The organism is Bacillus pumilus (assembly GCF_038738535.1).
Lineage (GTDB): Bacteria > Bacillota > Bacilli > Bacillales > Bacillaceae > Bacillus.
Genome location: NZ_CP046128.1, coordinates 629,670 through 1,091,042 on the forward strand (window position 1 = coordinate 629,670; position 461,373 = coordinate 1,091,042).

General features: G+C 41.9%; 404 protein-coding genes, 17 tRNA genes, 3 rRNA genes, 11 pseudogenes, 1 riboswitch and 1 other annotated feature (2 of these 437 running past the window's edge). Of the genes and pseudogenes, 286 read left to right on the forward strand and 149 right to left on the reverse strand.

From position 1 onward, the window contains the following. The 18 genes and pseudogenes from GKC25_RS03120 to GKC25_RS03195 all read left to right on the forward strand — a co-directional run. On the forward strand, positions 1–428 hold the end of the coding sequence (locus GKC25_RS03120; protein WP_034664713.1) for a CamS family sex pheromone protein. It extends 760 nt beyond the left edge of the window; the window shows 428 of its 1,188 coding nt (coding positions 761–1,188); the start codon falls outside the window, past its left edge; the stop codon is at positions 426–428. A gap of 133 nt (positions 429–561) precedes the next feature. After that, positions 562–1,761, forward strand: coding sequence for an MFS transporter (locus GKC25_RS03125; RefSeq protein WP_034664928.1), 1,200 nt, complete (start codon positions 562–564; stop codon positions 1,759–1,761). A gap of 91 nt (positions 1,762–1,852) precedes the next feature. Continuing rightward, positions 1,853–3,142, forward strand: a pseudogene (locus GKC25_RS18445) (condensation domain-containing protein); the annotation flags it as partial. A 141-nt stretch (positions 3,143–3,283) separates the two neighbouring features. After that, positions 3,284–4,414 (forward strand): annotated as a pseudogene (locus GKC25_RS18450) (amino acid adenylation domain-containing protein); the annotation flags it as partial. Positions 4,415–4,426: 12 nt separating this feature from the next. Then, positions 4,427–6,322 (forward strand): condensation domain-containing protein, encoded by a 1,896-nt coding sequence (locus GKC25_RS18455; RefSeq protein WP_425389371.1) that lies wholly within the window; start codon positions 4,427–4,429, stop codon positions 6,320–6,322. A gap of 23 nt (positions 6,323–6,345) precedes the next feature. Then, positions 6,346–7,860, forward strand: a complete 1,515-nt coding sequence (locus GKC25_RS03135) for a serine hydrolase domain-containing protein (protein ID WP_262417082.1) — start codon at positions 6,346–6,348, stop codon at positions 7,858–7,860. Next, positions 7,823–8,803, forward strand: a complete 981-nt coding sequence (locus tag GKC25_RS03140; RefSeq protein ID WP_034664706.1) for a C39 family peptidase — start codon at positions 7,823–7,825, stop codon at positions 8,801–8,803. Before GKC25_RS03135 ends, GKC25_RS03140 begins: the two co-directional genes overlap by 38 nt. After that, positions 8,800–9,510 (forward strand): thioesterase II family protein, encoded by a 711-nt coding sequence (locus GKC25_RS03145; protein ID WP_034664703.1) that lies wholly within the window; start codon positions 8,800–8,802, stop codon positions 9,508–9,510. The genes GKC25_RS03140 and GKC25_RS03145 overlap by 4 nt, the downstream gene beginning before the upstream one ends. Next, positions 9,507–10,364, forward strand: coding sequence for a 3-hydroxyacyl-CoA dehydrogenase family protein (locus GKC25_RS03150; protein ID WP_034664701.1), 858 nt, complete (start codon positions 9,507–9,509; stop codon positions 10,362–10,364). Before GKC25_RS03145 ends, GKC25_RS03150 begins: the two co-directional genes overlap by 4 nt. A 14-nt stretch (positions 10,365–10,378) precedes the next feature. After that, a complete protein-coding gene (locus GKC25_RS03155) occupies positions 10,379–11,434 on the forward strand; it encodes an HAD-IIIC family phosphatase (RefSeq protein WP_034664698.1) in 1,056 nt (351 codons plus the stop codon). Between the two features lie 27 nt (positions 11,435–11,461). Further along, positions 11,462–11,731, forward strand: a complete 270-nt coding sequence (locus GKC25_RS03160; protein WP_034664694.1) for an acyl carrier protein — start codon at positions 11,462–11,464, stop codon at positions 11,729–11,731. Next, a complete protein-coding gene (locus GKC25_RS03165; protein WP_034664692.1) occupies positions 11,718–12,860 on the forward strand; it encodes an acyl-CoA dehydrogenase family protein in 1,143 nt (380 codons plus the stop codon). The genes GKC25_RS03160 and GKC25_RS03165 overlap by 14 nt, the downstream gene beginning before the upstream one ends. A gap of 19 nt (positions 12,861–12,879) precedes the next feature. After that, positions 12,880–21,969, forward strand: a complete 9,090-nt coding sequence (locus GKC25_RS03170) for a non-ribosomal peptide synthetase/type I polyketide synthase (protein ID WP_342689910.1) — start codon at positions 12,880–12,882, stop codon at positions 21,967–21,969. Between the two features lie 20 nt (positions 21,970–21,989). Continuing rightward, positions 21,990–24,659 (forward strand): non-ribosomal peptide synthetase, encoded by a 2,670-nt coding sequence (locus GKC25_RS03175; RefSeq protein WP_187704377.1) that lies wholly within the window; start codon positions 21,990–21,992, stop codon positions 24,657–24,659. Further along, complete coding sequence (locus GKC25_RS03180) at positions 24,652–29,157, forward strand: type I polyketide synthase (protein ID WP_187704378.1); 4,506 nt, start codon at positions 24,652–24,654, stop codon at positions 29,155–29,157. The genes GKC25_RS03175 and GKC25_RS03180 overlap by 8 nt, the downstream gene beginning before the upstream one ends. An 18-nt stretch (positions 29,158–29,175) precedes the next feature. Further along, positions 29,176–36,408 carry a type I polyketide synthase gene (locus tag GKC25_RS03185; protein WP_262417083.1) on the forward strand — a complete coding sequence of 2,411 codons (7,233 nt, stop codon included), beginning with the start codon at positions 29,176–29,178 and terminating at the stop codon, positions 36,406–36,408. Beyond that, positions 36,401–42,811, forward strand: a complete 6,411-nt coding sequence (locus tag GKC25_RS03190) for an HAD-IIIC family phosphatase (protein WP_342689911.1) — start codon at positions 36,401–36,403, stop codon at positions 42,809–42,811. The genes GKC25_RS03185 and GKC25_RS03190 overlap by 8 nt, the downstream gene beginning before the upstream one ends. After that, positions 42,804–43,811, forward strand: coding sequence for a phosphotransferase enzyme family protein (locus tag GKC25_RS03195; protein WP_187704381.1), 1,008 nt, complete (start codon positions 42,804–42,806; stop codon positions 43,809–43,811). The genes GKC25_RS03190 and GKC25_RS03195 overlap by 8 nt, the downstream gene beginning before the upstream one ends. 41 nt (positions 43,812–43,852) lie before the next feature. On the opposite strand, the gene GKC25_RS03200 is transcribed toward GKC25_RS03195, so the two are convergent. The 3 genes from GKC25_RS03200 to putP all read right to left on the reverse strand — a co-directional run bounded on the left by GKC25_RS03200 (position 43,853) and on the right by putP (position 47,708). Then, positions 43,853–45,259 (reverse strand): alkaline phosphatase, encoded by a 1,407-nt coding sequence (locus GKC25_RS03200; protein WP_187704382.1) that lies wholly within the window; start codon positions 45,257–45,259, stop codon positions 43,853–43,855. A gap of 112 nt (positions 45,260–45,371) precedes the next feature. After that, the gene (locus GKC25_RS03205; RefSeq protein WP_034664661.1) at positions 45,372–46,064 is read right to left on the reverse strand and encodes an MgtC/SapB family protein; all 693 of its coding nucleotides are present in this window, start codon (positions 46,062–46,064) and stop codon (positions 45,372–45,374) included. A gap of 162 nt (positions 46,065–46,226) precedes the next feature. Beyond that, the gene (gene putP, locus GKC25_RS03210) at positions 46,227–47,708 is read right to left on the reverse strand and encodes a sodium/proline symporter PutP (RefSeq protein WP_095286011.1); all 1,482 of its coding nucleotides are present in this window, start codon (positions 47,706–47,708) and stop codon (positions 46,227–46,229) included. Between the two features lie 423 nt (positions 47,709–48,131). Between putP and gatC the strand changes: the two genes are divergently transcribed. The 3 genes from gatC to gatB are packed head-to-tail and all read left to right on the forward strand — an operon-like array spanning position 48,132 to position 51,338. Further along, a complete protein-coding gene (gene gatC / locus GKC25_RS03215) occupies positions 48,132–48,422 on the forward strand; it encodes an Asp-tRNA(Asn)/Glu-tRNA(Gln) amidotransferase subunit GatC (RefSeq protein ID WP_003213898.1) in 291 nt (96 codons plus the stop codon). A gap of 14 nt (positions 48,423–48,436) precedes the next feature. After that, complete coding sequence (gene gatA, locus GKC25_RS03220; RefSeq protein WP_034664650.1) at positions 48,437–49,894, forward strand: Asp-tRNA(Asn)/Glu-tRNA(Gln) amidotransferase subunit GatA; 1,458 nt, start codon at positions 48,437–48,439, stop codon at positions 49,892–49,894. Between the two features lie 13 nt (positions 49,895–49,907). Beyond that, positions 49,908–51,338, forward strand: coding sequence for an Asp-tRNA(Asn)/Glu-tRNA(Gln) amidotransferase subunit GatB (gatB, locus tag GKC25_RS03225; RefSeq protein ID WP_106038403.1), 1,431 nt, complete (start codon positions 49,908–49,910; stop codon positions 51,336–51,338). Positions 51,339–51,519: 181 nt separating this feature from the next. On the opposite strand, the gene GKC25_RS03230 is transcribed toward gatB, so the two are convergent. Continuing rightward, positions 51,520–52,365, reverse strand: coding sequence for a TetR/AcrR family transcriptional regulator (locus GKC25_RS03230; protein ID WP_095286009.1), 846 nt, complete (start codon positions 52,363–52,365; stop codon positions 51,520–51,522). Between the two features lie 131 nt (positions 52,366–52,496). On the opposite strand from GKC25_RS03230, the gene GKC25_RS03235 reads away from it, so the two are divergent. Continuing rightward, positions 52,497–55,715, forward strand: coding sequence for an efflux RND transporter permease subunit (locus GKC25_RS03235; protein WP_095286008.1), 3,219 nt, complete (start codon positions 52,497–52,499; stop codon positions 55,713–55,715). A gap of 36 nt (positions 55,716–55,751) precedes the next feature. Here the strand turns inward: GKC25_RS03235 and GKC25_RS03240 are convergent, their stop codons facing one another. Continuing rightward, positions 55,752–56,705, reverse strand: coding sequence for a nucleoside hydrolase (locus tag GKC25_RS03240; protein ID WP_187704383.1), 954 nt, complete (start codon positions 56,703–56,705; stop codon positions 55,752–55,754). A gap of 181 nt (positions 56,706–56,886) precedes the next feature. On the opposite strand from GKC25_RS03240, the gene GKC25_RS03245 reads away from it, so the two are divergent. The 7 genes and pseudogenes from GKC25_RS03245 to GKC25_RS03275 all read left to right on the forward strand — a co-directional run. Beyond that, complete coding sequence (locus GKC25_RS03245; protein ID WP_034664632.1) at positions 56,887–57,795, forward strand: diacylglycerol kinase; 909 nt, start codon at positions 56,887–56,889, stop codon at positions 57,793–57,795. A gap of 60 nt (positions 57,796–57,855) precedes the next feature. Beyond that, a complete protein-coding gene (rlmD, locus tag GKC25_RS03250; RefSeq protein WP_187704384.1) occupies positions 57,856–59,250 on the forward strand; it encodes a 23S rRNA (uracil(1939)-C(5))-methyltransferase RlmD in 1,395 nt (464 codons plus the stop codon). Positions 59,251–59,476: 226 nt separating this feature from the next. Next, positions 59,477–59,722: a hypothetical protein gene (locus GKC25_RS03255; RefSeq protein ID WP_187704385.1), complete on the forward strand. Its 246-nt coding sequence runs from the start codon at positions 59,477–59,479 to the stop codon at positions 59,720–59,722. Continuing rightward, positions 59,715–60,326, forward strand: a complete 612-nt coding sequence (locus GKC25_RS03260; protein ID WP_187704386.1) for a DUF6037 family protein — start codon at positions 59,715–59,717, stop codon at positions 60,324–60,326. Before GKC25_RS03255 ends, GKC25_RS03260 begins: the two co-directional genes overlap by 8 nt. Positions 60,327–60,424: 98 nt before the next feature. After that, a complete protein-coding gene (locus GKC25_RS03265; protein ID WP_187704387.1) occupies positions 60,425–61,309 on the forward strand; it encodes a hypothetical protein in 885 nt (294 codons plus the stop codon). 868 nt (positions 61,310–62,177) lie between these two features. Next, a complete protein-coding gene (locus GKC25_RS03270) occupies positions 62,178–63,149 on the forward strand; it encodes a tRNA dihydrouridine synthase (protein WP_034664624.1) in 972 nt (323 codons plus the stop codon). A 110-nt stretch (positions 63,150–63,259) separates the two neighbouring features. Then, a pseudogene (locus tag GKC25_RS03275) lies at positions 63,260–63,709 on the forward strand (SMI1/KNR4 family protein); the annotation flags it as partial. Positions 63,710–63,843: 134 nt separating this feature from the next. Here GKC25_RS03275 and GKC25_RS03280 read toward each other — a convergent pair. Continuing rightward, a complete protein-coding gene (locus GKC25_RS03280; protein WP_034664621.1) occupies positions 63,844–64,608 on the reverse strand; it encodes a MurR/RpiR family transcriptional regulator in 765 nt (254 codons plus the stop codon). A 148-nt stretch (positions 64,609–64,756) separates the two neighbouring features. On the opposite strand from GKC25_RS03280, the gene GKC25_RS03285 reads away from it, so the two are divergent. Both GKC25_RS03285 and GKC25_RS03290 read left to right on the forward strand, forming a co-directional pair. Continuing rightward, complete coding sequence (locus GKC25_RS03285) at positions 64,757–66,346, forward strand: alpha-glucoside-specific PTS transporter subunit IIBC (RefSeq protein WP_187704388.1); 1,590 nt, start codon at positions 64,757–64,759, stop codon at positions 66,344–66,346. 17 nt (positions 66,347–66,363) lie between these two features. Beyond that, entirely contained in the window at positions 66,364–67,689 is a 1,326-nt protein-coding gene (locus GKC25_RS03290) for a 6-phospho-alpha-glucosidase (protein WP_106038407.1), read from the forward strand. 147 nt (positions 67,690–67,836) lie between these two features. On the opposite strand, the gene GKC25_RS03295 is transcribed toward GKC25_RS03290, so the two are convergent. Beyond that, a complete protein-coding gene (locus tag GKC25_RS03295; RefSeq protein ID WP_034664610.1) occupies positions 67,837–68,208 on the reverse strand; it encodes a hypothetical protein in 372 nt (123 codons plus the stop codon). 181 nt (positions 68,209–68,389) lie between these two features. Here GKC25_RS03295 and GKC25_RS03300 point away from each other — a divergent pair, with 181 nt between their 5' ends. Continuing rightward, complete coding sequence (locus GKC25_RS03300) at positions 68,390–68,827, forward strand: Rrf2 family transcriptional regulator (RefSeq protein WP_095286004.1); 438 nt, start codon at positions 68,390–68,392, stop codon at positions 68,825–68,827. A 64-nt stretch (positions 68,828–68,891) separates the two neighbouring features. Beyond that, on the forward strand, positions 68,892–69,806 hold the full coding sequence (locus GKC25_RS03305; protein ID WP_106038409.1) for an NAD(P)/FAD-dependent oxidoreductase: 915 nt from the start codon (positions 68,892–68,894) through the stop codon (positions 69,804–69,806). A gap of 10 nt (positions 69,807–69,816) precedes the next feature. On the opposite strand, the gene GKC25_RS03310 is transcribed toward GKC25_RS03305, so the two are convergent. Further along, on the reverse strand, positions 69,817–70,023 hold the full coding sequence (locus GKC25_RS03310) for a hypothetical protein (protein WP_095286002.1): 207 nt from the start codon (positions 70,021–70,023) through the stop codon (positions 69,817–69,819). Between the two features lie 113 nt (positions 70,024–70,136). Between GKC25_RS03310 and GKC25_RS03315 the strand changes: the two genes are divergently transcribed. Beyond that, positions 70,137–70,784 carry a DUF3885 domain-containing protein gene (locus GKC25_RS03315; protein WP_095286001.1) on the forward strand — a complete coding sequence of 216 codons (648 nt, stop codon included), beginning with the start codon at positions 70,137–70,139 and terminating at the stop codon, positions 70,782–70,784. Positions 70,785–70,817: 33 nt separating this feature from the next. On the opposite strand, the gene GKC25_RS03320 is transcribed toward GKC25_RS03315, so the two are convergent. Beyond that, a complete protein-coding gene (locus tag GKC25_RS03320; RefSeq protein WP_034664592.1) occupies positions 70,818–72,146 on the reverse strand; it encodes a 6-phospho-beta-glucosidase in 1,329 nt (442 codons plus the stop codon). Between the two features lie 199 nt (positions 72,147–72,345). Between GKC25_RS03320 and GKC25_RS03325 the strand changes: the two genes are divergently transcribed. After that, complete coding sequence (locus GKC25_RS03325) at positions 72,346–73,077, forward strand: MurR/RpiR family transcriptional regulator (protein ID WP_034664588.1); 732 nt, start codon at positions 72,346–72,348, stop codon at positions 73,075–73,077. Between the two features lie 18 nt (positions 73,078–73,095). Here GKC25_RS03325 and GKC25_RS03330 read toward each other — a convergent pair whose 3' ends face one another. Beyond that, positions 73,096–74,295, reverse strand: a complete 1,200-nt coding sequence (locus GKC25_RS03330) for an MFS transporter (protein ID WP_187704389.1) — start codon at positions 74,293–74,295, stop codon at positions 73,096–73,098. Positions 74,296–74,440: 145 nt separating this feature from the next. On the opposite strand from GKC25_RS03330, the gene GKC25_RS03335 reads away from it, so the two are divergent. Further along, on the forward strand, positions 74,441–74,920 hold the full coding sequence (locus tag GKC25_RS03335; RefSeq protein ID WP_060595726.1) for an aminoacyl-tRNA deacylase: 480 nt from the start codon (positions 74,441–74,443) through the stop codon (positions 74,918–74,920). A 34-nt stretch (positions 74,921–74,954) separates the two neighbouring features. On the opposite strand, the gene GKC25_RS03340 is transcribed toward GKC25_RS03335, so the two are convergent. After that, positions 74,955–75,863, reverse strand: coding sequence for a LysR family transcriptional regulator (locus GKC25_RS03340; RefSeq protein WP_095286000.1), 909 nt, complete (start codon positions 75,861–75,863; stop codon positions 74,955–74,957). A 103-nt stretch (positions 75,864–75,966) separates the two neighbouring features. Here GKC25_RS03340 and GKC25_RS03345 point away from each other — a divergent pair, with 103 nt between their 5' ends. Then, on the forward strand, positions 75,967–77,166 hold the full coding sequence (locus GKC25_RS03345; protein ID WP_106038412.1) for an MFS transporter: 1,200 nt from the start codon (positions 75,967–75,969) through the stop codon (positions 77,164–77,166). 65 nt (positions 77,167–77,231) lie between these two features. Here GKC25_RS03345 and GKC25_RS03350 read toward each other — a convergent pair whose 3' ends face one another. Both GKC25_RS03350 and GKC25_RS03355 read right to left on the reverse strand, forming a co-directional pair. Next, a complete protein-coding gene (locus GKC25_RS03350; RefSeq protein ID WP_012009211.1) occupies positions 77,232–78,311 on the reverse strand; it encodes a DUF3900 domain-containing protein in 1,080 nt (359 codons plus the stop codon). 198 nt (positions 78,312–78,509) lie between these two features. Beyond that, positions 78,510–78,659, reverse strand: coding sequence for a DUF1540 domain-containing protein (locus tag GKC25_RS03355; protein ID WP_003213883.1), 150 nt, complete (start codon positions 78,657–78,659; stop codon positions 78,510–78,512). Positions 78,660–79,014: 355 nt separating this feature from the next. Between GKC25_RS03355 and rfbF the strand changes: the two genes are divergently transcribed. The 5 genes from rfbF to GKC25_RS03380 are packed head-to-tail and all read left to right on the forward strand — an operon-like array spanning position 79,015 to position 83,796. Then, on the forward strand, positions 79,015–79,779 hold the full coding sequence (rfbF, locus tag GKC25_RS03360) for a glucose-1-phosphate cytidylyltransferase (RefSeq protein WP_034664577.1): 765 nt from the start codon (positions 79,015–79,017) through the stop codon (positions 79,777–79,779). 4 nt (positions 79,780–79,783) lie between these two features. Continuing rightward, complete coding sequence (locus GKC25_RS03365; RefSeq protein WP_041816148.1) at positions 79,784–80,755, forward strand: GDP-mannose 4,6-dehydratase; 972 nt, start codon at positions 79,784–79,786, stop codon at positions 80,753–80,755. Positions 80,756–80,767: 12 nt separating this feature from the next. Beyond that, complete coding sequence (locus tag GKC25_RS03370; protein WP_095285996.1) at positions 80,768–81,679, forward strand: putative nucleotide-diphospho-sugar transferase; 912 nt, start codon at positions 80,768–80,770, stop codon at positions 81,677–81,679. Continuing rightward, positions 81,676–82,866 carry a glycosyltransferase family 2 protein gene (locus GKC25_RS03375; protein ID WP_095285995.1) on the forward strand — a complete coding sequence of 397 codons (1,191 nt, stop codon included), beginning with the start codon at positions 81,676–81,678 and terminating at the stop codon, positions 82,864–82,866. The genes GKC25_RS03370 and GKC25_RS03375 overlap by 4 nt, the downstream gene beginning before the upstream one ends. Continuing rightward, complete coding sequence (locus GKC25_RS03380) at positions 82,867–83,796, forward strand: putative nucleotide-diphospho-sugar transferase (protein WP_187704390.1); 930 nt, start codon at positions 82,867–82,869, stop codon at positions 83,794–83,796. 35 nt (positions 83,797–83,831) lie between these two features. Here GKC25_RS03380 and GKC25_RS03385 read toward each other — a convergent pair whose 3' ends face one another. Next, positions 83,832–85,070: an MFS transporter gene (locus tag GKC25_RS03385; RefSeq protein WP_034664564.1), complete on the reverse strand. Its 1,239-nt coding sequence runs from the start codon at positions 85,068–85,070 to the stop codon at positions 83,832–83,834. 134 nt (positions 85,071–85,204) lie between these two features. Further along, positions 85,205–87,244 carry a penicillin-binding transpeptidase domain-containing protein gene (locus tag GKC25_RS03390; RefSeq protein ID WP_187704391.1) on the reverse strand — a complete coding sequence of 680 codons (2,040 nt, stop codon included), beginning with the start codon at positions 87,242–87,244 and terminating at the stop codon, positions 85,205–85,207. Between the two features lie 262 nt (positions 87,245–87,506). Here GKC25_RS03390 and GKC25_RS03395 point away from each other — a divergent pair, with 262 nt between their 5' ends. After that, complete coding sequence (locus GKC25_RS03395) at positions 87,507–88,922, forward strand: SLC13 family permease (RefSeq protein ID WP_187704392.1); 1,416 nt, start codon at positions 87,507–87,509, stop codon at positions 88,920–88,922. Between the two features lie 203 nt (positions 88,923–89,125). Here GKC25_RS03395 and GKC25_RS03400 read toward each other — a convergent pair whose 3' ends face one another. Both GKC25_RS03400 and GKC25_RS03405 read right to left on the reverse strand, forming a co-directional pair. Beyond that, positions 89,126–90,517, reverse strand: a complete 1,392-nt coding sequence (locus GKC25_RS03400; RefSeq protein ID WP_034664554.1) for an amino acid permease — start codon at positions 90,515–90,517, stop codon at positions 89,126–89,128. A 174-nt stretch (positions 90,518–90,691) separates the two neighbouring features. After that, positions 90,692–91,765, reverse strand: a complete 1,074-nt coding sequence (locus tag GKC25_RS03405) for a tetratricopeptide repeat-containing glycosyltransferase family 2 protein (RefSeq protein ID WP_095285992.1) — start codon at positions 91,763–91,765, stop codon at positions 90,692–90,694. Between the two features lie 134 nt (positions 91,766–91,899). Here GKC25_RS03405 and GKC25_RS03410 point away from each other — a divergent pair, with 134 nt between their 5' ends. Then, positions 91,900–93,789, forward strand: coding sequence for an ABC-F family ATP-binding cassette domain-containing protein (locus GKC25_RS03410; protein ID WP_342689531.1), 1,890 nt, complete (start codon positions 91,900–91,902; stop codon positions 93,787–93,789). A 25-nt stretch (positions 93,790–93,814) separates the two neighbouring features. On the opposite strand, the gene folE2 is transcribed toward GKC25_RS03410, so the two are convergent. Continuing rightward, positions 93,815–94,711: a GTP cyclohydrolase FolE2 gene (gene folE2 / locus GKC25_RS03415; RefSeq protein ID WP_034664546.1), complete on the reverse strand. Its 897-nt coding sequence runs from the start codon at positions 94,709–94,711 to the stop codon at positions 93,815–93,817. A 143-nt stretch (positions 94,712–94,854) separates the two neighbouring features. Here folE2 and GKC25_RS03420 point away from each other — a divergent pair, with 143 nt between their 5' ends. Next, a complete protein-coding gene (locus GKC25_RS03420; RefSeq protein ID WP_034664543.1) occupies positions 94,855–95,280 on the forward strand; it encodes a MerR family transcriptional regulator in 426 nt (141 codons plus the stop codon). A 56-nt stretch (positions 95,281–95,336) separates the two neighbouring features. Then, a complete protein-coding gene (locus GKC25_RS03425) occupies positions 95,337–96,527 on the forward strand; it encodes an MFS transporter (RefSeq protein ID WP_095285989.1) in 1,191 nt (396 codons plus the stop codon). Positions 96,528–96,571: 44 nt separating this feature from the next. Here the strand turns inward: GKC25_RS03425 and GKC25_RS03430 are convergent, their stop codons facing one another. Beyond that, positions 96,572–98,125 (reverse strand): ABC-F family ATP-binding cassette domain-containing protein, encoded by a 1,554-nt coding sequence (locus tag GKC25_RS03430; protein ID WP_095285988.1) that lies wholly within the window; start codon positions 98,123–98,125, stop codon positions 96,572–96,574. A 152-nt stretch (positions 98,126–98,277) separates the two neighbouring features. Here GKC25_RS03430 and GKC25_RS03435 point away from each other — a divergent pair, with 152 nt between their 5' ends. Next, a complete protein-coding gene (locus tag GKC25_RS03435) occupies positions 98,278–99,420 on the forward strand; it encodes a DEAD/DEAH box helicase (RefSeq protein WP_034664534.1) in 1,143 nt (380 codons plus the stop codon). 34 nt (positions 99,421–99,454) lie between these two features. Here the strand turns inward: GKC25_RS03435 and GKC25_RS03440 are convergent, their stop codons facing one another. Beyond that, positions 99,455–100,459, reverse strand: coding sequence for an NADP-dependent oxidoreductase (locus GKC25_RS03440; protein ID WP_106038418.1), 1,005 nt, complete (start codon positions 100,457–100,459; stop codon positions 99,455–99,457). Positions 100,460–100,567: 108 nt separating this feature from the next. Further along, a complete protein-coding gene (locus GKC25_RS03445; protein WP_034664527.1) occupies positions 100,568–100,957 on the reverse strand; it encodes a YfmB family protein in 390 nt (129 codons plus the stop codon). Positions 100,958–101,178: 221 nt separating this feature from the next. Here GKC25_RS03445 and GKC25_RS03450 point away from each other — a divergent pair, with 221 nt between their 5' ends. From GKC25_RS03450 to GKC25_RS03505, 12 genes are all read left to right on the forward strand, one after another. Next, positions 101,179–101,526, forward strand: a complete 348-nt coding sequence (locus tag GKC25_RS03450; RefSeq protein ID WP_060595744.1) for a general stress protein — start codon at positions 101,179–101,181, stop codon at positions 101,524–101,526. 962 nt (positions 101,527–102,488) lie between these two features. Next, positions 102,489–103,145 (forward strand): class I SAM-dependent methyltransferase, encoded by a 657-nt coding sequence (locus GKC25_RS03455; protein WP_034664521.1) that lies wholly within the window; start codon positions 102,489–102,491, stop codon positions 103,143–103,145. 349 nt (positions 103,146–103,494) lie between these two features. Next, a complete protein-coding gene (locus GKC25_RS03460) occupies positions 103,495–104,220 on the forward strand; it encodes a GTP cyclohydrolase II (RefSeq protein ID WP_034664517.1) in 726 nt (241 codons plus the stop codon). A gap of 33 nt (positions 104,221–104,253) precedes the next feature. After that, entirely contained in the window at positions 104,254–105,057 is an 804-nt protein-coding gene (locus GKC25_RS03465) for a formylglycine-generating enzyme family protein (RefSeq protein ID WP_034664515.1), read from the forward strand. A gap of 4 nt (positions 105,058–105,061) precedes the next feature. After that, complete coding sequence (locus GKC25_RS03470; protein ID WP_309416321.1) at positions 105,062–106,819, forward strand: WD40 repeat domain-containing protein; 1,758 nt, start codon at positions 105,062–105,064, stop codon at positions 106,817–106,819. A gap of 276 nt (positions 106,820–107,095) precedes the next feature. Continuing rightward, the gene (gene ribD, locus GKC25_RS03475; protein ID WP_309416323.1) at positions 107,096–108,178 is read left to right on the forward strand and encodes a bifunctional diaminohydroxyphosphoribosylaminopyrimidine deaminase/5-amino-6-(5-phosphoribosylamino)uracil reductase RibD; all 1,083 of its coding nucleotides are present in this window, start codon (positions 107,096–107,098) and stop codon (positions 108,176–108,178) included. Positions 108,179–108,294: 116 nt separating this feature from the next. Further along, the gene (locus tag GKC25_RS03480; protein WP_342689533.1) at positions 108,295–110,523 is read left to right on the forward strand and encodes an exosporium glycoprotein BclB-related protein; all 2,229 of its coding nucleotides are present in this window, start codon (positions 108,295–108,297) and stop codon (positions 110,521–110,523) included. Positions 110,524–110,661: 138 nt separating this feature from the next. Then, a complete protein-coding gene (locus tag GKC25_RS03485) occupies positions 110,662–112,260 on the forward strand; it encodes a sensor histidine kinase (RefSeq protein WP_034665229.1) in 1,599 nt (532 codons plus the stop codon). A 3-nt stretch (positions 112,261–112,263) separates the two neighbouring features. Further along, on the forward strand, positions 112,264–112,962 hold the full coding sequence (locus GKC25_RS03490; RefSeq protein WP_034665245.1) for a response regulator: 699 nt from the start codon (positions 112,264–112,266) through the stop codon (positions 112,960–112,962). A gap of 3 nt (positions 112,963–112,965) precedes the next feature. Then, positions 112,966–113,943, forward strand: a complete 978-nt coding sequence (locus GKC25_RS03495; protein WP_106038420.1) for a tripartite tricarboxylate transporter substrate-binding protein — start codon at positions 112,966–112,968, stop codon at positions 113,941–113,943. A 191-nt stretch (positions 113,944–114,134) separates the two neighbouring features. Then, positions 114,135–115,433 carry a citrate:proton symporter gene (locus tag GKC25_RS03500; RefSeq protein ID WP_034665220.1) on the forward strand — a complete coding sequence of 433 codons (1,299 nt, stop codon included), beginning with the start codon at positions 114,135–114,137 and terminating at the stop codon, positions 115,431–115,433. Between the two features lie 180 nt (positions 115,434–115,613). Further along, positions 115,614–117,245, forward strand: a complete 1,632-nt coding sequence (locus GKC25_RS03505; protein WP_342689534.1) for a M14 family metallocarboxypeptidase — start codon at positions 115,614–115,616, stop codon at positions 117,243–117,245. Positions 117,246–117,473: 228 nt separating this feature from the next. On the opposite strand, the gene GKC25_RS03510 is transcribed toward GKC25_RS03505, so the two are convergent. After that, positions 117,474–117,959 carry a phenolic acid decarboxylase gene (locus tag GKC25_RS03510; protein ID WP_095286068.1) on the reverse strand — a complete coding sequence of 162 codons (486 nt, stop codon included), beginning with the start codon at positions 117,957–117,959 and terminating at the stop codon, positions 117,474–117,476. 112 nt (positions 117,960–118,071) lie between these two features. On the opposite strand from GKC25_RS03510, the gene GKC25_RS03515 reads away from it, so the two are divergent. Together GKC25_RS03515 and GKC25_RS03520 are read left to right on the forward strand one after the other, a co-directional pair. Beyond that, a complete protein-coding gene (locus GKC25_RS03515) occupies positions 118,072–118,629 on the forward strand; it encodes a PadR family transcriptional regulator (RefSeq protein WP_187704399.1) in 558 nt (185 codons plus the stop codon). Positions 118,630–118,733: 104 nt separating this feature from the next. Beyond that, positions 118,734–119,840 (forward strand): nitric oxide synthase oxygenase, encoded by a 1,107-nt coding sequence (locus GKC25_RS03520; RefSeq protein ID WP_034665210.1) that lies wholly within the window; start codon positions 118,734–118,736, stop codon positions 119,838–119,840. 19 nt (positions 119,841–119,859) lie between these two features. Here the strand turns inward: GKC25_RS03520 and GKC25_RS03525 are convergent, their stop codons facing one another. Beyond that, a complete protein-coding gene (locus tag GKC25_RS03525) occupies positions 119,860–120,129 on the reverse strand; it encodes an acylphosphatase (RefSeq protein WP_170938433.1) in 270 nt (89 codons plus the stop codon). Positions 120,130–120,251: 122 nt separating this feature from the next. On the opposite strand from GKC25_RS03525, the gene GKC25_RS03530 reads away from it, so the two are divergent. Beyond that, positions 120,252–120,902 carry an MOSC domain-containing protein gene (locus tag GKC25_RS03530; RefSeq protein WP_106038422.1) on the forward strand — a complete coding sequence of 217 codons (651 nt, stop codon included), beginning with the start codon at positions 120,252–120,254 and terminating at the stop codon, positions 120,900–120,902. Positions 120,903–120,943: 41 nt separating this feature from the next. Here GKC25_RS03530 and GKC25_RS03535 read toward each other — a convergent pair whose 3' ends face one another. The 3 genes from GKC25_RS03535 to map all read right to left on the reverse strand — a co-directional run bounded on the left by GKC25_RS03535 (position 120,944) and on the right by map (position 122,250). Next, complete coding sequence (locus GKC25_RS03535; RefSeq protein WP_003214303.1) at positions 120,944–121,081, reverse strand: YflJ family protein; 138 nt, start codon at positions 121,079–121,081, stop codon at positions 120,944–120,946. Positions 121,082–121,215: 134 nt separating this feature from the next. Then, positions 121,216–121,377, reverse strand: a complete 162-nt coding sequence (locus GKC25_RS03540) for a hypothetical protein (RefSeq protein WP_003214360.1) — start codon at positions 121,375–121,377, stop codon at positions 121,216–121,218. Between the two features lie 123 nt (positions 121,378–121,500). Continuing rightward, positions 121,501–122,250, reverse strand: a complete 750-nt coding sequence (gene map / locus GKC25_RS03545; RefSeq protein ID WP_034665196.1) for a type I methionyl aminopeptidase — start codon at positions 122,248–122,250, stop codon at positions 121,501–121,503. Positions 122,251–122,441: 191 nt separating this feature from the next. On the opposite strand from map, the gene nagE reads away from it, so the two are divergent. Continuing rightward, positions 122,442–123,803, forward strand: a complete 1,362-nt coding sequence (gene nagE, locus GKC25_RS03550; protein WP_252067883.1) for an N-acetylglucosamine-specific PTS transporter subunit IIBC — start codon at positions 122,442–122,444, stop codon at positions 123,801–123,803. A gap of 18 nt (positions 123,804–123,821) precedes the next feature. Here the strand turns inward: nagE and GKC25_RS03555 are convergent, their stop codons facing one another. After that, on the reverse strand, positions 123,822–124,580 hold the full coding sequence (locus GKC25_RS03555; RefSeq protein ID WP_095286073.1) for a DUF817 domain-containing protein: 759 nt from the start codon (positions 124,578–124,580) through the stop codon (positions 123,822–123,824). Positions 124,581–124,775: 195 nt separating this feature from the next. On the opposite strand from GKC25_RS03555, the gene GKC25_RS03560 reads away from it, so the two are divergent. After that, complete coding sequence (locus GKC25_RS03560; RefSeq protein ID WP_034665187.1) at positions 124,776–125,279, forward strand: DoxX family protein; 504 nt, start codon at positions 124,776–124,778, stop codon at positions 125,277–125,279. 44 nt (positions 125,280–125,323) lie between these two features. On the opposite strand, the gene GKC25_RS03565 is transcribed toward GKC25_RS03560, so the two are convergent. Continuing rightward, a complete protein-coding gene (locus GKC25_RS03565) occupies positions 125,324–125,911 on the reverse strand; it encodes a YjgB family protein (protein WP_095286074.1) in 588 nt (195 codons plus the stop codon). Between the two features lie 99 nt (positions 125,912–126,010). Continuing rightward, positions 126,011–127,993, reverse strand: a complete 1,983-nt coding sequence (locus tag GKC25_RS03570) for an LTA synthase family protein (RefSeq protein ID WP_187704400.1) — start codon at positions 127,991–127,993, stop codon at positions 126,011–126,013. Positions 127,994–128,571: 578 nt separating this feature from the next. Here GKC25_RS03570 and GKC25_RS03575 point away from each other — a divergent pair. The 7 genes and pseudogenes from GKC25_RS03575 (at position 128,572) to GKC25_RS03605 (ending at position 137,024) form a co-directional block, all read left to right on the forward strand. Beyond that, the gene (locus tag GKC25_RS03575) at positions 128,572–130,230 is read left to right on the forward strand and encodes a pyridoxal phosphate-dependent decarboxylase family protein (RefSeq protein ID WP_095286076.1); all 1,659 of its coding nucleotides are present in this window, start codon (positions 128,572–128,574) and stop codon (positions 130,228–130,230) included. Between the two features lie 31 nt (positions 130,231–130,261). Beyond that, positions 130,262–131,986: a methyl-accepting chemotaxis protein gene (locus tag GKC25_RS03580; RefSeq protein ID WP_034665174.1), complete on the forward strand. Its 1,725-nt coding sequence runs from the start codon at positions 130,262–130,264 to the stop codon at positions 131,984–131,986. A 79-nt stretch (positions 131,987–132,065) separates the two neighbouring features. Further along, positions 132,066–132,451, forward strand: a pseudogene (locus GKC25_RS03585) (DUF1992 domain-containing protein). A 164-nt stretch (positions 132,452–132,615) separates the two neighbouring features. Next, positions 132,616–134,052 (forward strand): PTS system trehalose-specific EIIBC component, encoded by a 1,437-nt coding sequence (treP, locus tag GKC25_RS03590; RefSeq protein ID WP_034665169.1) that lies wholly within the window; start codon positions 132,616–132,618, stop codon positions 134,050–134,052. A 15-nt stretch (positions 134,053–134,067) separates the two neighbouring features. After that, the gene (gene treC, locus GKC25_RS03595; RefSeq protein ID WP_095286077.1) at positions 134,068–135,768 is read left to right on the forward strand and encodes an alpha,alpha-phosphotrehalase; all 1,701 of its coding nucleotides are present in this window, start codon (positions 134,068–134,070) and stop codon (positions 135,766–135,768) included. Between the two features lie 19 nt (positions 135,769–135,787). Next, entirely contained in the window at positions 135,788–136,516 is a 729-nt protein-coding gene (gene treR / locus GKC25_RS03600) for a trehalose operon repressor (RefSeq protein WP_034665163.1), read from the forward strand. A gap of 73 nt (positions 136,517–136,589) precedes the next feature. After that, positions 136,590–137,024: a hypothetical protein gene (locus GKC25_RS03605; protein ID WP_034665160.1), complete on the forward strand. Its 435-nt coding sequence runs from the start codon at positions 136,590–136,592 to the stop codon at positions 137,022–137,024. A gap of 49 nt (positions 137,025–137,073) precedes the next feature. On the opposite strand, the gene GKC25_RS03610 is transcribed toward GKC25_RS03605, so the two are convergent. Beyond that, on the reverse strand, positions 137,074–141,300 hold the full coding sequence (locus GKC25_RS03610) for a multifunctional 2',3'-cyclic-nucleotide 2'-phosphodiesterase/3'-nucleotidase/5'-nucleotidase (RefSeq protein WP_254637684.1): 4,227 nt from the start codon (positions 141,298–141,300) through the stop codon (positions 137,074–137,076). A gap of 302 nt (positions 141,301–141,602) precedes the next feature. Here GKC25_RS03610 and GKC25_RS03615 point away from each other — a divergent pair, with 302 nt between their 5' ends. Beyond that, positions 141,603–142,121 (forward strand): type 1 glutamine amidotransferase domain-containing protein, encoded by a 519-nt coding sequence (locus GKC25_RS03615; RefSeq protein WP_106038428.1) that lies wholly within the window; start codon positions 141,603–141,605, stop codon positions 142,119–142,121. A 112-nt stretch (positions 142,122–142,233) separates the two neighbouring features. Here the strand turns inward: GKC25_RS03615 and GKC25_RS03620 are convergent, their stop codons facing one another. Both GKC25_RS03620 and GKC25_RS03625 read right to left on the reverse strand, forming a co-directional pair. Further along, positions 142,234–142,449 (reverse strand): DUF1128 domain-containing protein, encoded by a 216-nt coding sequence (locus GKC25_RS03620; RefSeq protein WP_003214000.1) that lies wholly within the window; start codon positions 142,447–142,449, stop codon positions 142,234–142,236. Between the two features lie 77 nt (positions 142,450–142,526). Beyond that, positions 142,527–143,882 (reverse strand): alanine/glycine:cation symporter family protein, encoded by a 1,356-nt coding sequence (locus GKC25_RS03625; RefSeq protein ID WP_034665151.1) that lies wholly within the window; start codon positions 143,880–143,882, stop codon positions 142,527–142,529. A gap of 174 nt (positions 143,883–144,056) precedes the next feature. Here GKC25_RS03625 and GKC25_RS03630 point away from each other — a divergent pair, with 174 nt between their 5' ends. From GKC25_RS03630 to GKC25_RS03640, 3 genes are read left to right on the forward strand one after another with little or no spacing between them, the layout of a single operon-like run. Further along, positions 144,057–144,527 carry a low molecular weight protein-tyrosine-phosphatase gene (locus tag GKC25_RS03630; protein ID WP_034665148.1) on the forward strand — a complete coding sequence of 157 codons (471 nt, stop codon included), beginning with the start codon at positions 144,057–144,059 and terminating at the stop codon, positions 144,525–144,527. Positions 144,528–144,547: 20 nt separating this feature from the next. Continuing rightward, a complete protein-coding gene (locus GKC25_RS03635) occupies positions 144,548–144,880 on the forward strand; it encodes a hypothetical protein (protein ID WP_034665145.1) in 333 nt (110 codons plus the stop codon). An 18-nt stretch (positions 144,881–144,898) separates the two neighbouring features. Continuing rightward, a complete protein-coding gene (locus tag GKC25_RS03640; RefSeq protein WP_034665141.1) occupies positions 144,899–145,717 on the forward strand; it encodes a YihY/virulence factor BrkB family protein in 819 nt (272 codons plus the stop codon). A gap of 211 nt (positions 145,718–145,928) precedes the next feature. On the opposite strand, the gene GKC25_RS03645 is transcribed toward GKC25_RS03640, so the two are convergent. Together GKC25_RS03645 and GKC25_RS03650 are read right to left on the reverse strand one after the other, a co-directional pair. Further along, positions 145,929–146,429 carry a GNAT family N-acetyltransferase gene (locus GKC25_RS03645; protein ID WP_187704401.1) on the reverse strand — a complete coding sequence of 167 codons (501 nt, stop codon included), beginning with the start codon at positions 146,427–146,429 and terminating at the stop codon, positions 145,929–145,931. Positions 146,430–146,445: 16 nt separating this feature from the next. Next, positions 146,446–147,609, reverse strand: a complete 1,164-nt coding sequence (locus GKC25_RS03650) for an MFS transporter (protein ID WP_187704402.1) — start codon at positions 147,607–147,609, stop codon at positions 146,446–146,448. A gap of 75 nt (positions 147,610–147,684) precedes the next feature. Between GKC25_RS03650 and GKC25_RS03655 the strand changes: the two genes are divergently transcribed. The 3 genes from GKC25_RS03655 to GKC25_RS03665 all read left to right on the forward strand — a co-directional run bounded on the left by GKC25_RS03655 (position 147,685) and on the right by GKC25_RS03665 (position 150,044). Then, positions 147,685–148,062, forward strand: a complete 378-nt coding sequence (locus GKC25_RS03655) for an OsmC family protein (RefSeq protein ID WP_187704403.1) — start codon at positions 147,685–147,687, stop codon at positions 148,060–148,062. A gap of 64 nt (positions 148,063–148,126) precedes the next feature. Next, positions 148,127–149,194, forward strand: coding sequence for a calcium/proton exchanger (gene cax, locus GKC25_RS03660; protein WP_034665131.1), 1,068 nt, complete (start codon positions 148,127–148,129; stop codon positions 149,192–149,194). Positions 149,195–149,261: 67 nt separating this feature from the next. Next, positions 149,262–150,044: a YfkD famly protein gene (locus GKC25_RS03665; protein ID WP_034665127.1), complete on the forward strand. Its 783-nt coding sequence runs from the start codon at positions 149,262–149,264 to the stop codon at positions 150,042–150,044. Positions 150,045–150,396: 352 nt separating this feature from the next. Here GKC25_RS03665 and GKC25_RS03670 read toward each other — a convergent pair whose 3' ends face one another. The 4 genes from GKC25_RS03670 to yfkAB form a co-directional block, all read right to left on the reverse strand. Then, a complete protein-coding gene (locus tag GKC25_RS03670; RefSeq protein WP_034665120.1) occupies positions 150,397–151,116 on the reverse strand; it encodes a YebC/PmpR family DNA-binding transcriptional regulator in 720 nt (239 codons plus the stop codon). A gap of 131 nt (positions 151,117–151,247) precedes the next feature. Further along, positions 151,248–151,649 carry a nuclear transport factor 2 family protein gene (locus GKC25_RS03675; protein ID WP_034665117.1) on the reverse strand — a complete coding sequence of 134 codons (402 nt, stop codon included), beginning with the start codon at positions 151,647–151,649 and terminating at the stop codon, positions 151,248–151,250. 101 nt (positions 151,650–151,750) lie between these two features. Beyond that, positions 151,751–152,587, reverse strand: a complete 837-nt coding sequence (locus GKC25_RS03680) for a mechanosensitive ion channel family protein (protein ID WP_187704404.1) — start codon at positions 152,585–152,587, stop codon at positions 151,751–151,753. A 7-nt stretch (positions 152,588–152,594) separates the two neighbouring features. Beyond that, positions 152,595–153,716, reverse strand: coding sequence for a radical SAM/CxCxxxxC motif protein YfkAB (yfkAB, locus tag GKC25_RS03685; RefSeq protein ID WP_034665111.1), 1,122 nt, complete (start codon positions 153,714–153,716; stop codon positions 152,595–152,597). Positions 153,717–153,862: 146 nt separating this feature from the next. Between yfkAB and GKC25_RS03690 the strand changes: the two genes are divergently transcribed. Further along, a complete protein-coding gene (locus GKC25_RS03690; RefSeq protein WP_012009274.1) occupies positions 153,863–154,054 on the forward strand; it encodes an SE1561 family protein in 192 nt (63 codons plus the stop codon). Between the two features lie 101 nt (positions 154,055–154,155). Continuing rightward, a complete protein-coding gene (gene pdaA, locus GKC25_RS03695) occupies positions 154,156–154,947 on the forward strand; it encodes a delta-lactam-biosynthetic de-N-acetylase (RefSeq protein WP_034665108.1) in 792 nt (263 codons plus the stop codon). A 34-nt stretch (positions 154,948–154,981) separates the two neighbouring features. On the opposite strand, the pseudogene GKC25_RS03700 reads toward pdaA, so the two are convergent. The 3 genes and pseudogenes from GKC25_RS03700 to GKC25_RS03710 form a co-directional block, all read right to left on the reverse strand. Next, a pseudogene (locus tag GKC25_RS03700) lies at positions 154,982–155,473 on the reverse strand (DUF2716 domain-containing protein). A gap of 32 nt (positions 155,474–155,505) precedes the next feature. Next, positions 155,506–156,465 (reverse strand): magnesium/cobalt transporter CorA, encoded by a 960-nt coding sequence (corA, locus tag GKC25_RS03705; RefSeq protein WP_034665104.1) that lies wholly within the window; start codon positions 156,463–156,465, stop codon positions 155,506–155,508. Between the two features lie 129 nt (positions 156,466–156,594). Next, positions 156,595–157,101 (reverse strand): hypothetical protein, encoded by a 507-nt coding sequence (locus tag GKC25_RS03710; RefSeq protein WP_034665101.1) that lies wholly within the window; start codon positions 157,099–157,101, stop codon positions 156,595–156,597. Positions 157,102–157,533: 432 nt separating this feature from the next. Here GKC25_RS03710 and GKC25_RS03715 point away from each other — a divergent pair, with 432 nt between their 5' ends. The 14 genes from GKC25_RS03715 (at position 157,534) to GKC25_RS03780 (ending at position 173,370) form a co-directional block, all read left to right on the forward strand. Continuing rightward, the gene (locus GKC25_RS03715; protein WP_187704405.1) at positions 157,534–158,403 is read left to right on the forward strand and encodes a DNA-3-methyladenine glycosylase family protein; all 870 of its coding nucleotides are present in this window, start codon (positions 157,534–157,536) and stop codon (positions 158,401–158,403) included. A gap of 102 nt (positions 158,404–158,505) precedes the next feature. Next, positions 158,506–159,891 carry a 23S rRNA (uracil(1939)-C(5))-methyltransferase RlmD gene (gene rlmD, locus GKC25_RS03720; RefSeq protein WP_034665094.1) on the forward strand — a complete coding sequence of 462 codons (1,386 nt, stop codon included), beginning with the start codon at positions 158,506–158,508 and terminating at the stop codon, positions 159,889–159,891. A 152-nt stretch (positions 159,892–160,043) separates the two neighbouring features. Next, positions 160,044–160,610: a TetR/AcrR family transcriptional regulator gene (locus tag GKC25_RS03725; RefSeq protein ID WP_034665091.1), complete on the forward strand. Its 567-nt coding sequence runs from the start codon at positions 160,044–160,046 to the stop codon at positions 160,608–160,610. Positions 160,611–160,668: 58 nt separating this feature from the next. Continuing rightward, positions 160,669–162,528 (forward strand): alpha/beta fold hydrolase, encoded by a 1,860-nt coding sequence (locus GKC25_RS03730; protein WP_342689912.1) that lies wholly within the window; start codon positions 160,669–160,671, stop codon positions 162,526–162,528. A gap of 106 nt (positions 162,529–162,634) precedes the next feature. Next, the gene (locus GKC25_RS03735; protein WP_034665085.1) at positions 162,635–163,045 is read left to right on the forward strand and encodes a DUF6508 domain-containing protein; all 411 of its coding nucleotides are present in this window, start codon (positions 162,635–162,637) and stop codon (positions 163,043–163,045) included. A gap of 146 nt (positions 163,046–163,191) precedes the next feature. Then, entirely contained in the window at positions 163,192–163,536 is a 345-nt protein-coding gene (locus GKC25_RS03740; RefSeq protein WP_252067873.1) for a hypothetical protein, read from the forward strand. 139 nt (positions 163,537–163,675) lie between these two features. After that, the gene (locus GKC25_RS03745; protein ID WP_034665082.1) at positions 163,676–164,503 is read left to right on the forward strand and encodes a MerR family transcriptional regulator; all 828 of its coding nucleotides are present in this window, start codon (positions 163,676–163,678) and stop codon (positions 164,501–164,503) included. A 26-nt stretch (positions 164,504–164,529) separates the two neighbouring features. Continuing rightward, the gene (locus tag GKC25_RS03750) at positions 164,530–165,717 is read left to right on the forward strand and encodes an MFS transporter (RefSeq protein ID WP_066031157.1); all 1,188 of its coding nucleotides are present in this window, start codon (positions 164,530–164,532) and stop codon (positions 165,715–165,717) included. A gap of 191 nt (positions 165,718–165,908) precedes the next feature. After that, entirely contained in the window at positions 165,909–166,739 is an 831-nt protein-coding gene (locus GKC25_RS03755) for a DNA alkylation repair protein (protein WP_095286092.1), read from the forward strand. Between the two features lie 251 nt (positions 166,740–166,990). Next, positions 166,991–168,175 (forward strand): DUF1835 domain-containing protein, encoded by a 1,185-nt coding sequence (locus GKC25_RS03760; RefSeq protein WP_034665076.1) that lies wholly within the window; start codon positions 166,991–166,993, stop codon positions 168,173–168,175. Between the two features lie 335 nt (positions 168,176–168,510). Continuing rightward, positions 168,511–168,735, forward strand: a binding site (T-box leader). A 50-nt stretch (positions 168,736–168,785) separates the two neighbouring features. Continuing rightward, positions 168,786–170,708: a threonine--tRNA ligase gene (gene thrS, locus GKC25_RS03765; RefSeq protein ID WP_034665240.1), complete on the forward strand. Its 1,923-nt coding sequence runs from the start codon at positions 168,786–168,788 to the stop codon at positions 170,706–170,708. A gap of 172 nt (positions 170,709–170,880) precedes the next feature. After that, complete coding sequence (locus tag GKC25_RS03770) at positions 170,881–171,447, forward strand: hypothetical protein (RefSeq protein WP_342689913.1); 567 nt, start codon at positions 170,881–170,883, stop codon at positions 171,445–171,447. Positions 171,448–171,464: 17 nt separating this feature from the next. Continuing rightward, positions 171,465–172,757: a hypothetical protein gene (locus tag GKC25_RS03775; protein WP_262417085.1), complete on the forward strand. Its 1,293-nt coding sequence runs from the start codon at positions 171,465–171,467 to the stop codon at positions 172,755–172,757. A 331-nt stretch (positions 172,758–173,088) separates the two neighbouring features. Then, positions 173,089–173,370, forward strand: a complete 282-nt coding sequence (locus GKC25_RS03780) for a hypothetical protein (protein ID WP_003217864.1) — start codon at positions 173,089–173,091, stop codon at positions 173,368–173,370. Between the two features lie 54 nt (positions 173,371–173,424). Here GKC25_RS03780 and GKC25_RS03785 read toward each other — a convergent pair whose 3' ends face one another. Further along, positions 173,425–174,933 (reverse strand): helix-turn-helix domain-containing protein, encoded by a 1,509-nt coding sequence (locus GKC25_RS03785; protein ID WP_106038439.1) that lies wholly within the window; start codon positions 174,931–174,933, stop codon positions 173,425–173,427. 690 nt (positions 174,934–175,623) lie between these two features. Between GKC25_RS03785 and GKC25_RS03790 the strand changes: the two genes are divergently transcribed. From GKC25_RS03790 to GKC25_RS03800, 3 genes are read left to right on the forward strand one after another with little or no spacing between them, the layout of a single operon-like run. Further along, positions 175,624–181,776, forward strand: coding sequence for a SpaA isopeptide-forming pilin-related protein (locus tag GKC25_RS03790; RefSeq protein ID WP_342689914.1), 6,153 nt, complete (start codon positions 175,624–175,626; stop codon positions 181,774–181,776). Positions 181,777–181,797: 21 nt separating this feature from the next. Then, positions 181,798–182,400 (forward strand): class D sortase, encoded by a 603-nt coding sequence (locus GKC25_RS03795; protein WP_095286111.1) that lies wholly within the window; start codon positions 181,798–181,800, stop codon positions 182,398–182,400. After that, a complete protein-coding gene (locus GKC25_RS03800; RefSeq protein ID WP_034665060.1) occupies positions 182,393–182,719 on the forward strand; it encodes a hypothetical protein in 327 nt (108 codons plus the stop codon). Before GKC25_RS03795 ends, GKC25_RS03800 begins: the two co-directional genes overlap by 8 nt. A 53-nt stretch (positions 182,720–182,772) precedes the next feature. Here GKC25_RS03800 and GKC25_RS03805 read toward each other — a convergent pair whose 3' ends face one another. From GKC25_RS03805 to GKC25_RS03815, 3 genes are all read right to left on the reverse strand, one after another. Then, positions 182,773–183,087 carry a DMT family transporter gene (locus GKC25_RS03805; RefSeq protein WP_034665057.1) on the reverse strand — a complete coding sequence of 105 codons (315 nt, stop codon included), beginning with the start codon at positions 183,085–183,087 and terminating at the stop codon, positions 182,773–182,775. After that, on the reverse strand, positions 183,088–183,432 hold the full coding sequence (locus GKC25_RS03810; protein ID WP_017358819.1) for a DMT family transporter: 345 nt from the start codon (positions 183,430–183,432) through the stop codon (positions 183,088–183,090). A gap of 80 nt (positions 183,433–183,512) precedes the next feature. Next, positions 183,513–184,091, reverse strand: coding sequence for a TetR family transcriptional regulator (locus tag GKC25_RS03815; RefSeq protein ID WP_095286112.1), 579 nt, complete (start codon positions 184,089–184,091; stop codon positions 183,513–183,515). A 173-nt stretch (positions 184,092–184,264) separates the two neighbouring features. Between GKC25_RS03815 and GKC25_RS03820 the strand changes: the two genes are divergently transcribed. The 4 genes from GKC25_RS03820 (at position 184,265) to GKC25_RS03835 (ending at position 187,249) form a co-directional block, all read left to right on the forward strand. Next, the gene (locus tag GKC25_RS03820) at positions 184,265–184,813 is read left to right on the forward strand and encodes a VanZ family protein (RefSeq protein ID WP_034665053.1); all 549 of its coding nucleotides are present in this window, start codon (positions 184,265–184,267) and stop codon (positions 184,811–184,813) included. Next, on the forward strand, positions 184,810–185,274 hold the full coding sequence (locus tag GKC25_RS03825; RefSeq protein WP_095286097.1) for a DUF6884 domain-containing protein: 465 nt from the start codon (positions 184,810–184,812) through the stop codon (positions 185,272–185,274). The genes GKC25_RS03820 and GKC25_RS03825 overlap by 4 nt, the downstream gene beginning before the upstream one ends. Positions 185,275–185,425: 151 nt before the next feature. Further along, positions 185,426–186,055, forward strand: a complete 630-nt coding sequence (locus GKC25_RS03830) for a rhamnogalacturonan acetylesterase (protein ID WP_034665049.1) — start codon at positions 185,426–185,428, stop codon at positions 186,053–186,055. A gap of 153 nt (positions 186,056–186,208) precedes the next feature. Continuing rightward, entirely contained in the window at positions 186,209–187,249 is a 1,041-nt protein-coding gene (locus GKC25_RS03835) for an NAD(P)/FAD-dependent oxidoreductase (protein ID WP_095286098.1), read from the forward strand. A gap of 59 nt (positions 187,250–187,308) precedes the next feature. Here GKC25_RS03835 and GKC25_RS03840 read toward each other — a convergent pair whose 3' ends face one another. Further along, a complete protein-coding gene (locus tag GKC25_RS03840) occupies positions 187,309–187,638 on the reverse strand; it encodes a YnfA family protein (protein ID WP_095286099.1) in 330 nt (109 codons plus the stop codon). 398 nt (positions 187,639–188,036) lie between these two features. On the opposite strand from GKC25_RS03840, the gene GKC25_RS03845 reads away from it, so the two are divergent. The 3 genes from GKC25_RS03845 (at position 188,037) to GKC25_RS03855 (ending at position 190,169) form a co-directional block, all read left to right on the forward strand. Beyond that, positions 188,037–188,540, forward strand: coding sequence for a hypothetical protein (locus GKC25_RS03845; RefSeq protein ID WP_034665043.1), 504 nt, complete (start codon positions 188,037–188,039; stop codon positions 188,538–188,540). A gap of 78 nt (positions 188,541–188,618) precedes the next feature. Further along, the gene (locus GKC25_RS03850) at positions 188,619–189,626 is read left to right on the forward strand and encodes a zinc-binding alcohol dehydrogenase family protein (protein ID WP_034665041.1); all 1,008 of its coding nucleotides are present in this window, start codon (positions 188,619–188,621) and stop codon (positions 189,624–189,626) included. Between the two features lie 15 nt (positions 189,627–189,641). Continuing rightward, positions 189,642–190,169 carry a YfiT family bacillithiol transferase gene (locus GKC25_RS03855; RefSeq protein ID WP_095286100.1) on the forward strand — a complete coding sequence of 176 codons (528 nt, stop codon included), beginning with the start codon at positions 189,642–189,644 and terminating at the stop codon, positions 190,167–190,169. Positions 190,170–190,245: 76 nt separating this feature from the next. On the opposite strand, the pseudogene fabZ reads toward GKC25_RS03855, so the two are convergent. Further along, a pseudogene (fabZ, locus tag GKC25_RS03860) lies at positions 190,246–190,536 on the reverse strand (3-hydroxyacyl-ACP dehydratase FabZ); the annotation flags it as partial. Between the two features lie 141 nt (positions 190,537–190,677). Here fabZ and GKC25_RS03865 point away from each other — a divergent pair. Together GKC25_RS03865 and GKC25_RS18460 are read left to right on the forward strand one after the other, a co-directional pair. After that, positions 190,678–191,688: a ketoacyl-ACP synthase III gene (locus GKC25_RS03865; RefSeq protein ID WP_075611048.1), complete on the forward strand. Its 1,011-nt coding sequence runs from the start codon at positions 190,678–190,680 to the stop codon at positions 191,686–191,688. Positions 191,689–192,135: 447 nt separating this feature from the next. Beyond that, positions 192,136–192,414 (forward strand): DUF1648 domain-containing protein, encoded by a 279-nt coding sequence (locus GKC25_RS18460; RefSeq protein ID WP_170938432.1) that lies wholly within the window; start codon positions 192,136–192,138, stop codon positions 192,412–192,414. A 389-nt stretch (positions 192,415–192,803) separates the two neighbouring features. Here the strand turns inward: GKC25_RS18460 and GKC25_RS03870 are convergent, their stop codons facing one another. Both GKC25_RS03870 and GKC25_RS03875 read right to left on the reverse strand, forming a co-directional pair. Next, complete coding sequence (locus tag GKC25_RS03870) at positions 192,804–193,106, reverse strand: hypothetical protein (protein ID WP_095286102.1); 303 nt, start codon at positions 193,104–193,106, stop codon at positions 192,804–192,806. 313 nt (positions 193,107–193,419) lie between these two features. Then, positions 193,420–193,899, reverse strand: coding sequence for a MarR family transcriptional regulator (locus GKC25_RS03875; protein WP_003217817.1), 480 nt, complete (start codon positions 193,897–193,899; stop codon positions 193,420–193,422). Positions 193,900–194,067: 168 nt separating this feature from the next. On the opposite strand from GKC25_RS03875, the gene mprF reads away from it, so the two are divergent. From mprF to GKC25_RS03890, 3 genes are all read left to right on the forward strand, one after another. After that, positions 194,068–196,638 carry a bifunctional lysylphosphatidylglycerol flippase/synthetase MprF gene (gene mprF / locus GKC25_RS03880; protein WP_034665032.1) on the forward strand — a complete coding sequence of 857 codons (2,571 nt, stop codon included), beginning with the start codon at positions 194,068–194,070 and terminating at the stop codon, positions 196,636–196,638. Positions 196,639–196,729: 91 nt separating this feature from the next. Then, on the forward strand, positions 196,730–197,278 hold the full coding sequence (locus GKC25_RS03885; RefSeq protein WP_187704411.1) for a thioredoxin family protein: 549 nt from the start codon (positions 196,730–196,732) through the stop codon (positions 197,276–197,278). A 336-nt stretch (positions 197,279–197,614) separates the two neighbouring features. Then, positions 197,615–198,082, forward strand: a complete 468-nt coding sequence (locus GKC25_RS03890) for a thiol-disulfide oxidoreductase DCC family protein (protein WP_034665027.1) — start codon at positions 197,615–197,617, stop codon at positions 198,080–198,082. A gap of 36 nt (positions 198,083–198,118) precedes the next feature. Here GKC25_RS03890 and GKC25_RS03895 read toward each other — a convergent pair whose 3' ends face one another. After that, on the reverse strand, positions 198,119–199,375 hold the full coding sequence (locus tag GKC25_RS03895; RefSeq protein WP_034665024.1) for a transcriptional regulator: 1,257 nt from the start codon (positions 199,373–199,375) through the stop codon (positions 198,119–198,121). Between the two features lie 273 nt (positions 199,376–199,648). Here GKC25_RS03895 and GKC25_RS03900 point away from each other — a divergent pair, with 273 nt between their 5' ends. After that, a complete protein-coding gene (locus tag GKC25_RS03900) occupies positions 199,649–200,236 on the forward strand; it encodes a nitroreductase family protein (RefSeq protein ID WP_223249939.1) in 588 nt (195 codons plus the stop codon). Between the two features lie 36 nt (positions 200,237–200,272). Here GKC25_RS03900 and GKC25_RS03905 read toward each other — a convergent pair whose 3' ends face one another. The 3 genes from GKC25_RS03905 to GKC25_RS03915 all read right to left on the reverse strand — a co-directional run bounded on the left by GKC25_RS03905 (position 200,273) and on the right by GKC25_RS03915 (position 201,552). Beyond that, positions 200,273–200,428 carry a YfhD family protein gene (locus tag GKC25_RS03905; RefSeq protein ID WP_034665021.1) on the reverse strand — a complete coding sequence of 52 codons (156 nt, stop codon included), beginning with the start codon at positions 200,426–200,428 and terminating at the stop codon, positions 200,273–200,275. A gap of 61 nt (positions 200,429–200,489) precedes the next feature. After that, a complete protein-coding gene (locus tag GKC25_RS03910; RefSeq protein ID WP_080869592.1) occupies positions 200,490–200,603 on the reverse strand; it encodes a YfhE family protein in 114 nt (37 codons plus the stop codon). Between the two features lie 52 nt (positions 200,604–200,655). Further along, entirely contained in the window at positions 200,656–201,552 is an 897-nt protein-coding gene (locus tag GKC25_RS03915) for a TIGR01777 family oxidoreductase (RefSeq protein ID WP_106038448.1), read from the reverse strand. Between the two features lie 94 nt (positions 201,553–201,646). Here GKC25_RS03915 and recX point away from each other — a divergent pair, with 94 nt between their 5' ends. Continuing rightward, entirely contained in the window at positions 201,647–202,438 is a 792-nt protein-coding gene (gene recX, locus GKC25_RS03920) for a recombination regulator RecX (protein WP_034665014.1), read from the forward strand. Between the two features lie 3 nt (positions 202,439–202,441). Then, on the forward strand, positions 202,442–202,756 hold the full coding sequence (locus GKC25_RS03925; RefSeq protein WP_034665012.1) for a YfhH family protein: 315 nt from the start codon (positions 202,442–202,444) through the stop codon (positions 202,754–202,756). A 133-nt stretch (positions 202,757–202,889) separates the two neighbouring features. Here GKC25_RS03925 and GKC25_RS03930 read toward each other — a convergent pair whose 3' ends face one another. Continuing rightward, on the reverse strand, positions 202,890–203,063 hold the full coding sequence (locus GKC25_RS03930; protein WP_003217811.1) for a YpzG family protein: 174 nt from the start codon (positions 203,061–203,063) through the stop codon (positions 202,890–202,892). Positions 203,064–203,088: 25 nt separating this feature from the next. Then, positions 203,089–203,238: a small, acid-soluble spore protein K gene (locus GKC25_RS03935; RefSeq protein WP_003217849.1), complete on the reverse strand. Its 150-nt coding sequence runs from the start codon at positions 203,236–203,238 to the stop codon at positions 203,089–203,091. 116 nt (positions 203,239–203,354) lie between these two features. Between GKC25_RS03935 and GKC25_RS03940 the strand changes: the two genes are divergently transcribed. From GKC25_RS03940 to GKC25_RS03955, 4 genes are all read left to right on the forward strand, one after another. Continuing rightward, positions 203,355–203,627 (forward strand): YfhJ family protein, encoded by a 273-nt coding sequence (locus GKC25_RS03940; RefSeq protein ID WP_034665009.1) that lies wholly within the window; start codon positions 203,355–203,357, stop codon positions 203,625–203,627. 290 nt (positions 203,628–203,917) lie between these two features. Next, complete coding sequence (locus GKC25_RS03945) at positions 203,918–204,901, forward strand: glycosyltransferase family 2 protein (RefSeq protein ID WP_034665005.1); 984 nt, start codon at positions 203,918–203,920, stop codon at positions 204,899–204,901. Positions 204,902–204,988: 87 nt separating this feature from the next. Next, on the forward strand, positions 204,989–207,580 hold the full coding sequence (locus tag GKC25_RS03950) for a YfhO family protein (RefSeq protein ID WP_187704412.1): 2,592 nt from the start codon (positions 204,989–204,991) through the stop codon (positions 207,578–207,580). Between the two features lie 69 nt (positions 207,581–207,649). After that, positions 207,650–208,123 (forward strand): DinB family protein, encoded by a 474-nt coding sequence (locus GKC25_RS03955; protein ID WP_342689915.1) that lies wholly within the window; start codon positions 207,650–207,652, stop codon positions 208,121–208,123. Between the two features lie 4 nt (positions 208,124–208,127). On the opposite strand, the gene GKC25_RS03960 is transcribed toward GKC25_RS03955, so the two are convergent. From GKC25_RS03960 to GKC25_RS03970, 3 genes and pseudogenes are all read right to left on the reverse strand, one after another. After that, positions 208,128–208,550 carry a regulatory YrvL family protein gene (locus GKC25_RS03960; protein ID WP_060595810.1) on the reverse strand — a complete coding sequence of 141 codons (423 nt, stop codon included), beginning with the start codon at positions 208,548–208,550 and terminating at the stop codon, positions 208,128–208,130. A 67-nt stretch (positions 208,551–208,617) separates the two neighbouring features. Then, a pseudogene (locus GKC25_RS03965) lies at positions 208,618–209,773 on the reverse strand (oxalate decarboxylase family bicupin). Between the two features lie 94 nt (positions 209,774–209,867). Further along, positions 209,868–210,032, reverse strand: a complete 165-nt coding sequence (locus GKC25_RS03970; RefSeq protein ID WP_073204399.1) for a YvrJ family protein — start codon at positions 210,030–210,032, stop codon at positions 209,868–209,870. Positions 210,033–210,198: 166 nt separating this feature from the next. Between GKC25_RS03970 and GKC25_RS03975 the strand changes: the two genes are divergently transcribed. After that, positions 210,199–210,801: a sigma-70 family RNA polymerase sigma factor gene (locus tag GKC25_RS03975; RefSeq protein WP_034664990.1), complete on the forward strand. Its 603-nt coding sequence runs from the start codon at positions 210,199–210,201 to the stop codon at positions 210,799–210,801. After that, the gene (gene rsoA, locus GKC25_RS03980) at positions 210,749–210,970 is read left to right on the forward strand and encodes a sigma-O factor regulator RsoA (protein WP_172400684.1); all 222 of its coding nucleotides are present in this window, start codon (positions 210,749–210,751) and stop codon (positions 210,968–210,970) included. Before GKC25_RS03975 ends, rsoA begins: the two co-directional genes overlap by 53 nt. Positions 210,971–210,997: 27 nt before the next feature. Here rsoA and GKC25_RS03985 read toward each other — a convergent pair whose 3' ends face one another. After that, positions 210,998–211,978, reverse strand: a complete 981-nt coding sequence (locus GKC25_RS03985; protein WP_034664985.1) for a metal-dependent hydrolase — start codon at positions 211,976–211,978, stop codon at positions 210,998–211,000. Positions 211,979–212,169: 191 nt separating this feature from the next. On the opposite strand from GKC25_RS03985, the gene mutY reads away from it, so the two are divergent. Then, a complete protein-coding gene (mutY, locus tag GKC25_RS03990; protein WP_034664981.1) occupies positions 212,170–213,270 on the forward strand; it encodes an A/G-specific adenine glycosylase in 1,101 nt (366 codons plus the stop codon). Here the strand turns inward: mutY and GKC25_RS03995 are convergent. Continuing rightward, entirely contained in the window at positions 213,257–213,481 is a 225-nt protein-coding gene (locus GKC25_RS03995; RefSeq protein ID WP_003217808.1) for a hypothetical protein, read from the reverse strand. The two genes, mutY and GKC25_RS03995, sit on opposite strands and share 14 nt — an antisense overlap. 81 nt (positions 213,482–213,562) lie before the next feature. Here GKC25_RS03995 and fabL point away from each other — a divergent pair, with 81 nt between their 5' ends. The 10 genes and pseudogenes from fabL to GKC25_RS04045 all read left to right on the forward strand — a co-directional run bounded on the left by fabL (position 213,563) and on the right by GKC25_RS04045 (position 223,232). Beyond that, positions 213,563–214,315 (forward strand): enoyl-[acyl-carrier-protein] reductase FabL, encoded by a 753-nt coding sequence (fabL, locus tag GKC25_RS04000; protein ID WP_024425211.1) that lies wholly within the window; start codon positions 213,563–213,565, stop codon positions 214,313–214,315. A gap of 75 nt (positions 214,316–214,390) precedes the next feature. Further along, positions 214,391–214,540, forward strand: a pseudogene (locus GKC25_RS04005) (gamma-type small acid-soluble spore protein); the annotation flags it as partial. A gap of 174 nt (positions 214,541–214,714) precedes the next feature. After that, positions 214,715–214,975, forward strand: coding sequence for a YgaB family protein (locus GKC25_RS04010; protein ID WP_034664977.1), 261 nt, complete (start codon positions 214,715–214,717; stop codon positions 214,973–214,975). 147 nt (positions 214,976–215,122) lie between these two features. After that, entirely contained in the window at positions 215,123–215,653 is a 531-nt protein-coding gene (gene ntdP, locus GKC25_RS04015; RefSeq protein ID WP_024425209.1) for a nucleoside tri-diphosphate phosphatase, read from the forward strand. A gap of 94 nt (positions 215,654–215,747) precedes the next feature. Then, positions 215,748–217,490, forward strand: a complete 1,743-nt coding sequence (locus GKC25_RS04020) for an ABC transporter ATP-binding protein (protein WP_034664974.1) — start codon at positions 215,748–215,750, stop codon at positions 217,488–217,490. A gap of 112 nt (positions 217,491–217,602) precedes the next feature. Continuing rightward, the gene (locus GKC25_RS04025) at positions 217,603–218,625 is read left to right on the forward strand and encodes an ABC transporter ATP-binding protein (protein ID WP_034664972.1); all 1,023 of its coding nucleotides are present in this window, start codon (positions 217,603–217,605) and stop codon (positions 218,623–218,625) included. Then, positions 218,594–219,571 carry an ABC transporter ATP-binding protein gene (locus tag GKC25_RS04030; RefSeq protein ID WP_095286109.1) on the forward strand — a complete coding sequence of 326 codons (978 nt, stop codon included), beginning with the start codon at positions 218,594–218,596 and terminating at the stop codon, positions 219,569–219,571. Before GKC25_RS04025 ends, GKC25_RS04030 begins: the two co-directional genes overlap by 32 nt. Continuing rightward, the gene (locus tag GKC25_RS04035; protein ID WP_034664966.1) at positions 219,546–221,132 is read left to right on the forward strand and encodes an ABC transporter substrate-binding protein; all 1,587 of its coding nucleotides are present in this window, start codon (positions 219,546–219,548) and stop codon (positions 221,130–221,132) included. The genes GKC25_RS04030 and GKC25_RS04035 overlap by 26 nt, the downstream gene beginning before the upstream one ends. Positions 221,133–221,316: 184 nt before the next feature. Next, a complete protein-coding gene (locus tag GKC25_RS04040; protein WP_034664965.1) occupies positions 221,317–222,318 on the forward strand; it encodes an ABC transporter permease in 1,002 nt (333 codons plus the stop codon). Positions 222,319–222,335: 17 nt separating this feature from the next. Beyond that, positions 222,336–223,232 (forward strand): ABC transporter permease, encoded by an 897-nt coding sequence (locus tag GKC25_RS04045; RefSeq protein ID WP_034664963.1) that lies wholly within the window; start codon positions 222,336–222,338, stop codon positions 223,230–223,232. A 31-nt stretch (positions 223,233–223,263) separates the two neighbouring features. Here GKC25_RS04045 and GKC25_RS04050 read toward each other — a convergent pair whose 3' ends face one another. Beyond that, positions 223,264–224,337: an FUSC family protein gene (locus GKC25_RS04050; protein ID WP_034664960.1), complete on the reverse strand. Its 1,074-nt coding sequence runs from the start codon at positions 224,335–224,337 to the stop codon at positions 223,264–223,266. A gap of 246 nt (positions 224,338–224,583) precedes the next feature. Beyond that, positions 224,584–225,879, reverse strand: coding sequence for a glutamate-1-semialdehyde 2,1-aminomutase (locus tag GKC25_RS04055; protein ID WP_034664957.1), 1,296 nt, complete (start codon positions 225,877–225,879; stop codon positions 224,584–224,586). 129 nt (positions 225,880–226,008) lie between these two features. Between GKC25_RS04055 and bcp the strand changes: the two genes are divergently transcribed. Then, a complete protein-coding gene (gene bcp, locus GKC25_RS04060; RefSeq protein WP_034664955.1) occupies positions 226,009–226,476 on the forward strand; it encodes a thioredoxin-dependent thiol peroxidase in 468 nt (155 codons plus the stop codon). Positions 226,477–226,633: 157 nt separating this feature from the next. Next, a complete protein-coding gene (gene perR, locus GKC25_RS04065; protein WP_012009347.1) occupies positions 226,634–227,071 on the forward strand; it encodes a peroxide-responsive transcriptional repressor PerR in 438 nt (145 codons plus the stop codon). A 34-nt stretch (positions 227,072–227,105) separates the two neighbouring features. Here perR and GKC25_RS04070 read toward each other — a convergent pair whose 3' ends face one another. Further along, positions 227,106–227,453: a YgzB family protein gene (locus GKC25_RS04070; RefSeq protein WP_003217804.1), complete on the reverse strand. Its 348-nt coding sequence runs from the start codon at positions 227,451–227,453 to the stop codon at positions 227,106–227,108. 189 nt (positions 227,454–227,642) lie between these two features. On the opposite strand from GKC25_RS04070, the gene GKC25_RS04075 reads away from it, so the two are divergent. The 21 genes from GKC25_RS04075 (at position 227,643) to GKC25_RS04175 (ending at position 236,422) form a co-directional block, all read left to right on the forward strand. After that, on the forward strand, positions 227,643–228,521 hold the full coding sequence (locus GKC25_RS04075; protein WP_187704414.1) for a nucleotidyltransferase-like protein: 879 nt from the start codon (positions 227,643–227,645) through the stop codon (positions 228,519–228,521). Positions 228,522–228,839: 318 nt separating this feature from the next. Further along, a 16S ribosomal RNA gene (locus tag GKC25_RS04080) occupies positions 228,840–230,388 on the forward strand. Between the two features lie 182 nt (positions 230,389–230,570). Continuing rightward, positions 230,571–233,501 (forward strand): 23S ribosomal RNA (locus GKC25_RS04085). Between the two features lie 109 nt (positions 233,502–233,610). After that, positions 233,611–233,726 (forward strand): 5S ribosomal RNA (gene rrf, locus GKC25_RS04090). The 16S, 23S and 5S rRNA genes sit together here with 16 tRNA genes alongside, the layout of an rRNA operon. 9 nt (positions 233,727–233,735) lie before the next feature. Continuing rightward, positions 233,736–233,810: transfer RNA gene (locus GKC25_RS04095), tRNA-Asn, on the forward strand. Positions 233,811–233,814: 4 nt separating this feature from the next. Then, positions 233,815–233,905 (forward strand) — tRNA-Ser (locus tag GKC25_RS04100). A 17-nt stretch (positions 233,906–233,922) separates the two neighbouring features. Next, positions 233,923–233,997, forward strand: a tRNA-Glu gene (locus tag GKC25_RS04105). Positions 233,998–234,028: 31 nt separating this feature from the next. Further along, a tRNA-Val gene (locus tag GKC25_RS04110) sits at positions 234,029–234,104 on the forward strand. A 15-nt stretch (positions 234,105–234,119) separates the two neighbouring features. After that, a tRNA-Met gene (locus GKC25_RS04115) sits at positions 234,120–234,196 on the forward strand. 4 nt (positions 234,197–234,200) lie between these two features. Continuing rightward, a tRNA-Asp gene (locus GKC25_RS04120) sits at positions 234,201–234,277 on the forward strand. 18 nt (positions 234,278–234,295) lie between these two features. Next, a tRNA-Phe gene (locus GKC25_RS04125) sits at positions 234,296–234,371 on the forward strand. Between the two features lie 6 nt (positions 234,372–234,377). Next, a tRNA-Thr gene (locus GKC25_RS04130) sits at positions 234,378–234,450 on the forward strand. 15 nt (positions 234,451–234,465) lie between these two features. Further along, positions 234,466–234,550: transfer RNA gene (locus tag GKC25_RS04135), tRNA-Tyr, on the forward strand. Between the two features lie 13 nt (positions 234,551–234,563). After that, positions 234,564–234,637 (forward strand) — tRNA-Trp (locus tag GKC25_RS04140). A 30-nt stretch (positions 234,638–234,667) separates the two neighbouring features. Further along, a tRNA-His gene (locus GKC25_RS04145) sits at positions 234,668–234,743 on the forward strand. Between the two features lie 9 nt (positions 234,744–234,752). Next, positions 234,753–234,824 (forward strand) — tRNA-Gln (locus GKC25_RS04150). Positions 234,825–234,831: 7 nt separating this feature from the next. Then, positions 234,832–234,906: transfer RNA gene (locus tag GKC25_RS04155), tRNA-Gly, on the forward strand. Positions 234,907–234,911: 5 nt separating this feature from the next. Next, positions 234,912–234,982: transfer RNA gene (locus GKC25_RS04160), tRNA-Cys, on the forward strand. Positions 234,983–234,996: 14 nt separating this feature from the next. Continuing rightward, a tRNA-Leu gene (locus GKC25_RS04165) sits at positions 234,997–235,085 on the forward strand. 37 nt (positions 235,086–235,122) lie between these two features. Beyond that, positions 235,123–235,204: transfer RNA gene (locus tag GKC25_RS04170), tRNA-Leu, on the forward strand. A 513-nt stretch (positions 235,205–235,717) separates the two neighbouring features. Further along, positions 235,718–236,422: a hypothetical protein gene (locus GKC25_RS04175; RefSeq protein ID WP_095284937.1), complete on the forward strand. Its 705-nt coding sequence runs from the start codon at positions 235,718–235,720 to the stop codon at positions 236,420–236,422. A gap of 34 nt (positions 236,423–236,456) precedes the next feature. On the opposite strand, the gene GKC25_RS04180 is transcribed toward GKC25_RS04175, so the two are convergent. The 6 genes from GKC25_RS04180 to GKC25_RS04205 all read right to left on the reverse strand — a co-directional run bounded on the left by GKC25_RS04180 (position 236,457) and on the right by GKC25_RS04205 (position 239,237). Continuing rightward, positions 236,457–237,002: a histidine phosphatase family protein gene (locus tag GKC25_RS04180; RefSeq protein WP_095284938.1), complete on the reverse strand. Its 546-nt coding sequence runs from the start codon at positions 237,000–237,002 to the stop codon at positions 236,457–236,459. 68 nt (positions 237,003–237,070) lie between these two features. Continuing rightward, positions 237,071–237,262 (reverse strand): hypothetical protein, encoded by a 192-nt coding sequence (locus GKC25_RS04185; protein ID WP_034663839.1) that lies wholly within the window; start codon positions 237,260–237,262, stop codon positions 237,071–237,073. A gap of 128 nt (positions 237,263–237,390) precedes the next feature. Next, positions 237,391–237,660, reverse strand: coding sequence for a hypothetical protein (locus GKC25_RS04190; protein WP_034663836.1), 270 nt, complete (start codon positions 237,658–237,660; stop codon positions 237,391–237,393). 66 nt (positions 237,661–237,726) lie between these two features. After that, positions 237,727–238,101 (reverse strand): YwqG family protein, encoded by a 375-nt coding sequence (locus GKC25_RS04195; RefSeq protein WP_262417118.1) that lies wholly within the window; start codon positions 238,099–238,101, stop codon positions 237,727–237,729. Positions 238,102–238,122: 21 nt separating this feature from the next. Beyond that, positions 238,123–238,416, reverse strand: a complete 294-nt coding sequence (locus tag GKC25_RS04200) for a hypothetical protein (protein ID WP_223249868.1) — start codon at positions 238,414–238,416, stop codon at positions 238,123–238,125. Positions 238,417–238,433: 17 nt separating this feature from the next. Continuing rightward, positions 238,434–239,237 (reverse strand): DUF2262 domain-containing protein, encoded by an 804-nt coding sequence (locus GKC25_RS04205; protein ID WP_187704415.1) that lies wholly within the window; start codon positions 239,235–239,237, stop codon positions 238,434–238,436. Between the two features lie 537 nt (positions 239,238–239,774). On the opposite strand from GKC25_RS04205, the gene GKC25_RS04210 reads away from it, so the two are divergent. After that, the gene (locus GKC25_RS04210) at positions 239,775–241,715 is read left to right on the forward strand and encodes an LTA synthase family protein (protein WP_034663829.1); all 1,941 of its coding nucleotides are present in this window, start codon (positions 239,775–239,777) and stop codon (positions 241,713–241,715) included. 155 nt (positions 241,716–241,870) lie between these two features. Next, on the forward strand, positions 241,871–242,437 hold the full coding sequence (gene lepB / locus GKC25_RS04215; protein WP_034663827.1) for a signal peptidase I: 567 nt from the start codon (positions 241,871–241,873) through the stop codon (positions 242,435–242,437). 237 nt (positions 242,438–242,674) lie between these two features. On the opposite strand, the gene GKC25_RS04220 is transcribed toward lepB (GKC25_RS04215), so the two are convergent. Beyond that, a complete protein-coding gene (locus tag GKC25_RS04220; RefSeq protein ID WP_187704416.1) occupies positions 242,675–243,970 on the reverse strand; it encodes a homocysteine synthase in 1,296 nt (431 codons plus the stop codon). 858 nt (positions 243,971–244,828) lie between these two features. Between GKC25_RS04220 and GKC25_RS04225 the strand changes: the two genes are divergently transcribed. From GKC25_RS04225 to GKC25_RS04255, 7 genes are all read left to right on the forward strand, one after another. Beyond that, positions 244,829–245,041, forward strand: a complete 213-nt coding sequence (locus GKC25_RS04225) for a hypothetical protein (RefSeq protein ID WP_034663822.1) — start codon at positions 244,829–244,831, stop codon at positions 245,039–245,041. A 115-nt stretch (positions 245,042–245,156) separates the two neighbouring features. Continuing rightward, a complete protein-coding gene (locus GKC25_RS04230; protein ID WP_034663820.1) occupies positions 245,157–245,903 on the forward strand; it encodes an ABC transporter ATP-binding protein in 747 nt (248 codons plus the stop codon). Then, a complete protein-coding gene (locus GKC25_RS04235) occupies positions 245,881–247,347 on the forward strand; it encodes a hypothetical protein (protein ID WP_034663818.1) in 1,467 nt (488 codons plus the stop codon). The genes GKC25_RS04230 and GKC25_RS04235 overlap by 23 nt, the downstream gene beginning before the upstream one ends. Continuing rightward, a complete protein-coding gene (locus tag GKC25_RS04240; protein WP_187704417.1) occupies positions 247,331–248,236 on the forward strand; it encodes a PqqD family protein in 906 nt (301 codons plus the stop codon). The genes GKC25_RS04235 and GKC25_RS04240 overlap by 17 nt, the downstream gene beginning before the upstream one ends. Continuing rightward, positions 248,233–248,514, forward strand: coding sequence for a hypothetical protein (locus GKC25_RS04245; RefSeq protein WP_060595836.1), 282 nt, complete (start codon positions 248,233–248,235; stop codon positions 248,512–248,514). Before GKC25_RS04240 ends, GKC25_RS04245 begins: the two co-directional genes overlap by 4 nt. 75 nt (positions 248,515–248,589) lie before the next feature. Then, entirely contained in the window at positions 248,590–249,246 is a 657-nt protein-coding gene (locus GKC25_RS04250; protein WP_034663809.1) for a hypothetical protein, read from the forward strand. 127 nt (positions 249,247–249,373) lie between these two features. Beyond that, a tRNA-Gly gene (locus GKC25_RS04255) sits at positions 249,374–249,447 on the forward strand. Between the two features lie 97 nt (positions 249,448–249,544). On the opposite strand, the gene GKC25_RS04260 is transcribed toward GKC25_RS04255, so the two are convergent. Then, positions 249,545–250,141, reverse strand: a complete 597-nt coding sequence (locus GKC25_RS04260) for a hypothetical protein (protein ID WP_252067761.1) — start codon at positions 250,139–250,141, stop codon at positions 249,545–249,547. 83 nt (positions 250,142–250,224) lie between these two features. On the opposite strand from GKC25_RS04260, the gene queG reads away from it, so the two are divergent. From queG to GKC25_RS04310, 10 genes and pseudogenes are all read left to right on the forward strand, one after another. After that, positions 250,225–251,373 (forward strand): tRNA epoxyqueuosine(34) reductase QueG, encoded by a 1,149-nt coding sequence (gene queG, locus GKC25_RS04265; RefSeq protein ID WP_095284952.1) that lies wholly within the window; start codon positions 250,225–250,227, stop codon positions 251,371–251,373. Positions 251,374–251,434: 61 nt separating this feature from the next. After that, complete coding sequence (locus GKC25_RS04270; RefSeq protein WP_034663808.1) at positions 251,435–252,337, forward strand: amidase domain-containing protein; 903 nt, start codon at positions 251,435–251,437, stop codon at positions 252,335–252,337. 43 nt (positions 252,338–252,380) lie between these two features. Then, positions 252,381–252,854: a tRNA (uridine(34)/cytosine(34)/5-carboxymethylaminomethyluridine(34)-2'-O)-methyltransferase TrmL gene (trmL, locus tag GKC25_RS04275; RefSeq protein ID WP_342689916.1), complete on the forward strand. Its 474-nt coding sequence runs from the start codon at positions 252,381–252,383 to the stop codon at positions 252,852–252,854. Positions 252,855–253,063: 209 nt separating this feature from the next. Continuing rightward, positions 253,064–253,696, forward strand: a pseudogene (locus tag GKC25_RS04280) (YrpD family protein). Between the two features lie 377 nt (positions 253,697–254,073). Further along, positions 254,074–255,969 (forward strand): PrkA family serine protein kinase, encoded by a 1,896-nt coding sequence (locus tag GKC25_RS04285; RefSeq protein ID WP_066031120.1) that lies wholly within the window; start codon positions 254,074–254,076, stop codon positions 255,967–255,969. A gap of 139 nt (positions 255,970–256,108) precedes the next feature. Then, positions 256,109–257,272, forward strand: a complete 1,164-nt coding sequence (yhbH, locus tag GKC25_RS04290; RefSeq protein WP_342689917.1) for a sporulation protein YhbH — start codon at positions 256,109–256,111, stop codon at positions 257,270–257,272. A gap of 363 nt (positions 257,273–257,635) precedes the next feature. Then, a complete protein-coding gene (locus tag GKC25_RS04295) occupies positions 257,636–258,268 on the forward strand; it encodes an HlyD family efflux transporter periplasmic adaptor subunit (protein ID WP_034663794.1) in 633 nt (210 codons plus the stop codon). 39 nt (positions 258,269–258,307) lie between these two features. Then, positions 258,308–259,927, forward strand: a complete 1,620-nt coding sequence (locus GKC25_RS04300) for a DHA2 family efflux MFS transporter permease subunit (RefSeq protein WP_034663790.1) — start codon at positions 258,308–258,310, stop codon at positions 259,925–259,927. A gap of 17 nt (positions 259,928–259,944) precedes the next feature. Beyond that, on the forward strand, positions 259,945–260,469 hold the full coding sequence (locus tag GKC25_RS04305; protein WP_034663787.1) for a flavodoxin family protein: 525 nt from the start codon (positions 259,945–259,947) through the stop codon (positions 260,467–260,469). A 13-nt stretch (positions 260,470–260,482) separates the two neighbouring features. Further along, complete coding sequence (locus tag GKC25_RS04310) at positions 260,483–260,842, forward strand: hypothetical protein (RefSeq protein ID WP_034663784.1); 360 nt, start codon at positions 260,483–260,485, stop codon at positions 260,840–260,842. A 113-nt stretch (positions 260,843–260,955) separates the two neighbouring features. Here GKC25_RS04310 and cspB read toward each other — a convergent pair whose 3' ends face one another. Continuing rightward, positions 260,956–261,156: a cold shock-like protein CspB gene (gene cspB / locus GKC25_RS04315; protein WP_003212277.1), complete on the reverse strand. Its 201-nt coding sequence runs from the start codon at positions 261,154–261,156 to the stop codon at positions 260,956–260,958. Between the two features lie 211 nt (positions 261,157–261,367). Beyond that, entirely contained in the window at positions 261,368–262,459 is a 1,092-nt protein-coding gene (locus tag GKC25_RS04320) for a diguanylate cyclase (protein ID WP_034663781.1), read from the reverse strand. Positions 262,460–262,557: 98 nt separating this feature from the next. On the opposite strand from GKC25_RS04320, the gene GKC25_RS04325 reads away from it, so the two are divergent. Next, a complete protein-coding gene (locus tag GKC25_RS04325) occupies positions 262,558–262,938 on the forward strand; it encodes a hypothetical protein (RefSeq protein ID WP_034663778.1) in 381 nt (126 codons plus the stop codon). Between the two features lie 34 nt (positions 262,939–262,972). Here GKC25_RS04325 and GKC25_RS04330 read toward each other — a convergent pair whose 3' ends face one another. Next, positions 262,973–263,371 carry a hypothetical protein gene (locus tag GKC25_RS04330; protein WP_034663775.1) on the reverse strand — a complete coding sequence of 133 codons (399 nt, stop codon included), beginning with the start codon at positions 263,369–263,371 and terminating at the stop codon, positions 262,973–262,975. 152 nt (positions 263,372–263,523) lie between these two features. Between GKC25_RS04330 and GKC25_RS04335 the strand changes: the two genes are divergently transcribed. Continuing rightward, a complete protein-coding gene (locus GKC25_RS04335; RefSeq protein ID WP_034663773.1) occupies positions 263,524–264,030 on the forward strand; it encodes a YhcN/YlaJ family sporulation lipoprotein in 507 nt (168 codons plus the stop codon). A 156-nt stretch (positions 264,031–264,186) separates the two neighbouring features. After that, positions 264,187–265,062 carry a hypothetical protein gene (locus GKC25_RS04340; RefSeq protein WP_034663912.1) on the forward strand — a complete coding sequence of 292 codons (876 nt, stop codon included), beginning with the start codon at positions 264,187–264,189 and terminating at the stop codon, positions 265,060–265,062. 25 nt (positions 265,063–265,087) lie between these two features. Here the strand turns inward: GKC25_RS04340 and GKC25_RS04345 are convergent, their stop codons facing one another. Further along, entirely contained in the window at positions 265,088–265,732 is a 645-nt protein-coding gene (locus GKC25_RS04345; protein WP_034663770.1) for a spore coat protein, read from the reverse strand. 143 nt (positions 265,733–265,875) lie between these two features. Between GKC25_RS04345 and GKC25_RS04350 the strand changes: the two genes are divergently transcribed. From GKC25_RS04350 to GKC25_RS04360, 3 genes are all read left to right on the forward strand, one after another. Further along, entirely contained in the window at positions 265,876–269,256 is a 3,381-nt protein-coding gene (locus tag GKC25_RS04350; RefSeq protein ID WP_187704419.1) for a CheR family methyltransferase, read from the forward strand. An 86-nt stretch (positions 269,257–269,342) separates the two neighbouring features. Then, positions 269,343–272,246 carry a 5'-nucleotidase C-terminal domain-containing protein gene (locus GKC25_RS04355; RefSeq protein ID WP_187704420.1) on the forward strand — a complete coding sequence of 968 codons (2,904 nt, stop codon included), beginning with the start codon at positions 269,343–269,345 and terminating at the stop codon, positions 272,244–272,246. A 46-nt stretch (positions 272,247–272,292) separates the two neighbouring features. Then, on the forward strand, positions 272,293–272,859 hold the full coding sequence (locus GKC25_RS04360) for a class D sortase (protein WP_034663759.1): 567 nt from the start codon (positions 272,293–272,295) through the stop codon (positions 272,857–272,859). A 36-nt stretch (positions 272,860–272,895) separates the two neighbouring features. Here GKC25_RS04360 and GKC25_RS04365 read toward each other — a convergent pair whose 3' ends face one another. Continuing rightward, on the reverse strand, positions 272,896–273,804 hold the full coding sequence (locus GKC25_RS04365) for an RluA family pseudouridine synthase (protein WP_034663754.1): 909 nt from the start codon (positions 273,802–273,804) through the stop codon (positions 272,896–272,898). Positions 273,805–273,913: 109 nt separating this feature from the next. Here GKC25_RS04365 and GKC25_RS04370 point away from each other — a divergent pair, with 109 nt between their 5' ends. The 15 genes from GKC25_RS04370 to GKC25_RS04440 all read left to right on the forward strand — a co-directional run bounded on the left by GKC25_RS04370 (position 273,914) and on the right by GKC25_RS04440 (position 291,662). Continuing rightward, the gene (locus GKC25_RS04370; RefSeq protein WP_034663751.1) at positions 273,914–274,264 is read left to right on the forward strand and encodes a DUF5365 family protein; all 351 of its coding nucleotides are present in this window, start codon (positions 273,914–273,916) and stop codon (positions 274,262–274,264) included. A 310-nt stretch (positions 274,265–274,574) separates the two neighbouring features. Next, positions 274,575–275,240 carry an HAD family hydrolase gene (locus GKC25_RS04375; RefSeq protein ID WP_003211898.1) on the forward strand — a complete coding sequence of 222 codons (666 nt, stop codon included), beginning with the start codon at positions 274,575–274,577 and terminating at the stop codon, positions 275,238–275,240. Between the two features lie 15 nt (positions 275,241–275,255). After that, positions 275,256–276,794 carry a bifunctional GNAT family N-acetyltransferase/carbon-nitrogen hydrolase family protein gene (locus tag GKC25_RS04380; RefSeq protein WP_012009394.1) on the forward strand — a complete coding sequence of 513 codons (1,539 nt, stop codon included), beginning with the start codon at positions 275,256–275,258 and terminating at the stop codon, positions 276,792–276,794. Between the two features lie 185 nt (positions 276,795–276,979). Continuing rightward, entirely contained in the window at positions 276,980–277,396 is a 417-nt protein-coding gene (locus GKC25_RS04385; protein ID WP_034663748.1) for a VOC family protein, read from the forward strand. A gap of 88 nt (positions 277,397–277,484) precedes the next feature. Continuing rightward, entirely contained in the window at positions 277,485–278,402 is a 918-nt protein-coding gene (locus GKC25_RS04390) for an AEC family transporter (protein ID WP_187704421.1), read from the forward strand. A 32-nt stretch (positions 278,403–278,434) separates the two neighbouring features. Continuing rightward, the gene (locus GKC25_RS04395; RefSeq protein ID WP_034663744.1) at positions 278,435–280,027 is read left to right on the forward strand and encodes a PucR family transcriptional regulator; all 1,593 of its coding nucleotides are present in this window, start codon (positions 278,435–278,437) and stop codon (positions 280,025–280,027) included. 255 nt (positions 280,028–280,282) lie between these two features. Then, on the forward strand, positions 280,283–281,623 hold the full coding sequence (locus GKC25_RS04400) for an aspartate aminotransferase family protein (protein ID WP_034663741.1): 1,341 nt from the start codon (positions 280,283–280,285) through the stop codon (positions 281,621–281,623). 165 nt (positions 281,624–281,788) lie between these two features. Next, positions 281,789–282,346: a glycerol-3-phosphate responsive antiterminator gene (locus GKC25_RS04405; protein WP_034663739.1), complete on the forward strand. Its 558-nt coding sequence runs from the start codon at positions 281,789–281,791 to the stop codon at positions 282,344–282,346. Between the two features lie 214 nt (positions 282,347–282,560). After that, the gene (locus GKC25_RS04410) at positions 282,561–283,376 is read left to right on the forward strand and encodes an MIP/aquaporin family protein (RefSeq protein ID WP_095284949.1); all 816 of its coding nucleotides are present in this window, start codon (positions 282,561–282,563) and stop codon (positions 283,374–283,376) included. A 15-nt stretch (positions 283,377–283,391) separates the two neighbouring features. Further along, the gene (glpK, locus tag GKC25_RS04415) at positions 283,392–284,888 is read left to right on the forward strand and encodes a glycerol kinase GlpK (RefSeq protein ID WP_060595850.1); all 1,497 of its coding nucleotides are present in this window, start codon (positions 283,392–283,394) and stop codon (positions 284,886–284,888) included. A 139-nt stretch (positions 284,889–285,027) separates the two neighbouring features. Next, complete coding sequence (glpD, locus tag GKC25_RS04420) at positions 285,028–286,689, forward strand: glycerol-3-phosphate dehydrogenase (RefSeq protein WP_095284950.1); 1,662 nt, start codon at positions 285,028–285,030, stop codon at positions 286,687–286,689. A 152-nt stretch (positions 286,690–286,841) separates the two neighbouring features. Then, the gene (locus tag GKC25_RS04425) at positions 286,842–288,587 is read left to right on the forward strand and encodes a phospho-sugar mutase (protein WP_034663731.1); all 1,746 of its coding nucleotides are present in this window, start codon (positions 286,842–286,844) and stop codon (positions 288,585–288,587) included. 151 nt (positions 288,588–288,738) lie between these two features. Further along, positions 288,739–289,884, forward strand: coding sequence for a GAF domain-containing sensor histidine kinase (locus GKC25_RS04430; protein ID WP_034663730.1), 1,146 nt, complete (start codon positions 288,739–288,741; stop codon positions 289,882–289,884). Beyond that, on the forward strand, positions 289,881–290,531 hold the full coding sequence (locus tag GKC25_RS04435; protein WP_034663727.1) for a response regulator: 651 nt from the start codon (positions 289,881–289,883) through the stop codon (positions 290,529–290,531). Before GKC25_RS04430 ends, GKC25_RS04435 begins: the two co-directional genes overlap by 4 nt. Before the next feature lie 246 nt (positions 290,532–290,777). Further along, positions 290,778–291,662, forward strand: a complete 885-nt coding sequence (locus GKC25_RS04440; protein WP_034663907.1) for a GNAT family N-acetyltransferase — start codon at positions 290,778–290,780, stop codon at positions 291,660–291,662. 35 nt (positions 291,663–291,697) lie between these two features. Here the strand turns inward: GKC25_RS04440 and GKC25_RS04445 are convergent, their stop codons facing one another. After that, positions 291,698–291,946 (reverse strand): YhdB family protein, encoded by a 249-nt coding sequence (locus tag GKC25_RS04445; protein ID WP_024426598.1) that lies wholly within the window; start codon positions 291,944–291,946, stop codon positions 291,698–291,700. Positions 291,947–292,074: 128 nt separating this feature from the next. Between GKC25_RS04445 and GKC25_RS04450 the strand changes: the two genes are divergently transcribed. After that, a complete protein-coding gene (locus tag GKC25_RS04450) occupies positions 292,075–292,455 on the forward strand; it encodes a YqzG/YhdC family protein (protein ID WP_095284951.1) in 381 nt (126 codons plus the stop codon). A gap of 239 nt (positions 292,456–292,694) precedes the next feature. Here GKC25_RS04450 and GKC25_RS04455 read toward each other — a convergent pair whose 3' ends face one another. Both GKC25_RS04455 and GKC25_RS04460 read right to left on the reverse strand, forming a co-directional pair. Next, complete coding sequence (locus tag GKC25_RS04455; protein WP_034663722.1) at positions 292,695–294,170, reverse strand: catalase; 1,476 nt, start codon at positions 294,168–294,170, stop codon at positions 292,695–292,697. 159 nt (positions 294,171–294,329) lie between these two features. Then, complete coding sequence (locus tag GKC25_RS04460; RefSeq protein WP_034663719.1) at positions 294,330–294,761, reverse strand: Rrf2 family transcriptional regulator; 432 nt, start codon at positions 294,759–294,761, stop codon at positions 294,330–294,332. Positions 294,762–294,945: 184 nt separating this feature from the next. Here GKC25_RS04460 and GKC25_RS04465 point away from each other — a divergent pair, with 184 nt between their 5' ends. After that, positions 294,946–296,145: a globin domain-containing protein gene (locus tag GKC25_RS04465; RefSeq protein ID WP_034663717.1), complete on the forward strand. Its 1,200-nt coding sequence runs from the start codon at positions 294,946–294,948 to the stop codon at positions 296,143–296,145. 67 nt (positions 296,146–296,212) lie between these two features. Beyond that, positions 296,213–297,637 (forward strand): SpoVR family protein, encoded by a 1,425-nt coding sequence (locus tag GKC25_RS04470; protein ID WP_376745155.1) that lies wholly within the window; start codon positions 296,213–296,215, stop codon positions 297,635–297,637. A 39-nt stretch (positions 297,638–297,676) separates the two neighbouring features. Here GKC25_RS04470 and garD read toward each other — a convergent pair whose 3' ends face one another. The 7 genes from garD to GKC25_RS04505 form a co-directional block, all read right to left on the reverse strand. Further along, positions 297,677–299,206, reverse strand: a complete 1,530-nt coding sequence (garD, locus tag GKC25_RS04475) for a galactarate dehydratase (protein WP_034663712.1) — start codon at positions 299,204–299,206, stop codon at positions 297,677–297,679. 60 nt (positions 299,207–299,266) lie between these two features. After that, positions 299,267–299,971 carry a FadR/GntR family transcriptional regulator gene (locus tag GKC25_RS04480; RefSeq protein WP_034663709.1) on the reverse strand — a complete coding sequence of 235 codons (705 nt, stop codon included), beginning with the start codon at positions 299,969–299,971 and terminating at the stop codon, positions 299,267–299,269. 71 nt (positions 299,972–300,042) lie between these two features. Beyond that, a complete protein-coding gene (locus tag GKC25_RS04485) occupies positions 300,043–301,413 on the reverse strand; it encodes an enolase C-terminal domain-like protein (RefSeq protein WP_376745156.1) in 1,371 nt (456 codons plus the stop codon). Between the two features lie 21 nt (positions 301,414–301,434). Further along, positions 301,435–302,811 (reverse strand): MFS transporter, encoded by a 1,377-nt coding sequence (locus GKC25_RS04490; RefSeq protein ID WP_045210060.1) that lies wholly within the window; start codon positions 302,809–302,811, stop codon positions 301,435–301,437. A gap of 64 nt (positions 302,812–302,875) precedes the next feature. Continuing rightward, positions 302,876–304,342: an alpha-ketoglutaric semialdehyde dehydrogenase GucD gene (gene gucD / locus GKC25_RS04495; protein ID WP_187704422.1), complete on the reverse strand. Its 1,467-nt coding sequence runs from the start codon at positions 304,340–304,342 to the stop codon at positions 302,876–302,878. 21 nt (positions 304,343–304,363) lie between these two features. Further along, a complete protein-coding gene (kdgD, locus tag GKC25_RS04500; RefSeq protein WP_106037892.1) occupies positions 304,364–305,290 on the reverse strand; it encodes a 5-dehydro-4-deoxyglucarate dehydratase in 927 nt (308 codons plus the stop codon). Between the two features lie 184 nt (positions 305,291–305,474). Beyond that, positions 305,475–306,839, reverse strand: coding sequence for an alkaline phosphatase (locus GKC25_RS04505; protein WP_342689566.1), 1,365 nt, complete (start codon positions 306,837–306,839; stop codon positions 305,475–305,477). A gap of 353 nt (positions 306,840–307,192) precedes the next feature. Between GKC25_RS04505 and GKC25_RS04510 the strand changes: the two genes are divergently transcribed. After that, complete coding sequence (locus GKC25_RS04510; protein WP_034663692.1) at positions 307,193–308,026, forward strand: C40 family peptidase; 834 nt, start codon at positions 307,193–307,195, stop codon at positions 308,024–308,026. A 126-nt stretch (positions 308,027–308,152) separates the two neighbouring features. On the opposite strand, the gene GKC25_RS04515 is transcribed toward GKC25_RS04510, so the two are convergent. The 4 genes from GKC25_RS04515 to GKC25_RS04530 form a co-directional block, all read right to left on the reverse strand. Next, a complete protein-coding gene (locus GKC25_RS04515; protein ID WP_106038609.1) occupies positions 308,153–309,505 on the reverse strand; it encodes an IS1182 family transposase in 1,353 nt (450 codons plus the stop codon). Positions 309,506–309,735: 230 nt separating this feature from the next. Further along, positions 309,736–310,026, reverse strand: coding sequence for a hypothetical protein (locus GKC25_RS04520; RefSeq protein WP_034663689.1), 291 nt, complete (start codon positions 310,024–310,026; stop codon positions 309,736–309,738). Beyond that, complete coding sequence (locus tag GKC25_RS04525) at positions 310,014–311,072, reverse strand: anti-sigma factor (RefSeq protein WP_034663685.1); 1,059 nt, start codon at positions 311,070–311,072, stop codon at positions 310,014–310,016. Before GKC25_RS04525 ends, GKC25_RS04520 begins: the two co-directional genes overlap by 13 nt. Further along, positions 311,065–311,556 carry a sigma-70 family RNA polymerase sigma factor gene (locus tag GKC25_RS04530; protein ID WP_003211938.1) on the reverse strand — a complete coding sequence of 164 codons (492 nt, stop codon included), beginning with the start codon at positions 311,554–311,556 and terminating at the stop codon, positions 311,065–311,067. The genes GKC25_RS04525 and GKC25_RS04530 overlap by 8 nt, the downstream gene beginning before the upstream one ends. Before the next feature lie 372 nt (positions 311,557–311,928). On the opposite strand from GKC25_RS04530, the gene GKC25_RS04535 reads away from it, so the two are divergent. After that, complete coding sequence (locus tag GKC25_RS04535) at positions 311,929–312,531, forward strand: lysophospholipid acyltransferase family protein (protein ID WP_034663683.1); 603 nt, start codon at positions 311,929–311,931, stop codon at positions 312,529–312,531. 40 nt (positions 312,532–312,571) lie between these two features. On the opposite strand, the gene GKC25_RS04540 is transcribed toward GKC25_RS04535, so the two are convergent. Together GKC25_RS04540 and GKC25_RS04545 are read right to left on the reverse strand one after the other, a co-directional pair. Further along, positions 312,572–313,903 carry a hemolysin family protein gene (locus GKC25_RS04540; RefSeq protein ID WP_012009419.1) on the reverse strand — a complete coding sequence of 444 codons (1,332 nt, stop codon included), beginning with the start codon at positions 313,901–313,903 and terminating at the stop codon, positions 312,572–312,574. A 58-nt stretch (positions 313,904–313,961) separates the two neighbouring features. After that, positions 313,962–314,402: a MerR family transcriptional regulator gene (locus GKC25_RS04545; RefSeq protein WP_034620022.1), complete on the reverse strand. Its 441-nt coding sequence runs from the start codon at positions 314,400–314,402 to the stop codon at positions 313,962–313,964. Between the two features lie 334 nt (positions 314,403–314,736). On the opposite strand from GKC25_RS04545, the gene GKC25_RS04550 reads away from it, so the two are divergent. Next, entirely contained in the window at positions 314,737–316,119 is a 1,383-nt protein-coding gene (locus GKC25_RS04550; RefSeq protein ID WP_034663680.1) for a hemolysin family protein, read from the forward strand. Between the two features lie 90 nt (positions 316,120–316,209). After that, complete coding sequence (locus tag GKC25_RS04555) at positions 316,210–316,602, forward strand: hypothetical protein (RefSeq protein ID WP_034663677.1); 393 nt, start codon at positions 316,210–316,212, stop codon at positions 316,600–316,602. Here the strand turns inward: GKC25_RS04555 and crcB (GKC25_RS04560) are convergent. From crcB (GKC25_RS04560) to GKC25_RS04570, 3 genes are read right to left on the reverse strand one after another with little or no spacing between them, the layout of a single operon-like run. Then, positions 316,599–316,964, reverse strand: a complete 366-nt coding sequence (crcB, locus tag GKC25_RS04560) for a fluoride efflux transporter CrcB (protein ID WP_187704424.1) — start codon at positions 316,962–316,964, stop codon at positions 316,599–316,601. The genes GKC25_RS04555 and crcB (GKC25_RS04560) overlap by 4 nt on opposite strands. Next, entirely contained in the window at positions 316,965–317,360 is a 396-nt protein-coding gene (gene crcB / locus GKC25_RS04565; RefSeq protein WP_034663670.1) for a fluoride efflux transporter CrcB, read from the reverse strand. Positions 317,361–317,365: 5 nt separating this feature from the next. Next, complete coding sequence (locus GKC25_RS04570) at positions 317,366–318,082, reverse strand: glycerophosphodiester phosphodiesterase (protein WP_034663667.1); 717 nt, start codon at positions 318,080–318,082, stop codon at positions 317,366–317,368. Between the two features lie 306 nt (positions 318,083–318,388). Between GKC25_RS04570 and GKC25_RS04575 the strand changes: the two genes are divergently transcribed. From GKC25_RS04575 to GKC25_RS04585, 3 genes are all read left to right on the forward strand, one after another. Beyond that, positions 318,389–318,490: a YhdX family protein gene (locus GKC25_RS04575; protein WP_017360338.1), complete on the forward strand. Its 102-nt coding sequence runs from the start codon at positions 318,389–318,391 to the stop codon at positions 318,488–318,490. A gap of 164 nt (positions 318,491–318,654) precedes the next feature. After that, complete coding sequence (locus GKC25_RS04580; RefSeq protein ID WP_034663662.1) at positions 318,655–319,743, forward strand: mechanosensitive ion channel family protein; 1,089 nt, start codon at positions 318,655–318,657, stop codon at positions 319,741–319,743. Positions 319,744–319,772: 29 nt separating this feature from the next. Next, positions 319,773–320,504 carry an NAD-dependent protein deacylase gene (locus GKC25_RS04585; protein WP_376745178.1) on the forward strand — a complete coding sequence of 244 codons (732 nt, stop codon included), beginning with the start codon at positions 319,773–319,775 and terminating at the stop codon, positions 320,502–320,504. Positions 320,505–320,547: 43 nt separating this feature from the next. Here the strand turns inward: GKC25_RS04585 and GKC25_RS04590 are convergent, their stop codons facing one another. Next, positions 320,548–321,402, reverse strand: a complete 855-nt coding sequence (locus GKC25_RS04590) for a polysaccharide deacetylase family protein (RefSeq protein WP_034663654.1) — start codon at positions 321,400–321,402, stop codon at positions 320,548–320,550. Positions 321,403–321,698: 296 nt separating this feature from the next. Between GKC25_RS04590 and dat the strand changes: the two genes are divergently transcribed. Continuing rightward, positions 321,699–322,556, forward strand: a complete 858-nt coding sequence (gene dat, locus GKC25_RS04595; protein ID WP_187704425.1) for a D-amino-acid transaminase — start codon at positions 321,699–321,701, stop codon at positions 322,554–322,556. Between the two features lie 46 nt (positions 322,557–322,602). Here dat and GKC25_RS04600 read toward each other — a convergent pair whose 3' ends face one another. Beyond that, entirely contained in the window at positions 322,603–323,109 is a 507-nt protein-coding gene (locus GKC25_RS04600; RefSeq protein WP_003210990.1) for a universal stress protein, read from the reverse strand. 557 nt (positions 323,110–323,666) lie between these two features. On the opposite strand from GKC25_RS04600, the gene GKC25_RS04605 reads away from it, so the two are divergent. Beyond that, the gene (locus GKC25_RS04605; RefSeq protein WP_187704426.1) at positions 323,667–325,424 is read left to right on the forward strand and encodes an ABC transporter ATP-binding protein; all 1,758 of its coding nucleotides are present in this window, start codon (positions 323,667–323,669) and stop codon (positions 325,422–325,424) included. After that, complete coding sequence (locus GKC25_RS04610) at positions 325,421–327,436, forward strand: ABC transporter ATP-binding protein (protein WP_342689918.1); 2,016 nt, start codon at positions 325,421–325,423, stop codon at positions 327,434–327,436. The genes GKC25_RS04605 and GKC25_RS04610 overlap by 4 nt, the downstream gene beginning before the upstream one ends. Before the next feature lie 119 nt (positions 327,437–327,555). Here the strand turns inward: GKC25_RS04610 and GKC25_RS04615 are convergent, their stop codons facing one another. From GKC25_RS04615 to GKC25_RS04645, 7 genes are all read right to left on the reverse strand, one after another. Further along, a complete protein-coding gene (locus tag GKC25_RS04615) occupies positions 327,556–328,173 on the reverse strand; it encodes an NAD(P)-dependent oxidoreductase (RefSeq protein ID WP_034663640.1) in 618 nt (205 codons plus the stop codon). Between the two features lie 288 nt (positions 328,174–328,461). After that, on the reverse strand, positions 328,462–328,665 hold the full coding sequence (locus tag GKC25_RS04620) for an alpha/beta-type small acid-soluble spore protein (protein ID WP_034663637.1): 204 nt from the start codon (positions 328,663–328,665) through the stop codon (positions 328,462–328,464). Positions 328,666–328,899: 234 nt separating this feature from the next. Further along, positions 328,900–330,006 carry an ABC transporter ATP-binding protein gene (locus GKC25_RS04625; RefSeq protein ID WP_187704427.1) on the reverse strand — a complete coding sequence of 369 codons (1,107 nt, stop codon included), beginning with the start codon at positions 330,004–330,006 and terminating at the stop codon, positions 328,900–328,902. Positions 330,007–330,145: 139 nt separating this feature from the next. Continuing rightward, complete coding sequence (locus GKC25_RS04630; protein ID WP_095284962.1) at positions 330,146–331,021, reverse strand: helix-turn-helix domain-containing protein; 876 nt, start codon at positions 331,019–331,021, stop codon at positions 330,146–330,148. 20 nt (positions 331,022–331,041) lie between these two features. After that, positions 331,042–331,251, reverse strand: a complete 210-nt coding sequence (locus tag GKC25_RS04635) for a YheE family protein (RefSeq protein ID WP_003211787.1) — start codon at positions 331,249–331,251, stop codon at positions 331,042–331,044. Positions 331,252–331,406: 155 nt separating this feature from the next. Then, positions 331,407–332,765 carry a YheC/YheD family protein gene (locus GKC25_RS04640; RefSeq protein ID WP_187704428.1) on the reverse strand — a complete coding sequence of 453 codons (1,359 nt, stop codon included), beginning with the start codon at positions 332,763–332,765 and terminating at the stop codon, positions 331,407–331,409. Then, positions 332,722–333,825: a YheC/YheD family protein gene (locus GKC25_RS04645; protein WP_034663628.1), complete on the reverse strand. Its 1,104-nt coding sequence runs from the start codon at positions 333,823–333,825 to the stop codon at positions 332,722–332,724. Before GKC25_RS04645 ends, GKC25_RS04640 begins: the two co-directional genes overlap by 44 nt. A 214-nt stretch (positions 333,826–334,039) precedes the next feature. On the opposite strand from GKC25_RS04645, the gene GKC25_RS04650 reads away from it, so the two are divergent. The 5 genes from GKC25_RS04650 to GKC25_RS04670 all read left to right on the forward strand — a co-directional run bounded on the left by GKC25_RS04650 (position 334,040) and on the right by GKC25_RS04670 (position 339,931). Beyond that, complete coding sequence (locus tag GKC25_RS04650) at positions 334,040–335,173, forward strand: DUF445 domain-containing protein (RefSeq protein WP_106041453.1); 1,134 nt, start codon at positions 334,040–334,042, stop codon at positions 335,171–335,173. Positions 335,174–335,294: 121 nt separating this feature from the next. Further along, positions 335,295–335,651 (forward strand): YlbF family regulator, encoded by a 357-nt coding sequence (locus tag GKC25_RS04655; RefSeq protein ID WP_012009440.1) that lies wholly within the window; start codon positions 335,295–335,297, stop codon positions 335,649–335,651. A gap of 449 nt (positions 335,652–336,100) precedes the next feature. Beyond that, the gene (locus tag GKC25_RS04660) at positions 336,101–336,967 is read left to right on the forward strand and encodes a Cof-type HAD-IIB family hydrolase (protein WP_034663623.1); all 867 of its coding nucleotides are present in this window, start codon (positions 336,101–336,103) and stop codon (positions 336,965–336,967) included. Positions 336,968–337,081: 114 nt separating this feature from the next. After that, positions 337,082–338,581, forward strand: coding sequence for a coproporphyrinogen III oxidase (locus tag GKC25_RS04665; protein WP_034663621.1), 1,500 nt, complete (start codon positions 337,082–337,084; stop codon positions 338,579–338,581). Positions 338,582–338,656: 75 nt separating this feature from the next. Then, positions 338,657–339,931: a lysine N(6)-hydroxylase/L-ornithine N(5)-oxygenase family protein gene (locus GKC25_RS04670; RefSeq protein ID WP_095284967.1), complete on the forward strand. Its 1,275-nt coding sequence runs from the start codon at positions 338,657–338,659 to the stop codon at positions 339,929–339,931. Positions 339,932–339,966: 35 nt separating this feature from the next. Here the strand turns inward: GKC25_RS04670 and GKC25_RS04675 are convergent, their stop codons facing one another. Together GKC25_RS04675 and GKC25_RS04680 are read right to left on the reverse strand one after the other, a co-directional pair. Then, positions 339,967–341,190, reverse strand: a complete 1,224-nt coding sequence (locus GKC25_RS04675) for a cation:proton antiporter (RefSeq protein ID WP_034663616.1) — start codon at positions 341,188–341,190, stop codon at positions 339,967–339,969. A gap of 3 nt (positions 341,191–341,193) precedes the next feature. Further along, positions 341,194–341,691, reverse strand: coding sequence for a cation:proton antiporter regulatory subunit (locus tag GKC25_RS04680; protein WP_034663613.1), 498 nt, complete (start codon positions 341,689–341,691; stop codon positions 341,194–341,196). Positions 341,692–342,043: 352 nt separating this feature from the next. On the opposite strand from GKC25_RS04680, the gene GKC25_RS04685 reads away from it, so the two are divergent. Together GKC25_RS04685 and GKC25_RS04690 are read left to right on the forward strand one after the other, a co-directional pair. Next, on the forward strand, positions 342,044–342,232 hold the full coding sequence (locus GKC25_RS04685; protein WP_080869524.1) for a hypothetical protein: 189 nt from the start codon (positions 342,044–342,046) through the stop codon (positions 342,230–342,232). A 29-nt stretch (positions 342,233–342,261) separates the two neighbouring features. Next, positions 342,262–343,035, forward strand: a complete 774-nt coding sequence (locus GKC25_RS04690; RefSeq protein ID WP_095284973.1) for an enoyl-CoA hydratase — start codon at positions 342,262–342,264, stop codon at positions 343,033–343,035. 31 nt (positions 343,036–343,066) lie between these two features. On the opposite strand, the gene GKC25_RS04695 is transcribed toward GKC25_RS04690, so the two are convergent. After that, positions 343,067–343,255: a YhzD family protein gene (locus GKC25_RS04695; RefSeq protein WP_034663606.1), complete on the reverse strand. Its 189-nt coding sequence runs from the start codon at positions 343,253–343,255 to the stop codon at positions 343,067–343,069. 172 nt (positions 343,256–343,427) lie between these two features. Here GKC25_RS04695 and GKC25_RS04700 point away from each other — a divergent pair, with 172 nt between their 5' ends. From GKC25_RS04700 to GKC25_RS04715, 4 genes are all read left to right on the forward strand, one after another. After that, on the forward strand, positions 343,428–344,642 hold the full coding sequence (locus GKC25_RS04700) for a metallophosphoesterase family protein (RefSeq protein WP_034663603.1): 1,215 nt from the start codon (positions 343,428–343,430) through the stop codon (positions 344,640–344,642). Positions 344,643–344,658: 16 nt separating this feature from the next. Further along, positions 344,659–347,448: an ATP-binding protein gene (locus GKC25_RS04705; RefSeq protein ID WP_342689919.1), complete on the forward strand. Its 2,790-nt coding sequence runs from the start codon at positions 344,659–344,661 to the stop codon at positions 347,446–347,448. A 62-nt stretch (positions 347,449–347,510) separates the two neighbouring features. Next, a complete protein-coding gene (gene yhaM, locus GKC25_RS04710; RefSeq protein WP_034663598.1) occupies positions 347,511–348,458 on the forward strand; it encodes a 3'-5' exoribonuclease YhaM in 948 nt (315 codons plus the stop codon). A 116-nt stretch (positions 348,459–348,574) separates the two neighbouring features. After that, positions 348,575–348,802, forward strand: coding sequence for a sporulation YhaL family protein (locus GKC25_RS04715; RefSeq protein WP_034663596.1), 228 nt, complete (start codon positions 348,575–348,577; stop codon positions 348,800–348,802). A gap of 53 nt (positions 348,803–348,855) precedes the next feature. On the opposite strand, the gene GKC25_RS04720 is transcribed toward GKC25_RS04715, so the two are convergent. Continuing rightward, positions 348,856–349,740, reverse strand: a complete 885-nt coding sequence (locus GKC25_RS04720) for a peptidylprolyl isomerase (RefSeq protein ID WP_003211354.1) — start codon at positions 349,738–349,740, stop codon at positions 348,856–348,858. Between the two features lie 161 nt (positions 349,741–349,901). Between GKC25_RS04720 and GKC25_RS04725 the strand changes: the two genes are divergently transcribed. Together GKC25_RS04725 and GKC25_RS04730 are read left to right on the forward strand one after the other, a co-directional pair. After that, positions 349,902–349,988 (forward strand): YjcZ family sporulation protein, encoded by an 87-nt coding sequence (locus GKC25_RS04725; protein ID WP_008361129.1) that lies wholly within the window; start codon positions 349,902–349,904, stop codon positions 349,986–349,988. A 145-nt stretch (positions 349,989–350,133) separates the two neighbouring features. Next, on the forward strand, positions 350,134–350,223 hold the full coding sequence (locus GKC25_RS04730; protein ID WP_017360317.1) for a YjcZ family sporulation protein: 90 nt from the start codon (positions 350,134–350,136) through the stop codon (positions 350,221–350,223). A gap of 53 nt (positions 350,224–350,276) precedes the next feature. Here GKC25_RS04730 and GKC25_RS04735 read toward each other — a convergent pair whose 3' ends face one another. Both GKC25_RS04735 and GKC25_RS04740 read right to left on the reverse strand, forming a co-directional pair. Beyond that, positions 350,277–350,462 carry a hypothetical protein gene (locus tag GKC25_RS04735; protein ID WP_072368131.1) on the reverse strand — a complete coding sequence of 62 codons (186 nt, stop codon included), beginning with the start codon at positions 350,460–350,462 and terminating at the stop codon, positions 350,277–350,279. Positions 350,463–350,544: 82 nt separating this feature from the next. Then, positions 350,545–351,063, reverse strand: coding sequence for a DUF3267 domain-containing protein (locus tag GKC25_RS04740; protein WP_034663593.1), 519 nt, complete (start codon positions 351,061–351,063; stop codon positions 350,545–350,547). 232 nt (positions 351,064–351,295) lie between these two features. On the opposite strand from GKC25_RS04740, the gene GKC25_RS04745 reads away from it, so the two are divergent. Next, positions 351,296–351,640, forward strand: a complete 345-nt coding sequence (locus GKC25_RS04745) for a YhaI family protein (RefSeq protein ID WP_034663590.1) — start codon at positions 351,296–351,298, stop codon at positions 351,638–351,640. Here the strand turns inward: GKC25_RS04745 and GKC25_RS04750 are convergent. Together GKC25_RS04750 and GKC25_RS04755 are read right to left on the reverse strand one after the other, a co-directional pair. Continuing rightward, positions 351,618–352,238: an HTH-type transcriptional regulator Hpr gene (locus GKC25_RS04750; RefSeq protein ID WP_034663587.1), complete on the reverse strand. Its 621-nt coding sequence runs from the start codon at positions 352,236–352,238 to the stop codon at positions 351,618–351,620. The two genes, GKC25_RS04745 and GKC25_RS04750, sit on opposite strands and share 23 nt — an antisense overlap. Positions 352,239–352,425: 187 nt before the next feature. Beyond that, positions 352,426–352,782 (reverse strand): YtxH domain-containing protein, encoded by a 357-nt coding sequence (locus tag GKC25_RS04755; RefSeq protein WP_034663584.1) that lies wholly within the window; start codon positions 352,780–352,782, stop codon positions 352,426–352,428. Positions 352,783–352,910: 128 nt separating this feature from the next. On the opposite strand from GKC25_RS04755, the gene GKC25_RS04760 reads away from it, so the two are divergent. Then, positions 352,911–353,102 carry a hypothetical protein gene (locus GKC25_RS04760; protein WP_003211362.1) on the forward strand — a complete coding sequence of 64 codons (192 nt, stop codon included), beginning with the start codon at positions 352,911–352,913 and terminating at the stop codon, positions 353,100–353,102. A gap of 49 nt (positions 353,103–353,151) precedes the next feature. On the opposite strand, the gene GKC25_RS04765 is transcribed toward GKC25_RS04760, so the two are convergent. From GKC25_RS04765 to GKC25_RS04775, 3 genes are all read right to left on the reverse strand, one after another. Further along, positions 353,152–353,670, reverse strand: a complete 519-nt coding sequence (locus GKC25_RS04765) for a tryptophan transporter (protein WP_024425455.1) — start codon at positions 353,668–353,670, stop codon at positions 353,152–353,154. 125 nt (positions 353,671–353,795) lie between these two features. After that, a complete protein-coding gene (serC, locus tag GKC25_RS04770; protein ID WP_342689572.1) occupies positions 353,796–354,875 on the reverse strand; it encodes a 3-phosphoserine/phosphohydroxythreonine transaminase in 1,080 nt (359 codons plus the stop codon). Positions 354,876–355,035: 160 nt separating this feature from the next. Next, positions 355,036–355,464 (reverse strand): HIT family protein, encoded by a 429-nt coding sequence (locus tag GKC25_RS04775; protein WP_106041476.1) that lies wholly within the window; start codon positions 355,462–355,464, stop codon positions 355,036–355,038. Positions 355,465–355,950: 486 nt separating this feature from the next. On the opposite strand from GKC25_RS04775, the gene GKC25_RS04780 reads away from it, so the two are divergent. Genes GKC25_RS04780 through GKC25_RS04790 form a run of 3 tightly spaced genes read left to right on the forward strand, consistent with a single transcriptional unit; the run spans position 355,951 to position 358,665 of the window. Beyond that, positions 355,951–356,691, forward strand: a complete 741-nt coding sequence (locus GKC25_RS04780; protein ID WP_003212171.1) for an ABC transporter ATP-binding protein — start codon at positions 355,951–355,953, stop codon at positions 356,689–356,691. Continuing rightward, a complete protein-coding gene (locus GKC25_RS04785; protein ID WP_342689920.1) occupies positions 356,684–357,904 on the forward strand; it encodes an ABC transporter permease in 1,221 nt (406 codons plus the stop codon). Before GKC25_RS04780 ends, GKC25_RS04785 begins: the two co-directional genes overlap by 8 nt. A 53-nt stretch (positions 357,905–357,957) precedes the next feature. Further along, positions 357,958–358,665 carry an EcsC family protein gene (locus GKC25_RS04790; protein ID WP_342689921.1) on the forward strand — a complete coding sequence of 236 codons (708 nt, stop codon included), beginning with the start codon at positions 357,958–357,960 and terminating at the stop codon, positions 358,663–358,665. A gap of 225 nt (positions 358,666–358,890) precedes the next feature. Here the strand turns inward: GKC25_RS04790 and GKC25_RS04795 are convergent, their stop codons facing one another. After that, positions 358,891–360,078, reverse strand: a complete 1,188-nt coding sequence (locus GKC25_RS04795) for a M20 family metallopeptidase (RefSeq protein ID WP_034663572.1) — start codon at positions 360,076–360,078, stop codon at positions 358,891–358,893. A gap of 283 nt (positions 360,079–360,361) precedes the next feature. On the opposite strand from GKC25_RS04795, the gene GKC25_RS04800 reads away from it, so the two are divergent. Further along, complete coding sequence (locus tag GKC25_RS04800; RefSeq protein WP_223249501.1) at positions 360,362–360,514, forward strand: hypothetical protein; 153 nt, start codon at positions 360,362–360,364, stop codon at positions 360,512–360,514. Between the two features lie 64 nt (positions 360,515–360,578). On the opposite strand, the gene GKC25_RS04805 is transcribed toward GKC25_RS04800, so the two are convergent. Next, positions 360,579–361,064: an antibiotic biosynthesis monooxygenase family protein gene (locus GKC25_RS04805; RefSeq protein ID WP_034663569.1), complete on the reverse strand. Its 486-nt coding sequence runs from the start codon at positions 361,062–361,064 to the stop codon at positions 360,579–360,581. A gap of 127 nt (positions 361,065–361,191) precedes the next feature. Here GKC25_RS04805 and GKC25_RS04810 point away from each other — a divergent pair, with 127 nt between their 5' ends. The 7 genes from GKC25_RS04810 to GKC25_RS04840 all read left to right on the forward strand — a co-directional run bounded on the left by GKC25_RS04810 (position 361,192) and on the right by GKC25_RS04840 (position 371,236). After that, positions 361,192–363,327: a transglycosylase domain-containing protein gene (locus GKC25_RS04810; RefSeq protein ID WP_034663567.1), complete on the forward strand. Its 2,136-nt coding sequence runs from the start codon at positions 361,192–361,194 to the stop codon at positions 363,325–363,327. Between the two features lie 124 nt (positions 363,328–363,451). Next, complete coding sequence (hemE, locus tag GKC25_RS04815; protein ID WP_095284974.1) at positions 363,452–364,510, forward strand: uroporphyrinogen decarboxylase; 1,059 nt, start codon at positions 363,452–363,454, stop codon at positions 364,508–364,510. A 32-nt stretch (positions 364,511–364,542) separates the two neighbouring features. Then, positions 364,543–365,481 carry a ferrochelatase gene (gene hemH, locus GKC25_RS04820; protein WP_342689922.1) on the forward strand — a complete coding sequence of 313 codons (939 nt, stop codon included), beginning with the start codon at positions 364,543–364,545 and terminating at the stop codon, positions 365,479–365,481. 22 nt (positions 365,482–365,503) lie between these two features. After that, positions 365,504–366,916 carry a protoporphyrinogen oxidase gene (gene hemY / locus GKC25_RS04825; protein WP_095284976.1) on the forward strand — a complete coding sequence of 471 codons (1,413 nt, stop codon included), beginning with the start codon at positions 365,504–365,506 and terminating at the stop codon, positions 366,914–366,916. Between the two features lie 174 nt (positions 366,917–367,090). After that, positions 367,091–367,669 carry a TetR/AcrR family transcriptional regulator gene (locus GKC25_RS04830; protein WP_034620016.1) on the forward strand — a complete coding sequence of 193 codons (579 nt, stop codon included), beginning with the start codon at positions 367,091–367,093 and terminating at the stop codon, positions 367,667–367,669. Positions 367,670–367,733: 64 nt separating this feature from the next. Continuing rightward, positions 367,734–370,043, forward strand: coding sequence for a YhgE/Pip domain-containing protein (locus tag GKC25_RS04835; RefSeq protein ID WP_034663553.1), 2,310 nt, complete (start codon positions 367,734–367,736; stop codon positions 370,041–370,043). A gap of 143 nt (positions 370,044–370,186) precedes the next feature. Beyond that, positions 370,187–371,236: a M42 family metallopeptidase gene (locus GKC25_RS04840; protein WP_342689923.1), complete on the forward strand. Its 1,050-nt coding sequence runs from the start codon at positions 370,187–370,189 to the stop codon at positions 371,234–371,236. Between the two features lie 33 nt (positions 371,237–371,269). On the opposite strand, the gene GKC25_RS04845 is transcribed toward GKC25_RS04840, so the two are convergent. Beyond that, positions 371,270–372,559 (reverse strand): cation:dicarboxylate symporter family transporter, encoded by a 1,290-nt coding sequence (locus tag GKC25_RS04845; protein WP_034663550.1) that lies wholly within the window; start codon positions 372,557–372,559, stop codon positions 371,270–371,272. Positions 372,560–372,898: 339 nt separating this feature from the next. Further along, on the reverse strand, positions 372,899–373,036 hold the full coding sequence (gene yhfH, locus GKC25_RS04850) for a protein YhfH (RefSeq protein WP_008359029.1): 138 nt from the start codon (positions 373,034–373,036) through the stop codon (positions 372,899–372,901). Positions 373,037–373,192: 156 nt separating this feature from the next. Here yhfH and GKC25_RS04855 point away from each other — a divergent pair, with 156 nt between their 5' ends. The 3 genes from GKC25_RS04855 to GKC25_RS04865 all read left to right on the forward strand — a co-directional run bounded on the left by GKC25_RS04855 (position 373,193) and on the right by GKC25_RS04865 (position 376,653). After that, complete coding sequence (locus GKC25_RS04855) at positions 373,193–373,936, forward strand: MBL fold metallo-hydrolase (RefSeq protein ID WP_187704562.1); 744 nt, start codon at positions 373,193–373,195, stop codon at positions 373,934–373,936. A gap of 2 nt (positions 373,937–373,938) precedes the next feature. Then, positions 373,939–374,928, forward strand: coding sequence for a lipoate--protein ligase (locus tag GKC25_RS04860; protein ID WP_095284979.1), 990 nt, complete (start codon positions 373,939–373,941; stop codon positions 374,926–374,928). A 171-nt stretch (positions 374,929–375,099) separates the two neighbouring features. Further along, on the forward strand, positions 375,100–376,653 hold the full coding sequence (locus GKC25_RS04865) for a fatty acid--CoA ligase family protein (protein ID WP_095284980.1): 1,554 nt from the start codon (positions 375,100–375,102) through the stop codon (positions 376,651–376,653). 118 nt (positions 376,654–376,771) lie between these two features. Here the strand turns inward: GKC25_RS04865 and GKC25_RS04870 are convergent, their stop codons facing one another. After that, positions 376,772–377,179, reverse strand: coding sequence for a hypothetical protein (locus tag GKC25_RS04870; protein ID WP_034663541.1), 408 nt, complete (start codon positions 377,177–377,179; stop codon positions 376,772–376,774). Positions 377,180–377,356: 177 nt separating this feature from the next. Here GKC25_RS04870 and GKC25_RS04875 point away from each other — a divergent pair, with 177 nt between their 5' ends. Then, a complete protein-coding gene (locus GKC25_RS04875) occupies positions 377,357–378,640 on the forward strand; it encodes a M48 family metallopeptidase (RefSeq protein WP_342689578.1) in 1,284 nt (427 codons plus the stop codon). A gap of 45 nt (positions 378,641–378,685) precedes the next feature. Here the strand turns inward: GKC25_RS04875 and GKC25_RS04880 are convergent, their stop codons facing one another. The 5 genes and pseudogenes from GKC25_RS04880 to GKC25_RS04895 form a co-directional block, all read right to left on the reverse strand. Then, complete coding sequence (locus GKC25_RS04880) at positions 378,686–379,831, reverse strand: serine alkaline protease SapB (protein ID WP_187704435.1); 1,146 nt, start codon at positions 379,829–379,831, stop codon at positions 378,686–378,688. Between the two features lie 387 nt (positions 379,832–380,218). Further along, complete coding sequence (locus GKC25_RS04885) at positions 380,219–380,803, reverse strand: histidine phosphatase family protein (protein WP_187704436.1); 585 nt, start codon at positions 380,801–380,803, stop codon at positions 380,219–380,221. A gap of 61 nt (positions 380,804–380,864) precedes the next feature. Further along, complete coding sequence (locus GKC25_RS18465) at positions 380,865–381,476, reverse strand: methyl-accepting chemotaxis protein (protein WP_404841025.1); 612 nt, start codon at positions 381,474–381,476, stop codon at positions 380,865–380,867. 144 nt (positions 381,477–381,620) lie between these two features. Further along, positions 381,621–382,160, reverse strand: a pseudogene (locus tag GKC25_RS18470) (protoglobin family protein); the annotation flags it as partial. Positions 382,161–382,251: 91 nt separating this feature from the next. Further along, complete coding sequence (locus GKC25_RS04895; RefSeq protein ID WP_034663531.1) at positions 382,252–383,784, reverse strand: FAD-dependent oxidoreductase; 1,533 nt, start codon at positions 383,782–383,784, stop codon at positions 382,252–382,254. A gap of 145 nt (positions 383,785–383,929) precedes the next feature. Between GKC25_RS04895 and GKC25_RS04900 the strand changes: the two genes are divergently transcribed. Then, on the forward strand, positions 383,930–384,790 hold the full coding sequence (locus GKC25_RS04900) for an SDR family oxidoreductase (RefSeq protein WP_095284985.1): 861 nt from the start codon (positions 383,930–383,932) through the stop codon (positions 384,788–384,790). 56 nt (positions 384,791–384,846) lie between these two features. Here GKC25_RS04900 and GKC25_RS04905 read toward each other — a convergent pair whose 3' ends face one another. Beyond that, positions 384,847–385,083 (reverse strand): IDEAL domain-containing protein, encoded by a 237-nt coding sequence (locus GKC25_RS04905; protein WP_008348804.1) that lies wholly within the window; start codon positions 385,081–385,083, stop codon positions 384,847–384,849. 289 nt (positions 385,084–385,372) lie between these two features. Here GKC25_RS04905 and GKC25_RS04910 point away from each other — a divergent pair, with 289 nt between their 5' ends. The 3 genes from GKC25_RS04910 (at position 385,373) to GKC25_RS04920 (ending at position 388,063) form a co-directional block, all read left to right on the forward strand. Continuing rightward, positions 385,373–385,951 (forward strand): competence protein ComK, encoded by a 579-nt coding sequence (locus GKC25_RS04910; RefSeq protein WP_095284986.1) that lies wholly within the window; start codon positions 385,373–385,375, stop codon positions 385,949–385,951. 168 nt (positions 385,952–386,119) lie between these two features. After that, positions 386,120–387,226: a D-TA family PLP-dependent enzyme gene (locus tag GKC25_RS04915; protein ID WP_034663522.1), complete on the forward strand. Its 1,107-nt coding sequence runs from the start codon at positions 386,120–386,122 to the stop codon at positions 387,224–387,226. 354 nt (positions 387,227–387,580) lie between these two features. Continuing rightward, positions 387,581–388,063: a hypothetical protein gene (locus GKC25_RS04920; protein ID WP_060595940.1), complete on the forward strand. Its 483-nt coding sequence runs from the start codon at positions 387,581–387,583 to the stop codon at positions 388,061–388,063. A 32-nt stretch (positions 388,064–388,095) separates the two neighbouring features. Here the strand turns inward: GKC25_RS04920 and GKC25_RS04925 are convergent, their stop codons facing one another. Then, the gene (locus GKC25_RS04925) at positions 388,096–389,535 is read right to left on the reverse strand and encodes a PLP-dependent aminotransferase family protein (RefSeq protein WP_034663517.1); all 1,440 of its coding nucleotides are present in this window, start codon (positions 389,533–389,535) and stop codon (positions 388,096–388,098) included. 145 nt (positions 389,536–389,680) lie between these two features. On the opposite strand from GKC25_RS04925, the gene GKC25_RS04930 reads away from it, so the two are divergent. The 7 genes from GKC25_RS04930 to GKC25_RS04960 all read left to right on the forward strand — a co-directional run bounded on the left by GKC25_RS04930 (position 389,681) and on the right by GKC25_RS04960 (position 396,062). Then, a complete protein-coding gene (locus GKC25_RS04930; RefSeq protein ID WP_034663515.1) occupies positions 389,681–390,850 on the forward strand; it encodes an MFS transporter in 1,170 nt (389 codons plus the stop codon). 64 nt (positions 390,851–390,914) lie between these two features. Continuing rightward, positions 390,915–391,190 (forward strand): barstar family protein, encoded by a 276-nt coding sequence (locus tag GKC25_RS04935; RefSeq protein WP_034663513.1) that lies wholly within the window; start codon positions 390,915–390,917, stop codon positions 391,188–391,190. A gap of 165 nt (positions 391,191–391,355) precedes the next feature. Continuing rightward, positions 391,356–392,306, forward strand: coding sequence for an ABC transporter permease (locus tag GKC25_RS04940; protein WP_066031073.1), 951 nt, complete (start codon positions 391,356–391,358; stop codon positions 392,304–392,306). Continuing rightward, a complete protein-coding gene (locus tag GKC25_RS04945) occupies positions 392,299–393,249 on the forward strand; it encodes an iron chelate uptake ABC transporter family permease subunit (RefSeq protein WP_034663507.1) in 951 nt (316 codons plus the stop codon). The genes GKC25_RS04940 and GKC25_RS04945 overlap by 8 nt, the downstream gene beginning before the upstream one ends. Further along, complete coding sequence (locus tag GKC25_RS04950) at positions 393,240–393,998, forward strand: ABC transporter ATP-binding protein (RefSeq protein WP_106037877.1); 759 nt, start codon at positions 393,240–393,242, stop codon at positions 393,996–393,998. Before GKC25_RS04945 ends, GKC25_RS04950 begins: the two co-directional genes overlap by 10 nt. A 22-nt stretch (positions 393,999–394,020) precedes the next feature. Beyond that, the gene (locus GKC25_RS04955; RefSeq protein ID WP_095284990.1) at positions 394,021–394,965 is read left to right on the forward strand and encodes a siderophore ABC transporter substrate-binding protein; all 945 of its coding nucleotides are present in this window, start codon (positions 394,021–394,023) and stop codon (positions 394,963–394,965) included. 140 nt (positions 394,966–395,105) lie between these two features. Then, positions 395,106–396,062, forward strand: a complete 957-nt coding sequence (locus GKC25_RS04960) for an LCP family protein (protein ID WP_034663498.1) — start codon at positions 395,106–395,108, stop codon at positions 396,060–396,062. Positions 396,063–396,130: 68 nt separating this feature from the next. Here the strand turns inward: GKC25_RS04960 and GKC25_RS04965 are convergent, their stop codons facing one another. Further along, on the reverse strand, positions 396,131–396,493 hold the full coding sequence (locus GKC25_RS04965) for a hypothetical protein (protein ID WP_034663496.1): 363 nt from the start codon (positions 396,491–396,493) through the stop codon (positions 396,131–396,133). A gap of 158 nt (positions 396,494–396,651) precedes the next feature. Here GKC25_RS04965 and GKC25_RS04970 point away from each other — a divergent pair, with 158 nt between their 5' ends. Continuing rightward, positions 396,652–397,269, forward strand: coding sequence for a TVP38/TMEM64 family protein (locus GKC25_RS04970; protein ID WP_034663493.1), 618 nt, complete (start codon positions 396,652–396,654; stop codon positions 397,267–397,269). Next, entirely contained in the window at positions 397,269–397,781 is a 513-nt protein-coding gene (gene lepB / locus GKC25_RS04975; RefSeq protein WP_034663490.1) for a signal peptidase I, read from the forward strand. Before GKC25_RS04970 ends, lepB (GKC25_RS04975) begins: the two co-directional genes overlap by 1 nt. A 34-nt stretch (positions 397,782–397,815) precedes the next feature. On the opposite strand, the gene GKC25_RS04980 is transcribed toward lepB (GKC25_RS04975), so the two are convergent. Next, positions 397,816–398,961, reverse strand: a complete 1,146-nt coding sequence (locus GKC25_RS04980) for an AbrB family transcriptional regulator (protein ID WP_034663485.1) — start codon at positions 398,959–398,961, stop codon at positions 397,816–397,818. A 266-nt stretch (positions 398,962–399,227) separates the two neighbouring features. Here GKC25_RS04980 and GKC25_RS04985 point away from each other — a divergent pair, with 266 nt between their 5' ends. From GKC25_RS04985 to GKC25_RS04995, 3 genes are read left to right on the forward strand one after another with little or no spacing between them, the layout of a single operon-like run. Next, on the forward strand, positions 399,228–399,650 hold the full coding sequence (locus tag GKC25_RS04985) for a BlaI/MecI/CopY family transcriptional regulator (protein WP_187704437.1): 423 nt from the start codon (positions 399,228–399,230) through the stop codon (positions 399,648–399,650). Continuing rightward, positions 399,643–400,482 (forward strand): M56 family metallopeptidase, encoded by an 840-nt coding sequence (locus GKC25_RS04990; protein ID WP_034663481.1) that lies wholly within the window; start codon positions 399,643–399,645, stop codon positions 400,480–400,482. Before GKC25_RS04985 ends, GKC25_RS04990 begins: the two co-directional genes overlap by 8 nt. A gap of 56 nt (positions 400,483–400,538) precedes the next feature. Next, positions 400,539–400,949 (forward strand): DoxX family protein, encoded by a 411-nt coding sequence (locus tag GKC25_RS04995; RefSeq protein WP_034663477.1) that lies wholly within the window; start codon positions 400,539–400,541, stop codon positions 400,947–400,949. A gap of 196 nt (positions 400,950–401,145) precedes the next feature. Here GKC25_RS04995 and GKC25_RS05000 read toward each other — a convergent pair whose 3' ends face one another. After that, a complete protein-coding gene (locus GKC25_RS05000) occupies positions 401,146–401,592 on the reverse strand; it encodes a ferritin-like domain-containing protein (protein ID WP_034663474.1) in 447 nt (148 codons plus the stop codon). A gap of 167 nt (positions 401,593–401,759) precedes the next feature. Between GKC25_RS05000 and addB the strand changes: the two genes are divergently transcribed. Genes addB through GKC25_RS05025 form a run of 5 tightly spaced genes read left to right on the forward strand, consistent with a single transcriptional unit; the run spans position 401,760 to position 413,864 of the window. Next, positions 401,760–405,269, forward strand: a complete 3,510-nt coding sequence (addB, locus tag GKC25_RS05005) for a helicase-exonuclease AddAB subunit AddB (protein ID WP_034663471.1) — start codon at positions 401,760–401,762, stop codon at positions 405,267–405,269. After that, positions 405,247–408,951 carry a helicase-exonuclease AddAB subunit AddA gene (gene addA, locus GKC25_RS05010; protein WP_187704438.1) on the forward strand — a complete coding sequence of 1,235 codons (3,705 nt, stop codon included), beginning with the start codon at positions 405,247–405,249 and terminating at the stop codon, positions 408,949–408,951. The genes addB and addA overlap by 23 nt, the downstream gene beginning before the upstream one ends. Positions 408,952–408,977: 26 nt before the next feature. Further along, on the forward strand, positions 408,978–410,153 hold the full coding sequence (sbcD, locus tag GKC25_RS05015; RefSeq protein WP_034663467.1) for an exonuclease subunit SbcD: 1,176 nt from the start codon (positions 408,978–408,980) through the stop codon (positions 410,151–410,153). Next, positions 410,150–413,545, forward strand: coding sequence for an AAA family ATPase (locus tag GKC25_RS05020; protein WP_034663465.1), 3,396 nt, complete (start codon positions 410,150–410,152; stop codon positions 413,543–413,545). Before sbcD ends, GKC25_RS05020 begins: the two co-directional genes overlap by 4 nt. Before the next feature lie 19 nt (positions 413,546–413,564). Further along, on the forward strand, positions 413,565–413,864 hold the full coding sequence (locus GKC25_RS05025; protein WP_034663464.1) for a hypothetical protein: 300 nt from the start codon (positions 413,565–413,567) through the stop codon (positions 413,862–413,864). Positions 413,865–413,910: 46 nt separating this feature from the next. Here the strand turns inward: GKC25_RS05025 and GKC25_RS05030 are convergent, their stop codons facing one another. The 8 genes from GKC25_RS05030 to GKC25_RS05065 form a co-directional block, all read right to left on the reverse strand. Then, a complete protein-coding gene (locus GKC25_RS05030; protein WP_003211468.1) occupies positions 413,911–414,129 on the reverse strand; it encodes a spore germination protein in 219 nt (72 codons plus the stop codon). Between the two features lie 22 nt (positions 414,130–414,151). Then, positions 414,152–414,583: a spore germination protein GerPE gene (locus GKC25_RS05035; RefSeq protein WP_342689924.1), complete on the reverse strand. Its 432-nt coding sequence runs from the start codon at positions 414,581–414,583 to the stop codon at positions 414,152–414,154. After that, positions 414,583–414,759: a hypothetical protein gene (locus GKC25_RS05040; RefSeq protein WP_060595956.1), complete on the reverse strand. Its 177-nt coding sequence runs from the start codon at positions 414,757–414,759 to the stop codon at positions 414,583–414,585. Before GKC25_RS05040 ends, GKC25_RS05035 begins: the two co-directional genes overlap by 1 nt. Continuing rightward, positions 414,756–415,370, reverse strand: coding sequence for a spore germination protein GerPC (locus tag GKC25_RS05045; RefSeq protein ID WP_066031066.1), 615 nt, complete (start codon positions 415,368–415,370; stop codon positions 414,756–414,758). Before GKC25_RS05045 ends, GKC25_RS05040 begins: the two co-directional genes overlap by 4 nt. A gap of 31 nt (positions 415,371–415,401) precedes the next feature. Next, complete coding sequence (locus tag GKC25_RS05050; protein ID WP_060595958.1) at positions 415,402–415,635, reverse strand: spore germination protein GerPB; 234 nt, start codon at positions 415,633–415,635, stop codon at positions 415,402–415,404. Between the two features lie 14 nt (positions 415,636–415,649). Next, entirely contained in the window at positions 415,650–415,871 is a 222-nt protein-coding gene (locus GKC25_RS05055; protein WP_003211745.1) for a spore germination protein, read from the reverse strand. 127 nt (positions 415,872–415,998) lie between these two features. Continuing rightward, positions 415,999–416,160 (reverse strand): aspartyl-phosphate phosphatase Spo0E family protein, encoded by a 162-nt coding sequence (locus GKC25_RS05060; protein WP_012009503.1) that lies wholly within the window; start codon positions 416,158–416,160, stop codon positions 415,999–416,001. Positions 416,161–416,282: 122 nt separating this feature from the next. Continuing rightward, on the reverse strand, positions 416,283–417,377 hold the full coding sequence (locus GKC25_RS05065) for a CotH kinase family protein (protein WP_216454731.1): 1,095 nt from the start codon (positions 417,375–417,377) through the stop codon (positions 416,283–416,285). Between the two features lie 205 nt (positions 417,378–417,582). Between GKC25_RS05065 and cotG the strand changes: the two genes are divergently transcribed. The 3 genes from cotG (at position 417,583) to GKC25_RS05080 (ending at position 419,636) form a co-directional block, all read left to right on the forward strand. Beyond that, entirely contained in the window at positions 417,583–418,143 is a 561-nt protein-coding gene (cotG, locus tag GKC25_RS18475; protein WP_425389368.1) for a spore coat protein CotG, read from the forward strand. A gap of 126 nt (positions 418,144–418,269) precedes the next feature. Further along, the gene (locus tag GKC25_RS05075) at positions 418,270–419,175 is read left to right on the forward strand and encodes a fumarylacetoacetate hydrolase family protein (RefSeq protein ID WP_095284997.1); all 906 of its coding nucleotides are present in this window, start codon (positions 418,270–418,272) and stop codon (positions 419,173–419,175) included. A 92-nt stretch (positions 419,176–419,267) separates the two neighbouring features. Further along, on the forward strand, positions 419,268–419,636 hold the full coding sequence (locus GKC25_RS05080; RefSeq protein WP_034663442.1) for a YisL family protein: 369 nt from the start codon (positions 419,268–419,270) through the stop codon (positions 419,634–419,636). Positions 419,637–419,674: 38 nt separating this feature from the next. On the opposite strand, the gene GKC25_RS05085 is transcribed toward GKC25_RS05080, so the two are convergent. Beyond that, positions 419,675–420,202, reverse strand: coding sequence for a DUF2777 family protein (locus tag GKC25_RS05085; RefSeq protein ID WP_095284998.1), 528 nt, complete (start codon positions 420,200–420,202; stop codon positions 419,675–419,677). A gap of 156 nt (positions 420,203–420,358) precedes the next feature. On the opposite strand from GKC25_RS05085, the gene asnB reads away from it, so the two are divergent. The 4 genes from asnB (at position 420,359) to GKC25_RS05105 (ending at position 426,169) form a co-directional block, all read left to right on the forward strand. Further along, positions 420,359–422,200 (forward strand): asparagine synthase (glutamine-hydrolyzing), encoded by a 1,842-nt coding sequence (asnB, locus tag GKC25_RS05090; RefSeq protein ID WP_034663432.1) that lies wholly within the window; start codon positions 420,359–420,361, stop codon positions 422,198–422,200. 147 nt (positions 422,201–422,347) lie between these two features. After that, complete coding sequence (locus GKC25_RS05095) at positions 422,348–423,865, forward strand: phytoene desaturase family protein (RefSeq protein ID WP_342689925.1); 1,518 nt, start codon at positions 422,348–422,350, stop codon at positions 423,863–423,865. Beyond that, positions 423,862–425,337, forward strand: a complete 1,476-nt coding sequence (locus GKC25_RS05100; RefSeq protein WP_034663425.1) for a phytoene desaturase family protein — start codon at positions 423,862–423,864, stop codon at positions 425,335–425,337. The genes GKC25_RS05095 and GKC25_RS05100 overlap by 4 nt, the downstream gene beginning before the upstream one ends. Continuing rightward, complete coding sequence (locus tag GKC25_RS05105) at positions 425,330–426,169, forward strand: phytoene/squalene synthase family protein (protein ID WP_034663422.1); 840 nt, start codon at positions 425,330–425,332, stop codon at positions 426,167–426,169. Before GKC25_RS05100 ends, GKC25_RS05105 begins: the two co-directional genes overlap by 8 nt. A gap of 25 nt (positions 426,170–426,194) precedes the next feature. Here the strand turns inward: GKC25_RS05105 and GKC25_RS05110 are convergent, their stop codons facing one another. After that, positions 426,195–427,571, reverse strand: coding sequence for an MATE family efflux transporter (locus GKC25_RS05110; protein ID WP_034663418.1), 1,377 nt, complete (start codon positions 427,569–427,571; stop codon positions 426,195–426,197). Between the two features lie 113 nt (positions 427,572–427,684). Here GKC25_RS05110 and GKC25_RS05115 point away from each other — a divergent pair, with 113 nt between their 5' ends. The 3 genes from GKC25_RS05115 (at position 427,685) to GKC25_RS05125 (ending at position 429,496) form a co-directional block, all read left to right on the forward strand. Further along, positions 427,685–428,551, forward strand: a complete 867-nt coding sequence (locus tag GKC25_RS05115; protein WP_034663414.1) for an AraC family transcriptional regulator — start codon at positions 427,685–427,687, stop codon at positions 428,549–428,551. A 14-nt stretch (positions 428,552–428,565) separates the two neighbouring features. Then, positions 428,566–429,123 (forward strand): GNAT family N-acetyltransferase, encoded by a 558-nt coding sequence (locus tag GKC25_RS05120; protein WP_034663411.1) that lies wholly within the window; start codon positions 428,566–428,568, stop codon positions 429,121–429,123. A 112-nt stretch (positions 429,124–429,235) separates the two neighbouring features. Further along, positions 429,236–429,496 carry a hypothetical protein gene (locus GKC25_RS05125; RefSeq protein WP_080869523.1) on the forward strand — a complete coding sequence of 87 codons (261 nt, stop codon included), beginning with the start codon at positions 429,236–429,238 and terminating at the stop codon, positions 429,494–429,496. Here the strand turns inward: GKC25_RS05125 and GKC25_RS05130 are convergent. Further along, positions 429,491–430,027 carry a serine O-acetyltransferase gene (locus GKC25_RS05130; protein WP_034663405.1) on the reverse strand — a complete coding sequence of 179 codons (537 nt, stop codon included), beginning with the start codon at positions 430,025–430,027 and terminating at the stop codon, positions 429,491–429,493. The genes GKC25_RS05125 and GKC25_RS05130 overlap by 6 nt on opposite strands. Before the next feature lie 386 nt (positions 430,028–430,413). Between GKC25_RS05130 and GKC25_RS05135 the strand changes: the two genes are divergently transcribed. The 6 genes from GKC25_RS05135 to GKC25_RS05160 are packed head-to-tail and all read left to right on the forward strand — an operon-like array spanning position 430,414 to position 438,724. Further along, a complete protein-coding gene (locus GKC25_RS05135; protein WP_034663402.1) occupies positions 430,414–431,760 on the forward strand; it encodes an aspartate aminotransferase family protein in 1,347 nt (448 codons plus the stop codon). Continuing rightward, the gene (locus tag GKC25_RS05140; protein WP_187704441.1) at positions 431,747–433,243 is read left to right on the forward strand and encodes a pyridoxal phosphate-dependent decarboxylase family protein; all 1,497 of its coding nucleotides are present in this window, start codon (positions 431,747–431,749) and stop codon (positions 433,241–433,243) included. Before GKC25_RS05135 ends, GKC25_RS05140 begins: the two co-directional genes overlap by 14 nt. Continuing rightward, the gene (locus tag GKC25_RS05145; protein WP_095285001.1) at positions 433,240–435,021 is read left to right on the forward strand and encodes an IucA/IucC family protein; all 1,782 of its coding nucleotides are present in this window, start codon (positions 433,240–433,242) and stop codon (positions 435,019–435,021) included. The genes GKC25_RS05140 and GKC25_RS05145 overlap by 4 nt, the downstream gene beginning before the upstream one ends. Further along, positions 435,018–435,572, forward strand: a complete 555-nt coding sequence (locus GKC25_RS05150) for a GNAT family N-acetyltransferase (protein WP_060595973.1) — start codon at positions 435,018–435,020, stop codon at positions 435,570–435,572. The genes GKC25_RS05145 and GKC25_RS05150 overlap by 4 nt, the downstream gene beginning before the upstream one ends. Then, complete coding sequence (locus tag GKC25_RS05155; RefSeq protein WP_095285002.1) at positions 435,547–436,896, forward strand: lysine N(6)-hydroxylase/L-ornithine N(5)-oxygenase family protein; 1,350 nt, start codon at positions 435,547–435,549, stop codon at positions 436,894–436,896. The genes GKC25_RS05150 and GKC25_RS05155 overlap by 26 nt, the downstream gene beginning before the upstream one ends. Before the next feature lie 13 nt (positions 436,897–436,909). Continuing rightward, positions 436,910–438,724: an IucA/IucC family protein gene (locus tag GKC25_RS05160; RefSeq protein ID WP_187704442.1), complete on the forward strand. Its 1,815-nt coding sequence runs from the start codon at positions 436,910–436,912 to the stop codon at positions 438,722–438,724. Between the two features lie 43 nt (positions 438,725–438,767). Here GKC25_RS05160 and GKC25_RS05165 read toward each other — a convergent pair whose 3' ends face one another. The 4 genes from GKC25_RS05165 to GKC25_RS05180 all read right to left on the reverse strand — a co-directional run bounded on the left by GKC25_RS05165 (position 438,768) and on the right by GKC25_RS05180 (position 445,759). Beyond that, positions 438,768–439,622, reverse strand: a complete 855-nt coding sequence (locus tag GKC25_RS05165) for a GNAT family N-acetyltransferase (protein ID WP_034663385.1) — start codon at positions 439,620–439,622, stop codon at positions 438,768–438,770. A gap of 113 nt (positions 439,623–439,735) precedes the next feature. Then, positions 439,736–443,164 carry a methionine synthase gene (gene metH, locus GKC25_RS05170; protein WP_342689926.1) on the reverse strand — a complete coding sequence of 1,143 codons (3,429 nt, stop codon included), beginning with the start codon at positions 443,162–443,164 and terminating at the stop codon, positions 439,736–439,738. Then, positions 443,148–444,989 (reverse strand): bifunctional homocysteine S-methyltransferase/methylenetetrahydrofolate reductase, encoded by a 1,842-nt coding sequence (locus tag GKC25_RS05175; RefSeq protein ID WP_034663380.1) that lies wholly within the window; start codon positions 444,987–444,989, stop codon positions 443,148–443,150. Before GKC25_RS05175 ends, metH begins: the two co-directional genes overlap by 17 nt. Positions 444,990–445,067: 78 nt before the next feature. Next, a riboswitch (SAM riboswitch) is annotated at positions 445,068–445,186 on the reverse strand. An 81-nt stretch (positions 445,187–445,267) separates the two neighbouring features. Beyond that, complete coding sequence (locus GKC25_RS05180) at positions 445,268–445,759, reverse strand: YajQ family cyclic di-GMP-binding protein (RefSeq protein ID WP_034663377.1); 492 nt, start codon at positions 445,757–445,759, stop codon at positions 445,268–445,270. 237 nt (positions 445,760–445,996) lie between these two features. On the opposite strand from GKC25_RS05180, the gene GKC25_RS05185 reads away from it, so the two are divergent. The 3 genes from GKC25_RS05185 (at position 445,997) to GKC25_RS05195 (ending at position 449,702) form a co-directional block, all read left to right on the forward strand. Further along, the gene (locus GKC25_RS05185; protein WP_342689927.1) at positions 445,997–446,845 is read left to right on the forward strand and encodes a S1 RNA-binding domain-containing protein; all 849 of its coding nucleotides are present in this window, start codon (positions 445,997–445,999) and stop codon (positions 446,843–446,845) included. Between the two features lie 233 nt (positions 446,846–447,078). After that, the gene (locus GKC25_RS05190) at positions 447,079–448,056 is read left to right on the forward strand and encodes a BMP family ABC transporter substrate-binding protein (protein WP_342689928.1); all 978 of its coding nucleotides are present in this window, start codon (positions 447,079–447,081) and stop codon (positions 448,054–448,056) included. Further along, entirely contained in the window at positions 448,053–449,702 is a 1,650-nt protein-coding gene (locus GKC25_RS05195) for a methyl-accepting chemotaxis protein (protein WP_095285006.1), read from the forward strand. The genes GKC25_RS05190 and GKC25_RS05195 overlap by 4 nt, the downstream gene beginning before the upstream one ends. A gap of 48 nt (positions 449,703–449,750) precedes the next feature. Here GKC25_RS05195 and GKC25_RS05200 read toward each other — a convergent pair whose 3' ends face one another. Further along, positions 449,751–450,608, reverse strand: coding sequence for a DegV family protein (locus GKC25_RS05200; protein WP_034663363.1), 858 nt, complete (start codon positions 450,606–450,608; stop codon positions 449,751–449,753). A gap of 140 nt (positions 450,609–450,748) precedes the next feature. Here GKC25_RS05200 and GKC25_RS05205 point away from each other — a divergent pair, with 140 nt between their 5' ends. Beyond that, on the forward strand, positions 450,749–451,591 hold the full coding sequence (locus tag GKC25_RS05205; RefSeq protein WP_034663360.1) for a YitT family protein: 843 nt from the start codon (positions 450,749–450,751) through the stop codon (positions 451,589–451,591). A gap of 14 nt (positions 451,592–451,605) precedes the next feature. Then, complete coding sequence (locus GKC25_RS05210) at positions 451,606–452,061, forward strand: BsuPI-related putative proteinase inhibitor (RefSeq protein WP_066031047.1); 456 nt, start codon at positions 451,606–451,608, stop codon at positions 452,059–452,061. A 60-nt stretch (positions 452,062–452,121) separates the two neighbouring features. Here the strand turns inward: GKC25_RS05210 and GKC25_RS05215 are convergent, their stop codons facing one another. The 3 genes from GKC25_RS05215 to GKC25_RS05225 all read right to left on the reverse strand — a co-directional run bounded on the left by GKC25_RS05215 (position 452,122) and on the right by GKC25_RS05225 (position 453,363). Continuing rightward, positions 452,122–452,313, reverse strand: coding sequence for a DUF3813 domain-containing protein (locus GKC25_RS05215; RefSeq protein WP_024425070.1), 192 nt, complete (start codon positions 452,311–452,313; stop codon positions 452,122–452,124). Beyond that, positions 452,310–452,462 carry a hypothetical protein gene (locus GKC25_RS05220; RefSeq protein WP_034663354.1) on the reverse strand — a complete coding sequence of 51 codons (153 nt, stop codon included), beginning with the start codon at positions 452,460–452,462 and terminating at the stop codon, positions 452,310–452,312. The genes GKC25_RS05215 and GKC25_RS05220 overlap by 4 nt, the downstream gene beginning before the upstream one ends. An 88-nt stretch (positions 452,463–452,550) precedes the next feature. Then, positions 452,551–453,363 carry a Cof-type HAD-IIB family hydrolase gene (locus GKC25_RS05225; RefSeq protein WP_187704444.1) on the reverse strand — a complete coding sequence of 271 codons (813 nt, stop codon included), beginning with the start codon at positions 453,361–453,363 and terminating at the stop codon, positions 452,551–452,553. Positions 453,364–453,499: 136 nt separating this feature from the next. On the opposite strand from GKC25_RS05225, the gene GKC25_RS05230 reads away from it, so the two are divergent. The 9 genes and pseudogenes from GKC25_RS05230 to GKC25_RS05270 form a co-directional block, all read left to right on the forward strand. Then, positions 453,500–454,285 carry an alpha/beta fold hydrolase gene (locus GKC25_RS05230; protein ID WP_034663344.1) on the forward strand — a complete coding sequence of 262 codons (786 nt, stop codon included), beginning with the start codon at positions 453,500–453,502 and terminating at the stop codon, positions 454,283–454,285. A gap of 45 nt (positions 454,286–454,330) precedes the next feature. Next, the gene (locus GKC25_RS05235) at positions 454,331–454,639 is read left to right on the forward strand and encodes a metal-sulfur cluster assembly factor (RefSeq protein ID WP_003211530.1); all 309 of its coding nucleotides are present in this window, start codon (positions 454,331–454,333) and stop codon (positions 454,637–454,639) included. A 121-nt stretch (positions 454,640–454,760) separates the two neighbouring features. After that, a pseudogene (locus GKC25_RS05240) lies at positions 454,761–456,205 on the forward strand (FAD-binding protein). After that, entirely contained in the window at positions 456,202–456,750 is a 549-nt protein-coding gene (locus GKC25_RS05245) for an MFS transporter (protein WP_034663338.1), read from the forward strand. Before GKC25_RS05240 ends, GKC25_RS05245 begins: the two are co-directional and overlap by 4 nt. A gap of 137 nt (positions 456,751–456,887) precedes the next feature. Then, the gene (argC, locus tag GKC25_RS05250) at positions 456,888–457,925 is read left to right on the forward strand and encodes an N-acetyl-gamma-glutamyl-phosphate reductase (RefSeq protein ID WP_034663335.1); all 1,038 of its coding nucleotides are present in this window, start codon (positions 456,888–456,890) and stop codon (positions 457,923–457,925) included. Positions 457,926–457,945: 20 nt separating this feature from the next. Beyond that, complete coding sequence (gene argJ / locus GKC25_RS05255; RefSeq protein WP_034663333.1) at positions 457,946–459,166, forward strand: bifunctional ornithine acetyltransferase/N-acetylglutamate synthase; 1,221 nt, start codon at positions 457,946–457,948, stop codon at positions 459,164–459,166. Positions 459,167–459,180: 14 nt separating this feature from the next. Further along, positions 459,181–459,957, forward strand: a complete 777-nt coding sequence (gene argB / locus GKC25_RS05260; RefSeq protein ID WP_034663330.1) for an acetylglutamate kinase — start codon at positions 459,181–459,183, stop codon at positions 459,955–459,957. Beyond that, a complete protein-coding gene (locus GKC25_RS05265) occupies positions 459,954–461,105 on the forward strand; it encodes an acetylornithine transaminase (protein ID WP_034663326.1) in 1,152 nt (383 codons plus the stop codon). Before argB ends, GKC25_RS05265 begins: the two co-directional genes overlap by 4 nt. 69 nt (positions 461,106–461,174) lie before the next feature. Further along, positions 461,175–461,373, forward strand: partial view of a carbamoyl phosphate synthase small subunit gene (locus tag GKC25_RS05270; protein ID WP_066031043.1) — the beginning only. 863 nt of this gene lie beyond the right edge of the window; the window shows 199 of its 1,062 coding nt (coding positions 1–199); the start codon lies at positions 461,175–461,177; its stop codon lies off the right edge, out of view.

Below are 461,373 nucleotides of genomic sequence, written 5' to 3' on the forward strand. Positions count from 1 at the left end.
TCGTTCCAGGAAACTTTATCGCCAAAACGGATGTGAAAGCAGGCTCAGCTGATATCGGTAATTGGGATACGATCAAAGAGGAGAATGTCTTCTTCCCTTCAGATAATGCGAAAGGCAACTACAAAGATGATTCCGAGCGATTTGACCGCTTCAAAACAAAAGTCGAAGACTACTTCCCGAATTATACTGGTGTCGTAGGAAAAGGCTTTTACAAAAATGGCAACCTGCAAAAAATGAAAGTCGAAATTCCAATGCAGTTCTACGGAAAAACGGAAGTTGTAGCCTTCACGCAATATTTAACAGGTGAAGTCATGGATTACTATAAGAGTACCAATATCGAAATTAACATCACATCTTCTGATCAACAAGAAGCCCTGATCACGAAAAATGCTGAAGACAAAGAACCAACTGTTCATATATATGACTAAATAAAAACCGCCTTTTGGCGGTTTTTTAAATTAGGTAAAATGTATCAAGTTATGAAAATATTGTTATAAAAAGTAGAAGTGTAGAAAATAATGTATTATTATGGGTGATAATGAAGAGAAAATGGAGATCAATATGAAAAACAAATCATTTTACTTTTTATTAGGGGGACAATCCCTAGCTAATTTTGGGGATTCGCTATATGTCCTCGTTCTGACCATCCTGACATATCAATTAACAAATTCTACACTGATTGCTTCAATGGTGGCTGTTTCGCAGTTTGTTGGACAAGCCCTTGGAGCGGTACTCATTCCTTTCTTTATGTATCAATTTAAGCTGAAAAGACTCATTATCTATTTGCAAATGTGTCAAATTGCTTTCTTCGGTTGCTTGATTTTCATTTATATTCTACAACTATCAACTTTTACTATTCCTTTCTTTTTTATCATTGTATTTTTCCTGTCTTTGATAGATGGAGGAACCATTCCTGTTCGAAATTCGATGATCCCGCGTTTAGTAGAAAAGAACTTTTTACTAAAAGCCAATAGTTATATCTTAACTTCTGATCAAATTGTTCTTTTACTAGGCTGGCTTTTAGGAGGGCTGTTTATTGGTATTCTTGGACCGCAGTTTCTCCTATTGACGACACTTGTTTTATACAGTTTGTCGCTCATATCTATGCTCTTTATGATTGATACTGGGGCTGCAGCTAAACATGAGCAACAGTCTGAATCATTTGCTACAAGGGTCTTTTCAGGGTGGAAGCTCATGTATGAAAAGCCAACTATTCGAACATTAACGGTTTTAGAAATGCTATCCATGAGCGGTAGAAGTATCTGGACTGGAGCCATTATCCTTGTGTATGTCACAGAAGTCTTACACCAGCCTGAAACATGGTGGGGCTTTATTAACGCAAGCTATTTTGGCGGAACCATTCTAGGCGGCCTGCTCGTGCTGCGGTTCGCAAAGCATGTGGAACAGCGTTTGTTTGATCACATTTTTTACAGTTCGGTGATCGTAGCTGTGCTAACCCTTTGCTTAGGATTGAATCATTCAGCATGGATGAGTTTGTTGTTTGTCTTTTTATTAGGGCCAGCTTTTCAGCTTCGCAGCATTTCCATTCGTACCTATGTACAAGATACACTGAGTGAAATTGAATTGCCCAAAATACTGTCAGCTCAACATACACTATCAACTTTTATATACGGAATGTCCATCCTCGTTATGAGCACCATGACCGATCTCTTTGGGGCAAGAGTCGTCTTTTTTATAAACGTTGCTCTGTTTACTATGTCGGCTTTCCTAGCGTCTAGATTAAAAAATGAACAAATTTAGACATTTTATCTCAATTATTTACAAAAATACCGTTATATGATTTAATATGTTCGTAGAAATGTTAACTATATGAAAAGTAGAGGTGGCGTAATTGACTAGTAGTTTAGTATATTGGCCATTAACACATCCGCAGCGGCGCGTGATGAACATGGAAACATTTTATCCAGAAACACCGATCAATCATATTGGCGGTATCATTTTCGTCAATGGGCCGTTGCAGCTTGATAAACTGAAGCAGGCCATTGCATCTTGTATCATGATGACAGAATCTCTTCGTCTCAAGCTAGTAGAGAAAGATGGTGAGACGCTTCAATACGTTGATCCAAACGCCGATAATCCAATTCCTGCCTATGAGTTTTCCACACATGAAGACATGCTAGAATGGGCCGAAAAAGCCTTCAAAACACCATTTCAATTAACAGAAACCCCTCTCGCCGAATTTGCTGTATTAAAAGTCGGTGAACAACAATCCGGTTATTTCATCAAATGCCATCATACAGTAGCAGATGGATGGTCGATGAAAGTAATCATCGATAAAATTAGCCAGCTTTACACTGCTCTTACCCAAAGCTCCTCTATTGAACAAGAAGCAGATAATCATTCTGTATTTATTGTTAAAGAATCAAAATATATGAACTCCCCAAGATTTAAAAAAGATCAGCAATTTTGGAAAGAAGCATTATCTGATGTGTCTGATAGTTATTTGGTACAGGGAACTGACCAAATCAAAGGCCATCGGCACAGCCATTATCTTGATCGACAACTCTCAGAACGAATCTATGAATTTATAGATACCCATCATTGTTCAATCAACTCTTTATTTACTTTAGGACTCTTCGTTTATTTGCATAAAAGATACCAGCAAAAAGATTTTATTATTGGGACGCCAGTTCTCAATCGTTCCGGACAAAAGGAAAAAGCCACGTCCGGTATGACCGTCAGTACAATGCCATATCGAATGAAGATTGATCCTCATCTCTCTTTGTTAGAAAGTCTGACAGACGTTCAAAAAAGCTATAAGGCTTACTTCCTGCATCAGCGTTATCCCTATGATGCACTTGTCAAAGATTTAGAGCTTGCCAAAGCAGGATATAATCAGCTTTTTCAAATCTATATCAACTCCTACAGCACAAATATGGTGCAGGAGATGGAAGGATACAAAGTTGATTACATAGAGCTTTACAATGGCTTCCAGCCATATGGCTTACAAGTTGCTGTGAAAGAATGGGATGAAAAAGGGCAAATCGAGCTTCAATATGACTACAAGATCTCAGATTACAGCAATGAAGACATCGACTTTCTACACGAAAGAATGCTTCTCTTTGTCGAAACCATACTCGCTCAGCCAAAGCAGCTGTTAAAAGACGTACTTCTTATGACAGAAGACGAGGAACATCGAGAGCTATATCAATGGAACGACACAGGCGTGCTATTTCCACAGAAACAAAAAATCCATGAATTGATCACAGACATGTCAAAGACTTCTCCTGATCGAATCGCGATTCAGGACGGATCTTGTATCATGACATACGGTGAACTTGAGAGAAAAACCAATCAAATGGCTCATTTCCTACAAACACATGGCTTACAGAGGCATGACTTTGTTGCAGTATGTATGAATCATTCACCAGAACTTATCGTGCTGCTGCTGGGGATTTTAAAGGCTGGAGGTGCATATGTGCCGATTGATCCTGAGTATCCGCAGGAACGCATTCAGTTTATTTTGGATGACAGCCAGGCAAAGCTGTTTTTCACAGATGACGCATCTGCATACCATTTTAATGGCGATACGTACAATATCTACAACGTGTGGGATCAGTTGGATCAGTATGATGCGGTACATCCATTCAGTGGGGATGCTGAAGACGTCGCATATATGATTTATACGTCTGGCTCTACAGGCCAGCCAAAGGGAGTCATGATTGAGCACCGAAGCTTAGTGAACTATATCATGTCTGCCAAAACACACTATACTGATTCATCAGATGATCATTTTGCCTTGTATTCATCTATTGCGTTTGATTTAACCGTGACATCCATTTATACGCCATTGGTCATTGGCAGTACAGTGGTGATCTATCGTCAAGAGGATCAGCCAGGCTTTTTATTAGAACATATTTTGTTTGATCAAAAAGCAAAGGTCATCAAGCTGACACCAGCTCATATGGCACTATTAACAGATGCTGCACTGTCTCAATCAGTTGTGAAACGGATGATTGTGGGAGGAGAACAATTATCGACCGCTTTGGCCAAAAGAATCACAGAGGCAAGTGATGGAAGGATATCCATCTTTAATGAATATGGACCAACTGAAGCAACCGTCGGCTGTATGATTCATCAATTCCATCAAGAGGATGGAGGGACATCGGTGTCAATTGGTGTGCCAATGCCAAATACAGAGATTTATCTTTTAGATGAGAATCAGCAAGCCGTGCTGCCAGGGACAGTAGGAGAAATATATATTTCAGGCGCGGGTGTTGGAAGAGGATATTGGCAAAGACCTGATTTGCATGAATCGCGCTTTCTGCCCAATCCATTTGTAAGCGGTCGCCGCATGTATAGAACAGGTGATATAGCCAAACGAGCAAATGATGGAAAGATTGATTACATTGGCAGGATTGATCATCAAATCAAGCTGCGAGGCTACCGGATTGAGCTGGGTGAAATTGAACTTGCACTTATGGCACTTGAAGAAGTTGATAAAGCAGCTGTTATTGATCTAACCGATGCATCTGGAGAAAAACAGCTGGCTGCATATATTGAATTGAAAGAAAAAGAGCTGACGTCCTTTTTACTTAGAAAGAAATTATCAGATCAGCTTCCAGCTTATATGGTACCTGCCTATTTTGTTGTACTAGATGAACTCCCGCTTACTCAAAACGGAAAAATCAATCGGACAGCACTGCCTGATCCATTGCTGTCTCAAGTGGAAACAGCCGTTGAATGGTCCAAGGAAACAGCGGACATTGAAGAGATCATAGTAGATACAGCAAAAGACATCTTAGGGCATGAAACGATCGAACCGGCTGATCATTTTTATCAGCTTGGCGGTGATTCCATTAAGGCGATTCAATTTATTGCGAAGTTAAAAGACAAAGGACTCTATTTAAAAACCAAAGATCTTTTTACGTATCCCATTTTTAAAGAAATGGCACAAGTCGTTCAGCAGGAACCAGTCTTACATATTTCACAAGAGCAGGCTGCGGGCGATGTGAAATCGATCCCAATTATCGAATGGTTCTGGTCCCAGCGGTTAAAAGATGAACATTTTTGGCATCAATCCATCATTGTTCATTCAAAGAAAAAGATGGATGAAAGAATCGTGCAGGATGCTTTAAAAGAGCTGGTCATTCATCACGACGGATTAAGGTTAAAAGTACATGAGGCAACTAACACACTCTATTATGATGAAGACATTCATGATATTCCGCTGATGATACACGATTTCACGGCATTGTCAGAAGAGAATGTGGAAGAAGCGCTAAAAGATGTAGGGTGTCAGGTCAAGCAAAGGACTCATCTTTATCAAGGACCATTGATTCAGGCAGCGCTTTGTCAAACTGATTCTCAATCACATCTCATTTTTGCCGCCCATCATCTTTTAGCTGATGGTATGTCATGGCAAATTCTTGTGGAGGACTTGATTCAATTATTGCATGCAGAGAAGGTTACAGCAGAAATGCTTCCTTCTAAAACCCATTCCTATCAAACATTTACAGAGCGGATGAACCAGTATGCAGTATCAGAGGATGTAAAAGAGTCGTTCAGCTATTGGCAAAAAGCGGTGCAGCATATTCAGCCTCTGTATCAAGTTTCTTCAAATGAGGGATATGTCAGAGACGAAGTCAAATTAACCAAGGCATTATCAGTGGAGCTCACGGATCAATTGATCAATCAAGCGAATCAAGCGTATCAAACGCAGCCTCACGAACTGTTAATTTCAGCCTTAACGCAAGCCTGTTATCAGCAAACGAATCAAAAGCGGATTTCTTTGGAATTAGAAGGTCATGGCAGGGATGCTGTGGAGGAAGATATTGATGTATCTAGAACGTTCGGCTGGTTCACCACCATGTACCCTGTGAATGTTCATGTGTCTGAATCTCTCTCAGATCACATACGGGCTGTCAAAGAAACGATACGTGAAGTGCCAAATAAAGGTGCAGACTATGGGCTGCTCTCACTCATCAATAGGCAGCTTCCTGATCATTCAGCGCCGCAATTACGCTTTAACTATCTAGGTGAAATTGATCAGGTGCTGAAACAATCATCTGATTATGAGATGACTTACTTTACATCGGGGATTGATTCGTCATTGGATAATCCGTTAACAACCGTCATCGATATGGTCGCTACCATCAAGGGCGGCCAGCTGATATTCCATCTTTCTTTTAGTGCAAAACAGCTGTGTGAAACAGACATGACGCGGCTATTACAAGAGGTAGAGCGGCAAATTGAGCGTTTGGTACAGCATTGCTTAGAGAAAGAAGGAATCGAATTTACACCGTCTGATTTTGAAACAGTGGATATGTCTCTTGAAGAAATGGATTCATTATTTACATGAGGAAAAATCAGCATGTTATCTACATGTCATGTTTATTAGCGGTCTTATGGATAAGCAGCTTTGCTGGGGGGACACATGCAAAAGCAGTGATTTCACCTAAAGCCATTGATCAAGTGATAGAGGAACAGATGAAGCTTGGGCGCATTCCAGGCATGTCCGCTGTGGTTGTGAAAAAGGACGAAGTGGTGTACCAAAAAGGCTTTGGTTATGCGGATCGAAAGAAAAAGGAGCAAGTGACAGCCAGTACTTTCTTTGAAATTGGTTCTACATCAAAGGCGTTTACCGCCCTTGCTATTGTGGAGTTAGAGAAGCAAGGAAAACTTCATATAAAAGATCCAGTGAGCAGCTATATTCCAGGTTTTTTTCCAACATACCATGGAAAGCCTCAGCGTTTGACGGTGGAGCAATTAATGCATCACACAAGCGGCATTCCCTTTCAATCCATTGCGCTTATCCAGCCTGATACTGCAAAGGATGCGCTGAAAAAAACAGTTCATCAGCTGAAATCAATCGAGCTTAATCGCAAGCCAGGCAGCTCCTTTGAATATGCCACCATCAACTATGATGTCCTTGGTCTCATCATTGAAAATGTAACAGGAACGTCGTATGAGGCTTATATGAAAGAACTGTTTAAAAGGCATCACCTTGACCAAACGGAGGCTGGGCTAAAACGCATGAAGTCTGGTGTTGTCTCAGAAGGATTTAAACTGCAATTCCTTGCTCCGCATGCTTATGAAGCACCAGAATATCGAGGCAACACCCCTGCAGGCTATATTGTGATGAATAGTCAGGATGTGGGGACTTGGCTGCAATATCAATTGACCGATTCAACTTGGTCTCGTTTTGTAAAAAATCCGGATCACTTAACTGTGAATGTCCCAGATGAAGGGAAGCATGTCTATTACAATGCCGGCTGGTATATAGAAAAGGCGCATGGGCAGGTGGACTCGCTTTTTCATGCAGGCTCTAACCCAAACTATTCATCATTTTTTCTGATCCAGCCAAAAGAAGATATTGCTATCGGAGTGTTAGCAAATATGAATAGCAGCTACACCGAGCAAACGGCACGTCTTATTGCCAATACGATCGCGGGTACAAATGAAGAAGCAGAGTCATCAATAGATCCATTTCAGCTCATTGATCAATTGAGTTTAGCAGCGACATGTCTTTTTATTTTGCTGCAAATGGTGTCTATCGTTCGTTTTATCAAGTGGAGGAAGCGTGTAAGAAACGGCGCTTTAGTTCGCAGAGACATGTCACTTGGCGTCTGGCTGAAAAGCATCGGCTGGGTGCTGCTGCTAATTGGGATATTGCTCCTGCCAATGATTCTTTCGCAGCTAGCCTTTAATGGGCTGCCTTGGAAAATGACTTTTATATGGGGACCTTCCTCTCTCATTGAATTAGCGATTTCTTATTATTTGTTTTTCATTTGGTTTTGTACGATTGGTTTCATCAAAGGATTTATGGTGACATCTACTGCTGGAAAGAGAGGAAAAAAAGATGACCGTCAAACAGATTTCGGGCATTCATCCTTATAATGATTTGTTTTATCGAAGCTGTTTCTTCAATTGCTTTTTTCCAATTGTGAAGCTGCATGATCAAGAAGTCGCTCCATACTTATTAAATGATCAATTTGCCTATGGGCTTACAGATGACGGCTTGCTGCAGATTGACTGGATGTCGGCACACGATCCAGAAAAGATTATGAATTTACAAGGCATTCAAGTTGAAAAAATGACGTATTGTGTCAATCTCATTGAAAAGGTCAAACAAGATGTGACGTGTGACCGCCCTGTGATTGTTTGGGTAGACCCTTACGTTCAGAGAGGCAGAAAAGAGTATTTGACAACCCATAGCCGTCATTCAATTTTAATTACGGGTTTCGATGAAAATCAGCAAACATTTCAAGTATTAGAGAATCGGCATTTAGATAATTTGTCTTATGAGCATCAAGTGCTGTCATTTAAAGATGTACAGAAAGGGTATGACACCTTTCATGATCATTTTCAGCCGAATGATCAATTTCATTCTTATGCGTCCTTCTACTTTGAACCGGACAAGCTCTCGACTGAATTATTTGATCAAAAAACGACTTATTTCCTGAGAAATATGCATGGTCAGATAGACGTAATCGAAAAAGGAATTACAGCTCTTGAAACATTTTATGAGCAATTTCCGCAATGGGATGATATCGAGAAGCTCGTGGCGTCTTTCAATCAGATCATCAATACGAAGAAAGTGGAGCTGTATCGGCTGAATCTCATCAAAGGCGATCTACCTGAGCTGGTGGGATGGATGGAACGTATTGTATCAGAATGGGAGAAAGCGAGGCATCAGGCAGCAAAACTCCTTTTCTCAGGTGAGATGTCTAGTAGGTACCAAGCCAATATCAAAGCTTCTTTAGAACAAATCATTCATGATGAAAAACACTGGCTGGAAGCGTTGGCAATCAAATGCAAAAGGAAGTGTGGCGTGTCGTGAAGTTATTTTGCTTACCGTACGCAGGTGGGGCAAGTACCGTATTCAGTACGTGGAAATCTTATATAGACCAGTCGATAGAAATTCATGCCCTTGAACTCCCTGGGCACGGGACAAGAATGACAGAGCCTGTTCTAACCGATTTACAGCAGGTCGCAGATGATCTTTATGTACAGGCGTCCTCCTCTTTAAAAGAAGGAGAGCCCTATGCCATTTTCGGTCATAGCATGGGAGCCGTCCTTGCGTATGAATTACAAAAAAGAATGAAAACAAGGTTAAACAAAGAGCCTGTCCATGTCTTTTATTCTGGGCGCTTTCCACCACATATTCCAGAAAAGAAAGTCTATCATCAACTGTCAGATTCCAAACTAAAAGAGGCGATCATTGCGATGGGAGGCGTTCCTGAGGAACTTGCCGATAACCATGCAGTGCTTGATTTCTTTCTGCCGATTTTAAGAGCAGACTTTCAGCTTTTGGAGACCTATCTGTGTGATGAAGTCGTTCCAGCTGCTTGTCCAATTTCTATTTTTTATGGTACACGTGATTTGCCTTCTGTGCTGTTCGATTTAGACGATTGGGATCAATATACAAGCGAAGATTGTGCGTTTTTTGAATTCGATGGAGATCACTTTTTTATTCATTCATTAACAAATGAAGTCGTAGAAAAAATCAATGTCATTTTAAAGCGAATTGGAGTGTTGGAGAAATGAACACGAAGCACGTAGGTGTGATTGGAGCAGGTGTGATGGGGGCTGATATGGCATTAGACCTTTCAGCAAATGGCTATCAAGTCACATTAGTTGATGTCACAGAAGAAAAACTAAATGAAGCGCTGGAAAAAATCAAGAAGACCTATCAACTGGTTCAATTTGTGAGAAAGAAGAAAATCTCATTGTCTTTAGAAGATGTATTGTCTCAAATCCAGCTGTCAACTTCACTTGAAGGCTTACATGACGCGCATATCGTCATTGAAAATGTGACGGAAGATTGGGAGATTAAAAGACCCATTTATGAAGAGCTGCGAGATATTTGTGCGAAAGAAACCATCTATTTTGTAAACACGAGCTGTATTTCGATTACAAAGGTAGGGTCCCTTATGCATCACCCTGAGAAGGTCATTGGGGCGCACTTTATGAACCCTGTTCCTCTTAAAGCGTTGGTTGAAGTGATTAGAGGAAAAGCAACTTCTGATGACACAGTTGAAACCGCAAAAGGTTTCTTGAAATCGTTTGATAAAACACCTGTTGTGGTGCATGATTTTCCGGGATTTGTTTCCAACCGTGTGCTTATGCTGACAATCAACGAAGCGATTTGGGCGGTGCAAGATCAAGTCGCCACACCAGCAGATGTCGATAAAATTTTCCGTGGGGGTTTCGGCCATAAAATGGGACCACTTGCGACAGGGGACTTAATTGGACTTGATACGATTTTGAATTCATTGCTTGTTTTATACGAGAGCTACAAAGATCCGAAGTTCCGTCCATGTCCTCTACTTGTCAAAATGGTCGACGCAGGCGAGTACGGCAAAAAATCAGGTAAAGGCTTTTTCCAATATGACATGTGAGAGGAGAAAAACAAATGGCTAAGCAAATCAAGTGTGTTGTCTGGGATTTAGATCATACATTATGGGATGGAATTTTACTTGAATCAGATGAAGTGATGTTAAAGCCTTCGATGAAGGAAGTGCTAACAGAATTAGATGAGCGCGGTATCCTTCTTTCTATTGCAAGCCGGAATGATGAAGCAGCCGTGAGGGAAAAGCTCTCCGCCTTTGGGATCGAGCATTTCTTTCTCTATCCAGAGATTCATTGGAATGCCAAATCTAGTTCTTTAGAGAGAATCAGCGAGCGCCTAAATATTCATAAAGATACCATTCTCTTTATTGATGATCAGCCATTTGAACGAGAGGAAGTGAAGGCTGTTCATCCAGAGATTACGTGCTGGGATGCAGTGGATTATATGTCATTACTCACTGATGATCGGCTGCGTCCAGTCTTTATCACAGAAGATGCCAGACGACGCAGAAGAATGTATTTAGAAGCGGACCAAAGGCAGCAGGAAGAAGAGAAATATGAAGGGCCGCCTGAGAAATTCTTGGCGTCTTTACATATGAAATTCGTGATTTCAGAAGCAGGAGAACAAGACCTCCAGCGAGCTGAAGAACTGACCGTCCGTACCAATCAATTAAATGCGAGCGGGAAAACCTATGATTATGAAGAACTTGATTTCTTCCGTCAATCAGATTCTCACTTGCTGCTTGTCTGTGAACTTGAAGATAAATTCGGTTCCTATGGAAAAATTGGACTCTCATTAATAGAAGAAACAGGCGACACCTGGCATGTCAAACTGCTGCTTATGTCTTGCCGCGTCATGTCTCGTGGTGTCGGGACCATTTTACTCACAACGATTTTGCAAGAAGCGAAAAAGCGAGGAAAGCGCCTTGTGGCTGACTTTAAACAAACCGACCGAAACCGCATGATGTATATCACATACAAGTTTGCGAATTTCAAAGAAATCGAGAAGGGGGAGGATGGCTATATCTTGTTTGAAAATGATTTAAGCATGATTCAGCCTTTCCCAGAATACGTAGATGTCAATATTGAATTAAATCAGAAAGATCCAGCCAAACAATAAAAAAGCGAAAAGCGAGGAGATTAAATCATGAACCTACACGAACAAGTAAGAGCCTATATCGAGCAAAACCTAGTGGTATTTGATGAGGAAATTGAGCTTGGAAATGATGATCATATTTTTGAACAAGGCTTTGTCAATTCTCTATTTGCGATGAAACTAGTGAACTATATCGAACATGATTTTCACTTCCAATTAGATAACGAAGACCTCGACATTGCTCATTTTAGTACGGTCAATCGCATTGTCGCCTTAATTGAGAGAAAACAACAGGGGGCCGCTCTTCATGAAAACAGCTGAACAAACGATCGATGCCATTGAAGAAATACGACAGTATTGCGATGAACATATCCGTCCTTTTGCCAATGAATTCGATGAGACGGAACATTTACCAGAGTCGCTCATTCGAGATATGGCGAAAAGAGGCTACTTGGCAGCAGGTATACCGTCTTCCTATCAAGGGCTGGGGCTTGATCCAATAGCATATGGACAGTTCACGGAACAAGTGGGAAAAGCTTGCTGTAATGTACGGACATTATTGACAGTGAATTCACTCGTAGGAGAAGCCATTCTTCGTTATGGAACAGAAGACCAAAAACAAGGCTGGCTTGTTGAATTAGCTAAAGGAGAAAAAATCGGTGCCTTTGCTTTGTCAGAGCCGAATATTGGTTCAGATGCCAATCATGTTGAAACAAGCTATCAAAAAGAAGGACAATCCTATGTATTAAATGGGAAGAAAAAGTGGATTTCCTTTGGTGCGATTGCAGATTTCTTTATTGTGATTGCAAGAGACGGTGAACAAGTCACGGCATTCCTTGTCGATCGAGATCAGCCGGGTGTAGAGATTGAGAGAATTACAGGAATGATGGCCAATCGAGCATCATATCTAGCGGAAATCACTCTAGATCATGTCCAGGTGCATGAAGACTGTGTCTTAGGACCAGTTGGGGGCGGATTTAACCACGTGGTGTCACTCGCATTAGACCATGGAAGATACAGTGTCGCTTGGGCAGGACTTGCCATCGCACAAGAAGCCGTTGATTCTCTTGTCACGTATTCACGTAAAAGAACACAGTTTAATGAAAAATTGTACAAGCATCAAATGATCAAAGGCATGATCGGAGATGCGGTTACCCAGCTCCATGCAGCGAGAGCCTTATGCCTAAAGGCTGGAGAAATGAGAGAAGCGAATCATCCTGATGCGATCACAGAAACATCCATTGCAAAATATTTCACCTCTAAAATCGCCGTTGACATTACAAATACAAATGTCCAAATCCATGGCGGAAGTGGATTTAGCCGGGAAAACTCAGCTTCAAGACTATATCGTGAAGCGAAGGTGCTTGAAATTATTGAAGGAACTTCGCAAATTCAGCAGCAGGTTATTGCTAACTATGGTTTACGCCATTATTTCGTGAAACATTCTTAGAGAGAAAGGAGATGATCCCATGGCTTTACAGCCGCAGAAGCTGGATAAACAGAACATTGAAAATATGTTAGGTATCACTACGATCCAAGAGGGACTGCTGTTTCATCATTTAATGGAACCGAACGGAACAGCTTATTTTGAACAACTGCTGATCGAAATAGACGGACCGATAGATCGAGACATTTTTGAACAATCATGGACGAATGTCACCAAACAGCATGAAATGCTTAGAACATTGTTCAGATGGCAGGAACTCGCAAGACCAGTACAAATTGTGCTGAAGCAGCACCAGCCAGACATTCGATATCGTGATTTGACACAAGCTAAGGAGCCTCTTCATGTGCTGAAAGAGGAGGTGACGGCACAGAACCGAGAAGAACGCTTTGATCTGCAGGAAGTCCCATTTCGCCTGACGTTATGTGAAGTGAATGATGAAGTCAGCTGGGTTCTCATTAGCTTCCATCACATTTTATTGGACGGATGGAGCCTTGGGATTGTATTAAGCGATTGGATGAGTGCATATGAGCGCTTATCGAATGGGGACAAACCTCTTCTTGAACAAAGACCGTCCTACCAATCATTTGTCAAATGGCAGCAGAAAAACCTTCAACAGACAGAAGCACAAGCCGCCTATTGGAAAAATGTTTTCAATGGCTGGAGTTATGCAGAACTGCTTCAGAAGTCAAGCGGCGCATATGAAAATTCAGAAGTTTTTCATCAATATGAACATCAAGTGGATACTTCCATTGCGGAGAGCCTGAGCAAATTCACGAATCAATATGACGTGACGCTCGCATCTGTGATGTATACGCTGTGGGGAGTTTTGCTATCTAAGTATGCCAACCAAGATGATATTGTCTTTGGGACAACAGTATCAGGGAGAAATGCGGATGTCCCTCATATTGAAAAGATGACAGGGCTGTTCATTAACACATTGCCGCTGCGGGTCTCATTCGAACAAGAGCGGCCGATTCTTGAACAGATGCAGGAAGTGAGTCGTGAGATAGCTGTAAGAAATGAATATGAACATACACCGCTATCTGATTTAAAGAAATATGCAGGAATGACGGCAGAGCAATCGTTATTTGATTCAATCGTCGTCATTGAAAACTATCCACTAGATCAAATGCTCACGAAAAACGATCAGCCTATTCGTATTCGTGGATTTGAGATGACTGAGCAGACAGAATTCGATCTCACGCTTAGTGTCCAGGCGTTTGATGATCAGCTGCACTTTTCATTGGTGTATAACCCCGTCAGCTTTTCAGCTGAACAAATCGAAAAGTGGTGTCAGCATTTTCTTCATCTCCTGTCTGATGCCTGTGCTCATCCGCACAAATCTGCTGCTCAGCTACAGCTGCTATCAGAAGAAGAGAAAGAAAAGCAATTAGCGGTCTTCCGGCAGTATGGCGGGGCAACATCTAGCAATGAACCAACGGTGATTGACCTTTTTGAAGCACAAGTGGATCGAACGCCAGCGGCAGCCGCAGTTGAGTTTGGCGATACGACGGTTACATATGAACAACTCAATAAGAGAGTGAACCAGCTCGCACATTATTTGCAAAACAAAGGGGTCAAACAGGAGCAGCGTGTCGGCATTTTAGCAGAGCATTCCATTGAAATGGTGATAGCGTGCTTAGCGATCTTAAAAGCTGGCGGTGCATACGTGCCGATTGATCCTGAATACCCGCAGGAACGAATAGAATATCTATTAGAAGACAGCGGAGTAGAATGGCTCTTAACTCATCCAATTAAAGGGCTCACCTATGCTTATCATGGAGAAAAAATTGATATCACACAGCCGGATCTATACACCGGACCATCAGACAACTTGGCAGAAGCCATCACCTCAGACCAAACAGCCTACTGCATTTATACATCAGGTACGACCGGAAGACCTAAAGGTGTACTCATTCATCATCTTGGCTTAGCCAACTATATTGATTGGGCGAAGCAAGTATATGTTCGAGGAGAAACAAGGCATTTTGCTTTGTATACTTCACTGTCCTTTGACCTGACGGTTACTTCTATTTTCACGCCGCTCATTTCAGGAAATACCATCATGATTTACCACCATGAAAACCGGCAGCTGCTTGTCGAAGACATCATAAAAGATAATCGCGTACATGTGATGAAACTGACACCATCTCATTTACAGTTTATTAAGCATTTGTCTTTCCCAGACAGCCAAATGAAATGTTTCATTTTAGGCGGAGAACAGCTGGAAACATCTCTAGCGAAATCCATTCAGCAGTCCTTCCCGCAGCCAATTGAAATTGTGAATGAATATGGACCAACTGAAACGGTGGTTGGCTGCATGATTCATCGATATGACCAGGATTTTGATCAAGACGTGTATGTACCGATTGGAAAGCCTGCACAGCATACAGATATTCTTCTTTTTGACAGACATATGAATCTCATGCCGGAAGGAACCGTCGGTGAATTATATATTGGCGGGAAAGGTGTCGCAAAAGGCTATTTGAATCGACCGGAACTCACCGAAGAAAGGTTTGTCGATCACCCTTTCCAGCCAGGTGAAAAAATTTATAAAACAGGTGATGCAGCCCGCATTCTGCCTAATGGGCTCATTCAATTTTTAGGTCGAAATGATGATCAAGTGAAGCTGAGAGGCTATCGTATTGAAACAGGTGAAATTGAATTTTGGCTGAATGAACAGCCAGGTATGAAAGCAGCAGCTGTTGTTGTAAAGCCAGATGCTTCTGGTACACCATGTTTGGCCGCATATGTTGTCACGACAGCCAGACTTGATCAAGCTGCAATGAAACAAGCGTTGGCTGATCAGCTGCCGGATTATATGATCCCAACTCACTTTGTTCAATTGGATGATATGCCCCTGACTGCCAATGGCAAACTAGATAAACGGGCATTACCTGCTTTGAAACAGGCGCAGCAAACGAATAAGCAGGCGGGCGCTGCCCATCTTTCTGATACTGAGAAAGTCATTCAAGACATTTGGAAAAAAGTCCTCGGCTTAGATGAGGTAAGTGTTCATGACAAATTCTTTGACATTGGCGGGCATTCACTCAACTTAATCCACGTCAATCAACAGCTCGCTAAGCAATTGAACCAAAGCATTCCAATGGTCGAAATGTTCCGCCGTCCAACGATTAGAGAGCTTGCCGCATATTTAAGCGGCGATTCAGAGCAGGTAGCGGCAGGCACGCAGCCTGTGAAACAAAAGACAAGAAAAGCCAATGAGCCGATTGCCATTATTGGAATGGCTGGTAAATTCCCTGGTGCGAAAAATGTTGAGGCATTTTGGCGAAATTTGAAGAATGGAGAAGAATCAATTTCCTTCTTTTCCGATGAGGAACTGCTTGAAGCTGGTATTGACCGTCAAACCTTCGAACGATCCGATTATGTGAGGGCAAAAGGTGTAATTGATGGACCTGATTTATTTGACGCATCCTTCTTCGGCTATTCGCCAGGTCAGGCAGAAATGATGGATCCTCAAATACGCCTCCTGCATGAGTACGCCTATAAGGCGCTGGAAGATGCGGGGTATGTGCAAGAAGATTATACGGGTAAAGTTGGGTTGTTTACTGGGTCCACATCGAACTTTCAATGGATTCAGCGTTTTGCAGCTTCCCTTGATAGCAGCATGTCAGAGCTGTTTGAAGTGGGTTCACTCAATGATACGTACACCGTGAGTACAAGAATTGCCCATAAATTGAATTTGAAAGGACCGGCGCTCACGCTGCAAACCGCTTGTTCGACTTCTTTGGTCGCCTTGCATTTGGCCTGTCAATCCATTGCAAATGGTGATTCAGATGTAGCACTTGCGGGAGGTGTGTCGATCCTGCACCCAGTGAAATCAGGCTACGTTTATCAGCAGAACATGGTGAAATCAAGCGATGGCCATTGCCGCGCCTTTGATGATCAAGCAGATGGAACTGTTGGAGGAGATGGTGTTGGTCTTGTTTCTTTAAAAGCACTTAGTGAAGCCATAGAAGATGGTGACCATATTTATGCGGTCATTAAGGGCTCTGCTATTAACAATGATGGTGATCAAAAGGTTGGTTTCAATGCTCCAAGCGTTGAAGGACAGACACGTGTCATTCAGGATGCCTTACATCAAGCAGATGTTTCACCAGATACGATTGAATATGTGGAAACACATGGAACTGGAACATCACTTGGTGATCCGATTGAAATAGAGGCGCTCACAAAGGCTTTCGACACAGAGAAAAAACAATTTTGCCGTATTGGGTCTGTCAAAACCAATATTGGACATTTGGATGCAGCGGCAGGAGCAGCTGGCTTGATCAAAGCTGTGCTTTCGCTTCAGCATCACACATTTGTACCTAGTCTTCACTTCAAAAAAGCCAATGAAAACATTGCATTTGAGCATAGCCCTTTCTTTGTAAACACTGAGCTGACTGACTGGAAGCAGCCAGCTTCACATTTGCGGCGGGCTGGGGTGAGCTCATTTGGAATGGGTGGAACCAATGCACATGTCATATTAGAAGAAGCACCACAAAGAGATCGTCAGCAAATGCCTCGTTCTGCTGAGCTGCTTGTTCTTTCAGCAAAGAGCAAAACGAGCTTGGAACGAATGAAAGACAAACTCGTAAACCAAATAGAAAACACGCCTTCTATCAATTTGGCAGACGCAGCTTATACTCTGCAAACAGGAAGACAGTTCTTTGGTTTCCGTCAGGCATTTGTTGCGGCAAGCAGAGAAGATGCTTTGCGAGTATTAACAGAAAAGCAAGGCAAGGGCATTGGAAAGCTCATGCATTCGCATGTGGAGCAACAAAAGATTATTTTTATGTTTTCTGGACAAGGCAATCAATATCTCAATATGGGATTAGATTTGTACCGGGAAGAGCCTTACTTTAAGAAGCAAATGGATGCTTGTTTTCAAGCATATGAAGAAGCAACGGGGCGAAGTCTTGCCCGTATTCTTTACCCATTAGCGGCTGAAACAGACAAGGCGCGTGAAAAATTAGCAAGTACTCAATATGCACAGCCGGCCATTTTTGCCATTGAATATGCCTTATCCATGCTCTTCATTGAATGGGGCATTCGTCCTGATGCAATGATCGGCTATAGCTTTGGCGAATTAACGGCGGCCGCTATATCAGGGCTATTCAGCTTAAAGGACGCAATGTCCATGGTCGCCTATCGTGCGAATGCGATGCAATCGTCACCAGCTGGCGTCATGATGAGTGTTCCATTACCTGAGGAAGAGCTAAAACCGATGCTTCCAAAAGATATTTCTCTCGCGGTTGTCAATGATTCCTCATGTATCGTGTCAGGTCTAGAAGAGGCGATAAGTGAATTTGAACAAGAGCTGAAAAGCAACAGATTGATGTGTATGCGGTTAGGTGGAACCATTGCTGCCCACTCACATGTCATGAAGGAGGCAGCGGAGCAATTCGGAGAAAAATTAAAGCATATGAAAGCCAAAACACTTCGTATTCCATTTATTTCGAATTTGTCAGGAGATTGGATGACAGATACGAGTGCGAAAGATATGTCTTATTGGAAAAGGCATATGACCGATACAGTTCGCTTTGCTGAAGGCATCACCAATATTTTACAAGAGGACAATATTCAATTAATTGAGATTGGACCAGGACAAGATTTAAGCGTGATGGTCAACAGGTCATTGAACGGCCTGAATCAGCATGTATGTCATGTGCTCAGACATGCAAAACAAGATGTGACGGATACAGAATTTTTACTTGGGCAGATCGGACGTCTATGGACAAACGGATTATCCATTGATTGGAACAGGTTCCATCTAAACCGCCAGCCGCGGAAAATGCCGCTGCCAACGTATGCGTTTGATCAAACTTCCTATTGGTATGATGCAGCAGATCGTGTAAAGCACGAAAAACCAAAGCAGTCTGGACGAAAGCAGCAAATGGATGAATGGTTCTATACCCCTCATTGGGAAGCGGGTCTTTTACCTTGCGTGCCATCAGATGATTCGTCTGCCGGAGCCTTGCTTTTGTTTGCAGAGCCATCTGCTTTCGGAGAGAAGATTGCGGCTGAGCTCCTGACGAAACGGAACGAGTTCGTAGTGGTTCGTAAAGGAAATGAATTTACGAAGCATGACGAAAAAAGCTATACCATTCGGTCACATGAGCCATCTGATTATGAAAGGCTCATATCAAATCTGGCAGATGACGAAATCAACGTGTCAGAAGTTTGTCATCTATGGGGGCTTTCAGAACGACAGCCATCTCACACGGAAGAAGAATGGGTGAAGCAAACGCAGCAAGATGCTTATTACTCCTTGCTTTATATCGGCCAGGCATTGAAAAAATATGTTTTGGACCAAAAGGTATCGATTACCGTTCTTTCCTCATTGACGTATGCCGTTGGCGGGGAGCCTGAACTTTATCCTGAAAAAGCGATCCATCTAGGACCTGCCATGGTTATTTCACAAGAAACACCGAACTTGCGTTACCGCATTCTTGATATTGATCGCCCGGTGGAAAATGGGGTTCAAGAAAAGCGATTGCTGAAGCAAATAAGCGATGAGCTAGATCGAGCGTATGGACAGCTTCTCACGGTCTATCGACGAAATAAGCGATATGTGAAAAAGTATGCGAAAGGTTCAGTTCCCGAAACAGGACATGCTCATTTGGCTAAAAAAGATGGTGTCTACATTTTAATTGGCGGACTTGGGTTTATTGGATTGAATATCGCCCAGACTTTGGCCGAGCAAACGAAGGGAACCTTAATCTTAACGAGCAGGTCTGGACTCCCTGATAGAAGCAAGTGGCGAGAATGGCTGTCTACGCACGATGAACAGGATCCAACAAAGAAAAAAATACAAAAGGTAATGGCACTGGAAGAGACAGGCGCAGACGTTCTCATACAGAAAGTAGACGTTCGTCACAGGGAAGATATCCAGCAATTGATCAACACAGTGGATGCGTCATATGGACAGATCGACGGTGTGATCTATGCAGCTGGAGTGACAGGCGACCAATCTTTCCGGGTGATGGAGCAAACAGATGTCACATTTTCGGAGCCGCATTTTGAAGCTAAGATGAATGGCGTACTTCATCTTGATGCCGCCTTAGGTGATCGATCCCTTGATTTCTGTTTTGTACTGTCATCTTTGTCACCGATCTTGGGCGGCCTCGGTTTTACAGCCTATACAGCTGTGAATCATTTCATCGATGCGTACGTGTATGAACGCAATCTACGTTCAGAAACACAGTGGTCTGTCATTAGCTTTGACGGCTGGGAATTTGAGCAGGGGAAGCAGCTCGATCTTCCAATCGGAGATGATGTCACCGAAACGTTAATTACAGAAAAAGAAGGAAGAATGATCTTTGAACGATTGCTTTCACTGGATCAAGTGGAACAAATGGTTATTTCGACAACATCTTTACATGATCGTATTCACAGATATGTAGACCGTTTATCCCGTGAGGAAGAGAGCGGCGGAGAGCATGTACAAGATGGAAACTTGTATTCTCGGCCAGCGCTTTCAACGAATTATGCGGCACCTGAAACAGAGCTGGAGAAGGAATTAAGTCAACATTGGCAAGCATTCTTTAAGATTGATGACATTGGCATAGATGATCATTTCTTTGAAATGGGTGGAGATTCTCTTAAGGCGATTACCTTCATTGGCATCATTCATCGTGCATTTAGTGTAGAGCTGACACTGCCACAATTTTTCCAAATACCTACGATACGATTAATGGCAGCATATATCGACCAAGCAGATACTGCTGCTTATCATGCGATTGAAAAAGCCGAAGTGAAGGAGCATTATCCTCTGTCGTCTGCGCAAAAACGGTTGTATCTCATGCAGCAAATGGATGTAAACAGCACAGGATACAACGAGTTTAAAGCGGGGCGAATCAAAGGAAAACTCGATATCAGCAGGTTGGAATGGGCATTTCAGCAGCTCATTAAGAGACACGAAAGTTTGCGGACAGCGTTTGTACTAGAGAATGGCGTCCCTTATCAAAAGATTGAAGAAGAGGTACCATTTGCAGTCACATTGTTTGACCTCACAAAAGGATCGTCACAAGGATCTGAGGAAGATCAAAAACAAGTGATTGAACAATTTTTGACTGCCTTTACGTTAAGTGAGGCTCCATTGATGAGAGTCGGTGTGATGAAGCTGGCAAAAGAGGAATTCGTACTCATGCTGGACATGCACCACATTATCTCAGACGGTCTTTCTCAAGATATTTTGGTCAACGACTTTATGCAGTTATATGACGGCAGGACGCTTGAGCCTCTCGCTCTGCAATATAAAGATTTTTCAGAATGGCAAAATGACATGCTTGCGTCTGAAGCACTGAAAGAATCGAGTGATTACTGGAAAAACCGGTTAGAGGGTGCCCCGCTACTTGATCTGCCAACAGATTTCGATCGGCCAGAGGTGAGACAATTCCGCGGTGGGCATTATACGTTCCGTATAGAAGAAGCAGAGCTGAACGCGTTTAAGCAAATTATTTTAAAAGAAGACGCCACTCTGTTTATGGGTCTGTTAAGTGTGTATCAGATTTTGCTTCATAAATTAAGCGGACAATCAGATATCACGGTCGGGGTTCCGGTAGCAGGCAGAAAACAAGAGGAGCTGCAGCAAGTCATCGGTATCTTTGTCAATATGCTGCCACTTCGTTTATATCCTAAAGCAGAGCTGACGTACCAGCAATTCCTTCAGGATGTGAAGGCACATGTCATCGGTGATTTCGGACATCAAGAATATCAATATGAACAAATGGTTCAAGACCTCCAGTTAAGCCGGAGTGTCAGCCGGAATCTATTGTTTGATGCTGTGTTCGCCTTGCAAAATATGAATCAGCCAGAACTGAAGGTAGGCGGTTTAACCTTTAGTGATTATCCGTATGAGACAGGAACGTCGCGCTTTGATTTACTCTGGATTGCGTATGAGCAGGAAGATGGTCTTTCTTCAACGATTGAATATAATACTGAGCTTTTCAGTGAGGAAACCATTCAGCGGATTGCAGGCTTGCTGAAAGACATCATGCGGGCTGTTTCAGCAGATGCGATGAGAATAGAAGAGATCGAACTGACTTCTTCATTCAAGCAATTAGACGACGTATCTCTTTTCGAATTAGATGACTTAAAAATTTAAGTAAAGAGGTGAATGGAAGAGTGATTGAACATGATGATTTTCAACTGAAAGCAGCGGCGAAGGAAAAGGCGAGGGAAAGAGCCTACTGGACATCTGTCTTATCAAGTGTCCAGCTTGATGGCCGCATTCCTCATACGGTTTCGCAAGCCAAGCCTGCTGAAATAAACCGATCGCTTCATTCGTCCTTCCCTATGGCTATGAACCATTCGTTAAAGCAATTATGTGGAGATTCTGATTTACGCCTGTTTATCGTGCTGACCACAGCCGCTTTTGGCTTGCTTCAACGTTATAGCGGAAAAACTGAGTTGATGGTGACTGTTCCTACAATGGAACAGTCTGCCAATCAATCAGCCATTAATCATATGCTGCCGCTTAAGGCAGAGATTGAGCCTCATATGAGCTTTAGCGCAGGGCTAGAGGCGGTGAAACTAACGTTTCAGGAGGCAGTGCGTCATCAAAACTATCCTGTTCATATTTTAATGGATGAGCTTTGGCGTTCAGTAGGAGAAGACAAGAAGCGTGTCAATCTGGCATGTGCGTTTGAGCCATTGCATGGGCATGCTGACCGAGAGCAGCTGCATGCGGATGTGCTCATTGTTTGGAAGAAAGAACAAGATCACCTTCATGCTGAAGTTCACTGGGATGCTTCCATTTATGACGATCAAATGATGGAGCAGTTCTCCAGACATTTCATGACACTCACAGAGCAATGTCTCAAAACGCCTGAACAAGCGATGAGCACACACTCATTTTTATCTGATATGGAGAAAAGTCAGCTGTTTGATTCGTTTCAAGGAGAGTCGCTCGCTTATCCAGTGGATCGTGATATTGTGTCGTTATTTCAAGAACAAGTCCAATTGCATCCAGCACGAACGGCTGTTGTGTTTGGCACCACCTCCTATACATATGAAGAGGTTGATGATTTATCGAATCGCATTGCACTTAGACTGTCTCAAAGTGAGATGACACGTGAGACTCCAGTTGGTCTCAGAATGAACCGGTCTGCTGAACTGGTCATTGCCATTCTTGGCATCTTAAAGGCTGGCTATGCTTATTTACCGATTGATGTCCATCTGCCGATCGAAAGAATTCGGTATATGCTCAAAAACAGCGGTGCTGCAGTTATTGTCTCGGATGCGGACGGGCACGAAGGATTGGATGTCGAGGTTCATGTGATTCAAGACATGCTTCAAGAATCGCCAATAAAAGAGAATCTGACTTGGTCTATTTCGCCTTCGGATATGGCGTATGTCCTGTATACATCAGGAACGACAGGGCATCCAAAAGGGGTCGTTATTGAACATCGTCATGTCATTAATTTGGTATATGGAATGAAAACGCGCTTTTTTGATCTGCTCCCTGATCCTTTGCAAGTAGGGATGCTGGCTTCACACATTTTTGATGCGTCTGTTCAAACATTGTTCCCGGCATTGCTCCTCGGGCATACGCTGCATATTGCCAAAGATGAAGTCCGTATGGATGGGCATGCGTTATGGTCGTTTTACCAAGAAAACCACATTCAGCTGTCTGATGTGACCCCTTCTCACTTAAAGCTGATGAACAAGGCAGCAGCGCAATCAAAACAAGACCTGCCTGCTTTGAACATGCTGCTGGTGGGCGGAGAGGTGTTCACAAAAGAGCTGATGGATCAATTTTTACAGCATATATCAGGTGAAAAACCGATCATGATTAATGCGTATGGGCCGACTGAATGTACGGTTCAGTCATCATCCTTTTTGATTCCCCATGACTGGGACGAGCAGGTCATTCCTATTGGGCAGCCGATGCCGAATGAGCATATTTTCATATGTGACGCGCAAGGGGAGCCAGTTCCGATTGGCGTCTTTGGCGAACTATATATAGCAGGCGATGGTGTAGGTCGTGGGTACATCAATCACCCTGATCTGAGCAAGGAGAAATTTATCAAAAAACCAGAGCTGAGCAGCGGGATGTTATACGGTACGGGAGACCTTGCAAGATGGCGGTTTGATGGGTTGATAGAATTTGCTAAAAGAAACGATGGCCAAGTGAAAATCAGAGGGTATCGAATTGAGCTCGAGGAGATCCGCAGAGCGATTCTTGATGACCCGCATATGCAAGGACTGATTCAAGATGTCATTGTCATTCCTAAGGAAACGAAGGATCAGGACCAATACATTTGCGCATATATGCTGGCAAAACAAGCGATAGATCAGCGTGCGCTTCGTCAGTCTTTAAGTGAAAGGTTACCAGGTTATATGGTGCCGAGGCATGTCATTCAAATAGAACAATTTCCTTTGAATCTATCAGGGAAATTGGATATCCAAGCACTGCCGAATCCAGAAGATCAAGTGGCAGGCAATCAAGAGCCGTTGACCATTCAAGCACATAATGAAACAGAGCAGAAGCTTGTTCGCATTTTCGCATCTATTTTACAAGTCCCTGCTGCGCAGATACGTATAGATGAACCGTTTTTCGATTTAGGCGGGAACTCTTTTAATATCGTTGAACTGTCCAATAAAGTGAAAGAGGAATTTCAGCAGGAGCTGACAGTGATGGAGCTGTTCCAATATACAACTGTTTCGCAAATAGCCGCTCAATTGAGAAACAAAGTCTCAGGGCAAGAGAAACAGATCGAAAATGATGGAGAAAATGAAGCGGATGACTTAGAAAGTGCCGCTCAACTGTTAGGCGGGATGATAGATGAGTAAGTTCACAGGATTAGAGGTTGCAGTGGTTGGGATGGCCTGCCGTTTTCCGGGAGCAAAGAATATTCATCACTTTTGGGACAACCTTGCAAATGGAAGAGAGTCCATTACGTTCTTTTCGAAGGAAGAGCTGCTTGAGGCAGGGGTTGAGAAAGAAGCATTAGACCATGAGCAATATGTACGTGCCAAAGGAGCAGTCGATCAGCATGATCACTTTGATGCAGATTTCTTTGGTTATTCACAGCGTGAAGCAGAAGTAATGGACCCGCAAATCCGCATGTTTCATGAGGTGGCATGGGAATCCCTTGAAGATGCAGGCTATAACCCTGAAACCTATCAGGAACCGATTGGTTTATTTGGAGCTGCTTCTGCTAATTTATATTGGCAAGCTGCTTCCATGCTGATGAGAACGAATCACTCATCTGAACAATTTGCGGCTGTTCAGTTAACAGATAAAGATTTCATGAACACAAAGGTATCCTACAAATTGAATTTGAAGGGACCGAGCGTAGCTGTTGATACAGCTTGTTCTTCCTCTTTGACTGCCATTCATATGGCGGCGCGCGCCCTGATTACCGGAGAATGTAAAATGGCACTCGCAGGCGGCGTCACCATTACGACCCCTCACAAAAAAGGATACATGTATCAAGAGGGCATGATCATGTCGCCGGATGGGCACTGCCGGGCTTTTGATGAACAGGCAGAAGGAACCGTTGGCGGCGAGGGCTGCGGTGTTGTTGTGCTCAAATCATTAAAGCAGGCACTAAAGGATAAGGACCATATCTATGGCGTGATTAAAGGTTCAGCCTATAACAATGACGGCGGGCGGAAGGTTGGCTACACAGCACCAAGTATAGAAGGACAAAGCGAAGTCATTAAAAAGGCACTCAACATCAGTCGCGTAGAAGCTGAGAGTATATCTTATATTGAAGCACATGGCACAGGTACGACTCTTGGAGATCCAGTTGAAATTGAGTCACTAAAGCAAGCCTTTCAAACGGATAAAAAACAGTTTTGTGCGATTGGGTCTGTGAAAACCAATATTGGTCATCTTGACTCAGCCGCAGGGATTGCAGGTTTTATCAAGACAACGCTTAGTCTGTACCATCAGATGCTGCCGCCTAGCCTTCATTATAAAAAACCGAATCCGAAAATTGATTTTGAATCAAGCCCATTTTATGTAAATACAACACCCGTACCATGGACGAAATCAGAGCAGCCGCTGCGTGCCGGGGTCAGTTCATTTGGAGTCGGCGGAACGAATGTACATCTGATCATGGAAGAGGCACCCGCCGCCGACAAACCGTCAGTAGAAAGAGATCATGAACTAATGGTGATTTCGGCAAGATCGAAGCAGGCGGTTCAAAAGTCTGCTGAACAAATGACATCTTATTTAAAAGAACATAAGCATGTCACACTATCCGATGCTGCATTTACCCTGCAAGAGGGACGAAAGCATTTTCCTTATCGACAAGCTTTTCTTGCAGGTCCGGGCCGCACATTCCAGTCAGCCGGCCAGCCGCAAAAGGCCTTTCAACAGCCTGCGGTCGTTTGGATGTTTTCTGGTCAAGGTGCTCAGTATGTGAATATGGGCAAGGATTTATATGAGAAAGACCCTGAATTTAAAGAAACGCTTCAGAAATGTTTTGCCATTATTTTATCGTTATCAGGTGTTGAGATCGAGAACGTGTTATATCCAACAACCGAAGAAGAGTTCATAAAAGCAGAACAACTTATGCAGCAAACATCATATACACAAATCATCTTGTTTAGTTTTGAGTATGCGCTCGCATCGAAGCTGATGGGACTAGGCATACGTCCGCATTATTTCATTGGTCATAGTATTGGAGAAATCACAGCTGCCTGCGTGGCCGGTATGATCAACCTTGAAGATGCCATCCGGATCGTTTTAAAAAGAGGCAGTTTGATGCAAAAAATGCCTCCAGGTGAAATGGCCGGTGTGTCACTCCCTGCCGATGAGATTGAACATGATCTTCCAGAAGGTGTCGAGCTTTCTGCAGTGAATAGCTCACAATTATCTGTTGTTTCCGGTCCTTCAGAACGGTTACAGATTTATCTCGAACAAGCTGAAAAAAGAGGAGCTTCTGTCCAAAAGCTGAAAACCTCTCACGCCTTTCATACGAGTATGATGGCTGAAGCGTCCAAACAGTTTAAGAACGTTCTCTCGGAGATCACCTATCAGCAGGGCGAGATTCCGATCCTTTCGAATGTGACAGGGAGCTGGTTAACAAATGAACAAGCCGCATCACCTGATTACTGGGCATCTCATATCAGGCAGCCTGTTTTATTTAGTCAAGGAGTAGAGACGTTACTTGGACTTGGAGAAGTGGTTTTCATTGAAGTGGGGCCAGGTCATACGTTAACTCAATTTGTGAGACGACATGATGACTATGATGTGAACAAAGCAGCGGCTGTTTCATTGGTGAGACATCCAAAAGAACAAGCTGCTGATGATGAATATATGAAAAAGGCTATAGGGAAGCTGTGGAGTTTCGGAGTGGAACCGAATTGGAGCGCTGTCAGAAAAGAAAAGGCCCCATATCGAGTGTCACTGCCAACATATCCATTCGAGCATCAAATATTCCCCTCTCCGCAGTTTAAAGCGGATCAGCTGATGACCGCTTTAGCGCCATCAGAAAAGGGGGAGAAACTCTCAGCTGATTTTCAAGACTGGTTTTACATCCCGGTATGGGAGCGCTCTGCACCTGTACTAAAAGAGAAGCATCATCAAGGGAAGCGTATCTTGGTTTTTGAGAAAAATGGTCATATTGGCGCTTATTTGAAAGAACGGCATGCAGAGGTTGTCAGCGTATGTCAAAGTGATCATACGATCAAAGAAAATGACCAGTTGATGAAGGCTGACGTTCATATGCTGTCACATTTAGAGTGGGTGATGGCTGAACTGCAGCAATCTGAATTTATACCGGAAGAGATCATCTGGATGCATGATGAACTAACAGAAGATACCGATGATCAGCCAAACTACTTATCTGTGCTCGATCTAGTCAGGCTGATCAGCCAGTATCATAACACAGCCATCCGTCTTCATCTTGTGACAAACCAAGCGCATGATGTAATCGGGATGGAGAAGGTCAATCCTCTTCAAGCAACATGTACTGGGCTGGCTCTGACCATTCCTCAAGAATATCAGCATATTGCGTGTCAGCACATTGATTTATGTCAGGAAACAAAGGCGGACTGGCCGCTATTTCTTTCATACGAGGTTGCAATGCACGATCAAGATGCGGTCGTGGCGTATCGCGTGAACAGCAGGTGGGTTCGAAAGGCTTCAAGTACCCCTTTAAACAAAGAGGAATCGTCCAAACAGCTTTTCAGGACTCATGGCGTTTACCTCATGACCGGCGGTATGGGGGGCATTGGCTTCACATTAGCTAAACATTTAGCAGAAACGTATCAAGCGAAACTTGTGTTCATGAGCCGAGTACAAATACGTGAACGCTCTGCATGGCATGAGCTTCGTGATGCAGATGGGAAAGAAGCTGAGACCGTGAAAAAGCTGATGACTCTTGAAGAGTTAGGAGCTGATGTACAAGTTGTACACGGTGATGTGTCAGATCAAGATGCTGTGCAGAAAGCGGTCCAGCTGGCTCATACGTCATTTGGTGATTTACATGGTGTCATTCATGCGGCAGGAGAGGCAGATGGCAAGATCATCCAAGCAAGAACAGCAGACGATGAAATTCGCATGTGTCAGGCAAAAATCAACGGGACCTATGTGCTGGATGAAGCACTCAAGGATGAAACGCTCGACTTCTTTTTACTTTGTTCATCCCTTGTGTCCTTTCTTGGAGCGGCTGGACAAGTGGCTTATGCGGCTTCCAATGCTTTTATGGACAGCTTTGCTCATGCGAAGAGGCAGGAAGGGAAGCCAGTGATTTCTTTAAACTGGGATCGGTGGGAAAAAGTCGGTATGGCACACGACTCAGCATTAGTGGCCAAAGTCAATGACATGATGGCACTTGAGGAGCAGGCGGGAATTTTACCAGAACAAGGGATAAAGGCCTTTCAGGAAGTGCTGCGTCTAGATTATCCGCAAATTCTTGTTTCCGTTCGAGACATGGGTGAGAGAATGAAACATCGCTTAACACCTATGCAGCAGGAAGAAGAGCCGTCTCAAGAAATATCGCAGATCATAGATGATCGTCTAGAAGCATCATTGAGTGATGTACTCAGCTCCTTTTTTCATCATGAACCGGATGTGAATGAGAACTTCTTTGAAATGGGTGCGACATCCCTTGATTTGCTGCAGATGAGCGGTCATATCAAATCAATTTATGGCATAGAGGTTCCGGTGGTCATGATGTATAGCCACCCGACGATCGCGTCATTGGCTGCAGAACTGAAGAAGATACATGGAGTAAAGGAAGAAAAGCAAGCTGTCACTGAATCATCTAATCTCCGTAAACAGGCGATGGCAGATGGGAAAAACCGCCGTAAACAGAGATTAAAACGAAAATAGATGGGAGAAATGCAGCGTATGTCTGATCAAGAGCAATGGACCGAATCTGGACTTGAAATTGCAGTTGTAGGATTAGCAGGTACGTTTCCCGGAGCACCGAATGTGCAAGCGTTTTGGGAAAATGTATCGCAAGGGAAAGAATCCGTTACGTTTTTCACTGATGAAGAATTAAAGGCAGCGGGTGTAGATGAGACGCTGCTAAAGCGTTCTGATTATGTGAAGGCAAAGCCATTTTTACAGAATGCATCATCATTTGATGCAGACTTTTTTGGCTACTCTCCGCGAGAGGCATCCATTATGGACCCGCAAATTCGATTGATGCATGAATGCACATGGCATGCGCTAGAGGACGCAGGCTATGAGCCTGAGCAATACGAAGGTTTAATTGGTCTTTATGCCGGGGCATCTAGCAATCTATCGTGGATGGGGCAGCATATGTCGTCACTTGAAAAGAACGAAGATGTATTTCAAATCATGCATCTCAATGACCCGTCCTTTGCTTCTCGGATTGCTTATAAATTAAATCTAAAAGGTCCAAGCGTATCGGTACAAACGGCTTGCTCCACGTCGCTTGTTGCTATTCATATGGCCTGTCAAGGATTAATCGGTGGTGAATGCGACCTTGCGTTAGCAGGAGGTGTCACACTCCATCAGCCGCAAATCACAGGCTATCAATACCAAGAAGGAATGATTTATTCTCCTGATGGCCATTGCCGTCCGTTTGATGAAAAAGCAAAAGGAACCATTTTTGGTGAGGGTGCAGGCGTGGTTGCGCTAAAACGATTGAAAGATGCGATAGAAGACGGAGATTTTATTTATGCCGTCGTAAAAGGATCTGCAACGAACAATGATGGAAGCAATAAAGTCGGCTATACAGCCCCAAGTGTGAGTGGACAGGCAAGTGTCATTGAATCTGCGTTAGAAATGGCTGAGACAGAACCAGAGACGATTTCTTATATCGAAGCACATGGAACGGGTACGCCTGTTGGAGATCCGATTGAGATTGAGGCGCTTACTCGTGCTTTTCAAACAGATCAACAAGGCTATTGCCGGATTGGATCAGTCAAAGCCAATATTGGGCATTTAGATGCCGCAAGCGGCGTGGCTGGTTTTATCAAAACAGTCATGATGCTGCATCATCGTCAATTTGCCCCGATGCCGCACTTTGACAAGCCGAATCACCGTATTCCGTTTGATCAAACGCCATTTTATGTTGGGACAGACAAAGAGGAGTGGAAGTCGTCTCATTTGCCAAGGAGAGCTGGAGTCAGTGCCTTTGGTATAGGGGGAGCAAATGCTCATGTCATCTTAGAAGAGGCGAAGCCAAGAAAAACAAACGGCACGGACTCGTCCAAAGAATTAATTGTGCTTTCAGCTAGATCAACGCATGATATGAAGAACATGACAAAAAACTTGAAGGAATATGTCTCCTCACATCATGAACTCTCACTTGGCCAAGCAGCTTACACTTTACAAAGTGGAAGAAAAGCCTTCAAATATCGAAAAACGTTTGTCTGTTCGTCGCGGGATGAATTATTAGAGCAACTGCAAGTGCTAAATGAAGATACAGCAGGCAGAGAAAGTCTTCTTTATAAACGAATAAGCATGAGGCTGACGGGGTATCATGAGTCAGGTTTACGTGATTACATCAAGCTGTATGAGAAAGATCATTCTTTCAAAACAGAAGTGGATCGATTAATGAGCCTCGTCCAATCTGCGGTACCTATCAAAAAAGACGAGCTGTTCCATTCCAAACAAAGCAGACAATCAGAAGTGGCTATGCTGATCATGACATCGGCTTTTGCCAACGAGCTAAGGTCACTCGGAATTGAACCAGATGGTTGGATTGGAGAAGGCAGCGGAGTCTGGACAGCTTTATATGCAGCAGGCGGGCTTGAGCTAAAAGATGCGGCATCTATTGTGTACCATCTTCATGACATCGAGACGGTTAATCAAAGGCTGGCTTCCCTGTCTCAGAGGACACTCCAACAGCCTGTTTACTTGCAGCAGACCGGGGAGGAACTAACCACTTTCCACCCATCGTCTGCAAAGCGTTTTCTTGATATGGATCAGCCTGTAAAACCGCCTTTGATTGAGCAAGAATCAACAGCCTTGATCATTGATCTTTCAATAAAACAAAGCATTGTGGTTGAAAAGGGAGCAGAAAAATCAACCGAATCACTTGATGGAGACATTCTTCAAATCGCCGGTGTTCTTTGGGAAATGGGGGTCGGCTTATCCTTTCCTTTAACAGAGGAGAAGAACAGGCAGCGCATTCCGCTACCTGGGTATCCATTTCATAAAACCGATTTTTCTGCACAAACAAATACGATGGCAGCCATTGAGCCACAAAAGCCGCAGGATGTAAAGCGTGTTTTTACTTCGCTCGCTTCTTTACAAAAAGATATTCACGACATTGTTCAAACTCATTTTGGGTTTGATCAAATGGATGATGAATCGCCATTTTTTGAATTTGGTGCGACATCACTTGATATATCTCAGCTTGCAGCGAAAATATCTGAGCGAATGGATCAACAAATTGACACTGTTCAATTGTATCGGTTTGCTACAGTGGCAAGCCTTGCTGAATATTTGTTTGAAGAACAGATGGAACGAGATCAAACACCTGCTTCTCTCCCAGTAAAGAACACGTCCCAGGAGCATACGGATATTGCGATTGTCGGAATGGCAGGAAGATTCCCAGGGGCTTCGTCGCTAGAAGACTTTTGGCAGCGTCTTGTGAATGGCGAGGAAATGATTCACTTTTTCACAGAAGAAGAACTCAAGAAAGCAGGGCTGGATGCGTCTGTTTATCAGCATCCGAATTTCATTGGAGCAAAAGGCCGTTTACAAGAGATCGAAGGCTTTGATGCAGACTTCTTCAACTATTCTGCTAGAGAGGCAGAGCTCATGGATCCGCAGTTCAGGCTCTTGCATGAATGTGCTTGGGAAGCGCTGGAGGATGCTGGCTGTGACCCTGATCGAATGGCAGGGAAAATTGGTGTTTATACAGGAACGAGTCCAAATCATGAGTGGCTGACGCGATTTGCACATCAAATGGAAGCAACTGAGCAATTCAGCGCAATGCTGTTAAATGATCGTGAATTTTTTAGTACGCAGCTTTCTTATAAATTGAATTTACACGGGCCTAGCGTGACCATGCAGACAGCTTGTTCGACCTCACTTGTCAACATTGGCATGGCCTGTCAAGCATTATTGAATCAAGAATGTGATGCAGCACTGGCTGGCGGTGTGACGGTCAGTTCTCCAGAAAATATCGGCTACATCTATCAAGATGGGATGATTCAATCAAAAGATGGACATTGCCGTCCGTTTGACCAAGAGGCGAGCGGAACCATTTTCGGAGATGGAGCGGGGATTGTTCTGCTAAAACGTTATGAAGATGCGATGAGAGACGGCAACCCGATTCATGCGGTCATCAAAGGGGTTGGTGTGAACAATGATGGCAGCCGAAAAGCTGGTTTTACCGCTCCAAGTGTGGAAGGACAGGCAGAGGTTTTAAAAGAAACGTATGAAAAATCAGGTATCGATCCCGCATCCATTGGTTATGTAGAAGCACATGGTACGGGGACAAAAATGGGAGATCCAATTGAGGTATCTGCCCTTAGTCAAGTGTTCAAAGGGACAGATCCGCTGACGATTCCGATCGGTTCTGTGAAAAGTAATGTCGGCCACTTAAATAGTGCGGCAGGGATTGCAGGTCTGTTTAAAGCCATTTTGGCCCTCCAGCATAAAACGATCCCGCCAACCATTCATTATGAATCACCCAATCAGGAGATCCCTTTCAAAGATACACCGTTTTATGTGAATCAAAAGGCGTTGTATTGGAAGGAAGCAGATGGCCCGAGAAGAGCGGGGGTTAGCTCTTTCGGTATCGGTGGAACGAACGCCCATATGATCATAGAAGAGGGCATACAGGCGAAGCAAAAACCAGCTTCTAACCAAAAGCAGCTGCTCGTCTTATCAGCAAAAACGGATACTGCTTTAGCGAAAATGACAGAGCAATTAAAGCAGTATGTGATCCAGCACCCTCAAGTTCCGCTTGAAGATATTGCTTATACATTGCGGTATGGCAGAAAGCAATTTCCATACCGAAAAGCCATCGTGCTCGCGTCTGCTGATGAATGGATGCAGCAGAAACAGCTTGAAACGAGTGTGTTCCGAAGCAAAAAATGGCGTAAAGCGACCTTTATGTTTTCGGGTCAAGGCGCTCAGTATGCTGGTATGATGCGCGGATTATACGATGCAGAGCCAGTGTTCAAATGGGAAGTAGATAGATGCTTTAAATATGTAATGGAAACGGAGCAAGTTGATTTAAAGGGCATTGTTTTTTCCAAGAATGAAACGAACGAAGACATCACAAAAACGTCAAATGCTCAGCCGCTTCTCTTTATATTTGAGTATGCATTAGCCAAATTGCTTCAGCATAGCGGTGTTGAGCCAGAATCAATGATTGGACACAGTATCGGCGAATACGTTGCCGCTTGCTTGTCAGGGGTCTTTTCTCTGGAGTCTGCATTAACACTCGTGATGGCAAGAGCAAGATTGATGCAAGACATGGAAAAAGGCGCCATGCTTAGTGTGCAATTACCCGAGGCAGAGCTGACTTCGATGATTGATGAATCGCTTTCTGTTGCTGCTGTCAATGCAAAAGACCTTTGTGTCGTTTCTGGAAGAGAAGAGCATATCACTGCATTTGAAAAGAAACTGCAAGACAAAGGAATTGTCACAAGACAGCTCCATACTTCTCATGCCTTTCATTCCTATATGATGGAGCCGATGCTTGAGGCGTTTCAACAATTCGTAGAGAAAGTAGAATTGCATGAGCCGACGATTCCGTTTATATCGAATGTGACAGGCACCTGGGCAACAAGTGAAGAGGTGATGACAGCATCTTATTGGACGAGCCACCTGCGTGGAACCGTTCGTTTTCATGAAGGTCTATCTCAGCTGTTAACCGATGAAGTACGAGCGCTCATTGAAGTTGGACCTGGAAACAGCTTGACGGCATTAGCGAAACGTCATGATAACAAAGAGTCTCATCATGATGTTCTGAATATGGTGAGGCATGCAAGAGAACAAGCGGATGACCATGCATATTTCTTAAAAAGAATAGGAGAGCTATGGGCAGGCGGCTACGAGGTCAAAGCGCAGCAACATCCAACTCAAGAGGAACGTCAGCTCGTATCGCTGCCGACCTATCCATTCGAGCGGAAACGATATTGGATTGAAGCAGGAAAGCCGGTTTCTCCGCAGCTATCCGCTCCTAAGGAAACGAAGAAGAAAGAGATGGAAGAATGGTTCTACCTGCCTTCATGGGAGCAGCAGCCGCTAAAACCTGTTTTCGAAAAAGAAACAGAAGAACAAACGTGGCTCATTTTCAGGGAACAGGATGCTTTTCATGAACTGTTTACCCATTCATTTAAGCAACAAGGTATCAAGGTCATTTCTGTCACAAAGGGTGAAGCTTATCAAGAGCAAGAGCAGTCGTTTACGATCAATCCGGCAGAAGGCCAGCACTACCGTAACATGCTAGATTCATTGTCTAATAGAGGTGTCAATATCAATCGGATTCTGCATTTATGGGAAGCTGCGAAAGAAGATGACAACTCGAATCGTCAATCCGCTTTTCAGGCGCACATTGAAAAAGGCTATTACAGCTTAATTTTCTTATCTCAAGCGATTGCTGCCCAAAAAAATATTCGAGAATGCCGTCTGTTTACGATCACTAGCGGAATTCAGCCAGTCACAGGCAATGAGACGATATGTGCAGAGAAAAGTGCAATGCTTGGACCGTGTAAAGTGATTTCACAGGAATACCATCATATCAAATGCTGGAATATTGATGTGGAAGATGTGCCAGACGTGATGTCTTGGAAGGAACAAGCGCTTGTCGATCTCATTGTGCAGGAAATCATGCAGCCTGGAAAGGATCAGCTTGTGGCGTATCGTAATCGTCAACGCTGGGTGCAGAGCTACAAACATTTGCCGCTGCAAAAAGAAGATGGACTTCCGAAGATGATCAGGTCAAATGGTGTGTATCTGATCACAGGAGGTTTAGGCGGCATCGGATTTGTTCTATCAAAGATGCTGGCGAAGGAAGGAAACGTACATCTTTATTTAACTGGAAGAACGGCATTGCCGCCGAGAGATGAATGGGCGTCATACGTTCACCAAGTAAATGCCGATGAAGCGCAGCGCACGAGAATTGAGAAGGTGCTTGAGCTCGAACGATTAGGTGCAACAGTAGAAGCGGTGCAGGCGAATGCAGGAGATCTGGATCAGATGAAACGTGTTTTTGAGACCATTCGCAAAAAGCATGGCGGCGTTCATGGTGTATTCCATGCAGCCGGATTACCAGGAAGTACATCCTTCCGTGCAATCAAAGATATCCCTTCTACACTGGCGAAGGGAGAGGATCAATTCCAATCAAAGGTGAAAGGGCTCGATGTACTAGAGCAGCTGCTGGAACAAGAACAAGCAGACTTTTGTCTTCTCTTTTCTTCCATTAGTGCATTGCTTGGGGGCTTAGGATTCTCTGCTTACTCAGCGGCTAACTTATATATGGATGCATTTGCAGCTAGACTTAATCAACATAGTCAAACCCCGTGGATGTGTGTGAACTGGGATGCGTGGAATTTCTGGGGTGAGCTAGAATCCACAATTGGTGAATCGATAAATGAGCTTGCGATATTACCAGAAGAGGGTGCTGAGCTGTTCCAGTATGTTCTGTCTAACCGGCAGAATCGACACATGCTCGTGTCCACAGGAAATCTTGATGAACGGATAAATCAATGGCTGTCACTAGAGCCGAAGGCAGCAGCGAATGAGGGTTCATATGAGGTGTCTAAGCACGAAAGACCAGAGCTGGGCAATCCATATGTGGCTCCTCGAAATGAAACTGAAAAAGCGATCTGTCAAGTTTGGCAGGATTTTATGGGCATGGAACAAGTGGGCATTCACGACAATTTCTTTGATCTAGGCGCAAGCTCGCTGGATATTGTTCAAGTCACCAATCGGTTAAATCAAGCACTTCAAACAAATGAAGCGGTTGTGACCTTGTTTACGTACCCATCTGTTGCTGAGCTTGCGAAATATATCCAGCCTTCTGAGGACTCGCAGGAAGAAGCGATGGAAGAAGAACTAGCCGTCGTCACTTCAGGTGATCGAAGAGCTCGTTTTAAACAGCAACGGAATAAAAGATTGAGAGGCGGAATCGAGAATGAATGATACAACGAATCACTATCATGGCGCAGAAATTGCTGTTATCGGTCTTGCAGGTCGTTTTCCAGGGGCCAAAAATGTAGATGAGTACTGGGAGAATCTGAAAAAGGGAAAAGAAACAATCTCCTTTTTTACAGAGGAAGAATTACGGCGTGAAGGTACAGATGAAGCTTTATTAAAAAACCCCCGTTTTGTTAAAGCAAAAGGGATGCTAGATGATGTTGATTTATTTGATGCAGATTTCTTTGACTATACACCAAAGGAAGCGGCTATGATGGATCCGCAGTTCAGACTGTTTCATGAATGTGTGTGGACGGCGCTTGAAGACGCTGGGTACGATCCGTTTGAATATAAAGGGCAAATTGGTCTTTATACAGGTGCAGGAATCAATACAGAATGGGTCATGAGAGCACTTCAAGGGGCGGCTCAAGGTGAGGATTCGAAAACACTGGAAGCTGCCGTTCTGAATATGCGTGATTATTTAGCGACGATGATTTCATATAAATTAAATTTGAAGGGGCCGAGTATGGTGGTGCAAACCGCCTGCTCGACCTCGATGGTGTCGATTCATTTAGCTGTTCAGGCTTTATTAAGCGGTGACTGTCATATGGCTGTTGCAGGCGGCGTGTCCATTCGCCTGCCGCAAAAATCGGGCTATCTTTATCAAGAAGGCATGATCCATTCATCTGACGGACATTGCCGCGTCTTTGATAACAAGGCCGATGGAACCGTTTTTGGTGATGGTGCAGGAGCCGTTATTTTAAAAAATTTAGAGGATGCCATTGAAGACGGCGATCACATTTATGCTGTTATTAAAGGATCATCTATTAATAATGACGGAAATAGAAAAGTAGGATATACAGCGCCGAGTACGAAAGGTCAAGTATCAGCGATTAAAACAGCACTTCGAATGGCTGAGGTGGAACCTGAAACCATTTCGTACATTGAAGCACATGGAACCGGAACAACCCTCGGAGATCCGATCGAAATTGAAGCGCTCAAGCAAGCGTTTGATACAGATAAAAAAGGCTTTTGCCGCATTGGTTCTGTCAAATCAAATGTTGGACATTTGAATGATGCGTCAGGTGTCGCCGGCTTTATTAAAACCGTTTTAAGCTTAAAGCATCAAGTGATTCCGCCGACGATTCATTTTGAAACGCCGAATGAAAAAATTGAATTTGCCAATTCGCCTTTCGTTGTAAACACAGACTTGACGCCATGGAGCAAGCAGGAATCTCCTCGCCGTGCAGGTGTAAGCTCATTTGGGATTGGTGGAACAAATGCTCATGTCATTTTAGAAGAAGCACCTGCTACACGTGTCGCCGCAGATAGCCCTGAGGATAGTGAACTTCTTTTATTATCTGCCAAAACACCAGCAGCTCTTGAGAAAATGACGGATCGCCTTGCGGACTATTTACTTCAGCATCAGCAGCATGTTCGTCTAAGTGACGTTGCCTATACGCTGCAAACAGGGCGCCATCATTTCCCGCATAAACGTGTCATTCTTGGAAGTAACACGGCTGACATGTTACAGGCGCTGAATCAAAGGTCAAAAGAGGTGGTCAAGACGGCCAGCTCCCAAACATCGAGCCGGCCAGTCGTCTTTCTTTTCCCAGGTCAAGGATCTCAGTATGTAGACATGGGGCGTCAGCTTTATGACAAATATCCAGTCTTTAAGGAAGCACTGGATCAATGCTTGAATCAATTCAAACAGCATATCTCAGTTGATCCATTCAGCATTTTATTCTCAACAGAAGCAAGTGATGATCCTCAGCTGATCAACCAAACAGAATATACGCAGCCGCTTCTGTTTAGTGTGGAATACGCTTTGGCTAAATTGCTGATTCATTTTGGCGTCAAACCGCAGGCACTGATCGGCCACAGTATTGGAGAATACACAGCTGCCGCCGTATCTGGTTTACTATCTGTTGAAGATGCCGTAGATCTTGTGTCTTATCGCGGACAGCTCATTAGCCAGCTTCCAAAAGGCTCTATGCTGAGCGTTCCTTTGAGTGAACAGAACGTGCTGCCATATTTAACAGATGATCTTTCACTTGCAGCAGTAAATGGACCTGAGTTATGTGTAGTGTCAGGGGAGACCGCAGCCATTAATGCACTTGCTGAGAAGCTGGAGGCTGCTGGACATGGGTGCAGGAAGCTTCACACCTCTCATGCCTTCCATTCTAAAATGATGGATGACATCCTGCCATCATTCAAAGAAAAGGTAGCTGAGTATCAATTGAATGCACCGTCTATCCCGTATATTTCTAACGTCACAGGTACGTGGATTGACCATGAAGCAGTGCAAGACCCGGCATATTGGGCTGATCACTTGCGGCAAGCGGTCCGTTTCCGTGATGGAGCGGAGACATTATTAACGGAGCTTGATCCTATTTTCGTTGAAGTCGGGCCGGGGAATACGTTAAGTGCCTTTATTCGCCAGGCCTCAAAGGAACACCATCAGCAGCCGATTCCATTGATGCGTCACCCGAAAGAAGAGGCAGCAGACGACCGCTACCTGCTGGGCAGGCTTGGTGACATCTGGCTTCAAGGGGTGCCGGTTGACTGGACAAAATTGCGAAATCAGACATCAAATCAAAAAGTATCCTTGCCGACCTATCCATTTGAACGACAACGATATTGGATTGAAAAGGTAGATACATCCGCATTATCTTCATCCTCAGGTGTGCAAATGGTGGTGCCGAAGGAAAACAAGGGGCAGGAAATAGAAAAAAACAATCAAGTCCATTCCGCCGCAGCGAATGATATTGAGGCAACGTTACAGCGGATGTGGAAAGACATTTTAGGAATTGAAAAGGTGGAAAGAGACGACCACTTCTTTGAGCTTGGCGGACATTCGTTAAATGCGACCGGTCTGATTTCTCAAATTCACAAAGAGTTTGGTGTAGAACTTACGCTCACAGACATGTTCAACAATCCGACGATTGAAAAGCTCCAAGCATTCATCGAAAAGGCAGAGAAGCATCAATATTTCAAGATTGAACCAGTGGAAAAGAAAGACACGTATCCATTATCTGCTGCTCAAAGACGGACATTCCTCATTCATCAGCGTATTGGTCAAGTGACCTCATACAATATGCCGATGGCACTAAGATGTAAAGGTGAAATTGACGTCGAGCGCTTTGAGCAGACCTTCAAGCAATTAATTGATCGTCATGAAACATTGCGAACGACCTTTGAATTAAAAGATGGAGAACCGGTTCAGCGGGTCCATGATGATTTCCACTTTGCTGTTGAAATGACAGAGGCTGATGAAGAAGGATTAGAAGCACAAATCGATGAATTCATTCGTCCATTTGACTTAAAGGCTGCACCATTGATCCGTGTGCGTTTTGTGAAAATCGCAGCACATGATCATCTCTTATTAGTCGATATGCATAATATTGTGGCGGATGGAGCGAGCATGAACATCTTTATTAAAGAATTTACTGAGCTCTATCGAGGGGAAACCTTGCCGGAACTGACCGTTCAATATAAAGATTATGCAGAATGGCAAGACAAATATTTCCGCAGCGAGATGTTTCAAAAGCAGCAGGATTATTGGAAGCAGCAAATTGGCTCAAATGTGCCAACTTTGACAATGCCATATGATTTTGAACGGAAGGAACAATCCTTCTTAGGAAGAGCGATTAAATTTAATATTGAACCGCACATCGTTGAGAAAATTGAACAGCTCGCTGAACGGTATCAACTGACAAATAACGTCATCTTGTTCCAGCTCTATGGGCTGCTGCTCTCACGTTATGCGGATCAGGAGGAATTGATTGTCGGTTCACTTGTGGCTGGACGACGTCATGCAGATATCGAGCATACAATTGGCATGTTTACGAACTTCCTGCCAATTAAACTAGACATGGTACAAGAAGCAACCTTTACAGAGCAATTGGCTCAGACAAAGCAAGTGCTGCTTGATGCGTATGACCATCAAGAGTACCCATTTGACCAAATGGTTGAGCATCTGAATCCAAAAACAAGACCGCATCGCAATCCATTCTTTGATACGATGCTCATTTATCATAATGAGTACGATCCGAATATTAAAATTGAAGCCGATGGACTGACATTTGAAACACATGAGTTTGCAAAGGGAATTTCCAAACTCGATATGAAAATGGATGTTGTCAGAGAGGTAACGGGCGAGTTAAAGTGCGTGCTTCAATACAATCTGGCTCTGTTTAAACATGAGACGATGCAAGCTTTCGTCAACCACTTCCAGCACTTGGTCGAACAGGCTGTTCAAACACCTGATCAACTGCTCAAGGATTTCGCTGTTCTTTCACAGGAAGAAGAACAAGCAGCAAAAGAGAAAAGGGAGCGCGCAGAGGAAAAAGCACCGCTCGTACTGACAGTCAGCTCGACATTTACAGCAGATCCAGTCGCACCTTATATTCAGTACTGGACCAAGCAGTTTGATGTGCAGCTTGATGTTCAATTTGCACCGTATGGGCAGGTATATCAGGAATTACTAAATGAGCGCAGCCTTATTTCACAGAAGAAAAACGGTGCGAATCTTCTGCTCATTCGTTTAGAGGATATCACTGGTCCAGCTCATCTTTCACTGGAAGAAAAGAAAAAACTGGCTTCAGAGCATGCTGAAGAACTTGCTAACGTTCTGAAATCAAAAACGAAACATAACCTATATTTTGTTGGGATTCTGCCGATAAGTGCTGCTCTTAAAGACACCCTGCAAGACGTGGAACAAGAGTGGATTGCTCAGTTATCTGAGATAGGCGGTGTTCAGTTGATCGATTGTCGTCAGCTTGCTCAGCAATATCAGATGGATGACATCTTTGATGAAAAAGGAGAGCAAGCCGCACACCTCCCATTCACTGAAGTCTTTTGTGGAGCTATCGGTACAAAAGTCGCACGCGAGATCATTGCATGGCAAGGTGCACCATTTAAGGTAGCGGCCATTGACTGTGATCATACGCTTTGGAGAGGTGTCGTTTCAGAAGACGGTGTGGAAGGCATCGACATTACGCCAGAACATCAAATGCTTCAGCGCTTTTTAAAACAAAAGCAGCAAGAAGGGCTCCTGCTTGTCTTGAGCAGCAGGAACAATGAAGAAGATGTGTGGCGCGTGTTTGAAAACCACCCAGATATGATCTTGCAAAAAGACGATATCGTCGACTGGCGGATCAATTGGGAAAGTAAACCGGCACATCTAAAAGAGATAGCAGATTCTCTGAACCTTTCATTATCTCAGTTTATTTTCTTAGACGATGATCCAGCTCAGTGCTTGCGTATGAATGAAGAGCTGCCTGAAGTGATGACGCTGCTGTTACCTGCCAATGAAAAAGCGATTCCGTTATTCGCCCAGCATGCTTGGGCATTCGACCGCTATGATGTCACAGATGAAGATAGAGGGCGAACAACGAGCTACAAGGCTGAAAAGGCTCGTCAAAAAGAGAAAGCAGAATCGCCGTCAATGGAGCAATTTTTACAAGATTTGAATTTGAACATGAGTGTAACAGAGTGGGGAGAAGAGCACCTTGCCCGCGTGGCGCAAATGAGCAGCCGTATTAACCAATTCCGCTTAAATGATCAGCGCTTTGATGAACAGCAGCTGAGAGAGCGGATGGAAAATGAGCATGTCCAGGGCTGGGTCATTGAGGCAGCGGATCGTTTCAGTCATGAAGGGATTGTAGGGGCTATATTGGCTCATCATGCAGGCGACACCTTGAAAATTGATGCATGGATGCTAAGCTGCCGTGCTCTAGGGAAAGGGATTGAGCAAAAATGTCTGACATGGCTCGCTGAATACAGCCGTCTGCATCAGCTTTCTTCCATTGAATTCTCGTTTGCATCGACTGGACGTAATGAGCTGTTCAAGTCATTTATGAAAGAGCACCAGATGCAGGAGGTTGATGAGCAGCAAACATATCGTATACAAGTGGAAGAAATTGATTCACTAAGCAATCACATTCAGATCGTCGACCAATTGTCATCTCGTGAGCACTCGACTGAAGAAATAGAGGATCAAAGGGTGGAGGCAGCAAGTCATTCAGCTTCTAAAGGTTATACATGGGAAACGGTTCAACCAGATCAAACGCTGCACAGCGGTTATGTAAAAGCCCTTAAGGTACATGATCAAGAAGGTCTTCGTGCATTATTAAAGACGGAACTTGTACAGGATCATGGACTTTATGCACAGCCAACCAATGAACGCGAGGCATTGCTTTTTGATATTTGGTGTGACATTCTTCATGTGGAAAAAGTAGGAATTGACAAAGACTTTTTCGATTTAGGAGGAAATTCTTTACTTGCTGTCAAAATGGAAGTAGAGATTGAAAAGAAGGGTTGGTATGTTGATGATTTGAATTTTGCTGAAAAACACACCATTCGAGAATTAGCAAAATATATGAAGAGGGAGAATCAGCATGCATAAAGATGTAAAAGCCATATATGATGAATCAAAAATTTTAGATGAGGCCACTCATTTATACGGGGTCCAGCGAAGTGACATCCACTTTATCGCAGATGCAGAAAACTATGTGTATGAACTTAAAAAAGACGGAGAGTCTTTCATTTTAAAAATTACCCATACCATCCGCAGATCACCTGATTATATTTTAGGTGAAATGGAATGGCTCCATCACTTAGCGAAGGGCGGACTTTCGGTTGCGAAACCAATTGCTTCATTAAATGGCCGTGATATCGAGCAAGTAGACGATGGGCAAGGCGGTTCATTTTTGCTTCGAGTCTATGAAAAAGCATCAGGCCATAAAGTGGAAGAGGCAGACTGGAACGATGAATTATTTTATGCCCTTGGACAGTACACAGGGCGCATGCATAAACTGACAAAAAGCTATCAGCTGTCAGACCCACGTTATAAAAGACAAGAGTGGGATGAAGAGGAGCAGCTGAAACTGCGTAAGTATGTCCCGGCCGATCAGACCATTGTGTTTGAACAAGCGGATCGGTTGATGGAAAAGCTGGCAAAGCTTCCGAAAAATCAGGATACGTACGGATTGGTTCATGCGGATCTTCATCACGGAAACTTCCACTGGGATCAAGGGAAAATTACGACCTTTGATTTCGATGATATTGGGTACAACTGGTTTATGAATGACATTAGCATTTTGCTATACAATGTGTTGTGGTACCCAGTGATTCCATACGAAGACAAAGCTGCTTTTGCAGGAAACTTTATGAAGCAATTCCTTATAGGCTATCGTGAAGAGAATGAAATTGGGGATGAATGGCTTGCCTGCATTCCTGACTTCCTTCGCTTACGACACATGCTGATCTATGGCTTGCTGCATCAAGCATTTGATTTGGCTACCATCGGAGAAGAAGAGAAGGCCATGCTCGCTGGCTTCCGCTCCGACATTGAGCAAGCAGCACCGATTACGACGTTTGACTTTACAAAGCTAAGTCAATCTTAAAATGAAAATCCCCGCCTGTGTGATGAGGCGGGGTTTATTTTTTATGGGCGATAGGTGGACGGTGATTCAATGATGTGAAACAGGTTCTTTCCTTGCTTTGTATTATCGATCCAGCCTTGAAATGCTGCTTTACCAGGTCCATATGCATAGACAGGGACATCCTCACCTGTATGGGCAAAGGTTGTCCAGCCTGAGAAAGAACGCTGATCAAAGATATGTTGAATGCTGAGTTGGATCGTACTGGCCTTCCCTGATTGTGCCGCTTTCTCTACCTGTGAGATTTCCTCTTTTGTGAGCGCGAAATCAATATTGGTGTGAAGGACATCACGTACAGATTGACCCTCTGCGATTTTCTTTGCCATATACACAGGCGTTTTCTTAGCAGCTAGAATGGGTGCTGGGTCCCATTTATAGCCGGTCTCACTTGTCATGCCATCTGCGCCAAAGGAAAATCCTCCAGTCGCATGATCTGCTGTGATGACGACGAGGGTTTCTTGATCCTTTTTAGCGAATTGAAGAGCCGCATGAACTGCTTTCTCAAAATCCTCCATCTCACTCATGGCGCCGACCACATCATTTTCATGTCCAGCAGAATCAATAGTACTGCCTTCAAGCAGCATAAAAAATCCATGCAGGTTGTCTTGATTTAATTGGGTTAATGCTGCCTGCGTCATGTCTTTTAAAGTAGGCACATGCTTTGGACGATCAATGGCTCGATCCAGCTCGTCCTCCTGGAATAAGCCGAGCATTTTCGAAGATGATTGAGAGGTTAAATCATCTTTTGATCGTAGAATGGAATACCCGCTCTTCTTAAATTCTTGCACAAGATTACGGTCTTTTCGATCAAAATATTGCATTCCGCCACCTAGAAGGATATCAACTTTGTGCTCTCCCCCTATTTTCTCATCAAAAAAGTGGTCTGCAATTTGTTCTTTGTTTTTTCGGGAGACGTTATGTGTGCCAAAAGCGGCAGGTGTTGCATCGGTGATGTCAGATGAGACAACAAAGGCTGTTTTCATTTGTGCTTCCTTTGCTGCTTCAACGACACTTCTAAGAGGTTCTTTTTCTTGGTTGACGGCGATGGCATCATTGTATGTCTTTTTCCCAGTCGCCATGGCCGTGGCTGCGGCTGCTGAGTCGGTAATATTATCTCGAGGATCATCTGGATGTGTGGTCTGCATCCCGACTAAATACGGGTCCCAGACGGTTTGTGCTTTTGTAGAACCAAGCTTTTGCTGCTTGAATGTGCGGTAGGCTTTGATCACGGGCATCCCCATTCCATCGCCAACGATAAAAATAATATTTTTTGGTGTTTTCGTTTGTTTCTTGTCCGCTGCATTTGTTGATACGGGAGTGACATCATGTGAGGTCAATAGAACAGCTAAGACGAGTACCGCTAGAATCCCACACATAAGAAAAATACGATTTTTACGATCCATAGAGCCCATGAAAAATCCCCTTTTATCATTTATTTCATAATTTGTATTTTATTTGAACGGAGGCAATGGTTCAACCCTTTTCCCATAAAAAAAGGCGAAGAGACTTTTGTCCCATCACCTTTTATACCGTATCACACTTCACGCCAACGACGCCTTCTAGATCTTTAATATCAAAGTACACATCGGTTGTATAGCGATCTTTATGCACGCGTACGCGTACTTCCATAATCGGATAGTTCTTTTCTGTTAAATCATCAATTCGAACAGAATGAATGCGAATATTGAGGGCTTTCATTTCTTTTAAAATATCCGTCATGCGGTTTCGATCAGAAAGAGACATTCTGATGCGGATTTCTTTTTCCTGTAAGCGAATCGGCCCGATCCGCTGGAAGAGCCATGGTAGAAATTCGACACTGATCAGAATAAAGAAAAGACTGAGGAAGGCTTCTTTATAAAATCCTGCACCTGTTGCAACCCCAAGTCCTGCTGCTCCCCAGATCATCGCAGAAGTTGTAAGACCTGAGATGACATCATTGCTTTTTCGCAGAATCACACCTGCTCCAATAAAACCAACACCAGATATAATTTGCGCCGGTAACCTGAGTGGGTCCATTTGAAGCTTAGAGACTCGAGGGAAATTGTAGGCTGCATCAATGCTGATGATGGTTAACACGCAGGAGCTGACAGCAATGACAATACACGTTTTTAAGCCGAGGGGCTTTTTCTTCAGCTCTCGTTCAAGCCCAATAATCAAACCGATTAAGGTGGCCACGGCTAATTTTAAGACTGTATCCCATTCAATTGTCCAAAACATGCGTATCGCTCCTTCACTTCATGTACGTTTCACATCATGTATATGATCTTCTCACAGCCCATATGGCTGCACAACTTCTATTTTATTCAGAAATGGGAGAAAGAAAAGCATTTTATTTAAAAAAGAGAGTCATCCGCTAAGGCAGATGACCCTTCATGTTCTTTATTTTGTTTCTTCTTCAAGATGATCTTCCATTTTGCTAAACAATTGTTTTGATGCTTTTGTTGGCTTGCTGGTCATTAAGCTCACAATAATGGCAGCCAAACCGCTTAACGTAAAGCCAGGAATCATTTCATAAATCCCTGTTGCGTGGTTAAGGCCTGTCGTGATCCATGTGAGAACGACTACTGCACCAACAATCATCCCAACAAGGGCACCATGATGATTCATTCGCTTCCAGTATAGGCAAAGTAAGATGACTGGACCAAATGAAGAGCCAAATCCTGCCCACGCATAACCAACAAGGTCAAGAATGGTGTCACTTGGATTAAGTGAAAGGCAAAGGGCAATCACCGCGACAACGAGAACAGACATACGGCCAATCATCACGAGCTCTTTGTCTGATGCTTTTTTTCTAAAGAACGTTCTGTATAAATCTTCTGTCATCGCACTTGCCGTGACAAGCAGCTGAGACGAAATTGAACTCATAATTGCTGCTAAAATGGCAGAAAGTAAAAATCCAGTGATATATGGATGGAACAGCACTTTAGAAAAGACGATAAAGATGGTTTCTGGGTCAGCAAGGTTCATACCCGTTTCATGAACATAGGCAACACCAACTAAACCGACAGACAGTGAACCAATTACTGAAATAATCATCCAGCTCATTCCGATGCGGCGTGCTGGTTTTAAGTCTTTGACGGACGTAATGGCCATAAAGCGCACGATAATATGCGGCTGTCCAAAGTAACCTAGTCCCCAAGCGAGGAAGGATATAATGCCAATGACGCTCGTTCCTCTAAAAATATCAAGCAATTTAGGGTCAATCTGTTGAATATCTTGGAATGTGGCAACAGGTCCGCCTAATTGTGTAAAGGCAACGATCGGCACGAGCACTAATGCTAAAAACATGATAGCTCCTTGGACAAAGTCCGTTAAGCTCACTGCCAGGAATCCACCAAACAATGTATACAAAATAACAATACTTGACGTCAAAATCAGTCCAAACATGTAGTGTGCACCGAATGCTGACTCAAATAAACGTCCGCCTGATACCATCCCAGACGATGTATACAGTGTAAAGAAAATTAAAATGATGACGGCTGATACAGCTTTTAATAAAGAAGATGATCCTTTGAATCGTTTATCAAAGAAATCAGGAATCGTAATGGCATCATCAGCAATCTCTGTATAAGAACGTAAACGAGGTGCAAGAATGAGATAGTTCAAGTAAGCACCGACGATGAGACCAATCGCAAGCCAGGTTGTCGATAAACCTGTTTTATACATTTCACCTGGTACACCCATCAGCATCCAGCCGCTCATATCCGCAGCACCTGCTGAAAGAGCTGTAACAAATGGACCAAGTCCGCGTCCACCAAGCATATAATCATTTAAATCATGTGTTTTCCTGAATGCATACCAACCGATGGCAAGCATCCCGATAAAATAAATAGATAAGGAAATTGTAACTTCAATACTCATTTTGTGTTCTCACCTTTTTCGTATTAATTTGACATCACCTCAATCAAAATATACAGAAGTGTCAGGGCTGGTTTTTTGATTGAATGCCCTGCTCACTGCTATGGTTACTTAACCTAACAGAGTATTCCCAAGTGATCAACCTTCTTAAACCTCCACATTTTGAAGAAAAAATAGACAGATCGGTGATGCGAATCAGTTTGTATGCGCTTACAAAGGTAAGTGAAAGTAAAAATTTTCTGAAAATAAAAGGTGATCTGTATGAATATTTTCTTTATCAGTTGGATGACAATGATGCTTCGAGAGAAAAGGCCTCTTGCTGCGCCTGCGTAAAGTTGCTTTAGAACAGTAAAATTTGATATGATAAAGTGTATATGACTTATGATCATGACCACGAACACGTATCATTTTTGGAGGTGAACCTGCATGTCTAGAATTTCAATAGAAGAAGTAAAGCACGTGGCGCATTTGGCACGGCTTGCAATCACAGAAGAAGAAGCTGAAATGTTTACTGAACAGCTTGATAGCATCATTTCATTTGCAGAGCAGTTAAACGAGGTAGATACGGAAAACGTTGAACCAACAACACACGTATTAAAAATGAAAAACGTCATGAGAGAAGATGTTCCGAATAAAGGTCTTTCCATTGAGGCAGTCATCAAAAACGCGCCTGATCATAAAGACGGCTATATTCGTGTGCCATCAATTTTGGACTAAAGGAGGCCTGAGGCATGTCACTGTTTGATCACAAAATTTCTGAATTAAAAGAGCTTTTACATAAAAAGGAACTGTCTGTTTCTGATTTAGTGGACGAGTCTTATAAACGAATCAATGAAGTAGACGGGAAAGTACAAGCATTCCTTGCACTGGACGAAGAGAAAGCTCGTGCGTATGCAAAGGAATTGGACGAGGCAGTTGGTGAAAAGGACGAGCTTGGTCTATTGTTCGGTATGCCAATCGGTGTGAAAGATAACATCGTCACAAAGGATTTACGTACAACAGCATCTAGTAAAATCCTGCAAAACTTTGACCCTATTTATGATGCAACGGTTGTCAATCGTCTGAGAGATGCGGAAGCAGTCACAATCGGTAAATTAAATATGGACGAATTTGCGATGGGATCTTCTACAGAGAACTCAGGCTACAAAGCAACGAAAAACCCGTGGAATTTAAACACTGTTCCAGGTGGATCAAGTGGTGGCTCAGCAGCTTCTGTTGCAGCAGGTGAAGTACCATTCTCACTTGGATCAGATACAGGCGGTTCGATTCGCCAGCCGGCATCATTCTGCGGAGTTGTGGGACTGAAGCCGACATATGGCCGTGTATCTAGATACGGTTTAATTGCATTTGCTTCTTCATTAGATCAAATTGGGCCGATTACGCGTAACGTAGAGGACAACGCATACGTACTTCAAGCGATTGCTGGCGTCGATCAAATGGACGCAACGAGCGCAAATGTCGACGTCCCAGATTTTCTTTCTTCATTAACTGGAGACATCAAAGGCATGAAAATTGCAGTGCCAAAAGAATACCTTGGAGAAGGTGTTGGCGAGGAAGCAAAAGAGTCTGTTCTCAAAGCGTTAAAAGTATTAGAAGGACTTGGTGCAACATGGGAAGAAGTGTCTCTGCCGCATTCTAAATATGCGCTTGCGACTTACTACTTACTGTCTTCTTCAGAAGCATCCGCGAACCTTGCGCGCTTTGACGGCATCCGCTATGGCTACCGTACAGATAATGCAGACAACCTGATTGATTTATATAAAAATACACGTTCAGAAGGCTTTGGTAACGAAGTGAAACGCCGCATCATGCTTGGGACATTCGCTCTTAGCTCAGGATATTATGATGCATACTATAAGAAGGCGCAAAAAGTCCGTACATTGATCAAAAAAGACTTCGAAGATGTTTTTGAAAAGTATGATGTCATTGTAGGGCCAACAACGCCAACTCCTGCATTTAACATTGGAGAAAAGACAAGCGATCCACTGACTATGTACGCGAACGATATTTTAACGATCCCTGTGAACCTTGCAGGCGTTCCAGGAATCAGTGTGCCTTGTGGATTTGCAAATGGTCTTCCGTTAGGACTACAAATCATTGGCAAGCACTTTGATGAAGGAACGGTTTACCGCGTGGCTCACGCTTTCGAGCAAGCAACAGATCATCATAAAGCAAAACCTGAACTGTAAGGGGTGAATCAGAATGAACTTTGAAACGGTAATTGGGCTTGAAGTCCACGTTGAGCTAAAAACACAATCAAAAATTTTCTCCAGCTCGCCGACACCTTTTGGTGCAGCTGCCAACACGCAAACAAGTGTCATTGACCTTGGATATCCTGGCGTACTGCCTGTATTGAACAAAGAAGCGGTGAACTTTGCGATGAAAGCGGCCATGGCGCTGAACTGTGAGATCGCAACAGATACAAAATTTGACCGTAAAAACTACTTCTATCCTGATAACCCAAAGGCGTATCAAATTTCTCAATTTGATAAACCAATCGGTGAAAACGGCTGGATTGAAATTGAAGTAGAAGGCAAAACAAAACGAATCGGTATTACGCGTCTCCATTTGGAAGAGGATGCAGGTAAACTGACGCACACAGGCGACGGTTATTCACTTGTCGATTTCAACCGTCAAGGCACACCGCTTGTTGAAATCGTATCTGAGCCAGACATTCGGACACCAGAAGAAGCGTATGCGTACTTAGAAAAACTAAAATCCATTATTCAATATACAGGCGTTTCTGACTGTAAGATGGAAGAAGGCTCACTTCGCTGTGATGCCAATATTTCACTTCGTCCGATCGGCCGTGAAGAGTTTGGAACGAAAACAGAGCTCAAGAACTTGAACTCGTTTGCTTTCGTACAAAAAGGTCTTGAATTCGAAGAGAAACGCCAAGAGCAAGTATTGCTATCTGGCGGCTTGATCGAACAGGAAACTCGCCGCTATGACGAAGCGTCTAAAAAGACGATCCTTATGCGTGTCAAAGAGGGCTCAGATGATTACCGCTACTTCCCAGAACCAGATTTGGTGGAGCTGTACATTGATGACGAGTGGAAAGAACGCGTAAGAGCATCCATTCCAGAGCTTCCAGACGAGCGCCGCAAACGCTACATCGATGAGCTTGGACTTCCTGCATATGATGCCATGGTGCTGACGCTGACAAAAGAAATGTCTGATTTCTTTGAAGCAACCATTTCAGAAGGTGCAGAAGCGAAGCAAGCTTCAAACTGGCTGATGGGTGAAGTATCTGCCTACTTAAACTCTGCTCAAAAAGAGCTGGAAGATACAAAGCTAACGCCGCACGGGCTGGCTGGAATGATCCAACTCATTGAAAAAGGAACGATTTCCTCTAAGATTGCCAAAAAGGTATTCAAAGAGCTCATTGAAAATGGAGGAGACGCAGAAACAATCGTCAAAGAAAAAGGACTTGTCCAAATTTCTGACGAAGGTGCACTGCTCAAACTTGTCACAGAAGCACTTGATAACAACCCGCAATCCATCGAAGACTTTAAAAATGGAAAAGACCGCGCGATTGGTTTCTTAGTCGGACAAATCATGAAAGCATCGAAGGGACAAGCAAACCCGCCGATGGTCAACAAGATTCTCCTAGAAGAAATCAAAAAACGCTAAATAGCAAAAACCGCCTCATGAGAAGAGGCGGTTTTTTTGCTTGAAAGGACAGGGTCTTATCATAGATTCAGACCACCGCCGTATATCAATTCGGAGATTCTTTTCTTATAATGAAGTATAAGCGAAAGTGCACATTCGAAGGGGGATAAAGGTGAACGAACCGGAAAAACAGCACGTAATATTATTGAAGAAACAGCTTCAATTGTTCCACTACTTTTAAGACAGCAGGGTCCTCACACTTTTCTAAATTCGTCAGCATCCCTTGAATGACTGGCTTACGAGGCTCAGCTTTCACCAGTTCTTCTTCAATGACTTCAATGGATACAAGGGTATCATCAGAAAGCAGATGCTCAAGCTTTAACAAACGAAGCTCCTCTTGAAGGGAAGCAGCACTCGGCGCTTCATCGTCCCAAATGGTCTGCTTCAGGATCGGTTTCGTCTGAGAACGAAGCAAGCCTTGGACCAAATCATCGAATCGTTCGAGTATAAAGGAAGAAAGCTCATCAAATGATAATTGCATCTGATCTTGTAAAAGCAGGACCTGCACATACGATTGGATGATTCCTTGAATCATGACTGACAGGTCAGTTATATATGGTTCGATCTCCTGTCCATAAGTGGTCAAGATGGAAATTTGAATTTCATCATTCATTTGCTTTTTCACTGTTTTTGAATACTTTTTAATTTGCTGGTTTTCTGGAATAATGTTCTCGCTGAGGATCAAAATGATAAAATCCTTGTTCTCAGCAAAATGCTGAAACTGTTCAGCGATTTGTTTCTGGAAGATCTTTCTCGGCGCGAGATGCTGATTCTCTTTTCGAATCGTTTCAATACTTTGCATAGACGTGTCGATATAATATTCAAAGGCTCGATTGAAAAGCTGTTCTTTTGATTTGAAATGTAAATAAAATGCGCCTTTTGATATTCCGCACTCATCTGCAATTTCCTGAATGGTCGTAGAAGAAAAACCCTTTTTCGCAAACAACTGGATGCTTGCTTTAATGATTTTTTCTTTTTTTTCGTTCATGAAATAAGGCCCCTTCAGCTTTAGAATGTTACGTCAAACGCAAGTGAAATGGTTGACGGCATTGTATATCACCGTTTATTATGATATAGAATGACCAGTCAGTCAATACATAAAGGAAAATGGAGGACATAATGAATTCGATCATCAATTTTGTATTAAAGAATAAGTTCGCTGTATGGCTCATGACGATTATCGTAACAGTTGCTGGTCTATATGCCGGATTGAATATGAAACAAGAATCAATCCCGAATATCAACACTCCAGTCATTACGGTTTCTACAACGTATCCTGGCGCAACGCCGGACGAAGTATCAGATAAGGTGACCGACCCAATTGAGAAGTCTATTCAAAACCTCAACGGAGTCAATGTGGTCACATCCAATTCATTTGAAAATGCCTCATCTATTCAAGTCGAGTACGACTATAACAAAGACATGGATGAAGCAAAGAAGGAAATTGAAGATGCGATTAGCAATATCAATTTTCCGGAAAATGCAGAAAAACCAAAAATTGCACGCTTTAGCATCAACGCGATTCCAATCTTAGCACTCAGCGTCTCTGGTGATAAAGAATCACTAGAAGACCTTACACAGAAAGTAGAAAACGACCTTGTTCCTTCTCTTGAAGGATTAAACGGTGTCTCTTCTGTCGAAGCTTCAGGACAGCAAATCAAAGAAGTAGAATTTTCTTTTAAACAAAAGAAATTGAAAGAATACGGTTTAGATGAAGAAACCGTCCAAAACATGATCAAAGGCTCTGATGTCAACGTACCATTAGGTCTATACACATTTGGCAACAAACAAAAATCAGTTGTCGTGGACGGCAATATTTTAAGCGTCAAAGATTTGAAAAACATGCGAATCCCTGTCACACCAAGTGCAAGCGGCGGTGCGGGAAGCGCTGGAGCTGGGGCACCTTCCAGCGGCTCTGAAAACCCAGGTGCGCAAGGTGCAGAGCAGCAGGCTGGAAATGCTAGTCAGCAGCAAGCAGCAGCTCAGCAGCAAACTGGTGGAGGAGCAGCAAGCGGTCAATCTGTAGAGCTGCCGACGATCAAGCTTTCTGAAATTGCGGATATTAAAGTAGTAAAAGATGCAGAATCGATCTCTAGAACGAATGGAAAAGACAGCATCGGTCTGCAAATTGTCAAAGGCTCTGATGCCAATACTGTGAGTGTGGCAGAAGAAGTGACAAAAGAGCTTGAGAAATTCAAAAAAGACAACAAAGGAATCAAAGTAAGCACGACATATGATCAAGCAGAGCCGATTAAAGAGTCTGTCAGCACAATGCTGAACAAGGCAATCATCGGAGCAATCTTTGCGATCATTATCATTATGTTGTTCCTTCGAGATATCAAATCAACATTAATTTCGGTCATCTCTATTCCGTTATCTCTGTTGATTGCTGTTTTATTATTAAATCAGCTTGATATTACATTAAATATCATGACACTTGGTGCCATGACCGTCGCCATTGGGCGTGTGGTCGATGACTCGATTGTGGTCATAGAAAATATCTATCGACGAATGGCGTTAAAGGATGAACCGTTAAAAGGCAAAGCACTCGTCAGAGAAGCCACAAAAGAAATGTTTATCCCGATCATGTCTTCGACGATTGTGACGATTGCGGTATTCTTACCGTTAGCATTAGTAGGTGGAATGATTGGTGAACTATTCATCCCATTTGCCCTAACGATTGTGTTTGCTTTACTTGCTTCACTGCTTGTCGCCATTACGATTGTTCCAATGATGGCACACAGTCTATTTAAAAAGGACCTGTACGGCACAGCGAAAAAAGTAAAAGAGCATAAACCAAGCAAGCTTGCTGGCGGTTATAGACGTGTACTCAATTGGACACTGAACCATAAATGGATCACATCAGGAATTGCCATTCTTATGCTCGTCGGAAGCTTATTCTTAGCACCACTTGTCGGTGTCAGCTTCTTACCACAGCAAGCAGATAAGACGGCGATGGTAACATATACACCTGAACCTGGACAAACGAGAGAACAAGCAATCGATGAAACGAAAAAAGCAGAAGAATACTTGATCAAACGTGACCATGTCAATACTGTTCAATATTCACTAGGTTCTTCAAATGCGCTTACAGCAAGTGTAGGCGGCAACTCGAACGGTGCGTTATTCTTCGTACAATATGATGAAGACACGCCAAACTTTGATAAAGAAAAAGATAAAGTGGTCAAAGCCCTGCAGGACAAAACGTCTAAAGGGGAATGGAAATCACAAGACTTCTCATCTGCTGGCGCAAGCAATACAGTAACGTACTATGTCTACGGTGACAAAGTAAGCGATATTGAAGGCACAGTAAAAGATGTCGAGAACATCTTAAAAGATGAGAAAAACTTAAAAAATGTCAGCACAAGCTTATCTGAGAAATACGATGAATATACGTTTAATGCAGATCAAGAAAAACTAGCGAAGCTGGGTCTAACTGCTTCACAAATCGCTCAAGCGATTGCCCCTCAAAATAGTGAAACAACACTGACGAAAGTCACAGAGGACGGCAAAGAACTTGATGTGAAGCTTCAAACCGAAAAAGACGAATATAAGAGCAAAAAAGATTTAGAAAATAAAAAGATCACAACACCAACAGGACAAGAAGTCCGGATTGGTGATGTCGTAAAAGTAAAAGATGGTACGACAGCAAATACGGTGACAAAACGTGATGGAAAAATCTACGCAGAAGTGTCTGGTGACATGACAACAGACAACGTCTCAAGTGTGACACAGGATGTTCAGAAGAAAGTCGACAAGCTTGATGTGAAGTCTGGCGTAACGATTGACACAGGCGGCGTAAGTGCGGATATTGAGGAATCCTTTACACAGCTTGGACTTGCAATGCTTGCAGCGATTGCCATTGTGTACCTCGTTCTCGTCATCACATTTGGCGGAGGTCTTGCACCATTTGCGATTCTCTTCTCACTTCCATTTACGATTATTGGCGCACTCGTTGGATTGTTTTTAGCAAAAGAAACCATCAGCTTAAACGCTATGATTGGATTGCTTATGCTGATCGGTATCGTTGTGACAAATGCCATTGTGTTGATTGACCGAGTGATTCATAAAGAAAAAGAAGGTCTTTCAACAAGAGAAGCTTTACTTGAAGCAGGAACAATAAGATTACGTCCCATCTTAATGACTGCACTTGCGACGATCGGTGCACTGCTGCCACTCGCATTAGGATTTGAAGGCGGAAGCCAGATCGTATCAAAAGGACTTGGCGTGACCGTGATCGGCGGTTTAACAAGTTCTACACTTCTCACATTGGTCATCGTCCCAATCGTGTATGAAATTTTAAGCAAGTTCAGACGTAAGAAAAAGTACGCTGAATAAGAATAAGAGGAATCCCCGCTCATTGGCGGGGATTTTTTATGTTGAAATCTGACAAACAGCTTTTCTCATGAGCTCTTCAAATGCTTGGAAAAAGGCATCACGATCGACATGGTCAATCACTTGTATTGACTTTCCTTCTGGATGCTCTTCGGTACGTCCTTGCTTTGGCGTCTCGGTATAAACGATCGCGCTCACTTCCTTTGAATGGGTAAATGATGAAGAAGCAAGAGTCATCGTTGTCAGCACGTCCCATAGGTAATAGGTCGAATTCGTTTCATGATGAATGAGCGGTGGACAAAAGGCGTAGCACTGACCAATAAAATCAATTCCAATGTGAGAACGAAGGGAAGCCCAGCGCTGACGCACATCAAGTGTAAGCGGAACTTGATTCGTGCTTTCAAGTGCGACCATTTCAATAGGAAAGCGTTCCTGGAAGACAGTGCTGACAGCATAAGGGTCCCAAAATGCATTCCATTCTGCTGTCCCATCATGCTCGGGTTCCTCAACATTGCCTTTTTCAATAAACGTACCGCCCATCCACACCAATTTCTCAATTTGATTAGAGATTGAAGGATCTTCTTCTAAGGCGCGTGCAAGGTCTGTGAGTGGGCCTGTAAAGAGCAGCGTGACAGGTTCTGCTGCCTTTTTAACGGTTTCGATTAAATGAAGGTGTGCTGGAAGCTTGGACACTTTTGTATCTACAATGCCTTTCTCGTTTAGAATAGGTAAGGCATCTACATAAAAAGCATGCATGCGCCACTCTTTCGGAAAAGGATTGACGCCTCTAGAATTTGAAGCAGCGATTTCAATTTCATAGGGGCTAAATCGATCAATGATTTTTTGAGACGCACTGAGAGCAGGCTCTAAATAACAATCAGCAGGAATCACAGACGTCCCGATCACTTTCAGATGTTCCATTTGAAGGAGAAGAAATAACGAGACGAGGTCATCAACACCGCCATCATGATTAAAATAGACAGGCTTTTTCATCGCATACCATCCTTTAGAGCGTTTTCTTTTATCTTATCAGAATGCTTTCTTGCTGAGTGAAATGTGGCAGGAGATTTCTCATATTAGCTGGTTGTTCTGTTGCCATTTTCAAATCTCATAGTATAATTAAAGGTTGTTAGTGGTGAAAATAGATTGCATAATGAATATAGGATGATGATGAATGAAACGTGCTCGAATTATATACAATCCGACATCTGGGCGTGAACTCTTCAAGAAGAATTTGCCGCAGGTTTTGCAAAAATTTGAACAAGCTGGCTATGAAACATCTTGTCATGCAACCACATGTGCAGGAGATGCGACACAAGCAGCTGAAAAAGCTGCACAGAGAGACTTTGATTTAATTGTAGCAGCAGGTGGAGACGGCACGATCAATGAAGTCGTCAACGGACTAGCACCGCTTGAAAAAAGACCAAAACTAGGAATCATTCCTGTTGGAACAACAAATGACTTCGCAAGAGCACTTGGCATTCCACGAGAAGGTGTTTTAAAAGCGACAGATGCCATTATTGATGGTGTAGCGAAGCCGCTTGATATCGGTAAAGTCAACGGCCATTATTTTATTAATATTGCAGGCGGCGGCCGGTTAACAGAGCTCACTTATGAAGTGCCTAGTAAGCTGAAGACAATGCTTGGACAGCTTGCTTATTATTTAAAAGGCATGGAGATGCTTCCTTCTATCCGCCCGACAGAAGTCGAAATTGAATATGACGGCAAATTGTTTCATGGAGAAATCATGCTGTTTCTTGTTTCACTCACAAATTCAGTAGGCGGCTTTGAAAAGCTAGCGCCAGATTCCATTTTAGATGATGGAATGTTTGACCTGATTATTTTAAAGAAGGTCAATTTAGCAGAAGCCATTCGAGTAGTCAGCCTTGCACTACGAGGCGAGCATATTCATGATAACAATGTCATCTACGCAAAAGCGAATCGCGTGAAGGTAGATGTAAAAGATAAAATGCAATTAAATTTAGATGGCGAATTCGGCGGCATGCTGCCAGGTGAATTTGAAAACCTGTATCGTCATATAGAATTTATAGTGCCAAAAGCAACAGCTGAAAAAATAGGGTAGAGATTGAACTTGGTTCCTTATGGCGCCAAGTTTTTCTTTGCAAATGAGGTGATAAAATTGGTGAAAATGAAACCGCCTGTTGAAAAGAATGAATACTACAATGTAACCTTCGAAGACTTAACGCACGAAGGTGCAGGTGTAGCGAAAATTGAAGGGTTCCCTGTCTTTGTACCGAATGCCCTTCCTGACGAACAAGGGAAAATCAAAGTCACACGTGTCAAAAAAGGATTTGCTTTTGGACGACTCATGGAGCTGACAAAGGAAAGTCAGCACAGGCAAGATGCGCCATGTCCTATCTACAAGCAGTGCGGAGGCTGTCAAATTCAGCATATGAGCTATGAAGGCCAGCTGCTATTTAAACAGAAACAAGTAAAGGACGTTTTAGAGCGGATCGGCAAGCTTGATATGAGCCGTGTAAAAGTTCATCCTGTACTAGGCATGGAAGACCCTTGGAATTACCGAAACAAAGCACAAGTTCCAGTTGGCGAACGGGAAGGCGGACTTGTTGCAGGATTTTATCAGCAGCGTACCCATGAAATCATCGATATGGAAAAATGTTTGATCCAGCAATCAGAAAATGACGAAGTGGTACAGGCGGTAAAAGACATATGCAATGTGTTTGGCATTAAAGCATATAACGAAGAGCGGCACAAAGGCTGGCTGCGTCATGTCATGGTTCGCTATGGTATTGCAACAGGTGAAATGATGGTTGTGTTTGTCACTAGAACGGCTGACTTTCCGCAAAAGCAGCAGGTGATTGAGCAGATTATAGCACGCTTCCCACATGTTCGGTCAATTGTGCAAAACGTGAATTCAAAGAAAACAAATGTCATTTTCGGAGATGAAACGACCGTTTTATGGGGAGAAGAATACATTTATGACACGATTGGCGACATCAAATTTGCCATTTCAGCCCGCTCGTTTTATCAAGTGAACCCAGCTCAAACAAAAGTGCTTTACGACAAAGCGCTTGAATATGCAGAGCTGCAAGGTGAAGAAACCGTGATTGATGCGTATTGCGGAATCGGTACGATTTCCTTATTTCTCGCCCAAAAAGCAGGCAGAGTATATGGCGTAGAAATTGTGCCAGAAGCAATTGAAGACGCAAAACGCAACGCTGCCTTAAACGGAATCAACAACGTCGAATTCGCAGTCGGTGAAGCAGAAACCGTCATCCCAAATTGGTATAAAGAAGGCATCAAAGCAGACACCCTCGTCGTCGATCCGCCAAGAAAAGGCTGTGACGAAGCACTGCTTGACACCATTTTAAAAATGAAGCCAAACCGAGTTGTTTACGTGTCCTGTAACCCAGGAACGCTTGCTCGTGATTTGCGTATTCTTGAAGATGGTGGGTATGTGACAGAGGAAGTACAGCCTGTGGATATGTTTCCGCATACGAGTCATGTGGAGACGGTAGTATTGATGTCAAGGGTGAAAGTTAATACGATGTTTTAGGGATAAAAAAGTTTATAAATAAAGGGTTTCCGTGATTTGAGATCTGGTTTCAAACCAGCAGGATGATCACGGATTTTTATTTTGTGGGAACTTATCCAAGATAGGTTAGATGATCAAGAAGATGATATGGATATTGACGTGGTAAGTTGGCACGATTGCTAGCAAAAAAGTGGATAGTTGACAAGATGACTAACGAAATCAGCATAGGTGTCGTTGGTGACAAGAATTGAAAACAAGAGAATTTTTAAATATAATTACAGATTATAAACTTGCTAATGAAATTAGAAAATTTGTAGATGTTCTGAAGGGAAGTAGTAAACTGATAAAGAAACCATTCAATGGATGTTGGAAAAGGCTGATTGGATTGATCCTACAATCTCAATCGAGGATGAATTATTTGGAACAAGAGAACATCTCAAAACTAATGAAAAAAGAAGAGTTCATTGGTAAGAAAGGAGAAAAAAGTGCTTGAAAATCTAAAAACTTTAAAAAATGATATGGTAAATAAAAATTGGACTATTAGTAGCTTTTGGTTTACTTATAAGAGAGTAAGTTATGTGGTTCTAGTAAAAAGATTTGTTGGTTCAGAAAAAAGAATTAATCGATACGCATTGGTAAAACTTCATTTTATGAAAGTCAATGATTTGACTACAAATTTAATTGTTGAAGCAAATGTAAATGGACTACTAATAGATACAAAAACTTTACGTGAATTTTTCGGGATTGAATTTACAGAAAATTTAGGAGATATTATTAAACAATTTACGAATCAATTAGCGGAGTCAATACCAGAAGAGATTCCAACTTCAGTTACTGATATAGAAAAGTCTGCTATGGTTGAATCTTTGAGTAAAAGTGATTCTGAAGATCCCAATAAAATATATTGTAATAGAGTCGGTAGAAATAGTGGAAGTCGAAGCGAATTTAATTCTGATAAAACTAAATTGCTTAGGCCTTCTTTATATAAACATTTTGAAAATGATTCAAGTATTAGTTTCTTTTACTCTACAGAAAAAGAGCGTTGTAATGATGATGCAACAATCTTGAAGAATTTCTCAAATAATAAATCTTTATGATGGGGATATTTTGTATGGAAACTCTTAAAAAATAATAGAAAACCTAATATCACTTAAACAAGAAACATTAAAGAAAGTATAGTTAAGGTGGCGATATGATGTATAAACTAAAAAAATGTGCCCTGTGTGGTGAGGAGACTAACTTGGAGTTGAGCCACATTGTTCCCAAAATGGTTATGCGTACGCTTAAGAAAACTGCCGCGGGCAACATCCGGAATTCTGAAAATCCGAATATCCCCGCTCAGGATAGCGAAAAGCACTATATGCTCTGTGGAAACTGTGAGGATTTATTCAGCGAAAAAGAGACGTACTTTGCTAACACTCTCTTTCACCCATACATAAAGAAGGAAAAGATGAAATTTGATTACGACAGCAAGCTTTTCTATTTCTTAACGTCCTTGAGCTGGAGAAGCCTTTACTTAGATCTGATCGATTTCACAGAAAACCACGTGGTCGGCATTGATGCCTTGGAATGCTTGATATCTTGTGAAAAGATTATGAAAGATTATCTGCTTAACAATAGGAATAATATAGAAACAATCGAACACCACTTATTTTTCTTTGATGAGATAAGGGAAATCACAGGCAATACTGAGATGGCTGAGTTAAGGCCACATGTAACATTTCACAGGGGTATAACTAGCTATACCTTTTGCTTCGAAGATGATGGCACGTATGGGACTATTACAAATATGATGGGAATTGTACTCATTACCCTTTATAAAAAAGGAAGTCGGGAAAAATGGGAAGGGACAGAAGTTCTAAACAGTATTGGCAGTATTGAAGCAAAAGACCAAAAAATAATCAGTGTAGTGGGAAACGAATTCACAAATATCCTAAAAACAGCTCAGGTTGCCTCGAACTCAATAAGAGAAAAGCAAATGGGGAAGATGATAGAAAACTTAAAAAATAAGGCAGATAAAATAAAAGTTTATCCAGTCTTCCGAGATTGGCAGAGTGACTGTAAGTTGAATAAAAAATAAGATGTAACAATGATATGTTCCCACAAACGTCAGTCAATCTTGGATATATATCCAAGTAAGGGCCTCAATAAAAATGGGGTTTGAAACAATGAATTTGATAGCTATAAACTCAACTCAAGGCATGTGTAGTGAGTGGCAAGTCTTGTGATTAATTAGTAATGTATTGAGAGACATCCCGATTTCGAGAAAAACATCGATATCGGGATATTTTTATTTTTGTAACACTACTTGCATAAAAAACGGTTAACCTGAGGTTGAAAATCAATATTTCCCGTGCATTTGGTTATGAGAAGAGAGAATTGTTGATGAGGAAATCAGAAAAAAAGTTGAAAGGATATAACTATTGTTTATATCTTCTCCAGGTCCCGGAGGATATGTTGCCGAAGATAACTGGAGGTTTCAGTATAGTCCTCCCGACATTGAACGGAGTGGGCTTTCTGGAAAGCCGCGTCCCCTCAACTTTAAAAAAGTGTTGAAATGGAGTTTTGATTTTTACGTTTTTCAATATCCACATTGAGGCTAAAAGGTATCTTTGTACTATTTTTATAATGTGATATATTCATGTGTATGTGTTCATAAGCCCTACATGGCTTTTTTTATTTGAATATATTTTTTATTAGTTTGCCAGATGCATTACCTGCTGCCCGTCGCATGACACGTTTTCCAGTAGTACCTTTTTGAACGGCGTTTACGTCTTCTCAAATTTTTGATATTTTATAAAGTGCTGATAGCATTTTGTTAATGTTCATTTTATGCTCCTTTTGCGTTGAATCCTTACTAAAGTATATAATGATAAAAATTACTGAAAGATTTTATAGAAGAAACATGCCCTTTAAGGCGCTATGTTATGAGAGGAATTGGATGAAAGATGAGTAAAAATTTCTGGCGTGATTTACCACGGCCATTTTTTATATTAGCACCAATGGAAGAAGTGACAGATGTTGTGTTTCGTCATGTTGTGAGTGAGGCGGCGAGACCTGATGTGTTTTTTACAGAGTTCACGAACAGCGAGAGCTATTGCCATCCGGATGGGATTCAAAGTGTGAAAGGGCGTTTAACGTTTACAGAGGATGAGCAGCCAATTGTTGCTCATATTTGGGGAGACAAGCCTGAGAACTTTAGACAAATGAGCATTGGAATGGCGGAGTTAGGATTTCAGGGGCTTGATATTAATATGGGCTGTCCTGTCCCGAATGTCACGCAAAACGGGAAGGGCAGTGGATTGATTTTACGTCCAGACGTTGCGGCAGAGCTGATTCAGGCTGCAAAAGCTGGGGGGTTACCTGTCAGTGTGAAAACAAGACTTGGTTTTACAGAGGTCGATGAATGGCGCGGGTGGCTCAGACACATATTGGAGCAAGACATTGTGAATTTATCAATCCATCTCCGCACAAGAAAAGAAATGAGCCAAGTGGATGCACATTGGGAGCTCATTCCTGAGATAAAAAAACTTCGTGATGAAGTAGCACCTGATACTCTTTTGACCATCAATGGTGATATTCCTGATCGTCAAACGGGCTTAAAGCTCGCTGAGCAGTATGGAGTGGACGGAGTGATGATTGGGCGCGGGATTTTCCATAATCCATTTGCCTTTGAAAAAGAACAGAAGGAGCATACGAGTGATGAGCTGCTAGGCCTTTTAAGATTGCATCTTGATCTTCATGATCAATATTCATCACTAGGCTTGCGTCCATTCAAGGCACTGCACCGTTTCTTTAAGATTTATGTGAAAGGATTCAGAGGAGCGAGTTTCCTAAGAAATCAATTAATGAACACATCATCAACAGATGAAGTGCGTGCAATGCTGGATGAATTTGAAGCGAGAAATAAAGAACAATAACGATTGAAAAGAGGAGGAGAAGCCCTTCTCTTTTTTCTATGAATAGGACTATTAAACTAGTCGTCTCAAATGGTAAGATAAGATAGAAATAACAATTGGAGGTATTTTATTTGAAATCATTTTGGGATAAAGACAGAGAAAGTGAAGAGACATTTAATAAAATCAATGAGAAAGGAATTGCAAAAGCGGAAAAGAAGCTAGGCGTCATCCTGCCTGATACATATAAGAAACTTATTCTTGAACAAAATGGCGGTTATACCTTGCATAATGCTTTTCCAACGGACCAGCCGAATGGATGGGCAGAGGATCATGTGTCATTTGATCATTTAAGAGGAATTGCTAAAAATGAAGGCATTATGGATAGTGATTATTTAATAGAAGAATGGGAATTGCCTGAGGGACTTGTGCTGATTTGTGGAGATGGTCATACGTGGATTGCATTGGATTACAGAGAAACAAAGGAGCATCCGCCCATTCATTACTTTGATCTAGAATATGAGACGGATTTCAAATTAGCGGATTCGTTTGATGAACTGCTTGCTGGGCATTATACTGCTGAATAACATTGAGCAGTCATCACTTATTTCAGAAAAATATTTTGGTGTTTTTTGAGAGAGACAAAAGTGTCTCTCTTTTTTTATGAAGCAAAATGAATTATTTCACCACTTCACTCCAAAACTGTACCTGTTATTTTTTAAGTCCTATTATTCAATTGGTTCCATTTCCACTCACTAAATTTTCTTACGATAATATCTACCACAATGTAAAATGGCAGAAAGCTTGAGTTGTCCACTTTGTTATACAAAGGAAACGGGGTGCTGCTTACATAGATGTTAAACATGGCATTTTGTGCAAGGAGGTTATTCCTCAATGTGGTCATGCTGATAAATTTGATATGTCTAGTTTTCACCAATTGAATGATTTCATCTAAATTCTTCGATTCGCCTGATAAAGAAATGATAAATAAAAGGTCATCCTCACCAAATTCAACGATTCCATCTGTTAAGTCTCGCTTACTTCGTAAAACTTGAGATTTCTTATGCAGTGACCATAACTGTCGTTGTACATCATTGGCCAAATCGAGCTGAGCTGTTCCTGTACCATAAATATAAATATACGTTGCGCGATCAATCAGTTGATTTAATTGATGAAAGTCCAGCTGCTCCATATATTTCCTTGTCTGCTGGATATCTTGATCGAGCAGCTTCATTAAATCTTGTGTTGTTTCTTCAGTATGATTATTCAATTTCACATAAGACTTTAAGTCACTGTAGCCGTCGAAGCCTATTTTCTTGGCAAGCCGATGGATGGATGAGATGGAAGTATGAGCATAATGAGCAAGATCCTGAATTTTCATTGTCTTCATTTCTTCAAGGTGATCGTGAATGGTTTTAATAATGTGCAGGTCATTCTTATTTAAATCTTCGAAGTATTCATTTACCAGCTTGTCCAATATCATGCGATGTGCCCTCCAACATGAAAATATTTTCTTCCTGTGAAAATATAATCTAATGTTACAACTTGATTTCTAAATACGTCAAACCTATTGGTTTTTGTAAGCGCTCCCTTTACAGTGGTCTTATGGATCAAACAAAGGGGTGATGCTTATGAATGCAATCAAGCGATTTGGCAGTGCTATGGTAGTTCCTGTACTTTTATTCGCATTTTTTGGTATTGTTGTAGGCCTTGCGACTTTATGTAAGAATCCAGCGATTATGGGGGAAATGGCTGCAGAAGGTACGACGTGGTATAAGGTTTGGGCACTGATTGAAAGCGGGGGATGGACGATCTTCAATCATATGGAGCTGGCATTTGTGATTGGCTTGCCCATCTCACTTGCAAAAAAAGCGCAAGCACGTGCTACGCTCGCAGCTTTGATGATTTATCTTGTGTTTAACAATTATATTCATGCTATTTTGACACTTTGGCCGTCCACTTTTGGTGTAGATTTATCGCAAGGTGTCGAGAACGTAGCGGGTGTAAAAGAAATTGCGGGTATACCTACGCTCGATACAAGTATCATTGGTGCGGTTATGATATCTGGAATCGTGATTTGGATCCATAATCGTTTTTATGATCAAAAGCTGCCTGAAATGCTCGGGATTTTCCAGGGGCTTGTATTTGTTGTCATCATCGGATTCTTTGTGATGATTCCTATTGCTTTTATCGTTGCTTTTGTATGGCCTTATGTTCAGCAAGGGATTCAATCTCTCCAAGGGTTCATGTCACAGTCTGGTTATATTGGTGTCTGGCTGTTTCATTTCTTGGAAAGGGTGTTGATTCCAACAGGACTTCACCATTTTATTTATACACCTTTTGAGTTTGGTCCAGCTGCTGTAAATGGGGGGTTAAAACCATATTGGATTGCTCACTTAAATGAATTTGCGACCTCAACTTCCGATTTGAAAAATCTTTATCCATACGGATTTTTACTGCATGGAAATATTAAGATGTTCGGCTGTTTAGGGATAGCTCTAGCGATGTATTTTTCTACCCCGAATGAAAATAGAAAAAAGGTTTTGGCATTGGTGTTACCCGCCACATTAACAGCAATATTTGCCGGAATTACAGAACCACTTGAATTTACATTTCTATTTCTCGCACCTTATTTATTTGTGATACATGCACTTCTTGGAGCCACCATGGTGACAATCATGAATATGTTTGGTGTTGTCGGAATGATGGGTTCCGGGCTTATTGAGATAGCTGCATTGAACTGGATTCCGCTCTCTTCAAATCATGGAGGGATTTATCTGATCCAAGCCATGATTGGATGTCTATTTACAGCATTGTATTTTGTCATATTTAGATGGATGATTGTGAAATTTGATATTCCATTACCAGGTCGAAAACATGAGGAGGAGACTAGGCTATATACAAAACAAGATTATGAGAATGCTAATAAAAAGGGCCATGACAAAAAGGAAGCGCCCGTTTATGCGTCTGAGTATGAAGAGAAAGCCGTTTATTTCTTAGAAGGCCTTGGCGGTAAAGAAAACATTAAAGATGTGACAAACTGTGCCACGCGTCTGCGTATTACAGTGATTGACCCTAGCTTGGTGAAAGATAGGGAATACTTTACAAAAAATAAACTGGCACACGGAATAGCTAAGAGTGGTCAAAGCATTCAGATCATTGTTGGCTTAAGTGTACCGCAAGTGAGAGAGTCCTTTGAGGCAAAACTTTCATTTAATTGAAAAAGGAGCTGGATATAATGAAAACATTTAATATTACCATTGCTGGAGGCGGAAGTACATTTACACCAGGGATCATTTTGATGCTGTTAAACTATCTAGAGGAGTTCCCAATTCATACAATTAAACTCTATGATAATGATGAAGCTAGACAAAAGACGATTGCAGATGCATGTGAGATTATGTTAAAAGAACGAGCACCAGAAGTGCGGTTACTGGCAAGCACGGACCCAGAAGAAGCCTTTACTCAAGTCGATTTTGTGATGGCACATATCCGTGTCGGCAAATATGCGATGCGTGAATTAGATGAGAAAATTCCATTGAAGCATGGAGTCGTCGGACAGGAAACATGTGGTCCAGGCGGAATAGCTTACGGAATGAGGTCCATTCCAGGTGTATTAGAACTTGTCGATTATATGGAAAAATACTCACCTGAAGCTTGGATGTTAAACTATTCTAACCCTGCAGCTATAGTAGCAGAGGCAACACGTAAGCTAAGACCGAATGCCAAGATTTTAAACATATGCGATATGCCAATTGGAATCGAAGAATTGATTGCAAAGAATTTAGGCTTATCTTCACGTAAAGAACTGGAAGTAGATTACTATGGTTTGAATCATTTTGGCTGGTGGACAGATATTAGAGATAAAGCAGGAAATAGCTTAATGCCTGAGGTGATTAAGCATGTAAGCCAGCATGGTTATGCAACAGATGGAACATCTGAACTAGAACAGCAGAAGAGCTGGAACAGCACATTAAAAAAGGCCAAAGATATTCAAGCACTTGATCCAAAAACGGTACCGAATACGTATTTGAAATACTATCTATTTCCAGATGAAGAAGTGGCACATTCAAACATAGAGTTCACGCGTGCCAATGAAGTGATGGAGGGGCGGGAAGCTTTTGTTTTTAGTGAATGTCAGGCCATCATTGATAAAGGGAGTGCGAAGGAAACAAAGCTAACCATCGATGAACACGCTTCCTATATCGTTGATTTAGCAAGAGCCATTGCTTTTAATAAAAAAGAACGGATGCTGATGATTGTAGAGAACAATGGCGCCATCATGAACTTTGACCCAACAGCCATGGTCGAAATTCCTTGTATCGTTGGCAGCAGCGGTCCAGAAAAATTAGTGGTTGGAGAAATTCCTAGATTTCAAAAAAGTCTCATGGAGCAGCAAGTTGGCGTAGAAAAATTAGTAGTAGAAGCATTTGAAGAAGGTTCCTATCAAAAACTATGGCAGGCCATCACATTATCGAAAACGGTGCCGAGTGCTAAAGTAGCAAAAGATATATTAGACGACTTAATTTTGGCAAATAAAGCATTTTGGCCAGAGTTAACATAACATGAGAATAAGCAATATGGGCGTTACATCGCTCATATGCTTATTTGTTTTTTCAACCGATGTATTCCGCTTTTTTTGTGATGGCGACAAAGTGGTTTTCACTTGGTACTAAAAGACCCCCTCACCAAAAAGGGGGTCCCCAATTCCTTACTCTGCACTCTCCTCAACCTCACGGCTATCTTCTGTTTCACCAATATAAATAGGGCCGTTTGCGTGGTCGAGTCGGATTGGCCATTCGTATGGAATTTGAAGTCGTTTAGCAATACCTCTCCAGAATTTTGTAGAATCATATTCGAATTCTTGGAAGTCTTTTAATAAGTCTTTGTAAGACGAGCCATCAAATTGAATGAACATATCTTGAAGGCGCATGAACGCGACATGTCTCACTTCTAATGCTGCCGCAGCTTCCATTTCTTCTTCTGTTGCTTCACCAATGATTGTTCCTGCGGGCGGAAGCATGTCGTATACATTGAATTCCTCTTCTTCTTCGTGTGCTGCATTGTGCTGTTGATCTGACATTTTCTTCACTCCTTCTAGTTTTCATCAAAATTTTATTCGTGCTTACCTTTATTATCGGAAGAAAATGCGAAATGTGGAATGAAAAAAGAAGCAGATCCACAACACTTGCTTTTTCTTCTTGAATCTTTTATGATCAATTACAGATATAAAAGGTCTATAATAGATGGAAAGGAATGTTCCTATGAAATATTCTAAAGCGACCAACTATGCACTTCATACGATGGTGTTTTTAACTCTTGCGCCGAAGGGGAAAGCAATTGGCGTTGAGCCTCTTGCTAAAATGCAAGATCTTTCACCCACCTATTTATCTAAAATTTTAACAAAGCTTGTAAAGGCAGGATTGATTGAATCAACACCTGGTGCAAAAGGTGGTTACGCCATTATGAACCAGAAGGAAGACATTTCGTTTTTAGACGTCATTCAGGCTGTAGAAGGGCAAACGAATTTGTTTCGCTGTTCTTTAGAGCATGATTCTTTCATGCCTCATGATGACTGTTTGATTGAACAGGTCATGCAGGATGTTGAAACAAAAATGCAGGAGACGTTAAGTCAAAAGCGGTTAGTTGATATTGCAAGCCAAATTGAGCAGACAGAAAAGAATCCATTTTTCAACATGTGATTTTTTTGAACTAATTATAGATATTAAGAGTCTTTAAAATCTTTAATAAAAAGGAGAGATTTACATGTTATTAGATTGTGCCATTATCGGAGGCGGGCCAGCCGGATTAAGTGCAGCACTTGTTGTGGGGCGGGGCAGAAAACAGGTCATTGTATTCGATGACGAGATGCCAAGAAATCGAGTGACACAGGAATCACATGGATTTATTACAAACGATGGAATGACACCGTTTGAGATCAGACAAGCGGGAGAGGCAGATATTCAAAACTACCCTCATATTCAAATAAAGCGAAGCAGAATTGTTGAGATACAAAACAATGAGGACAACTTTACGTTACTGACACAAGAGGGAGAAAGATTCGAAGCGAAGAAAATCATATTGGCAACAGGACTTCAGGATATACTGCCAGAGATTAAGGGAATTCATGACGTGTATGGAAAGACGTTGTTTAGCTGTCCTTTCTGCGATGGCTGGGAGCTAAAGGACAAGCCGCTTGCCCTAATTGCTGAGAACCCACGCGCCTTGCATATGGCTAAACTTCTTTCCAATTGGACAAAGGATTTGATCGTGTTTACGAATGGACAGCAAGTGTTTGCTGAAGAGGAGCAGGCATTGCTATCAGCACATTTTATACAAGTCATTGATGTACCGATTATGTCAATTCATCATGAGAATGGACAAATGCACTCTCTTCACCTTTCGAATGGGGAAACGGTGAAAAGAGAAGGCGGATTTGTCGCAAGTGAATTCAAGCAGTCAGCTCCATTTGCTGAAAAACTTGGCTGCCAAATGACGAAAAATGCGGGCATTGAAACAGATATTCTTGGACGTACAACCGTCAGCGGTGTCTTTGCATGCGGTGACAATTTAGGCGGCCCTGCTCAACTTGTACTTGCAGCAGCTGCTGGAAGCCAGGCAGGAATGGGCGTCATCCATGAACTTGTGCAAGAGGAATTTCAACAAAAAACATCTCTATGAAAAGAGATGTTCAGCGATGAGCGGTTTTCCGTTTTGCTAAGACGTGAGCAATCCATTCGAAAAGTGCGTAAATCACAAAGAAGATAAGAAGCCAGCTGCTGGCATCGACCCATATATTGGTGATATGAATGATGTTCGCCTGATCAAGTCCAGTCTGTATCCACATGGTGATCAATGCTGTGAGGAACACTTGTAGAAACCATTTTGATTTTTTCAATTGGTCACACCTCCATCTCTTTCCATCATATAAGAAATGACAGTTTATTTCCAATTGTATTTCCATCAGTTTCAACGGTAAAATAATAAATAAAACCAATGGAAGGACATGAGATGAACGATCAAACCAATAGTTTTTTAAAAAGTCATTTTTCTGATCTTGTCCTCACACCGTCCCTTTTTTATCAATGGCCTTTTGGGCTTCGCTTTGAAGTGGCAGATTGGTCATTAGGAGAAGAATCAGTTGTATTAGAAAAAGCAGGGGATCGTGCTTTGAAAATTGTCAGATATGCTTTTGATCCAGAAGACGATATTCTGTTTGTCACGGATGTCTATACGCAGCATGAACATGAATTAACGAAGAAAAAGCTCCTAGTTTATCAGAAATATGTCCGCCAGCAAGTACGCAATCGATTGCGTCACGAGCTTTTGACCTATGTACGACCAGAAATAGATGACCCACTGACATTGGAGAGATTTACACTGAAATGCCGGCTGCAAGATATTCGATTGCGTCCACTTCTACAAGCCATGTGCCGAGAGGATTTCTATGCACCGAATCAAATCATGAAGGGGAAGCTTGATTATGAAATTTATCTCATCAATCTCTCGAAACAGATGATTTTCCACTTATATGATGATCGAGGCTGTGATCTCATAGCGTCAGATTCTGAGCGTCTTCGGCCAGTCTATGAGGGCTTACAGCACTGGCTATTAGACTATGATCGTGCTCAGATGGACCGGCTGTTTGCAGCGAAATAAGAAAACCGCACTTTTGACAAGTGCGGTTCTGTTTTATGCTTCTACTTTATTGAAGAACTGTGGTAAATATTCTTTGTGTGCTTCTAGCATTTCATCGAGGATGCTTTTTGCAATCGCATCTGATGGGACGAGCGGGTTGATCGTCATTGCGACAAGGGCTGTGTTGTAATCGCCTGTCACGGCTGCTTCAGCGGCAACACGTTCAAAGGATTTAATTTGAGAAATGAGTCCTTTGACAGCGACTGGCATTTCACCAACAGCGATTGGTTTAGGACCGTCTTTTGTGATGACGCAGTTGAGTTCAACGGCAGAATCATTTGGAATGTCACTGATGGCACCATTGTTGATGGTGTTCACAGGCTGAATGTCATGCTTGTCGTTATAAATGGATGCAATCAAGTTACAAGCCGCATCACTGTAGTAAGCACCGCCTCGTTTTTCAAGCTGTGGCGGTTTGATATCAAGATCAGGATCTTTGTAAAGCTCGAACAGGTCATTTTCTAGTGCACGAACGACTTCTGCACGAGTTCCTTCATTCTCTGCTGCTTTCTTTTCTTCAGCCAGCATATCACTTGTTTTGTAGTAGTAGCGGTGATATGGACATGGAATGACGCCAAGCCCTTTTAAGAAATCTGCATTCCACGGAATGGCTTGAATGTTGTTCATCGACATGCTGGAGTTTGGATCTGCCATGTCTTCGATGACTTGATCCATGATGCTTTTGCCATCTAAGAATACATTGAGTCCAAAGACCATATGGTTTAATCCAGCAAAGCTGACTTCGACTCTGCTTGCGTCTACATCAAGTCCTTTGGCGATTCCCATGCGAATACCGATTGGCACGTTGCATAAGCCAACGACTTTGCGATGGTTTGAATAGCGAAGAACGGCTTCTGTGACCATACCAGCTGGGTTGGTGAAATTCACAAGCCATGCGTCTGGGCACAGTTCTTCAATATCTTTGACAATATCAAGAATGACTGGAATGGTGCGAAGTCCTTTGAATAGACCTCCTGGACCATTCGTTTCTTGACCAATGACATCATATTTTAAAGGAATGCGTTCATCCTTCATACGTGCTTCAAGAAGTCCGACACGGAATTGTGTTGTGACGAAATCAGCGCCCGCAAGCGCTTTCCGGCGATCTAATGTTAAATGAACCTCGATTGGAAGTCCTGCCTTTTTCACCATGCGTTTTGCAAGATTTCCGACGATTTCAAGCTTCTCTTTTCCCGCTTCAATATCGACAAGCCAAAGCTCGCTAATCGGAAATTCATCGTATCGTTTAATAAATCCTTCTACAAGCTCTGGTGTATAGCTTGATCCTCCGCCAATTGTGACAACCTTTAATCCTTTTGCCATGTGCTGCACCTCCGAATAATGTAACGCGCAATGTTATAATAGAGAAAAGCCAATTCTTTTGTCTGTACATCTATAGCTTATCGTGAGAGCATCTAGTGCGTAAATGACTTCAGCGTCTTTAGGCAAGGGTGCCCTATTTAGAGATTTGTTACATAAAAGAAACACATTGTGACATGCTGTTGGAGAAAGGGGAAGTCAGATGTTTTCAAGTGAGGTCATTTCAAGCTTTAATGAACTAGAAAGCGCTTTATACCGATATATCATGGAAAACAGTGAAAAGGTCGTGTATATGAGAATTCGGGATTTAGCAGATGCTGCCCATATTTCCACCTCGTCTGTCCTTCGCTTTTGCCGAAAAGTGAATTGTGAAGGCTTTTCAGAGTTTAAAGTGAAACTCAAAATGTATTTAGAATCAGAGCAAACTCCTACTTTAAAAAGCACACAGCACTTTCTATATGAATTTATTGAACGCACACTGAAAGGGGACTTTGAAGGGAAAATTAAGGAGGCAGCAAGGCTCATTGCCGATGCAAAAAATGTGCTGTTTATCGGAACTGGCAGCTCTGGTATTTTGGCACAGTATGGGGCGAGGTATTTTTCGAGTCTTGAGAAATTTTCATTTTACATCAATGATCCGTTTTTCCCGATGAATATGCAGTATTTAGACAATAGTGTCACCATTGTGCTGTCTGTATCAGGGGAGAACCGTATTACGATTGATCATATTTCGAAGTTAAAAAGAGAAGGAAGCAAAATCATTAGTATTACAAACAATCAGCACTGTACGATTTCGCGCATTTCCGATTTAAATATTGCTTATTACGTGACAGACGAACGGGTTCACAGAGCCAATATTACGACACAGACGCCAGTTGTGTATATTTTAGAAGCGATGGCTCGTGACATGTTCGCGATGTTAAAGGAAAAGTAAAAGGAGCCGCTGCATGAATCAGCCGCTCTTTTTTTTCTGTCTCATAAAAGCGAGGATGGCAATCCCCGAACAGATGAGCACAAACAAACCGCCTAGCAAATACACAGTCCTCGCTCCGAATGCATCTGCAATCAATCCAACAAAGAAAATAGATAAACCGACAGATACAGAAGAAAGGACGTAATGAGCCGAGTACACCTTTGATAAATCTCGGACGGGCGTTTCCGTTTGAAGAATGGTTTGCTGCGAAACATCCCGAATTTGATAAGCAGGCCCCATCAAAATACAAAGCAGCAAAGCAAGCCACGGCAGGCTGTTCAGTGAAAAGACAATAGTCAGCACTGCATAAATGAATGAACCAGCTGCCATAAAGAGAAGAAGCTGCTTTTGAATCAACCGGCTTATCCACGCAGCCAAGAGCCCGCCTAGAATGGCGCCTGTATAATAAGCGGCGTTGATAAAACCCCACCATTCCTCACTTTCGTTTAAATCATGGGTGACAAAGGCAAGGGTAATCGCCCCGATCCACACAGCGCCCGCCATATTTTCACAAACATCCATAAAGGTCAGAGTGCGAATCGTTTTATTTGTCCAAATAATCGCCCAGCCATCCTTGAAACTGTTCATCTTATTTGCTTTTCGAACCGTGTCTTCTTGCTTGAGAAGAGGAAAAACAGGGATGAAAAACAAATAAGACAACACAATCATGAAACAAGTAATCCACATTAAATAAAAAGGACCAATCAACAGGACGAGCATTCCAGTAAACGAATAACCGGCGATTTGGACCGTTTGATGAAAAATGGAGGCTGTACTGTTCGCTTTCACAAGCTGATTTGCTGGCACAAGCATCGGCATGATGGCCTGTAATAAAGGACTGATGAATCCACCTGTGATGGAAATGAGAATAAGCGCACCAAACAGCCAGACCATATGCTGCTGAAAGAAATGAAATTGGGCTGTAAACACGATGAGCATCACAAGACGTAAAAGAGGGACCCATTTCAACAGCCGACCCGCTTGAAAGTGATCGGTCAAAACAGGAGAGATGAGCCCGGCTAATAGCTGGCAAAGCGTTCTTATTAGCGGAAATAGAGTCGCATAGGCAACAGATTGTGTATCTTGATAGATCACAAACGTGATCGTCATCACAAATAGAATATCACTTAGCATGAGAAGGCTTTTACTGCCTGTATAATACCAAAACTTGTTTCCCATATCCAACCGGCTCCTTTTCAAAAACAAGTTCAGTATAGCATGGTGATGAAGGACCTAGAGGCTTTTCATTGAAAAATACATCTTAAGGATGAGAGGATTGTGATAAGCTAAATGAAAGACATCGCAAGGAAAGGGGTTCAAATCAATGAAAGTACTACCGGCACATGAATTCTTGAATCAGCACAGCATCCCTTATGAGATCAAAGCATTTTCTTCCGAAACAGAGAAGGGAGCCGCAAATGTAGCAGCAGCCCTTGGTTTTCGTGAAAGACAAATGATCAAAACATTGATTTTTGAAACAGGGGAAGGGGAGCAGCTGCTTGTGATGGTTGGCGCAGACCAGCATATTAAGTCAGGGAAACTAAAGAAAGCGGCCGGCTCCCGTAATATTAAAATGGCATCACCAGAGAAGGTTCTGGAAGTGACGGGCTACCGAATTGGCTCGATACCGCCATTTTGCTGGCAGCCAGAAGGCTTCCGCACCATCATCGAAGCTTCGTTATTAGAGGAAGAGGTATTAGGCGTTGGAGCAGGCGAATGGGGAAATGAAATCCTCATCACACCAGAACAATTAGTGAAAGCCTCAAAGGCTGTACCGTATGACATTGTTCAACCAGCCGAATAGAAAAAAAGTGCCTGTTTCTTATGCAGGCACTTTTTTAATTTGCAGCAGGCGCCTTAAATGGATCGATATCTTTCATTTGCAGAAAGGCATCCACTGTTCTATTTTTTTCAAGATCATTCGCCCGTTTGCAGATAACAACGGGTCTGACGATTTCTATGCCTTCGATATATACGCGCCCAATCTCTTTCCGCTTGAGACTGCCTTGAACCGCATCACGGGGAACAAGTGTGATCCCATAGCCAGCTTTGATCATTTGAATCGCTTCATGAACACCGCTGAATTGTAAATCAACAGTCGGTTTTTTAATTCCTTTCGAGGTGAAAAGGGAAAAGAGCTTATCTCTTGTGGAGCTGCCTTCTTCACGCATCAAAAAAGGCTCCAGGCTCAGGCGCTCTAGCGGGACGGTTTTTCCGTTTAACGGATGGTCTGCTGGCACAATAAAATCATAGCTTAAATTCGTCAAATGGGAGGTAACGATCTCCTCATGATGCAAATCTTCAATTACAGCGATGGCCACATCTGATTCATATTGAAGCAGGCTGTCTATCACTTGAGCGGAGTTTCCGCTTTTTAATTCGATTTCTGTCTGTGGTGAAGACGTTTTAAAAGCAGCGAGCCAATCAGGCAGTAAAAAGTTGAGTGGTACGTAGGTAGAAGCGATGCGGAGACGCCCCTTTTTCCCATTTTGTAATAGCGTGATCTGATATTCTACTTCCTTTTCAGCCTCGAACACTTGCCGGGCATAAGGATACAGCATCTTTCCCATTTCTGTGAGCGCAATTCCTCGGCCGTTTCGTTTAAAAAGGCGAAAACCGATCTCTCGTTCAATGCTTCTAAGCTGAGCCGTCACAGCTGGCTGTGTCAAAGATAGTGCGTCTGCTGTTTGTGTGACGCTTTTAGTCTCTGCAACCTTTGCAAAAATCCGAAGGGCATGTAAATTCAACTTTGCACCACCTATCAATTATTTTAATGCTTTAATCAAAAACATTCATTAGATTTATTATAAAGCATCCCTTATCGTAAAGATAGCGAAGGGGGAAGGGAAAATGGATCATCGTCAAAAGCAAGTTGTGTCAATATCGCTCATCACAGCATTTGCACTTATTGGGGATTCAATGCTCTATATTGTTCTTCCAGTCTATTGGAAAGAGATTGGTTTATCATCTATTTGGGAGGTCGGGTTACTGCTGTCCATCAACCGATTCATTCGCATTCCGCTAGCGCCTGTCGTTTGGTGGCTCTATCGCTATATCCCAATGAAGACCGGTGTATTAATGGCGATTTTGATCGCGTCAGTGACCACGATATTATATGGGGTGAGCGGTTTTTGGCTGCTGCTGATCTGCCGCTGCGCATGGGGGCTTGCTTGGACGTTACTCCGTATGAGCGGGATGAGGGTTTTGGCTGAAATAGACGAAGGCTCACAAGGACATTTGACGGGTCTTTATAATGGGCTTTACCGGCTTGGCAGTTTATTTGGCATGTTATTTGGCGGGATTTTCGCCAGCTTGTTCGGCTTCCAGTCCATGACGCTTGTCTTTGGTTTACTCACATTGATAGGGTGCGTTTTTTATGTATCTTTGGATGAAATTGAAAAGAGAGAAGGCACGCAGATGTATCATGGCATCAAACAGAAGTGGTTTGCACGAGATGTTGTAAAAGTACTGATAACAGGCATGCTGGTCGCACTTATTATACAAGGTTTATTCGCATCCACGCTGAGTCATGTCATTGAAGCAAAGATCGATCAGGATGAATTTGCTCTATTTGGCTTTGTCATCGGAGCTTCGGCTTTAAGCGGTGTCATTCAAGCAATCAGGTGGGGGTGGGAACCATTTGTCGCACCGAGAACAGGCAAATGGTTTGATCGGCTTGTGATGAAGGAACGAATGCTATGCTGGATGTTTCTTTCATTTGGAGGGCTCAGTTTTCTTGGGGTCATGCTGAAGGTAAGCGGCTGGTTTCTATTGATGCTGCTTTTGATTCAGCTGCTGGCAACGATTGTAACAACGTTCACCGATACACTTGCCTTTCAAAAAGCCTCTGCTCAAACAGATAAGAACCGCTTTCTCGCCAGCTATTCTTTTGTTCAAGATATGGGGGCTGCTTTAGGGCCTTTGTGCGGGTATACATTGATCCAGTTTTTTGGAACAAACAGCGTCTTTTGGCTGATGCTCATCATAAGCTTAATGCTTGTCAGCATGTGGGTAAGAGGCGGGCAGCATGTCTCTTCTAGTGCAGTGTAAAAAAATAAAGCGTTATATAAAAAAACTGCCTCATGCAGCTGAGCGCAGGAGGCAGTCATATTCTCTTATTCTAAGTCTGAATCGTAGGCTTTTTGCGTCAGCTGGCTGACAACCTCTTTTAATCCATTTGGTTTATGGAATTCAACAGGTGTGCTTCCTTTTTCAAAGACGATTTGGTCTGCTTCGACGAGCACGACATATCGATTGTTGACCTTCGCAATATGGATCGAGTGGCCAAAGTCCGCTAGAAGCCCTTTGATTTCTGTTTCACCTAGACGCATTTTCATTGTGATATCAGGGGTTTGTTCCACAATGTGAGATGCTGCTAGTGTGACCTGTTCTGTATCGAGTGTTTCTCTAATTTCTCGTTTTTCACTCGCTTCCCATATTTCAAGGTCCTCTTCAAATTGCTTTAATTCTTCACTTTCATCCTGTAATGTTTCAAATACTTGTTCCTGCACCATATTCATGACCTGTGATTTCATGATTTCAGGCATAGATTCCCCGTATTCGACGAATTTCAGAAAGTCCTCAAAATAACGAGCATGTGAGGATTGGTGAATTTTCACTTCGGCTTCCTCTGTCATGCCCTCTTCTGGCATAAACGGATATTGAATCGATTTCATGTTTTTTGTTGTAATGGCCATTTCGACTTTTTTGATCAAGGTAGATGTATCAGCGATAGAAGCCACTTTCTGTTCAAAATCGCATTTCATAATAAAGACAAAGGAGTCATCAAAATATTTTTTAGGGACAGCAGACGCAACTAAAAAAACGCCGCCTCTGACAGCACTTGTATCTAAATACGTGCGAACAAACTGTTCGCTGCATTCATTAAATACTTCTTTTGTATCGGCAAATCTCGTTTGATGAAATAAATTGTAGTTTGGATTTGAATCGAGTTCATGACCGGGTTCGACAATGAATCGGCCAATTTTGGTTGGTACTTGTTCAGATTTAGGGTGTCTGTCCACTTTTCGTTTGACGATTTTTTTCAGCTCGCCATCTAAAAAGTCCTTCAGCTCACTTTGTTCAAATTCCTCTTGATCTAATGTTTGATAATGCTTGAACCGTTTATTTGCTTGTTCATCTTTGCCTTCGATTTCTACGACAAAGAATGATAGAAAACGTATCGTAAAATCCATTGATTGGTCACCACTTTTTCTTCTTCGGATATGTTGAGTATAGAAAAAGGAGTGAAAATCGTCAACGAATGCAGAAATATCGTGTCATTATTTCCCGAGAAATGTTTAGTGAAAAACACTTGATAATAATTATCATTCTTGATAGAATGATAAAAGAAAAGAAGGAACCTGCCAGTTCCTTCATCTCAGAAAAACAACTTATTTTGTTTCAAATGTTTCGCAATCAGTTTCGGCATTGCGAGTCACATCAGTCATTGTGTTTTTACCAATTTTAATGGTAGAAGCAGTACAGCTGTTATCAGCCCAAAAACGGCAAGAGTTCACTTCACAAAGTACGTTTTGTGCCATGAGAATTCACCTCCGTGATTCATATTGAGAATGAAGCAAGCTGCCACTTGAATTCATTCCATCTAGTAGTCTCTTTATAAAAAGAGGCTGTTTGTGCTGATGATGCACATGTTTATCATACCATCTACCCTGATAATATACAATTTAAACTTTGAAAGAGCGAGAATACAAATCTCGCTCTTTTTTTATTTGTAAAAATAGTTAAATGCTAGGTGGCACCATCTCTCATTTCGACATATGAATAGAGTAGATTCAAAACCTGATGTCGGACAAAGTCTAAGGGTACATGTACTGATTTTCCGCATAAAGATAAGGTTTTCAATCAAAAATTTTCATAGAGAGATGAGGGGAGAAGATGAAAGCAGTCATTCTCTGCGGAGGAAAGGGAACGAGAATGAGTGAGGTCACACAAGCGCTTCCTAAACCACTTGCTATGATCGGAGATCGGCCTATTCTATGGCATATTATGAAAATCTATCAGTATTACGGAGTAGATGAGTTTATCTTATTGCTTGGATATAAAGGAGAGAAGATCAAAGAATATTTTCTGAACTACGACTGGCGGCATCACAGCATGCAGCTGGATATGGCAACAGGAGAAATGAAGCTTTTAGGAAAGTCAGAGAACTGGAAAATCACCTTTTTAGATACGGGTGAGGAGACGATGACAGGCGGACGGTTAAAGCAGGCACAGGACTACATTGGGGGTGAGACATTCATGATGACATATGGTGATGGACTTGCCAATATCAATATGTTTCATCTGCTGAAGCGTCATCAGGATCTTGGGGCAGCTGCGACTGTCACAGGAATTGAAAAGAAGTCCCAGTACGGGACACTGAAGGTGTATAACGGGATGGCACAATCCTTCTCTGAGAAGACAGACAGTGTCGGGATGATCAATGGAGGGTTTTTTGTGTTGTCTCCAAAGGTATTTGACTATTTGACAGACGATGATCAATGCGTGTTTGAAGCGGAGCCTCTGCAAAATCTGGCGAATGATGGAGAGCTTGCGGTTTATGAGCACCACGGATTTTGGACAGCGATCGATACGTATAAGAACCTGAAGGAAATCAATGGCATGTGGACAAATGGAAAACAACCATGGAAGGTTTGGTGACGGCATGAGCGGATTTTGGAATGGGAAAAACGTATTTGTGACTGGATGTACAGGACTATTGGGAAGCTATCTCGTCAAGGAATTGATTGATCAAGGTGCAAACGTAACTGGGCTTGTGCGTGATCAGGTGCCTCGATCGAATTTATATCAAGGCAGTCAATTCGAAAAGATGAATGTGGTGCAAGGTGCATTGGAGGATATGCAAACGATTGAACGTGCGTTAGGAGAATACGAAATTGATACTGTCTTCCATTTGGCGGCGCAGGCCATTGTTGGGGTCGCAAATAGACACCCTGTTTCTACATTTGAAGCCAATATTTTAGGGACATGGAATGTACTGGAGGCTTGCAGAAGACAGCCGCTGATCAAACGAGTCATCGTGGCATCAAGTGACAAAGCATACGGCGATCAGGAGCAGCTTCCATACGATGAAGATATGCCGTTAAATGGGAAACATCCGTATGATGTATCGAAGAGCTGTGCAGATTTAATTTCTCACACGTATTACAACACATATGGTCTTCCGGTTTGTATTACACGCTGCGGCAATTTATACGGGGGCGGGGATTTAAATTTCAACAGAATCATTCCGCAAACCATCCAGCTTGTGCTAGAAGGAGAGGCGCCTGAAATTAGAAGTGACGGGACATTTATTCGTGATTACTTCTACATTGAAGATGCGGTCAAGGCTTATTTGCTGCTAGCTGAGAAGATGGAGGAAAAAGGGCTCGCTGGAGAAGCATTTAACTTTAGTAATGAAATTCAGCTGACGGTGCTTGAGCTCGTGGATAAGATTTTAAAGGCGATGGGCAGTGAACTGAAGCCGCGTATTTTAAACCAAGGAACGCATGAGATTAAGCATCAATATTTGTCGGCAGAAAAGGCGAGAAAGCTGCTTGATTGGAAGCCTGACTACTCCATTGATGAAGGTTTAGAGAAGACGATTGAATGGTATCGCGAATTCTTTCAAAAATAGAGGTGTAAGTAGATGAACAGCATATATTGTACGGTTCTATCGAGTGGAAGACTTTATCAAGCCATTGCGTTTTTCTTATCATTGAAGCAAGTAGAAGATGATGCTGTCATCAAGACGTTATGTATGGATGATGCTGCATTTGATCTGCTTCATCAAATGAATTTTCCTCATGTTGATCTTGTTCATGTACGGGAGCTCGAAACGCCGGAGCTGCTGGAGAAAAAAGAGGAACGGGATGCCTCGGAATATTGCTGGACATTAAAGCCGATTTGGATTGAGTGGTTATTTGAACAGGAGCAGGCAGAGGGCGTAACCTATCTTGATGCGGATTTGTTCTTTTATGAGAGCCCGAAAGCGATTTTTCAACATCAGCCGAATGCCTCTGTTTTACTCTCGAGAGGGGATATTGTGATTCCGAGCTTCGATCCTGAGGAAGTGAAGATGCTTCAGAAGCTTTTAGGACGATATAACTCAGGCTTCCTGTATTTTAAAGGAGATGAAGCCGGCCGGAAATGCCTCAGCTGGTGGAAAGAAGAATGCTTGAAGGAATGCAAAAATGCGCCGGGAGAAGGCAAGTTTGGCGATCAAGGATATCTCGATCATATGCCGAAGCTGTTTGAAAAAGTGGAAGATATTCAAACAAAAGGCGTGAATATTGGTCATTGGAATTATGGGCAGCATTCTTATCGGGAAGAGAATGGACGTATTTTGCTGGAGGATGGGCATCCGCTCATTTGCTATCATTTCAGCGGCTTTCGCATCGTGAGCAAGGATGAGATGCAGCAAATTCATGAAAAAGGGAGAAATGATCTGCCATTTTTCCAAGAAGCCTATCGAAACGTGCTGCGCCATGTGATTGAATCTGTTGAGCAGGTCGATCCGCTGTTTAACGGCTATGCCAAATTGGAGGGGGATGACGCATGAATGAGAAGCCAAAGGTAAGCGTCATTATTCCGAGCTATAATGCCAAAGAGCGTTTAGAAGGGAGTCTTTTTTCCTTAACGCTTCAGGATACGGATATACCATTTGAGGTGATTGTCGCTGATAATGGGTCAACGGACGGCACGATGGAAATGCTTGAGAACATTGAGGTGAATTTCCCGTTTAAAAAGGTACGTATTCCTGTCAATCAAGGGATTGCCAAGGGTCGCAATCATGCCATTCGCGAGGCGGAGGGAGACCTGCTGATATTCCATGACAGCGATATGCTGGCAGAGCCGCAATTTATTCAAAAGCATGCGGAGGCACATGCTGTTCATGAGGACCTTGTGATTTGTGGTGTCTGCTGGAAGCGGATTTATCGTTATTTTTACGAAGCATTTGATAAGGATCATATCAATCGGTTGAAAAAGCAAGGCTTGTATAAGCGGAAAATGAAAGATAAAACGCCTCTTTTATCAATGAAGGAAGTTGAAAATGGTGGATTTCTAGAGAAAAGCTTCGATTTGCAGTCTGAGTTTATTGATATTCTCAAAGACATTTTGCGCACGTATAACTATGATTTAGGCTCTTATGAGCTGCCGTGGCGATTTTTTATTACGAATAACTCCTCTGTCAAACGTAAGCATGTCATGGCACTCGGGATGTTTGATGAAAATATCGTTCGGTACGGGTTTGAAGATTATGATTTAGGAATTCGTCTGCATCAGCTTGGTCTCTCGTTTGAATTGCGAGAGGATATCATGAGTGTGCATCAGGAGCATCCAAGTAATTTAACGTCATTTGATGACATCAAATATAACATTTTGTATATGTGCGAGAAGTACAACAATATTGATGCCATTGATGTCCATTTGGCTTTCTCTGGTCCATTTTCTCACACCGTCACAAATGACATTGTGAAAGAGGTCCGGCAGCTGCGTGAAAATCCGGCATTCGATGGTCTGCTTTCTTATTTTTTAGAGCTGCTTCATTTGATCACAGAGCGGAATGTAGGTATCAAACGCGATAAAAAAGATCAGCTGACAGCAAAGCATGTCCCTTTGAAAAAGCTGTCAGAGGCAGCGCAGCTTGCACGGCAGGAATATGGCTGCACAGTGCTTGTAGAAGCCATTCAAGGGCTGACGAAAGAGCTATTACGCGTTGATTTGTTTCAAGTGGATGTGTTGTAGATGGCATCTTATCATTTTACAACCATTGTGTCGAATACCCATATTTTTAAGCTTTTGGCGCTGATTCATTCGCTTGAACAAACCGCCCATTCATTCAAGCTGTCGGTTTTATGTGCGGACCCATTGGCTTACAAGGTGTTAAGTGAATTCCCTCATCCGCACGTTCAATATGAACAGCTTGAAGACATTGAAGATGACATGCTGCGAAAGGCAAAAGATGATCGGACGTTCCATGAGTATTGCTGGACGTTAAAGCCTGCTTTTCTGCTCAAAATCCTTGAGTCCTCAGAAGCGGATTATCTCGCCCATTTGGATACGGATTTGTATTTTTATCATGATCCAGAGGCGGTATTTGCAGAGAATCCGCTCGCTCATTTATTTTTGACGGATCATATGAATTCCAAGCGGTTCTATCACTTTTATGAGTTGTCTGGCCGCTTTAATACTGGATTTGTCGGCTGCCGCAACACAGACGTTGCCAAACAGGCGGTCACACAATGGAAGGGTAACTGTCTTGCACACTGTACAGTAGAAATGGATACAGAAAATAAGACGTATGGAGATCAGCGGTATGTTGAAAGATGGATCGATGATTTTGAAGGGGTCCATGTGGTGACATCTAAAGGAGCCAATGCCGCCATTTGGAATATTGAAAACTACAAGCTTTCAGTTGTGAAAGGGGATATGTATCTCGACGAATGTCCACTCTTGTTCTATCATTTTTCTGCCTTTACGATCATTGATGAGAATACCTTTAATCTTAATTGGTATTACTATATGACTGAACAAAATCTAGTGGATCATCTATATATTCCGTATGCCGATTTGGTTCATCAAAAAATTAAACAGGTGCAAAAGGTCTTTCCAGAATTTCAGCAAGGGTTTATTGCAAAGAAGCACGTTCCTGACACGCATTTTTATGAGATATGAAAAAACCGCTCAATAACTGAGCGGTTTTCTCCTTTTTATGATTCATTCCATTTGGAGATGGTTTGATCGCTAGGTAGTAAGAAGGCCAGGATGCCTAATATCGGTAAAAAGGCGACTCCGATCATGGTAGGCGTTAAACCGAAGGCATCAATGAATGAGCCTAGAGCGACTGATCCAATTGCACCCATACCAAACGCAAGCCCAACAGTTAAACCAGACATTGTGCCAATTTTCCCGGGAAATAGTTCTTGAGCATAAACGACTGTGACAGAGAAGCTTGATGTCAGAATGACCCCAATCAGTCCAAGTAAAACATAAGCAAAAACAGGTCCGGCAAATGGCAGCAGCAGGGCAAGCGGAAAGGAAGCCAATAAGGAAATTAAAATCACGGTTTTCTTGCCGAAGCGGTCTGCAAGCGGTCCGCCTAAAAATGTCCCAATTGCACCTAGAATGAGAAATAAGAAAATATAAGTCTGTGATTCTTTAATCGTCAATCCATATTGTTCAATCGCATAAAACGCATAGAAATTCGATATCGCATTCCCATACCAAGAGCGGGCAAAGATGAGAAAGACGATAATGCCAAGTGCTGTGAGTGCTGACTTACGATGAATATCAGATCTTGCAGCTTTTGCTGGAGCCTTTTTCGCTTGAGCTCGAATGGTTTGAAGTCTTCCTGCGTACCATCTTGAAATATAAAGAAGGAAACCGACAGCAATCATTCCAACAATCGTAAACCAAGCCACGCCTGGCTGACCGAGAGGGACGAGCATTAATGCAGCGATCAGCGGAGCAAAGGCTTGACCTGTATTTCCGCCTACTTGATAGATGGACTGTGCAAGTCCTCGTCTTGGACCAGCTGCCATGTTGGCAACACGAGAGCCCTCTGGATGGAAAATTGCAGAGCCGAGTCCGATAAAGACAACGCAAAGCAAAATGGTGGCAAAGGAAGGCGCAAACGCAAGCCCGAATATACCGACAGCACTAGAAAATAAAGCAATCGGGAGTGCATAAGGCATCGGCCGTTTATCTGTATACCACCCAATAGCGGGCTGCATGACGGAGGAGACCATATTTAATGTAAAGGCAATCAGCCCTAATTGTGTAAAGGTCAGCCCCATTGAGCGTTCTAAAATAGGGAACATCGCAGGAATAACGGCTTGCAATGTGTCGTTCAGCATATGGCAAATGCCAATAATCAATAAAATGGGGTAAACCGTTGATCCGGTGACAGAATTTTGAGGTTTATCCTTTGTACGAGCAGCAATAGCCAATGAGACTTCCTCCTTTCATTCAACTGTTTTCTATTTTGCATTCTTCTCATTTTATTCATAAGGTGAACTATAAAACAATAGCAAATTGTCATGATTTAGAAAAAAGAGACACAAGTGCTTGTGTCTCTAAAGGGTTATTGATAAAAAGATGCGATCACAGGCTTCATTTTTTGAATGACGAGTCCGCTTCCGCCGCGGTTTTTCACACCTTCAATCATGCCGACGAGGACGTAATCTTCTTTTTTAGGATTAAATGCAAGTAAAAATCCATTTTCAGAACCGTCTGTTGCCCCTTGTTTGCTCTTCAGCTCTGCCGTTCCTGTTTTAGCGGCAATATCAGTTCCTTCAATTTGTAAGGAGTGAGCTGTACCGTTTGGACTGGTCACGACCTGAGTCAGCGCGTCTTTCACTGAGTTTGCCGAGTCTTCTTTGATGATTTGTTTTGGTGATGCTGTTTTTTCATCTTGAACGACTCGAGGATAGACAAGCTTGCCTCCTGTTGCAAATGGAGAATAGGCATGTACTTGTTCAATCGGTGACATGAGTAATTCGCCTTGGCCATAGGCAGAGTCAGCAAGTAAGATGTCCGATTGAATGCCATCGTTCGATACTTGTGCTGGTTTCATTGTAAATGGCATGTGCAAATCTTCGCCAAACCCAAATGCTTTTACTTTTTTCTCGTAGGTGTCTTTGCCAATTTCCAGTGCTTCCTGTCCGAAGTAAATATTGTCTGAGTACACGAGGGCATCGATCATATTTACGTTTTCTTTATCGTGAACCCGTGTAATTCGATAATTGCCCCAAGATTGATCCTTTTGCCATTTCAGTCCATGAATGGTGCGTACTTTATTAGGTTTTGTGACACCTGTTTCCAGCCCAATGGCCGCTGTAATGGTTTTGAATGTAGACCCTGGTGCATACCGGCTCGCATAGCGAGCTTGGAATGGGAGGTCTGGGTTTTCACTGTATACCTGATATTGCTTAGGTGTGATCCCATTTGTCATGAGATTGACATCGTAGGAAGGGGCGCTGACAAGCGCTAATAGATCCCCCGATGATGGATTCATGATCGTGACGGCCCCTTTTTCACCTTTTAGCTGTTCATAGGTTTTTTTCTGTAAAGAAGCATCAATGGTCAGCTTCACTGTTTTTCCATCTTTTCGATCTGATTTTTGCAATGTTTCTTCAATGCCTGTTTCATCATGGACGATCAGAATGCTTCCGCCATCTTGTCCACGCAGGTTTTTGTCAAACGTAAATTCAAGGCCGGTTTTGCCGATGATTTGATCTGCTTTTAATGCCGGATTTCTTTTGATATCATCTGCATTTGCTTTTCCGACATAGCCGGTGAGATGGGCGGCGGCTTCGTTATAAGGATAGTAACGCATTTCCTTCGTTTGATAGGTGACGCCTTTTACCTCCTTTGGAATCGGCTTTTGCTCTAACATTGATTTGAGCGGGACAAACGTGTCGTCTGTGACCCATGCTTGTTTCAGCTGATTGTCAATCAGTTCTTCGTCTATATCAAACGCCTTGCTGATTTTTTTGATATTGCGTTCTTTTTCTTTCCCTGTTCCGAGTTTACCTGGGATGATGCCAAGTGCGTTTCCACCAGTTGTTTCTGCCAGCGTACGCCCTTTTCGGTCTACAATGTTTCCACGGACAGCAGGGTCTGATTTGACTTTGATAGTATCTCCCTTCTCCATTTGCGGGAAGATGAGATTTGGCTTCCAGTCCACTTTCCACTTGTCATCTTCTTCTGAGAGAACGCCCTTGTAAGAAAGCTTGTGCAGCTTGCCAAAAGACGTTTTCATTGTCACATCATAGGAAAATTGATACCCATTTCCTTTGTCCTGTTTTTCGACGTTGAGCTTTGATATGTTCAGATCATAAGCACCAATTCCGTTAAAGATATTGTCATATTTTTCGGCTAGTTGTTTTTTTGAGAAGTCATTGGCTTTCAAAGACGCACTCGTTACCTCATCAGCCAGCTTCGTAAAGTCTTTCTTCTCCAATTGTTTCGTAAAGGATTCCGCCGCTTTTAAAGCCTCTTTTTCTTTTGAGAAAAGAGTATCTTTTAAGAAAAAGAGAGCAGCTGCTATCACGATGATGCTAAGAAGAGGAATAATGAATTTTTTCTGTTTCCAAAATGATTTTCTTTGATCCTTATACAATGAAAACACCTCAATTTTTGATTAGATCTTCTATATTTTACAGTGATTGCACATGATTTGTATAGTTTCTCCTATGAAAATAGACCAAGGCATCATGTCATGGTTTTGAAAATGGGAGTAAAATGACAGCTGTTTTTATGAAAGATATCTTCATTTTTTCTTATGATTTAAAGGATTTCTTAAGAGATCATCGAATGTGGAAAATTAGAAAAAATATGACAAGCGCTTTCAATAGGGGGGAATTGTTATCGTTTATAAAAAAGTGAATGTAATTGGACTTATTCTTGGACCGACACTCTTCTTGCTCGTTCTGTTTCTCATACCTGAAGATGAATTGACCTATGCTGCGAGGGTAGTCTTGGGCATTACGGCTTGGACGGCAACATGGTGGGTGACAGAAGCACTGCCCATACCTGCAACATCTTTATTGCCCATCATCCTACTGCCGACACTTGGCGGGCTTTCTATGGAACAGACATCAAGGGCTTATGGAGATCCGATCGTCTTTATGTACATGGGAGGATTTATGATTGCTATTGCCATTGAAAAATGGAACTTACATAGAAGAATGGCCTTACACATTTTGAGGGTGATTGGCACAAGAAGTGACCGCATTGTATTAGGTGTCATGATCGCGACTGCTTTTTTATCTATGTGGATTTCGAATGCAGCGACAGCCCTGATGATGCTCCCAGTGGCACTTGCAGTGATTAAAGAGGTCAAGGCTAATGAAGTCTTATCTGGTCCATCTCTTGATCGATTCAGTAAAAGCATCTTATTGTCGGTTGCGTATTCAGCGTCAATTGGTGGTCTAGCAACACTTGTCGGATCTGTGCCAAATGCGGTGTTTGCTGCGATGTCAAAAAAGCTATTAGATCGGGAAATTATGTTTTTTGAATGGTTTTTGTTTGGTTTTCCTGTTGCGATGATTCTGCTCATTCTCTTATTTCTGTATTTGACCAAGGTACAGTTCAAGGTAGAGCACACAGGTGAAATGAGTGTAGCGTTCATTCGAAAGGGATTAGAGAATTTAGGAAAAATGAAACAAGAGGAAAAATGGGTGTTTGTTGTTTTTCTCATGACGGCGTTTTTATGGATTTTTAAGCTCTTTTTGTTTGGAGGGATCACCGTATCTGATACGTCTATCGCCATTTTCGGTGCCATGCTGTTATTTCTCATTCCAGCAACAAATGGAGAGAGAATATTAGAATGGCAGGATATGAAACAGCTGCCGTGGGGGCTTTTGCTTTTGTTTGGAGGTGGGCTTTCGCTCGCTACGGGCTTTGCAGATACCAATCTAACAGGATGGATTGGCGAAAATCTACAGCATTTACATGGGCTTTCGTATATCGTGCTGTTGATCATTTTAACGGGAGCGATTTTGTTTATGACTGAAATTATGTCAAATACAGCTGTTGCCAATATGATTATTCCGATTACGGTAGGGCTTGGGCTTGCGATTGGCATGGAGCCATATGGGTTAATGGCTGCGGCTGCTTTGGCTTCTTCATGTGCGTTTATGCTGCCGATCTCCACACCGCCAAACGCCGCTGTCTTTAGTGCGGACGTGCTGAAAATATCTGATATGGTCAGGGCAGGCTTTTGGTTAAATATCATCAGTATTGTGGTGATTGTCCTTGCGGTGTATTTCTGGCTCCCGATTGTGCTTAAAAGCTGAGCGGGTTACGAAGGTGGCTTTGATCGAATCGAGACGTCGGTGTTTTTGTTTCTTTTGGCTTCGGTGCTGGTGTGGATTATTTGATGTGAGTGTCCTTTGGCGTGTAATAAGCGTGTTAGATCCAGATATGGTGGACTCAAATTCAGCCAAAAACAGCGTGATTTAAGCAAAAAAAAGAGACCGGGAATCCCCGTGTCTCTTTTCTAATGTGTTTCATTAAGATGGCTTTTTCGTCTTGCATAGGTGAAATAGACAACGACACCAATGGCCACCCAGATAAGGAAGGCTCTCCATGTCACCCATGAAAGGGTAGTTGCGAGTGTGATACAAATGACCGCGCTGATAATCGGAAGAACAGGCACGAATGGCACTTTAAACGCTGCTTTGACATTCGGGTGCTTTTTCCGTAAAACGATGACGGCAATTGAAATCACCGTAAAGGCTGCAAGTGTACCGATACTCACTAAATTCGCAAGCGTCGATAAATTCACAAAACCTACGATACATGCTGCGACAGCACCTGTCAGCCAAGTGTTGGCAACGGGTGTTTGCGATTTTGGATGAACATTTGAGAAAATTTTTGGCATGAGTCCATCGCGGCTCATCGCAAAGGTTAAGCGAACCTGCGCATAGACCAAGGCAATTAAAACCGTTGTGATCCCAATAATGGCACCGGCTGATATGATACCTGCCACACTATGAAGGCCAACGACTTGAAGAGCAAATGCGACAGGGTCACTGACATTCAGTTTCGTATAGTGAACCATGCCGGTTAAGACAAAGGACACACCGATGTATAAAATGGTACAAACACCGAGCGCCCCGATAATGCCGATCGGCATCGCCTTTTGCGGATTTTTGACTTCTTCAGATGCATTGGCGATCGCATCAAATCCGAGATAAGCAAAAAAGACTGTTGCCGCGCCTGCGATCACTCCTTCAAAGCCCATCGGCATAAAGGGTGTCCAGTTTTCAGGTTTGACGTAAGCAAAGCCTGAAATGATAAAGAGAAGGACGATGGCAATTTTGATTAACACAATGATGTTATTCAGCTTCGTGCTTTCTTTGACGCCTCTTGAGACGATAAAGGTGATGAGTAAAATAATAAGTGCGCCTGGAAGGTTAAAGACGGCACCATCAGCGGCTCCAGGTGCAGCTGATAAAGCCTTCGGTATGTGCAGACCGAATCCACTGAGCAGTGATTGAAAATAGGACGACCATCCACTTGCTACAGCAGAGAGCGCAATGACATATTCAAGCATGAGATCCCAGCCCATTAAGAAGGCGAGAAATTCCCCAAGTGTGGCGTAGGAATACGTATAGACGCTTCCTGACACAGGAATGGACGAGGAGAATTCAGCGTAGCAAAAAGCAGCAAGGGCGCATGCGATCGCAGCCAAAATAAAAGATATAATAATCGCAGGTCCCGCATCCTTTGCTGCCGCAACCCCCGTAATCACAAAGATACCAGTCCCGACCACGCAGCCAATGCCAAGCAAGATTAAATCAAACGTATTTAACGATCGGCTGAGCCGCTTCGTTTGACTTTCAAGCATGAGCTGGTCGAGAGACTTTTTTCGAAATAAAGAACTCATGTTGACCTCCTAAAGGGATAAATCTTTTCGTAAGACGAATGTTAGTATATGCGTAATTGACAATTTAGTCAATTGGTTGAAAAACGCTTTAAATCACTAAAGTGTTAAACACGAATTTGTGCATAAAAAGAGACATCCGCTGGCAGGTGGAAGGCGGATGTGGTGACGGGGGATCTATGTCTGTTCAGCAAATATTTTTTCATTGAACAGCACACTTGGATGAGTGGGGTAATGGGCGGAGGAGGCAAGGTGATGTGTCTTGGCTTTTTCCAAATCGCCGAGCTGATAATAACAATAGCAAAGCTGGAGATGTGGATACCACGTTTTATACTGTGTGAGTGTGAAGGCTGTTTCGTTTTCAGGAGCCTTCAGCGCCTGCTCATACCAAAAGATCGCTGCCTGATGTTTATTTTGTATTTTTAGATGATCCCCGATCCGGCAGCAAAATTCTGGCCGGGGCTGATCATATAAGAAAGAGCGTAATAATGAGGATAAAGCCGCTTCCTCGAAGCCTACCGCATAATAGCAGTCGGCTAAATATTGGCATGTGCGAATTTCATCCTCAATCCAGCACTGTTTTGTCGCTAAAAATTCATGATAAAAACGAATCGCCCTGACATGCTGCCTGTTATCTCTTAATTCATTGGCAAAGTAAAAGAGATCACGTGGCGTCATGTCCTCTCCTTTTGCGAGCATGTCTTCATAAATTCGCAGGTTGCGCCCAGGCTCACCAGTGGTTGTTTTCTTGCGCTTTTGATGTGTGACGGCTATATCGGCTGGAAAGATGTTGCCATACACTTGAAGAAACTCATGTACGGCCCCGTACCACTGAAAGTTCAAGACACGCTTCACAAGGCGATTTCTTCTATATTTAAAATTCACCCGACCGTCTTGATCAAATCCCACATGATAAAACATTGAGACGGCATCCACCGAAGGATCAAGCGTCTCTTTGAGCTGAAGAAGTTTTTGACGGTCTTCTTCAAGCAGAACATCGTCAGCATCAAGCCATAAAATATACTCTTTCGTTGCATGTGAGAAAGCGAAATTGCGGGCTTTTGCAAAGTGCTGAACCCATTCGAAATCAAGTACCTGTGCTGAAAAGGAGTGAGCAATCTCCTTCGTACGATCTGTTGACCCTGTATCAACAATGATCATCTCATCTACAATGTCTTGGACAGAGGAAAGGCAGTCCGCTAACACCTCCTCTTCATTTTTCACAATCATACATAAGCTAATGGTTACCATCTTTAGATCACCTCTTCATAGTGTATCGAGCAGCAAAAGGAAACATTCTTTTCAGCAGCGGGTTTTTTTAAAACTAGTTTTCTGCTACTGGCTGATTTAAAATAAAGGGAGAATCTATGTAAGGGCTGATAAAAATGAGTTTATTGAATGTTGAAGGATTATATAAAACATATGGCGAGAAAACGCTGTTTGATCATATTTCTTTTCATATAGAACCAAAGGAACGCATCGGATTGATTGGACCAAACGGAACAGGAAAGTCAACGCTCCTAAAGGTCATTGCGGGACTTGAATCGTTTGAGGAGGGTGACATCTCGAAAGCAGGGACACTTGATATCGAATTTCTCGAGCAAGACCCTGAAATGAGCGGGGATGAAACGATTCTTGATTACATTTTTTCTGGAACGGCACCCATGATTCAAGCGATGAAGGCGTATGAACAGGTGCTAGCCGATTTAGAGCATGATCCGCAAAATGAAGCAAAACAAGAAGCGCTGATGCGCATGCAAAATCGAATGGATCAGGAAGACGCATGGGATGCGAACCTGTCAGCAAAAACGATTTTGACAAAGCTTGGCGTCAAAGATGTGAGCCGCTCTGTTCATGCCTTATCAGGCGGACAGAAAAAGCGTGTCGCGATTGCTAAAAATTTAATTCAGCCTGCGGGATTGCTGATTTTAGATGAGCCAACCAACCATCTCGATAATGCAACGATTGAATGGCTCGAAGGATATTTGAGTCAATACAGCGGTGCTGTCATTCTGGTGACGCATGATCGTTATTTCCTAAACCGTGTGGCCAACCGAATTTATGAATTGAATCAAGGGCAGCTCTATACGTATAAAGGAAATTATGAAGTCTTTTTAGAAAAAAGAGCCGAACGAGAAGCAGAAGCTCAGGTGAAAGAAACGAAGCGTCAAAACTTACTCAGACGAGAGCTTGCATGGCTGAGAAGAGGAGCAAAAGCAAGATCGACGAAGCAAAAAGCACGCATCGGCAGAGCCGAAGAGCTGATGGATCAAAAAGGGCCTGATGCGAAAGGAGAGCTTGATTTCGCTATCGGCTCGCACCGCCTAGGAAAACAAGTCATAGAGGCAGAAGACTTATCAATTTCATTTGCTGGCCAGACCCTTGTGGAGCGGTTTACAGATTTAGTCGTGCCGGGCGACCGGATTGGATTTATCGGACCGAATGGAGTCGGCAAAACGACTCTTCTTAACTGTCTAGCGGGTAAAATAGAACCGACTACAGGACAATTGACCATTGGACAAACCGTTCGCATTGGCTATTACACGCAGGATCACAAGGAAATGGATGAAGAACTGACCATCATTGAGTACATCAAGGAAACAGCTGAGATCGTCAAGACATCTGATGGCGCCATCGTGACAGCAGAGCAAATGCTAGAACGGTTCCTATTCCCAAGATCCATGCAGCGGACGTTTATTCGCAAGCTGTCAGGGGGAGAACGCCGCAGATTGTATTTATTGAAAGTCTTAATGGAAGAACCAAATGTTCTCTTTTTAGATGAGCCGACGAACGATCTTGATACGGAGACCCTCAGCATTTTAGAGGATTATTTAGAACAGTTTCCTGGCGTTGTCATGACCGTATCGCATGATCGTTATTTCTTAGACCGAGTGGTTCATCGTCTGCTTGTCTTTGAAGGAAATGGCCGCATTTCACACTACCAAGGCGCTTACAGCGATTACATGGAGCAAGAAAAAGAGGCGAAGCGGACAGAGACAAAGCCTGCTGAGAAACAAGTAGAAGCGGCACCTAAAAAGAGAAAAAAACTTTCTTATAAAGACCAGCTTGAATGGGACGGAATTGAAGACCGGATACAGGCTTTAGAGGAAAAACACCAGCAGCTTGAATCCAGCATTGCGGAGGCAGGCAGTGATTTTGGAAAAATTCAAGAGCTGATGGACGAACAAAAAGCCGTTGCTGAAGAACTAGAACAAGCAATGGACCGCTGGACAGAACTATCGCTGATGATTGAGGAATTAGAGAGTCATGACTAAGAAATAAGAAACCTGTAGAGTTGATCTACAGGTTTTTTTGATAAGAGCATTTCGCATAGGCATCATGCTGATGAATGGATTCCTCATTACGACACTCGACTTGAAAGCCCCTGACCCATGGCTGCTCATATAATTCGATGGCCATTAACCTTGTGAGATCTTCTACAAAGCGTGGATTTTCATAAGCCTCTTCTGTCACTTTCTTTTCATCAGGTCTTTTAAGCACAGGATAGAGCGGTGCACTCGCATTGGACTCAATGATATGTAAAAGAGCTGCTTTCATGTCTTCAGGAAATGATGTTTGTTCAAACAACTCTACCTGAATGGAAACAGAGCCACGCTGATTATGTGCACCGTATTCACTAATTTCTTTAGAACAAGGACATAATGTGGTGACTTGTGCATCGCAGCCAATATGACAGGTCCATCCATCCTTTTCATGAAAATGAATGTCATATGTGATTGTCGCATGCATCAAACCCGATTTCCCGGTGACTGGGCTTTGCTTTTCCATGTACCAAGGGAAGGAAACTTGAACCGAGGCAGATGACTGATTCATCTGACGGGTAAGCGCTGCTGTCAATGCTTTTAAGCTATTCACATCAAGCGGCTTGCCGCTTTCGTAAAACGAGTGCAGCTGTTCAGTGAGACGGCTCATATGAATGCCTTTTTCGTGAGCTCTCAGGGAGGTACTCAGTGCAAAGTCAGCAGAAGTTATTTGGTCCTGCGGTGCCGTTTTAGACAAAATTCGTACAGGATAAGACACGCGGCAGATGCCGACTTGTTCAAGATGAAAATAAAAGTCCTGCTCCGTCTTTTGGATGTCAGTCATGTTCTCTTTTTGAGGGGGCTTCGTTCCAAGGCTTGGCGGTACAGATCCGAATTGTTGGTGTCGTTCTTTTTTGGGTGGAAAAGAAAACATGAGATCCCTCCTTTAAATCGTAATTATTACTATTTATTTTGCATCAAAACACGAGAAAAATCAAGAGTGCAAACATTTACGTTTACGTTAAGGTTATAAAGGTGTATAATAAATCATGAATTGATGAGCAGGAGGCACTGGCAATGGAATGGATGAAAATTGATCAAGTGGCGAAAAGAAGCGGACTGACCAAACGGACGATACGTTTCTATGAAGAGATTGGTTTATTATCAGCACCAAAGCGGACAGAGGGCGGTGTCAGACTTTACTCAGAGGACGACATGGAAGAACTAGAGAAAGTGATGCAGGCAAAAGAGGTACTTGGGTTTTCTTTACAAGAGCTTCAATCGTTTATGGAAATAGGAAAGCAGCTTGAGCTGAATAAAGAGGGTTACTTGCTGTCGCTTGATCCGAAGGAACGATTAGAGAAGCTGTTAGATATTGAGGCGCAGCTGTCTGTACAGCATCAATTGATTACAAAAAAGCTTGAAACGATTCAATCTTTTAAAAAGGATCTTGAAACGATGAAAGAAAGAGCGGCTCATGCAATTGAGCAATTACAAAAATAAACACCTCTGCGTGTTTATTTTATTTTGTCAACATTTGAAGGAAAGGTTCTGATGGAATGAAGGAAGAAGAAGTGTTGAAACAGCGTACAAGTCTGCTTAGGCAGCCGAAAGCCGTCTGGGCTGTTGCCTTTGCGTGTGTGATTTCATTTATGGGGATAGGACTTGTGGACCCGATCTTGCCAGCCATTGCATCACAATTAGATGCATCTCCAAGTCAGGTCTCCCTTTTATTTACGAGCTACTTACTTGTGACCGGCTTTGTCATGTTTTTTACCGGCTTTATCTCTAGTCGGATTGGTGCGAAATGGACGTTATTAGTAGGACTCATTTTTATTATTGTCTTTTCTGCTTTAGGCGGTACCTCTTCAACGATTAATGAATTAATCGGCTTTAGAGGCGGATGGGGCATTGGGAATGCCTTATTTATTTCAACTGCCCTCTCTGTCATTGTCGGTGTGTCTGTTGGAGGAAGTGCGAAGGCCATTATTTTATACGAGGCTGCACTAGGTCTTGGGATTTCGGTTGGACCGCTGCTTGGCGGAGAGCTTGGGACGATCTCTTGGCGCGGGCCATTCTTTGGCGTTGCGGTGTTAATGCTTGTTGCTCTTTTAGCCATTACGTTTATGCTCCCGCCGATGCAAAAACCTCAGAAAAAGGTGAAATTATTCGAGGCTGTGGGGGCGTTAAAATATAAAGGGCTATTAACGATGGCATCTGCGGCTTTCTTATACAATTTTGGTTTCTTTGTGCTTTTAGCCTATTCGCCATTTGTGCTTCATCTGGATGAGCATGGTCTTGGTTATGTCTTCTTTGGATGGGGACTATTTTTGGCCGTGACATCCGTCTTCTCAGCGCCGGTCATTCATCGCAAGCTTGGGACATTGACTTCCCTTGTGGTTCTGTTTGCTTCATTTGCTGTGATTTTATTCGGCATTGGGGTATGGACTTCACATGTTGTAGTCGTCATCTGCGGAATTGTTATTGCTGGGGGCATCCTTGGCATGATCAATACAGTGCTCACGACCGCTGTGATGGGATCGGCGCCGATTGAACGTTCGATTGCTTCATCCTCTTACAGTGCTGTGCGGTTTATTGGGGGCGCGATTGCTCCTTGGATTGCCGGCGTACTTGCTGAATCTTACACAGCAAGCACCCCTTACTATGTAGGGGCGGCTGTCGTTCTGTTAGGCATGATCATCCTGCTTCTTGGCCGTAAACATCTCGTCAATATTCAAGCAGGTCATTAAATAGAAAAAAGCCTTATATCTTATGCAGATATAAGGCTTTTTTGTTAAAGTACTTTGGTTGTCCAAGTTTCACAATTCCATGTGTCGGTTGCAACATCTTGATAAAATTCAGGTTCGTGAGAGATCAATAAGACGCTCCCTTTGTATTCTTTTAACGCTCGTTTTAGTTCTTCTTTGGCATCGACATCCAAGTGATTGGTCGGCTCATCGAGAACAAGTAAGTTGGTTTCTTCGTTGATCAGCTTGCAAAGACGGACCTTTGCTTTTTCTCCTCCGCTTAATACAGACACGCGGCTTTCAATATGCTTTGTCGTTAATCCGCATTTTGCAAGAGCGGCTCTGACTTCATATTGCGTGTAAGAAGGGAAGGTACTCCACACCTCTTCAATACAAGTGTTGCTGTTTTGCTCTTTTACTTCTTGCTCAAAGTAGCCAATATGCAGGAATTCTCCGCGTTCCACCTCACCAGAAATTGGCGTGATTTCTCCAAGAAGACTTCGCAGCAATGTCGTTTTTCCGATACCGTTAGCGCCGTATAACGCAATTTTTTGCCCGCGTTCCATTTTCAGATTCAATGGACGAGAGAGCGGTTCATCATAACCAATGACCAAATCTTTTGTTTCAAAAATCAATTTCCCGGAAGTTCGTGCCAGCTTAAAGTGGAATTCAGGCTTTGGCTTTTCTGCTGCCAATTCAATCATATCCATCTTATCCAGTTTCTTTTGACGGGACATGGCCATATTTCTTGTGCTGACACGCGCTTTGTTTCTTGCAACAAAATCCTTTAATTCAGCGACTTCCTGCTGCTGCCTTTTATAAGCTGCTTCAAGCTGCTGCTTTTTGACTTCGTACACTTGTTTAAATTGATCATAATCACCAACATAGCGAGTGAGCTCTTGATTTTCAACATGATAAATCAAGTTAATGACGCTGTTTAAAAATGGAATATCATGTGAAATGAGGATAAACGCATTTTCATATTCCTGTAAATAGCGCTTCAGCCACTCAATATGCTGCTCATCTAAATAGTTGGTTGGCTCATCGAGAAGGAGAATTTCTGGCTTCTCCAACAGCAATTTCGCAAGCAATACTTTTGTACGCTGTCCGCCGCTCAGCTCCGTCACATCACGGTCCAGCCCAAGATCCGTTAACCCAAGACCTCTCGCTATTTCTTCGACCTTGGAATCAATGATATAGAAATCATTGTTTGTGAGCGCATCTTGAATGACGCCAACTTCCTCTAACAGCTTTTCCAGCTCATCAGGATCGGCTTCACCCATTTTGCCGTAAATGTCATTCATCGCAGCTTCCATGGAAAATAAATAGTGGAATGCATCTTGAAGCACTTCGCGGATCGTTCTTCCCTTTTCTAGCACAGTATGCTGATCAAGGTAGCCGACACGGACATTTTTTGCCCATTCGACTTTTCCTGCATCTGGCTCCAGCTTGCCAGTAATAATATTCATAAACGTTGACTTTCCTTCACCGTTGGCGCCAATTAAGCCGACATGCTCGCCTTTTAATAAACGGAAGGAGACTTCGTGAAAAATGGCTCTGTCGCCAAAGCCATGGCTTAAATCTTTAACAGATAATATCATTTTTTACACCTCAAATAGATTCAAAACGGCTAGTGCCTCTCATGATTATATCGAACTGTCCGGCTCGATAAAAGCATCAAAAGAAAAATTGCGTTTCAAAGCTGATTTTGAGATACTAAAGGATAGATTGAATGAGGATAAAGGAGATCGACATGATAGAAAATTGGGCATTTTTGAAAGAAGCAAAGCCATTTATTCAGGAAAACTTTCAAGCGGCTGGCTTCGAAAAACCAACAGCTATACAAGAAAAAACAGCAGAGTGGATTACGGAGAAGCGTGATGTGATCGCGGAATCGCCTACGGGAACGGGGAAGACACTGGCGTATGTGTTGCCGCTTTTAAATAAAATCGATGTGAATATCAAACACCCGCAAGTCTTAATCTTGGCACCTTCAAGAGAGCTTGTGATGCAAATTTTTGATGTCGTGCAAGAGTTCAAACAAGGATCAGACATCAAAGCGGTCTCCTTGATTGGTGGAGCGAACATCAAAAAGCAGCAGGAAAAACTAAAGAAACACCCGAACATCGTTGTCGCAACACCTGGCCGTGTACAGGAATTAATCAAAATCAAAAAACTGAAAATGCATGAAGTGAAAACGGTCGTGCTAGATGAAGCAGATCAGCTTCTTGTGCCAGAGCATATGAAAACGATCCAAGCGATCATTAAATCCACATTAAAAGAAAGACAAATCCTCTGTTTTTCTGCGACGCTGAAAGAGGAAACGGTTCAACTGATTAAACAAATGACGTCTGAACCAGAAGTATTGAAAATTGCCAGAAGTGAGGAAGAAGCGCAGAAAGTAGGACACTATTATCTGTTATGTGATCAGCGTGATAAAGTGAAATTACTGCAAAAGCTATCACGCCTTGAGGACATGCAGGCGCTCGTCTTTGTGCGTGATATTACGAATTTAAGCATTTATGCAGAGAAATTAGCGTATCACCATGTCGACCTTGGTGTGCTTCATAGTGAAGCGAAAAAAGCAGAGCGTGCTATCATCTTAAAGGAATTTGAACAGCGTGAATTTCCGCTTCTCCTTGCAACAGATATCGCAGCAAGAGGCATCGATATTGACGATCTGCCGTACGTAATCCATGCCGACCTGCCAAACGAAGAAGGCTATATCCACCGTTCAGGCAGAACCGGGCGCGCAGGAAAGGAAGGGGCTGTCATCAGCCTAGTCACACCTCAAGAGCATGCAACGCTCAAAAAAATGGCGAAAAAGCTGAATCTTTCGCTTCAGGAAATTGTTTATAAGCAAGGCCAGCTGCATCTTGCCCCCAAGCAGGCATAAAAAAGGACCCTTCCACATGGAGGGGCCTTTTTTATTATGAAATTTTGACAAGCTGTTTTCCGACATTTTCACCTTTGAATAGTCCAAGGAATGCATCAGGAATGTTGTCAAAGCCTTCAATGATTGTTTCTTTATAAGTCAGTTTGTCTTCTTTTACCCATTGTGCGAGATATCTTGCAGCCTCTTCAAAACGATCTGAATAGTTGGCAACAATGAAGCCTTGCATCAATGCGCTTGTTTTAATGAGTTTTGTTTGCACACGCGGTCCGATGTCCTCGCTTGCGCTAATGTTATAAGACGAAATCGCGCCGCACACTGGAATACGTGCAAAGCGGTTCAAATGATTCATCACGGCATCAGAAATTTCGCCGCCAACATTGTCAAAATACACATCGACGCCGTTAGGGCACGCCTTTGCTATGGCATCATCTAAATCATTTGTTGTTTTATAATTAATCGTTTCATCAAAGCCCAGCTCTTTTAAGTAAGCCAGCTTGTCATCAGATCCGGCAATCCCAACGACGTGTGCGCCTTTGATCTTAGCAATTTGTCCCACAACGGAACCAACAGCACCTGCGGCTCCAGAAATGACAACGGTCTCGCCTTCTTTTGGCTGGCCAATCGCAAGAAGTCCGAAATAAGCGGTTTGCCCTGGCATGCCCAAAATTCCTAAATAATAGGACAATGGCGCAATGGATGGATCAATTTTAGTCAGAGATTCAGCTTTGGCTGTGGAATATTCTTGCCAGCCAAGGAATCCAAGAACAAAATCCCCTTTTTCAAATTGAGGCGAATTGGATTCAACGACTTCTCCGACAACACCGCCCTGAATCACTTCATTTAGCTTGAATGGAGGTGTATAGGATTTTGTATCCTGCATTCGTCCTCTCATATAAGGATCTACAGAAACATATTTCGTTTGAATCAAGACTTCGCCATCTTGCGGCACAGGTATATCGACTGTTTCAAAATGAAAAACATCTTTTGTAGGTAATCCTTTTGGACGTTTGGCTAATTGAATTTGCTTTTGTTGACTCATGTCAAATCCTCCCTTTCACTTGCAGCCTAGATTTACATTAACATGATGCTTCTTTTCATTCAAAACATACGGTCTTTTTCAAACACATACAAAAAAGCAGCCGCCATCTCATAGATGAGGACTACTTTTTTGGAAGGCAACAGAGAGGAGCGGCGGTAGACAGCCAAACAGCTGATACACGTCCGCATCACGTTCTTTTAACAAATATTCGTTCGCATTTTGCATGGAGGCTTTCATCATATCGCGCGTCACAAAAGGAAAAAGGATATTCAAGTATGAGGACAACAGGTCTTGTGGATCTTGTTCAATCGACTCGATATCTCCAATGTTAATGATGATTGAAAAGAGATAATCAATGGAGATGCGAAAGTGCTGTTCAGCAAACAATGTAAGCGGCTTTGCTTTTGCTTCTTCAGGATTCCACTTCTGAAAAAGCTGTTTCACCAAATCACTGACAACCCAAGCATTAAACTGCTGCTCCGCTGAAAAGTAATACATCAGCTCTACCTCATTTCTAGCCTCCAGTATAAGAATTGTACAACAAAACAGCAGGGATGAATACAATATTTCAGAAAATTTAGTCATTTTTACAGGATTTTTGTCAAAAATAAGCCAATAGGCACGGTTAGTACACAATGTAAAATGGATGTGCTCAAGGAAGGTTTAATGACAAAAGTGACGGGTAAAAGATTCGTAAGACGCTAAAGGAGGAATATAAAATGAAACCTGTTGTAAGAGAGTATTCAAATGATGAGACACTTCAAAGAGATGTAGAGCAATTAAAAGCACTCGGTGTAGCAAGAGAGGACATTTATGTTCTGTCCCATGACGATGATCGTACAGAGCGTATTGCTGGAAATGCAGATGCTAATACGATAGGTCAAAGAGAAGTTGGACTTAAACATGCTGTTGGGAACATCTTTAGTAAAAAGGGCGATGAGCTCCGAAATAAAATCCATGAAATTGGTTTCTCTAAAGAAGAAGCTGAGAAATTTGAAGAACATTTAGACGAAGGAAAAGTCCTTCTCTTTGTGACAGACCATGAAAAAGTGAAAACTTGGGCATAAACGCCAACTGAAAAAAGCCTCTTACTTTCGTAAGGGGCTTTTTTTCATGCCGATATCTCTGAAGGAGAGAACATATCTTTTTTACTATAATAAGAAAAAACAGCAGATTGGAATAAACAGTAAATCATCTAATTGAAAATACAGATATACCAAAGAAAATGATCGGAAATGAGAAAAGAATAGTAAAAATTTCACAAAAATCCATTCGGGAAATAATCATTGTATCTTTCGATTTTGTTTCAAAATGTAATAAAAATCTTGTGTAATTTAGTAGATAAATTTCTTAGTTCTATTGGTTTATGTTGTATTTTTGTGTAGAAATAAGTGTTTTGAGGTCAAAAAACCACGAAAAATACCTGTATTTTCAATTAGAAAATTCATTTTAATGTTTAGGAAATAATTTGTTGACAAAATAATCTAAAAACAATATATTTGGCTTATTCCAATCATTGTGGAAGTAGTTGTTAAATATCTGATGAGTTTATTCAAGGCACATTCTAGTGAGAGGTGGTGTCATAAAACCAAGGTACAAGCGCTTTTAAGAGAAAAAGCTTGCTTGGAATATTTCTACTAAAACATAAGAAAACGGTCTTTTACAATGGTAGCCGATCTAAACAGTAGATTGACCTTTCTACTATGATCCCTTTGCAAGAGATATTCAAAAGACGTTATGTTCTTGTCTAAGAGAGAAAGCGGTTTCAATAAAGGCTGTGAGTTGATCGAACGGTGAAGGAGGTGAACTCATATGAAAAAAAGAGACAATAAGCTGAGGCGCTGCAGCTCTCAAATGGCTGCATATGAGGATGCATGCTGAAAAAGAAGAGTGAACATGTGGGATGCTACTCTCCTTTTTCAGAAAACAGATTTTCCTAAAAAATCCATCTTTCATTTTAACATAAGGTTTTTGGCTTGAAAATGACCTTTGCCCGAAAAGTCGATTTTGAATAGAAGGAGGTCCTGTGATGAAAAAAGCTTTATACCATGAAGACAGTGGGTTGTATCTAGAAAAAATGCGTATGGCATTTCAAGAACATTATGAGAAAAGAACAGATATGTGGTCTACTGATCCATCCTTAACAGATGCAGCCGTGATGTCATTAAAGGCATGGCATTCACGGGAAAAGAATGCACTTGCTTCTGTGCTCGATATCGGGTGCGGGAACGGCCGGGCACTTGAACATTTAAGGGGGCTTTCTGCATATGTCGGTATCGACCTGTATGAGCATGAGGAGTGGGAAGGATTACAGAAAAGAGAAACGGTTCCTGTCCATTTTGTTCATCAAGATTTTATGTCCTGGTCGATGGATCAGGGACGCGGGATGCAGTTTGATTTAATTTTAGATCATGGCTGCTTTCATCACCAGCATCCTGATGATCATGAGCGTTATTTAAAACAGGTCTCCTCTTTGCTTCATGAAGGCGGCGTCTTCTCACTTGTTGTATGGGGAGAAGAGTGGAGAACAGGGTTGATCGGAGAAGATGGCCGTTTCCACTTTTCATTTTCAGACTCTCAGCTTGGAGAAAGAATTTGTTCATCAGGTCTGGAGCTTGTATCGATTACACCATTAAAAGCAAAGGCCGGCATTAGCCAGCATCATGTCATTGCCGTCAAAATCTAGTACAAAGGTGATCACTCAAACCTAGCAGAGGTGTTCATTCTAATAAAGAGCATGCATCATGTAAGAATCGAAAGGCGTTAACATCGTATGAACCAAGATTTCTGCTCCTTTGTACTGGACAAGACCTAGATTGAAACATTGCTAGAAGAGGTGGAACGGAAACATTTTTGCGAAAATCAAGGTCTGAACGATGAGAGGCATCGCACATCTATATTCTTCTTTTTAGGCATGAGTGCCGCTTGAAATAGGAGCACACATGTTAAGTAAGGGAGTGCGGACACATATTCATCACTCCATCACTGCGCTATGAGAGTCGATTTGGGTGCAGCGATGAATAGGGGGGAGACAAATGAACAAGTTTGTAGATGAATTACAATCAATGATTCATCATTTTACCTTTCAAGAAAAAAACTATTTGCTCGTGGGGCCAGTGAACCTGCCGATCTCCATTCAACATGAAGAAGTGCCATTTAAATGGTATGCCTTCGCACCTGTTGAAGGGGAGACAAAACCAACGATCGAATCTATTGTCCAAATGAGTACCGCGCAGCAAACCTTTTCCTCTTGTCTCTTATTTGGCGACTTTGAAAATGAGGTGCCGCCGCTAGTGCGAATTCATAGTGTCTGCCAAACAGGGGATGTGTTTGGGTCACTGAAATGTGACTGCGGTCCACAGCTTGCGTTATCGCTGAAGAAAATCACCGATTACGGTAAAGGCATGCTCGTATATATGGCCAATCAAGAAGGGCGGTCAATTGGGCTGATGGCGAAAGCATTGACGTATAAATTACAGGAAATGAAGCTGGATACATTTGAAGCCAACCGCCTAATCGGGTGCGGAGATGATGACCGGCATTACGAGGAGGCAGCGGCTGTTCTGCACTATTTAAACAAAGGGAAACCAATGCACCTCCTAACGAACAATCCAGATAAAGTCGATTCCATTGCTGCCTACGGTCTTCCTGTTTTGCGGTTTGATCATACGGTCGAAGCCTCTCTCTATAATGAAGCCTATTTAAAGGCAAAAGCAGCCTCGGGGCATATGGTCGATGAGAAAAAATTAATTAATCAGTAGATGAGTTTACTTTAAAGAAGGCGGGAGAAAAGCGTGAAACCAGAAATCAATTGGATTCAAATCCCAAGCGGCTATGCAACGATTGGAAGTAATGAAGAAGATATGAAAAAGGCATCAGAATTCTGGAAGGACAAGCTTCTCAATCCAACCTACGGCCGTGAGAAAAAATTTCAAAAATGGCTGTACAAAGAATTTCCATCCTATCAGCCGTATATCAATGAATTTTTTATTTCAGATACGGTCGTCACCAATGAATGGTATCAAAGCTACTGTGATGAAACAGGCCAGGCGTACCCGGAGAGCTTAACGAATCAAGAGCTTGGTGGCGGGAAAGATCATCCGGCTTGGGGCATGGATATCGAGGAAGCCTTCTCGTTCTGCCAGTGGCTGAGCGGGAAACTTGGGATAGACGTGTCGATTCCTACTGAAGAAGAATGGGAATATGCTGCCCGGGGAAATACGAGAAATCAATACCCGTGGGGAGATGAGTTTGATCCTTCTTTATGTAATACGTTCGAATCAAATATTGAAAAAACGACGCCTGTCCGTCAATACAAAAAGGGCAGATCCTTATTTGGTCTTTATGATATGGGGGGCAACGTCGAGGAATGGGTCAACACCAAATATCATGTATACGAAGGCGGCATCGAGGTCGTAGATGATTTAACGGAGACGCTTGGCAGTGATTACTACATTTTAAAAGGCGGCTCCTTTGCAAGAGGCGGAGATTTATGCAGAGTCGCCAGAAGACACGGGAAGCATCCAGATCCCGTTTTTCGATTTACTGGCTTTCGTGTAGTGACTCGTCAAAAACAACATATAAAGGTGGGAGTGTAAAATCATGCATAGAGGACCGATTACATCTGTTTTATCAACTCAGCAGGACCAAATTGTTTACACTGGCGGCTATGACCGTTGTATTTATAAGTGGAACCGGGCAACAGGAGAAGGAACGTTTATTGGAAGTCACGAGCATATCATTAACTCTTTATCTCTTTCTGAAAACGGAAAGTATTTAGCGAGTGCATCGTCAGACTACACCATTCAATTGTATGATACAGGCACTCATACTCGAATTCGCACCCTGTTTGGTCATGCGGATGATGTAGAAGCCGTCGCCTTTGCCAAACAGGATACCTTACTAGTATCGGTGTCTAGAGATAGAAGGTGCTTAGTGTGGGATATCGAAACAGGAGCTATTTTAAGAGAATTCCATGGACATAGCAAAGATGTATTAGCTGTATGGATACATGGCGATAAAGCTTATACAACAGGTGATGATGGCTACGTTCTTGTATGGCTGTATGATACAGGAGAAATTGTAGGGGAAATTGGTCCGTTTGATTATGAGCTGGACACAATCAGCGGCAGCAATCAAAAAGAAGTGTTCGCTCTTGGCAGAGACGATGGCACCGTCATTATTTATGATGCGGTTACTTTACAGGAGAAAAAAATCATTAAAGCCCATTTACAGGGCGTCAAGCGGGTGAACTTTTCTCCAAGCGGCAATTACTTGCTGACAGCAGGCTATGACCATTTAATTAAGCTGTGGAATTATGAAACAGGGGATTTAGTCGATACGTTGCTGCCTCATAAATATCAGTGGGAGCGCTCGCTTGTCTGGACGGAGGATGAGAAATCGATCCTAGGAGCCAGCTTTGGAAAAACGTATTGTGAATGGTCTATTGAAAAGGGAAAAGTTGTATCAGATGAGATTGAAATGGCGACACCATCTATTAATGATATTGCGCTGACTGATGCGGGAGATATCATCACAGCATCAGATGACGGAAAATTCAGAAAGAACGGGATTGAAATCGCTAAATCGACAGGCGTTTTAACAAATGGAGTGGCCGTCGCACGAGATGGAAGCTATTATGCGTGGGGAGATCATGCAAGTCAGGTGCATATTGTTCATGAATCATTACAGCAAATGGTTTCGTTTGATCTCAACACAGGGCCGGTCAACAGTGTGTATTTCCACGAGGAGGATCGGCAATTCTATATTGGAACTTACGGCGGTTATGTACATGTCATTTCGACAGAACATTTAAAGGAAATTGGCCGTTCCAAAGCACACGATTGTGCTGTTAAAGCATTAAAAGTAGAAGGAGATCATATCATCACAGCCGCGGTAGAAGGAACCATCTGTCTTTTAGATAAGAAGAGCTTGTCTTTAAAAGCGAAATATATCGGAGCGACAGAGCTGTTAAATGATGTATTCATTGATAGTAAAAGAGATCGTATTGCCATTGTCAGCCGTGACAAGAATGTGAGATTGTTTGATTTGCATACAGGAAGAATTTTAGACCAGCATAATGAACACCAGTATTCTATTAAATCTGTCTCTGTCACAGACTCTGGCTATATTGTGAGCGGAGATTATTGGGGCTATATCGTTGTGTGGAATCCAGAGCTGGAGTTCAATACCGGCCCAATTAGAATTGCCAAGAATGGGATTAGTGCCATCAGACAATTAGACAATGATGTATACGCAAGCTCATATGACGGCGGGATTTATCATATTCGAGAAGATGGCACACATACTGAAGTACTGCGCTTATTTGAACAATTTCCGAAAGAAGTAATCTCTCATTAAGAAAAAGAATGTAAGCGGGGGATTCTCATGATAAGTGTTTGCAAGGAACATATGAAAAAAGGCTTGACTGTACTCAATTGTCCGCATGTGCTCCTCATTAATAAATATGAATTACGCAAATGCTGTTTTTGTAAACAACGAGCATCATATAAACTTTTTTATTCCTTGCCTTACTATGATCGATCTGAAAAGAAACGGATGGAAAAAATATGAGAATAGAACTCCTTCATTTCCTGAAGGAGTTCTTTCCCTTGAAAGAGAAGAAAGGAGACTCACATGAAAGACGATGTTTTTTATATGAAGCTGGCGATTGCCAACGCAAAGGCAATGAAAGGGCAAACCTCCCCAAACCCGCTTGTCGGTGCAGTCATTGTACAGCAAGGTGAGATTGTTGGGATTGGTGCTCACATGAAGGCGGGCGAACCTCATGCTGAAATTCATGCGCTGCAAATGGCAGGGGAAAAGGCAAAGGGAGCTGACATGTATGTGACGCTTGAACCTTGTTCGCATCATGGGAAAACGGGTCCTTGCACGGAAGCCATTATCAAAAGTGGTGTGAAACGTGTAGTCATTGCGACGCAAGACCCAAATCCGCTTGTCGCAGGTAAGGGGGTTACCATGTTGAAACAAGCAGGGATCGAAGTAGATGAAGGAATATGTAAACAGGAGGCGGACGGCTTAAATGTGCCTTTTTTTCATTTCATTCAATCAGACCTTCCTTACGTCATATTAAAATCAGCCATTTCGTTAGACGGGAAAATTGCAACATCTCATCTTGAAAGCAAATGGATCACAGGAACAGAAGCGAGGAAAGAAGTGCAGCAATTTCGTCAAGAAGCCGATGCTGTGATAACAGGCGTCGACACGATTATTCAAGATGATGCAGGTCTTATTGTGAAAGATTCAATGGCGACCCAGCCCATTCGTGTCATTTTAGATTCCACATTAAGGATTCCGCTTCATGCGAAATGTTTAACAGATCATATGACGGAAACCATTATTTGCACCTCGCACATGTATGATCAGAAAAAGTATGAACAGCTGGTAGATAAAGGGCATCAAGTCTATGTCACAAGCGGAGAGCAGCGGACAAATATTCATGACGTGTTACGAATGCTGAAGGAACGTTCTGTCATGTCAGTTCTCGTTGAAGCAGGAGGAAATGTGAGTGCGTCCTTTTTAGAAGAATCACTAGTCAATGAAGCCGTCATTTATATGGCACCTTTATTAATCGGTGGAAAACATGCACCTACTTTTTTTGAAGGAGAAGGGGTGAAAAAACTAAAAGAAGCGATCCGTCCAGCAGATATTGAATATAGTATGGTTGGAAAAGATATCAAAATGACAATAAAATTCTAATAAATGTAAGACTTTGTGCATCGAGCGCAAGGTCTTTTCAATACTTCTTGATAAAAATAAAAGTGTACATACACCTTTCCAAGGAATGATGAATACGATGGATGGGGGGTGATTCCATGAGAAGATGTAGACTATGCGGAAAGACATATCCAACTCATTCGACAGACCACTACCAAAAAGGAAGCTGGTATGATGCGTATAAGGATGACGGCTGGGAATGTGATAGTTGTAAGAAAGGGAAATCTGGAAAGCCAGGGAAACCAGTGAAAAATCCTTGCTGTGGAAAAGATCCTTGTGTTTGTGTGATTCAAGGTCCGCCAGGCGGGAGAGGAAGAAGAGGTCCAGCAGGTCCAGCAGGTGCAGTGGGTCCAGCGGGTCCAGCAGGCCCGGCAGGAGCAACTGGAGCCACTGGTGTAGGCTTAACGGGCATCGTGGCATTTGATCCAGCGGTAGCCCCAACCTATCCAGTAGGTCAAGTCGTGACATTCAATGGAAGTACGTATGTGGTGAATTCAGCGCCGCCAACAGGTACGCCAGGTACGTCACCAGATTATACATTGTTAGCAGCTGCTGGTGAAACGGGTGCAACCGGAGCAACAGGTACAGGAGCGACCGGTGCGACAGGAGATACAGGTGCGACTGGAGTTACCGGAGCAACCGGAATCACAGGAGCCACAGGAGCAACAGGTACAGGAGCAACCGGTGCAACAGGTGATACGGGAGCGACTGGAGTTACCGGAGCAACTGGGATCACAGGAGCCACAGGAGCAACAGGTACAGGAGCAACCGGTGCAACAGGTGATACGGGAGCGACTGGAGTTACCGGAGCAACCGGGATCACAGGAGCCACAGGTACAGGAGCGACCGGTGCAACAGGAGCAACCGGTGCGACTGGAGTTACCGGAGCAACCGGGATCACAGGAGCCACAGGAGCAACCGGTGCAACAGGAGATACCGGCGCCACCGGAGTCACCGGAGCGACCGGAGATATCGGGGCCACCGGAGTCACAGGAGCAACAGGAGCAACAGGAGCAACAGGAGCAACAGGAGCAACAGGAGATACTGGCGCCACCGGAGTCACCGGAGCGACCGGAGTAACGGGAGCAACAGGAGATATCGGAGATACCGGAGTCACCGGAGCGACCGGAGATACCGGAGCGACCGGAGTAACGGGAGCAACAGGAGATACCGGCGCCACCGGAGCGACTGGAGTAACGGGCGCCACCGGAGATACCGGCGCCACCGGAGCGACCGGAGTCACAGGAGATACCGGCGCCACCGGAGCGACTGGAGTAACGGGAGCAACAGGAGATATCGGGGCCACCGGAGTAACGGGAGCGACCGGAGATACTGGAGTCACCGGAGTCACAGGAGCAACAGGAGATATCGGGGCCACCGGAGATACCGGCGCCACCGGAGCGACCGGAGTCACAGGAGCAACAGGAGATATCGGGGCCACCGGAGTCACAGGAGCAACAGGAGATACTGGCGCCACCGGAGTCACCGGAGTCACCGGAGCGACCGGAGATACCGGAGCGACCGGAGTAACGGGCGCCACCGGAGATACCGGCGCGACCGGAGCGACTGGAGTAACGGGAGCAACAGGAGATATCGGGGCCACCGGAGTAACGGGAGCGACCGGAGATACTGGAGTCACCGGAGTCACAGGAGCCACCGGAGTAACGGGAGCCACAGGAGATACCGGAGTCACCGGAGCGACTGGAGTAACGGGAGCGACCGGAGATACCGGCGCGACCGGAGTCACAGGAGCCACCGGAGTAACGGGAGCCACCGGAGATACCGGCGCGACCGGAGTCACGGGAGCGACTGGATCGAGTGCGATTATTCCATTTGCATCAGGTACCCCTGCTGTCTTGACTACAATTGCAGGGGGTCTTGTCGGAACTTCTAGTTTGGTCGGCTTTGGTAGCTCTGCAACAGGCGTTAGCATACTAGGTGGTATCATCGACTTAACAGGAGCAGCAGGTACTCTTTTAAATATGGCATTCTCTGTACCAAGGGATGGCACTATTACTTCATTTGCCGGATACTTTAGTACTACGGCAGCATTGGCTTTAGTCGGCACGAGTATTACAGTGACAGCTAGCTTATTTGCTTCACCGACACCAGATAACAGCTTCACTCAAGTAGCGAGTGTCACGTTGGCACCACCATTAACGGGGATTTTAACTATTGGTGCTATTTCAAACGGAATCGCTACCGGCCTGAATGTGCCAGTTACAGCAGAAACAAGATTACTGGTTGTTTTCTCTGCGACTGCAACAGGCTTATCTTTAATTAACACTGTAGCAGGCTATGCGAGTGCAGGCTTATCTATCACGTAATTGAAACAGGGATGACTCGATTTGAGTCGTCCTTTTTTGTTTGAATGAATTTTCTCTTAACTTCGTAAGAAAAAATGATATGATTTTCTTAGAGTCTAGTCGATGAATCTACTTGAATTAGGGGTTGTAGCGGTGAGGATGGGCAAAAGGAAAGTCACTTTACAAACGAAAATCTTGGGGTTAATTATCGGGCTTTTGCTTGTTGTCATTGCGTTATTGACCATTTGTTTTGGTTTTCTGCAGACATCAGAAAGGCAGCGGCAAGCTGAACAGCTGGCGGTGCAAACCGCTAGAACAATCTCATATATGCCGCCCATTAAAACATCGGTGGGCACCTCATCAGTGTCTGAGTATGAAGAACAGGCAGTGCTTGAGCAAATGAAGGATCAAGTCAGAGCACATGCCATCTTCATTACCAATCAAAAAGGGAAGGTCCTTTTTCATACGAATCATGAGAATGTAGGAAAAACCATCAGTGTATTTAGAGGAAGAAGTACCCTGCTATTTGGGGGAACCTCCATATCAACGGGTGATTCTAATGGTGAAACCGTTGTCAGAGGCAGTGCCCCGATTATGAAAGAAACAGGCAAGCATGAAGAAATTATTGGGACAGTCACCGTCGAATTTTTAAAAAAGGAAATTGATCAAGCGACAGCCCATCAACTAATCAAGCTTAGCTATATTGCCCTTCTTGTGCTCTTGCCTGGTATATTCGGAGCGATTTTTTTAACAAGAAGTATTCGCAAAGATACATTAGGGCTTGAACCGCACGAAATTGCTTCATTATTTCGAGAAAGAGAAGCGATGCTGCTTGCTATAAAAGAAGGGATTATTGCATTTGACCGCAAAGGCGCGATAACGATGATGAATACATCTGCTGAACACATGCTGCGCGTTTCATCCGAGCTGCCGCTTCATGTTGACCAAGTCTTGCCAAAAGCGAATCTCCTTTTCTATTTAAAGGCAGAAACGATTGAACCGAACATCGAAACCGTTGTCAATGATAAAACCTATGTCTTAAATGTGAAAAAAGTGGTGCAGGACAATCGAGTTTTTGGGGGAATTGTGAGCTTCCGAGAGAAAACAGAGCTGACGAAGCTGCTGGATACATTAACAGAGGTCAGCCAATATTCAGAAGACCTGAGGGCACAAACGCATGAATTCTCAAATAAGCTGTACGCCATTTTAGGTTTGCTTGAGCTGAAGCAAGTGGATGAGGCCATCGACTTAATAAAGGAAGAATATACGCTGCAAAACCGTCAGCACGATTTACTCATGAAGCAAATTCGATCTCCTAAAATACAAGCCATCTTACTCGGCAAGTTAGGGAAAGCTTCTGAGAAGAAGGTTCATTTCCACATCGATGAAAATAGTTCATTGGAGCCGCTTCCACCACATTTAAGTCTATCTCACTTTATTACCATCATTGGTAATCTTGTAGATAACGCCTTTGAGGCCGTACTAAATAAGGAGACGCGCGAGGTAAGCCTGTTCATTACAGATATTGGGTTTGATATTATCATAGAAGTATCTGATTCAGGTGATGGAGTAAACGAGGAAGAACTTACACATATTTTCACAAGAGGCCATTCGTCAAAGGGGGAAGGACGAGGCTACGGGCTAGCGAATGTGAAAGAAGTATTGGACGAACTTGGGGGCTGGATTGAAGTGACGAACCAAAAAGAAGGCGGTGCCATCTTCACTGCATACATACCGAAAGGCACAAAGGGGGAATAAATGGTGATGAAGGTACTCATTGCGGAGGATGATTTTCGAATCGCAGCCATTCATGAATCTTATATACAACAAATAGAAGGATTTCAAGTCGCCGGAAAGGCAAAGAGTGCAAAAGATATGTGGGAGGCGCTCCAAAAGGAACAAGTCGACCTCATCCTGCTTGATGTATATATGCCCGATGAGCTCGGTACAAACCTGTTGCCGCTTTTAAGAGAACACTATCCAGAAATAGATGTAATTATTATCACGGCTGCAACGGAAACGACACTTTTAAGAGATGCACTTCATTACGGAGTGGTTCATTATTTAATCAAACCAGTGACCGCACAAAAGTTTGCGCAAGTTTTAACCGAATATAAAGAGAAGAAAGACATCATCAATTCTAAGGATGAAGTCAATCAAACGATGATTGATTTGTTTTTTGGACAGATGCAAGAAGAGCCAAAAGAAAAGGATGGCAGGGACCTGCCTACAGGGATCAATTCGCTGACTTTGGACAAGGTGAAAACATTGATGGCATCAGAGAATAATGGGATTACAGCGGAAGAACTCGGAGAAAAGATGGGGGCTTCACGCACAACAGCGAGACGGTACGTCGAGTATCTCGTGACAACAGGAGAATGCCGGGCAGAGCTTGCGTACGGAATCATTGGCAGACCAGAACGGAAATATTATCCTGCCATAAAGCAAGCGGAGTCATAAAAGATGAAAAAAGGAATATGCCTTGTCATTATGATCTGTCTTTGTATGACGCTCACCTTTAATGAAAAAAAGGGAGGCGACTCTTTCCTGCAGCACAGCCCATTATATATTGTGGTGTCTGGTGTCCCTGACGGCGGCTTTGACCAAACAGCTCAAGTGATGAAATCAGTGCTCGAGAAAGAAAAGCTGGTGAAGCGGCCGGTGAATATCCTTTATCAAAGAGGCGGAACGGTGGATAAAGGATGGACATATATGATGGAGCGAGATACCAACTATGTTAGTTTGAATTCAAGCTTATTGTTAAGCCGTAATTTGCTTGGCAGCAGTAACATGACAATGAACGATGTCACACCGCTCGCCATTTTGGCAGAAGAGTGGCAGGTCGTCGCAGTCCCAGTGGATTCTCCCTTTTCAAATGGGAAGGAGCTATTAAACACACTAAAGAAGAAACCAGATTCCTTAAAAATTGGATTTGCCCCAGACTTCGGTAATGATGATCAAATCTCGTTCGCACGAGCGGCAGAAATGGCAGGAATTGATCCATACCGCATCCAATTTTTGAAATTTGACAGTGCAGATGATTTATTTCAAGCGCTGATTGACCATGAGGTAGATGCAGCAACGACCACGATTACAGAAGTTCGTCATGATTATGAAAAGAAGAGGCTAAAGCTTGTAGCAACCACAACGAATCAGCGTTTAGCGGGATTTGAAGATGTGCCGACTTGGAAAGAGCAAGGCATCCCGCTCATCTTCTCTCATTGGCGTGGTGTGATGGGCCCAAAGCAAATGAATCAGCATGATATTCGTGAATGGGATCAGCTTCTTCAAAAAATGACACAAACGAAGTCCTGGAAAAAGCAATTAAAGCAAAAGGGCTGGACAAGTCGTTATATGAACAGCAAAGAGTCAAAGATCTTTATGGAGGAGCAATTAAGGCGATATGAGCAGTTTATCCAAGGAGAACAAGCGGTCGAGTGAGACCGCTTTTTTTTATGGAATCCATCAAAAGCAAAGTTTGAACAAAATGAACAAAAAGCATTTATCGACCGAAAAAGAATTAAAATTCATAATATTTACTTCAATTTCAACGTCAGATATCATGACAGAAAGGGTTGGAAATGGGATACCAACATTTAATGAAAGCGTATACAACATAAGGGGTGAACAAAGTGTTAGCAATCTTAGGATTTCTTATGATGGTTGTATTTATGGTTTTGATTATGACGAAACGTATGTCTGTTTTAACGGCATTGGTGTTAACACCAATTGCATTTGCTCTTATTGCAGGTTTTCATTTTACTGAAATTTCAGACATGATTGTCAAAGGTGTACAGCAAGTCGCACCGACAGCGGTCATGATTATGTTTGCGATTTTGTACTTTGGCATTATGATTGATGCTGGTTTATTTGATCCAATGGTGGCGAAAATTTTAAACATTGTCAAAGGTGATCCATTAAAAATTGTCGTCGGAACAGCTGTCCTGACCATGCTTGTTGCACTTGATGGTGACGGGACAACAACGTACATGATTACAACAACAGCGATGCTTCCGTTATTTACGCTGCTTGGCATCCGTCCGATTATTTTAGCGGGGATTGCCGGAGTTGGCATGGGGATTATGAATACGATTCCATGGGGAGGTGCCACGCCTAGAGCGGCGAGTGCACTTGGCGTTGATCCTTCACTTTTATTTGGCCCGATGATTCCAGTCATTGGTGCAGGGGTTTTGAGCATGATTGTGGTGGCATACTTTCTTGGGAAGTCTGAAAGAAAACGTCTTGGTGTCATTGAGCTCGACCAGCCGATTCATGCAAATGAAATGGCAGCGGCACTGCAGGATGACATCAAGCGGCCGAAACTTTGGTGGTTTAACTTGACGCTTACGTTGTTATTGGTGCTCCTTCTTGTCTCAGGAAAAGTCAGCTTAACGGTTCTATTTGTTCTTGCTTTCTGTGTGGCGATTATCGTGAACTATCCGAACCTTGAACAGCAGCGTGAGCGGATTGCGGCTCATTCAACCAACGTCTTAGCCATTGCCTCTATGATTTTTGCGGCAGGGGTTTTTACAGGTATCTTAACTGGAACGAAAATGGTCGATGAAATGGCGATTTCGATTGTATCTGCCATTCCAGAGCAGCTTGGCGGCTTCATTCCAGTCATTGTTGCGTTAACGAGCGGGATATTTACGTTCTTTATGCCGAATGATGCATACTTTTATGGGGTCCTGCCGATCCTATCAGAAACAGCGGCAGCATACGGTGTTGATAAAATCGAAATCGCGAGAGCTTCTATTATTGGTCAGCCGATTCATATGCTAAGCCCACTTGTTCCATCGACTCATTTACTTGTTGGACTTGTTGGGGTATCACTGGATCAGCATCAGAAGTTTGGCATGAAATGGGCTGTACTTGCAGTCGTCGCCATGACGGTCATGTCGATACTCATTGGGGCCATCTCCATTTGGTAAATAAAAGAGTGTCTGCTACTTGAGCAGGCACTTTTTTTAGGTCATATTGCCGAGCAGGCTCGATTCATTTGCCCTATACAAAAAACATGTCTGTTCCTCCAAAAGATATATTTTTGAAAAATACTGACACTTTTACTGTTTTTTTCTTTATAATGCAAATCAACGAAGGGAGAGGATAGCATGTCCAAACGAAAAGGCACGATTCTTTTTACTGCTGTATGCCTCATAGCAGGAAGTTTGTCGATGGTGAGCCCAGCTTCAGCTCATGCAGATACCCCTTATTTTGGAAAGAGTTATGAACAGCCGGCCTCAGTGAAGAAGCTATACCCTGAACCTGACGAGACGTTCGACACCCCTGCCTTTCAGAAAAAAGGAGAAGCCTTTACAACACAAGAAGAGCTTCAAGAATTCTTACGTGATATTGTCAGCAAAAGTCCTTACGCTACGCAGAAACAGATTGGAACATCCATTGAAGGACGGTCCATTTCAGCTCTCTACTTTACAAAGGATCGTCATATCTCTCCACTTTCAAAAAAGCCAACGATCTGGCTTCAAGCACAAATACACGGAAATGAACCAGCCTCCGGTGAATCTGCTCTCGTCATCGCAAAACGATTAGCAGGTGAACAAGGAGAGCGTATACTCAATCATGTGAATATGATCATTGTCCCGAGAATCAATCCTGATGGTTCTTATGCGTTTGACCGCAGGCTTGCAAACGGAACGGATGGAAACCGTGATCATATGACATTAGAATCTCCAGAGCTCACAGCCCTGCATCAAGAATTTAATCGGTATGCACCAGAAGTAGTCATTGATGCCCATGAATACGATGTAGGACAAAAGCAGTTTGATGATATCGGCTCAGCGGGTGCCCTCAAATATCACGATTTACTGATATTATCAGGCAAGAACTTGAATATTCCAGAAAGCATCCGGCTCACGTCAAATGAATTATACGTGAGCGGCGTCCGTGAAACGCTGACAAATCAAGGATTTTCGAATGATTTATATTATACAAGCACAAGAGGAAAGGATGGAAAGATCGATCTCTATGAAGGCGGAACGGATGCACGAATTGGCCGAAATGCCTTGGCGCTCTCGCCAGCGCTGTCCTTTCTTGTAGAAAGCAGAGGGATTGGAATTGGAAGAGAGGACTTTACCCGCCGCGTCGCAGCACAAGTCACCACACATGAAAAAATCATTGAAACAACGGTGAAGCATGCTAAGCAGGTGAAGCAGCAAATGGTGACGGAGCGACTGAAGCTGGTGAAAAAAGGACTTCAATCAAATGATGACGATCAAGTGGTTATTCAAGATGATTTCAAAGCGCCTGTGGATGATTCGCTTGAAATGGTGGATATTGAAAAAGGACAGACCATCAATGTCCCTGTACGCTTTCACAGTGCGAGCGATGCTGTTCCTGTCATGTCGAGAGAACGACCGACAGCTTATCTCGTTTTACCTGGGCATGAAGGGGTAGAACGGAAGCTGAAAACTTTAGGGTTAAAAAGTGTCACATTGCCTGTCGGCGTGAAAGTACCAGTACAAGCCTATCAAGTAACAAAACGAGACGAAAAGAGCAAAACAGATATTCAGCTTGAAACAAAACTCACCCAAAAGAAACGTCAGCTGCCAAAAGGGACAAAGGTATATATCACGGCGCAGCCGCAAACGAATTTATTGTCACTTGCCCTTGAGCCAGAATCAAAAGACAGCTATATGTCATCTGGGTTTATTGCTTCAAAAGTAGGCGATGAACTCCCAGTGTACCGGTTCTTGCTATCTAAAAAGACGTTAGGCATTAAATAAAAAAGGGCTAAAATTATTTTAGCCCTCAACGTGTAGACAAACCCTCGCATTCGGTGTCAGTCCTGTGCGCCGATGCTCACGAATGTTAAATTCGCTCCGCTTCGGTGCTCGTCCTTCCTAGACTGCAAAGGTTTTCTATCACGCTGAAAAGAAGACAAAGGGCTAAAATAAACATCATTTTTAGCCCTTTGTCTACAATCTAGAAGCGGCACAGTGCGTGCCGCTTTTTTATTTTCGTCCAGCTCTTATTTCATCAGTCAAGCCTTCATATGGTGCTTCAGCGATAATGGTTTCGTCATTTACACCTGCATGATGGATATACGTAATGTCCGCAAATTCTGGAACAACATATTTTGGATAGGTGTCGTATTTTTCACGAGATTCTTTCATGAGATCGATATAGTCATTTTGATAGCAAACTGTGATATCTGGACGTTCATGCACCCATTTTGGGAAGAAGATGACGCCATGCATGCGTTTTTCTTCAGGCATAAAGTTCAGAGAGACGTCTGTCCCAGTTGGTTCTGTCCAAGAAACTTTGTAAACGCCTTTTGTCAGCTTCACAATATTCACTTCTTGATCACGGACCCAGCGGCCTCCAACCATTCCGCTATGAATGCGGTAATCAATGGTGTGATCGTTTTTAATGTAAATCTCATATTCCCAGCCATTTTCATACGTATAAATCATATGAAGTCCAACGAATTGATCCATGTTTATTCCTTCTTTCATTAGAATGATGTTATTTCAAACATGTCATGATTTACATGTTTATTTTAAAGTCTATGGTATACTATTGTCAAAGAATAAGCGTTGGAGGCACATTATGAGAGTTTTAAAATATGTCATTCTTGGTTTACTAGATCAGTGTGAGCTGACGGGATATGATATAACCAAACATTTTAAGGATTCCCTTGGACAGTTTTGGAGCGCGAAGCACAGCCAAATTTACCCTGAGCTGAAGCGTCTTACAGAAGAAGGGTTTATTGAATTTGATATTCGTATACAAGGAAAGAAGCTGGAGAAGAAGGTTTATCAAATCACAGAGGCAGGGAAAGCAGAATTGCATCAGTGGTTAAGGACAAAAGACCCGATACCAGAAACAACAAAGGATGAATTCATGCTCAAAACATTTTTCATCTCTTCCATGGACAACAAAGAAGCGGCTGACTTGTTTACACATCAACTGCTAGAGCGCACCAAAAAAATAGACATGCTAGAACAGAAGCTGCACGCTTTAACGGAGGAAGACCCTGCCGCTGAATCGCTTCATTCAGCGCAATTTGGGCATTACTTAGTGCTGACAAGGGCAATTGAAAGAGAAAAAGGCTATGTCCGCTGGCTCGAGCAGACCCTTAAACGGATTGATTCATCCGCGCTCTAAGGACAATGGTCGGATGATATGATAAAAAATGGTTTGAAACGAGTGAATTTATTAATAGAAACCGCTACAATGGATATATTCGTATTAAAGTGAGGCGAGTATGTTTGAGTAATCAAGAAGCGTTGTGGAATGAAGCAGAAGCTTTTATTTCTTTATGCTATGAAGAATTAAGCAAGTCAAATGAAGAGAAAGCAGCACGTCTGCATGAAATAAAACAAGAAATTGACTCTAAAGGGATGTATACTCACACACAAGAGGAATTGGCGCACGGGGCGAAAATGGCGTGGCGCAACAGCAACCGCTGCATTGGCCGTTTGTTTTGGTCAACCCTGCAAGTTCACGACTGCCGGCATGTGAAGACAGAAGAAGAGGTGAAAGAGGCACTCTTTCATCATATTGAGTATGCGACAAATGGTGGGAAAATCAAACCATCCATTACGATCTTTCCTCCAGAAAATCATTCGCAAAAGGAAGTCGTCATTTATAATCATCAGCTCGTTCGTTATGCAGGCTATGAGACGGAGTATGGCATCATTGGCGACGAGGCATCTCTTGAATTGACAAAGTTGTGTGAAGCCCATGGCTGGAAAGGGGAGGGCACGCATTTTGATATTCTGCCTCTCATGTTTCAGCTAAAGGATCAGCCGCCAGTTCTGTATGAGCTTCCGAAAGAAATCGTCCAAGAAGTCGAGATTACCCATCCTGAATATGAAGGATTTCGTGATTTAGGATTGAAATGGTACGCCGTTCCGATTATTGCTGATATGAAATTAGAGATTGGAGGTATTCATTACAATGCGGCACCGTTTAACGGATGGTATATGGGTACAGAAATTGGCGCACGTAACCTAGCCGATGAAAATCGCTACAATATGTTGAAAAAAGTTGCTTCTATTTTAGGGCTGGACACGACAAAGAATGCATCGCTTTGGAAGGACAAAGCCATTGTTGAGTTGAATGTGGCGGTTCTCCATTCTTACCGAGAAGCAGGGGTGACCATTGTTGATCACCATACAGCAGCACATCAATTCAAACAGTTTGAAAAGCAGGAAGAAAAGGCTGACCGCAAGCTGACTGGGGACTGGACATGGCTGATTCCGCCAGTATCACCAGCTGCTACCCACATCTTCCACAAGCATTACGACAATACCATTGTGAAGCCGAATTATTTTTATCAGGAAAAGCCCTACCATGGGACAGAAAAAGCCTAGCGAGAGCTAGGTTTTTTGATTACCTTATTCGAAAATCCTTATAATGAGCTAACTCAGTGAGCGGCTCCATCTGCATATCTGTGACCTTTGAAAAAGGGCTTCCTTTTCGAACGGTCTTTAAGAAATCAAGCACCTTTTGCTGCTCACCCTCTACCTTTAACTCGACATGACCTTCATCTGTGTTGCGTACCCAGCCTTTCATCCCGCGATTGACGGCTTCGCCTTGTACAAAATAGCGAAAACCGACTCCCTGCACCCGTCCTGTGACAATGGCATGATAATGAATCAATGTCATCTCTCCTTTTTTCTCATCGTACCATAGCATGTATCTGACCTTCACGCATCGACTATGATTTAATTGTCTAACGATGTAAAATAATAGGCATGAGACAACCAAAGGAGATGGTCATCGTGGGACAGAAGAGATACGATATAGTAGGAATCCAAGTAGGACAACCCATCACGACCTATGCGAACGGAAAAGAAATCAAAACAGCCATCAACAAAAAGCGTATTCATGAGCCTGTATATTTGAGTAAGGTCAATTTTGAGGGAGATAGCCAAGGTGATTTGGTTCATCATGGAGGATATGATAAAGCCGTCTGCGTCTTTCCATATGATCATTATGCTTACTTCGAGCAATTTTTAGGGGTTACATTACAGGAAGCTGCGTTTGGCGAAAATCTGACAGTGCGCAAGCTAGTCGAGACGAAGGTGCGTATTGGCGATGTCTTTCAACTTGGAGAAGCACTTGTTGAAGTGAGCCAGCCAAGACAGCCGTGTGTGAAACTATCTTTTAAGCACGCTAACATGAAGCTTGTCAAGGAAGTACAGCAAACGGGGTATACCGGTTTTTATTTACGGGTGCTGAAAGAAGGCATAGTGCCGCCTGATGGTTCTCTTGTATTAGTAGAAAAAGCGCCCCATCATATTACAGTCCATGAAGTGAACGAGGTCAAATATCGTCAAACAAGTCCAGAGAGGCTGAAAGCCGTTCTTGCAGTAGATGCCTTAGCAGATGTGGTGAGGAAGTCTTTAGAAAAACGAATTCAGCACATTTAAAAAAAGCCGTACATCTTATGCTGATGTACGGCTTTAAGCGTTTATGAGCTAGGTTTCTTTTGCTCAAGAAGATTTGCAAGGAAATATGTTTTTAAGCTTTGAAGCTTTCTTCCTTCATGCTTGGTCACACCAAGCTTCTTTAATTCTTCGACATACCAGCCTTTGCTACCATAATGCATGATAGAAAACTCCTTTCAATTGAAACTGCCTGCATTGTAACATCTCAAAAAAGGACGTGAAAAGTGTGCAGGGGTTAAAAAATGAAAACTGATTCTATCTGCCTATGATCCATGTATATGCTGGAAATAATCATTTATGAATTTGGCGGGTTGAGGGTAACGATGATCATGCCGACCGTCATAATCATGATGACAATACCAAGATAAGTCATCATGGATTGTTTTTTCTTAATACCTACAACCGTTAAGATGATACTTTCTATCAAAAAGATAACTCCTATGATGATGAACCACATATCAAATAAGACCCCTTTCGCATATCTTTGCCTATTTTACCACAGGCATTTTTGTTTAGTCGTGACAGATTCGTGAAAGGGAAACGAAAAAAACCCCTCCAGTGAAGAAGGGGACCTGCTGGCTTACAGCTTCGTTAAAATAATGGGTTCGTCTTTTGTGATCACAATGGTATGTTCAATCTGTGCCACTAGGCTTTTATCTGGTGTTTTAAATGTCCAGCCGTCATCAGTCTGATAAATCGATTCAGCATTTGTTGAAATAAAAGGTTCGAAGGCGATCACTGTGCCATTCTTAAACAAAGCATTATCGAATGGATCATAATAGTTCAAAATATGGTTGGGTGCTTCATGCAGATTTTTCCCAATGCCGTGTCCTGTTAGGTTTTTAATGACGGTAAATCCTTGTTCTTTGGCTGTATTGTAGACCGCACGGCCAATTTGGTTTTGTCTTTTACCGGCTTTTGCATGCTTTAATCCTTCGAGGAATGCATCCTCTGCACACTGGCATAATGCTTCAAGACGAGCATCACCTGTACCTAATACGAATGAAATGCCGGTATCGGAATAATAGCCGTCCAGCTCTGCTGAGATATCAATATTGATGAGGTCGCCCTCTTGTAAAATGGTTTTTTCACTTGGAATACCGTGTGCAACTTCATCGTTCACGCTGATACAAGTCGTCCCAGGGAAGTCATATTCCTTTTCAGGCGCCGAATTGGCTCCATGCTCTTCTAATATTTTTTTTCCAATCAAATCTAATTCTTTTGTAGACATGCCTGGTTTCGCTTGGCTTTTCATTTCTTCTCTTGCCAAAGCGACAATTCGGCCGACTTTTTTTAAGGCTTCTAACTCATGATCATGTTTGACAATCACTGTTCATTCCCGCTTTCTATAACTTCATTCTATACAATAGCTTACCACATTTTACGCGAAAAGAGTAAAGAGCGGAATGTCAAATGAATGTGGACAAATTGGTATAGATAACTAGATGTGCATATGATATATTTTTTATGAACATCATGAACGTTTGGTCATGATGAAGACAAAGGGGGAGAAGGCAAATGGTGTTTCAGTTTTTTCAAAAGCTAGGCAAATCATTTATGCTTCCAATCGCTGTGCTTCCGGCAGCAGGGATTATTTTGGCTATTGGGCGGGAGGATGTATTCGATATCCCGTTTATTCATGCGGCAGGGAATGCTATTTTTGCAAACTTGGCTTTAATTTTTGCAATGGGTATAGCGATCGGCATTGCAAAGGATGGTAATGGGGCAGCGGCATTATCAGGTGCGATCTCTTATTTTATTTTATCAGCTGGTACAACGTCGATTAATTCAACGAACAATATGGGGGTATTGGGCGGTATTTTATGCGGGCTATTGGCAGGGTATGTGTACAATCGCTTCAAGGATACAAAACTGCCGGAATACTTAGGGTTCTTTAGCGGAAGACGGCTTGTGCCCATTATGACCGCACTTTTCACCATTCTATTAGCAGCCGTTTTCGGATATGTATGGCCTCCGATTCAAAGCGGGATCAATGGTTTAGGGGAATGGATTTTAAGTCTTGGTGCGACGGGTGCAGGGCTGTTTGGTTTCTTTAACCGATTGCTCATTCCATTAGGGCTTCATCATGTGCTGAATAACTTATTTTGGTTTCAATTCGGGGAATTCAGCGGGGCAACAGGGGATCTAGCTCGATTCTTTAAAGGAGATCCAAGTGCGGGTGTCTTTATGACCGGGTTCTTCCCAGTGATGATGTTCGGTCTGCCAGCGGCATGTCTAGCCATGATTGTGACCGCAAAGCCTGAAAAGCGAAAAGCTACAGCTGGCTTGATGATTGGGATGGCGCTTACGTCATTTATTACAGGGATCACTGAACCAATTGAATTTTCATTTATGTTTTTATCTCCACTCTTATATGGTGTCCATGCTGTGCTAACAGGTCTTTCGCTCTTTATTGTGAACACCATTGGAATTCATAGCGGCTTCGCCTTTTCAGCAGGAGCGATTGATTACGTTTTAAGCTTTGGCATCGCACAAAAACCACTCATGCTGCTCGGAGTTGGGGTGCTTTATGGCATTGTGTACTTTGTCGTTTTCTATTTCCTCATTAAACTGTTAAAGCTCAAAACACCAGGCAGGGAAGATGATGACATTGAAGATATTGCAGCCGATGATACGAAGACGGCAGGTGCGAGTATGCTTGTAGAGGGACTTGGCGGCAAAGACAATATCACCACGATTGATCATTGTGCCACTCGTCTACGTTTAACAGTAGAAGATACACATTTATTAAATGAAGGCACATTGAAAAAAGCAGGTGCCAAAGGGGTACTGACTTCAGGGAAAACCTCCGTACAAATCATCATTGGAACGAATGTAGAATTTGTCGCAGATGATCTCCGCAAGGAAGTCGATCGAGATTGAAAAAAGCGTTCAGCCAGGTCAAATGGGCTGAACGTTTTTTTGTTTGCGCTGTTCGATCACCAGCACAATACTGATTACAACAAGTAAAAACCAAGAACTGATTTTCCCAAGATGTACGAGAGACCAAGCGTGCTGTTGATTTGGATATTGCCATGCTCCTAAAAAGGTGGTGACATTTTCGGCAATCCAAATGAAGAAACCAATCAGCAGAAATGAGACGACAAGCGGCATTCGAAAGGTAGAAGAGCCAACCTGAAACGAGACGGACGTTTTTCGAAACACGACAACAAGCAGCAATGTCAGCCACCACCTGAGATCATAGAGCCAATGATGCGTAAAGAAATTGAGATAAATGCACAAACTGATCCCGATTGAAAAAAACGGATGGGGCCATGAAGCCATCTGCACTTGAAGTCGGGACAGGGCCTGATAAATATAGCTTGCTACACTCGCATACATAAACCCGCTATAGAGCGGAACCCCAAAGACCTTCGTATAAGCTTCTTCAGGATAGGACCAAGAACCCATATGTACTTTATACATTTCTAAGCCAATTCCAATGAGGTGAAATAGACAAATCACCTTCAGTTCATTCAATGTCTCCAGCCGAAGCGTCAGCATGAGAATCTGTGCCAGGAGGCAAAGCAGTAGAATGAAATCATACCGGTGAAGAAAAGGAATAGCCACCATCTTTGATAGGGCAAGCGCCGCAAAGATCATGACAGGGAATAGACACGACATCGCCTGTAAGTAAGCAAAATGGAATAATGTTTTCATACAAAGTTAAACCCCTTCTTATTGTCTGAAATGACTTAGACGGTTTTAGCAAGGGAAAAGTTTACCTCACATAGATATTCATGAACAATTTGTGAATATCTATGTGAAAAAGATCACAAATTAGAAACGGCATAGTATAATAAGATCATAAAGAGAATGTGAAATATTTCACATAAATTAAAAGGAGGCATCATCATGTTTACAAAATTCTTACAAACGAATGTATGGGCAGCGGTTATCCTTTTGGCAGCAAGACTTTATATCGGATGGACTTGGCTGACATCTGGTATAGGAAAACTAACAGGCGGATTCGATGCATCAGGATATTTACAATTTGCGATAGCTGAACCTGTTGTCAAAGATGGCCATTTAGTGTATCCGTTCTATGTATGGTTTTTAGAAAATGTCGCTTTGCCGAATGCGGGACTATTCAGTGCCATGGTCATGTGGGGAGAAATCTTAGTAGGTCTAGGATTAATCGTTGGATTGTTCACAACAACTGCAGCCTTTTTCGGAAGCGTGATGAATGTCTCTTTCTTACTAGCTGGTACCGTCTCTGTCAACCCGCTTCTCTTGCTCATTGCCATCGTCATCATGGCAGCGAAAGGGAATGCAGGCAAATTTGGACTTGATTATGTCGCAGGTCCAGTCTTGAAACGAACAATGAAAAGAAAGCCGCATTTAGAAGTGGCTTCATAATAAAGAAAAAGCATCCTGAGCTTCTGCTCAGGATGCTTTTTTATTTAGGAATCGGCTTTCATCAGGTTAATATGCAGGACGGTGAGTTTATGCTGATTTATATCTGGGTCATGGCCGACGATAAATTCAAGCTCATAATCTCCAGTTCGATACACGTATTTTTTCTCTTTTGTCTGAGAGATGGTGCTGACCGAATCCGCTGGTCCAAGTTGTTTCTTTAATAGGGAAGGGGTCATCCCGCCGATATTCGTTTCTTTTTCTACATTTGTACCGAAATAACGGATTTCGTCAATTTTGCCTTTTGCATCATAATGAAAAGCAAATCCCGGATTCCCCATTTCAGCATGATACAAATCAAAGCTGCTGTGACCTGTTTCTGGATATGGATTTCCTAGTTTATGATGAACGTCTTTTTTTGTTTGAACACCAATTTTTAGTCCTTCTGCATAGTACGGCATTTGTCCTTTATGTGCCAGCTCATACACGTTGTTTAATGTGTTTTTCGGACCTTGAGGAACGGATTGTTCTACTGCTGTTTTGGTCATGGCGTGTGCTGAGACCGCAGGGCTGAAACCAATTAGGGCGGACGAAGCGAGTGAAGCAGTCACGACAAAAGCGGTTGTTTTTTTCAAGATAAATCCCTCCTTCTTCTTTCTATACCCGGTGCAATAGCGGTCAAACGTGAAAAGAACCAGCTGATCAGGGATCGGCTGGTTCTTAAAATGAGAAAGTTATTTTGATGAAGAGCTGGATTCATCTTTGGCGGAAGAGGAATCTTCTTCATCCTGTACTTTCTTTGTATAGTCATATTGATTGCGGTCAATCGGTGTAAAGCCTTTAGGCATGTAGAAACGGAGTAAATCTTCGGTGACGATCTTATCAGATGTCTCCAGCATCTTTTTCACCGTTTCATTTTCTTGTGATGCTTTATCAGTCGGCTCAATTTTCTCGCCTGTTTTGTTGCTGTAATAGTTATTGCCTACTTTTGTGTAGTCCTTAGAGACGAAGTCACCGTTTCTAAATGGCACAAGCTCTTTGAAGTTCTTCGATAAGATATCAGAACCAGACATTAAATAGTTCTTCGTATCATCGCCGAGCAGGTGCAGAAGGGTTGGTGCGATATCGACTTCTCCAGAGTATTTATGAATCTGTCCGCCTTTTACCCCTGGTACATGAATAAAGAGCGGCACACGCATGAGCTGCGCATTTTCATAATCTCCGATTTTTTGTCCTGTCACTTTTTCCATCGCTTCATTGTGATTTTCAGAAATGCCGTAATGGTCTCCGTACATAATGACGACTGTATTGTCATAGAGACCTGATTTTTTCAAGTCGTTGAAGAACTGTTCAATGGCTTCATCTAAATAATGAGCCGATTGGAAATAGTTATTGACGACAGAGTCTCCGAAGTCACCAGGTTCGAAATCGGTATCACCTTCATCCATTCCAAATGGGAAATGGTTCGATAACGTAATGAATTTCGAATAAAACGGCTGCTTCAAGTTTTCGAGCATTGGCATGGATTCTTTGAAGAAAGGTTTGTCTTTCAGCCCATAGTTCTTCGTATCTTGCTCATTCATATCGTAGTACTCAGAATCGTAAAATCTGTCATATCCAAACGACTTAAACATTTCATTACGGTTCCAGAAGGTTTTCGTATTGCCGTGGAATTCTGCTGACGTGTATTGATCCTTCTTCAAGATGCCAGGAAGTGCTTGATACGTGTTTTGCGCTTTGTTAATAAAAACAGAGCCCTGTGATAATGGGAATAGCCCAGTATCCATCATAAATTCAGCATCAGACGTCTTTCCTTGTCCTGTTTGATGGAAGAAGTTATCAAAGTAAAACGTTTGGTTGTCGTGTGCCAATGAATTAAGGAATGGCGTCACTTCTTTTCCGTTTACTTTGTAATCAATGACAAAGTTTTGCAGAGATTCAAGAGAAATGGTGATCACGTTCATGCCTTTCGCTTTCCCGTAATACGCCGGGTTAGGATCAGCGCTGTTCGCTTTTAAATAGTTCTCTACATCTGTCACGTCATTTGAATTTGCCAGAGCACGCTGGCTGTTTGATTTCACATTTTGAATGGCATCAAACACAGTAAAATTATAAGCACCTAAATATTTAACTAAATAATTGCGGTCAAACGATCTTGATAAAAGCTCTGGTCGATCAATCTCTGCGGCGACTAAGTTCATCACAAAGATCACAACAGAGGACACAAGGACGAGTCTAAACGATTTTGACTTTTGAACAGGTACAGTAGCTGTACTTGTTTGCTGCTGCTTTTTCATGCGGACTGCGAGTACGATCAAAATGATTGTATCCATAAAGTAAAACATATCAGTCCAACGCATGAGTGAAAATGCACTATCACCTAATTGTCCGCCATTCGTTCCTGCCTGCATCACGGTAGGCAGCGTGATAAAGTCATTGAAGAATCGATAGTACACGATGTTTGCGTATAGTAAAAAAGACATGAAAAAATGAATCACAATGATAGCGGCAGGCTGCCATTTTTTCTTGAACAATAAAGCAAAGCCAAGAAAGAACAAGCTGGAGCTAATAGGATTCACGAAAAGCAAAATATGCTGAAGCACATTTGATATACCAAGTTTAAATTCAATTAAATACGCTGAATACGTTTTGAGCCAAAGTAAGATGGCTGCAATAACAAAGAAGCCGAGGCCTCGTTTTTGAATAAATGTTTTCATAAAAACACTCCTTTTCTCCGATACACGGAAGAGGCGGAACGAAAGAAAACGAACCATTAGAATATACCATGAAATGCTCAAATAGAAAAGTGTTAACCGGAGAAGAGCGTCAGCAGCCTGTCCGAGCAATAAAAGGGAAGAAAACGAAAATATTCGCTCTTCGAAAAACTTTTTATGAAATTCATCCTATTATTAACAGAAAATTCAGCAATTTCCCAGTTGCTATATCAATAAAACAGGTAAAAAGACACAAGCCTAAAGAATTAATTTGGTTTCTACAATGATGATTTAGAGAGTATTTCCAGTGTTTCTTAATGTTTATGCAGGTTAAGTAAAAAAAATGAGAAAAAGAATGGAGGAGGAACATGGATGAAATTTCCTTCTATGAGATATATCAATATATTTTTTTGTTTCATCAACATAATGTTTTCGATGTGTTTTGTAAGGGTTTTATTTATTTTGATGAATGAACAAATTATCTAAATATACTTAAGTGAACATTTCGAGACTATAAACTTTTAAATTGGGGTCGATATAGACTTTGACAGGAAATCTTCCATTGAAAGGATTGATAGTATATGACTGTACGAGCAGAGAACCTCGTTCAGAACTGGTTTCCGAGTGAGGACGGAAATGCAGCAGAGCGTAAAGAACTCATCAAATTGATGGAGCAGATTGTTTCAGGGGTCGATCATCTGAAAGATCCGAACCGTGCACACCTAAAGGGTGAAAAGAATCGTGGAGAAGATTTTTACCAAAAGCTCACTGAAACAAGTCAAATTCCGGTGAACGGCCAACAAGCGGAACTTGTGAATGAAGAATTACTGAAGCTTTTACATAACCATCCATACCACACAAAGTATTTCTTCACGAACATTTTGCCAATGGCAAGTACACCAGGAATTCTAGGCATGCTGACGGCCATGCTGGTAAATGGAAACAACCTATGGGATGTTTATGGACCAGCAGGAGCGGAAGCTGAGGTCAGAGTGGTCTCAATGATGTCTAAGCTCATCGGATATGATCCAAGTGTGAGCGGGGGATATACAACATGGGGAGGTCAGGGAGCCATTTTCTCAGGACTACGTTTAGCGATTGCAAAAGTTGCGCCGGAGTCACTACGGAAAGGTGTCCCGCAAAATCTTTATGCGTTTTGTTCTGATGCTGCACATTACAGCTTATTTAAGTCAATGGAAGCAACAGGACTTGGCACAGACAATTTGATCAGAATTAAGACGAATAAAGATCATTCGATGGATATGGAAGATTTGCGTTGTCAAATGGAACGTGTTGCACAAAATGGCGGAATTCCCGTTTATATTGTCGCAACAACCGGAACAACAGATGCCATTGCAATTGATGATGTAAAAGGGGTACGTGAAACAGCAGAAGCCATTGCTGAGGAGTATGGTCTACAGGTGCCGCATATTCATGCGGATTCAGCGCTCGGCGGATTTTTTGCTTTCTTTAATGAGTATGATGTAGCTGAAAACCCGCTGCAATTCTCATACGGTGTTCTTCGTATGCTAAAAGAAATCAAAGCGAAATTCCAGCATCTTTCTCTTGCTGACACGATGTGCTTTGACTTTCAAAAGCTCGGCCAAACACCTTACACATCTAGTTTATTCTTAGTGAAAAATGCTGCTGACCTAAAGCGTTTAGATCTGGAAGAACAAGAGACACCATATGTTGGTCATAGAGGCTACGGCGAATACCATACGGGTTATACACTGGAATGCTCAAGAATGGGAAGCTCTATCAGTATGCTGAGTGTGCTGTTAACGTTTGGAATTGAAGGCTACCAGCGCTTGCTCGGTCAATTCCTAGAGGTGAACCTTGCCTTTAGAGAAGCACTCAGTCAAGAAATTCCGCAAGCTGAAGTCGTGAATGATGACAACGTCGGAATGGCTACATTATTTAGAATTTACCTAGACGGCTCACCGCGTTTTCAAGAAGAGATTTCAGGCGAAGCGACTGCAATGGAAATTGAGCGGAATAATGAATTGAACAAAATGCTGTTTGAAAAGCTTGGAGAGAAAAGAGACGAAATGTTCTTTGGCGATACAACGAAGTTTTTACTTGTAAATGCAAAAGAAGGACAAGAATTCTATCTAAGTGTTAGTAAGTTTTTTGTTATCTCACCTTATACGTTACCAGAGCATATCCCACATATCGTATCTTATTTAAAAGATGTGATCGCATCTGTTTGTGGACAATTTGAACATGTACATGCTTAAATCAAATCTGAGAGTGGAGATGTAGGAAAAAATGGCGAAACAAAGGAAATTTGGAGGGTACACGATATCCTCTAAAATCATGTCAGTCGTTGTCGTAACATTACTCGCAACCGTTGCACTATTCGTTTTAACATTTTATCTAGTCAGCCAGGATTTATCATCCCAGTTATTAAAGCAATTTGATTATCGATTAACAACAGATATTGATACTGCAAAGAAAGAAATCGATAATTTGGATGGAAACGTTCTTGGCATTAGCGGGAAGGATGATCCCCTTTATGTGGAGGTCAAAAAGAAATTCAAGGAGCTTCAAGAAGATCATACGCTTGAGAACTTATACGTGCTATCTAATAAAGGCGGCAAAGAAAGAATTATTATATTAACTGGGGAAGAAAATGATTTTGATCAAGATTATGCCTTTTCAGATGAGATGAAACAAGCACTTTCTGAAGATAAAATGATCAAAAGTGATATTTACAAAGACTCATTTGGTACACATAAATCAGTCTTTTTGCCAATCAAAGATTCAGGCGGTGAACTGACGGGGATTTTAGGAATTGATTTAGATGCATCTGTTGTGCCTGAAACAACGAAGAAGCTGACGATCTATATCACGGTTGCATCTGCTATTGTGCTCATCGGTGGGTTGTTTTTCTCCTTTATCATGGGCAGAAGAATTGCGAAACCAGCACGTTCATTGATGGAATCAGCGAACCGAATTGCTGACGGTGATTTAACTGGAATGGTAGAGGTTGAAAGTAAAGATGAGATCGGTCAACTTGCCGCATCCTTCCAAAAGATGCAGGGGCGGATCAAAGAGCTCATTGCGAAGATCTCAAACTCATCTAGTGAAGTGTCGAAAATGTCCTCACAGCTTCGCACCGTAACGAATGAATCGAGTCAAAGTGCGCAGCAAGTGTCAGAAGCCATGACGAATATGAGTGAAGGAATCAATGATTCTGTCGCAAATATTACGGATTGTACAACATCCGTTGCAGAGATCGATACTCAAATCGAAGGTGTCACAAAAGAAGTCGATGAAATGAAATCTGTTTCATCTGACGTACAAGAGCAGTCAGAATCTGGTCAAAAACTAGTGAATCATGTGCTTGAGCATCTGAATATGTTACATGACAAGATGACCAACTCAAAGCAGGCAGCAGAAGAATTACAATCTCATTCCACGGAGATTGAAAGTGTCATCTCGATTATTACGGACATTTCAGCGCAAACGAATCTGCTTGCACTGAATGCTTCAATTGAAGCGGCACGTGTTGGAGAAGAAGGAAAAGGGTTTGCTGTTGTGGCAGATGAGGTGCGTAAGTTAGCTGAGCAATCAGCGGATGCGGCTAAAACCGTTTCAGACCTCGTCATCGGCACACAGGAAAACAGTCAGCGTGTTCTTGAAAGCGTAGAGGAAAGCAGTAAAGCAGTGGAAGAAGGACGTGAACAAATGGAAGGCACGTCACAAAACTTCGCTGTGATTTACGATGGCGTATCTCAGTTTTCAAGAAGAACGAACAATTTGCTTGCTTCTATTAAGCAAGTAGAGCAAGCATATCAAACGATTTCTACATCGATTGAACAAATTTCGGTTGTATCGGAAGAACACGCCGCCAGCTCTCAAGAAGTAGCGGCAGCAACAGAACAGCAAAGTGCTGGCATGCAGCAAATTTCAAGTGCGATTGAACAGCTCTCTGATATGTCAGAGGACTTAGCACAGATGGTATCTACTTTCAAAATCGACAATAAATAACGAGAAAGCTGACTCTTGTGAGAGAGTCAGCTTTTTTGCTATGCTTAATCAAATCGTTGCAGACGAAAGGAGAAACGCCATGGATTTTGCACAGAGATTATCAGAAGAACGGATCAAAAAAGCGATGGATCACGGGGCTTTTGAAGGATTATCTGGCTTTGGCAAACCCCTGCCTAAAGATGATGCTGCTCATGTACCTGAAGAACTCAGAATGGGTACAGGATGATGAAAAATGCTGGCTTTGCTGGGGAAGAAACAGCACTGAAAAAAGAACTCATGACCGTCAAAGAGCTTCTTCACTCCAGTATAGACGGAGAGGAAAGAAAAAAACTTTCTCTCATATGTGAAGAAAAACAAAAACGCCTGGATGAACTCACATCTAAGCGTCAAACTTTTGCCCGTCCAGCCTCCTCCTTTTATAAAAACAGGGTCTACGAAAAATTAACGGAGCATAAAAAAAGATGATGACACGCTGCCTCTCCTGAGCACATTGAGGGAGCTTTTTTTATGAAAGCGCTGCATTTTGTTGTTGACTACATGTATATACAAATATAAAATAAGAAACAAACATGTATATACAAGTTTTTTGGTTCTTTTTTCTTATAAAAAACGATCTCGGAGGGGATAGCATGGCTGATTATCAGGCAGCAGCAGATCAGATTGTGAAAGCCATCGGCGGCAAAGAAAATATTGATCAAGCAACACATTGTGTGACAAGGCTGCGCTTTGTACTGAAAGATGAAGGAAAGGTTGACGAGAAAGCACTTGAACAAATAGAAGAAGTGAAGGGATCTTTCTCAGCGAACGGTCAATACCAAGTTGTGATCGGCCAAGGGGTCGTCAATCGAGTATATGCTGAAATGGTGAAACAGACAGGCATTGGGGAAGCCACAAAAGAGGACGTTAAGCGTGCCTCTGATCAAAAATTAAATCCATTGCAGCGTGCTGTGAAAACGCTTGCGGATATCTTTATTCCGATTCTTCCTGCCATCGTCACAGCCGGTTTATTAATGGGGATTAATAATATTTTAACAGCTCCAGATATTTTCTTTGATCAAAAATCGATTGTGGATGTGTATCCGGCATGGGCTGATTTAGCGAATATGATCAACTTGATTGCAGGCACTGCCTTCACATTTCTGCCCGCATTAATCGGCTGGTCAGCAGTGAAGCGGTTTGGGGGAAATCCGCTCTTAGGGATGGTCCTTGGGCTGATGCTCGTACACCCAGACTTATTAAATGCGTGGGGCTATGGAGCGGCTGAAAAGTCCGGTGAGATTCCTGTCTGGAATTTGTTTGGACTTGAAGTGCAAAAGGTAGGCTATCAAGGGCAGGTTCTTCCGATACTCGTCGCCTCCTATTTACTTGCAAAGCTCGAATTATTCATCACAAAACGGACACCTGAAAGCATTCAGCTGTTAGTGGTTGCACCGATTACGTTATTAGTCATTGGCTTTTTATCCTTTATCGTCATTGGACCTGTTACATTTGCAATCGGTAACGTTTTAACATCTGGACTTGTGGCTGTATTCCAGCAGTTCGCAGCACTTGGCGGTCTATTATACGGCGGATTGTACGCTGCATTAGTGATTACAGGGATGCACCATACGTTCCTCGCTGTCGATATTCAATTGATTAATTCCAAACTGCATGGCACGTTTCTATGGCCGATGCTCGCACTGTCTAATATCGCACAAGGATCAGCCGCACTCGCGATGATGTTTGTTTTAAAAGATGAAAAGCAAAAGGGGCTCTCACTGACATCAAGTATTTCCGCTTACTTAGGAATTACCGAGCCAGCGATGTTTGGCGTCAACCTGCGCTATCGATTCCCATTTATTTTTGCACTCATTAGCTCTGGTTTAGCTGGTATGTTTATCGCCTCTCAAGGGGTGCTGGCAAGCTCAGTTGGTGTTGGAGGCATTCCAGGAATCTTCTCCATTATCCCGAAATATTGGGGCGCATTTGCGATAGGGATGGTCATTGTACTCATCGTCCCGTTCATTGGAACCCTTTTGTATGCAAAGCTAAAAAAGAAGAAAGATGTTTCACAAGAACTTAACTAGTGGTGGTGAAGGAAATTGAAACAACAAACAAACGAACCGTGGTGGAAAAAAGCGGTGGTCTATCAAATTTACCCGAAGAGCTTTTTAGATACAACGGGCTCAGGTACAGGCGATATCAATGGTGTGACAAAAAAGCTTGATTATATCAAACAGCTGGGGGCGGATTGTATTTGGCTGACGCCAATGTATGAGTCCCCGCAGCATGACAACGGCTATGATATTAGTGACTATACAAAAATCCATGACATGTACGGCACAATGGCGGATTTTGAACACATGCTGAAAGAAGCCCATGATCGAGGCATACGAGTCATCATGGATTTAGCCGTCAATCATACATCCATTTTCCATGAGTGGTTTCAAGCCTCACGCGAGTCAAAGGATCATCCTTATCGAGATTATTATATTTGGAAGGAGCCTAAAGCAGACGGATCACCGCCGAATGATTGGCAGTCAAAATTTGGCGGTCCAGCCTGGGAGCTAGATGAAGCAACGGGAGAGTATTATCTTCATTTATACGATGTCACACAGGCGGATCTCAATTGGGAAAAGGATGAGGTGCGCAGGCAAGTATATGACATCATGCATTTTTGGTTTGATAAAGGAATTGATGGATTCAGGCTGGATGTCATCAACAACATCTCGAAAGATCAACGCTTCTTAGATGACGCCGGACAGTCTGTGCAAGGAGACGGCCGGATGTATTATACGGATGGCCCAAGAATTCATGAGTTTCTGCATGAAATGAATCAAGAGGTTTTTTCGAAATATGACAGCATGACAGTCGGGGAAATGTCTTCAACGAATATCACAGACTGCATTCGGTATACAAGACCGGATCGGCAGGAGCTGGATATGACGTTTAATTTCCATCATTTAAAGGTCGATTATCCAAACGGAGAAAAATGGGCCCTCGCACCATTTGATTTTCAGGAATTGAAGTCGATTCTGTCCGAATGGCAGACGAAAATGCATGAGGGCGGCGGCTGGAATGCGCTCTTCTGGTGCAATCATGATCAGCCGCGTATCGTCTCAAGATACGGTGATGATGAAACGTACCATCAGCAATCAGCGAAGATGCTGGCGACTACCATTCATCTCATGCAAGGGACTCCGTATATTTATCAAGGTGAAGAAATTGGCATGAAGAATCCTCGGTTTGAGGACATATCGTCTTACCGCGATATTGAATCACTTAATATGTATGAAGCCATGCTTGAAAAAGGGAAATCAAAGGAAGAAGCACTCGCCATTTTACAGGTCAAGTCAAGAGATAATGCGAGAACACCGATGCAGTGGACCTCAGAAAAGAATGCAGGTTTCTCAAAAGGAACACCTTGGATTGAGCCAGCCAATAACGACATTTCGGTCGAAGCTTCATTAAAAGATAAGACATCTATTTTCTACCACTATCAAGCCCTTTGCAGGCTGCGTAAAGAACTTGACGTGATCACATATGGAAGCTTCACCTTACTCTTAGCAGATGACCCGAAGGTTTTTGCTTATGTGAGAGAAAGTGATGAGGAGAAGCTTCTTGTGATCAATCACTTTTACGCAGGAGAGACGGACTTTACGCTTCCTGATGAGCTTGTGCAGGCTATAGATGAGATGGAGGGGCAAGTGCTGTTATCCAATTATGAGGATGTACCGGCAGATATGAAGGGATTTACGTTGCGTCCATATGAGTCAATCGTTTATCATTTAACCAAACGCTAGAAAATGGGGCGGAGGGAAAATGAAAGAGAATAAGTTTCGAGTGATTTATGATCAGCTCGCAAGACGAATTGAACAAGGTGATTGGCAGGATAAAGGCATTCTGCCATCAGAGCATGAGCTGTCCTTGATGTACGATACGTCCCGTGAGACGGTGAGAAAGGCATTAAATATCCTTGTGCAAAATGGCTATATCCAAAAAATCCGCGGGAAAGGCTCTGTCTTGCTGAATCGTGAGAAAATGCAATTCCCAGTCTCGGGTCTCGTCAGCTTTAAAGAGCTTTCCCAAACACTTGGCCGAATGACCGTTACGACGGTTCACGAATTTGGTTTAATCAAACCGGATCAGTATATTCAGTCTCAGCTGAAAATAAGTGGGCAGGAGGATGTCTGGGAAGTCATCCGCTCTCGCAATATTAGCGGAGAAGAAGTGATTTTAGACAAGGATTACTTTTTGCAAAAGCATGTGTCAGTCTTGTCGAAGGACATATGCGAAGGGTCCATCTACGAGTATATTGAAGGAGAGCTCGGTGTATCAATCAGCTATGCCCAAAAGGAATTTGTGGTAGAGCCATGTACAGAAGAGGACGCCAAGTATCTTGATTTGAACGGGTTTGACCATGTCGTCGTCGTGAAAAATTACGTGTTCTTAGAGGATACAAGTTTATTTCAATACACGGAAAGCCGTCACCGATTAGACCGCTTCAGATTCGTCGATTTTGCAAGAAGAGAAAAAGTGGACAGAGCATAGGCTCTGTCCATTTCAGGTTTTGGGAGAAGGAGAGAGATAGACGACGAATAGATCACCATTTTTAGGAGGAAAGATGATTAGATTAAATAGACCACTAAAATTAAGAGATTTAGAAATATTCAGCGTGATGAAAGATCATCAGATTTTATGTTATGTCATCATTGAAGATACGCGAAAACCGTTTACGGAAGAAGACAGAAAGCTAGAACCATTATGTTATATGGATGAAGAAGATATACAAGCGATTTTGAATGTTTTTCATATTTCCATTATCAATGATGAAAAATTAAGTAAAGAGGATTTAACTCTTGTAGAAGATTATTTTGCTGATTTTGTAAATAATACGAACTTAACGAATTTTATTATAAGAGATTATGTTTTAAAGGATTTATATGATGTCGATGATGAAAATGACATCATGTTCTTTAATAGAATGCTTCGTCATATAGGGTCAGATGATGTGAAAGAATTTGACGACCGCAATTGGATCTATTTATCTCAAGATTGATGTCTTATTCCATAAAAAGTGGACAGAGCATAGGCTCTGTCCTTTTCCTTTAGGATGATACATTTTTTCTTGTACGCTTGCGCTGGTAGTAATAAAGGATACCGCCTGCGGCGAGCATGAGCACGCCAATCAGTACAGCTGTATACATCATCGTGGCTGTATTCGGCAGTGTGCCGCCTTGGAGGCCGGTTCCATCTTGGTTTGGATCTGTACCTGTGCCTCCGCCTGGTGCTGATGTTTCGCCGTCTCCACCAGTTTGATCTGGAGTTGTTCCAGCTGCCCCGCTTTGGTTGAGGACGGTGTATTCGCTGAAGTGCTCGGTTTGACCTGATGCGACTCCGTTTTCAAATGATCCATTACTAGTTTTGGCGTAACGATTTTTCTTGCGATCCACATAATACACACTAGGTTTTTTCGCTTTTTGAGGCTCGTCTAGTGTAAAGGATAGAGTGACCGGGTCTTTAAAGGTCGAAACCTTTTTCTTGTCTTGTTTGATTTGGAAATCATACGTATCCGTTAATGCGTTTTTCACTTTATCCGTCTTTGTCATCCATATATCTGCGCTTTTCTCGGATAAATTCGAGAGCGGCAATGCGAGTCCCACTTTGTCATGATAGATGGTGACGTTTGGATCTTGCTCTCTTTTCTTCAGCTCTGCTATTTGCGCTTTTGATAGAGACAATTGAACGTTTTTCGCTTTGCTTGCTTTGTCTAGATAGAGCAATGCTTTGTTTGTATGCTGCACATATGTTTGGAATTTCTTATCATCTTGAATGTCATAAGCGCCTTTCCCTTTCGCACGAGGAAGGAACACTTCTTTCACCCTGTGATCGATAACAGGCGAAATCTGCCCGTCTGCCTTTTCAATTTGCTCTTTGAAGATTTCATAGTCGACATAACCTAAGTCTTCGCCGTGAGAGGCTTCTGTAAAGACGCTGTAGCCGTCGCCGCCTGTGCCGACAAATGCGTTTGTAGCTACGCGGTATGTTTTCTCATCATCAATATCCGTCAGTTGACCTTTTTGGTCTTTCAGTTTCACATCAATCAGTCTGCTGCCAGCTGGTTTACTGAGTGTAAACGTATATTCAATGCCAGCTGCATGAGGGAATGCGCCTCCGCCTTCCTCTATGCCTGACAGCCCCTGTTCGAGTGCTTTTTTAATTTGACTGCCTTTTAAATCTGCGACATAAAGTGTATTTCCGAAAGGCATCACCGTTAAAATATCACCTAAAGTGATATCTCCTTTTTCAATGCTGCCTCGAATACCGCCGCCGTTTGTGATGGCAAGGTCAGCACCGGCAGATTCTTGCGCTTTCTGCAGCATGCCGTCGGCAATAAAGTTCCCAAGATTCGTTTCCTTCGCACGGACGTGCTCGCGTTGTCCGTCTAATAGGACATCTGTATAGCCGACTTTTTCTGTTTTTAAATCTTGAATATCTGCTTTGTACCCATCAAGGATCGCTTTTGCATCTGCATCTTCTTTGACAGAGTCATCAATAGAGATCAGGTCAAAAGAAGATTCTTTTGGCTGTACGACGCCTTTTTTGTCAAAGGCTACGTCTACTTTCCCTAAAAATTGTCCGTAGTCTTTCACCTGAGCGACAATTGTAGGTTCTTTTTTATTGATGACCTTTAATTTTTCAACAAGTGTGTGCGTGTGACCGCCAATGATTAAATCAATACCGTCAACTTTTTGAGCCAGCTCAAGATCACGATTGTAGCCAATGTGTGTTAACGCAATGATTTTATTGATTTTTTCTTCTGTTTGAATGGTGTTGACTGTTTCTTTTGCTTTCTTGTACGCTTCTTTAAATTGAATGTTAGGACCGCTGCTGGATGTAATGGCTGTGTCTTCAGTCGTTAAGCCGAATACGGCCACCTTTTCACCATTAACATCAAGCAGGATGTAAGGGTAGATCCCGGCTTCTTTTTTCTCACCAGCTTTAAATGAGGCTGGTTTTTTCACTAAGTCGCTCAATTGTTTTTCCTTCGAGACATCCACGTTTGATGACACGACCGGGAATCGAGGCTTTTCAAATTGATGACGGTTTTTCGGATCGACATCTGATGCATCACCTGTCAGAAATTGACGTAGTACAGAAGGACCTTTGTCAAATTCATGATTACCAAACGTCATGGCATCGTATTTCATTAAGTTCATCAATTTCAGATCGGCAAGTCCTTGCCATTTTGTGAAGTATAGGTCACCAGAGAAGACATCTCCAGCGTCCAATAAAATATTGTTCTTGCTTTCAGCACGGATTTCTTTGATCTTTGTTGCGCGTCTTGCCGCATCATCAAGGTGTGCGTGTGTATCGTTCGTATGCATGACTGTTAAATTCCAGTTGTCTGATGAAGGCGGTTCTGTTGTTCCATCCTCTTTAAAGGCTAGCTTGTACACACCAAGACCATCTGTGCTTGCGTTACGAACAAAGTCTACGCTGCTTGATTTCTCAGCAAACGGTTTGGCTAAAAGAGAAGATTCAAATGTTAAAGTTGCGCCTTTCACCGGTGCAATGGCCCAGTTTTGATCAGCACTTGGGTTGATGGTTTTTTGTTCGATAATATAATCCATCAGCACTTGACGGTTCTCATCTGCTGAGGCAAGCACCACTTTATCTTGGGTCAGATGCGGAAAGCCTCCGCCGCCAGAAGCACGATAGTTATTTGTCACGACTAAAAATTCTTGATTGTCAGAGACTGTTTTCCCGTTGTAAGACAGGTTTTTGATGCGGTTTGCATTGGCGTTGACAAGTGTGCCTGTTGTGCTGTATTTAGCAGGCTGCGTCACATCGACTTGGTATGTCACACCATCTATTACATCAAAGTTATACGAGCGGTATTCCTCGTTTAAAATCGGCTGTTCTTTTGAAACGTTCGGTTTGATCTGATTAAACTGTCCGGCAGACATCTCTAACCAGTCTTTCACTTCACTGCCTCTCAGTTTCACAATCTGCACAGTGTTATCGTAAAGGTAGAGATCGCCGATGTTCTTAATCGCTAAATCTCCTTTTGCGATATTTGTATAATAATTCACACCGTTTCGTCCGCCTGCTTTAAACGGGGCACCTGCAGATAAAATCGGTAAATTTTGATACGCAGTGTCCTTCATTTTTTCTTGTGCATACCATTTTTGGGCATCTGTCACAATTTGAATCGAAGGGTCATCCATCACTTGAGCGAAAAAGCTATTAATGTCTGCTTCTGTTTTGCCAACAGGCTTTCTCACGTAATCAAGTGTGTTTTGATGCGTTGTTTGAATGGCATCTTTTACTGTGCTTTTCTGAGATGATACTCCGGCAACAGATTCGATCTTGCCTGTTCCGTCTGTGACCTTCCAGCTGCTGCCGTCAGGCTCTAGTGTTAAATCAATGACTCCGAGGTAGCTGCCCCAGTTTTTTGACATGACGACTGGGATGCCGTTGATGGTTCCTTTTGAGACGTTGAATTTGTCGACGCCGTTATATTCAGCGCTTGGGAATGTGCCATGCTGGTGGCCAGATACAATGGCATTGATGCCTTTTGTTTTCGTGGCAAGGTCAAAGATCATATTTTCTGATCCTTTAGGTGAAGCTGTTTTTTCAATTCCTGTATGGGCAAGAGCGACAATGACATCTGCGCCTTTCGCCTTCATTTCAGGAATGGTTTCATTGGCAGATTCGACGATGTCCTGCACTTGGACTTGTCCATCTAAATGCTTCTTATCCCACGTCATAATTTGTGGTGGAACGAATCCTATGTAACCAACTTTCACAGTTTGTGAGGCTCCGTTTGCATCTTTAAAGGTTTTATCTTGGATCACGTAAGGTGTAAAACGGTGTTCTCCATTTAGCTTTTTGACGTTCGCATTGACAATCGGGAAGTTGGCGCCCGCAATGGTACCGTCAAGGAAGGATAACCCGTAGTTAAATTCATGATTGCCAAGTGTTCCTGCATCGTATTTTAGTTTGTTGAGTGTATGAATAATGGGGTGAACCTTTGTTTGATTGATGATGCTGTCTTTCTCATGTTTGTAAACGTATTCTCCAAGAGGGGTTCCTTGAATCAGGTCTCCGTTATCAACAAGGAGTGTATTTGGGTTTTGTGAGCGGTGCTTGTCAATCAGCTCGGCTGTTTTTGCCAAACCGAATTCATTTGTTTCTTTGTCGCTGTAATAATCATAATTCATCATGTTCGCATGAACATCGGTTGTGGCTAAGATGCTGACCTTTACGGCATTGCCGTTTTCTGTTTCTGCATAAGTAGGTACTGCTGGGAGAATGAGACTAATCATCATAATGGAAGTGAGCAGAATAGACAGGTTTTTCCTTCGTTGCTTCTTCACCTGATCTCCGCCTTTCTAATTTTTTTGACCACAATACCTATTGTAGAAATGTTTCGTTAACTTTTGTAGTTATTTTTTGCAGATTATTGTAAAGATAACATAAATCATACGAATTACCTTGTTGAGGGAATGCGAATGAGTCGAAATGCTTATTTTTATCGTAAGGGGTTTTCTGATAGGGATAGGATGTTTCATTTCAACATGCCCGGGTATAGTGTGTAGTGTAAACGATAATCAAGCAGGAGGGTTTCTACATGGGTAAGAAAATTGCAGTTGTATTAACAGATTACTTTGAGGATGTTGAATACACCGAGCCTGCAAAAGCCTTTAAAGATGCAGGTCATGAAATCACAGTGATTGAAAACGAAAAAGGAAAAACAGTGAAAGGGAAGCAAGGAGATGCAGAAGTGAGAGTGGATGCGTCCATTGATCACGTGAAGCCTGAAGACTTCGATGCACTTCTGATTCCTGGCGGTTTCTCACCAGACATTCTGCGTGCAGATGATCGTTACGTCCAATTCACTAAAGCATTTATGGACGAGAAAAAACCAGTATTTGCGATCTGTCACGGACCGCAATTGCTTATTACAGCGAAGACGCTGGAAGGAAGAAGCGCAACTGGCTATACATCCATTCAAGTAGATATGGAAAACGCAGGCGCTAAATTTAAAGACGAAGAAGTTGTCGTTTGTCAGGATCAGCTTGTGACAAGCCGTACACCTGATGACATTCCAGCATTTAACCGTGAATCATTAAAACTGCTTGAGAAATAAACCGCAGTTATGACAGGATAAAAAAAGCCAGCACCTTGCGGGGTGCTGGCTTTTTCTGCGCATGATGTAAGGAAACTGCGTGCAGACCGCAAAGCAGCTTCCTGATGCACCATTATTTTCTTAAGTTTTTTAGCTCGCTTGCGATGGCTTGCATTTCACTTGGGCTGAATGAAGATTTTTTCATCACCATTTGGTGAAGAAATTCGATATCTTCGTACTTGTCTGGACTGAAGTCCTCGGCTTTGATGACTCCAATGTTCAGCATATTTAACTTTTGCGAAATGTCTTCAATCAGCTGATTGACTTCAGCCGCTTTTTGCTCTGACAAGGGCGGCACGTCCTTTCCTGCATATATGTCGAATAATATGTCTATTTTAACAGAAATGCAAAAGAATAAAAGGGCTATTAAGATGACACGGAGATGTTTTTCTCCTTTTTCTCCTGCTTAATCTTATCAATGATTCGTTTGGATTCAAATACGACAACCCCTGATAAACCGATGAGCCCGATTAAGTTTGGAATCGCCATTAGCCCATTGAGCATATCTGCCACACCCCAAACGAAGTCATTTTTAAACACGGCACCGAAAAAGACAGCAATGACAAACACGATGCGATAATACATGACGTACGAATCCTTCGCCAAATATGTAAAGCATTTTTCGCCATAATAGGACCAGCCAATGATGGTGGAATAGGCAAACAAGAGCAGACCGATTGCCACAATGGTTGAGCCAACTGGACCGAGGAAATGAGCAAAGGATAACGAGGTCAGCGCATCACTTTTCACTGTTAAATACATATCTGCCATGACAATGGTAATGCCAGTGATAGAACAAACAATGATTGTATCGATAAACACTTGCGTCATAGATACGAGAGCTTGACGGGCGGGCATATCCGTTTTCGCAGCCGCAGCAGCAATTGGTGCTGACCCAAGACCTGCTTCATTGGAAAATACTCCTCGTGCCACACCCCAGCGAATGACAGTTCCAATTGCACCACCTGCCACGGCTTGACCCGTAAAGGCATCTGAGAAAATAAGACCGACTGCGCCTGGAACGAGATCAGCATTCATGACAAGAATGATCAGACCGCAAATGACGTAAAATAAAGCCATGACGGGTACAAAAATAGATGTGACCCGGCCAATGCTCTTAATTCCGCCTAAAATCACGAGTGCCGTAAAAGCAGTAATGATAATACCTGTCACCCATGTTGGAATTTGAAAGGTAGAATTCATGACTCCTGAGATGGAATTAGACTGTACCAGGTTGCCGATCCCAAAGGCAGCACTGGCGCCGAAAACAGCAAATAGCACCCCTAGCCATTTCTGTTTCAAGCCATGCTCTAAATAATACATAGGTCCGCCAGACATTTCGCCTTTTTCGTTTTTGACTCTGTATTTAACAGCAAGAACAGCTTCTGCAAACTTAGTGGCCATTCCGAAAAATGCAGCAAACCACATCCAGAATACCGCACCCGGACCACCCGCTATAACTGCCGAGGCCACACCTACGATATTCCCTGTACCGACAGTTGCAGCAAGAGCCGTCATTAACGCTTGGAAATGAGAAATATCTCCTTCTGACATTTTGTCTTGTTTAGAAAAAGCGAGCTTTAAAGAATAAGGAAGTAATCTAATTTGAATGAAGAGAACGCGAAAGGTGAGGTATATTCCAGTACCAACAATTAAAATCAACAGGGGAGGCCCCCACAAAAAATTGTTCATCGTCGTGACAAACTGCTCAATTATTCCCATCTAATATCCCCCTTTGTTTGTGTAATTCTCCTAAAGTTTCTCCTGTTTTTGTGTAATTTGTCAATGGCGATGAGAGCTTTTCTTGCAAAGTTTCCAAAAGAAAAAGGGCTTGATATGATAGAGAAAAGGTTTTCGAAAAGAACTCTTAGGGAAAAGATAGGAGGAGAATGAAGAATGATTCATGTGTTATTCGTTTGTCTTGGCAATATTTGCAGGTCACCGATGGCAGAGGCCATGTTTAGAAAAAGAGTAGAAGATGAGGGGCTTAGCGAGCACTTTGTGATTGATTCAGCAGGGATTGGCGGCTGGCATCAAGGAAGTCCTCCGCATGAAGGAACGCGAAAGCTGCTTGATGAAAAAGGCATCAGCTATGAAGGAATGACTGCAAGACAAATCATGGAGAAGGATATCACCACATACGACTATATCATGGCGATGGATGCAGAAAATGTAGGGGCACTTCGCAGTATAGCCGGCTATGGGAAACATCACTTTATTGGCCGTCTTCTTGATTTTGTAGAAGACGACGATCGAGATGATGTGCCAGATCCTTATTACACTGGGAACTTTGAGGAAGTCCATGAATTAATTGAAACAGGAATTGACCGCTTTTTGACGTATGTAAAGAAAGAGAACCACCTTTAACTGAAAGGAGATCAGACGAGATGGAAGAAAAAAATCAAATCGTGCTCCGAGGAGCTGCCATAGGAGCAGCTTGCGGCGCATTGCTAACTTTATTTCATCGGCCAACGAGAATTGCACTCAAAGACAAATGGAATGACTGCCAGCAAAAGCTGGATGAATACCGCCAGGAGCCAGGCAGAATATCGGCTTGCATGAAAGAAAAGATGGAAGAAACGAAGCAGCTGATGCGAACAGTCTCAGATGATTTGTCATTTTTAAATGAACAGGTCAATCAGTTAAAGGAAACAACCCCAAGGGTATTAGAAATTATTGAAGAAACAAAGGATCACTTTCAATCGAAACAGACAGATTGATCATTGGAGATGAGGCGTATGGGTTTTATTAAAGCGTTAATTGAACGCTTTTTGCTGCATGAAGGACCGGCAAAATCTGCTGAGCTTGCGTATTTCTTTTTGCTTTCATTATTTCCGTTTCTCATCTTCGTGCTGACACTGGTTGGGTATTTGCCGCTGACGTCAAAGGATGTCCTGAGCGTCATTTCTGGTTATGCGCCAGAAGGAGCGCTTTCGATGATTGAATCCATTGCCGATCAGACGCTGAATAATCGTAACGGCGGGTTATTATCGTTCGGGATTATTGCCGCCCTTTGGTCAGCATCTAACGGCATTAATGCCGTCGTCAGAGCTTTTAACCATGCTTACGAAGTTGAGGAGAATCGTTCCTTCATTCTCGTACGTTTAACATCGATCATCTTAACGATCGCGATGGTTTTGACCATTATTTTTGCCTTGATGCTGCCTGTCTTTGGAAAAGAACTTGGTTTATTTGTCGCTAAATTAGTCGGGCAGTCAGATGCCTTTCTCACCGTATGGACTGCGATGAGATGGATCATTAGCCCGCTGATTTTGTTGATTGTTTTTACATCCTTGTACTATTTTGCTCCAAACATTAGGCTGAAATTGAAATTTGTTCTGCCAGGTGCCATTTTTGCATCGATTGGATGGATTTTGGTCAGCATGCTGTTTTCATTTTACGTAGGCGAGTTTGCCAACTACAGTGCGATGTACGGAAGCATTGGGGGAATCATTATTTTAATGATCTGGTTTTATTTAACCGGCATCATGATTATCCTTGGCGGCGAGCTCAATGCGCTTTTACATAAACGTAAAATCGTACCAGGCAAGCTATAAAGAAATCCGGGCATCCTAAAGAAGAACGAACAAGTTCAATCTGAATGGATGGGGGAAATCACATATGTCCAAACAATCGAAAAAAGGCGGAAGCAATACGAAACAAAACAAAGGTCATCAGCCTAAGCACAAAACAAGCGGCAGTGCGAACGGGCAAAATGGATATCACTAAATGAAAAACTCCTCTGCATAGCGCAGGGGAGTTTTTATTTCAAAATCGTATATATCGCTTAAGGATAAAAGCGGCATCAGGCTTTGACTGATGGTGAGGATCGAGCTCGAATCCAGCATTCATCGCTACACGTTCACTTCGAACATGACCTACAGGACAAAAAATTTCAAATCCATCGACTTTTGTAGAAAATATTTCTGTCATATATTTCACGATCGTTGTCACAATACCCTGACCTTGTGCGTCTTGACCAATCCAATAACCAATATTGCCTATTTTCTGATCAAACGTCAGACGGAACACCCCGATAAGTTGGTCGTTCAGCTTAATGCCAGCTTCCAACCCTTTTTGTTCATTGTAGGTAGTTTGAGTCGATTGAATAAATGTTCTGACATCCTCTATGCTTTTGCAGTGATGGACCCATGGAAGCCATTCCTCTAAATGAGCCTGATTCTCTTGAATAAGTTTCAATAATGTGTCCGCATCTTCAAATTGTAGAGATGTCAAAGTCAATTCATTTGTGATGTCGTATGTAAACAAAGATCGTCCCTCCATTTTAATGACTTTCAACCACTGCTGCCGTTCGCCCAAATCGAACGCAGAAAAACACGAATAATATCACGATGCTGACAAGGTAAAGTAAATTCATTCCTTCAAACGTTTGCACAAAGATTCCACCGAGAACAGGCCCGAGAATACTCCCCGCACTAAACGCCATCCCGCACATCAAATTTCCAGCAGGAAGCAGATGCTTTGGCAATAAGTCGGTCATATAACTGATGCCAAGTGAGAAGGTAGAGCCTACAGCCATTCCGGCAATAAAGAAACAAATCGCAACAGCCAAAACCGATTGAATGAAAATTCCTGCTAGTAGGAAAAAGAAAGACCCGACGAGTGTGACACATAAAATGATGCGGCGCCTGCCAAACCGGTCGCTGAGCATCCCGAGAGGTAGCTGAAAGACAATACTTCCAATGGCAAACGCAGGTAAAATAAACGCAACTGCATCTACTGTTACCCCGCTTCTGAGTGCATAAACAGGGAAGTTGCTATTGAGTGTCGTTTCTAAAAAGCCATAGCAAAAAGGCATCATAAAGGCGACCCAGCCAAATTGAAAGGCTTTCTTAAAGCGCTTCAAACTGTTTGTCTGCTCTGACGTCTGCACTTCGCCCGTATCTGGATATGTATTTTTCAAAACAAAAACAAGCAGCCAAATACATAAACTAACGGCACCAGAAACAATGAAAGGTAAAGATGGGTTGATTTCAATGAGTGGTGTTAAAAAAGGTCCAGCGGCAAAACCGAGTCCAAAGGATAACCCATACAATGAAATATTTCGCCCGCGATTTCTCGATGACGACGCATAGGTCACCCACGTCTGTGTAGAGAAATGCAGCATATGATCACCAATCCCGATCATGAGCCGCAGGAAGAACCAGACGACATAAGATTCAAAAAACACAAAGCTAAACAAGCTTAAAAAGACAGCAGCGCCCCCAATGACAATTAACGGCTTAAACCCAAACCGGCGAAGCGGCGCTTCCATAAAGGGGGATGCTAGCAGCACGCCAAGATATAAGCCTGTGGCATGCAGACCGTTTAACGTAGGAGAAGTGCCGGCATGTTCAAAAATAATCGAAATGACAGGCAATAACGCTCCCTGCGAAAAACCAGATACAGATACAAGTAAAATTAAAATCAAAAAGTGAATTCTCGACATAAGAAGCTCCTTACAAGTTCATATTTTCATCGTACAATGGAACCATAGGGGTTTCAATAGAAAGGTGGAAAAGGAATGAAACTGATATACGAAACGGACCGGTGGATTGCGGGAACAAATGAAAAGCAGCTGTATATCTCAGGAAAAGAAGAAATGGGGTACAGGCCATCTCAATTGTTCACCTCAGCTATTGCAGGCTGCTTTGGAGAAATGCTCATTCATGTATGCCGGAAAAAGCGAATATCCTGTGAAGGGCTGACGATCACATCTGAAACGACAAGAGCAGGAGCTGTAAACAAAATCTCCCGTATTCATTTACATATCATTTTTGAACACATCAATACATCTGAAGAACAAATAGATAAAGTCATCACAATTGCTTTGAAGCATTGTTCGATGGTGCAGTCTGTGAAAGGAAGTATTGAGGTCACCTTCTCACACGAGCGAATCTAAATGTATATGATGCCGGCACTCACGAAAGAATAACAATCAGACATATGAAAAGGAGAATGGCTGTATGAATCGTTTGTTTCTTGTGATTGTCGCAATTGGTGTGCCGCTATCGGTCATTGGGAGTTTTCTTCATTTTCCGCAGGTCATCATGTTTGCTGTGTATTGTATCGCCATTATTGGTCTTGCTAGTTTTATGGGAAGAGCCACAGAAAGTCTTGCCATCATAGCGGGCCCAAGAATTGGCGGGCTTTTAAACGCCACATTTGGAAATGCGGTAGAGTTAATTATTTCATTTTTTGCATTAAAGCAAGGACTGACAGCTATTGTACTTGCTTCATTAACTGGATCAGTTATCGGAAACTTACTGCTTGTGGCGGGGCTGTCTTTTTTCGTTGGCGGATTAAAATATAAGCGCCAAGTGTTCAATGTCCACGATGCAAGGCACAACTCGGGCTTGCTCATGTTTGCCATTATTGTGGCGTTTGTCATTCCAGAAGTGTTTTCGGTGGAGATGGCTGAGGATAAACAATTTGTTTTAAGCATTGGAATTAGCATTGTGATGATTTTGCTTTATGTCGCAGCGCTCTATTTCAAACTGGTCAGCCACCGCGGAGTCTATGTTGCCAAGCTGGAGAGCATGGACGGGGAAGCGGAGACGGAAGAAGAAACACCTGAATGGTCTGGTAAGTTTGCCACTGTGATTTTGCTGCTTGCGACGATTGCCGTTGCGTACATTTCAGAGCGCCTCGTTCATACATTTGATACGGTGGGAGAACAATTTGGCTGGAGTGAGCTGTTTATCGGAGTCATTATTGTGGCCATCGTCGGAAATGCCGCAGAACATGCCTCTGCTGTCATCATGGCGTATAAAAACAAAATGGATGTCGCAGTGGAAATAGCTTTTGGTTCCACACTTCAGGTTGCGATGATGGTGGCACCAATCCTTGTCATCAGCTCGCTTTTTTTCAATACGCAGATGCCGCTCATTTTCTCCTTACCAGAGCTCATTGCGATGGCATCCGCTGTATTACTCACAGTCATTTTATCTAATGACGGAGATACCAATTGGTTTGAAGGTGCCACATTGCTTGCTGCCTATTTCATTATGGCGATTGGATTTTTCCTTTTATAATCTTTTGTGGATAAGGGACGTCTTTGCGGAAAATACTATGGAAAAATGAATGAGAAAGAGTGATGATATGAAAAAGATGCCCCGCATCATGTTTGTTGTTCTCTTATCCTTAAGTTTTCTATACAGCTTTCCACTAGAGGCGGCGAAGCCATTTAAAGTGCCATCCTCTGTCGCCAGTATCTCAAAGGAGAATACGTATCCGAACGCGTCACAGGATCAGCCCCTGCTCCAGCCGAGTGAGCTGACAGCTGAATTGTTCAAAACAACGAATGTACCGATTGAAAATACCCATTTGATCAAAATGCTGAATGAATCCAGCATTTCAGGGACGCCATTAGCGGTTGGATACCGCGCGACCATTTTCCTCGGAAGATGGGCACTAAGCTACGATTCAAACGAAACGGTCGCCAACTGGGAATACAAAAAAGTGAATACAAATCACATTGATAACAGAGGCGGCAACAAAACAGCCATTGGTAAATACGTTCAAAAGCAGCAAGTAAAAGTGAGCGGCGGGCTCACAGCAAAGGTGCCAAACCCGGAAGATGTGAAAACATTGATGATGCAAAAAGCCATTCAAAAAACAAAGCTGCCCCTCGCTTTTGACACAGTGATTGGCGCAGGAACAAAACGAGATCAGTCGTACCATGTATCTCCGAAAAAAGCAGCTTCGCTTCATGCCTATGCACCAGCGATTAATGAAAAAGGAAAGGTGACATACGGAGAAGTGTACCTTGTGCTTAAAGGAAATAAACGAAAACTCGTCGTGAAAAACGTGACCTCGCAAGGAATCGGCGCTTGGATTCCTGTGCAGGATCACCTGACGTTTGGTTTTCAAGGGATGAATTAAAACAGTCATCTCCTCTTATCAAGAGAGGAGATGACTGTTTTTTTGCTAATTGGATTTCTTTTTTTCCTGTTTCAGTTCACTCTTGTAAAAATCAAAGAGGTTATAGAAAAACCATAAGATGAAAAGAAAGAAGATCACTTTAGTCAATATCGTTAAATTGTTGAAAATAAAGACCAAGAAACGGGATGATCATAAATCCATAATAAGAAAACCACCATGTTTTAAAGATGGAACTCAGCTCCTTAAAAACTTGTAGAAATTAACATGATATTCACATGGTACATTTTTTTGAGAAAATAAAAAAGCCACAGTAGAAGTTGAATGAACCCAACCACTACTATGGCTTAAATTTTTATTCCCCTAAATCCACATTATGATAAACCTGCTGCACATCTTCAAGCTCTTCTAATACATCGATTAGTTTCTCGAATTGTGCTTTAGATTCATCGTCTAATGTCACTTCGTTTTGAGGAAGCATCGTGATTTCAGCGACAGTGAATTCTTCAACGCCGGCTTGTTTGAATGCTTCTTGTACTTGATGGAATTGATCTGGTTCAGCGTATACAATCACTGTTTCATCTTCTTCCATGATGTCACGTACATCAACGTCTGCTTCCATTAAAAGCTCAAGCGTTTCTTCTTCACTTTTTCCTTCGACACCGATGACAGCTGTTTGGTCAAACATATAAGCAACAGAGCCGCTTACGCCCATGTTTCCACCGTTTTTCCCGAATGCCGCACGAACATCTGACGCTGTGCGGTTCACGTTATTGGTGAGGGCATCAACGATTACCATTGATCCGTTTGGACCAAATCCTTCGTAGCGCAGCTCATCGAAATTCTCTTCCGCACCGCCTTTGGCTTTTTCAATGGCACGGTCTACAATGTGTTTTGGGACACTATATGTTTTGGCACGTTCTAGAACAAAGCGAAGTGCTTGGTTTGATTCTGGGTTTGGCTCACCTTGTTTGGCAGCCACATAGATTTCACGCCCGAATTTTGCGTAAATACGACTTGTATTGGCATCCTTTGATGCTTTCTTTTCTTTAATGTTGTTCCACTTACGACCCATCTTATTCACTCTCTTTCACTTAGTAAATACACAGTATGAGGGTCCCCATGCTGCATGAAATCATTCTGCCTTCTATTATACATGAATCAGTCAAGAGGATAGAAGTAAGAGGGCTGAAATGAAGAGATTTCTTAGCTGATGTGTCCAAGCTGTTCAAGCGTTTCATGCTGCTTGTGAGATCTCGTCAGCTCGTCGCACCGAATGATCCTGCCATCTAATAACGTGAAAAGAGCCATGACATCAATTAAACCCCGGTCCCCGCTTGCGAGTTCCACATGTACAGTGTAACGAAAACACCCTTGCTGCGTATCTTCATCAAATAACACATCATGAAAAGCGGGGATTTCAAGCTGTTTTGTCAATCCTTTTAATGTGGATAGATGCTTTTTAAACTCATCAAGTGTCGAAACCTTTCCATCAGTCACTTGCTGATAATCAGGTGAAAAATAAGCCTCCACTTTTTCTATATTGAATTTGATTAATACCTCTTCATACATCTCTTTAATAAATGATATCGCTTCTTTTTTTGTCATGAATCAACATCCTCTCTTTATGTTAACCAGTTAACTATAATCAATTATAATTAACTAGTTAACAAAAAACAATCAAAAAAATAACCCCATCATAAATGAGGTTATTTTGCAGGCTGGGGATAAACGAGATCTTCAAGCAATTTGACATCATGCTGATGAAGTTGTTTGATCATTTCTTTTCGGACAGCGAGGGCAGCATCGAAGTATTTTTCGTCTTCGACCATTCCTTTCACTGTGATCTCAATCCCGCGGTTCAGCTTGTTCAGGCCCATAATGCCATGAACTTGAAACGGTTCAATGGCATGTTGAAATTCATCTTTTTTGAGAAAATCATGATGCATCTGATTTAAATTGTCACAGGCCGTTTCGAGTGCTTGAAAGGCTGTGTCTGGGTTTTGATTCGCACTAATTAATGCAGACTCCGTAATCCGCATGTATTGCATGTTATAGTTTTGAATTTGCCGGATGTCTCCGTTAGATATGGTTAACAGCTTGCCGCTCCATTCTCTAATTTGCAGAGAGCGGAGACCAATCTCTTCAATCGTTCCATTAAAGAGGTTATTCACTGTCACATAATCCCCTTTATGAATCTGACGTTCATAGATCAGAAAAATGCCTGCTAAAATATCGCGAATCAGCGTCTGGGCGCCAAAACCGATGACGATCCCAGCAACACCAGCACCTGCAAGAATTTTCCCAAAATCATGAAAGAAGAGAGAAATGACATACATTACAAAGCAAATCGAAGCGGTGTATTTCGTAACAGATTTGACCAAGCTCTCGATCGTTTTTTTCTTCTTGTCCTCTATAAACTCCGTTCGTTTAAAGAAAATTTGAAGCGCTTTGTTAATCATAAAGACGGCAAGCCAAAGAACGAGTCCAACAAGGAGAATTTCAATGTATTTGTTCTTGACTATTGTCAGAAAAGTATCGTCCATCTATCGGTTACCCCCTGGCTGTACGAGAAGTAAAATCAACATCTTGATAATAGCTGTTTTTCACAAGAACATTCGGACCGAGGCATTGTACGCTTGGACAATGGCAATTCAGCTCTTTTGCTAATTTTGTGTCCATCCAGCGTGAATAAGCAGATTGCAATGTATCAGTAGCAATGTTTCCAAGCGCCGGTGTATCGCCAAAGTCTGTCACAATAATATTCCCATCAAAAATATTCACATTCAAACGTGAGCGGCCGTCAGGGTCATTTCGTACCGTGACATGTTTCTCCTGACGCAATCGCTTGAGGAGGCGCTGATCTTCTTCATCTGTGCTGCAAGAATAAAATGGCAGGGTGCCAAACAGCATCCATGTGTCTTGATCACGAATATCAAGCAGCTGATGAATCGCATCACGCATTTGCGGAAGCGTCAATGATTCAAGGGCGCTGGCAAAATCACTTGGGTACATTGGGTGAACTTCGTGGCGCTGGCATTTCATTTCCTCCACGATTTGCCGGTGGATGTGTTCAATATATGGAAGCGTGCGCTTATTGAGCATGGTTTCAGCAGATACGGTAACACCCGCTTTGACAAGTGCCCGGCTATTTTCAATCATGCGGTTAAATAATTTCTCGCGCTGCTCAAAGGTTGGTTTTCTGTCCATCATCGCAAAACCGACCGTTGCAAACTCTTCGACAGTTCCCCAGTTATGTGAGATGTGAAGGACATCTAAGTATGGAATAATTTCCTCATATCGCGCCAAATCAAGTGTTAAGTTTGAATTGATCTGTGTACGGACGCCGCGTTCATGGGCATATTTTAATAAAGGGACGACATATTCCCGCACAGATTTGAGAGAAAGCATAGGCTCTCCGCCTGTAATACTGATTGAGCGCAGAAGCGGAACTTCATCTAAACGGCGAAGCAGTAAATCAAGCGGCAGTGCATTCGGGTCCTTAGGCTGTAAGGTATAGCCGACCGCACAGTGCTCACATCTCATGTTACACAACGTCGTTGTTGTAAATTCGATATTTGTCAGCTTCATCTCTCCGTAATCCTGCACATCGAGATAGGCTTCCCAAGGGTCGTATGCAGGTGTAATCGGACGAAGTGCTGTTTTTTGGTTCATGGTATCTATCTCCTTTTCATTCGGGCAAACGTGGACCCGCCAACAGTTAATTTTAAGCCCCATCACCGTTATACGCAAGTGGGGTTTCATTGATTTACAAGGGAAAAAAAGATAAGCTAGAAACAAATGCTAAAGGGAGTGTATCTATGGGCAAGGCAGCAGACAGCAAAGAGCAGCAGGTTGATTATTTAAAGAACCGATTAGATATGTTTATGAATGTGATTGATTCATTAGATCCTGAATCAACAGATGTTGAGGATATAGACAGACTGATCCAGATGATTGACGACCTAGAAGCGAAATATGAACGGTTTAAAAACGATTGGAAGGAAGAATAGCTCGCGCAGTGCGGGCTTTTTTCTTTAAATTGGCAGGTGAATCAGTGTATGAGTCTCGGTCTTATTCTGCACAATAGAAGAAAAACCGGGAAGTGACGTAAATGAAAAAATACATGCTCATCTGTTTATGTGCGCTTTTTGTATCCATGCCTCTCTCAGAAGCGGAAGCCGTGTCTAATAAGCCCGTCCACTGGGGATTTGCGAAAAGCAAAGAACACAAGCCAGCAGATGCGGGTAAAGAATTGAACGTCCTTTTAAAAAAGTATGATGCCTTTTATTTAGGAAACACGAAAAAGAAAGAGATTTATTTTACCTTCGACAATGGCTATGAAAATGGGTACACGCCGAAGATCTTAGATGTGCTGAAAAAACATCAAGTACCAGGCACCTTTTTTGTGACAGGGCACTTTGTAAAGGATCAGCCTGAGCTCGTCAAACGGATGGCAAAGGAAGGTCATATCATTGGCAACCATTCCTATCACCATCCAGATTTAACAACAAAGAGTACGAAAGAAATCAAAGAAGAGCTGGGGCGTGTCAATGAAGCCGTGTACAAAATCACTGGAAAACAAGACAACCTCTATCTTCGTCCGCCGCGCGGTGTATTCAGTGAAAGGGTGCTGAAGGAAACAAAAGAGCTCGGCTACCAAACCGTTTTCTGGTCAGTGGCGTTTGTGGACTGGCATATTCATCATCAAAAAGGAAAACAGTATGCCTACGATCAAATGATGAAGCAGGCGCACCCAGGTGCCATTTACTTACTTCATACCGTCTCAAGGGACAATGCCGAGGCATTGGATGATGCCATCACGGCTCTGAAAAAACAAGGATATTCCTTTAAAAGCCTAGACGATCTCATGCTTGAAAAAGTATGGCATCTGCCTCAGCTATAGAAAAAAGCTTGCAGAAGACCTGCGAGCTTTTTCTTTATCCTTCTCTTATTTTACGCTGAAACAAAATCGGGTGATGACGCGTAAAAGAGTCAATCAAGCCCTCACCGAAAATCGTGATTGTTTGCTCCCAAGGATGTCCTAGCAAGCCCCAATGCATCTCTTTTGATAAAAAGAAATCATAATCCCCGTTAGGAAGCACAGGGACTCTCTATTCCCCAATTTCATCTTTTTCAAATGACCCGTATGGTGTGATCCAGTAGCATTCGTGCTGCCAATCGAGTGCCAGCATATATTCGTCTGTTCTCATATGCTCCTGAAAAGCAAGTAACGCTTTCTCTTCAAGGTCTTCCTCCGCATGTAGAAGGGAAGGGTCCTCAAAATAAACAGAGATATTATATGTTATATAAGGAGATGGTACGTGGAATGAGGGAAAACGAGAGATGCTTGGATTAAATTTGAAATCTCGATAGAACGTCTTCCATACCAGCCTTAGTTCTTGATGAGTCAATGGAATCCAGTTTTCCACCTTAACCGCCCCCAAGCTATTCTCTCAACAAATTATTTGAAAATGCGGAACCACCCTTTATGCTTAAACCACAAAAGCATACCCGAGACGAGCAGACCCATGAAAATCAGCACCCAAAAATAGCCATACTTCCAGTGTAATTCAGGCATGTTGTCAAAGTTCATCCCGTACACCCCAACAATAAAGGTCAGTGGAATAAAAATGGTCGACACAATGGTCAATGTCATCATGATTGCATTCATTCGATTGGAATTCAGCGTCTGATAGCTGTCTCGTAAATCGGCCGTCATATCACGGTTTGACTCGACGATCTCGGTTAGTTTCAAAAGGTGATCATAAATATCATTGAAATATGCTTGCCGGTTCGTATCGCTTCTCATCGTATTTGTGTTGACAATACGATATAAAAGGTCCCTCATCGGAATAATCGTTCTTCGCAGTTTGAGCAAATCGGATCGAATTCCGAATACTTCGTTCATCAGCGTTCCATATGTTTTATGACCTTCTTCATCCTCAATTTCATTCAGCCTGTCCTCAATTTGATAAATAATAGGGAAATAATCATCGACAAGCTGATCAATCAGCATATAGGCGATATGCTCAGGTCCACTGTTTCTGGCTTTATCAGATTCTTTGAGCTTTCGAATGACACGGTCAATGTATGGCGCCTCCTTCAAATGAAAGGTCACGATATAATTGTCACCAACAAACAGATCGATTTCCTCAGATCGAAGCGTCTTTTGATTCAGGGCATGAAGCACGAAAAATAAATACCCTTCATAAAAATCAAGCTTCGGCCGCTGTAAATAATGGAAGCAATCCTCAATCGCAAGCGGATGGAACTGAAAGTATTCCTTCAAAAGCGCTGCTTCCTTTTCCGTTGGCGCATGGAAATCAATCCAGTACCAGGCGATATCGGGGCTTGAAAGCTGCTGTAATGTTGCATGTTCAATCAAGTCGCCGTTTTTTGTCACTGCAATTTTTTTCAGCATGTGCACCCCTCCAGACTTGCATTATATCATGCAGCACCGGTGAACTTATACGTGTTCTGCATAAAAAAGCCGATCTCATTACTGAGATCGGTCCAATGTGCGTGTATGATTGATGGATAAAACCGAGAATTAAGGACGACGGAAGTTGACGAAACCACCGTTACGGTCGAACCAGCCTCTAAATGCCCAGTTGATGTAGCCGCCGTCACCTTTGTTTGTGAAAGATCCATTTTCAAATACCCAAACTCCGTAAGTAATGCTTCCGTATTTCACAGTAGCAAACGTTTTGACTCCGTTGAAACGAGTCTCATAACCTTGGCTTAAGTTAAATACCATGACATTGTATTTTGAGCCCGCAGCATAGAAAGCAGACTCCATTAGTCCTTTGACAAAGCCTTCACGGTTTGTGTTAGCATTTGCAGCATTGATTAAAGCATTAGCTATACCAAGTACGTCAAAGTTAATATTAACGTTTCCTGCGGTTGTAGATGCTTTACTTTCAGCAGCTTTGTTTAAAACAGTTTGCTGAACAGTAGTTGAAACTGGAGTAGTTTTTTGTTCAGCAGCGTCAGCGAATACTGGTAGTGTCGAAGAAACAGCAGTGGCAAGGGCAACAGAAAGAATGGTTTTTTTCATTGGTCGGATCTCCTTTGTTTTTAAATTTTGGGTCTTTCTTTTCGTAAAAAGTGAAACTAGGTGAAGCCGGTTATCAATGAGGTAAAATATGGTCCTGCAAGATAAAACAAATGATTGCCTAATCAGCTAATTCCTTTGTTCACCTCCTTGATATGTCATAATTATACAAATATTTTCGGAATAGAAGATATCACCCAGAGGTTCTATTTCTAATTTAAGGTAAATAATCCTAAAATATTGAAGGGTGCTGTCGAATTTTAGCTGAATTCGACTAAAAATGTTCCTTCATCCAAAAGGAAAATGACCGTAAATAAGGAAGATATAACTGATAAATTCTTGTACTCTTTATGTTTAAAAGTATTCAATATGGAGAATCATTCATGCAAAGTGAAACAATCGCATCTGCGTGTTTGCAGAAAGGAAGAGGAAAACATGTGGGAAAAAGAGCTGATGGTGGAGCCGCCGTATCATTTCGATCAAGTGCTCAGACGCTTATCAAGTGATCCATTAAAAGCAGTCGATTTGAATAAACGAGAAATCAAAGTACCAATTAGGTTAGAACAAAAACCATACGTTGTCGTCGTTCAAGCCACCGGAACAAAAGAAGCGCCCACGTTTCGGGTGCAAGGAAAAGGTCCTGAGGAACCTCTCATATGTGAGGTGAAGCGGATATTTGGCATGAAGCATCAATTACACGCTGTGCATGAGCATTTTTCTCAAACGAATTTAGCGTCCATATTTGAGCGTCATGTCGGGACACCGCTCATGCTGGATTTTCATTTATATCATTGTTTGATGAAATGCATCATTCATCAGCAGCTCAATCTGGCGTTTGCTTATGAGCTCACGAAACGGTTTGTTCATACGTACGGTGAGCAAATAGAAGGTGTTTGGTTTGATCCTTTACCGGAAGCCATCGCCTCACTTGAAACAGAGGATTTGAGAAAGCTCCAATTTAGTCAGCGGAAAGCGGAATATGTCATCGATGTATCGAAGCGAATTGTGAGCGGCTCTCTTTGTTTAGAAGAATTACACGATTTAACTGATCTGGAGGTGGAAGAACGTCTGCTTCCGATTAGAGGGATTGGACCTTGGACAGTTCAAAATGTGCTCATGAATGGACTTGGAAGACCAAATCTCTTTCCGATGGCAGATATCGGTATTCAAAACGCCATCAAGCGGCACTTTGACCTGCCTGAAAAGCCGACAAAAGAAGAAATGGCAGCATTAAGCAAGGAGTGGACCCCGTATTTAAGCTACTCTTCTTTATATTTATGGAGAAGCATTGAGACAGATAAATAAATGAAAGGGATTTTCTCTCTTTGTCCAAGTCATGATATACTAATGAGATGGAATAAAATGAAGACAACCTATCAAGGGTTCAGATAGAACGGAGAGAATGAAGTGAAGGAAAAACAGCAAGGTGCCCTTTTACAAAAGGGACAGCAGTTCCCGCTTACCATTAAACGCCTTGGCATTAATGGGGAAGGGGTCGGTTATTTTAAAAAGCAAGTGGTCTTTGTCCCGGGTGCGCTTCCAGGCGAAGAAGTGGTTGTGGAAGCAACGAATGTCCAAGCAAAATATGCAGAAGGTACGGTTAGAAAAGTCCGAAAGCGCTCCGAGCATCGAGTGAAACCGCCATGCCCAGTATACGAGCAGTGCGGAGGCTGTCAGCTTCAGCATTTGGCATACGAGCAGCAGCTAAAGGAAAAACGAGATATTGTCATTCAATCAATGGAACGACACACGAAGCTATCGGTCGAAACGCTAGATATTAGACCAACGATCGGCATGGAAGATCCGTGGCACTACCGGAACAAAAGCCAGTTCCAAGTAGGGCGTTCTCACAGCGGTGACATCATTGCTGGACTTTACGGACTGAACTCTCATAAGCTTGTACCGATCAAGGAATGTATCGTGCAGCATCCAAATACGAACAAAACAACGGGCGTTGTCCGCAAAATCTTAGAGAAATTCGGTGTATCGGTCTACAATGAACGGACAAGAAAAGGCGACGTACGCTCAATTGTCGTGCGTGTCGGCTTTGAAACAGGGGAAGTACAAGTCGTCCTTGTCACATCGAAACCTGAATTTCCAAAGAAAAAAGAAATCGCCGAAGCCATTCAAAAACGTCTGCCAGAAGTGACGTCCATTATGCACAATGTCAACGGTGAAAAAACGTCGGTCATCTTTGGCCATAAGACATCTCACCTAGCTGGCAACATGGTCATTCAAGAATTTTTAGGGGACGTCTCCTTTGAACTGAGTGCACGTGCTTTCTTCCAATTGAATCCGAAGCAAACGCTAAAGCTTTACGACGAAGCGAAAAAAGCGGCCAAACTGACTGGCAAAGAAAAGGTTGTCGATGCGTATTGCGGCGTTGGAACGATTGGTATGTGGCTTTCAGATGGCGCCAAAGAAGTACGAGGAATGGATGTCATCAAAGAATCGATTGATGATGCCAAGAAAAATGCCAAAAAACACGGCATGAAAAACGCGACCTATGTGACAGGAACAGCTGAACACTGGCTGCCAAAATGGGTCAAAGAAGGCTTCCGTCCTGACGTCATCGTCGTGGACCCGCCAAGAACAGGCTGCGAGCGCACCTTCTTAGACACTGTCAAACAAGTCAAACCAAAACGCCTTGTCTACGTCTCTTGCAACCCATCGACATTAGCAAAAGACCTCGAATACATGTCAAAAGACTACAAAATCGAATACATGCAGCCAGTGGATATGTTTCCGCAAACGGCGCATGTGGAGACAGTTGTATCGCTCGTGAAAAAATAGACTTTAATCAAGGCTCGAAAATCAATATTAGATTTTCGAGCTTTTTTGTTTTGGGGGCATTTCTTTAATCAGACTTTTTTCTAAATGAATATAAACACTTGTAATATTTAAAATAGTACTATATAGTTCTAATTATGAAAAAAGTAAAATTAATGAATCAAAAACGTGTGCTTGAAGTTGCTGCAACTTTATTTTTAGAAAAAGGATTTGCTTATACAAGCATGGATGAATTAGTACGTGTAAGCAAAGTGTCAAAGTCTAACGTGTATTATCACTTTTCTAATAAGGAGGATTTATTAGAAGGAGTCGTTGATTATTGGATTGAAATGTATCAATCTGCAATTGATGACGTACTATCTCAGAACCAATTTTTAGTTGAAGAACGTATCCAACTGTTTTTAAAGCAATTATCACAAGGAGTTCAATCGAGAGAATATAAGGGGAGCTGTCCATTTATTACTCTTTATATTCAAAGTCCTACACAGGCCACACAAATAAAAGAAAAAATAGGTCTGTTTTTTACAGGATTACAAAAGAAAGTTTCTCTATTACTGAAACAAGGGGTAGAGAATGGAGAATTTAGAAAGACGATTCATATTGATGAGGTTGCATCACTGTTTATTACCAATCTTGAAGGCGCGTTATTTATTTCAGAAACATTGAAGGATGCAACTGTCATTACGAAAACAGCAGATCATATTTTTAACTTGCTTCGATAAAGAAGCTTTTTTTTCACATTAAATTAGTACTGATTAGTACTAAAAGGGAGATTTTTATATGAGAACAGTATTATTAATTGGTGGAACGGGCTTTATTGGAAAGCAATTAGTCGAAGAATTAGCCAAAGAGGATGTGAACATTCTTCTTTTAGTGAGGTCGAAAAGTAAAGCAACACGCATTTTTCAAGAAAGAGGCATTTTAAAAGAAGCAGTGATGCACTTTGTTGAAGGTGATTTGACGAAAATAGATTTAGGGCTAAGTGCTGATGATAAGGAGAGGGTATTGAAAACGGATGTGATGATTCACGCAGGAGGCCCCATGGATATTCAAGCGACAAGTAAAAAGGCAGCTTCCGTCTTTTTAAATGGCGCCAAACATATTAGTGACTTAGCTAAAAGTATTCATCAATTGAAGGGCTTGCAGCAATTTATTCATGTTGTCGGTTATATGAGTCCCTTTGATGATCAAAATAGCAAGATTGAAATTGATGTGTTTAAAGAAGGAAACAGTTATTTGAAAATAAAAAGTCCTTATGAGAGAACAAAATTTTTAGCAGATCTTTATATTCGTCAACAGGCATTAGCAGTAGGTTATCCGCTTTCTGTCATTAATCCGCCAACTGTAGTCGGCAGTAGTAAAACGGGGAGTACAGAGCAGATAGCAGGATTAGGTTTGCTTGTGAAGAGTATGCGAAGAGGGCTCATGCCGGTGATTCCTGGAGGTAAGGACTATAGGTTGCCACTTATTTCAAACGATGAGTTTGCGAGGTTTATTGTGCAGGTTTTCAGATTGGAACAGTCGGCTATTCAAACATATACACTTGTTGAAGACAAACAGAACGATCAGAACTTTGCTGAATTATTAAGTATGATGTCAGAAAGTATGAATATGAGGGCACCAAAAATCTTTGTCCCAATGCCACTGATGAAAGCTATAATGAATAGTGGCGTAAGTAAAATAACAAACATTCCTTCTGATGGACTGAACTTTATGACAAAACGAACATTTTCAAATGTTGCAGCGAAAAAAATAATGGGAGAAGATTGGTTTAAGAAGACGAGTGTCATGAAATTTTTCCCTGCTGTAGTAGCTGATCTGGATTATCGAATGATGAATCAAAATGGTAAGGATCATCATTTATTTAAACGAACATTATGTGATAACACGACTCTTTATCAATTACAAGGAGAGGGTAAACCTTTTATTTTATTACATGGTTTATTGAGTGATGGAGAGGATTTATTCCCTTTAGCACAAGAGCTACATGAAAAAACGGGTCAACCTGTATGGAACTTGGATCTTCCAGGTTTGGGACGATCTCCTTTTAAAAGAGAGAAACATCTTCTAGATATCTATTTGAATGTCGTGAAAAAGGTATTGGAGAAAGCGACGAATGGTGCACATCTAATCGGCCATTCATTCGGTGCGTATATTCTTCTGGAAGCATTGGTACAAGAGTACATCGATAAGAAGTATTCAATCACTTTACTTCAGCCACCTGTTGATAAGAAAAAAACTGCATCGCGAAATGTTCCTCAATTTATGAACAAATGGACATTGAAATGGGCAACGACTAATATGATAGGGCGTTATGTATTAAGTAATGGTTTGTTTGAAAATACGGAGAGCATCCCTGGACATTATATTGAAAAAGTCAGAAATAGTTTTACATCTCCTAGAATATTAAATACGACGGTTCAGCTTAACAGCTTACTACAGAAATTCGATCAAGATGATTTCAATGAGGTCACAAAGGATCATCTTCATATGATTTGGGGGGTCTATGACAAAGGCTATTCTGCCCCATCGCATCTTGGTAAAGTTGATTTTGTTCCATATGGTCATCATTTCCCACTTAGCCATCCGAGTCAAACGGCAGCATTGGTCATAAAGCAGATGAGGGTATGGGATAAATAAAAGGTTTAAGGGAGACCAGCGTGGCTAAAAAATTTCAATAGTAGAATACTTGATGAATTCGCGAGAAACAAAGTGAACCATATAAATGAAATAGAGGAGGATGAGAATGAGCCAATTCGATAATCTAACAAAATACATACCGCTGCTTCAGGAAGATCCTATTGGAGAATGGGTCATCGATCAAGAAAATGATGGCACAGCTGAACATCCGATTCAGATGCCCTTTGTGAATTATTCCGAAACGGTTCGTCACTTGATCGAAGATGTTTATACCTTTGCAAAACAACATCAAGAGCTGGAGCTTACCCGCTACAGAGAGATCCTCAAAGAAAATGGGATTGAAGGTGGACCGAACGATATCGAGAATGTGGACACTTCAAATTTAAATGCGCAGTGTGTGCTTGCTCTCATGATGGGGGTTGTGAGAGCCGAACGGTTTAGCGAGGGTGCCATATTCAAATTCTTTAAAAGCGGAGCTATTGTAAAGTGCCTGGAAAGATTGGATTGTTTGGAGTGATCAAATGAAAAGTAAAACAGATGCAGCCAACACTTTTCCACCTATGAAAATAGAAGAAATTGATAACATTTTATTAAATGCTCTTGATGCGTATAAAATTCATTTTACAAGATCCCTATTGTCCTGATAAAAGTGATATTCACAGTGTGTATGTCATCTATAAAAAGTCTATACTCAATTTACTTGAAGGTAGGATTCGTTCTATTCATAGTCATGAATTCATGAATGCTAAGAAAAAGGATCGAGCGATTTCTAAAGAAGATATTGAATATGCACTAGAGATGGCTACAGTTGTGGTTCTTGCAAGTGAAAATAGTGGAGTACTGACAAATTATTTTTATAGCGGAGTCGGCGAAAGGTTAGATCGTATTTTTAATATATGCTTAGGTTATTCTTCAGATTTACAGAAAACAGAGAACAAAGTAAGATTGCAACGATTTATGAATGATATAAAGATTGTTGAAGAGATGGGATTGTTAGAAAAATTTTAGGATCATGAGCAAAACCTAGATGTTAGAGAAATCTAGGTTTTTTCGCGCTTTTGAAAAATTTATTCAACTTCATGTTGACTTTCCCCTTAACTGAAAGGTTTATACTTTGATCAGATCAACAAAACGGAGGAGATGCAGGATGTTCAAGATCGGCGATTTTTCTATGTTAAGTAAAGTGCCTGTTAAAACCTTAAGATATTATGACCAAATTGATTTATTAAAGCCTAAGCAGATTGATCAAGGTTCAGGATACCGTTATTACTCAGCTGAACAGCTGCTAGAGGTCAATCGAATTTTTCTCTATAAGGAATTAGGCTTTACGTTAAAGCAAATGGCTCAGCTTCTTCGGGAAGATATTTCGGTAGAGCAGATTCAGGGCATGTTTCTGCTGAAAGAAAGTGAGATTCAGCAATTGATCGAGAGAGAACAACAGAAATTAGCGCGTATTAAGGAGCGGATGCACCTCATTAAACGAGAGGGGTGTGTTGAAAAAGAACAGGAGGTCATCATCAAATCTGTTGAAAGCAAAAGCATCATGTCTTTTCAATCCAACGGAACTGTTGACGAAATTCCTTCATTCTTTCAAACGTTTCATCATTTATTACTTAAAAATCAACAAGAATTGATCTCGGGACCACAAATGGTGCTGTGGAGGGAATCAATGGAAAAAGAAAGTGAGTTCGAATTTGAGGTGGGGTATTCCGTCAAAGCGTTAAGGTGCACTCTTCCTCAAGGAATCACGATACGTACGTTACCTGCTGAAGAAACAATGGCGACACTGTTATTTCATTCACATTCTCCATCCGCACAAACTGCTTGTATTGACCTGGCGACATGGATTGAAAATAACGGATACCGCGTGAAAGAAGACCAGCCGGGCCGAGAGATTTATTACCCTTTGTCTGAAAATGAAGAAGGCAGACTCATTGAAATTCAAATTCCTATTATAGATGAAATCAAATCGTAAACATTGCCCAAAGGAGAAACGTCACGATGAAAAACAAAACTGTTGTCTATTTACTTGCTTTAGCAGCCTTTTTAATTGGAACGATTGAATATATCATTACAGGCATTATCCAGATGGTCGCAGATGATTTACATGTCACGACGTCTGCTGCTGGATTATTGGTCACGTCTTTAGCGCTCTCAGCAGCCATCGGCGCACCGATTGTCATTGCACTGACGATCAATATGGACCGCAGAAAAATATTATCATGGATGCTGATCATTTTTATTTTAAGTAATTTCATCACAAGTGTCAGCCATTCGTTTGAAATGGTGATGATGACAAGGATTTTACAAGGAATCAGTGGGGGGACGGCTATTGTAGTGGCAATGGCTGTTGCGACTCGTCTTGTAGAACGTGAAAAAAGAGGAACAGCCATTGGCATCATTTTAATGGGATTAAGCAGCTCCTTGGTTTTAGGTGTTCCAATCGGGACATTTCTAAGCAGTATGATCGGATGGAAAGCATTATTCGCAACCATTGGATTGATCACGCTTATTCCGCTGATTGTTGTGTATAGGCGAATTCCGTCTATGAAAGAACAAGAACCGGTGACACTTGGTATGCAATTATCGATTTTAAAAGATAAGCGAATATTACTTGCGGTGGCAGTGACGCTATTCTATGTAGGTGGATATTCCACGTTATTTACCTATTTAACGCCCTTCCTGCAAGCATCAGCAAACCTTAGTATCACAGAAATCAGTGGCATTTTATTACTAGCTGGAATATGCAGCTTTTTGGGCTCCAGCCTTGGAGGGATTGCAGCAGATAAAAAGGGCCCAATATTCACGATTTTCTCTGGAATCATTCTGCAAATCATCATGCTCATGCTGCTAGCATTTGTCACAGGGAATCTCGTGGTCATGGTGGCTGTCATCATGATATGGATGATCGCTACATGGAGCACATCACCAGCTCAGCAGCTATATCTTGTCACACTTGTACCAAAATCTCCTGATATCGCATTAAGTGTCAATACATCATTTATTCAATTCGGATTTGCCTTAGGCTCTGGTGTAGGAGGGATTGTGTTAAGCGAAACATCTATATTAAACCTAAGCTGGATCAGTGCTGGGACCGTTTTTCTCGCTTTACTCATGACCATTCTAATGGTGGCGTTTGACCGTTTTTCTCAGCATAAGAGTTTGAAGGTGATTGAACAAGGAAGCTAACTTAAATTCAATTTTGTATAGAAGGAACTACTTATTTCGGGTAGTTCCTTTTTGATTTGAAGAATGAACCAGTGAAGTTGTTTATTTGCTACAATAGGAGTCAATATCCAAAGAATGAAGGCATCAACAAATTTCTTTTAAAAACGATGAATGTCTAACAAAAGAACTGCTAGACGAGGAGAGAAAATAGAATGCAAATAAGTGAGGATATCATCAATCGAAAAGGCGCTCGAAAGGGGACTGATATCCCTCGTGACGTCTGGACCCTTTTGAATCAGGGAGAGATCGAAAGTGTGAATTTAACTGAATGGCTGGCTGTCAATCATATGACGCTAATACAGCATGTTTTGCCGTCCGTTGGTTTAGACCATTATATAGACGATATTTCATCTGAGATCACTAAACAAAAAGCTGAATCAGGAATGAAAGCAATTCGTCTCATCGGTCAATTGTTAGATGAAGTGCTACACAAAGAGAATGAGGAAAAACAAGCGGAAGTACTACAGGCATTTGCTCACCACGTATCTGATAGCGTTCGCTGTTGGGGTGCTTATATGAACAAACAACGTTTATCAACTCTGGAAGAGAAACTTGCGTACATTCAGCCATTTGCAGCTGATCATCATTTTGGTGTTCGAGAAATTGCGTGGATGTCCGTGAGAGAAAGCCTCAGTCATCAGCTTGATCAAAGTATAGAATATTTAACAGAATGGGCAAAAAGCGGGGATGAAAATCTTCGCCGGTTCTCTGTAGAGGCGATCCGTCCTAGAGGGGTATGGACAAAGCATATTGAGTTATTAAAACAAGAGCCAGAGAGGGCGCTGCCTATTCTAAATTTACTCAAATCCGATCCATCAACATATGTTCAAGATTCTGTAGGAAACTGGCTCAATGACGCTAGTAAAACACAACCAAATTGGGTCATGAACCTTTGCGAACAGTGGTCAAAGGAATCTGATACAAAAGCGACTAGCAGAATTATCAAGAAAGCGAAGAGAACGATTGTGAAGGGGAATCTGTGAATAAGAGCTTGAACTGAAATCCTTTTTTGAGGGGGTTTCTATCTATAAATCATTCAGAAAGAAAAGTCTCAAAGCGAGCTCAGTAAACAGATTGCCCCATTTCGTGGGATATAGTCTCTTCAATTCTGCATTCTATATATATCTTATCCTCTCATTGTCATACTTTTGAATGAAATTGACTCAATAGAATTGACGCAAGAGCCATGAATAGGTGAAGATGAAATAAACTGTAAGATAAAGGGAGACAAATGATGATACATATCGTATTTGGGGCAGCAACTGCCGGTAGTTTAAAACAAGCATTCCGTGAAATGAAGCAAGATCAAATAGATGATATCATCGCTTTTGATGATATTTATTCGATTGGACCACTTTTACATTTACACGGACGTGAAGGACAAGCGAAGCGTAAAGAGTGGCTGCGTAACGTGATGTCAAACGAATTTGGCGATTTTGACGACATGGTCAACGATCAGCACAGATTGCTTCAGCAAATAAAACATATAAAAGATGGTACGCGTATCCTCATCTGGACAGGCAATAATGCCCATGAGCAAATTGGTTTGCGATATGCCATCTATTTATTAAAAGAGAAAAACATTGAATTGTCTCTCATCAATACAACGGCTGCATTTGATCAGCTGTTCAATACAAATACTAGACGAATGGATATTCGCCATGCCGGGGAAATTACAACTGAAAAATTGAAGGTTTTGTACAGATGTAAAGAGCACATTCACACAGTATCAAAAGAAGAAAGAGAGAAATTACACAGCGAATGGCTTTCATTTGCTAAGGAAAATCATACGCTGCGGATATGGCAAAAAGGACAAACGATCAGTGTACCAGAAGATGAGTTTGATGCTTATTTAGTGAAAATGGCTAAGCGGCTTCATCAGTCCGAGCCAGAAGAGGAGTACATCGTAACTCCACGCTTAATAGGAGAAGTCATTGGTCATTTAGATCAGTATATCGGTGATGATTTTATCGAGTATCGGATAAAGACATTAATTGATCAAGGCATTTTTGACATGATAGGACGACGAACTTCCATGCGTTATTACTCAATTAAACTGACAGAATTCGGTCAGCACTTCAAAAAATGGGTGTGCTGCCGTGAATTTGAGGATCATCCTTTTGTGAAAATTGAAGGAGATTACGGTGGTGAACCTTTTCATTGTGGGTATTGTCAATGTCATCTAGAAAGAGATGATATACCAATGAGCGATACACTTTTCTCAAAGATCTGGAATTGGAACATACAGTATGGCCGCTGGTTTGACGAAGAGACAGATGATTTGCTATCAAATGGTGCAGACATGGAAAAGAAATTCAATCAAGAAGGAGAGCGTATCACAGAAGAAGTGAAACGAGCCTTATCCCCTGCGTTTCAAATTGAATACAGCCCAAGTCAATACACGCAACATATCATTTAAAGAATGAATTTCAATTGCTCTGCACAAAATAAAGCTTTACATGTTCTATCATCATCATGTAAGATATGGAGAAATTAAAAGCGAAGAAAAGGACATGAGCCATTTTTGCTGGGTACCAGAGAGGGAAGTTACGCTGAAATCTTCCTAACGCAGGAAATGGTCTTACCACCTTTGAGCTGTATTGGGGAAAATTGAAGTATCCAATACCGTCTACGCCTCGTTACGGCGCCAGAGCCATAAAGCGAATATGCATTATGGGAATTTGGGTAGAACCACGGATCTCACATTCGTCCCTCTATGAGGGATGGGTGTGTTTTTTTGTTCACTCATATATCATCATTGCTTTGAAAAGGACATGAGCAGCTTTTATCGGTTACCAGAGAGGGAAGTCACGCTGAAATCTTCCTAACGCAGAAAAGTTGTCTTACCACCTTTGAGCTGTATTGGGGAAAATTGAAGTATCCAATACCGACTATGCCGCGTTACGGCACCAGAGCCATAAAGCGAATACGCATTATGGGAATTTGGGTGGAACCACGGATTACACATTCGTCCCTTTATGAGGGATGGGTGTGTTTTTTTATTTCAAAAAAAGAAAGGTGTGTCAGTCATGAGAGAAAAATTGGTGAAGATTCAATTTCCAGATGGAAAGATAAAGGAGTTTTCTGCAGGTACGACTGTCGCAGATGTTGCCTCCCATATTAGCCCGAGTTTAAGGAAAAAAGCAGTGGCAGGAAAGATCAATGATCAATTGGTCGATGTAAGTCACCAGCTGGACAGCGATGCTGGGCTGTCTATTGTCACACTCGATTCAAAAGAAGGGCTTGAAGTGCTGCGCCATACATCTGCACACATATTAGCCCAAGCGGTGAAAAGGTTATACGACAATGTCACACTTGGAATCGGACCTGTTATCGAAAATGGATTTTACTATGATATGAAGCTCAATCAAACATTAAGTGTAGAGGATTTGGCTGTAATTGAAAAAGAAATGGAAAACATCATAAACGAGAATCATCTCATCCAAAGAAAAGAGGTATCTTACAAAGAAGCTGAATCGTTGTTTGCACATGATCCATATAAGCTGGATATTTTAAAAGGTCTACCCTCTCAAGAAGCCATCACAGTTTATCAGCAAGGAGAATTTATCGACTTGTGCCGTGGACCACATTTACCTTCTACTGGGTACTTAAAGTCATTTAAACTAACACGTGTTGCAGGGGCTTATTGGCGGGGAGACAGTCATCAAGATGTATTGCAGCGAGTGTATGGTGTAGCGTTTCAACATTCAAAACAACTAGCTGAATATCTTCATTTCATGGAAGAAGCAAACAAGCGTGATCACCGAAAATTAGGGAAACAATTATCACTATTTATGTTTTCAGAAGAAGCGCCAGGTATGCCGTTTTATTTACCAAAAGGTCAGCTTGTCAAAAATGAATTAATGGCTTTTTCTAGAGAAGTGCGAGGCAAAGCGCAATATGAAGAAGTGAGCACACCGTTTATGATGAACCAAGAGCTTTGGGAAAAGTCGGGACACTGGGATCATTATCATGAAAATATGTATTTCTCAGAAGTAGACCATACAAGCTTTGCTTTAAAGCCGATGAATTGTCCAGGACATATGCTCATGTTTAAAAATAGCTTATATTCATACAGAGACCTTCCGATCAGGATGGCTGAATTTGGTCAGGTGCATCGTCATGAATTTAGCGGAGCATTAAATGGATTGTTCAGGGTCAGGACATTTTGCCAAGATGATGCCCATATTTTTTTGAGAGAAGATCAAATTGAAGCTGAAATCAAGCGGATTTTCCAATTAGTTGATCATGTGTATCGGACATTTGGGTTTGAGTACTCTGTGGAACTATCCACTCGTCCTGAAAAAGCGTTAGGCGATGATCCCATTTGGGATATCTCTGAATCAGCGCTAAAGAATGTGCTTGATCGGCTAAAAGTCGATTACCAGTTAAATGAAGGAGATGGGGCATTTTATGGACCGAAAATTGATTTTCATATAAAAGATGCCTTGCAGCGAAGCCATCAGTGCGCTACAATTCAGCTAGATTTTCAAATGCCTGAGAAATTTGATTTAACATATATCAATGAAAAGAATGAAAAGGTACGGCCAGTTGTGATTCACAGTGCCATTTTCGGTTCTCTTGATCGTTTCCTTGGCATTCTCATTGAGCATTTTGCAGGCGCCTTCCCGTTATGGCTGGCACCAGTGCAAGTACAAATCATCCCTGTCTCAATGGTTCACCTTGATCACTGCCTGGAGGTGCAGCAGCAATTAAGAAGTATCGGAATAAGAGTGACAATAGATGAACGGGATGAAAAACTCGGCTATAAAATGAGAGAAGCACAAATACAAAAAATCCCTTATATCGCTGTCATTGGCGATACAGAAATGCAAGAAAAAACACTGAACATCAGACAGCATGGAGAAAAGACATCTAGACAGCTGTCTATTGATGACTTTCAACATCTGGCAGCTCAACAAATAAAAAACAGAACAGCTGCTCAAATATGATGTGCTGATTTCATGAAGAAAGATAAGACGTTCATTGAATGATGGGCGTCTTTTCATTTGCGAAAAAAGCCGAATTGACAGTAGAAAGGGAAAATATGAAACATTTTTTCAGTGAAATCGTAATAAAGATAGAGCGTTCAACAGAAACATTTAAAACGGAGAGGAGTATTGCATGGAACAAGCTGCACTGAAAAAGATGAGGACGAAACAAATAGCTGTCTCTAATTTAATAGCCGCTATCATAATCGTCGCTTTTTTTATGTTGATCCAAATTGTTGAAATTCGATTTACACATTTCTTTCTTTGTTTAGGAATTTTAATGCTCCTTCAAAGCATTTATGGTTTTATTAAAAAAGGATCAACAAAGTCTTTCATTCCAATTTTCGAGCAGATAGCTATTTATGAAGAAGAAAAATTGGGGAAAGAGTGGGAGAAAGAACAGAAGATGGATAATGTTTGGAAACTGATATTGAGTGGGCTTATGTTCTTTCAGTCTTTTAGCTTCCAAGATGTATCGAACCCATTCTTTGATATCCAACCTATATTTCTACTTTTCTTATTGATTATGGCTCTAGCTCTTATCAATATTAGCATGCTTTTTCGCTTTAGAAAAATCGACCGATCTACTGAAGTCGAATTAACAGGCTATACAAAAGAGTCAAACATAATGGGAATCGCTTTAGGATTCTTGACTGTGATCGTCATCTTCATCTTTATCGTTATTTTTGTTCTTCCATAAAACTTAACCATTTTGAGGTGAATCCATTGAATGCAAACATACAACAATTGATTGATCAGACAAAGGCGAAATTTGGCTTAGATCTTTATCATCTAAAAAGACACAGCTTTCATCGTTACGTCAATATGTTTAATGAAACGATTTATACATTGAATATGGAATGGTTCCCCTCTCATGAAGCTGAACCTGAGGACGACGATGTCAACCCAGACGGCACAGCCATTATTGAAGTGAATTTGAATAAAAGACAGGTGGAAACAGTTATTTTTGTCATGGACAAAACCTATGCGCAGCATGGTGTCACATTTAAGAGACCATATCCAGCTCATGTCATTCAATGGATCGAACAAGAAACAGGGTTGATCTATGGTGAGCATTTTCACATGCATCAGAAGGAAAAAGGGGGACTTTTTTTCGAAGAAGCAATAGATGGCGTGAAAGTGACGCCTTCAGGCAGAATTGAGGTGAAATGGGATGAACATGGACAGCTCATGTACTTTACACACCACGGCCCATTTTTAGCCAAAACATTACTGAGAACTGAGGAATTCACGCTTTCTATTGATATGATGGAGAACTTAGCCCAGCAGCAAATGCAGCGGTTTGATTGGCCATCCTTCGAGCACAATCGAATTCGAGCAATTTATGCATTAGAAGAAATCTATGTCAAGAACGATGGAACAGGAACGCTTCCGTTTGAACTTGGGCGTGGAGAAACGCATTGTATACACATGAATGAGATCATTGAGTGGAATGAACCGTTAAACAATGCCTTTGAAAAAAAGGAAATGAATATCCATGAGGACATTTCAGCTGAACAAGCTTTCTCATTGGAGCCTTCACCGGATACCATCCCGATATCAAAAGAAGAGCAAGCTGAGTGTATAAAAGCAGTCCGAACCTTTTTGGCGCAAAAATATCCAAAGGATACAGGGAAGTGGGTTCTGAAAACACTCCAACGTGATCATGGATACATCCATGCGATATTAAAAACGAACGGGCAAGAAGGCAGTGGGTTTATGGACAAGATCAAGGTCTTCATTGACGCCAGCTTGTTTGAAGCCGTTAATTACATAGATAAAAAAGAAATGTTTCAAGTGTGCGGGATACTCAATCCTTCTCAAGCAGCAAGTGAAATTTCTGTATCTCAGAAAGAAGCCTTTGAAAAATTGAGAGAACGTCTTGAACTTACACCTATCTACGTCTATGACGAAGTGCAAAAACAATATGTTCTATGCGGAAAGCTCGATTGCCATGATGGTGTTGATGCAGAGAGCGGCGAAGTGTTTTCTTTGAAAGACCTCTCATAATTTCTTAAGGAACAGTGAGGAGCTGTTCTTTTTTGTCTCATTGCACCAATTTTTTGAAGAAATTTGGAATTTTGTAGCAGGAAGTTGTCGTTTCATCACGAAAGAAACAGATAAGAATATGATCATAGGTCCATCGGTTGGAATATAGTAGACGTCATACATAGTAAACACTCCTGACAGTAAAGTTGATCTACAATGCTTTTTGAAGAAAAATGAAATCGTGTCTCTAGTAGTATACGACATTTGGTGGACTGACATCATAGGATGACTTGAACACGTTTGTTTTTAGGTAAGCTTGAAGCCATGATAGAAGAAAGTGAGGATATCTGCCTTGAGTACATTGGAAGTGTTTCGTCAGTTTTTGGTTGACCATTATCCTGCGTTACAAGATGAGCTTTGGCTGAAAGATGTTGATACCCTTCGAATCTCTCCTATTCTTCATCCTTTTCTGAAAAGCAAGCTGCCAGAGGGGATCGAAAAATTCACTTGTGTCCTATTCACGCAGCAGACAGATCAAACCGCTGCACCGCTCAAAGTATACCTTCTATTAGATGAATATGAGCAATCACTTTACGCCATTGATTTGATGAATGAACAAATCGTGCTTCATTAATACAGAAGCAAAAAGCTGCTTGAGAAGCTCTCAAGCAGCTTTTTTTGATGAACATTAGTCGATCATATCAACCAATCTTAGGTGCAAGTTGTCCAATTCTTTCTTTGTTGGAAAAGAGCTGATCAGCAGCGTAGACCGCCCGAATTGAACCGGAAGCTCAGTATCAGTCACAATCATATCAATCCCAAGTTGATCCATCGTTACATCATTTAATGTATTTTCTGGACTTGTAAAAGTGTGAATGAGAGGAGGCACGCTTAATTTAATTAAATCTGTTATAAACAAACTATGATAATAGCCTAATGTTGAAATAACAAATATGTTCAACACGTTTCTCCGCTCCATTTCCAATTGAACAAGCCCTCTCCAGGTAGACGTAATGATACGGATCAATTCCCGTTCATTTTTCACAAAAGAAGCGAGTATATCGTCTGTTTTTAACTCTTGGATGATATGAGTAATCCTCGAATAGAAGTAAGGAAGCTGCTCTTTCACCTCTGATAAATAACTCGATTTCTTTTTGAAAAGGAATCCATCTCTCACGGTAATTTCCTTAGAATACACATAATATTGGAGAAGAACCAGTGTCATCACCTTGCGATTAGCCACCTCTTGATGATAAATCAACTCCAATTGATTGATAAATGAATGAATGGCTTCAAAGAGGCGTGGTGTATGCGATTGAAAGAACGTCAACTTTTCTTCGACAGATTCAATTGATTTAAAGTGGCCAATAGCTGGTTCGATCAATAGTAAAAAGACAAATTCGTGATGATCCAGCGTAATACCAAAAATGTCCTTTGTCATTTGGCAAATGTGCTCTTCCCAGTTTTTGATTTGATTATAGATACCTTTGGCTGTAGAGGTCTGTTTTTCTTCATTCATCGAGTACGTATAATTGCGTCGTATGGTAAAATTTTTCCTCACTCGGTGAATGGAAACACCGAGCCACAGGCAGTATTTATCTATAGCCACATCTGGTACATTGACTTCGAGCACCTGAAATAGCTCTTGTAATAAATCAACTGCGTCTTGCTTTTGAATATCATCGAATGGCCAAAGCCGGCTTCCATACACTTCAAACAAAAACTCAACAAAGAATTGACGAATCTCCTTCTCATTCCCATGGAACTGCATACTATCCGGGCGTAACTCGATGTCATAGGATGTAAGGATCGAATTGATTTTATGAATGGTGTTATACAATGTGGATCTACTAATATTAAGCGTGTCCATCCATTCATAGAAAGACCTGTTTTGTTCGAAAAAAATGCCGTCAATCAATCGAATTTCAATCGTATCTTTTAATATTTCCTTGATATAATAATCCACTCGTATCGTCTGTGTATAACAAATGGATATGCCTTGTCTTGGCTTTATGTGGATTAACGGCTCTCCATTCTCTGTTTTGAACGATTTCATTTGTTCTAAATCGCTTTGAATGGCACGAACCGAACCGATATGTTCATTCGATATTTCTTGAAGGCTCCACCACTTATTTTTGGATACAAGCAGTTTTAAAATTTTTATCCATCTCTTTGATTTATTATCAATGAGCTCCATCAAACAACTAACTCCTTCCCTTGGCTTGCCTCTATATATTATGAAGTTCCGATAAAGAACATGAGATTCTCAAAATAGGCATGAAATGATTGTAATGTTTAGGCTAAATCGTTTTGTCTTCACTTTTGATGATAAAGAAGAAAAAAATTAGACGAAAACAAATGTTATTCGCTGATTCTCCATATTTTTCTTTTAAAAGGTGATAAATATGCCATGAATCCTATAAAAATGGATCATTTTAGATATTTTGTTTATTTTTTTGCTGTTGAAACGGTAAATGAAAGAATAAAATGAAGCAGAATTTTGATTACCATATGAAAGGGAGTAGAAAGGAATGCGATCTATATGATGCTGAACTGACTCACCATACATACCATATGATACAAGCTTGTTTCATATGAACGAACCTTATGTGAATACATGCTTATATATGCATGTACACATCATTTATTGTTCATACCAGTATCAATAAAAATTCACATTTATTCTTTCATGATCCCTCTCACTATTCCCCATTTCTATAGACCCCTATCCCGTTAGTAAACCCACTACTCATAATTGATCAACTCATTTTATTCATAGGGTCTTAAGGTGCAATTTTTAGAAAATATTTGATCAGAAGCGGAGTGATTGATCAGACAGTATACAAATGATTTTTTTATCGTTGTTGAAAATTAATTTTAGAAAAGGGTGGATGTATTGAAAAGAATATTGTCATTGGCTCTCATCGCGGTGTTAGTCATACAGTCTAGTATATTAGGAATCTTGCCTCTGGCAGGGGCACAAGCCAAAGAAAGCCGAGAAAACATTTATGGGGATATTGAGTTTGCTGATAGCGAAGGCAACAAGTTATCAAACATGGAAGATCAGCAAGTAAGAAAGGCCACTGTGCATTGGTCTATAAAAGGAATTGATCTAAAAAAGCAATATCCGTATGTACTCTCTCTTCCTTCAGCCATCCAGGTAGAGAAGGAGCAGAAGGAACCAATTACTGTGGGTGACATAGTTGTTGGCGAGTATACTGTTTCAAAACAAAATGAAGTGACGGTGGAATTTAAAGAAGATGTTGAGATCGATCCAAATTTAGAAGGATCAATAGACATCGATGTCACCAGTATAGCTGAGCAAGAAGAGAAAACAAAGCAAAACAAGCGTGAAGAAAGTCTTCCAAAAGATGACTCAGCCTCATCTGAGAAAGACAAAGCTTCTAACAATCAAGAAGCCGCTCAAACGAAACAAAGCGATGAGGATGAATTACTAAAAAACAAAGTGAACGTATCTAAGCGTGTAGGGCTGCAAAGTGTTTCAAAACAAATGCTGATACAAGAAAATCTCCTCACTGATGCGAAATTGATATTTGAAGATCAGGAAGGAAATTCAGTTGATAGGCCTGATATCAACTCGCTGATTTCCATTAACTATAAGTGGGCCATCCCGAATGGGCATAGCTATAATGGCGGGGATGAATTCCATTTCAAGGTTCCAGAGGAATTAGTGATTTACGAAAAAATCGATCGTCTCGAGATGAAATTTAATCAAGCAACCATTGGTTATTTTTCTGTAGATGAAAGTGGAAATGCCTCCATCGAATTCACTGACTTTATCAAACAATATTCAAATATCCATGGAACACTTCAAGTGTGGACGCAATTAGATAAAAAAACTGTCATTACTGAAGAAAAAGAAGTGGTCATTACTCCAATTGAAGGCAAAGATACGATATCAATCCCGATTCAATACATTCCAAATGGTCCAAACGTCTCTAAAAAGGGAGAACCAAATCGATCTTACAATGCTGAAACCATTCAATGGACAGTCGATTTTAATATGGACTTAGACGATGTGAAAAAAGCGAGACTTTTAGATCCGATTCAAGAAGGTCAAGCGTTAAAGAAAGATTCAATCAAGCTTTATCGTGTTGATACAAAGCTAAATGGTGAAACATCGATTGGTCAGCAGCTTGACGAAAACCACTACACCATCGGCCAAACAGCAGATGGTCAAGATTTCACGATTGAATTTAAAGATGACGTGCATCTAGCTTACCGTTTAATGTATGAAACGGACATTACGAATCAAGATCAGTCTGCGTTTCGTAATAAAGCGTCCCTTGTCTCTGCTGATAAAGTGATTAGTTCAGCAGAAGGAACAGTGAATGTGACTAGAGGCAGTCCTTTAAATAAAAAAGCCGCCCACTACGACCCAGTCACACAAACAATTACGTGGGAAATTCGTTATAACTATAACGAAAAAAAGATGGCTAAAAAGGATGCTTTGTTAGAAGACTTCTTTAATGGCACACAGGCGCTGATTTCTGATTCATTTCAAGTCAAGGAAGTCACAATTGATCAGAATGGCAAAGAATCAGGAACAAAAGCGTTTGGAAATTATGTGGTTCAACCTCAAAAAAAGGATGAACAAAACGGGTTTACCTTGCAATTCAATCAAGATATTCAATCGGCTTATCTCATCACATATCAAACAAAAGCAACCGAGCGGATTTTTGAAGCTGAAGAGATTATCAATACTGTAACAGCTGGCAAAGAGAGCAAACAAGGGAAGCAAAGAATTGACCAGCAAATCCTAACGAAAAATCATGGAACACCGAATTACAAGAACAAGACCATTCCATGGCGTATCACCTTCAACAAAGATCAACAAACCATGAACAACCTGATATTAAAAGATACGTTTACAAACGAAGGATTGACGCTGCAAAAAGATAGTTTAAAAGTGACGACAGGAAAAACATTGCTTGAAGAAGGCACAGATTATCAAATAGTTGAACATGCAAATGGATTTGATATTCAATTTACGAAAGAAATAAAGACAGAACATACAGTCACATATACAACGTCTTTTGATTATGAAAAAAGAGCAGATAAAGATCAAAAGAATCTGCGTAATCATGTAAAGCTTGAATGGGTAAATGAAGATGGCAAGGATTTGACGAAGGAAAATCAGTCTGTCTTCACGCCTGACACATACACGCAGTCAAATGGGTTCAAGAACGGAACATATGATGCAAAGAAAAAAGAGATCACCTGGAATATCGGTGTGAACTATAACTTGAAACATTTAGAAGAGGCGAAAATCGAGGATTTCATTCAAGGAAATCAGCGTTTGCTTAAAGATTCAATCACCATCTACTCGCTTGATTTACATGGCGGGGAAAATGGAGCAGAAGAAAAAGAGGTATTAGCGAAAGAACATTATGACATCAAATTCCTTGAAAATGAAAAGGGAGAATCAGGCTTCGAAGTCATTTTCAAAAATGCCATTGATTCCCCATACAAAATCACGTATCAAACAAGTGTTGAAGGAATGGATTTAGTACAGAAAACCTACGAAAATAAAGCCGCCCTTTATGATGGAAAGACGAAAGAATCAGATGTGAACGCTGTAGTGTCCATTCCAAATGGAGGGAAATACACGAGCAAATCAGGAAATCAGCAAGGGAAAGTTATTGATTGGAAACTGAATATCAACTTTGGTCAATCAACAGTCCAAGATGCGACGATTATAGACCATCCGAGCAGTAACCAAGCCATAATAGAAAACTCATTTCATCTCTATTCGACGACAATAGATGAAAAGGGGCAAGTGACCAAAAAGGAAGAGCTGGAAAAAGGGAAGGATTATGAGCTAGACCTTGAATTCGATCCAGACTCTTTTCAAATCAAATTTAAAGAAGAAATCACCAGACCATATATTTTAGAATATCAATCTCTCATTTTAGATAAGGTGGGAAGTACACTTCATAACGAAGTAACGTTTAGAGGTGAAAATGTAAAAGAAATAAAAAAGGAATCCGAAGCCTCAATTGTGGTAAAACGCACCGCTGGCATGGGAGATGGCACGGGAGCGATTGGCGCTTTAACCATTAAAAAGGTAGATGCGAGTAGTGGAAAAGTGCTAAAAGGAGCAAGCTTTTCTCTGACAGATGCTGCGAGCGGTATCGTCATTGGAACAAAGGCAACAGATGAAGAAGGAGCTCTTCGATTTGATCGTCTCTTGTATGGTGACTATATAGTGACAGAAGTGAAAGCACCTGATGGTTATATGAAGAACAAGGAACCGATCCATGTAACGATTGATCAGCCTTACGAATCAGGAGATCAAGCGAAAACAGGAAATAGCATGACGGTGCAGAACCAAGAAATCCGCCAGCATGTCAAGTTAACAAAAAAAGACAAAGAGACGGGTGCAGCATTAGAGAATGCAGAATTTGAACTAAAAAATGAATCTGGAGATACCGTCCAAACCCATTTGAAAACGGACGAAAAAGGAGAAATTCTTTTCAAACATCTTGAGCCAGGTTCCTATTATTTCGTTGAGACAAACGCACCGAAAGGCTATCAATTAAATCAGCAAAAATGGCCGTTCACAATTAAAGAGAATCAAACAGAAACAACGACTGTAACCGCAGTAAATGACATGATAAAAGGCTCTGCAGAATTGAGCAAAATAGGCGAAGGCGGAGAGAGACTAGAAGGTGCACAATTCAAGCTCTTAGATCAAGATGGGCATGAGCTAAAAGATTCGCTTGTCACAGAAGAAAATGGCAAGATCACGATAAACGAACTAAGACCGGGTACGTATCAGCTCATTGAAACAAAAGCACCTGATGGTTATGTATTAGATGAAACGCCAATCAAATTTGAAATACCACTCGATCCAAAGGAACCGGTCATCATTTCGAAAAAGAACCTATATGAAACAAGTGCATTAGAAGTGATGAAAGAAGGAGAAGATGGCAAGAAGCTTCAAGGTGTTCGATTTGAAGTCATGGATCAAAATGACGAAGTCGTGCGTAAAGATTTGTCAACAGATGAAGATGGGAAGCTTTTGATCGACAACCTCAAACCGGGCAAATATCAGCTCGTGGAGACAGAGAGTATTGATGGTTACCAAAAGAAAAATAAACCTTATCCTTTTACCATCGAAATCGCACAAAAAACTCAGGCAGAGATAAAAGTAATCAATGATCTTAAAACTGGAGCTGTCCAGCTCACGAAGCTCGGTGAAAAGAATGATGTGCTTAAAGGAGCAGAATTCAAGCTTTTAGATGCAAATGGAAAAGAGATTGAAACGGGTCTCGTCTCAAATCAGAACGGGCAGATCACAATCAGCGATCTTAAACCTGGAACCTATCAGTTTGTTGAAACGAAGGCTCCATTCGGTCATGAGCTTGACGAAACACCTGTCACTTTTGCTATTCCATTTAACCCACAGAAGCTGGTCAGTGTCACAAAAGAAAATAGCCGCACAACAGGCGGAGTGCTGTTGCACAAAAAAGGCGAAGATGGGAAATCTTTAGAAGGGGTTGTCTTTGATCTATCTGATGCTAAAGGAAAGATAGTGGCAGGAGGAGAAGGGATTACAACCAATCAGGATGGAAAAATCACCTTCACAGGTCTAAAACCTGGAACCTATCAATTTGTTGAAAGAAAGAGTCTTGAAGGCTATGAATTGAATGCGAAACCACTTGTCTTTCAAGTTGAATTAGGTCAAAAAAAGTTGATTCAAGTGGAGGCAATCAATCAGCTCAAGAAAGGTTCTGTAGAACTAACAAAAATAGGGGAAGAAAAAGAAAGATTGAAAGGCGCAGAATTTACACTTTTCAATGACGATGGTAAAGAATTGATGTCAGGTTTAACAACCAACGAGAAAGGCATCATCACTGTAAACGATTTGAAACCAGGCGCTTACCAATTGGTTGAAACGAAAGCACCTTTTGGACATAAACTAGATGCAGAACCAGTAGACTTTAAGATTGATTTCAACCCAAATCAACTGGTGAAAGTGACAAAAGAAAATATTCGGACGACAAGTGCTGTGAAGCTTCAGAAAAAAGGGGAGGATGGACAGTTGCTCGCTGGGGTGACCTTTGACCTGATTGATGAGCATGATCAGCGTATTCAGAAAGACTTAAAGACAGACAAAAACGGTCAACTGACAGTCGATCAACTGAAACCAGGAACCTATCAATTTGTCGAAACAGCAAGCATTGCCGGCTATGAATTGGATCAGACACCTGTCTCATTTACGATTCGTTTAGGTCAAGACAAACCAGCAAAAGTAGAAATGATCAACAAACTGACGCCGGGGGCAGTGGAACTGACCAAAGTGGATGATGAGGGATATACGCTGGAAAATGCAGAGTTTGCTCTTCTGAGTAAAGAAGGGAAAACGTTGAAGACATCACTTGTAACGGACCAAAAAGGAAAGCTCCACATCAACCATCTAAAACCGGGAGAATATCAATTCGTTGAAACGAAAGCACCTCACGGCTATCAATTGGATGATCAGCCGATCCCGTTTACAATTGAGAAAAATCAGCAGAAGCCACTTCAATTAACAGCGAAGAATCACTTGATCTTAGGAAGTCTGCGTATCATAAAGGTAGACCAGCAGACAGATAGAACCTTAAAAGGTGCAGCCTTTGACATTCGTACAAAAGCCGGGAAAACCATAAAATCTGTGACAACAGGAAAAGACGGAGAAGCCATTGTAAAAGGGCTTAAACCTGGTGAGTATATACTGACAGAGACGAGAGCTCCAGATGGTTATGTAGCTTTAAAGAAGCCGCTCATCTTTACAATTCAAATGGGCGAAGTGGAGATCAAGACAATGATTGTGAAAAATGCACCAGTAGAGAATGAAGAGGACCACACGAATCCTCCAGCCTCACCTAAAGGTGATCAACATCCGCCTCATGACTCAAACGGTGAGCTGCCAAAGACTGGAGAAGAATGGCTGCGTTATTTGATGTATGCAGGGATTTTACTAGTAGCTTCTGGAACTGTTCTTCTTGTTGTCAGAAGAAGAACCATTCAGTAAAAGGAAGGAACGAGTGTATTGATGAAAAAAAGAACCTTATTAGGCAGCTTTTTGGTGTTCACAGGGCTGATGCTCATCTCCGTTCCTTTTATATATGAGTGGCGAACTTCTCAAGAGACAGCGGCAATGGAACAGGCATTAAAGATGATAGAAGAAAATGACAGTGATGCCCTTTCTTCTATTCCACATCTAACTGTGTCAGAAGAAGACCTTCGAGATGTAATGGAGCTAGAGATCCCGTCAATTGATTTAAACGAAAAAGTGCTTCCTGTTACATCAAAAGAAAATTTAGGTATTGCACTGACTCAGATCAAATCTCATCAAATGCCAGGTGAAGGGAATTTCACGATTGCAGGCCATAGAGGGTATAGAGGCGATCGGCTTTTCAGGCAGCTGCCAGAGGTGCCGAAAGGAGAAAAAGTCGTCTTACATTATCAAGCGGAAACATACGAATATAAAATTGTCAGCTCAGCTACGATTGAACCGACGGATATTGATGTACTAAAGGATCGCGGAAAAAATGAACTGACATTGATCACTTGTACTCTTGATGGTCAGAAACGATTTGTCTTAAAAGGAATACGAATCAATGCTTCAAAGGGTGAGCAACCGTCGGATGTATAACACCAACATAATAGATGATGGGTACAATCGAAGAGCAGCGTTGACGACCGACATGTTACACCAATTGTTATCAGAGCATTATCCAACTTTAAAAAACGAACGTTGGGATGTTGATGTAGATACAATTCGGACTTCGCCTATTCTTCATCCTATATTAAAAAGAAAGCTACCAATTGGTATCGAAAAATTCACCTGTGTCTTGTTCACGCAGCAAACAGCCGTTTTTGGAGAGCCTTTGATTGTGTACTTTTTATTAGATGAAAAAGTCGAATCGATTTACGCAATGGATCTCTTGCTCGAGCAGCAAGATACCCATTAAACGAGAAACAAAAAAGGAAGGGGCTTTGACTCCCTTCCTTTTTTGTTATTCAATTACGCAAACAACTTCAGCCCAACGACGCCAATCACAATCAGCAGCAAGCTGAGGATACGAATCATGTTTTTCGGCTCTTTAAATAGAATCATATTAAACAAGACAGAGCCCGCCGTTCCAAGTCCAATCCAGACCGTATAGGCAACGGATACTTGAACGGAAGAGAACGAGGCGTATAAAAACAAAAAGGATAAGGCAAATCCGCCAACAAATAAAATGCCTGTCGTGATTTGCTTTTTCTTACTGAACATATTGAGACCAATGGTTCCGCCAATTTCAAAGGCAGAGGCTAACAGCACAAAAAACCAGCCCATTTATACCGCTTCTCCTTTCTGCTCATGTGCATCCCCATCAGACACTTTCAGTCCAATAATGCCGAGAATTAAAATGCCCATAAATAAGAGCTTTTCTAATGAAAACGAACCGCCAAACAGCGCATAATCCATCAAAGACGTACCAATCGTTCCAACTCCGGCAAACACGGCGTACACGGTGCCTGTCGGCAGCTTCTCGCAGGCTTTCATTAAAAAATAAAAATCAACCGGGATCAGGCAGATAATGATCGCCCACTCCCACACAGCATCAGCTTTATTTAAACCAAACACCCAAAGTAATTCGAATAAACAAGTGAGTGCGACATACATCCAGCTTTTTTTCATCGTATTTCCTCCTAAAACTAAAAACTGACGATTCGTCATTTTGAAACCAAAAAAGAGCGTACAGCAAGTGCTGTACTAAGTTAAGGTGTCTCTATGCCAAGTGCGTAAAGGAGAAATTGCTTCACCTCTCGCTTTTGAATCAGAACCTCTTCTGTATCTGTTTCTGTAAATAAGTACATTTGCTCAGCAGACGATTCCAGTAAACCGATAATGAATTTAGCTGCATATTGACAGTTCAAATTCGAACGGACTCTTTTGTCCTGCTTAGCTTTTTCTAAAAAAGCAGCGACCCATTTGTAAATCGGCTCATAAATATCTTCCCATTCCTTTAAATGCTCCGTGGCAGCTAAACCTGAGTAGGTCAGAGCAAGGACGTCACGGTATTGTCTTGTAAAAGAGAAGATGAATTCAACAAGCGCATCTGCTTGATCGAGGACATCCGCATGCTGTGTTAATTCTTTTTCAATAGCGGGGACCATCTGTGAGATCAGATATTCTGCGATAGCAGGCATGACAGACAGCTTTGAAGGAAAATATAAATAATACGTCCCTTGCGCCACTCCTGCTGCTTTCACAATATCCGAAATGGTCGTCTTTTCAATTCCTTTTTCTTTAAACGCGTCAATGGCAGCAAGCATAATCTTTTCTCGTTTCGACACATCTTCACCGACCTTAAATGACTGAATGTCAGTCAGTTTAGCGGAAAAATGACGATTTGTCAATATGGTATTCTCGTCATTGAATATGAGAATAAGTGATGAATAGATGCGGGCAGGCCTGAATAAGCTGTAAATATGGTCAAGCATCATGTGAGAAAGGGGCAGCTCTCCGTATGACATCCAGTGCTATAGTTTCCATTGCTTATTTTCTCCTGCTCGTCCCGCTCTATCTACATATGAGATACAGACAGGCGAAAAAGCAAAAACGATTTATCTATTTACGTACAGAATTAGTTCTTGCCTGTCTATTTATTTATACGAATGTTTTATTATATTTGACGGTCTTTCCAAATCGTTTTTCCGCACCAAGGGATCAGGTGAGTGTCAACCTCATGCCTTTGCAGTCCATTTATCAAAATCTTCACGCCTACCATCACGGCTATCCCAATCTTGTTTTTTTAAATCTGGCAGGGAACATTTTGTTATTTGTGCCACTTGGTTTTTTTCTATATCAAGCATTCCGAACCATGCGCTGGCAAAAGGCGATTCTTGCTGGCTTTTTCTTGTCAACAATGATTGAAGTGCTTCAATGGATGTTCTCGCAATCTGGTATCATTACAAGAAGCAGCGATATTGATGATATCCTCTTAAATACACTTGGCACAGCGCTAGGTTGTATTTTGTATCGGATGTATCGACGAAGGAAGGAGAAAATCAAGTGAAGCGAGTTTGTATCATTCCATGTGGGGCGAAGAAAATTTGGGACGTCCATCCAGAGGCAGGGAGCCAGCCGGCGAATCTTGTTTATTTAAGTCCGCTGCATCAGCGTACGAAAAGCTATGCCCAAACGTTCTTTTCAGACTGGCTGATTTTATCAGCGAAGCATGGATTCTTAAAGGCAGATGAGATCATCCATGAAAATTATGATGTGGCTTTTGGTACACCGCATGCTGATCAAATGACACGAGAAGCACTAAGGCAGCAATTTCATGAAAAACATCTCACTGCATATGATGAACTAGTGATTCTAGGTGGAAAGAAATATCGAAAGGTGATCGATCCTTTGTTACTTCCTCATCAAACAGCGATTTATCCGCTGGCTCCATATAAAGGAATTGGCTACATGCTTCAGGCGTTAAAGCAAGCTGTTGAGACAAAAGTAGAACTTCCGCCGCATATTTAACGTATTCACATCGACCGGTAAGCAGGGTTTTCATCATCAAAAAGAGAATCAATGAAGTAGCGATGCTAATTGTTTCATATCTTTTCAGCAGCCACTAGGATGTCCGCATCGCTTAGAAGAGGTGGCTATTTGAAAAAGGGGGCGTATGAACATGACAACCATCTATTTAGCTGGTGATTCAACCGTTTCATCTTACCCAGACCGTCCTGTTCAAGGAGGATGGGGAGAGTTTTTACATCGCTATACAGCGCAAGGCGTGAGCGTCGAAAACCGTGCAATCGGTGGAAGAAGCTCAAAAACATTCATTGAAGAAGGACGGCTTGATGACATATTGGCTGACATTCAGCCAGGGGATTGGCTGTTCACACAAATGGGGCACAATGATGCTTCAACGGAGAAGCCCGAGCGGCATACAGATCCTTTCACGACGTATAAAAGCTATTTGTCTCAATATATTCATGGAGCAAGAGCGAAAGGAGCAACACCGCTTTTATTAACGCCAGTCGGCCGCTTTCATGAAAAAGACGGAGAATATATCAATGATTTTCCAGATTACTGTGCCGCTATGAAGGAATTAGCTGATGAAGAAGAGGTCCTTCTCGTTGATTTGAATACGGCAAGCCTTCAGTTTTATCAAATTTCCGGCATAGAGAAAACGACTTCTTACTTTATGCTGTCAACAGGCATAGAGGATCGCACGCACTTTACAAAAGAAGGAGCAGATGCGATCGCACGACTTGTTTCGCTTGAATTAAAAGACCTTGGATTAACGATTGTGTGATGGATGACAGGACGAGTAAGCGCTCGTCCTGTTCTTTTTTTGCAGAAAGCTATTGATTCCCTTCACCAGAGTAGACTACAATAGATACATATGATAATGAGAATCAATATCACTGACAAATAGATCAATCGATGAAAAACTGGAGGGACTCAAATGACAGAGCAGCTTGAATTGTTTGACGTCACCATTATTGGCGGCGGTCCAGCAGGAATGTACACCGCCTTTTATAGTGGGATGCGGGACTTAAAGACCAAGGTACTTGAATATAACGAAAGCCTTGGCGGAAAAATCCTACTGTATCCTGAAAAAGTCATTTGGGATGTAGGGGGTTTGCCGCCAACAAGAGGCGAACAGCTGATTCAGCAGCTGGAAACGCAGGCGAAAACATTTGAACCAGAGATCGCACTGAATCAAAAAATCACAACATTTGAGCGCGATGAACATCATAATATTTTACTGACGGCTGAAAATGGCGATCGTCATTTGACAAAGACCCTCATATTAGCGATGGGCCACGGCATTCCTGTCCAGCGGAAACTTGAAATCGAGCATGCAGACCGCTATGAAGTGACAAACCTTTATTACACAGTGCAGGAGCTTAAGACATTTGCAGGAAAGCGGGTTGTTATCTCTGGAGGCGGCGACTCAGCGGTTGACTGGGCAAATGCGCTTGTTCCGATTGCTGAAAGTGTGACCGTCGTGCATCGCCGTGACATGTTTGGCGGACATGAGAAAAACGTCGCCAACATGAAGGCATCTTGCACACGAATTTTAACCCCGCATGAACTGACAGAACTTCATGGTCAAGGCGATAAAATTGATGCTGTCACCATCCAAAACATAGAGACAGGTGAAATCGAACGAATGGAAACAGACGCTGTCATCGTCAATCACGGCATGAAAGGCGATTTAAGTGTATTATCAGAATGGGGACTCAAGCAGGGTGAATGGGGACTGATCGAGGTCAATGAAAAAATGGAAACCAATTTACCAGGCGTCTATGCGGTAGGTGATTTATGTACACATAAAAGCAAGGTCCGCTTAATAGCTGGGACATTTGTTGACGGAGTCAATGCGCTCAATAGCGCAAAGCTTTATATTGAACCAGAAGCCGAAAAAGTGGCGTACGTGTCCTCACATAATGAACGCTTTAAAGAGAAAAACAAAGAATTGCAAACGGCTGGAGCTCGTTAAATCATTCAAATCACATCATAAAAGTGCTGCCCGCATGTGGCAGCACTTTTTATGTGGGGCTATGAACTGCGGGGCGCAAATAACATCACACTGACCCCGGCTAAACAGATCAAAGCACCTATCCAGTCGTAGAAATCAGGTGTTTTACGATCGATCCACCAGCCCCAAAACACAGCAAGAACCACAAACACACCGCCATAGGCCGCATAAACTCGTCCAAAGGTCGGGAACTGCTGGAAGGTAGGGATGATCCCATAAGCGACGAGGATGAGGCTCCCAGCAATCCCGTAGCTGACGGGTTTGGCTTCACGCAGCCAAAGCCACACAAGGTAGCCGCCGCCAATTTCTGCTATTCCTGCTAATAAAAAAAGAACGATCGTCAAGATCATTGAAGGACACTCCAATTCGTTTCGTTACCTTCTATTATGACATGTTGAAAAAATGAGTTCTACTTCATTTACATTGTGAGGGAGATGAGAGTTTGCTAAAATCTACTGAACAGAGAATGGAAACACATGGATTCTTGACTTTTTTGATATAACTGATCCAAATGACCGTTTTTTTCGTAAAGTAAGTACATTCTCATGAGGAGCACACTTCCTTTTTCAGCTACCGTGGCAGTCACCCTTGAACCAAAAAAGGATAACCAGCTTCCGCAAGGACCTGTCGTACTAAGCGCTGCATTTTAAGTTTGATTCATGAAGGGTGCCTTTTGGAGGCATCCTTTTTCTATTGAAAAAGGAAACTTTTTGGCAAATAAGACGTAGTACATATGGAGGTGAAACAGATGAAACCATACATAGAAAAAGAACTATTTCTCTTATCAGTCAGACACGCATGTATTGCATGTTATTTTTTAGTGTTTCCGTTTGCTGCACAAGTCCTTTATACCCCATCACCTTTATTGATCGCCCTCATCGCTCTTTTTATGACTCATAACTTAGTAGAATGTATCATTTGGTTTTACAAATCGAGAAAGATCAGGAAGTGCCAGTCAGGCGATCTCCCCAAACGAGGGCACGTCTTTGTCCAGCTCATGCAGAGGCTGGAACATCTGATGATGATCGGTTTTGTTGTTTTCTTTATCAATGAATGGCTACAGGGAGCGGCTGATCTCCAAACTCTTTCACTAGCTGTTTTTCTATTGATGATTTTTTTCCTGCAGCACATTCAGTTTTATTACTTCCAGCTATTCTTTAAATCCAAAAGCTGGTTCTCCTATGTTCCTTCATTGCAAAAGGCACGTCCTTCTTATATAGCGAGGGAGCGAAAGGCTTTGAAGAGATCCTAAATGTGCAAACTATCCAAAAACATCAGAAAATTATGATAAAATGTGGAAAAGAAGCATGGAGAAAGGGAGTGCGAGCGAGTGAAAGCCGTTGGACTATTGGAGTACTTACCGATTGAGCATGAGCAAAGCCTGATGGATCAGGAAGTAGAAAAGCCTAAAGCAATGGGCAGGGATATACTGGTGAAGGTAGAGGCAGTCTCAGTGAATCCAGTTGATACAAAGGTGAGATCACCGAAGGATCAGAAGGAAGAAGAACTGAAAATTCTTGGCTACGATGCAAGCGGCACGGTTGTTGAAGTCGGTGAAGCGTGTACATTATTTCAGCCAGGTGACCACGTATACTATGCGGGAGATATCACGCGTCAAGGCTCAAATAGTGAGTATCAGCTTGTGGATGAACGGATTGTGGCGAAAAAGCCTGCCAATCTCTCCTTTGCAGAAGCAGCCGCGATGCCTCTGACGACCATTACGGCATATGAAGCGTTATTTGACCGGATGCATATGAAGCGAAATGCAGAAGGGGCAACACTGCTGATCATCGGTGGTGCAGGCGGTGTAGGTTCTATCGCCATTCAACTAGCCAAATTAGCGAATGCCACTGTGATCGCCACCGCATCAAGACCTGAAACAAAAGAGTGGTGTCTGTCATTAGGTGCCGATCATATCATTGATCATCATGAGCCGCTTCTCGCGCAGCTTCAGGAAAAAGGAATAGGCGAAGTGGATTTTATTTTATGCTTAAATGACACAGATGGACATTTCAAAGGCATGGCAGAAGCCATAAAACCCCAAGGCACGATCTGTACCATTGTCGAGAATCAGCACAATCTAGACATTCAATTACTCAAAAATAAAAGTGCTGCATTTGTATGGGAGTTCATGTTCACACGCCCTATGTACAAAACAGCGGACATGATCAAACAGCATGAGCTTTTAACAGAGGCAGCTGAGTCATTTGAACAGGGAACATTAACGCATACCTTAACAAAGGTTCTCAGTCCGATCAATGCTGCTCATTTGAAACAGGCACATCAAACGCTTGAGCAAGGAAAAATGATTGGCAAATTTGTGCTGGAAGGATTTTAAGAGAGGGGAGAGCGTATGACGTCATTACAATATCCGATTGGCTTATATGAACCGGTTGAAGAAAAAACGAAAGAACAGCTTGAGGCATGGATTGATCAGTTGGCTGCGATTCCACAAGAGTATGAAGCGGTGACCTATCAGTTGACAGATGGTCAGCTGGATACACCCTATCGGCCTGGAGGATGGACCGTCCGTCAGCTCATTCATCACGTAGCAGACAGCCACCTGAATGCTTATTTACGATTCAAACTTGCGCTCACAGAAGAGACACCGGATATACGTCCATACGATCAGGAGGGATTTGCCGAGCTTCCAGACAGCAAGGCGCCCATCAGCCTGTCACTTCCCTTGATCAGCAGTCTGCATCGCAGGTGGGTTACTTTACTTCGGGGAATGTCAGAGGAAGACTTCAATGCGTTTTATTATCACCCAGCCGATCAACAAACGGTGTCCTTATATGATGCAACAGGAATGTACGTCTGGCATTCAAAGCATCACCTTGCCCATATCACGGAATTAATCAAAAGAAATCAATGGAATTAAAGGAGACATCATATGTCTGGTAGAAAAATTGTTGGCGCCATGTTTATTTGCATGGCGGCATTGTTTTATATAGCGAAATATGTTCTTTTGGAGATACGTTATAGTAACAGCTTAATAATCCAATTTTCCCTCGATTTTCATCTTTCATTAACATAATAACTGCACTTACTTGTGCCAACGCTTCTACAATTAGAACACCTGGCAATACTGGATATTCTGGAAAGTGACCATTAAAGCACTCTTCATTAGTAGTAACATTTTTAATTCAAACTGCGCGTTTTCCCTCCTCTATTTCAAGAATACAATCAACTAATAAAAACGGATAACGATGTGGAATAATTTCTTTAATTTGTTGAGTATTGAACATGACTCCCTCTCCCTTTTTATATTTTCACAAGCGGATTTTCAATTATCAGTATTTTCATTTTTAATTTTTGACAATATTAGTATCTGGTACTAATATTAGATTATAAAACTTAGTGTAATTATAGTAAAGGGGGAGAAACAAATGATGTCAAAAGCAAGAATTACAGCTATTGGTACCTATGTACCTGAAAAGAAATTAACAAATTTTGAGCTTGAGCAAATGGTCGAAACAAGTAATGATTGGATTATCCAAAGAACAGGAATTCATGAACGTAGAATAACTCGTTCTGATGAATTTACCAGTGATTTATGTGTATCTGCTGTAAAAGATTTAATGCACAGATATAATAAAAAAGTTGAAGATGTAGATATGATTATTGTAGCAACTAGTACACCAGATTTCCCATTCCCATCTGTTTCCAGCATAATACAGGATCAATTAAATATAAACCAAGCAGGTGCTATAGATTTAAGTGCAGCGTGTGCAGGATTTGTTTATGCATTGCATACAGCAAACGGTTTAATTTCTTCTGGACTCCACAAAAAGGTATTAGTTATTGGAGCAGACACAATCTCAAAAATTACGGATTATGCCGATAGAAGTACATGCATTCTATTTGGTGATGGTGCTGGTGCAGTATTAGTTGAAAGAGATGAACAATCCAACGACTTCATTGGATTCCATCTAGGAAGTGATGGAAGAGGAGCGCAACATGTATATCGTTCTGGACTATCAAAAAAGGTCAATGATATTGAGTTAATCGATACTCAATGTCTTGTACAAAATGGTAGAGAAGTTTTTCGATGGGTTGTAAGAAATATTCCAGACAGCATACGAAAGATTTTAGAAAAAACACAAACGAGTTTAGATCAAGTTGATTGGTTTATACCCCATAGTGCTAACTTAAGATTGATAGAACCAATTTGTGAAAAATTAGAATACTCATTGGAAAAGACACTTTATAGCTTAGTCAATTATGGAAATACCTCTGCTGCTACAATTCCTTTAGCTCTTGACCTTGGAATCCGTGAAGGAAAAGTCAAAAATGGAGATCGAGTTCTTATGTACGGTTTTGGGAGTGGTTTGGTTCACGCAGGACAACTTTTAGAAATAAATTTTGACCAACTAATTAATGCTCCAACCCCGTTGTAATAGATTTTACATAATGATTGACAAAGAAATGAATTTGATTTTAAGAATTGGTTGCCAATTGACAACTCAGTTTGCTTATCTTCAATTATTGGGTGCGATAGTTAAATATTACATTTTTTAGTAAATTGAAAGTTTGAAGGTGCGAACTAGGGATTATTTATATAAGAAAGGCTGTGAAGTTAATTAAGAGATTATAAAGCAATGCTATTTGATTTAGATGACACCTTACTTAATAGTGATAGGGTACCGCCAGCATTTCGGAAAAAAACCACGTTAAGCAAAAACATACAATAAGCCGTCCATATGGACAGCTTATTTACATGTTATTGGAAGTGCATTTTTGTCATTAATTACTTTGAGGGTTATAAATTAAAATACATATTTTACAAATGATATATTAACATTCTATAATTAATTATAATGATTTTTTGGTGGGTAAGGAGAGATATGTATTGGTTATTTAACAATAAAGTTCTTTTAGCAGTTATTGTATTAACATTTTTAATTTCTATCTTAAATTATCCGTTTAGTTATAACGAAATTCCGATACATTTTAATGGATGGAATGAGTCTGATTTAATTGTAAAAAAATATAACGGACTTTTTATTTCTCCAGTATGTATGATTATTGCCTATTATATGAATAAAATTTCAATTCAAGCTTTCTATGCAATATATTTATTTGCGATTCTTCAAATGGTAATAATTTATATGGCTATATATTAATTTAAATTATTATTTGATCTTATTCTAAGGAAAACATGAATACTTTATACAAACCTAATTAACATAACGTCTCATTTAACGGTAGCAAATATAGAGGAGGAACCCTACTCTCACAAGGGACCCCCTTTTTTTGTTCTATAAATCTATGCATTTTTTTATACATTCCTATCTGGCGCCGTTTTAGGGTCCTTGTTTGTTACTGGATTATCTTAAAAGTTGTATAAAATCTTGCATACTCTTAGCATGTTTTTTTCCGAAATTCTGGCGGTACCCCTTAGCGTGGGTTTTATGTCATTTGGTTGGCGGGACCCCATTCCTGGTATTGCCCGGAAGTTTATTTTTTGAACTTCCTTAAAAATCAAAACTATTGCACACACCACCTTCAAAAATCATTTCGTGTCACCGGTCAGCTCGTAATCATCTTTATCAAAAGAAACTGTCACTCTGTCCAAACGATTTCCACCAGGATACAAAGTAAGCTGTTGGTCAAATTTTATTCCAAAGGGTGAGACTGTTTGATGGATCAGGTTTAAAACCTTAAAACATTCCAAGTCAACTCCTTCTTTTAATTGATTCTTAAGATTAATAAGAATCAAACTTTCAACTTGTTCAAATTTAGGTTTACGAGTTGATATTCCCTGATCTTCACAGAGTTTTATCAACAAATTTTTATAATGATCTCTTTCTGCCATAAATACACCTCACTAATAAATAGGGAATTAGCAAGATGAATAACATTTCTTCTGCCTGGAAAACTCAATTCTTTTATTCGTTTTTATATGACTTCTTATAACGATCTAACTTACTCTTAAATGTTTGGAATACTTCTTCTGTATCTCATCAGTACTTTTACAGACCTTACAACTTAAATCATGCCCTCCACCAACTACCTTTTATGGGATGACAGGGGAGTTATTCAAAAAACGTTTATCCTCTCAGATAAACTAGTAGAAGAAGAAATAAAAAAGACGGACCTCAAGTGACCGTCTTTTTTCCTTTTCATGTTTAGCCGCGTTCAGGACGCAGTGCTTTTTCTAAAATAGCCAGCCCTTCGTTGACTTTTTCTTTTTCCTCGTCATTGAGCCGTTGCAGGGAATTTTTGATTTTTTCGTGTCCTTTTTGATAAATGCTTCTGAAAATATTTTTCGCTTCCTCCGTTAGTTCTACGACAATGATTCTCCGGTCACGCTCAGAGTGTTTTCGCTCGACAAAGTGAGACTGTTCTAACCGGTCAAGCAGACCTGTCATATTGGATAGAGAAGCGCCCATTTTTTCAGCGATTTCGGATACTTTGAGAGAGCCATGGTTATTGAGCAGCATGAGCACCTTCATTTGAGGCATACTCATATCGAGCTTCATCCATTCTGAAACATCTCCAAGACCTGCAGCTGTGAGTACTTTCATATAAAGCACCCATGTCTTTTTTTCCTCTGGAGATAGAATCTCTTCTTTTAATACAGTGGTGTCATGAATATTATATTCCACGCTTGTTCACTTCCTTTAAGCGGCTCTTTTCTCTATACTACTGATTTTTACTTCTAATTGAAAGGTTCGTCAAGCTTTTGAATGTTAAACTGCATGAATCAAGTGGTATTTGTTGTATAATAATGTTCAGTCTAAATAAATGAAGCAACCTAGAAAGTTGGGGAAAACATGTGGAACAAAAAAACGGGTATGACGATCTTAAAAATGCTTTTTCCGATCGTGATCATCCTTGTCTTAATTTTTGTCGCCAAGCAGGAGCTGAGCGGCCTTTCCATTAAAAAGACGTTTTATATTATTGACAGCTTGAATCGAATGGACTTGTTTATTCTTGTCTTTCTTGGACTTGTCGCAGTGTTATCGATGTCCTTATATGATTTTATTTTACGAAGAAGCCTTAATATGCCCATCAGCGGCTGGAAAACGATTCGCATTTCCTGGATTGCGAACTCCTTTAACAGTGTCCTTGGGTTCGGCGGTCTATCAGGAGCAGGGCTTAGAACGCTTCTATACAAGGAGTACATAACCGATACGAAAAAACTGCTGAAAGGCATTGCCCTTTTGACTTCCTCGGTCCTTTTGGGCTTATCTATTTTCAGTGATCTGATCTTGGTGAGGGTGCTTCCTGTAGAAAGTATTATCAGCCAAGAGCCGTGGCTATGGGCCTTTGTTATCATCTTTGCCTGTATTGTACCGATATATATCATCATGGCATCAATTCGAAAAAGCTCGATTGAGAGCGGTGAAAATGGACTGAAGCATCCGATTTACGCTTATATCGGTGCATCGTTTTTAGAATGGCTGGCAGCTGGTCTTGTCATGTACATGGCTGTCGTCTCTATGGGGATGAACGTCGATGTCCGGATTGTATTAGGCGTATTTGCGATTGCGTCAATCGGCGGTTTAATCAGTATGGTTCCGGGCGGATTTGGTTCGTTTGATCTCATCTTTTTACTCAGCATGCAGTACATTGGGTTTGATAAAGAGATGGTGCTGACGGCGCTCGTTTTGTACCGCTTCGTGTACTCGATTTTCCCGTTTATCCTTGGCCTTTGTCTAGCTGCTTACGATTTAACGGGAACGACGCTTAGACGTCTTGAAGGCAATCCGAGAATGGCACCTGCCATAGAAACAACGAACGTCTTAATTGTGTTGCACCGTGCTTTATTAATCCGTTTATTGTACGGATCTTTATCGATTTTAACCTTTGGAAGCGGCTTGCTCATCATGGCGTCTGTTGTGCTTCCTGTCGATCGATTAGGCGTGATTACCAGCATTCCACGCTTTCTGTTATCAGGATTTAATGGTCTTTCTTTAATGTTCGGAATTATTCTGATGATATTGTCCATTGAAGTGTATAAACGAACAAAAAGATCGTATGTGCTGACGATGATCGCCCTAGCAGGCGGCTTTGTGTTTACTTTGTTAAAAGGATTTAACCTGAGTCTCATCTTTATTCTGCCAGTCATCATGGCTGTATTTTTCTCTCTTCGAAATCAATTTGTGAAGCAGCAGGCACCTTATTCCTTGTATCAGTTTGTGGCGGCCGCCGCTGGATATTTACTCGTGCTGTTTAACTATAATGTCATCGGCAACTTTATTTGGACAAAAATTGGGCATTTCTTGAGTAAGGATTACCTGGTGCATAATGAACGGCATATCACGATGACGAGCATGATTGCTCTCATCGGTGTACCACTTTTCTTTTTCATTAGTAAATTGATTTTTAATAAAAAAGCATTTCCTATTGGAGAAATAGCAGATGAGGAAAAATTAAAAACGTTTTTAGAGGAAAAGGGCGGAAATGCCCTCAGTCATCTTGGCTTTTTAGGCGATAAAAAATTATTTTTCTCAAGTGATGGAGAGGCGATGCTTCAATTTGGACGAATTGGCCGCTGCGTCATTGTGCTCGGAGATCCCTCTGGACGTAAAGCGTCCTATCCACTTGTGCTTGAAGAGTTTTTACAGCAGACCGAAAAAGCAGGCTATCGCGTCGCTTTTTATCAAGTAGAACGGGAAGGAATGGCACTTTATCATGACTTAGGCTTTCATTTCTTTAAGCTTGGAGAAGAAGCCATGGTCGATTTAGAAACGTTCTCTCTCTCCGGTAAGAAAAAATCAAATTTACGGGCTGTGGCCAATAAGTTTGAACGAGAAGGCTATACGTTTGAAATGCTGGAACCGCCTTTTTCAGATGAGTTCATTTCAACCTTAAAACAGATTTCTGACAGCTGGCTCGGAAAGAAAAAAGAAAAAGGATTTTCGCTCGGCTATTTTCAAGAAGATTATCTTCAAAAAGCACCGGTTGCGATTCTGAAGGATGAACAAGGGGAGATCATTTCTTTTGTGTCACTAATGCCGATGTATCAAGAAGGGGAGATTTCTATCGACTTAATGCGTCATATGCATGATGCACCGAACGGGATGATGGATGCGCTGTTTATCCACCTTTTTCAATGGGCGAAAGAAAAAGGCTACAAATCCTTTAACATGGGAATGGCGCCTTTATCAAATGTAGGGACGTTTCATCAGTCCTTCCTCACGGAGCGTTTGGCGAGTGTCATTTTCAACAACGTCAGATTTATGTACAGCTTCAGCGGATTAAGGTCGTTTAAACAGAAATATAAACCCGAGTGGCGCGGAAAATATTTAGCGTATAAAAAGAATACATCATTACCTGTCACAATGGTGCTTGTCACCAAGCTGATTGGGATGGACCCAAATCGCAACCGGCGTCCATAGATCAAAAACCTTTACCTTTCACTAGGTGAAGGTTTTTTTAGACAAAAGAATAGCAAAAGTGGTAAAGTTGAAGGGTAAGGGGGATGTAAATATGACATTAAATGAATGGTTTACAAAGGGATTAACTGAACGTACATATGTACACAACATGGAGAAAAACCGAGAAAATCTGCTCACGGTGTACAATCAGTACGCAATTCATCAAAAAGAAAAAGAGCTGCTTCAAAAGCTGCAAAAGAAAAAGCTCAGAGCGCTTGTCATCACAGCGGATTGGTGCGGGGATGCGATGGTCAATGTACCAATTTTCATGCGTATCGCGAGTGAAGCACTCATTGATGCGCGCTATTTCATTCGGGACGAGCATCTAGATCTGATGGATCAGTATTTAACGAACGGGACCGCAAGATCGATTCCGATTATCGTGATCATTGATCAGGACGGGAATGAAGTAGGAAAATGGGGGCCACGCTCAACAGAAGCACAGCGCTTTGTTGATGGGAAAAAACCAGACAAGGATGCACCTGATTTTGAAGAAGCTTTTCAAGTATTTGCGAAAGAAGCCGCACACCACTATACGACAGATCGTTACTTATGGAAAGATATTGAGAAAGAAATAGTAGAAGTTTTGGAAAAAATATAAACCAAAAGACTACTTCGCCGCAACGGGAAGTAGTCTTTTTTTATCTTGTTTTTGCGTCTCACCTACAAAACACCGCATAAAGATGTAGAAAAACCGCAGAATTCTACAAAAAACCGCAGAAAACCGCAAAGCATCAAGATTTTCCCAACCATTTTTAGTTGAAAAACCTCATATGTGCCATGAAAACCTCAATTTTGCCCTTATCTAAAGGCTCATATAACGCACGTTGGTTTGCTTTTTCCCAATACAAGAGGCCCAGCAACTATAGTAATCTAGTTGTAATCTCCTTTGAACGAACTAAAAAACAAATGACGGAAAAGGGCTGGCGATCAATCTATGAAAAAAATCATTTATCTCGATCAAGAAAAAAAGAAGCTCGCTGAATCGAAAAAAAGAGAACAGCGTTCCATCAAATCACTGAGGCTGCTTGTGTTTTATGACGGGCAAAGTCCTTCATGTGCAAAAGCGATTGACTTGTTGAAAGCTCTCGATTGGAAGAACCGTATTCATTTTGAATCCTTTAGGCATTCGCAGCTGCTCAAGCTGAACAAAATAAGTGAAGAGAAGGCAGAAAAACGAATCGTGTCTATTTCCTTAGCCAAAAACCAAAAAAATTCGGGGATCTATACGTGGCTGCGAATTGCCTGCAATATCCCTGCATTATGGGGAACGATCCCATTCATCGTGCTCAGCATTTGGTTAGGCTTTGGACAGCATGCGTATGATTATTTTGCGAGAAAACGGTACATTCATTCTGTCAAACAAGTCACTCGTCCTGGTACAGATCAACAGAAGACCATTTAATGAATAGGAAAAGCATGACCTTCGATCGGCAGAAGGTCATGCTTTTTTGTAATAGGGAACATATGATGCTAAGTGATCAAGCAGCGTTCTCGTATAGGACATATATGCACGTTCGTCAAGCTCAGAAGCCGCATAGGAAAGCAAGGTTCTAAGAGCAAACAAGTACTCACTGTGCAGCTCATTTTGTTTAAAGTAAGGAAGGGCTGCTTCGATCAAATAGGTTTTCAAATCAAGAGGGTTTTCCTCAATCATCAATTTATAGATCTTGATCATATATAAACAATTTGGCTGAATACGAGGCTGTTTTAAGAGCTCGTGTATGTAGGGAAGTGCCTTTTTGCGGTCATATTCAGCATATAATGTCGCAATTTCATACAATGTTTCACAGTAACGGTCTTCTATCTGTTCTTGATTAAAGTAATTGAGTGAATCTAGTAAATAAGGCACAGCTGAAGAGAAATCGCCTTCACGTTTTAAGAGCACCCCATAATAAAAATAAGCCGTCATTTTAATATAGGCATCAGGGTGAAGGGACGTGTGCATAATCACTTCTTTTAAATATTTCTTCGCCGTTTGAAAGGCTTTTAGTTCCAGTGAGATCACGCCATGAATGAGTGTACAGTGAATAATCCGCTTGAAATTGTTCTTTTGTCTATATAAATCCATCGCTTGATGTGTCGCTTCAAGCGCATCACCAAGATGTCCCATATTTCCGAGTGCTTTTGCATAGTGATAATATAGGTCACTTTGTTCAACAGACGCGTAAGAAAAGCAGCTCTCAAGTTTTTTTAAGCCTTCTTCAAGCTGACCATTTTTTATTAGATGAATGCCATCTAAATATTCGAAAATTTCTTTTTCTGTTTCAATAAAGGTTTTTTCAAACTTTTTAAGCACGCGGTGTGTTTTTAAGGCAAGCGGCTGTTTGTCCGTTAATAAATAAAATTGAAATAAGGACAGATGATACTGAATGCCTAAATCCAGCGAAAAGAACTGTTCTTCGTGCTGAATGATCATTTCTGCATTTTGTTCAGCTTGATCGAGTGCATAGAAATACATATTCATTTGAAACTCATCCAAGAGTGACAGCAGGTGACGCGCCTTTTGTGACAGCGTTTCTTGACTGATGCCCAGCCGTTCAAGCAGTAAATTGATGGTATCTTGATTGGCCTCCTTTGAGCCATTTTCGATTTTACTTAAATGAGAGACAGAACAAATTCCTTCTGCCAATTCAGATTGGGTCATATTTTGTTTATAACGGTAGAGCTTGATGATTTGCCCGATATTGATTTTCATTCCATCCAGAAGCCTCCCTTCCAATCATGGGTTGAAAGCCTTTTGACAAAATAACCGAATCAGACAAAATGGGAATACCTGAAACCATTTCATCATCATGGTTTTTTTATCAAAATTTGTTTAAAACGTAATATGATTGTAACATTACTTGAAAAAGTCAAACAACTTTTTAGCAGACAGGAAGGGAAACACCATTTGCAAATTGCCCTAAATGATGTTTATAATGTGAATGAGAATCAATTTCAATTAAGATTGATTGAAAGGATGACAGATATGCCAGAAATCAAACAACAAACAGAAGCGTTAACGGTTCGAGACGCTGTCAGATATAGACGATCCATTCGAAAATTCAAAGAGACGCCGGTGACCATTGAGCAGCTTCAGCCGTTATTAGAGGATGCAGTCTATGCACCGAACCATAAAATCACGGAGCCATGGCGCTTTCTATATGCGGTGACGGATGAGGCCAAAGCAACTTTTGTTGATCGCTTCATTGCGTTCTTTCAGCGCAACAACCCAGATGCAAAGGAAGAAAAGATCAATCAATATAGAGATTACTTTTCTAAGGTCCCAGCGCTTTTACTTGTCGTGCTAAAAGAAGACGAGAACCCTGTGGTGAGAAATGATGATTTTGCCGCCGTGAGTGCGCTTATTCAAAACTTCCAGCTGCTTGCGTGGGATCAAGGGATCGGTATGGTCTGGAAGAGCGGCCGCATTTTATATGACAAAGGCTTTCAACAAGACATGGGCTTAAAGGAAAACGAGCGTTTTGCTGCGATCCTTCACATTGGTTATCCAGAAGAGGTGCCTGAGGAAAAATCACGTCAGAAAGCATCAAGTCTTTTAACTGAAATTCAATAAAAGAAAAGCAGACCGCTAAAGTGTCTGCTTTTTTACTTATTGTTTTTTGGCGCGCTGGTCGGCTGCTTTCATACGTGCCATTGCTTTTACGTCATTCGGATCTGCAAGTTCTTTGGAAAATTCAACATATTCGCCATCCGTCTCTTGTGCTGCAAGCTCGTGGTTGGATTTTTGGTGTTGGTCTTTTTTCAAAGCCTTTCCCTCCTTTACAAGATCACTTTAGTTATGTGCTTGTTGGAGTGGAATATCCATCTTATTTGTTTCTTTTTTCTGCTGCTGCTCTTTCTGCTTTTTTGAATTCCTGCTGATACAGGACTTCCTGGGTTTTCTTCAGCTTTGAAGTTGGCTGGTGTTCTTTTTTCTTCATCAAAATCGCCCCCTCATCTCATTTCTAATAGGATGGGTGTTTTTGACAAAATTTATTCCTCTGAATGCAAAATCGCTTCTTTTAGTTCAGGATGCAAAAAGTCATAAGAAGAAAGCAGCGCCTTTTTCGGCAGCGCACGCTGGCCTTCTAAAACAAGTAATGACATTTCACCAAGTGCCGTTTGAATGACAAAGGATGGGACCTTCAGCCAGTGAGGGCGGTGAAGGGCAGACGCAATCGTTTGTCCGAGCTGCTTCATTTGCACAGGATTCGGTGATGTGACATTGAGTGGACCTGAGAAGTCGTCATGGTGTATCGCATAAGCAATGAGGTGTGCCGCATCTTCGACATGAACCCATGAAACCCATTGCGAACCAGAGCCGATCGTCCCGCCGGCAAACAGCTTATATGGCAGAGTCATCAGTGGCAGTGTACCTTTTTCTCCTAACACGACACCAAACCGTGTGTAGACGGTACGAATGCCGAGTGCTTCAATCTTTTGCCCCTCAGCTTCCCAAAGCTTTGAGGTATGACTTAAGAAATCAGTATCCGCAGGAGGTGATTCCTCCGTAAAATCTCCTGTTTGAGACGTGCCATAAATTCCGACAGCACTAGCTTGAATGAGCACAGATGGTTTCGATTCCTGCGCTTCTATAATGCGCCTCACTTCTTGTGTGGATTGAATACGGCTAGAGAGGATGCCTTCTTTTGTCTTGTCTGTCCAGCGTGTGAAAATGGATTTTCCAGCAAGGTTAATCCAGACATCAATGGCAGGCAGTTCATGCTCAGGCGCAGCACCTTCTGTCAGCCACTGCACATAGTGTAAATGATTTTGTTCGGATTCCTTTGGATTTCTTGTTAAAATATATAGATGATGTCCTTCAGCAGCGAGCACTTTAGTGACGTGCTGGCCGATAAAACCGGTTCCTCCGGTGATGGCGATATTCAATTGACATCTCTCCTCTCATATATATACCTATATTTTTCACGATTTTGAATCAGAAGAAACATCCTGATTGTTTTAAAAAAGGAGTGATCACAGGATGCCCTATATTACAAAAATCTCCGCTCAGAAAAACAATACGGAGCGGGTGAACATCTTTCTTGATGAAAAGTACGCCTTTAGCGTTGATCTAGATGTGCTCGTCCAGCACGATTTGAAAAAAGGGAAAGAGCTGGACGAAGCAGATATCATTGAAATTCAATTCGGTGATGCTGTGAAAAAAGGATTTCAGCAGGCCGTCGATTATTTATCCTACCGAATGAGATCGGTGAAAGAAGTGACCGATTATTTGACGAAAAAAGAAATTCCAGCGCCTGCTATTAGTGAAATTATACACAAATTAAAGCATTACAAGTATGTAAATGATCTCGAATTTGCGGAAGCCTATGTAAGCACCCACCGTAAAACGAACAGCAAAGGGCCGTCCGTCCTGAAAAAAGAGTTAAAGCTTAAAGGCATAGACGATGACACCATTGAACAAGCGCTATCGCAATATCCTGATGACTTACAGCTGGAGGAAGCTGTGAAGCAGGTTCTCAAGCTTGTGAGAAAAGAAAAAAATCGTTCTGCAAAAGAGATCGAGCAGCGTATCAAGCTTCAGCTGCAGCGAAAGGGATTTTCGTTTGGGATCATTGATAAAGCCCTTCAAGAAGCCTATGATGGACAAGAAGAGGAAAAGGAAGAAGAAGCCCTCCTCTATATGCTGGAGAAGGCAAAACGCAAGGTAGGATATGACGGATCATTTGAAAAGAAGATGAAAGTGAAGCAATTTTTATTCAGAAAAGGCTTTGATCTTGATACAATTGATCACGTTTTAGACAAAGGGGAATGACAGATGGAAAAACGCTATAGTGAGATGACGGAATACGAATTGAAGCAGGAGATTGCCTCTCTTTCTGAAAAAGCACGAAAGGCTGAACAGCTTGGCATTGTAAATGAATATGCCGTCTTAGAACGGAAAATCGATATGGCGAAAGCCTACTTATTAGATCCAGCTCTCATTCAAACCAAAACGACATATCAAATCAAAGATACAGACGAGCAATTTTACGTAGAATATCTAAATGGTGTATTTGCATGGGGATACAGAGTATCGGCTCCAAATAAGGAAGATGCCCTGCCGATTTCAATGCTTACGCAAAAGGACTGATCCAGCGTGTAGGCAAACCCTCGCATTCGGTGTCAGGTCTGCGCGCCGGTGCTCGTCCTTCCTAGGGCTGCAAAGGTTTTCTATCACGCTGAAAAGAAGACAAAGGACTGATCCTAGAGATCAGTCCTTTTCTTTACTTCGAACGCTGTTTACGGACGTTGTTCTGAAGTACGATGTCGTGCTGCGTTTGCTGCGTTTCTCCGTTGACCTGAGAGGCAGAATGCTTTGCATTCGCCCATGGTTGAGGGTAAGCGGTTGTCCTTAATTGAACAAAGTCTTCCATATACGATTTCCCATTTGAACTCATATCTCAAGCACTCCCTTTGGAAAAATTAGCGTTTCCCTGATGCCCTCATACGTTCCTGTGGACGTGTATTCGTCTCACCATTCGGCCTTTTAGACGCATAAGCATCTGTGGCGCCTGGTTCGCCTTCAAATTTGTGATTCACTTGATTTGGAAAGCCTTTTGCTTTATTACGCATATCGATTCCCTCCAAACAATACAAATCATTTGCGTCTTTTGAAGACGTAAGGGTAGTATATGAAAAAAGAGGTTTTTTTAAAAAGGCACTTTCTGCTAGATGAAGGAGGAACCGACATGGAACAATACTTTGAGCGACTAACAGAACAACTCATGGAAAAAAACAATATGCTGACATATGAAGAAGCACGTACATGGGTAGAGCTGCTTTGGAGTGATTTTGAAACGACCTATGCAAAGGCTGGCCGCAAGTATAAAGGACAGGAAACAACAGAACGGATTGTCCAAGAATGGATTGAGAGCTACGGTGCGCAGCTGCATTTATTTCAAAATAAACAATCAAAGGCAAACGAGCATCTGCAAGGGCAGAACAAAGGGCTGCTTCATTAAAAGAAGTGCCCGCTCATCTTTTTCAATAAATAGGAAAATATATAAATAAGCAAACAATTTTATGATACAATACCCAGTCTGTGATCGAAATTACAGGCTTTTTACAATGGTTAAACTTAAAATTACATTAAATTCATCTTACTGAAAATCACTGGAAATAAAACTTTGATATAATGGAACGATTAAAGAGACATGTAATTTATGGATAATAAAAAAGGGTTTCGTTTTCTGACAAAAAAGGAATAATGAACATAACAGACTATGTGAAAAAAGTGAAGAGAAGGTGCGATATGGAACGAGAATTGCTCTCTGTTATAATTCCTTCTTACAATGAAGGTGAAAACATCAGACGAATCTTTGAGGCACTCGAGGAAGAGTTTCGCGATTTTCATTATAACTTTGAAATCATCTTTGTGAATGATGGAAGCAAGGACAACACACTTCAATACATGAGAGAGCTCTCTCGCAAAAGTGCAAAGGTCAAATACATTTCCTTCTCGCGTAACTTTGGGAAGGAAGCCGCTATTCTGGCAGGACTTGAATATGCGAAGGGAGTAGCTGCGATCATCATGGACGCCGACCTGCAGCACCCGACGTATTTGATTCAGGATTTTGTCAGAGGATATGAAGAAGGCTATCATCAAGTCATTGCCAAACGGAACCGTAAAGGAGACAGCAAGCTTCGCTCTTACTTAGCATCCATGTACTATAAAGTGATGAACAAGGTAGTAGAAGTGGACTTGCGTGATGGCGTCGGGGATTTCCGTTTAATTTCACGCCAAGCAATCGATGCATTGCTTCAGCTGAAAGAGGGAAATCGTTTTTCAAAAGGGCTTTTTTGCTGGATTGGGTTTGAAGAAAAGGTCATCTATTATGAAAATGTAGAAAGACAGCATGGTGATACAAAATGGTCACTGAAGAAGTTATTTAACTATGGCATAGATGGCGTCATTTCTTTTAACAACCGCCCGCTGCGTATTTGTTTTTATACTGGCATACTGATCTTATTCCTCTCTTTGATTTACATCGTGGCCACCTTTATTCAAATTGTCAGAACGGGCGTGATGGTACCGGGTTATTTCACTTTAATATCGGCTGTGCTTTTCCTCGGAGGTGTCCAGCTTTTGAGTCTAGGTGTGATTGGAGAATATATTGGCCGTATCTATTATGAAACGAAAAAGAGGCCGCATTATTTGATCCAAGAATCAAATGTCATGCAGCAAGAGACAAGCTCAAAGGAACAAGACCGAGTGTTAACACAGTTATTTAAATAACGTGGAGTCAAATAACCGGCAAGCACGAATCGCTTGCTGGGTTGTTTTGTTTCAAAGAACAGTGGATCTTTTGTGGAAAGGATTTAGATGATGAAACGTAGATGGATAATCATTGGAATGTGCCTCATTCTTGCTTTATTAGGCCACTCCTTTTTCTTATATGAATATACGCAAGGCCGGTACATGACAGGAGATGGGGACGGCATCTCGCAAATGCTCCCATTTAAAAAGCTGCTTTACGACGAATATGTCAAAGGGAATTTCTTTTATTCCTATCAATTCGGTCTAGGCGGCGGTACATACACGCAATTAGGGTATTATTTCACAACGTCGGCGGTCTTTATGGTGACAGTCGCTGTCGTCTGGCTGATGAATACGCTTCATTTCATACAGTCAACGGACATTCATTTCTGGGCACATGCTGTGATTTGGCTGAGCGTGATCAAGCTGACGCTCATTCTAATCATCGCTTACCGTGTGCTTCTTTCAATGGTTCAAAATAGACTAAGTGCATTGACAGGTGCCGCAATTTACGGACTGTCTATTGTGTATTTTCGGCATCAAACATTTTGGGAGTTTTTTACCGACAGCATGATGTGGCTTCCGCTGCTTGTGCTTGGGGTTGAACGGATATTCAAAACGGGTAAGCCGGCTTGGTTTATTTTGGCGTGCAGCCTGATGCTCATAAACAACTTTTACTTTGCTTATATTCATTTTATCTTTTTAGCGATCTATCTTGTTTTCAGATATATGATCAAGCTGCGAAGTGAGGAGCGCGGGTGGAAGGTGTTCTGGACGCTTGCGATCTCTACGCTGTTATCCTTTGGGATCAGTGCCGCCTTTTTTATCCCGTCTGTTTATGGCTTTCTCAATAATGTAAGACCACCGTATGAACAGGCCATTCCTTGGTTCGAGCTGCATGATCATCTGCTGTTTGCAAGCAGGGTGTATTTATTACCCGTGATTTTTCTGATTTGTATGTTCCTCGTTCCGCTTTACCGAAACAGATGGTTTTTCATGTTCACATCCATCAGTATTCTGCTCATTGTTTTTCACTTTAGCCCAAAGATGGCGAGCGTGTTTAATGGTTTTTCGGCACCGCAGTACAGGTTTGAATACATTCTTGCCTTTACAGTTGGAGCGGTCGTTGCCATCACCATCAAGCATTTCTCACAAATCGAGTGGAAATGGAAAAAGCGTGCGGTCTTAGGCGCCTGGATCGCATTCCTTCTCACTGTCGCCCTTTCAGAACGAGCAAAGGGAAACATGGATGTCGTTGTATTTACAGGCATAGGACTGCTTGTGATCAGCTTGTTCTTCCTATGGATTCATGCCGAAAAACGCCAGCACCTTCGTCTCTTTTCATCTGTGCTCATTGTCTTTAGCTTATTGACAGCAGGTGTGTATCAGCAGGGCTACTTATCTGAAAGAAGCAATATCAAGGAAGTATCAGATACGTATATGAAAAGTGAAGCGTATGCTGGGCCTGAGCAAATGAAGCTGATCCAGCAGATTCAAAGCCGCTCAAAAGATCCGCTCGCCCGTATTGATTGGATGAACGGCGTGCGAAACAATACCCCGTTATTTGAAGGCTTTCAAGGCATGAGTGTGTATTCAAGTATATTGAATCAGCATTTGCTCAATTTCTACTGGAATGACCTGCAAATCGATATGGGAAGGGAAAGTGTCAGCCGGTATGCAACAATGGGAGACAGGGCGAATTTATACAGCCTGACCTACGGAAAGTATTATATGAGAAACAACATGATGCCTTACTCACCGCCAGCTTATTTTAAACCAATATTAGAAAGCGAGCATTATGAGGTATATGAAAATACACGGCCGCTGCCATTTGCAAGAACAACGAGCACCGTTTATTCAGAAAAATCCTTAAAGAATGCCTCAGCACTTGATAAAGAGCATGCGATGCTGCAAGGCGTCATTTTAGACAAAAAAGGAAACGCTGAAATCGAGCGCGCAGCAGATCGAGTCAAAGATACCAATGTTCATACTGAACAAGCTGTATACGAAAATGGTGTGCTTGATGTATATGGAGAAAAGGGCGGCCTGAATATCACACTGCCAGATGATATGGCCCGTTCAGGGGATGTGTATGTGAGCTTTTATGTGAAGCGGACCGACCGTAACGCAGGGTTTCAGTTATCCGTTGACGACTACGTCACCTCACGAAAAAGCAATACATCCATCTACAAAACAGGCGTAAATGAAGTGACGATTCGAGTCCCTGCGGAAAAGATCCTCTCCATTCGAGTACCAAAAGGGACATATGAGCTCAATCAAATGAAGCTGTATCAAGAACCTTACCGCGTCCTAGAAAAAGCATATGAAAAAGAAAAACAGGATGATGGCAGCCAAAAAGTAAAGCTTAAAAATAACCGCTTTACGATTTCATATGATAACAAGCGCGGCGATAATTATATGATTCTGCCTGTTCCATATGAAAAAGGCTGGGAGCTCACGGTGAACGGACACAAAACCGATATTGAAAAAGCCAACTACACTTTTATTGGTTTTCCAATAGAAAAAGGAAAAAACGAGATTGTGCTAACCTACTATCCGCCTTATATCAGAATTCTCGCATTGATTTCATTGATCAGTTTGATTGGTGCGATCCTCTATGCACGGAGAAAACACAAGAAACACCACTTTTCATCATAAGTGGTGTTTTTTTATCTTTCTCAAAATTGATACAATCAACATAAAAGCATGAGAATGGGGGAAAACCATTTGACGTTAAACAAAGAATCCATTACTGATCATTATGAACACACCCTTGAATGGGTACAGTCACTAGTGGAAATAACAGACGAAGAATGGCGCAGAGGCATCGCTGATGGAAAGTGGAGCATTGCTGAGATCATCGCACATTTCGTTCCGTGGGATGAATTTATTTTACACGATCGCCTAAAGGAATTTTGGAACAATCGTCCATTATCTAAGGCACCTGATGTGCATGAAATGAATCGGCAGTCAGCCAAAAGGGCGAGGCACGAAGAGAGAAGCGAGACGATTGGACGATTTATTACTGTCAGAACAGAATTGCTTCAAGAAATAAAGAAAATCGAAGCATCTCGCTGGAATACATGTTTTTTTATCGGTCAATCCGAGCTGACGTTATCAAGTTATTTTCAAGGACTGATTGATCACGACATCCATCATATGAAGCAGATCAAAGAAGCGCTCTCTCCAGAAAGACGATAGAGAGTCACGAAGCTTCTTTCTCAAACGGAAACGTCGCATAATCAAACAAAAAATGAAACAACCAAAGACTAAGGGCAAAAAGAATTTCCTCAGAAGTAGACAGCCAAATGCCGTCAACCAATTCGTCTGATAAATAAACAGCACCCCAAATAAACAAAAGGTGAAATAAAATGGCATAGAAAACGATGGATCGTTTTTTAGACCGGCACTTTCGAACAAACTGCATGAGCACGTGCTCCAGATGTTCAAAAGATATCCCGAGTACAACATAGATGCCCATAAACAGTAGCAGCGATAAAATTGATTGATAAAAAGCACCCGTCAAATGAAAGAACAGCACACAAAACAACAAAAATATGTAACAGACAACCGATATCGCCATCAGCCACTTCACCCCTTGCCATAAAGCGTGAACAGATTGCTGCATGGATAAACAACACTCCTTTACATGAAGATACCTGCAAAAAGGACAGCCTTTTTGCAGGAAGGTGGAATTAATCCTCTTTTTTAGGTGCAGCGATGACAGGGTGTTTTTCAGTATCAAGCAATTTCAAGAATTCTTCACCTTGATCTAAATGATCAAGAACAAGCTGTTTCGGTGTGACTGCAAGCCACTGATTGAGTGAGATATCTGCATAATGGTCGCTCTTGAAGATTTCTAAGAAATAAAGCGGTTCGTCGCCTGTATTTTCTACATAATGCCCCATCGCAAATGGCACATAGCCAACGTCTCCCGCCTGATAGTTGAAGGTTCTCGCATGTCCATCAGAAGCAAATACCGTCATTCGAGCTTTTCCAGAAATGAAATATTGCCATTCATCTGTATTTGGATGCCAGTGCAGCTCACGAATGGCACCTGGATCAACTTTCACAAGAGCAGAGGCAATCGTTTTAGAAGCTTTGAAATTGGTAGAATCCGCAATCCACACTTGTCCACCGCTTGACGTAATCGGCTCTTGCTTTAACAACTCATATTTAAAGGAATTCGGGACTTCCCCTTGCTCTGTTTTCACCTTGTCACACTCAAGGGAACCAGGAATTCCTTTTTGGAAAATATACTTCTCTTTCTCTGGCAGTTTCTCAAATTGCTCCTTTGTCATTCCAAAGTTTTGGAGCACAACTTCCTCTGGCGTATGGGCAAGCCAATCAGTCACTTGGAACGTACTATTTTCAGAGAAGGAACCATCATCAAACACAAGCAAGAATTCAGCTCCCGGTTCAAGTGCTTGAATAGAGTGCGGCAAGCCTGAAGGGAAGTACCACAAATCACCCTCGGTCACATCCTCTGTAAAATTTCGCCCCTCTGCATCAACTGATGTAATCCGGGCTTCCCCATAAATCATGTATGCCCATTCCGCTTCCTTATGCCAGTGCAGCTCACGAATCGCACCAGGCTTTAGCCGCATATTGACAGAGGCAAGGCTTTTAGAGATTGGCAGTTCACGTACCGTTGGCATAGCCGCCTTTTTCTAAACGGTTGTGCGTATCAGAAAAAGAATATTTCATGTTGGGAACCGTTCCATGATCGGTTTCCGGTGGCGTGAGCATATCTGGGTTTTGTCTGTCCCGCTCGAGATTACGTGGAATTTTGACCGTTGCTCCTTTTTCTCCTCGAATCGGCTGCGGTACACCATTTTGCTTTTCACTCATGATAAAATCCCCTTTCAACATCGTATTGTGTGAGGTGACAAAAGGCCTTTCATTTCGCCCTCGTTTTCATAAGGTGAAACGAATCAAGCAGATGTCAATCTGATTCATCATTTTTTTGAGCAGCGACTAATCGTTGGATGAGTTTGCTTAATTCATCAAACTTTCGTTCAAAGCGTGTCAGCAAGTAAACCGTCAAAATGGCAGGGAAGCCAGCCTGACCGAGCTGCTTCAGCCACTCCTCCGAAAAAAAGGTCTCCATTTGTCTCACCTCCCAGCGGATGTTCGTCTTCTATATAGGTGGTCTGAAAGAAGAAAAAGGAAAGCAGAGGAGGAGAAAATGAACCATTAGACCCGTTTCACAAAGTTTACTTTTTTTAACTTTTGTCCACTTAATGCAAGTAGAGGGAACAAAGGGGAGGATGCACATGGATTATCGGCTGTTATTGAAAGCAAAATGGAAGGAAATCGTTGATCACCCGCTCATTCAGCAATTTTTAAGCAACCCTAAAAACCAGCAGCTGCTCCGGCAAGTCATGGAAGAGCCAAACGAAGAAAATGCGAAAAAACTAGATTCCGAGTTCAAGCAGTTTTATCAAAAAATCCGCATCATCAAGTATATCTCCACAATGATACGCATCTTTTCAGTCGACTTTGACAAACGAGTAAAAAAGAAGCAGCAGCGTTTTCCGCTCATACTCGATCATCCTGATCAACAAGAAGTGAAAGATCCTGTTCAAACAGATACGTATGAAGCCGTGCTCTTCAACCAGCAAGACTTAGGAGAGCACCTGCAAGACAAAACATTGTACAAGGCCTACCAGCAGCTCACAGACAAACAAAAAATGGTCTTAACCCAAATCTATGTCGAAGGCCAAACGATGAAGGAAATAGCTGATCAGTCAGGCGAATCAAGACAAAATATCTCAAACATTCACAAAAAAGCACTCAACAAACTAAAAGAAGAAACAGGGGGAGATGTCCGTGAACGAAGACAAAATCACCAATGGAGAAATGGAAGAACTCATTGAAACTTTCACACCCATGATCAAAAAGAAACTACAAAACACGGCATATCAAGAAAGAGAAGACCTCGAACAAGAACTCTATATCAAACTCATCGAAAAAGTAGACCGGCTGATTTACCAAGAGGGACCTGGGTTTTGGGAGTTTATTGTGGAATATATGACGAAGTTGTAAGAGATGTAAACACAAAAAAAGACTCGCTCACACAGAGCCGAGTCTTAATTTTTTTTGCAGTTTTTCTTCACTGAAAATCCAGCCGGTATAGGAATTTTTGATTTGGTGGTCCATGTCGATATGGCAGATCGCGACAAAAGGATAGTGACCTTTGCTGCGGTAGCGCAAATCAATGAACCGCACCTCATAATGATCCTTGTATTTATCCACTTCCCACCGGTAGACAGGGGAGAAGGAGAGAAAGGCTGAAATGTTTTCATCTTGCTTGGCAATTTTCATAATTTCAGTATCCGGGACCGGCACACGGTTAAAGGTGTCTAAAATGACGACCTCTCCATTCATGCTGCGCCCAACATGGAAAGAAGATTTACATTTCACAGCAATACGCCATTGTCTAAACTTCATTGTAGGCGAAATAATAATGTCTTCAATTTCATCGAATTGTGCACGCAGCTGATGTTTAATCTGAAGCTGCATGATCACCCTGACGATATAGTAACAGAAAATCACGGCATACAGCGAGATGAACGTATAGCCGGGATGACCGCCAATGGCCCAAACGACAATGGCGACAAGGTGTGTAAAAAAGATGAAAGGATCAAACGTGTTAATGATCCCAAGCGCTACCCATTTCTTTGAAAATGGACGAATGGCCTGTGTGCCGTATGCATTGAAAATATCGACAAACACATGGAGCACAACGGCTAATAGAGTCCATAACCACAGATGAAGTAAATCCGCCCCCGGCACAAATGGGAAAATCACAGCCGGTATCAGTATTGACCAGAACAGTACAGCTGGAATGGAATGTGTAAATCCTCTGTGATTTCTTATATAAACCGCATTATTTTTTAGTTTTAGCACAGTATCAATGTCTGGTGCTTGGGAGCCGGCAATGGTCGCGAGCATCACGGCATGTGCCATGTGTGGATCTGCGCTGACGGCTGGATCTAAAAGTGCAAGTCCCCCAAGAGAAATGCCCATTACTACATGAGTACCAGTATCCAATTGATTACCTCCTAGTTGTCATGCTTAGGAACAATCATACAAAGTATACGTCTTCTTTCAAGACTTTGTGCAAAATCACTTTTGCTTTGTCCTGATTTAATGTAACATGTTAACGTATCTACAAACAGTATACAACAAATAAGGTTCTTTTCAGAACGTTAGCCCTCGGTTCAATGAGAAGGAGTATAGATATGAAAGACATTCAAGAAAAGCTGGACCGCAAAGATATTGCGGGCTTTCAGCATGATTTAATTGATTGGTATGAAAAAGAACAACGGACACTGCCATGGCGTGAAAATCAGGATCCATACCGCGTCTGGGTATCAGAAGTGATGCTTCAGCAAACGAGAGTGGATACGGTCATTCCGTACTTCAACCGGTTTATGGAGCAATTCCCGACGGTGAAGGATCTCGCTTTAGCTGATGAAGAAAAGGTCATGAAAGCATGGGAAGGTCTTGGCTACTACTCAAGAGTTCGTAATTTACAGGCAGCTGTGAAAGAAGTATATGAATCCTACAGGGGCGTTGTCCCTGATTCGAAAGAGCAGTTTTCAAAGCTTAAAGGTGTAGGTCCGTATACGAGCGGTGCAGTGCTGAGTATCGCCTATAACAAGCCGTACCCTGCGGTAGACGGCAACGTCATGAGGGTCATTTCCCGTATTTTGTCTGTATGGGATGATATAGCAAAACCAAAAACGAGAAATATTTTCGAGTTTGCGGTCGATCAGCTCATTTCCCGGGAAAAGCCTTCAGAATTCAATCAAGGGCTGATGGAGCTTGGTGCGCTCATTTGCACCCCAACATCCCCTGCCTGCCTCATTTGCCCTGTGAACATGCATTGCTCGGCACTAGAGGAAGGCGTTCAGCATGAGCTCCCAGTGAAAAGCAAAAAGAAAAAGCCGACTGCAAAATCAATGGCAGCAGCGGTGTTATTTGATGATGCAGGCAACCTATATATTCATAAACGGCCAAGTACAGGCCTTCTTGCGAATTTATGGGAATTCCCTAACATGGAAACCATGAAGGGAAGAAAAACGGAAAAAGAGCAGTTAATTGATTTCTTAAAAGAGGAGGCAGGTGTACAAGCGGAGCTTGGTGATTTAGAAGGCACCATTCAGCATGTATTTACCCACCTCATCTGGAATATTTCTGTTTTCTTTGGACGAGTTACCTCTGTATCTGATGACACGATGCTGAAAAAAGTCACAACAGAGGAATTTGAGGCGTATGCTTTGCCAGTCTCACACCAAAAAATTTGGAAGCTGGCACTTGAAGAGCCTAGTCGTATTTAACCGTTGTACCATGAGTATAATCAGCTTCATTTCTATGCAGACCCCCGCGGTCTTCGATTTCAGAAATGATTTCTCGATACTTAGATTGCCCTTCTTCGTTCAAATAAGGTAAGATTTGTTGGAAAGCATGATGAAAGTAAGCAAGCTCAGTATCTTTCCATTGATCCTTGGACATCATGCCAAGCTGGCTTAAATCGCGTCCGACATACATGAATGTAACCTCCTAATAGGAACTTTCCTATTAGTGTGAAGCGAATGAACGAAAACTATTCAAATCAGGAGATGAACCATAATGAGTCAACGTAAATGTGCATTAATTACAGGCAGCAGCAGAGGAGTAGGGAAAGAAGTAGCCCTTCGCCTGGCTGAAAAAGGATATGACATTGTCATTAACTATGCGAGAAGCAAAAAAGCCGCACTTGAAACAGCGGAAGAAATTGAAGCGATGGGCGTCAAAACATTGGTCGTGAAAGCCAATGTAGGCCAGCCTGAGAAAATCAAAGATATGTTTCAGCAAATCGATGAAACCTTTGGCCGTTTAGACGTATTTGTCAACAATGCGGCGTCTGGCGTTCAGCGCCCAATCATGGACCTTGAAGAAAACCATTGGGACTGGACAATGAATATCAATGCGAAGGCTTTGTTATTCTGCGGACAAGAAGCGGCGAAATTAATGGAGAAAAATGGCGGCGGACATATCGTCAGCATTAGCTCACTAGGCTCCATCCGCTACCTTGAAAATTACACAGTAGTCGGCGTGTCAAAAGCCGCACTAGAAGCTTTGACACGTTACCTTTCTGTTGAGCTGTCACAAAAAAATATCGTCGTCAACGCCGTATCTGGCGGCGCGATCGATACAGATGCGCTCAAGCACTTCCCGAACCGTGAAGAGCTGTTAGAAGATGCAAAGAAAAACACACCTGCCGGCCGAATGGTGGAAATTAAAGACATGGTCGACAGCGTGGAGTTCCTTGTATCAGGCAAGGCAGACATGATTAGAGGACAGACCATTATTGTGGATGGCGGACGTTCTTTGCTAGTTTAAAAAAATCATGAATAGGATGTACACCTTCTGCACAAATTAATGTGCGTGGAGGTGATAATGATGGATCAACAACAAAACAAAACAAACGCACAACAAGTGAAGAAACAAAACCAAGCTTCTGCACAAGGCGGTCAATTTGGTACTGAATTTGCTAGCGAGACTGACGTACAGCAAGTAAAAAAATACAACCAAAAAGCTGAGCAAAACAAACAACAAAACAGCTAATCACTGAAACAGAGGAAAGCACTTCATATACGAATGAAGTGCTTTTCTTTTTGCCTCTCACCACCATCCGACAAAACCTGTAAAACCTCTACATAAACAGTCAAAGGATTTCCTCGTTCTTTCAAGAAATGGTATACAGACAAAAAGTGGATTCGAATAAAAGGGAGGAGTTAGATGTCTGATTTCGATCAGCTTGTCAAAGAACAAATGCAGCTCATGGATCAGCTGCTCGATGTCCAGGGAGAACTCGATCTATGCTTAGAAACAGAAAAACAATTGCTGCAGGATGAAAAAAAAGAAGAGTGGACCAGGCTTCATGATCAAATCAAACAGAAACGGGAGGAACTGCAAAAAGTCCAAACCTTATTTACAAAACAGACAGAAGAGGTCATCAATTCATACAAGCAGATGGAAAAGAGTTCAACCGTGATGTAAGACAGTGTGCCGTTCAATTGGGTTGAATGGCTTTTTCATTTCATTTTTTAACTATGTAACGGTATAATATAATAGAGACATGTTTAGTTGGGAAATTAGGTCTTTGGACTGTTAGGTTTGTTTGTTATAGAAAGTAGGGGAGAAAATATGGGCTATCCCAAGGAAGGAGAAACCATCCAAATTCAAAGCTATAAACACAATGGCTTGATCCACAGGATTTGGAATGAAACCACCATTCTGAAAGCAACGGAATTGTGTATCATTGGTGCAAACGACCGTACAATGGTGACTGAATCCGACGGCCGTACTTGGATGACGAGAGAACCGGCTATTTGCTATTTCCATGCAAAACAATGGTTTAATGTAATTGGGATGCTTAGAGATGATGGGGTATATTATTACTGCAACATCAGCTCTCCTTTTGCGACAGATGATGAGGCAATTAAGTATATTGATTACGATTTAGATGTCAAAGTCTTTCCAGACATGACGTACAATATTTTGGATGAGGATGAATATGCAGATCATAAGAGGCAGATGAATTATCCAAAGGAAATCGATAGTATCTTAAGAGAGCATCTGAATACATTATTGCATTGGATTCACCAGCGGAAAGGTCCGTTTGCTCCTGAATTTGTGGATATGTGGTATGAACGTTTTTTACATTATACAAAATAAGCAAGAGCAGCAAAAACCTGTTTGGCTTTTTAGGCTAACAGGTTTTTGACTGCGTACGGATAAGAGGCACTGATAGATTGGGAAGGAGATTTACATGGGGGTCATTAAACGCTACATGGCTTTTGTTACACCGTATAAAAAACAGATTGCATTGACAATGGTCATCGGGATGATCAAGTTCTCGATTCCCTTAACATTGCCTCTGCTTTTAAAGTATGTCATTGATGATGTCATTCAAGGCTCGGGGTCGGCTGAAGAAAAGACATCATCTCTATTGATCATTATGGGAATCATGCTCGTCTTATTTTTAGTGATGAGACCGCCTGTTGAATACTATAGACAATACTACGCACAGTGGACAGGCAGTAAGGTATTATTTGATATTCGGGAAAAGCTGTTCTCGCATATTCAAAAGCTCAGTCTTCGTTATTATGCCAACACGAGAACTGGGGAAATTATTTCAAGGGTCATCAACGATGTGGAGCAGACAAAGGAGTTTGTCATCACAGGTCTTATGAACATTTGGCTTGATTTGATGACCGTGCTGATCGTGATCGCCATTATGTGTACACTGGACATCAAGCTCACCATCGTGTCTGTCATCATTTTTCCGCTATATGCGTTTGCTGTGAAGTATTTTTACGGCAGGCTTCGCAAGCTGACAAAAGAGCGGTCGCAGGCGCTGGCTGAGGTGCAAGGGCATCTGCATGAGCGGGTACAAGGTATGCCAGTCATTCGGAGCTTTGCCATTGAAGAATATGAACAAGAGAATTTTCATGATGAAAACAAAAATTTCTTAAACAAAGCGATCAACCATACGAATTGGAACGCTAAAACATTTGCCGTCGTCAATACCATTACTGATATTGCACCGCTATTGATCATTGCATTTGCTGGCTACACCGTAATTAATGGATCACTTTCGATCGGGACCATGATTGCCTTTGTCGGCTATATTGACCGGATGTACAACCCGATTCGCCGTCTCATTAACTCATCCACGACTTTAACCCAGTCAGTGGCGTCAATGGATCGTATCTTTGAATTTATTGATGAGCCGTATGAGGTCACAGATCGGCCGAATGCAAAAGAAGCCGATCATTTAAAAGGAGAGGTCGAATTTAAAAATGTGTCGTTTCGTTATGAACACACGCAGGAAGAGATTCTGCACAATATCTCCTTGAAAGTAGAAAAAGGACAAACGGTTGCGCTTGTAGGAATGAGCGGTGGAGGGAAGTCGACACTCGTCAGCTTAATTCCAAGGTTTTATGATGTCACAAACGGGTCACTTGAAATTGACGGCATCGATATAAAAGAGTACAAAGCAAGAAGCCTTCGAAATCAAGTCGGAATGGTGCTGCAGGATACATTCTTATTCAGTGACACGATTAAAGAAAATATTGCTGTTGGAGATCCAGAAGCATCTTTTGAAAAAATTGTTTCGGCTGCAAAAGCGGCAAATGCCCATGATTTTATTATGTCTCTTCCTGAAGGATATGACACGAAGGTAGGAGAACGGGGCGTGAAGCTGTCAGGCGGTCAAAAACAACGAATTTCTATTGCAAGGGTCTTTCTAAAAAATCCACCGCTTTTGATTTTAGATGAAGCGACGTCTGCACTTGATTTAGAAAGTGAACATTACATTCAAGAAGCGATGCAAAAGCTAGCGAAGGACCGCACAACCTTTATTGTCGCGCACCGCTTATCAACAATTACACATGCTGACCTCATTGTCGTCATGGAACAAGGCGAAATTGTGGAAAAAGGAACACACGAAGAATTAATGAACCGAGACAGCCACTATCGCCATCTATTTACCATTCAAACATTAAATTAGTAGAAGCCTATCCGATTCTAGCGGATAGGCTTTTTTATGCTTGTCAAAAACATGACATATTTCCCAGCTTGTCTCAATACAATTTTAAAAAGTATGACGGGGTGGTGAATATGTGAAAGAACAAGACGTGCTGCTAGATGTCAAACAGCTGTCCATTGCGTTTCAGCAAAAAAAGCAAAAAGTACCCATCGTCCATCACATATCGTTCTCGATTCAAAAAGGAGAAACCTTAGGAATTGTTGGCGAATCTGGCTGCGGGAAAAGTATCACATCTATGTCATTAATGGGATTGAACCAGCAAACAGACACAACGGGTAAAGTCCAATTCGAAGGGCAAAACCTGCTGTCGCTTTCAGAAAAACAGTGGCGAGAGATAAGAGGAAATGACATTTCGATGATTTTCCAAGAGCCAATGACCTCTCTGAACCCATTAATGACCATCGGCAAACAAATGACGGAAGCCCTTTTCACACATCAAGCAATCGGTCAAAAAGAAGCAAAAGCAAAGGCGGTTGATCTGCTTCAGACAGTTGGATTGAAGCAAGCCGAATCGTTGCTTAAAAAATACCCGCATGAATTATCAGGCGGCATGCGCCAGCGTGTCATGATTGCGATGGCGATGCTTTGTCACCCAAAGCTCATGATCGCAGATGAACCGACAACTGCACTTGATGTGACCATCCAAGCGCAAATCCTTCGCCTGCTCAAAAAGCTAAACGAAGAGATGGACACCGCTATTTTATTTATAACCCATGATCTAGGCGTCGTGCGGCAAATATGCCAGCGAGTCATGATTATGTATGCCGGTCGAATTGTAGAAGAAGGAACCGTTGACCGTATTTTTCAAAAACCTCTGCATCCCTACACAAAAGGTCTTTTCGCCTCAGTTCCATCATTTAAAGAGAAAAAAGAAAAGCTCATCTCTATTACAGGTCATGTACCTAAGCCGGGAACCATTCGATCCGGCTGTCAATTTGCACCACGCTGTCCTTATCAAATGGCGCAATGTCTTGAAGAAGATCCAGTTTTACAATCCATTGAACAGGACCACCGCGTGGCATGCTTTCTAATGGAAGGAGGAGAAGACACTGAGTCGCCCACTCTTGCAAGTGAATCAGCTGACAAAACGGTATGACACAGCCGCTTTTTTTTCTAAACACAAACATTCGACTCTGGCTTTAAATCAAGTGTCCTTTCACGTGAAGGAGGGGGAAACGCTTGGCATTGTCGGTGAATCGGGCTGCGGGAAATCAACACTTGGCAAAAGCTTAATGAGATTGACTGAACCGACGTCAGGCTCTATTCAACTGAAAGGGCAAGAAGTCACTCTTTTGAAAGAAAGAGAGATGCGTTCTTTAAGAAAAGACATTCAAATGATTTTCCAAGATCCATACGCTTCATTAAATCCACGAATGAAAATCAAAGATATTTTAGAGGAACCGCTCATTGTTCATAAACATGGGACGAAAGCAGATAGACGAAAGCGGGTCAAAGAGATGCTGCACATTGTCGGATTTGATCCTTCCTACGGGGAACGTTATGCGCACCAATTCAGCGGCGGACAAAGGCAGCGTATTGGTATCGCTAGAGCACTCATTACCCATCCAAGTCTTGTCATTGCCGATGAACCCGTTTCGGCTTTAGATGTATCCGTTCAAGCACAAATTTTGAATTTGATGCTTGAATTGCAAAAGACGCTTTCTCTGACGTATCTGTTTATTTCTCACGATCTTGGTGTTGTCAGGTATATGAGCGACCGAATCGCAGTGATGTATGCTGGCCGAATTGTCGAGATGGGGCCTGCCGAAGACGTGTTTCACAGCCCGCTTCATCCTTATACGTCGCTGCTTCTGAAATCCATTCCACATATGGACCACGTGCTGGAGACGCAAGATGTGTCAGCAGAAGAGTCCACAATGACGATAGAAGGCGGCTGTCCTTTCTACAAAAGGTGTCCAAAAAGGTGGGAGAAATGCCTAAAAGCAGTCCCTGCTTTGTATGAGGAGGAACCGGGGCACGCAGCGGCGTGTTACTTATATCAAAAGGAGGAACACAATGAAGAAGACATGGTTGTTCAGTAGTTTCATTTTTGTGCTGGCACTTGCACTGTTTTTGGGGGGATGCTCGTCCGCACCGTCATCAGAAGAAAAAGCAACAAAAGACACCCTCGTATTTGGCAGAGGAGGAGACTCCACTTCACTAGATCCGATCACAACGACAGAAGGCGAAACCTTCAAGGTCACAGAGAATATGTTTGAAAAGCTACTGAATTATGGTGAGAAAGACACGACCATCCATCCTGGTCTCGCAACAGACTGGGATGTTGCAAAGGACGGAAAATCATACACATTCTACTTAAGAGAAGGTGTGAAATTTCACGATGGCACAGACTTTAACGCAGAAGCAGTGAAATTCAACTTTGACCGCTGGATGAATGGTGATGCAGAAAAATTTCCTTACTATGGCATGTTTGGCGGCTATAAAAAAGATAAAGGACATGTGATTAAAGACATCATCGTCAAAGGAGAGCATGAAGTTGAATTTCAGCTAAAGCGCCCGCAGGCGACATTCCTTAAAAACATTGCTATGTCACCGTTTGGCATCGCAAGTCCTGCGGCTGTTGAAAAAAGCGGTGATTCTTTTCGTGAGAATCCAGTGGGAACAGGACCATTCAAGTTTAAAGAGTGGAAGCAAAACGACCGTATCGTGTTAGAAAAGAACGAAGATTACTGGCAGAAGGATAAACCAAAACTGAATCAAATCATCTTCCGCTCTATTCCAGAAAACTCGGCTCGTTTAAATGCCCTGAAAACAGGTGAGATCGATTTGATGGATGGCGTGAATCCGTCAGATTTAGATGGCATTAAAACTGATAAAGCACTCCAGCTTATTGAAAGACCATCAATGAACGTAGGCTATATCGGACTGACCGTCACAAGAAAGCCGCTTGATAACAAGCTCGTTCGTCAGGCACTCAATTACGCGGTCGATAAAGAATCCATCATTGAGTCATTTTATGGCGGACTTGCCGAGCCAGCAAAAAACCCTCTTCCCCCAGCTTTAGAAGGCTACAATGACGACATTGATCCATATCCGTATGATCCAGAAAAAGCGAAGGAACTTTTGAAAGAAGCGGGTTTTCCTGACGGCTTTCGCATCAAGCTTTGGGCGATGCCTGTACCGCGTCCATATATGCCAGATGGGATGAAGATAGCAGAAGTCATTCAATCAAACTTTGAAAAGGTCGGCGTCAAAGCAGAAATTGTGACATATGACTGGGCGACCTATTTAGATAAGGCAAGTAAAGGGGAAGCAGATGTGTTCTTATTAGGCTGGACAGGGGACAATGGCGATCCTGATAATTTCATCTACACACTTTTGGACAAAGACAGCATTGGCGGCAACAACTATACATTCTTCGAAAACGATAAAATGCACGACATCCTCATTGAAGCGCAAACAGACACAGATCAAAAGAAACGAAATGAGTTGTATAAAAAAGCGCAAGAAATCATTCATGATGAAGCACCTTGGATTCCATTGGTGCATTCGATCCCAATGCTTGCAGCATCTAATGATTTAAAAGGCTATCAGCCGCATCCAACTGGTTCAGAAGCTTTAAATGACGTGTATTTCGAATAAGCAAATAAGGGAGATCTTGTATCTCCCTTACAGCGTGTAGACAAACCCTCGCATTCGGTGTCAGTCCTGCGTTCCGGTGCTCACGAATGTCAAATTCGCTTCGCGCTAGTACTCGTCCTTCCTAGACTGCAAAGGTTTTCTATCACGCTGAAAAGAAGACAAAGAAAAAGGCGGTGAAAGCTGTTTGTTTGCTTATTGTATGAAGCGGGCAGGAATGCTCATCCCAGTACTGATTGGAATGACATTGGTCGTGTTTTCAATTATTCGGTTTATTCCAGGGAATCCAGCACAGGTCATCTTAGGACAGCGGGCAACGAAAGAGGCAGTAGAACAATTAACCATCCAGCTCGGTTTAAACCAGCCTTGGTATGTTCAATACGGACATTACATGCTGGGTCTTTTAAAAGGGGACTTAGGGACTTCGATACGAACAGGAGCGGCTATTGCCCAGGAAATGAAGCCTTACTTATTTGCGACGTTAGAATTGACCTTTTTTGCCATGGTGCTGGCGATTGTTGTGGGAGTGAATGCCGGAATCATTAGTGCTTGGTTTAAGCATTCCATCTTTGATTATGTCGCAATGTTTATTGCACTCATTGGAGTGTCTATGCCGATTTTCTGGTTAGGCTTAATGGGGCAGTGGCTGTTCTCGATCGAATTAGGTATTTTGCCGACGACGGGCCGAGAAAACGTAAGGAATCCAGTGGAGTCGATCACGTATATTCATACGCTGGACACGCTTTTGCAAGGCCGGTTTGATCAATTCACTGACAGCATCAAGCATTTGGTATTACCAAGTACAGCTCTTGCGACAATTCCTGCTGCGATTATTGCAAGGATTACAAGGGCAAGTATGCTGGAAGTACTTCATTCAGACTTTATTCGAACCGCAAAAGCAAAAGGGGTACGTTCATTTTTCATCATTTATCAGCATGGCCTGAAAAATGCGCTTATTCCGATCTTGACGATTATTGGTCTTCAAACAGGCCTCTTACTTGGCGGAGCCATTTTAACAGAGACCATTTTTGCTTGGCCGGGAATTGGCCGATATATATATGACGCCATCAGTTATCGTGATTATCCAGTCATTCAAACTGGCATTCTCGTCGTTGCGCTGATATTTGTCCTGATCAATTTCATCGTGGACATCTTGTATGCAGTCATTGATCCTAGGATTAAATATTAGGGAAGGAGAGTGACAACATGGAAGCACAAAAAGAGCTTGAACCACCTCAACCAAAAGAAGAACGCTCTCAATCATTGATTCTTGAATCGATGAAGCAGTTCTTTCAGCACAAGCTGGCGGTCATTGGCAGTGTGATTGTCTTTTTATTTCTTATCCTAGCGATATTCGCACCACTCATTGCTCCTTATAGCATCAATGAACAATCTCTTGGTGAGCGATTTAGCGCCCCTTCAGCTGCGCACTGGTTTGGTACGGATGATTTCGGCAGAGATATATTTTCAAGAGTTGTGCATGGAGCGCGGATTTCCTTATGGGTTGGTTTCTTCTCGGTTCTCGGATCTGTCATTTTAGGCACACTGCTTGGATTGATAGCAGGCTATGGCGGAAGAGTGCTAGATGCTGTGATCTCGAGATTGTTTGATATTTTACTCGCTTTTCCTAGTATTCTACTAGCGATTGCGATCGTCTCCATCTTAGGCCCCTCCTTACAAAATGCCCTTATTGCCATTGCGATTATTAATGTCCCAACCTTTGGACGGCTCGTTCGTTCAAAAGTGCTGAGTATTAAACAAGAAGAATACGTGCTGGCAGCAAAGGCGGTTGGGATGTCACACCGCCGCATCGTGCTGCGTCACATTCTGCCAAATAGTATGGTGCCAGTCATCGTACAGGCGACGCTTGCGATCGGAACGGCGATTATCGAGGCAGCGGCTTTAGGCTTTTTAGGATTGGGTGCACAGGCACCAAGCCCAGAGTGGGGGAAAATGCTCGCCGATGCGAGACCTTATCTCGTTCAAGCCCCCTGGACATTAATTTTCCCAGGGGCAGCGATCATGCTGACAGTTTTGGGCTTTAACCTGATGGGAGATGGATTAAGAGACACACTGGATCCTAAAATGAAGAAAATAAAATAAGACCGATTCTAGGAATCGGTCTTTTCTCATTTTATGCTTCTTTTTCATCTGTCTCAATTTCACTGTCTTTTGGGTGATACGTCTGGAAGCTTGTAATCAATGTATCTAAATGCTCTAGTTCATCACGGTATTCGATGATGCTGGACATGACATTCAGCATATTGTAATCGAGCAAGTCGTTTTCTTGGTTTTGCTGATGCTGGATAAATGATTTCGTTAACGTTTCAAGGCGAAGAGAGCATTCATTTTGAAATTCATCGTCCTGCGGCTTCATTTTTCCGACAAACTTCATCAAGGTCCGCTCATGCCAATACAGTAAATAATCAATCTCATCCGTTAAGCTTTCCCGGAAATGCTCTGGCATCAAATGAATCTCATTTTCTAATTTATGAAGCTTTTTCAGCAAGTACAGAGCACGATTCGATGTCATAATTGCCTGTCTGAACAAAACGAGCTTTCTTGATTTTACATAGGTTGTTTTCTTTAAATAGCTTCGTTCCTCTTTGTATAACAAGTAAATGTGATCTAATTTGATCATGCGTTCTTTTATTTGATCGATGTCATCCTTTAAAGTGGAATGATCAGTAGACTGTCTGGAGCTCAGACGGATCCATTTTAAAATCTCCTCCGTATTTTCCATAATGTGATGAACAAGCTTTGTTTCATACTTTGGCGGCAGGAAGATTAAATTCACTAAAAATGAAGAAAGAACTCCTAACACCACAGTAGCTGTTCGAATTAAGGCAAAGGAAAGGAAATGATCCCCAGCACTTTCTAAAATCGCAATGACGGTTACAAGTGCAATTGGAATCGTGTGTTCAATCTTCAGCTTTAAATTAATGGCGATGACCATGACGGCGGTTAAACCGATAATGACTGGCCCAGTGCCAAAAAGCAGACCGAACGTAATGGCAAGTGCTGCTCCAATAATATTGGCTTGCACTTGATCAACAATCGTTAAAAAAGATCGATAAATAGATGGCTGGATAGCAAATACAGCTGCAATTCCCGCGAAGACGGGCGTTGGCAACCCAAGCCATGTTGCCAGGTAAAGCGCGAGTACAATGGCAATACCAGTTTTTAAAATACGGGCTCCAAGTTTCATTGGTTTTGTCCCTGCATTCCTTTCTTTTTGATAATAGATGATCACTCGTCATTTATTATAAATATTTTGATGAACAACTAAGTAATATACAGCGGTCTTCCGAAATATTCAAGTGATTTTTGAAAGTTCATGAAAACATCAAAAGAAGGTATTGAGAAGAAATGTAACAGATTTGCACGCTTTTGACAAACAAGAGCTGATAAATAAAAAAACAGGCGCATTTTTTTACGCCTGTTTTTGACCCTATTATGATTGTTTTAACTGTTCAAACGCATGATCTACTGCTTGCAGCGTCTCAGAAATATCTTTTTCAGTATGTGCGATCGTTAAGAACCAAGCTTCATATTTAGAAGGAGCGAGGTTAATCCCTTGAGAAAGCATTAATTTGAAGAAGCGGGCGAACATTTCGCCATCCGTATTTTCCGCCTGTTCATAGTTTACAATGGTTTCTTTTGTGAAATAAATCGTGAGAGCCCCTTTTAAGCGGTTCACCGTAATATCTACTTGATGTTTTTTTGCATGGGCTAAAATGCCTTCTTCTAGCATAGCGCCAAGCTGATCAAGGCGCTCGTAAACACCATCTTGTTTTAACACTTCCAAGCATGCAATACCAGAAAGAATGGATGCAGGATTTCCTGCCATCGTGCCAGCTTGATAGGCTGGTCCAAGAGGAGCGACTTGCTCCATAATTTCTTTTTTACCGCCGTAAGCACCGATCGGAAGACCGCCGCCAATGATTTTTCCTAATGCAGTGAGGTCAGGTTTTACTTGAAGCAAGTCCTGTGCTCCTCCGTACATAAAGCGGAAAGCTGTAATCACTTCATCATAGATCACAAGTGCGCCCTTTTCATGAGTGAGGTCATTGACCTGCTGCAAGAAGCCGTCCTTAGGCTCCACGATGCCGAAGTTCCCGACAATTGGCTCGACAAGGACAGCTGCGACTTCATCGCCCCATCGATCCAATGCTTCTTTGTAGCTGTCAATATCATTAAATGGAACGGTAATGACTTCATTGGCGATGCTCTTTGGTACGCCTGCTGAATCAGGGGTTCCTAAAGTGGAAGGACCAGAGCCAGCTGCCACAAGCACAAGATCAGAGTGCCCGTGATAGCATCCGGCAAACTTAATGATCTTTGTTCTGCCTGTATATGCGCGCGCGACACGAATCGTTGTCATCACCGCTTCAGTACCTGAATTGACAAAACGAACTTTGTCCAAAGCAGGCATGGCTTCCTTCAGCATTTTAGCAAAAGTGACTTCATGCTTCGTTGGCGTTCCGTAAAGGACACCTGTTTCAGCCGCTTTTGTAATAGCTTTTGTAATATGCGGGTGGGCATGTCCTGTAATAATTGGACCGTATGCTGCTAGGTAATCGATATAGCGGTTTCCATCAACATCCCAAAAATAAGCGCCTTCTCCTCTTTCCATAGCCACGGGTGAACCGCCGCCTACTGCCTTATATGAACGAGAGGGACTGTTGACACCTCCAACGATATGCTCCAGCGCCTCTTGATGTAATTTTTCTGATTCTGTGAATTTCATAAATAGCCTCCTATCTCAACGTATCACGTCGTCTATCATTATTTTAACATGCCGATGCAAGCGTACTTAGTTGAATATCCTCTCAAAATTGGATAGGCTAATTAAAAAATAGGTTGGAGGGATTGTGTCATGACAATCGAAATAGGCCAGCAAGTACCTGAAATCGAATTAACCGGTGACAACGGGGAGAAAGTAAAGCTTTCTGACTTTAAAGGAAAACATATTGTCCTTTATTTCTATCCAAAAGATATGACACCAGGCTGTACAACAGAAGCATGTGATTTCCGCGACCGCCATCAAAGCTTTGCAGAATTAGATGCTGTCATTATCGGCGTAAGCCCAGACAGTCAGGACAAGCACCAAAAGTTTAAAGAAAAACATGATTTACCGTTCCTGCTTCTTGTAGACGATGAACAGAAATTGTCTGAAGCCTTTGGGGTATGGAAGCTGAAAAAGAACTTTGGCAAAGAATACATGGGCATTGAACGTTCAACGTTTCTTATTAATAAAGAAGGAACGCTTGTGAAAGAATGGCGAAAAGTCAAGGTGAAAGACCACGTAGAAGAAGCGCTTGAGGAACTGAAAGCTCACGCTTAATATCATCACAGGATGAGATCGGCAGACATGCCGGTCTTTTTTGTGAAGAAGAATAGGTAAAAAAGAGGATTGTAATTGACAAAGATTCGGCTCTGGGGGTACACTATTTATAAAGATTATAATATAAGAATATTTTTGAAGAGAGGTGCATGATGAAATGGCTGCTCACGAACTAAAAGACGCTTTAGATGCTTTAAAAGAAACCGGTGTTCGAATTACTCCGCAGCGCCATGCCATCTTGGAGTTTCTCGTAAATTCTATGACTCACCCAACCGCGGACGATATATATAAAGCACTTGAAGGAAAATTTCCAAACATGAGTGTCGCAACGGTTTACAACAATTTACGAGTCTTCCGGGAATCTGGATTAGTAAAGGAATTAACGTACGGTGATTCCTCAAGCCGATTTGATTTTGCGACATCTGACCATTACCATGCGATTTGTGAAAACTGCGGAAAAATAGTGGACTTTCATTATCCTGGCCTTGATGAAGTTGAACAGCTTGCATCCCATGTGACGGGCTTTAAAGTCAGTCATCATCGCTTGGAGATCTATGGAACTTGTCAAGAATGTGCGAAAAAAGAAAATCATTAATGAAAAAGCTGACCGGTTAAATGGTCAGCTTTTTTTATGACTTTTTTCGATTGTAGGATTCATCAAACTCTTTGCCTTCTAATGCTGGATCGAGTGTAAGCGGCTCTCTGCAATGCATGCACATATCCACCCGCCCAAGCACTTTTGTTTCCTTCTCACAGCCTGGACAAACAACACGCACTGCCTTTGTAGAAAGCATACCGATCCAAAAGTAAACCACTGTACTCAATCCGATCGATAAGACGCCGAGCAGCATAAAGAAAGTCGACAGCCAAATCGATTCCTTGAAGAACACACCGATATACATGATCAGAAAGCCAACAAAAACCAAACTAAGTGCAAATGTTCTGATTTTATTAATTTTACTGGAGTATTTCGCCATCCCTAGTCCCCCTTGTCTCCAATATAGCACATTTTACCTTTCCGTTTGAATTAGTTATAGAGTTTTGTGAATAAATTGCTTATAATGATTCAATGATCTTTTTTCTTGTATTGAAGGAATTTTGATTCTATGAGGAGAAATACATAGCATTAGAGAAGAACTTTACACCCGAGTATTGGAGGAATCACTATGGAAAATCTTCTCCGTCCTATTTATCAAGAGAGAGCAAGCCATCCAGACACATTAGCTGTGATTATAGTAGAAAGAAGACACAAAGTATCTTCTGAGACGGATAACTTTGATGCAGCACTTCTAGTCATTGTAAAAGAAGCGGAAGAGCCGTTATTTATCAAGCACTATGAATCCGATCACCAAACAGCTTCTTTAAATGTTGTCACAGATGATCAGCTGAAGGAATGGATTACCCTCGGCACTAACCGCCGAATCATTGATTGGATTTTGAATGGGAAAGTCCTATTTGATCGAAATGAATATATTTTCAACTTGATTGATGAACTGAGTACATTCCCCTTTTCAAACCGCAAACTTAAAATCGGTTTAGAATACGGCAAGCTCATTCGCAGATATATAGAAGGAAAAGCATTTTTTGAGTCAAATCAATTCCTTGATGCATATAATTCAATTGTGCATGCTCTGCATCATTTGGCACGTATTGAAGTGATCGATAAAGGCTTCCACCCAGAAGTGACGGTTTGGAATCAGGTGCGTCATATGGAACCGGAAGTATATAAACTTTATTCAGAACTCATTGAAAGCCACGAAAGTCTGCATAAGCGTTTGGAACTTTTATTTTTAGCAAATGATTTTTTGATCCATTCAAAAGCAGAAATTGGTGCCGCTCATTTGCGTCATGTCATGGAACAGCAAGATATATGGCTTTTTGGCGAGCTTCTCGCGCATCCTGATCTCAAGTATTTCACGTCTGACCTTAGCGTCATGATTGATTTCTTTGTGGAAAAAGGAATTGTTCAAGTGGAGCCGATTGAGACAAAGGGACAAAAAATCTATCATCGAGGATATTTTGTGAAAAAAGATATTGACGTATGAATATTATGATGGTATATTATTATACGTCGCTAACGAGCAACCAAGTTGCTTTGAAAGAAAAGCTGACAAAAAGAAATTCTAAAAAACACTTGACGCACACAGCGCCGAAATGTTATATTGAGAAAGTCGCCTCTGAGCGACAATGAAGATGATCTTTGAAAACTAAACAAGACAAAACGTACCTGTTAATTCGAGTTTTTATAAAAAAATCCTATGATACATCATAGGTAGTCAGTCAAACACTGACGAGGCAGGAAATGATCACATGCTAAGTTCGCTACATCGTGTAGCAACGCATGTGTGATATGCATCCTGCATACCTCGGAGAGTTTGATCCTGGCTCAGGACGAACGCTGGCGGCGTGCCTAATACATGCAAGTCGAGCGGACAGAAGGGAGCTTGCTCCCGGATGTTAGCGGCGGACGGGTGAGTAACACGTGGGTAACCTGCCTGTAAGACTGGGATAACTCCGGGAAACCGGAGCTAATACCGGATAGTTCCTTGAACCGCATGGTTCAAGGATGAAAGACGGTTTCGGCTGTCACTTACAGATGGACCCGCGGCGCATTAGCTAGTTGGTGGGGTAATGGCTCACCAAGGCGACGATGCGTAGCCGACCTGAGAGGGTGATCGGCCACACTGGGACTGAGACACGGCCCAGACTCCTACGGGAGGCAGCAGTAGGGAATCTTCCGCAATGGACGAAAGTCTGACGGAGCAACGCCGCGTGAGTGATGAAGGTTTTCGGATCGTAAAGCTCTGTTGTTAGGGAAGAACAAGTGCGAGAGTAACTGCTCGCACCTTGACGGTACCTAACCAGAAAGCCACGGCTAACTACGTGCCAGCAGCCGCGGTAATACGTAGGTGGCAAGCGTTGTCCGGAATTATTGGGCGTAAAGGGCTCGCAGGCGGTTTCTTAAGTCTGATGTGAAAGCCCCCGGCTCAACCGGGGAGGGTCATTGGAAACTGGGAAACTTGAGTGCAGAAGAGGAGAGTGGAATTCCACGTGTAGCGGTGAAATGCGTAGAGATGTGGAGGAACACCAGTGGCGAAGGCGACTCTCTGGTCTGTAACTGACGCTGAGGAGCGAAAGCGTGGGGAGCGAACAGGATTAGATACCCTGGTAGTCCACGCCGTAAACGATGAGTGCTAAGTGTTAGGGGGTTTCCGCCCCTTAGTGCTGCAGCTAACGCATTAAGCACTCCGCCTGGGGAGTACGGTCGCAAGACTGAAACTCAAAGGAATTGACGGGGGCCCGCACAAGCGGTGGAGCATGTGGTTTAATTCGAAGCAACGCGAAGAACCTTACCAGGTCTTGACATCCTCTGACAACCCTAGAGATAGGGCTTTCCCTTCGGGGACAGAGTGACAGGTGGTGCATGGTTGTCGTCAGCTCGTGTCGTGAGATGTTGGGTTAAGTCCCGCAACGAGCGCAACCCTTGATCTTAGTTGCCAGCATTTAGTTGGGCACTCTAAGGTGACTGCCGGTGACAAACCGGAGGAAGGTGGGGATGACGTCAAATCATCATGCCCCTTATGACCTGGGCTACACACGTGCTACAATGGACAGAACAAAGGGCTGCGAGACCGCAAGGTTTAGCCAATCCCATAAATCTGTTCTCAGTTCGGATCGCAGTCTGCAACTCGACTGCGTGAAGCTGGAATCGCTAGTAATCGCGGATCAGCATGCCGCGGTGAATACGTTCCCGGGCCTTGTACACACCGCCCGTCACACCACGAGAGTTTGCAACACCCGAAGTCGGTGAGGTAACCTTTATGGAGCCAGCCGCCGAAGGTGGGGCAGATGATTGGGGTGAAGTCGTAACAAGGTAGCCGTATCGGAAGGTGCGGCTGGATCACCTCCTTTCTAAGGATATATGGAGCAGTGTGCGTTTTCGTCTTGTTTAGTTTTGAAGGATCATTCCTTCAAGATATGTCTCTAGCGAGACAGGATTGTTCTTTGAAAACTAGATAACAATAAGTAATACATTCACATTGAATGCAATGCAAAGTTCATCACACATAGTGATTCTTTCTAAAGTAAGAAATGGTTAAGTTAGAAAGGGCGCACGGTGGATGCCTTGGCACTAGGAGCCGATGAAGGACGGGACGAACACCGATATGCTTCGGGGAGCTGTAAGCAAGCTTTGATCCGGAGATTTCCGAATGGGGAAACCCACTGCTCGTAATGGAGTAGTATCCATACTTGAATACATAGAGTATGAGAAGGCATACCCGGGGAACTGAAACATCTAAGTACCCGGAGGAAGAGAAAGCAAATGCGATTCCCTGAGTAGCGGCGAGCGAAACGGGAACAGCCCAAACCAAGAGGCTTGCCTCTTGGGGTTGTAGGACACTCTATACGGAGTTACAAAGGAACGATATAAGCGAAGAGGTCTGGAAAGGCCCGCCAAAGAAGGTAACAGCCCTGTAACTGAAATGTTGTTCTCTCCAGAGTGGATCCTGAGTACGGCGGAACACGTGAAATTCCGTCGGAATCCGGGAGGACCATCTCCCAAGGCTAAATACTCCCTAGTGACCGATAGTGAACCAGTACCGTGAGGGAAAGGTGAAAAGCACCCCGGAAGGGGAGTGAAATAGATCCTGAAACCGTGTGCCTACAAGTAGTCAGAGCCCGTTAATGGGTGATGGCGTGCCTTTTGTAGAATGAACCGGCGAGTTACGATCCCGTGCAAGGTTAAGCAGAAGATGCGGAGCCGCAGCGAAAGCGAGTCTGAATAGGGCGCATGAGTACGTGGTCGTAGACCCGAAACCAGGTGATCTACCCATGTCCAGGGTGAAGTTCAGGTAACACTGAATGGAGGCCCGAACCCACGCACGTTGAAAAGTGCGGGGATGAGGTGTGGGTAGGGGTGAAATGCCAATCGAACCTGGAGATAGCTGGTTCTCTCCGAAATAGCTTTAGGGCTAGCCTCAAGGTAAGAGTCTCGGAGGTAGAGCACTGATTGGACTAGGGGCCCCTACCGGGTTACCGAATTCAGTCAAACTCCGAATGCCGATGACTTATCCTTGGGAGTCAGACTGCGAGTGATAAGATCCGTAGTCGAAAGGGAAACAGCCCAGACCGCCAGCTAAGGTCCCAAAGTATACGTTAAGTGGAAAAGGATGTGGAGTTGCTTAGACAACCAGGATGTTGGCTTAGAAGCAGCCACCATTTAAAGAGTGCGTAATAGCTCACTGGTCGAGTGACTCTGCGCCGAAAATGTACCGGGGCTAAACGTATCACCGAAGCTGCGGACTGTTCTGACGAACAGTGGTAGGAGAGCGTTCTAAGTGCTGTGAAGTCAGACCGGAAGGACTGGTGGAGCGCTTAGAAGTGAGAATGCCGGTATGAGTAGCGAAAGACGGGTGAGAATCCCGTCCACCGAATGCCTAAGGTTTCCTGAGGAAGGCTCGTCCGCTCAGGGTTAGTCGGGACCTAAGCCGAGGCCGAAAGGCGTAGGCGATGGACAACAGGTTGATATTCCTGTACCACCTCCTCACCATTTGAGCAATGGGGGGACGCAGGAGGATAGGGTAAGCGCGGTATTGGATATCCGCGTCCAAGCAGTTAGGCTGGGAAATAGGCAAATCCGTTTCCCGTAAAGGCTGAGCTGTGATGGCGAGCGAAATTTAGTAGCGAAGTTCCTGATTCCACACTGCCAAGAAAAGCCTCTAGCGAGGTGAGAGGTGCCCGTACCGCAAACCGACACAGGTAGGCGAGGAGAGAATCCTAAGGTGATCGAGAGAACTCTCGTTAAGGAACTCGGCAAAATGACCCCGTAACTTCGGGAGAAGGGGTGCTTCTTAGGGTGTTAAAGCCCCGAGAAGCCGCAGTGAATAGGCCCAGGCGACTGTTTAGCAAAAACACAGGTCTCTGCGAAGCCGTAAGGCGAAGTATAGGGGCTGACGCCTGCCCGGTGCTGGAAGGTTAAGAGGAGCGCTTAGCGTAAGCGAAGGTGCGAATTGAAGCCCCAGTAAACGGCGGCCGTAACTATAACGGTCCTAAGGTAGCGAAATTCCTTGTCGGGTAAGTTCCGACCCGCACGAAAGGCGCAACGATCTGGGCACTGTCTCAACGAGAGACTCGGTGAAATTATAGTACCTGTGAAGATGCAGGTTACCCGCGACAGGACGGAAAGACCCCGTGGAGCTTTACTGCAGCCTGATATTGAATGTTGGTACAGCTTGTACAGGATAGGTAGGAGCCTTGGAAACCGGAGCGCTAGCTTCGGTGGAGGCATCGGTGGGATACTACCCTGGCTGTATTGACCTTCTAACCCGCTGCCCTTATCGGGCAGGGAGACAGTGTCAGGTGGGCAGTTTGACTGGGGCGGTCGCCTCCTAAAATGTAACGGAGGCGCCCAAAGGTTCCCTCAGAATGGTTGGAAATCATTCGCAGAGTGTAAAGGCACAAGGGAGCTTGACTGCGAGACCTACAAGTCGAGCAGGGACGAAAGTCGGGCTTAGTGATCCGGTGGTTCCGCATGGAAGGGCCATCGCTCAACGGATAAAAGCTACCCCGGGGATAACAGGCTTATCTCCCCCAAGAGTCCACATCGACGGGGAGGTTTGGCACCTCGATGTCGGCTCATCGCATCCTGGGGCTGTAGTCGGTCCCAAGGGTTGGGCTGTTCGCCCATTAAAGCGGTACGCGAGCTGGGTTCAGAACGTCGTGAGACAGTTCGGTCCCTATCCGTCGCGGGCGCAGGAAATTTGAGAGGAGCTGTCCTTAGTACGAGAGGACCGGGATGGACGCACCGCTGGTGTACCAGTTGTTCTGCCAAGGGCATCGCTGGGTAGCTATGTGCGGACGGGATAAGTGCTGAAAGCATCTAAGCATGAAGCCCCCCTCAAGATGAGATTTCCCATTCCGCAAGGAAGTAAGATCCCTGAAAGATGATCAGGTTGATAGGTCTGAGGTGGAAGCGTGGTGACACGTGGAGCTGACAGATACTAATAGATCGAGGACTTAACCTATATTCTAATGTGAAGCATGAACATTGTTATCTAGTTTTGAGAGAACATTTTTAAAATATCTCTTGATTTATTTTCAATACATAGTATAATATCTTTTGTCACTAAATTGTCTGGTGATGATGGCGAAGAGGTCACACCCGTTCCCATGCCGAACACGGAAGTTAAGCTCTTCAGCGCCGATGGTAGTTGGGGGTCTCCCCCTGTGAGAGTAGGACATCGCCAGGCTTTCTTCATTCCGCAGTAGCTCAGTGGTAGAGCTATCGGCTGTTAACCGATCGGTCGTAGGTTCGAATCCTACCTGCGGAGCCAATTTGGAGAGCTGTCCGAGTGGCCGAAGGAGCACGATTGGAAATCGTGTAGGCGGTAACCCCGTCTCAAGGGTTCGAATCCCTTGCTCTCCGCCACAATTTACATAATAAAGGGCCCGTTGGTCAAGCGGTTAAGACACCGCCCTTTCACGGCGGTAACACGGGTTCGAATCCCGTACGGGTCACCATTTTATAGAATATACACCAGTATTTTTATTCGGAGGATTAGCTCAGCTGGGAGAGCATCTGCCTTACAAGCAGAGGGTCGGCGGTTCGAGCCCGTCATCCTCCACCATATCTTTTATATCGTCGCGGGGTGGAGCAGTTCGGTAGCTCGTCGGGCTCATAACCCGAAGGTCGCAGGTTCAAATCCTGCCCCCGCAACCAAAATGGTCCGGTAGTTCAGTTGGTTAGAATGCCTGCCTGTCACGCAGGAGGTCGCGGGTTCGAGTCCCGTCCGGACCGCCATTTTTAAAAAGAATACTTGGCTCGGTAGCTCAGTTGGTAGAGCAACGGACTGAAAATCCGTGTGTCGGCGGTTCGATTCCGTCCCGAGCCACCACTATTTGCCGGTGTAGCTCAATTGGTAGAGCAACTGACTTGTAATCAGTAGGTTGGGGGTTCAAGTCCTCTTGCCGGCACTGTTTTTCAAATGTGGAGGGGTAGCGAAGTGGCTAAACGCGGCGGACTGTAAATCCGCTCCCTCCGGGTTCGGCGGTTCGAATCCGCCCCCCTCCACCATTTTTGTTTTCATAGGGGCATAGTTTAAAGGTAGAACAGAGGTCTCCAAAACCTCCGGTGTGGGTTCGATTCCTACTGCCCCTGCCAATTTTCTTAATATGATTCATAACATCTATGGCGGTTGTGGCGAAGTGGTTAACGCACCAGATTGTGGCTCTGGCACTCGTGGGTTCGATTCCCATCAATCGCCCCATTTTATTATTGGGCTATAGCCAAGCGGTAAGGCAACGGACTTTGACTCCGTCATGCGTTGGTTCGAATCCAGCTAGCCCAGTTGATTTGCGGAAGTAGTTCAGTGGTAGAACACCACCTTGCCAAGGTGGGGGTCGCGGGTTCGAATCCCGTCTTCCGCTCCAATAATGGCGGCATAGCCAAGTGGTAAGGCAGAGGTCTGCAAAACCTTTATCCCCGGTTCAAATCCGGGTGTCGCCTTTTTTGAAAAGACTGCCGGGGTGGTGGAATTGGCAGACACACAGGACTTAAAATCCTGCGGTAGGTGACTACCGTGCCGGTTCAAGTCCGGCCCTCGGCACCATTGTTTTTAAATATAAGTTGCGCTCTTTAATGATCATGCCGGTGTGGCGGAATTGGCAGACGCGCACGACTCAAAATCGTGTTCCTCACGGAGTGCCGGTTCGACCCCGGCCACCGGTATCTATTAAAAGTTTCATGATCGGTTTTTACCGTCAACCTAACGTTTCACCACAATGGTGAAACGTTTTTTTGTGGTTAAAACGAGTTATTTAGATGAAAATATAAACTTATTAGAAAATTTTGCAACAGCAGTTAGGCGTTATACCACTCTTATCAAGCAGATCGTGTAGCTGCCTCCCTTGAAATAAGAAGGACCAATAGAATATGCTAAATGCTGAAGGAAATGAATTCGCCTAGGATTATCTCGATTTTGAACATGGCTTGTGTTTAGATGACTACGGGGAGACATTCTCAGCAGCTGAAAGCGTGTATCATGTTGAAGATCGTTGGGAGAACTACGATAAAATCAAAGAAGTGATTCAAAAGCGTTATATAGATTGGGTGAATCAACGTTAAGGAATCTAGTTTTGTTTCAATAAATAAGAGCTTCTCATCTTTGTACTGTTTCATGTGGACGTTACAATTGGCTATAGGAGATAAATAGAATGAATTTAGAGGGGCGGAGTTGTTATCTTGCAAACGAAGACGATATTACAGACCATCATTGAAGACGAGGGATCACGAGATTATCCGCTTTTTAGACAGTACTGTGAGAGAAAAGAGCAAGGTCTGCGTAAAGATGCGCTTAAAGTTCTTCAGTCCTTTATTGCGGAGATGAAGGAGAACGAGGTTGAAGCAAAGCGTGTATTTGTTGCTTGGCTGTTTGAGTGGATTGAACGGTTTGAGGATGGTCATCATTTGCTTGTGTTTCCATTGGTAAATGAGGTGATTCAGCCCGTTCTGCAAGAGTGGGAGAATTTTGATCCAATGGATGTAAGACCATATCGCTGGCAAGGCTTGTTCGTGCATCAGGGAGAAGGGCTGCCTTACTTATTGAAGGCACTAGAGCTTGGAGGCAGCAAGGAGCAGCGTGTGATAGTTCAAATTTGTGAAACCTATCTATCGGCCTTATGGTATTCGTTTCATCATATACATGAAGATCTTTATTTAAGCACCTATGAGAAAGATCAAGAGCGAATTCAGGGCATTGAAGATGTCATGACACTGATTGAAGATAAGAGGATTCGTACCAATGTTGAAAAACATTCGGTCTACTATAACCAGCTTTTATCGGATTGGAAGGAATTTCAGCAGACGGAGACAAGAGGCTTTATGAAATGGTGTGCGGAGCGTAGGAAGCCCTATGAGTGGGTAGAGGCATTTTATTATCATCAATAGATGAGGAAACGGCAGAATTCATTCTGCCGTTTTTTTACTTATGCCATATTCGCTCTATTTCTACATGATCTGGTCTAAAATATTGCAGAACATAGACATCTGGATTGCTTAGCTGCTCCCACTCCTTGATTCCAATCGTGGGATCGGCGTGTTTTAGAAGCAGGCTCATAATATTGCCATGTGTGGCGAATAAGGTATGATCTTTTCCTAATTTTATTTGTTCATAGAGTGCCTCTACAATACGGTTCATCGCTTCTTGGCTCGATTCTCCGCCTTCACAGGTCATATGTAAGTCCGAAAAACTGAGCTTTAGTTTCTCATACCAATCGTCCATTGGTTTGCTGCTTAACACACGTTCAGAAAGACGCTGATCAATTTGTACCTCGAGCTGTTTCACATGAGCAAGGGGCTCAGTGGTTTGGATCGTTCGTTTATAAGGACTTGAGATGATCTGATTGAGGTGGATACCGGAAAAGAACTGTGCTAGTTCGTGAGATTGTGCGATGCCTTGAGGCGTTAAAGACGCATCCTCGGATTGTCCATTTGCTTGGCAATGTCTGACGATATAATATGTTTTCATGGGGCACACCTCTCATCGAGTATAAAAAAATCATCCAGGATTGGATGAGGATTCATGAAGGTCTAGGTTCATTTGTTCGGATCTGTTTCTTTATAGGGATCTGTTAGCTTCGAGGTTAGGTCTAAGTTGAACAAAAAATCGTCTACGGTGTCTGTGCCAAAGGGAAGTGTGGAGAAGTTGATTGGGATGCTGTCTTCTTGCTTTTCTGAAGTGACCTGCTGTTTAGGCTGCTTTTTTCTCCAGTACTTAAACAAGCGCATGTAAAGCCCCCTTTTCTATGAAAAAGATGGATTTATACATAATATACGGGGAGAGTTGTCCAGGCGTCAAATGTTTTCTTAGAGAACGATGAAAAGAGCCACAGGAAAGTGCAGCTCTTTTTGTACATTTACATAGCACGACGTAATGCTTTCAGCACTTTACGTTCGCATTTTAAGTTATATCGCTTGTGATGGAGTTTATCCGTGTTACATCTGCCAATGACTTGTCTGACATCTGGATGATAAATGATGAGATTCCTGAAAGTTGGATCATTCAATAACGTGTGAAACCAGCTGAATTTTTTGAGATGTGCTGCATTTCTAGAGATATCCTCTTCATCTACCTGTAGAAAAGGGATATACACAGCAAGTGAAAAGATATCGAAAATGAATCCCATGTTGGTTTCCTCCTTCCATATTTTTTCCTACGCTTAGAAGAAGGAAAGGTTTCATTCAATAAACCTTTAAAAACAATCCCAGTGCATCAACCATTCTTTTTTGTCTTTGTCGTAATAGAAATACATCGTGCCGTTATCACCAATCATAAACCGAGGTTTTTCTTCTGGGGCGATTTGCAGCATGAATTCTCCTGGTTGATGACGGGGTGGGGATTGAATATATGCGCCATATCCATCGATTTTTGTGAATGAATAATTTGTGTATTGCTTAAAGAAGTGTTCTGTCGCTTCCTCACTTTCATTTACTTCTGATAAATCAACATATGACCACGCTTTTTCCCAGCAAGGGAAGTCCTTTTGCTCACTTTCATTCCATTGAATTTGAAACGGTTTGAGTCCTCTCACTTCTTCTGGAGTCTCAACTACTTCGAATCCTTCCATAGTTGCGTATTCAATAAGCTTTCAGCCTTCGCCGTTTTTGGTGATATCAATCGGAAGTGCTTTCTGATTAAGAAAGATTTGAATCATCTTACATTCATTGCATCCGTTCATTCCTCCTGGCACTTCAGGTAAATAAATTTGTAAGATCGGAATCATGACACCATCTTGATCTGCTGGCCAGCCTTGATCGGGGTGGATGAAGAAATGACTGGCAAACCAGCTGTGTGCTGCTGGATCAGGACGAAAACCGCCAATCTTAGCCACGATGGGTGTTTTTCCTAGTTGTTCTAATTCGTGAAAAGCCTTTATCTCCATTACTTATCCCTCAATCTTTAGCCAGCAATGTGGGCATCTTGAAACGTGCCATTGATATTGCCTGAGACAATGATGACATGTCCCCAAAATAAATCACCGTCATGACAGTACACTTCAAACTCTCCATCTGGGTAAGCATGAAGGCTTTCGAGAGAGATGCGGCTCATAAATTGATCCAGTGTGAGCTCTTCTTGTTTTTCAGCGGAGTCATCTTGTGCCTGCCAGTCTTTAGCTAGTTCAATCAGTTGATTTGCTGCAAATGATTTAATGGAAGAGTTCCATGTGGTCTGCTCTTCCATGAGTTGTCTAGCGGTTCGAAGAGAGTCGTTTACTTTTTCATCTTCTTCGAGGTTGAAGTAGAGCAGGCAATCTTGATTGCTCCATTGGATCGTTGTTTCAAATAAGTCTAGTCCTTTCACTAATTCAAAGGTGCCCAGCATGCCATCATGGTAAAAGACAGGTTTTTGAGCTTCTTCTAGTATCTCTTGAAGCTCTTGATCCTGTGTATCTGTATCGATGAGTGATACAAGCATGAACTCACCTTCACCTTTTCGGACCTGAAGTGTCACGATTGATTCTTTATGTAATTGTGCCTGCTTTTCCCGCAAGCCCTCTTCATCTGTTAACCAGCAGAGCCTTATGTTTTCGGTTGTGATGAGGTCTTTTTCCTTCCATGCAATCAGTGGAATAGAAGCGGTCCAAAGAGATTCCTGTCCAGTTTTTCCTGCGCCTACTCCTGAAGGTCCTGTGACAGCAATGATGTGATCTATTTCTTCTGAAAATCTTTCTTTAAATGCGCTTATTTGTTTGTTATTCTTCATGTGATGTCCTCCAGCCTGCTTTTTGAAAATCTATATCTTTATCACACCGCACATCAGGAGGAGAAATCAAGCTTTTTTTTGCTTAAAACTTTTTTAGATTGACAGAGGGAGAGAAAATACATGGATTGCTGGAGGGTGAGTCACAATAAAAAACAAATGGATTATGTATTGAATTTTGTATAAATTTAGGTGAAAGAGTCGAAAGGCCTAGGTGATTCTTCCTTTTCTTTATAATTACTTTGACACGAATAGATGAAAAAAGTAAAGTAGTACTGAGTGATTTACAAACCTTTCTTCATCCACTAAAACATGAAGTGTGTGTAAATGAAGTGTAAATGGATATTTTTCCTTTTATTTACTCGTATTTTTTTTTGAAACCTTTGAAGCTTCTCATACGTTATATTAAAGGAGCACATATATCCGGCGGAAAAAAGAGCATCGGAATGCTTGGTGAAGAAGATTTACATTTGCAAAATCAATGTAAATTTTTTATGATTTCATTTATATCAGAACGATAACTAAGAAAGAAGAGGTTTTATGAAAAAAATATTTGCGAACAAATATAGCTTTTTTGTATTGGCTGTCCTTTTATTTTGGGCGAAATCGTACGCTGCCTACAAAATGGACTTTAATTTAGGAGTGAAAGGTTCTTTTCAAGAGGGGCTTCTCTTATTAAATCCATTTAGTTCAGCCATTGTGTTTTTGGGACTGGCTCTCTTTTTGAAGGGTCGTAAATCTGCCATTGTTTTAATTGTTATTGACTTTATTATGACCGCACTTTTATATGCGAATGTAGCGTACTACCGTTTCTTTGATGACTTTTTGACTTTCTCCACAATGAAGCAAGCAGGCAATCTTGGAGGAGGCATGACTGGCGGTGTATTATCTAGTATTAAGCCGCATGACCTTTTGTATTTCCTTGATATCATTATCTTGATTGCGATTGTGATTTGGAGACCAGAAGTGAAGAAATTCCAAATGAAAAAGACATTTGCACTGCTGATTGTGGCTGCAGGTGTAGGACTGTTTTTTGTAAATCTTCATTTAGCTGAAAAGGACCGTCCAGAATTATTAACAAGAACATTTGATCACAAGTATGTTGTCAAATACTTAGGTGTTTATAATTATACGATTTATGACGGAGTACAATCAGCACAAAATGCAACACAGGTAGCAAATGCGAGCAGTGAAGATTTAACGGATGTTGTAAACTATACGGCTTCTCACTATGCGAAGCCAAACGCAGAGTATTTTGGTAAAGCAAAAGGGAAAAACATCATTAAAATCCATTTAGAAAGCTTCCAGTCTTTCTTAATTGACTACAAACTAAATGGAGAAGAAGTGACGCCGTTTTTAAACAAACTAGCTCATGGTAAAGAGGATTTTACGTATTTCGACAACTTCTTCCATCAGACAGGTCAAGGAAAGACAGCTGATGCTGAGCTAATGATGGATAATAGTATGTTCGGCTTGCCAGAGGGAGCAGCGTTTGTGACAAAAGGTGAAAATACTTACCAATCACTCCCTGCCATCCTAGATCAAAAAGCAGGCTATACGAGCGCAGTGCTTCACGGGGACTATAAATCTTTCTGGAACCGTGACACGATTTATAAGCATATGGGATATGATCAATTCTTCGATGCTTCATATTACAACATGGATGAAGAAAATCTTGTGAATATGGGTCTGAAGGATAAACCATTCTTCAAAGAATCAATCCCGATGCTAGAATCAATGAAAAAGCCATTTTATGCACATTTAATGACATTGACTAATCACTATCCATTTAATTTAGATGAAAAAGATGCGACAATTGCTAAGGCAACAACTGGTGACAAAACAGTAGATAACTACTTCCAAACAGCAAGATATCTAGATGAGTCATTAGAGCAATTCTTTAAAGACTTGAAAAAATCAGGTATGTATAAAGACTCGGTAATTTTATTATATGGTGATCACAACGGTATTTCTGAAAACCATAACCGTGCAATGAGCGAAATTCAAGGGAAAGAAATTACACCTTATCAAAATGCACAAAACCAGCGTGTACCACTCATGATTCGTATTCCTGGCAAACAGGGCGGCGTGAACCATACGTATGGTGGTGAAGTAGACGTGATGCCTACGCTTCTTCACTTACAAGGTATTGATTCAAATGAGTATGTGAATTTTGGAACAGATCTATTCTCTAAGAAGCATGATCAAACTGTTGCATTCCGTAACGGAAACTATGTGACACCAAAATATACACTCGTAGATAACACTGTCTACGATACAAAAACAGGTAAAGTTGTGAAACAAAATAAAAAGACAGAGGCGATTAAAGCCCGTGTCGATAATCAGTTAAGCCTTTCAGATAAAGTGCTTTATAGGGATCTTCTTCGATTCCATAAGCTGTCTGACTTTAAACCAGTGAATCCATCTGATTATTTCTATGGTAAATCAAAAGAAAAAGAAGAGGATTCTTCTGCTAAGTAACTGAGTTTTGGGCAAGCACAGAAGGGTGCTTGCCTTTTTCTCTCTCACCGCTTGATTTGTTGGCAAAATATGTTTATATTTAGGGTGATACAAGCGTGATGCTGGCGTGCAGCTGGCGGAACTCATTTCGTCCTAGGGGATTTCAGGAGGAGCTTATGACAACAAATACAAAAACACAAAAAAAGAAATCAGAATTATGGGGCTGGTTCAAAGCCATCTTAATCGCATTCATTGCTGTTTTTATCATTCGTAACTTTTTATTCGCACCGTATATTGTAAAAGGAACCTCTATGGATCCAACACTGCATAATACAGAGCGGGTTTTTGTGAATAAAACGGTTGATTACTTCGGCGATTACAAACGGGGACAGATCATTGTTCTTGATGGGGAAGATCGCAGCACTCATTATGTAAAACGATTAATTGGTTTACCCGGTGATAAAATTGAAATGAAAAATGACCAGCTATATGTCAATGGACAAAAAGTGGCGGAGCCTTACTTAGCGTCAAACAAAAAGAAAGCAGCCGCAGATGGGACCTTGCTGACACCTGATTTTGGTCCTCTTACCGTTCCAAAAGGAAAGTATTTTGTCATGGGTGACAATCGTCAAAACTCAATGGACAGCCGTAATGGCTTAGGTCTTTTTACAAAGAGTGATATTCAAGGAACCACTTCATTTGTGTTTTACCCTTTCCAAGACATTCGACTACTCAATGATTAATGACTCATAAAAAAAAGCACACAGAGGTGTGCTTCAGATTGTTGACAAAGGGCTAAAATGAACTTTATTTTAGCCCTTTGTCTTTATTCAGCGTGATAGAAAGCCTTTGAAGTCTAGGAAGAACGAGCATCGAAGCGGAGCGCATTAAATATTCGTGAGCACCGGAGCGCAGGACTGACAAAGAATGCGAAGGTTTGTCTACACGCTGAAAGCACACAGAGGTGTGCTTTTTCTATTTCATTCAGCATGGCTTTTTGTGATCGCCTGTTCAAGATCTGCAAGGATGTCTTCAATCGCTTCTGTTCCAACAGATAAACGAATGAGTTCTGGTGTGACGCCTGTCGCTTTTTGTTCTGCTTCACTTAATTGTTGATGCGTTGTGCTGGCAGGATGAATAATCAGTGATTTAGAATCGCCCACATTTGCGAGGTGTGAGAAAAGCTTAACGGAATCAATGAGCTTTTTACCAGCACCTCGTCCACCTTTAATACCGAATGTGAGAATGGCGCCTTGTCCTTTTGGCAAATAGGTTTGAGCAAGCTCATAAGATTCATGGCTTTCAAGACCTGGGTAGCTTACCCAATCTACAAGAGGGTGATCTTGTAAAAATTGCGCTGTTTTTAACGCATTTTCACTATGACGCTCGAGACGCAAATGTAAAGTTTCTAGGCCTTGCAGAAGTAAAAATGAGTTAAATGGAGACAGGGCAGCCCCTAAATCCCGCAAGAGCTGTACACGTGCTTTTGTGATATAAGCGGCTTCTCCAATTGCTTCGGTATACGTCAGACCGTGATAACTTGGATCTGGTTCAGTCAGCCCTTTGAACTTATCACTGTCTGCCCAAGGAAACTGGCCGCTATCGACAATGACACCGCCGATTGATGTACCATGACCGCCAATGAATTTCGTAGCGGAATGGACGACAATGTCTGCACCAAACTCGATCGGTCTTAATAAATAGGGGCTTGCGAGCGTATTGTCCACAATAAGCGGAATATGGTGCTTGTGTGCAATGGCCGAGACGGCTTCAATATGTAGAATGTCGCCTTTAGGATTCCCAATGCTTTCTGCATACACTGCCTTCGTTTTGTCTGTAATCGCTGCTTCGAGTTCTTCCAAGTTGGATGAATCAACAAATTTCACTGTAATGCCGAGCTTTTTGAGTGTATGGGCAAATAAATTGTACGTGCCTCCATAAAGGCTGCTGGAGGATACAATTTCGTCACCAGCTCCTGCAATGTTTAAAATAGAATAAGTTGTCGCTGCTTGTCCAGAAGAGACAGCAAGTGCACCAATGCCGCCCTCAAGCTCAGCGATCCGTTTTTCAAAGACGTCATTTGTAGGGTTCATAATGCGAGAATAAATATTTCCGGGTTCCTGCAGTCCAAATAAATTCGCCGCATGCTCACTATCTCTAAAACCGAAAGAGCTTGTTTGGTAAATAGGCACGGCTCTTGAATAGGTTGCTGAATCAAGCTCCTGACCTGCGTGAATGGCTTTTGTTTCTAAACGGAATGGACGTTCTTCTGACATGTGTGTATCCTCCTTTTGTTAGATAAAACCAACTACTTTGATAAGAAATATTTAATAAGACTATAAATCTTGTTTCATGCTTGGTCAATCATTTTTTAGATAAATCTGAAAAAATAATCAATAAAGTTGATGGACTTTTTTATTTCAATTGGAAGGGTGTATATGTTGGTGAAAAGAGAGATTGTTTCATTAGAGAGTGCGGATCAGTTTTTTTAGAAAGCAGCAAATCATTCAAGTGTTGTTTGAAAAGATCATGCTCGCCATCGTTTTAGATGAATTCTATAAGCGATTAATCTAATTTGAAGCACAAAGAATGCCAGCTGGTGGAATCATGGGGAAAGCCTATGCTGTAGGTTGCTTTTTCATAGAAAGGAGCGTGTCATATGTTGGATGTTACTCAAGAAGGCAAGGGCTTTTTTCCCAATGATCTCTCTTGTATATACATATTTTAAGTGACAAGAGAAGAAGGAAAATATGCTCACTTTTTTGTCGGAATTATCAGTAAATATTTCATAAATGGAGTTATAACGACATATAATCAGGACTTTTATATCTGATATATCGGGGGAATTCTTTCTATCTCACAAAAAAGAAAGAATATATAAAGGAGATGATAAAAATGACCTATTTCAAAAAAAGAAGAAAAAAGATGGTTTAATTGCCATTATCTGGGTTTTGTGGTTCTTATGGAGTGGAAAAACCTAGTTAATAAGAGAGGGGTTATACACTTAAAAGTGAATAATTGAATAAAAAGTCACATTTTACCCAAAAGTATGTTCGGTCAAAAATGGGATCTTCTGTTGATGTTTGGAGAGTGACGCCTATGATACGATCATCATAAGCTGGGAGGTGAAAAGTATGACTTATGCAGCGCCGCAAGTTGACTATTCCACTATGGAACCTGCTATTATGGACCAAGCTTGGTTCTTAGTATTTGTTGCTGTCCTTCTTGGATTGGGAGCAACAGTTGTTCTAGGAGCAGCAGTTTGGTGTTTAGCAAACGGCAAGGGTAGCTTTACAGGAGCCGTTCAGTGGGAAAGTGGCTTAAAAGTCAAAATTGAATGTAAGTAGCTATACTTAGGATTCATCTTTTTACTTCTATGAAATGACACCAGGGCTAAACCGTCTGTGGCGGGCGGTTTAGCCTGATCTGTTTTTAAAGAATATGCAGACACTTGGAGGTTATATGTTTACGATCGAGAATTTAACTAAGACGTATAAAAATAACGTGACTGCTGTCAATGATTTTCATCTACAGATCGACCCTCATCAAATCGTTGCTGTTGCTGGACCGAATGGTTCCGGTAAAACAACGATGATTAACTGTATACTCGGCATCATTAAGCATACAGAAGGAACGATTCTCTTGCAGGACGTCACAAATGACGAACCATCCTTTAAAAAACAAGTAGCCTATGTTCCAGATGATCTGCTACTCCCTGAAGCATTGACTGGTGCTGAATATTTAGATTTTGTTTCTTCTATGTATGAATGTAAAACAATTCATAGAAGAAATCAACTAATTGAACTGTTTGATATGGACTCGGCTTTATCAAGACCGATCGAAACCTATTCACATGGTATGAAAAAAAAGACACAGCTGATTGCCGCCTTTATGCTTGATAGTCAATTGGTGATCATGGATGAGCCCTTTAGAGGACTTGATATTGAAGCGGTTATAAACACAAAGAAACTGATGAAGCGTTATGCCGAGCACCATGGTGCGATCTTGCTTTCAACGCATGATATGCTTTCAGCGGAAGAGCTGTGCCACAAAATCGCCATTATTTCTAAGGGAAATAAAATGGATGAAGGAACGGTCTCAGCCTTAAAGGAGAAGTATCAATCAAGCACATTGGAACAGGTGTTTCTGAAAGCTTCAATGTTAAGTGATAGGGGTGCACATTTTGATGAAATCATTAATCATTTCTAGAATGATGCTTAAAATGTGGCAGCAGGAGATGTATAAGCTCTTTGATACTCAGACGAAGCGGATCATTGTGATCTTATTCTTTTTGTTTGCCGTCACAATGGGAGCTATCATCGGATACAGTTTTACGGGTGTCTTTATGAAGGCTTTCTTAAATGGAGATGAACGTTCACTTGGATTACTCGTTGTGTCAATGGCGATCAATGCATCCATATTTACAAGCTTGTTATTCGTTTTGATCAAGGTCAGAACGCCTGAGCAAGACCGTTTTTCTATGCAGCTCAGCTGGTTCCCGCTTTCTACCTTTCAGAAAAGCCTTGGATACTTTATTCCGATGGTGACAGTGGTGGCAGGACTTGTGTTATTTTTTATCGGTATCCTGCTTTTACCTAACTTTATTGCCCAGGGAATCGGTATTTTCTTTATCTTTACGTTCTTTTTAATGGTGATTTTGCAATCGCTTTTTGTCTTAATGCTTCTGCAACTCATTTATAATATTACCTATTTGGTCGTTCTGAAATTAAAATTACCGTTGCAAAAATTTGCAGCGATCTTTGTTTTATTAGCACTGGTTGTGGCGTATGGAATGACGCATTTTGATATCAGTCAAATTCAGCAATCATATATACAGTTTGATTATCATTTGATGTATTTTACAGCACCGTTTTTCTTAGCGGCTCAAGGAATGTCTCCTGAAGGGGTAAATTATGCAATGTTGATCCTGTTCATCCTTTTATCGGCGGGCGGCGCATTTCTTTCTCTTGCGATGATGCCGATTATGGCAGAGAAAAAAGCGTTAACCTTTTTAAACAAACTGCCGTTCTCTTCTTCAAAAAAATGGTCACTTATTGTAAAGGAAATGAAATCACAGGTGCGAAATGAAGAAAACATTTTAAACTTTCTCATTCTCCTCATTGTGATCTTATTCGTCCGTTATCAGTTTGGATTCCGCTTTGAAGAAGAAGCGTTTTTTGTTCTCTGCGCTCTTGCTGGATTAACCGCCTTCAATTCATTTGGCAATGATAAACGAATGCTGGGGATGTACAAAACATTTGGCCTAAGATCGTGGGAAGTGGCTCTGTATAAGTTTATCGGGCTTTTGCTTGTTGGTATACTGCAAATTGCGTTATTCATGCTGACAACGCTGACGCTTCCTGATCAGGTTTGGAACGTATTGATTGGGGCCGCTGTTTTATGCAATGCCACTGCGCTCTTTTATGTGGTAGGTATTTTACTTCCGCTTGATCGAAACAATCCCTACACAGGCATTTTTTCATTTGGAGCACTTATTTTACTCATGATTCCGATTGTTTTTATTGGAAACTATGTCATAGGGGAGTCGAGTCAAACACTTCAGTGGCTGCTTGTAGCTGCATTTGAAGGTCTGCTCATCTTTGCCATATACAAAGGTTTTTCATGGAGGTATTCACATGATTCAACTTCTTAACAATAAGCTAAAGATTGAGCGGGTACCGGCACTCGCGCCGTATGTGACCTTACAAAAGAGGCTTCTCACTGATACGCAGTATGGAAGCACACTCCCGATTAATGAAAGTGCCTATCATATGTTAACGAAAGTAGATGGCAAAAGGACAGAAGCGAGTATTACCGCAGAGCTCGCCGATTTGTTTCAGGTCGATGAATCTGTGATTTCTCGTGACTTTTATCAACTGATAATGGGGTTAAATCAGCATCACTTGCTGTCTATTCATTATCAATCACCATATCGGATTGTGACAGCCTGTTGTCAATTTTTCAAACAGTATCAAGTGAAAATGAAGGAACGATTTGATTGCACTGGTCACTCGTTCCTGCACATTTTGGGGACGGCTTTGCTCATGGTGACGCGTAAAATCATCTTTTTCTGGATGCTTTTTATGGTCATGGCAGGGATCGCTTTTTTATTCATTCCTGACCAGTCGATTGCAGCCATTGCGATTTATTTTACTATTATTTATTTTGGATTAATTACCGGGACCGCCTTACATGAGGCAGCACACGGCTATGCGCATCGGAAATTTGCGGGACGGGATGGTCCTCAAGGCTTTTTTGCGAGTGATATGATGTCTGTGAAATTTGTGAGACCTGTATTAGATCCGTTTGAGAAAAAGCAAGTATGGATTACTCTGCTTGGGCCGCTTGTCCCGGGTGTGATCGGGGCAGCAGGGATCATTGTGACCGTATTATTTCTGAAAGAAAATCCAATTTCGACAGGTTTCTTTATTTTTTCAATCACGTATTTTATTCAATTACTCTATCTTCTTCCATTTATGGGGGATGGTAAATCCATTATGAAGCAGCTATTGCTTGGGGGAATGGGAGGACAACGATCATGAACGTACAGGCGATGAAACAAGGCGCTATTGTTGGTGGCTTTCTAGGATTTTTAGGCTTTCCGATGCTGACAATCGGTGTATTGTTCTATCATTTATTTCAATCAAAAACGAATGATGCCTTATTATTTAACAGTCTCGCTTTTGAGATGGAAGGTTCATCCGCATTTACTTTTCAGATCAAGCCAAACTTTTTTATTTATATGATTGTGATTTTTGCCGCGAGTTTTCTCATTGTGGCTTTCTTATCAGCAATGAAGCAGAAAAAAGCAAAAGATTAGGAGAATCCTCCTAATCTTTTTTTGTATAATCAACCAAATTTTAGTATAATAGAAAAAACATCAAAGGGGATCTCAATGTTAAAAAAATGGAGTGTTCTTATATTCACTGTTTTTCTATTAGCAGGATGCGGCGAGAAGGCCGAAGAAACCACGACAACCGAGAAGACGGTATCTACAATAAACACGGAGTCTGCTACTAAGAAGCAAGTAACCATCGAACAAATGAAACTGACAAAAAAAGAAAAAAACTTACTAGAAGCATCAACCACTAATGAAATGGTGGCTTTGACACTAAAAGGATTAACGAAGAAGGATAAGAGTATTACGTTTATCGGGAGTCATTACAAAAATGGCCGATTAGATAATCAGGAAGCATCATCTGCCACCTTTACTTTACATCAGAATGGAACCGACCAAACGATGAATGTGCTCTTGCAATTAAAGCATGAGAAAGATACATATGAATCACAATTTAGTATTTGGTCAGACAAAAAGAATGAGGGAATGACGAAAGCGACATCAAGCTTCCCGTTCAAAGTAAGTGACTATGTTTTTTCTGCACAATCTGAAACTGTCAAAGTCTCTTCTGGAGGAAAGGCATTGATTGCATATACAGCAGCAATGGGGAAAGACGGGAATTCACCTATGCTTGAAGAGATTGAGAAGAATCCAAAGCAAGCAATGAAGAATAAGTCACATGCATACTTATTTTATATCCAGCTCGATAAATAACTATCGTAATATATACGGAGAATATGAAGTTTTTTGACGAAAAATCTTCATATTCTCTTGACGAATTGTTAAGAAAGTTGTAACATAATAAAAGTCAACGCGATGACGTTGCTTTTGAAAAATTGATGCGGGTGTAGTTTAGTGGTAAAACCTCAGCCTTCCAAGCTGATGTCGTGAGTTCGATTCTCATCACCCGCTCCAATACATAATTTTGTTTATAACGCAGTATTTCGTTTCATAGATAAACGAAGTGTTGCGTTTTTTATTATGTCAGTATAATGTGAAAAGCACTGTCAAGCTACAGTGCTTTTTCAATAAGTTCATATTTACTTTCTCCACCATGTATTTGTACAAACATCTTCGTCAAGGATTGGATTAGAGCTTCACTCTTTTCCCGGGAAATAGATGGCGGAAAGAGGATGATTTGCAGAATGTTTTTTGTGTCTTGAGAAATTTGTGCTTTACTTGCATGAGAAAATAATCCCTTAAGTCCCGCGTCGTCCTGCCATTCAATGTGGCCAGTCTCATGTTTTGCTAGTGAAAGCGGCTCTTCTATTCGATCAGCATCGAATGTCAGGATGGGCAAGAAATATTTTAAAGAGAAAAATATCGACAAATCCTGTACGGAATTGGTCGAGTCAATAAATTGTTCCTTTTGGATATCAGCAAGAATTGGCAGGAAAGGAACGTCTTTTAAAAGATCCGTCCATTCTTTGATTGCTGGTACTTCTTCTAAGAGTTTATCTTCGTATTCAAAGAATAAAGATTCTTGAAACAGGCGTAGTCGGCCTTTTAACATTTGAGGGGATGTACCAACTTCAATATGCGAATATTCAATCTGTCCAACATGGAGAGACGGGTTTTCAGGATGAGAAATTTCCATATGTATCTTCACAGTGACTCACTCCAATCGGTCATGATACACTCGTATTATACTGAAAACAACAGAAGAAACAAAGAAAGGAGGTTTGCAAGGTGATTCATGTTGGAGAATTAAAAGAAGAATTGATTCAATATGCGAAAGAAATTGGTGTCGATAAAATCCGATTTGCAAGTGCTGATACATTTGATTCATTAAAGGACCGCCTCATCTTACATGAATCGTTAGGGTATTTGTCAGGTTTTGAAGAGCCTGACATCGAAAAACGAACAAACCCTTCTTTGCTGCTTCCGAAGGCCAAATCAATTGTTGCGATAGCGCTCGCGTATCCTTCCAAAATGAAAGATGCTCCTCGAAGTACAAGAGATGCAAGAAGAGGGATCTTTTGCCGGGCTTCTTGGGGAACGGACTATCATGTTGTGCTGAAAAAAAAGCTCGATATGCTCGAAGAATTCTTGCGAAGCAAACATGTCGATATACGAACAAAATCAATGGTGGACACAGGGGAACTGTCTGATCGTGCAGTAGCGGAACGCGCTGGCATAGGTTTTAGTGCAAAGAACTGTATGATTATCACGCCAGAGTTTGGATCTTATGTGTATTTGGCTGAAATGATCACAAATGTCCCATTTGAACCGGATGAAAAAATTGAAGACCAGTGCGGAACGTGCAATAAATGTGTAGATTCGTGCCCAACTGGTGCACTTGTGAATCCAGGACAGCTGAATTCTCAACGATGTATTTCATTTTTAACGCAGACAAAAGGATTTTTGCCTGACGAATTTCGTTCGAAAATAGGAAATCGATTGTATGGGTGTGATACGTGCCAAATCGTCTGCCCGATCAATAAAGGAAAAGACTTTCATTTGCATCCTGAAATGGAGCCGGACCCTGAAATTGCTAAGCCGCTCTTAAAGCCGCTTCTTACGATCAGTAATCGTGAGTTTAAGGAAAAATACGGTCATGTTTCAGGTTCATGGCGGGGGAAAAAGCCGATTCAGCGAAATGCGATTTTGGCACTTGCTCACTTTAAAGATACATCTGCCTTACCAGTGTTGATTGATTTGATGCACAAGGATCCACGGCCTGTTATTCGAGGCACGGCTGCTTGGGCAATAGGGAAAATTGGCGACGAGAAGCTGCTCCCAGAGTTGGAAAAAGCCCTTGAGCGGGAAAGTGATGAGGAAGCGAAACAAGAAATTGTCAAAGGGATTGAGTTTTTACAGACACCTTTAAATACTAAATAACATCCCTATGAACATAGAATGAACCAAACAGAGATTTCAAAAAAAGTTTGGTGGTGTCTGTGTGAAACAATTATTAGAGCAAACATTAGAAGACAGGCTTGGTTATTTATTAAATGGGAGTGCAATTAAACAGCCGCAGCTCATGTCTGATGTGGAAGCAGTCGAACGGAAAAAAGAGCTTTTTGCTAGAAGACAGGTGGAGATTGTCAAGGCGAAAGCCAAAGCAAAACTTCTTGATTCATCGATTCAGGATGACGGGGCTCAGCATGTGCAGTATCTCGCTCATCTCACTTATGTATGCAAGGATGCAGACGACTCTTTTTATTTAGAGGAGCAGGTAGAAAAAAGAGAAGCGTTCCTTTACAACGACATGCTTGTCAAAGATCGGATGATGCTAGAAAAACGGCAAATGGAAGAGCAGATGGATGAGCGCTTTCAGACCGAAGAACAGTTTGGGAGAGCCTTTCACTATGACCGGCGGGCAGCCGTGCAATATGCGGAGACGTACTGGAATAAACGAAATCCTGCCTATAAAAATTTTGAAGATAACTGCACAAATTTTATTTCACAATGCTTGAAAGCAGGGAATGCACCAACGAGAGGGTATCCGAACCGCGGATCTGGCTGGTGGGTGCGTCCTCATACGTGGAGCTATAGCTGGACGGTGGCTCATTCGATGAAAAATTATTTAGCGAATTCGAAAGCGGGTTTAAGAGCAAAGAAACTCAAAGAAGCGCAGGAGCTTCAAATTGGTGATGTCATTTGCTACGATTTTGAGGGAGATGGCAGGTATAATCATACAACCATTGTCGTCGATCATGATAAAGGCGGAATGCCTCTTGTGAATGCACAGACATATGACAGCCGTATGCGTTATTGGTCGTATGAGGATTCGACCGCCTATACACCTGCTATTCGTTATACGTTTTTTCACATTTTGGACGATGCCGCGAAGGATAGTTAATGGTATAATGTTGAGCGGAAAAGAAAATTAGAGGTGAACTTTTTTGGGACTTCATGTCGTTTTATATCAACCAGAGATTCCAGCTAATACTGGAAATATTGCGCGTACATGTGCAGCAACAAATACAACTCTTCATCTGATTCGTCCGCTTGGTTTTTCGACAGATGACAAAATGCTGAAGCGTGCAGGACTCGATTATTGGAAATATGCCAATGTGGTCTATCATGACTCGCTTGATGAATTGTTTGAGGCTCATCCGAAGGGACAATTCTTCTATATCACAAAATTTGGCCAAAAGCCGCATACGACATTTGATTACTCTCAGTTAGGTGAAGACTACTTCTTCGTTTTTGGCAGAGAGACAAGTGGATTGCCGAAAGATTTGATCGAGCGAAATATGGACCGCTGCCTTCGTTTACCGATGACAGAGCATGTTCGTTCTCTGAATCTATCGAATACGGCAGCAATTCTTGTGTATGAGGCACTTCGCCAGCAGCAATACCGAGATCTGATTTAAGGTCATAATGAAAGCCGGGATACCTATCTCGGCTTTTTTTATATGAGATAAGAAATATAAAGAAGGAAAATACGACTTTTTTTATACTTTTTTTGACATGTAAAAATAGGTAGTATGATAGATTGTAATCGCGTTTTCAAAAAATAATGAATCCATTAAATGAGATGAAAAAGCTACTGATCACTAGTGCCATTAGCTCTGCTATTTTAATGGAGACGATTCCAGTCAGTATCCCAGGTCTCTCTCAGACGCAGGAAATAGAAGCAGCGCAATTATCGAAAGGTATCGGCGGGCGTACTTATATCAATAGCAATGGATCAATATTGGTCACAAAGATTCAACTCCCTCCCGCAATGAGTGTGTCAAATGGGACAGCTTATATTTATTCTGGATTCACAGGTTCAAAAGAAGCAGACATCGGTCTTCAATAGAGTCCAACCTAAACAAATAATCAAGAGACATATATCGAAGGAAAAAATGATTTTACGTATACAAAAGGATTTAAGCCTGGAAGTACTGTGCAAATGACCATTTATAAAAACTTGAATGGACATACAAGAGCGACGTTCTGGGGGACAAATAATGTTGGTTATACCGGGCGTATCATCACAGAAATTCAAAACTCAAACATTGGCTCTGTGACTAAGTGGAAATTACTGTCGACAGTAGCAGTGACTGACGATATCTACCGGAAAGATATTCGGGCGAACTTCTCTACTCGTTTTACTGACATCACATTAGACAGTCGTGCCGTCACACCTGTGATTGATACGCAAGACTTTACGTCCATTCAGGTATCAGGGAATACAGTGAATATGCAGGTGCTAAAAACAACGAATTAAATGAAAAAAGGATGTTCCGCTCATGGAACATCCTTTCTTTCATTTACCAGGCTTGCCTTCGTAGCCAGCTGTGAAAATGGATACTAAAAACGTAATGATGACGCCCATCATAATGACCGTTCTCATATAAGCTTCCCCCTTATCCCTTTGTTTCTATCGCTGCCTGTTTCATATGGTGCGAAGTTCGCCTTGAAAAGCAGGAGAAGAAGATCATTTTTCTCCTGTTTTTCCTTTATTATGAAGGGTCTTGCGGATGGTTGTCAATTCAGTTTGCCAATTCGTCATTTTGAAGAACGAAAGCATGTAATAGGACGCCTCCGCATAGATTGTAAAACAGTATCTGATTACTTGCTTCAATCTTGAAAGAGGAGGTTCATATGGATATTTTAAAGAAAATCGAACAGCACAGAGAAGAAGAGCAGCGTCTCAAATGGGAAGGCACATTCAGCGATTATTTAGACATTATAAAGGAAAATCCACTTGTCGCTCAATCTGCTCATTCTCGCGTTTATCATATGATTAAAGACAGCGGGATTGAAGAGGAGAATGGGGTCAGAACGTACAAATTTTTTGATCAGGAGCTTTTTGGGTTAGAGGAATCATTGGAAAGATTAGTGGAGGAATATTTTCATCCTGCTGCCAAGCGTCTCGATGTGAGGAAGCGTATTTTGTTATTGATGGGACCAGTAAGCGGGGGAAAATCTACGCTTGTTACTAGGCTGAAAAGAGGACTAGAAGAATATTCACTGACAGATCATGGCGCAGTCTATGCGATCAAAGGCTGCCCGATGCATGAAGACCCGCTTCATCTTATTCCGCAAAATCTGCGGGAGGATTTCTATAGAGAATATGGCATTCGTGTGCAGGGGAATTTGTCCCCTCTGAATATGATGAGGCTCGAAGAGGAATATGGCGGGCGAATTGAGGATGTAAGGGTTGAACGGATCTTTTTCTCAGAGGATAAAAGAACTGGCATTGGTACCTTTAGTCCATCTGATCCGAAATCTCAGGACATTGCTGATTTAACAGGAAGCATCGATTTTTCAACCATTGCTGAATTTGGATCAGAGTCAGATCCCCGTGCCTACCGCTTTGATGGAGAACTCAATAAAGCAAACCGAGGGATGATGGAGTTTCAGGAGATGTTAAAGTGTGATGAGAAATTTCTATGGCACCTTCTGTCATTAACGCAGGAAGGAAATTTTAAAGCAGGCCGTTTTGCCTTGATTAGTGCAGATGAATTGATCGTCGCTCATACGAATGAAACCGAGTACCGGTCGTTTATTTCAAATAAAAAGAACGAGGCCTTGCATTCAAGAATTATTGTGATGCCGATTCCTTATAACTTGAAGGTGACAGAGGAGGAACGCATTTATCATAAAATGATTTCAGAAAGTGATGTTGCAGATGTCCATATTGCCCCGCATACGCTGAAGGTGGCAGCGATGTTCTCCATTTTGACAAGACTCAAAGAGCCGAAGCGTTCTGATATTGATTTGGTGAAAAAAATGCGTCTGTATGACGGAGAGAGTGTCGAAGGCTTCCAATCTGCTGATATTGATGAGATGAAAAAGGAATTTCATGATGAAGGGATGAGCGGAATTGACCCGCGGTATGTGATTAACCGAATTTCCTCCACTATTATTCGAAAGAATATGGAATCGATCAATGCACTGGATGTCCTTCGATCCTTAAAAGAAGGACTCGATCAGCATCCGTCTATCTCCAGCGAGGACCGGGAGCGTTATTTGAATTTTATTTCTGTTGCGCGAAAAGAGTACGACGATATTGCGAAGAAGGAAGTTCAAAAGGCATTTGTGTATTCCTATGAGGAGTCTGCGAAAACACTGATGGATAATTACTTAGATAATGTCGAGGCGTACTGTAATAAAAACAAGCTGCGTGATCCGTTAACTGGTGAAGAAATGAATCCTGATGAAAAGCTTATGCGTTCAATTGAGGAGCAGATCGGTATTTCTGAAAACGCCAAAAAGGCATTCAGAGAAGAAATTCTGATTCGTATTTCGGCTTATGCGAGAAAGGGCAAACGCTTTGATTATAATTCTCATGAGAGATTGCGAGAGGCGATTCAGAAGAAGCTGTTTGCTGATCTAAAAGATGTGGTGAAAATTACGACGTCAACGAAGACACCGGATGAACAGCAGCTGAAGAAGGTCAATGAAGTAGTGGCTAGATTGATTGATGAACATGGCTATAATTCAACAAGTGCAAATGAACTTTTAAAATATGTAGGCAGTCTTCTGAATCGTTAATAAATGAAGGAGGCATTATTGGCGCACCTGCACCGGTAATGTCTTTTTTAGAAATGATCGTCAACTTGGGTGACGAGCAGCATAGGATAAAGGAATCGGTGGTTAGAAGAATTGTGCAAACAGGTGAGGAGGGGGATGGATGTCCCGGCAAGAAAAAAGTCAGTTTATTGTATCTCAGGAAGACTGGTCCCTCCATCGAAAAGGCTATGACGACCAGCAGCGTCATCAGAAAAAAGTCAAAGAAGCGATTAAAAACAATTTGCCGGATCTTGTCACAGAAGAAAGCATCATCATGTCTAATGGAAAAGATGTTGTCAAAATTCCAATTCGTTCGTTAGATGAATATAAAATTCGGTACAACTACGATAAAAATAAGCATGTGGGTCAAGGGGATGGAGACAGCGAGGTTGGAGATATTGTCGCGCGCGATGGATCAGACAGTAAGCAAGGGCAAGGAAAGGGGCAGGGCGCTGGAGATCAGGCTGGTGAGGATTATTACGAAGCAGAGGTCTCATTAATGGATCTTGAGGAAGCGCTGTTTCGGGAGCTAGAGCTGCCAAACCTTAAACAAAAGGAGCTTGACGACATCATTGTCGAGCAAATTGAGTTTAAAGATATTCGCAAAACCGGGTTAACAGGCAATATCCATAAAAAACGAACGATGCTGTCTGCATTTAAACGAAATGCGATGACAGGCAGACCTTCCTTTTATCCAATCTACCCAGAGGATATCAAATATAAGACGTGGAATGAAGTGACCAAACCAGAGTCGAAAGCCGTCGTTTTGGCGATGATGGATACGAGCGGAAGTATGGGGCTTTGGGAAAAATATATGGCGAGAAGTTTTTTCTTTTGGATGACACGTTTCTTACGGACAAAGTATGAGACGGTCGATATTGAATTTATTGCCCACCATACGGAGGCGAAGGTTGTAGATGAAGAGCATTTCTTCTCGCGGGGCGAGAGCGGAGGGACCATTTGCTCTTCTGTCTATCGAAAGGCACTAGAGCTCATAGACGAACGATACCCGCCGTCGCAATATAATATTTATCCTTTTCATTTTTCTGATGGAGACAATTTGACCTCAGACAATGCACGGTGCGTGAAGCTTGTTTCTGAAATTATGAAAAAAGCCAACTTATTCTGTTATGGTGAAGTGAATCAATACAACCGGCATTCTACATTAATGTCAGCATATAAGCATATACAGGATGAGAAATTTAAGCATTATATTTTGAAGCAAAAATCAGATGTTTTTCTCGCACTAAAAAAATTTTTTCAGCAGGAAGAAGTTCTTTCGTAAATAGCACATTTGAAAAAACCTTTCAGCATAAGGGCTGAAGGGTTTTTTGTATGGAGAAGGAAGGGATCACCAGAAAAAAAGTAAAACTTTCTCTTTGACATTTCAATTTTCATTTATTAATATTTAATCTTGTTAAATATAAGTTTTTCAAAAAAGATGCCGATCGTCTTTTCTTCTTTTTCTACTCTTTGCTCATGAGTGAACAATAAGTATAAATGGGCTGCACACCATTTTTCAGGCGGAGTAGATGAAGGAGAAATAACAGCTTTATGAGCTTGTTTCATATTCTGTCAGATGATGGGCATTCTAAGTTTGCTAAAGCAGATGACACTATATTTTTATACATGAAAGGAGAAACAAAACATGAACAGAGGGCGTTTATTGCTAACGAACATTATTGGCCTTATTGTGATTCTTGCCATTATTGCCGGAGGTGCTTATTACTACTACGAAAGCACAAATTTTGTCAAAACTGACGAGGCGAAAGTGACAGGTGACATGTATCAAATCACAGCACCAGCAGCTGGACAAATCAAAGGCTGGGATATCAATGAAGGTGACGAAGTGCAAAAAGACAGCACAGTTGCAAAAGTTGAAGGAGAAACAAAAACAAACATTAAATCAGTGGCTGATGGCACATTAGTCAAAAAAGAAGTACAAAACAATCAACAAGTGCAGCCTGGTACAGTTCTTGGTGAAACCATTGATTTAAGCAAGCTTTACATCACAGCGAATATCAAAGAAACAGATATTAAAAGCATTGAAAAAGGCGACAAAGTCGACATCGTGGTAGATGGTGATCCTGATACAACATTTGAAGGAACAGTTGAACAAATTGGTTATGCGACAAACTCAACATTCAATATGCTGCCAGCAACAAATTCAAGTGGTAACTATACAAAAGTCACACAAAAAGTAGCAGTGAAAATTTCAATTAAAAACCCATCAGACAAAGTACTTCCTGGTATGAATGCTTCTGTCAAAATTTCATCTTAATGATGTTTGATATCAAAAAATGAAAGGAGGTTGTCTGAGATGGCAAATCAACCTGCAGCAACAAAACAGGGAGCAGGCTCCTTGTCTTTACTGATCATTTTAATGGCCGGCTTGTTCGTAGCGATTTTGAACCAAACGCTTCTGAACGTAGCCATGCCCCATTTAATGACTGAATTTAATGTGAGTGCAACGACGATTCAGTGGCTTACAACAGGTTATATGCTTGTCAACGGTGTGCTGATTCCGTTATCTGCGTTTTTAATCACACGCTTTGGACAGCGCAGCTTATTTCTAGTCGCCATGATCTCGTTTACACTAGGGACCTTTATTTGCGGGATTGCACCGAACTTTTCAACGATGCTCATCGGTCGTTTGATTCAGGCAATCGGCGGCGGTATCCTGCAGCCGCTCGTGATGACAACAATCCTTTTTATTTTCCCTCCGGAAAACAGAGGGAAAGGAATGGGGATTTTCGGTCTTGCGATGATGTTTGCTCCTGCGGTAGGACCAACATTATCTGGTTATATTATTGAACATTATTCTTGGCGTATTATGTTTTATGGACTTGTACCAATCGGAGCGATTGTCATTATCGCGGCTTTCTTTATGTTTAGAAATATTGTAGAGCCTAAAAAAATCAAGCTGGACAGCCTTGGTGCAATTCTTTCCATCGTTGGTTTTGCTTCGCTTCTATACGGAGTGAGTGAAGCGGGAAGTGATGGCTGGACAGATCCGATCGTCTTATCGACGATTATTGTTGGTGCGATTGCGATCATTCTCTTTATTTTCCAACAGCTGAAAGCTGATAATCCGATGCTTGATTTCCGCGTGTTTAAATACAGCATCTTCTCATTATCAAGTGTCATTAATATTATTATTACAGTTGCCTTATACACTGGGATGTTCTTACTTCCGATTTATCTGCAGAACCTCGTTGGGTTTACGGCATTGCAATCCGGGCTATTAATGCTTCCAGGGGCACTTGCGATGCTGATTATGTCCCCGATTTCAGGGATTTTGTTTGATAAATTTGGACCTCGTCCGCTTGCGATTGTGGGGATGCTCATTACCGTTGTCACCACATTCGAGTTTACAAGGCTGACCATTGATACATCGTATAGTCACATTGTGCTCATGTATGCAGTTCGTGCATTCGGTATGTCACTCTTGATGATGCCGGTGATGACAGCTGGGATGAACCAATTACCACAGCACTTAAACAGCCATGGTACAGCGATGTCTAATACATTAAGACAAATAAGCGGTTCGATCGGTACGAGTTTGATCACAACGATTTATACGAATCGGACAACATTCCATTATTCCAATATGGCGGATCAAACAAATACAGCGGACCCGTTCTTTATGAATTCATTCCAGGCGGCTGTGTCGAATGTGATGCATCATATGGGCATGACAGCTGAAGCTGCTCAAAAATATGTATCCACCCAGCTCTTTACGAAAGCACAGGTCGATTCAAACGTAATGGGCATCAATGATGCTTACATGTGGGTAACGTTATTCTGTGCCGCTGGTGTCATTCTCAGCTTGTTCCTGCGTGATGTACGTAAGGATAAAAAGCGAAAAGATCAGCAGCATAAAAAACAAGAAATGACACTGCTTCCAGCACCTAAGGAAGCAAACCAAGATGCAAGATAAGTGTGGAGGGACCGTACATGAAAATTTATGTCGTATACGATAGTGAAGGTGACCATACAAAAGCACTGGCAGAAGCAATTGCAGCAGGCGCAGGTGAAACAGAGCAGGCTGAAGTATTCGTCGATCACGTGAAAGATGCGGATATTCGCAAGCTGGATCAAATGGATGCGATCATTTGGGGCTGCCCTGGTCACTTTGGTACCATTAGTTCTGGGTTAAAGACATGGATTGACCGTCTTGGCTACCTATGGGCAGAGGGAAAACTGATCGATAAAGTCGGTGCCGTTTTCTGTACAACTGCTACAACGCACGGCGGTTTAGAAATGACGATGCATAATTTGATTACACCAATGTTCCATCAAGGGATGCTTGTCGTTGGCCTTCCTGGAAATGTGCCAGAGAATGCTTTATACGGCTCTTACTATGGAGCAGGTGTGACGTGTCCGATTGATTCTGATGAAGTGATTTCTACAGAAGGCATTGAACTCGGCAAAGCATTAGGAAGACGTGTAGCATCAGTCACTGCGTCATTTAAGCGATAAGGAGAGGGTTCTTTTGGCGACGATTATTGTAGCGTTAGTAGCTGCTGTTCTAGTCATTATCGGATTAGTAGCGTTCAATGTCAGACACGCTTCGGTCGAGAAGAAAGAGATCAAAGAAGATGTGCCCAATCAGCCTGACGTGCCGCGCAGCGAGTCAGAAGTTGCGGCGAGACCTGTAGAGCCTGAAGAAGAAGAGGAAGCGTCAAAGCCTTCTCAAACGGATGAACGAGTGTCTGGCGATGATTTTTATAGACAGGCGCTTCAAAAGTTTAAGCAGCCAGAACCACCTGTCAAAGAAGAAGAACCAGAGACAAAAATGAATGATGATATGTATCGTTCTGCTTTACAGAAGCTAAAGCAGAAGGACAAATAAAAAAGAGAACCTCTCGTCAGGTTCTCTTTTTTTTATGGCACAAAAAAACCGCCGGCAGAAGCCGGACGGTTTTCCTTCACTCTATAAAGTGCTAAAGAGCAGATGCTCTTAAATTACGCTTTGTTAACGTTAGCAGCTTGTGGTCCACGGTTACCTTCAACGATTTCGAAAGAAACTGCTTGACCTTCTTCTAAAGTTTTGAAGCCTTCGCCTTGGATAGCAGAGAAGTGAACGAATACATCGTCTTGACCTTCTACTTCGATGAATCCGAAACCTTTTTCAGAGTTGAACCATTTTACTTTACCTTCTAACATGAAATTTCCTCCTAAAGCGATCTTAACGCTTAAATTCACTATTCTTGCTCTTACACAAACTTCAAAGACGAAAACTCTTTCAAAACTTTCTTCTTAAAGATGATACGAACAAAAATAATTACCTTTACTTTACCAGTGTTTGCGGGAAAAAACAACTGTTATCCGAAAACTTTTTTAAAAATAATTAGCGCTAACAAATTGAGGAAAAAGCCTATATTAATTGGCCTCTTTTTCTCTCTGAGAAGCTCACTTGATTTCGGCCAGACTGCTTCGCTTTATAGAGCTCCTGATCAGCCATAATCGGTAATTGTTTGATGTCTGCACTTGTTCCAGGGTAATAAGCACACCCAAGTGATACTGTGATATGAATGGACATGCCATTTTGTAAATAAATCGGCTGATCTGCTATTTTTCTCCGTAAGCGTTCTGCAATCTGCCATGTTTTTTCAACTGTACAATTTGGTAGAAGGACAGCAAATTCCTCACCGCCGATCCGGCCAATATAATCAGAGCTTCTTGTGTTTTTCATCAGCCTTTTTCCGATTTCTTTTAAAACCATATCTCCCTCATGATGTCCATATTGGTCATTGATGGATTTGAAGTAATCGATGTCTAAGTAAATAAGGGACATTTGATGGATAGGCTGCTTAAATTTCATAGAAAAAGCATCACTTAAGACCTCATCGAACTTCCGTTTATTTAAAACACCTGTTAAAAAGTCATAATGAGCTTGGAATTTATACAAATTTAAAAGCTGATATGCTTTTGTTTGATGCTCAATGACGTAAAAGTTAAACAGTCCTGCAACATATGAGAACATCCAATAGGCAGAATGGACTTCAATAGAGGTCTCATGTGCAATCGTAATAAACAAAAAAGTTGCAATCACATTGCTGATCGTAATGGACAAAAGCATTTTCGCAACTTGATTCATATGGCGCTCAGCAATTAAAAAAGAGGCTGTTGCAATGATCATCATGGAAAAAATATTGATGAAAGAACCGACGTTGGCATCAATTAATAATCGGCCAATGATCACAACACAGGCTGCAATGATGGTTTGGACGATGCCTCCATAAAAGGCCGTTAAAATAAGGGGGATATGTCTTAAATCGATGATGGCTGGACCTGCTTTGATAGAGAAGAACATTAAAAGGACACCGAGTAATCCAGAAAGAATGCCTTTGCATAGCTGTCTGAGCAGGGTATCTTCTTTCTTCAGAAAATTCTCTTTAAACACAAGCATAAATAAATAATGGAAAGTGACAAGAATTGTTAAATTAATAAAGAGGTCTCTTAGCAAAATAAAATCACCTTTTTAAAATTACTAAAATTTGTTGCAAAAGAAAAGGGGAAAAAGGATAATTAATAAAAATTTCACTTATGAGGGGATCGAAACACATGCGAGGAAAACGCTTCCCAGATGAAACGGACTGGCTTTCTTTTTTTGAAACGGAGCCTGATGAAAGGTTCGAGAGAGGTATGCCTATTGAATATCAAAACCTGACATTTCGATTTGAGAATCAAGACGAGCGCTTCGTTGTCACGATGTACCTTGGTAATCAAGAATTTACGTTAAAGGCTGTTCGAAAAAAAGACGCATTCGTTTTAGGCATATATGATTTTAAAACCGTGCAGCATGTAGAGATAAAAAAGGACCGGCCAAACGAGAAAGAGCTCTTAATCATAGTAGAAGCTTATGACGATTTTATCACAACAGTTGAAATCGCCTTTTTACCTTTCTTCTCTGTGATGGTGAAAGAACATTTTTCAGGAGAATAAACAGGAGCCTCTATTTATGAAGGCTCCTGTTTTCTTATTTGTGCTCGATGTCATTGATTACTTGCTGGATTGATTCATCATCCATCACATTCATGACACTTTCATCAATATGGAGAGACTGTGCATAAGACTCTCTTGGCTGATGGTTTCTTGATGTCGATTGGTGCTGATTTGTATGATTTGGCTGTACAGCAGTGAATGCCTGCTTCATCATTTGTCCGATTTCCGCAGTTCCCTTTGATTCATTCTGTGCGTGTGACTCGTGACGAGATGAGTCATGGTGCTGATGGCTTTTTCCTTTCATCATTGAAGACATATTCATTTGCGTCATGCTTTTCAGCCTTCTTCGTAAAACCGGAGAAAATAATGCAATGATGGCTGTTGATACTGCGATCATTGCGCCAGTGCTCATGCCTTTTCTTTTCTTAAACAAACGAATCCCTCCATTTGATCATGATGATACTTCTTCATCATGTTTAGGATGACCAAAGCAGGCTGAATTATGAATTCATTTTATGAAATAGAAATGTGTGCATAAAAAGCCGGCTGGATGAAAAACCTATGAGCAAAAGGAGGGAATAATTGATGAATAAGAAATGGATGCTATCTTTACTACTCGTTCCAACATTGATCACCACTGGATGTGGCATGAACAACCAGGGAGATGAGCGAAGAGGAACAATGAAACGACAGTATGAAAATGTCACATATAAGAATGACAATATGAGACAGGACGAACCAAATGTTCAAACACCTCAGAAGGTCAAAGTGGCAGATAAAGCGTCAGAGCTTGTAGCCAACATGTCTGAAGTGAAAACAGCGAACGTGCTTGTCACAGGAAAAAATGCATTTGTTGCCGTTATGCTTGAAGGCGATAAAAGCGGTAATGTGACGGACGATCTGAAAAAGAAAATTTCAGACAAAGTCAAATCAACGGATCAACAAATCGACAACGTGTATGTATCTGCGAATCCAGACTTTATCGATCGTATGGAAGGATACGGAAAACGTATTAGAAGCGGAGAGCCAATTTCAGGATTTTTCGATGAATTTACTGAAACGGTTCGGCGTGTCTTCCCTGAATCAAAATAGCTACGACAAAAGCCGTATGTCATATGCGGCTTTTTTGTTTGGAACCGCACCTTGCGCACCTGACTGCATAAAGTAAAAAATATATCACCTCTTGTTGATCTTTGTTTCTTCATAGAAAGAGAAAGAGGCTGCAGGATGAATTCAGGTGGGGAGCAAATGAAAGCCAAGCCGTCATTGATTCATAAAAAGCTTGTAGGCGGAATGATTGCAGCAGGTCTCATTTTTTATGCTTTCACCGCGTACTTGATTTATGTTGCGTTTCAGCTGGCAGGACAATATTTAGAGCAGCAGTCTTCTCCTAAAACCATATTAACGGAGGGACTCAATAAGCAAGTTTATGAACATATTAGAATATACTATGCAGAGGAAGAGGACGCTTTTGTTGACCTGACAATCGAGGCCATGGATCAGGCAAAGAAGAGGACAGCGTCAGTGTTTCAGTTTGAAACTGACAAACCTTTAGACATTATTTATTTTGATGATAAAGAGACGATCGAGCAATTTGCCGGAATCAAGCATATTACGGGTTTTTACTCCGATCATGATCAAATGATTGGGTTATATCCAGATAAACGGGAAGCATTATTGAAGAAAGAGACACTGCCTTTATACTTTTTCAACACGTTATTTATTCATGAATATGCTCACTTTGTTTTCTATGAAAAAGTTCATTCTTATGAAGTGTCTCCAGTGATCTTTCCGCTTTGGTTCCATGAAGGAACAGCAGAATGGACGGCCTATGACGTGTTAAATGCCACGTCTGAACGGTTCGACGTCATTCCCTTTCAATCTCTTCATTCCGATCAAGATTGGCAGGACTCCCGGATGACGTATGAGACAGATGTTTATTTGCAAAGTTATTATATGATCTATGAGCTGGTTCAGCTTTACGGACGAGATATCATACATGAGATCATGCAGGAAACGGCGAAAACAGGTCAATTTGCTAAAGGCTTTGAACAGGCGACAGGGGAGCGGCTCGCAGATTTTGAAGATCAGTTTAACAAGATGTATCAAAGAAAAAACGGCTGACCAGAGGAAAGGGTCAGCCGTTTTTTTAATGAAGGGGTTTTTGCTGATTGGCTTTGCTTGTCGGCATTTGAACCTGCCCTTGAAGCGGTGCGAAAGCTGATGTCATGGCCGTCATGTCTTGTCTGGAAAGCTGGGGAACTTGATAGTAGCCATGCTTGTTTTGATACAAGAAAATTTCATACGCCATTTCAATAAAGTTCGGGATTTGCGCAGCAAGCACACGTCTGACAACTGGATTTGTTACTTCTAATGCAGACATGGAAAGTAATCCAGCATGTGATTTGACCAGGCTGAGCATATGCCCTGTGATGCCCAAGTCTTTTACATCCTGTAATGACTGATTCGGCTTCTTCGGCTGAGAAGGCTTGATCCCGTACGTCACTTGTGTGTGCTCTTTCATCATATAAGTAGCGGTTTCTTCACTAGGCTTTTGTCCAGTAGAAAAACAATCTACAGTGACATTGTACTGAGATAAAACGAATTGGTATTGTCGATCCAAGATGTCGGATAATGCAGGATCCTGAATAAACTGCCGCAGGATCATATACTGATCCAAAATATTAATCGTGCCGGCTAAAATTTCATGTAAATCGAATAACTCATGTCCGCCATGATTGAGCTCGGGCTGGGGAGCGCTTCCTTGAAACATTGGTTGCTGATCGTTTTGCATTGAGATTCCTCCTTCTGTTTATACAATCTGTTTTAATGTGAGGATGTTTTCCTTCTTTCATGCAAAAACATTATTTACAATTAGAGGGTTTTCTTCCTTTTTGTCGAAAAAAAGTATCAGACGAATGAACATGGGGGTACCAGATGCAGGACAAAATCATTAATCGTTTGATAGAAGACGAACATGTGCAGGCACCAGTGATTGGCATCGGTGTTTCACCGTTTGAACAGCATCATCTTGAGGCTTTTTTTCAATCATTTCCACATGAATTAAATGCCTCTTTTATTGTTGTGCAAAATCATGTGACGGACGATTGTATAACTGATTTGGAAGCACTTGTTTTACCGATTGGCTACCGGGCAAAACCGATTAAACATGGTGAGAAAGTCATGAAGAAGACGATTTATTTTTGTCCACAGCATGCGGTTGTGACGTTAACAGAAGATCAGCGGCTGCACCTATCAGAGCAGCTGCCGGCGTGCATGGCTTGCTCTGTGGACTTGCTTTTTCAGTCTCTTGCCAGCGTTCAAAAGGAAGAGGCTTTTGCGATTTTCTTTCAAAAAGGTCATTGTGTGGGAAGTGGCTTGCTTCAGTTGGTTGAGCAAGGCGGTACAGCTTTATCGTGCAGTGAGGTAGAAAGTGGTTTTGACACCTTGTATCAACAAACATTCAAAGACCCTTCAACCCTTGCGGCATATATCGCCAATATCATCAACGTCCCGCATGTCGATGAGGCAGATCCTGTTTTACTGAGAATTATTGAACGTCTTGAAATGTATAAAGGCATTGCCTTTTCAACCTATCAAAAGAAAAGGCTGCTATCTGTCATTCAAAAACGAATGAGGATTGCAAAAAAACGGATTTCATTATTATCAGAGTACGACTGCTTATTAGAAAGAGAACCAGATGAGCTTGATCGCCTGCACGCACAGCTTTTAAGCGGCATGACGTCTTTTTTTAGGGATATGGAGGCTTTTCGTGTATGTGAACATCAGGTCATTCCGTCGATCATTGAAAATGCGGTGAAAAACGGGAAATCTCGATGCCGTATTTGGATTGCGGGATGTTCGACAGGAGAGGAGGCCTATTCTTTTACGATCTTATTTTTAGAAGAAATGAAGCGAAGACAAGTGACCATTGAACTTCAAGTATTTGCAACAGATATCAACCGGAAAGCCATTCAAACAGCTAGTAAAGGTCTTTACTCAGTAGAGTCTATAGCAAGGATGCCGGAAAAATGGCGGGCGCGATATTTCGAAAGGAAAGGTGACGCTTTTATTGTGAAGCAGTCGCTTAGAAAACATATTGTCTTTGCACCTCACAATTTATTGATCGATTCACCTTTTATCCACCTCGATTTTATCAGTTGCCGAAATGTTCTGATGTACTTCCAGCCTGAAGTGCAAAAACGAATATTGTCCCGATTCCAATATGCTTTAAAAGATCAAGGGATGTTGATATTAGGGCCAAATGAAACTGTACCCAATATCCCTCGTTTGTTTCATTTGTTCAATGAAAAATGGAACATTTACACCCATTCAAACGTTTCTAAACCACATGTCCCTTGGGCACTAAATACTCGTGATATCGAGTTGAAAGCGCGAGCCGCACAATATATGCAAGAAGTAAGCGAGGATTATGATGCATGTATGATTATCAACGATAGTGACGAAATCCTGGCATTATCAAATGGTGCGTATTCTTTTTTAGACCATACAGAAGTGTCAGATCAAGCATGTGAATATGTAACACCTGATTATATGAAAGAGATGTTGAGTCAAACCTTTCAAAAGGTGTGGACAGACGAGACAGAGGTTGTGTTTCAACATGTTCTCATTTCGGAAAAAGGCAGCAAGCAGTATGCAGATTTTACCGTGAAAAGTTTTGACCGCCGTTTTAAGGGAGTTTACGTCATTCTCATTCGAATGAATGAGAGAGGAAAAAATCAAAATAACGGCAGGGGCAAAGGAATGTCAGATCAGAATTCAGTCTATCAACAGCGTATTGTCGATTTAGAAAATGAACTCAATGAAGTCAAGCAAAAGGAGCAGGAGGCAAGGGCTCAATTAAAAGCGAAACACACGCAATTAGAGGAGTTTGAGAAAAAACACGAGCATTTTATTAATATCATAAACAACTTAAGGGTGACAAGAAAAGAACTGTACAGACCCTCTGTCAAGCCAGAGCTTGCGACGTTGTTTGTGGACAGGGACATGAATATTCGCTATTACACTCCTACAGCTGCCTCTTTATTTACTTCAGCGAAAATCAGGCATCAGCAATCCTTTCAGTCGATGGCTAAAAAGCTTACGAAGGAAACGCTCTATCATGATATCCAATGCGTCATTTCGGATAGGCGCGCGATCGAACGTGAAATTGAAACGAACGAAGGAGAGCAATTCACCGTTCACATCACACCTATCTTCGATCAAGAGCATGAAGGAGCGGTGATGACTTGGATTAAAATGACCGAAGTAACGAAAATCAAACAGTCGCTTCATCTAGCGGTGACGGCGCTTGATAACAGCCACATTCATATTGTTGTTGCAACTGAAGAAGGGGTCATCCAATGCGTGAATCAGCGTTTCTGTCAGTTTGTCCAGCAGCATGAATATGACCTAATCGGCAAAGATATTTTTTCTGTCTACCATTCGCTATGTCAATGTGATGATTTAGAGAAGCAATGGAAGGTTTGTTTAAAAGAGGGCAGCTGGACAGGTGAGCTGTACTTTCAAGATTTATCTGGGTGCGAACGATGGGAGAGAGTCTCTTTACATCGAATCGATGATCCTGACAAAATGCAGTCAACCGTGATGCGGATTTCAGAGGATATCACCAATCAAAAGCAGTCAGAGAAGATGCTGATGAAATCAGAGATGCTGTCGGCAGTAGGGCAGCTTGCAGCAGGTATCGCTCATGAGATACGGAACCCGCTGACATCTTTAAAAGGATTTTTACAGCTGATGATTCAAAGTAAGAAGTATCAGAAAGATTATGCAGATGTGATGATGTCAGAGTTTAATCGGCTCGAGTCAATTATTAATGAATTCCTCGTTCTTTCTAGAAGCAAATCGGTGAAATTTGAACCGGTACATGTCAATCTTCTGCTCGAAGAAGTGATCATGGTTGTTGAATCCCAGGCGGTCTTAAAAGGCGTGTCCATTCAGAAAAATCTGTCTCCATCGCTCCCTAACATTCAAGGCATTCCGAATGAATTAAAACAAGTCTTCCTGAACATCCTTAAAAACGGAATTGAAGCGATGGATGGTGTGACAGGTGTCATCAAGGTGACCTCTCTCATGAAAGATCATCAAATGATGTTGATATTTGAAGACCAAGGAAAGGGAATACCAGAGGACGAAATAGGGAAGCTCGGTGAACCTTTTTATACTACAAAAGAAAAGGGGACAGGCCTTGGTTTAATGATGACCATTAAAATCATTGAAAGCCATGGCGGCACCATTCGTTTTGAAAGTAAAAGCTTTGAGGGAACACGTGTGATTATTACCTTTCCGATGAGTTAAAAAAGACAAGTTTTACATGAAATCCATTCAACATCAATATTTACTTTGTACACTATGAGAGATGAAGCGCAAAGGGGAGAGGTCTAATGAAACGAATGCTATCTATTCGAATGATTTGTTGTTTGGTTTTGATGATCTTTAGTCTGCAATCCTTACTGCCTGGCATGATCACAGGAGGCGAGGTCAGTGCATCTGAAAAGAAGGAAATGGTGTGGAAGCAAAAAAAGATCGTGCAGATCAAAAAAGCCCGTCAGCTAATAGGAGAGACCGTGACGGTGAGCGGAATTGTGACAGCAGATCAATCCGCTGTAGGTAATGGGAAATTGTCCACATACATTCAAGACAAATCAGCTGGAATCAATATTTATTCAGCGCAGCCCAATAACTTCCCGGAACTAAAAGCAGGCATGAAGGTGACAGTGACTGGTAAGATCACGTCTTATAAAGGAATGATTGAAATTGTGCCAGATCAAGGCCGCCTGAAGATAGATGCTGTGAATCAAACCTTGCCAAAGGCGAAGCGAGTGTCCGTTAAACAACTAGAAACGGATCAAGCCGGTAAACATGAAGGAAGACTAGTGAAGATTAAAGGCTATGTTGAGGCAAAACCAGCGCAGCCGGCTGGCGGTGGATACAATGTGGTGATCATTGATAAAAAATACCACAGCACCATCCTGAGAGTGATAGTCGATACAAATGCTATTGATAAAGTAAAGACAGGGAAATGGTACGAGTTTACAGGGGTGTTAAGCAGGTATGATACGCTGCAGGTGCTTCCAAGACATAAGGATGATATCAAACTGCTGAAACGCCAGCCAAAGCCGCCAAAGATGAAGAAGGAATACACAGCAACGGTTGACCGTGTGGTGGATGGAGATACGATTCATCTAAAGAAGCCTGTTCTAGGTACAACAAAGGTGCGTTTTGTGAATATGGACACACCGGAAACATATCATCAGCCAAAAAATGAATTAGACCAAAACCAATTGCGTTTTGGACAGCAGGCGACTGACTATTTAAAAACACTTCTTTCAAGCGGTGATCAAGTCACATTAAAGATTGGTCCTGAAGCGAAGGACAGCTATGGACGTCTTTTAGCTCAAGTGAAAACCAAAAAAGGGCTAAATACAAATCTAGAGCTTGTGAAAAAAGGATATGCCCCTACTTACTTCATCTGGCCAGTTGGAGATGAAAAGGACTATCATACGTTTCAAAAAGCAGTAAAAGAAGCAAAAGAAAAAGGACAGGGCATATGGAACGAAGCGGACCCTCTGCTGGAACAGCCGTTTGAATTTAGAGCACGTGAGCAGAAAAAAGGACTGGCACGCTATGTCGGCGACTCAGCTGTAAAAACCTACGTCTCCCCTGACAACTGGAAAGAAATCGATGTGGAAAAACGGATCTTTTTTGCTTCCAAAGAAGAAGCAGAGCAGGCTGGCTATCAGCCGGCAAAGGATGCAAGCGAAGTACCATTAACGATTTTAAGTATGAATGATTTACACGGTAAAATTGATCAAGAATACGAGCTGGATCTCAAAGGTGATGGCAATAAAGGCATGTACGGCCGGATGGATTATGTCGCCGCCTATATGAAACAAAAACAAGCAGCGCACAAAAATACGATCACGGTCCATGCTGGAGATATGATTGGCGGGAGCTCTCCCATATCTTCTCTACTGCAAGATGAACCAACCGTTGAACTCATGGAGAACATTGGCTTTGATGTGGGCACGGTCGGCAACCATGAATTTGATGAAGGGGTAGACGAGCTATTGCGTATCTTAAATGGCGGAGAACATCCTAAAGGCACAAAGGGGTATGACGGACAGAACTTCCCGCTCGTTTGTGCGAACTGTGAATACAAGGATACAAGCAAACCGCTTTTACCGGCTTATGAAATCATCGATGTCGAAGGAATCCCAGTCGCATTTATCGGTGTTGTGACCAAGTCAGCCGCAGGAATGGTCATGCCAGAAGGGATTAAAGACATTCAGTTTACAGATGAAGTCAAAGCCGTGAATGAAGCCGCGAAGGAACTAAAACAAAAAGGGGTTAAAGCCATTGCGGTTTTAGCTCATATGACAGCCTCTCAAAATGGCGATACGATCACTGGAGAGAGTGCAAAGCTTGCCAAAGAAGGTGATGATGAAATTGACGTCATCTTTGCAGGGCATAATCACGAAGTGGTCAATGGAGAGGTCAATGGGAAATTAATTGTGCAAGCCTTTGAATATGGGAAGGCGATTGGCGAAGTCAATGTGACACTTGACCGCAAAACGAAGGATATCGTCAAAAAGAGTGCAAATATCCAGTATGTAGATCAAGCTGGTATAGAAAAGGACAAGGAAGCAGCAGACATCTTGGCTCATTACGGGAAAGAAGTGGAGCCGATTATTAGTGAGGTTGTTGGAGAAGCTGGGGTTAAAATGGAAGGCGGCTATTCAAATGATGGGGACACGCCGCTCGGTAATTTGATTGCGGATGGTATGAGATATTCAATGAAAAGTGACTTTGCCATGATGAATGGAGGGGGCATTAGGCAAAACCTTGAGAAAGGGCCGATAACGTGGGGAGATCTGTTTAATATTCAGCCATTCGGCAACGTTTTAGTCAAACTGGAGATCAAGGGGAAAGACTTGGTTGAAATCATAGAAGCTCAATTTTCTCCACAATTTGGACCAGATTATAGCATTTCAGGCTTTTCATATTCCTATGATCCGGTAACATATAAAGTAGTCGACTTGAAGCTGACGGATGGTTCAGCCGTAGCTTTCGATCAAACGTATACACTCACTGTGAATAACTTCATGGCAACTGCAACTGGCAGTAAATATGCACCAATAGGCAGGCTTGGTAAAAACCCTGAAACAGGTCCAGAAGACTTAGAAGCCACTGTCGATTTTGTCAAAAGCTTTGAGGGAGCTTCCATTGTGTATCAAAAAGAGGGGCGAATTCAAAAAGCAAAACAAGAAGAAAAAGCAGCAAGCTAAAGAGCGAATCATCTAAGAGAAATGTAACAGGCAAAGGAGTTTAAGCATGAAAAAGTGGCTTGCATTGACTGTGATGACAGCCGGGATTGTTCTGCTCGGCTGGGGAATTTGGCAAATCGCCTCTACTCATCTTCAAACAGCCCAATCATTAGACGAAGCGAAGAAGGCCGTAGCGGACGATCAAGGGATGTCCAAGAAGCAGTTTGCTCCAGAAGTGGGGAAAGCTTCTGGCATCCTGACGATTCCAAAATTAAAAGCAGACCTTCCCATTGTCGAAGGGACGGATGCGGATGACCTTGCAAAGGGAGTAGGACACTACAAAGGCAGTTATTATCCTGATCAGAATGGACAAATCGTCCTTTCCGGTCACCGTGACACGGTGTTTCGCCGGACAGGTGAACTGGATATTGGAGATCAGCTGAAAATCACTGTGCCGTATGGTGAATTTATATATGAAATCACACATACAAAAATTGTCGATCAGCATGATACATCCATTATTACGTTGCAGAATGAAAAGGAAGAGCTGGTGTTAACCACATGCTATCCTTTTCATTTTGTCGGCAATGCACCAGAGCGGTACATTATTTATGCAAAAAGAGCGTCTGTCTAAAGAAAAAGAGCCTGCGTATGAAAGCAGGCTCTTTTGTTAATGGATGATTTGACTCATGAGCTGGTCCATATCAGGTGGTAGAGGTGCTTCTATGATCAGATGCTCACCTGTAAAAGGGTGTTTCATGTCTACTTGCTTGGCATGAAGAGCACACCTGTTGATGTAATCTCGAACTCCGTCATATAATGTATCCCCAGCTAGTGGATGCCCGAGACTGCTAAGGTGGACACGAATTTGATGCGTTCTACCCGTCTCTAATTGCAGTTTAACGGCTGTCATTTGCAGACGTTTATTCATGTCCATGACCTGAAAATGAGTCACAGCTTTTTGTCCAGTAGGGGAGATTCTTCGTCTGACTGCATGGTGTTTGTCACGGCCGATCGCTGCATCAATGGTGCCTTTCTTTTTTTTGAAAAGCCCCTCTGCGATGGCGATGTATGTTCGGCTGATTGTTTTTTTAGAAAGCATTTGATCAAGAGCCGCATGGGCTAATCTATGCTTTGCAAAAATGACGGTGCCGCTTGTGTCTTGATCCAGCCTGTGGATATGTCTCACCCTCTTTTCTTCTCCATTTGCTTGAAAATGGAAGGCCACAAGGTTAGCCAGTGTGCCCGTTTGTCCTTGTTCATTCGGATGAGTTGGCCGTCCGGCAGGTTTTTGCACAATTAATAAATGCTCGTCCTCGAAGAGCACCTCTAATTCACCGTATTCCGGTGCCACATCACTTTCTTCTGTTTCAAATAAATCAATGATGATCTGATCGCCTTTACTGACTTTAGCCGCGTGATGGGCAGGCTTTTGATTTAAACGGACTTTTTGATGCTCCATCCAAAAATGAATAATTGATTTTGATGCAGATACGGCTGTCTTTAAAAAATGACTGAGTGATGTGTGATGATACTGCTCGTCTACTTTGAGTGAGAGCGTGTGCCCTTTTATGATCATGATATCCGTTCCTCTCTATGGGTATATATAGGAAACACTTACCTTGGCGAACGCCTTTTTTTCTGTGCTATTCTGAATGGAGAAATAACGACAGAGAGGTAGATGACACGTGAGATTAATGAAAGCTGCTACAGACCTGCAAGAGCAGGCAATTGAAGAAATATCAAAGGATGTTGAAGATCTTCTTTCTCATGCTGTCAATGGACAGCAGCGGGATATGCGTCAAAAAGATCGCTCCCTTACCTTTATTGATGGCGTATATAACGGGACGATGGATGATGCTTTTCGTATTTTATCGGGACTTCAGCTATTACATACCATTATTGTAAAACCGAAACGTCATATCACCAAACGTGATCGTGAGTTATTCGAGCGAAACCGTGAGCAGGTCAATGCCTGCGGCTTTTCTTTTCCTTTTGATCTAGACGATTTTGCCAGCCGTCACCTTCAAAATGCGTAAAAGATGGTGTGAACTTCCTTGTTAACTTACAAGGCCCTCGCACATACTATTTTTAAGGGAACGGAGAAACCTTTAAGATCTGTAATACCAAACCCGCTCTTTTTCAACATTGCCTATTTCTCCACGAATCGGAGCGCTTGGATCTCTTGCAGAATAAACCGAACACGGGTAGGAGCCTGACAAAATGGTGCAGGCTCCTTTTATACATAATCATTTTAGCAGACATTCATCTTTGAAAGTCAATTTTATTCACGATATGATAGCATGGAATATATGTTTAAGACTTTTGTAAAAAAAAGGAGTGGCCTCGTTGGTAAAGGCGATTATATTTGATTTTGACGGATTAATTTTAGATACAGAAACACATGAATATGAGGTTTTACAAGAAATGTTTGCGGAGCATGAGTCAGATCTGCCTCTTTCCGTATGGGGCAAGGTCATTGGCACGCAGGCAGGCTTTAAGCCATTTGAATATTTGGAAAAGCAGCTAGGGAAGACGCTGGATCATGAGACACTCACAGCAGATCGGCGTTCTCGTTTTCAAAAAAGAATGAAGGACGAATCAGCAAGACCTGGCGTAGAAGCTTATTTAGAAGCAGCAAAGGAGCTCGGGATCAAGATTGGACTTGCTTCCAGCTCAGACTATAAATGGGTGTCAGATCACCTAAAGCAGATTGGTCTTTTCGACTACTTTGAATGTATCCGCACGTCAGATGATGTGGAAGAAGTCAAACCAAATCCAGAGCTCTATTTGCAAACCGCACGCTGCTTAGGGGTAGAGCCAAAAGATTGCGTGGCATTTGAGGATTCTGTGAATGGATCAGTAGCTGCCAAACGGGCAGGAATGAAATGCGTCATCGTCCCAAACAAAGTGACGAGCACGCTGCAATTTGAAGAATATGATGTCAGATTAGAATCCATGGCTGAAATCGAATTGCTCCAGCTATTCCATCAGCTTGAAAAAGAGGATCAGTAAGGGGGCAAAAACATCATGGCAGAAAAACTAGACTTAACGCGGTTTGAAAAAAGAATGGTGATCCGTAATATCCGTGAAGAGGATATTGACCGAATCATTGCCTTGCAAGAGGTATGCTTTCCAGGCATGGACCCTTGGAAACGAGAGCATCTTGAAAGCCACCTTGAGCATTTCCCAGAAGGACAGTTTTGTGCTGAATTCGAGGGAGAAATCATTGGCTCTTGTTCAAGTTTATTAATTAACTTTGATGAATACGATGATCGCCACACGTGGCAGGACATTACAGATGATGGGTACATTACAAACCATAATCCAGATGGGATGAATATGTACGGAATCGAAGTCATGGTGAGTCCTGAGTACCGCCGCATGAAAATTGGACATCGTTTGTATGAAGCAAGAAAAGACTTAGCGAGAAGATTAAATTTAAAAAGCATCATCATTGGCGGACGCATTCCGAATTATCATAAATACCAAGAGGAAATGACGCCTCGCCAGTATGTGGAGCAGGTGATGCTTCACCAAATCTATGATCCCGTTTTATCTTTTCAGCTGTTAAATGAATTTAGTCTCATGCGGATCAATCCGAATTACCTGCCGGATGATAAAGCATCCAGCACATATGCGACGTTAATGGAATGGAACAATGTCGACTATCGCCCGCAATCGAAAAGATATTATAAATCGGCGTTCCCCGTTCGAATTTGTGTGATTCAATATGCAATGAAACAAATTCATTCCTTTGAGGAATTTATGAATCAGGTGGAGTATTATGTGGATGTCGCATCAGATGCATCAGCTGACTTTGCCGTATTCCCAGAAATTTTCACAACGCAGCTCATGTCTTATTTAGAAGAGCGTTCACCAAGTCTTGCCGTACAGCGGATTACGGAATATACCGAGGACTACATTAATTTGTTCACAGACCTTTCTGTGAAATATAACATTAATATCATCGGCGGTTCCCACTTTGTAGAAGAGGAAGGGAAAATCTACAATATCGCCTATTTATTTAGACGTGATGGAACGATTGAAAAGCAATATAAGCTTCACATCACGCCGAATGAAAGAAAATGGTGGGGGATTTCTGCTGGTGACCAGGTCCGGGTATTTGATACAGACTGCGGCAAAATTGCGATCCAAATTTGCTACGATATTGAATTTCCTGAGCTTGCACGGATCGCGGCTGACAAAGGAGCGAAAATTATTTTCACACCGTTCTGTACAGAAGACCGCCAAGGCTATTTAAGAGTACGTTACTGTGCACAGGCAAGAGCGGTCGAAAACCAGATTTATACCGTCATCTCGGGAACAGTTGGCAACCTTCCGCAAACCGAAAATATGGATGTTCAATATGCACAATCGGCTATATTTGCCCCATCAGACTTTGAATTTGCAAGAGATGGGATTGTAGGAGAGTGTAATCCAAACATTGAGATGGTCGTCGTAGGTGATGTCGATTTAGAAATTTTAAGAAGACAAAGGCAAGACGGGACCGTACGTCAGCTGAAAGACCGAAGAAGAGACGTGTACCATATTGAATATAAAAAATAAAGAAAGGAAGCGCCTATTGTTGAGGCGCTTCTTTTTGATGACATTTTTTTAAGAGACAATGTGGCGCCATGAGTGATCGCTAACCACTGCTAAAAAAGGGATAAGATTTTTCGACTGACAAAGGGATGCTGGAGCAAAAGCAGAATATACTGAAAGGAGATCATGTGTTCAAAAAGGAGAGGAATATGGGGCGACAATCTAAACATCTGTATATCAATTTGCCGGTAAAGCACGTGAAGGAATCTATCGCTTTTTTTGAGCAGCTGGGTTTTGACTTTGAGCAGCAGTTCACGAATGATCAGGCGGCCTGTTTGGTCATTGATGACACGATCACCGTCATGTTGTTATCTCTTAGGCATTTTCAATCCATCTCAGAGAAACAATTAGTGGATGCAAAAGAGGCATCAGAGATGATTATCTCTATTCGTGTCAATTCACGAGAAGAGGTCGATGAGCTTGTCGAGCAGGCAATGGCAGCAGGCGGTTCACCGTTTAAGGAGAAGCAGGATCATGAGTTCATGTATGGATGGAGCTTTCAGGATCTTGATGGTCATTTGTGGGAAGTGTTTTATATGGATGAGGAAAGAAGCGGCCTTTCATAAGGGTGCTTCTTTTTTATTGTTTATCAGTGGTATGATAATGAGGAAGCAGAAGGAATCTGGAATTCAACTAGAGAAAAGTAGGTGCAGCATGGAGTTTTTACTTGTCTTACTGCCAGTGTTCGGCATATTTCTGATTGGGTATATCGGGCAGAAGGCGATTGGTTTTGACATACATACGCTCTCATCAATGTCTTTATATTTAATGTCACCATTTCTTGCGTTTGAAACCTTTTATCAAAACAAAGTGTCGATGGACTATGTGTATTTATCCATTTTTGTTGTCGGGCTTTGTCTTGCACTTATTTTATGTGTCTTTATATTATCTCGTATGTATGGTTATTCGAATGAAACGTATTGTGCCATGATTCTGTCGTCAGCCTTTATGAACAATGGAAACTACGGCACGCCCGTTGTGCTGCTTGTCTTCGGAGCAGCAGGTTTGGATATTGCGATCGTATTGATGGTGCTGCAGCAGCTTGTCATGAGTACAATCGGTATGTATTATGCAGCAAAGGGCGGAGAGGATGCGGGAGATGGAAAGGTCGTGCTGAAAAAAGTGCTTCGTATGCCGGTTGCTTACGGGGCGCTCATCGGTCTATTATTTCAGCTGATTGACCTTTCATTACCTAAAGAGCTGATGACGGGTATTCAGCTTGTAGGGAATGCTGCCATACCGACGATTATGCTTATTTTAGGTATGCAGCTTGCCGTGATCTCTTTTAAGCAAGTGGATTATCGAAATATTTCTTATGCTGTATTGCTGAAGCTGTTTATCTCCCCACTCATCGCATTTGGCTTTACGGTTATTTTACCGGTAGATGATATGGTGAAACAAATTATGATCTTAGTGGCAGCCATGCCGACAGCAGCAAATACCACGCTGATGGCTGTACAATTTCGAACGAAGCCTGAGTTTGTCTCAAGCACGACATTTCTCAGTACAATCTTAAGTATCGTGACATTACCAGTTTTATTATGGATTTTATCCATGCACCCTCTGGGATAGGGGATAGGCGGCAAACAAAGGGGGACATATGAATGAATGTAGATGTTCATTTCCAAGTGAGTGACGTGTTGAAAACGAAGCATTTTGCGCATGCAAAAGTGTTAGCAGGGGAAAAAGGATTGTTTCGGCAGGTCAAATGGATCCATGTGTTAGAAGTGCCTGATGTAGAGGATTTGTTAAATGGAGGCGAGCTTATATTAACGACAGCCGCAGGCTTCCATGATCAACTGGATGTGTTTCAAGCGTTTTTACGGCAGCTGATTGATTCAGGGGCAGCCGGCTTGTGTATTGAATTTGTTCCGCTAAGATTCGATGTGCCGGAAGAATTGCTGACCTATGCAGAAGAAAGAGATTTTCCGCTTATTCTGTTTACAAAAGAAGTGAAGTTCGTCAACATCACGCAGCATCTTCATACGATGATGATCGAGCGTCAGTATCAAATGATGGCAGATTTAGAAGCACTATCATCAAAGCTGAATGAGCTTTTACTGACCCCGCATCCGCAGATGGATATTTTGGATCAAGTGTATCAGCACGTAAGGGGGATTCTTTTACTCCTCCCTGTTCAGGGCGAGCCGATTATTTTATGTGATTCTTCCAAACCAACCGAAGAACTGGTCATGAATTATTTGCAGTTTGCTTCCGTGCCAAAAGGATACGAAGTGACGCAAAAACAAGTGCTTGCACTCAAACAAACATTTGCAGATCTTGTGCTCATTCATCAAGCGGACACGCTCTCTGAATTTGAACTGCTCGTGATGGATAAAGGAGCGAATGCTCTAGCCCAGCAAACATTAAGAGAGCTTTATACAGAAGAGCTGAAGAAAACAAAAGAGAATGAATGGCTGCAAAAATGGTTCCAAGAAGAGCATACAGAACGAGAGATCATAGAGCACCTTGAAGAAACAGAAGGGTTGAAAAAGCCAACTGGCTGCGTAGTTTTGCTCTTTCAAAAGCATCATCAAATCGAAGAAATTGCAGGGAATCTTTACTTTCTCGTATCTTGCCGCTCCATTTTTCAGCGTGCGGGTTTCTATCTGATTGCATATGAGCATCAAGGACAAACCTTGTTTATTTTATTAAACACGAGAAAGAAAGAGGACTGGAAAGAGCGTGCAGAAAAGGCTGCAAACGACATCAAACAATTGTATGACCGGGAGCAGCCCCGAGGGGCCGAGATCAATTTTGGTATCGGGCAATATTGTGAACAGTTTCAGCACATGAGAAAAAGCTTTCAAGCAGCCAAAGAAGTACTGCATTTAAAAAAAGTGATGCCTCAGCGGGTGGAAAGTCCATTTTATCAAGATCTACATATGCTCCGTCTCATGCCTATGATGAAGGAAAGCGGTCTGCTTGAATGCATGGTGAAAGAGTATTTAGAGCCCGTGATTGTATACGATAATCAAAATAGCGGGAGACTCTATCAAACGCTGAATATCTTTTTACAGACAAACGGTTCTAAAAAAGAAACCGCAAGCCAGCTCTATATTGTCAGGCAAACCCTTTATCATAGACTGGATAAACTGCATGCCTTGCTTGGTGAGGATATGATGCAGGCGCCGAAACGCCAGGCACTTGAATTTGCGATTCTTGCTTATGAATTCCTGCAAGGAAATCGACGTTAGCGGAGTGTGTTCCATTTTGCCAAGGCATCAAGAAAAGTGTCTTATGGTTCTGTTCAATCAGTTGACGATCTGTCTAATGTAATCGGCCTGACCCCTTTTTTATAATGAAAGGAACGATTGGTTCTTTCTTACGGGCAGCCTAGTTCCGGTTTCATATGCTTCGCGTTTCATCCATATAATGAATGGAGAGGCAATATGCTATTGAACTGGTCTAAGCTTCTTTAATGATGAAAACGGATACATGGGGGCGGGAAGATGAAAATTCATGAGCAGGCGCAAAATCTTCAGACGAAAGATGATCAGTTGATCTGGCATCATATGAAAGGGACAAACAAGGAAAATGAAAGTATGGTCATTCACGAGGCAGAAGGCGCATGGGTGACAGATATTCATGGAAATCGCTATTTAGACGGGATGTCAGGCCTTTGGTGTGTAAATGCCGGATATGGCCGCAAAGAGCTTGCAGAAGCGGCGTATAAGCAATTAAAGACAATGCCTTACTATCCGCTTACACAAAGCCACGTGCCGGCGATTCAGCTGGCTGAAAAGCTAAATGAGTGGCTTGGCGGGGACTATGTCATCTTCTTTTCTAACAGCGGTTCTGAAGCCAATGAAGCCGCATTTAAAATTGTCAAACAATATCATGCGCAAAAAGGAGAGAGTACAAGGACAAAGTTCATCTCCCGGTACCGGTCGTATCACGGCAATACAGCAGCTGCTCTTGCCGCAACCGGTCAAGCGCAGCGTAAATATAAATATGAACCATTAGGTCAGGGCTTTATCCACGTTGCACCTCCTGATGTGTATCGTCATCCTGAAGACCAAGAGAATTTGGCGAGTGCTGCGGCGATTGATCAGGCTATGACGTGGGAACTAAGCGAGACCATTGCTGGGGTCATTATGGAGCCGATCATTACGGGCGGAGGTATCTTAATGCCGCCAAAAGGGTATTTGAAGAAGGTCAAAGACATCTGTGAAGCTCATGGGGCGCTTCTTATCGTAGATGAAGTCATCTGCGGCTTTGGCCGGACAGGGAAGCGGTTTGGTTTTATGCATGAGGAAGTAAAGCCGGATATTATCACCATGGCAAAAGGGATTACAAGCGGCTATTTACCGCTTTCTGCAACGTGCGTGAAACGAGAAATCTATGAAGCTTATGCAGGGGAAGATACGTATGACCGGCTGCGCCATGTGAATACATTTGGCGGTCACCCTGCGTCCTGTGCGGTGGCACTTGCCAACCTAGAGATTATGGAAAACGAGCAATTAGTGGAACGGTCAGATGCGCTGGGGCGAGATATGCTTGACCGTTTGCAAGAGTTAAAAGAGCACCCATTTGTCGGAGATGTCAGAGGAAAAGGCTTGCTGTTTGGCATTGAGCTTGTTCAGGATCAGCAGTCCAAAAAACCAGCTGAGCCACATGTTGTCGGTCAACTGATCGCAGAATGTAAAAAACGCGGGCTGATCATCGGGAAAAATGGTGATACAGTTGCCGGCTATAATAACGTTGCCCAGCTTGCACCGCCGCTTAATATCACAGATGATGACGCCTCATTTATCATCAATACCTTAAAAGAAAGCCTGGCACAGCTATAGCAGAGAGACTTCTCTGCTTTTTTCTATGGAATAAAAGCATGCTTTCCAGCATTGATGATGTGAGGTGAAATCGGTATTGGACACACTAGGTGTATTGAAAAATAGAAGAGTTTCTATTACTGTTAGGAGAAGACTGATCCAATACACTTTTGAAGGAGACGGCATATGAGTTTTCATGATCAACCTATTCTACCTGCTGTTCGCAATATGAAGCAATTTGAGGAATTTTTAAAAAGTCCATTTACATATGGTGTCTTACTTGATGTTCACTTAGGCCGGCTAAAGGGCATCATGAATGAGGCAAATGCTCATCACAAAAAAATGTTTGTCCATGTCGATCTCATTCACGGGATTAAACATGATGAGTATGGAACGGAATTTATTTGTCAGGAAATGAAGCCAGCAGGAATTATTTCTACTAGGTCTTCTGTCATAGTAAAAGCCAAGCAAAAAAAGGTATATGCCATTCAGCGAATGTTTTTACTTGATACGAGTGCCATGGAAAAAAGCATGGAGTTCGTCGGGAAACATCGTCCAGATTTTATTGAAGTGTTGCCGGGAGTCGTACCAGATTTAATTACAGAAGTGCGCGAGCGAGCTGGGATCCCAATATTTGCAGGTGGATTTATCCGTACAAAAGAAGATGTAGAAAGAGCGCTTGAAGCAGGGGCTACAGCTGTGACGACCTCGAATACCACCCTTTGGAAAGCGTTCCAAAAGTGAAGAAGAGAAAATGTGAATATTTATTGACAACGTTTTCATCCTCTGATACTATTGCACTAAGTTAATATCATGTGATGGAGAAACGGAGATCCACAACAGCGCTTTACTAGGTGACAAATGACCCTGATGTAAAGTATGTTTGTTGTGGATCTTTTTCTTTATCTTTTCTACACATTCATAGGGGATGGCAACTGAACCAGAGGAGGAATTTTTCATGACACCATTTTGGGGAGAAGTCGTAGGTACAATGCTGCTCATCATATTTGGAGGCGGTGTGTGTGCGGCAGTTAATTTAAAGAAATCGCTCGCATATCAATCCGGATGGATTGTAATCGCTTTCGGATGGGGATTTGCAGTGGCCATTGCAGCTTATGCAACGGGTGGAATCAGCGGAGCGCATTTAAATCCCGCACTAACAATTGGGCTTGCGCTAGAAGGAAGTTTTCCTTGGGCTGATGTTCCAATGTATATTGTTGGTCAAATGCTTGGCGCATTAATAGGGGCTATTATTGTCTTTTTACATTACTTACCGCACTGGAAAGCAACAGATGATCCAGGTGCAAAGCTAGGTGTATTCTCAACTGGTCCTGCGATTCCGCATACTTTTGCAAACGTACTTAGTGAAGTCATTGGTACATTTGTATTGGTTCTAGGAATCTTAGCGATTGGTGCAAATAAATTTGCAGACGGAGTCAATCCGCTGATTGTTGGTTTCTTAATTGTTGCAATTGGTCTTTCTTTAGGTGGAACAACTGGTTATGCAATTAACCCTGCACGTGATTTAGGTCCGAGAATTGCACATGCGATCCTGCCGATTCCAGGGAAAGGCCCATCGAATTGGAAGTATGCTTGGGTGCCAGTTATTGGTCCAATTTTAGGCGGCGCATTTGGCGGTGTTTTCTACAATGCAGCCTTTAAAGCGAACGTCACTCCAGCCTTTTGGATTGTAAGCGTTATTTTAGTTGTGGTATTGTTAGGACTCTATGTCTCTACGAAAAACCAAACAAATGCTGTAAATGAAAGTATGTAAGGGGAGGAAAACATCATGACAAAAGAAAAATATATTCTTGCATTAGATCAAGGGACAACAAGCTCAAGAGCGATCTTATTTGATCAAGAAGGCAAAATTGCACATACAGCTCAGAAGGAATTTAATCAATATTTTCCGAACCCAGGCTGGGTAGAACACAATGCAAATGAAATTTGGAGCTCTGTTCTATCGGTCATTTCAACTGCTTTAATTGAATCAGGAATTGAAGCAGATCAAATCGCTGGTATCGGAATTACGAACCAGCGTGAGACAGCTGTTGTTTGGGATAAACATACAGGCGCACCTATATACAATGCAATTGTTTGGCAGTCAAGACAAACGTCTGGCATTTGTGAAGATTTAAAAGCGCAAGGACACAATGAAACGTTTAGAAATAAAACAGGTCTTCTCATCGATGCTTATTTCTCAGGTACAAAGGTAAAATGGATTTTAGACAATGTAGAAGGTGCCCGTGAGAAAGCAGAAAATGGCGACTTACTGTTTGGCACAATCGATACTTGGCTTATTTGGAAGATGACAGGCGGTAAATCACACGTCACAGATTATTCCAATGCGTCAAGAACGTTAATGTTCAACATTTACGATCTGAAATGGGATGAAGAATTACTTGATATCCTTGGCGTACCTGCATCTATGCTTCCGGAGGTTAAACCATCTTCACACATTTATGGTGAAACAACAGACTATCACTTCTTCGGCAGAAATATTCCGATAGCAGGAGCGGCGGGAGATCAGCAGGCTGCTTTATTCGGTCAGGCTTGCTTTGAAGAAGGAATGGCGAAGAACACATATGGTACAGGATGTTTCATGTTGATGAATACAGGGGAAAAAGCCATTAAGTCGGATCATGGTTTATTAACGACGATTGCATGGGGCATTGACGGCAAAGTTGAATATGCTTTAGAAGGAAGTATTTTCGTTGCTGGCTCAGCGATTCAGTGGCTGCGTGACGGACTGAGAATGTTTAAAGACTCGAAAGACAGCGAAGCATATGCAGAGCGCGTTGAGTCAACAGAGGGCGTATATGTCGTTCCGGCATTCGTTGGTCTCGGCACACCATACTGGGATAGTGATGTCAGAGGCGCTGTTTTCGGGTTAACACGCGGTACTTCTAAAGAGCACTTTGTCCGAGCAACGTTAGAATCACTTGCTTATCAAACGAAAGATGTGTTAGATGCGATGGAAAAGGATTCAAACATTTCATTAAAAACATTGCGTGTTGATGGCGGAGCTGTGAAGAATGATTTCTTAATGGGCTTCCAAAGTGATCTGTTGGATGTGCCTGTAGAGCGTCCAGAAATTAATGAAACGACGGCACTCGGTGCGGCCTATCTTGCGGGAATAGCAGTTGGCTTCTGGAACGACCGTTCAGACATTGCAAAACAATGGAACCTTGACAAGCGCTTTGACCCTAAGATGGAAGAGGACAGCCGTGACTCGTTATACAGCGGGTGGAAAAAGGCTGTAAAAGCAGCTCAAGCTTTCAAATAAACCAAAAGTATGGTATACTTCAAGTAAGTTAATAGAACGGTTGGAGAACTGGAGAGACCGCAGGCACCGAAGTGTAGAAATACGCTTTGGGTGTTTGCGGTCTCTTTTTCTTTACCGTACAACATGGGAGGAACAAGAGATGACTTTTTCTAGCTTAGAAAGGGAACAAATGCTGCAGGAAATGACAAAAAAACCATATGATGTGTTTATCATTGGCGGGGGTATTACAGGCGCTGGTACAGCACTTGATGCGGCTTCACGCGGGATGCGCGTTGGTCTTGCAGAAATGCAGGATTTCGCAGCAGGTACGTCTAGCCGCTCAACGAAACTAGTGCACGGTGGACTTCGTTATTTAAAACAATTCGAAGTGAAGATGGTCGCAGAGGTCGGTAAAGAGCGTGCCATTGTATACGAAAACGGTCCTCATGTGACAACACCAGAATGGATGCTTCTACCGATGCATAAAGGCGGGACATTCGGTAAGTTTTCAACATCCATTGGGCTTAGAGTGTATGACTTTTTAGCTGGTGTCAAGCATAGCGAGCGTAGAAGCATGCTAAGTGCGAAGGAAACACTTGCAAAAGAACCGCTTGTGAAAAAGGACGGCTTAAAAGGCGGCGGCTACTATGTTGAATACCGTACAGATGATGCACGCCTGACAATCGAAGTCATGAAAGAAGCTGTGAAATTCGGGGCAGAAGCGGTCAACTATGCGAAAGTAAAAGAATTTATTTATGATAAAGGCAAAGTTGTCGGTGTTGTCATTGAAGATGTCATGACGCAGAAAACCTACGATGTATATGCGAAGAAAATCGTCAATGCGACAGGTCCATGGGTCGATCAGCTAAGAGACAAGGATCACTCAAAAGAAGGGAAGCACTTACAGCATACAAAAGGTATTCACTTAGTATTCGACCAATCAGTCTTCCCATTAAAACAAGCGATCTACTTTGACACACCTGATAAACGTATGGTCTTTGCGATTCCAAGAGAAGGCAAAACGTATGTAGGAACAACAGATACAGTGTACAAAAAGCAGCTGGAGCATCCGCGTATGACAAAAGCAGATCGTGATTATGTCATCAAAGCGATTCAATACATGTTCCCTGATCTCAATATTACAGAAAAAGATGTTGAATCTAACTGGGCTGGTCTTCGTCCACTCATTCATGAAGAGGGCAAAGACCCTTCAGAAATTTCTCGTAAGGATGAAGTATGGACATCATCTTCAGGCTTAATCACTATTGCTGGCGGTAAATTAACAGGCTACCGCAAAATGGCTGAGCACATTGTGAATCTCGTACGTGATGGACTGAAAGAAGAAACGGGCAAAGACTTCGGGCCATGTAAAACAAAGCATATGCCAATTTCAGGCGGTCATGTAGGCGGGTCTAAAAATATGGCATCCTTTGTCCAAGCGAAAACAGCAGAAGGAGTATCTGTTGGTTTAACAGAACCGATTGCTCAAAAACTCGCTGAAAAATATGGCTCAAACGTCAGCAGTCTCTTCAAGCGTGTAGAGCAGCTTCAAGGTGAAGCGAACAAACGAAACATTCCAGCGTATGTACTGGCAGAGCTTGTCTATGCAATCGAAGAAGAATTAGCTGTTACCCCTGTTGATTTCTTCTTAAGAAGAACAGGAAGCCTATTATTTAATATCAACTGGGCGAAAAAATATGCACAGCCTGTCGTTGACTATATGGCAGAGCGTTTTGGCTGGGATGAAGCAGCAAAACAGAAACATCAAACACAATTAGATCAACTATTCCATGAAGCAGTTGTACCACTTGATGCTGAATAAAAGAAGAGCCGATCAAAGCCGATCATGTATCGGCTTTTTTATTTGTTCAGCATTTTCTTCATCTGCCAATGATATAGCATGACATAAAGGATGATTCCATATAAAATAACAGTAGATGTATTTTATTGATGATAAGAGCTGGGAGGACGACCATGAGTTGGAAGACGAATTATGAGCGATGGATCAATGAGAAGCACCTGGATGCTGAGCTAAGGGAATGGCTGGAGGCACATCAAGATGATCAACAAGCACTTGAAGACTGTTTCTACAAAAACCTTGAGTTCGGCACTGGAGGAATGCGCGGGGAGATTGGTGCCGGCACGAACCGAATGAATGTGTACACGGTTCGTAAAGCATCTGCAGGCCTTGCTGCGTATATTGCGAAACATGGAGAGGATGCAAAAACAAGAGGCGTCGCCATTGCATATGATTCACGCCATAAATCGCCTGAATTTGCAATGGAAGCAGCCAAAACACTTGCTTCACAGGGCATTCAAACGTACGTATTTAATGAACTGCGTCCAACACCAGAGCTCTCCTTTGCTGTTCGAGAGCTGAATGCATTTGCTGGGATTGTCGTAACAGCAAGTCATAACCCACCAGAATATAATGGCTATAAAGTATATGGAGAAGACGGCGGGCAGCTGCCTCCACTTCAAGCAGATCAAGTCATTCAAGAAGTAGATGCAATAGAAAATGAATTGTCGATTTCAGTTGATTCAGAAGAAATGTTAAAACAACAAGGGCTGATCAACATGATCGGAGCAGAAATCGATCATGCTTATATTGAAAAATTAAAAACCATCAGTGTGCACCCTGAGCTGGCAGGTGAGGTCGATGTCAAAGTCGTTTTTACCCCGCTTCATGGTACGGCCAACCAGCCTGTCCGAAAAGGGCTTCAGGCTCTAGGCTATCAGCATGTGACTGTTGTGCCTGAACAGGAAAAACCAGATCCGCAATTTTCAACAGTGACATCGCCAAATCCAGAGGAGCATGCAGCATTTGAGTATGCCATCAAGCTTGGCGAAAAGCAAAATGCTGATATCCTCATTGCAACAGACCCAGATGCGGATAGGTTAGGTATTGCGGTCAGAGATCATAATGGAGAGTTTACCGTCTTAACAGGCAACCAAACAGGAGCCCTGCTGCTCCATTATTTATTGTCTGAAAAACAAAAGCTTGGTCAGCTGCCGCCTCGTCCCGTTGTGATGAAAACCATTGTCACAAGTGAGCTTGGGCGTGCTGTTGCTTCAGCATTTGGTGCCCATACGATTGACACGCTTACTGGTTTTAAATTTATCGGAGAAAAAATCAAGCAATTCGAAGAGAGCGGAGAATACACGTTTCAATTCGGGTACGAAGAAAGCTATGGCTATTTGATCGGTGACTTTGCCCGAGATAAAGATGCGGTGCAGGCTGCGCTGTTAGCTGTCGAAGTCGCTGCTTTCTATAAAAAACAAGGCAAGTCCTTGTACGACGCGCTTGTCGATATGTTCAAGGAGTTTGGATTTTACCGGGAAGGGTTAAAGTCGTTAACCTTAAAAGGAAAAGAAGGAGCAGAGCAAATTTCAGCGATCCTTCATACCTTTAGAACAAATCCGCCAGCAGCCATCGCGGGTCAGCGCATCACTGTCATCGAGGATTACCAATCAAGTCAAAGACACCTCGTTGCCGAAAAGAAAGAAGAAACCATTCACCTGCCCGCTTCAAACGTGCTGAAATATTTCCTTGAGGATGGCTCGTGGTTCTGCTTAAGACCTTCCGGCACTGAGCCTAAAGTGAAATTTTATATTGCAGTCAAAGGTACATCTTTAACAGATAGCGAAGAAAAGCTGAAGCATCTGTCAAAAGAAGTGATGAAAGTCGTTTATGAGATTGTGGAAGAAACGGCTAAATAAACAAACAAGGCCATCGTGTGAATGCATGATGGCTTTTTCTCAGTCAAAAGGATGAGAAAAAATCATCCTTTTAGAGAAAGAGCCGGCAGAATGCTCATGGTATAATGAGCGTAATGAAAAGAGAAGGCAGCAAATGCCGGGGGTAAACAGTATGGGAGAATACCAAGAGAAGGTTGAAACATTAAAAACGTTAAAAGAAATTGCTGAAAAGCTAAATGAAGGCATGGAAATGAAAGATACGCTTCATGAAGTGCTCCATATGCTGATGGATATCACAGGCTTTCATTCAGCATGGATTTATTTTATAGAAAAAGACGGCTCGTATGAACTGATGGCAGAGGTCTCCTTACCCGAAGCGCTGGCAAAGCATCAAAAGCAGCTGATGTGTCAAAACGATTGCTATTGCATCAATCGATACACAAAGGGCTCACTGCAATCAGCCACCAACATTATTAACTGTAAACGGATCGAAACGGCGATTGAGCAAAAGCTTGGGGATACAGAAGGGATTACGCATCATGCGACCGTTCCTCTCAAAGCGTGTAAGCGTACGTTTGGGTTATTAAATGTGGCGGCAAAAGGAAAAGTCACATTTAACCAGGAAGAACTGAATTTGCTTGAAAGCATTGCGCTTCAAATTGGTACCGCCATTCAACGGATGAAGCTTGTGCAAAACGAACATCAGCATGCTCTTTTGGAAGAAAGAAACCGGCTTGCACAGGACTTACATGATTCCGTCAACCAGATGCTATTTTCAGTCAGTCTGACTGCTAAAGCTGCCCGTCAAATGACTAATGATCAGAATCTAGGGGAAATGATTGATTTTATTCAGCATTTGTCACAAGATGCACTGGTTGAAATGCGGTCACTCATTTGGCAGCTAAGACCAAGAGGACTTGAAAAAGGATTCACAACAGGGATTCAAGACTATGCAAAGCTTTTAGGATTACGCTGTACATTATCGTTATCCGGCTGTATGGAGATGGATCATTCGCAGCATGAAACGTTGTTTCGGGTATGCCAAGAAGCGCTGAATAATTGTCAAAAACATGCGGAAGTAGAGGAAGTCAAGGTCCAGCTTGAACAATCAAAAGACACGTTTGAGATGAAAATCATTGACCGCGGAAAAGGGTTTCAGTATGACGAGCAAATGAGCCTCCCTTCACTTGGTCTGAAAGGCATGTCTGACCGTATCAAAAGAGCTGGTGGAACATTTTGTATAGAGTCTGAGCTCGGTAAAGGAACCACCATTCAAGTGAAGGTGCCATTTTCTCAAGAAAGGAAGGGGTCGTCATGAGAGTCGTGATTGCAGATGATCATCATATTGTGAGAAAAGGGCTTGTGTTTTTCTTGCAGACACAGCCTGACGTCGAAATCGTTGGTGAGGCTTCTAATGGAGAAGAAGCATTAGAAGTTGTCAGACAAATGCGGCCTGACATTGTTCTAATGGATCTATCGATGCCTGTGATGAATGGTATTGAAGCCACGAAACAAATGATGCTTGAAATGCCCGATACCCGCATTGTGATTCTGACAAGCTATGCGGATAAAGATTATGTTATTCCCGCTATTCAAGCAGGGGCAAAAGCCTATCAGCTCAAGGATGTAGCGCCAGAAAAACTCCTTACGACAATGATTGACGTACAAAAGGGCACCTATCAATTAGATGCTCATATCACCAACTTTCTTGTGCAGCATTTGACCGAGCCAAAAGGGCAAAAATGGAAGTTAATGAAAGAGCTGACCAATAGAGAGCGAGATGTCTTATTCGAAATTGCAAAGGGGAAAAGCAATAAAGAAATTGCCTCATCACTGTTTATTTCTGAAAAGACTGTCAAAACACACGTATCTCATGTATTATCAAAACTAGAGCTGGCAGATCGTACACAAGCGGCTCTGTATGCAGTGGATTATCAAAAAAATCAGCCGAAAGAGCTGCTATGACAGAAGGGAATTTAGTCGTTATGCTAAAACTTTTAAGCGCACATTCAATTCAATGAATTGAATAAAAAAGAGCACAGATGTTGGTTTATTTGACGTGCCCTTTTGCGTGAAAAGAAGCATGTCCAGTCTAATTTCTAAGAATGAAACGATAAAAGGCTTGATGAGTATATGCTCATCAAGTCTTTTTTTATTTTGAGGGAGGTGATGAACCGGCTGAAAGGTGAATTTAAAAAAGGAGGGCACAAAGTGGAGACATATGAATTAGTGAATGGTTATCGCCATGATGACAAATTGAAAGAAAGCTTTAATGCGTTAGCGATCAATACATTTGATTTGGATTTTAGTGACTGGTATAAAAGAGGGTACTGGGATGAAAAATATATTCCTTATTCCTTTGTCCATCACGGGAAAGTGATCTCAAACGCTTCCGTCTACCTCATGTCACTGATCATTGATGGCCAAACGTATCGAGCTGTTCAAATTGGCACGGTGATGACGGATCAAGCCTACCGCCATAAAGGATTAGCGACAAAGTTAATGCAGCATATTATGGATACGTACGAAAATGACTATGATATGATTTTTCTTTTTGCCAATGACACTGTACTGGATTTTTATCCAAGATTCGGCTTTACCCGTTACCACGAAAGCGAATTTAGTCTAAATATCGGCAAAAGCGCCATTCAAATGAAAAAGGACATGCGCAAAAAGCAGCTGACGTTGGAACATGACTTGCCATTACTTGAACAGTTCGCAGAAAAACGTCAAACGGGCTCAATGAAATTAGATGCTGAGGACCATGGCAGCTTATTGATGTTTTATTTTACATTCGTTTGGCCGGATGCCATTTTCTATATTGAAGCGTTGGATACCATTGTCCTGATGAATGAAGAAAATGAAACCATACATGTCTTTGATATCATTTCTCTCCAGCCGCAAAATATAGAGGAAGTTGTTGCACATATTGTGAATGAAACGACGGAAAAAGTGATATTCTATTTTACACCTGATACGTCAATTGACGGCTTACATGTGGTTATGGCGCCAAATGACGAGGATGCGCTGTTTATTTATACAAAAAAAGAATGGGTAAAAGACCACTTTATGCTTCCAATCACTGCGCACTGCTAAGTGTATGTAAAAAGGCTGATAATCAGCCTTTTTCTTTATGTGTACATCGGTTGTGAATAAACTTCAGAAGCAGCAGCCTCTGAAGCATGGTCAATGTACTGCAGGAGCCCATATAAACATTTTTCAACATCAGCATCGTTCCGGTTAAATTGATACGCGTGTAAGAAATGCTCAATACGTTTCGAGAGCAAGTCATCTTGCGTACGTACCATAAGAATAAGTAAATTATCCCATTGCGAGCGATGCGTATAATAAAGTGCTTTATCATAATCCGCCACATTCATCAAACCTTCTCCTTTCCCTTGAGAAGTCCTCATTAGTTTGCTCGGAACATATCGACATTTTCAGGGGAAAAGTTGGTGTCCGCATTAATCATGTACCGGGAATTTTAGGCTGAATAAATGCTTCATGTATGAAAAAGGATCGACCAGCAAAACATAAACAAAATATACATGAAAGTGAGATCAATGATATTATGCAGCCGAAATGGTGGATGCCTTTTGCAGCAGGAATGGTTTTGTATGGCATTTTCATGATCTATCCTGCAACAAATGCAGCGATGCAGCCTGAAAATTGGGAAAGACTTGCGTACACAGCGTTGCAAGAGGAATATGAAGGCGCCGCTTTAAACGATTATCAATATATTGGGCGTACACAAGTAAATGAAGATCAGACAAAAGATGTGTTTCGTGTCACCGTGAAGGAAGGTTCAACGCTTTTTGCCGCACATGCAGAAATCTATTTTCACCCGGTGACCGGTCATTTGATTAGTATTAACGTATTCCGGCTATAAAAAAAGCACCTCTAATAAAGAGGTGCTCCAGCGTGTAGACAAACCCTCGCATTCGGTGTCAGTCCTGCATGCCGGTGCTCACGAATGTCAAATTTGCTCCGCGCCAGTACTCGTCCTTCCTAGACTGCAAAGGTTTTCTATCACGCTGAAAAGAAGACAAAGGGTTAAAATAAAGATCATTTTAACCCTTTGTCAACAATATCAGCCCCACTTTATGAAGAGGGCTCATTACGGATCAATTATTTCATGCTTCCTTGAAGGTATGAGCGAATATCCACACCAAGTGAATCGGCTAATCGTTGTCCGTAGTCTTCATCTGCACGATAGAAGTTGCAGATCGCAAGTAATTTTGTTTTGTCATTTACATCTTTCAGGTCAGCTGTTAGGTTTTTGATCAATGCTTGCTTCTCTTCTTCAGAGTAGCTTCGATATTTTTCCCCAGCTTGTTTGAAATCGTTCGGTTTTTCAATTTTTTGTCTCACCATACGGTCACCGTGAAGAACTTGCTCACTTTCTTTGTAGTGAGGATTTTCTTTTGGCTGATCATCGTAACGGTTTGGTTCATAGTTAATATGACCGCTTGGACGAGTCGTTGTCATAAAGCCATCCTGCTGATTATTGTGTACTGGTGCATAAGGACAGTTCACCGGAATGCGCATGTAGTTTGCACCAAGACGATGACGCTGCGTATCAGGATATGAGAACAGACGGCCTTGAAGCAGTTTATCTTCAGATGCTTCGATTCCTGGAACAAGTGCACTTGGCGTGAAAGCAGATTGCTCTGTTTCAGCAAAGAAGTTCTCAGGATTGCGGTTGAGTGTCATGCGTCCTACTTTTTGAAGCGGATAATCTTCCTCGCTCCATGTCTTTGTTGGATCACATGGATCATAGTCAAGGTCATCATAATCGCTAAGCGGCATCAGCTGGACATATAAGTCCCATGCTGGGTAATGGCCATTTTCAATGCGGTCATACAAGTCTCTTGTCGCATGCTGGAAATCATTCGCTTGGATTTCTGCTGCTTCTTCCATAGATAAATTGCGAATACCTTCTGAAGGTCTCCAGTGATATTTCACATATTTTGTTTCTCCATATTTGTTGACCCATCTAAATGTATGCACACCAGAACCGCGCATTTCAGCGTAACTCGCAGGGATTCCTTCATCAGAGAAGAGCCATGTGAGCATATGAGTGGATTCAGGTGTTAAGGTCATAAAATCCCAATAACGGTCAGGATCTTGGATATTGGTTACAGGATCTGGCTTGAGAGAGTGAACCATATCAGGGAATTTCAATGCATCACGTATAAAGAAGATCGGCAAGTTGTTACCAACTAGATCATAGTTACCTTCTTCTGTGTAAAATTTGACAGCAAAGCCGCGCGGGTCGCGCAATGTTTCAGGTGAACCTTTAGGATGAATAACTGTTGAGAAGCGAACAAAAACGTCTGTCTGTTTTCCTTCTTCACTTAAGAAGGCAGCTTTCGTATGTTTCTCCATGCTGTTTTCAACTTCAAACACACCATAAGCGCCGGCGCCTCTTGCATGAACGACACGCTCTGGAATACGTTCACGATCGAAGTGTGCAAGTTTTTCAATCAAATGGTAATCATCAAGAAATGTAGGTCCGCGGTGACCAGCTGTTCTTGAGTTTTGGTTATCGCCAACAGGCACGCCTTGATTCGTTGTCAAATTTTTATGATTTGAATTTGTCATTCTTTTCTCCTCCTGTAAACAAAAAAATGATTTCTAGTAATCTATATACCCTAATTATATTAAATCAAACCTGATAGTCAATATTTATTTATAATAATTTTAAATTAATTATTATTACAAGAAGGTAAAGAAAAAGACGAAAGAATAGAATTCTTTCGCCTAAAGGAGGAGCTCTCTAAGAGCATCTTTGTTTTGAGTTAAATCTTTTAATGTGTATTGATCAAGAACGCGTAAGTAAGCAGTAAGTGCTTCATGAAGTACATGCTTTAATGAACAAATCGGAGAGATGATACAGCTGTTTTTCTTTGAATCAAAGCATTCAACCATGACTAAATCATCCTCAGTATAACGGACAACTTCTCCAATATTAATGCTTTCTGGGCTTTTCCCAAGCCTAATCCCGCCATTTCTTCCACGGATCGTTTCCACATACCCGCGTTTTCCAAGATGATAAATCACCTTTGTCAGATGATTTTTAGAAATGCCATAAACATCGGCGATCTGCTGAATATTTGACAGTTCATTGTTTTCTCTTGATGCTAAATAAATGAGTACTCTTAATGAGAAATCTGTATAATTCGTTAGTTTCATTTTGACGACCTCTAAACCTGATAGAGTTTTGTATCATCGTAACACATTTTAGACAAAAACTGTTCGAGAAAGTGTTAAATGTGACAACATTTAAAACATGTATTATAAATATTGCTTTTATAAGCTGTCATCCATTACGATAAAGATGTATTTAAAATACACCTTTTTGAAAGAAGGAATGACGATGTTATCTAAAGATCAAATGAATGCCATTAAACAATCAGCCCCTCTATTAAAAGCTGAGGGAACCAAACTTGTGACTGTTTTTTATCAAAATATGATTCGGCAGCACCCAGAACTACTCAATCAATTTAATCAAACAAACCTCATGAACGGAAGTCAGCCAGAGGCGCTTGCTGCGACACTATATCAAGCAGCACTGCACATCGATCGATTAGAAGAATTACTTCCTGCGGTCAAACAGATTGCCCATAAGCATGTCAGTGTGATGGTCAAAAAAGAGCAATATCCAATCGTCGGATATCACCTCATTGAAGCGATGAAAGAAGTGTTTGGTTTAACGGAAAAAGATGACACGCTTTTAGCTTGGAAGGCCGCATATGACATTATTGCAAATATTTTTATCACGATTGAAGCAGAAATGATGGAGGAGAATGTAAAGCAAACTGGCGGATGGGCAGATGTGAAGCCGTTTGTGATTAAGAAAAAGGTACAGGAATCTTCATCGCTGATCTCCTTTTACTTAGTACCAGAAGATGAATCAGAGCTGCCAATGTATGAAGCAGGCCAATATGTTACGGTACAGGCAGATATGCCGGGTGAAGCTTATATGTGCAGCAGACAATATAGCTTATCAGATCAGCATCATCCTTCTTATTACCGCATTACAGTAAAGCGTGATGGTCATGTGTCTACATTTTTGCATGATGGAATGGAAGAAGGGGACGTTCTTCAAGTGAGTATGCCACAGGGAATGTTCTGTTTGCAAGAAGACACTAAAGAGCCTGTTTATTTTATTAGTGCTGGTTCTGGTGTCACACCAATGATCGGTTTAATGAAAACAGCAGCGCAAAACAGCCAGCCATTTACAATGATTCATGCAGATCGATTAGAGGATGTAACTGCTTTTGAAAATGAATTTGAACGAGTTCTAGCTGCAGCTTCTCATGGCCGCATCATCTTATGTAATGAACAATTTGCGCAGCCTGGTAAGGGTGAGCTTGTTGAGAAGGCAGCTTCCCGCATTGACCGCCCATTCCTTCAATCAGTGATTGGAGAAGGGAAAGGCCAATTTTATCTATGCGGTTCCCCGGTGTTTACACAGGAGATGATTCATATGCTAAAAGAGCTGGGAATTCCAGAACAGAATATTCATTTCGAGTCATTCGGCGGGCAATCCACGAAAGAAATGGAAGTCGTCTAAACGAATGGCGGAACATCATGTTTTTTTAGGTGCGCTCATATAGTAGGGATAAGTCCGATGAGGAGGGATGGTTTCCTTGAGCGTATCTGAAAAACGTCTTTTACAAAGAGCCATTGATGAAATTACAGAAATTGCAGAAGGATTTGGTCTAGATTTTTATCCGATGAGGTATGAAATCTGTCCCGCGGAAATTATTTATACGTTCGGTGCATACGGAATGCCAACACGATTCAGCCACTGGAGCTTTGGGAAGCAATTTCATAAAATGAAGCTTCATTATGATTTAGGGTTAAGCAAAATTTATGAGCTGGTCATCAATTCAAATCCTTGCTACGCCTTTCTACTTGATAACAACACGCTTGTTCAAAATAAATTAATTGTGGCTCATGTACTGGCACACTGTGATTTCTTCAAAAATAATTGCCGTTTCCAAAACACAAAACGAGACATGGTAGAAAGCATGTCAGCAGCGGCAGAGCGGATCAAAGAATATGAGCATCTTCATGGAACAAAAGAAGTGGAATCCTTTTTAGACGCCGTATTGGCTCTACAGGAGCATATTGATCCGTCTCTTGTTCGTTCAAAACTAAGCTGGAATATGGACGATGAAGAAGAATATGAAGATGATAAACCAAAACGTCAGACGCCGTATGATGATTTGTGGGGAATGGATGAGCCGAAGACGCATGAGAAAAAGAAAATCGTCAAACAATTTCCGCCAAAGCCGGAAAAAGATATTTTACTCTTTATTGAGGCGCACTCCCGGGAGCTAGAGCCGTGGCAGCGGGACGTCCTCACCATGCTGAGGGAGGAAATGCTCTATTTTTGGCCGCAGCTGGAAACAAAGGTTATGAATGAAGGCTGGGCTTCGTATTGGCATCAGCGGATTATGCGTGAGCTTGATTTAGATTCAAGTGAATCGATTGAGTTTGCCAAATTAAATGCAGGCGTGGTGCAGCCATCTAAAACAGGCATCAATCCTTACTATTTAGGTCTGAAGATTTTTGAAGATATCGAAGAGCGCTATGACAACCCATGTGAAGAATTAAAAAAAGCAGGGGTGACAGAAGGATCGGGCCGCAGCAAAATGTTTGAAGTCAGGGAAATTGAATCAGATATTTCCTTTATTCGAAATTACTTAACAAAAGACCTTGTGATGAGAGAAGATTTGTACTTGTTTCAAAAGCAGGGGAGAGACTATAAAGTCATCGATAAAGAATGGAAGGCTGTTCGTGATCAGCTAGTCAGCATGAGGGTCAATGGCGGCTTTCCTTATTTGACCGTGATGGATGGCGACTATTTGAAAAACAATGAACTCTATATAAAACATTGGTATGAAGGCATTGAACTTGATCTGAAATACTTAGAAAAAGTACTCCCTTATTTGCATCAGCTATGGGGAAGAAGTGTGCATATCGAGTCAGTTCTTGAAGGAAAAGAAGTGATGTTTTCATACGATGGAAAAGGGGTTCATAGGAAATATCTCGCATAATGATCAAAAGAAAAGATGTCCTAAAACGGACATCTTCTTTTATGTGACTGGGGCTGGGTTAAATAGGCACAGATCATTATAAATCCCCCAATGATCGGCCCATGTTTCTTTCCTGCCGCTGGCGACATCTAATATATAGTGAAATATATCTGTACCCACTTCCTCAATTGTTGCTTCTCCAGTTGCAATACGGCCTGCATCAAAATCAATAAGATCTGGCCACTGTGTCTGTAAGCTGGTTCTCGTAGACACTTTTACTACGGGTGCAGCTGCTAGACTGTATGGAGTCCCTCTGCCTGTTGTGAAAATTTGCAAATTCATGCCAGAGGCGAGCTGCAGTGTCCCGCAGACAAAATCGCTTGCCGGCGTAGCAGCAAATATTAATCCCTTGGTTGCTGCTTTCTCACCAGGCCCAATCACACCAGATATTGGACTTGTGCCAGATTTGACGATAGAGCCAAGCGCCTTTTCTACGACATTGGATAAACCGCCTTTTTTATTTCCTGGGGAAGGATTTGCACTTCTATCTGCCTGCCCTCTGTTTAAATAATTGTCGTACCAATTCATTTCCCGTATAAGTGCCTGCCTCGTTTTTTCATTAACAGCCCTTGGTGTTAATAGGTGAATGGCATCCCGCACTTCTGTCACTTCTGAAAAAAGAACGGTTGCGCCTGCTCTGACAAGAAGATCTGCTGCATATCCAACGGCAGGGTTTGCCGTTACACCTGAGAATGCATCGCTTCCTCCGCATTGTAAGCCCACCACTAAATCCGATACAGGACAAGGGACGCGCGTCCGTCCATTGAGTTTCATTAGTTTGTGCTCTGCAGCCTTCATAATGGAGGTAATCATTGAAGAAAAGCCTGATTCTTCTTGTAAGGTTAAAATATCTTGTTGCTGATCTTCTGAGACGATGCGTGAAGGTACGAGTTTTTCGCAGCCTAATCCAATGATCAGCACCTCTCCTCCAAAGTTTGGATGTGTGGCTAGGTTTTGGATGGTTCTGATGGGAATGAACGCATCTGGTGCATGAATGGCTACACCGCAGCCGTACTGATGGTGGAGGGGAATAACGTCATCGACATTTGGATATTTCGGCAGCAGCTCTTCCTTGATTTTTTTGACGGCGTAGTCAAGAACCCCCACGACACATTGCACGCTTGTTGTAATTCCGAGAATATTTTTAGTACCAACAGAATCATCTGAATTTCGGTAGCCCTCAAATTCATAGCCATCCAGCTTTTTAAGAGGAGAGCCGCTGTATGTTTTGCATGATAATTCTTCTAAAGGAGGAGGGGCTGGCATTTGAACAAGCTGCTCTTTCACCCAACCTCCTTGCAGGATGGTTTCGTTAGCGTACCCAATGATTTCACCATATCGGATAATTGGAGCATGCTGTTCTATAGTCTTAAGTGCTACTTTATGCCCTTGAGGGATTCGTTCGGTTAACGACAATCCACTCGAAAAGACAGTGCCAGCTGGTAATCCACCATCATTAACGATGATTGCCACATTGTCCTTTGGGCTTACTTGAATATATAGGGGTGCTTCCTGTGCCTTTTGATTCAAGAGATCACTCCTTCGAAAGCGTTATCATTTTAGAGGAGAGGAAGCATATCCGCTTCCACATCATGGCGTTTGATTTAACCCTTTTAAAATTTTATCACGTACAAACTTCAAATGTTCATGCATATGGAAGTGTGCTTGATATGGGTCTCTAAGTCGAAGCGCTTCATAAATTTTCCGATGATAATTAACGGTCACTTTTTTTTCTCGATAAGGAATTTGACTGTCAATCTTGGCATGTGATACTAAAAGCGCCTGAATCATACCTTCAACAACGGGATTGTTTGCACTTAAGGCAATAATCCGATGGAATTCTTTATCCGCTTCACCATAGTTGTTATCTGTACTTTTCTCAATCATTTCAATGGTTTTTTCTAATTTTTTTAATTCTTCTTCACTGATCTTCTCAGCAGCAATGGTGACAAGGCCTAGTTCTAGTACCATTCGAGCCTCTATAATGGCTGGTAAATTATCTTGAGCCAGTGCGAGCATTACAGAAAAAGGCTGGTTGCTAATTTTATCATTAAAGTATGTGCCGCCTCGAGTTTTCCTTGTGATGACACCTAATGTTTCAAGAGAACTTAAAGCCTCGCGCAGTACAGGACGGCTTACTGATAGAATTTCCATTAGTTCCATTTCTGTCGGCAGTTTGTCACCAGCTTTTAATTGCCCGCTAGACAATAAATGAACGATACGTTCAATGACTTGTTTTGCTAATGTTTTTCGATTAACAGTTTCAAATTTTAGTTCATCTATGCTTTCATTCACGAGTCATTCTCCCCCTTCAGTTGTTCAATTGTAAGACAAAATGAAGGGGAACACAATCATTTACAGTCAAACTACCGAATTAAACACGGTTTTTTCGGATCGAATGTCCAGCCATCGATGAGATATTGCATCTGAATGGCATCATTTCTTGCACCAAGCTGCATTTGTTCATATAAACGGTTGGCCTCCTCTAGCTTTTCTATATCAATTTGAATACCCAGCCCAGGTTCTTGAGGCACTTTTATACGACCTTCTTTGATTGAAAGTGGGTTCTTGGTTAATTGCTGTCCGTCTTGCCATATCCAGTGGGTATCAATGGCTGTTATATGACCTGGTGCGGCAGCGGCAACGTGTGTAAACATGGCTAGGGATATATCAAAATGATTGTTAGAGTGCGATCCCCAGGTCAAGCCGATATCATGACACGTTTGAGCTACTCTGACCGAACCTTCCATTGTCCAAAAATGTGGGTCCGCCAGTGGAATATCAACCGCATGTAATTGGATCGCATGTGACAACTGACGGAAATCAGTTGCGATCATATTCGTAGCCACTTGAATTCCTGTAGCTCGTTTGAATTCGGCCATAATTTCTCTGGATGAGAATCCGTCTTCTGCTCCACATGGATCTTCTGCATATGCAAGCAGATGTTGTTTTCCTTTGCAAAGCTGAATGGCCTCATCAAGAGACCAAGCTCCATTAGGGTCAAGTGTGATACGGGCATTTGGAAAACGTTTTGAAAGAGATTCTACAGCTTCCATCTCTTCTTCTCCAGAAAAGACGCCGCCTTTTAACTTAAAATCCTGAAATCCATAGCGTTCATAAGCCGCTTCAGCCAAACGGACAATGTCCATCGGTGTTAGTGCTTTTTGACGCCTAAGCCGGAACCAGCTGCAAGATGAATGATCTTCTTTCAAATAGGGGAGAGGGGTTTTCATCTGATCCCCTATGTAAAATAAATACCCAAGCATGTCAACTTCCTGTCTATGTTGACCGGTTCCTAATAAAGAAGAAACCGGTTCTTCTAAAAATTGACCTAATAAATCCAGCAAAGCAGCTTCTATCGCTGTAACTGCATGTATTGTTGTCCGAGAGTCAAAAGTTTGATTGCCTCTACCGCCTGTATCGAGGTCTTGAAATGTATGCTGTACCGATTGCAGGATGGCATGATGTTGCCCAATTGGTTTTTGGAGGACAAGTCTGGCGGCATTTTCAAGTGTTTGACGAATGTTTTCACCGCCGGGAACTTCGCCGACTCCTTGACGGCCACTGCTATCGGTTAAGATCACAACATTTCTTGTGAAAAAAGGTCCATGCGCTCCGCTTAGATTCAAAAGCATACTGTCATGGCCTGCAACAGGAATCACCTTCATGTCAGTAATGTAAGGGAGATTGGTTGTTCGTTCTTTTTTCACTTCTTTTAAGTGTTGATTCATATGCATCCTCCTTTATATAAAACGTTCTCAAATTGAACTTGATGGAACTGGGGCCGGTGGAGTGGAAGGGGGTTCTTTTAGCTTCACACGTTTAATGGGACCCACAAGGAATAAATAACTTAAGATCGCAATGACGGCATTACTTCCGACAAAGACGAGCGCACCACTGAAAGAGCCTGTCGCATTTACAATATATCCAATGATAATGGGGGTTGTAATAGACGCAATGTTGCCAAAGGTATTAAATAAACCGCCGCTTAAACCCGCACATTCCTTTGGAGAGGTATCTGATACAACGGCCCAGCCAAGTGCCCCAAATCCTTTTCCAAAGAAAGCAAGCGACATAATCGCAACAACAATCCAAGAAGATTCTGTATAGTTGCAGATAATCATACTGCATGAAAGAAACATACCTATAATAATCGGTGTCTTTCGTGCGAAAGTAAGCGAGTTCCCTCTTTTTAATAAAAAATCGGATAACAAGCCGCCAAGAATCCCGCCTAAAAAACCGAAGAGAGCTGGCAGGGAAGCAACAAAACCTGCTTCGAGAATGGACAATCCTTTTGCTTGAACAAGATACACGGGAAACCACGTTAAGAAAAAATAAGTGAGGGTGGTAATACAATATTGAGCAATGTAAACGCCGATTAACATCCGATTTGAAAGTAATTGTTTCACGTATGGCCATTTTGGTTCTTTGTTTTGCTGGCTCTTTTCATCGTCCATTGAGGTCAAAGCCCCGCCTTTTGAAATGTAGTCAAGCTCTGCTGCATTAATTTTCGGGTGCTGTTTTGGGTTATAGACCGTTTTTAACCAAAGAATAGACAACAAGATACCGAGAATGCCCATGACAATAAAAACAGAATGCCATCCTAAAGAATGTGTAAGCCAGCCCATTATAGGGGAGAAAATGACAAGCGCAAAATACTGAGCTGAGTTAAAGAAAGCAGAAGCTGTTCCACGTTCAGAACTAGGAAACCATGCAGCTACTACACGACTATTTCCTGGGAAAGAAGGAGCTTCAGCCAGCCCTACTAAGAATCTCAGGGCAAAAAGAAGAATAATCGCAGTACCTGCTGTAAAAAAACCTATGGCACCTTGAAGCAATGTAAACAAAGACCAAAAGAAAATGCTGCAGGCAATGACAATTTTAGAGCCAAATTTATCTAATAAATAACCGCCAGGCAGTTGGCCAATGACATATGCCCAGCCAAAAGCAGAAAAGACATAACCCATTGAAATAGAGCTAAGACCAAGATCATGCTGAACAGAATCTCCAGCAATCGATAGGGTAGCACGATCCGCATAATTGACAGAAGTGACAAGAAACAGCATGAAGACGATAAACCAGCGGACAGAGGTTTTTTTATCAGTTTGTGAAGCATGGAAGAGTTTATTTATCATAATTTCTTCTCCTTTTCTAAATAGAGAATTGAGGAGGGCAGGTGCCCTCTCAAATGCTTCAAATTTACGATTTAATGAAAACCGTTTGAATGGCTGTGAAAAATTCCTTTGCCGCTTCTCCTTGTTCACGAGAATGAGAGCTTGATTGTTTCATTCCACCAAATGGAGCCTGTAATTCTACTCCTGCACTTTCTGCATTAATTCTAATGAGCCCTGCTTGGATATTCTGAATAAAGGTCAGCATACGGCCGATGTTTTGTGTGAAAATAGAAGCGCTTAAGCCAAATACCACATCATTGGCAATGTGAAATGCTTCATTTATATCTCCCACTTTGATTAAAGCAATGACTGGCCCAAATATTTCTTCTTGAGCGATGGTCATGTCTGAGGTGACATGTTCAAAAATGGCAGGCTCTATATAATAGCCATTCTGATAATCACCATCTGTTAATGGTTCCCCGCCAAAGAGAAGGGTAGCTCCTTCTTTTTTTCCTGTTTCAATATAGGAAAGGCATTGATCAAGCTGTTGTTTGCTTGCGATTGGACCCATCCATACGTCTTTTTTTAAACTGTCCCCAATAGTGATTTCCTGCGTCTTTTGAAGCAGCTTTTCTTTAAAGGCATCATAGATGTCTTCTTGGACAATGACTCGGCTCGTTGCTGTACATTTTTGTCCTGTTGACCGGAAAGCTCCTGTAATGGTGGCTTCCACCGCAAGATTAAGATCCGCATCATTGGCTACAATAACGGGGTTTTTCCCGCCCATTTCAAGCTGATACTTGATGCCTCGTTCAAAGGCTTTTTGACCGATAGCTTTACCAGTTGCATTGGATCCAGTAAATGTAATCCCTTGGATATTTGGATGTTCAATCATTCCTTGACCTACAACAGCTCCCGACCCTGTTACCATATTGACTACTCCCTTTGGGAGGTGAGCATCTGCAAAGCAGGCCATGATTTTTGCGCAAGTAGCCGCAGTTTCTGTCGCAGGTTTAATGACGACCGTGTTGCCATAAATGAGTGCAGGTGCCATTTTCCAAATAGGGATGGCAATAGGGAAATTCCAAGGAGAGATGACGCCTACAACACCTAATGGAACCCTTTTAGTGAACATGAGTGCTTCTCGATCAGTAGAAGGAATGACATCTCCTTCTTTTCGCATCCCTTCGCCGGCATAGTAACGCAGGATGGCCACACCGCGTGCCGCTTCTCCTTTTGCCTCCAGAAGTGTTTTACCCATTTCTTTTACAGCAGTGACTGCAATGTCATCGAGACGTTCCTCTAGCAAATCAGCTGCTCTATAAAGATATTGTCCTCGTTCTGCACCTGATAAATCTCGCCACGCTGTCTTTGCTTCATGTGCTGCAGTGATGGCTGCGTTCACATCTTCAAGGCTTGAGCGCTGTACATATCCAACGGCCTCTTCTTTGTCGGCAGGATTCTGGATGGGGATCACTTCTCCTGTCGAAGCCTTTACCCATTCACCATTGACATAATTGAAGTACGTTTTTTGTTTCACTGAAATGGACATAATATGATCTCCTTTCTATTGTTAATTCACAGCCGCTTTTTTAGGAAAGCGTTCCATTGCGTGCTGCAAAATGCTCTCTAGTTCTTGATAGTGTTCTTTCTCTACAGGGACAACAGGTGGTCTTGCTGAATTGCGGACAGCATGCCCCATGATGTTCATGCCAGCTTTAATTAATGAGACAGCATAACCCTTTCTCTGTTGACGAATCCGGTTAATCGGTAAAATTACACTTGTGTATATGTCCTTGACCATTTCCTGATCACCAGTCTTCAGTGCGTGATAAAACATTCTTGAGATGTGAGGGATATAGTTTGAAATGGCGGAGGAATAGGAATGAAAACCAATCGGTAAGTAAGCCGGCATTGTGACCTCTGCCATAGGCAATCCATTTAGATAGCTGAGCCTGTCGCCTATCGTATAGGAAAGGTTCACGTTTAAATCCATATCACCGACCCCATCTTTTACACCAACAAGCTGTTCAAAAGTAGTGAGCCGTTTGATTTGCTGCACTGAGAGAACAGCATTATCTCGTTGATACAAGATGGCATTTAAGTTTGTACTTTCCATAATGGTTTTGGCGTATTCATATAGTCCTTCTTGTTCTCCATGAATTAAATAGGGAGGGAGTAATAAGTAACCATCAACGCCTTTTTCCTCGGAAATTCTCGCCCATTCCAGGGCAGTATTTAAATTTCCGCCAACTCCTGAATAAACAGGGACTTTACCACCGGCAGCTGCCAGTGCCACATCAATCATTTGCTCGTATTCTTTTTGACTAATAGACTGGAATTCTCCCGACCCACAAGCAATAAAAATGGCATCAAGCCCTTCGTCTAGTAAGAATTGAATGTTTTGAAATAGTGCTTCCTCGGAGAGCTGTCCATTTGCTTGAAAAGGGGCAATAGGAAACCCTAATATGCCTTCTGGTGCTTTTCTATCTTGAATCATGGTTAAAAACCTCCTGTGAAGTGAATTGTTAAAAAGAAAGGTAAGCGCTACCAAAAACTCTTTTGTTTTATTGTAAGACAAATGAACAATTTGTCAATATCTTTATTTTCAGAATTTTACCTGGAAGATTGAACAATAAAAAGAGCAGGTACTTAGTGCACCTGCTCTTACAAAGATTTTTGTCTTATTGATGATTAAGTAATTTAAAGATATGTTTGGCCTGATCTGTATTTTCCATCAGCCCTTTTAGCTTTTGGCTTGTTGGGCCATACGCAAAGAATGGAACTTCATCACCCGTATGACCTGATGTTGTCCAGCCTGTATGTGATCTCATGTTGATCACTTCTTCAATCGCATCATCAATCTTAACAGCATCCTTTGTTTCAGAAGCCTTTTGAATGGAGGCTATTTCTTCTTTTGTAAATTCAAGATCGATATATTGTTTCAACGCTGACTCAACAGGCATGCCGCTGACAATTTTGTTTGCAATAAAGTCAGGCGTCTTTTTCGCTGCTTTTACCGGTTTGTAATCCCAGCTGCCCGAGCCGTCTGCTCCGAAGGAAAGTCCGCCAGTTGAATGATCGGCAGTGGTGATGACTAACGTATTTTTATCCTTTTTTGCAAAACGAATGGCTTCTTCAAATGCTTTTTCAAAATCCTTCATTTCACTCATTGCACTGACAATATCATGATCATGTCCAGCCCAGTCAATTTGGCTGCCTTCAACCATAAGGAAAAATCCTTTTTTGTTTTTAGACAGCTGTTTAATGGCTGAGGACGTCATGTCTTGCAGGGAAGGGGTCTTTTTATCACGATCAATCGCTTTATCAAGACCACCGTCAGCAAAAATGCCTAGCACCTTTTGATTTTTGTTTTTTTGTAAGGCATCTTTATTGGTGACATAATCATATCCGGCTTGCTTGAATTCTTTTGTCAAATCACGATCCTTCCGGACAAAATCGACAAGACCTCCGCCAAGCATGACATCGACTGTATGCTGTTTTCCGATTTTTTCATCGAAGAAATCATCAGCGATGGCAGCTGTATTTTTTCTCGATACATCGTGAGCCGCATACGCAGCAGGGGTGGCATTTGTTAATTCAGATGTCACGACAAGTCCCGTAGATTTTCCCTTCCGTTTTGCTTCTTCTAGAACTGTTTTTAATTTTTTGCCGTTTTTATTTACACCGATCGCATTGTTGTAAGTCTTTTTACCAGTTGCCATTGCTGAGCCAGCTGCGGCAGAATCGGTGATATTGCTTTTAGAGTCGTTAGGGTATGTTTTGTGCATGCCAGTGAGGTAAGGGTCAAACGCTGTTTGTTTTGAAAGGTCTCCGTTGTGTTTAAATGAACGGTAAGTTGAAAGATAAGGAGTTCCCATGCCATCCCCGATCAGCACGATCACATTTTGCACGTCATTTTTTGGCTTCTTTTTAGCCTCTGCTTTGTCAGCCTGTCCAAATTCAATCCCTGAAAAAATGCCAATCGATAGCACAGATGCTGCCGCTACTGCAGCGATTTTCGTTTTCGAGCTTTTCAACACACTCATTCATTTTGCCTCCTCATTGTTTATGTATCGCTCTTACGTTTACAATGGTAGAGCAGAATTGTGGATTCCCATTTACAGGATCGTAAAGTTCACTTTAAAATTGTAAAGGTCCACTTTACATAGAATGGACCAAAAAGAGAAATGAATGTATCATTTATCCATGACAAGATGCGTTTATTTTGTCATGATTGTGTAATGAAAATGAAATATAAAGAACCCTAAAAAAAAATAAATTTTGCCGAATTAATAAGCATAATGTCGTAGGAAGTCAAGACTATTTCTTCTGGTATTTGATCCTTATAATAGTAAGTAGATAAAATTCGGATCACGATAGATACATACAGGAGGAACAAATGAAAAAACAATTGATCACAGCTGCAAGTGCAGTTCTACTTGGGACGACATTATTTGCCGGAGCTGCCTCAGCACAATCAGTAAAAGTTCAAAAAGGTGACTCTCTTTCTGTTCTAGCGAAAAAATACAAAACAAGTGTGAGCAAGATTAAATCAGACAATAAGCTAAAATCTAACACGATTTATGTTGGACAAACTTTAAAAGTAAATGGTACTTCCTCAAAAAAAACTACGAAAACATCAAAAACAACAACAAAAGTAAAAGCGGCGTCAGCGACAGCTACTCATAAAGTTGTGAAAGGTGATACATTATCTAAAATCGGCAAAAAGTACGGCATGACTGTAAAAGAGCTGAAATCGTTAAATAAACTCAAAACAAACCTTATCAAAATTGGGCAAAAGCTAAAGGTCAAAAAGACATCTAAAAAAGTGAAGACAACACCTGTTAAAGAAAAAACAGTTTCTGCTTCTTCTTTAAACACGTCTAAGCTTGTAGCAGATGCTAAAGCGCACAATGGCACACCATATAGATGGGGTGGAACGACACCAAAGGGTTTTGATTGCAGCGGGTTTATGTGGTATATCATTAACAAACAAAAAAAGATTTCAAGACAAACAACTGAAGGTTTCTGGGGATCAATGAAAAGCGTATCAACACCAAAGGTTGGCGATTTTGTGTTCTTTACAACATATAAATCGGGTCCATCTCACATGGGTGTCTACATTGGGAACAACAAGTTTATTCATGCTGCTTCTGATGGTGTGACGATCAGTAATATGAATTCAAGCTACTGGAAGCCGATTTACCTTGGAGCGAAAACATTTGTGAACTAATTTATTCTAAGAGACTGCTTATGAAGCAGTCTCAGATTGTAGAGAAACTCATGTTTTTCTACAATCTTTTTTATTTTCATCGTAATTATGATGGATGGGATTTAATGAAAAAGGCCTCCCACACACCTAGCCTAGCTTCGCTAGGTGTGTGGCAATCTTCTTCATGTTCTGGCACGCAGCTGTGAGGAGAACTTGCTCACTCACGTTTTGTTTTCCCCTCAACCGACAGTAGCGAAGCCCGTGCAGTTGTTTTGAATCTGCAAAGCTTCGCTCTATTTTTTCTTTTCTTTTTTTATATAGCTCTTTTCCAGAGGCAGACAGACGATTTTGTCTGATCTTTTCTTTGTGTTCCTCCCATACATGTCTTGAGATCACTTTTTGATGATTTTTCGATCTTGTACAGCTCTCAAGGAAAGGACACGATACGCATTTTTTAGGGTCTGATTTGTAGAACCTATAACCTTTTCGATCAGTTGTCGTATATAATAGCTTCTCGCCATTTGGGCATATGTAGTGATCAGATTCAGAATCATACTGAAATTTCCACTTCTCAAATAATCCTCTTGTTGGATGAAAGCGTCTATGTGCGATGACACCAAAAATATGGCGATCCGATAAACCTTTACAGATTGAGGTTGTCAAATAACCAGAATCAAGGGCAACAGCTTCTACTTGAAAACCAAATCGGGCGATTTGGTGATCCAATCGATCAAGATACGGAATAGAATCATGGATATTGCCGGGCGTGACATGGGCATCCGTGATGATATTGTACTTCATATCCGTTGTACGGTGGTCTAGGTAGAAAAAGCCTTCCGGTTTATTTTCACGATAAAGATAGCCACTCTCAGGGTCAGTCATACTTTGACGAATGTCTTTTTTCGTTTTCACCTCCTCTTTTACCTTTAAGGGCTTTTTTCCGTGTGCCACCCGATCTTCTTGGATCGCTTCTTCTAATTCATTTATATAGTTCTGGGTATCTTGTTCAATCGTTTTTCTCGTATATTTATGTTTATTGGCATTGGCTTTAAGATGAGTTGAATCAGTAAAAAGAACGCGGCCTCCTACCATATCATGATTGATGGCTTGAAGCACAATTTCATCAAAAATATCTTGAAAAATCGTTGTATCTTTAAATCGAGTACGACGATTCCAGCTAATGGTCGAGTGATGAGGAACGGGGTCATTGATGTTCAAACCTAAAAACCATCTATACGCCATGTTATAGTAAATTTCTTTTTCAAGTTGTCTTTCAGAACGGATACCGTACAGGTATCCGATAAACATCATTTTGAACAAAATAAGTGGATCAAGAGAAGGGCGACCTTTATTCTCACTATAATACGGTTTTACTTTATCTACGATAAATGAAAAATCAATGTACTGATCAATTTTACGAAGCAGGTGATCCTCTTCGACCAGTTGATCTAGCAATACAAATTCGGCTTCGTGCTGAGAAGAATTTCTAGTGTGGAACATGAGAAAAACACCTTCCTTAAGTGGGTTTTTCTCTATTATAAAATGAGGAGATGGAAAGTTTAAGGAAAAAATAAAGCTGTCGAGATTTTCTCGACAGCCTGAGACTGCTTATGAAGCAGTCTTTTTTTATTTGCGCTGTAGACTTACCGTTGGGTATATTTAAGAAAATACGAAAAAGCCAGTGCTGCTTGGCGTTAGTCAAGTAACACTGGCTATTCATCTAATGAGATTTAAAAACCTAATTGAAGATCGACATCGATCGATACGATGGTGTAGACACAAACAATAACAAAGATATTCAGTACGACACCAAGGAACCCTGGGCCCGTACGGCCTTTTTTAATGAACAGTTCAATAATGCCAAATGGAACTGCGGCCATTGCAAAAGGAAGCATCTGAAAAGAATAAAATGTCACGTTGCTGATAATGGCGAGGTTCAGCATGAGCAGGGATAATATCGCTGTACCGACGGAAATCCAGCCAAATACATTATGCTCTTTAAAAATTCTTACCAATTCCATAATTCCACCTCGCTCACTTTTGCCGTTTTAATGCGTTTTGTCTTCACAAATTTCTCGATTTCTTTCGAAGGACCTGTGATCACAGAGCCATAAATCGTGACACCATTTTGGTTGATATAGCGTATTCGGTTTGACAGATCCAGTTCAGGTCTGCCAGAGATCGTTTTTGCCCAGGTTGGGTGCTGATCGACATAAGCAAGGGCATCTTTAAATTGATCTACCTCTGTTTTTGATGTGTGCTGAAGCTCTTTTAAGAATTCAGAGTCTTTCCCAGGGAAGCCGATTGGCCGCTGATTCCCGCTTAATGAATCCTCTGTTTTAATCGCATTCCAGAGCACTTTCATATCATATTTTTTAGCAAAGGAATAAACGTCCTTTGGTGTATAAGCTTTGTCATAGGATACATACACTTCACTGACTGTTCCTTCAGGAAGCTTGTCTAAAGTAGTGAGTGTTTGTTTTTTTGATGCATCTGGCTGCGCCGAAGGATGGGTAAAGAAATCCTCCGTATCGCGTGCGCTGTCACCATAATAAGAGATGGTAGGCTGCTTTAATTTATCGAAAAACATCTCGATTTGTTCACTGCCAATGGCTTCTGTTTTATTGCCAATTTGTTTTTGCAGCTTCAATTCGGTGTTCATCCCAAAAAGCTTGACTTGGCCTTTTAAATCCTTCATATCAATCGCCACGTTTGGTTTCGTCAAAGCGACGGTGACAGCGGCTGTTTCCATGAAGTGATTCCCTTTGCTCTCTGCTCCGCCAACACCGTAGTATAGATAACTTCCTAATGTACAAAGCGGTAAAATAATGAGTGTCGATATGACAGCAAGCACGGAAATCCGTAAATAAGACTTTCTTTTTCCGTATTGTAAGATGGCTTTTTGCTTTTCAGGACTGATGGAAAAATCTGTCCAATCCGAGTCGTTCAGTTCCTGACTTAAGCGTTTTTCGTTTTCTTCAAGTTCTTCTTCAAACGCCATCATTTCTTCCTCGTTCATCTCACCATTATTATATTGTTCCCATCGCTTGTTAAACTCTTCATTCATCATTAACACCTCTGTTGTAAAGTGCTTTTAGGCGCTGCCTTGCACGAAATAAAACACTTTTAAAATTTGCTTCAGTAATATTCATGACCTTGGATGCTTCCTTGTAATTCAGTTCTTTTAAATAATACAATGTCAACGCTTCCTTGTAGTTATCTGGAAGCTGCTCTAAATACATGTTGAGGACTTCTTTTATTTCAACCTGTTCAGCAGGGCTTTGTACAGACGTTTGTAAAAGGCCGCCAATTAGATCATCCGATATGGTCACTTCTTTTTTATGTTTCCTGACATAATCAATAAAAGCATTTCGTGCCACCTGAAATAACCAAGGTTTCACTTTGCTATGGTCGTAGGAATGAATATGTATATAAGCACGCATAAAGGTTTCCTGCAATAAGTCTTCTGCCAAATGTTTGTCTTTTGTCATGGAGAGCAGAAACCTGTAAACATCGTTCATATACATTTGATAAATTTCATCGATCGTCACTGATTTTTCTCCCCTCTATGTTATACACGCATAAGAAAGGCATAAAGTTGCACGAAACTTCTCAATACCGTACATTACTCATCTCTTTCGCCGAATCAAAATCATTTCTCCTTATCATAGCGAAATTTACGCCATTTATAAAGCATTTACAATAGAACAAATCAGGAAAAAACCTTAAAAAACGACAATTTTGGACACAATTCCTCTTCTATTCTCTCCTAAAACCATGGACCTGGATACAGAAAGACCGGTGATTCTTAACGAAAAATGATGTGATGGTTTGGCTGTTTCATGAAATTTTTAGTACCAGGTAATAAAAAATTTGTTATAATAGAAACAAATCCTTCATTCTTCAAACAAAGGAAGTGCACTATGTATAAATTTTCAGGCTATACCATCAAAGTATTATTTTCTCTCCGAGGCGGAATCAAAGTATATCAAAAAGAGAATCTGCCAACGGATCGGGGGTTTGTCATTGCATGTACACATGAGGGTTTTGTGGATGTTCTTGCATTAGGCGCAGGGATTCTTCCGTTTGAGATCCACTACATGTCGAAAAAAGAATTGTTTGCAAATAAATGGATCGGTGGATTTTTAAAGAAGATTCATGCCTTTCCAGTTGATCGAGAGAATCCTGGGCCAAGCAGTATTAAAACGCCCATTAAATTATTAAAAGAGGGGAAGATCGTTGGGATTTTTCCAAGCGGAACACGTACAACAGAGGATGTACCTTTAAAAAGAGGTGCGGTCACCATTGCCCAGCTCGGTAAAGCGCCAATCGTTCCAGCAGCGTACAAAGGACCGTCCAATGCGAAAAGTCTTTTCAAAAAGGGGAAAATGCGCTTAATTATCGGTGAACCGATTGAGCAGTCAGAATTTGAGCATCTGCCGCCAAAAGAACGGTTAGGTGCCATGACGGAAGTATTAAACACGAGAATTAAAGAACTTGAAGCTCAATTAATGGAAAAGGCATAAGAAAAACGACCGCTTGCTTTGGCAAGGGTCGTTTTTTTTCTTAAGAAGCGCCTTCTTCAGCGGCTTCTGCTAATTGTTCATTTAACTTTTTGACTTCGATATATACCACATGGTGTCCATCGACTTCATTAATGATAAATTCATAGCCCTGTTCACGAATGGTGTCATTTTTCTCAACTTCATATTTCTGTGTAAGGAACCATCCGCCGATCGTATCGACCTCTTCGTTATCAAGCTGCGTACCTAAGAGCAGGTTGACTTGGTCAACTAGAACCTTTCCATCAAAGATGTAATGGTCTTCTCCAAGTTTACGAACTTCGTTGATTTCATCAATATCGAATTCATCACGAATTTCACCGACGATTTCTTCAAGAATGTCTTCTACAGTCACAAGACCTGCTGTACCGCCGTATTCATCTGATAAAATCGCCATGTGTACACGTTCACGCTGCATTTTGAGCAATAAATCATGTACAGGAACTGTTTCAATCACATGAATAATCGGGTTGACAAACTTTTCGATTGTATCACTTGTAGAACACTCACCGCTAATGCAGGCAGTGAGAACCTCTTTAATGTTCAGAACACCAATCATGTTATCTTTATCGCCATCTTCAATTGGATAACGTGTATATTTCTCTACCTTGGTCACCTTCAGCATTTCCTCAATGGTAATATCATGAGGGAAGCTGACAACTTCAGTACGAGGAATCATAATTTCTTTCGCCAGACGGTCATCAAATTCAAAAATTTTATTTACATATTTGAATTCAGACTGGTTAATTTCGCCGCTTTTATAGCTCTCTGATAAAATAATCCGCAATTCTTCTTCAGAGTGCGCCATGTCATGCTCAGAAACTTGCTGAAGACCGAACGCTTTTGTTAACAAACGAGCAGATCCATTTAATACCCAGATAAACGGGAACATCACTTTGTAAAAAATCATGAGCGGTCTAGCAAAAAGAAGAGATACTTGCTCCGCCTTTTGAATGGCGAGTGTTTTTGGTGCAAGTTCTCCAACCACAACGTGTAAAAACGTCATAATACTAAACGCAATAATAAAAGTGACAATAGAACTAGCTGATTGAGGAATGGACAGCTCTACAAATAGTGGAGCAAGCATGTGCGCAATTGTTTCTTCCCCTAACCAACCAATACCAAGGGCGGTAATGGTAATACCGAGCTGACAGGCCGACAGATACTCATCAAGGTGAGTCGTGACATGCTTGACAGCAACTGCTGTTTTATTACCTTCTGCGATTAACTGATCAATTCTTGAGCTTCTTAAGCGAATGATCGCAAACTCTGATGCTACGAAAAATGCGGTTAAAGCTATAAGCAAAGCAACTATAAGTAAATTAACTATGTCCAATTAAGGCCTTCGTTCTGACTTTGAGAACGAAGGTAACACCTCCTGTTTAGTAAAAATTTTAACTTAACAGCAGTAAAAATGATTGGACAGCCGTCATCTTTTCAGGTGTAAGCTGCTCTTTTAATTTTTCTCGTTGTTCTGGCTGAAGCTGCTTACAACGTACCAAAATGCGGTCCATATGCTCGTTCATCCGATCGATATCAGAGGTTAAATGGACAAGTTCATCAGGATCTTCCTTTTGAGAAGGGAATTGTTCATCTAATCTGGATTTGATGTCAGAAAGAGCCAATCTCTGCTGTTTGCAAAGAACGATTAATTGTAATCGTTTTAAAGCATGTTCATCGTAATAACGATAATTTGAGCAAGATCTAACAGGCGCAAGCAAACCTAGATTTGTATAATAATCTACAGTTCGTTTCGTCACCTGTGCAATCTGTGCTAGTTCACCAATACGATACTTTTTCTCAGCCCCATCTGAACATCTCCTCCTAACCGTCACGTTATAGTTTATGAAAATAGTTTAATATAATTCGAGTCTGAAATACAAGTTAATTGTTCATATTTCCTGCCGATATGAACATTAGAGAGGGATTTCTCAGTCTAGATTGTCCTGTCAAATTTAACATAGTGATACAGGAATTTTCAGATTATTTATGGTAAGATAAAATGAATACCGTTTCATATATATGTAGAGAAGCGGATTTATACGTGAACCGGAGGTGGTTAAGTGGGGCCCTCAATGTAGTCTTATTTAATCAGTTAACCGTTTTGCAAAATATAACATCATCAATCAGGAGGTGACTCCTTGTTCTTCTAAGAAAGAGCAAGGTTAAATGGACGATATTGTTAATCTGAGTATAGTCGGTGTTTTGATTGCTTTAACAGCTTTCTTTGTTGCATCTGAATTTGCCATAGTAAAGGTGAGAAGTTCAAGAATTAATCAACTTGTTGCCGAAGGGTCCAAAAAGGCCATCGTGGCGAAAAAGGTGACATCAAGGCTAGATGAATATTTGTCAGCCTGTCAGCTCGGTATTACAGTGACATCCCTTGGTTTAGGGTGGATTGGTAAGCCGGCTGTAAAAGAACTTTTGGTTCGAGGTTTCGGTTTGACAAACATTCCTGATTCAGCAATCAGCCTGATCTCAGCAACACTTGCGTTCTCTATTATTACCTTTTTGCATGTAGTTGTCGGTGAGCTTGCACCAAAAACGCTTGCGATTCAAAAGGCGGAAAAAATGACGCTCTGGCTGTCAGGCCCGCTGCATGCATTTTATATCCTGATGTTCCCTTTCATTTATGTGTTAAACGGGTCAGCCCGTGTTCTAACCAAAATGATGGGCATCGATATGGGGTCTGAAAAAGAACATTCCCATTCTGAAGAGGAATTGAAGATTTTATTATCTGAGAGCTTAAAAAATGGGGAAATCAACCCATCAGAATATAATTATATGAACAAGATTTTCGACTTTGATAATCGAATTGCCAGAGAGATCATGGTACCGCGGAGAGAAATTTGTGCAATTCCAGAAGATATGCCGCTAGATGATATCCTCTCCATCATGACGCAGGAAAAGTATACACGCTTTCCCGTGTTTTCAGGGGATAAAGACCATGTCATCGGCATGCTGAACAAAAAGCAGCTCTTTGCAGATCTTGTGTATCAAGGAGAAAAAGATCAACTGAAGATTCAAGATTATATATATCCAGTGATTGAGGTCATTGACACGATTCCTATTCAGGAGCTTCTCGTCAAGATGCAGCGCGATAGAATGCATTTGGCGATTTTAACCGACGAATATGGCGGAACGTCTGGACTTGTCACAACAGAAGATATTTTAGAAGAGATTGTTGGAGATATTCGAGATGAATTCGATGAAGATGAGCAGCCGGTTATTCAAAAAAGAGCCGATCATCATTATGTTTTAGATGGCAAAGTAAGATTAGATGAAGTGCAAGATTTGATCGAAATGTCATATCATGATGAAGAAATTGATACAATAGGCGGGTTAATCTTAAAAGAGAATATTGATATCCGAGAAGGACAATCCATTTATCTTGATGATATTCGGATGAAGGTCTTGGAGATGGATGGACGCTATGTGAAAAAGATCGACCTGAAGAAAGGCGTCACATCATCAGAAAAAGGAAATGCACGCACTGGGCTTGATATAAAAGAGCCGCTGTTAGTAAATGAAATGACCTTGAGCGAAAAATAAGCTCAAGGTTTTTTTAGGTATTTAGTCTCTTTTTACGAATGTGCGTTCGGGTTATAATAAGAACAAACGTTCTATAGAGGGGGGATGGACATGCTTTGGTATGAAACAGCAAGTATCACAGAGAAAAAAATCTCAATGAAACGAATTGAGTTCCATTTAAAGAATTTCAAAAATTACCAGGCAGCGATTTTAAATATCGAAAGACAGCTTGAAAAAAGAAGTCCGCATCATCTGGATCACATGACACGGAAGAAGTTAGAAGAGCAAAAAAATCAGTATGAACTCATCGTTGCATGTATTGAAACAGCATTAAAAGAGCTGGATGAAATAGAGCAGCAGCTCATCGATTACAAATATTTTCGAGATTGGCGGATGGCCAAATGTGCGATGGAAATCGGCTACAGTGAAAAAACACTCTTTTTAATGAAGCGCCAGCTCATGGATCAACTGCTCATCAGCTTAGCCGCCATTACCAATATTTAAAAAAGGTGATGTCCTATTTGATAGAACGCAGCAAAGAGACAGAAAGACCCGATGATCGTCATCAATAAGTAGACAGCAAGTTTTCCGATTTGCCGCTGTTGCAGCATGGTCGCAGACTCTACACTAAACGTAGAGAATGTTGTAAAGCCACCGAAAAAACCTGTTCCAATGATCATAAGCAGCGGATGATTGGCAGTCACGGCACCTGTCAGTATACCTAAACCGGCAGCACCTAATAAGTTGATGAGAATAATACTATACGGGAAACGAGCATGAGACTTGGTTTTCTGTATTAATTGGCTAATGAAAAAACGAAGGGCGCTGCCAATCCCGCCGGCAACAGCTGTATATAAAACGATCATTTATCTGCCTCCTCTCTGCTGCTTATTTTGATGAAAGAGCCGCTGAGCCATCATCAGTCCACATAAGGCAGCGGCTACTCCGGCAATGACTGAGAGCAGGATGTAGATCACACTTGAGGTGAATTGCCCAGTCTGTAATAAAAGAACCGTTTCTTTAGAAAAAGTGGACATTGTCGTAAAACCTCCGCAAAATCCTGTTCCGATCAAAGCGGCAAGATATTTTTTTCCCTTCTGGAACATAAAATATCCTGTTGAAAAACCAAGAAGCAGACTGCCTGTTACGTTTTCGATTAGCGTTGCATAAGGGAATGTTTGGCTGACAATCGATTGGCTTAGTTCATATCTGCAAAGTGTCCCAAGCAGTCCGCCTATAAATACAGCAAGATACGCTTTCATTTACATCATTTCTCCTTTAGAAAAAATGGCGGGTGATCCGTCACCACTCCATCAACGGGATATTTTTTGATCCGATCGGCTGTTTTTTGGTCTTTCACAGTCCATATAAACACATCCATCCCGAATGAGTGGATGCGGTCTATCCACCATCTGTTGATCATCGTTTTCTTCATATTAAGACAATCAGCAAACGAGCTGTATGCAGTTAACTTTCTTTTCGCCAGTTTAAATGCAGTAGGCTTTATAATCAAAGCTGTTCGAAGAGAAGGGGCGAAAGCTTTGATTCTTTGAAGTGCATGATCATCAAAAGATTGAATCATGATATGACGAGAATAGGCAAACCGATTGATGATGTCGACAACTGCCTTTTCAATTCCTATCTGCCGTTTTGGGTGTTTGATCTCGATCAATATCCCGATCCGCTGGCTGTATCTCTCAAGAACTTCTTGTAATGTTGGAATTCGTTCATTCGTGTACTGCTGGTCAAACCAGCTTCCTGCGTCAAGTTTTTTCAGCTGATCAAGTGTATAGCTTTTGACTAAACCGTTTCCGTTCGTCGTTCGGTCAACTGTATCATCATGGATCACGACTACGTGCTGATCCAATGTGAGCTGTACATCTAATTCAATATAATCTGCACCCTGCTGAACAGCTAAATCAAACGCGGCAATTGTATTTTCTGGGGCAGCGCTTGATGATCCTCTATGCGCAATAATATACACATGCTCCAGCTCCCTGACATAAGTTCTGGTCTTATCATATCAAATGCTTTACCGTTTTTCCTTCTTTACTATATGGAGGGAAGAAGAGCTGTATGTAATGGTGAATCGCATTGCCAAGAAAGTATGATGCTTCAAATGTGAAAAGTTGCAGGAATATCCCAAGCCATGATTGAGTAAATCTGAAGTACATCAATTTTTCTTCGATCAATTTTGTCCAAATCGTCAGCGTTCGCCAAAATATTAGTGCTTTCGTCATGTTGACTGAAAATTCTGATGTTTTATAATGATGAAAAGGAGGCGAGATGATTGGGTAAAGGGAGAATTAGAGTGGAAGAACGTATTAAGGCCGAAACGGATGCTGAAATGTTTAAAGCGACTCTCCTTGATCAGGCTCAGAAGAAAAAGTAGTTTGCTGCCCGTCGATATGTCTCTAGCCAAAATTTCATAATTGAACATCATGCCTCGGGACTGGTCCCGAGGCTTTTTATATAGAGGTCAGACATTTATGAGAGGACATAAACGAAGGTTATATTATAAACTAGAGAGGATTGTTTTAAAGGAGAGAGACAAACATGTTTACACAAAAATGGATGGATACATATTTTACAGTAGATGTTGCGATCCAAATCGGTATTAGCCTTTGTATTTTATTGCTTTTTTTATTGCTTCGGAAAGTATTTACGAAGTACTTATTTCATCTTCTCTTTAGGCTGACCAATCGGTCTAAAACGGAGGTCATTAACCAAATTGTTGTGGCTTTCGAAAAGCCAGCCAGACTGTTTTTTGTCGCACTTGGGTTATATTTTGCGTTAAGACAGGCACCATACTTTGAGCATCATATGGATGTCATCGTCAAATTATATAGATCCTCCATTATATTGATGCTGACATGGGGGCTTTGTAATTTAACCGCAGCTTCTTCTTTCTTATTTCAAAAAGTAAATTCTAAATTTGAATTGGAAATGGATGATATTTTAGCGCCGTTTTTATCAAAGGTACTTCGCTTCATTATCATTGCACTAAGTATTAGTGTCATTGCACAAGAATTTAATTATGATGTAAATGGACTTGTGGCAGGTCTTGGTCTAGGTGGTCTAGCCTTTGCGCTTGCTGCACAGGATACGGTGGCGAACTTTTTTGGAGGAATCGTCATCATTACAGAGAAGCCTTTTACAATGGGCGACTTTGTGGAGACGCCTAGTGTTCTTGGGACTGTCGAGGACATTACATTTCGAAGTACAAAGTTTAGAACACCTGCTGAAGCTGTCGTGACAGTTCCGAATTCTACGCTTTCAAAGGAACCTATCACGAACTGGACGAGAATGAATAAACGCCAAATTACGTTTTCCGTACGTGTATCCTATAATACACCAAAGGAAAATCTTGACCGATGCATCAAACGTCTCAAACAAATGCTTTATGAACATGATGGGGTGCACAAGGAGACGATCATGGTAAATCTCGATGTACTGGCGGACAGTTATTTGAATTTATTTTTCAACTTTTACACAAACACGACGGCCTGGGCTGAAAACCTTGATATTAAACAGGACATTAACTACCGTATCATGGATATCTTCCATCAAGAAGGTGTAGAATTTGCCTTCCCTGGACAGACCATTTATATGAAACAAAAAGGCGAAAAACAGCTGGGTGAATAAAGGAGGAATGGTGAGTGGATCAAACAAAGGTGGCAGCGCTAAGAGAGAAATTAATGCAGGCTTCACATATTATGGTACTTTCAGGTGCGGGTATGAGCACAGAATCGGGTATCCCCGATTTTAGATCAACGGGCGGCTTATGGACTGAAGACACCGCCCGCATGAAGGCGATGAGCCGGTCCTACTTTTTATCACACCCTCAGCATTTCTGGCCGAAATTCAAGGAATTGTTTCAGATGAAAATGAGCGGAGAGTACGAGCCCAATAGTGGACATACCTTTTTAGCCAGCCTTGAGAAACAAGGAAAACATGTGGATATTTTCACCCAAAATATTGATGGCCTGCATAAAAAAGCAGGAAGCCAGCATGTATATGAACTCCACGGCTCCATTCAAACAGCTACTTGCCCATCGTGCCAAGCGACATATGAACTGCCTTATTTATTACAAGAAGAAGTGCCTGTATGTCTAAAGGTTTCCTCAGACGGACGGACATGTGGGCGTGTGCTGAAAACAGATGTTGTCCTTTTTGGAGACAGGGTTAAACATTTTGATCAAGTAGAGAAATCACTTCAGCGAGCGGACCTTCTGCTCGTCATGGGGACTTCCCTAGAAGTGGCGCCAGCAAGATATATTCCAGAAGATGCCGCTCAAAATCCTTCCATCTTCAAGGTGATGATGAATTTGAGTGAAACAGAATACGATCCACTGTTTGATCTTGTCTTTCATGAGCGAATTGGCGATCTCGTGAAAGCTTTATAAATCATCAAAGACCCCGCATCCAAAAAAGGTGCGGGGTCTTTCTTTATTGTTGCAGCGGCTTCATCGATTCATCAAGGACTTCAAATGTATAGCCCTTCGCTTTTAGCTGTGTGATTAAACTGTTTAAGTATTTTGCTGTCGCTGGCTGATCGTGCATTAAGATGATTTTTGGTTCTTTTGGATGTTTTGTCTCAAGCACTTGCAGCTGATTTAATACCTCTGGTACATATTTTGAGCTTTTATATTTCCAGTCAAGACTGTCAATTGTCCAATCCCAGTATACAAAGCCTTTTTGTTTTAAACGTGCCTTTTGCTGATCCGTTAAATTTGGGGCGCTGCCATAAGGTGTTCTCACAAGATGTGTATACTCACCTGTGACAGAAGCCAAAATGCGCTGATCTTCCTTCATCTCATTGACGGGAGAATCACTTTTTTGATAAAAGCGTTTCACATCATGTGTGATACCATGAAGCCCTAACTGATGACCTTCTTGATGAAGTCTTTTCACAGCTGCCGGGTGTTCCTTAATCTGCGGCCCAAGCATAAAGAATGTGGCCTTTACTTGATGCGCTTTGAGCACATCTAAAAGCTGATTTGATGTCGCTGACGGACCATCATCAAAGGTTAAAAAGATCGTTTGATCCGTTACATGTTTGTTTGGGTTGATCTTAAAATGTGCATCTAATGTTTTCGTAGAATCATCTTTTGCTTTCAGACTTGTGCTTGTGTTTCGGAATTGACTGCTCGCAGACATTTTAGCCGGCTGATCTGCTGCCTGCATATTGGTTTTAGATATATCCCATATAAAAAAGAGGATCAGTGACAGAATCACTAAACCAATCGCTTTTGAGAGCAGCATCGTGTTTGAAGGTGTCTGTTTTTTCGTAACCCGTTGCATTACAATCGCTCCAATAAATCAAAAATTTGTGTCGAATCATGTAGTAGATTCTGTCTTTTTTCGCTGTTTTTTGTCGTGCTCATATGGATTAAGTATACAGGAAAAAAGAGCCTATGAATATAGAAGATGCTAAAAAATTGGAATCTTTTTGGTTATGAGTCTATGTTTGTTACAATAGAAAGTTGACCATTTATCATGATGTGAAATAATTCTGAATAATCATTGAAACGTACTCATTTATCCGCTAAGATAGCATCAGACTCAACCATTAATGCGAAGCGAAGGGGAGATTCCGTATGAAAGTATTGTATAATGGCGATTTCATTGAAAAAAAGGATGCACATGTTGATATTGAAGACAGAGGCTATCAATTTGGTGACGGCGTCTATGAGGTCATCCGTGTATACAATGGGACTTTGTTTACATTAAAAGAGCATACAGAGCGTCTGTTCAAGAGTGCAAAAGAAATCGGCATTCATCTTCAAGGGGCAGTATCAGATATGGAAGAAAAGTTAAAACAGCTCGTCGCCCACAACCAATTAACAGATGGAGGTGTGTATATTCAAGTCACGCGGGGCGTCGCACCTCGTAAACATCAATATGGCGATTCTCTCACTCCTCAAATCACAGCATATACGTTCCAGGTGAAAAAGCCTGTTCATGAGCAGACAGCTGGTGCAAAGGCCATATTATCTGAGGACCTTCGCTGGTTAAGATGTGATATTAAAAGCTTAAATCTCTTATATAACGTCATGGAAAAGCAGAAGGCATCTGAAGCTGGTGCATTTGAAGCCATTCTCATTAGAGATGGTTTTGTGACTGAGGGAACCTCCTCGAATGTATATGCCCTCATTGATGGCGTGATTCGCACACATCCAGCAAACAATCTTATTCTAAACGGTATTACCCGTAGAAAGCTTCTTGAGGTATGTGAAGAAGAGGGATGCAGTGTTGAAGAAACTCGTATAAGTAAAGAAGAGCTGCTGCGCGCGCAGGAAATCTTCATCAGCTCGACGACGGCTGAAGTCATTCCGATTGTTGAAATTGATGGCCAGCCAGTAGGGGAAGGCGTTCCAGGAGAGTTGACAAAGCGTGTACAGGAAGGCTTCCAGCAAAAAATTAAACATGAAAGTGAAGCATCTATTTCTTCATAAATAAAGAGAGGCTGTAAACCAATGTTTACAGCCTTTTGTGATTCTTTTATTTTACAATAAGCACAGGTATATCTGATTTTGATGATAACTTTTCACTTACACTGCCAAAGAGCATTTTTTTCAATCTGCTTTGGTCACGTGCTCCCATGACGATGAGGTCTGCTGATATGTCTTCAGCATATTCGATAATCGCTTCCGCTGGTTCCCCCTCAACAATTTCAATGGCAGCTTCAAACTGCTCCTCATTTAAAAGCATTCTTGCTTCTGCAACGACCTCTTCTGTATGATCTTCAAAAATCAAGGGACTTTGCTGTTCATCATGAGGTACATACACAGGGGGTGTTTGAAGGTCTGCCATGCCGCCGCCGATATAAGCTCCGCCAGTCATTGGGCGTGGTGCATCAAACACCTGTCTGCTTGATTTGCCATCATGTGCATAGGCAACAGTCAGCTTGGCATTCAAGGTTTTGGCTAGAGCGATTGCCTTTTTTAATGCTTTCTTACTGTCTTCATGTCCATCAAACGCAACGACCATCCGATCAGCTTGAAACAATGTCCTCATTCCTTTCAAAAGGAGTCTTTACACTCATGGTATACCCGTTATCTGAAAAAGATACACATGAAGGCGGTGAACTTTTTGTTAGAAAATTTCATTTATTGAAAAATATTTATTGACAAAATGGTGACAGCCGCTATAAGATAAAAAAAGATTCAAGAGCCAAAAGGAGGAAATGTCATGTGCAACATTGGAAGAATGAAATCAAACTGCATGAATGGGTTGATTCACGTGACAATTACACCTTCATTGGTCATTGAAAAGGGACTCGTATGTTCCAATTGATCGGATGAATCAAGGCGTATGTTGCGTATTTGTCAACATGCGCCTTTTTACATGACTAAAAGAGGCGTACCAGACAGCTGGTTGCCTCTTTTTTTGTTGTATTCATTTCGCATTTCGAAATAAAGGGATGGAGATCAACAAGTAAATGAAGAGGAGTGAAAGCATGTGAACATGCCAAAAGCAAGACAAATGACAAAAACCAAAAAAACGAAACAAGGTGACAGCCAGGAAAATCTAGAAAGCGGCTAGCTTTAAAAGGAGAGACAAACATGTTTTCAGTATTTGCGAAATTAGGCTGGTTCTTCAAACAAGAGTGGAGGCGTTATACGATCGCCATTACGCTTCTGCTCATTGTGAATGTGCTTGAAATGCTGCCGCCAAGATATCTTGGGCAGGCAGTTGATGACATTCGTTCTGGTCAATTTACAACATCCAGTATTGTGTTTTATGTAACCATTTTTTGCTTGCTAGGTGTCGTCGTCTATACGCTGACATATTTTTGGATGTATCAGTTATTTGGCGGCGCAAATGTCATGGAGCGTGTGATGCGCGGGAAGCTCATGCGTCACTTACTTAAGATGACACCCACCTTTTATGAAAAGAAAAAAACCGGTAATTTAATGGCATTAGGTACAAACGATTTAAATGCTGTGGCTTTAACGACAGGTTTTGGCGTTCTGACATTGGTTGATTCCACTGCTTATATGCTGATGATCTTCTTTACGATGGGGCTGACGATTAGCTGGAAATTAACCTTAATGGCGATCATCCCTATGCCGCTGATGGCGCTCTTGATTGCGTATTATGGCAGCAAGATTCATGATCGCTTTACAGTTGCTCAAGATGCATTTGGTGATATGAACGATCGCGTCCTTGAATCAGTCGCAGGTGTCCGGGTTATTCGGTCTTTTGTACAGGAGAAACAAGATGTCGAACGCTTTCGCCAAATGACAGATGATGTATTTCAAAAAAATATGAGAGTGGCGATCATTGATTCATTGTTTGAGCCGACAGTGAAATTACTTGTCGGTGTCAGCTACTTAATTGGAATCGGCTACGGAGCCTATCTTGTGTTCCAAAGTGATTTAACCGTTGGTGAGCTTGTCGCATTTAACGTCTATCTTGGAATGATGATCTGGCCAATGTTTGCGATAGGCGAATTGATTAATATTATGCAAAGGGGAAATGCGTCGTTAGACCGGTTGAATCATACACTCAGCTACAAGCCGGATGTCACAGACGCTTCTCAGCCAAAAACGTTACAAGAGCCTGGCGATATTCAGTTTGATCACGTGACATTCAGGTATCCAACTTCCCCTAAAGATAATTTAATTGATGTGTCCTTTACGGTTCGAAAAGGGCAGACAATCGGAATTACAGGCAAAACAGGAAGCGGTAAAACGACTATCGTAAAACAGCTTCTGCGCCAGTATCCAACAGGTGATGGTCAAATCCTGCTATCAGGAGTCCCAATCCAAGAGATCGAATTAGATCAGCTATTTCGATGGATCGGATACGTACCGCAGGATCATATCCTTTTTTCAAAAAGTGTAGAAGAGAATATGCGCTTTGGTCATCGGGACGCAAAACAAAATGAATTAGCACAAGCGATCAAAGATGCTTACTTTGAAAAAGATTTACGTCTTTTGCCAGAGGGTCTCGAAACCATGGTGGGGGAAAAAGGTGTGGCACTGTCAGGTGGACAAAAGCAGCGAATTTCCATTGCACGCGCTTTATTAATAGACCCCGACATTTTAATATTGGATGACTCGCTTTCTGCGGTAGATGCAAAAACAGAAACCGCTATTTTAGAAAATTTAAGGCAAAATCGTCATGGGAAAACGACGTTTATTACGACTCATCGTCTATCAGCTGTTGAGCATGCGGATCTCATACTTGTCATGGAAGAAGGATGCATAGTCCAAAAGGGCACCCACGAAGAGCTCATTCAGCAAGACGGGTGGTACAAAGAACAATTTTTGCGTCAGCAGCTGACAAACCAGCTGGAAGGAGGGGATGAGGCATGACAACAGGAAGAAGACTCCTTGCCTACGCACTCCTTTATAAGAAAGTACTGTCTGTTGCCTTGATCTTTCTCATCATTGCAGTAGGTGCTGAACTGACAGGACCATTTATTGGGAAGAAAATGATTGATGATCATATTTTAGGTGTAGAAAAACCGTATGTCGAAGTCAATGAAAAAACAGTCAAAACCGTTTATTACCAGGGAAATAACTATATACGAAGCGATCGATTAGACAGTGGTATGAAATCCGGAAAACAAATCAATGTGGTGCAAGTCGGATTCGGTTACTATTTTGTAAATGAGCCGATTCGTTTTGATGGAAACCGAAAGATATCCGGAGATCAGCTTACCATTGAAAATGGGAACGAGCGCGAGACATATGAAGTACAGCGTTTATCAAAAGAGGAAATTTTCTCTTTTTATGAGCCGGAAATCAGTGGTTTGGTGCAGCTTGTTCTATTTTATCTAGGGCTTCTCGTCATTGCGATTTTCTTTCAGTATGCGCAGCATTATCTGCTACAGCGGATAGCCAATCGAATTATTCAAAAAATGAGGGTTGATGTATTTGAGCATATTCAAACGCTGCCTATCCGGTATTTTGATAATTTACCGGCTGGAAAGGTCGTAGCGAGGATTACCAATGACACAGAAACCATTCGTGATTTATATGTGACAGTCCTCGCTAATTTCGTGACGAGTGCTATTTACATGATTGGAATTTATATTGCCATGTTTTTATTAAATGTGAAGCTGGCACTCATTTGTTTGGTGGCGGTACCGATTATTTTCCTATGGTCAATGACCTACAGAAAGTTTGCATCAGTGTACAACCACCGCATTCGTTCGATCATTAGTGACATCAATGCCAAGCTAAATGAAGCCATTCAAGGGATGACCATTATTCAAGCGTTTCGTCATGAAAAAGTGACGAAAGAGGAATTTGATGAGCTGAACAACAATCACTTTCGATATCAGCGAAAGATGCTGCATTTAAATTCACTTCTGTCGCATAACTTGGTTAACCTGCTTCGGAATTTAGCATATGTGGCACTCATTTGGTATTTTGGCGGTGCGTCCTTAAGTGCGACGGGCATTGTGTCAATTGGTGTGCTCTATGCGTTTGTCGATTATTTAAATCGATTATTTCAGCCGATTACAGGCATTGTGAACCAATTCTCGAGATTGGAATTAGCAAGGGTTTCATCGGAAAGGGTTTTCCGATTATTAGATGAGCCAGGAACAACAGTGGAAGAACCTGTTCAAAAGAAAATGGAGGGACACGTTCAGTTCCAAGATGTCACCTTTGCTTATAATGAAGGAAATAATGTATTAAAGAACATTACGTTCGAGGCCAAAAAAGGCCAGACGGTTGCACTTGTGGGGCATACCGGTTCTGGGAAAAGCTCGATCATGAACTTGCTGCTGCGTTTTTATGACATTCAGCAAGGAGACATTCTCATAGATGGGGAAAGCATTTATCACCAGTCACGCCAAACGTTGCGCAAACAAATGGGCATTGTGCTTCAAGACCCGTATTTATTTTCCGGAACGATTGCATCCAATGTCAGTTTAGGAAATGAAGACATTAAAAGAGAAACGATTGAATCATCATTAAAGCAAGTAGGCGCAGTAGAGTTATTGAAGCACCTGCCAGAAGGATTTGATGAACCAGTCGTTGAAAAGGGAAGTACTCTTTCCTCAGGGGAACGTCAGTTAATCTCATTTGCCCGTGCATTAGCGTACGATCCAGCGATCTTAATTTTAGATGAAGCCACTGCAAACATTGATACAGAAACAGAAGCGATCATTCAGCGGGCGCTTGATGTCGTCAAAGAAGGACGAACGACTTTTGTCATTGCTCACCGATTATCCACCATTAAAAAAGCCGATATGATTTTGGTATTAGAAAAAGGTGAAATTGTCGAGCGAGGCAGTCATGATCAACTCATGCAGCAAGAAGGGCTGTATGCGCAAATGTACGAACTGCAAAAGGGTGCTGTTGCAAACAGCTGATGAATAACAAAAAAGAGCCTATTCACTTTGAATGAGGCTCTTTTTATTTGCATAAAAAGTCGAGGATTCGTTTTTGACCTCGACCTTTACTAGTTATATCGTTTACACGAGCTGCATCATCAGTAGGCAATGCCGACGCGTTGATGTACAAATTCCTTCGAATTTAACTGCTGATATAAAAAGTGTGCGGTATCTTCAACTGAAATTTTCTTTCCATCTATAGGGAGAAAATCTTTTTCATAGCGATATGACCGTGTCACATCTCCATCTGGTAAATAGGTTGGACAAATAATGGTCCAATCTAGATCAGTCGATTGAAGGATTTCAAACGCTTTGGCATGCTCTTTAGCTGCTCGGGAAGTAGTCCGCCTTGATTCATTTGTTTCAAAACGGTAAAGTTCCGGCTGCTGCCTTGCCTTTAAAATACCTGCCGTACCAATTGTAATAATTCTTGAAGTATTTGATTGCTTCATGGCTTGTACGATATGCTCCATTGAAACAGATAATGTATCATCACCATCTGTTGATAGACAGCTCACAACAATATCTGCTCCTTTGATCGTCTCAAGCACATCTTCTCGATTTCTTGAATTGCCGGTGACTTGAAACATACCCGCAAGCATTTCTTCTCGGTTTGTCCGAATCAATGAACGAACTATGTAACGATCATCTACTTGAACGAAACGAAGAAATGCTTGTCCTACACGTCCATGAGCACCGAAAAGAGCTATTTTCATCTGTTCGATCCCTCCACTACATACTATAAGTGAAAAGAACCCAAAATGGTACAACTTTTATGTGATGCTTTTTTTATAAAGGTGAAAGGACCGAATACTATGAGCATATTCATATAATAGAGAGATCCCTACAAATTGTAGAAGTTCAAAGTTCATACCGGAAATAATGTCCATGAAGATCCGCTCCTTTCTACTACATGATATGAGCTGGAAAGGAGATTGGTGAGGGATAAAAATAAAAAAAGAAGACACCTTAAGAGAGGTGCCTTCTATGATCCAAATATGAAATTAAGCTTGTGTTCCACCCATGTGTTGTTGAGCGTAAGATACAAGACGCTTAGTGATTTCTCCACCAACTGATCCGTTAGCGCGAGATGTTGTTTCTGCACCAAGGTTTACACCGAATTCAGAAGCGATTTCGTACTTCATTTGGTCGATTGCTTGCTCTGCTCCAGGAACTAGTAATTGATTTGAACTATTAGAATTTGCCATGATGTGAATCTCCTTTTTGTATATGATTTGGTTTTTGGTTGGGTTTGCTGGAATCGCACCAGCGAAATGAGCAAGTCATTTGCCACTTGGCGAAACCCAATGCAGTAACTTGCTTTGTACTAAGTATTATGGTGATTTCTGAAAAAAACATACGAGAAAAGAACATGGTAAATGTTGTTCAACATGCAAAAAAACCATCACTCAATCATGAGTGATGGTGCTGCATGTATCTCTTTATTCAGCGGAGCGAATGCGGAGCTCCGTATCCGAGTCAAAGAAGTGGGCTTTGTTCATATCGATGGCAAGAGGTATAGACTGTCCAGCCTGAACATCGGTACGAGAATCAACACGAGCAATAAACGATTGACCATCGAGAGAAGAGTAAAGCATCGTTTCTGCTCCCATTAATTCAGCAACTTCTACGTTGGCATCGATCTTTGTGCCCTCAGATGCCTCTATAAACACGGGTTCATCATGAAAATCTTCTGGTCTGATACCAAGGATGATATCTTTTCCGATATAACCTTGGCTGCGTAATATCTTCATCTTTCCTTCTGGTACACGAATATGCGTTTTTCCAACTGCAATGGCACCGTCAGAGAGCTTTCCTGTGAAAAAATTCATCGCAGGAGAGCCAATGAATCCACCTACAAATACATTCTCTGGATTTTCATATACATCCTTCGGCGCTCCAACCTGCTGAATAAAGCCATCTTTCATCACAACAAGGCGAGTAGCCATTGTCATAGCTTCAGTCTGATCATGTGTGACATAGATAAATGTCGTTTGCAGACGCTGATGAAGCTTAGATATTTCAGCACGCATCTGAACGCGAAGTTTTGCATCTAAATTAGAAAGCGGCTCATCCAAAAGAAAGACCTTTGCATCACGCACAATTGCTCTCCCAAGTGCAACACGTTGTCTTTGACCGCCAGACAGAGCTTTTGGTTTTCTGTCTAAATATTGCTCAAGCCCCAATATTTTCGCAGCATTTCGAACCCGCTCATCAATTTCTGTTTTCGGGAACTTCCGCAGCTTTAATCCAAAAGCCATATTATCGTATACATTCATGTGAGGGTACAAAGCATAGTTTTGGAAAACCATTGCGATATCCCGGTCTTTTGGTGCTACATCATTCATCCGTTTTCCGTCTAACAGAAAATCCCCTTGTGAAATCTCTTCAAGTCCTGCAATCATGCGAAGGGTTGTTGATTTTCCGCACCCAGATGGACCAACAAACACGATAAATTCTTTATCTTCTATATGTAGATTAAAGTTGTCTACTGCTGTTACCTTGTTATCATACACTTTATAAATTTGATTGAGCATCATTTCAGCCATAGATGATAACCTCCCCATCCTCTTATTGAAAACGCTTTACTTGTAAATAAAGTGTATAAAATGGGGAAGCGTCTGTAAATGGACAACGTGCACAACATCTCATTTTCACTTTTGGGCAGGATGCTCATGTCATTGATTGTTATGAAAGGTCGAGAAGATTCATCATAAAATAAACAGCAGATGCTTCTGGAAAATGCCGTATATCGATTCCTGTGCGCTCAATAAATTTATCGATTCGATATTGAAGGCTGTTTCTGTGAACATATAAAGCTTTTGCTGCCTTGGATGCATTTAAGTTACATTGCATATAGGTCATGAGGGTGCGGTAAACGTCCCGATCAAGGACCGCCTCTTTAAAAGCATCTGAAATAGCATGAGAGAGCGCGGATTCATCATAACGCATGAGTGATGGCAGACATTGATAAAATGTGGAAATCCCTGATCTAAGCTTGCCTCGCTGCACATGGTCCAAGAAAAGTTTCTGTTCATTTAACAATTTCTTTTGTAAATGTCCATTTGGCAAATGGAGCTGTCCTTGTAAAAAGACTGAGTCTGTTAAAAAGTCACTTGTAATGGCTAGAGACAAATCATTTAGCAGATCTAATTGACTATTTTCGGATGTAGCGTTTGTTTGAATCAGCATCGCTGTATCAGCGCCTGTCCAAATGAAATGAGCATGTTCGAGGCTGTGAACCACAGCCTCTTTTATTTGCTGCCTTTGTTCTGCTTGATGGGACATTTTAAAATAATATACACGGACGGGGTGCTGAACAGTTAGTGGTTTGTTATCAAAAAGATAGCTGTACCATTTTTGTTCATCCTCAGTCTGCTTTGTATGAGAAAGATCAATTGGTGTAAGGAAAGTATTGAGAAGAAGTGTTTCTCTCGCTGTAAGCTCTGATTTGTCTACTCCAAATAATTCGCCTTCGTCTGTTTGATACCAAAGAATTTGATGGTCATTTGTAGGTGAACTGATGATATGCTCTCCGTAAACAAGCTTTAATTTTTCTAACATGGCGAAGCTCCTTAAACAGTTTAATCATAGACATGGAATAGCATTAATTCGTGGATTTCTTCTTTTAAGGTTGGTTCGACTTCATGAGGTGGAAGCTGGGAGCCCCATTCAATATCACCTGTTTTGTGGTAGATGCCTTCGTAGTGCGCACCATTGTGAAAAAAGGATATTTTCCAGCCTGGCAACTGTGCTTTCTTAAAGAGAGGTTTCCATTGAAAATGAGAAATCATATCATCATTGCCTCCTTGCTTTTATTGATGAAACAATAAATAAACACGACAATACGGAAACAACCTTGAACTTGATTTTATTGTATCTCATCTGATGAAAAGAGCATAGGAAAAGCATAGATTTCATAACACCATCAATTTAAAACGAAAAACAGTTAGTAGACGTTCGTGTGGTCTGTAGTTGTTGAGGTCGTTTGTGAAAGATAAGATGCATAATCCATGATTCTTTTCCCAATCAGTCTTTCTGAGTTTCGCAATGAAACCTGCTGGAAAATCTCGCGGCCAGGGCGAGAATTGGCTTCAAACATCCAGATAGCTCCTGTCTGATCAATGCCTAAATCAAAACCGATTTCACCAATATGGCCGGACATTTTTTCATCTATCACCTGACTAAGCGTGATGGCAGTATAAGAAAGCTGCTCTAAAGTTTTCAAACGCTTCTTCTTTTCTGGAAAAACATCATAAAGTGTTTTTACTAAGCCACCATGTAAATGGTGAGTCGTTACTGTGTGATTGCCAGAGACTTTTGCTGCTGCTGCCGTGACTGTCCAATGGCCGTACTTATTTTTATTCGTATGAACTCTGAAATCCATTGGTTGATTGTCTATTTGAAGAAGTGCAATGCCTTGTTGAGCCATAAAGTCTTGAATTGCGTGATCTTTCCGGTGCTTGGTCACGAAATGCTCTATTGAGTCATATGGAACAGCGCTTCCGTGATTTGAGCATACAGTGATTCCATGAGCCGTCTTCTTTAATTGATAAATACCGTCGCCGTGACTTCCATTCGATGGTTTTAAGTATATGACCTGATGTAGATGGAGGAGTGTTTCTATTTTATTTAGAGCGTCCACCGGATCCAATTGTATGGAATGTGGAAGAAAAGGACATGTTTTTTCATCTGTTAACAGTTGTTCATGAATATCCCATTTATTAAAAAAATAAGGGTTGAACCAAGGAATATCATAGTCTTGTGTGAGTTTACGCTTTGTTTCTTGAATGAATGCCGACTGAGCAGCCTTTCTATTTGGAAGACGGTCGTAAATGACTGACGGCAGAGGCATCTGTTTTTTAACCCATGTTTGCTGTTGGTGCAACAATCCTTCTACTATTCCTTTATCCCAATCAATAGAATGTGTACCAAAAAGGTAGGCAAATCCAGCATGCTGCCTGAAAGAGTGCAGCAGTTTGATTAAAAAGTCTGATCTCGTTCCTAGTGGCTGCGCGCTTTGCCCAAAACCTGCTGTGAAAATGCCAAGCAGCGGCCCTATAAACAGTGTATGATCAACGGCGATCACATCAGCTTTTGATTGATAAGGAATTAGTAAATTTCTATATAGATTTTCTGATAATAAAATTTTATTTGGATGTTGATGATAGGAAACGGTGAAGTCATCTACTAAACGGGATCCTAAAGCAAGAGAATAGATCGCATCCTGCTGTTTAAAATGGGCGGGAAGATGAACTGTTTTTTCACTTGTGAGATGAGGGGCGATGATGAAGCGATTTTTGTTCATAAGAAACCTCCTTCGGTTGAGACGCCATCGATTGAGCATGTGCAAGAATGGTACGAATCAATTGATCTTCCTTGTCAGGATAAGCTTTTAAAAAAACGGATCGCCCTGGCTTTGATCTTATATTTGATATGAAAAGCCTACCTTCACTTGTATGGAGTAAGTCTACAGCGAATTCAAAGCAAGGGGAGAAGGTTTTATCTATATATGCTGGGAGAGATGCTTGAATGGATGCAATATCATCTAAAAGAAGCTCTTTGATGTGCGGCTGCAATGTGTTTAGATAGTGATCAAAGCCTATCATGGGAGCTGATTTTTGTGTAATGTTTAAATGACTATTTTCTGTAGGTGATTTTGTGTGAATCCCTATGCGATTCCATTGATTTTGTGAATCTTTCATAAGGAAAATCCTTATTTCATTGAATAAAAAGTCTTTTTGATCACTCGTCTGAAAAAATTGAAGGAAATATCGGCCAACGTACTTTTTACACCAGCGCTCTATATCTGATGGACGCGAAAATGTGATGACTTGCTCGGGACTTAGCTGAACAGTGAAAGTGTTGTCTTTTAAGAAAATGAAGTAAGTAGATGCTGCATGCTGTTGAGAGAGCGGCTGCATTTTACAATAACCGTCTTTTCTTACCATGTTGAGAAGGTCTGATGGCTCTTTTAATAATGAGCAGACAGGTAAATATGGCTGTAAAGAAGGGAGGAGACGGAGCTGCTCGAATAGCATCATTTTATTTGAAATACCTGTATTCAAAAAATCTGTTTTCGGATACTTTTTCAGCCATTCCATGATTGGTTTTGCTTTTTTAGATTGTGCGTCATGCTTGTAAAGGCATCGATCGTAAATCAAGTCAGGAATCTCAAATTCTGCTGCGGCAAATCCTTGACCATTCGTATAAGTTTGACCTTGTATCAAATTTGAAGCCGGCTTTAAATCAAATGGTGTAAAACGAACAACCTTTAAACCATAAGAAGGGGCAGCTTTGGCTAACCCACGAGTGAATGCCTCTTCATACTTTGAAGAAAGGGTCACAATACCTAATGTTGATGTCATTAAAAAACACCTTCTTTTCAACTTCTTTTTTTACCAGCACAAAAACACTTTTTCATGATTTTACATAAAGATTGCGCTCCTTTATCATTACGACAGATCGATTGATCATATGTCTAGCAACATGCTTCATTTGCTTGGGGACTTGACAACAACTATAATACGTATAGATTAAACCAATAAACATCGGGTGTTGTTTGAAAGGTAGATGACGACTTTGAATATATTCACAACGTTTATCTTTATGATTGTTATAGGCGCAGTCATAGGAGCAGCGACAAACCATCTTGCAATTAAAATGCTTTTTCGGCCTTATAAGCCATACTATTTATTTGGGAAACAGCTTCCATTTACACCAGGGCTCATTCCTAAAAGAAGAGATGAAGTAGCCAAGCAGGTTGGTGTCATGGTTATGGAGCATTTGCTCACGCCAGAAGGAATTCAAAAGCGATTTGAATCATCGGAGGCAAAGCAGGAGATCTTGCATACAGTCCATCGATATATTGACAAAGGCGCTGAAATGGAGATAACAGTGCTATCTTTGCTTGAAAGATTCGGCGTATCACAGGCTGACGTCAAAGCAGATGAATGGATCCATCAGTGGTCTGATCAAAAGCTCAATTCACTGCTTGAAAAATATAATGAGCAAACTTTATCTGAATTGCTTCCGCTAGATGTGGAAAACAAAATATCTTCAAAAATTCCAGATGCAGCAGATTATATTTTAAAGAGAGGGATTCATTATTTTGAAAGCGAGGAAGGTAAAGCAAGACTTGGCAATATGATTGATGATTTCTTAAAGGAACGAGGCATGCTTGGCAGTATGGTTCAAATGTTTCTAGGGAATTCAAGCTTAATTGATCGGGTACATCCTGAAATCATCAAATTTTTAAGAAACGCAGAAACAAAAAGATTTTTATCAGATTTGCTTGTTCAAGAATGGGACAAGGTGAAGCAGTTTTCTCTTCAGGAGCTAGATGAAAAATGGAATGTGAAGGAGCTTGCTTATAGTGTGAAAAAGCAATTGCTTTCACACTTCTCTACAAAGCTGATATTAGACAAGCCAGTTGGATATTATGTCAGTGCAGTAGCGCTTGATCTCAAAACACACTTTGCACCAGTGCTTGTCGACAAGGGGATTAAAGCAGCATCGAATGCTTTAGAGGGACTGCTCGCAAAGCTCAAATTTGAAGATATCATTCGTGAGCAGATTGAACATTTTCCGCTTAAAAAAATGGAGGAGCTTGTGATTAGCATTTCCAACAATGAACTTAAAATGATCACGTTTTTAGGCGGTTTTTTAGGCGGATTAATCGGCGCAATTCAAGCAATCTTTGTCACGCTATTTTAAGACAAGCTAGAGAAATTTTGATGAATTCATTGTATATATGTGAAACGAAAGCCATAGTTTGTTATAGTGGAGTGGTGTCCGCCGATCATATCGGTGATAACGGATAGAAAGGAGACATAACATGTCTGTAAATGTTTATGATGTTGCATATGACCTTGAAAAAGCTCTGCGTCATAGCGAAGAATATTCAACTTTAAAAAATCTTTATGATGAGGTAAACGCGGATGAGTCCTCTAAAAGAATGTTCGAGAACTTCCGGGACATTCAAGTAAACCTTCAACAAAAACAAATGACTGGTCAAGAGATCACACAAGAAGAAGTGGAGCAAGCTCAAAAAACAGTGGCACTTGTTCAACAGCACGATAAAATCTCTCAGTTGATGGAAGCAGAACAACGTGTGAGTGTTCTCATCGGAGAATTAAATAAAGTGATCATGAAGCCTCTTGAAGAGCTTTATGGGAATCCAGAAGAAAATTAATGAAAAGGGCGATGATATTCGCCCTTTTTTTATTTCACATGTTCCCTGTCCAACTTTTCAAAAAAAGGTTGTCGAAGCTCATAAATTCTGCGATAATACTTATATTGAAAGTGCTTTCAAATGAGCGCTCTCATGGGACAATTGGGTGCGTTTCACTTGGGATTTAAGGCGATTAGCCAAACGAGAGAGAAGCGCTTCTGGGAGAAACGCAAAGCATAAGGGGATCTGATATAAGCAATGCTTTGGTGTGTGAAAGATAAGGGGATCATGGGGAGCTTCATCACCTCATTGTGACGCATCCAAACCATACATAAAAAAAAGCCTAGGGGTAGGCTTTTTTTATTTGCAAAAGATTCATAACACAGGGCTCTTTTAACTGCATGTTCTAAAGCACCAAGCTAGGGCATATCCTCATCGTAAGTACAGTCATCAAGAAGGGGGATGCCTCAGTGTCAAAAAAACTACTTGCACTCAATATAGATGGAACGTTACTTCGTTCCAATGGAAAAATCCATTCCGCTACAAAAGAAGCTGTGGAATACGTGAAGAAAAAAGGGGTTTACGTGACGCTTGTCACCAACCGGCATTTTCGTTCCGCACAAAAAATAGCCAAGGCGTTGAAGATTCCAACGTCAACCCTTGTGACGCATAGTGGTGCATTTATCGCGAATAAACTCGATGAGCCGCTTCATGTGAAGAAACTAACGGAAGAAAAAACATTTAATCTTGTGCAAATTCTTGAAAGCTTTGATTGTAATGTTCGCTTACTGCATGAAAAATTCTCAATTGGCAACCGGAAAAAAACGCAGTCACAGCTGATGGGAAAGACTTTGATTCATCCGTCTGATCCAATTTTCTATCCTGTGCAATTTGTTGAATCGCTAAGTGATATGCTGATGGATGAACCGGTCAGTACACCAGTGATTGAAGTATATTCGGCCGCAGAGCTTCAGCCTGAAATTCACCGAACCATTCAACAAGCTTTTCCATCTGTCGATCTTATTCAGATCAGTGATGAGAAAATGAATATCGTATGCAAAGGCGTATCGAAAGAAGCGGGGCTTTCTCTTTTGACTTCAGCATTAGGTTTGACTTTAGAAGATACGGTGGTCATTGGGCAGGGGACAGATGACATCCCAATGCTCGAATTGGCTGGCTTAGGCGTTGCGATGGGAAATGCCCCTCATTCTGTTAAGCGTAAAGCCGATTGGGTGACACGTTCGCACGATGAACAGGGAGTCGCTTATATGATCAAAGAATACTTTAGAATGCAGCAAAGAGAAGGATTTTTACATCAATTCGATATTAAACGATAATATAGACGAAGGCCCTGTCAATCAAGAAATGGCAGGGCCTTCAACTGTTCCAGTCATTGCTTTTCCTACATAGATTTTGTAAAATGAAACAAGTTTGAAGATAAAGGTGATACGATGCGAATTTTAATTAAAGGGCTGTCAGATGAACGATTTCATCGCCCGCTTGTTAATATAGCCAATTTATTTGAAGAAGATAGTGAAGTGCTGTTTGATACAGGAGAATTAGAAGATGGCTTAACCATGGTGTTTAGCTGGAAAGAAGAAAATGGAACGGTGGAAGCATCTGGTCACATCGCTGGATCAGACATCACTAGTCGTTTTTCGCGAGACGTCCCAGAGGGCTTGAACGATAAGGAGCGCTGGAAGCAAATCAAAAACACAGTGCTGTCTGTTTATTTACATCTGCTTCAGGAGTACACAGGAATGACGCAAAAGTGGGGTATTCTCACAGGGATACGTCCTACAAAATTACTCCATAAGATGCTGAGAGAAGGCATGACAAAGGAAGACGCGCATGCCGCATTAAAGCGTGATTATTTGATTCATGATGAAAAAATCGATTTGATGCAGGAGATTGTCGACCGTCAGCTTCAAGCGATTCCTGACCTGTATGACCTTCAGCAGGAAGTAAGTATTTATATTGGTATTCCTTTCTGCCCAACCAAATGCGCTTATTGCACGTTTCCTGCTTATGCGATTAAAGGACAAGCTGGAAGAGTGGGAACGTTTTTGTTTGGTCTGCATTATGAGATGCAAAAAATCGGTACTTGGCTAAAAGAACATGGTATCAAAGTGACGACTGTTTATTTTGGCGGAGGTACGCCGACGAGTATCACTGCGGAAGAAATGGATTTGCTGTATGAAGAAATGTATCGCTCGTTCCCTGATGTGAAACATATACGGGAAGTGACTGTCGAAGCAGGACGTCCTGATACGATTTCACCTGATAAGCTAGAGGTGCTAAACCGATATCATATTGACCGGATTAGCATCAATCCACAATCGTATGAGAATGAAACACTGAAAGCCATTGGCCGGCACCATAGTGTAGAAGAAACGATTGAAAAGTATCACTTATCAAGACAGTATGGCATGAATAACATTAATATGGACTTAATTATTGGTTTGCCGGGAGAAGGGCTAAAGGAATTCCAGCATTCCTTGCAGCAGACTGAAGAACTTAAGCCTGAATCGTTAACTGTGCATACGCTCTCCTTTAAAAGAGCTTCTGAGATGACGCGCAATAAGGACAAATATCAAGTAGCAGACCGGGAAGAAATCACACGTATGATGGATGAAGCGGTCGCTTGGACGAAAGCACATGACTATCATCCCTATTATTTATATAGACAAAAAAACATCTTAGGGAACCTTGAAAATGTCGGGTATTCACTGGATGGACAGGAAAGTTTGTATAATATCATTATTATGGAAGAAGTGCAGACAATCATTGGGATTGGATGCGGTGCTGCTAGTAAATTCATTGATCCGCGTTCAGGAAAAATTACGCAGTATGCCAATCCAAAAGATCCAAAATCGTATAATGACCGCTATGAACACTATACCGAAGAGAAAATTGAATTTCTTGAGTCATTATTTGTTCCTCACGTTTAAACACTGCGGTGACGCAGTGTTTTTTTCATTTGTAAAAGGGTATATAAGTGATAAAAAGTTAAAGCAGGTGTACATATGATTGATGTGATCGGAATTGGGATTGGGCCCGCCAATTTAGGTTTGGCGGCTTTGTTAGAGGAGTATGAAGATGTTTCATGCTGTTTTTTTGAACAGGAGTCCGAGTTTGCCTGGCATCCTGGTATGCTGATCAAAGGAACGGATTTACAAGTCTCCTTTTTAGCTGATCTTGTGACGATGGCGAATCCAAGGAGCAGGTATACATTTTTAAATTATTTACATGAATCAAATAGACTTCACCGGTTCTATACATTTGAACAGTTTGACATTCCGCGAAGAGAATTCAATGAGTATTTATCATGGGTCGCAGGTGAATTAGATAGCTGTCAATTTGGGATGAAGGTAGAGGAAGTGACGGACTGCCAAGGTGGTTATCTTGTGAAAGTCCGGCGATTGAAGGATGGATCGCTTTCTGAGTATCGTGCAAAGCATGTCGTGCTTGGAACAGGGAGCAAACCGATGATTCCTGTCGATGTGCCTGATGCTGCACTGCCATATGTGACACATAGCAGCCGTTATTTAGACCAGCAGGAAGAACTTCATGAAGCTGAGTCGGTGACGGTGATTGGTTCTGGGCAGAGTGCAGCCGAAATCTTCTTAGACCTGCTTCAGCATCAAAAGAAAGGACAGCAGCTTTCGTGGTTTACGCGATCTAGTGAATTTAGAGAGCTGGAGACGGCAGAGCTTGGCCAGGAGCTATTTACACCGAAGTACGTCGAATATTTCCATTCGCTTCCTTATGAAGAACGAATGAACACATTGCCTAGGCTGACTGGATTAAGAAATGGTATAGATGCATCGACGCTCTCGCGTATTTATCAGGAATTGTATCATCGGTCTGTTACAGGTGAAGAGCCATCTGTGGTGATTCAGCCAATGACCGAGCTTGAAGCGATTCAGGTGGAGGAGAATCAGTCCCTGAAGCTGCACCTAAAGCAGTGGCAGCTAAAGAAAGAAAAGAGCATAACAGCTGATCGTGCCGTATTGGCTACAGGGTACACTCCGAATATCCCGGCGTGGTTTAGTGCGTATGAACCTTTGATTGAATGGGAAAGTGAAGAGCATTTTAAAGTGACAGAAGACTTCAGGCTTGTGTTCAAAGACAAGCGCCCTCATCATTTCTTTACATTCACGCATCTTGATCACTCTCATGGAACAGCGGCGACCAATTTAAAACTATCCATCTACCGCAACCAGAAAGTGATTCAAACGATTCGCGGGATGAAAGAAGCGTCAGTCAAGCAAGAAACAGCATTTCAGCAATTTGAATAAGATGAAAAAGGGCCCAAGCATAGGGCCCTTTTTCATTAGATCGTTGTTTCCTTTTTCACTTTTGGTTTTTCTGTTTTCCATTTGAAGATTTTGTTTAGGATTTGATAAATTCGCTTAGATTCCTTCGTCACAAGCGGTCCTAAAATCGCAAGGATTAAGACGTACAATGCAGCAAATGGCTTCAAGGTAGCGGCAAGTCCGCCCGCAATACCGAGCTCGGCTACAATGATTGAAAACTCTCCTCGTGATACGATGGTTAATCCAATATTAGAAGAGGCTTTATGAGAAAATCCAGCTCTTCTTCCAGCGAACATTCCAGCAGTGAAGTTCCCAATGAAGGTGAGAATCACAGCGCCGATCGCAAGCCAGAAGGCATCACCTAATGTAAATGGATCAATGCTGAGACCGAAGCTGAAGAAGAACATGGCCCCGAAGAAATCTCTAAATGGAACCACAAGATGTTCGATGCGGTCAGAGTGCTCTGTTTCTGAGAAAACAAGACCAAGTAAGAGTGCCCCAATGGCCTCTGCTACATGGATTGTCTCTGAGAAACCAGCGACAAAGAATAAAGCCGCAAAAATCACAATGATGAACACTTCGTTCGAACGGATATCGAACAACTTGTTTAATAGTTTTGGCAGCTTACGTGCGATGATAAAGAAAAGCATCATATAACCAAAAGCAATGAAAATGGATAATAAGGCACCGCTAACCGTTGTGGCATCTCCAAGGACAAGACCAGATACGACGGATAAATAAACAGCGAGGAAAATATCCTCAAACATAATGATCCCAAGAATTAACTCAGTTTCAGGGTTCGCAGTCCGTTTCAAATCAACAAGGACTTTGGCCACAATGGCACTGGATGAAATCGTGATAACCCCTGCCATAATGAGAACCTCAAGGAACCCAAACCCTGTGATAAAACCGTAAAGCAGTCCTAAGCTGAAGTTAATCAAAATATAAATAGATCCGCCGACAGCAATGGATTTGCCCGATTTAATAAGCTTTCCGACAGAGAACTCAAGTCCAAGATAGAAAAGAAGGAACAAGACGCCCATTCTGCCAAAAAACGAAATAATTTCGGTGCTTTCGATAAATTTTAGATCAATGATCCCGATGGTTGGAGCATGCGGCCCAACGATCATACCGAGGACAATGAGAAAAGGGATGATAGAGAATTTTATTTTATTGGCGATTAAGCTGGCGATGGCGATGAGAATCAGCGCCGTCCCAACTTCAAAGACTAAATGATCCATTCATCACTCTCCCCCTCTAGAAAGAAAATCACGAATCAATCGCTTTAAGTGTTTTCTTTCGCCTGAAATGACCATCGTATCATTTGCTTCAATAATCGAATCGGCACCAGGGTTCAGTAATTTTTCATTTGTATGTTTAATGATCGCAATGACGGTGACTTCATAGTTTTGCCGCACATCTAAATCACCGAGTGTATGTCCAACCGCTTTTGCGCCTTTTTCCACCTTAAACCATTCAATCATTAAGTCATTGAAGGCCATTTCAATGGTTTCAAGTGCCTGCGGTTTATACACCATGCCGCCGATAATCGCAGCGATTTGCCTTGATTCAGCATCATCGAGAGAAATGGTGGACAGCACTTCATCTGGATCATCATCGTCAAAACGATAAATCTCCCGTCTGCCATCATCATGAATCACTATCGTCATTTTTTCTCTATTTCTCGTTTCAATTTCAAATTTCTTTCCGATCCCAGGAAGATCATTTTCTTTAATATTCATTTTATCCCTCCGAATATGATAGGTTGTGTTTTTCATATAGTAATACGGATGAAATAAAATGAATCAGTAGAGGTAATTTGATTGACACATAATGGGGATCGCACACTTCATTTCCAAAAAACATAGATCAATGGATAACGCAGCTGATGGAGCAGGCTTGAGAAGAAAAATCTTTGAATCAGCCAGTGATAATCTGTTCTTTAACAGAATAGAGGAGGCATGTTTTTTTGAAAATGGAGGTGTCTTCACAGCTTGAATTTCTTCATCGTAGATGGATGGAGAAATAAGACTAGGTGCACTCGCTTCTGCCTGTGGAGCAAAAACGACATTTGAAAAAGGAGAAAACATGACGATGAAACTAACCAATATGAATATGGAACACCTTATCAATCATCCTCCCCCTTTCAAAATCATTTTCTTTCTTCATTTACTATATAAAAATATATTTCTTGTTTCAACAATTATGCTTGTTTTGGTATCAATTGATCTTGAAATTTTTTATGAAGAGGAAAAGGGATTATTCGGGTTGAAATGGAATTAAGTCATGAGTTTAAAAGAAAAGGGGGATGGATGATGACATATATCAATTGTCAGTTAGACGGGGATATTTTTGAAATCGTTTTCAACAGGCCTGATGCTTATAATTCATTTCATGTGGACATGTTTGCTGAATTCAAAGAGGCGTGTGATGCAGCGGAAGAAAGCAGTGCAAAAGTCGTTGTGATCAAGGGAGCGGGGAAAGGGTTTTCAGCAGGCGGAGATATTGGCATGATGCTTAAGCAGGAAAGTGAAGAAGATTTCCATCGTGTGATGGATTTGATCGAGGGAATTACACTTTCTCTAGCCGGTATGAAAAAAGTGACGATTGCCCTTGTCCACGGGTCAGCGGCAGGCCTTGCTTTTAGCTTTGTTTTAAGCTGTGACTACTTGTTTATGCATCAGGATGCACAGCTCGCCATGAATTTTAATGGAGTAGGGTTAATTCCAGATGGCGGAGGGCATTTTTTTCTCACAAAAAGAGTCAGTGAACAAACCGCGAAACAATTGATTTGGAGCGGACAAAAGCTGCCGGCTGAAGAAGCGTTAAAACTGCGCCTTGCAGACGGGGTGTTTCAGGATGAAGTCGATGCGTATCAAAAAGTATGTGTGAAGCCGTTTATGAACATGCCGCTTCAAGCATTTATTGAAACAAAGCTGATCTATTTTCAGCAGTCAGAACCTGAGCTGCTAGCCGTTCTTCAAAAGGAGAGGGCAGCACAGGCAAGACTGAGGCAAAGTCATGATCATAAGGAAGGCATTCAGGCCTTTTTAGAAAAAAGACGACCTGTGTTTCAGAACGTATAAACGAATGTGAGGCCGGCGAATGCCGGTTTTTTTAACGTTCAAATAAAAGAAGCTTGCCTGCATCATCAACGAGCCGGTGGGAATGCTTCGTGTATTGCTGTTCGATTAAGCGATGGCGCCCTAATTCCTTTGCCTTTTCATCACTATCCGTTGTGATTTTTTCATTTAATAAGGTCTCACCCGACCGGTCAAATACAGTTAAAAAGTATGTCTTCTCCATTCCTCATCTCCCTTTCCTCTGCTTTTCTATGTAATTAAACAATGAATAAGGCAAAACCTCTTTTTTAGCTCTTAAAACTGTGTTTTTTAGAATGAGAGCGATAGAACGTGCATTCGTAAAAATGGCATGATAAAATATGGACAATGACAGTATCGGACAAGGAGATAGACGTTTGACTAAGCTCACCTTTATTCATGCCGCAGATTTACATTTAGACAGTCCATTTGCAGGAATGTCGAATATCCCTAGCTTACCATTTAAGCGGCTCAAAGAAAGTACATTTCAAAGTGCGAAGAATATGTTTGATCTCGCCATTGCTCGAGCAGTAGACTTTGTGCTGCTGAGCGGAGATTTATTTGACGAATCCAATCGCAGTCTGAAAGCACAGCTGTTTTTAAGAAATCAGTTTCTAAGACTGCAAACTCAAGGGATTGACGTCTTTATTATTTATGGTAATCATGATCATTTAGGCGGTGAATGGACACCGATTGAGTGGCCTGAGAATGTGCACGTTTTTTCAAGCAGTACACCAAGTGAGCAATCCTACTATAGAGGGGGGCAGCTTGTTGCAAGTATTTATGGGTTTAGCTACAAAGAGCGGGCTGTCTATGAAAATATGACATCTCATTATGTCAAAACGACAGATGCTGCCTATCACATTGCGATGCTTCACGGTACATTAGCCGGACAAGAAGGGCATGATGCGTATGCACCATTTCAGCTTGAGCAGCTTCTTTCACGGGATTTCGATTATTGGGCGCTTGGACATATACATAAGAGAGCCCTTCTGCATGAAGACCCGTTGATTATTTACCCTGGTAACATGCAGGGCAGACATATTAAAGAAACAGGAGAGAAAGGCTGTTACGTTATTCAACTCTCCGAGGATTCTGAGACAGCGGAATTTATTAGCTGTGCGGATGTGATGTTTGAGACACTTGCAATAGACATGACAGAAACGGTTCATATGACGGATCTTGTGACACTTGTGGATAGCAAAATCAGTGAGCTGAAAGAGGAGGGCGTCCCTCATTTTGTGAAAATTGAATTGACGGGTGATGCTCCTCCTTACTTTGAGCGTACTCAGCTTGAGGTACTTGAGGAGCTGTTGACCGTTCTTCATGAACAGGAAGAAGATGAAGAGGTATTCGTTTGGGTGATATCGATTGACTGCCGAACAAACGAGGATGTCGTCTATCCAGAAGATTCTTTTTTGAAGGAACTCACTGCTGAAATTTCACAGTTTGAGGCATATGAAGAGCTTCTATCACCGATCAAGCGTCACCCAACCTATAGAAAGTCAGGAAAAGCTCTCACAAAAGAGGATGAAGTGGATATAAAAGAAGAAGCACAAAGGCTGCTGACAGAACAGCTAAAGCAATTATGAGAAAAGGAGAGGCACAATGAAAATACGTTCACTCCATATCGCCCATTTCGGGAAATTTTCAAATCGGACCTTTCACTTTTCTGATGACGGTTTTCAGCTAGTTTACGGCCTGAATGAATCGGGGAAAACGACATTGAAAACGTTTATTGAATCGATGTTATTTGGTTTTCCGAAAAACAAGATGTACAAGACGAAACAGGGTTCTTTTTATGGTGGTTCCCTTACTTGCCAAGATGATGAGTTAGGCGTTATTCATATTGAGAGAACGTCCGATCGCGGTGGGCAAGCACAGGTATTTTTACCGAATGGTGAAGTGAAAGACGAAGCTTTTCTACAGACACTTTTAAAGGGAACGGATCGCAGATTATATCAATCAATCTATTCATTTGATGTGTTTGGACTGCAAAATGTCCAAGCCTTAAACCAGGACCAAATAGGCGAATTTCTACTTTTCTCAAGTTTATTTGGCTCGGATGCAGCCACCAAGATGGATAGCAGGCTGCTAAAGCAGCAGGAGCAGCTGTTTAAACCAAATGGACGCAAGCCTGAATTAAACCAGCAGCTTGATCGTTTAAAAGAGCTGACAGGTCAGCTGAAACAAGCGAGATTGGTAGAAGGCAGCTATACCGAAAAGAAACGGGAGCAATCTGAATTAACAGAGACGATCGAAAAGCTTCAAAGTGAAATGAAGCAAGCTGAGGAACACATTCAGAAACTGGCTGAATCCATTCAAGTTTATCCCATGATTGAGAAAAAAGTGGAATTAAAAAAGGAATTAGCCCGCTATCCAGACCGATTCAAACGTTTTAGAGCAGAAACAGAGCATGAGCTGGATAAACTAGAATCACACCTTCACCCGAAAAAGGCTCAATTGACTGCACTGAAGCAGAAGTTAGACCATTTGCAAACCTCACTCGTACAAGTTCAACCGCTCTATGACAAGGATACCATAATGGAGATGAAACGAGTCGTAGATGAAGCAGCTGATGCTGAGCTTGTGAAAAAGCACATAGCAGAGTGTCGAGCAAACCGTGATTCATTGAAACAAAAAATAGACGAAGCGGTAGCAAAGCTAAAGTGGGAGCGCCCGATAAAGCTCGAACAAATTGACGATTCGCTTGAATTTGAGTGGGAATTAAAGGAGACTGTCACTCAATACGTTCGTCTCATGGATAGAAAAGCGCAGTTAGATGAACGATTTGATCACGCAAGACATGAGCTGGACGAAGCAGAAGCCGCTCTAAAAGGATTAAAGGAACAGCAAGTCAGACAGCACGGAGCAGAAGATGATGCGAAGGGGACAAGATCGAAAAAGAAACCGATTCATTCCCGGGCGTCGTTATTCCGAGGCTTGATCGCATTTGATGTGGTGCTTCTGCTTGTTCTATTCTTTTTAACAGAGTGGTGGATCACGCTCTTGTTTGCGGGATTTTCTGTTTTTCTCTTCTTTCTCATTTACCCATTAAGTCAAATGAGCCCTATGAAACAAAGAAGCGGCGAAGGGGCCTTTGATTCATTTCAAGTGCAGGCAGCTTCAGCTGAAACACTTATGAGGCAGAAGGAGCTTCTGTACGAAAGAATCATTCGGCAATATGAAGACTGGGAGCTAGAGCTGGAACCTGTCCAGCAGCAAGTAGAGGAAAAGAAGAGACAGCTTGGCTTGTCGTCTGAGCTTTCTTTCCTAGTAGAGGCCTTCCATATCCTAAAACAATTAAAAATGAATACAGCGGCATATGAGGAGCTTCATCGTGAAATAGGCATGCTTTCCGATCAGCAATCGATTTATGAGGGCAGGGTTTCAGCGTTAAGCAGTATCCTTCAAAAAAAGGAAGGAACCATTCAGGAGAATATCTCAGCTTTTCAAGAGATATTGAAAGATGAGGCGAGAAGAGAAAAAGAACGCCAGACATTGCACGTATCTATTCAACATGCGATCCAGCAGCTCACGACACTAGAAGGGGAAATTCAATATTACGAAAAACAAACTGGCGAGCTTTTTCGTCAAGTAGAAGCAGAGTCCAAAGAAGATTACCAAGTGCTTTCTCATCTATCTAAAGAATACCGGGAACGGCTTTCCCATTTGCAGCAGCTAAATCAAGAGCTTCATAGAAGCGGTTGTTTTGATGAGGAGGAATGGATTGTTCGCAAAGGATTACCTCTCCTTGAAGAGGAGTGTGCAGAAGCAAGGCAGCACCTTCATGACGTTCAATTGAATGCGGAGAATATGGAAAAACGTTTAGCAGAACTAGCGGTGGAAATCCGGCAAATAGAAGCTTCTGGAACGGTGTCTGATTTGACTCATCAGCTTGCCGCAGAGCAGGAGCATGCGAAGCACCTCGCAAAAAAATGGGCGGCAATTCAGCTTGTCCGCTCCGTCATACGAGAAAAATTGAATGAGCATAAAGAAACAAGGCTGCCTGCATTGCTTCAAACAGCCTCAAGTTTTATTCAACCGTTAACAAATGATCGTTATGAAGCGATTTTATTTTCACCTGAAGATGACTTGCTGATGGTGAAAAGAATGGATGGACGAATATTCCGTCCAGAGGAGCTTTCACAGGCAACGTGTGAACAGATCTATCTGGCGATTCGTTTTGCGCTCGCTTTGTCTCATCAGCAAGATTGTCAGCTTCCGTTTATGATGGATGACAGCTTCGTTCATTTCGATCACGTTCGTCTAGGAAGAGTGCTGGAGATGATGAACGAGCTCACACGTTTTGAAACACAGCTGTTTTATTTCACCTGTCATGAGCATATGAAGCAAGCAGCAGAAGATGGACAGATTACGAGTTTAGCAGTTGAATGATTGACAAATAATGACTTATGTTATACTTATATGAGCAGAAACATGGAAGGAGCTTTTATTGAATGGCTAAAGGGATCATGACCTATGATGTCGGCGAACAAGTTGACCTGCATTTATTAATTAAATCATCTACTAAAGGGATTGCGAGTAATGGCAAACCATTTTTAACGTTAATTCTTCAAGATCAAAGTGGAGATATTGAGGCGAAACTATGGGATGCAAAGCAGAATGATGAACAAACCTATGCCGCGCAAACCATTGTGAAGGTAGTAGGCGATATTCATCATTATCGCGGGAGGAATCAGCTGAAACTTAGGAATATACGCCCTGTTGCTGAAAATGAGCAAATTCGAATTGATGATTTTCTCGAAACAGCTCCTATTCCAAAACATGATATGATGGATACGATTATGCAATATATCTTTGATATGAAAAACCCTAATATACAGCGTGTTACAAGGCATTTGCTGAAAAAATATGGACAGGAATTCGCTGACTATCCAGCAGCGACAAAAAACCATCACGAATTTGTCTCTGGTCTTGCTTATCACGTGGTGTCCATGCTGCATTTGGCTAAATCAATTGTTGACCTATATCCATCATTAGATCGAGATCTTTTATATTCAGGCATCATTCTTCATGATTTAGGAAAAGTCAAAGAGCTTTCGGGCCCAGTCTCAACCACCTATACGGTGGAAGGGAATTTAATCGGTCATATTTCGATTATGGTGACAGAAATTGCGAAAGCTGCAGAAGAGCTTGGCATTGATTCAGAAGAAATTCTGATTTTACAGCACTTAGTACTGAGTCATCACGGAAAAGGAGAGTGGGGCAGCCCGAAACCACCAATGGTGAAGGAAGCCGAAATACTCCACTATATTGATAATTTAGATGCGAAGATGAATATGATGGATCGTGCGCTTGAGCATGTGAAGCCAGGAGAATATACAGAACGTATTTTTGCGCTAGAGAATCGTTCATTTTATAAACCAACCTTTCATCACGAATAACCATGTCAAAACGTCCGTTTATTGCGGGCGTTTTTTTCATAACTTGTCTTCTTTTCGCATAAGCATGTAACACAAAGGAAGAGAGAGCTGTTCTGAAAAAAGGAGGCGATGAAAAAATGTTGTTTTTTCCATGGTGGGTGTATGCATGTATCATTGGCATTATTTTCTGTGCGTATAAATTAATGACAACGGCCAAAGAGGAGCAAGAGATTGATCAATCCTTTATTGAAAAGGAAGGAGAAATTTTTATCGAGCGAATGGAACAAGAAAGAGAGCGTAGACGTCAGGATCAGCAAGTGAAAAGATCACATGATACGGCGGCACATGAAGACTCGATTGCTTAATCAGGTCATATAAAAACCCCTCTGCACGATCACGGCAGAGGTTTTTTTTGTGATTACTGGTTTTGTTGAGGTTGTTGATTTTGTGCGGGTTGTTGAGACTTTTCTTTGAATGTGTTTTCAAGTTCTTTATCTTTTACTTTCACATCGGCATCTTTCACCAATTTGTTTAAGATCGTTTGGATTTCATTTGTGTCTGCTTGTTTTTGGTTAAGCAGTTCTTTTTTCAAGTCTGCTTTCATGTCATCGTATTTACCGCGTTCTTCGGTCTTTTTAATGATATGGTAGCCGAATTGTGATTTCACTGGTTTGCTGATTTCATTCACTTTTAGTTTGAAAGCAGCTTTACTGAAGTTCTCGTCCATTTGGCCTTCTTTTGCGAACCAGCCTACATCGCCGCCTTGTGCTGCTGAAGCGGTATCAGTTGAATATTCAGACACAACGGCATCCCATTTTTCACCTTTATCTAATTTCTTTTCCACTTCGTCAGCTGTTTTCTTATCAGCTACTAAAATGTGGCTTGCGCGGATTTTCCCTTTTAGGTCATCGTAATACGCTTTTACTTCTTTATCAGTGATTTTGATGTTAGCTTTGGCAGCCTTTTGAGTCAGCAGCTCATATTTCACTTGATCTTTGATGTAATCTTTTCCGAATTCATCTTGAAGTTGTTTTAAACGATCTTCACCAAGTGTCTTTTTATATTCTTCCATTTTCTTATCAATTTCTTTATCTGATACTTTGTATTTGTCAGCAAGAACCTTTTGTTGAACAAGTAGATTTAAAGCATCTCCACCTGCTTGTTTCTTAAGAGTTGTATAAAGCTCTTCTTTTGTGACATCTCCTGATTTTGTTGTTGCGATGACATCTTTATCACCGCTACTGCATGCGCCAAGAGTTAAAACACTAACTGCTGTTACAGCTGCTAAAGCCATTTTTTTCATTCAAAAAACACTCCTAATCTTTCCAATTTATTTATCATTGCTTGTATCATAACATATTGTGACACGCTGTAAAAAGAAATGCAAATGGGAGGGCATTCGTCTAGTCAAAAATTTGCGCGCGGCATACACATATAGTGATCACAAAAAGGAGGCTGAATTATATGGGAGCAGGATATTCTAATGGGTTTGCTTTATTGGTCGTGCTATTCATTTTGCTGATCATCGTTGGTGCAGCATATCTTTACTAATTAAATCGCTGTGACAGAAAGGAGCCGTCCTGCCATGCGTGCGGGCGGTTCTTTTTTCAAACGATGACAGGTGCCTAAACGTTTTCATTTTTTTTGCATACACTGAGCTTAGAACAGAGCAAGAACTGGCAGGAGGTGTTTTTACATGGGAGGAGAAGTCTTTGCTGGCGGTTTTGCACTAGTCGTCGTGTTATTCATCTTATTGATCATTATCGGTGCATCTTGGATTTGCTAATCAATCAATATACACAAAAAGCTGCCCTCAAACTGGCAGCTTTTGCTTTGATCTTAAATAGAAATGGTAATTTCAACAAATGATGAGATCAGTAAGATCAGTATCGATACATTGATAAAGCGAAACACCTTATCTTGCCGTTCTTCAGGAATCTCTCTGACAAGGCATAATGTATTAGTAAGCCTGTTTATTGAATACACAATAAACGCGGCAAAGACGATGAAGTAAAATAAAACTATCGGAGATCCCCCCTCTCTATGCTATTCCCATACTACATTACCAAATTTTTTATGAAAAAGATAGAAGTTGGCTTTAAAAACCTTATGATGAGGAAGTTTGGTCAACTAAAATATCAAACTCGTCTTGGGCTTGATCGATGATGCAGGATTTAGGTGCTTTGAGCAGTTTCCATGCAAATAAAAAGTCAGGCAAACAATAGCCTGCATGAATACTTGCGATGATGATAAAATAGTGTGCATACATTGGAAACGCCACGCCTAACACAAAGTAAAGCGTTGAAATCACACAAAATGGACTGAGAAGTGAATAAAGCATTACTTTCTTTGGCACACGCTTCCAGCAATTTCGTTTAAATAGCGTCATTTTTTTCTTGTTTTTCATCACTGGGATCAAGTGAACCACACGGTGGACAAGCAATGTCATAAGTAAAAGTACAGCAAAAAGCGGTGCGTTGTGGCTGCTTAGTCTCGTTTCAGGATGAGTCAGTTGAAAACATAAAAAAGCCATAATGAAAAAAAGTATAGCAAGACTTATAGCTGAAATCAGCAGTCTCGTATAACCATAATCCTTTTCAAGATTAATGGTTTTCCAACAATTCATTTTCATCCTTCCAATCTTAAAAAACTAATTGAATATCTCAAGATAATTTACTCTTCCTGAGGATAAAAATCAATGGTTTTGTTGAAAAAAAATAAAATGTTGCCTTCATATGGAATAAAGAGAGGAAACTTTGGGTTTTTCAAGAAAAAAAGACAGAAGAGGGAGGTTCGTCTCTTTCGTCAATGAGTAATTTCGGCTAAAATAGAAAGACTAAGAGAAAGAGGGAACGTACATGAGTATTGAGGAACGAATGAGCCAGCTCGAATATTATATGGAACTTTTGCTGACGGCGACCGATATGAGCCGTTATCCATATTATGCATTATTGATCAGGCAGCGGGTATCGAAAGAAGAGGCGAAGGAAATTGAGCGTATTTGTGCTGAGCTTTCAGAGGAAATGGACAAGCAAAAAGCACAAGGCTACGTCATGTTTGACGATATGCTTGCGCTTTTTGCAGGACAGTTAATTGAAAAGCTGGATGTGCATGAGACGATATTTGCATTGCATGATCAAGGGCTGTTTCAGCCGTTAATGAATGAATTTATAAAGATCATTAAACAATTTGATTTGCTTTAGCCGCTTTTTCTGCTGCATCAGCTGAGTCTTCAAGTTCCTCAGGCTTTTTCGTGACTTTTCCTCGCTCATTCAAAAAGTCCTTCTCAATGTTTGAAAACGATTTCTCAAAAATCTCCATGAAATCCTCACCATAGATGTTTCGGATAATACACATCATTTCTAAAATCTCAGGGAACTTTCCGTAAATGTCATGAAGCGGCTGTGCGCCTTTGACAATACCAGTTCGTGCCGGGTCATAATCTTCAAGTAGTTTATGGAATGTCTCTTCGCCTTTTGGCGTTAGCTCAATATACGTATTGCGTTTATCGTTTAACTTTTTAGAAAATTTTAAAAATCCTCGTTCCTCCAGTTTCTTGGAGAAGTTAAACGCCGTTGATACATGCATGACGCCAAACTTTGCAATTTCTGATATTGAAGCTCCTTTTAATTGATACGCAATCCACAAAATATGATGTTCATTGATATTTAGGTTATACGGTTTGATCCACTGCTGCCAGTCCTTTTCAATGGATTTCCAAAGAGCTTTGCTCAATTGGGCCATTCTTTGACTGAATAAAAGTGCTTCTTTTACATCGAAAGGCTGTTCCGAATGATTCATCCATTTCACCTACTTCTCTTTTTCTTGTAATTCTATTATGCCAATAAAATAAAGATTAATAAAGCTGAAAATTCAAGAATTTTTAAAACTCATGAAAAACATTGACAAAATAACCTTTTTTCAACAAAAAAAGTGCGGGATACGCACCCCGCACACTTTTGTAAACGAATATTTTTTCGTGAGTATATTAGTTTTGTAAGGTTTTCTCCAGTTGTTTGAGCTTTTCCTCAATTTCCTGAATTTCCTTTTGCAAGTCCTGCTGGTGAGGTTTGATTTCTTCGCGCCATTGCTGAATCGATGCTTGTAATTCAGTTCCGACTTCTTTAATGACCTCTGCGCTTTCTTTTGCTGTTTCAACAATTTGCTCTTTTAAAGCTTGTCCATCTCTTTTTAATCTTGTCAGCGTATCTTCGAATTTGTCATAGCCGTCTTTCATCTTTCCGCGCACATCTCTGCCAGAAGAGGGAGTCGTCAGGAGCACTGCCGCACCTCCGAGGAGACCGCCTACAAATAATCCTGTTAATAAAGAACGTCCACTAGCCATTCAAATCACCTCTAGTCAAATTTTACACATTCGCATGTTCTCTCTGAGCTGACGATCAGCTTCATTGAACTTCCATACATAGCTTGCTTTATTTTAGCATACTTTTGAAGAAAAGGGAGGGGAGAAGGTTGTCTGTCTTTCTGTTCGTTTTTACGTGTATCGGTGTCGTTTTTACAGGTGGTTCTATTCATTATGCAAGACAGCTGGGGTATGCAGGGTCTTATCCGCCAAAACATGTATTAAAGCAAAAAGCACTTGTGTGTGCGGCAGGTGCAGGGATTTCGCTCCTCATTTTGCTGCTGACCCTTTTTCTTTTATAAAAGCATGAAAAAAACCTCTTCATCTATTATGAAGAGGTTCGATTATTCGTTAAGCAACTTCTATCATTCTTGCACGCCTTAGAATGGACTGAGCAATTGGGAAGACAAATACCATGGCAATGGTATTAATCACGGCTGCTGGAAGGACAACGCCCACAAGAAGTGCCGGTAATGCAGCTGGCAGTCCAGTAATTAGTAAAGCGGCAGATAGGAAAATCACGCCGGATACGATGGTTCCAATCGCAGTTAACACAGCGGTCAGCACCACTTTGTTCTTTATCTTCAAGCAAGATAAGAAAAGGGCTAGGAAGATAAAGGCTGTCACTGGTTTATCAATCATATTTGGAATTTGTCCGCCTGGGAAACCCGTTGTTAATGCAGAAATGACGCCAGTTACTAGGGCAATAACCACTACATGCTGTACCTTTGGGAAAAGGATGATGCTTAAAAACATCATGACCAGCATCATATCAGGTTTCATTCCGAAAAAGATGGGCGGGAAAATCGTATGCAAAACAGCTCCCATTGCTGCAAGCAATGACATAATCACTAATTCTTTTGTTTTCATTTCTATGCTCTCCTCTGCTAAGCTCTTAGGACTCTCCAATAATATGGCTCATCATTTATTGCAAGAGTCATCACTTTATATTTCTCGTTATTATAACAAATTTATTTCTCTATAGAAAAGCTTTTTTACTCATTTTCTTGCTGGAACTTTTTCATAAAGTCCGCAAGCTTTTGGCAGTCTTCAATCGATACCGCATTGTAAATAGATGCTCTGCATCCACCGACAGAACGATGGCCGGCAAGTCCAACCATTTGTTCCTGCTTTGCTTTCTCTACAAAGGAAGCAGTGAGCGAATCATCACGAAGGGTAAACGTGACATTCATATGCGAACGGCTGTCAGTGCGTGCGTGTCCTTTGTAAAAACCACCGCTTTGATCAATTGTGTCGTAGAGAATGCCTGCTTTTTGTTCATTGCGTTTTTCCGCTGCTTCTACGCCGCCAGCCTGTTTGACATGCTCAAGGACAAGAGACAGCATATAAATCGCAAAAGTCGGTGGTGTGTGATAAAGAGAGTTGGCTTTTGCGTGTGTTGAATATTTTAATATTTTCGGTGTGCTGCTTTTCTCTTTCTCTAATAAACGTTTGCGCGCGATCACAATCGTGATACCAGAAGGCCCTAAGTTTTTTTGTGCCCCAGCATAAATGAAATCAAATTGAGAAACCTCGATTTTTTTGCTGAGAATATCACTGGACATATCTGCAATGAGCGGCAATGACGTGTCTGGGAACGTTATCCATTGAGTGCCGAAAATCGTATTGTTTGATGTGATGTGTAAGTAAGCGCCATCTGTTAAACCGGAGGCATCTACTTCTGGAATATACGAGTAGTTGTCGTCTTCACTTGAAGCAAACACAGATGTTTCACCAAACCCTTTTGCTTCTGATAATGCTTTTTCTGACCAAGCGCCTGTTTGAATGAAATGAGCCGTTTCGCCTTCATGTAAGAAGTTCATAGGAATCATCGCAAATTGAAGACTAGCTCCGCCCTGTAAAAAGAGGACTTCGTAATCTTCAGGAATATCCATCAGTTCCACCAACAGTGCTTTTGCCTTATTATGGACTTCTTCATATTCACCGCTGCGATGAGACAGCTCCATCACAGACATCCCAGTTTGTTTAAAATCAACAAGTTCTTCCTGTGCTTTTTGAAGCACTTCTAGCGGCAGTGCCGCCGGACCAGCATTAAAATTCGTCGTTCGCTTCATCACAATCTCTCCCTATTTCTCGCGTTAATGGATCAAAAGATAAAACCATCCTATCACAAATTTGAAGCAATTGGTCAAAAAATTTGAATCGTTCTAAATATCTTACTATTAAGAGATGGAGGGGATAAAAAGGGGGTAGAAATAAGAAAAACCTCATCTATTAAGATGAGGTAAGCCGCGTGTGGATGGCAGAAGAAATATCTTTTAAATCCTCTGACGTGTATTGCTCTTGATGTGATTTCCATACGGCACCAAAGCCATCGCCTTTTCCGTAGCGCGGAATGATATGCATATGGTAATGGAACACAGATTGTCCGGCTTTTTCGCCGTTGTTGTTCAGAAGGTTTAACCCAATTGGTTCAAATTCCTGTTTGATTGCTCTTGCAATTTTCGGAATCGCTTGGAAGTAGTGATTAGACACTTCTGGTGTCATCTCATAGATATTTTCTTTATGTATTTTCGGGATTACAAGGGTATGTCCTTTTGTTACTTGGCTAATATCTAGAAAAGCCAATACATGCTCGTCTTCATATACTTTTGCACATGGAATGTCTCCATCAATGATCTTGCAAAAAATACAATTGCTCACATTATGTCACTCCTTATTCATTTTCCTTCATCGTATCACAAAAAGAAGCAAAAAAGAAAACAGGACAAGCGAACTCCTTTGGTCGCTCATCCTGCTCCTGCAGAAGAAATGCTGATGCTTTCATTCGATATGCCTTTTGAATTCTCTATTTACTGAAATAAAGAATTCATATGCCTGCTATTTCTGCCGTAAACACCTCATTTGACGTTTTGGTTTGTCGTATACATATTGTATAGGACACAAAAATCAAGAATCAGTGAAGCAAAACAGAAGCTAAGGTTTTTAGATGAAAAACCAACTTGTCATGCGGTTCTTTGCCTTTAACAAACACCTCATTTACTTATTGGTCATCAAGTTCATTTCTTCTACATACATTATGATGACCAAAGCGCCTATTTTTTATTCATGCCCGGTTATAGGTAAACATTTCAAATTACCTTTCGTTTTTGTTACTATAAAGGAAAAAAGAAAGAAAGGAACGAATTCATGTCCCTTCTCACTGTAAAAGATGTAACGGGTGGATATACGAAGAATCCCGTTCTAAAAAATATCTCATTTGAATTAGAAAGAAATCAAATCGTCGGTCTCATCGGCTTAAACGGGGCGGGGAAAAGCACAACCATTCGCCATATCATCGGGCTCATGAAACCGCATAAAGGTGTCATTGAATTGAATGGACGAACTCTTCAAGACGATCAAGAGGCGTATCGTTCGCAATTTACGTTTATTCCAGAAACACCTGTATTATATGAAGAATTAACCTTAAAAGAGCATTTAGAGCTGACAGCGATGGCTTACGGTCTGTCAAAGGAACAATTAGATGAACGTCTGCCGTCATTGCTGAAAGAATTTCGAATGGAGAAACGTTTGAAATGGTTTCCTGCTCATTTTTCAAAAGGAATGAAGCAGAAGGTCATGATTATGTGTGCATTCCTTGTTGAACCAGAACTGTATATCATTGATGAACCGTTTTTAGGGCTTGATCCTCTTGCGATTAATGCACTTCTTGAACGGATGAATGCTGCGAAGAAAAACGGCGCAAGTGTCCTGATGTCGACGCATATTTTGGCGACAGCTGAGCGCTATTGTGATTCCTTTATTATTTTGCATGAAGGGGAAATCAGAGCGAAAGGAACACTGACAGAGCTGAGAGAACAGTTCAATATGAGAGATGCGACACTCGATGATCTTTATTTGGAATTAACAAAGGAAGAAAGCTATGAGTAAAATGACGCAAACCATTTGGAAATCCCGATTAGAGGAACACATGCAAGATACAAGAAAATATTTAAAATACATGTTCAATGATCATCTTGTCATTGTGCTCATTTTTTTCCTTGCAGGCGGAGCGAGCTGGTATAGTAACTGGCTCAAACAGATTCCGGCTCACTTCCCATCCTACTGGGTCATGGCAGTTGTTTTTTCATTGGTGCTGACAAGCTCTTACGTGCGTACGTTGATCAAAGAAGCAGATCTCGTGTTTTTGCTTCCTTTGGAAGGGAAGATGGAGCCTTATTTAAAACAAGCTTTTAATTTTAGCTTCATTTCTCAGCTGTTTCCTCTTATTGCCGTATCCATTGTTGCACTTCCGCTTTATTCTGCGGTGTCTTCAGGCGGCCTCAAGATGTATGTGCTGATATTGGCGCAAATGATTTTGATCAAGGGCTTGAATACAGCAATTCAATGGAGGATCACTTATTTTCAAGGAAAACAGATCAGATGGCTTGATGCAGTCCTTCGTTTTCTATTGAATATGATTTTGATCTATACCGTTTTACAGGCATCCTATGCAATCGCAATCGTTTTTTATCTGATCTATAGTGTCTATCTCGTTTACTTAACCAATGCAGTAAAAAAACAGCCTTTTCAATGGGAATTGCATATTTCTGACGAATTAAAACGAAAACAGCGTTTTTATCGTTTGGCCAATTTATTTACAGATGTGCCTCATTTAAAGAAACAGGTGAAAAGAAGAGCATACATGGACTGGCTTTTGCAGTTTGTTCCGTATGACCAGCGTAAAACTTTTTCTTACATGTATGTGAGGGCGTTTTTACGTTCAAATGACTATTTTGGTCTCGTGTTTAGGCTAACCGCCGTGTTTGTGCTGATTATTTTGTATACAGGTGCAGCAGGCTGGGTGGGTGCGCTGCTTGTCTTGTTCACCGTGTTTATCACAGGTGTACAGCTTATGCCGTTAACGAAGCACTTTGCCCATCTTTCATTACAGGCACTTTATCCAGTTGCTCATCAAGAAAAGGATCGGAGCTTTTTTGTTCTCGTTCGTAATGTGCTTATTATTCAATCGATATTGCTGAGCTGTGCAGTACTCCCGGCAGGAGGATGGCAGGGAAGTGGACTTGCCCTTCTGATTTCGCTGGCATTTGTGCTTGTCCTCTTCAAGCCTTACGTACTCAGTCGATTAAAAAAGATGAGATAAGCGGAGATATGTTTCTGACAGCGAGCGTATGATGACATCAAGGAGGGGACCGGATGAATGCAGCTGAACGGGAGTTGTATGAAGAAGCCATTCTTTTTCAAACGCATTTTTTAAGAAAACCTTCAAAGATCGAACGGTTTTCAAAAGGAGTTCAGCAGCAGGTGAACCGCCGAATCCCTGCTCGATTTCATCAAGTCATCACAAGTGCGGTCAAAACAATGGTTGAATCCACCGTATCAGGATCGCACTTCACTTCATTTTCGGTGATTGATGAGCAATTATCTATCATCGAGCGAAATGAACTGGCAAAGGAGAAAGTGAAGTACTATCAAAAGGCAGCTGCGATCGAAGGAATTGGAACAGGTGCAGGTGGTATATTGCTCGGTATGGCAGACTTTCCGCTGCTGCTTAGCATTAAGATGAAATGTCTTTATGAGCTGGCATGTATTTATGGCTTTGATTTGTCTCAAAAAGAGGAAAGACTCTTTTTGCTCTGTATATTTCAACTCGCCTTTTCCGGCAGTGCACATCGTCAAAAAATGATGTACATCATAGATGATTGGGAAACGAACCGCGAGGAAATGGATTGGTACAGCTTTCAGCAGGAGTATCGAGATTACATTGACCTAGTGAAGCTATTTCAATTAATGCCGATCGTCGGAGCCGCTGTTGGCGGTGTGGCAAATCATCAGCTGACAGGACAGCTCGGAGATGTCGCTCGTCATGTGTTTCACTTACGAGTGTTGAAAGAAGTGAAATAGAAAAGCCGCTGGTGACAGCGGCATCAGCGTGTAGACAAACCCTCGCATTCGTTGTCAGGTCTGCGTTCCGGTACTCACGAATGTTCAATTCGCTCCGCTCCGGTACTCGTCCTTCCTAGACTTCAAAGGTTTTCTATCACACTGAAAAGAAGACAAAGGGCTAAAATAAAAATCATTTTAGCCCTTTGTCAATAATCTAAAGCCGCTGGCGACAGCGGCTTTTTTTCATTCATCGTAGGAAAGGACGGCACGGGCGAGTACCTTTGCTGCGACAGGCATTGCTTTTTCGTTGATATCAAATTTTGGGTGATGATGGGGATACACGTCTTGGCTGTTTTCAGGCATGGCGCCTGTGTAAAAGAAGGTACCAGGGACATGCTGAAGGTAGTAAGCAAAATCTTCTCCACCCATTTGGGTTTCCGCTTCTTTTACTTCTGTGACACCTTCTGTCTGTTTTGCGATGTCAGCAATATATTCAGTCGGCTTTGGATGATTTTTGACAGCAGGATATCCTCTCACATATTCATATGTGTAGTCGGCATCATGCATGTTGCACACCCCTTTCACGACCTGTTCAATTTCTCGTTCGATGGTGTGTCGTGCACTTTCTTCAAAGGATCGTGCAGTACCAGTTAAAACAGCTGAATCTGCAATGACGTTAAAAGCATTCTCTGCCACAAAACCTCCAACAGATACAACAGCAGAATCAACTGGATTGACTTTACGGGCAACGACTTGCTGCAGGTTTGCGACGATTTGTGAACCGATGAGTACAGCATCTTTCGTTAAGTGAGGCTGGGCGCCGTGTCCGCCTTTCCCCTGAACTCGAATAGAGAAGCGGTCGGCGGCTGCCATAAAGTTCCCGCTTTTATAAAGAACGGTGCCACAAGGCTCTGGAGACCAAAGGTGCGTACCGAATATGACATCGACACCGTCTAAGCAGCCGTCTTCAATCATTGGTTTTGCACCGCCTGGCGCATATTCTTCTGCGTGCTGATGAATGAGGACGATTTTCCCTTTTAATTGATCGCGGTGCTCATTCAAGATTTTCGCTAAGACAAGTAGTGTCGCTGTGTGCCCATCGTGCCCGCATGCATGCATCACACCTGGCTTTGTTGATTTGTAAGGCACTTCCTTTTCATCATGGATGGGAAGTGCATCAAAATCAGCCCTGAGGGCAATCGTCGGCCCCGGAGAAGCTCCTTCGATAAAGGCGAGTACACCATGGCCGCCCACCTGTGTGCATGTTGGTATATGTAATGTGTCATAGTAGTTGGCGATGAAAGCGGCTGTTTCTTCTTCCTGGAAAGAAAGTTCAGGATTCATGTGGAGATGGCGTCTAATTTCAACCATTTCCTCATAATGTTCATCAAGACGTTCATTAATGCTTTTTTGTAAAGTGGATATTGTCATTGAGTCGAAAACCTCCTTCATGCTCTTTTACTGATTGTATGGTAATTGTTAGAATCTTTCAACAGAAGAGGATTTCGCATGCTGCATCAAAAGGTCATTTTACATAAAAGTCGAAGTTGATATGAAGCGGGGAAAGGGAGGAATCGTGTTGGGAAGCTGTCCAAATTGTTCAAAAGCATTTTCTTTCGTTGAAAAGTTTCATCTATCACATACGAAAATGATGATGTGTCCAAGCTGTCGTCATCAAGTCAAAGAAACCTTTGTCTCCAAGATGAGTTTTTTCATGATCTGCTTGATTCCGCTATTGGTGATGCTCATTCAATTGAAAGGTGCTTCACCTATGTTGAAGTGGCCGATCTTATTAGGATGGATACTATTGAATTTCTATGTGCTTCAGCCGATCATTCATCGGTACGAGCTGACATCACGACGATAAAATGAAAAGCCCAGCTATTGGGCTTTTTTTCATGAAAAAAAGAAGTGCTGCTTTCAGCACTTCCTTAATTGTCTGTAACGGCATGATAGGATGTGAGAAAAGCAGGACGAGAGAAGATGGAGCCAGTATCCTCATTTGGCTGAAAGAACGCTTCTGATTCTTGAAAGTCTTCAAATAAGTCCTCTGATTCCCAAAGTGTCATAATCAAATACACTTCTTCATCTTTTTTCGGTCTTAACACTCGAAGAGCCTGGAAGCCCCGCTGATGTTCTGAGATGTTCGTCTTCTTCTGAAAAGTAGATTCAAAAAGTGCTCTGCTTTCAAGCTTCACAGGGATATGATTCAAGGTGACGAAGCCAGATTGGACTAGCTCACCTTTCGCATAAATCACATCATAGGCATGAGGGGCTTTAAAAACAGTCTCGCCCTCCGTCTCATGGAAAAGAGCTGCTTGTTCTTTTCCGACCATATAAAGCAGATTCTCCTGATCGTGTTTCTTTGCGATTTTATGCAAGAAATCTGCTGTTCCATATGTGATATAGACATTCATCTAAACCGCCTCCTGCTTGATAGTATAACAAAAGAATGATATATAATTCTTTGGTAGTCAATCCATAAAACATATTATGAAGCAATACATCCCATACTATCCGTATAAAGGAATGAGGTGACCTAATTTGAAGAAAAAGAAGATAATCATTCCATTAGTCATTGCAGGAAGTACCATCGTACTTTCATTTATTGGCTATCTGACCATTTTATTTTTAGGACATTATGTCATAGATGAAAAGAAGCTTGTTTTTCACGCTTCATCCCAAATCATTGATCAGAATGGAAAAGAACTTACAAGTATGTATTCAGAAAATCGGGACCCTGTCTCATTAAAGGATGTACCTGATAAAGTAGCGAAAGCTTTTGTGGCTGTCGAGGACAAACGATTTTATGAGCATCATGGTATTGATGCACAGTCAATTTCAAGGGCGGTTTATCGAGATATATTAGCAGGAGGAAAGGTAGAGGGCGGCAGTACAATCACTCAGCAGCTCGCAAAAAATATTTTTCTCACAAATGACAAAACCTTTCTTCGAAAAACAAAAGAAGTCATTATTGCCATTAATTTAGAAAGAGATTATTCAAAGGATAAACTGCTCGAGATGTATCTGAATCAGCTTTACTTCGGTCATGGCGTCTACGGTATTCAGGCAGCAGCCAATTATTACTTTAGTAAAGATGTGAAAGATTTAACTGTCAGTGAAGGGGCTACACTCGCTGCGATGCCAAAAGCGCCGTCTACTTACTCGCCTGTTTTACACCCTGATAAAAATAAACAAAGGCGGGACACCATCCTTAATTTAATGAATGAGCAAGGATATTTATCATCAACAGAAACAGTAGAAGCAAAAGGGAGAACACTAGGCATTCATTTGAAAAAGAAATCAGAAACACCTTGGGTGGACAGCTATGTCGATCTCATCATTAAGGAAGCAGAATCAGAGTATGCCATTTCACATGAACAATTGCTTCAAGGCGGTTATACCATTACAGTTCCGATCGATATGAATCTGCAAAAGATCGCCTACGATGCGATGAAAAACAACCGTTATTTCCCGGGAAAAAGCGGTTCTCCTGAAAGCAGTGCCGTCTTTATTGATAACGAGTCTGGCGGAGTAAAAGCAGCGATTGGAGGACGAGAATATCAAGCAAGGGGCTATAACAGGGTTACCGCTGTTAGACAGCCTGGATCTGTTTTCAAGCCGATCGCGGTATATGGTCCGGCAATGCAGGAGAAAAAACTCCGGCCTTATTCCCTGCTTGAAGACAAAGAAAAAAGCTATGACGGCTATTCACCAAAGAATTACGATGGGCAGTATGAAGGCAAGGTCACGATGGTGGAGGCCCTCATGAAAAGTAAGAATACAGCTGCGGTGTGGACATTAAGCCAGCTTGGCATTGATACCTCGAAATCATATCTCGAGAAAATGGGAATAGATATTTCGGATCAAGGACTTGCCATGGCGCTTGGCGGTTTAGAAAAAGGGGTTTCTCCACTTCAAATCGCTGGAGCTTTCCACACATTTGCAAATGAAGGCGTATATAAAAAGCCTTTCTTCATTCAGAAAATCACCAATGATGAAGGAGAAACGGTAGAGAAGAATCACAGTAAGTCAGAACGAGTGTTTAGCGTTCAGAATGCTTGGAATATGACAAGAATGCTGCAGCAAGTCGTCAAAGGCGGAACAGCTCAGAGCGGTTCATATGCTGGAGATTTAGCAGGTAAAACAGGCACGACCACATATTCAGGTGTGAAAGGTGCAACAAAAGATGCTTGGTTTGCCGGCTATACGCCAAGTACAACAGGTGCCATCTGGATGGGGTATGACAAAACCGATAACAGTCACTATTTAACTGGCGGCAGTCAATACCCGGTTCAGCTGTTTAAGGATATTTTAACGGCAGGCCAAATCACCAATGAAACATTTGAAAAACCAGAGGGGATTAAAGAACTTCAAGCGCCAATCCATTTAGAGGGACTTTCAGGATTTGAAGCCCGCTATGCGTTTAAAATCAAAGGGTTGTTTACATTAGAGCTGTCTTGGGACAAGCAAGAGGATAAACGGGTTGAATACCGTATTTATGAAAAGAGAAATGGAAACGAGACGATGATCGATTCAGTGACAGGCGTGGGCAGCTACACAATGCCGTATGCCAATGTGTTTTCAGATGCGGAGTATAAGGTGGTTCCATATAATACCCAAACGCAAGAAGAAGGAGAAGGCAGTCCATATGTCAAGCCAGAGGCTTTTGGACGTTAATATTCGGCGATTTTTTGAACAATGAGCCGGTTTAGTATACCGTGCCTTGAAAAAGCGGTATAGTAAAAGCAGTGTTTGAGCCTTATACAAAGAGAGTGTAAGGCGAAAGGTGGAATGAAAGGTAATGGGAAAAACGAAGGCTTTTAATGACACGTTCTTAAAGGCGTGCAAAGGGGAAAAAACAGACCATGTACCAGTTTGGTATATGAGGCAGGCAGGACGCTCACAGCCTGAATATCGTGCCCTTAAAGAAAAATACGGGCTATTTGAAATTACGCATCAGCCAGAATTATGCGCTTATGTAACACGACTTCCTGTAGAACAATATGGTGTAGATGCCGCGATTTTATATAAAGATATTATGACCCCGCTTCCGGCTATTGGAGTGGACGTTGAAATTAAAAATGGAATTGGACCTGTGATTGATTCACCGATACGGACAAAAGCAGATATCGAACGTCTTGGGGCACTTCATCCTGAAGAAGACCTGCCATATGTGCTTGACACCATTCACCTTTTAACGAAGGAGCAGCTGAATGTACCGCTCATCGGTTTTGCTGGTGCACCATTTACGATGGCTAGCTATATGATTGAAGGCGGCCCATCTAAAAACTATCATAAAACAAAAGCGCTAATGTACAGTGAGCCTGAGACATGGATGCTGCTCATGAACAAATTAGCTGATATGACGATCACGTACATACGCGCGCAGGTAAAAGCAGGGGTCAGTGCGTTTCAAATCTTTGACTCATGGGTTGGTGCTTTAAATGCAGCAGATTACCGGACATTCATTAAACCTGTCATGCAGCGAATTTTCACAGAGTTGAAGAGTGAAAATGTACCAATGATCATGTACGGAGTTGGGGCAAGTCATCTGGTGAAAGATTGGCATGACCTGCCGCTAGATGTCGTTGGACTGGATTGGCGTATGAGTGTAGACGAAGCTCGAAAAGAAGGGCTCGCAAAAACGTTACAAGGGAATCTTGATCCAACGATCTTACTTTCTCCTTGGGAAGTCATTGAAGAGAGAGCAAAAGATATTTTAGATCAAGGGATGAAATCAGATCACTTCATCTTTAACTTAGGTCATGGGGTATTTCCAGATGTTTCACCAGATACGTTAAAGAAGCTGACCGATTTTATTCACGACTATTCAGCTAAACATAAAAAAACATCCATCTAAACTATTTCAAATGATCTGAAGGAGTGTTGGTTGTGGAGAAAAAGAAAATGGGGCTTCTTGTCATGGCATATGGCACCCCATATAAAGAAGAAGACATTGAGCGTTATTATACACATATTCGTAGAGGCAGAAAGCCGGAGCCAGAAATGCTGCAAGATTTAAAGGATCGCTACAAGGCAATCGGCGGTATTTCTCCTTTATCAAAAATTACAGAGCAGCAGGCAAATGGTTTGTGTGAGCACTTGAATGACATTCAAGACGACATTGAATTTCATGTCTACATTGGCTTAAAACATATCGAGCCTTTCATTGAGGATGCAGTTGCTGAAATGCACAAGGACGGCGTTACAGAAGCCGTGAGTATCGTTCTTGCGCCTCATTTCTCAACCTTTAGTGTGAAATCGTATAACAAACGTGCACAAGATGAGGCAGACAAGCTGGGCAATTTACAGATTACGTCGGTTGAAAGCTGGTACGATGAGCCGAAGTTTGTGGACTATTGGGTGAAACAAGTGAAGGATACGTATGCATCAATGAGTCAAGAGGAACGAGATTCCGTGGTACTTATTGTGTCTGCACACAGTCTGCCTGAAAAAATTATTGCAGCAGGAGATCCATATCCTGATCAGCTCGCACAATCGGCCAAAATGATTGCGGAAGGTGCGGGAATTGAACACTATGAAATTGGCTGGCAAAGTGAAGGCAACACGCCGGATCCATGGCTTGGACCAGACGTGCAAGACTTAACGCGGGATTTATTTGAACAAAAAGGCTATCAAACATTCGTGTATGTGCCTGTTGGTTTTGTCGCTGATCATCTTGAAGTGTTATACGACAACGATTATGAATGTAAAGTCGTGACAGATGAAATTGGTGCAGCCTACTATCGTCCAGAAATGCCAAATGCGAAACCAGCATTTATTGATGCTCTGGCAACAGTCGTATTAAAGAAGCTTGACGAAAGCAAGTAATCATATAAAAGAAGGCGATCCTATGCATGACAATCAAAAACACCTTGTCATCATTGGCGGTGGCATCACTGGTTTAGCCGCCGCCTTCTATTTGGAAAAGGAAGTCGAAGAAAAAGGTCTTCCGATTCAAATATCTCTTATTGAAGCGAGCCCTAGGCTAGGTGGAAAAATACAAACATTATATAAAGACGGCTACATCATCGAACGTGGACCTGATTCATTTTTAGAAAGAAAGGTCAGTGGACCGCAGCTGGCTAAGGATGTCGGTTTGTCCGATCAGCTCGTCAATAATGAAACTGGGCAAGCGTATGTACTAGTCAACGAAACCCTTCATCCGATGCCAAAGGGTGCTGTGATGGGTATTCCAACTCAAATCAGCCCATTTATTACAACTGGTCTTTTTTCAGTTGCGGGAAAAGCGAGAGCGGCGATGGATTTCGTGTTGCCAAAAAGCAAGGAGACCGAAGATCAGTCGCTTGGTGAATTTTTTAGAAGACGTGTGGGTGATGAGGTCGTTGAGAATTTAATCGAGCCGCTTCTATCAGGCATTTACGCAGGGGATATTGACCGCCTGAGCTTAATGTCCACCTTCCCGCAATTTTATCAAACAGAACAGCAGCATCGCAGTTTGATTCTTGGGATGAAAAAATCACAGCAGCATGCGAAAGCACAGCAAGTGACTGCGAAAAAACAAGGACAGTTCCAAACGATCAATCAAGGACTGCAGTCGCTTGTGGAAGCAGTAGAAAGTAAGCTCAAGCTGACAACGGTGTATAAAGGGACAAAAGTGAAGCAGATTGAAAAAACAGAGGGAGGCTATGGTGTGCAATTAGACAGCGGTCAAACGCTTTTTGCCGATTCAGCCATTGTCACGACTCCGCATCAATCGATCTATTCCATGTTTCCTCAAGAAGCAGGGCTTGAGTATTTGCATGACATGACTTCTACTTCTGTTGCAACGGTAGCACTTGGTTTTAAAGAAGAGGATGTTCATAATGAATATGACGGCACTGGTTTTGTCATCTCAAGAAACAGTGATTTCTCTATTACGGCCTGTACATGGACAAACAAAAAATGGCCGCATACAGCTCCGAAAGGAAAAACGCTATTGCGTGCGTACGTCGGAAAAGCTGGCGACGAATCGATTGTCGAGCAGTCAGACAGTCAAATCGTCAGCATCGTGCTTGAAGATTTAAAGAGAATCATGGATATTAAAGCAGATCCAGAATTGACGACAGTGACTCGCTGGAAGACCAGTATGCCGCAATATCACGTCGGTCATCAAAAAGCTATTTCGAACATGCGAGAAACGTTTAAGCAATCATATCCTGGTGTTTATATCACAGGTGCTGCTTTTGAAGGTGTTGGAATCCCTGATTGTATTGATCAAGGAAAAGCCGCCATCTCAGAAGCTGTATCGTATCTATTTTCATAAAAAACAACTCCCTTTTCTGTCATGGAAAGGGAGTTTTTCATGTTCGAATCATTCGAAAAGAGTTGGGAATCATAAATGTGAACAAAGTTGTTGCATCCGGGGAAAAGGATATGGTATATTACTTTCTGTACTTAATGACCAAAACGTTCAAATAGTCATTTCGGGAGTGAGATCATGAGTGTTGATAGGAGACAAATGATTTTAGATGGTGCGACGAAGGCATTTACTCAATTCGGGTATAAAGCGACCACAATGGACCTCGTGGCGAAGCTTGCCAACGTCGGGAAAGGTACCATTTATACATTTTTCAAAAACAAAGAAGAGTTGTTCGATGAAATTTTCACATCCCTTTTACTAGAGATGAGGAAAATTGCGGATGAGGCGATTGATGAGAAGAATAGTTTCTCTGAAAACCTTCACTTAGCACTCTTTGCAATTTTAGAATTTCGAAAAAACCACCAGCTCACAATTAAGATTTTTCAGGAAAATGCGGAGCTTGGCACGTCAGCGGTCAAGGAAATGATCGAAAAGATGGAGCAGATGATCATTCGCTATATCAAAATGAAAGTACAAGAAGCGATGGATAAAGGCGACATTAAGCCTTGTGATCCTGAATTGACTGCATTTGTGATGGTGAAACTATATATTGCACTGATTTTTGATTGGGAAAAGCGATACGAGCCTTTAACAAAAGAAGAGGTAGCCGAATCGCTGGAGCTTTATGTCTTAAAAGGACTATCTGCAACAACATAATTTTTTTTGAGTTCATATGACCAAATTTTATATTTAGTCATTCATCTATGGGAGGAAAACAGCAATGAATTTAATTCGGAATCAATGGAAAGACATTGTAACGAGCAAAAAACTACTGATCCCGATTTTAGCTGTCTTATTTATTCCGCTGATTTACAGTGGTGTATTTTTAAAAGCATATTGGGATCCATATGGTACAGTTGATCAACTGCCTGTAGCGGTTGTCAACTTGGATGAAGGCAGTCATTATGACGGGAAAACCCTTCATGTCGGCGATGATTTAGTGAAGGAATTAAAGAAAAACGATAATTTCAAATGGAATTTTGTCGATAGTGAAGAAAAGGCCGTAAAGGGATTAAATAACGAGGATTATTATCTCGTTGTGGAAATACCAAAAGACTTCTCGAAAAATGCAAGTACAGTGCTAGATAAACATCCGAAAAAATCGAATCTGAAATATTATACGAATCCAGGCGCAAACTATGCGGCGTCACAAATTGCGAATAATGCCATTATCAAATTAAAAGATTCGGTTTCAAAGGAAGTCACAAAAAATTACGCCGAGGTCATCTTTGATAACTTCAAAACGATTGCAAAAGGATTAGATCAAGCAAGCGATGGCGCGAAGAAAATTGATGACGGAACAAAAAGCGCAAAAGATGGCAGTACAAAGTTAAAAGACAACTTAGCCAAATTGGCTGAAGGTACGTTAACCTATAGCGAAGGTGTTCATCAGTTCGCAGGGAAAATGGGTGAACTGAACACAGGCATACAGTCTCTAGACAGTGGGCTCGGTCAGCTCTTAACAGGCTATCAAACCATTGATCAGAAATTTGGAGATCTTGGTACAGGAATTGATACATTAACCGAAGGATTAAACACAAGCCGTCAAGGACATCAGCAGCTCGCTTCTAAAATGCCGCAATTCACAGCGGGCATTGAGCAGCTAAACAATAAAGCACAATCCTTTTCAGAAAAAATTGCAGCAGTAGAAAAAGTCTTATCGTCACCAGAATTAGCGAATCTTGAAAAGATGGCGCCTAAACTCGATCAGGTGAAAAAAGACGCAAAAACGTTCAGTACAAAACTTGCTTCATTAAAAGAAGCACTATCAAATCGAGATGCTAAAGTAAAAAGCATTATCCAAAACAGCTCTATGACAGATGAAGAGAAAAAGGCGGCAATGGATCAGCTGAACAGTCTGCCTAAAATCGAACTGCCTGATCTGTCTGGACTCGAACAAAGCTTAGCGGCCTTGCAGGAACTGCCTGATGCAAGTGAGGTTCAATCAGCAGTTGCATCTGCAAAAGCGCAGCTGCAGCAAGTCAAACAGCTGCCAAAGAAAACAGAACAGCTGTACACGTCTACCGTCGCGATACAAAACGCGATCGACCAAATGACATCAGGTACGAATAAATTGTATCAAGGTGCACTGAAGCTTCAAACAGGTCAAGACCAATTACAAGATGGTCTGCAAACAGCAAATGGAAAGCTTGATACGGCGAAAAGCGGAGCGGATAAGCTTGCAAGTGGATCAAGTCAGCTTAGCGCAGCGTTAAATAAGCTAGAAAGTGGTTCAACAAATATCCAAAGCAATACATCTAAGCTTGCCGAAGGCTCAAAATCGCTTGATAAAGGATTGGGAGATTTAAAGAGCGGTACAGGTAAACTGTCCAATAAATTGAAAAGCGCTGCTGATGAAACAGGTGAAATTGATGCAAATCAAGACAATTACAATATGATTGCAAGCCCTGTTAAAACAGAAAACGATACAGCGAAAAAGATTGATAATTATGGAACAGGGCTCACGCCTTATATTTTATCCATGGGACTCTTTGTTGGGGCTCTAATGCTCACCGTTGTATTCCCAATGAAAGACCCTGCTGGACGCCCTAGAAATGCGTTTGAATGGTTTGTCAGCAAATATAGCGTGCTTTTGCTTGTCGGTATCCTGCAAGCAGTCATTGCAAGTACTATGCTCATCTTTGGGCTTGGTCTTGAGGTGGAAAGTCTCTGGCGCTTCTATCTCTTTGCGATCGTCGTCAGTCTGACATTCTTAGCGATTATTCAGCTGCTAGCCACAACAATGGGGAACCCAGGACGCTTCATTGCCGTCATTATCTTAGTTCTTCAGCTCGCAGCAAGTGCTGGTACATTCCCGCTTGAGCTTGTGCCGAAATTCTTCCAAGTCATTCATAGTCTGCTTCCAATGACATATACAATCAATGGATTTAGAACGATCATTGCAAGCGGTGATGACAGCTATTTATGGCACCAAGCAGCGATTCTTGGAACAGTTGCGATCATCATGATGGCGGCAACAACCGCATACTTTGCTTGGAACGTAAGAAAAATGAAACAAGACGAAGCTTAATCAATGAATCCTTTCTCTTGATAGAGGAAGGATTTTTGATTTGAAATTAGACATCTTGAACCCGAAGCGATATATTTTAAGAAGAGATGCTATAAAAGGCATACATGGAAGGAATTGCTTTCAGACAAAGGAGGAAATGCCGAATGACAACTGAAGTAAACGAAACCGTTCAGCTGATTCAAAAGCTCGTATCGATCCCAAGTCCGTCAGGGAATACAGAAAAGGTGATTGGCTTTGTTGAACGCTTTTTACAGGATGTAAATATTGAGACAAAACGAAATCGAAAGGGCGGCTTAATTGCCACTATTAAAGGAACCGATGATAAGGAACACCGCATGCTGACAGCACATGTCGATACGCTTGGTGCGATGGTAAAGGAGATTAAATCAAATGGACGGCTTCGTCTTGCACTCATTGGAGGCTTTCAGTATAACTCAATCGAAGGTGAATACTGTGAAATTGAAACCGCTTCAGGCCATACATACACAGGAACCATTCTCATGCATCAAACGTCAGTTCATGTCTATGCGGATGCGGGAAAAGCAAAACGAAACCAAGAGAATATGGAGATCCGACTCGATGAAAAGGTGCAAAATGCAGACGATGTCAAAGCACTTGGCATTCAAGTAGGGGACTTTATCTCATTTGATCCTAGAGTGGAAGTGACGTCTTCAGGTTTTATTAAATCAAGACACCTTGATGACAAGGCAAGTGTGGCGCTCTTGCTGCGACTCATCCACCGCATTCAAAAGGAAAACATCACATTGCCGCATACGACGCACTTCTTAATTTCCAATAATGAAGAGATTGGCTACGGTGGAAATTCCAATATTCCAGAAGAAACGGTGGAATACCTCGCTGTCGATATGGGAGCTATCGGCGATGGTCAATCAACAGATGAATACAGTGTGTCTATTTGTGTGAAGGACTCAAGCGGTCCTTATCATTATGGATTACGCAAGCATTTAGCCGCATTAGCAGAGGAGAACAATATTGATTACCGTCTAGATATTTACCCTTATTACGGCTCTGATGCATCAGCAGCCATTAGAGCAGGGTATGATATCATTCATGGACTGATTGGTCCTGGCATAGATTCCTCGCATGCATTTGAACGAACACATGAAGATTCTCTCGTCCATACAGCGAATCTCCTTTATCACTATGTTCAATCAGAATTAATCATGGCATAAAAAAAGAACCCCGATAGATGGGGTTCTTTTTCGTTAGCTTGAAAGCTGTGTCGGTTCAGGTACTTCTTGTCCAGTCATCACGCGATGTCCTTTTTCAGGGTCATATTGTCCTTCCCATTTAGACATCACAACAGCTGCAAGTGCATTTCCTGTTAAGTTAACAACTGTTCGCGCCATATCCATGATACGATCCACACCTGCAATAAATGCAAGACCTTCAGCAGGTACACCGATCGTTCCTAATGTTGCGAGTAATACAACAAAGGAAGTGCCAGGAACGGCAGCCATTCCTTTAGATGTCACCATCAGTACAAGAACAAGTGTGAGCTGCTGGACGATCGTGAGGTCAATGCCATATACCTGTGCAAGGAAAAGCGCAGCAATAGCTTGATACAGTACGGAGCCGTCTAGGTTAAACGTATAACCGATTGGGATAACGAAAGAAACAATTCCCTTCGGACATCCAATGCGCTCCATTTTATCCATGACTCTTGGTAAAACTGTTTCAGAGCTGGATGTACTAAAGGCAAGAAGCATTTCGTCTTTCATGTAAGCAAGAAATCTGAAAATATTGACGCCAATCATCTTTCCAATAATTCCGAATACAACGATAAGGAAGAGAGCGAGCGCAAAATAAACAAGACCTACAAGCTTACCTAATGAAATAAGAGATTCAAGACCAAATTTTGATACAGTCACACCAATGAGTGCGAAGACACCAAATGGTGCAGCTTTCATCACAACATTGACGACATGGAACATGGCGTGTGATACACCTTCGAAGAAGGCGAGCACTGGTTTGCCGCGTTCACCAATGGCTGAAACGCCAAGAGCAAATAACACAGTGAAGAAAATAATCGCAAGCAAATCACCTTCCGCCAATGATTGGAAGAAGTTCGTTGGAACGATATGAAGGAACGTATCAGCAACTGATTTGCTGCTTTGCTCTTTTTCCGTTTCAACATACTGGCTAATATCTTGTTTTTCCGTATTTCCAAAGTCAACGCCTGCACCAGGTTGAACAAAGTTTGCAAGCGCAAGACCAAGAATAATCGCAAATGTTGTGATAATTTCAAAATAAAGAATAGTCCTAAAACCAAGTTTCCCTACTTTTTTACCATCACCGGCACCTGCAACACCTAAAATTAAGCTAGATACGACAATTGGTATAACAATCATCTTAATGAGTCTTAAGAAGAAGTCTCCAATTGGTTTTAAATAAGTCTCAACGCCTGGGTTACCGAAAAAGATTGCCCCAACAACGACACCGAGAATAAGACCGATTAGGATTTGTGTAGCTAATCCAAATTTTAATTTTTTCATAGATTTCCTCCCTAACATATTCATTAAAGGAATATTCCCATCATATTAAGTTTTAATATATGAATTAAAGTATAACTAAAATTAAAGAGGCTCGTCCACGATTAAATTATATTAAGAAAATACAAAATTGTTTGAAAAAATGAACATTTAGAACCTCCTTTATTGATTCAAGTCAATAAAAAGTGTCTTCAGAACTAAAACTCATCATATAAAAATACTAAAAAACCCTTTTATGACAAGGGTTTTACCTTTTTACCTATTTTTCAGAAAAAATAAAAAGCACTTTTGACTCCAACTGACGATGGAGGAAAAAAGTGCTTTTTATTTCAATTTTTTACCTTATTTAAGATAACTTACTTGTGAGCATTCCTCACATTCATTACCGTAACACTCGTGTTGTTCCATTAAATCATTTCCACATTTTGTGCATTTCTTTGAGGGCAAATTTCTAAAAAACTCAGTGATTTTTCCTAGCATTTGTCATCCTCCAATACGTTTTGTTGCTATTATTGTATTATAACAGATTGATAATTGTCAATCTGTTTTGTAACAATAGGCAAGAAGAATGCTTTTTTCATGAAAAATGGGTATATTGTAAGAAGGGGATTTTTAGAAAAGGAGGGAAAAATGACGATGAAATTAACTGTCATTGGATGCTACGGAGGGTTTCCGGCCGCTGGTGAAGCGACGTCAGGGTACCTTTTTGAATCAGATGGCTTTCGTCTGCTTGTAGACTGCGGGAGCGGTGTTCTTTCCAAACTGCAGCAATACATTGATATAGAAGAACTAGATGCTGTTCTCCTTTCTCATTATCACCACGATCATATTGCGGATATCGGACCTCTCCAATATGCGAAGCTAGTGGGATATCATTTAGGAAAAAGCAGCGGTCCGCTTCCGATCTATGGACATACGGGTGATCAAAAAGTATTTGGGCGACTTGCGGATGATGTACATACTAAGGCAGAGGCTTATCAGCCAGAAGAGGGTATTCAAATTGGTCCATTTCAAATTGATTTTTTGAAAACGGTTCATCCGGCAGAATGCTATGCTATGAGAATTCAGGCAGGGGATGCTGTGGTGGTGTATACAGCAGACTCAAGTTATCAGGACGCATTTATCCCATTTAGCAAGGATGCAGATCTACTGATTGCTGAAAGCAATTTTTATGCTGGACAGGACGGATCGAGTGCAGGACATATGAACAGTACAGAGGCGGGCAAGCTTGCAAAGGAAGCAAATGTTGGGGAACTCATCATCACCCATCTGCCCCATTTTGGCCGTCATAAAGACCTAGTCAATGAAGCACAGGCGTTATATACTGGCAATATACAGCTTGCCCATTCAGGGCTTAGATGGAACAAGGAAGGAAGATAGAGATGCTGTTTATCGATAACGAACAACATTATGATCCAATGATTAATTTGGCAATAGAAGAGTATTGCTTAAAATATTTAGATCCTGATGAAACGTATTTGCTGTTTTACATCAATCAGCCGTCGATTATTATTGGAAAGAACCAAAATACAATAGAAGAAATCAATACGAAGTATGTAGAAGACAACGGCATCAAAGTTGTCCGCCGCCTGTCTGGTGGTGGCGCAGTTTATCATGACAAAGGAAACTTAAACTTCAGCTTTATCACAAAAGACGATGGGGACAGCTTCCATAACTTCAAAAAGTTCACCGAGCCAGTCATCAAAGCGCTTGAAAAGCTTGGTGTCAAAGCGGAATTAAGCGGGAGAAATGACATCATGGCAGATGGGCGAAAAATTTCTGGAAATGCCCAGTTCGCTACAAGAGGACGTATTTTCAGCCATGGCACGCTGCTATTTGATTCAGAAATCGAACATGTCGTTTCGGCTTTAAATGTGAAAAAAGAAAAGATTGAATCAAAAGGCATTAAATCCATTAGAAGCAGGGTTGCCAATATTAGTGAATTGATGGATCAAAAGATGACAACAGAAGAATTTAGAAAAATTCTTCTAAGTTACATTTTCGATACGAATGGGGATGTCCCTCAATATCAGTTGACTGAGAAGGATTGGGAAAAGATTCACGAGATTTCTCGGGATCGATATCAAAAATGGGAATGGAACTACGGCCGTTCACCGAAATTTAATTTACAGCATTCTAAAAGATTCCCAGCCGGCTCCATTGATCTTCGATTAGAAGTGAAAAAAGGCATCATCCAAGACTGCAAAATCTTTGGTGATTTCTTTGGTGTAGGGGATATTGCTGATATTGAAAAAAGACTCATTGGGGAGCAATATGATCGCAAAACGATCAGCGGCGTATTAGAAGATATGGATATGCGCCACTACTTCGGCAACGTATCAAAAGAGGATTTTCTTGATTTGATTTATTAAAAGGGACAAGCACGGCTAGAGATAGCGGTGCTTTTTTGATTGAAAGAAATGAAAGCGATTCACATTTGATCTTGTGGATTTTTTCGATTGTCTATTATAATAGAAAGGAGGAATGTTTGGCTATAAAATGAATGGCTATTCATTCATTGATGACATGTAAGGGGTGGGAGAATGGATTTGATCAAAAATCTAGAGCAGACGGCGATGACGAAAGGAGAAAATATCGCATTGATCTTTGAAGGAAATAAGTGGACCTATCGAGAGCTGATGACAAGTATCGAGCGATTTGCAGATGGAATAGTCAACGAAGGGTTTCAAGCTGGGGATCATATCGCGCTTATTTTAGGAAATTCACCGCATTTTGTCATTTCTTTTTTTGGTGCCTTAAAGGCAGGACTTGTCGTAGTACCAGTCAATCCAACATACACACCTAGTGAAATTGGCTATATGCTGATTACAGGTGATGTAAAAGGGATTGTTGCCCCTGAACAGCTACTGCCAGTGTACGAGCAGGTGTACGAACAGCTTCCGTCTATTGAACGAGTGATTATTTGTGCAGAAAATGAATCTGCATGCAGATCAAGTTTTAAGGAAGTATCTGATCGTCTTGTCTTCTTTGGAAAGCTTGTGTCTGGTCATGCGAAAGAGAACGTGCATCCTTCTATTCATCAGGACGATACGGCAGTTATTCTATTTACATCTGGCACGACAGGAAAACCAAAGGGTGCGATGCTGACTCATTTCAACCTTTATTCAAATGCCAGAGACGTCGCTGAGTACCTATCCATTGATGAAAAGGACAAGGTCATTGCCGCTTTGCCGATGTTCCACGTATTTTGTTTAACGGTTTGTATGAATGCACCATTGATTCATGGCGCGACCATTTATGTCATGCCGCATTTCAGCCCATCGGAGCTTTTGCGTATGATGGAAAAAGAGAAGCCAACGTTATTTGTTGGTGTTCCGACTATGTATAACTATTTGTACCGCCAGGAAGGGCACGAGGAAGCGATGTCCTCAGTGAGGATTTGTATATCTGGCGGTGCCTCAATGCCTGTTGCCTTACTTCACGGTTTTGAGAAAAAATTTGGTGTCACGGTGCTGGAGGGCTACGGATTATCAGAGGCTTCCCCAGTAACTGCATTCAATCCTCTTGATGGAAAAAGAAAACCCGGTTCAGTTGGGACCGACATTATGAATGTGAAGAATAAGATCGTGAATGAACTGGGAGAAGAAGTCGGTCCAAATGAAGTCGGAGAGCTGACAGCAAAAGGACCAAACATTATGAAAGGCTACTATCAAATGCCAGAAGATACTGAAGCTGCACTAAGAGGCGGCTGGCTGTATACCGGTGATTTAGCGAGAAGAGATGAAGAAGGATACATTTATATTGTCGACCGGAAAAAGGATATGATTCTCGTTGGCGGGTATAATGTTTATCCAAGAGAAGTAGAAGAAGTGCTTTATCAACATGAAGCTGTAGCAGAAGCCGTCGTCATCGGTGTGCCAGATCCGAACACCGGAGAAGCTGTCGTCTGTTACATTTCCCCTAAGAAACATGCTCACATCGATCAAGAAGACATCATCACACATTGTTCACGCTTTTTAGCGAAATATAAGCAGCCCCAAACGATCCATTTCATAGATGATATTCCAAAGAACACAACAGGTAAAATTTTAAGAAGAGCACTAAAGGAAAAGTATCAAGCAGAGGAAAGTAAATAAAAAAAGGGAGTCTCTTATGAGGAGGCTCCCTCAGCATGTAGACAAACCCTCGCATTCAGGTCTGAAAAGGTTTTCTATCGCGCTGAAAAGAAGACAAAGGGCTAAAATAAAGATCATTTTAGCCCTTTTGAATCGCTTCTTTTAACTGTTTCTGAAAAGAATTAGACTGTTTTTGATTCAGTTCATAATACGTGCCATCTACTAAAAAAACGACCTGTGAACGGCTCGTCCAGAGCTGAAAGGTGGTGCCGTTTGTTCGGCCGTACATCACCTTGGCGATATAATCTGGTTCCTTTAAATTTTTCTTAAGATGATTGCTTGTTTGTTTGCCTTTGTTTAATTCTTCTATTAAATCTTCTGCTGTGTCCTTATCATCTATTTCATAAGATATGGACTCGTTTGCAGGTGAAAGCAGCAATTTTTCTGCTCGATTCTCATCAAAGATTTCGCTCGTCCGGCTGAACACATAAAAGAAGGTAATGAGTAAAAGTCCAAAGATCACAACTCCTGCAAGGATTTTCTTCATTTTAATCCTCCAACTCTCTGTTTTATATGTAGCATCTCCGATTTTCGAGTAGCATAATCATTTTTTTCGCGAAAGCTTTTTCAGATGGGGCATGCTATGATGGAGCCACATGAGACAGGTTCTAAACAAAAAAATGGTTGATTAGAATAGAGAGAGGGATGGAAAGGAGGCTGACCAGTGCGAGTACGTAAATGGGTAGCTCTTGCAACGGTAGCTTACATATTGTACGGTCTTTTTATTTATTCTTATTTGTTTCTATTTGGGGATTCATCGGTTCCTGAAAGTGTAAAAGGAACAAGTGCAGATCCGCATACCTTTATGACAAGCCATGAACTTGCCATCAGCGAGAATTTCTCGAACATACGTAATCTGCTGTATTTCATGACAATTCCATTAGATTGGTATGTTTTTTTTCTTCTGCTCATTTCAGGGTTTTCACGAAAAATAGCAGACTGGAGCCTGGCAGCAGCTCGTTTCACATTTTTAAGCAAACTTGTATATGTGTTTGTGCTGTCGCTTTTGACAATGCTGATTTCATTGCCCATTAAGTGGATTGGCTATCAGCTGTCTTTGCACTACGGAGTATCTGCTCAAAGTACGGCAAGCTGGTTTAAAGATCAAATACTGGATTTCTGGATTCAATATCCACTTCTTGCCCTATGTGCTATTGTATTCTTTTGGCTCATTCAAAAAAGAAGAAAGCGTTGGTGGCTGTATGCTTGGTGTTTGACAGTCCCCTTCACGCTATTTCTCTTCTTTATACAGCCGGTCGTCATTGATCCGTTATATAACAATTTTTATCCACTAAAGGATCAAGCTCTTGAGAACAAGATCTTAACGCTTGCAGACAAAGCACATATCCCGGCAGATCATGTATATGAGGTCAATATGTCTGAGAAAACGAATACAATGAATGCTTATGTCACAGGGATTGGTGAAAATAAGCGTATTGTGTTATGGGATACGACACTGCAAAAGCTGAAAGATCGCGAAATTTTATTTATTATGGCACATGAAATGGGACATTACGTCATGAAGCATGTCTATATAGGATTAGCAGGATATCTAGTGCTGTCACTTGCCGGATTTTTTGCGATCGACCGTCTCTATTTTTATTTTTATCAAAAGGGAGCAGTTCCATTTCGGCTGAGGGTGTCAAACGACATCGCTGCTCTTCCGCTTCTTCTCATTATCGTATCGATGCTGTCATTTGCAGCTTCACCTTTTACAAATGCAGTTTCAAGACATCAAGAACGAGCAGCTGACGAATATGCGGTAAACCTGACAAAAGACGGAGAGGCAGGGGTGACGTCTTTTCAAAAGCTTGCAAAATCAGGGCTGTCTCAGGTGAATCCACCGCTTTTAGTGAAGGTCTTCCGCTATGGACACCCAACCATGATGGAGAGAATCATGGAGATGGAAAATGCAGCGGAAAAAGAGGAAACGTCGAGGAAGCAATAAACAAATAAAATCCGGCTGGATCAGCCGGATTTTTTTCGCGCTTGTTTAGTTAGAAGCCGCTTGAGCGTTGATTAACCCTTTGCCGTAATAGAAGGAGTTACCAAGCGGTGTTGCCGTGTTTTCTAAGCGCTGGCGAACCTGTGAATTTGATAGGTTCGGATTTTTAGAAAGAATAAGCGCTGCTGCTCCTGCTACATGAGGAGACGCCATAGAAGTTCCAGTATAAGATGTGTATCCACTGCTTGGTACTGTACTTAAAATAGAAGTACCAGGTGCAGAAACATCTAATTCAGGACCTGCGCTGGAAGACGAGTTTCTGACATTGCTGCTGTTTACATTGGCAACGGCAATTGTAGAATCATATTTTGCTGGATAGCCAACTGTACTTGTAGAGCCAGTGGAACCTGAATTACCTGCGGCCGCCACAACAACGACTCCGCGGTTATTTGCTGTATCAACGGCATTTTTAAGCGCTGTTGAACCGTTTGGTCCACCTAAGCTCATATTGATGACATCCATGTTATTGGCTACAGCCCATTCAATACCGCTAATGATCCAGCTGTATTGTCCGTCGCCATTGCGGTCTAATACTTTAACAGCATATAGGGAAGCACTTGGAGCGACCCCAAGAACACCAATTGTGTTATCAAGGGCAGCAATGGTTCCGGCTACGTGAGTTCCATGTGATTGAAAGTCTTGGGTGGCATTTGGCTCTGAAGGGACGAAGCTGGCACCGCCTGCAACATTTAAGTCAGGATGTGCAGCGTGGATTCCAGTATCAAGGACAGCTACTTTGACATTAGCACCTTTATAACCTTGAGCGTGTACAGCTGGAGCTTTGATTTGAGGGATTCCATAAGGGACGGTTTGTGCATATGCTTCTGCTTTGTGGTCTTCTTCTACGTAAGCAATGCTAGGGTCATGTTCAAGTTTTTTTGCGGCTTGTTCGGACATCTTTACTTGTGCGGCATTAATAAGACGATATTGCTTTTCTAGTTTTCCGCCATTTTGAGTGACGGCTTGTTTCTTAGAGCTGTTTGTGGTGGCAGAGGCTTTAAAGCCAACAATATAGCTCTTTTCACTAGCTGACTTTGAGACCGTCTCGGCATTTGCCATGGAGCCTCCAAACCCTGCTGAAAACAGAAGAGGGACAGCCAATATAACACTTGTCATCACATTTTTCTTTTTCACGCACAATCCACATCCCTTTTTTCTTATTTCAGAATAATCATTCGTAGTCTATAAGAATGATTCGTTTGATTATTCTGTATATTCAGTTTAAGGGAAGTAGGCAAATAAGAGTAGACCCGAATTTTTGTGAAAGTCCTAGCGGAAATTGGGGAATTAAGTCACTTGGAAACGTTGGGAAAATATGTTTGTTCTGCTGTTTCAGCGGTTATCTATTAAAAAGGAAGTGTGCTTTTTTTCTTATGATCCATTTTCGGACAAATATTCGATACCCGAAAAGCCTTAAAATAGGTAGAAACGTCTAGCATCTATTTCGAATTTCGATATAAAAAAATATTATTTTATTTTGTTTTTGTCGTTTAAAAAGAACCTGTTACAATAACAGGTTCTTTAAGAAGGGGAGGATTGAGTTAAATGGCTGACCACGTTGTAATCAAGGACCTTCCATTCACCATCTTTCCATTTCACATAATTTAAGCAAGCATTGACAAGTCTCGTGTTCTCTAGACCCAGATGTTCATCCGCTAAGGTGGTAAGTAAAGCATGGATAGCAGCGCCGTGTGCCACGATCAGGACTTGTTGATTTGGATAGGCTGCTCTGACTTTCTCAATGCCTTCTACCATTCGATCTTGAATCGCCTCAAGCGGCTCCATGTTTGGATACTGTTTATCTGGAAACAGCTTTTGGCGCTCCTCAAACGACATGCCTTCAGCGTCACCATAATCACGTTCAATGAAATCATCCATGATGACAAGAGGCGCATCTACATGTTTTAAAATCAAGTGAGCCGTTTCTTTTGCCCTTGTGAGTGGACTGGAAATGACAACATCCCAATGGGCATTCTTTAAGTAAAGTCCCGTTTGTTCAGCCTGCCATTTACCAGTGTCGTTTAAAGGGATATCTGTTCGCCCTTGAATTCGTTTCGCTGCATTCCAATCTGTTTCCCCGTGTCTGACTAGGCAAATTGTTGTCAAGCAAATCCCGCCTTTTCTATCTTTTCTTCTATTATACTAAAGCAGAAGAAAAAAGACTGGATCAGCGATTTGTGAGACTTGTTAAGGATTCGACTGAGCTGGCAACTTGGGACACCGTTTGTTTGACTTCCTTCAATTCGTTAAGGAAGGTTTGAAGGTCGATTTCAATTTTTCCATTTTGGTTTTTACTTAAGTTCATGCTGCTGACGATATCATCGAAGAGCGAATTGATTTGAGTCATTTTTTCTTTACTGTCTGTCACGAGTAAATTCACGTCCCCAATGTGCTGAGACACAATGGAGATTTGTGAATTGGTATTGTTGACGAGTTCAGACACGGTTGAAACCGTTTTCTTTGTGTCCTCTGACAATTTACGAACCTCGTTTGCGACGACAGCAAAGCCTTTACCATGTTCACCAGCTCGTGCAGATTCGATTGAGGCATTTAAAGATAACAAATTCGTCTGCTCTGCAATGCCTGTGACAATCCCAAAGATTTGTTCAATCTGTTTGGCGATTTCTTCTAAACGCTTAATTTCTGTTTCAATCTTTGTCATGCTGCCATCAATTTGGTTCATTTGTGTTTGTTGAATTTCTAATTCTTTTTTACCGCCGATCGATTTTTCCTCGACCTGTGCTGAAATTTGCGTTCCAGCTTGCGACATGTCCGCCATCTCATCAGATTTTGATACAAGCTTGTCCACTGCATTTGTTGTGTTTGAGAAGAGAGAAGCAAGCGAATTTGATGTTTCTGTGATTTTTGTATGAAGCTCCTGCTGCTGCTGTTCTGCTTCATCACGAATTTTAGAATATTCATTTTGGAATGTATCCAGGACAAGCTGCTGCTCTAAATTTAAGATTTTCGTCGTCGCTTTGACTGCTGTCTGATATTCTTTGAAATCTTGGATATGCTGAGCAAATAAATCCATAATCGATAGCAGAAGATCTTGGAATGCTGCCATATACCATTTAGGCTGGAGGCCAATCCGTAAATGAACTTGCGCAATTTTAATTCGTTTTGCCACATAGGCTTCATCAACCACACCTGCAAACATTTCACTAATATGAATGCGGAGTGTTTTTTTCAAACGTTCGACAGAACTATTATCTTGAATGATATGCATCAAGGAAGATTCGACTTCTAAATTTTTATAAAATTTATCAACGATATGTGCAATATCCTCCTGAACAATTGGATTGAGCTGTTTTAGAATAAAGAGGTCATGCTGCGTCAGGTCTATCATTTTGATTTGTTTCGCGATATCCGTATTGTTTAAAAAGTTGATTCGTTTTATTCCATCATCCTGCTGTGTGAAAAAAGCAGTGTTTTTTCTTTTCGTCTCTTTTTTAAATAACAATGTTTTGGTCCCCCCATAATCATCACAAATTATCAGACTTTATATTATTTATCGGATAATATTGGATTTTTTAAAGGAAATCAGTAAAATTTTACTGTTCTTTATAAGACCTTTTTAGTGGTTTCTTTGCTGGGCCTTCTACTACCTCTCCAGTAATGGAAAAACGTGAGCCGTGACACGGGCAATCCCAAGTGCGGTCGCTATTATTCCAAGCGACTTCACAGCCTAGGTGAGTACACGTTGTATCCACAAGAAAGATATTCCCGTCCTCTGATTTAAAGGCGCCGCATTTTTTATGTTCGTAAGATACAATGCCGCCTTCGCCTGGCTTTAAATCATCAATTGTTTGATCGGTTCGTTTTAATTTACCACTGATCAGCTTGGCAGCGACATTGCTGTTTTCTTTAATAAAATCTTTGACGAAAGAGTCAGAAACAGGTCTTGATGGCGTAAAAATCGATTCGTATGGATTCGATTTTCCCTCAATTAAATCACTGATAAGAGTGGCTGCGACATGGCTTGTCGTCATGCCCCATTTTCTAAAACCGGTCGCAACGAAGATATTTTGGTGGTGTTTGGTCAGGCGGCCAATGTAAGGGATTTGATCCATTGTGACCATATCGTGTGTCGACCAGCGATACAGCACCTCTTCAATTCCAAGGGTGGCGTCTCCAAACCTTTCTAATCCTTCATAGTGAGCAGATTCATCCCCGCCTTGTCCAGTTTTATGGCCTTCTCCTCCGATGAGAACCACTTCCTCACCATGCCATTCTGCGGTTCTTAAAGAATGAGCAGGCTGGTCGATTCCTAAATACATCCCGTCTGGGAGCGGCTTCGTTGTTTTGGCTGCTACCACATAAGATTGCTCTGGGTGAATTCGCGTGAAATAAAGTCCTTTCCCATCATAAAAAGGAAAGTGCGAACAGGAAATGATATAGCGTCCTGTCAGGTGATGGCCGTCTTTTGTGACGACAGCAGGGCGGTTTCCTTCTTTCACGTCAACAGCGGTAGTCTGTTCAAAAATACGTACACCTCGCTCTAGGAGCTGGTCGATTAGTGCATTTAGATAATGAAGGGGATGAAACTGTGCCTGCTGCGTCATTGCTAGGGCAGCTTTGATGTCAGCATCAAAAGGAAGCGCTGTTTTCCATTCTCGGTCAATTCCAAGCTGTTTGTAGGCATCTAATTCCTTCTTTAACTTTTTTACACCGCTTTCTTCCTTTGTATAAAGGTAAGCATCTTTTATCTCTAGCTGACAATCGATGTCGTACTCTTTTACACGAGTTTGAATCAGCTCTTTTGCTTTCTCGTTTGCTTCTACATACAATCGAGCTTTGGGCATGCCAATTTGCTGAATCAGCTCATGGTAATACACATCGTGCTGTGAGGTAATCTTAGCTGTCGTATGTCCGGTCGTACCTTGCAGCAGTTGATCGGCATCAATGAGGATGACATCCAGCCCGCGCTCTGTCATTTCAAACGCAGTAGCGATACCGGTAATACCGCCGCCAACAATGATGACATCTGCTGTGAGATCCTCATGTACAGCAGGAAAAGAATGCTTCTGGCTTTCTGCTATCCATAACGATTTTGCCTGTTCCGATCCTTTATGTTCTTGTTTCATGTTGTCGCCTCCAGTTAGTGACTTGTTGTGTATAATTTTTCCACAATAATGAAAATCATACATTTGAAAGGAAACAAGTTCGACATACATAAAAAAATAACCAACACATAAAAATAAACAAGATAAAAGGAAGGAGTGGACAGACGTGTCAACAAAGCAGCCGAAGAAAACATTGCCGCCTCAGCATCAAAATGAACGTCCAGGTCTGGAATATAAAATGAACCCTAGACCTGTTTTTGATCGAGAGGTGCCGGATAAAAAGTTAGCAGGGAAAACAGCCATTGTGACAGGTGGAGACAGCGGAATCGGAAGAGCAGTCTCGGTCTTATTTGCGAAGGAAGGAGCCAATGTCGCCATTGTTTACTTGAGTGAACACCGCGATGCAGAGGAAACGAAGGACTATATTGAAAAGGCGGGAGGCCGCGCCATTTTAATTGCAGGTGATTTAGGAGATGAGGCGTTTTCAAACGAGGTCGTCAAAAAAACGAAGGATGCTTTCGGTTCCATCGATATTTTGGTGAACAACGCCGGGGAACAGCATCCGCAAAAAAGCATTGAACAGATTACCTCGCATCAGCTTCTTCGAACATTTCAAACGAATATTTTTGCCATGTTTTATTTAACAAAAGCGGTTCTTCCTCATTTAAAGAAAGGAAGCAGTATCATTAATACCACATCTGTTACAGCCTATAAAGGGCATGAAACCTTGATCGACTATTCATCTACAAAAGGGGCAGTCGTGACATTTACGAGATCATTATCTTTATCGCTCATTAAACAGGGGATTAGAGTGAATGGGGTAGCCCCAGGGCCTATTTGGACACCGCTCATTCCATCGACCTTTACGGAAAATGAAGTCTCAGAATTTGGCGGAGATGTTCCAATGGAACGTCCTGGTGAGCCAGTAGAGCTTGCGCCGAGCTATTTATTTTTAGCGAGCGAAGACTCCTCTTATATGAATGGACAAATCCTGCATGTAAATGGCGGAACCATTTTAAATGGATAAACAAAAAACTTGCGGTAAAGAGACGAGTTGCTGTCTCTTTGCCGCAAGTAAAATCATCATGATTGATGTAAGCAGTGTTCTGCATATTGAGCTGACAGGTCGTTGAATCGCTTTTCATCACGCTGATCCAGTGCCTTATCAATCTCTTCTCTAAGGAAGGTTAAGCGCTGTTTATAAAGCGCCTCATCTAAAACCATTTGAATATAGATGTCTAAAATAGTGACGCCGTTTTCTTCGGTTTTTTGGGTGTTGCGGGACTTCATGAGCTCAGCATACGTTTTTTTCTCTTTCATAAAGAATCCCCCCGATGCCTTTTTTATAGTATATGGATTGGCGGAGAAAAAATCAACAAGAATTTATAATTTTTAGACAATTTATTTTTGAGCGAAATCGACATCTCTTGTCCGATCGACAGGATGTGATATATCATTAAAAAAGGCTTTTCGATAGATCGAATGGACTAAAAAATACGATAAAAAGATGATTTTTAATAAATTTTGAAAAAATCCTGTCGTTTCTTATATGTTGGTGATAGATTAATAGTATCTAAAATAACCAAAAATTAACACAGGAGGAAATGAAGTGTCAGGAATTAGTGAAACACCTTTAGATTCATACGTCATTAATCAAACAACAATGGCGGTCCTTCCGGTTGAAGAAGGAAAAAGAGTATATTCAAAAGTCATAGAAAGAGAGACAAGCTTTTACGTTGAATTAAAGCCCCTGCAAATTATTGAACGGAGCTGCAGATTCTTCGGCTCAAGCTATGCGGGCAGAAAAGCGGGAACATATGAAGTAATAGGAATTTCTCACAAGCCTCCAATTGTGATTGACTCATCCAATCATCTGTATTTCTTCCCAACCTATTCATCCAACCGTCCTCAGTGCGGCTGGATCTCCCACAAATACATTCATACCTTCCAGGAATCATCCCTCGGAGACACGGTGGTCATCTTTACAAATGAGCAAACCGTCAAACTCGATGTCTCATATAAATCATTTGAGAGTCAGGTGCACAGAACAGCGTATCTCCGAACGAAATTTCAAGATCGCCTTGATGGAGGTCTTCCTAAAAAACAAGAATTTATGCTGTATCCAAAGGAACAACAGCTCAACCTTGTATACGATTTTATATTAAGGGAGCTTCGGAACAGATATTAACTAAAACCAGCGGCAGGACAGCCGCTGGACTCCTTATGAAGCGAGGGTTTAGCATATCGTCTTTCTTTCTCGAAGAAAAAAACATTGATAATTATATAAAAAATTATATAATTTAACTATAACGTATAAAATTTTATATAACGAGCAGCAGTGAAAGGGGATATGATGATGACTTATGATGAACTAGATACACCGGCGCTATTAATTGATAAACGGGTAATGATGGAGAATCTAGCTGCTATGCAGCAATATGCGGATCGTCAGCAAGTCAAACTGCGTCCTCATACGAAAACACATAAAACACCTAGTCTTGCGAAGGTGCAGGAGGAGATGGGCGCATCTGGCTTAACTGTAGCGAAAGTAGGAGAAGCGGAAGTAATGGCGGCGCATGGGCTGACAGATATCTTTATCGCCAATCAAATTGTAGGCGAGACAAAGCTCAAGCGAATTCGAAAGCTGGCAGAGTCGATACAAATTTCATTTGGAATAGATTGTGTAGAGCATGTGCATCAAATTGAACATGTCTTTCGTGGAGCAGAGAAAAAAGCGGAGGTTCTAATTGAGATAGAAGTTGGAGAAGAAAGATCTGGTGTCATTGAAGAGAGTGATTTCCGTCAAATCTTGCAGGCGATTCAAACATGTGACTTCGTTCATTTAAAGGGGATTTTTTCTCATGATGGACATACATATAAGGCGGAAAGTAAAGCGCATTGTCAGACATTATACGAAGACGCTGTGAATCGCACGCTTCAGTTTGCACAGATTGCGAAAGAAGCAGGCATGCTGCTAGAGGTGGTGAGCATTGGATCAACACCGCCGTTCTTATTTCAATTTGATATTCCAAAGGGAGTCACCGAAATCAGACCAGGCACTTACATCTTCATGGATGCCTCTCAATCCAATGTGATCGGCACTTTTTCACATTGTGCGGCAGCTGTGCTGACGACGGTGATCAGTAAGCCAACAAAGGCTCGTGTCATTACAGATGTTGGAGCCAAAGGGCTCACGGCTCAAACCCGTACAAAAGGGCTGACGAAAACAAAAGGACTAGGCAAAGTAAAAGACTATGATGATGTATTTGTTTCAAGTGTATTTGATGAGCATGCCATCATCTATCACGAAGGCTTCCGTCAGACTGTCCAGATCGGTGAGAAGGTGCAAATCATTCCAAATCATATTTGTCCCGCTGTCAATCTCCATGAAAAAGCATATCTCATTCAAGATGGTGAAGTAGTCGAAGAGCTTGAGATTGCTTGTAAAGGTAAACTTCAATAAATCAACAGGATGTATAATTTAAGACTTGGAAAATACAAGGCGACTTCGTTTGGCATCATCATGATGACACGAACGAAGTATTTCTTTTCATTAGAAAATATCCACCATGAACTTATTGAAACCAAATCCATATATCCAGTCGTCTATTAAGTGTATCGGTAGACTGTCAACCAAATGACAGGAAAATGTGGATCCTTAGACGTATTTTCATCCATTTACTCATAAATCGCAGAAGTGACACGAGCCGTCTGTTACAATAAAAGAAATCATTTCTTGCAAAGTGTTCGTATGTGGTAAAGGATACTCCTATTTTGACCGATATGAACGAATGGGAATAAGAAATGGAGGCTCTGTATGAAAAAACAATCGCAATTGATGCTGCTATTCACATTGACAGTGACATTACTAGCAGCCTGTCAGCAAGCAGGTCAATCGCCTTCAAAACAAGACACAAAAGAAGCTGCGTATGAACAATGGGTTCAGCGTTATATGGATGAGTTAAATGAAGCTTATGAAAACATGACCGACCAATTTATTTCAGATGGACATGGAAAGATCCAAGTAAATAAAAAATTGAAAAAAGCGACGAAAGCCTTTGATCGTGTGATTCAAAAGGGGCTTGCTCATCAAGAAGTTCCAGCCGCTTATCAAAAGGCGGATCAACAATTAAAGACAGGTCTTCATTCATTTGAAAAAGGAATCGGTCAGGTGGAGCAGCTATTAAAGCACCCAGGTCAAGAAAAGCTGTTTATTTCCGCTACCCATCATCTGCAAGATGGATTGCAGCAGACAGCTGCATTTATTGAAGAAGTAGGCCGCATTCAGCAATCAACGTAAAAAAGCTTGGAAGGCGGACTTCCAGGCTTTTTTTACATATAAAGTATTTGCTTTAAGCGGCGGACACCCTCTTGAATCATGTTTTCGTCCGTACAGGCGAAGCCTAGCAGTAATCCCTTTCGATTGCTCTCAAAACAATAAGGACTTAATGGATAAATGCCAACGCCCGCTGCTTTGGCTGCTTCAATACTGCCTTTTTCGTCAAAGTCTGGCGCTCCTTCTAAAAAGACATGAAGACCCGTATCGGTTCCATAGATATGAAAGTGCTTGTCAAAGTGTTGTGTCAAAAGGGCATCCATCATGGCAGCCTGTCTTTTTTTATACAGCTGTCTCATTCGCCTGACATATCGCGTGAATTCTCCTTCTCTGAAAAAAGAAGCGAGCGTGATCTGTTCCATAATGGGCAGCTGTCTTTGAATGAGTGATTGCAGGGAAGCGATTTCTTTTATGACCGCTTTGGAGCCGATAATGGCAGCAAGGCGGATGCCGGGTGTCAGCACCTTGGAGAAGCTTAAGATGTAAATCACATGGTCGGGTGCTTCTGAAAATAATGAAGGAAGCGGTCCGCCATGATAACGATAATCTCCATCAAAATCATCCTCTAGTATATAAGACTGATGGCTGACAGCAAATTTCAGCAGCTGCTGCCTTCTGTTGACACTCATACATACACCGGTTGGACGCTGATGGGAGGGCGTCACCGCAATCAGCTTTGTTTGCCGTGGCACTGTATTCACCATGATTCCTTCTTCATCGACGGGTGCGGGATAAATGTTCATTTCACGATACATAAATGAAAGCCTTGCCCCAGGAAAGCCTGGATCTTCAACAGCTACTGTATCGCCTTTTTTAAGCAATACCTGTGAAATCAAATCAATGGCTTGCTGCGTGCCACCTGTTAACACCATTTGATTTTCTTCTACATCGATTCCGCGTTCTACAGATAAGTATTGGCGTATTTCTGAACGTACTTCCCATAATCCGTGCGGGGAGGAATAGCCCCAATCTTTCATATCTAATCGCTGTAATGCTTTCGTGAGCGACCGTTTCCATATATTTTGAAAATGTTCATCGATGGCTGGCTCCTGATGTCGAAAATCAATATCGAGTTTCTCATGAAATTGATTGGCCGACAGCCAGTGGTCCATTTGTTTCTCCGCCTCTTGAAAGTGTGGTCTTACAGGAAGAGGGAAAGGCGGCTCACTTTGATGGGGAGTGGAGGCTGCATAGTGGTCACTCGAAATGACCTTTGTACCGCCTCTTCTAGATGTGCTGACATATCCTCTTGCCAGCAGTTCATCATAGGCAAGCTGTATAGTTGATCTTGATACATTGAGCTCCTGTGCTAATACCCGTGTTGGTGTTAACTGATCGTCAGGATTCAGTTTTTGTGAATGAATTTGTTGAATGATTCCAGTCACGATTTGCTGCCAGAGCGGGGTTGTACTTGAGCGGTCTAAATAAATATACATCGGACACCTTCTCTCATTGTCACATATAACTTGATGATGACACGGAATTATGGAGTGGTCAATAGCATCATTTTTGGATATAGGAAGTAACCCAAAAGGTGTGTACACTGTTCTCATATGCTTATGACATAGAGGAGAGAGTCAAATGATCCCTGCTTCTAAAGAAGAAACAGCACACCTATCCATCATTCCATTTATATTCGTTTTATTTGGTCTTTTTATGATTACGACCGCAGTGAATCTGCAAGTGCCCCTTTATACGTTGTATGCCGAACAAGCAGGGTACGGAAAGGCGGCTACAGCACTTGTATTTGCTGCATATGTCTTCGGACTGATTCCAGTCTTGCTTTTTCTTGGCGGCATATCTGATCGGGCTGGACGCAAACCGGTTTTATTGGTCGCGCTAAGCTTTTCGTTATGTGCTACCCTATTGATGATCGTGCACCCTACCATACAAATGCTCTTTGCAGCCCGGCTGCTGCAAGGGGTGGGGCTTGGTCTGAGTGTTGGCACATGCACCGCTTATTTGATTGCTTTATATCCAGAAAAATCAAGCTGGATTCCAACTTTTATTGCGTTATGCAGTTCGGTTGGCTTTGGGGGCGGTGCTCTTTTTACGGCACTGCTTTCTTTTCAGCGTATGTCGCTTGCGCCTCTTAGCTATTGGATTGTGCTGGGCCTTTTAATCCTAACCATCGTGGGTGTCTTCTTTTTCGTTCCGCCTGTACAAGGAGATTCAGGTAAACCGATGATGAACATGCCAACATTTCCAAAAGGAACAATGCCGGCGAATGCAGCGATTGCCATCGCGTGGTCGGTGTGCGGCCTCGTCATTTCGGTTTTGCCAGCACAGCTTAAATTGAATGGATATGAATTATGGGTAGGGCCGGCACTCTTTTTGATTAATATGGCAGGTGTCCTGATGCAGCCTTTTGTTCGCAAGATGAATAGCACAGTAGCGCTCTTTGCCGGGTTTATCTGTCTTCCATGCGGATACGGCCTTTTGCTATTTGGAGCAAATAGCGGGTCCATCCTTCTTGTGCTTGCCGGAACGATGCTTGCGGGTACTGCCTGCTATGGATTTACTTATTTAGGTGGTCTTCAGCTTATTGTCGAACGGGGGAAAAAGGAGGCAGCTAGAGCCGTTGCAGGGTTTTACTTGTTTGCCTATTTAGGCCTGGGTATTCCGAGTGTTTTTATCGGTCTTTTTGCTGATCTGTACGGGACCCAGATGGTGTTAACCGTCTTTTTCTTGGTCGTTTTGGCTGCTTGTCTCATCCTTTTGATCTCAAGTGTCAGACAGAAACAAAAGTGAGGAGTCCCGCTTTCTCTTTTTCCTTCTGTTCGTTTAAAATAAAGGCATGAGAGGGGAAGATGACATGAAAAAAGTGCAGCTGGACGGCGCATCGTGCAGGTCGCAAGAAGAGCTTCATGACCAACTAAAAACAGTTTTACACCTTCCTGACTATTACGGGGAAAATCTTGATGCCCTATGGGACTGTTTGACAGGAGAAGTAAATCTTCCAATAGAGCTGACATGGGTAAATTTTGAAACGAGCAAAGACGCTCTTGGCGAGTATGCAGAAAGCGTAAGGCAGTTATTTCAAGAAGCAGAAGAGGAATTGAAAGGACAATTTCAAGTGAGCATTCAATAATGGTGAAAAAGCAGCCGCTGCCGCAGGCTGTTTTTTTATGAGTTTCCGTCTTTCTCAATCTGCTATTGAATATTTTACTAGATGTGATAATATATGAACTGTCGCTTAATTGATAATGATAATCATTTTTAGCGGAAAGAGCTTGATAGAAAGAGAGAAACCAGTATGAAGTTGTATCAATTAAGTTTATTATTTGTATGTTTGGCATGTGTATCACTGTTTGTCGGTGTACAGGATCTGTCCATTTTACAGATGTTTCATTTAACAGATGAACAATTACATACGTTAGTTTCAAGTCGCATCCCGCGTCTCATGAGTATTGTGCTTGCTGGCATGAGCCTTAGTTTATGCGGCTTTATTATGCAAAGCATGACGAGGAATAAATTTGTTTCACCAACCACTGCAGGAACGATGGATTGGGCGAAGCTTGGTATTTTAGCAGCAATGCTTGTTTTTACACATGCGAGCCCGCTCATGAAAATGGGAATCGCGTTTCTATTTACTTTAGCTGGGAATCTTCTTTTCTTAAAAATCCTGCGGCATATTAAGGTGAACGATACGATCTATGTACCGTTAGTCGGCTTAATGTTTGGCGGGATTGTCAGTTCAATATCTACGTTTATAGCCTATAAATATGATCTGATCCAAAACGTATCTGCATGGCTTCAAGGGGATTTTTCTCTTATTGTTCAGGGGCGTTATGAACTGCTCTATGTGAGTGTTCCACTATTGATCATCGCGTATTTATATGCTGACCGCTTTACAGTGGCGGGTATGGGTGAGAGCTTTGCCATCAACTTAGGTTTAACGTATAAACGTGTGATGGCGGTTGGTTTGGTGATCGTTTCGATGATTACATCTGTCACCATATTAACTGTCGGAATGTTGCCATTCCTAGGCTTAATCATTCCGAATATTGTATCGATCTACCGCGGCGATCACTTGAAAAAGAGCCTTCCTCATACAGCCTTACTAGGAGCCATTTTTGTTCTGATTTGTGATGTGCTCGGAAGGGTGATCATTTATCCATATGAAATTTCAGTTGGGCTCATGGTAGGCATCGTCGGAAGTGCGATCTTCCTGTACATGTTATTAAGGAGGAAACGCTATGCATAAGAAACGTACATTATGCCTGATTGCAGCCATTGCAGCCGTGCTGATCGTGATTTTCATTACCTTTCAAATGGGGTACTGGCCGTACACAGTGCCAAGTCGTTTAAAGAAAGTGCTGGCGATGACATTGACGGGAGGCGCGATTGCCTTTTCATCTGTTGTCTTCCAAACCTTGACCAACAATCGAATCTTAACGCCGAGCATACTGGGTTTAGACGCACTGTACTTGTTTTTGCAGACAGCGATTATTTATCTGTTTGGCTCGGCCAATTTTATGATCGTCAATAAAAACCTGAATTTTTTCCTTTGCGTTGGGCTGATGATTCTATTTTCTGTGCTGTTATATACGGTGATGTTCAAACGCAAAAATAAACACATTTTCTTGCTTCTGCTTGTTGGTATTGTCTTTGGGACATTGTTCAAAAGCCTTTCTTCTTTTATGGAAATGCTGATTGATCCAAATGAATACCAGGTCGTACAAGATAAATCCTTTGCAAGCTTTAATCACATGAACACAGATATCTTACTCATTGCTTCTGTTTTATTTGCGGCGCTGTGCCTTTACATTTGGACATTCCGCTCCAAATTAGATGTCATGTCACTTGGGAAGGAGCATGCGGTGAATCTGGGAATTGACTATGACAGCATCACAAAAAAGATGCTGATCGTGATAGCCGTTCTTGTGTCCATCGCAACAGCACTTGTCGGACCGATTACGTTCCTTGGCTTACTCGTCGTGAACGTGGCAAGAGAGCTATTTCGTACATACCGGCATACGTACTTGCTGCTAGGCTCTTTTTTCATCAGTGTGATTGCCCTTGTAGGCGGGGAGTTTCTTGTCGAAAAGGTATTTACTTTTCAAACGCCGCTGAGTGTCCTGATTGATTTAGTAGGCGGATTGTATTTTATTTACTTACTTTTAAAGGAGAGTCGTTCATGGTCGTGATGAAGGGAGTCAGTAAGACATATAATGGAAAAACAGTGCTTCACAAAACAACTGTCAGTGTGAAAAAAGGACAGCTGACCTCTCTCATTGGTCCAAATGGTGCGGGTAAGAGCACGCTTTTGTCCATCATGAGCCGCTTGATTCAGCCAGACACAGGTGCAGCTTATTTACAGGACAAACCATATAGCGCGTATCCTCCGCAGGAGCTAGCGAAAAAGATGAGCATTTTAAAGCAGGCCAATCACATGAGTGTGCGCCTGACCGTACGGGAGCTTGTCAGCTTTGGCCGTTTTCCTTACTCACAGGGCCATCTGACAAAAGAAGATGAGAAGATGATCGATGTGTCCCTCCAATACATGAGGCTTGCCGATATCCAGCATCAATATGTAGATGAACTGAGCGGCGGACAAAGGCAAAGAGCCTTTATTGCGATGGTGCTGGCTCAGGATACGGATTATATTTTCTTAGATGAGCCTTTAAACAACTTGGATATGAATCATTCTGTTGAGATGATGAAGCTATTTCAGCAGCTCGTCAAAGATCTTGGGAAAACAATTGTTGTGGTTCTCCATGATATTAACTTTGCATCTGTGTATTCCGATCATATCGTCGCTTTAAAAGATGGACAGGTGATCAAAGAAGGTGGAGTAGAAGAAGTGATTCAAACAGATGCACTTGAACAAATTTATGACATGCGCATACCGATTGAAGTCATTCACGGTGAGCGTATTTGCTTATATTTTTCTTAAAAAAATGAAGAGGTGATCAAGTATGAAAAAATGGATTTGGATGATGACTGTATTAACAGCGATTGTTGTACTCGCTGCCTGCGGGAACCAAGGAAAAACAGAAGGAACAAAAGAGGAAACCGTCACGGTAAAAGACATGCTGAATAAAGATGGCGTGAAGATCAAGAAAAACCCGAAAAAAGTCGTCGTGTTTGATATGGGAAGTCTTGATACGCTGGACAAACTAGGTGTGGATGTGACAGCTTTACCAAAACAAGTCGTGCCTAAATATTTATCCAAATATGAAGGTGACAAATATGAGAATGTCGGCGGTTTAAAAGAGCCGAACTTTGAAAAAATTGCAGAGTTAGATCCTGATTTGATCATTATCCAGAACCGTCAATCAGATGCATTCGATGAATTTTCTAAAATTGCTCCTACGATTTTGATGGATGTAGACACTGCCAACTATATGGAATCATTTAAAAAGAATGCCACGACGTTAGGGGAAATTTTTGATAAGGAAGACGAAGTCAAAAAAGAATTAGCAGCCATTGATCAAAAAGTAGATGCATTAAAGAAACAGGCAAAAGAGTTGAAACAGAATGGTTTAATGATCATGGCCAACGACAGTAAAATGACAGCCTTTGGTGCTAAGTCAAGATACGGACTCATCCATGATGTGTTTGGTATCACGCCGGCAGATCAAAAGCTTGAGCCATCTGACAAACACGGACAAAGCATTTCATATGAGTACATGGTCAAAACGAATCCGGATTACTTATTTGTCATTGATCGAGGCGCAGCGATCGGAGAAGAAACTTCTGCGAAACAGCTTGTTGAAAATGATTATGTGAAATCAGTCAAAGCGGTCAAAAACAACCATGTGGTGTATTTGAACTCTGACATGTGGTATTTATCTGGCGGCGGCCTTGAATCATTGACTGCCATGATTGATGAAGTAAAACAAGGAATTGACCAAAAATAATGGAAGAAAAGCTGCTCATACTGAGCGGCTTTTTTTATTGTGGATTCATAAAAATATGTTGCGTGCAGGAAACTTTCATCAAAATATGTTATAGTGGAACCTACATTGATAGACTAAGATAGAGTGAGGGTTCGGAAAGGATGAAGGAAAAAACAAGATCAAAAAGAAGGCTGAGACCTTGGGTGAAAGCCGTGCTGTTTATCATGGCTTTTGTCATGGTGATGGCAGTGTCCGTGACAGGATATGCTTACTATAAAATTTCAAAAGCGTCGGATAAGGCACAAGTGTCATTAGAAAGAGGAGACACCTCGCAAAAGCGTGTGAAAGCTTTTGATCCAGGAAAAGACAGCTTCTCGGTGCTGCTGCTTGGAATTGACAGCCGTCCAGGTGAAACGGTAGACGAAGCAAGAAGTGATGCGGTCTTACTGGCGGCGGTGAACCGAACAGAGAAAACCATCAAGCTCCTCAGTATTCCTCGTGATTCTTATGTTGATATACCGGGAAGAGGATATGATAAAATCGCCCACGCCCATGCGTTTGGGAGTGCAGATTTGTCAGTCAAAACGGTCGAAAACCTGCTGAACATTCCTGTAGATTATGTGATTTCAGGGAACTTTAAGGCGTTTCAAGACATTGTGGATGAGTTAAACGGAATTGACGTCACGATTGAAGATGAAGGTATCGCAAAACAAATGGAAAAGGATTCAAAGGGAAAAGTTCATGTGCAGACAGGCGCCCATACATTAAATGGTGAAGAAGCATTAGCCTTTGTGAGAACGAGAAAGGCAGACAGTGACCTCATGCGCGGAAAGCGCCAAATGGAAGCACTTCAAGCCATCTTTGAAAAATCTAAATCCATTTCTTCGATCCCGTCATATGATAACATCATTGATACACTTAGTGATAACGTCTCAACCAATCTGACTATGAAGCAGTTTATCGGTCTTTTCCCGTTATTGAGCTCATTGAAATCAGTGGATACCATTCAGCTAAAGGGCCATGATTATCAGCCTGGGAATGTGTATTACTTTGAGTTAGATGGCGCTGGATTAGACGAAGTGAGAACAGAGCTGAGAGAACAGCTTGAATTATCATAAACAAGAAGGAGCCTGCCGCTGTGGCAGGCTTTTTGCTTTGAATGGGTAAGCGCGACAATGAAGCAAATTCAGTTCGCTTGATGAAGAAAATACTGAGTCAGCAGTTCCTCTACCCGGTGGCGTATACGTGGATTAAAGTATTTATGCTTTTCTTCATAGCCATTCATGATAAATAGGTACGTTGTAAATCCTTCATCGTGTTCAATTTGCTGTACCTTCATTTTTTCTTTACGTAAATGCTGCTTCAGTTCATAAAGTGCTTTCTGTGCTTCCTTTAAGGCAGAGGTTACAAGCTGAATGTATGGTTCATTTAGTTTAAATGTTTGATGTTGTTTTAAGTGAGTCAAATCACGATTGAGGATGGAGATGACCATTGGAAGAAAGATGGCCTGTTCCATCATCTGAAGCTGTATTCTTGATAGTCTCGTCATGTCCAAGCCTGCTTTCTTTATATACATAGAACACTTGTTCTTATTTATTATATCGAATGAGTCAACCAATCTCAAGGGGGCAGGGGGGATTCATTTGTATATTTTTATGTTTTCCATGTAAAATGAAAAGTAGACAAACCTTGAAGGAGTCAAAGAAGTTGACATCATTTCTTTCCCTATTTACTCATGAAAATATCACATCATTTTTTGAAAGCTACAAGGCCTTTGGACCGATTGTGGCCATACTGCTACCCTTAATAGAAGCATTTCTTCCGTTTTTACCACTCGTTGCGTTTGCTGTAGCGAATGCAAATGCATTTGGCCTTTGGGAAGGCTTTTTATTGACCTGGATTGGCGCAAGTGCAGGGTCTATTCTTGTCTTTTTGCTGATCAGAAAATTTGGACAGATGAGAATGCTCAACTTTATCAGTAGGCATCCTTCCATTAAAAAATTGATGCTTTGGGTGGAGAAGCGGGGGTTTGGTCCGTTATTTATTTTACTTTGCTTTCCTTTCACGCCCTCTGCTGCCGTCAATGTTGTAGCGGGTTTATCAAGAATTAGCTTTTGGCAATTCTCATTAGCTGCTTTATCTGGCAAGTGTGTCATGCTCTTTATCATTAGTTTTATTGGCTATGATCTTTCTGCTTTAGTTAAGAATCCGTTAAGAAGTGTTTTTGCGGTTCTAGTTATCGCGTTATTATGGTATGTTGGAAAGAGAGTAGAAAATAGGTTGAACATTCGAATGAGCAAGCGTGAGGACAAAGGAGGCTCTTAATGAAAAAGAAGCCATTGCTATGGTTGATGATTATTACAGGCATCGTCTTATTGTTCCAAGTAAAGAATTTCATGTTTGTCACGTACAAAGTAGAAGGGGTTAGTATGGACCCAACTTTTACAGATGGAACAGAATTATTAATCAATAAGTTCTCGCCAAAACTCACGAAAATTAGCCGGTTTGATTATGTGTTATTTCACGGACCTAAAAATCAAATCTTGATCAAACGGGTCATTGGACTCCCAGGAGAAACGATCAAGTATGAAGATGATCAGTTATTTGTCGATGGTGAAAAAAAGAAGGAACCTTATTTAAAAGAGCAGAAAAAACATAAAATGGGGAACGTCCTGACAGGAGATTTTCAGCTGAAAGCCATCACAGGAGACGATAAAATCAAAAACAATCATTACTTTGTGGTTGGAGATAACCGAATACATAGCTTTGACAGCCGGCATTTTGGCACCATTTCAAAGGATCAAGTCGTCGGTGTCAAAAGGAATACCAGCGAATAAAAAAGGCGCTCTGCATATGCAAAGCGTCTCTTTTTTATTTTGCGGCTTTATAATCAGGCTGCCTTTTTGCCCAGACATGATGTAAGAACCGGAAAAACGGTGGCAGCATTGCAATGACGAGAATAATTCTGATGACTTGTACAGCCACAACAAAGGTAGAATCCTCGTGAAGTGTGACCGCTGTTGTTGCCATCTCTGCAATACCGCCAGGCGAAAAGGCAAGAATGGCTGTAATGACAGAAATGCCTGTGATCTCAGCAATGGCAATAGAGCTGAGGACAGTCGCAGCAATTAGCCCGGCTGAGCTGACAACAGCCACAATGAGAGTGTTTTTTAGTCCGACAAACATCTGTTTATTCATTTTTGATCCGATGGTTGCACCTAGAAATATTTGAGACGCAATGTTCGCTTGTGCCGGCCAATAAGGAATCAAATCATAACCTATGAGTGCGCCCGTACCAACTTGAAGAGCTGCGACGCCTAGCATGCTGCCGATCAGCCAAGGGGCAGGGAAATGAAGACGAACTGCCAGGCGTGACATGAGCCAGGCACCTAAAATAAGCGCAGCGGTCCAAGAGATGTTTGACAGGGTGAAAACGCCCGAAGAAAAGGCGCTCCCTTGCGTAGCTACAGCCGCATCCGCTTCGTTTTTTGTATTTAAATAAAACACTGTAAAAGGGATAGTGAGTACAACCATTAATACACGTATCGTTTGCACGAGACTCACAACAGCTGTATTTGCTCCCACCTCTTGGGCAATCCCAGGCATAGCGGATAAACCGCCGGGGGCAGTTCCGACAAAGCTTGTCAGCATATCTGTTTTGCTCAGCTTCCATAAGGCAAAGCCTGAGAGCATCGCCAGTAGAATAGAAAAGACGAGCATGAAACTCACAGGGAGCCAATTTTCAGCGAAAATGTGAAGGACCTTCATATTCATTTTCTGTCCGAGTTCGATTCCGAGAATGAATTGACCAAGGAGCAGCCATCTGCTGTGAATACGTAAGGTGCTGGTTCCTTTACGCTGAAACAGGGTGGGGCGGCGCATGGCAATAAAAGCTGCTGTGATTAATGTACCAACCATCCAGCCAATAGACATTCCTGTTAAAGACAAAAGAAATCCACCTAAACCGCTTATCGCAATCAGAATGAGATCGGTTCGAAGGCTGTTTCCTTGTTTCATCACATGTAAACCTTCTTCCTATATGTTTGTTCAGTAAGTGAAATGTTGTTATCTTCACTATAATACAAAAGTCTCTATAAATAAAATACGATTTTTTTTACCATTTTCATAAGATTATCTTATCAATAAATGGTTAGCAAATTCTTATAAAGAAAGAAATAATTTATACCAAAAGCAAAGTCAATATACAACGATTTTCCCCTATTTATCTTATCAGTTGACTATCATTTTCAATTACACTACAATGCTTAGTGTGGGGTGATAACATGAAAATTCCTTCTTTTAAATATAATGAAAAGGGATTGAATCGTTTTTTTGGTCCTTTAGAGGGAAGAATTATGGAGATCCTTTATCAAGGTGAGGATATGCCGATTAAAGAGGTGCAGCACAAGCTGTCAGATGAAAAGCCGATTAATTTCAACACGGTGATGACTGTGCTGAACCGCTTAACCGAAAAAGGAATTGTGGAGAAGAAAACAAAAGGGCGCTCATCTATTTATAATCCCATTTTAACAAAAGAAGAATTTCTAAATGAGCAAACAAAATGGATTACGCAAGGATTGATGGACGATTTTGGTCCATTGGCAGTGAATCATATGGTGGATGCGATTGAAAGTGCTGATCCTGAATTACTCAAAGTTCTAGAAGCAAGGCTAGCATCTAAAAAAGAGGAGCAGCAAAATGAATAAAATGAAGTCGAGTCTGCTGTTTTTAGGCGGTATATTGATTGGTTTAGCCATTTTTTATCAGATGGGGTATTACGTGCTTTCAAGCTTTTTTGGCTGGAACCAAGCATATAACCTGATCCATGTATGCCAGTCCGTGCTCGAATTCTATGGATTCACTCCTTTAAAATACTTTCTGGATGCCTTAGTCCTCTACACATTGGGATTTGCAATTTTCTATATGGCAAAGCAAATTAGAAAGTACATTCAATTCAAACGACATATGATGTTGGCAGTCGAACAACAGTCAACCGAATCTCTGTCAGAGAAATATCAAAACGATATCATTGTGTTTCGCTGTCAAGAACCGCTTGCCTTTGCAATGGGGATGCTTCACCCAAAGGTTTATTTATCAACAGCTCTCATGGACATGCTGGATAAAGAGGAGATTGACGCTGTTGTTCATCATGAATTGCATCACAAATACAGCTATGATCCCTTAAAAGCTTTCATGTTCTCAATGCTCACAAAAGTCATTTGGTACATTCCAGTGTTAAAGCATATGAGACAAAGCTACTCTGTTTTTCGCGAAGTGATTGCAGATGACTATGCCATTCAGCAGACAGGTACAGAGCTTGGAGTAGGGCAGGCCCTTTTGAAACTGATTAAAAAGAAAACCCAGTTTCAAAAACAAACAAAGTTTGCGGTGTCCTTTGGAGATCGGGCATTGAATTTAAGAATACAAAAAATCTTAAATCCAACTTACAATATTCCTTTTAATGTACCAATTATTCCAATTGTCACATCAGCCATTCTGATGGTGGTCTTAATGATTATGCTCAACTTAAATTACTAATTTTTTTACTTATTAACATTACATTATGTAGTGTAAAAACAGGAGGAATTCACTATATGAAAACGAATCAAGAAATAGGAACACTTTTTGTACGCGTTATTTTAGGTATTATTTTCTTTTTACATGGACTTCAGGCATATCAAGGAGGACTGGGAGGAACAGCAGCATTCTTTGGGCAAATCGGTTTACCCGAATTTATGGCCTATATTGTCAAGACAATTGAGCTAGTCGGGGGTATCGCTTTGATTTTAGGTCTAGGAACACGTATTTTCGCAGCATTATTTGTACCAATTATGGCTGTAGCGATTATTACTGTTGGTTTTTCTAAAGGATTTGTTGGCGGTTATGAATTTGAACTTTCGCTGCTCGTCATGGCGCTTTATTTAACACTTAGCGGCAGTAAGCTGCTGTCAATTGATGGGGTTCTCAAGCATCAGCAGCAAAGCAATGAAGCAAAATTTCATTAAAAGATCATGAAAAAACTCCTTCTGCATTTGTGGCAGAGGAGTTTTTTTAATGGTCAAATTCTCATTTTCTCGTTTGAAAATGAGGAAGGGATGTGAGATTTTGCTACATTTAGCGCTAACTTTGACATATTGAAGGAACGAAAAATCGATTTCATTTTTTGACGGAACATACGATCTCCTATTAAAATAGGACTATCTAAGACACATGGTGCGTTAAAAGGTATAAAAACCATACAGCATGCTGCTGTTCATCTTGAGCGATACGTTTCATTAGCTCTTTTGTTCCTTGGTCACGGACATAGTCTGATACGCTTAAGTAAAAATCGACCGTTTTTTGTTCATCTTTAAAGGCAAACATAAGTCCTTCTCTGAATTGTTCTGGACAAGGTTCTGTTACGCTTGGTTTGTGGTTTCTACCTGTTAAAGAATAATATAGCTTTGAAAATAGTTGATAGTGTCTGACTTCATCCTGACGTATTTCTTGAATGACCTTTTTCGCCTCAGGGTTTTTTGCTTTTTGGGCAAGTTTTTCGTAGCATTGGATCGCAGAATATTCACCATTGATCGCCTTCTCAAGGTCTGAAATGATCCTTGTGTTTTGGCGCATGTCATATGGCGAGTAGTCATAGTAATCGTAATACATGATATTGCCAGCCTCCTTTTTGTTCATGATGGTTTATGATATGAAAAGAGTGAGGAAAGGTGCCTATGTTATTTCAATCAGATAGGAGAACGGGAACGTGATAGGAAAATAGCTATTTCCCTTTATTTTCGCTAGAATATGAGTACATAAGAAAGGTGTTGTGGAACGTGGAGATTCAGTTTTTAGCAGGCAGATCGGGGAGTGGAAAAACGACTGCAATCTTAGAGGAAATCAAAGAACAGCTTCGGCTTGATCCGTTGGGTCCGCCAATCATTTTTTTAGTCCCGGATCAAATGACATTTTTAATGGAATATGAGCTTGCAAAAACGTCTGAAGCTGGCGGAATGATCAGGGCCAAAGTATTTAGTTTCACACGTCTTGCTTGGTCTATTTTACAGCAGACTGGCGGAGCGAACCGGCAATTTGTGACAAGCACAGGAATTCAAATGCTTTTAAGAAAAGTGATTGAAGAGCAGAAAGAAAAGTTTAAAGTATTCAAAAAAGCGAGTGATAAGCCGGGATTTGTGGAGCAAATTGAAAAGACGATGGCTGAATTCAAAAGGTATTGTATGTTGCCGGAGGATATTGAAAAAATTTCAATGTCGAGCATGTATTCAGAGTATACAGAAGAAAGACGGGCAGCCGAAAAATTGCATGATCTGCATGTTCTTTATCAGCAGATGGAGCAGTATTTACAAGATGAATATGTGCACTCAGAAGACTATTTGACACTTCTTACGCAGCAAATTCCTTCATCTGAAGAAATAAAAGGAGCACACATTTATATAGATGGTTTTTATCAATTTACACCGCAGCAGCTTCTTGTCATTGAACAGCTCCTGCTGCATGCAGCAAAAATAACTGCTGCTTTCACAGTGGATCGCTCCTATCATGATAAGCAGCCAAATGAACTTGATTTATTTCGTATGACAGGTAAAACGTATTTCCAGCTCTATCAGCTTGCTAGAGAGTGCGGAGCTGACATTTCTGAAAACGTTTTGGAAAGAAATAAACGGCACATTTATACACCAGATCTTGCTTATTTAGAACACCAATATGAGCAGAGACCAGTGCAGCCATATCAGGAAAACACCCCTCATCTCACAGTGTCTAAAAGTGCAAATAAACGAGCTGAAATTGAGGGAGTAGCCAGAGATATACTTGATTTAGTGAGAGAAAAAGGACTTAGATTGAGAGATATCTCGATTGTTGCACGACATGTAGACGACTATAAAGATACATTAAAAGAGGTTTTTCGAGATTACGATATTCCTTTTTTTATTGATGGAAATGAATCGATGCAGTATCATCCGCTCATTGAATTGATTCGTTCGAGCTTGGATGTCATAAAGGGAAACTGGCGGTATGAAGCGGTATTTCGCTGCGTGAAAACAGAGTTCTTATTTCCGCTTGAACTCGCTAAGAACAAAGCGAGAGAGCAGGCAGATCAGCTCGAAAACTATTGTATTGCTTATGGTGTAAAAGGAGAACGCTGGACAAACGGTTCCCGGTTTCATTACAGGCGCTTCCAATCATTAGATGAGGATTTTGGACAAACAGATCAAGAAATTGAAATGGAACAAATGCTAAATGACGTCAAAGAATGGATCGTGCCCCCGCTTTACCAGTTGCAGATTAGGCTCAAAAAAGCGCAAAAGGTAAGAGACATGGTAGAGGCTGTCTATGTCTTTTTAGAAGAGATACAAGTACCAGATAAGCTTGAAAAAGCGAGGCTTGAGGCTGAAGAAGCAGGTAGATTAGCTGAAGCAATGCAGCACGGACAAGTATGGGATGCGGTTATTCAATTAATGGATGAATTTGTTGAAATGCTAGGTGAAGAAGAGCTCTCATTTCCTTTATTCCAACAAATGATGGATACAGGATTAGCTTCTCTAAAATTCGCTTTGATTCCGCCTTCACTCGACCAAGTATTTATTGGAAGTATGGATTTATCGAGAATGTATCAAGTGAAATGTACGTTTATCGTTGGTGTAAATGATGGCGTTATTCCCGCACGCCCCTCTGATGAGAGTGTATTGTCTGAGGATGACCGTGAATGGTTAAAACGAGCAGGAGCAGAGCTGGCAGAGACAGGAAAGGAACGGCTGCTAGATGAGCAATTTTTAATTTACCAAGCGTTATCGAGTCCATCACGTCATTTGTATCTATCCTATTCGGCTGCTGATGCAGAAGGACGTTCTCTTTTGCCTTCGACACTCATCAAGTATTGTCAAGAGCTTATGCCAAATCATCAGCAGGCTCTTTATGTGTTAGATCCAGAACAACTGGATGACGAGGAGCAATTAAAATTTGTAGCGAATGAGCATGTTTCGTTATCGTATACCGTCTCACAGCTGCAGCAATGGCTCAATCAATATCCCATTAGTGGTGTATGGTGGAGTGTCTATAACTACTTAATGACATCTCCTAATCGGGATGTATCAAAAAACATCATGTCAAGTTTGTTTTTTACAAATCGAGCGAAGCCATTAAAGCCTAATGTCACAAAAGAGCTTTATGGTGATCATATTCAGGGCAGTGTTTCAAGAATGGAGAAATTCAATGCGTGTGCATTTTCTCACTTTGCTTCCCATGGGTTAAAACTAAAGGATCGACAATTTTACAAATTGGAAGCACCTGATATCGGCCAGTTGTTTCACTCGGCTTTAAAACATATTTCAGATACGCTTGTTGAACAAAAAAAGGATTGGAAAAACCTAACGAAGGAAGATTGTGTCACTTATTCAAAACATGCGATTGAACAGCTTGCTCCGCGTCTTCAAAAGGAAATTCTATTAAGCTCTAATCGGCATGCTTATATTAAAGAAAAGCTCCAGAAAATCTTGATTCGAGTCTCTTCTATATTAAGTGAACATGCCAAAGTGAGTGGATTTTCTCCAGTAGGGCTAGAGTTAGGTTTTGGGGGGCAAGGGCCATTGCCGCCGTTTACTTTTCAATTAAAGAATGGCTGCACGATGGAGCTTGTCGGAAGAATTGACCGGGTAGATAAAGCAGAAGGTTCAAAAGGGCTGCTCTTGAGAATAGTCGACTACAAATCCAGTGAGAAAGGTCTTGACTTAGCAGAAGTATACTATGGGCTGGCCTTGCAAATGCTCACTTACTTAGACCTGACCATTACGTATTCGAAAGAGTGGCTCGGGGTTGAAGCGACGCCTGCTGGCATTTTATATTTCCATATCCATGATCCGCTCATTCAAGCACCTATTCCGCTTGCAGAGGATGACATTGAGCAGGAAATATTCAAGAAATTTAAAATGAAGGGTTTATTGCTTGAAGATATAGAAGCAGTAAAGCTCATGGATCAAACGCTTGATTCAGGTAGATCACAAGTCATTCAAGCCGGCTTGAAAAAGGATGGGTCTTTCCGTTCTGACTCTGCAGTTTTAAGTGAAGATCATTTCCATATACTCACACAACACGTTCGGCGCACATTTGAAGAAGCAGGCGAAAGAATTACAAATGGAGAGGTCGCAATTAATCCATATAAATTGAAGGATCAAACACCTTGCCGCTTTTGTTCATTCAAGTCTATTTGCCAATTCGATGAATCAATAGAGGATAATGATTTTAGGGTGCTCACCTCTGAGAAAGATGATGTTGTGATAGACCGGATCAAAAAAGAAGGGGATCAGTATGCAAATACCAAAACCGAATAACAGTACGTGGACGGATGACCAATGGGAAGCCATCGTTTCAGAAGGACAAGATATCTTGGTTGCGGCGGCGGCAGGGTCAGGAAAAACAGCTGTTTTGGTTGAACGGCTGATTCGAAAAATGACCCGGCCTGAACATCCAGTTGATGTGGACCGTCTGCTCGTTGTGACTTTCACAAATGCATCTGCGGCAGAGATGAAGCATCGGATTACAGAAGCACTTGAAAAAGAATTAGCCAAAAACCCTGGGTCCCTTCATATGAGAAGGCAGCTGTCCCTCATGAATCGTGCTAATATTTCTACCTTGCACTCCTTTTGCTTGCAGGTTTTGCGCACCTTTTACTATGAAATTGATCTTGACCCAGGCTTTCGTTTGGCAGATCAAACAGAAGGAGAATTATTAGGAGATGAAGTGTTAGATGAACTGTTCGAGGATGAATATAAGGCTGGAAAGCCATCATTCTTTGAACTGGTTGATCGTTACACTTCTGACCGCCATGACTTAGATTTGCAATGGCTTGTGAAGAGAATTTATGAGTTTTCTAGGTCTCATCCTTTACCTGAGCAATGGATGAGGGCATTCCTTTCACTTTATGATGTAGATGCACAAACAAAAGTAGAAGAATTACCGTTTTATCCATATATCAAAGAAGATCTTTCTCTCGTTCTCCGGAGCTGCCAGGAGCTGCTTGAACGAGCTCTTTCGCTATCAAAAGAGCCGGGCGGCCCAGCACCGAGAGCAGAGAATTTTATAGATGATTTAGAGCAAGTCAATGAATTAATCCATCATCAAGATGATTTTGAGGAGCTTTACGAACTTTTGCCGAACGTCAATTTTAAAAGGCTCAAAACGTGCAAAGGGGATGAATATGACCCTGTTTTGTTAGAAAAGGCCACAGATGCACGTAATCAAGCAAAAAAACAACTAGAAAAGCTAAAAGATGAATACTTTATGCGCAGTCCTTCCCAGCATTTAAAAAGCTTAGCTGAAATGAAGCCAGTTGTGGAGACGCTTGTAGAGCTTGTGATCAAATTTGGTGAGCGTTTCGAAAGAGCGAAGCAGGAAAAGTCAATCGTCGACTTTTCGGATTTAGAGCACTATTGCTTACGCATTTTAGCGGAGCAGGATGCAGAAGGACATTTGATCGAAACAGAAGCTGCTAAGTACTATCAACAGCAGTTTGAAGAAGTGCTTGTTGATGAATACCAGGATACAAACCTCGTACAAGAAACGATTTTAAAGCTTGTGTCTAAAGGGGAACATTCTGCAGAGGGCAATCTGTTTATGGTTGGTGATGTAAAGCAGTCCATTTATCGTTTTAGACTGGCTGAGCCCATGCTCTTTTTAAACAAATATAAACACTTTCAACCAGACGGCAAAGAAACAGGGAAGAGAATTGATTTAAATAAAAACTTCCGAAGCCGTTCAGATGTTTTAGATAGTACGAACTTTTTGTTCAAGCAGCTGATGGGGGAAACAGTTGGAGAAATTGAATATGATGAACAAGCTGAATTAAAGCTTGGAGCGAGTTATCCAGAAAGCAAAGATACAACGACAGAAATGCTCCTTGTCCACTTAGATCAGCAGGAAGCGGAAAGCGACGAAGAGCGAGAAGAACTTGAGACCGTCCAATTTGAAGCGAGAATCATTGCTAAAAAAATAAGAGAATTGGTGGAGCAGCCATTTCAAGTGTACGATGCAAAACAGCAAATGACCCGTAACTTGCAGTATCGTGACATTGTCATTTTGCTTCGGTCTATGCCGTGGGCTCCGCAAATGATGGAAGAATTAAAGAAGCAGGGAATCCCTGTATATGCGAATCTTTCCTCTGGTTATTTTGAAGCAACAGAGGTGTCTGTCATTCTTTCTTTGTTAAAAGTCATCGATAATCCGTATCAGGATATTCCGCTTGCAGCTGTTTTAAGATCACCTATTGTTCATTTAGATGAAAATGAAATGGCACTTATTCGAACGAGTGATAAAAAAGGCACTTATTATGATGCTGTAAAGGCATTCATGAGTGTGACGCATTCAGATCACCCTACATGCAAAAAATTAGAGCGATTTTTCCAATTGCTGCATAAGTGGCGTGATTTCTCCATCAATCATTCGGTGGCAGAATTAATTTGGGAAGTCTACCGAGATACGCAGTATCTTGATTATGTTGGCGGGATGCCTGGAGGTAAGCAGCGGCAGGCGAATCTTCGTGCCCTTTATGATCGAGCCAAGCAATATGAAAAAGCTGCCTTTAGAGGGCTATTTCGATTCCTTCGTTTTATTGAAAGAATGCAGGAGCGTGGAGATGATCTTGGTGCGGCAAAAACGTTCAGTGAAACAGAGGACGTTGTGCGCATGATGACGATCCACAGCAGTAAAGGATTAGAATTTCCAGTCGTCTTTACTGCAGGACTCGGCAGGAACTTTAATATGATGGACTTAAACCAGTCCTACTTACTTGATAAAGAGCTAGGCTTTGGAAGCAAGTATATCCATCCTGAGCTGAGAATTAGTTATGCGACATTACCGCTTGTGGCGATGAAAAAAAAGATGAGAAAAGAGTTATTATCTGAAGAGCTGAGGGTCCTATATGTGGCGCTCACAAGGGCTAAGGAAAAATTATTTCTGGTCGGCTCTGTCAAAAATCAGGTGAAAGCATTAAGCAAATGGCAAAATGCCGCGACTGGAGAAGAGTGGCTGCTCCCTGATTTTGAACGTTATCAATCGAAAACATACTTAGATTTTATTGGTCCTGCTCTCATCCGTCATCAAGCGATGTCATCTATTTTAGAAGAAACAGGCGATGTCGTTCTTTCGCATCCGTCCACATTCACCATCTCATTTACTCAAGCTTCTGATCTTCTAAAGGAAGATATGTCACTTGAAAAGAAGCAGCAAGACGAGGTAGTACAAGCATTGATGGATGGTCTGCCTGTTGAAGGATATGGTGATGCTGATGAGAAGGTGGCAGAGAGACTTTCATGGAAATATCCATATCTAGCGGCCTCGCAAGTCGGCACAAAGCAGTCTGTTTCCGAGATAAAAAGGATGAAAGAAATACAGGATGAGTACAGTGTTCCTTCTTCTATTCGAAAAGCTCGTGCAACATTGTATGACCGGCCGGCTTTCATGAAGAAAAAAACACTCACTGCCGCAGAACAAGGCACCGCAATGCATACAGTCATGCAGCATATCACGCTTCCTTCTGAGGAGCCCTATGATGAATCACGTATAAGGCACCTGCTCGAATCCTTACAGCAGCGAGACTTGCTAACAGATGAGCAAGTCCGGTCAATTGATCAAGAAGGAATTGCTGCTTTCTTCTCTACTTCAATTGGTCAAAAACTGCTGAAAGCGGACTGGGTAAAACGAGAAGTATCATTTAGTATGGTGTTACCTGTTAAAGAGGTATACAGTCATATTGATACTGAGGGAGAGCCTGTTCTGATTCAAGGAATGATTGACTGTTTATTTGAAACAGATGGAAAGCTATATTTACTAGATTATAAGACGGATAGAGTGCAAGGCAGATATACAGGTGGACTTGACGCTGCTGAATCTATCTTGAAAAAGCGCTATGAAACCCAAATAGCGTTATATGCAAAAGCAGTAGAGCGTTTGACAAACAGAACATTAGAGGAGAAAATTCTCTATTTCTTCGATGGGAATTTAGAAATCTCTTTATAAATGTATCGGAATGAGAGGTGAAACACATGAGGATTCTGCATACAGCGGATTGGCATTTAGGGAAAACCCTTGAAGGTCGAAGCCGGCTTGATGAGCAAGCACAGTTTTTAGATGAACTGTATCAAATCGTGAAAGACGAACACATTGATGTCATTGTGATGGCCGGTGATGCCTTTGATACAGTGAATCCGCCTGCTAGAGCAGAGCAGCTTTTTTATGAAAGTCTATCTGCCTTATCTGATAAAGGAAAACGGCAGGTAGTGGTCATCTCAGGCAATCACGATAATCCGGATCGCTTATCAGCCGCATCTCCTTTAACAAATGATCAGGGTATTCATTTAATTGGATATCCGACAAATGACATCATCCGTGTCGATGTTCCTTCTTCGAGTGAACGTTTATCCATTGCAGCACTCGCTTATCCGTCTGAGGCGAGACTAAATGAGGTGCTGGCTGAAACATTTGAAGAGAAAGTGCTTCGTGATCATTACAATTTAAAAATTCAACAAGCGTTTCAACATTTAAGTACTCAATTCCAGCTGGATACAGTTAATATTGCAACAAGCCACATTTATGTGGCAGGAGGAAGTCAAACAGATTCAGAAAGACCGATTGAAGTAGGCGGCGCATATACCGTTGCGGCTGAAAGCCTGCCAGAAGCAGCTTGCTATGTTGCACTTGGTCATTTGCACCGCCCGCAAACGATCAAACGTGCCAAAACGATTGCCCGGTATTCTGGATCACCTCTTGCTTATAGCTTTTCTGAATCAGGCTATGCCAAATCAGTCACAATTGTAGAGGCAAAACCTAATGAAAAGGCAAGCTGGAAAGAAGTGTTTTTATCAAGCGGAAAACCACTTGTGAAATGGAAGGCGACTGAGGGACTGAGTCAAGTGCACGAGTGGCTGGATGAAAAACGTGATCTTCAGGCGTGGATTGATTTAGAGGTTCATTTAACAGACCAGCTCTCTATTGAAGAGATTCATCAGCTCCGTAAGCAGCATAGTGGGTTTGTTCACATTCGACCAAAGTTCAAAGAACTACAGCAAATAGAAGAGCAAAAGCAAGTGGAAAAGCTCTCGATCGAAGAGCGGTTCGTGAAATTTTATGAGCGCCAGACAGGTGGCGGTTTACCCGATGAAAAAACAGTCAAACTGTTTTTAGAGCTAGCCAATGAAATGCAAGAGGAGGAAGCGACTTGAAGCCGATTACGCTGACCATTAAAGGACTTCATAGCTTCAGAGAAGAACAAACAATTGACTTTAGCTCATTATGTGATGCAGGTGTGTTTGGCATATTTGGACCGACAGGAAGTGGAAAGTCGTCCATATTAGACGCCATGACCCTGGCACTCTATGGCAAAGTGGAACGTGCGTTAAATAATACACATGGTATTTTGAACCAAGCGGAAGAAAAGCTGTCGGTTTCCTTTACATTTGCTTTGCAAAAGGAACATCATATTTCTTATAAAGTTGAACGTGCTTTCAAACGAGCGGATGAAATGAAAGTCAGAACGACATTATGCCGCCTGATTGAAATCGGTGATACGCAGACCGTTCTCGCAGATAAAGCGAGTGAGGTCAATCGTAAAGTAGAAGAATTACTCGGATTAACCATTGATGATTTTACACGAGCGGTTGTCTTACCTCAAGGGAAATTTGCAGAATTTCTCTCCCTAAAAGGGGCAGACAGACGTCAAATGCTTCAGCGGTTGTTTAACTTGGAAAAGTATGGGGACCAGCTCGTCAAGCGTTTGCGTGCAAAAGCTCAGAATCAATATGGGCAAAAAAATGAACTGCTGGCTGAACTGAATGGTTTAGGGGAAGCTGGCCCAGAGGCGCTGGCAAAAGCAAAGGAAGCAGCAGAGCAGGCAAAAGCCATTTTTCATGAGAAAAAACAAGCGCGGGACGAAGCGTTCACTGCTTTTACAAAGGCGCAAGCGATCTGGCAGTATCAAAAGGAACAAGAAGCTTATGAGACTGAACAAAACAAACTGAATCTACTGGCACCATCAATGGAAGAGAAAAAGGCCAAGCTCAATATCGCAGAGCAGGCAGAGGCGCTAAAGCCCTATGCGGATGCATTAACAAAGGCTGAAAAACAGCTTTCTCAAGCATCAAAGGAGAAGCAGGAAGCAGAAAAGCAGCTGCTGCATCAACGAACGATCTATGATCAAATGACGCAGGAGTATGAGCAAGCCCGGCAAAAGAAAATAGAGACTGAGCCAGAACTTCTCCAAAAGAAAGAGCAGCTGATTCATCTAAAGGAAATTGAACGAAAAAAAGAGACAGCTCTTCAGGAAAAGACAGGAATAGAACAGCAAAAAAATGAAAAAACGCAGCAATTCATACAAAAGAAAAAAGAAGCGGACAATCTTCAATCTCTATTAGAGCGTGCACTGACGAAACAAACACAGCTGAAGCATGAGCTGGAGCAGTTACAAGTCTCAGTAAAAGAACGGAAAAGTGTACAGGATGCTTTACGTTTAAGTGAAAATGTTGAAAGAATAAACCGCAGCATTCAAAAAGAAAAGCAAAAGATGGAGGAGGTCAAAAAGCGAGCCACACAGACTTCAGAAGCATATGAAAAGCTTCAAAAACAGCAAAACGACCATCATGAAAAAATAGACCAATCGTTTCAAGCAATTGAACACCTCTATTTTTATGTATGTGAATTCGAACGAGCTCTAACAGAATGGAGTAAAAAAGAACAACATCAGAAGCTCGAAAAATTAAAACAGCGTGATGTTGTAAGGGCGGCTGAATTAAGAAAAGAATTAGCGGCAGAGCTAGTAGATGGTGAACCATGTCCGGTTTGTGGATCAATTCATCATGATCCAAAGGCTTTGGAATACAATGACCATGAAGAAACCGTGGCACAAGTCGATGAAGTCATTCAACGGATGGACAAAGAGCTCAAGCAGGCAGAGGAGTATGCGAGAGACATGTATGCCGCAAAGCAGCTCCTCGAAACGAATGCCAATCAATTAGTGAAACAATTTGCTTTCTTATCTCAGAAAGCCCCGGGAGCGGAAGTAGCTGCAGCAGTAGAAACCGTACAAAATCCGCAGTCTTTGCAGGATCTGATGCAAGAATGGAAAGGCATAAAGCAGGATATTCAAGAAGTTGAACGTAAACGAGCTCGTTTAATGGATGAAACGCATAATCAAGCAGCAGAGATGAGCAAGATGAAAGAGCAAATGACTTTTGAACAGCAACGCATCGAAGAATTAGAGGTGCTGATCAAAGAGCTTCAATCTGAGCTTTCAGTGCAAACGACTCAATTTGAACAGGCCTTCCCTCATTTTACATTGAATCAAGTACAAGAGCTGCAAAAGCAAATCGATGAAAAGGACCAACAAGCGGAAGGCTATAAAGAACGTATTGAGAAAAGCATTTCGTTTTTGGAAGAAAAACAGCTAGCAAAAGAGCAGCTGCAGACAGCGATATACAATGTCGAGAAAGAACTTGATAAACTAGCGCATCAGCTAGAAAGTCAGCATCAGCTTATCCATCAATATGAAACAGATTTAGGCCGATATCCATTAAAAGCTGCCTCTATTTCTGATGAACTTATTGAGGTTGAACATTCTCTTGCTCTTCTTAATGAAAAAGAACAGCAATCGTACAAGCAATTGCAGCACGCGCAGCAGTTGTTTAGTGAGGCGCAAAGCCATTTTTCAAGCAGTGAGCGTCAGCTTCAAGAGGCGAACCGGCGAAAACAAGAAGCAGAAGCAGCATGGGAAAAAGAAACAGAATTCTCTCCTTTTCATATGCCGCAGGAAATTGAGTCTGCTTCAATGGAACAGGCAGTACGTCAATCGGTCAAACAGGAAATTGAGGAATTTGAGGATAAAAGAAAGGAATGTGCCGCAAACTTAAAGCGAATTTCTGAATTACTGAAAGAAGAGTCACTGGATGAAAAGCAGTGGACTGACATTCAGCACAGAAAAGATGCAGCTGAAAAAGCATTGGAAGAAGCGACAGCAATGAGTGGGTCCGCACATGAACACCTGCGTGTGGTTGAAGAAAATCATCAGCGCTTTGCAAGTATTCACGAACGCTTGGAAGCACTGCAGCAAGAAATTGATCGCCTCGATAAACTGCAAACCGTTTTTAAAGGGAATACGTTTGTTGAATTTTTAGCAGAAGAACAGCTGGAAAGTGTCAGTCGTGATGCATCCGCCCGCTTGGGTATGTTGACGAGACAAAGATATGCGATTGAGGTCGACTCAGAAGGCGGCTTTGTTATGCGTGATGATGCAAATGGTGGTGTCAGGCGTCCTGTGTCCAGCTTGTCCGGCGGGGAAACCTTCCTGACATCGCTGGCGCTTGCCCTTGCTCTTTCTGCACAAATTCAGCTGAGAGGTGAATTCCCGCTGCAATTCTTTTTCCTTGATGAAGGATTCGGTACGCTCGATCAAGACTTGCTTGATACGGTCATTACCGCATTAGAGAAACTGCAGTCTCACAATTTAGCAGTTGGTGTGATTAGCCACGTGGAAGAATTGAAAATGAGACTGCCGAAAAAACTGATTGTCCATCCAGCAGATCCAAGCGGGAAAGGGACAACGGTCTCAATGGAATTAATGTAAATGTTGAGGTGATGACAGGGTGGCAAAGCAAACCATTGGATTATGTGAGCTGTGCGGAAGACAAAATGTCCTGCTCACAGAACACCACTTAACACCAAGAGAAGAAGGTGGGGCTTTTTTACCGACTGCCTTCCTGTGTATCCCCTGCCATAAACAAGTGCATGCACTCTTTACAAACCAGGAGCTTGCCGCACGCTTGAACACACTTGATGCACTAAGGCAGGATGAAAAGCTTGCTTCGTACATCAAATGGATTCGAAAACAGCCGGCAAGCAAGCTGGTTAAAACAAAAAAATCGAGACAACGCAGAAAAAAATAAGCATAAAAAGCGCTCCTCTAAATGAAATGACTGTAGAGGAGCTGCTTTATGCATTGCCTACCATATTCTGATCATTTAAGTCAGGATCCACATAGTTGGTGGCGCTAATGCCATTATTTAATATCAAGAAATCTCCGGTATTTCCCGCTCCAGAGCCTAAAGCAGATTTTGACGAACTTTTAGGCGACAGGTAGAATGAGTCACCGACGTTTACGACGCCTCCAGAAATAGAGTTAATGTAAATGGGTCCGACAATTGCTGGCATAATCGACATCCTTTATTCGAAGTCATATCACCATCATATGCGCAGGTAGGTCCATTTGTGAGTTTGGCGGACTTTCGTCGTTGCTAAATAACTCTCGAATATGCTTCACTCTTGCAACGCCATTCACTCCACACGTAGAGCCAATTTGAAACACAGAGGAGGAAGACACCCCTTCTACATGTATTGAAGACACTTTAATCACAGGCTTTTCATGGTAAAATGCTGTTCTGACGGATCGTTCCGGCAGCATCAATGGAATAGGCTCATAATACACTTCAAATTCTTTAGCATTTAAGTTTTCTGCTTCATTGCCATAAAACAAACTAATGGTTCGTTGAACAGCTAACACCTTAACCTTCGGGCATAGCTCCTGAGTATCACCGATTTGAACAACACTTGAAATCCCCACAGAATTCACCTTCGTGAAACTCACTTGAGATGTGCGCTTTATCATTATCGAGGTGCCAGAGGAACAAACGGGCCAATGATAAGAGATTCTGGCGGTGTATCAAAAATGGAGGATAATTGTACATGATCTGTGTCCCCGATGATAAATAGGGAAGAGGACGAAACCCCAACTACTTTAATGCATCCGGTCTCGATGTTGCGGTTGACGACTGTGAAATTCATCCGTTTTCCTCTCCTTTCGTTTCATTTGGAATATGGGCTAAGAAATGCTCAATCGCTCGTTTGACATCATGCTTCACATATTCAGCAATTTGCTCTGAACGCTGCAGCGGGGTCATATCTTCCCGGTGCGGGAGCTGTCCTGCATAGTATTTGATTCTGCTGTCAATTTGCTTGCGAATGTCCTCAATGATGTGGTGTTTGTTGCTCTCATCAAGAGACCCTTCATATCGCTGCTCTAGCTCTTCAAGAAGTTCTGGCGCTTCTTCATTTAAGAATGCGTCGACAAGCTGGCGTGTTTGATTGAAAAATTGATCAGCCATTTCTTGCTGCATCATTCCAATACCCGGGGTTGTTGTTTGGCCCACTTCAAAGTTTTGAACACTGTTTGGATCAGATGGATTGAGGCCGATGTTCAGTGTGCCTTCAAGCCGCTCGATTTTCAGTTGATCAAATTGATAATCAATCCGTTCAATCGTCGTTGTCGGTTTATCTTTGATCATTTGCATTTCCTGCTGAAGTTCGTTAAGCCTTTTTTCAAGCATCATAATTTGTTGTGTTTGCTTTTGAATGATGCCATGCACCTGTGAAGCGTTGCTTTGATAATCATACATTGACATACACCTCCGGGGATAGCAGATGAACTTAAGTTGTTGGTGACTGAAGCGGTACAAAAGGTGTTGTGATTGCGCCTTGGGATTCTTCAATTCCTTGTGTACCTGCTGCGGCAGGTGCTGCTTCTACGTAGCTGCCCGTGTTATACAGATTAGAAAGAGCTTTAATTGAACCAGCGCTCCCAATTTGCAGCACAGAGGAGTTACTGACAGACTCTACACGCAAATAATTAATTTGTATCGCTTGATTAATATAGAAGTTCAACGGATTCTCACTCCTTACAAGTTACCAACAAGCGGTTGATCAATGACATCACTGTCGTACGTATTTGTCACACTTTTATAGTTGCTAATGCGCAATTGATCACCAGTGTTAAAACTGCCTGCGCCAGCAAACGTTTTAACCTGACTATTTGGAGAAATGGTGATGCAGTCTCCAACATGAACGACTCCGCTCGTTCCGACGGCATTTACTTTAAAGGCTCCAACAATAGCCGGCATAGCGGTGCACATCCTTTATAAAAATAAGGCACTTTGTTTTTGGGCGTTTCACCATAGCTTATGATGGGTCTTTTAATGTGTGATTGTCTTTTTGAAAGCTTTTGATGAGAGGAATTAGGTGTATGGTTTACCCTTTTTTAGAGCATTCATTCGAGGTGTATTTGATGCCTTTATTTAAGAGTGTATCAAGCTCTTGACTGCACCTGATGGTTTCTTCGGCATTCATCCCGAATTTTTTTGCTGTCTCAATTAAATGTAATCTTTTTTGTTCAATTTCATAATTGATCATAACGGACGCCAACTCTCACATTTTTTATATAATAGAAGGATATGGTTAGTATACCCTATTTTTCTATAAAAAAAGCTGTTTCGTCAATATGAGTAATAAAGTGACAAAATTCGAAAGCGTCCTTACGTATCATATGTCTCTTTTCTTATTTCAGCCTGTAAATAACGTCGTCTTTTGTTGATATACTGCCGGATGACCTCTCGTTCTGATTGTAGGATGTCTTTGCGGTCTCTCGTATAAGGATCATCTCCAATTCGGTTCTCGATAGAAGCATGCCATTTTTCGATGATTGGACAAAGCCGGTCTTCTAAAAAATGAGTATTGAGTACATGCTGAAAAAGCGTGTAATAGGCTCTCTTAAATGAAGGGATATCTAGTAACCTAGCAGTTAAAGTATTAAAGCCGTTTACTGGAATATAATCAAATGCCATTTCTTCTCCATGAATGTCACGGCCCCATGTCGCATCATAATCCCAAGGAAGTACTTGAAATTTTCCTTGTTCATTCACATAAAGAGCGTAGTTATGGACAAAGCCGTCAAAGTTTTGTGTGCACACGACACCAATGAGCCAGCGGAAATACTGTGTTACATCTAAGTATTGCTCAATTTTTTCTGCAAATATGTCATCTTTCGCTGTGTTGAGAAAGTAAATAAATTCACTCAGCTGCTGATCGTGTTGAGAAGTCCCCGTTTTTTTCTCGTACCCGAGGAGGAGGTGTTTTTTGGGCTTTTTATCAAACGAACTCAAAAGGGAGAAGTTGGCATCGTCATCGACTGCATAATAAATGCCGCCTCCTGAAAGCTGCCTTTTCTGAAAAAAGTGCTCATCAACAGATTCTATTTTTAAATAAATGCCTTCTTTTCTTCCGTTTATAGTGAGAAACACATGAGACGCAGCCGGGCTTAGCACCCCTATCTGCTCGAAGAAATAAAAGGACAGTCTGTTTCGGATAAACGAGGGGTCATTGTATTCTGCATTTAAATGAAAGATAGATTCGCCTTGTCTTTGCTTTGGCTTACGATATTCAATTTGATAGGACTTTTTTTTCAGCTTTCTAATGTGAGACCCGCGGTATGAAGCATAAATATGTGATTTGATCTGGCCGGTTTTCAAAATGGCCTCAACAGGTTCGTCGTTCCATATGTCTTTTCTTAATTCAATCAGGTCCTTTGGATGAATCCAAATATCCATTTGCTTTAAAGGTTCTGTGGTCATGCGTTCATCATCCTCCTATGCTCTTCTTTACGATATGAAAATGAAGGAATGTCCTGTACCCGTTTGTTAGGTATTCATGGAGTTTTAAAAGAAAGGGGCATCCGCCAAGAACACTTGTCTACCAAGTCTCGTAACATAAAGCAGAGAAGATAAACAGCTTGATCTGTTTGTTTTGTCAAAGTATAGACTGGGAGGGGAATCGTTCGTGAGCACATTTGATCATTCACATATTGAACATGCAGTGGATTCACTTCGAAGTGAAGGACGTGATCATCACTTAGATCGTGAACCAGAATCGAGACGATCGCACAAGTCAGCACGTTCTCGCCATTCAAAACGCCGTCATTGGTTCTTTGGTGGAGGCGGATGCCGTAAATCACACCGCAGTAAAAAAAGCTACAAGAGCTATCGTTCGAAAAAAAGTCGCTGTTCAAAGAAAAGCGTGAAAAGTGAGAAACCATGCAAAAGTAAAAAGTCGTGCAAAAGCAAGAAATCTTGCAGAAGCAAAAAGAGTGAGCCGAAAAAATCATGCCGCAGCAAACACAGATCCCATCATAAGAAAAGCTGCCGTAAGTCACATCGCAGCCATCGTTCTAAAAGATCTCATCACCACAGAAGCTGCCATCGATCTAAACGTTCTCATCACCATAGACGCAGCCGCTCTTGCAAAAGATGTGGAAAGAAAAAGCATCATTCCCACAGCAGAGGAAATGTTGATCGCAAATGGGACCAAGGGAACATGTGGGAGTATCGCCGCTACCGCTAAACATCAGATCATCTTTTTTGAAACCCTTTTTAAAAGAGAGTATGATAAAAAAGGGTTTTTTTTATTTCATAGAGAAATAAAATGAGACATCATCACTTAGCGAAATGAAGATTGTGAGGGGAAGACATGAAGTTTTTTACAGGTGAGATACATAGCAGAATGTTTATTGGGGTAGTCATTGATGATGAATGGGTCATGGACGTCAAAAAGGCAGAAGCCAAATTATTTGAGCTTGAGACACTGCCAAACTCTTTAGCTGAATGTATTCATATGGGGGACAAGTTTGTTGAGCATGTCAAACAGCTCCTTGACTGGGCTGAGAAAAAAGAAGAAGACCGCGGTTCTTATGTATATCCGCTTTCGGAAGTGAAACTCCATGCGCCGATTCCAAAGCCAGCTAAAAACATCATGTGTGTTGGAAAGAATTATCAAGATCATGTCATGGAGATGGGAAGTGCAGCGGATCTTCCTAAAGATGTGATGATCTTTACAAAGGCACCTACTTCAGTCGTTGGACATGAAGCGGATATTCTCCTTCATGAAGATGTGACCAGTGAGCTGGACTATGAAGGGGAGCTTGCGATCGTGATGGGCAAATCAGGGAAGAATATTGCACCTGAAGAGGTCCGCGATTATCTATTCGGTTACACCATTTTAAATGACGTAACGGCAAGAGATTTGCAGAAAAAACACAAACAATTTTTCATAGGTAAAAGCTTAGATACAACCTGCCCGATAGGACCTTATATTGTGCATAAGTCAGTGGTCGAGGATCATGGTGCGCTCCATGTGGAAACAAAGGTAAACGGAGAGGTTCGCCAGTCTGCCAGTACAGAATTAATGATTTTCTCCATCGAGAATATTGTTTCTACTCTTTCAAAAGGGATGACACTAGAAGCTGGTGACATCATTGCAACGGGAACACCTTCTGGGGTTGGCAAAGGCTTTGAACCGCCTAAGTTCTTAGCTTCAGGGGATCGAATTGACATCACGATTGAGCCGATTGGAACGCTATCGAATCGCGTCAAATAAAGAGTGCGATGACACAGGATTGTCGCTTTGTGTTCGACTTATTTCGTGGTACGATGAGAAGGTAATTGTTCTGATAAAGGGGGAAATAACAGATGGGAACGCATTTACATATTACAGCATGGGTGCTAGGGATTATTTTATTCTTCGTTGCCTTTGCTCTAGCAGGTAAAAACGACAAAGGTGCTAAAATTGTGCACATGATTGTCAGACTATTGTACTTGATCATTATCGCAACAGGCGTAGAGCTGTATGTTCGCACAGGAATGAAAATTCCAGGTTTCGGTGGCGAGTATATCGGTAAAATGATTCTCGGTATCCTTGTGATCGGCTTCATGGAAATGGTTCTTGTACGCAAGAAAAAAGGAAAATCGGTGACTGGTGTATTGATTGGTTTTATCGTGTTCGCGATTGTGACCATTCTTCTCGGTTTACGTCTGCCGATCGGTTTCCATATCTTTTAACATAAAAAGGGCATTGCTTATACGAAGCAGTGTCCTTTTTATATGCCATCAAATTGCGAAACCGACCGGTAACCGTCAGAAGTGGTCCATTCAAAACGAATTTGACCTGCGACGGAGTCATGGTGACATTGAAGGGCAAGTGATTGTGAATCTGTCGAAAACTGAAAGAAAGAAACTCGTTGAAAAGAATGAAAGGAGGAGAAAACACAATCGTAGACGGAAAAACCAAGCTGCTCTACCTGTGCAATGATTTCATAAAAAACGTTTTCAGGAACGAACATCAGTAGGTCAAGCCATCCTTTCGCAAGTGATGCCGTATATTGAATCACTTCACCGCCTTGTACTTCTACTAGCTGCCCACTTTCATGAAGTATCATGGACCCGAGCAGTTCCCCTTTGGTCCACCTGCCATTTTCCTTCAAACAGATCATCGTGCTTTGAAGACTTTCTGGCAGCATGATGTCTCCTTCTTCATCTTCAATCAGACAATACCCGTTTTCAATCAGTAAATACCCGCTGCACCATCTTCGACTGCAGCGTTCAAGCTGCTTCATTCGTTTTTCCATTTGCAAAAGCTCCTTTCCTCTTTCTTTTCTTACCAAATCATGCTTGTCCTATACGCCCGAGAAAAAAAGGACAAATCAACTATCAAGGAGACGATGCATAAACTAAGAAAGGCTGAATGAGAACACTTGAGGAAAAACGGATGGGAGCTGATGATGATGTGTGGAATAACAGGCTGGGCAGACTTTAAAAAGCAGCTCATCCAACAGGATCATGTAATCAATCAAATGACAGATACATTATCTAAAAGAGGGCCAGACGATACAAATACGTGGAAAAGTGAGCACGTTCTATTTGGGCATAAAAGGTTAGCGGTTGTAGATGTAGAAGGCGGAAAACAGCCGATGACATATACACATCAAAACCATGCTTATACCGTTGTATACAATGGAGAGCTCTATAACACAGAAGATATAAGAAAAGAATTGTTAAAAAGGGGCCATCGCTTTCTTGGACATTCTGATACAGAGGTTCTTCTTCACGCCTACACAGAATGGAAGGAAGAGTGTGTGACCCATTTTAATGGTATTTTTGCATTTGTGATCTGGGATAGTGAGCGTGAATTATTATTTGCAGGGAGAGACCGGCTCGGCGTCAAGCCATTTTTCTATACAGAACGTCATCATTCCTTTTTATTTGGTTCGGAAATCAAAGCGCTACTTGCTCACCCTGATATGAAAGCAAAAGTCGATCATGAAGGATTATCGGAGATCTTTGGTTTAGGACCGTCTAGAACACCAGGGCAAGGAGTGTTTAAAGGGGTAAAAGAGCTGAGACCTGCTCATGCTTTGACTTTTTCAAAAGACGGACTGCGTGTGTGGAGATACTGGAATGTCAAAAGCAAGGCGCATACGGACTCACTTGATGACACCGCCCAGCACGTCAAGCATCTCTTTACAGATGCCGTCACAAGACAGCTCGTTTCTGATGTGCCTGTTTGTACATTTTTATCGGGTGGCGTCGATTCGAGTGCCATTACCGCCATTGCCGCTAAGCACTTTGAGAAAATAGGGAAAGCACCGCTTCATACGTATTCGGTTGACTACGAAGGAAATGATCAATTCTTTGAAGCAAGTCAATTCCAGCCGAATGCTGACGGTCCATGGATTGACCGCATGACCAAGGCGTTTCAAACGAATCATCACAGCTGCGTCATTGGACAAAAGGAGCTGGCTGCTTATTTGAAAGAAGCGGTTGAGGTCCGAGACTTACCGGGTATGGCAGATATTGATTCTTCTTTGCTTTGGTTCTGCCGAGAAATTAAAAAGGACTTTGTTGTCGGTTTGTCAGGTGAATGTGCGGATGAAATTTTTGGAGGTTATCCTTGGTTCCATGCGGCAAATGAAACGAATGGTTTTCCTTGGATGAGATCGACGGAAGCCAGAACGCAGCTCTTACAAGATTCGTGGCAAAAGAAGCTGTCACTAAGAGAATATGCACAAAGCAAATATGAAGAAACCGTGGCTGAAACGCCTCTTTTAGATGGAGAAACTGGAGTGGATAAAGCCCGAAGAGAACTTTTTTACTTAAATATGGTCTGGTTTATGACAACGCTGCTAGATCGAAAAGACCGAATGAGTATGGGGGCGAGTCTTGAGGTACGTGTGCCATTTGCAGACCATCGCCTTGTCGAATATGTGTGGAATATTCCTTGGGAAATGAAAATGCATGGAAATCGTGAAAAAGGGGTTTTACGAAAAGCATTAGAGGGAATTTTACCGAATGAAGTGCTTTATCGCAAGAAGAGTCCTTATCCGAAAACACATCATCCAGCCTATACTCAGGCTGTGAAAGAGATGTTAACAGATTGCCTTGCGCAAAAAGATTCTGTCCTTCACGAATTTCTAGATGCACATCAATTAAACCAGCTGATTGAAACGGAAGGAGCCTCCTTTCAAGTGCCTTGGTATGGCCAGCTCATGAAGGGCCCGCAGTTAATCGCTCATCTGGCGCAGATTCATCATTGGTTTGAAACGTATCGAATTGATATAGAAGCGTAATAAAGGGTCGGCTTTCTTACATTTGTTGAAGGGAAGCCGGCTTTTTTAATACATAACATGAGACGAATAGAGCACATCAAAAGTTGATCTAATCTTTCTAATTTGTATAATTAACTTAAAGTGAATTAATTTGGAGGAAAAAGGATAATGGAAATCATTGTGATCGGAGCAGGACCAGGGGGACTTGCGGCAGCTATGATGCTTCAAAGCAAAGGACATGATGTTCAGGTATACGAAAAACAGCCCTTTGTTGGCGGACGTAACTCTAAGTTTCAACTCGGTGATTTCACGTTTGATACGGGTCCTACCTTTCTCAGCATGATTCATATTGCAGAGGAGCTGTTCACCTTTGCTGGTAAAAATCTTTATGACTATATTGATGTGATCGAATTAAAAGAAATGTATAGATTGATTTTTCAAGACGATCAGCTAGATATGATTCGAGATCGTGATGAAATGTATAGACGGTTAGAAGCCTTTGCACCTGGTGAGGGCGAAGGGTATTTACGATTTATGAACGATACAAAGCGCAAAATGGATCAGCTTACACCTATTTTACAAAGTAAAATGGATCGTTTTCATCACTATTTGCGTCCAAAGGTGCTCAAAGCACTTCCGCAGCTTTCATTGAATAAGAGTTTATATGATGTGCTGTCAGATTATTTCTCAAATGAATCAGTGAAATATGCGTTTACATTTCAATCAAAGTATTTAGGCATGTCACCGTGGGAGTGCCCTGGTGCTTTCTCCATTCTATCGTTTATGGAACATGACACAGGTGTTTTCCATCCGAAGGGCGGGGTCAATCAGCTGTCAGAAACGATGGCAAAAGCAGCGGCTGAAGCTGGAGCGACGATTCATCTGTCAGCTGGCGTCGAAAAATTGCTGACGGAAGGCAGGAAAGTAAAAGGCATTCGCTTAGAATCTGGGGAAGAATTACAGGCAGATGAGGTTGTTGTAAATGGAGACTTTGCACATGTGATGACAAAGCTTGTAGAACCAGGACTTTTAAAGAAATATAGCGAGAAAAAATTAAAAAAGAAAAAATTCTCATGCTCCACCTTTATGCTTTATTTAGGATTAGATATCATGTATGAGGAGCCGCATCATACCATCGTATTTTCCGATGATTATGCTCAATTTGTCAAAGGCATAACGAAAACGTATGAGCTGCCAGATGATCCTTCTATTTATATTCAAAATGCAAGTGTCACAGATGACTCGCTTGCGCCAAAAGGAAAGTCAGCTCTTTATGTGCTGGCACCTGTTGCCAACAATCAAAGCGGTATTGACTGGGAAGCGCATCAAGATGAATTTAGAGAACTTGTGCTGGACACACTTGAGCGAAAAACCGGTTTTAAGAATGTGAGACAGCATATAGAAGTCGAACGGATGATCACACCGAAGCAATGGGAGGAAGACCTTTACGTATACGAAGGAGCTACATTTAACCTTGGCCACCAGCTGACGCAGATGATGGTCCTAAGGCCGCACAATGAATTTGATGAATTGGACCATTGCTGGCTCGTAGGAGGAGGGACGCACCCAGGAAGCGGGCTGCCGACCATTTTAGAATCAGCACGTATCACGACAAATGCGATTCTTTCAAAAGAGAAACATACGCACAAAACATTGCCGCACCAAGAAAAGGGGAGCGCCTCATGAAAAAACATATATTGATTGCAGGTGGCGGGATTGGCGGGATAATCTCAGCACTTTATTTAAAAAAGGCTGGACATGATGTCACGCTTGTCGAAAAAAATGAGCGACTTGGCGGAAGACTTGCTTTTGTACGTGAGAAAGGATATAAAGTAGATGAAGGTCCGACCATTGTCCTACTTCCTGATATGTTAAAAGGTATTTTACATGAGGTTGGAATGGACGAAGCGTCTCTTGATCTTTTGCAGCTTGATCCGCTGTATACGATTCAATATCAAGATGGAACCTCCTACACGAAGTACTCTGATGCATTTCGTCAGCTAGAGGAAATCAGACGTGTATTTCCAAAAGAAGATCAAGGATTTCTAAGGTTTATGGAAGAAATGACAGACCGTTTTCAAGAAGGGCAGCAAGCCTTTCTAGAGAAATCATTTCATGAAAAACGTACATTTTTTACAAAAGCAAACATGAAGATTTTAATGAAATTAAAGGCGTATCGAACGGTTCAAAGTGCTCTGAAAAAGTATTTCTCAGACGAACGCCTGCGAGATGCATACGCACTGCAAACCCTCTATGTCGGAGGGAACCCGTATGAAGCATCTGCTATTTATTCGCTCGTTTCATATAGTGAGCACGCACATGGAATCTACTATTTAAAAGGCGGCTATGCGAGCTTAGTAGATATACTGGAGAGGCAGCTCATAAAAATGGGTGTGCATATAAGAAAAAATGAAGAAGTCACAGAGCTAGAGTTTGAGGGAAAGCGCGTGGTTACAGCAAAAGTCAGTGACGACCGTATAGCAGCTGATGCATTTGTGATCAACGGAGATTATCCAGCTGCGTTAAAACAGCTTGGTTTAGATGAACAAGATCGGCGTAAATACGTGCCGTCTTCTGGCTGTGTGATGGTGTATCTAGGGTTAAACAAGATGTACCATGATGCGCCTGTTCACCAATTTTTTATGGGCGAACACTTTGATCAGCATATGAAAGAGGTTTTTCAAACGAAGACAATCCCTCAAGATCCGTCGTTTTATACATTTAATCCATCGATCATTGATCCATCTCTTGCCCCGGCAGGCTGTAGTGTTTTATATATGCTGATTCCCGTTCCCTCAGGAGATCATATCAACTGGGAAGAGGAAACAGATTTTGTAGAGAAAATGGTCGATCGTCTTGAGAAAAGAGGCTTTCCAAGATTGCGAGAGTCGATTGTCTGGGAAAAAATCAGAACACCAAATGATTCCTTGCGAGAAGGATTGTTTGAAGGCGGCAGCTTTGGACTTGCGCCTAACTTGTTTCAATCAGGTGTGTTCCGCCCGCAAGTGAAGGTTGCTGAGACGGGCAATCTTTATGCGGTAGGTGCTTCCATCCATCCTGGCGGCGGGGTGCCGATCGTCATGCAAAGTGCAAAGCTGATGGCTTCTGTGCTGTTAAAAGATTTGAATGACAGGAAGGAAGTGAAACTAAGTGGTTGATGTACAAACAGCATTGAAATTGTGTGAGGAGACCATTCAAACCCATTCCAAAACGTTTTACCGTGCCTTTTCCATGCTGCCTAAAAAGAAAAGACAGGCCGTCTGGGCTGTGTATTCCTTTTGCCGGAGAGCAGATGATATTGTAGATGAGTCCCCCTCACCAAAAGAGGAGCTTGCCTCCTTTCGAGAGACGTTTGATCGATTTTTACATGGTGAGGTAGATCGGAATGATCCAATGTGGGTAGCGCTAGAACATACATTTCAAGAGTTTCGTATGGATGAAGCCCCGTTCCGTGACTTGCTCCAAGGTCAGGAGATGGATTTAGAGCAGCACCGGTATGAAACGTTAGATGAACTGCTCATCTATTCCTACCATGTGGCTAGTACCGTTGGACTCATGCTGCTTCCCATTATTGCACCGCGTAAAAAAGAGCAGCTGAAAGAAGCAGCGATTTCATTAGGGATTGGCATGCAGCTGACCAATATCCTTCGTGACATCGGCGAGGATAAGGCTGAAAGAGACCGCATTTATTTGCCAAAGCAAGTCATGGATCAATTCGGATATACAGAGCAAGAATTGCAAGAAGGCATTGTCAATCAAGCATTTCAGCACGTATGGGAGTACATTGCCTTTGAGGCAGAGGCATACTACGAGGAGTTTTTTGACCATCTTCATGAATTCCCGCTTTATTCACGTATATCGGTGAAAGCAGCTGCTCACTTTTATAAAGCCATTTTAGATAAAACAAGAGAAAATGAATACCGCGTGTTTACACAGCGATTATTTATTTCAAATCAGGAAAAAGCACTTATTTTAGAAGATATTACGTAAAAAAGGACTGCACCCGCAGTCCTTTTTATGTGGAAGAAAAGCGATACTCTGTCCATACCCTTGAACGCCACCGCCTATACATAAAGATGCCTCTTACCCATTCATCCACGATAAAAGAAATCCAAACCCCAATGAGACCCATCTCAAGCTGAATGCCTAACAAGTAGGCGATCGGAAGCCCGATGCCCCACATTGAAATCATCGCCATATACACTGGAAACTTCGCGTCACCAGCAGCCCGCAAGGAATTAATAATGACCATATTAAAAGAACGGCCAGGTTCCAAAATAATTGTCAATAGGAGGAGTGTGGCGGCAATTTGGATAATCTCGCTGTTGCTAGTAAAGAAAGCAAGCAAATGCGTCGATGATAAAGATAAAGCAGTGGAAGAAAGAAGGGAGATGCCAATGGCCCAGTATAAGCTTTTCATGCATCTGTGATAGGCAGCATCGAATTCTTTCGCCCCAATATGGCGCCCGATTAAAATTTGTGTCCCTTGGCTAATGGCTGCACCAAACAGCATAATGAACATCATTAAATTTTGAGTATAGACCTTTGCTGCTAATGCCTGCGTCCCCATAAACGTAATAAACAGTGTAATGATCATTTGAGAGCCGTTATAAGAAAGCTGCTCTCCAGCAGAAGGAATCCCGATTTTCAGAAGCTTTTTTAAATGTGTCCGCTGGATGTGAAACATCTTCTTCAGTGAAAAGCGTAATCCAATTCGGCGGCGTACAATGAGGATCATTGCCATTAATCCGATCAACCGAGCAAGTGAGGTAGAAAAAGCGACCCCCATCACACCTAATACGGGGAAGCCAAACGGACCGAAAATGACCAGATAGTTACCGGCAACGTTTAGCAAGTTCATTCCGATGGTGACATACATCGTATCTCTTGTATATCCGTAGCTTTTTAAAATAGCACTATACGTCATAATGAGCGCTTGAATAAAAGAAAGCAGTCCGACAATTTGTAAAAATACCGCCGCATCCGGCATGAGCTCACTTGATAGGCCCATCAGATGTAAAATGGGAACAGCTAATACAAACATGAGAAGACTAATGACAAAGCTAATCAAGAAGTTGGTTCCTAGTGAGACATAGGCGACTTGAGTCGCTTCCTGTCTGCGGCTTGCTCCTAAAAGCTGCGCAATCACAATCGTCGTTCCAGTTGTAATGAAACTGAACATGACAATCAATAAATTCAGGAGCTGGTTGCTTACACCAACTGCGGCAACACTATTATCGGAATATTGGCTGAGCATGAGGGTATCCGCGCTTCCCATGAGCATATATAAAGAGATTTCAATAAAAATAGGCCAAGTTAATGTAAATAATGAAGGATGGGTTTTCTTCCCCCTAGCTTGAATCTTTTGAATTGGCAGTGATTGAGGTTTCATCAATCAACCTCCTTTCGTATAAATCCGATTTATAGTGTACCTTGCATCGACTATAATAAGAAGAGATGAAACCGAAACTTATTGGAGAAATCCGACTTCATAAGGGGATGAATATGAATCGATTTATTACATTTACTGTACCGCCGTTCCCGGTTTATATTGCTTCAGGCAAAGGTGTATTTCATCAAGGAGAAAGACATATCTCTAGAACCTTCACTGTGTTTGATCTTCTTTATGTCACAAAGGGGGAACTATGGATCACAGAAGACAGAGAGGCTCATCACGTAAAAGAAGGAGAATATATCATTCTCTCACCTGGCTTGTCTCATGGGGGACACCTGCCATGCGAAGAAGAAACTCACTATGAGTGGCTGCATTTTTCAATTGATCCATTTGAGTTGACGAATCGGCTGAGAGAACACTGGTTTGATATGAAACAAAATCAAGCCACCTTTGAAAATCCGGCAACATATGAATTTAGCCTGCCTCGTATAGGAAAAGTGAAAGGAAGAAATGTGTTCGAAAAACATCTTTCAGCAATGCGGGCACTAAATGATGACGCGTCTGAACTGCCGCTGAAAAAACAGCTTCAGTTTGAGGAAATGCTCATTCATTTACAAAAAGAAGCATTTCATATTCCAAGTGCAAAGGAGAATGTCGCCTCAGAAGTGGTTCATTATCTTGAGCGTCACTTTATGAAGAAACTACAAATGGAAGAGCTTGCAGAGAAGCTGCATTATCATCCTGATTACATGACAAGGTGCATGCAGACTGTATATGGACTGACGCCAAACCAATACATCAATCGTCTCAAGGTCGAAAAAGCCAAAAGCATGCTTGCCTCAACGAATGATAAAATCGCAGCTATTGCTGATCACGTAGGCATTGACGACCCTACTTATTTTTCTAAACTGTTTCGGCAAAACGAAGGCATGACGCCTATCGAGTACCGTCATCTAGCAAAAAGAACGACAAAGTAAAGGAACGTGAACAGATGAAAAGGGAAAAGGAAGAGCATGTGAGCATACAAGCATTAAACGAAGCCGATTTAGAGATGGTATGGCATTTAAAATTCAAAGCACCAGATCAGTCCTATCGAAAGTGGAATGCCCCATATTTTTATGAACACGAAATCCCGCTTGCTGCATTTAAAAAACGATACTTACAGGATACATCCATTCCGCCAAAGCTATATGGCATTGAAATAGACGGCGAAATCAAAGGCACCGTGTCATATTATTGGGAGAATGAACGTACACGGTGGCTTGAATGCGGCATTCTCATTTATGACTCGCGCTTTTGGAGCGGTGGCGTTGGGACAAAGGCGTTAAGTCTATGGACTGATGAGTTATTTGCTCATATTGATATCCCTCGAATTGGTCTTACCACATGGTCGGGAAATGCACGGATGATGCGGTGCGCAGAGAAATGCGGATTTGTCCTTGAGGGGAGACTGAGAAAGGTTCGTTACTATCAAGGAGAATATTATGATTCGATGCGCTATGGGATGCTGAGAGAGGAATGGAAAAGCCTCCCGCGACAAGCTACTTAACAATGATGAATCATTTTAGGACAAAAGGATCGAATGTTTGAATAAACTGAAGAAGAAGGGGGGCTAAAAAGCATAATAGAGAACATGTAATTACATAAGGAGGAGTTTGAACGTGAGAATTACGGGGTTATTCGTTTCACTTGCTGTTGCCATTTATTTATGGTTTGATGCGCCAAAGCATGATAAAGACAAATGGCTGTGGGCCATTTTAGGTGTCCTATTTAGTACCATCGTTCTCGGTATTTATTTGATCAAGACAGAGAGGAAGGGACTTGGCTGGACAATTCTCATTTTAACGACCTTGTTTTATCTCATGCTGCTCATCTCTGTTTTGATCGGTATCATTCTTTTTTATCAGGTGAGTCCTTCATGAAGAAGGGCTTTTTTCTTTTACCTTTTGCGCAGGCACACCTGCAATAACAATCTTCTCCTCGTGAAAAGAACGGTTTACAACAGCATTTGCTCCGATTGAAATATGATTTGCAATATAGATGTCCCCAAACAGCTTAGCACCAGGGCCAATCCATACATGATCCCCAATGGTTGGCACATCCTTTTCATGATGGTTCTGACCAATATTCACCCCTTGATGAATATCACAAAATGCCCCAATTTTTGCATGCTTGTTCACAATTAAGAGACCCGTATGATTGATTCTAAGGCCAGGGCCGAAGACACCAATCGGAATATCAAAGCCAAGCTGCATGCCTTTCTTTTTATGTAAATAGCGATAAAACCATTTGCGAAGTGTAGCGCCGCTATTAGAATAGTATTCATATTTTCGTAAAATCCTTTGATATTTCCATATATCATCCCCAAACCACTTAGGTCTTTTGCGCTTAATGGCTAATGCTTTCTTATCCTGTGCCAAGTAGTGGTGAAGATCGTGCTTCGTTAAAATCATCAGATCCCTCTCCATTCTCTTTTGTTTCAGAGAAATTATACCATTATAACCATTTATATCAATATAGAAAGGCGTTTATTTCTTTCTTTTTCTACATCACTTTCATCCAGTTTCCTGTATAAAATAAGAGCTTCGTCATGAGTAGAACAAAAGAACCAGGAAGAATGATTTGTAATTTTTTTCTACATCATTCCGTCTCATCCATTTGATCTCCTTATGGCAGTAGAGGTTTGTAAAAATTACACGAAAATACTCGCTAAAAAGAGAATATAGCATTCATATGCTTTTCGAATCATCTTTTTGAATACAATTGACTTTCATATCTCACATCCTCTAGGCTAGTAAATGAAAATGATAATCTTTATCAATTGGAGGAGTGTTTTATTATGTCCATCAAAACCGTTTCTAAAAATCAGCAATTTTTAGAGCAGCAAAGTCAAAGAGAATCTAATGCAAGGTCTTACCCGAGACGGTTCCCATTAGCCATGCAAAAAGCCGAGGGTATGATCGTGACAGATGCGGATGGCAGAGAGTTTTATGACTGCCTGGCAGGCGCAGGAACACTTGCACTTGGTCACAATCATCCAGTTGTTATAGAAGCTATTGAACGTATGCTTCATGAAAAAAGACCGTTGCATACGCTGGACATAACCTCAGAAATTAAAGAAGAATTTGTGAATGAAATTTTTTCTCACTTGCCAGAAGAGTTTGCAAAAAGAGCCAAAATTCAATTTTGTGGGCCAACTGGTGGTGACGCCATAGAAGCAGCTATTAAATTAGTCAAGACAGCGACAGGTAATCGTTCCATTCTTTCATTCCACGGTGCGTATCACGGTGCGACACATGGCACGATGTCATTAAGCGGGAATTTATCTCCAAAGGAAAGAGTGCAAGGGTTAATACCTGATGTTCATTTTATGCCTTACCCATATGAATATCGCTGCCCATTTGGAATTGGAGGGAAGGATTCGCACCGCATTTCAAGTTCGTATATTGAGCGCGTATTAAATGATCCTGAAAGTGGTATTCTTCCGCCAGCAGGTATGATCTTTGAAGCAGTGCAGGGCGAGGGAGGCTCCATTCCAGCATCTATTGAATGGATGAAGGAAATGAGAAGAATCACAAAAGAAAAAGGGATTCCGCTCATTATTGATGAGGTTCAATCAGGCATCGGCCGAACAGGTAAGATGTTTGCCTTTGAACATGCAGGAATTGTACCTGACGTCATTGTGCTGTCAAAAGCCATTGGTGGAAGCCTGCCGCTTTCAGTTGTGATTTATGATAAAGATTTAGATCAATGGAATCCAGGTGCACACATCGGGACATTTAGAGGGAATCAAATGGCGATGGCTGCAGGAACCGCTACGCTTAAATTTATAAAAGAAACCAACCTGCTTGATCATGTAGAACAGTTAGGAAATCGTATGCAGGCTCACCTAAAAGACATCCAAAAACAAGTACCTGCTCTCGGTGATGTTCGAGGAAGAGGTTTAATGATTGGCGTTGAAGTAGTCAATCCAAATGAGAAACAGGATGTGGACGGAAGCTATCCAGCGAATCCAGAGCTGGCCAGTCTTATTCAAAAGAATTGCTTCGATAAAGGCTTAATTGTGGAGACAGGAGGCCGTTTCGGAAGTGTGATTCGTTTCCTGCCGCCACTCATTATGACAGAAGAACAGCTTGAAAAAGTCATCGCTATTTTTAAAGAGGCCGTGTACGATGCAATCAACTAAAGCTTCTGTAGATTCATTATTTATGAATCAAAGCCAGCTTGGAAGAGAGTCCTTCCAAGCGGCTCTTCATACATCTATCGACAGCTTACTGGAGCAGTGGCAAAAAGACACAGGACCATACAGCGGAATATTGCCTGGGAAATTAGCGGCTAGTGTCGAATCGTTATTCCGATTTCAACCGTCTGGAGAATCAATTGAATCTGTCTTTCAAGATATAAAAGAACATCTTTTGCCGCATTTGATTGATGTATCGCATCCTAAATGCTTGGCACATCTGCATTGTCCGCCGCTCATTCCTGCACTTGCCGCAGAGGTGATGGTGAGTTCCTTTAACCAATCAATGGATTCCTTTGATCAAAGCGGTATTGCTTCTTTGGTTGAGGAGGAAATCCTCAAGTGGCTATGTGCAAAGTTTTCTTATGGCGGCTTAGCAGATGGGACATTTACAAGCGGTGGAACCCAATCTAACTATATGGGGCTGCTTCTGGCGAGAGATGCCTTTTGTGAAAACACATGGCAGTGGAATGTTCAGCAGAAAGGCTTACCAAGTGAAGCTCACCGCATGAGAATTCTTTGCTCTAAAAATGCTCATTTTACGGTGAAAAAATCTGCATCCCAGCTCGGTTTAGGGGAGCAGGCTGTTGTACTGGTCGAGACGGATGAGCATCACCGAATGGACCTCAATGATTTGAAGAAGAAGATGGTTGAATTAAAGGATCAGAACCTGCTTCCTTTTGCGGTAGTAGCGACTTGCGGGACAACTGATTTTGGAAGTATTGACCCGGTTCGAGATGTGTATGACATTGTCAAACCAGACGGTCTGTGGATTCACGCAGATGCTGCCTACGGCGGAGCACTTGTATTAAGCAAAAGCTACCGAAGTAAATTAGCCGGTATGGAGCTTGCTGATTCAATCACGATCGACTTTCATAAGCAATTTTATCAGCCGATTTCCTGCGGGGCATTTTTGCTGAAGGATAAAAGACATTTTGGTTTGATCGATTATCATGCAGATTATCTTAATCCAAAGGAAGATGAACTAGATGGTATTCTACATCTCGTCAATAAATCTATCCAAACGACGCGCCGGTTTGATGCTCTGAAGTTACTTCTCTCTCTTCGTCTAATTGGAGAAGAAGGATTTGGTGACATCATTGACCATACCATTCATTTTGCGAAGGATGTGGCCGCGCTTATTGAGAGAAATGATCACCTTGAAGTAATTAATCCTGAGCCAGAAATCAATGCGATTGTGTTCCGATTTAAGGATGAGCACCGAACAGATGACATCAATAAAATCATTCATCGGACATTGTTCAAAACGGGAACTGCTGTCATTGCGAAAACAGTGGTTGATGGCCGAACATGCTTAAAATTCACTTTGTTAAATCCGAGAACGACAATCACACATATTGAGGAAATCCTTTCTGACATCGTTGATATCGGGATCGCTCATATTCAATCCGGGAGGGTACTACGTTGAGTCAATATAAACAAATGGCTGAAAATGCAACTATGCAAAGCTTTTTAAACTGTTTTTTACGTGAAACAGGAATCGATCGATCTGCAAAAAAAGAGACGAGAGCAGATGGCTCGCTTGTATTCATCGCAAAACTAGCAAAGCAAGATCTAGAGCTTGTGATTCCGATCCGATATGTTTCATCTGTTGGCCGCCATCTCTTTGATTTTCCGATTCGCTTCCGTCCGCAAGGCAGTGAACAAGAGGGCGCAATCGCCGATTACACGACACTGGTTGCTCTATGTTCAAAGGAGCTTCTCATTGAATATGGCCGCACAGATGCAGAGGATGAATTCATGCTTCGCATCATTTTAAGCTGCCGAAATATTGAACGATTCTTAAAGGAGCGAGAAAGTGATCGAGCAGCTCTTTCTGAAGCCGATTTTGAGTATATCGAGGCTGAGCAGTCACTTCTTCTTGGACATTTAACGCACCCCACTCCAAAAAGCAGACAAGGGATGACGGAGGAGGAAGAAGCGGTCTATTCTCCTGAGCTGAAAGGGGCTTTCCAGCTTCATTACTTTAAAGCGCACCATTCGATTGTGCTTCAGGATTCGTCTATTGCACAGTCTGCGGCAAGCCTCATGTTAGAAGAGCTCTTGCGCCAGGTACCAGAAGAAACAGAGAGACTGAATACGTTAACAGAAAACGGAGAATATGTGCTCATTCCGATTCACCCGCTGCAAGTCAAAGTGGTCATGGAGAAAGCGTTCGTCCAGCGTTATATAGAGGAAGGGAAACTGACTTATTTAGGACCGCTGGGGTCTGAATACACAGCGACCTCATCCTTTAGAACTGTCTATCAAAAAGATTCTGCTTACATGCTCAAATTCTCTGTTCCTGTGAAAATTACAAACTCCTTACGTGTCAATAAACAAAAGGAACTGGATCGCGGAGTTGAGATGTCTCGCATTTTAAAAACAGAATTAGGCATTTCTTTATACGATAAATTCTCTGGATTCCGGGTCATTGAAGATCCTGCCTATTTATCCATTCAAGGAGAAGAGGCGGAATCTGGCTTTGAAGTAGTCATTCGTCAAAATCCATTTTTGCATCGTGAAAAAGGGGCAAGCTTAATTGCTGGATTATGTCAGGATCATGCGTATGGTGGAAAATCGCGATTAGCAGGGATCATTCATAACCTTGCAGACGCAGAAGGCCGATCAACAGATGCTGTGAGCCAAGATTGGTTTAAGCAATATTTAACCATTTCGTTAGAACCGATGCTCTGGCTGTTTGAAACATATGGTCTTGCACTGGAAGCCCATCAGCAAAATGCTGTTGTGCAAATGAAGGCTGGTTACCCGGACACCTTCTATTATCGTGACAACCAAGGCTACTATTATAGTGAATCGAAAAAGGATAAACTCGCAAACCTTGTCCAAAACTTGAGCGTGAGAAGTGAAACCATTTGTGCAGATGATGTAGCCGTTGAGAGACTGCGTTATTATTTCTTCTTTAATCATTTATTTGGTCTCATTAACGGCTTTGGCACAGAAGGACTGGCAAAGGAAGAAGACTTGCTGGCACTCGTGAGAGACACATTGCTCGCTCATGAGGAAACATACGGGGCATCTGAACTGACAAACAGCCTTCTCCGCTCAAAGGAACTGCCTTCAAAAGCGAATTTGCTGACACGGTTTGAAGATATGGATGAGCTGACTGGATCTCTGGAAACACAGTCTCGTTACACAGCTGTCTTGAATCCGCTCTTTTTACATAAGGAGGCGCTGATTGGATGAGGCATCGTATTAGGTTTATTCGCGCTGAATATGAAAGGGATGTCCGGCTTGTCCACAAGTGGATGCAAGAAGAGTATGTTCACCCATTTTGGCATTTGAATATTCCGTTTCCTGCTTTTGAAAAGCATTTTTATCAGGCGATTCATGATCCGCATCAAACCCTTTATTTGGGAACAATTGATGGGACGCCAATGAGTTATTTTGAGGCATACAACGTCAAAGGTGACGTCATTGAATCCTACTATCAGCCTTCTCCGCATGATCAAGGAATCCATCTATTAATAGGGGAGCCGGATTATGTGGGAAAAGGATTTGCGGCCCCGCTGCTTCAGGCAATGACAGCCTTTCAATTTGAGCAGAACAAACGAACAGAAAAAATCGTCGCTGAGCCGGATATTCGCAATGAAAAAATGATCCATGTATTTGAAAAATGCGGATTTGAACGTGTAAAACCAGTCAATTTACCCGATAAAACAGGTCTTTTGATGTTTTGTGATAGAGAACGATTCGAAAGGAAGTATAACCATGACGCGGTTCAACAAGCAAAATAATGTAGTGGATGTAATTGGAATCGGCATTGGACCGTTTAACCTGGGACTTGCCGCATTATCTGAAGAGGTAAATGAAATCGACGCTTTGTTTTTTGAAAGAAGTGAAGCCTTTCATTGGCACCCAGGTATGCTCATTGAAGGGACGACACTGCAAGTCCCCTTTTTAGCGGACCTTGTCAGCATGGCAGATGTGAAAAGCAAATATAGCTTTCTTAACTATTTGCAGGAGCAAAACCGTTTGTATTCATTTTACTTTCTAGAGGATTTTCATATCCCGCGCAAGGAATATAGTCATTATTGCCGCTGGGTCGCAGATCAGTTAGACTCTTGCCGATTTGGCATGAACGTCGAATCTGTCTCATTGATTGAGAAAGCAGGAGAAAAGCGATATGAAGTGCATGTCCGTCATGTGAATGATCAAACCGTAGAGGTATTTGAAAGTAAGCATCTCGTCTTAGGAATTGGTACACAGCCGGCGATACCAGCATCGCTCCAGCCAGCTTTAGGAGAGAAAGTTTTTCACTCTGCTGACTATTTAAAACGAAAGAAAGAAGGCTGTTTTAAAGGGAAATCTGTGACAGTTATCGGCTCTGGCCAAAGTGCGGCAGAAGTGTTTTATGATATTTTATCAGATGATGAGGCAAAGGATATTCACTGGTTCACACGCTCTAAAGGATTTTTCCCAATGGAATATTCAAACCTTGGTCTTGAATATTTCTCTCCAGATTATATTGATTTCTTTTATGAGCTTCCGCAAACAAAAAAGGATGCTTTGTTAAAGCAGCAAGACTTGCTGTATAAAGGCATCAGCTCTGCAATGATCCGTGATATTTACCATTTGCTTTATGAACGTTCTGCCTGCGGAGAGCAGTTGAACACAGTGCTTCAAGCGATGACAGAGGTCAACTTGATTGAGGAAACAGCGGACGGCTTGTCCCTTTCATGCATGCAATGGGTCAAAGAGGACACCTTTACCCATGAGACCGATATTGTTGTGCTGGCGACTGGCTATCAATCGGTACTGCCGCCGTTTATCAACCCAATTTCTCATCACATTCAATGGGACGATCAAGGACGGTTCCAGGTCGAACGTGAATATCGCTTGAAAACTAATACAATGGGTGAAAATGATATTTTTGTGCAAAATGCTGAGCTTCATACACATGGGGTCGGCGCTCCGGATTTAGGGCTTGGCGCTTACCGAAACAGTGTGATTATCAATGAACTTGCTCGTCAAACCGTGTATCCACTTTATCAAAAGCACGTCTTCCAGACATTTGGTACACACAAGAACGTCAACACATTTGAAGAAATCAAAGGTTAAGGAGGATGAAGCGATGAGTGTACAAGATGAATTGAAAAAAGCGGTGAATCCTGCTGCTTGGAAAAAGGCAAACCAGCGAATGGTGGCAAAAATGCTGTCTGAATACATGTATGAGGACATGCTTCATCCCGTGCAGCTAGATCGTAAGGATGGCATCGCTCAGTATGAATTAATCATTCACGAACATAAGAAATATCGCTATCTCGCAAAAACTCGTTTGTTTGATAGTTTTGATACAATCGCTGAATCAATCGAGTGCTGTCAAGACGGAAAATGGTCAAAGGATGTCAGTGCGATTGTGTTTTTACTAGACATTCAGCCGCTCATTCCAATGTCTTCTGATACAACAGGCCATCTTATCAAAGAGCTTCATCATACCCTGTTAGCAGATGTACATTTGCTGTCGAAAAAAGCACTTCGTGCGGATGAACTGACAGATACAGATTACGCTTGGATTGAAGGAGAGATGACAGGCCATCCTTGGATTGTGTATAACAAAGGACGCATTGGGTTCAGTTACGATGACTACCTAGCCTATGCACCTGAAAGGCAAGAAAGTGTGCAGCTGTCTTGGATTGCTGTTCACCGGGACCTTGCGACATTCCATGCGGTCGATCATGAAAATTATGAGCAGGTGATCGCCAAAGAATTAGATGAAGTCACGATCCGTCAATTTCACCGCGTGTTAAAGGATGAAGGATTGAATGCAGCTGATTATTATTTGATGCCTGTTCATAAGTGGCAGTGGACGCATATGATTATTCAGCATTTCCCGGAAGATTTGGCCTTGCGCCGGATTGTGTATGTAGGAGAGGGACTGGATCAATATATCCCGCAGCAGTCCATCAGAACCTTTACAAACATCTCAAATAAAGGCAAGCATCATATTAAACTGCCAATGAGTATTTTAAATACACTCGTGTACCGGGGACTTCCGTCAGAACGGACAGTCATTGCCCCTCGTATTACAGCGCATATTAAAGGGATTGCGGATCAAGACTCATTTTTATCGGATGTCTGCCGCGTGATTTTACCGGGTGAAAACGCAAGTATCAATGTCGATCATCCTTACTACAGCAAACTGCCTGGTGCGCCGTATCAATATCTTGAGATGCTCGGTGTGATTTTTAGAGAAAGCATTTACACGTATTTAGATGAAGGAGAGAGCCCTGTTACACTTGCAGCACTCACTTATGAGGATCATGAAGGTGAGCCATATGTGAAACAGCTGATTGAAAAATCTGGTCTCTCAGCAAAGGAATGGATGGCGAAATTTTTCCATGTTGTGATGCCGCCGCTGCTGCACTTCATGTATCAATATGGCACCGTCTTTTCACCACACGGGCAAAATACGATTCTTGTGTTAAAAGATCATCAGCCGCATCGTTTGGCGATCAAAGATTTCGTTGATGATGTGAATATTAGTGATCAGCCGCTGCCTGAATTGGCTTCACTAGGAGAAGATTTAAAAGAAGTGCTGCGGAGTGAGCCGCCGGAAGGGTTAGTGCAGTTTATCTTTACAGGACTGTTTATTTGCAACCTGCGTTACGTTTCAAACGTGTTAGACAATCATCAGCTGTTAGATGAAACGACACTTTGGCGCTTGCTTGCAGAAGAAATTCAGCATTATCAAAAGCAATTCCCGCAGCTGAAGGACCGTTTTGAACTATTTGATCTATTCCAGCCGAAGCTGACAAAGCTGTGCTTAAATCGTAATCGAATGATTGATTATGGGTACGGAGATGGAGATGACCGCCCGCATGCGTCAGAGCATGGGAAGGTCAAAAATGCACTCGCTCATGTTCTTTCGTCCGCCTGTGAGAAGTAATAGAAAAGCTGTAGACATCAACTGTCTACAGCTTTTTATTTTTTTACGAAAATGCTTGAGAGGCAAGGAAATAAAGAAGTGCGGGATCATTCTGCTTTTCTTTTCCGCGAATCATCATAAAATGCGCTTTGTTTGTTTTCGTAAAACCTGCTTCAACAAGTGATTCATGGAGGCGCTCAGCTGTTTCCTTCTGCATATCTAAACGAATCGCACCAGAATAAGACGAGATGAGCGAACGGATCATAGAGAGAGCTGTAAGTTCATCATTTGCTGTAAGCGGTCCAATCATTAAATTGGCAGGCGTTTCAACGCCAAATGCAAAGCCAGTTGTTTCGTGATGTTCATTCTTTGCAATGATACGCCGTGCTGCCCGGTTCATCCGGTTTTTTAAAAAGCTTGATCGATTTGTACCTGCGCCTTTTTCATCAAGTGCTTCAATGGACGGAAGGTGCGTTTCATCGGCAGGAGACAGGTGAATGTCATCTGACACACGAAGAGCCTCTGGGTTCGGTTTTTGCGCTTTGTAAGTATGAATGTAACCAGCCGTGTGAAACCCGATTTTTTCGTAAACAGGCCGCCCTTGGACAGTAGCGGTTAAAACGACAGGAATGCTTTGGCTTTGATCTAGCAGGGTGTCAATCATTTTCCGTGCAAGACCTAATCCGCGATGTGTCTCAGATACAATGACTGCCCCAATTGACGCCGCTTGATCATATTGGAAAAGTCCTGCACATGAGATGACTTGTCCGTCCGTTGTTGAAAAACCTGTGAAATATCCATTTGTTAAAAGAGATGTGAGTTCTTCCGCATTGTAATCAGGCCAGTCTACCTCTTGAGACAATGCGATGAGATCTGGTATGTCATCAATTGTTAATGCTCGTTGAACAACGTTTGTCATGACACGCAACTCCTTCTTAGCTGAATTCATTTATATGTATCGTACCATAAGAAGCATAGTGTAAAAATTGGTGTTTACAATCAAAAAAGAACCTCCAATTCCGGAGGCCTGCATTAATGAACATTAAAATATCGAGCTTCAGGATGAGAAACGACGATCGCTGAAACAGATGCTTCAGGTTCCATCATGAACCCTTCTGTCAGATGGATGCCAATTTTTTCAGGCTGAAGCAGCTTGAACAGCTTTTCTTGGTCTTCAAGATTTGGACAAGCGGGATAACCAAAGGAATAGCGCTGCCCTTGATATTTTGCCTGAAATCGTTTTTCCATTGTGAAATCGACTGGGTCAGGGAAGCCCCATTTGTCACGAATCACTTGGTGGGTTCTTTCGGCTAATCCTTCTGCAAGCTCAAGCGCCAGAGCTTGGACCGCATGCATTTTTAAATAATCTCCTTCTTGCTTAAATTGCTGCGCAACTTCACGTATACGCGCACCAGCTGTGACGGCAAATAAGGCAATATAATCCTTCTCGTTTTCGCCGCTTTTCCGCACATAATCAGAAATAGAGCGGTACGGAAGCTTCTCCTGTCTTGGGAATTGGAACGTTTCAAGGATGCGGTCAGGCGCTGCGGGATCATAAATACGCAGATCATTTCCGTTTGAACTGGCAGGGAAAAATTGATAAACAAATGCAGGCGCAAACCAGTTTTTCTCTCTGCCTTCGTTTAGAAGGTCTGTGACAAGCTGCTTTAATTCCAATGCTTTTTGATGCTGGTTAGCTAACAATGTTTTGACCTTTCCTTTTAATCCAAGGTGGTGACCAATGAGCATTTGTTCATTCACATAAGGCATAATGTGATGCAAATCGATGTCCCGCACATAATGACGTGCCGTAGTCTCTGGTGTAAGAATAGGTGCCTGCGGGAGCGCCGCACGTTTTTCTAGTAATTCAATGACAGCTTGTGGCTGCTTTGCTTCTTTCTCTTTAAAAGGAGCCGCTGGCTCTTCTCCGGACATTGTTTGAAACTGAAGAGGATTCGCTTTTAATTCATTGGCTAAAGATAAGCCGTCCATCGCATCTTTTGCATAAAGAACCGGTCCGTCATAATGAGGCGAAATCTTCATTTTCGTAAATTTCCGAGAAAGTGCAGCGCCGCCGACCAAAATGGGCACGGAAATATTCGCTTTTTGTAAATCCTGAGCGGTGAGTACCATTTGCTGAGCTGATTTCACAAGCAATCCTGATAATCCAATCATATCTGGTTTTTCCTTTTGCACAGCTTCGATCAATGTTTGAGGTGTCACCTTGATGCCGAGATCAACCACTTGAAAGCCATTATTGCTCAAAATGATGTCGACAAGGTTTTTCCCGATATCATGGACATCTCCTTTTACAGTTGCAAGTAGAATCTTACCTTTCCCGCTTGCATGCTGCTTTTCCATATATTGCTCGAGATACGATACAGATGCCTTCATGACCTCTGCCGATTGAAGCACTTCCGCCACAATCATCTCGTTTTGATTAAAAAGACGTCCAACCTCAGCCATTCCCTGCATTAACGGACCATTGATGATATGAAGTGGTGATTCAAATTGCTCTAGAGCAAGGGATAAATCATCGATAAGTCCTTCTTTTGTTCCTTCGACGACGTAGAGTGCCAGCCTTTCATCAAGTGATAAAGAGACCTTTGGTTTTTTCTCCGTTTTCTTTTTGCCTCGGTAAAATTGGGTGAATTCAGCAAGGGTTTGATCATTTGTTTCATAGAGCAGCGTTTCAGCCAGCTTGATTTCTTCCTTTGGAATAGAAGCGAAACGTTCAAGCTTTTCCGTATTCACGATGGCGTAGTCAAGTCCTGCTTGGACGCAGTGATACAAGTAGACGGCATTCAAGATTTCTCTGCCAAGAGGCGGGAGTCCGAAAGACACGTTGCTGATGCCTAAAATCGTCAGGCACTCAGGCAGATTTTCCTTGATCATTTTGATGCCTTTGATCGTTTCTTCGGCAGCGCCAATATACTGCTCATCTCCAGTGCCTACTGGAAAGACAAGTGGATCAAAAATGATGTCACTTGCGGGAATTCCATATTTCTTCGTTAATAGATCATGAGAGCGTACGGCAATCTCGAGCTTTCGTTCTGCTGTTACGGCCATCCCTGTTTCATCGATCGTGCCGACAACAAGTGCACCGCCGTACAGCTTCACAAGAGGGAGAATTTCTTCAAACCGTTCTTCGCCATCCTCAAGGTTAATGGAATTGATGATGGCTTTCCCTTGGGAATACGTGAGCGCCTTTTCAATCACGTGTTTATCTGTTGAATCAATGACAAAAGGGGCTTTGACTTTTTTCATGGCCTCTTGTAAAAAGCCTTCCATGTCAGCTGCCTCGTCACGGTCTGGATCAGCGAGACACACATCAATCACGTGAGCGCCGTTTTTTACCTGTGCGCGAGCAATTTCTGACGCTTCTTCAAATTTTTGTTCCGCAATGAGTCGTTTGAACTTGCGTGAACCAATAACATTGGTCCGTTCTCCTACAAAAAGAGGACGCATTGATTCCTCATACATAAGGGGCTCAATTCCTGATACGGTATGCTGAGACGATTCATGCGCGATGTGACGCGGCTGAATCGTGCGTACTTCATCTGACAAAGCTTGAATATGTGCAGGTGTTGTTCCGCAGCAGCCGCCAACAATATTTAACCAGCCCTCCTTCGCAAAAGCGGCGATTTTTTTAGCAAGAGAAACAGGGGATTCGTGATATTGACCTTCTTCATCTGGAAGACCAGCATTTGGATAGCAGCTAACCGCTGACTTGGCGATGGAGGAGAGCGTGCGGATATGGTCTGTCATAAATTCAGGACCAGTTGCACAGTTAAGGCCGACACTAATTGGTTTCATATGCTCAAGAGAGATATAAAAGGCTTCAATGTCTTGACCAGCTAGGGTAGTGCCCATTGGTTCAATTGTACCTGATACCATGAGTGGTAATTGAATGCCTGCCTGCTGAAAGGCTTCCTGAATGCCTTTGAATCCAGCTTTTACATTCAGCATGTCTTGGCTTGTTTCTAAAAGAAGGGCATCACATTTGCCATCAATCAGGGCGCGGGCCTGCTCTTTGTAGTTGGCGACGAGTTCATCGAAGGTTGTGCCGCCTGTCACAGATAATGTTTTTGTTGTGGGTCCCATTGCGCCTACAACAAATCGAGGCTGCTCCGGCGTGGAGTAACGGTCAGCTTCGTCCTTTGCCAGCTGGGCAGCCCGTACATTGAGTTCATAGGCAAGGTGGCCAAGCCCGTATTCATCAAGGACGAGCTTTGTAGCCCCGAATGTATTTGTTTCAATGAGATCGGCACTTGCTTCAAGGTATTCCCTATGAATCGCGCGGATGATGTGAGGGGCTGTTACATTCAAATACTCGTTACAGCCCTCATACTCTTCTCCGCCAAAGTCTTCTGCTGTGAGATTGGCATTTTGAATCATGGTCCCCATTGCACCATCAAGGACGAGGATGCGTTTCTTTAGCTGTTCAGTGATAGTTGACATGGATGTTTGACTCCTTTTCTTTCTGATGAATGTAGGTGGTCAGTTCTGCTGTTAAATCTGATCGAAGGAAAGGGGTAATTAAATAAATGCCATTAAACAATTCACAGGCTGTATCTAATAAAGAGCGGGCAATCGCTAAGCCTTCTGCTCGCTGCTTTTCCTTATCCTCGCCAGCCTTGGCCATAATGTCACGAATGGAATCAGATAATTTGATGCCTGGAATTTCATGATGAATAAACTCTGCATTTCGGCTGCTTGTTAACGGCATAATGCCAATATAAATCGGTTTATCCAAATGACGGCTCTCCTCATGAATTTTCACAAGCTGTTCCTCAGAATAAACAGGCTGTGAAACAAAATAATCAGCGCCGTATTCGATTTTTTTCTCAAGACGTTTGACCGCTTTATCAATGTGACGAACATTCGGGTTAAACGCGCCAGCTACTGAAAAATTGGTCTTTTTACCAAGCGGCTTCCCTGAGAAAGAAAGACCTTCGTTAAACTGCTTGATCAGCCGGATCAAATCAAAGGAGGTTAAATCGTAAACCGACGTTGCACCTGGGAAATCTCCAATCTTAGATGGATCGCCTGTAATGGCTAAAATATCAGTTAAACCAAGCGTGTCGAGACCCATCAAATGGGATTGAAGCCCAATCAAATTACGATCACGGCACGTAATATGGACAAGTGAACGCATATCAAGCTGCTGTTTCAATAATGCGCCGCAAGCCACATTGCTAATGCGCGGGGTCGCAAGAGAATTATCAGCTAATGTCAAGGCATCAATGCCTGCATTCTTTAATTCATTTGCAGCGACGAGAAATTTTTCGAAGTTCAGCTTCTTCGGCGGATCAAGTTCTACAATAATCGTCCGTTTTTCCGCAGCGAGCTCATCAAGACCTGGTTCAGTCCGCTGATCTTGAATCGAAATGATTTCTTCTTTTAATACTTTCACTTCTTTTTCAGTGATCGGCGCTAAATCCTTGACCGCTTCAGCCATTGCGTGAATATGCTGAGGTGTTGTTCCGCAGCAGCCGCCGATAATACGTGCGCCTTGATTTCTAAACTCAAGTGCACTTTTTCGAAAATAATCGTTATCTGTATCATAGACGAGTCTGCCTTCTTCAAGAGAGGGAAGACTGCTGTTAGGATAGACTGACAAATGGGAATTTTCTAAAATCGGTACGCCTTCGAGTGCCTGAATCATATGATAAGGGCCCAGTCTGCAGTTGATGCCGACGACATCTGCGCCAAGAGAGGACAATTCAGATAAACCATCCTTGAGCGGGGTTCCATCCTGCAAAACACCTTGTTCATGCATGGAGACGTTCATGACAATCGGGAGAGGCGTTTCTTTGCGTGCAATTTGGAGAACGGCCTTCGCTTCTTCCATGTCATAGTACGTTTCTAGCAATAATCCGTCAGGCTGTTCATTTAATAGAATGTACAGCTGCTCTCTAAAGCTTCGTTTAATTTCTTCAATAGAGTAGGCATTTTTGTTAAATGTTCGAATGCCGCCGATCGTTCCGAGTACATAAGCGGAGCCTGCGGCTGCTTTTGCGATTTGTACGGCCTTTGTATTGATGCGCTTTGTTTCTTCCTCTAAGCCGTAGCGGGATAGTTTAATATAATTCGCACCGTACGTATTTGTTTGGATGATGTCAGCACCAGCCTGCACATATGCCTCATGCACGCGCTTTACTTCCTCTTCTTTCGATAAATTTAATTCTTCAAAGCAGCGGTCAATGCCGTAAGAGTATAAAAGTGTTCCCATTGCACCGTCAGCAATCAGTACGCGGTTTTGTAAGTCTTGTAATAGGCCCATTGGTTTCCTCCTTATTTCTATGTAACAAAAAAAGCCTTCTGATAAGAAGAAGACTTTTTGGCTGTATCGTAATTCTTCTCCTTATCTTCCAAGCAGTTGCTTGCTGGATTTAGCACCTTGGTCATAGAAAATATATTTCTACTACACCGGTTGCTGAGGCTTCACAGGGCCAGTCCCTCTGCCTCTCTTGATAAGAAAGTGATATGAACATGTCAATGAATTGAACTTCCATCAACTGTATCGAAAAAATCGAAAATAATCAATGGAAAATTTGAAATTTATCGAAAATTTATAAATTGAACATCAATTGGCAAATCTGCCTTGCGCATAAGAGAAATAACCTCTTGTAAATCATCTTTATTTTTCCCTGTTACACGCACTTGGTCATCTTGAAACTGTGACTTCACTTTGATGCCGGATTGCTTAATGAGTGCATTGATCTTTTTGGCGTTGTCTTGATCAATCCCGCTGATCAGCTTCGCGCGCTGGCGTACTGTTCCGCCAAGGGCATGCTCGGTTTTTCCGTAGTCGATGTTTTTAGTTGGAACATCTCGTTTGATCAGCTTTGTCACAAGCACATCTTTTAGCTGCTCCAGCTTAAAGTCATCATCAGAGATGAGAACGAGCTCTTCTTTTTCAAGAGAAATATCACTTTTACTTCCTTTAAAATCATAACGGTTTTTAATTTCTTTCAGCGCTGCTTGAACAGCGTTTTGCACCTCTGGCAGTTCTACCTTCGATACAATGTCAAATGAGCTTTCTTTTGCCATAACACATGACCTCCATGTATAGATATTGCGTCTATTTTATCATGCAAATAGGAGAAGAAGAAACTTTATCGAAGAGACGAGTCAAAGAGTTCAGCCGGCAGCGGTATAAATCGTATCCGGTTTGTCCACTTTAGCTAACAGAACTAGAGATGTTCATGTGGGGAGAAGTATAGTAGAATAAAGTGAATCAAAAGATGAACGAACGCTCTTTTATGGGCAGATAGGAAGGAAGAGAACATGAGACCAGGTGAGCAACTGACCTTGCAAATAGAGAACGAGATGGAATACGGCTACTTTTTGACAGATGGTGAAGATTCGGTCCTCTTGCACCGCAGTGAGATGACAGAGGATATTGGTGACCGAGATGAAGTAGAGGTCTACTTATATGTAGATCATGAAGAAAGACTGGCTGCCACGATGAAAATACCTACAATCAATGCGCATACATATGGCTGGGTAGAAGTCGTAGACGTGGTAGAAGACATGGGCGCATTTGTCGATGTCGGGCTGTCAAAGGATGCACTTGTTGCAATAGAACACCTCCCGCCTTTTGAGGAAGCATGGCCAAAAAAAGGAGACAAACTCTACTGTATGCTGAAAGTCACAAGCTACGGCAGAATGTTCGCAAAGCCAGCCACTGAAGATGTGATCAGTGAATTGTTTACTGAGGCACCTGAAACCTTAATGAACAAAGAAATCACTGGAACCATTTATCGCTTAATTGCGACAGGCTCTTTTATGCTGACAGATACAGGCGTGCGAGGGTTTATCCACCGCACGGAACGAAAGGAAGAACCAAGATTAGGATCGACCGTGACAGGACGCGTCATTGCCGTGAAAGAGGATGGAACCGTGAACGTTTCTCTGCTTCCTAGAAAACAGGAAGCGTTATCTGTCGATGCAGAAGAAATCTTAACCTATATGAGAACGAGAAATGGTGCCATGCCTTATGGGGACAAAAGTGATCCAGAAGACATCCGCGAACGATTCCAAATGAGCAAGGCAGCCTTTAAACGAGCATTAGGCCATTTGATGAAAAATGACTTAGTTTACCAAAAAGAGGGCTGGACATACGAGAAAAAATGAGCAGCGTGAAATCCAAACCCTGACTTCAAGGGTTTTCATATCACACTGAAATGAAGACAAAGGGATAAAATCATCATGATTTTATCCCTTTTTTTATATTTGTTATAAATAATGGGTTTTTTCAGTGAAAAAAGTCATGAAAAAAGCTGAAAAACCTTCACTTAATCATTGAAACAACGCCTCTCAAATCCGATAAGAAAGGAGTAAGGATGATAAAAGGAGTGTGTGTGTGGATGAAAGTGAAAATTTCATTGCTTCTGGTGGCAGCCCTGCTTATGGTGCTCGCCGCATGCAGCAATCAGCAAGGGAAACCACCGGCATCAAATGCGAAGCATATTGGCGTTATGCTCACAGATGATGGTCTTGGTGATCAATCATTTAATGATTCATCATTTAAAGGATTAGAAAAAGCACGTGATGACCTTGGGATTGAATTTGATTATAGAGAAATTGCAGAAACCGATACATATGAAAAAGGACTGACCGAGCTTGTAAAAGATGGCAATGACCTCGTCATCGGAGTAGGCTTCAGTATGCAAGAAGATTTAGAAAAAGTCGCAAAGAAATATCCGAAGAAGCAGTTCCTTCTCATCGATGCCGTATCTGAGCTGAAAAATGTGACCTCCGTGACGTTTAAAGAAGAGCAAGGCAGCTATTTAGCGGGCGCACTTGCTGCCATGACAACGAAAAGTGATGTCATTGGATTTGTTGGCGGTGTCGATGCGGATTTGATCCATCGTTTTGAAAAAGGGTTCCAAAAAGGCGCCAAATCAGTAAATCCGAACATCAAGATCTTATCCACCTATGCTAATACGTTTAGTGATGCGGGCAAAGGCAGTAAAATAGCCAAAGGCATGATCAAAAAGAAAGCAGACGTTTTATATGCCGCAGCTGGCTATACAGGTGTCGGTGTATTAAAAGAAGCGCAAGCGCAGGGCAAATATGCCATTGGTGTAGATAGTGATCAGTACTACACCGCTGAAAAAGCGGTAATTTCGTCCATGGTAAAAAAAGTCGATGAAGTGGTCTATCAATTCAGCGAACAGCTCGTCAAGAACAATCAAAACAAAAATGGGCATGTTATCTACGACTTAAGCAATGACGGAATCGATATGGCAAGAATTCGGGTGATGAAGAATGCTGAGACATTGACCAAAAAAGTAAATGAACTGAAGCAGAAACTTCTAAAAGAAGAGGGGGACGCATCATGAGCTTGCGCATCAAAATTTTACTCAACTCACTCGTCTCACTTCTTTTAGCAGTTGGCGTCATCGCCTTTATCATTGTCAGTATGACAAAGATCCAATCATCAAATGAAACAGAAGTTCAAACCTTATTAAACGTTCAAAAAACAAAAGCAAGCTTTGAAAGCGTCGAACAAGCCATGACCAATTATTCAATGACACTTTCTGATGAACAGCTAGAGGTTGTTCAAACCGATATTTCTACAGCAAAAAAACAGCTGCAAACGTTAAACAAACATGCAGGAAATATCAACAAAGATGCATTAACAAGGTTAAATGCAAAATATGACACGTGGACCAAGGAAGCAAATAATGCCATTGGTGAAAAAAACGCATCGGATGCAAGACGGGTCGCTGCAAGAATTGATGGTGTTTTAAACGACGTCCATACAATGAATAAAAGAGCAGAAGAAGCGTATAAACAAAATCAAGAGAATACATCTGATAATGTGCAATGGATCATCACCAGTGCACTCGTTGCAGCCCTCACGCTGATTGTCATTGCTGTCTTTTTAAATATTGGGTTAACAAGATCCATCGTGACCCCTATCAAATCACTATCCTACCGAGCGAAGCAGATCGCAGAAGGCAACCTTGCTGTCGAGCGGATGCACATTCAGCGCAAGGATGAAATCGGCGGCTTGAATGAATCCTTTAATCAAATGACAGATCAGCTGATTAGTCTGATTAAAGAAATCAGCAATGTCTCAAGTCAAGTAGAGACATTCTCGATCCAGTTAGATGATGAAAACAAAAAGCTGATGGAATCTGCAAATCAAGTATCTGTCTCGACAGACGAAATGGCAAATGGGTCACAAGCCATTTCAGAGGATCTCCAGCATGGCGTCAGTTTGATTGAAAAGATGGATCAGCATGGACGTAAAAATTCCGAACGTTCACAAACAGTCATCCAAAGTACTGAGGATGCCATAGAAGCAGTGGAAAGTGGAAAGCACACGTTAACAGAAACAAAAACGGCGATTGAAAAAAATACACATGCCACAAGGCAAATCGAGCAGTCAGCAGGAGAATTCACGCAATACGCCAGCGGCATCTCGGCCATGGCCAAAACTGTTTCTGACATTGCGGATCAGACAAACTTACTTTCGCTAAATGCGGCGATTGAAGCGGCAAGAGCAGGTGAAGCTGGAAAAGGCTTTGCTGTTGTTGCAGATGAAATTCGTAAGCTTGCCGATGAATCATCTAACGCTACAAGACAAATCTTTGATATGGTCAGTCATATTGAAAGAGGCATTCAATCCATTAGTCAAACTGTCAAAGAAGGAGTCAAGCTTTCACTTCAACAGCAGGATGCGATGGACAAAACCTCACACTCCTTTGAAGATATAGAAACAAAAGCGCAGCACATTAAACAAGAAATGGCTGTCTTAAATGACCAAATTGTTCAATCAACAGAGCTTGGCGGACAAGTGCTGAACTCGATTGAAAATATTAGTGCGGTTGTAGAAGAAACAGCAGCTGGCAGCGAAGAAATTTCTGCCTCTGCCAATGAACAGCTGCAATCATTCCATCAAATGAACAAACAGGTAGAAGAACTGATGAGTATGACGGCAAGGTTAAATGAAACCGTCCATCGGTTTAAACTTTCATAAGTCATAAGAAAAGCACCCTTCCCGTGATGTGTCAGGGAAGGGTGCTTTTTATGATGGTTTGCCTGTAAAGAAGATTGCAAGCGTGCCTGGGCCTGAATGGGACCCAACAGCCGCGCCGACAATCTGAATATCAATTTCTTTTGGATGAAATTCGGCTTCAATCAATTGTCTCATGTCTTCTGCAAGTGCAGGATCATCACCATGACTAATGCCCACCGTTTGATTTGGCCAATCCGTTCCACGTTCTTTCATCAGTTCAATAATGCGTTTCAACAGCTTTTTACGTCCGCGGATTTTCTCAAGTGGTATGAGCTTTCCATCCTCGACGTGTAAAATGGGCTTAATGCTTAATAAACCGCCAACAAATGCGGACGCTTTACTGATTCTTCCGCCTCTTGCTAAATACGATAAATCGTCTACAGTAAAAATATGTTGTAAAGATTCGCAAAAATGCTTTACAGACGTTTCAATTTCTTGTATTGTATTTCCGTCAATGGCAAGTGATTGAGCGTGTTTGACAGCAAGCCCATAGCCGAGTGAAGCACATTTAGAATCAATGATTCGCAAATCAAAATCAGGGTATTCTTCCTTCACTTCGTTTGCCATCATCACAGCTGTTTGGTATGTACCGGAAAGCTCTGATGAAAAGGCAACATAGATTGCAGATGTATGGGTTTGTGCGACAGAAACAAAGGCTTCTTTGATTCGGTTTGGTGAAGCTTGTGACGTTTTTGGGCTGGCACCTTGTCTCATCGCATCAAATACTTGTTTTGGTTCAATGGTGATCAAATCTTCAAATTCCTGCTCGCCAAGTAACACACGCAGCGGAATGAGCGTCATGTTATGTTCATCATAATAAGAAAGAGGCAGATCAGCAGCACTGTCTGCTATGATATGAACAGTCATCAAAATCCCTTCTTTCTAAAAATATCAGCCATATTTTACATCTTTTTAGCCTAACTATATCACAGAAATCATCTTTTCGTGTTCAAATTCTAAATTTTAGGGAAAACCATAGAGAGAATGGTAAGTGGAGGAATGACAATATGTTCATTGGAGAAGCAAAAAAACTCATTGTCGTCGTCATTGGTGCACTGCTCAATGCGATTGGACTGAACTTATTCTTAATCCCAGCTGATGTATACGCGAGCGGGTTTACAGGGGTGGCCCAGCTGTTATCCAGCTTAATGGATCAATATGCGCCATTTTATATATCAACAGGGATCCTATTATTTATTTTAAATATTCCAGTCGGCATTTTAGGCTGGATGAAAGTTGGCCGTTCCTTTACGTTATACAGCATCATCAGTGTTGCACTGACGACCATTTTCCTCGGCATCTTACCGGAAACGAGTGTTTCACAGGATATATTACTAAATGCTGTGTTTGGCGGCGTCATATCTGCACTCGGGATTGGGATCACCCTCAAATATGGGGCATCAACAGGCGGGCTCGACATCCTTGCCATGATCTTAGCGAAGTGGAAGGATAAACCAGTCGGCACATATTTCTTCATTTTAAATGGAATCATCATCTTTACAGCAGGATTATTACAAGGTTGGGAGAAAGCATTATATACCCTTGTCACATTATATGTGACCACAAGGGTCATTGATGCCATCCATACAAGACATGAGAAGCTGACCGCGATGATTGTGACGAAGAAAGCTGATGAAATCAAAGAAGCCATTTATGGAAAAATGGTTAGGGGCATTACGACTGTACCTGCAAAAGGAGCTTTTACCAACGAGCAAAAAGAAATGATGGTGATCGTCATTACAAGGTATGAGCTGTATGAACTTGAACAAATTATTAAAGAAGTCGATCCAAAAGCCTTTACAAATATTGTGCAAACAACCAATATTCTTGGATTTTTCAGACGAGATTAAAAGGTGGGTAGTAAATGAAAAAAGGGTTGGTGCTTCTTCTCGTTTTATTGATTTTAGCCGCTTGTGGACAACAAAAAAAGGATGAACCAGACAAGGAGGTATCCGGTCAAATGGGAGAAAAAACGGTTGTACTCACAGTAGACCCCGTCCAGAAAGGTTCTTCGGTTCAATTTAACATGTCGCTGAAAAATGAATCAGATCGAGATATTGAATTTACTTTTAACACAAGCCAGAAATTCGAGCTCAGTGTGTATGACGAAAACGGAAATGAACAATACCGCTATTCGAAAGACCGTATGTTCACACAGGCCATCCAATCATTTGTGCTGAAGAAAGGCGAAGCCTATGATTTTCAAGATACGTGGTCAAACGGTGTCAAGCCGGGAACGTATGAAGCGGTCGTCACATTTAAAGGAAAAGCAGAAGGGCTGAAGCAAATCACGGAAAAGAAAACGTTCCAAGTGAAATAAGTGCTTCCTGCTTCATGAGAATCAGAAAAAGCTGTCCAATGGTGGACAGCTTTTTTTATGTTAGAGATCATCGAGCAAGTCTTGGAAGGTATGCAGTTGGTTTCTTTCTGCATCTGTCGAATTGGCAAATGCAGAAGATACGGCATTTTTGGCTCGTTTGACCGCCTGTTGACGCTCTAACCCAGATGAAAATGAAGAAGTAAGGGCTTCTTCAGTAAATGATTTGGCTTGATCAAAAAGTTCGTTTCTCACAATGAACCTCCAGAAGCATCAGTCTTCATATTTCCCCTGTCCGCCGCCGCTTCTTCAAGTGTCGAACGATAAGGAAAACGTGCGTCATGCAGACTGACTGAATCTTTACCTTGTTGTATAAAGCGTTTCGATTTGCTTCTTTTACCCATTCGGAATCCGCCCCTTTACACAAGCTGACAGGACAACCTGTCTAACGGTAGTATGCCCGCTTCCTTCGGTTATGTATGAATGGAAAAATTAAAGCGAGAAGTAATTCGTTAGAAACTTTGCAATCCCATCTTGTTCGTTCGTATCAGTGACTTCATTTGAAACACGTTTCACCGCATCGATTCCATTGCCCATTGCCACGCCGCATCCAGCAAATTCAAGCATTTCTAAATCATTGTCTTCATCTCCGAATGCCAGAATCCGCTCCTGTGGAACGCCGTAATAATCACTGATCTTTTGCAGTCCAACGGCCTTGTTCATGCCTGTTTTAATGATTTCAATCACGTGCCACGGTGCAGCCCATCGCCGGTGATCAATCACTTCTGCATGAACATCTGATAAATAGCTTCGAATGGCTCCAACGTCCTCTTCTTTTGCATGGATTAACACGCTCGTCACATTTTCTCCAAGGTTGTCCCGAAGGTCTCCCACGGTGACTTTATTTGCATTCATATTAAATATATCAATGAGCTTCTCATCATGGTAATGGAAATACAAATCGTCTAACACTTCAGCTAGCACATTGTGCACTTTGTACTCCTCACTAATGTCTACAAGCTGTTTAACGACTTGGAGATCAAGTGACGTATGAAATCTGCCCCATTTTTCATCAAGAGGATGATGGACAAACGCGCCATTAAAATTCACAATGGGTGAATCAAGCTGTAATTGCTGATAATAAGGAGAGCTGGAACGAAATGGCCGGCCGGTTGAAATACAGACATGATGCCCGCTGTCTTTCACTTTTTGAATGACGTCAAGCGTGTGTGTAGAGATGGTTTTATCATCTTTTAATAACGTGCCATCCAGGTCAAGTGCGATTAGGTAAGGTTTAGTCTCCATAAAATCTCCTTTGATCTGTAAGTGATAGGAGGCAGTTCGTGCGGCGCCTCTATCTATAGTGTATCTTTATCACATCTTTGTTGTCTACATGTTAAAATAAACAAAGACGGGAATGATAAAGGAGGATTCATAGGCTGTGATCACCATTGATGAGCAAACTGAACACGATATTCCATTTTTACATATCGTAAAAGCTGAAAATAAAGACAAACCGCTGCCGCTTGTATTTTTCATACACGGATTTACAAGTGCACGTGAGCACAACTTACACTTCGCCTTTCATTTGGCGGAAAAAGGCATGAGAGTGATTTTGCCTGACTGTGCTTATCATGGTGTAAGATCAGAAAACCTCAGCTTAGAGGAACTGGCATCAAAGTTCTGGGAAATTGTCCTGAACGAAATACGTGAAATCGATATACTCAAAACATACTTTCAAGAAAAACAATTGATTGAAGCCGATCTGATTGGTGTTGCAGGTACTTCCATGGGCGGCATCACGACCTTTGGTGCACTCGCCAAGCATGATTGGGTTAAAGCAGCAGTCAGCTTGATGGGCAGTCCGAAATATACGACATTCCTACAAGCACAAATCATGGACATGCGGCACAAAGGATTGATGAAAGAAATTACAGACGAAGAGGTTCATCAGCAATTAGACGCCCTGCGCCCTTATGATTTAACGCTGCAAACAGATCGATTAAACAAAAGACCGCTGTTATTCTGGCATGCAGAAAACGATTCAGTTGTCCCTTACAGACATGCAAAGGCTCTTTATGACGAGTTAGCAGCAACCCAATATAAAGAAGATCCGCACCTGATACGTTTTATTACAGATGGACAGGCTGGTCATAAGGTCTCAAGACAAGCAATGTTTGAAACGATTGACTGGTTTGTGACACATCTGAAAAGCACAAACGTTTAGTCAAAGGAAAAAGTACGTTATACTAATGGAAAAGGAGTGGATATCATGGATGAAGCATTGAAAGAAAATATTTTAGGCGCCCTAGAACAGGTGATTGACCCTGAGCTAAATGTCGACATCGTCAACCTTGGACTTGTCTATGATGTCGATCTTGATGAGAATGGAAAAGCGGATATCACGATGACCTTAACATCAATGGGGTGTCCCCTTGCACCAGTTATCGTGGATGAAGTGAAAAAAGCATTAAGTGATCTTCCAGAAGTGAAAGAAACAGAAGTTCACATCGTATGGAATCCGCCTTGGACACGAGACAAAATGTCAAGATACGCAAAAATTGCGCTCGGTATTCAATAAGCAAAAATGAAAATGCCTGGTATGAGTTGAACTCATGCCAGGTTTTTTTTATGAAAAAATAAGGTGGAGGAAGAGAACGTATTGATATAATGGGTGTAATATAACAGATCGGAGCCTCATAATGAAACGAAAATGGTTATGGATTGTTCTTTTAGTGGGATACGCTGCTGCATTTTTTGCATCAATCACCATTCGTGAGGAGCAAGCACACAAAAGCCAAGATCTTGAAGCCTTTACAGATGTCAGTCATCTTATGCCTGTCAAAATAAAAAAAGTCGTTCAAGGAAAAGAAATAGACACTTTAAAAGAAGTATTAAAAGAAGCGAAAGCAAAAAACCTGCCGATATCCATTGCAGGGAAACAGCATAGCATGGGCGGCCACACGTATTATGAAAATGGCATCGTGTTTGATATGACCAAATTCCGTCAGATTTTAGCATTTGATGAAAAAAGAAAACGATTCGGGTCCAAAGCGGCGTTACATGGGATGATATACAAACATATGTGAACCCATATGGTCTTGCCGTGAAGGTCATGCAATCACAGAATATCTTCACGATTGGCGGTTCTCTCAGTGCAAACGCACATGGACGTGACATTCGCTACGGATCACTCATTGACACGGTTCGTTCCTTTAGGCTGCTAAAGGCAGATGGGGAGATCGTTACAGTGAAGCCAGGCGATGATTTGTTTACAGCCGTGATTGGCGGATATGGTTTGTTCGGCGTGATTTTAGATGTTGAGCTTTCGCTAACGAGAGATGAATTATACAAAATGGAGACAACCTCTCTTGATTATCGTGAATACACCGATTATTTTCAAAAGCATGTCAAACACAATAAAGAAGTACGCATGCATCTCGCAAGAATCTCAACAGCGAAAACAAACTTTTTGAAGGAGATGTATGTAACGAACTATTCCCTCTCAACTCATCAAGAGCTCGAACCATACCGAGAGCTAAAGGAAGATCAGCTCGTCATGCCATTGAAATTTATGCTCGGCCTTTCAAGAAGATTTGATATGGGGAAAGATCTGCTCTGGAATTTGCAAAAAAAGTATTTCCAAAGTCAAAATGATCAGCTGATCACAAGAAACAATGTGATGCGTTCAGATTCTGCTTTTTTAGAATATGAAAATGAGTCAGACACAGATGTGCTTCAGGAATATTTCGTCCCAGTTGACCGCTTTCGTGCGTATATCGATGAAATGAGAGACTTTTTACAACAGGAAGAATTGAATTTAATGAACATCACGATACGCTACGTACAAAAAAATGAAAAAGCGGATCTCTCATATGCGAAAGAAGATATGTTTGCCCTTGTTCTTTTAGTGAATTATGGTTTTGAGAAAGAAGAGAAGGCAGAAGCAGAGCGGATCATCCGGCAAATGACAGATATCACGCTGCGGCACCATGGAAGCTATTACTTACCGTACATGCCTTATCAAACGAAGGCACAAATGAAGCGGGCGTATCCTAAAACCGATGTATTCTTCCAAAAGAAAAAGAAAGCAGATCCAGATGGCAGGTTTATCAATTACTTTTATGAAAGGTACAATACACAATGAATGCAAAAGCAATGAAATGGTTCGTCTACTCACAAAGCCTGCTGTTTTTCGCCAGCAGTTTGATTTTCCCTTTTTACATTCTTTTTATTAAAAATGTTGGTTCAAGCTATTCACAGTTTGGTCTTGCCTATGGCCTATTTGGTTTAAGCGGAGCGTTTATTCATTTACTCTTAGGGAAACTACCCGAAACTACTGACAGGCGTCTCTTTTTAATCATTCATTCGTTCGGTATGGCGTTTCTTTTACTGCTATTTCCGCATATAACAGAAGTGGAGCAAGTGTATATGATTCAGCTTGCACTTGGTGCGTTAGGCGGCTTTCAAAAACACGGGGAGAAACTGCTTGTCACGGAACTGACAACAGGTAATAAAAGAATGAAGGAGGTTGGACACTATCATTTTTGGACAGCTCTTTTTTCATCCATCGCGATTATGCTTGGCGGCCTGTTTGCTGATTTCTTTACCGTTCATTTCATTTTTTATGCAAGCTCCATATTATATTTATGCAGTGCGCTCATGGTCATCTATATCAAAAACGAAAGATAAATCCGCATGTCTCATGAAGATATGCGGATTTTTTGTTGAAAAAAAATGAAAACAAATATTAAATATACAATTGAATTAATTTTTATACATGTTATAATGTTAAATAATTTCACAAAGATCAAGAGGGTGTATTGACGTTGAAAATAGGTATTATAGGTGCTACAGGGTACGGTGGTGCGGAATTGGTTCGTATCTTCAAGCATCATCCACATGTGGAGGAATGTATATTGTATTCATCAAGTGGTGATGGGCAATTATACAGTCAATCTTATCCGCATCTGACAACTATTACTGATCAAACATTAAAAGCCATTGATCCCGCTGCCATTGTGCGAGAAACAGATGCTGTGTTTATAGCGACACCGGCAGGCGTATCAAGTGAACTTTCGCCGAAGCTCATGAATCAAGGAGTGCCCATTATTGATTTATCAGGTGATTTGCGCATTCAAGATGGCGCAACCTATGAAGCTTGGTATAAACGAAGGGCAGCTGATCAAGCATCTGTTCAACAAGCTGTGTACGGATTATCTGAATTAAATCGTGAAACAATTGAGCAGGCTGAAGTTATTGCAAACCCAGGGTGCTTTCCTACCGCAGTTCTTCTCGGTTTAGCACCGCTGATGAAACAGAATCTAATCGATGAATCTATGATCATAATAGATGCAAAAACAGGCGTGTCCGGTGCAGGACGATCTGCCTCACTTGGAACACATTTTTCAGAGCTAAACGACAATTTCAAAATTTATAAGGTAAATGAACATCAACATACACCTGAAATAGAGCAAATATTAAGAGAATGGAATCCGCAAACGGCGAACATCACATTTTCAACGCATCTTGTCCCGATGACAAGGGGGATTATGGCGACGATGTATACACAGCTGAAATCAGATATCACAAAAGAGGAATTGATGAAGCATATGAAAGGCTTTTATGAAGATTCCTATTTTGTCAGAGTGAGAGATCACGGGGTGTATCCGCAAACAAGGGAAGTACACGGCAGTAATTTCTGTGACATTGGCTTTCATTTAGATGAACGTACAGGCAGACTCACGATTGTGTCTGTGATCGACAATCTCATGAAAGGCGCAGCCGGCCAAGCGGTTCAAAACTTCAACATCATCAAAGGTTTAGATGAAGAGGCGGGCCTCACAATGACACCTCTCTATCCATAAGAACAGGGGAGACAACAAACATGATCGAATTGAATGAAAAAAGCATTGTAAAAATAGACGGTGACGTATCATCACCAAAAGGCTTTGAAGCAAAGGGGATTCATATTGGATTACGCTATTCAAAAAAAGACCTTGGACTGATTGTCAGTGAGGTGCTGGCAGCGAGTGCAGCGGTATACACACAAAGTCACTTTCAAGCTGCACCTCTACAAGTCACTCAGAAAAGCTTAAAAAAGACAGGGCAATTAAAAGGTGTCATTGTCAATAGTGCCATCGCCAATGCATGTACCGGTGAGCAAGGTTTGAAGGACGCATACGAAATGCAGGCAGCCTGCGCAGATATGTTAGGGGTAGAACCTGATTACATTGCTGTTTCTTCTACTGGTGTCATTGGAGAGTGTCTCGATATGGATAAAGTCAAAAAAGGCATCTCACAGCTGAAAGAAGCAAAAGCAGGAAATGGTCATTTTGAAGAGGCAATCTTAACGACAGATACAGTCATTAAAAATACAACATACACCCTGACGATAAACGGCAAAGAGATTCTAATTGCAGGTGCAGCAAAGGGCTCTGGCATGATTCATCCGAACATGGCAACGATGCTTGGCTTCGTGACAACGGATGCAAATGTCGAACAGGAAGCCCTGCAAAACGCACTTCGTGACATTACCGATGTGACCTTTAATCAAATTACCGTCGATGGGGAAACATCGACAAACGATATGGTACTCGTAATGGCAAATGGCATGGCAGAAAATGAAGCACTCAATGAAAAGCATCCAGAATGGCCATTGTTCAAAGAAGGATTAAAGCTAGCTTGTGAGGATCTTGCCAAAGAGATTGCAAGAGACGGAGAAGGTGCAACGAAATTAATTGAAGCGCAAGTTGCTGGCGCCAAAAATAATTTAGAAGCCGGCATCATAGCGAAGAAAATCGTTGGTTCAAGTCTTGTGAAAACAGCCGTCTACGGCACCGACGCCAACTGGGGGCGAATCGTCGGAGCCATTGGTCATAGTGCAGCTTCCGTCACACCACAAGAGGTAGAAGTTTATTTAGGCGCACAATGTCTGTTTAAACATAATGAACCGCAGCCATTCTCAGAAGAGGAAGCAAAAGCGTATCTAGAGCAGGATGAGATCACGATTTTGATTCAAATGAATGAGGGAAATGGTAAAGCAGCAGCATGGGGCTGTGACCTTACCTATGATTATGTGAAAATTAACGCGAGCTATCGCACATAATGAAGGAGATAGACATGGATAAAACGATCGTATTTAAGTGTGGAGGCAGTGTCATTCGAGAACTTTCAGATACCTTTTATGAAAATGTCCGCTCACTTCAAGCTGCTGGATTTAAGCTGGCTATCGTCCATGGTGGAGGTCCTGAAATCACTAGCATGCTGCAAAAATTAGAAGTGAAAACAGAATTTGTTGACGGGCAGCGTAAAACAACGAAGCCTGTATTAGAAGTAGCTGAAATGGTCCTCTCGGGAACGGTGAATAAATACTTTGTGTCAGAGCTCGCAAAGCATGATATTTCATCTGTCGGCGTATCTGGAAAAGATGGGCAGATGCTTGTCGCCGATTTCCTCGATCAAGACGTGTACGGATACGTTGGCGAAATCAAAGAAGTCCATCCAGAGATGGCAGAAGCATTAATGGAAAAACAATTTATTCCTGTTATTGCACCGCTGTCTATGACAGAAGAATGCCAAACGTTAAACGTAAATGCTGATTTAGCAGCATCAGCTGTCGCAGGAGCGATGAAAGCTGATAAGCTCATGTTTGTTACAGATGTGGAAGGCATTTTAAAAAATGGTGAATTATTAGATGTCGTCACCGAACAAGAAGCTCTTTCACTCATTGATGAAGGCATTATTTCCGGGGGAATGATTCCAAAAGTGCAATCCGCTTTAAGTGCTTTATCAGGAGATGTGGATGAAGTCATGATCGTGAATGGCAAAGGCAGTATCTTTACAGGGGAAACCTTTAAAGGAACAAGAATTGTGAAACAAAAGGAGGCGGTCCTGTGAGTCATCTCTTTCAAACGTATGGACGGTGGAATGTTGAAATTAAAGAGGCAGCAGGTTCTTGGGCAGTCGATACAAATGGAAAAAAATACTTAGACTTTATACAAGGCATTGCGGTTACAAATCTAGGCCACAATCACCCAAAGGTCAATCAAGCCATCAAGAAGCAGCTTGATCACGTCTGGCATGTATCGAATCTATTTGAAAATGGACTGCAGGAAAAAGCAGCAGAAAAGCTTGCGGCAAACAGTTCAGGAGACCTCGTGTTTTTCTGCAATAGCGGAGCTGAGGCAAATGAAGGCGCGATCAAATTAGCACGTAAAGCAACAGGGAAAACAAATATCGTGACATTTTTGCACTCTTTTCATGGGCGCACGTATGCTGGTATGGCTGCTACAGGTCAAGATAAAATCAAAACTGGCTTTGGCCCTATGCTGGAAGGCTTTCATTATGTACCGTTTAATGACCCAGACGCTATTGCGGCGTGTGAAGTCGATGATGTGGCAGCGGTAATGCTCGAGGTTGTGCAAGGAGAAGGTGGAGTAAATCCAGCAACAGCAGAATTTCTAGAAGCCGTTCAAGCGTTTTGCAAAAAGCATGAAGCACTGCTGATCGTAGACGAAATTCAAACGGGTATTGGACGTACAGGAACAGCGTTTGCATACGAACAAACGGGACTTGATCCTGATATTATCTCTTCTGCTAAAGGCTTAGGAAACGGCTTCCCAGTCGGTGCGGTCATCGGGAAAAAGGCTTTAGGAGATGCATTCTCACCAGGTTCACACGGAACAACCTTTGGTGGCAACATGCTTGCCATGGCCGCAGTGAATGCAACACTAGATGTCATTTTCAAAGAAGAGTTTCTTTCAGAAGTCAAAGAAAAAGGTGCTTATCTGTTAGAAAAGCTGCAAGATCTGAAACAACTGAATATCGTAAAAGAAGTACGCGGAAAAGGATTGATGGCAGGGATTGAATGTCATCAGCCAGTCGGTGATTATATCACAGCTCTTAGAGAACAAGGGTTGCTGGTACTTCCAGCTGGTCCAAATGTGATTCGGTTATTACCTCCGCTGAATGTAGAAAAAGCAGAAATAGATCATGCAATAGAAGCGATTACTCAGGTTTTAGCAAATGAAGCAGTGACGGTTTAAATTTTTTTACACCAAAACGCATAAAAATGCATTTATATTACTAATTATTCAATTTGGGGTGACACAAGCATGAAAGGTTATTTAAATTTAGAAGATGGAGCCTCTTTTGAAGGAGATCTGACAGGAGAAGCTGGCATGACAGGTGAAGTGGTTTTCTTTACAGGGATGACAGGTTACCAAGAGGTGCTCACAGATCCTTCCTATAAGGGACAAATCATTGTTTTCACATATCCACTCATCGGAAATTACGGCATTAATCATGAAGACT

What these genes read in the sequence shown, in the direction of transcription:
- GKC25_RS03125 (WP_034664928.1), top strand. Translation starts at nt 562, where the DNA reads ATGAAAAACAAATCATTTTACTTTTTATTAGGGGGACAATCCCTAGCT.
- GKC25_RS03135 (WP_262417082.1), top strand. Translation starts at nt 6,346, where the DNA reads ATGTCATGTTTATTAGCGGTCTTATGGATAAGCAGCTTTGCTGGGGGG.
- GKC25_RS03140 (WP_034664706.1), top strand. Translation starts at nt 7,823, where the DNA reads ATGACCGTCAAACAGATTTCGGGCATTCATCCTTATAATGATTTGTTT.
- GKC25_RS03150 (WP_034664701.1), top strand. Translation starts at nt 9,507, where the DNA reads ATGAACACGAAGCACGTAGGTGTGATTGGAGCAGGTGTGATGGGGGCT.
- GKC25_RS03155 (WP_034664698.1), top strand. Translation starts at nt 10,379, where the DNA reads ATGGCTAAGCAAATCAAGTGTGTTGTCTGGGATTTAGATCATACATTA.
- GKC25_RS03160 (WP_034664694.1), top strand. Translation starts at nt 11,462, where the DNA reads ATGAACCTACACGAACAAGTAAGAGCCTATATCGAGCAAAACCTAGTG.
- GKC25_RS03165 (WP_034664692.1), top strand. Translation starts at nt 11,718, where the DNA reads ATGAAAACAGCTGAACAAACGATCGATGCCATTGAAGAAATACGACAG.
- GKC25_RS03170 (WP_342689910.1), top strand. Translation starts at nt 12,880, where the DNA reads ATGGCTTTACAGCCGCAGAAGCTGGATAAACAGAACATTGAAAATATG.
- GKC25_RS03180 (WP_187704378.1), top strand. Translation starts at nt 24,652, where the DNA reads ATGAGTAAGTTCACAGGATTAGAGGTTGCAGTGGTTGGGATGGCCTGC.
- GKC25_RS03185 (WP_262417083.1), top strand. Translation starts at nt 29,176, where the DNA reads ATGTCTGATCAAGAGCAATGGACCGAATCTGGACTTGAAATTGCAGTT.
- GKC25_RS03190 (WP_342689911.1), top strand. Translation starts at nt 36,401, where the DNA reads ATGAATGATACAACGAATCACTATCATGGCGCAGAAATTGCTGTTATC.
- GKC25_RS03195 (WP_187704381.1), top strand. Translation starts at nt 42,804, where the DNA reads ATGCATAAAGATGTAAAAGCCATATATGATGAATCAAAAATTTTAGAT.
- GKC25_RS03200 (WP_187704382.1), bottom strand. Translation starts at nt 45,259, where the DNA reads ATGGGCTCTATGGATCGTAAAAATCGTATTTTTCTTATGTGTGGGATT.
- GKC25_RS03205 (WP_034664661.1), bottom strand. Translation starts at nt 46,064, where the DNA reads ATGTTTTGGACAATTGAATGGGATACAGTCTTAAAATTAGCCGTGGCC.
- putP (WP_095286011.1), bottom strand. Translation starts at nt 47,708, where the DNA reads ATGAGTATTGAAGTTACAATTTCCTTATCTATTTATTTTATCGGGATG.
- gatC (WP_003213898.1), top strand. Translation starts at nt 48,132, where the DNA reads ATGTCTAGAATTTCAATAGAAGAAGTAAAGCACGTGGCGCATTTGGCA.
- gatA (WP_034664650.1), top strand. Translation starts at nt 48,437, where the DNA reads ATGTCACTGTTTGATCACAAAATTTCTGAATTAAAAGAGCTTTTACAT.
- gatB (WP_106038403.1), top strand. Translation starts at nt 49,908, where the DNA reads ATGAACTTTGAAACGGTAATTGGGCTTGAAGTCCACGTTGAGCTAAAA.
- GKC25_RS03230 (WP_095286009.1), bottom strand. Translation starts at nt 52,365, where the DNA reads ATGAACGAAAAAAAAGAAAAAATCATTAAAGCAAGCATCCAGTTGTTT.
- GKC25_RS03235 (WP_095286008.1), top strand. Translation starts at nt 52,497, where the DNA reads ATGAATTCGATCATCAATTTTGTATTAAAGAATAAGTTCGCTGTATGG.
- GKC25_RS03240 (WP_187704383.1), bottom strand. Translation starts at nt 56,705, where the DNA reads ATGAAAAAGCCTGTCTATTTTAATCATGATGGCGGTGTTGATGACCTC.
- GKC25_RS03245 (WP_034664632.1), top strand. Translation starts at nt 56,887, where the DNA reads ATGAAACGTGCTCGAATTATATACAATCCGACATCTGGGCGTGAACTC.
- GKC25_RS03265 (WP_187704387.1), top strand. Translation starts at nt 60,425, where the DNA reads ATGTATAAACTAAAAAAATGTGCCCTGTGTGGTGAGGAGACTAACTTG.
- GKC25_RS03270 (WP_034664624.1), top strand. Translation starts at nt 62,178, where the DNA reads ATGAGTAAAAATTTCTGGCGTGATTTACCACGGCCATTTTTTATATTA.
- GKC25_RS03280 (WP_034664621.1), bottom strand. Translation starts at nt 64,608, where the DNA reads ATGATATTGGACAAGCTGGTAAATGAATACTTCGAAGATTTAAATAAG.
- GKC25_RS03285 (WP_187704388.1), top strand. Translation starts at nt 64,757, where the DNA reads ATGAATGCAATCAAGCGATTTGGCAGTGCTATGGTAGTTCCTGTACTT.
- GKC25_RS03290 (WP_106038407.1), top strand. Translation starts at nt 66,364, where the DNA reads ATGAAAACATTTAATATTACCATTGCTGGAGGCGGAAGTACATTTACA.
- GKC25_RS03295 (WP_034664610.1), bottom strand. Translation starts at nt 68,208, where the DNA reads ATGTCAGATCAACAGCACAATGCAGCACACGAAGAAGAAGAGGAATTC.
- GKC25_RS03300 (WP_095286004.1), top strand. Translation starts at nt 68,390, where the DNA reads ATGAAATATTCTAAAGCGACCAACTATGCACTTCATACGATGGTGTTT.
- GKC25_RS03305 (WP_106038409.1), top strand. Translation starts at nt 68,892, where the DNA reads ATGTTATTAGATTGTGCCATTATCGGAGGCGGGCCAGCCGGATTAAGT.
- GKC25_RS03315 (WP_095286001.1), top strand. Translation starts at nt 70,137, where the DNA reads ATGAACGATCAAACCAATAGTTTTTTAAAAAGTCATTTTTCTGATCTT.
- GKC25_RS03320 (WP_034664592.1), bottom strand. Translation starts at nt 72,146, where the DNA reads ATGGCAAAAGGATTAAAGGTTGTCACAATTGGCGGAGGATCAAGCTAT.
- GKC25_RS03325 (WP_034664588.1), top strand. Translation starts at nt 72,346, where the DNA reads ATGTTTTCAAGTGAGGTCATTTCAAGCTTTAATGAACTAGAAAGCGCT.
- GKC25_RS03330 (WP_187704389.1), bottom strand. Translation starts at nt 74,295, where the DNA reads ATGGGAAACAAGTTTTGGTATTATACAGGCAGTAAAAGCCTTCTCATG.
- GKC25_RS03335 (WP_060595726.1), top strand. Translation starts at nt 74,441, where the DNA reads ATGAAAGTACTACCGGCACATGAATTCTTGAATCAGCACAGCATCCCT.
- GKC25_RS03345 (WP_106038412.1), top strand. Translation starts at nt 75,967, where the DNA reads ATGGATCATCGTCAAAAGCAAGTTGTGTCAATATCGCTCATCACAGCA.
- GKC25_RS03350 (WP_012009211.1), bottom strand. Translation starts at nt 78,311, where the DNA reads ATGGATTTTACGATACGTTTTCTATCATTCTTTGTCGTAGAAATCGAA.
- GKC25_RS03355 (WP_003213883.1), bottom strand. Translation starts at nt 78,659, where the DNA reads ATGGCACAAAACGTACTTTGTGAAGTGAACTCTTGCCGTTTTTGGGCT.
- rfbF (WP_034664577.1), top strand. Translation starts at nt 79,015, where the DNA reads ATGAAAGCAGTCATTCTCTGCGGAGGAAAGGGAACGAGAATGAGTGAG.
- GKC25_RS03365 (WP_041816148.1), top strand. Translation starts at nt 79,784, where the DNA reads ATGAGCGGATTTTGGAATGGGAAAAACGTATTTGTGACTGGATGTACA.
- GKC25_RS03370 (WP_095285996.1), top strand. Translation starts at nt 80,768, where the DNA reads ATGAACAGCATATATTGTACGGTTCTATCGAGTGGAAGACTTTATCAA.
- GKC25_RS03375 (WP_095285995.1), top strand. Translation starts at nt 81,676, where the DNA reads ATGAATGAGAAGCCAAAGGTAAGCGTCATTATTCCGAGCTATAATGCC.
- GKC25_RS03380 (WP_187704390.1), top strand. Translation starts at nt 82,867, where the DNA reads ATGGCATCTTATCATTTTACAACCATTGTGTCGAATACCCATATTTTT.
- GKC25_RS03400 (WP_034664554.1), bottom strand. Translation starts at nt 90,517, where the DNA reads ATGAGTTCTTTATTTCGAAAAAAGTCTCTCGACCAGCTCATGCTTGAA.
- GKC25_RS03405 (WP_095285992.1), bottom strand. Translation starts at nt 91,765, where the DNA reads ATGGTAACCATTAGCTTATGTATGATTGTGAAAAATGAAGAGGAGGTG.
- GKC25_RS03410 (WP_342689531.1), top strand. Translation starts at nt 91,900, where the DNA reads ATGAGTTTATTGAATGTTGAAGGATTATATAAAACATATGGCGAGAAA.
- folE2 (WP_034664546.1), bottom strand. Translation starts at nt 94,711, where the DNA reads ATGTTTTCTTTTCCACCCAAAAAAGAACGACACCAACAATTCGGATCT.
- GKC25_RS03420 (WP_034664543.1), top strand. Translation starts at nt 94,855, where the DNA reads ATGGAATGGATGAAAATTGATCAAGTGGCGAAAAGAAGCGGACTGACC.
- GKC25_RS03425 (WP_095285989.1), top strand. Translation starts at nt 95,337, where the DNA reads ATGAAGGAAGAAGAAGTGTTGAAACAGCGTACAAGTCTGCTTAGGCAG.
- GKC25_RS03430 (WP_095285988.1), bottom strand. Translation starts at nt 98,125, where the DNA reads ATGATATTATCTGTTAAAGATTTAAGCCATGGCTTTGGCGACAGAGCC.
- GKC25_RS03435 (WP_034664534.1), top strand. Translation starts at nt 98,278, where the DNA reads ATGATAGAAAATTGGGCATTTTTGAAAGAAGCAAAGCCATTTATTCAG.
- GKC25_RS03440 (WP_106038418.1), bottom strand. Translation starts at nt 100,459, where the DNA reads ATGAGTCAACAAAAGCAAATTCAATTAGCCAAACGTCCAAAAGGATTA.
- GKC25_RS03445 (WP_034664527.1), bottom strand. Translation starts at nt 100,957, where the DNA reads ATGTATTACTTTTCAGCGGAGCAGCAGTTTAATGCTTGGGTTGTCAGT.
- GKC25_RS03450 (WP_060595744.1), top strand. Translation starts at nt 101,179, where the DNA reads ATGAAACCTGTTGTAAGAGAGTATTCAAATGATGAGACACTTCAAAGA.
- GKC25_RS03455 (WP_034664521.1), top strand. Translation starts at nt 102,489, where the DNA reads ATGAAAAAAGCTTTATACCATGAAGACAGTGGGTTGTATCTAGAAAAA.
- GKC25_RS03460 (WP_034664517.1), top strand. Translation starts at nt 103,495, where the DNA reads ATGAACAAGTTTGTAGATGAATTACAATCAATGATTCATCATTTTACC.
- GKC25_RS03470 (WP_309416321.1), top strand. Translation starts at nt 105,062, where the DNA reads ATGCATAGAGGACCGATTACATCTGTTTTATCAACTCAGCAGGACCAA.
- ribD (WP_309416323.1), top strand. Translation starts at nt 107,096, where the DNA reads ATGAAAGACGATGTTTTTTATATGAAGCTGGCGATTGCCAACGCAAAG.
- GKC25_RS03480 (WP_342689533.1), top strand. Translation starts at nt 108,295, where the DNA reads ATGAGAAGATGTAGACTATGCGGAAAGACATATCCAACTCATTCGACA.
- GKC25_RS03485 (WP_034665229.1), top strand. Translation starts at nt 110,662, where the DNA reads ATGGGCAAAAGGAAAGTCACTTTACAAACGAAAATCTTGGGGTTAATT.
- GKC25_RS03495 (WP_106038420.1), top strand. Translation starts at nt 112,966, where the DNA reads ATGAAAAAAGGAATATGCCTTGTCATTATGATCTGTCTTTGTATGACG.
- GKC25_RS03505 (WP_342689534.1), top strand. Translation starts at nt 115,614, where the DNA reads ATGTCCAAACGAAAAGGCACGATTCTTTTTACTGCTGTATGCCTCATA.
- GKC25_RS03510 (WP_095286068.1), bottom strand. Translation starts at nt 117,959, where the DNA reads ATGGATCAATTCGTTGGACTTCATATGATTTATACGTATGAAAATGGC.
- GKC25_RS03515 (WP_187704399.1), top strand. Translation starts at nt 118,072, where the DNA reads ATGAGAGTTTTAAAATATGTCATTCTTGGTTTACTAGATCAGTGTGAG.
- GKC25_RS03535 (WP_003214303.1), bottom strand. Translation starts at nt 121,081, where the DNA reads ATGCATTATGGTAGCAAAGGCTGGTATGTCGAAGAATTAAAGAAGCTT.
- GKC25_RS03540 (WP_003214360.1), bottom strand. Translation starts at nt 121,377, where the DNA reads ATGTGGTTCATCATCATAGGAGTTATCTTTTTGATAGAAAGTATCATC.
- GKC25_RS03555 (WP_095286073.1), bottom strand. Translation starts at nt 124,580, where the DNA reads ATGAAAACATTATTCCATTTTGCTTACTTACAGGCGATGTCGTGTCTA.
- GKC25_RS03560 (WP_034665187.1), top strand. Translation starts at nt 124,776, where the DNA reads ATGTTTACAAAATTCTTACAAACGAATGTATGGGCAGCGGTTATCCTT.
- GKC25_RS03570 (WP_187704400.1), bottom strand. Translation starts at nt 127,993, where the DNA reads ATGAAAACATTTATTCAAAAACGAGGCCTCGGCTTCTTTGTTATTGCA.
- GKC25_RS03575 (WP_095286076.1), top strand. Translation starts at nt 128,572, where the DNA reads ATGACTGTACGAGCAGAGAACCTCGTTCAGAACTGGTTTCCGAGTGAG.
- GKC25_RS03580 (WP_034665174.1), top strand. Translation starts at nt 130,262, where the DNA reads ATGGCGAAACAAAGGAAATTTGGAGGGTACACGATATCCTCTAAAATC.
- treP (WP_034665169.1), top strand. Translation starts at nt 132,616, where the DNA reads ATGGCTGATTATCAGGCAGCAGCAGATCAGATTGTGAAAGCCATCGGC.
- treR (WP_034665163.1), top strand. Translation starts at nt 135,788, where the DNA reads ATGAAAGAGAATAAGTTTCGAGTGATTTATGATCAGCTCGCAAGACGA.
- GKC25_RS03605 (WP_034665160.1), top strand. Translation starts at nt 136,590, where the DNA reads ATGATTAGATTAAATAGACCACTAAAATTAAGAGATTTAGAAATATTC.
- GKC25_RS03610 (WP_254637684.1), bottom strand. Translation starts at nt 141,300, where the DNA reads ATGATGATTAGTCTCATTCTCCCAGCAGTACCTACTTATGCAGAAACA.
- GKC25_RS03615 (WP_106038428.1), top strand. Translation starts at nt 141,603, where the DNA reads ATGGGTAAGAAAATTGCAGTTGTATTAACAGATTACTTTGAGGATGTT.
- GKC25_RS03625 (WP_034665151.1), bottom strand. Translation starts at nt 143,882, where the DNA reads ATGGGAATAATTGAGCAGTTTGTCACGACGATGAACAATTTTTTGTGG.
- GKC25_RS03630 (WP_034665148.1), top strand. Translation starts at nt 144,057, where the DNA reads ATGATTCATGTGTTATTCGTTTGTCTTGGCAATATTTGCAGGTCACCG.
- GKC25_RS03635 (WP_034665145.1), top strand. Translation starts at nt 144,548, where the DNA reads ATGGAAGAAAAAAATCAAATCGTGCTCCGAGGAGCTGCCATAGGAGCA.
- GKC25_RS03640 (WP_034665141.1), top strand. Translation starts at nt 144,899, where the DNA reads ATGGGTTTTATTAAAGCGTTAATTGAACGCTTTTTGCTGCATGAAGGA.
- GKC25_RS03650 (WP_187704402.1), bottom strand. Translation starts at nt 147,609, where the DNA reads ATGTCGAGAATTCACTTTTTGATTTTAATTTTACTTGTATCTGTATCT.
- GKC25_RS03655 (WP_187704403.1), top strand. Translation starts at nt 147,685, where the DNA reads ATGAAACTGATATACGAAACGGACCGGTGGATTGCGGGAACAAATGAA.
- cax (WP_034665131.1), top strand. Translation starts at nt 148,127, where the DNA reads ATGAATCGTTTGTTTCTTGTGATTGTCGCAATTGGTGTGCCGCTATCG.
- GKC25_RS03665 (WP_034665127.1), top strand. Translation starts at nt 149,262, where the DNA reads ATGAAAAAGATGCCCCGCATCATGTTTGTTGTTCTCTTATCCTTAAGT.
- GKC25_RS03670 (WP_034665120.1), bottom strand. Translation starts at nt 151,116, where the DNA reads ATGGGTCGTAAGTGGAACAACATTAAAGAAAAGAAAGCATCAAAGGAT.
- GKC25_RS03675 (WP_034665117.1), bottom strand. Translation starts at nt 151,649, where the DNA reads ATGACAAAAAAAGAAGCGATATCATTTATTAAAGAGATGTATGAAGAG.
- GKC25_RS03680 (WP_187704404.1), bottom strand. Translation starts at nt 152,587, where the DNA reads ATGGACGATACTTTTCTGACAATAGTCAAGAACAAATACATTGAAATT.
- yfkAB (WP_034665111.1), bottom strand. Translation starts at nt 153,716, where the DNA reads ATGAACCAAAAAACAGCACTTCGTCCGATTACACCTGCATACGACCCT.
- GKC25_RS03690 (WP_012009274.1), top strand. Translation starts at nt 153,863, where the DNA reads ATGGGCAAGGCAGCAGACAGCAAAGAGCAGCAGGTTGATTATTTAAAG.
- pdaA (WP_034665108.1), top strand. Translation starts at nt 154,156, where the DNA reads ATGAAAAAATACATGCTCATCTGTTTATGTGCGCTTTTTGTATCCATG.
- corA (WP_034665104.1), bottom strand. Translation starts at nt 156,465, where the DNA reads ATGCTGAAAAAAATTGCAGTGACAAAAAACGGCGACTTGATTGAACAT.
- GKC25_RS03710 (WP_034665101.1), bottom strand. Translation starts at nt 157,101, where the DNA reads ATGAAAAAAACCATTCTTTCTGTTGCCCTTGCCACTGCTGTTTCTTCG.
- GKC25_RS03715 (WP_187704405.1), top strand. Translation starts at nt 157,534, where the DNA reads ATGTGGGAAAAAGAGCTGATGGTGGAGCCGCCGTATCATTTCGATCAA.
- GKC25_RS03725 (WP_034665091.1), top strand. Translation starts at nt 160,044, where the DNA reads ATGAATCAAAAACGTGTGCTTGAAGTTGCTGCAACTTTATTTTTAGAA.
- GKC25_RS03730 (WP_342689912.1), top strand. Translation starts at nt 160,669, where the DNA reads ATGAGAACAGTATTATTAATTGGTGGAACGGGCTTTATTGGAAAGCAA.
- GKC25_RS03735 (WP_034665085.1), top strand. Translation starts at nt 162,635, where the DNA reads ATGAGCCAATTCGATAATCTAACAAAATACATACCGCTGCTTCAGGAA.
- GKC25_RS03745 (WP_034665082.1), top strand. Translation starts at nt 163,676, where the DNA reads ATGTTCAAGATCGGCGATTTTTCTATGTTAAGTAAAGTGCCTGTTAAA.
- GKC25_RS03750 (WP_066031157.1), top strand. Translation starts at nt 164,530, where the DNA reads ATGAAAAACAAAACTGTTGTCTATTTACTTGCTTTAGCAGCCTTTTTA.
- GKC25_RS03755 (WP_095286092.1), top strand. Translation starts at nt 165,909, where the DNA reads ATGCAAATAAGTGAGGATATCATCAATCGAAAAGGCGCTCGAAAGGGG.
- GKC25_RS03760 (WP_034665076.1), top strand. Translation starts at nt 166,991, where the DNA reads ATGATACATATCGTATTTGGGGCAGCAACTGCCGGTAGTTTAAAACAA.
- thrS (WP_034665240.1), top strand. Translation starts at nt 168,786, where the DNA reads ATGAGAGAAAAATTGGTGAAGATTCAATTTCCAGATGGAAAGATAAAG.
- GKC25_RS03770 (WP_342689913.1), top strand. Translation starts at nt 170,881, where the DNA reads ATGGAACAAGCTGCACTGAAAAAGATGAGGACGAAACAAATAGCTGTC.
- GKC25_RS03785 (WP_106038439.1), bottom strand. Translation starts at nt 174,933, where the DNA reads ATGGAGCTCATTGATAATAAATCAAAGAGATGGATAAAAATTTTAAAA.
- GKC25_RS03795 (WP_095286111.1), top strand. Translation starts at nt 181,798, where the DNA reads ATGAAAAAAAGAACCTTATTAGGCAGCTTTTTGGTGTTCACAGGGCTG.
- GKC25_RS03800 (WP_034665060.1), top strand. Translation starts at nt 182,393, where the DNA reads ATGTATAACACCAACATAATAGATGATGGGTACAATCGAAGAGCAGCG.
- GKC25_RS03805 (WP_034665057.1), bottom strand. Translation starts at nt 183,087, where the DNA reads ATGGGCTGGTTTTTTGTGCTGTTAGCCTCTGCCTTTGAAATTGGCGGA.
- GKC25_RS03810 (WP_017358819.1), bottom strand. Translation starts at nt 183,432, where the DNA reads ATGAAAAAAAGCTGGATGTATGTCGCACTCACTTGTTTATTCGAATTA.
- GKC25_RS03820 (WP_034665053.1), top strand. Translation starts at nt 184,265, where the DNA reads ATGACATCCAGTGCTATAGTTTCCATTGCTTATTTTCTCCTGCTCGTC.
- GKC25_RS03830 (WP_034665049.1), top strand. Translation starts at nt 185,426, where the DNA reads ATGACAACCATCTATTTAGCTGGTGATTCAACCGTTTCATCTTACCCA.
- GKC25_RS03835 (WP_095286098.1), top strand. Translation starts at nt 186,209, where the DNA reads ATGACAGAGCAGCTTGAATTGTTTGACGTCACCATTATTGGCGGCGGT.
- GKC25_RS03840 (WP_095286099.1), bottom strand. Translation starts at nt 187,638, where the DNA reads ATGATCTTGACGATCGTTCTTTTTTTATTAGCAGGAATAGCAGAAATT.
- GKC25_RS03845 (WP_034665043.1), top strand. Translation starts at nt 188,037, where the DNA reads ATGAAACCATACATAGAAAAAGAACTATTTCTCTTATCAGTCAGACAC.
- GKC25_RS03855 (WP_095286100.1), top strand. Translation starts at nt 189,642, where the DNA reads ATGACGTCATTACAATATCCGATTGGCTTATATGAACCGGTTGAAGAA.
- GKC25_RS03865 (WP_075611048.1), top strand. Translation starts at nt 190,678, where the DNA reads ATGATGTCAAAAGCAAGAATTACAGCTATTGGTACCTATGTACCTGAA.
- GKC25_RS18460 (WP_170938432.1), top strand. Translation starts at nt 192,136, where the DNA reads ATGTATTGGTTATTTAACAATAAAGTTCTTTTAGCAGTTATTGTATTA.
- GKC25_RS03870 (WP_095286102.1), bottom strand. Translation starts at nt 193,106, where the DNA reads ATGGCAGAAAGAGATCATTATAAAAATTTGTTGATAAAACTCTGTGAA.
- mprF (WP_034665032.1), top strand. Translation starts at nt 194,068, where the DNA reads ATGTGGAACAAAAAAACGGGTATGACGATCTTAAAAATGCTTTTTCCG.
- GKC25_RS03885 (WP_187704411.1), top strand. Translation starts at nt 196,730, where the DNA reads ATGACATTAAATGAATGGTTTACAAAGGGATTAACTGAACGTACATAT.
- GKC25_RS03890 (WP_034665027.1), top strand. Translation starts at nt 197,615, where the DNA reads ATGAAAAAAATCATTTATCTCGATCAAGAAAAAAAGAAGCTCGCTGAA.
- GKC25_RS03895 (WP_034665024.1), bottom strand. Translation starts at nt 199,375, where the DNA reads ATGAAAATCAATATCGGGCAAATCATCAAGCTCTACCGTTATAAACAA.
- GKC25_RS03900 (WP_223249939.1), top strand. Translation starts at nt 199,649, where the DNA reads ATGCCAGAAATCAAACAACAAACAGAAGCGTTAACGGTTCGAGACGCT.
- GKC25_RS03910 (WP_080869592.1), bottom strand. Translation starts at nt 200,603, where the DNA reads ATGAAGAAAAAAGAACACCAGCCAACTTCAAAGCTGAAGAAAACCCAG.
- recX (WP_034665014.1), top strand. Translation starts at nt 201,647, where the DNA reads ATGCCCTATATTACAAAAATCTCCGCTCAGAAAAACAATACGGAGCGG.
- GKC25_RS03925 (WP_034665012.1), top strand. Translation starts at nt 202,442, where the DNA reads ATGGAAAAACGCTATAGTGAGATGACGGAATACGAATTGAAGCAGGAG.
- GKC25_RS03930 (WP_003217811.1), bottom strand. Translation starts at nt 203,063, where the DNA reads ATGAGTTCAAATGGGAAATCGTATATGGAAGACTTTGTTCAATTAAGG.
- GKC25_RS03935 (WP_003217849.1), bottom strand. Translation starts at nt 203,238, where the DNA reads ATGCGTAATAAAGCAAAAGGCTTTCCAAATCAAGTGAATCACAAATTT.
- GKC25_RS03940 (WP_034665009.1), top strand. Translation starts at nt 203,355, where the DNA reads ATGGAACAATACTTTGAGCGACTAACAGAACAACTCATGGAAAAAAAC.
- GKC25_RS03945 (WP_034665005.1), top strand. Translation starts at nt 203,918, where the DNA reads ATGGAACGAGAATTGCTCTCTGTTATAATTCCTTCTTACAATGAAGGT.
- GKC25_RS03950 (WP_187704412.1), top strand. Translation starts at nt 204,989, where the DNA reads ATGATGAAACGTAGATGGATAATCATTGGAATGTGCCTCATTCTTGCT.
- GKC25_RS03960 (WP_060595810.1), bottom strand. Translation starts at nt 208,550, where the DNA reads ATGCAGCAATCTGTTCACGCTTTATGGCAAGGGGTGAAGTGGCTGATG.
- GKC25_RS03970 (WP_073204399.1), bottom strand. Translation starts at nt 210,032, where the DNA reads ATGGAGACCTTTTTTTCGGAGGAGTGGCTGAAGCAGCTCGGTCAGGCT.
- GKC25_RS03975 (WP_034664990.1), top strand. Translation starts at nt 210,199, where the DNA reads ATGGATTATCGGCTGTTATTGAAAGCAAAATGGAAGGAAATCGTTGAT.
- rsoA (WP_172400684.1), top strand. Translation starts at nt 210,749, where the DNA reads ATGTCCGTGAACGAAGACAAAATCACCAATGGAGAAATGGAAGAACTC.
- mutY (WP_034664981.1), top strand. Translation starts at nt 212,170, where the DNA reads ATGAAAGACATTCAAGAAAAGCTGGACCGCAAAGATATTGCGGGCTTT.
- GKC25_RS03995 (WP_003217808.1), bottom strand. Translation starts at nt 213,481, where the DNA reads ATGTATGTCGGACGCGATTTAAGCCAGCTTGGCATGATGTCCAAGGAT.
- fabL (WP_024425211.1), top strand. Translation starts at nt 213,563, where the DNA reads ATGAGTCAACGTAAATGTGCATTAATTACAGGCAGCAGCAGAGGAGTA.
- GKC25_RS04010 (WP_034664977.1), top strand. Translation starts at nt 214,715, where the DNA reads ATGTCTGATTTCGATCAGCTTGTCAAAGAACAAATGCAGCTCATGGAT.
- ntdP (WP_024425209.1), top strand. Translation starts at nt 215,123, where the DNA reads ATGGGCTATCCCAAGGAAGGAGAAACCATCCAAATTCAAAGCTATAAA.
- GKC25_RS04020 (WP_034664974.1), top strand. Translation starts at nt 215,748, where the DNA reads ATGGGGGTCATTAAACGCTACATGGCTTTTGTTACACCGTATAAAAAA.
- GKC25_RS04035 (WP_034664966.1), top strand. Translation starts at nt 219,546, where the DNA reads ATGAAGAAGACATGGTTGTTCAGTAGTTTCATTTTTGTGCTGGCACTT.
- GKC25_RS04045 (WP_034664963.1), top strand. Translation starts at nt 222,336, where the DNA reads ATGGAAGCACAAAAAGAGCTTGAACCACCTCAACCAAAAGAAGAACGC.
- GKC25_RS04050 (WP_034664960.1), bottom strand. Translation starts at nt 224,337, where the DNA reads ATGAAACTTGGAGCCCGTATTTTAAAAACTGGTATTGCCATTGTACTC.
- GKC25_RS04055 (WP_034664957.1), bottom strand. Translation starts at nt 225,879, where the DNA reads ATGAAATTCACAGAATCAGAAAAATTACATCAAGAGGCGCTGGAGCAT.
- bcp (WP_034664955.1), top strand. Translation starts at nt 226,009, where the DNA reads ATGACAATCGAAATAGGCCAGCAAGTACCTGAAATCGAATTAACCGGT.
- perR (WP_012009347.1), top strand. Translation starts at nt 226,634, where the DNA reads ATGGCTGCTCACGAACTAAAAGACGCTTTAGATGCTTTAAAAGAAACC.
- GKC25_RS04070 (WP_003217804.1), bottom strand. Translation starts at nt 227,453, where the DNA reads ATGGCGAAATACTCCAGTAAAATTAATAAAATCAGAACATTTGCACTT.
- GKC25_RS04075 (WP_187704414.1), top strand. Translation starts at nt 227,643, where the DNA reads ATGGAAAATCTTCTCCGTCCTATTTATCAAGAGAGAGCAAGCCATCCA.
- GKC25_RS04180 (WP_095284938.1), bottom strand. Translation starts at nt 237,002, where the DNA reads ATGAAAACATATTATATCGTCAGACATTGCCAAGCAAATGGACAATCC.
- GKC25_RS04185 (WP_034663839.1), bottom strand. Translation starts at nt 237,262, where the DNA reads ATGCGCTTGTTTAAGTACTGGAGAAAAAAGCAGCCTAAACAGCAGGTC.
- GKC25_RS04190 (WP_034663836.1), bottom strand. Translation starts at nt 237,660, where the DNA reads ATGGGATTCATTTTCGATATCTTTTCACTTGCTGTGTATATCCCTTTT.
- GKC25_RS04195 (WP_262417118.1), bottom strand. Translation starts at nt 238,101, where the DNA reads ATGGAAGGATTCGAAGTAGTTGAGACTCCAGAAGAAGTGAGAGGACTC.
- GKC25_RS04200 (WP_223249868.1), bottom strand. Translation starts at nt 238,416, where the DNA reads ATGGAGATAAAGGCTTTTCACGAATTAGAACAACTAGGAAAAACACCC.
- GKC25_RS04205 (WP_187704415.1), bottom strand. Translation starts at nt 239,237, where the DNA reads ATGAAGAATAACAAACAAATAAGCGCATTTAAAGAAAGATTTTCAGAA.
- GKC25_RS04210 (WP_034663829.1), top strand. Translation starts at nt 239,775, where the DNA reads ATGAAAAAAATATTTGCGAACAAATATAGCTTTTTTGTATTGGCTGTC.
- lepB (WP_034663827.1), top strand. Translation starts at nt 241,871, where the DNA reads ATGACAACAAATACAAAAACACAAAAAAAGAAATCAGAATTATGGGGC.
- GKC25_RS04220 (WP_187704416.1), bottom strand. Translation starts at nt 243,970, where the DNA reads ATGTCAGAAGAACGTCCATTCCGTTTAGAAACAAAAGCCATTCACGCA.
- GKC25_RS04225 (WP_034663822.1), top strand. Translation starts at nt 244,829, where the DNA reads ATGACTTATGCAGCGCCGCAAGTTGACTATTCCACTATGGAACCTGCT.
- GKC25_RS04230 (WP_034663820.1), top strand. Translation starts at nt 245,157, where the DNA reads ATGTTTACGATCGAGAATTTAACTAAGACGTATAAAAATAACGTGACT.
- GKC25_RS04235 (WP_034663818.1), top strand. Translation starts at nt 245,881, where the DNA reads ATGAAATCATTAATCATTTCTAGAATGATGCTTAAAATGTGGCAGCAG.
- GKC25_RS04240 (WP_187704417.1), top strand. Translation starts at nt 247,331, where the DNA reads ATGATTCAACTTCTTAACAATAAGCTAAAGATTGAGCGGGTACCGGCA.
- GKC25_RS04245 (WP_060595836.1), top strand. Translation starts at nt 248,233, where the DNA reads ATGAACGTACAGGCGATGAAACAAGGCGCTATTGTTGGTGGCTTTCTA.
- GKC25_RS04250 (WP_034663809.1), top strand. Translation starts at nt 248,590, where the DNA reads ATGTTAAAAAAATGGAGTGTTCTTATATTCACTGTTTTTCTATTAGCA.
- GKC25_RS04285 (WP_066031120.1), top strand. Translation starts at nt 254,074, where the DNA reads ATGGATATTTTAAAGAAAATCGAACAGCACAGAGAAGAAGAGCAGCGT.
- yhbH (WP_342689917.1), top strand. Translation starts at nt 256,109, where the DNA reads ATGTCCCGGCAAGAAAAAAGTCAGTTTATTGTATCTCAGGAAGACTGG.
- GKC25_RS04295 (WP_034663794.1), top strand. Translation starts at nt 257,636, where the DNA reads ATGAACAGAGGGCGTTTATTGCTAACGAACATTATTGGCCTTATTGTG.
- GKC25_RS04300 (WP_034663790.1), top strand. Translation starts at nt 258,308, where the DNA reads ATGGCAAATCAACCTGCAGCAACAAAACAGGGAGCAGGCTCCTTGTCT.
- GKC25_RS04305 (WP_034663787.1), top strand. Translation starts at nt 259,945, where the DNA reads ATGAAAATTTATGTCGTATACGATAGTGAAGGTGACCATACAAAAGCA.
- cspB (WP_003212277.1), bottom strand. Translation starts at nt 261,156, where the DNA reads ATGTTAGAAGGTAAAGTAAAATGGTTCAACTCTGAAAAAGGTTTCGGA.
- GKC25_RS04325 (WP_034663778.1), top strand. Translation starts at nt 262,558, where the DNA reads ATGCGAGGAAAACGCTTCCCAGATGAAACGGACTGGCTTTCTTTTTTT.
- GKC25_RS04335 (WP_034663773.1), top strand. Translation starts at nt 263,524, where the DNA reads ATGAATAAGAAATGGATGCTATCTTTACTACTCGTTCCAACATTGATC.
- GKC25_RS04340 (WP_034663912.1), top strand. Translation starts at nt 264,187, where the DNA reads ATGAAAGCCAAGCCGTCATTGATTCATAAAAAGCTTGTAGGCGGAATG.
- GKC25_RS04345 (WP_034663770.1), bottom strand. Translation starts at nt 265,732, where the DNA reads ATGCAAAACGATCAGCAACCAATGTTTCAAGGAAGCGCTCCCCAGCCC.
- GKC25_RS04350 (WP_187704419.1), top strand. Translation starts at nt 265,876, where the DNA reads ATGCAGGACAAAATCATTAATCGTTTGATAGAAGACGAACATGTGCAG.
- GKC25_RS04355 (WP_187704420.1), top strand. Translation starts at nt 269,343, where the DNA reads ATGAAACGAATGCTATCTATTCGAATGATTTGTTGTTTGGTTTTGATG.
- GKC25_RS04360 (WP_034663759.1), top strand. Translation starts at nt 272,293, where the DNA reads ATGAAAAAGTGGCTTGCATTGACTGTGATGACAGCCGGGATTGTTCTG.
- GKC25_RS04365 (WP_034663754.1), bottom strand. Translation starts at nt 273,804, where the DNA reads ATGATCATAAAAGGGCACACGCTCTCACTCAAAGTAGACGAGCAGTAT.
- GKC25_RS04380 (WP_012009394.1), top strand. Translation starts at nt 275,256, where the DNA reads ATGGCAGAAAAACTAGACTTAACGCGGTTTGAAAAAAGAATGGTGATC.
- GKC25_RS04385 (WP_034663748.1), top strand. Translation starts at nt 276,980, where the DNA reads ATGGGGCGACAATCTAAACATCTGTATATCAATTTGCCGGTAAAGCAC.
- GKC25_RS04390 (WP_187704421.1), top strand. Translation starts at nt 277,485, where the DNA reads ATGGAGTTTTTACTTGTCTTACTGCCAGTGTTCGGCATATTTCTGATT.
- GKC25_RS04395 (WP_034663744.1), top strand. Translation starts at nt 278,435, where the DNA reads ATGAATGTAGATGTTCATTTCCAAGTGAGTGACGTGTTGAAAACGAAG.
- GKC25_RS04400 (WP_034663741.1), top strand. Translation starts at nt 280,283, where the DNA reads ATGAAAATTCATGAGCAGGCGCAAAATCTTCAGACGAAAGATGATCAG.
- GKC25_RS04405 (WP_034663739.1), top strand. Translation starts at nt 281,789, where the DNA reads ATGAGTTTTCATGATCAACCTATTCTACCTGCTGTTCGCAATATGAAG.
- GKC25_RS04410 (WP_095284949.1), top strand. Translation starts at nt 282,561, where the DNA reads ATGACACCATTTTGGGGAGAAGTCGTAGGTACAATGCTGCTCATCATA.
- glpK (WP_060595850.1), top strand. Translation starts at nt 283,392, where the DNA reads ATGACAAAAGAAAAATATATTCTTGCATTAGATCAAGGGACAACAAGC.
- glpD (WP_095284950.1), top strand. Translation starts at nt 285,028, where the DNA reads ATGACTTTTTCTAGCTTAGAAAGGGAACAAATGCTGCAGGAAATGACA.
- GKC25_RS04425 (WP_034663731.1), top strand. Translation starts at nt 286,842, where the DNA reads ATGAGTTGGAAGACGAATTATGAGCGATGGATCAATGAGAAGCACCTG.
- GKC25_RS04430 (WP_034663730.1), top strand. Translation starts at nt 288,739, where the DNA reads ATGGGAGAATACCAAGAGAAGGTTGAAACATTAAAAACGTTAAAAGAA.
- GKC25_RS04435 (WP_034663727.1), top strand. Translation starts at nt 289,881, where the DNA reads ATGAGAGTCGTGATTGCAGATGATCATCATATTGTGAGAAAAGGGCTT.
- GKC25_RS04445 (WP_024426598.1), bottom strand. Translation starts at nt 291,946, where the DNA reads ATGAATGTGGCGGATTATGATAAAGCACTTTATTATACGCATCGCTCG.
- GKC25_RS04450 (WP_095284951.1), top strand. Translation starts at nt 292,075, where the DNA reads ATGAAAAAGGATCGACCAGCAAAACATAAACAAAATATACATGAAAGT.
- GKC25_RS04455 (WP_034663722.1), bottom strand. Translation starts at nt 294,170, where the DNA reads ATGACAAATTCAAATCATAAAAATTTGACAACGAATCAAGGCGTGCCT.
- GKC25_RS04460 (WP_034663719.1), bottom strand. Translation starts at nt 294,761, where the DNA reads ATGAAACTAACGAATTATACAGATTTCTCATTAAGAGTACTCATTTAT.
- GKC25_RS04465 (WP_034663717.1), top strand. Translation starts at nt 294,946, where the DNA reads ATGTTATCTAAAGATCAAATGAATGCCATTAAACAATCAGCCCCTCTA.
- GKC25_RS04470 (WP_376745155.1), top strand. Translation starts at nt 296,213, where the DNA reads ATGGTTTCCTTGAGCGTATCTGAAAAACGTCTTTTACAAAGAGCCATT.
- GKC25_RS04485 (WP_376745156.1), bottom strand. Translation starts at nt 301,413, where the DNA reads ATGCATATGAATCAACACTTAAAAGAAGTGAAAAAAGAACGAACAACC.
- GKC25_RS04490 (WP_045210060.1), bottom strand. Translation starts at nt 302,811, where the DNA reads ATGATAAATAAACTCTTCCATGCTTCACAAACTGATAAAAAAACCTCT.
- gucD (WP_187704422.1), bottom strand. Translation starts at nt 304,342, where the DNA reads ATGTCCATTTCAGTGAAACAAAAAACGTACTTCAATTATGTCAATGGT.
- kdgD (WP_106037892.1), bottom strand. Translation starts at nt 305,290, where the DNA reads ATGATTCAAGATAGAAAAGCACCAGAAGGCATATTAGGGTTTCCTATT.
- GKC25_RS04505 (WP_342689566.1), bottom strand. Translation starts at nt 306,839, where the DNA reads ATGAGTGTGTTGAAAAGCTCGAAAACGAAAATCGCTGCAGTAGCGGCA.
- GKC25_RS04510 (WP_034663692.1), top strand. Translation starts at nt 307,193, where the DNA reads ATGAAAAAACAATTGATCACAGCTGCAAGTGCAGTTCTACTTGGGACG.
- GKC25_RS04515 (WP_106038609.1), bottom strand. Translation starts at nt 309,505, where the DNA reads ATGTTCCACACTAGAAATTCTTCTCAGCACGAAGCCGAATTTGTATTG.
- GKC25_RS04520 (WP_034663689.1), bottom strand. Translation starts at nt 310,026, where the DNA reads ATGGAATTGGTAAGAATTTTTAAAGAGCATAATGTATTTGGCTGGATT.
- GKC25_RS04525 (WP_034663685.1), bottom strand. Translation starts at nt 311,072, where the DNA reads ATGAATGAAGAGTTTAACAAGCGATGGGAACAATATAATAATGGTGAG.
- GKC25_RS04535 (WP_034663683.1), top strand. Translation starts at nt 311,929, where the DNA reads ATGTATAAATTTTCAGGCTATACCATCAAAGTATTATTTTCTCTCCGA.
- GKC25_RS04550 (WP_034663680.1), top strand. Translation starts at nt 314,737, where the DNA reads ATGGACGATATTGTTAATCTGAGTATAGTCGGTGTTTTGATTGCTTTA.
- GKC25_RS04555 (WP_034663677.1), top strand. Translation starts at nt 316,210, where the DNA reads ATGCTTTGGTATGAAACAGCAAGTATCACAGAGAAAAAAATCTCAATG.
- crcB (WP_187704424.1), bottom strand. Translation starts at nt 316,964, where the DNA reads ATGATCGTTTTATATACAGCTGTTGCCGGCGGGATTGGCAGCGCCCTT.
- crcB (WP_034663670.1), bottom strand. Translation starts at nt 317,360, where the DNA reads ATGAAAGCGTATCTTGCTGTATTTATAGGCGGACTGCTTGGGACACTT.
- GKC25_RS04580 (WP_034663662.1), top strand. Translation starts at nt 318,655, where the DNA reads ATGTTTACACAAAAATGGATGGATACATATTTTACAGTAGATGTTGCG.
- GKC25_RS04590 (WP_034663654.1), bottom strand. Translation starts at nt 321,402, where the DNA reads ATGCAACGGGTTACGAAAAAACAGACACCTTCAAACACGATGCTGCTC.
- dat (WP_187704425.1), top strand. Translation starts at nt 321,699, where the DNA reads ATGAAAGTATTGTATAATGGCGATTTCATTGAAAAAAAGGATGCACAT.
- GKC25_RS04605 (WP_187704426.1), top strand. Translation starts at nt 323,667, where the DNA reads ATGTTTTCAGTATTTGCGAAATTAGGCTGGTTCTTCAAACAAGAGTGG.
- GKC25_RS04610 (WP_342689918.1), top strand. Translation starts at nt 325,421, where the DNA reads ATGACAACAGGAAGAAGACTCCTTGCCTACGCACTCCTTTATAAGAAA.
- GKC25_RS04615 (WP_034663640.1), bottom strand. Translation starts at nt 328,173, where the DNA reads ATGAAAATAGCTCTTTTCGGTGCTCATGGACGTGTAGGACAAGCATTT.
- GKC25_RS04620 (WP_034663637.1), bottom strand. Translation starts at nt 328,665, where the DNA reads ATGGCAAATTCTAATAGTTCAAATCAATTACTAGTTCCTGGAGCAGAG.
- GKC25_RS04625 (WP_187704427.1), bottom strand. Translation starts at nt 330,006, where the DNA reads ATGGCTGAAATGATGCTCAATCAAATTTATAAAGTGTATGATAACAAG.
- GKC25_RS04630 (WP_095284962.1), bottom strand. Translation starts at nt 331,021, where the DNA reads ATGTTAGAAAAATTAAAGCTTGTTTACGGAGAGCATATCATCAGTTCA.
- GKC25_RS04635 (WP_003211787.1), bottom strand. Translation starts at nt 331,251, where the DNA reads ATGATTTCTCATTTTCAATGGAAACCTCTCTTTAAGAAAGCACAGTTG.
- GKC25_RS04640 (WP_187704428.1), bottom strand. Translation starts at nt 332,765, where the DNA reads ATGAACAAAAATCGCTTCATCATCGCCCCTCATCTCACAAGTGAAAAA.
- GKC25_RS04645 (WP_034663628.1), bottom strand. Translation starts at nt 333,825, where the DNA reads ATGACATCAACATTAGGTATTGTGACCCTTTCTTCAAAGTATGAAGAG.
- GKC25_RS04655 (WP_012009440.1), top strand. Translation starts at nt 335,295, where the DNA reads ATGTCTGTAAATGTTTATGATGTTGCATATGACCTTGAAAAAGCTCTG.
- GKC25_RS04665 (WP_034663621.1), top strand. Translation starts at nt 337,082, where the DNA reads ATGCGAATTTTAATTAAAGGGCTGTCAGATGAACGATTTCATCGCCCG.
- GKC25_RS04670 (WP_095284967.1), top strand. Translation starts at nt 338,657, where the DNA reads ATGATTGATGTGATCGGAATTGGGATTGGGCCCGCCAATTTAGGTTTG.
- GKC25_RS04675 (WP_034663616.1), bottom strand. Translation starts at nt 341,190, where the DNA reads ATGGATCATTTAGTCTTTGAAGTTGGGACGGCGCTGATTCTCATCGCC.
- GKC25_RS04680 (WP_034663613.1), bottom strand. Translation starts at nt 341,691, where the DNA reads ATGAATATTAAAGAAAATGATCTTCCTGGGATCGGAAAGAAATTTGAA.
- GKC25_RS04685 (WP_080869524.1), top strand. Translation starts at nt 342,044, where the DNA reads ATGAAACTAACCAATATGAATATGGAACACCTTATCAATCATCCTCCC.
- GKC25_RS04690 (WP_095284973.1), top strand. Translation starts at nt 342,262, where the DNA reads ATGATGACATATATCAATTGTCAGTTAGACGGGGATATTTTTGAAATC.
- GKC25_RS04695 (WP_034663606.1), bottom strand. Translation starts at nt 343,255, where the DNA reads ATGGAGAAGACATACTTTTTAACTGTATTTGACCGGTCGGGTGAGACC.
- GKC25_RS04705 (WP_342689919.1), top strand. Translation starts at nt 344,659, where the DNA reads ATGAAAATACGTTCACTCCATATCGCCCATTTCGGGAAATTTTCAAAT.
- yhaM (WP_034663598.1), top strand. Translation starts at nt 347,511, where the DNA reads ATGGCTAAAGGGATCATGACCTATGATGTCGGCGAACAAGTTGACCTG.
- GKC25_RS04715 (WP_034663596.1), top strand. Translation starts at nt 348,575, where the DNA reads ATGTTGTTTTTTCCATGGTGGGTGTATGCATGTATCATTGGCATTATT.
- GKC25_RS04720 (WP_003211354.1), bottom strand. Translation starts at nt 349,740, where the DNA reads ATGAAAAAAATGGCTTTAGCAGCTGTAACAGCAGTTAGTGTTTTAACT.
- GKC25_RS04725 (WP_008361129.1), top strand. Translation starts at nt 349,902, where the DNA reads ATGGGAGCAGGATATTCTAATGGGTTTGCTTTATTGGTCGTGCTATTC.
- GKC25_RS04730 (WP_017360317.1), top strand. Translation starts at nt 350,134, where the DNA reads ATGGGAGGAGAAGTCTTTGCTGGCGGTTTTGCACTAGTCGTCGTGTTA.
- GKC25_RS04740 (WP_034663593.1), bottom strand. Translation starts at nt 351,063, where the DNA reads ATGAATTGTTGGAAAACCATTAATCTTGAAAAGGATTATGGTTATACG.
- GKC25_RS04745 (WP_034663590.1), top strand. Translation starts at nt 351,296, where the DNA reads ATGAGTATTGAGGAACGAATGAGCCAGCTCGAATATTATATGGAACTT.
- GKC25_RS04750 (WP_034663587.1), bottom strand. Translation starts at nt 352,238, where the DNA reads ATGAATCATTCGGAACAGCCTTTCGATGTAAAAGAAGCACTTTTATTC.
- GKC25_RS04755 (WP_034663584.1), bottom strand. Translation starts at nt 352,782, where the DNA reads ATGGCTAGTGGACGTTCTTTATTAACAGGATTATTTGTAGGCGGTCTC.
- GKC25_RS04765 (WP_024425455.1), bottom strand. Translation starts at nt 353,670, where the DNA reads ATGAAAACAAAAGAATTAGTGATTATGTCATTGCTTGCAGCAATGGGA.
- serC (WP_342689572.1), bottom strand. Translation starts at nt 354,875, where the DNA reads ATGAAGCGAACGACGAATTTTAATGCTGGTCCGGCGGCACTGCCGCTA.
- GKC25_RS04780 (WP_003212171.1), top strand. Translation starts at nt 355,951, where the DNA reads ATGTCCCTTCTCACTGTAAAAGATGTAACGGGTGGATATACGAAGAAT.
- GKC25_RS04785 (WP_342689920.1), top strand. Translation starts at nt 356,684, where the DNA reads ATGAGTAAAATGACGCAAACCATTTGGAAATCCCGATTAGAGGAACAC.
- GKC25_RS04790 (WP_342689921.1), top strand. Translation starts at nt 357,958, where the DNA reads ATGAATGCAGCTGAACGGGAGTTGTATGAAGAAGCCATTCTTTTTCAA.
- GKC25_RS04795 (WP_034663572.1), bottom strand. Translation starts at nt 360,078, where the DNA reads ATGACAATATCCACTTTACAAAAAAGCATTAATGAACGTCTTGATGAA.
- GKC25_RS04800 (WP_223249501.1), top strand. Translation starts at nt 360,362, where the DNA reads ATGATCTGCTTGATTCCGCTATTGGTGATGCTCATTCAATTGAAAGGT.
- GKC25_RS04805 (WP_034663569.1), bottom strand. Translation starts at nt 361,064, where the DNA reads ATGAATGTCTATATCACATATGGAACAGCAGATTTCTTGCATAAAATC.
- hemE (WP_095284974.1), top strand. Translation starts at nt 363,452, where the DNA reads ATGGGAAAAACGAAGGCTTTTAATGACACGTTCTTAAAGGCGTGCAAA.
- hemY (WP_095284976.1), top strand. Translation starts at nt 365,504, where the DNA reads ATGCATGACAATCAAAAACACCTTGTCATCATTGGCGGTGGCATCACT.
- GKC25_RS04830 (WP_034620016.1), top strand. Translation starts at nt 367,091, where the DNA reads ATGAGTGTTGATAGGAGACAAATGATTTTAGATGGTGCGACGAAGGCA.
- GKC25_RS04835 (WP_034663553.1), top strand. Translation starts at nt 367,734, where the DNA reads ATGAATTTAATTCGGAATCAATGGAAAGACATTGTAACGAGCAAAAAA.
- GKC25_RS04840 (WP_342689923.1), top strand. Translation starts at nt 370,187, where the DNA reads ATGACAACTGAAGTAAACGAAACCGTTCAGCTGATTCAAAAGCTCGTA.
- GKC25_RS04845 (WP_034663550.1), bottom strand. Translation starts at nt 372,559, where the DNA reads ATGAAAAAATTAAAATTTGGATTAGCTACACAAATCCTAATCGGTCTT.
- yhfH (WP_008359029.1), bottom strand. Translation starts at nt 373,036, where the DNA reads ATGCTAGGAAAAATCACTGAGTTTTTTAGAAATTTGCCCTCAAAGAAA.
- GKC25_RS04855 (WP_187704562.1), top strand. Translation starts at nt 373,193, where the DNA reads ATGAAATTAACTGTCATTGGATGCTACGGAGGGTTTCCGGCCGCTGGT.
- GKC25_RS04860 (WP_095284979.1), top strand. Translation starts at nt 373,939, where the DNA reads ATGCTGTTTATCGATAACGAACAACATTATGATCCAATGATTAATTTG.
- GKC25_RS04865 (WP_095284980.1), top strand. Translation starts at nt 375,100, where the DNA reads ATGGATTTGATCAAAAATCTAGAGCAGACGGCGATGACGAAAGGAGAA.
- GKC25_RS04870 (WP_034663541.1), bottom strand. Translation starts at nt 377,179, where the DNA reads ATGAAGAAAATCCTTGCAGGAGTTGTGATCTTTGGACTTTTACTCATT.
- GKC25_RS18465 (WP_404841025.1), bottom strand. Translation starts at nt 381,476, where the DNA reads ATGGCGGACATGTCGCAAGCTGGAACGCAAATTTCAGCACAGGTCGAG.
- GKC25_RS04895 (WP_034663531.1), bottom strand. Translation starts at nt 383,784, where the DNA reads ATGAAACAAGAACATAAAGGATCGGAACAGGCAAAATCGTTATGGATA.
- GKC25_RS04905 (WP_008348804.1), bottom strand. Translation starts at nt 385,083, where the DNA reads ATGAAAGAGAAAAAAACGTATGCTGAGCTCATGAAGTCCCGCAACACC.
- GKC25_RS04915 (WP_034663522.1), top strand. Translation starts at nt 386,120, where the DNA reads ATGACTTATGATGAACTAGATACACCGGCGCTATTAATTGATAAACGG.
- GKC25_RS04920 (WP_060595940.1), top strand. Translation starts at nt 387,581, where the DNA reads ATGAAAAAACAATCGCAATTGATGCTGCTATTCACATTGACAGTGACA.
- GKC25_RS04925 (WP_034663517.1), bottom strand. Translation starts at nt 389,535, where the DNA reads ATGTATATTTATTTAGACCGCTCAAGTACAACCCCGCTCTGGCAGCAA.
- GKC25_RS04930 (WP_034663515.1), top strand. Translation starts at nt 389,681, where the DNA reads ATGATCCCTGCTTCTAAAGAAGAAACAGCACACCTATCCATCATTCCA.
- GKC25_RS04935 (WP_034663513.1), top strand. Translation starts at nt 390,915, where the DNA reads ATGAAAAAAGTGCAGCTGGACGGCGCATCGTGCAGGTCGCAAGAAGAG.
- GKC25_RS04940 (WP_066031073.1), top strand. Translation starts at nt 391,356, where the DNA reads ATGAAGTTGTATCAATTAAGTTTATTATTTGTATGTTTGGCATGTGTA.
- GKC25_RS04945 (WP_034663507.1), top strand. Translation starts at nt 392,299, where the DNA reads ATGCATAAGAAACGTACATTATGCCTGATTGCAGCCATTGCAGCCGTG.
- GKC25_RS04950 (WP_106037877.1), top strand. Translation starts at nt 393,240, where the DNA reads ATGGTCGTGATGAAGGGAGTCAGTAAGACATATAATGGAAAAACAGTG.
- GKC25_RS04955 (WP_095284990.1), top strand. Translation starts at nt 394,021, where the DNA reads ATGAAAAAATGGATTTGGATGATGACTGTATTAACAGCGATTGTTGTA.
- GKC25_RS04960 (WP_034663498.1), top strand. Translation starts at nt 395,106, where the DNA reads ATGAAGGAAAAAACAAGATCAAAAAGAAGGCTGAGACCTTGGGTGAAA.
- GKC25_RS04965 (WP_034663496.1), bottom strand. Translation starts at nt 396,493, where the DNA reads ATGACGAGACTATCAAGAATACAGCTTCAGATGATGGAACAGGCCATC.
- lepB (WP_034663490.1), top strand. Translation starts at nt 397,269, where the DNA reads ATGAAAAAGAAGCCATTGCTATGGTTGATGATTATTACAGGCATCGTC.
- GKC25_RS04980 (WP_034663485.1), bottom strand. Translation starts at nt 398,961, where the DNA reads ATGAAACAAGGAAACAGCCTTCGAACCGATCTCATTCTGATTGCGATA.
- GKC25_RS04985 (WP_187704437.1), top strand. Translation starts at nt 399,228, where the DNA reads ATGAAAATTCCTTCTTTTAAATATAATGAAAAGGGATTGAATCGTTTT.
- GKC25_RS04990 (WP_034663481.1), top strand. Translation starts at nt 399,643, where the DNA reads ATGAATAAAATGAAGTCGAGTCTGCTGTTTTTAGGCGGTATATTGATT.
- GKC25_RS04995 (WP_034663477.1), top strand. Translation starts at nt 400,539, where the DNA reads ATGAAAACGAATCAAGAAATAGGAACACTTTTTGTACGCGTTATTTTA.
- GKC25_RS05000 (WP_034663474.1), bottom strand. Translation starts at nt 401,592, where the DNA reads ATGTATTACGATTACTATGACTACTCGCCATATGACATGCGCCAAAAC.
- addA (WP_187704438.1), top strand. Translation starts at nt 405,247, where the DNA reads ATGCAAATACCAAAACCGAATAACAGTACGTGGACGGATGACCAATGG.
- sbcD (WP_034663467.1), top strand. Translation starts at nt 408,978, where the DNA reads ATGAGGATTCTGCATACAGCGGATTGGCATTTAGGGAAAACCCTTGAA.
- GKC25_RS05030 (WP_003211468.1), bottom strand. Translation starts at nt 414,129, where the DNA reads ATGCCAGCAATTGTCGGACCCATTTACATTAACTCTATTTCTGGAGGC.
- GKC25_RS05035 (WP_342689924.1), bottom strand. Translation starts at nt 414,583, where the DNA reads ATGATAAAGCGCACATCTCAAGTGAGTTTCACGAAGGTGAATTCTGTG.
- GKC25_RS05040 (WP_060595956.1), bottom strand. Translation starts at nt 414,759, where the DNA reads ATGAATTTCACAGTCGTCAACCGCAACATCGAGACCGGATGCATTAAA.
- GKC25_RS05045 (WP_066031066.1), bottom strand. Translation starts at nt 415,370, where the DNA reads ATGTATGATTATCAAAGCAACGCTTCACAGGTGCATGGCATCATTCAA.
- GKC25_RS05055 (WP_003211745.1), bottom strand. Translation starts at nt 415,871, where the DNA reads ATGCCGGCTATTGTTGGAGCCTTTAAAGTAAATGCCGTCGGAACGAGC.
- GKC25_RS05060 (WP_012009503.1), bottom strand. Translation starts at nt 416,160, where the DNA reads ATGATCAATTATGAAATTGAACAAAAAAGATTACATTTAATTGAGACA.
- GKC25_RS05065 (WP_216454731.1), bottom strand. Translation starts at nt 417,377, where the DNA reads ATGACCACAGAACCTTTAAAGCAAATGGATATTTGGATTCATCCAAAG.
- GKC25_RS05075 (WP_095284997.1), top strand. Translation starts at nt 418,270, where the DNA reads ATGAAGTTTTTTACAGGTGAGATACATAGCAGAATGTTTATTGGGGTA.
- GKC25_RS05080 (WP_034663442.1), top strand. Translation starts at nt 419,268, where the DNA reads ATGGGAACGCATTTACATATTACAGCATGGGTGCTAGGGATTATTTTA.
- GKC25_RS05085 (WP_095284998.1), bottom strand. Translation starts at nt 420,202, where the DNA reads ATGGAAAAACGAATGAAGCAGCTTGAACGCTGCAGTCGAAGATGGTGC.
- asnB (WP_034663432.1), top strand. Translation starts at nt 420,359, where the DNA reads ATGTGTGGAATAACAGGCTGGGCAGACTTTAAAAAGCAGCTCATCCAA.
- GKC25_RS05095 (WP_342689925.1), top strand. Translation starts at nt 422,348, where the DNA reads ATGGAAATCATTGTGATCGGAGCAGGACCAGGGGGACTTGCGGCAGCT.
- GKC25_RS05100 (WP_034663425.1), top strand. Translation starts at nt 423,862, where the DNA reads ATGAAAAAACATATATTGATTGCAGGTGGCGGGATTGGCGGGATAATC.
- GKC25_RS05110 (WP_034663418.1), bottom strand. Translation starts at nt 427,571, where the DNA reads ATGAAACCTCAATCACTGCCAATTCAAAAGATTCAAGCTAGGGGGAAG.
- GKC25_RS05115 (WP_034663414.1), top strand. Translation starts at nt 427,685, where the DNA reads ATGAATCGATTTATTACATTTACTGTACCGCCGTTCCCGGTTTATATT.
- GKC25_RS05120 (WP_034663411.1), top strand. Translation starts at nt 428,566, where the DNA reads ATGAAAAGGGAAAAGGAAGAGCATGTGAGCATACAAGCATTAAACGAA.
- GKC25_RS05130 (WP_034663405.1), bottom strand. Translation starts at nt 430,027, where the DNA reads ATGATTTTAACGAAGCACGATCTTCACCACTACTTGGCACAGGATAAG.
- GKC25_RS05135 (WP_034663402.1), top strand. Translation starts at nt 430,414, where the DNA reads ATGTCCATCAAAACCGTTTCTAAAAATCAGCAATTTTTAGAGCAGCAA.
- GKC25_RS05140 (WP_187704441.1), top strand. Translation starts at nt 431,747, where the DNA reads ATGCAATCAACTAAAGCTTCTGTAGATTCATTATTTATGAATCAAAGC.
- GKC25_RS05150 (WP_060595973.1), top strand. Translation starts at nt 435,018, where the DNA reads ATGAGGCATCGTATTAGGTTTATTCGCGCTGAATATGAAAGGGATGTC.
- GKC25_RS05155 (WP_095285002.1), top strand. Translation starts at nt 435,547, where the DNA reads ATGACGCGGTTCAACAAGCAAAATAATGTAGTGGATGTAATTGGAATC.
- GKC25_RS05160 (WP_187704442.1), top strand. Translation starts at nt 436,910, where the DNA reads ATGAGTGTACAAGATGAATTGAAAAAAGCGGTGAATCCTGCTGCTTGG.
- GKC25_RS05165 (WP_034663385.1), bottom strand. Translation starts at nt 439,622, where the DNA reads ATGACAAACGTTGTTCAACGAGCATTAACAATTGATGACATACCAGAT.
- metH (WP_342689926.1), bottom strand. Translation starts at nt 443,164, where the DNA reads ATGTCAACTATCACTGAACAGCTAAAGAAACGCATCCTCGTCCTTGAT.
- GKC25_RS05175 (WP_034663380.1), bottom strand. Translation starts at nt 444,989, where the DNA reads ATGGGCCTATTACAAGACTTACAAAACCGCGTACTGATTGCTGACGGT.
- GKC25_RS05180 (WP_034663377.1), bottom strand. Translation starts at nt 445,759, where the DNA reads ATGGCAAAAGAAAGCTCATTTGACATTGTATCGAAGGTAGAACTGCCA.
- GKC25_RS05185 (WP_342689927.1), top strand. Translation starts at nt 445,997, where the DNA reads ATGAGACCAGGTGAGCAACTGACCTTGCAAATAGAGAACGAGATGGAA.
- GKC25_RS05190 (WP_342689928.1), top strand. Translation starts at nt 447,079, where the DNA reads ATGAAAGTGAAAATTTCATTGCTTCTGGTGGCAGCCCTGCTTATGGTG.
- GKC25_RS05195 (WP_095285006.1), top strand. Translation starts at nt 448,053, where the DNA reads ATGAGCTTGCGCATCAAAATTTTACTCAACTCACTCGTCTCACTTCTT.
- GKC25_RS05200 (WP_034663363.1), bottom strand. Translation starts at nt 450,608, where the DNA reads ATGACTGTTCATATCATAGCAGACAGTGCTGCTGATCTGCCTCTTTCT.
- GKC25_RS05205 (WP_034663360.1), top strand. Translation starts at nt 450,749, where the DNA reads ATGTTCATTGGAGAAGCAAAAAAACTCATTGTCGTCGTCATTGGTGCA.
- GKC25_RS05210 (WP_066031047.1), top strand. Translation starts at nt 451,606, where the DNA reads ATGAAAAAAGGGTTGGTGCTTCTTCTCGTTTTATTGATTTTAGCCGCT.
- GKC25_RS05220 (WP_034663354.1), bottom strand. Translation starts at nt 452,462, where the DNA reads ATGGGTAAAAGAAGCAAATCGAAACGCTTTATACAACAAGGTAAAGAT.
- GKC25_RS05225 (WP_187704444.1), bottom strand. Translation starts at nt 453,363, where the DNA reads ATGGAGACTAAACCTTACCTAATCGCACTTGACCTGGATGGCACGTTA.
- GKC25_RS05235 (WP_003211530.1), top strand. Translation starts at nt 454,331, where the DNA reads ATGGATGAAGCATTGAAAGAAAATATTTTAGGCGCCCTAGAACAGGTG.
- GKC25_RS05245 (WP_034663338.1), top strand. Translation starts at nt 456,202, where the DNA reads ATGAATGCAAAAGCAATGAAATGGTTCGTCTACTCACAAAGCCTGCTG.
- argJ (WP_034663333.1), top strand. Translation starts at nt 457,946, where the DNA reads ATGATCGAATTGAATGAAAAAAGCATTGTAAAAATAGACGGTGACGTA.
- argB (WP_034663330.1), top strand. Translation starts at nt 459,181, where the DNA reads ATGGATAAAACGATCGTATTTAAGTGTGGAGGCAGTGTCATTCGAGAA.